Annotated in this window: 417 protein-coding genes, 6 tRNA genes, 1 other RNA gene, 9 pseudogenes and 2 riboswitches (1 of these 435 cut by a window edge); of the genes and pseudogenes, 236 read left to right on the plus strand and 197 right to left on the minus strand. The window is 60.3% G+C overall.

From position 1 onward, the window contains the following. The 5 genes from miaA to ACSBPU_RS05465 form a co-directional block, all read right to left on the minus strand. On the minus strand, window positions 1-763 hold the 5' portion of the coding sequence (miaA, locus tag ACSBPU_RS05445; protein WP_442596259.1) for a tRNA (adenosine(37)-N6)-dimethylallyltransferase MiaA. Its footprint begins 188 nt before the window's first position; only the first 763 of its 951 coding nucleotides appear in the window; it begins with the start codon at window positions 761-763; the stop codon falls past the left edge of the window. After that, complete coding sequence (gene mutL, locus ACSBPU_RS05450; RefSeq protein WP_442596261.1) at window positions 760-2604, minus strand: DNA mismatch repair endonuclease MutL; 1845 nt, start codon at window positions 2602-2604, stop codon at window positions 760-762. The genes miaA and mutL overlap by 4 nt, the downstream gene beginning before the upstream one ends. 105 nt (window positions 2605-2709) lie before the next feature. Next, window positions 2710-4074, minus strand: a complete 1365-nt coding sequence (locus ACSBPU_RS05455) for an N-acetylmuramoyl-L-alanine amidase (RefSeq protein ID WP_442598248.1) — start codon at window positions 4072-4074, stop codon at window positions 2710-2712. Further along, window positions 4005-4550, minus strand: coding sequence for a tRNA (adenosine(37)-N6)-threonylcarbamoyltransferase complex ATPase subunit type 1 TsaE (gene tsaE, locus ACSBPU_RS05460; protein ID WP_442596263.1), 546 nt, complete (start codon window positions 4548-4550; stop codon window positions 4005-4007). Before tsaE ends, ACSBPU_RS05455 begins: the two co-directional genes overlap by 70 nt. 9 nt (window positions 4551-4559) lie before the next feature. After that, window positions 4560-5459 (minus strand): AEC family transporter, encoded by a 900-nt coding sequence (locus ACSBPU_RS05465; RefSeq protein WP_442596265.1) that lies wholly within the window; start codon window positions 5457-5459, stop codon window positions 4560-4562. A gap of 191 nt (window positions 5460-5650) precedes the next feature. Here ACSBPU_RS05465 and ACSBPU_RS05470 point away from each other — a divergent pair, with 191 nt between their 5' ends. Next, a complete protein-coding gene (locus ACSBPU_RS05470; RefSeq protein ID WP_180067658.1) occupies window positions 5651-6640 on the plus strand; it encodes a tripartite tricarboxylate transporter substrate-binding protein in 990 nt (329 codons plus the stop codon). Window positions 6641-6681: 41 nt separating this feature from the next. Here the strand turns inward: ACSBPU_RS05470 and nhaA are convergent, their stop codons facing one another. Further along, window positions 6682-8052, minus strand: coding sequence for a Na+/H+ antiporter NhaA (nhaA, locus tag ACSBPU_RS05475; protein ID WP_442596267.1), 1371 nt, complete (start codon window positions 8050-8052; stop codon window positions 6682-6684). 474 nt (window positions 8053-8526) lie between these two features. On the opposite strand from nhaA, the gene ACSBPU_RS05480 reads away from it, so the two are divergent. The 5 genes from ACSBPU_RS05480 (at window position 8527) to ACSBPU_RS05500 (ending at window position 11882) form a co-directional block, all read left to right on the plus strand. Then, entirely contained in the window at window positions 8527-8787 is a 261-nt protein-coding gene (locus tag ACSBPU_RS05480; RefSeq protein ID WP_442596269.1) for a hypothetical protein, read from the plus strand. Window positions 8788-9104: 317 nt separating this feature from the next. Then, a complete protein-coding gene (locus ACSBPU_RS05485; protein ID WP_442596271.1) occupies window positions 9105-9491 on the plus strand; it encodes an XRE family transcriptional regulator in 387 nt (128 codons plus the stop codon). After that, entirely contained in the window at window positions 9466-9942 is a 477-nt protein-coding gene (locus ACSBPU_RS05490) for an ImmA/IrrE family metallo-endopeptidase (protein ID WP_442596273.1), read from the plus strand. The genes ACSBPU_RS05485 and ACSBPU_RS05490 overlap by 26 nt, the downstream gene beginning before the upstream one ends. A 638-nt stretch (window positions 9943-10580) precedes the next feature. Then, complete coding sequence (locus ACSBPU_RS05495) at window positions 10581-11255, plus strand: DUF6988 family protein (protein WP_442596275.1); 675 nt, start codon at window positions 10581-10583, stop codon at window positions 11253-11255. A gap of 132 nt (window positions 11256-11387) precedes the next feature. Further along, complete coding sequence (locus ACSBPU_RS05500; protein WP_442596277.1) at window positions 11388-11882, plus strand: hypothetical protein; 495 nt, start codon at window positions 11388-11390, stop codon at window positions 11880-11882. 119 nt (window positions 11883-12001) lie between these two features. Here ACSBPU_RS05500 and ACSBPU_RS05505 read toward each other — a convergent pair whose 3' ends face one another. The 9 genes from ACSBPU_RS05505 to ACSBPU_RS05545 all read right to left on the minus strand — a co-directional run bounded on the left by ACSBPU_RS05505 (window position 12002) and on the right by ACSBPU_RS05545 (window position 22125). Further along, window positions 12002-12256: a hypothetical protein gene (locus tag ACSBPU_RS05505; protein WP_442596279.1), complete on the minus strand. Its 255-nt coding sequence runs from the start codon at window positions 12254-12256 to the stop codon at window positions 12002-12004. Next, window positions 12249-12833 (minus strand): glycoside hydrolase family 108 protein, encoded by a 585-nt coding sequence (locus ACSBPU_RS05510; protein ID WP_442596281.1) that lies wholly within the window; start codon window positions 12831-12833, stop codon window positions 12249-12251. Before ACSBPU_RS05510 ends, ACSBPU_RS05505 begins: the two co-directional genes overlap by 8 nt. Next, a complete protein-coding gene (locus tag ACSBPU_RS05515) occupies window positions 12830-13105 on the minus strand; it encodes a hypothetical protein (RefSeq protein ID WP_442596283.1) in 276 nt (91 codons plus the stop codon). Before ACSBPU_RS05515 ends, ACSBPU_RS05510 begins: the two co-directional genes overlap by 4 nt. Before the next feature lies 1 nt (window position 13106). Next, complete coding sequence (locus ACSBPU_RS05520; RefSeq protein WP_442592457.1) at window positions 13107-13418, minus strand: hypothetical protein; 312 nt, start codon at window positions 13416-13418, stop codon at window positions 13107-13109. Between the two features lie 81 nt (window positions 13419-13499). Continuing rightward, window positions 13500-13937: a hypothetical protein gene (locus ACSBPU_RS05525; protein WP_442592458.1), complete on the minus strand. Its 438-nt coding sequence runs from the start codon at window positions 13935-13937 to the stop codon at window positions 13500-13502. Further along, a complete protein-coding gene (locus ACSBPU_RS05530) occupies window positions 13938-15449 on the minus strand; it encodes a glycine-rich domain-containing protein (protein WP_442596284.1) in 1512 nt (503 codons plus the stop codon). Further along, window positions 15446-16396: a hypothetical protein gene (locus tag ACSBPU_RS05535; RefSeq protein ID WP_442596286.1), complete on the minus strand. Its 951-nt coding sequence runs from the start codon at window positions 16394-16396 to the stop codon at window positions 15446-15448. Before ACSBPU_RS05535 ends, ACSBPU_RS05530 begins: the two co-directional genes overlap by 4 nt. Then, entirely contained in the window at window positions 16393-21648 is a 5256-nt protein-coding gene (locus ACSBPU_RS05540; RefSeq protein ID WP_442596288.1) for a tape measure protein, read from the minus strand. Before ACSBPU_RS05540 ends, ACSBPU_RS05535 begins: the two co-directional genes overlap by 4 nt. Before the next feature lie 72 nt (window positions 21649-21720). Continuing rightward, window positions 21721-22125 (minus strand): hypothetical protein, encoded by a 405-nt coding sequence (locus tag ACSBPU_RS05545; protein WP_442596290.1) that lies wholly within the window; start codon window positions 22123-22125, stop codon window positions 21721-21723. 128 nt (window positions 22126-22253) lie between these two features. Between ACSBPU_RS05545 and ACSBPU_RS05550 the strand changes: the two genes are divergently transcribed. Together ACSBPU_RS05550 and ACSBPU_RS05555 are read left to right on the plus strand one after the other, a co-directional pair. Continuing rightward, entirely contained in the window at window positions 22254-22508 is a 255-nt protein-coding gene (locus ACSBPU_RS05550; protein ID WP_442596292.1) for a type II toxin-antitoxin system RelE family toxin, read from the plus strand. 13 nt (window positions 22509-22521) lie between these two features. Beyond that, window positions 22522-22869, plus strand: a complete 348-nt coding sequence (locus ACSBPU_RS05555) for a helix-turn-helix domain-containing protein (RefSeq protein WP_442596294.1) — start codon at window positions 22522-22524, stop codon at window positions 22867-22869. A 7-nt stretch (window positions 22870-22876) separates the two neighbouring features. Here the strand turns inward: ACSBPU_RS05555 and ACSBPU_RS05560 are convergent, their stop codons facing one another. The 22 genes from ACSBPU_RS05560 to ACSBPU_RS05665 form a co-directional block, all read right to left on the minus strand. Then, window positions 22877-23128 (minus strand): hypothetical protein, encoded by a 252-nt coding sequence (locus tag ACSBPU_RS05560; RefSeq protein WP_442596295.1) that lies wholly within the window; start codon window positions 23126-23128, stop codon window positions 22877-22879. Between the two features lie 95 nt (window positions 23129-23223). Further along, window positions 23224-23658 (minus strand): hypothetical protein, encoded by a 435-nt coding sequence (locus ACSBPU_RS05565; protein ID WP_442596297.1) that lies wholly within the window; start codon window positions 23656-23658, stop codon window positions 23224-23226. Window positions 23659-23743: 85 nt separating this feature from the next. Then, on the minus strand, window positions 23744-24457 hold the full coding sequence (locus tag ACSBPU_RS05570) for a hypothetical protein (RefSeq protein ID WP_442596299.1): 714 nt from the start codon (window positions 24455-24457) through the stop codon (window positions 23744-23746). Window positions 24458-24499: 42 nt separating this feature from the next. Then, entirely contained in the window at window positions 24500-24697 is a 198-nt protein-coding gene (locus ACSBPU_RS05575; protein ID WP_442596301.1) for a hypothetical protein, read from the minus strand. 11 nt (window positions 24698-24708) lie between these two features. Then, window positions 24709-25134 (minus strand): DUF4128 domain-containing protein, encoded by a 426-nt coding sequence (locus tag ACSBPU_RS05580; protein ID WP_442596303.1) that lies wholly within the window; start codon window positions 25132-25134, stop codon window positions 24709-24711. Continuing rightward, a complete protein-coding gene (locus tag ACSBPU_RS05585; RefSeq protein WP_442596305.1) occupies window positions 25131-25577 on the minus strand; it encodes a hypothetical protein in 447 nt (148 codons plus the stop codon). Before ACSBPU_RS05585 ends, ACSBPU_RS05580 begins: the two co-directional genes overlap by 4 nt. Further along, the gene (locus ACSBPU_RS05590; RefSeq protein WP_442596307.1) at window positions 25574-26554 is read right to left on the minus strand and encodes a hypothetical protein; all 981 of its coding nucleotides are present in this window, start codon (window positions 26552-26554) and stop codon (window positions 25574-25576) included. The genes ACSBPU_RS05585 and ACSBPU_RS05590 overlap by 4 nt, the downstream gene beginning before the upstream one ends. 88 nt (window positions 26555-26642) lie before the next feature. Further along, complete coding sequence (locus tag ACSBPU_RS05595; protein ID WP_442596309.1) at window positions 26643-27035, minus strand: hypothetical protein; 393 nt, start codon at window positions 27033-27035, stop codon at window positions 26643-26645. Then, complete coding sequence (locus tag ACSBPU_RS05600; RefSeq protein ID WP_442596311.1) at window positions 27035-27538, minus strand: DnaT-like ssDNA-binding protein; 504 nt, start codon at window positions 27536-27538, stop codon at window positions 27035-27037. The genes ACSBPU_RS05595 and ACSBPU_RS05600 overlap by 1 nt, the downstream gene beginning before the upstream one ends. Window position 27539: 1 nt before the next feature. Then, window positions 27540-27770 carry a hypothetical protein gene (locus tag ACSBPU_RS05605; RefSeq protein WP_442596313.1) on the minus strand — a complete coding sequence of 77 codons (231 nt, stop codon included), beginning with the start codon at window positions 27768-27770 and terminating at the stop codon, window positions 27540-27542. 49 nt (window positions 27771-27819) lie between these two features. Beyond that, on the minus strand, window positions 27820-28824 hold the full coding sequence (locus ACSBPU_RS05610; protein WP_442596315.1) for a major capsid family protein: 1005 nt from the start codon (window positions 28822-28824) through the stop codon (window positions 27820-27822). A 13-nt stretch (window positions 28825-28837) separates the two neighbouring features. Next, the gene (locus tag ACSBPU_RS05615; RefSeq protein ID WP_442596317.1) at window positions 28838-29335 is read right to left on the minus strand and encodes a structural cement protein Gp24; all 498 of its coding nucleotides are present in this window, start codon (window positions 29333-29335) and stop codon (window positions 28838-28840) included. A 3-nt stretch (window positions 29336-29338) separates the two neighbouring features. Next, a complete protein-coding gene (locus ACSBPU_RS05620) occupies window positions 29339-30469 on the minus strand; it encodes a DUF2213 domain-containing protein (RefSeq protein WP_442596319.1) in 1131 nt (376 codons plus the stop codon). Beyond that, window positions 30466-32322 carry an anti-CBASS protein Acb1 family protein gene (locus tag ACSBPU_RS05625; protein WP_442596321.1) on the minus strand — a complete coding sequence of 619 codons (1857 nt, stop codon included), beginning with the start codon at window positions 32320-32322 and terminating at the stop codon, window positions 30466-30468. Before ACSBPU_RS05625 ends, ACSBPU_RS05620 begins: the two co-directional genes overlap by 4 nt. Beyond that, window positions 32323-33777, minus strand: a complete 1455-nt coding sequence (locus ACSBPU_RS05630) for a phage terminase large subunit family protein (protein ID WP_442596323.1) — start codon at window positions 33775-33777, stop codon at window positions 32323-32325. Beyond that, window positions 33764-34330 (minus strand): terminase small subunit, encoded by a 567-nt coding sequence (locus tag ACSBPU_RS05635; protein WP_442596325.1) that lies wholly within the window; start codon window positions 34328-34330, stop codon window positions 33764-33766. Before ACSBPU_RS05635 ends, ACSBPU_RS05630 begins: the two co-directional genes overlap by 14 nt. A gap of 39 nt (window positions 34331-34369) precedes the next feature. Next, window positions 34370-34675 (minus strand): hypothetical protein, encoded by a 306-nt coding sequence (locus ACSBPU_RS05640; RefSeq protein WP_442596327.1) that lies wholly within the window; start codon window positions 34673-34675, stop codon window positions 34370-34372. A 9-nt stretch (window positions 34676-34684) separates the two neighbouring features. Next, the gene (locus ACSBPU_RS05645) at window positions 34685-35101 is read right to left on the minus strand and encodes a hypothetical protein (RefSeq protein WP_442596329.1); all 417 of its coding nucleotides are present in this window, start codon (window positions 35099-35101) and stop codon (window positions 34685-34687) included. A 200-nt stretch (window positions 35102-35301) separates the two neighbouring features. Further along, window positions 35302-35907: a hypothetical protein gene (locus ACSBPU_RS05650; RefSeq protein ID WP_442596331.1), complete on the minus strand. Its 606-nt coding sequence runs from the start codon at window positions 35905-35907 to the stop codon at window positions 35302-35304. After that, complete coding sequence (locus ACSBPU_RS05655; RefSeq protein WP_442596333.1) at window positions 35904-36227, minus strand: hypothetical protein; 324 nt, start codon at window positions 36225-36227, stop codon at window positions 35904-35906. The genes ACSBPU_RS05650 and ACSBPU_RS05655 overlap by 4 nt, the downstream gene beginning before the upstream one ends. 310 nt (window positions 36228-36537) lie before the next feature. Beyond that, window positions 36538-38598, minus strand: coding sequence for an AAA family ATPase (locus ACSBPU_RS05660; protein ID WP_442596335.1), 2061 nt, complete (start codon window positions 38596-38598; stop codon window positions 36538-36540). A 17-nt stretch (window positions 38599-38615) separates the two neighbouring features. Then, window positions 38616-39131, minus strand: coding sequence for a phage regulatory CII family protein (locus ACSBPU_RS05665; protein ID WP_442596337.1), 516 nt, complete (start codon window positions 39129-39131; stop codon window positions 38616-38618). Window positions 39132-39302: 171 nt separating this feature from the next. On the opposite strand from ACSBPU_RS05665, the gene ACSBPU_RS05670 reads away from it, so the two are divergent. Beyond that, window positions 39303-39467, plus strand: a complete 165-nt coding sequence (locus tag ACSBPU_RS05670) for a hypothetical protein (protein WP_442596339.1) — start codon at window positions 39303-39305, stop codon at window positions 39465-39467. Window positions 39468-39476: 9 nt separating this feature from the next. Here the strand turns inward: ACSBPU_RS05670 and ACSBPU_RS05675 are convergent, their stop codons facing one another. Continuing rightward, window positions 39477-39779, minus strand: a complete 303-nt coding sequence (locus ACSBPU_RS05675) for a transcriptional regulator (protein ID WP_442596341.1) — start codon at window positions 39777-39779, stop codon at window positions 39477-39479. A gap of 48 nt (window positions 39780-39827) precedes the next feature. On the opposite strand from ACSBPU_RS05675, the gene ACSBPU_RS05680 reads away from it, so the two are divergent. Both ACSBPU_RS05680 and ACSBPU_RS05685 read left to right on the plus strand, forming a co-directional pair. Further along, on the plus strand, window positions 39828-40748 hold the full coding sequence (locus ACSBPU_RS05680; protein ID WP_442596343.1) for a S24 family peptidase: 921 nt from the start codon (window positions 39828-39830) through the stop codon (window positions 40746-40748). Window positions 40749-40801: 53 nt separating this feature from the next. Beyond that, window positions 40802-41716, plus strand: coding sequence for a hypothetical protein (locus ACSBPU_RS05685; RefSeq protein WP_442596345.1), 915 nt, complete (start codon window positions 40802-40804; stop codon window positions 41714-41716). A gap of 5 nt (window positions 41717-41721) precedes the next feature. Here ACSBPU_RS05685 and ACSBPU_RS05690 read toward each other — a convergent pair whose 3' ends face one another. Then, window positions 41722-41967: a phage capsid protein gene (locus tag ACSBPU_RS05690; protein WP_442596347.1), complete on the minus strand. Its 246-nt coding sequence runs from the start codon at window positions 41965-41967 to the stop codon at window positions 41722-41724. A gap of 179 nt (window positions 41968-42146) precedes the next feature. Here ACSBPU_RS05690 and ACSBPU_RS05695 point away from each other — a divergent pair, with 179 nt between their 5' ends. From ACSBPU_RS05695 to ACSBPU_RS05760, 14 genes are all read left to right on the plus strand, one after another. Further along, window positions 42147-42572 carry a hypothetical protein gene (locus ACSBPU_RS05695; protein WP_442596349.1) on the plus strand — a complete coding sequence of 142 codons (426 nt, stop codon included), beginning with the start codon at window positions 42147-42149 and terminating at the stop codon, window positions 42570-42572. Between the two features lies 1 nt (window position 42573). Next, the gene (locus tag ACSBPU_RS05700) at window positions 42574-43566 is read left to right on the plus strand and encodes a hypothetical protein (RefSeq protein WP_442596351.1); all 993 of its coding nucleotides are present in this window, start codon (window positions 42574-42576) and stop codon (window positions 43564-43566) included. 1 nt (window position 43567) lies between these two features. Then, window positions 43568-44857, plus strand: coding sequence for a DUF2800 domain-containing protein (locus ACSBPU_RS05705; RefSeq protein WP_442596353.1), 1290 nt, complete (start codon window positions 43568-43570; stop codon window positions 44855-44857). 10 nt (window positions 44858-44867) lie between these two features. After that, window positions 44868-45428: a DUF2815 family protein gene (locus ACSBPU_RS05710; RefSeq protein WP_442596355.1), complete on the plus strand. Its 561-nt coding sequence runs from the start codon at window positions 44868-44870 to the stop codon at window positions 45426-45428. A 191-nt stretch (window positions 45429-45619) separates the two neighbouring features. Continuing rightward, window positions 45620-45760, plus strand: a complete 141-nt coding sequence (locus ACSBPU_RS05715) for a hypothetical protein (RefSeq protein ID WP_442596357.1) — start codon at window positions 45620-45622, stop codon at window positions 45758-45760. Further along, window positions 45760-46122 carry a YlbF family regulator gene (locus ACSBPU_RS05720; RefSeq protein WP_442596359.1) on the plus strand — a complete coding sequence of 121 codons (363 nt, stop codon included), beginning with the start codon at window positions 45760-45762 and terminating at the stop codon, window positions 46120-46122. The genes ACSBPU_RS05715 and ACSBPU_RS05720 overlap by 1 nt, the downstream gene beginning before the upstream one ends. A gap of 283 nt (window positions 46123-46405) precedes the next feature. Continuing rightward, on the plus strand, window positions 46406-47017 hold the full coding sequence (locus tag ACSBPU_RS05725) for a BRO-N domain-containing protein (protein ID WP_442596361.1): 612 nt from the start codon (window positions 46406-46408) through the stop codon (window positions 47015-47017). After that, window positions 47014-50040 (plus strand): hypothetical protein, encoded by a 3027-nt coding sequence (locus ACSBPU_RS05730; RefSeq protein ID WP_442596363.1) that lies wholly within the window; start codon window positions 47014-47016, stop codon window positions 50038-50040. The genes ACSBPU_RS05725 and ACSBPU_RS05730 overlap by 4 nt, the downstream gene beginning before the upstream one ends. 1 nt (window position 50041) lies before the next feature. Further along, window positions 50042-50725 (plus strand): hypothetical protein, encoded by a 684-nt coding sequence (locus tag ACSBPU_RS05735; RefSeq protein WP_442596365.1) that lies wholly within the window; start codon window positions 50042-50044, stop codon window positions 50723-50725. 96 nt (window positions 50726-50821) lie between these two features. Further along, window positions 50822-51109 (plus strand): VRR-NUC domain-containing protein, encoded by a 288-nt coding sequence (locus tag ACSBPU_RS05740; protein WP_442596367.1) that lies wholly within the window; start codon window positions 50822-50824, stop codon window positions 51107-51109. Window positions 51110-51207: 98 nt separating this feature from the next. Then, a complete protein-coding gene (locus ACSBPU_RS05745) occupies window positions 51208-52101 on the plus strand; it encodes a recombination-associated protein RdgC (RefSeq protein WP_442596369.1) in 894 nt (297 codons plus the stop codon). Further along, the gene (locus ACSBPU_RS05750; RefSeq protein ID WP_442596371.1) at window positions 52098-52442 is read left to right on the plus strand and encodes a hypothetical protein; all 345 of its coding nucleotides are present in this window, start codon (window positions 52098-52100) and stop codon (window positions 52440-52442) included. Before ACSBPU_RS05745 ends, ACSBPU_RS05750 begins: the two co-directional genes overlap by 4 nt. Further along, on the plus strand, window positions 52439-53884 hold the full coding sequence (locus ACSBPU_RS05755; protein ID WP_442596373.1) for an SNF2-related protein: 1446 nt from the start codon (window positions 52439-52441) through the stop codon (window positions 53882-53884). The genes ACSBPU_RS05750 and ACSBPU_RS05755 overlap by 4 nt, the downstream gene beginning before the upstream one ends. 1 nt (window position 53885) lies before the next feature. Further along, window positions 53886-54116 (plus strand): helix-turn-helix transcriptional regulator, encoded by a 231-nt coding sequence (locus tag ACSBPU_RS05760; protein ID WP_442596375.1) that lies wholly within the window; start codon window positions 53886-53888, stop codon window positions 54114-54116. Here the strand turns inward: ACSBPU_RS05760 and ACSBPU_RS05765 are convergent. Further along, window positions 54099-55127: a site-specific integrase gene (locus ACSBPU_RS05765; protein ID WP_442596377.1), complete on the minus strand. Its 1029-nt coding sequence runs from the start codon at window positions 55125-55127 to the stop codon at window positions 54099-54101. The genes ACSBPU_RS05760 and ACSBPU_RS05765 overlap by 18 nt on opposite strands. A 167-nt stretch (window positions 55128-55294) precedes the next feature. Between ACSBPU_RS05765 and ACSBPU_RS05770 the strand changes: the two genes are divergently transcribed. The 5 genes from ACSBPU_RS05770 to ACSBPU_RS05790 all read left to right on the plus strand — a co-directional run bounded on the left by ACSBPU_RS05770 (window position 55295) and on the right by ACSBPU_RS05790 (window position 60698). Continuing rightward, window positions 55295-55369: transfer RNA gene (locus tag ACSBPU_RS05770), tRNA-Arg, on the plus strand. A 122-nt stretch (window positions 55370-55491) separates the two neighbouring features. Next, window positions 55492-57687 (plus strand): sulfatase-like hydrolase/transferase, encoded by a 2196-nt coding sequence (locus tag ACSBPU_RS05775; RefSeq protein WP_442596379.1) that lies wholly within the window; start codon window positions 55492-55494, stop codon window positions 57685-57687. Window positions 57688-57816: 129 nt separating this feature from the next. Beyond that, complete coding sequence (locus ACSBPU_RS05780; protein ID WP_442596381.1) at window positions 57817-58374, plus strand: NADPH-dependent FMN reductase; 558 nt, start codon at window positions 57817-57819, stop codon at window positions 58372-58374. Beyond that, window positions 58371-59174 (plus strand): uracil-DNA glycosylase, encoded by an 804-nt coding sequence (locus tag ACSBPU_RS05785; RefSeq protein ID WP_442596383.1) that lies wholly within the window; start codon window positions 58371-58373, stop codon window positions 59172-59174. The genes ACSBPU_RS05780 and ACSBPU_RS05785 overlap by 4 nt, the downstream gene beginning before the upstream one ends. Before the next feature lie 57 nt (window positions 59175-59231). Next, window positions 59232-60698 carry an IS1182 family transposase gene (locus tag ACSBPU_RS05790; RefSeq protein ID WP_442592329.1) on the plus strand — a complete coding sequence of 489 codons (1467 nt, stop codon included), beginning with the start codon at window positions 59232-59234 and terminating at the stop codon, window positions 60696-60698. Window positions 60699-60892: 194 nt separating this feature from the next. Here the strand turns inward: ACSBPU_RS05790 and ACSBPU_RS05795 are convergent, their stop codons facing one another. The 3 genes from ACSBPU_RS05795 to xerD form a co-directional block, all read right to left on the minus strand. Further along, on the minus strand, window positions 60893-61528 hold the full coding sequence (locus tag ACSBPU_RS05795) for a flavin reductase family protein (RefSeq protein ID WP_442596385.1): 636 nt from the start codon (window positions 61526-61528) through the stop codon (window positions 60893-60895). 232 nt (window positions 61529-61760) lie between these two features. After that, a complete protein-coding gene (gene ybaK, locus ACSBPU_RS05800; RefSeq protein ID WP_442596387.1) occupies window positions 61761-62255 on the minus strand; it encodes a Cys-tRNA(Pro) deacylase in 495 nt (164 codons plus the stop codon). Window positions 62256-62279: 24 nt separating this feature from the next. Next, a complete protein-coding gene (gene xerD / locus ACSBPU_RS05805; protein WP_442596389.1) occupies window positions 62280-63179 on the minus strand; it encodes a site-specific tyrosine recombinase XerD in 900 nt (299 codons plus the stop codon). Window positions 63180-63354: 175 nt separating this feature from the next. Between xerD and modA the strand changes: the two genes are divergently transcribed. The 3 genes from modA to ACSBPU_RS05820 are packed head-to-tail and all read left to right on the plus strand — an operon-like array spanning window position 63355 to window position 65519. Continuing rightward, window positions 63355-64110, plus strand: a complete 756-nt coding sequence (gene modA, locus ACSBPU_RS05810) for a molybdate ABC transporter substrate-binding protein (RefSeq protein WP_442596391.1) — start codon at window positions 63355-63357, stop codon at window positions 64108-64110. A 12-nt stretch (window positions 64111-64122) separates the two neighbouring features. Further along, on the plus strand, window positions 64123-64812 hold the full coding sequence (gene modB / locus ACSBPU_RS05815; protein ID WP_442596393.1) for a molybdate ABC transporter permease subunit: 690 nt from the start codon (window positions 64123-64125) through the stop codon (window positions 64810-64812). After that, window positions 64809-65519, plus strand: a complete 711-nt coding sequence (locus ACSBPU_RS05820) for an ATP-binding cassette domain-containing protein (RefSeq protein WP_442596395.1) — start codon at window positions 64809-64811, stop codon at window positions 65517-65519. The genes modB and ACSBPU_RS05820 overlap by 4 nt, the downstream gene beginning before the upstream one ends. On the opposite strand, the gene ACSBPU_RS05825 is transcribed toward ACSBPU_RS05820, so the two are convergent. Continuing rightward, a complete protein-coding gene (locus tag ACSBPU_RS05825) occupies window positions 65497-66327 on the minus strand; it encodes a TOBE domain-containing protein (protein WP_442596397.1) in 831 nt (276 codons plus the stop codon). The two genes, ACSBPU_RS05820 and ACSBPU_RS05825, sit on opposite strands and share 23 nt — an antisense overlap. Before the next feature lie 92 nt (window positions 66328-66419). Between ACSBPU_RS05825 and ACSBPU_RS05830 the strand changes: the two genes are divergently transcribed. From ACSBPU_RS05830 to ACSBPU_RS05870, 9 genes are all read left to right on the plus strand, one after another. Further along, complete coding sequence (locus ACSBPU_RS05830) at window positions 66420-69077, plus strand: PD-(D/E)XK nuclease family protein (protein ID WP_442596399.1); 2658 nt, start codon at window positions 66420-66422, stop codon at window positions 69075-69077. Next, a complete protein-coding gene (locus ACSBPU_RS05835; protein WP_442596401.1) occupies window positions 69067-72408 on the plus strand; it encodes a UvrD-helicase domain-containing protein in 3342 nt (1113 codons plus the stop codon). Before ACSBPU_RS05830 ends, ACSBPU_RS05835 begins: the two co-directional genes overlap by 11 nt. Before the next feature lie 51 nt (window positions 72409-72459). Further along, window positions 72460-72557: signal recognition particle sRNA small type (ffs, locus tag ACSBPU_RS05840), an RNA gene on the plus strand. 81 nt (window positions 72558-72638) lie between these two features. After that, window positions 72639-74648, plus strand: coding sequence for a DNA polymerase III subunit gamma/tau (dnaX, locus tag ACSBPU_RS05845; protein ID WP_442596403.1), 2010 nt, complete (start codon window positions 72639-72641; stop codon window positions 74646-74648). Between the two features lie 34 nt (window positions 74649-74682). Continuing rightward, window positions 74683-75009 carry a YbaB/EbfC family nucleoid-associated protein gene (locus tag ACSBPU_RS05850; protein WP_442596405.1) on the plus strand — a complete coding sequence of 109 codons (327 nt, stop codon included), beginning with the start codon at window positions 74683-74685 and terminating at the stop codon, window positions 75007-75009. Between the two features lie 3 nt (window positions 75010-75012). Next, window positions 75013-75621 carry a recombination mediator RecR gene (recR, locus tag ACSBPU_RS05855; protein WP_180067673.1) on the plus strand — a complete coding sequence of 203 codons (609 nt, stop codon included), beginning with the start codon at window positions 75013-75015 and terminating at the stop codon, window positions 75619-75621. A gap of 224 nt (window positions 75622-75845) precedes the next feature. Continuing rightward, window positions 75846-76886 carry an ABC transporter substrate-binding protein gene (locus tag ACSBPU_RS05860; protein ID WP_442596408.1) on the plus strand — a complete coding sequence of 347 codons (1041 nt, stop codon included), beginning with the start codon at window positions 75846-75848 and terminating at the stop codon, window positions 76884-76886. Next, complete coding sequence (locus ACSBPU_RS05865) at window positions 76879-77688, plus strand: ABC transporter ATP-binding protein (RefSeq protein ID WP_442596410.1); 810 nt, start codon at window positions 76879-76881, stop codon at window positions 77686-77688. The genes ACSBPU_RS05860 and ACSBPU_RS05865 overlap by 8 nt, the downstream gene beginning before the upstream one ends. A gap of 1 nt (window position 77689) precedes the next feature. Further along, on the plus strand, window positions 77690-78484 hold the full coding sequence (locus ACSBPU_RS05870; protein WP_442596412.1) for an ABC transporter permease: 795 nt from the start codon (window positions 77690-77692) through the stop codon (window positions 78482-78484). A 168-nt stretch (window positions 78485-78652) separates the two neighbouring features. Here ACSBPU_RS05870 and tal read toward each other — a convergent pair whose 3' ends face one another. After that, window positions 78653-79612 carry a transaldolase gene (gene tal / locus ACSBPU_RS05875; protein WP_180067677.1) on the minus strand — a complete coding sequence of 320 codons (960 nt, stop codon included), beginning with the start codon at window positions 79610-79612 and terminating at the stop codon, window positions 78653-78655. Between the two features lie 168 nt (window positions 79613-79780). Here tal and carA point away from each other — a divergent pair, with 168 nt between their 5' ends. Genes carA through ACSBPU_RS05890 form a run of 3 tightly spaced genes read left to right on the plus strand, consistent with a single transcriptional unit; the run spans window position 79781 to window position 84961 of the window. Beyond that, window positions 79781-80935, plus strand: coding sequence for a glutamine-hydrolyzing carbamoyl-phosphate synthase small subunit (gene carA, locus ACSBPU_RS05880; protein WP_442596414.1), 1155 nt, complete (start codon window positions 79781-79783; stop codon window positions 80933-80935). Window positions 80936-80944: 9 nt separating this feature from the next. Further along, window positions 80945-84184, plus strand: a complete 3240-nt coding sequence (gene carB, locus ACSBPU_RS05885) for a carbamoyl-phosphate synthase large subunit (RefSeq protein ID WP_442596416.1) — start codon at window positions 80945-80947, stop codon at window positions 84182-84184. A gap of 18 nt (window positions 84185-84202) precedes the next feature. Continuing rightward, window positions 84203-84961, plus strand: coding sequence for an SDR family oxidoreductase (locus ACSBPU_RS05890; protein ID WP_442596418.1), 759 nt, complete (start codon window positions 84203-84205; stop codon window positions 84959-84961). Window positions 84962-85138: 177 nt separating this feature from the next. Here ACSBPU_RS05890 and ACSBPU_RS05895 read toward each other — a convergent pair whose 3' ends face one another. Both ACSBPU_RS05895 and ACSBPU_RS05900 read right to left on the minus strand, forming a co-directional pair. Further along, on the minus strand, window positions 85139-85558 hold the full coding sequence (locus ACSBPU_RS05895; RefSeq protein ID WP_442596420.1) for a YchJ family protein: 420 nt from the start codon (window positions 85556-85558) through the stop codon (window positions 85139-85141). A gap of 6 nt (window positions 85559-85564) precedes the next feature. Further along, window positions 85565-86212 carry a histidine phosphatase family protein gene (locus ACSBPU_RS05900; protein WP_442596422.1) on the minus strand — a complete coding sequence of 216 codons (648 nt, stop codon included), beginning with the start codon at window positions 86210-86212 and terminating at the stop codon, window positions 85565-85567. A 135-nt stretch (window positions 86213-86347) separates the two neighbouring features. Here ACSBPU_RS05900 and ACSBPU_RS05905 point away from each other — a divergent pair, with 135 nt between their 5' ends. Both ACSBPU_RS05905 and greA read left to right on the plus strand, forming a co-directional pair. Beyond that, window positions 86348-87670 carry a solute carrier family 23 protein gene (locus ACSBPU_RS05905; RefSeq protein WP_442596424.1) on the plus strand — a complete coding sequence of 441 codons (1323 nt, stop codon included), beginning with the start codon at window positions 86348-86350 and terminating at the stop codon, window positions 87668-87670. Between the two features lie 325 nt (window positions 87671-87995). Next, window positions 87996-88472 carry a transcription elongation factor GreA gene (gene greA / locus ACSBPU_RS05910; protein ID WP_180067683.1) on the plus strand — a complete coding sequence of 159 codons (477 nt, stop codon included), beginning with the start codon at window positions 87996-87998 and terminating at the stop codon, window positions 88470-88472. A gap of 111 nt (window positions 88473-88583) precedes the next feature. Here greA and ACSBPU_RS05915 read toward each other — a convergent pair whose 3' ends face one another. Further along, window positions 88584-89159, minus strand: coding sequence for a YhbY family RNA-binding protein (locus ACSBPU_RS05915; RefSeq protein WP_442596427.1), 576 nt, complete (start codon window positions 89157-89159; stop codon window positions 88584-88586). Window positions 89160-89176: 17 nt separating this feature from the next. Here ACSBPU_RS05915 and ACSBPU_RS05920 point away from each other — a divergent pair, with 17 nt between their 5' ends. The 5 genes from ACSBPU_RS05920 to ACSBPU_RS05940 all read left to right on the plus strand — a co-directional run bounded on the left by ACSBPU_RS05920 (window position 89177) and on the right by ACSBPU_RS05940 (window position 94874). Continuing rightward, the gene (locus ACSBPU_RS05920; protein WP_442596429.1) at window positions 89177-89821 is read left to right on the plus strand and encodes an RlmE family RNA methyltransferase; all 645 of its coding nucleotides are present in this window, start codon (window positions 89177-89179) and stop codon (window positions 89819-89821) included. Between the two features lie 103 nt (window positions 89822-89924). After that, window positions 89925-91823 carry an ATP-dependent zinc metalloprotease FtsH gene (gene ftsH, locus ACSBPU_RS05925; RefSeq protein WP_180067686.1) on the plus strand — a complete coding sequence of 633 codons (1899 nt, stop codon included), beginning with the start codon at window positions 89925-89927 and terminating at the stop codon, window positions 91821-91823. Between the two features lie 21 nt (window positions 91824-91844). Next, window positions 91845-92684, plus strand: coding sequence for a dihydropteroate synthase (gene folP, locus ACSBPU_RS05930; protein ID WP_442596431.1), 840 nt, complete (start codon window positions 91845-91847; stop codon window positions 92682-92684). Further along, the gene (glmM, locus tag ACSBPU_RS05935) at window positions 92681-94027 is read left to right on the plus strand and encodes a phosphoglucosamine mutase (RefSeq protein ID WP_442596433.1); all 1347 of its coding nucleotides are present in this window, start codon (window positions 92681-92683) and stop codon (window positions 94025-94027) included. The genes folP and glmM overlap by 4 nt, the downstream gene beginning before the upstream one ends. A 64-nt stretch (window positions 94028-94091) precedes the next feature. Beyond that, window positions 94092-94874, plus strand: coding sequence for a GNAT family N-acetyltransferase (locus ACSBPU_RS05940; protein WP_442596435.1), 783 nt, complete (start codon window positions 94092-94094; stop codon window positions 94872-94874). 130 nt (window positions 94875-95004) lie between these two features. On the opposite strand, the gene ppx is transcribed toward ACSBPU_RS05940, so the two are convergent. Next, window positions 95005-96498 carry an exopolyphosphatase gene (ppx, locus tag ACSBPU_RS05945; RefSeq protein WP_442596437.1) on the minus strand — a complete coding sequence of 498 codons (1494 nt, stop codon included), beginning with the start codon at window positions 96496-96498 and terminating at the stop codon, window positions 95005-95007. A gap of 337 nt (window positions 96499-96835) precedes the next feature. On the opposite strand from ppx, the gene ppk1 reads away from it, so the two are divergent. The 5 genes from ppk1 to pstB all read left to right on the plus strand — a co-directional run bounded on the left by ppk1 (window position 96836) and on the right by pstB (window position 102845). Beyond that, window positions 96836-98911, plus strand: coding sequence for a polyphosphate kinase 1 (ppk1, locus tag ACSBPU_RS05950; RefSeq protein ID WP_442596439.1), 2076 nt, complete (start codon window positions 96836-96838; stop codon window positions 98909-98911). Between the two features lie 103 nt (window positions 98912-99014). Then, complete coding sequence (pstS, locus tag ACSBPU_RS05955; RefSeq protein ID WP_442596441.1) at window positions 99015-100058, plus strand: phosphate ABC transporter substrate-binding protein PstS; 1044 nt, start codon at window positions 99015-99017, stop codon at window positions 100056-100058. A gap of 161 nt (window positions 100059-100219) precedes the next feature. Then, a complete protein-coding gene (gene pstC, locus ACSBPU_RS05960; protein WP_180067693.1) occupies window positions 100220-101158 on the plus strand; it encodes a phosphate ABC transporter permease subunit PstC in 939 nt (312 codons plus the stop codon). A 15-nt stretch (window positions 101159-101173) separates the two neighbouring features. Continuing rightward, on the plus strand, window positions 101174-102034 hold the full coding sequence (gene pstA / locus ACSBPU_RS05965) for a phosphate ABC transporter permease PstA (RefSeq protein WP_442596443.1): 861 nt from the start codon (window positions 101174-101176) through the stop codon (window positions 102032-102034). A 34-nt stretch (window positions 102035-102068) separates the two neighbouring features. Continuing rightward, a complete protein-coding gene (gene pstB, locus ACSBPU_RS05970) occupies window positions 102069-102845 on the plus strand; it encodes a phosphate ABC transporter ATP-binding protein PstB (RefSeq protein ID WP_442596445.1) in 777 nt (258 codons plus the stop codon). A 19-nt stretch (window positions 102846-102864) separates the two neighbouring features. Here the strand turns inward: pstB and ACSBPU_RS05975 are convergent, their stop codons facing one another. The 3 genes from ACSBPU_RS05975 to ACSBPU_RS05985 form a co-directional block, all read right to left on the minus strand. Then, the gene (locus ACSBPU_RS05975; protein ID WP_442596447.1) at window positions 102865-103779 is read right to left on the minus strand and encodes a patatin-like phospholipase family protein; all 915 of its coding nucleotides are present in this window, start codon (window positions 103777-103779) and stop codon (window positions 102865-102867) included. A gap of 18 nt (window positions 103780-103797) precedes the next feature. Next, window positions 103798-104205: a DoxX family protein gene (locus ACSBPU_RS05980; protein WP_442596449.1), complete on the minus strand. Its 408-nt coding sequence runs from the start codon at window positions 104203-104205 to the stop codon at window positions 103798-103800. Between the two features lie 68 nt (window positions 104206-104273). Continuing rightward, entirely contained in the window at window positions 104274-104741 is a 468-nt protein-coding gene (locus ACSBPU_RS05985; protein WP_442596451.1) for an AMP-binding protein, read from the minus strand. 292 nt (window positions 104742-105033) lie between these two features. On the opposite strand from ACSBPU_RS05985, the gene ACSBPU_RS05990 reads away from it, so the two are divergent. The 4 genes from ACSBPU_RS05990 (at window position 105034) to ACSBPU_RS06005 (ending at window position 109606) form a co-directional block, all read left to right on the plus strand. Next, window positions 105034-105795 carry a 5'-methylthioadenosine/adenosylhomocysteine nucleosidase gene (locus ACSBPU_RS05990; protein WP_442596453.1) on the plus strand — a complete coding sequence of 254 codons (762 nt, stop codon included), beginning with the start codon at window positions 105034-105036 and terminating at the stop codon, window positions 105793-105795. Window positions 105796-105973: 178 nt separating this feature from the next. Next, window positions 105974-107143 carry an acetyl-CoA acetyltransferase gene (locus ACSBPU_RS05995; protein ID WP_442596455.1) on the plus strand — a complete coding sequence of 390 codons (1170 nt, stop codon included), beginning with the start codon at window positions 105974-105976 and terminating at the stop codon, window positions 107141-107143. Next, window positions 107140-108759 (plus strand): acyl-CoA synthetase, encoded by a 1620-nt coding sequence (locus ACSBPU_RS06000; protein WP_442596457.1) that lies wholly within the window; start codon window positions 107140-107142, stop codon window positions 108757-108759. The genes ACSBPU_RS05995 and ACSBPU_RS06000 overlap by 4 nt, the downstream gene beginning before the upstream one ends. Continuing rightward, entirely contained in the window at window positions 108740-109606 is an 867-nt protein-coding gene (locus ACSBPU_RS06005; protein ID WP_442596459.1) for a PCC domain-containing protein, read from the plus strand. Before ACSBPU_RS06000 ends, ACSBPU_RS06005 begins: the two co-directional genes overlap by 20 nt. A 73-nt stretch (window positions 109607-109679) precedes the next feature. Here the strand turns inward: ACSBPU_RS06005 and ACSBPU_RS06010 are convergent, their stop codons facing one another. Next, complete coding sequence (locus tag ACSBPU_RS06010) at window positions 109680-110405, minus strand: spermidine synthase (protein ID WP_442596462.1); 726 nt, start codon at window positions 110403-110405, stop codon at window positions 109680-109682. A 44-nt stretch (window positions 110406-110449) separates the two neighbouring features. On the opposite strand from ACSBPU_RS06010, the gene ACSBPU_RS06015 reads away from it, so the two are divergent. After that, complete coding sequence (locus tag ACSBPU_RS06015; protein ID WP_442596464.1) at window positions 110450-110794, plus strand: zinc ribbon domain-containing protein YjdM; 345 nt, start codon at window positions 110450-110452, stop codon at window positions 110792-110794. Between the two features lie 93 nt (window positions 110795-110887). Here ACSBPU_RS06015 and ACSBPU_RS06020 read toward each other — a convergent pair. From ACSBPU_RS06020 to ACSBPU_RS06030, 3 genes are all read right to left on the minus strand, one after another. Continuing rightward, a tRNA-Pro gene (locus ACSBPU_RS06020) sits at window positions 110888-110964 on the minus strand. Between the two features lie 35 nt (window positions 110965-110999). Continuing rightward, window positions 111000-112580, minus strand: coding sequence for a TerC family protein (locus tag ACSBPU_RS06025; protein WP_442596466.1), 1581 nt, complete (start codon window positions 112578-112580; stop codon window positions 111000-111002). Between the two features lie 52 nt (window positions 112581-112632). After that, complete coding sequence (locus ACSBPU_RS06030; protein WP_442596468.1) at window positions 112633-114522, minus strand: LTA synthase family protein; 1890 nt, start codon at window positions 114520-114522, stop codon at window positions 112633-112635. Between the two features lie 122 nt (window positions 114523-114644). Between ACSBPU_RS06030 and ACSBPU_RS06035 the strand changes: the two genes are divergently transcribed. From ACSBPU_RS06035 to ACSBPU_RS06050, 4 genes are read left to right on the plus strand one after another with little or no spacing between them, the layout of a single operon-like run. After that, window positions 114645-115856 (plus strand): ABC transporter substrate-binding protein, encoded by a 1212-nt coding sequence (locus ACSBPU_RS06035; protein WP_442596470.1) that lies wholly within the window; start codon window positions 114645-114647, stop codon window positions 115854-115856. Window positions 115857-115859: 3 nt separating this feature from the next. After that, window positions 115860-117743, plus strand: coding sequence for an ABC transporter permease (locus ACSBPU_RS06040; RefSeq protein ID WP_442596472.1), 1884 nt, complete (start codon window positions 115860-115862; stop codon window positions 117741-117743). Further along, window positions 117740-118519, plus strand: coding sequence for an ABC transporter ATP-binding protein (locus ACSBPU_RS06045; protein WP_442596474.1), 780 nt, complete (start codon window positions 117740-117742; stop codon window positions 118517-118519). Before ACSBPU_RS06040 ends, ACSBPU_RS06045 begins: the two co-directional genes overlap by 4 nt. Further along, entirely contained in the window at window positions 118516-119253 is a 738-nt protein-coding gene (locus tag ACSBPU_RS06050; RefSeq protein WP_442596476.1) for an ABC transporter ATP-binding protein, read from the plus strand. The genes ACSBPU_RS06045 and ACSBPU_RS06050 overlap by 4 nt, the downstream gene beginning before the upstream one ends. Window positions 119254-119409: 156 nt before the next feature. On the opposite strand, the gene ACSBPU_RS06055 is transcribed toward ACSBPU_RS06050, so the two are convergent. Further along, on the minus strand, window positions 119410-120750 hold the full coding sequence (locus tag ACSBPU_RS06055) for a phospholipase A (RefSeq protein WP_442596478.1): 1341 nt from the start codon (window positions 120748-120750) through the stop codon (window positions 119410-119412). Between the two features lie 171 nt (window positions 120751-120921). Between ACSBPU_RS06055 and ACSBPU_RS06060 the strand changes: the two genes are divergently transcribed. From ACSBPU_RS06060 to ACSBPU_RS06085, 6 genes are all read left to right on the plus strand, one after another. Beyond that, window positions 120922-120995, plus strand: a tRNA-Arg gene (locus ACSBPU_RS06060). Between the two features lie 350 nt (window positions 120996-121345). Beyond that, window positions 121346-121843, plus strand: coding sequence for an RNA polymerase sigma factor (locus ACSBPU_RS06065; RefSeq protein WP_442596480.1), 498 nt, complete (start codon window positions 121346-121348; stop codon window positions 121841-121843). 80 nt (window positions 121844-121923) lie between these two features. Beyond that, complete coding sequence (locus tag ACSBPU_RS06070) at window positions 121924-123084, plus strand: FecR family protein (protein ID WP_442598250.1); 1161 nt, start codon at window positions 121924-121926, stop codon at window positions 123082-123084. Between the two features lie 192 nt (window positions 123085-123276). Continuing rightward, the gene (locus ACSBPU_RS06075; protein ID WP_442596482.1) at window positions 123277-125733 is read left to right on the plus strand and encodes a TonB-dependent siderophore receptor; all 2457 of its coding nucleotides are present in this window, start codon (window positions 123277-123279) and stop codon (window positions 125731-125733) included. A 161-nt stretch (window positions 125734-125894) separates the two neighbouring features. Then, complete coding sequence (locus ACSBPU_RS06080; RefSeq protein ID WP_442596484.1) at window positions 125895-126155, plus strand: hypothetical protein; 261 nt, start codon at window positions 125895-125897, stop codon at window positions 126153-126155. Between the two features lie 109 nt (window positions 126156-126264). Beyond that, window positions 126265-126480 (plus strand): hypothetical protein, encoded by a 216-nt coding sequence (locus ACSBPU_RS06085; RefSeq protein ID WP_442596486.1) that lies wholly within the window; start codon window positions 126265-126267, stop codon window positions 126478-126480. 153 nt (window positions 126481-126633) lie between these two features. On the opposite strand, the gene ACSBPU_RS06090 is transcribed toward ACSBPU_RS06085, so the two are convergent. After that, a complete protein-coding gene (locus tag ACSBPU_RS06090; RefSeq protein ID WP_442596488.1) occupies window positions 126634-127170 on the minus strand; it encodes a DinB family protein in 537 nt (178 codons plus the stop codon). A gap of 62 nt (window positions 127171-127232) precedes the next feature. Next, window positions 127233-128450 (minus strand): trans-sulfuration enzyme family protein, encoded by a 1218-nt coding sequence (locus ACSBPU_RS06095; RefSeq protein ID WP_442596490.1) that lies wholly within the window; start codon window positions 128448-128450, stop codon window positions 127233-127235. A 230-nt stretch (window positions 128451-128680) separates the two neighbouring features. Between ACSBPU_RS06095 and ACSBPU_RS06100 the strand changes: the two genes are divergently transcribed. From ACSBPU_RS06100 to ACSBPU_RS06120, 5 genes are all read left to right on the plus strand, one after another. Next, on the plus strand, window positions 128681-129400 hold the full coding sequence (locus ACSBPU_RS06100) for a GntR family transcriptional regulator (RefSeq protein WP_442596492.1): 720 nt from the start codon (window positions 128681-128683) through the stop codon (window positions 129398-129400). Beyond that, complete coding sequence (locus ACSBPU_RS06105; protein ID WP_442596494.1) at window positions 129397-130689, plus strand: malonyl-CoA decarboxylase domain-containing protein; 1293 nt, start codon at window positions 129397-129399, stop codon at window positions 130687-130689. Before ACSBPU_RS06100 ends, ACSBPU_RS06105 begins: the two co-directional genes overlap by 4 nt. Continuing rightward, window positions 130680-131486: an enoyl-CoA hydratase/isomerase family protein gene (locus ACSBPU_RS06110; protein WP_442596496.1), complete on the plus strand. Its 807-nt coding sequence runs from the start codon at window positions 130680-130682 to the stop codon at window positions 131484-131486. Before ACSBPU_RS06105 ends, ACSBPU_RS06110 begins: the two co-directional genes overlap by 10 nt. Window position 131487: 1 nt before the next feature. Next, window positions 131488-133014 carry a malonate--CoA ligase gene (locus tag ACSBPU_RS06115; protein ID WP_442596498.1) on the plus strand — a complete coding sequence of 509 codons (1527 nt, stop codon included), beginning with the start codon at window positions 131488-131490 and terminating at the stop codon, window positions 133012-133014. 169 nt (window positions 133015-133183) lie between these two features. Further along, a complete protein-coding gene (locus ACSBPU_RS06120; RefSeq protein WP_442598253.1) occupies window positions 133184-134110 on the plus strand; it encodes a Bug family tripartite tricarboxylate transporter substrate binding protein in 927 nt (308 codons plus the stop codon). 22 nt (window positions 134111-134132) lie between these two features. Here ACSBPU_RS06120 and ACSBPU_RS06125 read toward each other — a convergent pair whose 3' ends face one another. Continuing rightward, window positions 134133-135587: a phospholipase D-like domain-containing protein gene (locus ACSBPU_RS06125; RefSeq protein ID WP_442596500.1), complete on the minus strand. Its 1455-nt coding sequence runs from the start codon at window positions 135585-135587 to the stop codon at window positions 134133-134135. Between the two features lie 171 nt (window positions 135588-135758). Next, window positions 135759-136073, minus strand: a complete 315-nt coding sequence (locus ACSBPU_RS06130; protein WP_442596502.1) for a hypothetical protein — start codon at window positions 136071-136073, stop codon at window positions 135759-135761. Between the two features lie 277 nt (window positions 136074-136350). Between ACSBPU_RS06130 and ACSBPU_RS06135 the strand changes: the two genes are divergently transcribed. Next, window positions 136351-136824 (plus strand): hypothetical protein, encoded by a 474-nt coding sequence (locus tag ACSBPU_RS06135; RefSeq protein ID WP_442596504.1) that lies wholly within the window; start codon window positions 136351-136353, stop codon window positions 136822-136824. Between the two features lie 207 nt (window positions 136825-137031). Here ACSBPU_RS06135 and ACSBPU_RS06140 read toward each other — a convergent pair. Together ACSBPU_RS06140 and ypfJ are read right to left on the minus strand one after the other, a co-directional pair. Then, window positions 137032-137107 (minus strand) — tRNA-His (locus tag ACSBPU_RS06140). 239 nt (window positions 137108-137346) lie between these two features. Next, entirely contained in the window at window positions 137347-138204 is an 858-nt protein-coding gene (gene ypfJ / locus ACSBPU_RS06145; RefSeq protein WP_442596506.1) for a KPN_02809 family neutral zinc metallopeptidase, read from the minus strand. Between the two features lie 167 nt (window positions 138205-138371). On the opposite strand from ypfJ, the gene ACSBPU_RS06150 reads away from it, so the two are divergent. The 4 genes from ACSBPU_RS06150 (at window position 138372) to bamC (ending at window position 141800) form a co-directional block, all read left to right on the plus strand. Continuing rightward, entirely contained in the window at window positions 138372-138998 is a 627-nt protein-coding gene (locus ACSBPU_RS06150) for an L-threonylcarbamoyladenylate synthase (RefSeq protein WP_180067729.1), read from the plus strand. A gap of 23 nt (window positions 138999-139021) precedes the next feature. Continuing rightward, a complete protein-coding gene (locus ACSBPU_RS06155) occupies window positions 139022-139672 on the plus strand; it encodes a site-2 protease family protein (RefSeq protein ID WP_442596508.1) in 651 nt (216 codons plus the stop codon). Between the two features lie 88 nt (window positions 139673-139760). Continuing rightward, window positions 139761-140666, plus strand: coding sequence for a 4-hydroxy-tetrahydrodipicolinate synthase (dapA, locus tag ACSBPU_RS06160; RefSeq protein ID WP_442596510.1), 906 nt, complete (start codon window positions 139761-139763; stop codon window positions 140664-140666). A gap of 15 nt (window positions 140667-140681) precedes the next feature. Continuing rightward, the gene (gene bamC, locus ACSBPU_RS06165; RefSeq protein WP_180067732.1) at window positions 140682-141800 is read left to right on the plus strand and encodes an outer membrane protein assembly factor BamC; all 1119 of its coding nucleotides are present in this window, start codon (window positions 140682-140684) and stop codon (window positions 141798-141800) included. 14 nt (window positions 141801-141814) lie between these two features. On the opposite strand, the gene cysG is transcribed toward bamC, so the two are convergent. The 8 genes from cysG to ACSBPU_RS06205 all read right to left on the minus strand — a co-directional run bounded on the left by cysG (window position 141815) and on the right by ACSBPU_RS06205 (window position 152495). Beyond that, on the minus strand, window positions 141815-143227 hold the full coding sequence (cysG, locus tag ACSBPU_RS06170; RefSeq protein ID WP_442596513.1) for a siroheme synthase CysG: 1413 nt from the start codon (window positions 143225-143227) through the stop codon (window positions 141815-141817). 23 nt (window positions 143228-143250) lie between these two features. Further along, a complete protein-coding gene (gene cysI, locus ACSBPU_RS06175; RefSeq protein ID WP_442596514.1) occupies window positions 143251-144951 on the minus strand; it encodes an assimilatory sulfite reductase (NADPH) hemoprotein subunit in 1701 nt (566 codons plus the stop codon). Window positions 144952-144962: 11 nt separating this feature from the next. Next, window positions 144963-146756 carry an assimilatory sulfite reductase (NADPH) flavoprotein subunit gene (locus tag ACSBPU_RS06180; RefSeq protein WP_442596515.1) on the minus strand — a complete coding sequence of 598 codons (1794 nt, stop codon included), beginning with the start codon at window positions 146754-146756 and terminating at the stop codon, window positions 144963-144965. A 101-nt stretch (window positions 146757-146857) separates the two neighbouring features. Next, window positions 146858-148042, minus strand: coding sequence for a JmjC domain-containing protein (locus tag ACSBPU_RS06185; protein WP_442598255.1), 1185 nt, complete (start codon window positions 148040-148042; stop codon window positions 146858-146860). Then, a complete protein-coding gene (gene mutS, locus ACSBPU_RS06190; RefSeq protein WP_442596517.1) occupies window positions 148042-150675 on the minus strand; it encodes a DNA mismatch repair protein MutS in 2634 nt (877 codons plus the stop codon). Before mutS ends, ACSBPU_RS06185 begins: the two co-directional genes overlap by 1 nt. A 5-nt stretch (window positions 150676-150680) precedes the next feature. Beyond that, window positions 150681-151943, minus strand: coding sequence for a tyrosine-type recombinase/integrase (locus ACSBPU_RS06195; RefSeq protein WP_051316443.1), 1263 nt, complete (start codon window positions 151941-151943; stop codon window positions 150681-150683). Between the two features lie 10 nt (window positions 151944-151953). After that, window positions 151954-152178 (minus strand): helix-turn-helix domain-containing protein, encoded by a 225-nt coding sequence (locus tag ACSBPU_RS06200; protein WP_026485281.1) that lies wholly within the window; start codon window positions 152176-152178, stop codon window positions 151954-151956. Window positions 152179-152291: 113 nt separating this feature from the next. Next, window positions 152292-152495 (minus strand): hypothetical protein, encoded by a 204-nt coding sequence (locus ACSBPU_RS06205; RefSeq protein WP_026485282.1) that lies wholly within the window; start codon window positions 152493-152495, stop codon window positions 152292-152294. Between the two features lie 367 nt (window positions 152496-152862). Between ACSBPU_RS06205 and ACSBPU_RS06210 the strand changes: the two genes are divergently transcribed. Beyond that, window positions 152863-154161, plus strand: coding sequence for a DUF5623 domain-containing protein (locus tag ACSBPU_RS06210; protein WP_051316444.1), 1299 nt, complete (start codon window positions 152863-152865; stop codon window positions 154159-154161). A 94-nt stretch (window positions 154162-154255) separates the two neighbouring features. On the opposite strand, the gene ACSBPU_RS06215 is transcribed toward ACSBPU_RS06210, so the two are convergent. The 4 genes from ACSBPU_RS06215 to ACSBPU_RS06230 all read right to left on the minus strand — a co-directional run bounded on the left by ACSBPU_RS06215 (window position 154256) and on the right by ACSBPU_RS06230 (window position 158175). Next, window positions 154256-155668, minus strand: coding sequence for an AlbA family DNA-binding domain-containing protein (locus ACSBPU_RS06215; RefSeq protein ID WP_051316445.1), 1413 nt, complete (start codon window positions 155666-155668; stop codon window positions 154256-154258). A gap of 72 nt (window positions 155669-155740) precedes the next feature. Continuing rightward, window positions 155741-157057 (minus strand): Y-family DNA polymerase, encoded by a 1317-nt coding sequence (locus ACSBPU_RS06220; protein WP_051316446.1) that lies wholly within the window; start codon window positions 157055-157057, stop codon window positions 155741-155743. Further along, window positions 157015-157452 (minus strand): LexA family protein, encoded by a 438-nt coding sequence (locus ACSBPU_RS06225; protein WP_026485285.1) that lies wholly within the window; start codon window positions 157450-157452, stop codon window positions 157015-157017. The genes ACSBPU_RS06220 and ACSBPU_RS06225 overlap by 43 nt, the downstream gene beginning before the upstream one ends. Window positions 157453-157503: 51 nt before the next feature. Further along, a complete protein-coding gene (locus ACSBPU_RS06230; RefSeq protein WP_026485286.1) occupies window positions 157504-158175 on the minus strand; it encodes an SOS response-associated peptidase in 672 nt (223 codons plus the stop codon). A gap of 385 nt (window positions 158176-158560) precedes the next feature. On the opposite strand from ACSBPU_RS06230, the gene ACSBPU_RS06235 reads away from it, so the two are divergent. From ACSBPU_RS06235 to ACSBPU_RS06250, 4 genes and pseudogenes are all read left to right on the plus strand, one after another. Beyond that, window positions 158561-159082 carry a JAB domain-containing protein gene (locus ACSBPU_RS06235; protein WP_026485287.1) on the plus strand — a complete coding sequence of 174 codons (522 nt, stop codon included), beginning with the start codon at window positions 158561-158563 and terminating at the stop codon, window positions 159080-159082. 119 nt (window positions 159083-159201) lie between these two features. After that, on the plus strand, window positions 159202-159840 hold the full coding sequence (locus ACSBPU_RS06240) for a hypothetical protein (RefSeq protein ID WP_026485288.1): 639 nt from the start codon (window positions 159202-159204) through the stop codon (window positions 159838-159840). Between the two features lie 291 nt (window positions 159841-160131). Beyond that, a complete protein-coding gene (locus tag ACSBPU_RS06245; protein ID WP_080655610.1) occupies window positions 160132-160389 on the plus strand; it encodes a metal-sensing transcriptional repressor in 258 nt (85 codons plus the stop codon). Between the two features lie 9 nt (window positions 160390-160398). After that, window positions 160399-160563: pseudogene (locus tag ACSBPU_RS06250) on the plus strand (MFS transporter); the annotation flags it as partial. Here the strand turns inward: ACSBPU_RS06250 and ACSBPU_RS06255 are convergent. Beyond that, a complete protein-coding gene (locus ACSBPU_RS06255) occupies window positions 160537-163041 on the minus strand; it encodes a heavy metal translocating P-type ATPase (RefSeq protein WP_026485290.1) in 2505 nt (834 codons plus the stop codon). The pseudogene ACSBPU_RS06250 and the gene ACSBPU_RS06255 overlap by 27 nt on opposite strands. A gap of 271 nt (window positions 163042-163312) precedes the next feature. Between ACSBPU_RS06255 and ACSBPU_RS06260 the strand changes: the two genes are divergently transcribed. Beyond that, entirely contained in the window at window positions 163313-163591 is a 279-nt protein-coding gene (locus ACSBPU_RS06260; RefSeq protein WP_026485291.1) for a metal/formaldehyde-sensitive transcriptional repressor, read from the plus strand. A 44-nt stretch (window positions 163592-163635) separates the two neighbouring features. After that, window positions 163636-165621, plus strand: a complete 1986-nt coding sequence (locus tag ACSBPU_RS06265; RefSeq protein WP_442596524.1) for a heavy metal translocating P-type ATPase — start codon at window positions 163636-163638, stop codon at window positions 165619-165621. Between the two features lie 833 nt (window positions 165622-166454). Here ACSBPU_RS06265 and ACSBPU_RS06270 read toward each other — a convergent pair. Next, the gene (locus ACSBPU_RS06270; RefSeq protein WP_026485293.1) at window positions 166455-166643 is read right to left on the minus strand and encodes a hypothetical protein; all 189 of its coding nucleotides are present in this window, start codon (window positions 166641-166643) and stop codon (window positions 166455-166457) included. Between the two features lie 197 nt (window positions 166644-166840). Between ACSBPU_RS06270 and ACSBPU_RS06275 the strand changes: the two genes are divergently transcribed. From ACSBPU_RS06275 to ACSBPU_RS06325, 11 genes are all read left to right on the plus strand, one after another. Then, window positions 166841-167668: a DUF932 domain-containing protein gene (locus ACSBPU_RS06275; RefSeq protein ID WP_026485294.1), complete on the plus strand. Its 828-nt coding sequence runs from the start codon at window positions 166841-166843 to the stop codon at window positions 167666-167668. An 83-nt stretch (window positions 167669-167751) separates the two neighbouring features. Continuing rightward, on the plus strand, window positions 167752-169806 hold the full coding sequence (locus tag ACSBPU_RS06280) for a ParB/RepB/Spo0J family partition protein (RefSeq protein WP_026485295.1): 2055 nt from the start codon (window positions 167752-167754) through the stop codon (window positions 169804-169806). A gap of 68 nt (window positions 169807-169874) precedes the next feature. Further along, window positions 169875-170084: a hypothetical protein gene (locus ACSBPU_RS06285; RefSeq protein ID WP_442596526.1), complete on the plus strand. Its 210-nt coding sequence runs from the start codon at window positions 169875-169877 to the stop codon at window positions 170082-170084. 698 nt (window positions 170085-170782) lie between these two features. After that, window positions 170783-171088 carry a DUF736 domain-containing protein gene (locus ACSBPU_RS06290; RefSeq protein ID WP_026485296.1) on the plus strand — a complete coding sequence of 102 codons (306 nt, stop codon included), beginning with the start codon at window positions 170783-170785 and terminating at the stop codon, window positions 171086-171088. A gap of 170 nt (window positions 171089-171258) precedes the next feature. Next, window positions 171259-171609 carry a DUF2958 domain-containing protein gene (locus tag ACSBPU_RS06295; protein ID WP_026485297.1) on the plus strand — a complete coding sequence of 117 codons (351 nt, stop codon included), beginning with the start codon at window positions 171259-171261 and terminating at the stop codon, window positions 171607-171609. A gap of 134 nt (window positions 171610-171743) precedes the next feature. Further along, window positions 171744-172514, plus strand: coding sequence for a DUF2285 domain-containing protein (locus ACSBPU_RS06300; protein ID WP_035275556.1), 771 nt, complete (start codon window positions 171744-171746; stop codon window positions 172512-172514). A gap of 130 nt (window positions 172515-172644) precedes the next feature. Then, window positions 172645-172929 (plus strand): helix-turn-helix domain-containing protein, encoded by a 285-nt coding sequence (locus ACSBPU_RS06305; protein WP_035275558.1) that lies wholly within the window; start codon window positions 172645-172647, stop codon window positions 172927-172929. 17 nt (window positions 172930-172946) lie between these two features. Next, entirely contained in the window at window positions 172947-173777 is an 831-nt protein-coding gene (locus tag ACSBPU_RS06310; RefSeq protein WP_035275562.1) for a replication initiator protein A, read from the plus strand. Between the two features lie 423 nt (window positions 173778-174200). Then, a complete protein-coding gene (locus ACSBPU_RS06315; RefSeq protein WP_442596530.1) occupies window positions 174201-174887 on the plus strand; it encodes a DUF2840 domain-containing protein in 687 nt (228 codons plus the stop codon). Next, a complete protein-coding gene (locus ACSBPU_RS06320; protein ID WP_051316448.1) occupies window positions 174884-175432 on the plus strand; it encodes a S26 family signal peptidase in 549 nt (182 codons plus the stop codon). The genes ACSBPU_RS06315 and ACSBPU_RS06320 overlap by 4 nt, the downstream gene beginning before the upstream one ends. A 678-nt stretch (window positions 175433-176110) precedes the next feature. Next, entirely contained in the window at window positions 176111-177817 is a 1707-nt protein-coding gene (locus tag ACSBPU_RS06325; protein WP_442596532.1) for a DUF3363 domain-containing protein, read from the plus strand. Between the two features lie 19 nt (window positions 177818-177836). Here the strand turns inward: ACSBPU_RS06325 and ACSBPU_RS06330 are convergent, their stop codons facing one another. The 3 genes from ACSBPU_RS06330 to ACSBPU_RS06340 form a co-directional block, all read right to left on the minus strand. Then, entirely contained in the window at window positions 177837-178400 is a 564-nt protein-coding gene (locus ACSBPU_RS06330; RefSeq protein WP_051316457.1) for an AAA family ATPase, read from the minus strand. A gap of 273 nt (window positions 178401-178673) precedes the next feature. Beyond that, entirely contained in the window at window positions 178674-178916 is a 243-nt protein-coding gene (locus ACSBPU_RS06335; protein WP_026485303.1) for a CoA transferase, read from the minus strand. Between the two features lie 436 nt (window positions 178917-179352). Further along, a complete protein-coding gene (locus tag ACSBPU_RS06340; protein ID WP_026485304.1) occupies window positions 179353-179649 on the minus strand; it encodes a DUF4148 domain-containing protein in 297 nt (98 codons plus the stop codon). 507 nt (window positions 179650-180156) lie between these two features. Here ACSBPU_RS06340 and ACSBPU_RS06345 point away from each other — a divergent pair. Further along, window positions 180157-181314 (plus strand): porin, encoded by a 1158-nt coding sequence (locus ACSBPU_RS06345; protein ID WP_026485305.1) that lies wholly within the window; start codon window positions 180157-180159, stop codon window positions 181312-181314. A 731-nt stretch (window positions 181315-182045) separates the two neighbouring features. Here the strand turns inward: ACSBPU_RS06345 and ACSBPU_RS06350 are convergent. From ACSBPU_RS06350 to ACSBPU_RS06370, 5 genes are all read right to left on the minus strand, one after another. Then, window positions 182046-183163 (minus strand): IS3 family transposase gene (locus ACSBPU_RS06350; RefSeq protein WP_442596535.1). Its coding sequence is split into 2 segments (ribosomal slippage): window positions 182046-182914 and window positions 182914-183163, totalling 1119 coding nucleotides; the frame shifts between segments, so codons are not numbered across the junction. Between the two features lie 63 nt (window positions 183164-183226). Continuing rightward, window positions 183227-183934: a heavy metal response regulator transcription factor gene (locus ACSBPU_RS06355; protein WP_442596537.1), complete on the minus strand. Its 708-nt coding sequence runs from the start codon at window positions 183932-183934 to the stop codon at window positions 183227-183229. A gap of 1155 nt (window positions 183935-185089) precedes the next feature. Beyond that, window positions 185090-186598, minus strand: coding sequence for an IS5 family transposase (locus ACSBPU_RS06360; RefSeq protein WP_442593432.1), 1509 nt, complete (start codon window positions 186596-186598; stop codon window positions 185090-185092). Window positions 186599-186945: 347 nt separating this feature from the next. Next, on the minus strand, window positions 186946-188292 hold the full coding sequence (locus tag ACSBPU_RS06365; RefSeq protein WP_442596539.1) for a heavy metal sensor histidine kinase: 1347 nt from the start codon (window positions 188290-188292) through the stop codon (window positions 186946-186948). Further along, the gene (locus ACSBPU_RS06370) at window positions 188292-188981 is read right to left on the minus strand and encodes a heavy metal response regulator transcription factor (RefSeq protein ID WP_442596541.1); all 690 of its coding nucleotides are present in this window, start codon (window positions 188979-188981) and stop codon (window positions 188292-188294) included. Before ACSBPU_RS06370 ends, ACSBPU_RS06365 begins: the two co-directional genes overlap by 1 nt. A 1331-nt stretch (window positions 188982-190312) precedes the next feature. Between ACSBPU_RS06370 and ACSBPU_RS06375 the strand changes: the two genes are divergently transcribed. The 12 genes and pseudogenes from ACSBPU_RS06375 to traG all read left to right on the plus strand — a co-directional run. Continuing rightward, complete coding sequence (locus tag ACSBPU_RS06375; protein WP_026485309.1) at window positions 190313-191416, plus strand: porin; 1104 nt, start codon at window positions 190313-190315, stop codon at window positions 191414-191416. A gap of 268 nt (window positions 191417-191684) precedes the next feature. Next, window positions 191685-192421: pseudogene (locus tag ACSBPU_RS06380) on the plus strand (IS3 family transposase); the annotation flags it as partial. Between the two features lie 408 nt (window positions 192422-192829). Continuing rightward, complete coding sequence (locus ACSBPU_RS06385) at window positions 192830-193066, plus strand: GtrA family protein (RefSeq protein WP_366924982.1); 237 nt, start codon at window positions 192830-192832, stop codon at window positions 193064-193066. A gap of 408 nt (window positions 193067-193474) precedes the next feature. After that, window positions 193475-194728: a TolC family protein gene (locus ACSBPU_RS06390; RefSeq protein WP_442596543.1), complete on the plus strand. Its 1254-nt coding sequence runs from the start codon at window positions 193475-193477 to the stop codon at window positions 194726-194728. A gap of 2 nt (window positions 194729-194730) precedes the next feature. Then, complete coding sequence (locus ACSBPU_RS06395) at window positions 194731-196206, plus strand: efflux RND transporter periplasmic adaptor subunit (protein ID WP_442596545.1); 1476 nt, start codon at window positions 194731-194733, stop codon at window positions 196204-196206. A gap of 13 nt (window positions 196207-196219) precedes the next feature. Further along, window positions 196220-199378 (plus strand): CusA/CzcA family heavy metal efflux RND transporter, encoded by a 3159-nt coding sequence (locus tag ACSBPU_RS06400; RefSeq protein ID WP_026484205.1) that lies wholly within the window; start codon window positions 196220-196222, stop codon window positions 199376-199378. Between the two features lie 314 nt (window positions 199379-199692). Beyond that, on the plus strand, window positions 199693-201489 hold the full coding sequence (locus ACSBPU_RS06405) for an LTA synthase family protein (protein WP_266140721.1): 1797 nt from the start codon (window positions 199693-199695) through the stop codon (window positions 201487-201489). Between the two features lie 91 nt (window positions 201490-201580). After that, window positions 201581-201973 (plus strand): diacylglycerol kinase, encoded by a 393-nt coding sequence (locus ACSBPU_RS06410; protein ID WP_026484207.1) that lies wholly within the window; start codon window positions 201581-201583, stop codon window positions 201971-201973. A 162-nt stretch (window positions 201974-202135) separates the two neighbouring features. Beyond that, window positions 202136-203164, plus strand: a complete 1029-nt coding sequence (locus ACSBPU_RS06415) for a glycosyltransferase family 2 protein (protein WP_051316340.1) — start codon at window positions 202136-202138, stop codon at window positions 203162-203164. Then, window positions 203154-204611, plus strand: a complete 1458-nt coding sequence (locus ACSBPU_RS06420; protein ID WP_026484208.1) for an ArnT family glycosyltransferase — start codon at window positions 203154-203156, stop codon at window positions 204609-204611. Before ACSBPU_RS06415 ends, ACSBPU_RS06420 begins: the two co-directional genes overlap by 11 nt. A gap of 125 nt (window positions 204612-204736) precedes the next feature. Next, complete coding sequence (locus ACSBPU_RS06425) at window positions 204737-205639, plus strand: LysR family transcriptional regulator (RefSeq protein ID WP_026484209.1); 903 nt, start codon at window positions 204737-204739, stop codon at window positions 205637-205639. A 364-nt stretch (window positions 205640-206003) separates the two neighbouring features. After that, window positions 206004-207383, plus strand: a pseudogene (traG, locus tag ACSBPU_RS06430) (IncP-type conjugal transfer protein TraG); the annotation flags it as partial. A 16-nt stretch (window positions 207384-207399) separates the two neighbouring features. Here the strand turns inward: traG and ACSBPU_RS06435 are convergent. Further along, a protein-coding gene (locus tag ACSBPU_RS06435; protein ID WP_442596550.1) for an IS3 family transposase occupies window positions 207400-208514 on the minus strand; the annotation gives its coding sequence in 2 pieces (ribosomal slippage) (window positions 207400-208262 and window positions 208262-208514; 1116 coding nt in all). 65 nt (window positions 208515-208579) lie between these two features. Between ACSBPU_RS06435 and ACSBPU_RS06440 the strand changes: the two are divergent. The 18 genes and pseudogenes from ACSBPU_RS06440 to ACSBPU_RS06525 all read left to right on the plus strand — a co-directional run. Beyond that, window positions 208580-209206, plus strand: a pseudogene (locus ACSBPU_RS06440) (type IV secretory system conjugative DNA transfer family protein); the annotation flags it as partial. Further along, complete coding sequence (locus tag ACSBPU_RS06445; protein ID WP_026484211.1) at window positions 209203-209715, plus strand: hypothetical protein; 513 nt, start codon at window positions 209203-209205, stop codon at window positions 209713-209715. The pseudogene ACSBPU_RS06440 and the gene ACSBPU_RS06445, both read left to right, overlap by 4 nt. Next, window positions 209712-210698, plus strand: a complete 987-nt coding sequence (trbB, locus tag ACSBPU_RS06450) for a P-type conjugative transfer ATPase TrbB (protein WP_266140722.1) — start codon at window positions 209712-209714, stop codon at window positions 210696-210698. Before ACSBPU_RS06445 ends, trbB begins: the two co-directional genes overlap by 4 nt. Next, window positions 210695-211057 (plus strand): TrbC/VirB2 family protein, encoded by a 363-nt coding sequence (locus tag ACSBPU_RS06455; protein WP_035275077.1) that lies wholly within the window; start codon window positions 210695-210697, stop codon window positions 211055-211057. Before trbB ends, ACSBPU_RS06455 begins: the two co-directional genes overlap by 4 nt. Then, window positions 211054-211326 carry a VirB3 family type IV secretion system protein gene (locus ACSBPU_RS06460; protein WP_026484372.1) on the plus strand — a complete coding sequence of 91 codons (273 nt, stop codon included), beginning with the start codon at window positions 211054-211056 and terminating at the stop codon, window positions 211324-211326. Before ACSBPU_RS06455 ends, ACSBPU_RS06460 begins: the two co-directional genes overlap by 4 nt. Before the next feature lie 10 nt (window positions 211327-211336). Next, a complete protein-coding gene (trbE, locus tag ACSBPU_RS06465) occupies window positions 211337-213793 on the plus strand; it encodes a conjugal transfer protein TrbE (RefSeq protein WP_026484212.1) in 2457 nt (818 codons plus the stop codon). Beyond that, a complete protein-coding gene (gene trbJ, locus ACSBPU_RS06470; protein WP_026484213.1) occupies window positions 213790-214512 on the plus strand; it encodes a P-type conjugative transfer protein TrbJ in 723 nt (240 codons plus the stop codon). The genes trbE and trbJ overlap by 4 nt, the downstream gene beginning before the upstream one ends. 11 nt (window positions 214513-214523) lie before the next feature. Beyond that, window positions 214524-214742, plus strand: a complete 219-nt coding sequence (locus ACSBPU_RS06475) for a hypothetical protein (RefSeq protein ID WP_026484214.1) — start codon at window positions 214524-214526, stop codon at window positions 214740-214742. 2 nt (window positions 214743-214744) lie between these two features. Beyond that, a complete protein-coding gene (trbL, locus tag ACSBPU_RS06480; RefSeq protein ID WP_026484215.1) occupies window positions 214745-216031 on the plus strand; it encodes a P-type conjugative transfer protein TrbL in 1287 nt (428 codons plus the stop codon). Between the two features lie 12 nt (window positions 216032-216043). Beyond that, window positions 216044-216757 carry a conjugal transfer protein TrbF gene (gene trbF, locus ACSBPU_RS06485; protein WP_026484216.1) on the plus strand — a complete coding sequence of 238 codons (714 nt, stop codon included), beginning with the start codon at window positions 216044-216046 and terminating at the stop codon, window positions 216755-216757. Then, on the plus strand, window positions 216754-217728 hold the full coding sequence (gene trbG, locus ACSBPU_RS06490; RefSeq protein ID WP_026484217.1) for a P-type conjugative transfer protein TrbG: 975 nt from the start codon (window positions 216754-216756) through the stop codon (window positions 217726-217728). The genes trbF and trbG overlap by 4 nt, the downstream gene beginning before the upstream one ends. A gap of 11 nt (window positions 217729-217739) precedes the next feature. Further along, the gene (locus ACSBPU_RS06495; RefSeq protein WP_026484218.1) at window positions 217740-218978 is read left to right on the plus strand and encodes a TrbI/VirB10 family protein; all 1239 of its coding nucleotides are present in this window, start codon (window positions 217740-217742) and stop codon (window positions 218976-218978) included. Between the two features lie 4 nt (window positions 218979-218982). Further along, the gene (locus tag ACSBPU_RS06500) at window positions 218983-219198 is read left to right on the plus strand and encodes a DUF2274 domain-containing protein (protein WP_026484219.1); all 216 of its coding nucleotides are present in this window, start codon (window positions 218983-218985) and stop codon (window positions 219196-219198) included. Window positions 219199-219345: 147 nt separating this feature from the next. Next, the gene (locus ACSBPU_RS06505) at window positions 219346-220251 is read left to right on the plus strand and encodes an Abi family protein (RefSeq protein WP_026484220.1); all 906 of its coding nucleotides are present in this window, start codon (window positions 219346-219348) and stop codon (window positions 220249-220251) included. A 722-nt stretch (window positions 220252-220973) separates the two neighbouring features. Next, window positions 220974-221273 (plus strand): annotated as a pseudogene (locus tag ACSBPU_RS06510) (helix-turn-helix domain-containing protein); the annotation flags it as partial. 64 nt (window positions 221274-221337) lie between these two features. Further along, window positions 221338-222288 carry an arsenic resistance protein gene (locus ACSBPU_RS06515; protein WP_442596556.1) on the plus strand — a complete coding sequence of 317 codons (951 nt, stop codon included), beginning with the start codon at window positions 221338-221340 and terminating at the stop codon, window positions 222286-222288. Between the two features lie 18 nt (window positions 222289-222306). After that, window positions 222307-222453, plus strand: a complete 147-nt coding sequence (locus ACSBPU_RS06520; protein ID WP_442596558.1) for a hypothetical protein — start codon at window positions 222307-222309, stop codon at window positions 222451-222453. Window positions 222454-222484: 31 nt separating this feature from the next. Then, a complete protein-coding gene (locus tag ACSBPU_RS06525; RefSeq protein WP_442596560.1) occupies window positions 222485-222808 on the plus strand; it encodes a hypothetical protein in 324 nt (107 codons plus the stop codon). A gap of 22 nt (window positions 222809-222830) precedes the next feature. On the opposite strand, the gene ACSBPU_RS06530 is transcribed toward ACSBPU_RS06525, so the two are convergent. Together ACSBPU_RS06530 and ACSBPU_RS06535 are read right to left on the minus strand one after the other, a co-directional pair. Continuing rightward, window positions 222831-223457: an autotransporter outer membrane beta-barrel domain-containing protein gene (locus ACSBPU_RS06530; protein WP_442596562.1), complete on the minus strand. Its 627-nt coding sequence runs from the start codon at window positions 223455-223457 to the stop codon at window positions 222831-222833. A gap of 86 nt (window positions 223458-223543) precedes the next feature. After that, window positions 223544-223831 carry a putative signal transducing protein gene (locus ACSBPU_RS06535; protein WP_442596564.1) on the minus strand — a complete coding sequence of 96 codons (288 nt, stop codon included), beginning with the start codon at window positions 223829-223831 and terminating at the stop codon, window positions 223544-223546. A gap of 129 nt (window positions 223832-223960) precedes the next feature. Here ACSBPU_RS06535 and ACSBPU_RS06540 point away from each other — a divergent pair, with 129 nt between their 5' ends. After that, a complete protein-coding gene (locus ACSBPU_RS06540; RefSeq protein ID WP_442596566.1) occupies window positions 223961-226021 on the plus strand; it encodes a TonB-dependent receptor domain-containing protein in 2061 nt (686 codons plus the stop codon). A gap of 77 nt (window positions 226022-226098) precedes the next feature. Here the strand turns inward: ACSBPU_RS06540 and ACSBPU_RS06545 are convergent, their stop codons facing one another. Further along, window positions 226099-227316, minus strand: a complete 1218-nt coding sequence (locus ACSBPU_RS06545; RefSeq protein WP_442596568.1) for an MFS transporter — start codon at window positions 227314-227316, stop codon at window positions 226099-226101. 156 nt (window positions 227317-227472) lie between these two features. Between ACSBPU_RS06545 and ACSBPU_RS06550 the strand changes: the two genes are divergently transcribed. Next, window positions 227473-227901, plus strand: coding sequence for a DUF2231 domain-containing protein (locus tag ACSBPU_RS06550; protein ID WP_442596570.1), 429 nt, complete (start codon window positions 227473-227475; stop codon window positions 227899-227901). Further along, window positions 227898-229184, plus strand: coding sequence for a PQQ-dependent sugar dehydrogenase (locus ACSBPU_RS06555; RefSeq protein WP_442596572.1), 1287 nt, complete (start codon window positions 227898-227900; stop codon window positions 229182-229184). The genes ACSBPU_RS06550 and ACSBPU_RS06555 overlap by 4 nt, the downstream gene beginning before the upstream one ends. 142 nt (window positions 229185-229326) lie before the next feature. On the opposite strand, the gene ACSBPU_RS06560 is transcribed toward ACSBPU_RS06555, so the two are convergent. Then, window positions 229327-229752, minus strand: a complete 426-nt coding sequence (locus ACSBPU_RS06560) for a PaaI family thioesterase (protein WP_442596574.1) — start codon at window positions 229750-229752, stop codon at window positions 229327-229329. Between the two features lie 11 nt (window positions 229753-229763). Then, a complete protein-coding gene (locus ACSBPU_RS06565) occupies window positions 229764-229910 on the minus strand; it encodes a hypothetical protein (RefSeq protein WP_180067813.1) in 147 nt (48 codons plus the stop codon). Between ACSBPU_RS06565 and ACSBPU_RS06570 the strand changes: the two genes are divergently transcribed. The 3 genes from ACSBPU_RS06570 (at window position 229909) to ACSBPU_RS06580 (ending at window position 233108) form a co-directional block, all read left to right on the plus strand. Then, window positions 229909-231042, plus strand: coding sequence for a DSD1 family PLP-dependent enzyme (locus ACSBPU_RS06570; RefSeq protein ID WP_442596576.1), 1134 nt, complete (start codon window positions 229909-229911; stop codon window positions 231040-231042). The genes ACSBPU_RS06565 and ACSBPU_RS06570 overlap by 2 nt on opposite strands. Window positions 231043-231060: 18 nt before the next feature. Next, a complete protein-coding gene (locus tag ACSBPU_RS06575; protein ID WP_442596578.1) occupies window positions 231061-232383 on the plus strand; it encodes an NTP/NDP exchange transporter in 1323 nt (440 codons plus the stop codon). Window positions 232384-232544: 161 nt separating this feature from the next. Then, window positions 232545-233108 (plus strand): DUF924 family protein, encoded by a 564-nt coding sequence (locus tag ACSBPU_RS06580; RefSeq protein WP_442596580.1) that lies wholly within the window; start codon window positions 232545-232547, stop codon window positions 233106-233108. Window positions 233109-233218: 110 nt separating this feature from the next. Here the strand turns inward: ACSBPU_RS06580 and ACSBPU_RS06585 are convergent, their stop codons facing one another. From ACSBPU_RS06585 to ACSBPU_RS06610, 6 genes are all read right to left on the minus strand, one after another. Then, the gene (locus ACSBPU_RS06585) at window positions 233219-233983 is read right to left on the minus strand and encodes a YggS family pyridoxal phosphate-dependent enzyme (RefSeq protein WP_442596582.1); all 765 of its coding nucleotides are present in this window, start codon (window positions 233981-233983) and stop codon (window positions 233219-233221) included. A 5-nt stretch (window positions 233984-233988) separates the two neighbouring features. Then, on the minus strand, window positions 233989-234975 hold the full coding sequence (locus tag ACSBPU_RS06590) for an MsnO8 family LLM class oxidoreductase (protein WP_180067818.1): 987 nt from the start codon (window positions 234973-234975) through the stop codon (window positions 233989-233991). A gap of 41 nt (window positions 234976-235016) precedes the next feature. Next, a complete protein-coding gene (locus tag ACSBPU_RS06595) occupies window positions 235017-235775 on the minus strand; it encodes an alpha/beta fold hydrolase (RefSeq protein WP_180067819.1) in 759 nt (252 codons plus the stop codon). Next, window positions 235765-236889, minus strand: a complete 1125-nt coding sequence (locus tag ACSBPU_RS06600) for a DUF3182 family protein (RefSeq protein ID WP_442596585.1) — start codon at window positions 236887-236889, stop codon at window positions 235765-235767. Before ACSBPU_RS06600 ends, ACSBPU_RS06595 begins: the two co-directional genes overlap by 11 nt. After that, entirely contained in the window at window positions 236890-237201 is a 312-nt protein-coding gene (locus ACSBPU_RS06605; RefSeq protein ID WP_442596587.1) for a hypothetical protein, read from the minus strand. Window positions 237202-237307: 106 nt separating this feature from the next. Continuing rightward, complete coding sequence (locus ACSBPU_RS06610) at window positions 237308-237799, minus strand: PRC-barrel domain-containing protein (protein ID WP_442596589.1); 492 nt, start codon at window positions 237797-237799, stop codon at window positions 237308-237310. Window positions 237800-237973: 174 nt separating this feature from the next. Between ACSBPU_RS06610 and ACSBPU_RS06615 the strand changes: the two genes are divergently transcribed. The 3 genes from ACSBPU_RS06615 (at window position 237974) to ACSBPU_RS06625 (ending at window position 239350) form a co-directional block, all read left to right on the plus strand. Further along, a complete protein-coding gene (locus ACSBPU_RS06615; protein ID WP_180067822.1) occupies window positions 237974-238189 on the plus strand; it encodes a glycine zipper 2TM domain-containing protein in 216 nt (71 codons plus the stop codon). Window positions 238190-238226: 37 nt separating this feature from the next. Continuing rightward, window positions 238227-238373 (plus strand): lmo0937 family membrane protein, encoded by a 147-nt coding sequence (locus tag ACSBPU_RS06620; protein ID WP_180067823.1) that lies wholly within the window; start codon window positions 238227-238229, stop codon window positions 238371-238373. Between the two features lie 167 nt (window positions 238374-238540). After that, on the plus strand, window positions 238541-239350 hold the full coding sequence (locus tag ACSBPU_RS06625; RefSeq protein WP_442596592.1) for a mechanosensitive ion channel family protein: 810 nt from the start codon (window positions 238541-238543) through the stop codon (window positions 239348-239350). 137 nt (window positions 239351-239487) lie between these two features. On the opposite strand, the gene ACSBPU_RS06630 is transcribed toward ACSBPU_RS06625, so the two are convergent. After that, window positions 239488-240312 (minus strand): IclR family transcriptional regulator, encoded by an 825-nt coding sequence (locus ACSBPU_RS06630; protein ID WP_442596594.1) that lies wholly within the window; start codon window positions 240310-240312, stop codon window positions 239488-239490. 41 nt (window positions 240313-240353) lie between these two features. On the opposite strand from ACSBPU_RS06630, the gene ACSBPU_RS06635 reads away from it, so the two are divergent. The 3 genes from ACSBPU_RS06635 (at window position 240354) to ACSBPU_RS06645 (ending at window position 242745) form a co-directional block, all read left to right on the plus strand. After that, on the plus strand, window positions 240354-241346 hold the full coding sequence (locus ACSBPU_RS06635) for a tripartite tricarboxylate transporter substrate binding protein (RefSeq protein WP_442596596.1): 993 nt from the start codon (window positions 240354-240356) through the stop codon (window positions 241344-241346). Window positions 241347-241435: 89 nt separating this feature from the next. After that, on the plus strand, window positions 241436-242107 hold the full coding sequence (locus tag ACSBPU_RS06640; RefSeq protein ID WP_442596598.1) for a 3-oxoacid CoA-transferase subunit A: 672 nt from the start codon (window positions 241436-241438) through the stop codon (window positions 242105-242107). Further along, a complete protein-coding gene (locus ACSBPU_RS06645; protein ID WP_442596600.1) occupies window positions 242104-242745 on the plus strand; it encodes a 3-oxoacid CoA-transferase subunit B in 642 nt (213 codons plus the stop codon). The genes ACSBPU_RS06640 and ACSBPU_RS06645 overlap by 4 nt, the downstream gene beginning before the upstream one ends. 164 nt (window positions 242746-242909) lie before the next feature. Here ACSBPU_RS06645 and ACSBPU_RS06650 read toward each other — a convergent pair whose 3' ends face one another. Beyond that, on the minus strand, window positions 242910-243671 hold the full coding sequence (locus tag ACSBPU_RS06650; protein ID WP_442596602.1) for an RNA methyltransferase: 762 nt from the start codon (window positions 243669-243671) through the stop codon (window positions 242910-242912). 154 nt (window positions 243672-243825) lie between these two features. Here ACSBPU_RS06650 and ACSBPU_RS06655 point away from each other — a divergent pair, with 154 nt between their 5' ends. The 4 genes from ACSBPU_RS06655 to ACSBPU_RS06670 are packed head-to-tail and all read left to right on the plus strand — an operon-like array spanning window position 243826 to window position 248896. After that, window positions 243826-244617 carry an inositol monophosphatase family protein gene (locus ACSBPU_RS06655; protein ID WP_442596604.1) on the plus strand — a complete coding sequence of 264 codons (792 nt, stop codon included), beginning with the start codon at window positions 243826-243828 and terminating at the stop codon, window positions 244615-244617. Between the two features lie 33 nt (window positions 244618-244650). Continuing rightward, complete coding sequence (locus ACSBPU_RS06660) at window positions 244651-246237, plus strand: TerC family protein (protein ID WP_442596606.1); 1587 nt, start codon at window positions 244651-244653, stop codon at window positions 246235-246237. 40 nt (window positions 246238-246277) lie between these two features. Further along, entirely contained in the window at window positions 246278-247165 is an 888-nt protein-coding gene (locus ACSBPU_RS06665; RefSeq protein ID WP_442596608.1) for an undecaprenyl-diphosphate phosphatase, read from the plus strand. A 9-nt stretch (window positions 247166-247174) separates the two neighbouring features. Continuing rightward, window positions 247175-248896, plus strand: coding sequence for a uracil-xanthine permease family protein (locus tag ACSBPU_RS06670; RefSeq protein ID WP_442596610.1), 1722 nt, complete (start codon window positions 247175-247177; stop codon window positions 248894-248896). On the opposite strand, the gene ACSBPU_RS06675 is transcribed toward ACSBPU_RS06670, so the two are convergent. The 3 genes from ACSBPU_RS06675 to ACSBPU_RS06685 form a co-directional block, all read right to left on the minus strand. Next, complete coding sequence (locus ACSBPU_RS06675) at window positions 248881-249648, minus strand: UDP-2,3-diacylglucosamine diphosphatase (protein WP_442596612.1); 768 nt, start codon at window positions 249646-249648, stop codon at window positions 248881-248883. The two genes, ACSBPU_RS06670 and ACSBPU_RS06675, sit on opposite strands and share 16 nt — an antisense overlap. Beyond that, window positions 249641-250150 (minus strand): peptidylprolyl isomerase, encoded by a 510-nt coding sequence (locus tag ACSBPU_RS06680; RefSeq protein WP_442598257.1) that lies wholly within the window; start codon window positions 250148-250150, stop codon window positions 249641-249643. The genes ACSBPU_RS06675 and ACSBPU_RS06680 overlap by 8 nt, the downstream gene beginning before the upstream one ends. 169 nt (window positions 250151-250319) lie before the next feature. Then, window positions 250320-251027, minus strand: a complete 708-nt coding sequence (locus ACSBPU_RS06685) for a tetratricopeptide repeat protein (RefSeq protein ID WP_442596614.1) — start codon at window positions 251025-251027, stop codon at window positions 250320-250322. A gap of 275 nt (window positions 251028-251302) precedes the next feature. On the opposite strand from ACSBPU_RS06685, the gene cysS reads away from it, so the two are divergent. The 7 genes from cysS to ACSBPU_RS06720 all read left to right on the plus strand — a co-directional run bounded on the left by cysS (window position 251303) and on the right by ACSBPU_RS06720 (window position 258953). Then, window positions 251303-252751, plus strand: coding sequence for a cysteine--tRNA ligase (gene cysS, locus ACSBPU_RS06690; RefSeq protein WP_442596616.1), 1449 nt, complete (start codon window positions 251303-251305; stop codon window positions 252749-252751). 9 nt (window positions 252752-252760) lie between these two features. Next, on the plus strand, window positions 252761-253408 hold the full coding sequence (locus tag ACSBPU_RS06695) for a DNA-3-methyladenine glycosylase family protein (protein WP_442596618.1): 648 nt from the start codon (window positions 252761-252763) through the stop codon (window positions 253406-253408). 35 nt (window positions 253409-253443) lie between these two features. Beyond that, a complete protein-coding gene (locus ACSBPU_RS06700; protein WP_442596620.1) occupies window positions 253444-254406 on the plus strand; it encodes an acetyl-CoA carboxylase carboxyltransferase subunit alpha in 963 nt (320 codons plus the stop codon). 9 nt (window positions 254407-254415) lie between these two features. Continuing rightward, window positions 254416-255474: a tRNA lysidine(34) synthetase TilS gene (tilS, locus tag ACSBPU_RS06705; RefSeq protein WP_442596622.1), complete on the plus strand. Its 1059-nt coding sequence runs from the start codon at window positions 254416-254418 to the stop codon at window positions 255472-255474. Window positions 255475-255625: 151 nt separating this feature from the next. After that, window positions 255626-256891 carry an aspartate kinase gene (locus tag ACSBPU_RS06710; RefSeq protein ID WP_180067837.1) on the plus strand — a complete coding sequence of 422 codons (1266 nt, stop codon included), beginning with the start codon at window positions 255626-255628 and terminating at the stop codon, window positions 256889-256891. A gap of 108 nt (window positions 256892-256999) precedes the next feature. After that, window positions 257000-257092, plus strand: a tRNA-Ser gene (locus tag ACSBPU_RS06715). 106 nt (window positions 257093-257198) lie between these two features. Then, window positions 257199-258953: a DUF6538 domain-containing protein gene (locus ACSBPU_RS06720; RefSeq protein ID WP_442596624.1), complete on the plus strand. Its 1755-nt coding sequence runs from the start codon at window positions 257199-257201 to the stop codon at window positions 258951-258953. A 99-nt stretch (window positions 258954-259052) separates the two neighbouring features. Here ACSBPU_RS06720 and ACSBPU_RS06725 read toward each other — a convergent pair whose 3' ends face one another. Beyond that, window positions 259053-259565, minus strand: a complete 513-nt coding sequence (locus ACSBPU_RS06725; RefSeq protein WP_442596626.1) for a hypothetical protein — start codon at window positions 259563-259565, stop codon at window positions 259053-259055. Between ACSBPU_RS06725 and ACSBPU_RS06730 the strand changes: the two genes are divergently transcribed. Further along, window positions 259546-261054 carry an IS5 family transposase gene (locus ACSBPU_RS06730; RefSeq protein WP_442593432.1) on the plus strand — a complete coding sequence of 503 codons (1509 nt, stop codon included), beginning with the start codon at window positions 259546-259548 and terminating at the stop codon, window positions 261052-261054. The two genes, ACSBPU_RS06725 and ACSBPU_RS06730, sit on opposite strands and share 20 nt — an antisense overlap. Window positions 261055-261577: 523 nt before the next feature. Here ACSBPU_RS06730 and ACSBPU_RS06735 read toward each other — a convergent pair. Continuing rightward, window positions 261578-262692 (minus strand): IS3 family transposase gene (locus ACSBPU_RS06735; RefSeq protein WP_442596550.1). Its coding sequence is split into 2 segments (ribosomal slippage): window positions 261578-262440 and window positions 262440-262692, totalling 1116 coding nucleotides; the frame shifts between segments, so codons are not numbered across the junction. Between the two features lie 414 nt (window positions 262693-263106). On the opposite strand from ACSBPU_RS06735, the gene ACSBPU_RS06740 reads away from it, so the two are divergent. The 5 genes from ACSBPU_RS06740 (at window position 263107) to ACSBPU_RS06760 (ending at window position 269194) form a co-directional block, all read left to right on the plus strand. Continuing rightward, on the plus strand, window positions 263107-263277 hold the full coding sequence (locus ACSBPU_RS06740) for an ATP-binding protein (RefSeq protein WP_442598259.1): 171 nt from the start codon (window positions 263107-263109) through the stop codon (window positions 263275-263277). Window positions 263278-263482: 205 nt separating this feature from the next. Beyond that, complete coding sequence (locus ACSBPU_RS06745; protein WP_442596628.1) at window positions 263483-265108, plus strand: S1 RNA-binding domain-containing protein; 1626 nt, start codon at window positions 263483-263485, stop codon at window positions 265106-265108. Then, a complete protein-coding gene (locus ACSBPU_RS06750) occupies window positions 265109-265612 on the plus strand; it encodes a hypothetical protein (protein ID WP_442596630.1) in 504 nt (167 codons plus the stop codon). Window positions 265613-265617: 5 nt separating this feature from the next. After that, on the plus strand, window positions 265618-266091 hold the full coding sequence (locus ACSBPU_RS06755; protein WP_442596632.1) for a hypothetical protein: 474 nt from the start codon (window positions 265618-265620) through the stop codon (window positions 266089-266091). A 7-nt stretch (window positions 266092-266098) separates the two neighbouring features. Next, window positions 266099-269194 (plus strand): DEAD/DEAH box helicase, encoded by a 3096-nt coding sequence (locus ACSBPU_RS06760; protein WP_442596634.1) that lies wholly within the window; start codon window positions 266099-266101, stop codon window positions 269192-269194. Between the two features lie 4 nt (window positions 269195-269198). On the opposite strand, the gene brxL is transcribed toward ACSBPU_RS06760, so the two are convergent. The 11 genes from brxL to ACSBPU_RS06815 form a co-directional block, all read right to left on the minus strand. After that, window positions 269199-271295 carry a BREX system Lon protease-like protein BrxL gene (gene brxL / locus ACSBPU_RS06765; RefSeq protein WP_442596636.1) on the minus strand — a complete coding sequence of 699 codons (2097 nt, stop codon included), beginning with the start codon at window positions 271293-271295 and terminating at the stop codon, window positions 269199-269201. A gap of 14 nt (window positions 271296-271309) precedes the next feature. Then, a complete protein-coding gene (pglZ, locus tag ACSBPU_RS06770; protein ID WP_442596638.1) occupies window positions 271310-273817 on the minus strand; it encodes a BREX-1 system phosphatase PglZ type A in 2508 nt (835 codons plus the stop codon). A 153-nt stretch (window positions 273818-273970) separates the two neighbouring features. Beyond that, window positions 273971-275740 carry a BREX-1 system adenine-specific DNA-methyltransferase PglX gene (gene pglX / locus ACSBPU_RS06775; RefSeq protein WP_442596640.1) on the minus strand — a complete coding sequence of 590 codons (1770 nt, stop codon included), beginning with the start codon at window positions 275738-275740 and terminating at the stop codon, window positions 273971-273973. Further along, window positions 275737-275961 carry a hypothetical protein gene (locus tag ACSBPU_RS06780; protein ID WP_442596642.1) on the minus strand — a complete coding sequence of 75 codons (225 nt, stop codon included), beginning with the start codon at window positions 275959-275961 and terminating at the stop codon, window positions 275737-275739. The genes pglX (ACSBPU_RS06775) and ACSBPU_RS06780 overlap by 4 nt, the downstream gene beginning before the upstream one ends. Then, window positions 275958-276509, minus strand: a complete 552-nt coding sequence (locus tag ACSBPU_RS06785) for a hypothetical protein (protein WP_442596644.1) — start codon at window positions 276507-276509, stop codon at window positions 275958-275960. Before ACSBPU_RS06785 ends, ACSBPU_RS06780 begins: the two co-directional genes overlap by 4 nt. Continuing rightward, on the minus strand, window positions 276506-277651 hold the full coding sequence (locus ACSBPU_RS06790; RefSeq protein ID WP_442596646.1) for an AAA family ATPase: 1146 nt from the start codon (window positions 277649-277651) through the stop codon (window positions 276506-276508). Before ACSBPU_RS06790 ends, ACSBPU_RS06785 begins: the two co-directional genes overlap by 4 nt. Window positions 277652-277760: 109 nt before the next feature. Then, window positions 277761-279581, minus strand: coding sequence for a BREX-1 system adenine-specific DNA-methyltransferase PglX (gene pglX / locus ACSBPU_RS06795; protein WP_442596648.1), 1821 nt, complete (start codon window positions 279579-279581; stop codon window positions 277761-277763). A 12-nt stretch (window positions 279582-279593) separates the two neighbouring features. Further along, a complete protein-coding gene (gene brxC / locus ACSBPU_RS06800) occupies window positions 279594-283151 on the minus strand; it encodes a BREX system P-loop protein BrxC (protein WP_442596650.1) in 3558 nt (1185 codons plus the stop codon). A gap of 14 nt (window positions 283152-283165) precedes the next feature. After that, window positions 283166-283777: a DUF1788 domain-containing protein gene (locus ACSBPU_RS06805; protein WP_442596652.1), complete on the minus strand. Its 612-nt coding sequence runs from the start codon at window positions 283775-283777 to the stop codon at window positions 283166-283168. 2 nt (window positions 283778-283779) lie between these two features. After that, the gene (locus ACSBPU_RS06810) at window positions 283780-284400 is read right to left on the minus strand and encodes a DUF1819 family protein (protein WP_442596654.1); all 621 of its coding nucleotides are present in this window, start codon (window positions 284398-284400) and stop codon (window positions 283780-283782) included. Then, the gene (locus ACSBPU_RS06815; protein WP_442596656.1) at window positions 284397-284591 is read right to left on the minus strand and encodes a helix-turn-helix domain-containing protein; all 195 of its coding nucleotides are present in this window, start codon (window positions 284589-284591) and stop codon (window positions 284397-284399) included. Before ACSBPU_RS06815 ends, ACSBPU_RS06810 begins: the two co-directional genes overlap by 4 nt. Before the next feature lie 296 nt (window positions 284592-284887). Between ACSBPU_RS06815 and ACSBPU_RS06820 the strand changes: the two genes are divergently transcribed. After that, window positions 284888-285508, plus strand: coding sequence for a hypothetical protein (locus ACSBPU_RS06820; RefSeq protein ID WP_442596658.1), 621 nt, complete (start codon window positions 284888-284890; stop codon window positions 285506-285508). Beyond that, the gene (locus ACSBPU_RS06825) at window positions 285489-286403 is read left to right on the plus strand and encodes a hypothetical protein (RefSeq protein WP_442596659.1); all 915 of its coding nucleotides are present in this window, start codon (window positions 285489-285491) and stop codon (window positions 286401-286403) included. Before ACSBPU_RS06820 ends, ACSBPU_RS06825 begins: the two co-directional genes overlap by 20 nt. A 581-nt stretch (window positions 286404-286984) precedes the next feature. On the opposite strand, the gene ACSBPU_RS06830 is transcribed toward ACSBPU_RS06825, so the two are convergent. Together ACSBPU_RS06830 and ACSBPU_RS06835 are read right to left on the minus strand one after the other, a co-directional pair. Next, a complete protein-coding gene (locus ACSBPU_RS06830; protein ID WP_442596661.1) occupies window positions 286985-287683 on the minus strand; it encodes a hypothetical protein in 699 nt (232 codons plus the stop codon). A gap of 145 nt (window positions 287684-287828) precedes the next feature. Further along, a pseudogene (locus ACSBPU_RS06835) lies at window positions 287829-288679 on the minus strand (DNA adenine methylase). A 216-nt stretch (window positions 288680-288895) separates the two neighbouring features. Between ACSBPU_RS06835 and ACSBPU_RS06840 the strand changes: the two are divergent. After that, window positions 288896-289573 carry a hypothetical protein gene (locus ACSBPU_RS06840; RefSeq protein ID WP_442596663.1) on the plus strand — a complete coding sequence of 226 codons (678 nt, stop codon included), beginning with the start codon at window positions 288896-288898 and terminating at the stop codon, window positions 289571-289573. A 336-nt stretch (window positions 289574-289909) separates the two neighbouring features. After that, a complete protein-coding gene (locus ACSBPU_RS06845; RefSeq protein WP_442593333.1) occupies window positions 289910-291160 on the plus strand; it encodes an IS256 family transposase in 1251 nt (416 codons plus the stop codon). Here ACSBPU_RS06845 and ACSBPU_RS06850 read toward each other — a convergent pair. Further along, window positions 291127-291702 carry a hypothetical protein gene (locus tag ACSBPU_RS06850; protein WP_442596665.1) on the minus strand — a complete coding sequence of 192 codons (576 nt, stop codon included), beginning with the start codon at window positions 291700-291702 and terminating at the stop codon, window positions 291127-291129. The genes ACSBPU_RS06845 and ACSBPU_RS06850 overlap by 34 nt on opposite strands. A 199-nt stretch (window positions 291703-291901) precedes the next feature. On the opposite strand from ACSBPU_RS06850, the gene ACSBPU_RS06855 reads away from it, so the two are divergent. The 3 genes from ACSBPU_RS06855 (at window position 291902) to ACSBPU_RS06865 (ending at window position 294037) form a co-directional block, all read left to right on the plus strand. Continuing rightward, window positions 291902-292396, plus strand: a complete 495-nt coding sequence (locus tag ACSBPU_RS06855) for an AAA family ATPase (RefSeq protein WP_442596667.1) — start codon at window positions 291902-291904, stop codon at window positions 292394-292396. A 181-nt stretch (window positions 292397-292577) separates the two neighbouring features. Then, window positions 292578-292775: a hypothetical protein gene (locus ACSBPU_RS06860; protein ID WP_442596669.1), complete on the plus strand. Its 198-nt coding sequence runs from the start codon at window positions 292578-292580 to the stop codon at window positions 292773-292775. Further along, window positions 292775-294037, plus strand: coding sequence for a DNA primase family protein (locus ACSBPU_RS06865; RefSeq protein ID WP_442596671.1), 1263 nt, complete (start codon window positions 292775-292777; stop codon window positions 294035-294037). The genes ACSBPU_RS06860 and ACSBPU_RS06865 overlap by 1 nt, the downstream gene beginning before the upstream one ends. Window positions 294038-294420: 383 nt before the next feature. On the opposite strand, the gene ACSBPU_RS06870 is transcribed toward ACSBPU_RS06865, so the two are convergent. Next, window positions 294421-295119: a hypothetical protein gene (locus ACSBPU_RS06870; protein ID WP_442596672.1), complete on the minus strand. Its 699-nt coding sequence runs from the start codon at window positions 295117-295119 to the stop codon at window positions 294421-294423. Window positions 295120-295281: 162 nt separating this feature from the next. On the opposite strand from ACSBPU_RS06870, the gene ACSBPU_RS06875 reads away from it, so the two are divergent. Continuing rightward, window positions 295282-295854 carry a hypothetical protein gene (locus ACSBPU_RS06875; RefSeq protein WP_442596674.1) on the plus strand — a complete coding sequence of 191 codons (573 nt, stop codon included), beginning with the start codon at window positions 295282-295284 and terminating at the stop codon, window positions 295852-295854. A gap of 603 nt (window positions 295855-296457) precedes the next feature. On the opposite strand, the gene prpR is transcribed toward ACSBPU_RS06875, so the two are convergent. Next, complete coding sequence (gene prpR / locus ACSBPU_RS06880; protein ID WP_442596676.1) at window positions 296458-298152, minus strand: propionate catabolism operon regulatory protein PrpR; 1695 nt, start codon at window positions 298150-298152, stop codon at window positions 296458-296460. A gap of 18 nt (window positions 298153-298170) precedes the next feature. On the opposite strand from prpR, the gene ACSBPU_RS06885 reads away from it, so the two are divergent. The 8 genes and pseudogenes from ACSBPU_RS06885 (at window position 298171) to ACSBPU_RS06920 (ending at window position 305472) form a co-directional block, all read left to right on the plus strand. Continuing rightward, window positions 298171-298761, plus strand: coding sequence for a hypothetical protein (locus ACSBPU_RS06885; protein ID WP_442596678.1), 591 nt, complete (start codon window positions 298171-298173; stop codon window positions 298759-298761). Window positions 298762-298876: 115 nt separating this feature from the next. Continuing rightward, a pseudogene (locus ACSBPU_RS06890) lies at window positions 298877-299161 on the plus strand (Bug family tripartite tricarboxylate transporter substrate binding protein); the annotation flags it as partial. 451 nt (window positions 299162-299612) lie between these two features. Next, window positions 299613-299831 (plus strand): annotated as a pseudogene (locus ACSBPU_RS06895) (response regulator); the annotation flags it as partial. Between the two features lie 50 nt (window positions 299832-299881). Beyond that, entirely contained in the window at window positions 299882-300352 is a 471-nt protein-coding gene (locus ACSBPU_RS06900) for a winged helix-turn-helix domain-containing protein (protein ID WP_442596680.1), read from the plus strand. Beyond that, a complete protein-coding gene (locus ACSBPU_RS06905; RefSeq protein WP_442596682.1) occupies window positions 300349-301722 on the plus strand; it encodes an ATP-binding protein in 1374 nt (457 codons plus the stop codon). The genes ACSBPU_RS06900 and ACSBPU_RS06905 overlap by 4 nt, the downstream gene beginning before the upstream one ends. A gap of 240 nt (window positions 301723-301962) precedes the next feature. Beyond that, window positions 301963-304208: pseudogene (locus tag ACSBPU_RS06910) on the plus strand (TonB-dependent receptor). An 86-nt stretch (window positions 304209-304294) separates the two neighbouring features. Continuing rightward, entirely contained in the window at window positions 304295-305017 is a 723-nt protein-coding gene (locus tag ACSBPU_RS06915; protein ID WP_442596684.1) for a tetratricopeptide repeat protein, read from the plus strand. Continuing rightward, entirely contained in the window at window positions 305008-305472 is a 465-nt protein-coding gene (locus ACSBPU_RS06920) for a Fur family transcriptional regulator (protein WP_442596686.1), read from the plus strand. The genes ACSBPU_RS06915 and ACSBPU_RS06920 overlap by 10 nt, the downstream gene beginning before the upstream one ends. Window positions 305473-305567: 95 nt before the next feature. Here ACSBPU_RS06920 and ACSBPU_RS06925 read toward each other — a convergent pair whose 3' ends face one another. Beyond that, window positions 305568-306320, minus strand: coding sequence for an IclR family transcriptional regulator (locus ACSBPU_RS06925; protein ID WP_442596688.1), 753 nt, complete (start codon window positions 306318-306320; stop codon window positions 305568-305570). An 87-nt stretch (window positions 306321-306407) separates the two neighbouring features. Between ACSBPU_RS06925 and prpB (ACSBPU_RS06930) the strand changes: the two genes are divergently transcribed. From prpB (ACSBPU_RS06930) to ACSBPU_RS06995, 14 genes are all read left to right on the plus strand, one after another. Beyond that, on the plus strand, window positions 306408-307337 hold the full coding sequence (gene prpB / locus ACSBPU_RS06930) for a methylisocitrate lyase (RefSeq protein WP_442598261.1): 930 nt from the start codon (window positions 306408-306410) through the stop codon (window positions 307335-307337). Window positions 307338-307362: 25 nt separating this feature from the next. Beyond that, window positions 307363-308337, plus strand: a complete 975-nt coding sequence (locus ACSBPU_RS06935; RefSeq protein WP_442596690.1) for a Bug family tripartite tricarboxylate transporter substrate binding protein — start codon at window positions 307363-307365, stop codon at window positions 308335-308337. Further along, window positions 308324-309202 carry an amidohydrolase family protein gene (locus ACSBPU_RS06940; protein ID WP_442596692.1) on the plus strand — a complete coding sequence of 293 codons (879 nt, stop codon included), beginning with the start codon at window positions 308324-308326 and terminating at the stop codon, window positions 309200-309202. Before ACSBPU_RS06935 ends, ACSBPU_RS06940 begins: the two co-directional genes overlap by 14 nt. A gap of 8 nt (window positions 309203-309210) precedes the next feature. After that, entirely contained in the window at window positions 309211-310218 is a 1008-nt protein-coding gene (locus ACSBPU_RS06945) for an Ldh family oxidoreductase (RefSeq protein ID WP_442596694.1), read from the plus strand. 33 nt (window positions 310219-310251) lie between these two features. After that, a complete protein-coding gene (locus ACSBPU_RS06950; protein WP_442596696.1) occupies window positions 310252-311241 on the plus strand; it encodes a Bug family tripartite tricarboxylate transporter substrate binding protein in 990 nt (329 codons plus the stop codon). After that, on the plus strand, window positions 311238-311945 hold the full coding sequence (locus ACSBPU_RS06955; RefSeq protein WP_442596698.1) for a hypothetical protein: 708 nt from the start codon (window positions 311238-311240) through the stop codon (window positions 311943-311945). Before ACSBPU_RS06950 ends, ACSBPU_RS06955 begins: the two co-directional genes overlap by 4 nt. Before the next feature lie 115 nt (window positions 311946-312060). Beyond that, the gene (locus tag ACSBPU_RS06960) at window positions 312061-312684 is read left to right on the plus strand and encodes a LysE family translocator (RefSeq protein WP_442596701.1); all 624 of its coding nucleotides are present in this window, start codon (window positions 312061-312063) and stop codon (window positions 312682-312684) included. A gap of 96 nt (window positions 312685-312780) precedes the next feature. Continuing rightward, complete coding sequence (locus ACSBPU_RS06965) at window positions 312781-313074, plus strand: alpha/beta fold hydrolase (protein ID WP_442596703.1); 294 nt, start codon at window positions 312781-312783, stop codon at window positions 313072-313074. 109 nt (window positions 313075-313183) lie between these two features. Then, the gene (locus ACSBPU_RS06970; protein WP_442596706.1) at window positions 313184-313918 is read left to right on the plus strand and encodes an SDR family oxidoreductase; all 735 of its coding nucleotides are present in this window, start codon (window positions 313184-313186) and stop codon (window positions 313916-313918) included. Beyond that, window positions 313909-314496, plus strand: coding sequence for a D-glycero-alpha-D-manno-heptose-1,7-bisphosphate 7-phosphatase (locus tag ACSBPU_RS06975; protein ID WP_442596708.1), 588 nt, complete (start codon window positions 313909-313911; stop codon window positions 314494-314496). Before ACSBPU_RS06970 ends, ACSBPU_RS06975 begins: the two co-directional genes overlap by 10 nt. Continuing rightward, the gene (locus ACSBPU_RS06980) at window positions 314493-315620 is read left to right on the plus strand and encodes a glycosyltransferase family 9 protein (protein WP_442596710.1); all 1128 of its coding nucleotides are present in this window, start codon (window positions 314493-314495) and stop codon (window positions 315618-315620) included. Before ACSBPU_RS06975 ends, ACSBPU_RS06980 begins: the two co-directional genes overlap by 4 nt. Further along, the gene (locus ACSBPU_RS06985) at window positions 315614-317344 is read left to right on the plus strand and encodes a carbamoyltransferase family protein (protein WP_442596712.1); all 1731 of its coding nucleotides are present in this window, start codon (window positions 315614-315616) and stop codon (window positions 317342-317344) included. The genes ACSBPU_RS06980 and ACSBPU_RS06985 overlap by 7 nt, the downstream gene beginning before the upstream one ends. Continuing rightward, window positions 317341-318423 (plus strand): glycosyltransferase family 9 protein, encoded by a 1083-nt coding sequence (locus tag ACSBPU_RS06990; RefSeq protein ID WP_442596714.1) that lies wholly within the window; start codon window positions 317341-317343, stop codon window positions 318421-318423. The genes ACSBPU_RS06985 and ACSBPU_RS06990 overlap by 4 nt, the downstream gene beginning before the upstream one ends. Continuing rightward, the gene (locus tag ACSBPU_RS06995) at window positions 318420-319376 is read left to right on the plus strand and encodes a glycosyltransferase (protein WP_442596716.1); all 957 of its coding nucleotides are present in this window, start codon (window positions 318420-318422) and stop codon (window positions 319374-319376) included. Before ACSBPU_RS06990 ends, ACSBPU_RS06995 begins: the two co-directional genes overlap by 4 nt. Window positions 319377-319387: 11 nt before the next feature. Here the strand turns inward: ACSBPU_RS06995 and ACSBPU_RS07000 are convergent, their stop codons facing one another. The 8 genes from ACSBPU_RS07000 to ACSBPU_RS07035 all read right to left on the minus strand — a co-directional run bounded on the left by ACSBPU_RS07000 (window position 319388) and on the right by ACSBPU_RS07035 (window position 327372). Continuing rightward, the gene (locus tag ACSBPU_RS07000; protein ID WP_442596718.1) at window positions 319388-320785 is read right to left on the minus strand and encodes a UDP-glucose dehydrogenase family protein; all 1398 of its coding nucleotides are present in this window, start codon (window positions 320783-320785) and stop codon (window positions 319388-319390) included. 98 nt (window positions 320786-320883) lie between these two features. Next, window positions 320884-321780 carry a glycosyltransferase family 2 protein gene (locus ACSBPU_RS07005; protein ID WP_442596720.1) on the minus strand — a complete coding sequence of 299 codons (897 nt, stop codon included), beginning with the start codon at window positions 321778-321780 and terminating at the stop codon, window positions 320884-320886. Continuing rightward, window positions 321777-322520, minus strand: a complete 744-nt coding sequence (locus tag ACSBPU_RS07010; protein ID WP_442596722.1) for a PIG-L deacetylase family protein — start codon at window positions 322518-322520, stop codon at window positions 321777-321779. Before ACSBPU_RS07010 ends, ACSBPU_RS07005 begins: the two co-directional genes overlap by 4 nt. 2 nt (window positions 322521-322522) lie before the next feature. Continuing rightward, on the minus strand, window positions 322523-323086 hold the full coding sequence (locus ACSBPU_RS07015; RefSeq protein WP_442596724.1) for a hypothetical protein: 564 nt from the start codon (window positions 323084-323086) through the stop codon (window positions 322523-322525). Between the two features lie 54 nt (window positions 323087-323140). Continuing rightward, window positions 323141-325876: an ATP-binding cassette domain-containing protein gene (locus ACSBPU_RS07020; protein ID WP_442596726.1), complete on the minus strand. Its 2736-nt coding sequence runs from the start codon at window positions 325874-325876 to the stop codon at window positions 323141-323143. A gap of 12 nt (window positions 325877-325888) precedes the next feature. Continuing rightward, entirely contained in the window at window positions 325889-326428 is a 540-nt protein-coding gene (locus tag ACSBPU_RS07025) for a hypothetical protein (RefSeq protein WP_442596728.1), read from the minus strand. An 84-nt stretch (window positions 326429-326512) separates the two neighbouring features. Then, complete coding sequence (locus ACSBPU_RS07030; RefSeq protein ID WP_442596730.1) at window positions 326513-326992, minus strand: DUF6644 family protein; 480 nt, start codon at window positions 326990-326992, stop codon at window positions 326513-326515. A gap of 29 nt (window positions 326993-327021) precedes the next feature. Next, window positions 327022-327372 carry a DUF6152 family protein gene (locus ACSBPU_RS07035; RefSeq protein WP_442596732.1) on the minus strand — a complete coding sequence of 117 codons (351 nt, stop codon included), beginning with the start codon at window positions 327370-327372 and terminating at the stop codon, window positions 327022-327024. 95 nt (window positions 327373-327467) lie between these two features. Here ACSBPU_RS07035 and ACSBPU_RS07040 point away from each other — a divergent pair, with 95 nt between their 5' ends. Further along, a complete protein-coding gene (locus ACSBPU_RS07040; protein ID WP_442596734.1) occupies window positions 327468-328472 on the plus strand; it encodes an MBL fold metallo-hydrolase in 1005 nt (334 codons plus the stop codon). A 36-nt stretch (window positions 328473-328508) separates the two neighbouring features. After that, window positions 328509-329099, plus strand: a complete 591-nt coding sequence (locus ACSBPU_RS07045; protein WP_442596736.1) for a phenylacetic acid degradation protein PaaY — start codon at window positions 328509-328511, stop codon at window positions 329097-329099. 12 nt (window positions 329100-329111) lie between these two features. Here the strand turns inward: ACSBPU_RS07045 and ACSBPU_RS07050 are convergent, their stop codons facing one another. Further along, window positions 329112-330272 carry an alpha-hydroxy acid oxidase gene (locus ACSBPU_RS07050; protein WP_442596738.1) on the minus strand — a complete coding sequence of 387 codons (1161 nt, stop codon included), beginning with the start codon at window positions 330270-330272 and terminating at the stop codon, window positions 329112-329114. A gap of 77 nt (window positions 330273-330349) precedes the next feature. Next, window positions 330350-331279 carry a phosphoribosyltransferase family protein gene (locus ACSBPU_RS07055; RefSeq protein ID WP_442596740.1) on the minus strand — a complete coding sequence of 310 codons (930 nt, stop codon included), beginning with the start codon at window positions 331277-331279 and terminating at the stop codon, window positions 330350-330352. A gap of 101 nt (window positions 331280-331380) precedes the next feature. On the opposite strand from ACSBPU_RS07055, the gene ACSBPU_RS07060 reads away from it, so the two are divergent. The 3 genes from ACSBPU_RS07060 to ACSBPU_RS07070 are packed head-to-tail and all read left to right on the plus strand — an operon-like array spanning window position 331381 to window position 334534. Beyond that, window positions 331381-332583 (plus strand): efflux RND transporter periplasmic adaptor subunit, encoded by a 1203-nt coding sequence (locus tag ACSBPU_RS07060; protein WP_442596742.1) that lies wholly within the window; start codon window positions 331381-331383, stop codon window positions 332581-332583. A 15-nt stretch (window positions 332584-332598) separates the two neighbouring features. Then, on the plus strand, window positions 332599-333801 hold the full coding sequence (locus ACSBPU_RS07065; RefSeq protein WP_442596744.1) for an ABC transporter permease: 1203 nt from the start codon (window positions 332599-332601) through the stop codon (window positions 333799-333801). Next, a complete protein-coding gene (locus tag ACSBPU_RS07070) occupies window positions 333794-334534 on the plus strand; it encodes an ABC transporter ATP-binding protein (protein WP_442596746.1) in 741 nt (246 codons plus the stop codon). The genes ACSBPU_RS07065 and ACSBPU_RS07070 overlap by 8 nt, the downstream gene beginning before the upstream one ends. Before the next feature lie 142 nt (window positions 334535-334676). Here ACSBPU_RS07070 and ACSBPU_RS07075 read toward each other — a convergent pair whose 3' ends face one another. The 5 genes from ACSBPU_RS07075 to ACSBPU_RS07095 all read right to left on the minus strand — a co-directional run bounded on the left by ACSBPU_RS07075 (window position 334677) and on the right by ACSBPU_RS07095 (window position 340800). After that, window positions 334677-337058 (minus strand): EAL domain-containing protein, encoded by a 2382-nt coding sequence (locus ACSBPU_RS07075; protein ID WP_442596748.1) that lies wholly within the window; start codon window positions 337056-337058, stop codon window positions 334677-334679. Next, complete coding sequence (locus ACSBPU_RS07080; RefSeq protein WP_442596750.1) at window positions 337055-338395, minus strand: HD domain-containing phosphohydrolase; 1341 nt, start codon at window positions 338393-338395, stop codon at window positions 337055-337057. Before ACSBPU_RS07080 ends, ACSBPU_RS07075 begins: the two co-directional genes overlap by 4 nt. Beyond that, window positions 338385-339656 carry an ATP-binding protein gene (locus ACSBPU_RS07085; RefSeq protein WP_442596752.1) on the minus strand — a complete coding sequence of 424 codons (1272 nt, stop codon included), beginning with the start codon at window positions 339654-339656 and terminating at the stop codon, window positions 338385-338387. Before ACSBPU_RS07085 ends, ACSBPU_RS07080 begins: the two co-directional genes overlap by 11 nt. Window positions 339657-339991: 335 nt before the next feature. Continuing rightward, window positions 339992-340068: transfer RNA gene (locus ACSBPU_RS07090), tRNA-Arg, on the minus strand. Between the two features lie 168 nt (window positions 340069-340236). Further along, window positions 340237-340800: a DNA-3-methyladenine glycosylase gene (locus ACSBPU_RS07095; RefSeq protein WP_442598263.1), complete on the minus strand. Its 564-nt coding sequence runs from the start codon at window positions 340798-340800 to the stop codon at window positions 340237-340239. A 225-nt stretch (window positions 340801-341025) separates the two neighbouring features. On the opposite strand from ACSBPU_RS07095, the gene ACSBPU_RS07100 reads away from it, so the two are divergent. Next, window positions 341026-341235 carry a cold shock domain-containing protein gene (locus ACSBPU_RS07100; RefSeq protein WP_180067861.1) on the plus strand — a complete coding sequence of 70 codons (210 nt, stop codon included), beginning with the start codon at window positions 341026-341028 and terminating at the stop codon, window positions 341233-341235. A gap of 55 nt (window positions 341236-341290) precedes the next feature. Here the strand turns inward: ACSBPU_RS07100 and ACSBPU_RS07105 are convergent, their stop codons facing one another. The 5 genes from ACSBPU_RS07105 to zwf form a co-directional block, all read right to left on the minus strand. Next, complete coding sequence (locus ACSBPU_RS07105; protein ID WP_442596754.1) at window positions 341291-342322, minus strand: adenosine deaminase; 1032 nt, start codon at window positions 342320-342322, stop codon at window positions 341291-341293. Window positions 342323-342476: 154 nt separating this feature from the next. Further along, window positions 342477-343379 carry an SIS domain-containing protein gene (locus tag ACSBPU_RS07110; RefSeq protein ID WP_442596756.1) on the minus strand — a complete coding sequence of 301 codons (903 nt, stop codon included), beginning with the start codon at window positions 343377-343379 and terminating at the stop codon, window positions 342477-342479. After that, window positions 343282-344352, minus strand: a complete 1071-nt coding sequence (locus ACSBPU_RS07115) for a glucokinase (RefSeq protein ID WP_442596758.1) — start codon at window positions 344350-344352, stop codon at window positions 343282-343284. Before ACSBPU_RS07115 ends, ACSBPU_RS07110 begins: the two co-directional genes overlap by 98 nt. Further along, window positions 344333-345007, minus strand: coding sequence for a 6-phosphogluconolactonase (pgl, locus tag ACSBPU_RS07120; RefSeq protein ID WP_442596760.1), 675 nt, complete (start codon window positions 345005-345007; stop codon window positions 344333-344335). Before pgl ends, ACSBPU_RS07115 begins: the two co-directional genes overlap by 20 nt. A 1-nt stretch (window position 345008) precedes the next feature. Beyond that, on the minus strand, window positions 345009-346469 hold the full coding sequence (zwf, locus tag ACSBPU_RS07125; RefSeq protein WP_442596762.1) for a glucose-6-phosphate dehydrogenase: 1461 nt from the start codon (window positions 346467-346469) through the stop codon (window positions 345009-345011). Window positions 346470-346624: 155 nt separating this feature from the next. Between zwf and ACSBPU_RS07130 the strand changes: the two genes are divergently transcribed. The 8 genes from ACSBPU_RS07130 (at window position 346625) to ACSBPU_RS07165 (ending at window position 353642) form a co-directional block, all read left to right on the plus strand. Further along, window positions 346625-347671 carry a LacI family DNA-binding transcriptional regulator gene (locus ACSBPU_RS07130; protein WP_442596764.1) on the plus strand — a complete coding sequence of 349 codons (1047 nt, stop codon included), beginning with the start codon at window positions 346625-346627 and terminating at the stop codon, window positions 347669-347671. A gap of 252 nt (window positions 347672-347923) precedes the next feature. After that, entirely contained in the window at window positions 347924-348595 is a 672-nt protein-coding gene (locus ACSBPU_RS07135; protein WP_442596766.1) for an amino acid ABC transporter permease, read from the plus strand. Further along, complete coding sequence (locus ACSBPU_RS07140) at window positions 348595-349248, plus strand: ABC transporter permease subunit (RefSeq protein WP_180067570.1); 654 nt, start codon at window positions 348595-348597, stop codon at window positions 349246-349248. Before ACSBPU_RS07135 ends, ACSBPU_RS07140 begins: the two co-directional genes overlap by 1 nt. Before the next feature lie 70 nt (window positions 349249-349318). Further along, window positions 349319-350125 carry a transporter substrate-binding domain-containing protein gene (locus ACSBPU_RS07145; protein WP_442596768.1) on the plus strand — a complete coding sequence of 269 codons (807 nt, stop codon included), beginning with the start codon at window positions 349319-349321 and terminating at the stop codon, window positions 350123-350125. 18 nt (window positions 350126-350143) lie between these two features. Next, window positions 350144-350938, plus strand: coding sequence for an amino acid ABC transporter ATP-binding protein (locus ACSBPU_RS07150; RefSeq protein WP_442596770.1), 795 nt, complete (start codon window positions 350144-350146; stop codon window positions 350936-350938). A gap of 18 nt (window positions 350939-350956) precedes the next feature. After that, window positions 350957-351727, plus strand: a complete 771-nt coding sequence (locus ACSBPU_RS07155; RefSeq protein WP_442596772.1) for a sugar phosphate isomerase/epimerase family protein — start codon at window positions 350957-350959, stop codon at window positions 351725-351727. After that, complete coding sequence (locus tag ACSBPU_RS07160; RefSeq protein WP_442596774.1) at window positions 351724-352662, plus strand: sugar kinase; 939 nt, start codon at window positions 351724-351726, stop codon at window positions 352660-352662. Before ACSBPU_RS07155 ends, ACSBPU_RS07160 begins: the two co-directional genes overlap by 4 nt. Further along, window positions 352662-353642, plus strand: coding sequence for a 2-hydroxyacid dehydrogenase (locus ACSBPU_RS07165; protein WP_442596776.1), 981 nt, complete (start codon window positions 352662-352664; stop codon window positions 353640-353642). Before ACSBPU_RS07160 ends, ACSBPU_RS07165 begins: the two co-directional genes overlap by 1 nt. 22 nt (window positions 353643-353664) lie before the next feature. On the opposite strand, the gene eda is transcribed toward ACSBPU_RS07165, so the two are convergent. The 3 genes from eda to ACSBPU_RS07180 all read right to left on the minus strand — a co-directional run bounded on the left by eda (window position 353665) and on the right by ACSBPU_RS07180 (window position 356652). Continuing rightward, window positions 353665-354282: a bifunctional 4-hydroxy-2-oxoglutarate aldolase/2-dehydro-3-deoxy-phosphogluconate aldolase gene (gene eda / locus ACSBPU_RS07170; protein ID WP_442596778.1), complete on the minus strand. Its 618-nt coding sequence runs from the start codon at window positions 354280-354282 to the stop codon at window positions 353665-353667. 37 nt (window positions 354283-354319) lie between these two features. Continuing rightward, complete coding sequence (gene edd, locus ACSBPU_RS07175; RefSeq protein WP_442596780.1) at window positions 354320-356161, minus strand: phosphogluconate dehydratase; 1842 nt, start codon at window positions 356159-356161, stop codon at window positions 354320-354322. A 113-nt stretch (window positions 356162-356274) separates the two neighbouring features. Further along, window positions 356275-356652, minus strand: coding sequence for a DUF423 domain-containing protein (locus tag ACSBPU_RS07180; protein ID WP_442596782.1), 378 nt, complete (start codon window positions 356650-356652; stop codon window positions 356275-356277). Between the two features lie 316 nt (window positions 356653-356968). Here ACSBPU_RS07180 and ACSBPU_RS07185 point away from each other — a divergent pair, with 316 nt between their 5' ends. The 7 genes from ACSBPU_RS07185 to ACSBPU_RS07215 all read left to right on the plus strand — a co-directional run bounded on the left by ACSBPU_RS07185 (window position 356969) and on the right by ACSBPU_RS07215 (window position 366555). Continuing rightward, a complete protein-coding gene (locus tag ACSBPU_RS07185; protein WP_442596784.1) occupies window positions 356969-358603 on the plus strand; it encodes an isovaleryl-CoA dehydrogenase in 1635 nt (544 codons plus the stop codon). A gap of 126 nt (window positions 358604-358729) precedes the next feature. Continuing rightward, complete coding sequence (locus tag ACSBPU_RS07190) at window positions 358730-359347, plus strand: thermonuclease family protein (RefSeq protein WP_442596786.1); 618 nt, start codon at window positions 358730-358732, stop codon at window positions 359345-359347. After that, on the plus strand, window positions 359323-361572 hold the full coding sequence (locus ACSBPU_RS07195) for an ABC transporter substrate-binding protein (RefSeq protein WP_442596788.1): 2250 nt from the start codon (window positions 359323-359325) through the stop codon (window positions 361570-361572). The genes ACSBPU_RS07190 and ACSBPU_RS07195 overlap by 25 nt, the downstream gene beginning before the upstream one ends. Then, on the plus strand, window positions 361569-362546 hold the full coding sequence (locus ACSBPU_RS07200) for an ABC transporter permease (protein ID WP_442596790.1): 978 nt from the start codon (window positions 361569-361571) through the stop codon (window positions 362544-362546). Before ACSBPU_RS07195 ends, ACSBPU_RS07200 begins: the two co-directional genes overlap by 4 nt. Before the next feature lie 154 nt (window positions 362547-362700). Next, window positions 362701-364188, plus strand: a complete 1488-nt coding sequence (locus ACSBPU_RS07205; RefSeq protein ID WP_442596792.1) for an ABC transporter permease — start codon at window positions 362701-362703, stop codon at window positions 364186-364188. Further along, a complete protein-coding gene (locus tag ACSBPU_RS07210) occupies window positions 364188-365879 on the plus strand; it encodes an ABC transporter ATP-binding protein (protein ID WP_442598265.1) in 1692 nt (563 codons plus the stop codon). Before ACSBPU_RS07205 ends, ACSBPU_RS07210 begins: the two co-directional genes overlap by 1 nt. 193 nt (window positions 365880-366072) lie before the next feature. Continuing rightward, the gene (locus ACSBPU_RS07215) at window positions 366073-366555 is read left to right on the plus strand and encodes a DUF1178 family protein (RefSeq protein ID WP_442596794.1); all 483 of its coding nucleotides are present in this window, start codon (window positions 366073-366075) and stop codon (window positions 366553-366555) included. Window positions 366556-366641: 86 nt separating this feature from the next. On the opposite strand, the gene efp is transcribed toward ACSBPU_RS07215, so the two are convergent. From efp to ACSBPU_RS07275, 12 genes are all read right to left on the minus strand, one after another. Then, window positions 366642-367199, minus strand: a complete 558-nt coding sequence (efp, locus tag ACSBPU_RS07220) for an elongation factor P (protein WP_180067557.1) — start codon at window positions 367197-367199, stop codon at window positions 366642-366644. A gap of 140 nt (window positions 367200-367339) precedes the next feature. After that, window positions 367340-368449, minus strand: coding sequence for an elongation factor P maturation arginine rhamnosyltransferase EarP (gene earP, locus ACSBPU_RS07225; RefSeq protein WP_442596797.1), 1110 nt, complete (start codon window positions 368447-368449; stop codon window positions 367340-367342). Continuing rightward, a complete protein-coding gene (locus tag ACSBPU_RS07230; RefSeq protein WP_442596799.1) occupies window positions 368449-369651 on the minus strand; it encodes a DUF2863 family protein in 1203 nt (400 codons plus the stop codon). The genes earP and ACSBPU_RS07230 overlap by 1 nt, the downstream gene beginning before the upstream one ends. 101 nt (window positions 369652-369752) lie before the next feature. Beyond that, complete coding sequence (acnA, locus tag ACSBPU_RS07235; protein ID WP_442596801.1) at window positions 369753-372455, minus strand: aconitate hydratase AcnA; 2703 nt, start codon at window positions 372453-372455, stop codon at window positions 369753-369755. A 363-nt stretch (window positions 372456-372818) separates the two neighbouring features. Next, on the minus strand, window positions 372819-375404 hold the full coding sequence (gene acnB, locus ACSBPU_RS07240; protein ID WP_442596803.1) for a bifunctional aconitate hydratase 2/2-methylisocitrate dehydratase: 2586 nt from the start codon (window positions 375402-375404) through the stop codon (window positions 372819-372821). Between the two features lie 105 nt (window positions 375405-375509). Next, complete coding sequence (locus ACSBPU_RS07245; RefSeq protein ID WP_442596806.1) at window positions 375510-375785, minus strand: GNAT family N-acetyltransferase; 276 nt, start codon at window positions 375783-375785, stop codon at window positions 375510-375512. A gap of 7 nt (window positions 375786-375792) precedes the next feature. After that, window positions 375793-376188, minus strand: coding sequence for a hypothetical protein (locus ACSBPU_RS07250; RefSeq protein ID WP_442596808.1), 396 nt, complete (start codon window positions 376186-376188; stop codon window positions 375793-375795). After that, window positions 376181-377368 carry a 2-methylaconitate cis-trans isomerase PrpF gene (prpF, locus tag ACSBPU_RS07255; protein WP_442596810.1) on the minus strand — a complete coding sequence of 396 codons (1188 nt, stop codon included), beginning with the start codon at window positions 377366-377368 and terminating at the stop codon, window positions 376181-376183. Before prpF ends, ACSBPU_RS07250 begins: the two co-directional genes overlap by 8 nt. Window positions 377369-377383: 15 nt before the next feature. Further along, window positions 377384-379978 carry a Fe/S-dependent 2-methylisocitrate dehydratase AcnD gene (gene acnD, locus ACSBPU_RS07260; protein ID WP_442596812.1) on the minus strand — a complete coding sequence of 865 codons (2595 nt, stop codon included), beginning with the start codon at window positions 379976-379978 and terminating at the stop codon, window positions 377384-377386. Between the two features lie 83 nt (window positions 379979-380061). Further along, window positions 380062-381234 carry a bifunctional 2-methylcitrate synthase/citrate synthase gene (gene prpC, locus ACSBPU_RS07265; protein WP_442596814.1) on the minus strand — a complete coding sequence of 391 codons (1173 nt, stop codon included), beginning with the start codon at window positions 381232-381234 and terminating at the stop codon, window positions 380062-380064. 23 nt (window positions 381235-381257) lie between these two features. Beyond that, on the minus strand, window positions 381258-382151 hold the full coding sequence (prpB, locus tag ACSBPU_RS07270) for a methylisocitrate lyase (protein WP_180067547.1): 894 nt from the start codon (window positions 382149-382151) through the stop codon (window positions 381258-381260). 75 nt (window positions 382152-382226) lie between these two features. After that, complete coding sequence (locus ACSBPU_RS07275; RefSeq protein WP_180067546.1) at window positions 382227-383216, minus strand: malate dehydrogenase; 990 nt, start codon at window positions 383214-383216, stop codon at window positions 382227-382229. A 339-nt stretch (window positions 383217-383555) separates the two neighbouring features. Between ACSBPU_RS07275 and ACSBPU_RS07280 the strand changes: the two genes are divergently transcribed. The 11 genes from ACSBPU_RS07280 to ftsB all read left to right on the plus strand — a co-directional run bounded on the left by ACSBPU_RS07280 (window position 383556) and on the right by ftsB (window position 393392). Then, window positions 383556-384326, plus strand: coding sequence for a UTRA domain-containing protein (locus tag ACSBPU_RS07280; RefSeq protein ID WP_180067545.1), 771 nt, complete (start codon window positions 383556-383558; stop codon window positions 384324-384326). Between the two features lie 95 nt (window positions 384327-384421). Further along, window positions 384422-384835, plus strand: coding sequence for a succinate dehydrogenase, cytochrome b556 subunit (gene sdhC / locus ACSBPU_RS07285; RefSeq protein WP_442596816.1), 414 nt, complete (start codon window positions 384422-384424; stop codon window positions 384833-384835). Then, the gene (sdhD, locus tag ACSBPU_RS07290) at window positions 384835-385218 is read left to right on the plus strand and encodes a succinate dehydrogenase, hydrophobic membrane anchor protein (RefSeq protein WP_180067543.1); all 384 of its coding nucleotides are present in this window, start codon (window positions 384835-384837) and stop codon (window positions 385216-385218) included. The genes sdhC and sdhD overlap by 1 nt, the downstream gene beginning before the upstream one ends. Window positions 385219-385221: 3 nt before the next feature. After that, window positions 385222-386997 (plus strand): succinate dehydrogenase flavoprotein subunit, encoded by a 1776-nt coding sequence (sdhA, locus tag ACSBPU_RS07295; RefSeq protein ID WP_442596819.1) that lies wholly within the window; start codon window positions 385222-385224, stop codon window positions 386995-386997. Between the two features lie 13 nt (window positions 386998-387010). Then, a complete protein-coding gene (locus tag ACSBPU_RS07300; protein ID WP_180067541.1) occupies window positions 387011-387727 on the plus strand; it encodes a succinate dehydrogenase iron-sulfur subunit in 717 nt (238 codons plus the stop codon). 10 nt (window positions 387728-387737) lie between these two features. Then, entirely contained in the window at window positions 387738-387998 is a 261-nt protein-coding gene (locus tag ACSBPU_RS07305) for a succinate dehydrogenase assembly factor 2 (protein WP_180067540.1), read from the plus strand. An 18-nt stretch (window positions 387999-388016) separates the two neighbouring features. Beyond that, window positions 388017-389324, plus strand: coding sequence for a citrate synthase (gene gltA, locus ACSBPU_RS07310; protein ID WP_180067539.1), 1308 nt, complete (start codon window positions 388017-388019; stop codon window positions 389322-389324). A 280-nt stretch (window positions 389325-389604) separates the two neighbouring features. After that, the gene (locus ACSBPU_RS07315) at window positions 389605-391218 is read left to right on the plus strand and encodes an MFS transporter (protein ID WP_442596822.1); all 1614 of its coding nucleotides are present in this window, start codon (window positions 389605-389607) and stop codon (window positions 391216-391218) included. After that, window positions 391215-391637 carry a MarR family winged helix-turn-helix transcriptional regulator gene (locus ACSBPU_RS07320; protein WP_442596824.1) on the plus strand — a complete coding sequence of 141 codons (423 nt, stop codon included), beginning with the start codon at window positions 391215-391217 and terminating at the stop codon, window positions 391635-391637. Before ACSBPU_RS07315 ends, ACSBPU_RS07320 begins: the two co-directional genes overlap by 4 nt. Before the next feature lie 58 nt (window positions 391638-391695). Beyond that, window positions 391696-392982 carry a phosphopyruvate hydratase gene (eno, locus tag ACSBPU_RS07325; protein WP_180067537.1) on the plus strand — a complete coding sequence of 429 codons (1287 nt, stop codon included), beginning with the start codon at window positions 391696-391698 and terminating at the stop codon, window positions 392980-392982. Between the two features lie 47 nt (window positions 392983-393029). Beyond that, entirely contained in the window at window positions 393030-393392 is a 363-nt protein-coding gene (gene ftsB, locus ACSBPU_RS07330; RefSeq protein WP_442596826.1) for a cell division protein FtsB, read from the plus strand. A 65-nt stretch (window positions 393393-393457) separates the two neighbouring features. Here ftsB and ACSBPU_RS07335 read toward each other — a convergent pair whose 3' ends face one another. The 19 genes from ACSBPU_RS07335 to ACSBPU_RS07425 form a co-directional block, all read right to left on the minus strand. After that, a complete protein-coding gene (locus tag ACSBPU_RS07335; protein ID WP_442596828.1) occupies window positions 393458-394504 on the minus strand; it encodes a TadE/TadG family type IV pilus assembly protein in 1047 nt (348 codons plus the stop codon). 174 nt (window positions 394505-394678) lie between these two features. Beyond that, the gene (hslO, locus tag ACSBPU_RS07340; RefSeq protein WP_442596830.1) at window positions 394679-395602 is read right to left on the minus strand and encodes an Hsp33 family molecular chaperone HslO; all 924 of its coding nucleotides are present in this window, start codon (window positions 395600-395602) and stop codon (window positions 394679-394681) included. A gap of 103 nt (window positions 395603-395705) precedes the next feature. Next, window positions 395706-397019 carry an AMP-binding protein gene (locus tag ACSBPU_RS07345; RefSeq protein WP_442596832.1) on the minus strand — a complete coding sequence of 438 codons (1314 nt, stop codon included), beginning with the start codon at window positions 397017-397019 and terminating at the stop codon, window positions 395706-395708. A 128-nt stretch (window positions 397020-397147) separates the two neighbouring features. Further along, complete coding sequence (locus tag ACSBPU_RS07350; RefSeq protein ID WP_442596834.1) at window positions 397148-397657, minus strand: RDD family protein; 510 nt, start codon at window positions 397655-397657, stop codon at window positions 397148-397150. A 148-nt stretch (window positions 397658-397805) separates the two neighbouring features. Beyond that, window positions 397806-397991, minus strand: coding sequence for a hypothetical protein (locus ACSBPU_RS07355; protein ID WP_442596836.1), 186 nt, complete (start codon window positions 397989-397991; stop codon window positions 397806-397808). Window positions 397992-398111: 120 nt separating this feature from the next. Next, window positions 398112-399539, minus strand: a complete 1428-nt coding sequence (locus ACSBPU_RS07360) for a THUMP domain-containing class I SAM-dependent RNA methyltransferase (protein ID WP_442596838.1) — start codon at window positions 399537-399539, stop codon at window positions 398112-398114. Between the two features lie 12 nt (window positions 399540-399551). Further along, the gene (locus ACSBPU_RS07365) at window positions 399552-399968 is read right to left on the minus strand and encodes a CopD family protein (RefSeq protein ID WP_442596839.1); all 417 of its coding nucleotides are present in this window, start codon (window positions 399966-399968) and stop codon (window positions 399552-399554) included. Between the two features lie 12 nt (window positions 399969-399980). Next, complete coding sequence (locus ACSBPU_RS07370) at window positions 399981-401267, minus strand: glutamate-5-semialdehyde dehydrogenase (protein ID WP_442596841.1); 1287 nt, start codon at window positions 401265-401267, stop codon at window positions 399981-399983. Window positions 401268-401325: 58 nt separating this feature from the next. Beyond that, the gene (holA, locus tag ACSBPU_RS07375) at window positions 401326-402402 is read right to left on the minus strand and encodes a DNA polymerase III subunit delta (RefSeq protein WP_442596843.1); all 1077 of its coding nucleotides are present in this window, start codon (window positions 402400-402402) and stop codon (window positions 401326-401328) included. A 4-nt stretch (window positions 402403-402406) separates the two neighbouring features. Further along, window positions 402407-403075, minus strand: coding sequence for an LPS-assembly lipoprotein LptE (locus ACSBPU_RS07380; protein WP_442596845.1), 669 nt, complete (start codon window positions 403073-403075; stop codon window positions 402407-402409). A 7-nt stretch (window positions 403076-403082) separates the two neighbouring features. Then, the gene (gene leuS / locus ACSBPU_RS07385; protein WP_442596847.1) at window positions 403083-405740 is read right to left on the minus strand and encodes a leucine--tRNA ligase; all 2658 of its coding nucleotides are present in this window, start codon (window positions 405738-405740) and stop codon (window positions 403083-403085) included. 200 nt (window positions 405741-405940) lie between these two features. Next, complete coding sequence (gene rpmG, locus ACSBPU_RS07390) at window positions 405941-406108, minus strand: 50S ribosomal protein L33 (protein WP_003810296.1); 168 nt, start codon at window positions 406106-406108, stop codon at window positions 405941-405943. A gap of 31 nt (window positions 406109-406139) precedes the next feature. After that, entirely contained in the window at window positions 406140-406376 is a 237-nt protein-coding gene (rpmB, locus tag ACSBPU_RS07395; protein ID WP_180067524.1) for a 50S ribosomal protein L28, read from the minus strand. A gap of 253 nt (window positions 406377-406629) precedes the next feature. After that, the gene (locus tag ACSBPU_RS07400; RefSeq protein WP_442596849.1) at window positions 406630-408216 is read right to left on the minus strand and encodes a DHA2 family efflux MFS transporter permease subunit; all 1587 of its coding nucleotides are present in this window, start codon (window positions 408214-408216) and stop codon (window positions 406630-406632) included. A 2-nt stretch (window positions 408217-408218) separates the two neighbouring features. Further along, window positions 408219-409415, minus strand: coding sequence for an efflux RND transporter periplasmic adaptor subunit (locus ACSBPU_RS07405; protein ID WP_442596851.1), 1197 nt, complete (start codon window positions 409413-409415; stop codon window positions 408219-408221). Between the two features lie 10 nt (window positions 409416-409425). Continuing rightward, a complete protein-coding gene (locus tag ACSBPU_RS07410; RefSeq protein WP_442596853.1) occupies window positions 409426-410823 on the minus strand; it encodes an efflux transporter outer membrane subunit in 1398 nt (465 codons plus the stop codon). Window positions 410824-410979: 156 nt separating this feature from the next. Further along, a complete protein-coding gene (locus ACSBPU_RS07415) occupies window positions 410980-411516 on the minus strand; it encodes a MarR family winged helix-turn-helix transcriptional regulator (protein WP_442596855.1) in 537 nt (178 codons plus the stop codon). Between the two features lie 166 nt (window positions 411517-411682). Continuing rightward, window positions 411683-413713: a ligand-gated channel protein gene (locus ACSBPU_RS07420; protein WP_442596857.1), complete on the minus strand. Its 2031-nt coding sequence runs from the start codon at window positions 413711-413713 to the stop codon at window positions 411683-411685. A gap of 106 nt (window positions 413714-413819) precedes the next feature. Continuing rightward, a complete protein-coding gene (locus ACSBPU_RS07425; RefSeq protein ID WP_442596859.1) occupies window positions 413820-415022 on the minus strand; it encodes a multidrug effflux MFS transporter in 1203 nt (400 codons plus the stop codon). Between the two features lie 129 nt (window positions 415023-415151). Between ACSBPU_RS07425 and ACSBPU_RS07430 the strand changes: the two genes are divergently transcribed. The 4 genes from ACSBPU_RS07430 to ACSBPU_RS07445 all read left to right on the plus strand — a co-directional run bounded on the left by ACSBPU_RS07430 (window position 415152) and on the right by ACSBPU_RS07445 (window position 420022). Further along, the gene (locus ACSBPU_RS07430; protein ID WP_442596861.1) at window positions 415152-416405 is read left to right on the plus strand and encodes a class I SAM-dependent methyltransferase; all 1254 of its coding nucleotides are present in this window, start codon (window positions 415152-415154) and stop codon (window positions 416403-416405) included. A 420-nt stretch (window positions 416406-416825) separates the two neighbouring features. Beyond that, window positions 416826-417818 (plus strand): ABC transporter substrate-binding protein, encoded by a 993-nt coding sequence (locus ACSBPU_RS07435; RefSeq protein WP_442598267.1) that lies wholly within the window; start codon window positions 416826-416828, stop codon window positions 417816-417818. A 114-nt stretch (window positions 417819-417932) separates the two neighbouring features. Beyond that, window positions 417933-418790 (plus strand): ABC transporter permease, encoded by an 858-nt coding sequence (locus tag ACSBPU_RS07440; protein ID WP_442596863.1) that lies wholly within the window; start codon window positions 417933-417935, stop codon window positions 418788-418790. Further along, a complete protein-coding gene (locus ACSBPU_RS07445) occupies window positions 418787-420022 on the plus strand; it encodes a quaternary amine ABC transporter ATP-binding protein (protein WP_442596865.1) in 1236 nt (411 codons plus the stop codon). Before ACSBPU_RS07440 ends, ACSBPU_RS07445 begins: the two co-directional genes overlap by 4 nt. A 58-nt stretch (window positions 420023-420080) precedes the next feature. Here ACSBPU_RS07445 and ACSBPU_RS07450 read toward each other — a convergent pair whose 3' ends face one another. The 5 genes from ACSBPU_RS07450 to kynB form a co-directional block, all read right to left on the minus strand. Further along, a complete protein-coding gene (locus ACSBPU_RS07450; protein WP_442596867.1) occupies window positions 420081-421526 on the minus strand; it encodes an MATE family efflux transporter in 1446 nt (481 codons plus the stop codon). Further along, window positions 421523-423238: an ArnT family glycosyltransferase gene (locus ACSBPU_RS07455; RefSeq protein ID WP_442596869.1), complete on the minus strand. Its 1716-nt coding sequence runs from the start codon at window positions 423236-423238 to the stop codon at window positions 421523-421525. The genes ACSBPU_RS07450 and ACSBPU_RS07455 overlap by 4 nt, the downstream gene beginning before the upstream one ends. A gap of 132 nt (window positions 423239-423370) precedes the next feature. Further along, window positions 423371-423637 (minus strand): type B 50S ribosomal protein L31, encoded by a 267-nt coding sequence (locus ACSBPU_RS07460; RefSeq protein ID WP_180067512.1) that lies wholly within the window; start codon window positions 423635-423637, stop codon window positions 423371-423373. Window positions 423638-423764: 127 nt separating this feature from the next. Next, the gene (kynA, locus tag ACSBPU_RS07465; RefSeq protein WP_442596871.1) at window positions 423765-424625 is read right to left on the minus strand and encodes a tryptophan 2,3-dioxygenase; all 861 of its coding nucleotides are present in this window, start codon (window positions 424623-424625) and stop codon (window positions 423765-423767) included. Between the two features lie 13 nt (window positions 424626-424638). Further along, window positions 424639-425289: an arylformamidase gene (kynB, locus tag ACSBPU_RS07470; protein ID WP_442596873.1), complete on the minus strand. Its 651-nt coding sequence runs from the start codon at window positions 425287-425289 to the stop codon at window positions 424639-424641. 388 nt (window positions 425290-425677) lie between these two features. Here kynB and ACSBPU_RS07475 point away from each other — a divergent pair, with 388 nt between their 5' ends. Next, window positions 425678-426895, plus strand: a complete 1218-nt coding sequence (locus tag ACSBPU_RS07475; protein ID WP_442596875.1) for an aminotransferase class V-fold PLP-dependent enzyme — start codon at window positions 425678-425680, stop codon at window positions 426893-426895. Window positions 426896-426902: 7 nt separating this feature from the next. Here ACSBPU_RS07475 and ACSBPU_RS07480 read toward each other — a convergent pair whose 3' ends face one another. Continuing rightward, window positions 426903-427856 (minus strand): LysR substrate-binding domain-containing protein, encoded by a 954-nt coding sequence (locus tag ACSBPU_RS07480; protein WP_442596877.1) that lies wholly within the window; start codon window positions 427854-427856, stop codon window positions 426903-426905. A 98-nt stretch (window positions 427857-427954) separates the two neighbouring features. On the opposite strand from ACSBPU_RS07480, the gene ACSBPU_RS07485 reads away from it, so the two are divergent. Continuing rightward, the gene (locus tag ACSBPU_RS07485) at window positions 427955-428932 is read left to right on the plus strand and encodes a Bug family tripartite tricarboxylate transporter substrate binding protein (RefSeq protein ID WP_442596879.1); all 978 of its coding nucleotides are present in this window, start codon (window positions 427955-427957) and stop codon (window positions 428930-428932) included. 136 nt (window positions 428933-429068) lie between these two features. On the opposite strand, the gene radC is transcribed toward ACSBPU_RS07485, so the two are convergent. After that, the gene (radC, locus tag ACSBPU_RS07490; RefSeq protein WP_442596881.1) at window positions 429069-429746 is read right to left on the minus strand and encodes a RadC family protein; all 678 of its coding nucleotides are present in this window, start codon (window positions 429744-429746) and stop codon (window positions 429069-429071) included. Window positions 429747-429873: 127 nt separating this feature from the next. Further along, entirely contained in the window at window positions 429874-431340 is a 1467-nt protein-coding gene (locus ACSBPU_RS07495) for an IS1182 family transposase (protein ID WP_442592329.1), read from the minus strand. A 222-nt stretch (window positions 431341-431562) separates the two neighbouring features. Here ACSBPU_RS07495 and ACSBPU_RS07500 point away from each other — a divergent pair, with 222 nt between their 5' ends. The 3 genes from ACSBPU_RS07500 to maiA are packed head-to-tail and all read left to right on the plus strand — an operon-like array spanning window position 431563 to window position 433633. Then, entirely contained in the window at window positions 431563-432018 is a 456-nt protein-coding gene (locus ACSBPU_RS07500) for an FKBP-type peptidyl-prolyl cis-trans isomerase (RefSeq protein WP_442596883.1), read from the plus strand. After that, on the plus strand, window positions 432018-432989 hold the full coding sequence (ispH, locus tag ACSBPU_RS07505; protein ID WP_442596885.1) for a 4-hydroxy-3-methylbut-2-enyl diphosphate reductase: 972 nt from the start codon (window positions 432018-432020) through the stop codon (window positions 432987-432989). The genes ACSBPU_RS07500 and ispH overlap by 1 nt, the downstream gene beginning before the upstream one ends. Then, window positions 432986-433633 carry a maleylacetoacetate isomerase gene (maiA, locus tag ACSBPU_RS07510; RefSeq protein ID WP_442596887.1) on the plus strand — a complete coding sequence of 216 codons (648 nt, stop codon included), beginning with the start codon at window positions 432986-432988 and terminating at the stop codon, window positions 433631-433633. The genes ispH and maiA overlap by 4 nt, the downstream gene beginning before the upstream one ends. 20 nt (window positions 433634-433653) lie before the next feature. Here maiA and ACSBPU_RS07515 read toward each other — a convergent pair whose 3' ends face one another. Next, window positions 433654-434283 carry a 2-hydroxychromene-2-carboxylate isomerase gene (locus ACSBPU_RS07515; protein WP_442596889.1) on the minus strand — a complete coding sequence of 210 codons (630 nt, stop codon included), beginning with the start codon at window positions 434281-434283 and terminating at the stop codon, window positions 433654-433656. Window positions 434284-434416: 133 nt separating this feature from the next. On the opposite strand from ACSBPU_RS07515, the gene ACSBPU_RS07520 reads away from it, so the two are divergent. Then, window positions 434417-435847 carry a YdgA family protein gene (locus tag ACSBPU_RS07520; RefSeq protein WP_442596891.1) on the plus strand — a complete coding sequence of 477 codons (1431 nt, stop codon included), beginning with the start codon at window positions 434417-434419 and terminating at the stop codon, window positions 435845-435847. Window positions 435848-436054: 207 nt separating this feature from the next. After that, window positions 436055-438160, plus strand: coding sequence for a methyl-accepting chemotaxis protein (locus ACSBPU_RS07525; protein WP_442596893.1), 2106 nt, complete (start codon window positions 436055-436057; stop codon window positions 438158-438160). A 15-nt stretch (window positions 438161-438175) separates the two neighbouring features. Here the strand turns inward: ACSBPU_RS07525 and ACSBPU_RS07530 are convergent, their stop codons facing one another. The 7 genes from ACSBPU_RS07530 to ACSBPU_RS07560 all read right to left on the minus strand — a co-directional run bounded on the left by ACSBPU_RS07530 (window position 438176) and on the right by ACSBPU_RS07560 (window position 445634). Beyond that, on the minus strand, window positions 438176-438568 hold the full coding sequence (locus ACSBPU_RS07530) for a DUF4168 domain-containing protein (protein ID WP_442596895.1): 393 nt from the start codon (window positions 438566-438568) through the stop codon (window positions 438176-438178). A 253-nt stretch (window positions 438569-438821) separates the two neighbouring features. Continuing rightward, the gene (locus ACSBPU_RS07535; protein ID WP_442596897.1) at window positions 438822-440207 is read right to left on the minus strand and encodes a M20 family metallopeptidase; all 1386 of its coding nucleotides are present in this window, start codon (window positions 440205-440207) and stop codon (window positions 438822-438824) included. Then, on the minus strand, window positions 440204-441181 hold the full coding sequence (locus tag ACSBPU_RS07540; protein ID WP_442596899.1) for an ABC transporter ATP-binding protein: 978 nt from the start codon (window positions 441179-441181) through the stop codon (window positions 440204-440206). Before ACSBPU_RS07540 ends, ACSBPU_RS07535 begins: the two co-directional genes overlap by 4 nt. Beyond that, window positions 441178-442167, minus strand: a complete 990-nt coding sequence (locus tag ACSBPU_RS07545; protein ID WP_442596901.1) for an ABC transporter ATP-binding protein — start codon at window positions 442165-442167, stop codon at window positions 441178-441180. The genes ACSBPU_RS07540 and ACSBPU_RS07545 overlap by 4 nt, the downstream gene beginning before the upstream one ends. Window positions 442168-442169: 2 nt before the next feature. Further along, window positions 442170-443066, minus strand: a complete 897-nt coding sequence (locus ACSBPU_RS07550; RefSeq protein ID WP_442596903.1) for an ABC transporter permease — start codon at window positions 443064-443066, stop codon at window positions 442170-442172. 3 nt (window positions 443067-443069) lie between these two features. Beyond that, the gene (locus ACSBPU_RS07555; RefSeq protein ID WP_442596905.1) at window positions 443070-443987 is read right to left on the minus strand and encodes an ABC transporter permease; all 918 of its coding nucleotides are present in this window, start codon (window positions 443985-443987) and stop codon (window positions 443070-443072) included. Window positions 443988-444071: 84 nt separating this feature from the next. Further along, complete coding sequence (locus ACSBPU_RS07560; RefSeq protein ID WP_442596907.1) at window positions 444072-445634, minus strand: ABC transporter substrate-binding protein; 1563 nt, start codon at window positions 445632-445634, stop codon at window positions 444072-444074. A 185-nt stretch (window positions 445635-445819) separates the two neighbouring features. Here ACSBPU_RS07560 and ACSBPU_RS07565 point away from each other — a divergent pair, with 185 nt between their 5' ends. Then, entirely contained in the window at window positions 445820-446878 is a 1059-nt protein-coding gene (locus tag ACSBPU_RS07565) for a serine hydrolase domain-containing protein (RefSeq protein ID WP_442596910.1), read from the plus strand. A gap of 106 nt (window positions 446879-446984) precedes the next feature. Here ACSBPU_RS07565 and ACSBPU_RS07570 read toward each other — a convergent pair whose 3' ends face one another. From ACSBPU_RS07570 to ACSBPU_RS07585, 4 genes are all read right to left on the minus strand, one after another. After that, entirely contained in the window at window positions 446985-447590 is a 606-nt protein-coding gene (locus tag ACSBPU_RS07570) for a hypothetical protein (RefSeq protein ID WP_442596912.1), read from the minus strand. Window positions 447591-447748: 158 nt separating this feature from the next. Beyond that, entirely contained in the window at window positions 447749-448753 is a 1005-nt protein-coding gene (locus ACSBPU_RS07575) for an extracellular solute-binding protein (RefSeq protein WP_442596914.1), read from the minus strand. 23 nt (window positions 448754-448776) lie between these two features. Next, window positions 448777-450441 carry an ABC transporter permease gene (locus tag ACSBPU_RS07580; RefSeq protein ID WP_442596916.1) on the minus strand — a complete coding sequence of 555 codons (1665 nt, stop codon included), beginning with the start codon at window positions 450439-450441 and terminating at the stop codon, window positions 448777-448779. A gap of 15 nt (window positions 450442-450456) precedes the next feature. Then, window positions 450457-451506, minus strand: coding sequence for an ABC transporter ATP-binding protein (locus ACSBPU_RS07585; RefSeq protein ID WP_442596918.1), 1050 nt, complete (start codon window positions 451504-451506; stop codon window positions 450457-450459). Window positions 451507-451727: 221 nt separating this feature from the next. Between ACSBPU_RS07585 and ACSBPU_RS07590 the strand changes: the two genes are divergently transcribed. Continuing rightward, window positions 451728-452606, plus strand: a complete 879-nt coding sequence (locus ACSBPU_RS07590; RefSeq protein WP_442596920.1) for a pirin family protein — start codon at window positions 451728-451730, stop codon at window positions 452604-452606. A 219-nt stretch (window positions 452607-452825) separates the two neighbouring features. Continuing rightward, window positions 452826-453701, plus strand: a complete 876-nt coding sequence (locus tag ACSBPU_RS07595) for a phosphorylase (protein ID WP_442596922.1) — start codon at window positions 452826-452828, stop codon at window positions 453699-453701. Between the two features lie 201 nt (window positions 453702-453902). On the opposite strand, the gene ACSBPU_RS07600 is transcribed toward ACSBPU_RS07595, so the two are convergent. Together ACSBPU_RS07600 and ACSBPU_RS07605 are read right to left on the minus strand one after the other, a co-directional pair. After that, a complete protein-coding gene (locus tag ACSBPU_RS07600) occupies window positions 453903-454394 on the minus strand; it encodes a YkgJ family cysteine cluster protein (protein ID WP_442596924.1) in 492 nt (163 codons plus the stop codon). A gap of 75 nt (window positions 454395-454469) precedes the next feature. Then, entirely contained in the window at window positions 454470-455711 is a 1242-nt protein-coding gene (locus tag ACSBPU_RS07605; protein WP_442596925.1) for a D-amino acid dehydrogenase, read from the minus strand. A 39-nt stretch (window positions 455712-455750) separates the two neighbouring features. Further along, a riboswitch (glycine riboswitch) is annotated at window positions 455751-455838 on the minus strand. Further along, window positions 455839-455929, minus strand: a riboswitch (glycine riboswitch). Window positions 455930-455995: the final 66 nt, after the last annotated feature.

Raw genomic sequence — 455995 nt, forward strand, 5'->3', positions numbered from 1 at the left:
CTTCCAGGTGGTCCCACAGTTGCCGGTATCCCACACAGCGAATGGAAGGCAGGCCCACATGCAGATCGCCTCTGTCATGCAGTGCCCTGACTTCGTCAAGCAAGCCATCTTCGATCATGCGGCGATAGCGCAATGCAATGCGCGCATGCAGCGCGAGGCGATCGGAAGGCTCCAGGCTGACGGTCACGAACGACAAGGTGTCATCCCGGCGCGCCGGCGCATCTTGCAGCCAGGAGGACATGCTGCGCCCACTGCTGCGGTAGATCTCGATGGCGCGCTGAAGCCGCTGGCTGTCATTGGGAGCCAGCCGCCGAGCGGTTTCGGGGTCGTAGCCGGCCAGTTGGCGATGCAGTCCGGGCCAACCGATCTGTGCGGCTTCCTGATCGATCTGCATGCGTATTGCCGGATCAGCGGGCGGAAGGGCATTCAGGCCTTCGCGCAGCGCCTTGTAGTACAGCATGGTGCCGCCCGACAGCAGCGGCAGCTTGCCCCGGGAGCGGATGTCTTGAATCAGACGGGTGGCGTCCACATGGAAATCGGCCGCCGAGTAGCTCTCTGCAGGGTCCCGGATATCCAGAAGATGATGGGGAACCAGTGCCCGTTCTTCGGACGACGGCTTGGCGGTGCCGATGTCCATGCCGCGATAGATGGTGGCGGAGTCCATCGCAATGATCTCAATCGGCCAGCGTTGCGCGATGGCAAGCGTCGTGGCGCTTTTCCCCGCAGCGGTGGGGCCGGCCAGGCAGATGACGGGAGCGCTCATTGGCCACGCATGAAGAGTTTGTCCAGATCTCTTAATGGCCACTGCACCCAGGTCGGACGGCCATGATTGCATTGGTCCGCCCGCTCCGTCTGCTCCATCCGGCGCAGCAGTGCATTCATTTCGTCCAGGCTCAGGCGGCGATTGGCGCGCACGGAACCGTGGCAGGCCATGGTGGAAAGCAACTCATTGCGCTGCTCGGTCAGGCGCGGCGATACGCCGACACTGCCCAGGTCGCGCAGGACGCCGCGCGCGAGCGATTCGATATCGCCGTTGGCCAGCAGGGCGGGAACCGCGCGCACGGCCAGCGAGGCCGGTCCGGCGGGACGCAGGTCCAGGCCCAGTTCATTCAAGGTGCCGGCGTGCTCCTCGACCAAGGCCAGGTCTTTTTCGCCGACATTGAACACGACGGGAACCAGGAGCTCTTGTCTGGGAAGGTTCTGAGCGTCCATGGCGATCTTGAGCTGTTCGTACACGACGCGCTCATGCGCTGCGTGCATGTCGACCAGGACCATGCCAGACCGGTTCTGTGCCAGGATGTAGATGCCGTGCAGCTGGCCCAGGGCCATGCCCAAGGGGAATTCGTCGTCGGGAAGGGCGGTGCGCGCGGGCGCCGTGTCTGGCGGCGCATCGAGCGGCCGGTAGAAAGATTGCCAGTTCATGGCGCCCGGCGAGCTTTGTTCGTTCAAGCGAAAGGACTGCTGCGAGGAAAACCCGCTCGGATAGCTGGAAGGCTGCCGTCCGGGCAGCGGGCCGGATACCGTTGCTGTCTCGCCATCTTGCCAGGGCGCTTGATACGCGGACGGGTGCATGCCGGGCTCCGTGAGGGATTCGGACGGGGCGGCGGCGGCATGTCCGCCTGCGGTGGCCAGAGCGTTGCCCAGCGTCTGGCTCACGAAACGGTGTATGGCACCGCTATCGCGGAATCGGACCTCGTGCTTGGCGGGATGCACATTGACGTCGACGCCGGCGGGATCGACCTCCAGGAACAGCACGAACGCGGGTTGCCGGTCGCCATGCAGGACGTCCGCGTAGGCCTGGCGGATGGCATGCGACACGCTGCGGTCCCTGACATAGCGCCCATTCACGTACAGGAACTGGCGGTCTGCCCGGCTGCGGGCGAAAGTGGGTCGGGTGGCAATGCCTTTGAGCGAGATCAGGCCTTGCTCCTGCCAGATCTCCAGCCCTTGCTCGATGAACTCGGCGCCCAGAATGTCGCGCACGCGCTGCAGGGCGTCTGTCGATCGCCAGTTGCGTTGCGCCTTGTCGTTGTGGAACAGGCGGAAAGCCACTTGAGGATGGGCCAGCGCAATGCGTTCCAGCGCATCCACGCAGTGGCCGTATTCCGTGGCTTCGGCCTTCAGGAACTTGCGGCGGGCCGGAATATCGTCGAACAGCTGCCGCACGTCTATGGTCGTCCCTTGTCCGCCCGCCGCGGCTTGCGGGGTTTCATGATGATTGGAGATCTGCCAGGCATGCGGACTGTCCGTGGTGCGCGATGTCAGGGTAACGCGGGCGACCGACGCGATCGAGGCCAGGGCTTCGCCCCGGAATCCCATGGAGCCGACTGACTCCAGTTCGTTCAGCGTGGATATCTTGCTGGTGGCATGACGCATGAGCGCCAGGCGAAGCTCATTTTGAGGGATGCCGCAGCCATCGTCGATCACCGCGATACGCCTGATGCCGCCGCCGTCCAGGCGGACTTCGATGGCGCGCGCGCCCGCATCCAGCGAATTCTCGAGGAGTTCTTTCAGGACGGAGGCGGGCCGTTCGATCACCTCGCCGGCGGCGATCTGGCTGATGAGCAGGTCCGGAAGAGGGGCGATGGAACGGCGTTCCGGCATTACGGCAGTCATTTCCTTGGGACAAAGTGGTAACGTCGACCATGCCGATTTTAGCGTCAACAGGCCTGGGGCCTGTTGACGCTAAAAAAGTAGGCGGCGCTGACCCTAGGCGCGGCGGGCCATCGCCGGGCGTGCCGCGAAGTAGTCGCTGACGCCGGCCAGCATGGCTTTGGCGATCTTGTCCTGGTGTGAAGGACTGCGCAGCAGGCGCTCTTCTTCCGGGTTGCTGATGAAGGCGGTTTCCACCAGGATGGAAGGGATGTCCGGCGCTTTCAATACGGCGAAGCCCGCGCGCTCCACGGTTTTCTTGTGCAGACGATTGATTTTGCCGATTTCCCCCAGCACGTTTCCGCCAACGCGTACCGAGTCGTTGATTTGAGCCGCGGTGGACAGGTCGAGCAGGACCTGGGCGACCTGTTTGTTGTGGGAGCCCAGGTTCACGCCGCCGATCAGGTCGGCATCGTTCTCGCGCTGGGCCATCCAGCGGGCGGCCGCGCTCGTCGCGCCGTTCTGCGACAGCGCGAACACCGAAGATCCTCGCGCCGAAGGCTTGATCCACGCATCGGCGTGGATGGAAATGAACAGATCCGCCTTGACCCGGCGGGCTTTCTGAACACGCACGTGTAGCGGCACGAAGTAATCGTTGTCGCGTGTCAGATAGGCGCGCATGCCGGGCTGTGCATCGATCAGCTTCTTCAGGCGCTTCGCAATGCTCAGCACGATATCTTTCTCCCGCGTGCCGTTTCGGCCGATTGCGCCCGGATCCTCACCGCCGTGGCCAGGGTCCAGTGCGATCAATATCGACTGGCGCCTTGGCGGCGGCTCGGCGGGTTTCGGAGCCGGCGCAGGCGGCTTGGGCTTGCGCGCAACCGGCGGCAGCGTCTGGCCCGGTACCGAAGGCACGGGCGCATCCGGCAGGGGATCATTGCGCGCGAGGTCTTCGAGGACCTCGGCCAGAGGGTCGGTGTCGGCGCTGTCCATGATGGCCATCAGCGGGTCCTGCGCGATCTTGGGATACAAATCCAGCACCAGGCGATATTTGTATTCGCCTATCGGCTTGAGCGTGAAGACTTGCGGCGCAATGGGCTGCTTGAGGTCCATGACCAGGCGGACGACGTCGGGCCGGTTCTGCGCCACGCGCACCGAGTCGATGTAGGGATCGTTCGGCCGGACCTTGGAAATGATGTCGCGTATGGTGGTGTTGATCGTCAGGCCTTCGATGTCGACGACCAGGCGGTCCGGGTTCTCGAGCGTGAAGTGTTCGGCTTTCAGCTCGCTGTCCATTTCCAGGGTGACGCGCGTGTATTCGTCGGCCGGCCATGTGCGCACCGCCACGATGGTGGCGGCTCGGGCGGCCGTGGGAATGACGGGAAGAACGAACAAGGTGCCGGCTGTCGCAATCAGTCGACGTCGTGAGGCTCCTGTGGGCGAGATGCCTGGGGAGGAAGTACGAGTGTCGTCAGCCATAATAATCCTTTGTTGCTATGGGCCGTCAGGCTGGCCTGCCGACCGGCGTCGGCATATTCGAGGTGAATGTCGAGATCGGGAGGAGGAAGCATGTTGCCCGCTTGTTCCGGCCATTCGATCAAAACGATCGCATTTTCCTGCAGAATATCTCGAAATCCGGCATCCACCCATTCATTCGAATTGCTAAATCTATAAAAATCAAGGTGATAGAAGTATAAGTTAGAAAGATTATAGCTTTCAAGCAAAGTATAGCTAGGACTTTTTATGCGACCACCAATGCCGGCGGCTCGTAAAAAGGCCCGAGTGAAGCTGGTCTTGCCGGCTCCGAGGTCGCCGCGCAAATGGATGCGGCCGCCCGGCGGCGCGGCCGGGCGTTCGCCGCAGAGCATGGGGGCAAGCTGTGCGGCAAGTGCGCTGGTGGCATCTTCGTCCGGCAAATACACTCTAATTGTCTTCAAAATTTGCTTATCATCATTCATGGGCATGGGTCATGGAGTGGGGCCCAGCGTCAGCCACAGAGGTATGGTGACTGCGGAAATCAGTGTGCCGATCGACATCGTTCCCGCGACCAGCCGCCCATCGCCGCCCATTCGAGCGGCCAGAACGTAGGCCGAGGAAGCGGTCGGCAGTGCGCTGAATAACAACAGCATCTGCCGTTCGACCAGGCTCAAATCCATTGCCCAGCCGATGAACAGTGCGGCAAGGGGGCTGAGCAGCAGGCGTACTGCCAGCATCCAGCTGATGAGCCTGCCGCTGTTGCGGCCCGCCTGAAGCGACAGGGTGGCGCCGACGCAAAGAAGGCCGATGGCAATGGCGCACGCACCCAGCCGCTTGAAGGTGATGTCCACGGGCTGGGGAATGGGAATCTGAAGAAAGTTGAATGCCAGCGCGGTCAGGGTGGCGATGATGAAGGGATTGCGCAGGATCTCACCGAATACGCGGCCGCCGTTCTGCCGCGCGAGCCCGTGAACCGCCGCGATATTGACGATGGGGACGGCAAACCCCACCAGTATGGCCATGACGGTTTGGCCCGCCGCGCCCGCCAGCGGGCCGGCGAGGGACAGGCCGATATAAGTATTGAAGCGATAAGCGCACTGCGCGATCGATGCATGGGCCACCGGGTCGGGCCGCAGCACCGGGACCGCAAGCCATGCCAGCGCCACGCCAAAGGCCGTCAGCGCCACCACCGCCTGCAAAAGCGTGTACGCGCCCGAAATGCTGATGGGTGTCTGGGTGATGGACTGGAACAGAAGGGGCGGAAACAGAACGAAGTAAACGAGCTTTTCGGCGCCTTGGAAGAAATCGCGCGAGAACTGAAGCTTATGAAAAAGCACCCACCCCAGCGTGATGAGGAGAAAGTCGGGCAGTACGAGCTGGATGACGGCCATAAAGCATGGGGGCTGGGAAGCCCACCGGAAAAACGGGCGGGTTTACTAGGGAAAAGGAGTATATCGGTAATAGGCGCGTAACGAGACAGCGGTAGCTCATTGCTGTTATCCTCCACGCTAATAAGGGAGCTTAGCGTAAATTCGCTCGCTTGTTTTCCGATTCATATGATTTCTTACGGAGAGACTCATACATGGCAACACTCACCAAGAAGTTCGCCGCTTTGACCCTGGCCGCCGGCGTGGCCGCTGCCTTTGGATCCGGCGCAGCGCTTGCCGCCGACTATCCTTCGCAGCCCATCCGGGTCATCGTACCTTTTGCCCCGGGCGGCTCAACCGATATCGTCGCCCGCATCGTCACCCAGCGCATGGGGCAGGAACTCGGCCAGACGATGGTCGTCGAGAACAAGGGCGGCGCCGGCGGCGCCATCGGTGCTGCGGAAGCGGCTCGCGCCAAGCCTGATGGCTATACGCTTTCGATCGCCACGGTATCCACGATGGCCGTCAATTCGGCTTGCCGTCCCAATGATCTCCCATACGATCCCCTGAAGGACTTCGTTCCCGTCACCAATTTCGCGAACGTTCCCAACGTGATCGAGGTCAATCCCAAGTTCCCGGCGAAGAACTTCAAGGAATTCGTCAAGGCCTTGAAAGACAATCCCGGCAAGTACACCCACGGCAGCTCGGGCACATGCTCGGTGCTCCACCTGTTCGGCGAAGCCTTCAAGCAAGCCACGGGCACTGATGCCATCCACGTTCCCTACAAGGGTTCGGGTCCCGCCGTCACCGATGCCGTCGGTGGCCAGATCGACAGCATGTTCGACAACCTGCCATCGTCCATGGGCCAGATCCAGGCCGGCAACCTGCGTGCGCTGGCCATCGCCTGGCCCGAGCGCCTGAAGAGCCTGCCCGATGTCCCGACGCTGGCCGAAGAAGGCTATCCGCAGCTGAACCAGCCCGCCTGGTATGGCCTGCTGGCGCCCGCCGGCACTCCTCCTGAAGTCATCAAGAAGCTGCGCGACGCGGCCGTGGTGGCCCTGAAGGATCCTCAAGTCATCGATACCCTTGAAAAGCAGGGCGCTGCGCCCTCGGGCAACACCTCCGAAGAGTTCGCCAAGGAAATCAAGCAGCAATACGACTGGGCCAAGGAAGTCGTGGCCAAGGGCAACATCAAGCTCGAGTAGTTTCTTTCATGGCCGCGCCCCGCTTGGCGCGGCCGCCTGGATCAAAGAGCCGAGGAGATCCCTCGGCTTTTTTGACGCCTGGCATAGGCTACGCCCCAGGCCATGCCCAGTATCGCCGCGATGAGCGACCCCATCAGCACCCCCAGTTTGGCCGCATCCAGCAGGGAATCGTCGGTGAAGGCCAGCATGGCGATGAAGATCGACATGGTAAAGCCGATGCCCGCCAGCAGGCCGATGAGCCAGATACCGCCCCAGGTCACGCCGGGTGGCAGGCGACACCAGCCTATTCGTACCATCAGCCAGCTCACCGTGACCACCCCGAGCGGCTTGCCGACCACAAGGGCCAGCATGATGCCTGCCACAACCCACTGCGCCCCGCCGGCCGCCATGTCCATGCCGCCCAGGCTGACGCCGGCATTCGCCAACGCGAACAGGGGCATCACGCCGTACGCCACCCATGGATGCAGCGCGGATTGCACGCGGACCACCGGCGGCAGCAGTTCTCGCTGGGCGAGGCGAAGCTGCCGTATGGGCTGCGCCAGATGCTGCGGGTCTGTCTTGTCATCGGCATCGCGCCCAGTCAGCTCCGCGGCGATGCGAGCAAGCGCATCTTGGGGCCGCTCGCGCATGCGTACCGGCACCACGGGCGTCAGCAAGCCCAGCACCACGCCGGCCAGAGTGGGGTGAGCGCCGGTCATCAGCAGGCCGGCCCAGACGATCGCGCCCGGCACCACGTAGGCGTAGGCCGAACCGATGCCCATCCGCTGCAGTCCGAGCACCAGCGCGAGGCCGGCGCCGGCCACCGCGAATCCTGTGTAGTCGAGTCCTGCCGAGTAGAACAGCGCGATGATGAGCACGGCGACGACGTCGTCGATGATTGCCAGAGCGAGCAGGAAAATACGCAGGTTGCCGGGAATCGAGCGCCCCAGCAGCGCCAGCACGCCCACTGCGAAGGCGATATCCGTAGCTGTCGGCACGGCCCAGCCGTGCTGGCGTATGGCGTCGTCGTTCAGCGCCAGATAGATCAGGGCCGGCGCCACGACGCCGCCGAGAGCCGCTGCGATCGGCAGGCTGGCCTGGCGAAAATTGCTCAGCGCTCCCTGGTGCATCTCGCGCCGGATCTCCATGCCTACGACCAGGAAAAACACGGTCATCAATGCGTCGTTGATCCAGAAATGCAGCGATTGGGAAAATACGAACCCGCCCAGCCCGAAGGAAAGGGGCGTGTGCCAGAGGTGGTGATAGCTATCGGCGAGCGGGGAGTTGGCCCAGATCAGTGCCGCCGCCGCTGCAGTCAACAGTACGATGCCGCTGACGGCTTCGATGTGGAGAAAGCGTTCGAGCGCGGCGAAGGCGTGTTCGGTCAAGCGTTGGGCGCGGGGCAAGTCTTGCCCTGATAGGTGTCGATTCATGGTCGTGGCAGCTCCGCGCGGCGGCCCGACCTGCGCATGAGCCTGTCTCGCTGCGACGGCGGCGGACACCCAGCCGTTATTCTACACTGCGCAGGGTTTTTGCAAAGTGCCTTATAATCACAGCCCGCAATGCAGTCCCTGTAGTTAAGAGGGAGCTCTACAGACAAAAAGTGATAATAATCAAGTCGGTAGGTGAGTGCTGTAGCGATTTTGTAGCAGTTTTCGGCGCATTGGGGCGAATTTGCAGGGAGATCACGCCAGGGGCGGGGGCTGATTTTATCTGTGGTAGAACTCGCATCTTGCGGTGCTGTGACGGTTGGGGCATCTTCATACGCATGCCAATCGAGATCGTTCCTTACACCTTTATTTGCGCCGGCGCCGCGGCGTTTTTTGTGTTGTATCTGCTAGGGAAGGGCGACTGAGCGGGTTTCCGTGCTAAAAATACTGTGTTTTTGACCAGCATTTTGAGCCGCCATGGACAGCCCCTTTCCCCTCACCCGCCAGCAGTTGATCGAGATCCGGGACCGCCACAAGGGCGACCCCGATGTACGCGCCCTACTCTTGGAGATCAAGCGGCAGCACAAGGTAATCTTGCTGGCCGAGCAGTATCGGCGCTCAATCGATCGGGCATGGAAGGAAGAAACGGAAAGCCAGCTGGTGGCGCTGCACCAGTTCCGGCTGTTGCTGCAGGATGAATTGGGCAGGTTCGCGGACGATCCGCCGATGCCGTATTGAGGTGGGTGGCCGATGCAGGCTCACCTGCGCCGAGCCAAAGCGAAGAATTTCAGCTGGAAAACCCGGATAGCGAAGAATGGCGATTCGGTTGACAAAACCTGCCCATTTTCAGGATCGGTTGTCATGGCATGGTGACAACCAATGGTGAAATAAGGGATCGTCCCGCTACGCTGATAGCTACATGTATAAGTAACGCGCGAATGCTGCAGAATTTCAACCGTATCGGTTGAAATTTCCACCCGGTTGTGGTCAAATTAATAAAAATACATACCGCGACCTATTTCGGGCGCGAGACGCAGTACAAAAGGACGACTGAAATGGCACTCACTGAATTTGGTAAAGCTGTGCGGAAAGCACGCATAGACACCGGGCAAACGCTCCTTGGCATGGCGGCCGTGTTGGAGACAACCGCCTCGTTTTTGAGTGCAATGGAGACCGGTCGCAAAAAAGTTGGTGCCGGGTGGGTTGAAAAAATCGACCGATTCTTTAGGGAGCGCGGCGTTGCCGTTCCCCGGTTGAAGGAGTTGGCAGCTGTGGCAAATGAGTCCGTATCGTTGGAAGGTTTGCCGCTTCAGCAACAGATGTTAGTAGCCGGGTTTGCTCGGTCTAGGTTTACGGCCGAGGAACTCAAGCAGATCGCTGAGCTACTCGGGAAGATCAACAACAAGAAAAGTGATAATGACCAGGATGCAGGAAAATTATGAACTGAAGGGGAACCGGGTAGCGCGTCTCAACTTGGAAGACATACGGTTCCGTGCTAAGCGATTTGGGGAAATTTTGCGAATCGATCGTCACACGCCAGCGAAGATTGAGCAGTTTGTGGAGAACCTTTCGCAGGAAAACATTTGCATCGATCCGGTGGACGATGCGGAATGGTGCTTCGTCACGGACGCAATATGCATTCCTGAAGATTTCACCATCAGAATGCCGCACAGCACATTTGTAAAGCTGTGCCGAGGCGATCGGAACGCAATTGGGCTCTTATTTCACGAGCTGGGACACCTCATGCTGGGCCACAAGGCAGTGTTGCACAGTGAGCGGTCCTCTCCACCAACCCCCGAGGAAGATTCGGAACTCCAAGCCGACATGTTCGCTACCTTTGTCATGGCGCGCATGAAGTTGGGAGAGGTGGGACAACTATGCTTTGCTTTCTGATGACGGCCGTGGCTACGGTCAGAAAAAGAAAGGAGCCGAGGATGTAATCCATGGCTCCATTCCAACCCGGAGAGCCGCGACAGGCGACGCGACTCAACGGCAAGTGCATCTTGTGAAACTACGTTTGGCGACGAGAAGTTTAACACGGTGTCACGCCACTGGGCAATCCTTCGCCTGAAAGGAGGTGACTATGTGTGTCGAAACAACTGAGCTTTGATTTCCCCATTCCACCAGGAATGAAACTAATCTTTCGTCCCTACATAACGCTGAAAAATGGTCAGCGCCTGTGGGCCAAGCAGTGCGGCAAGAGAGCATTTCCGCTCCTAGTCCCGGCTTAACCCAACCAGCGACCGTTCTAGCCAAACGGTCGCTGTCCTGCGCCGGCCGCCCTCCAGCGGCATTTGAATTCGGCCAGGAGCCCGTGCATGCACATCATAGCTGCGCTATTTTAACCCGATCACCGCTCCCACATACCCCTGCAGCCCGTTCACTTCGCCGGTCGACGCGCCGCGTCATAAGCCTCTCCAACGTAGCTGCGTGGCCACCCTAGCAACTGTTGGCGGGCAGGAGAAACCCGAGGAGACGTAGGTTGGGTTTGGGGATAGGATGGCGCGGTGCTCATAACATAGGACGACAAAATGGTGACCTTTGCGACACACCGCTCGTTGGCCGAAGAGCTTGAGCGTGCTTTTTCCCTACAAAGCCTCGTTGACAAATCTCTCAAGAAGGCCGGCCCAACACCCAGCCAGAAGACTATTCTAAGCGGCGCGCTCTATCATTTATCGTGCGAACACGCCTCGTCGATGTTGCTGCTTATCGAAGCGAAGAAAGTAGGAAGTGCGTTAGCGCTCGCACGTCCCGCGTACGACGCCTTGCTGCGTGGAGCGTGGGTGTCCTACTGCGCCTCGGCTGATCAAATTGAACAAATAAGCGATAAGAAGGCTGATTTCCCGGGAAATAAGGATATCAGCGCTGGCGTTGAGAAAGCCGCTCCAGCCGAATTGCGGTCGACTTTGAGCGTAATGCACCGAGCAGTGCCTGTTGCGATCCGCCACGGGTTAACCCACGGCGGTGTCGAGCAATTAATGCACCGATTTGATGGGACAACAATCAGAGCAAATTTTTCGTCAGATACCGTAATTGGCTTTGTAAGATTAGCGACGTTAGTTATGCTTGGCAGTGCCATCGGCATTGCGCGGCAGCCTGGTGGCGACCTGGACCCCATCGACGTCCTTCACTTATTCTTATCGAGCTTTACTCAGGATGACACCGAGGCACGCGCGATGATCGACAGACTTGCTGATGAGTGCTGAACTTATCGCCCCGCCCCTCGCGTGCGTCTAGGCCTCGATTCGCATTTGGAGTAGCGGTCGCGCCGGAATCGATCTCGGTCCCTGCTGCATAATTTGTACGTGTATGCCGAGGCAAGCCTCAAGGGAGCGCCCATGGTCAGCCGAATTGAAATCGTGAAAGCCGAGAACGAAAGAAATGTCTTCCGAATTTTCTTGGAGAGCCGCGGGCTGACCGCAGAGAACTTCTATAGCAGAATCCCGCCCGAACCCGATATTCTGTATCACCCTCCAGACGGGGCTGCTGTCGCCTTCGAGCTAGCCGAAGCTGCAGACGAAGACCTGAGCCGGCTCACTTCCAGAATAAAGCAGCTAGGACAGCCTGCTGTTGACGAAGTCGAAGCCTCCGGGTTCGCGAGTTACGGTGATCCCATACCCGATCTCATTAAGAAGAAGTTCGGAAAGCGGTATCAGACTGATTGGCCTATACACCTGCTGGTTTACACTGACGGCAGATGTATCACGCCCGATAGCGTAGCCATCCCCACGGCCCAAATGTGGATAGACGCGATGAATGATCCGATTCCGTTTGACGCAGTTTGGTTTATGGGGGACAGTGCCCCGCAACTGATCTGGGAAAAGCAAGGATGACTGCTTATGGACACCGCTGCGCCCTCAGCCGATTATGAACCAGCAGATCGTCGGCGAGTTCGTCGGTCAAGATGTCCGCCTGGCTCACCCTGAAGGGCTTGGTCCAATAGCAACTGGTGTCAATCACGCGACCAGTTGCGCCGCAGCTCGCTAAGAGAGGCCCCAGGAGGCATGCTGCGCACAGCATCTTCCACCGCGCCGCGATCTGTCGCAGCCTTGAGCGCCTCGGCTGTTTGCCTTGTCCTTTCATCGCTTATCCCTTGATCGTATTTGTGTGAGCCGTACAGCAGCACGGCGCCGATGATGGCCAGCATGGCCAGAGCGCCGGCGAGCGGCTTCCAGTAGCGGCGAATGAACAGCCAGACACTAAGCATCGTCGGCTCCATAGTTGAGATTGCCGGCCACACGCCGCGCCCAGCCCTTACCGAAGCTTGGCCAAGTCGAGAGCTTGGTATAAAACTCCAGCCGCGCCGCGTTGAACCTGGCCAGCACGTCGGTGACGGTCATACGTTGGGCGGCAGCCATGGTGACTGGTCCGATTGCGCCATCGTCCGCCACGCCCGCGGCGCGCTGCAGGAAGCGGATGCTGTTGCCGATGCCGTGGTTGACCGCCGCGTCGAATACCTGAAAGGCAATGGCGCCGTCGAACTCATCGCACCTGGCGCGCTGCCAGTACGCGACGCGGTAGATCTCCCGGGCCTGCTCACGGGTCAGGTCGCGCATGCTGCCGGTGTAGCCAGCTTCGCGCGCTGTGCGCAGAGTGATGCCCCAGTTGGTTTCGCCGCCCCGGTCGTCCGGGTGATTGACGTAGCCGCCCTCATGGCCGATCAGGCGCTCAAACGCGATGTCGAACGTAACAATGCTACCCGGCAGAGGCGGCGCGGCAGGCGAGGTGATGGGCGGTACCGAGGTCTTGGGTTTGGCACCAAAAAGATTCGATAGCCAGCTCATTGGACGCTCCTTACGTGCTTGTAGGCCACAGCGATAACGTAGCCAGCCATAGCTAGAGCCAGCGCCGCGGATCCGTCGCTTGTCCAGCCATCGGCAACAATTCGGAACGCGGCGCCCGTAGCGGCAAGCGACACTGCGGACAGCCCAAGCCGCTCCATGGTGGTGTCGTGGATCGACTTGGCAACCACCGCCAAGCCAGCGCCACCGGCGACAATCAGCCAGCACACCGCCGATACTGCAGCCTGGACGGTCATGTATATGGTTTGGTCCATGTCATACCCCTCGTCCGCGTATGCGATCGATGACGGCCTGCCAGATCGCGTTGATCGGAAAGGCCTGCACTGCTTCCCATGCCCGGGAAGCGACGGCCATACCAAAGAATCCGACCAGGAAGCCGGTCAGACCCTCGGGTATGCCGAGCCTCATGGAAATGTGTGGGGCGAGGTAGTAGCTGAGCAGTGCGCCGCTGGTCGCCATGCTCAGACGCTCAAGCAAGGTGCCCTGCAGGAATCGCATGGACACCACGGCCCCAGCCACACCCGCCAGCTTGACGGCTATCGCCTCGAAATTTTGCATATCAGCCATCGGCCTCTCTCGGTGGGTAGAAAAGAAAAAGCCCCACCGAAACGGCAGGGCCAGAAATGAAAAGACCGGCTCGGGGCCGGTCTATGCTTGGATGCTTGCGCCTAGGCGGAACATGTCGTCGATGCGTTCCCCAGAGAGCGGGACCAGCGGGGCCAGTGCGGCGAGCATCGCGCTGTCATGGCGCACCTTTCCACGAGCCAGCACCGTCTGCGCGGTGATCTTGTCCAGGCCGTCGGGCATCGCTGCGATGATGTCCTGCACGCGGTCCCAGACGTTCTGGCTTTCGGGGTCCTCGGGGTCGACGGGCGTAGCGCGCATCGCCACCTCGGCTTGCCAGCCTTCGATTTCTTGGGGAACAGGGATAGGTTCCGGCTCGGGCGGCACAAATTCACCGTCCTCATACGTCCACCCAGGCGCGGCCGTTTCTGTAGGCACCAACAAAAAGCCCGGAAGCGTGAATTCCGGGCCGGCTTCGATTACGTTGACGACTTGAGTGCCGTCGATGACTGCTGTTCTCATTTAGATGATCCCCCATATGCGAAGCTCACCACGAGCTCCTGCTCCTGATCGTGGCCCGGTCAGGGTTCCTCCACCTCCGCCGCCCGGGGCTTCGCCGTCCATCCCGCTTGTGGTCTCCCCTGCCGCGCCACCGTCCCCGCCGAAAACCGACACGCCAGGAGTCCTGAGAATTGCGGCAAAGCCTCCGCCGCCAGCGCCGCCGTATACGGAGTTTGCCCCGTGCCTATTGTCGGTTCTTGCGCCAAGAGACCCGGCGAAGATGGCGTCAATGTTCCCATTATCAGACCCCTTGACTGACATCTGCCCTGAATACGGGTCCGCTCCCCGAGTGGTGTCGTCAATCGACACTCGGGTATTTCGCAGGGCTGATCCGGCCGTTAACGCCCCAGACACATTCTTACCGCCATACGCCTGGATGCCCAGAAATGACGAATCTCCCCCGGAGATGCCATTGGTGCTATTTGCAGTGACCGCTGCGCCGCCGCTGCCTATAACCACTGCGCTTACCCCAGGCGGAACAGCGTCAGAGCTAATATTAAATGGAGCGCAGCCTCCGCCGGGGCCGCCGTCGACACTGCCGTTACTCTTACTGCCGCTCGCTCCGCCGCCCCATAGATGGCCGGCAAATGCTGCGTAGCCTGGCGGCTTAACAAATGAGCCGCTTGCAATGTATGTCTTCTTAAAGCCGTTCAACACTATTGATCGCAGTGCCGCGCCGTCGCACTGTATCAGCCTGACTTCGCCCGGATACATGATATAGCTGACCATGCCATCTATGGTTTCAGCTTCATTGGGATCGAGCGTGATGTCCCCTGTGCCGGAGTTTTTCAGATAACAATACCAGCCATCGTCAAGCGCTGCCGCTGCCGCGAAGGTTTGGGTGAAAGTGCCGCTTGTAATGTCAATCAGCCTGCCATTATCGGCGCTCTGTAATTGCGTGTTGCTGGTGCGTGCTACCCGCACCACTGATTGCTTGACATCCAAATCACCCGCGCCCAACAGACTTTGCCCGCCAAGCGTCTTGAGCACCAGAGCGCCAATCTGCCCATTCAGGCTCGAAACTCCTGCAACGGCGCTTACCCCTTGCACCCAGGCGCTGCCGTTATACGCTCGCAGATATCCGGTCACGGAATTGACGTAGGCATTGCCGGCCACCAATGGCGCACCACCTTTTCCCGTTGCGGGGTCGCTCGTGGCGGCCCCTAGCCAGAGCGCGTCAAGATCTGCAAGATTCTGGGCGGATTCGGCGGCCTCTTGTGCTTTGTTTGTGGCGGTCTGGGCGCTGTTCGATGCCTCGTTTGCCTTAGTTACGGCAATGCCGGCTTGCTCCGTCGCCGTGGTCGCATTGTTATGTCCGACAAGGGCGATTTCGCGATTGCGAACGGACATGGCGTTTTCCGAGTCCGCCCAGTCTTTGGCCTTTTGGTTGTAGGTTCCCGCAGGGCGATCTGCCAGCGTCGGGAACGGGGATGCCAGGACGACGTCCGGCACCGGCTGTATGGGTGTGCTCATTGCTTAGCTCCTTGTACTGCGCCTTCAATTCTCAGGGTGATCGCGGCGTGGTTCGGGCCCGCCGCCCTTACGGTTCCCGATACATCTCCAAATCCATTCAGATACTCGTACCTCGGTAGCCCCGACGCGATGAAGGCGACCGGTCGGCCCTGCACCAGGTGCAGGAGCTCGGCGGCGCGATTGCCTTCGTCTGCCGGAACCACGACGGTGCAATTGACGTTATTCGCACTGCCGCGGCGCTTGCGCGTCACGGTGCCGTCCTCTTCTCGCTTGAGGTAGCTGTAGCCCTTTATCTCGGCCTCTGCGTCGTACTCCGTGCCGCCCCAGGTCCCGGCGCCAACGAGCGTGTCCCAGTGACCGATGGAGATCAGCGCCACCTCACACATGGCCCCGCCGGCGGCCGTGATGCTGATATGGACCTCGGCTGCCGGGTAAAGCGGCAGGTTCTGCATGTAATGCTGCGTGCGGCGCTTGAGCGGCATGAAAAGCAGCTCGTATAGGCCCGCAGCCTGCTCCCAGAGATCGGCGTCGTACTCTTCGACCACGTTGCCGCCCGGCTCGTCGTAGATTTTGATGTTCAGGTGTTCGCCCGACATGCCCCACAAGCCGATGCCGGTGAAGAAATCCGGGCGCACGACATACTTGATCTCTCCTGCCCTTCGCGTCACGGTATTGAGTTCGCTGTCGAATGCCGCCATGCGGTTTGACGGCCCCGCGCGGAACCATTTCTTGGCGTCGGTTCCGGGCTCCACCCCTGTGTTGTCGGCAATTGCGTCCCAGAGCGAATCAGCATGATTGACTTGATCGTCAACCACATAGGCCGTTGAATTGCTCCAGGCGACCTCCCCGACGCTGGAATCAACAACGGGCACCGTAGTGCCCGCCGCAATCATCGCCGCCGTGATCTCCAAGGGAATCAGTAGGACGGCATTTACATCAGTGCTCATAGTGTCGCTGCATCCTCTGTAAGCATGGCGTTGCCGCCAGCGGTGACGTTGTCGAACTGGCTGGCGAACTGGCCAGTAGACCTTTCGATGGAGGCAAGACGGCGCTCGAGGCGGGCGTTCTGCTCGCGCAGGGCCCGCAATTCGGTGATGACCCCGGCGTTACCCGAGCCGTTGCCGGCGCCAAGGCTTCGCAGGATGTCGTCGGTTTGTCCTGCCGTGTAGACACGACCGGGTTGGCTGAAGTTGACGAGCTCCGGTCCTTCCTCTCCGACCATCGCCCAGCCGGGCAAGGCAAAACCACCAGCGGCGAACTTACGTCCCTCGTATTGACCATAGGTATTCCAGTGGTACTGGGCCCAGGCTTCGGGCGACATGCCATGCGCGACGTCATAGCCTTGCAGCACATCCGGATTCGCCCGGAAGTAATCCGTGGTCCAGCTCGACGATCCGATGCCGGCGCCGGGAACCGGCGTGTAGCCACCCGCACTTCCTCCGCCACCGCTCACCGGCGCCGCAGCCTTGTTCGCCGCGGCAACGGCTGCCGCCAAGGTCTGAGCAAACGATGCCAACGCTTCGGGAAACGTCAGCACCCCGTCCCGGATCTCCAAGAGGACGTTGTATTGCTCCTTGGCCCAGTTGATCTGCTCTTCAATGGCCGAGATCTGCCGGCGTGCTGCTTCTTCGGTCGAGATCGCCGTACGCAGTTGCTGCTCGAGCGCCGTCAGCGAGTCCTCGCCCACCAGGCCCATGCCGCGCAGAAGTCGGTATTGATTCTCCAGCTGGGTGAGTGTCGCCCGCGCCGTATCCAGCTCGGGCTGGGCGATCCCCTGCAGGGCCTCCATCTCGTTGGCCAGAATGAGATACGCTTTTTGTTGCTCGAAGAGCGACCCGTACACTTGGCCGGTGACGCCCTGCTGGGCGATGCGCAGCGTTTCCGTAAGATCGGCTGTCTGCGGCAGCTGGCGCGTGATGAGTGCGGTCGAGATCACCGCACGCGCCTGGTCGTACTGCATCCTGGCGGCTTCGGTGACTTGGCTGCGCAGATCCGCAACGCCCCGGCCGATGGTTGCGATCAGGCTGCCGAATTCGGATTCGAGCCTCTGGACGGCGGACCTATAAGCCGACATGGCCGTGTCGGTGGCGCCGAACGACTCCTTCAGTCTGGCGATTTCGCGCTCGCCAGCCGCCACCACATCGTTGTAGGCCGTCGAAAGGTCCTGGAAAGCCCAGATCTGCTGTTGCAGCGCCCGGTTGCTCGCGTCCAGGGTCTCGAGCTCACGCCGGCGCAATGCGTTCGTGTTGCCAAGCAGGCCCAGCAGCTGAGATTCAAGGCCGGCACGTTCGCGCTCGATGTCGGCGAGCGAGCGGGCGGGCACGGCGACCTCTTCGACCGCTTGGGCGACCTGCCCCGCATACTGCGCAACCTCGGCAAATGCTCCAGACGCCTGCATCAGCACCACATACGCCTGGCGGCCCGCCTCGGTATTGAGGTCCTGCGCCTCGACGATAGTGCGGTAGGACGCCAGCATCTGCTCGGTCGAGCCCGTGAGTTCGGGGATCACGACGCCGGCGGCGGCCAGAGCCGAGGTCAGGTTGTTGACCGCAATGCCGTGGCGCTCGGCTTCCGAGTAATAGGCCTGGAAGTAGGTCTGCTGGGCGCCAAGGAGGTTTTCCACGCCGCCGGCCAGTTGCACCAGACCCGCCGCCGCATCAAACGACAGCCCGCGCAGCTGCTCGAATGGCAAGGCCTCGATCGCCGTCAGAAACTGTGTTGCCCCATCGGCGACCGCAGCAAACCGCGTAGCCAGATCCTGCGCCGTCGCCGCGTCGATGTTGCGCATGTCGACGCCTTCGAGCATGCCGGACAAGACGGACGGCAGTTGGCTTCCGAGCGCCTGGAACGCCTCGAGGATCGACAGCTGGATGTCCGTCTGCAGCCTGGGCAGCATCTCGGCTGAGCTCCACCCACCAAAGCCGCCGAACGTCATGTCGCTGGCCTGCGCTACACCGATCTGGCGCAGCTGGTCGCCGATACGCAAGGATCCGCCCGAGGCTACGCCGTTGCGATCGCCCAGGACGCTACTCTCCATGATCGCGTAAAACGACTCGATGCCGGCGTTAACGCCCACCTTGGCAAACAAATCGTTTGCCGCGGCGACCGCGCTTTGAGCTGCGGCAAGCGCTGCCTGCTCGGATCCAGCCGCCTGGCGATCATCGAGCGCGGAGACGCCAAATGCGCCGCCGGTGTAGTCGATGGTGGTGCGCTGGCCGTGGCGGGTTTTGGGTGGGCCGGAGTCGAAGAGACCGAAGGCGGAGGCGGCGGCTAGGCCGATGCCGATGTAGGGCGCCGCTGCACTGAGGCCAGTCATCAATCCCCCGGCACCAGCGGCAGCACCTCCAGCAGCTCCCGCCGCGCCACCGGCGAGCGATGCGCTGAACGACGTCGTCGCCATACCCGATGCCAGCGCGCCCGCCGCGCCACTTCCGAGCGAGGCCATTACCGACGGCGCAACAGCGGTAATACCGCTCGCGAAGGCCGTTCCAGCAGCCGAACTCAGCCCGGACAGCGCACCTTCCCATCCGCCGTTTGCTGAGATCAGCGCCCCGATGGAATCACCACCCATGGCGCCAACGAGGTTCGCGTAGCCAAGGGATGCGGTGGACGCCCCAGCGCTGGCGCCGGTGAGTGCCTGGTAGCCGGCGCCGAAGATGGAGTTCAGATTATTCGCGCCCCGCGCCGCTCCCCACACATCGCCGATTCCGCCAGGCGTGCGCGTGCCCATCACGGCATTGCCCACCGAAATCATGATCGGGCGCGTGATCGCCGCGTGAGCCATTTCGGCCAGCATCTGCTTGAAGCCGGATTTCATCGCGTCGAACGCGCTGCGCGACCCATCCATCCAATCCCGCCACATATTGGCGAAGGACTCGTCGATGCGGTTGATGGCATCTTCAGTGAACGTGAACCAGACGCTGTTTTCACGATTCAGATCACCAATAGCCAGCTCAAGCGCCCGGACCTGCTCTTCGGTCTGAGCGTAGGGGCGCAGGGCCAGCAGCTTTTCGAGTTCGTGGTTATAGGCCTCCTGCTTCGTGCGGGTGCCTTCCACGAGGCGGTTCAGTTCCTCCATGCCCGCCGTCTGCCGGGCAAGGCCATTGCTCTCATCCCACAGGCGGCTGAAGTGCTCGGTCAGGTCGCGCACTTCGTCAGCCGTCTTGCCCACCAGGAGCTCGGTCAATGCTTGCTGCTTGTTGTAGGCCGTGAGTGCCGTGGCACCTTCCTTGTACCCTTTTGATTGGGCGGTCAGCACCTTCAGATAGGCGCTCGCCTGCGTGTTCTGCTCGCGCAGGCCGTCGATCTGCTTGGCGATGTCCAGGCGGTCCAGGGCGATAGCCTGAGCGGTGATGGCATCTGTAACGGCGTTCCGGGTCTTTGCCCCATGCTCCAGCACCTTGGACTCGATTTCCACCTGCCGGGTGAGCTGCGATATAGCGTCTCCACCGGTGAGGTAGGCTTCCGTCATGGTGCGGGCGCTGGCGGTAGCGATGCGCATGTCATCAAGCCATTTCTTGAGTTCTTTGGAAACTCCGCCGCCTCCACCGCCGCCCCCTCCGCCAGCCGCATCAACAAAATCTTCTATGGGCTTTGGGTCAAATGCTTCGGCAATTTTGTCGCGCAACCAATCCAGCGCGCCGTCCACATAGTCTGTTTTGATAGAGGAAACGAAGCCCTCTTGCCACTGCTTTCCCGCCTCGGCGAGTCGTCCAGCAAACGGATTCTCCATCTCATTGATCTTGAGCACATCGCCCAACGACGAGATTTTCTCAATACCGGGGATTTTGTTGACAAGCGTTATGAGCCCATCGATACTGCCCGTTGCGGCAGAGGTAATTTTGTTAAGCGCTCGAATGGCTACGTTGGCTGCGCCAACCATCGCCGCGCCAACGATATCCCCAAGGTTATTCCAAATGAACTTGACATTCTCGAAGGAGTACGCGAACGCCCCGATGACGAAATTAGCGACGCCCTTAACTGCGCCAACAACATCAACCCCCAGCGACCGCTGTATGTCATCACGGAATTTATATGCCGCATACCCTGCGGCAGTCAGGGCAGCTACCATCAGCCCAATCGGGTTGGCCATCATCGCCGCAGTTACAGCCCTAATTGCACCAACAAGCCCAACGGCAAGTGATTTCGTCAGCAACGCTATCCCGCCAAGCATGGCGGGAGCATAAAACCCGGCCAGCGCCACTACGGCGATGTCGGCTTGACTTGCAACGGCAGACACGGCAGACCCAACAGCATCGAACACGGGCGCAGCATATTGCCCGAACGCGATCAGGCGGTCGCCGGTCTTGCGTATGCCGTCGGCAAGGCCAATGATTTTTTCAGCAATCGCGCTAGATGCGCCCGCCGCCTGGTCCAGTCTGCCGACCAATTCCGAAAGGTTGTTCTGGGCTCGCCCAAAAGCATCACCCATCGTGGCGGGCATTTTTTCGGCCTCTGTGCGAACTTCTATCAGGGAGCCAATCAGCGTCCCAGCAATCACCTGCGAGGTGATTTTCCCCTGGGACGCCATGTCGCGCAGGCCATTGACGTTCGTGCCAAGGGCCTTAGCCAAAGCCTCCGCTACGCGCCCACCATTGGCCAGCACGGTTTCCAGGCCATCAGCCTGCAGCTTGCCAACCGCCATCGCCTTGGACAGCGCCTGCTGCACTGATTCAGCCTGCTGTCCTTTAGTGGCCGTGATGACCAACATGTGATTCAGGGATTCCGTGAAATCCGCCGCTTCGGCTGACGATTTCCCCAACTCACGCAACACCGCCACATTTCGCGTGTAGATATCGACGGTCTGCTGCAAGGGTGAATATGAGGCGTTCGCTATATCCACGATGCGACGCATCAGGGCCGGGGCAGCCTGCATGTTTTTGACGGCGGCCCCCACCTTGCTTTGCATGTCAGACCAGCTATCCGCATACGTCTGCAGCGCGCGTACGCTAAGGGCAGTCCCTAGAAGAACGCCGGCGCGCGCCGCAACCTGGGCGAGATTCGCCATGGACGCGCTACTGCGCCGCGCCGCGTTATCCATTCCGCGCATCGCGCGCGCGGCCGCATCACTTCCTTTGCCGACGCCCGCAGCAGATCGCTCAGCATCCTCGCTAGCTTTGGTGAATCGACCGAGCGCATCTCTAGCCCTGTCAACTCCCTCTACGCCATCTATTTTCAGGCCGAGTGCTGCCACTTCCATTAGGGTCACCCACAAAAAAGGCCCCAGCAAATGCTGAGGCCAGAAAAAGAAACCGCCCGAAGGCGGTCAAAATCACATTTTTAGGTTTGAACCGTGCCAAGCATTGCTGTCTGGCAGATACTCCATATCTATCGTGTACCGAGTGCGAAGCATTGCGCCAAAGCTGTTTTGAGCATCCACGTAGGCAGATACCCTAAATTTGCACCTGCCCGTTTGTGAGGCGCTCACACCATCATCGGTGAAGCTGGGAAAATCAACCGTGCTTGGCGCGGCGAGCGCCTTCTTGACAAAATTGCGGCTCATGGTGAAGGCCATCACTTTGTCTGTGCAATTGCGCTCAATCTTTTCTGCAGCGTCTTTTTGTTGCTCTCGGGCCTGGTGGTCGTCACCAAACGCCACAACCAAACCGACGATAAAAACAGCACAGATAGCGACCACCCCAAGCGCCACTTTCTGCAAGCTTGTGTATTTCTGCATCCCCATCACCCCGTAACATAAAGATACGGCAGACTATACCAGCGCAGCCAGCCGCCGCGAAGGCCGACTTTCCCTTGCTATAAATAATAGCTTAACCTATAATTAAGCTATACCAACAAGGGGAACCCATGTACTCGGTCAACTGGTCAAACAAGGCGAAAAAGCAACTGCGCAAGATCGACCGGAAGGAACAGGGCACGATCATCGACGCCGTGGACGAGTTGGAAAGTTTCCCGAACGCCAAGAACGTCATCGCGTTGACCAAGCACGAATGCGGATACCGCATGCGCGTCGGCAACTATCGAGTCCTGTTCGACGCTGACACTGAAGTCAGGATCATCGAGATCCAGCAGGTCAAAAAGCGCGACGAGCAAACTTACTGAGCAGGAACCAGCCATGGACACCAACCACACCATACTCGAAGCCAACGGCAAGCCAGCCTTCGTTGTGCTGCCCTACGATGAGTATCTGAAACTCACCGGCGGGGAAGCGCCTTCCGGCCGCATCCCCGCCGATGGCACCACCCCTCACGAGGTCATGCGCCTGTGCGTCAAGAACGACTGGAGCATGATCCGAGCCTGGCGCGAGCACCTGGGCCTGACGCAAGCAGAGATGGCGCGGCGCCTGGAGATTCGCCAGCCCAGCTATGCCGCGATGGAAGCGCCTGATGCCAAACCCAAGAAGGCAACACGGGAGCGTATTGCGGCGGCGATGGGGCTTTCGTTGGAGCAATTGGACTTTTAACGCCCCATCACTTCCCCGAAAACGCCCCCCGGAAACCCTCCCGTGTGAACGTCTTCGGCTCTCCGCCGCTGTTGGCATGTTCCAGGTACACATCATCCATCGCCCGGATCACCCGCCAGAAGCTGTGGAACTCATCCTCTGGCCAGCCATGGCAATGGATCCGCGCCGACATGTAGCTGATTCGTCCCGCCTGCATGCCGGCCGGCCGGTCCGTGTGAAGATCCCAGAACGCTGCGTACCATGATTGGGCGCCGTCCATGAACTCGGGCGGCCAGAGGCTGGCGGGAATCTCCTGGCCGAACCGCTCGAAATCCTCGCGCTCCTTCTCGGCGTTCGGATTCGAGAGGCGCCAGCTCAGGACGGCGACGAGTTTTTTTCCAGTTCCTCAGTGGTTTCGTTCTGCAGATCGTCGACCTGCAAGGCTGCGTCCGTCACGAAGCCGACCAGGCGGTCGCCGTTGCGTGAGGTCAGCCACTTTCGGGCGAGGTCTTTGCTGTAAGGCACGGGCTTGCCGTTTTCCTTGATGCCATCCCAGTCCAGCAGAACGACTTCGACCAGCGTGTCGCGGGTGATCTGCGACAGCACTTCGGCCTTGATGTTGCCCTGGGCGTCGCGATCCTTGCGGGCCACACGGCGGAACTTGTTGTCGCGGTAGTTCTGCACCTTGCGGGACGATAGGCCGCGCACCTTCAGCTTCAGGGTGGGCGCGCCGATAATGTCGTCGATCCAGTGGCCGTCCTCGACAGATTCGATTGCCTGTTCGGGGATGAGGATTTCATTGATGTCCATGCTATTTTCCTAAGGTTCACGGTTCCAAGTCGGGGCCGGACGGCGGAACCAAGTCCGTCCGACCCCTGGCCGCAGAGCGGTTTCTTTACACTTCGACGATGTTGCTGTCCACGGCGATGGACCAGTTGCGCAGATGCGCGGACGTGGCGCCCCCGCCCTGGCGCGCGCCAGGCAAGGCCAAGCCGTAGAACATGTCGGTCATGCCTGCGGGCGGTGCGGATGCCGTATGCGTGCCGCTGCCGGCCGCCGTCGTTGCGATACCTGCGCCTCCGGGTGTGGCGGCCACCGAGAACGCATCGGAAGTAAGGCCGGCGGCGATGACGTAATAGACCGTTCCGGCGGTCAGGCCGGTAGGCAGCGTGCCTGTGCTGGCAAACACCACGGGCTGACCGGCGACGAGGCCGTGTCCTTGCCATGTCACGACACCGGGTTCGGCAACGCTGATCGTCACCGGGCCTTCAGGCATGCAATCAGCCCCCCATTCGATCTTGAATTGGTAAGGGTTGCAGTCTGCGATTGCTTCTTTGAACTTGATCTGGCCCGGGTCAAGCGCCATAGGCACGAACTGATTGTCCATCGTGCCGCCATTGACCGTCGTCTTGAACTTGCGCGTGCGCCGTTCGTTAATCAGGTCCTGCTCGCCAACGTTTTGGGTATCGCCCACAGCGCCGGCGTTCGCCCAGCCCCCCACTTCCATCCATGTTGCACCGGCGAAATCAGCCGCCGTCACAGTTCCTTTCGCGGTAACGCGACCGCCGATATAAAGCTTCGATCCAGAGATCGGATAAAGTCCGCTCATAATGTTTGCTCCTGCGCAAAAAAAATGCCCCGTGAGGGGCAGTTAACCGGCAGCGCCGGAATCTTTGGTTTCGGCTCGTTTGGGCCGAGGTTTTTCCCGGGCCTCCACGACGCCTGTCTTTTTCTTCAGGCCAACAGCCTCCGCCGTGCCTTTCGCGACATGGCCGACAGCCTCTTTGATCTTCGCGTTCAGAAACGCGTCGCGCGCAAGCCGGCGCCGGGCTTCACAATCAGGACACATAGGTCTCTCCTTTAAGCAAAACACTGCCAGGGCACGCGCACCGGAACCGTCCAGTACCCGTTGTCCTCGTAGCCTTCCTGGACGTGCGGGTACGACGTCACCGCCACGCACACGCCCGCGTACCGCATCTCCGTGCCGTCCTTGAAGTGCTCGGCAATGCTCGCCGCAATCTGGTCGTAGACGGACACGTCCTGGCCCAGCGGGTGCACCAGCGTGATCATGAGTGACCCAGTGCGTTCGTGCGGCTTGCCGTCTGCAATGAGGTGGCGGACAGGGGCCACGGTGACGCGCCCGATGCGCAGGTAGGGCTGCGGCAGGCCGCCGGCACCGGCGACCTCGAACACTTGCCCCGGCCAGGCTTTCGCATACGCCAGCGGCAGCGTGTCGATACGGGACTTCAGCGCCAGCCAGATCGACGTTTCAACTTTCGCGCTCATCTGCTCTCCACTGATGCCTGTATCTCGGCTGCGGCCCTGGCAACAATCTGCTGCCAGTTCGCGATAGCCCCTTCTACAAAGTAGTCGCCGGGCTCATTAAAAACGCGGCCCAATACGTCAGCGCCGACAAAGCCATAGTTCCTGCGCCTGGCGTAGATGGCCTGGTAGCCCAGCCATACGGATTGGTTGAGCTCAAGCGTCGCTGTGATAGCGCCAACGTTGCTGCCAGCCGTAGGCGTCTCACTGGCCTTGGGCATGCCTTCGGTCGACGCCAGCAACGAGCGAGCCAGATTTCCAGTCAGAAACGGCAGGCGTCCGCCGTTGGGCTTGGTGTCAACCATTTCTTCAGCCAAGAGCTCTACAGACCGGCGATGCACGGCCTGAATGCGGTCTTTGGACTCCGCAGCCCATGCGCCGATCGCTGCGCTGAACGAATTCGTCATTTCAGCCCCGCTCCGTGATCAATCCGAAACTCAGTGTCGCAGCCGCATCTGATGACATGCTTGGCGCCGCCGGCGGGGTCATGCGCATGTTGCATAGCCACGCCATCCGGGAATTCGAACGGCGTATCAAGGCCGCGCACCTGATGGCCACTCATAGCCCGATGGTCAGGGCGGTGGAACTTGTCGGCTCCGCGGCGGTGACGCCATGTTTTGATGACGTTCGCCGGTGAAATTCCCTGCGTTTCGACCAACTGCCGCCATTCTTCCATCCTGGCCGACATGACCGCGTTTCCGGTTTCGGTTTCTGCGATCGTATTTGCCCGATCTTTGAGCAGCGCATTCTTGTACTGACGCTCGCTGATGAGGCGATCAGCCTCCGGTACATGCGTGTCAGCTTTGTAAGCCCGGATGATGCGCTGCGCCGTGGCTTTGTTGACCCGATAGCGCAACGACAAATTGCCGTCTGCATGCTCAATAACGAGGCTGCGCACGCCGTCCGCCGTTCGCATCCCCTCGACGACCGCCTGCAGCCGTGCGGCGCGCGGTCCGTCAAGACCCAAAATGCCGCCCGCGCGCAGGCCACCGGGACCCAAGGCACGGCCGGCCAAGTCCAGAGCGATGCCGTGAGGGTGCGCGCCACGAGCGTAGCCCGCTTCGATCAGCGCGCGGGCCACCTGAATCTGTTCGCTGGAAAATCCCACCACCTTATTGGCTACGTTCTGCGCGATCCATTCCTGGGCGCGCGGATTTGTCATCCGGAACCGGATACCGATTTCGGCAATACCAGCCTGCCGGATCTGCGCTGCGGTCGAAGCGCCCGCCTTGGCGTAGACCTCCGTCATGGTCGACGAATATTCGGACCACGCTGCCGGATCGATGTTCAGGGCCGCCACGGCGCGATCAATGTCTCGCTGCTCCAGTGCGTCCAGCAGGGCGCGCCAATCCACGTTGCTTTGCAGATCGGTGACGCTAGCCATAAACGCCCTATGGACCTCGGGAGTTAACTCAGCTATGAGTTCGGCAAACTGGCGCGCTTGCGAGAGGGTGGGGCGACTGGCAGCCATATTACCCTCGGATGAAGAACTTGACGGCGGACGGAGTGCCTGCGGCCGGTATTTTCTCGACCGCCAGCACGATCACCGGCCTTTCATCCACGGCCAGCGTGTCGCCAGCGGTGTACTCAATGGCCGGCACCTCGCAGATGGCCACGCGGTCGGTCGCCAGCAGCACGGCGCTGCCCATCTCTGTACCTACCAGCCGCGCATCCACGCCGCGCACGGCGCAGCGAAGGGTTTCGGTTTGCTTGGTGGGCTCGACCGGCTCCCAGGGCTTGGTGGGGTCGGACACGCCTGGCGTGGTATGCGTCAGAGTGATGGCGCCTTGACCAAGGCCGCCCTGGCCCGTGGGGGCCAGCAGGTCGCGGGCCATCTTGGCCATGTCTGCGTAAAAATCGGCCATCAGATCACCCTGAACAACCTGGCCGCGCTGCGTACGTTCGAGCAGAACCACGGCGTCAGCATGCCATTGATGATGGAGTCCGATGGCATCCCAGGGGCCACTGAAGACCCGGCGGCGTCGGATGCGGCGAAGAACTCGCGCTCAATAGAGTCCACCTTTTCTCGCCGTGTTTGCCGGGTAGAGTCGACGCCCACCGTCGCCCATCCACCCTCAGTTGTCGCCTGCAGGTAGGCGGCCCGGTAGCTGGCGCTGACCCAGGCGGGTGGAACCAGATCGTTCGGTACCGGCTGGCCGTTAACCCGATGCCCGACGCGCGGCCAGGCACGCTCCTGCTCGAAACCGCCGGCGCGCTGGCTGCATTGCAGCGCGTGCTCATATGCCGCATCGACATAATCAGAGCCGATCTGGCGCAGCACCGCGAGCGTAGGTGCGCCAACGGGCAGTGCTAGACCCTGGCCGGAGAGCCACGTCTGGAAGCCGTCGTCGTTGCCGTAACCCGCCATGTCAATCTTTCTCCGCCACGCCGGTAGGCGCCGCAGGTTGAGTCGCTGTCTTACGCGCCGCAGGTTTCGCGGGGGCATCGTCCTCAATACGGAAATAGCCCACCGCTCGATAGTGGCTCACGTGCTGTGGATGTGGATCAATGCTGACGGAGCCGCGCGCCGCAAGCCGAACGGTCTTGCCCTTGGCGTCCAGCAGGTCGTAAGGGCTGTTCGTCAGGTTGGTAATTCGCATTGCGATGTCCTTTTCAACGGGGCCCAGCGCATCGCCAGGCCCCTATCCATCAACCCGCCGGTGCGGGCGACACGCCGTCCAGGAAGCGCAGCGCGCCGTCACGGATCAGCGTGAGCTGACCCACCCGGCCTATGCCCGGGATCTGCCACTGAAGTGGACCGTGCTGGTGGATATCCAGAAAACGGTACGGCATGGGCATCGGGAACTCGATGGCGTCCTGAGAGTTTCGGTACCCCACCGCACGGCCCTGGCCAGCCAGGTTCGGGCTGGAGAGTGTTGCGGCAACCGCCAGCGCCGGCAGTTCGCGAATGGTGATAGGGCGCCCCGTGCGCTGCGTGTACACATTGTTGGCGACGAAATACTGGTAGATCGTCATGTTGGGCGCCGTGACGCCGTAGGGCGTGTTGGTGATGTGCTGCAGCGCGAGCGGCGGCAGCAGGATCGTGTCGCCGATGAGTGAGGCCAGGATGCCGGTGGCGCTGGGCGGGCCTTGCAGCAGCTGGTTCATCTCGGTCACGATCTGATCGGGCGTTTTGAGCCCCACGCCGTTCGCATCAACCCAGTTGCGTGCCGAGCCGGTGCCGTTGTTGGGCGATGCGGCGGGCGTGACCCCCGCCTTGTTTATCAGGCCAGTCCACCCCGTATGGCCGCCGCCGTACAGCGCGGTTTCGGCGCAGAAGATATCCGCAGCCTGGCGCGCCGCAATCGCCTTGCGAGCCGTCAGCGGGAAGCCAGCGTGCATGGCCTTGCCGAGTTCTTCTACGTTGTAGCCGTAGCCTACGGCGTACATGGCGAAATCCACGCCGACCGAGATCAGGCTGACGTCGGCCTTGGGCACGTCTTCGGCCCAGCCGGACTGCCATTTGGCAGCGCCAGCCATGTCGCCGATCTGAAAGTCAACGCCAGACGCCCACTCGGGGTAGTCGGTGTTGACGGGGACCAGGGCCGCATAATCGACCAGGTCGTATTCGACGTTGAAGGCGCGAGCAGACTGTACGTGTGTCTGCTGGCGCAGGAAGTTGAGCGCTTGCGCGTCGGTGATGGTTTGAGGCATGTCTTGCGCTCCTTTAGGTTGCGGCAGTCACGTTGGCGGCGCCGGGCAGTACGCGGATGCGCAATGCGACGGGCTCGCCTTCGGCGGCGGATTCGTCGAATTCGCAGGTAGGCAGCGGCAGGCGACCTGCAGCGGTCGCGCCGTGATACTTGCGGGTGGCGGGGTCGTAGAATGGCGTGGCGCCGGCCGTAACGCTCGCTCCGGCCAGCACGAAAACCGTGCCCATGTCGGCAACGCCCAGGGTGTCGCCCACGCGGAACGTAGCCGCGCCGTCAGAGGTGGGGGTGCCCAACATATCGACAGTGCCCAGGGCGATGCCGATAAAACGGTTGGCGGTCGTCAGCGGAACGACGTCCATGTCGCCAGTGCCCTTCATCAGCGGCACAGCAGCGGCGAAGGACGAGCCAGCAAAGCCAGTGCGGGCGTTGTCCTCTTCCATGTTTGCCCAGGTGCCGATGATGCCACGGGCGGGCTTGAATCGGTTTGCGGCGTTGGGGATTAAAGCGGCCATGATTTAGCCCTCCTTCTTGGACTGACGGTTCAGGCGAGCGACGTAGCCGGCCTGTGCGTCGTTGACGACGTTGGTGTCGGTGGACTGGATGCCGCGCGAGATGGCATCCGCCACCGGGTTCGCGGGCTTGGCGTCCTTGGCGATGGCCTTGAACATGCCGGTGATTTCCGCCTCGCTGGCATCCTTGACCATTTCATCGCCAAGCTTGGCCGAGACGGCGGCCTTGCGCAGATCGGCATCGGATTTGCCGGCTACATCGATCTTGGCATCAATCGCCTTGACGGCCTCGACCAGTGCAGCACGATCAGCGACGAGCTTGTCAACGTCGATCTTGGCGGCGTCCTGGGCGGTTTGCAGATCAGCCTTCAGTTTGCCGATTTGCTCGTCTTTTGCGGCGATGGCGGCGGCATGCGCGGTGTTGGCGTCGGCAAGCGCCTTGGCGGCATCCGTTTTGAACTGCTCGATAGCAGCCACGTCGGTAACGGCAACCTGGACGGCCTTGTCGCCCAGGACCACCGTCTTGAGTTGGTCAGTCATATGACCTCCTTCTGCGGGTTTGGGCGCGGGGCCCGGTTGAAAATCTTGAACAGGGGCAGCGCCCCACGAATCGCCGATGCGGGCCTGATGGCCGGCACGACCGCGTGCGACGATGGCGATATGGTTGGCGACGATGTTGCGCTGCACGGCCTGGTACGGCGTGCCGTCGGTGGCGACGCCGTCCTGCCAGACGATCTCGGCGGCGTAGCCCACGGACAGCTCGCGCTTGCCATCGCGCACGGCCTGCACGGCGTCGGCGTCGGTGATCTTCAGACCGATCTTCAGGTATTCGCCGTCGCGCAGCACCTCGTCGCCGGTCGTGCCCACCGCCAGGTCGCGCCAGTTGCTGGCGTTGACCTCTGTGGCGGGGTGATCGTTGGTGATAGGCAGCTTCGAGAACGTGTCCAGCGAGCGCTTGGCGAACACCTCGGCCTCGTCGCGATAGACGTTCACGACGCCCAGATCGGGCCGGCCCAGCTCGGCACCCAGGTATTGCTGAACCCCAGTGCGCGCCGTGCGCGCCGCAGCTTCCAGATAGCCAGCGTCGGTGATGGTCGAGTCGCCCAGGGCGACCGAATCGGTGATCTTGATGGTCATTCGCTCACCTTGGATTTCCAGTCTTCATTGATTTCCTCGAAGATTTCCGGCCCGAGCCTGATTTCTCCACGCCAGGGCTCGACGGCGGAAATGTCGCCGGTGAAGGCGTACGAGATTGAGATATGCGGCTGGTATTCAGGCCAGTCCCAGGACGCGCCATTGCGCACCATGTCTTCATGCCGCCAGGACAGATTGCTGGACACGAACGCCAGAACGGCGGTATCACGGTTGGGGCCGAACACCTCCATGAGCCGGGCGCCGCCGGCGCTGATGGTCAGCGAGCCGTCACCGTCTGCCGCCCATGCCTCGCCCATCTTCATCCAGTCCACCGGCTGTCGGCTGTAGGTGATCGTGACGTGCATGTCGTTCGTATCAACCAGGCCATCGATGCCCTGGGCCTTGTAATGGGCCTGAATTGCCGCGGCGTTCAGCACCTTGCGACTCACGTAGAGCGTGCGCGGGGCGGCGTCCGATATGCTGGACGGCGTGCCGGCGTCCTCTGGCCCGACAAACCCATCTTCATCCTCCAGCGTGCCGTGTTTTTTCACCGCCTGGTCGAGGCCCGGCAATACGCCCTGTTCAGTCAGTTCGTTGACCAGCGCATCGGACAGGGCATAGACGGACATCAAGGGGCCTGCATTCGGGCCGGCCAGCGCTCGCGCGGCGTTTGAGGTCTTCACAAAGATTTCCGCGCGCTCGGCCTCTGTGAGCTGCCTCAGCGGCGCCCATTCGTAATAGATTTCCTCGGGCCGCCCTTGCAGCGCCTGATGGATGATGCAGTCGTCCAGCAGCGCCATGGCCGGACCAACTTCGGTGGCCTGAATATGGCCGATGCGGTCGAAATACACGCGCTCGTCGCCATCGCCGGACCCGGACAGGCCCACGGCGGCGCGGCCATAAAGCCGCGTCACGGGGATGCGGGACGCGCCGGACACTGCATCCATGAACTTGCTGACGACGTCGGGCAGGCCCGTAAAGGTTGCGGACTTCTGCTGGTAGTCGTCCTTCATGTCGATGACTACCGCTCCATTTATGCCCTTCATGGCGGCTTGCGTCTGCAGGCGGCGGGTCAGCAGGGCGTCGTTGCTATTGTCCTCCAGGAGCTGCGCGAAGCTGTCGAACTTGAAAACGTCCACCTTCGCCTCGAACACCAGACTGGCGATGTTGGCCATGGTGGAATCCACCTGCTGGATGGCGTCAAGCGTGGCTTGCAGGACGCTGTCCCCCCAGCCGCTGTTCGTCGCGCCGGCAAGGCTCGGATCGTTCGGTACGCTCGCCCCACGAAGTACCACCAGCCGGCTCGCGTGAACTCGCACCCGCGCATCCCGGCGTGCTCCGTTGGGCAGAAGAACCAACGACGGCGCCACCTCAGAGGCGGTCAGCGTGTAGTGCTCAGGCCAGCCGTAGTACTCGCTGTCGATGTCGCGCACCAGGGGGTCAGGCTGCAGGCTGTTGGGCGTGAGCACCACCAGCGAACGGATTTCCTTTCCCGGGCGCAGCGGTTGATCTTGCTGATCGTCAGCAGTGTTGATGTAGATCGCCGCGCCACCGTAGAGCCGCGCCGCCACCATTGCATCCTGCACGAGCCGCTGTAGGCCCAACGCCTTTTCCAGCCTCTCAATCTTCGTTATCTGGTCGGCCTTTGCCCGCCATGTGCGCCATTTGCGCGTAGCATCCTCGGCCGGATAGTCCACGATGGCGCGCGCCAGCCACGCATTGCGGTAGGCGTCCAGCAGTTGCTGGGGCGTCAGCAGCGCGTGAACGTACTGGCTGTGCGCGGCCTTATCCCGGGGTGTGCCCAGGTTGGCGACGACGTTCACCAGTCCGTCCGCGAATTGTTGACTGACACCCATTCAGAATCCCTTCCATGAATACCCAACACCAAGCTCTGTGATGGCGTACACCATTGCGTCGAGCCGATCGGGCGATTTTTTTGCAGTTGCGGGCACGTACTCCATCAACTGGTTTTCCAGCACATAGAGGTTGCCGTTATGGGCCACGCGGCCCTGTTCGTAGAGCGCCGAAACGGGCTCCGCCCGGGCGAACTTGCCACGGCTGGCGTGCACCTTCACAATGCGCCCCCGGTAGCCCGCGTTTCGCAGCGTGGCTTCTGCCATGTCGCCGCCCTGGTTCGTCTCAATGACGATGGCGTCGGCCTCGTGGGTCTGCACTGCCTTCATGGCTTGCTGCGCCCAACCGGCTGGGCTGTAGCGGCCACTGTAGTCGCCCTCCACCCGGTACTGCCTCGAATCACCGCCGCCGTAGCTGCTTGCTGCCACGATGCCGGTTTCGTCGCTCTCATCGCTGCTGGTGGTGGCCGGGTCGACCGCCACCACCGTGCGTGTCTTGCTCTGCGTGATCTGCAGCGCTCTGGCCGCTGCGATCATCGCTTCTGTCCACAGGGCACCCTCGGCATTGAACCGGCGTGGCCGCTGCATGTACTGCGCTTCAGCCGTCCTGCGGTGCGAGAACAGTGCTGTGCGGTGTGATTCGTTGTGCTTGTACGGCCACAGCCAACCATCGGGCAGGCCGTGTGGCACGACGATGCCGTGCGTGTTCTCGGCCGGGTACGCCTGGGCGTTGTCGATCAGCACCGGCAAACACAGGTGATGCCACTGCTCACCCGACCCGCCCCGCAACAGGTAGCCCGAGAGGTCGTGATGGTGGATGCGTTGCATGATCACCACCATGGGCGTGGTTTCCAGCGCCAACCGCGAGCGGATCGTCTCATTGAACCGGCTGTTCACCCCGTCACGCACCGTTTCGCTGTAGGCGTCGTCGGGCTTGACCGGATCATCAATGAGCAGCGCACCCTGCCAGCCCGGCTCCATGTGCCCGGCCCGAAAACCCGTCACCTGGCCAGCGGCCGACGAGGCGTACACGCCGCCGCCGCGCTCCGTCCACCACATGGCCTTGCTGTCGGCGTCATCGCGCAACTGCATGGACCACATGGCCTGATATGCCGCCGACTTCACAATGCCCCGCGCCGTGCTGGAATTCAGCAGCGCCAGGTTGTGCGAGTACGAAAGGTGCAGGAACCGGGCGCGATTGTTCAGCGCGAGGCCCCGCCCGATCATGTTGATCGTGGCGAGCTCAGTTTTCGTGTAGCCGGGCGGCACGTTGATGATGAGCCGGCTGATCTCGCCATCGACTACCCGTTGCAGCGTGCGCTGGATAACCTGGTGGTGGGGCGCCACGATCATCTTGGCGCCCATGCGCTGCTTGAAGAAGTATCGGGCGAAGTACAGCCCGTCTTCCTCGCACTCGATCCGCCTGGCCAGTGCGCGGCGCTGCTCAGCAGTCGTCATCGGCCAGCATTTCCTGGCGGGCGTGCTTGTATTCCTCGCGGGTGAGTGCAGCCACCTCAATGGGGCCGCCGTTCGGGCCGCTGTGCCCCACCTGCTCGCGGAACGCCTGCACGTCGACGTGCTTACCCAGCAGCTCCAGGTTCTTCACCTTGTCGGGCCACTTGATCTTCTTCAAGATGCCGACCATCTCTCGATCTTCGCCGCGGCCTTCAAACATTTCGGCCAGGTCAAAGCCAGACAAGTACTGGCGCCAGACCTTCGGCCATTCGCTCACGGGCCTCAGGCTCATGTCCTCGGTCATTATGTCCAGCACGTCCATCTGATCGATCTCGAACAGGCGTCGAAGCACGTAATCAGCATCGATCTGGACGCGCTCGTTGCGTCTCTGCTGCAACTCACCGATCAAGGCGGCCACGTCAACATCTGTCAACAGGCGCTGGCCTTGAGATTTCGCTGTTCTTTCGCTGTAGCCGGCCCGTATCGCAGCCTGCGTAGCGTTCAAATCCTTGATGTACTCGGCTGCGAAACAGCGCTTTTTTGGTGTTAGCGCCATTTCTGTTTCCTCAAATGAAAGTTGTTGCGTCTTCGCCCATCACGCACCCGCCGCCTTGAGCCCACCCGGCGAAGCGACGCGCCTGCGAATCCATTCCGACATGTTGGTCGACAGCTGCGTCATCTGCAGGACGAACTCATTCCACCCACGCTCGAGCACGATGGTCTTCTCCATCGAGTTGAGCATCGTGGCCTCGTCGTCGATGAAGCGGGCAGCGTGGTCGATTTTCGCGTTCAGGTCTTGGATGACGGCGCGCATTGAGTTCGCGTCGGCGGTGGGCATGCCCAGCATCTCGGCGTGATAGACCTTGCGTAGAGCCAGGTCGGTTAGCTGTTGCTGTTTCATAGTCCGCCCTTATCGTTCAGGTGTGGCGATACACACAGGCAGCGCCGTCTGTCTGCCGAGGAAATCTTTGCGCTCGACTGCCTGCACCAACTGCTTGAGCAACGATACGATCTCGTCCAGGCGCGGATCTGGGTCGATGGACAACTGCTCGCTCTGTGCGCCAGCTCCATAGCGCTTGAGGATGTCGGAGTCAGATTTGCCGAGGGGGATCAGCTCCGGCCCTTGCTCGCCGCCGGGGTCGCCGGCGCACTGCGCAATTCCCGCCAAGTCATCGGTCGACAGCATGATCGTGAAGTTGATGCTGGCCACCTCATCCATGCCAGTCTTGATCCGAAGCTCCCGATCCACTTGGCGGGGATCCAGGCCGAAGTGCTTGCATATCGCTTGGCCAAGATCGCGGCCGGTCATGAGTTTGGTGTTGGTCATGAGGGTTCCGGAAAAAGCAACGCCCGCCGATCTTGCGAAGGGCGGGCATTGGAAAGTGCAGCGGTGGCTGCAGGAGGAGACATCAGGTTTCATAGGCCAGAAAAGACAAAGCCCCACCGTGCGGCAGGGCTTGCGTTTCGTCTAGGCGTAGTTGTAGGACTACTGAATTAATGCCATTTTGACGTGCATTTTATTCACGGTCAAGTCGCCCCCTCCAAAACGTCGTCCGGTTGCCCCAACATCCCAGCCTCCAGCAGCACGCGCTCGGCCATACCGAAGGCCTGCGCCTCCGCACCAATCACGCGCTCGGCAGCCTTGCTCTTAGGCCCGCGCAGCCAAACGGACAGTTCGCGGTTCGCGCGTGACGCCGTGGGTTGACTCACGCCGTGGCGGCTGCCGATGTCCTCCAGCGGCGCCTTCTCGCCGCCGAAGTAACGCACCACCAGTGCCAGAATCAGCGCTTCGTTGACGCTGGGCATAGCCGTGAAGCGCTCACGGGCATGGGCGGCGATCACGCGCGTGGCGCTGACCCACTCGTGATGCGGGGTGGCCTGACCGCAACAGAGGCAGTCGCGCGAGCGCGGGCCGTACCGCGCTCGCAGCAGGGCGCGGTGCAGCACCTGCAGGTGCGACAGTCGGCTCAGGATCATACCTGCCTGGCCTGCGCCGTCTTCACCTGGTAGGCCCATGCCCGCTGCATTCTCGCCAGCGCCGATGCGGTCTACCAGTGGGCGGGCCGCGGAGCGCGAACTGCGGTTGAAGGCGAACACCAGCGCCTGGTGCGCGTTCTCGAAAAGCATCGTCATCCCCGAGCCTCCAGCAGCCAGACCGTCGTACCGTCGGTGAACACCTTGCCGTGCATGCACAGCAGGCCGAGGGTTTCTCTGACGACCGTGCTCGCCTGACGCGGTTCAGCGAGCCTTGCCAAGAGCTTCAGGGCTTCAAGAGCCTCGGAAAGCAGCAACCGGTCGCCGCCGGCGTATGACTCGAACGTCAAGGTTTTCACCGCTGCCGTTCGCCACATCGCGTGCATCGCCGCCGTGTGCAGTTCCGTCAGCGGGCGAAGGTCGCCGGAGTCGTCCGTGAATTTCCGGGTTGGGTCGAGAGAAATTTGCAGGATCAGCATTTCCCAGCCTCCTTTGAAAATTTTCGCAAGTTTGCCGAGGAGGCCATGCCGATGGGTTTGCCTGGGAAGGGCGTAACGTGTCCCATCCCTCCCCACATCGTCGTGTCACACGGAACCCCGTAATACCCCCTTAGGGGGGGTATTACGGGAGGTTCCCCGTGTGACACCTCGCCGACGTTTTGTCGCTGCCGTATTACGTCATGTGACGCCCCGTGTGACACGTGTGACACCCGATGTAACGCCGTAACGTTACGCCCGGTGTGACGCGTGACATTCTGCGAATTCATGCAAGTTGAGATTTTCAACATGTTCAAAGCCCCGCATCGAAGGAGACGCAATCGCCCACGAGAGTGAAATAATCGTTCTCCGCGAGCCACCCGATGGCACGCTTGTAGTTGTATTTCCGTTGCCGTTCTTCGATGGTGTCCTCGCCGTGGCGCCGCAAACACTCGGCGACGATGGCTTCCACCTCGATGCCGGACAGTTGGTCCTGGGCGAACTCCTGGGCCACCACCAGGGCAGCCTTGCGCCAGCGCGTCGTGGGCTCTTTCTTCGTCGCCGCAAACGCCTCCTGCGGCACTTCGTAGTTCACGACGCAACTGGTGATGAGGTCGTCGTCCTCGTCCATGCCCAGCGTCACGGTGTCCAGCACGAAGTTCCAGTGCACGCCGTCCTCGCCATCCTTCTGCTTGGTGACCTTGGCCGTGCGCAGCGACTCGTTGCGCGTGATTTCGATCTCGACGTCGGCCGCCGCTCGCAGGCCCGACCAGCCGCGCGCGCCCTTGGACGTGTCCTTGCCCGAGTGGTGCACGAGCAGCACCAGGGCGCCCGTGACGCGGTGGATCTCGCGGCAGTGGGCCAGTACCTGCCCCATGTCCTCGCCGCTGTTCTCGTTCGCCCCCGGTGTCGTCTGCGCCAGCGTATCCACGACGATGACGTCCGCGCCGCCGGAGGCGAGTACTGATTTGGCCAACGCCACGGCATCCTTGCGTTCGATGAGGTTGGGCGCGCCGGCGATGATGCCTAACGGCACGTCAGCCAGCGCGACGCCGTGCTGCGTGGCATAGGCCTGCACCCGATTCCGAAAGCCCCCCGCACCCTCGGCCACCACGTAGACGACGCGGCCCTTGCGCGTTTTGCGCTCGCGCCAGGCCTGCCCGCGGGCGATGGACGCCACGACGTCCAGGCAGAAGAAGCTCTTGCCGCTGCCGGACTCGCCGTAAACGACAGCCAGGCCCGCCTGGGGCAGTACGCCTTTGATGATCCAGGGCTGCGGCGGGTGGCTGGCGAACTGCTCGAGCGTTTCGACCGGGAAGCGCAGCTTTTCTTCAGGCTGCGCAGGAGGTGTCGAGTCTGTGTCGACACCTTCGGAGATGTCTTCGAAGTCGTTGGCGTCGCTCGCTGGTGCGGCTTCCTCGATCAGCGCATCGAAGTCCTCGAGCTCAGGCATATACCCGATGGCGCGTTGAAAGTCGGCGTCAGTGCGGTGCTCGCAATGCGCATGCAAACAGTGGAAATGGCCGTTGACGTATCCGCCCGTGTGGGCGGGCCAGTAGGCGGTCGCCGTGTCGCGCTCGTCGCTGACCGTCGAATGCTCATTCTCGAACGGGCACTGGATAAAGAGCCGACCGTCGGCGTGTGTGCTGCGCACCCGGCCCAGCTCGAACAGAAGCTTTGCGACCGCATCAATTTGATGCGCATGTGCGATCTTTTCGTGCCGCACCGTTGCGCGGGCTGCGCTCGGGTCCTGAATGGCGAAGGTCAGCGCCAGCGTTTGCCAGAGGCCTTCATACTGCTCATGCGTGAGGGTAGGGAAGTCCTCGGGTAGGCCGCCGTCCCACTCATAGCGCACGCCGCTCGGGTGTGTGCCAACGGCAATGAACTGCTGGCCGTTGTTCAGGTTCTCGACCATACCGCCGTCAACGCGAATCGTGCGTTTGACATACTCGCCCGGGACGCGGACGGCGATCAGGCATTTACCGCTGGCGCCGCGGCGCCTGATAGGGGGCGCAAAGCCCAGCGTATCGGTGATGGCCGCCACAATCGCCGCGGATCGCTGCGGGTCGGCCACGTCGATGTCCAGCGCGCGCACTTCGCGCGTCTGGACGCAAATACCGTAATCGGGTTGACGCGACCAACGATCGAGTTCTGGCTGCTCGGTCAACCGCTCGGTCCACTTCGCGAAACCGACGACGCGCCCCCCGCTGTTGTACCGGGTGGGGACCTTGCCAAGCGCCACGACCTTGGAGTCGGGGTCAATCGTTGCGTTCGGATTGCTGACCACCGGCAAAAGATCGGTGGTCAGCCCAAGCATGACACCGAAATGCGCCCAGTCTTCTGGGGTGGCTCCGTAATGAGGTCTGGGCGGCATGGGGATCACGACGGCGCTCATGGTTTGCCGGCCGCCTGACGGGCCGCCCGGATGATTTCTTCAGTCTTACGCTGGTTCTGACGGCCCAGAGCTTCAATGGCGTCTGCTTCGCGCCCAGAAATTCGGCCATCGGCGACCGCTTGGGCGATTTCAGCGGCCAGGCTGCCGTGCTCTATCGTTTTGCCGATGAGGGCGGTCTGGATGGCTTGGAGCAAGCACGCATCGGTCCCTGATGCAGCCTGGTGTTGAGCGGCGGTGAGCCCAAAGCGTCCATTGAGCGCGTGCAGCCAGTCATGCGCACGTGCTCGCCCGTCAGACTTGGTTTCCATCCACTCAGTAAGCATCTCGGCCATTTCGATCGAGATGGCCTGGCCGTCTTTGTGCTTGAGACGCGTGCGCAGCACCTCGGGATGGATGCTGCGCCCCCGGCGCACCGTCAAAAAGCGGGCAGCATCCACAACGCCACCATCGGTATTGCATACAGAGGTGTAGAGCACGTCACGCCAATCGGCGTCGGAGTAGTAGCACGTCATAGCAGACCTTGAACGGAAAGAGGTTTCAGCATTTCGCCGCCGGGTGCGACTGCGTACGATGCAGGGCATGGGCGAGGTGCCAAACATTGGAAGGGGAAGAGGGTGGAAAGGAATCTGGAAGACAAAGCGTTCGTAGCGTGGCTGCAGCTGGCTCGTGAAGCGGGGGCTGACATGCCTGACGTCACTGCCGTGGAGCGCGCGCACTGGCGGCTACGCGCCGCGCACCAGGTGTGCGAGGCGATCTTCGGCACAGCCAGCGAGACGAGCGTCATGACGACGTTCGAAGCCATCAACGCCGAATCGTTGCGCATAGGCACCATGCTGGACGCGCTGTAAGGCATGGCCCTACACCGCCTCGAGCTCGGGCCAGTAGCGCTGCCAATCAAGCGGTCGAAGCTCTTTGCGCGTGACCTGGCCGCCGGTAGCCTGCTCGATAGCGACGCAGTGAGCGGCATCAAGGCTTTTGTCGCGGGTGAGCCAATAGTGCACTTGCATGGGGCTTGCACCGACCGCATTCGATAGGGCCGTCTGCGATCCAAGCAGCTGGCACGCGCGCCGCAGGGGGGCGCGATGAGCAATTTCTGATGTTTGCATCTTTCGTCCATGGTTTAAATATTGCTTGATTAAACCACAGACGAAAAGCGTCATCAACCGTCGGAGATGTATCTTTTAATCCATTGTTTATAGAATGAGCGCATGGCACTGGGACACAACATACAAATGCTACGGACCGCTGCGGGGTGGACACTTGCCGCCCTGGGCCAACGGGTGGGCACTAGCCCGCAAACTATCTATAAACTTGAGAAGACGGACGCCCGTCGTTCGGAGTACGCCGGTGCCATTGCGAAGGTCTTTGGCTTGCCAGGTCCAGAATGGCTCACGCTGACGGATATTAAAAGCGAGCATCAGGCCGGCGATTTGTTGAAGCTAGTGAAGAAACCACTCTCGCTGCAGGATATGGGAACGGCCGGCACGGCCACACGGCAATTGCTCGAGCTCGGTCTCGGGATGTTACCAGGGCCTGAGCAGTGGGACTCAGAGGCGGAACGCCACTACCAAGAGGCAGACCAGCGAGAGGAGTTTATCCAGATGCTGGCGAATCACCTTTCCGAGCCGCTTAGTTTTGATACGTTTTTCTCGGAAGGGCGCCGTGAGCGGAATATAGCGAAGGCGCCGCCTGACGTGCGCCGCGTGCCCGTACTGAGCTATGTCCAAGCCGGCGCCATGACCGAAGCTGGGTGTGTGGACCTGTCGCAGGCGTACGACGACTACATTACGACCGACCTGGATTTGTCGGAGCAGTCGTTCGCGCTGGAGATCAAGGGCGATTCGATGGTGGCGCCCCCGGGCAGCGCCGAGGATTCATTTCACGAGGGCGACCGCATCATCGTCGATTGTTCGGTCACACCGTTACCTGGTGATTTCGTTGTTGCCAAGAACGGTGAGCACGAGGCCACCTTTAAAAAATACCGGCCCCGCGGCGTGGACGAGCAGGGCAGGGACGTGTTCGAGCTCGTGCCTTTGAATGAAGATTACCCGGCCATGCGCAGCGATCGCCAGCACCTGGAGATCATTGGCGTGATGGTGGAGCACAGGCGGTATAGGAAGAGAAGGTAGCCTGGGTGGAAAGATCGCACCGGACTGAGTCATATTCGAGGGGGTGTAACGAGATGATGCTTGATATACAGGATGATTCTGAGTCGACCGATAGCATTACGTGCTCGAAGCAGATATTCAACCGACCGCGGTATGCCGGGCCGCTGCGTTTAGAGTCAGCCGAAAAAGTCCAAGTGGTAGCGCCCTATGACTTACCTCGCGGTGACTGGGTGCGCTGCGGGCTTAACGGCTGCACCACCGAGCATGGCAAAGGCTATGTGATCCGAGCAGAAGATGGCCGCGAGACCAATTGCGGGCACATGTGTGGCAGCCGGGAATTTGGTGCAGTCTTTGAAGAATTTGTTGCAGACTTTCAAAGAAGGAAGGTGGATCAAGCGCGGCGCGCAGTGCTGACGGCGGCGCAAACCGAGGCGGCCCCTATGCTCTCCACCGTTGAAGCGTTGGTTCCTCAACTCGAAGAAAATACAGATCGTGTGTGGGAAATCATGGATGTGATTACGAGGGATCCAGACGTCTCTCGCAAGTTCCACGAGATTCTCAGACTCGGCGGGCGAGTAAGTGTTGAAGAGCGAATAAGCGAGGATATACGCAAGGCAACCGGGTCGGCCGCTCGCTTCACGACCAGAACTATTGCGACGATTGAAGGGGGGCGGTCGGCCCTTGATGGCGGTCGGCCCCTCCAAACCATTAAACAGAATGTCCTTCCCGGTCTGCGTCGACTTCTGAGCCTGAACTTGCAAGAAGTGTCCCCCGACGACGGTGACAAGCTCTCTTTGGAAATCGCTGAAATCCGGCGGCAAATACAACGCGCGCAACAGTATATTGAAGACGCCCACCGGTTCACTTCTCTGAGTAACCTCCGAGCCGTTGCTCTGCTTGGCGAAGTGATGGCGAACCGGTCAACCCGGGCGAGCCGAGCATTGCGAGCTTTGGATCGACTCATTGAAGAAATCGGGGCGAGGCAGTAGCGCACTCAACCCACGCAAGAAACTACATCAGACGGGCATACTTTTGCCACGCGAATTTGAGCATCCAAAAGATCGCGGGCCCAAGCCATCGCGCGGATATGCGCAAGCCTGCATGTTGGTGGGTCGCTGAACTCGAAGTCATAAACAACGATAGCCAACATACCCTTGTGGTCGATCTCGATTTCAACACGCCCTATCTTGGTCATGCTGGAATAATCAGGCTCATCTGCCGGCACGGGTACTGGATGCATACACACCTCCACTGATGGTTCAGCGCGATTATCGCGCATAAGCCCTAACCCGCCCACCCCACGAGGTGGGCTTTTTTGCGCCCAACAATTAAACCGAAGACGATTTCGTTTGACTTTATTTTAATCCGTGGTTTATCATGGCCTCCATATCAACCGAGGTTTAAAAGGAGCCAACGCCAATGTCACTCGAACGAGCCATCACCGAAAACACCGCCGCCTTGCAGGAGCTGATAGCCATCCTGCGATCCAATGATTCGACCGCGACAGCGACCGTTAAAGTCACGACCAAGGAGCAGCCCGCCACAAAAAAGGACGAAAAGGTCCAATCATCGGCGCCGACCCAAACTGCGTCCGACAGCTCGGCCAGTTCCTCGACCGAATCGCCCAAAGCCGACGCGCCCGTGGGTGTTGAGTACGTGCAGATTCAAAAGCTCGTGCCGCAGATTGCCAAGACGCCTGAAGGCACCGAGAAGGTTGTTGCACTGTTTGGTCGATATGGCGTCAAGCGTGGTCCGGAACTCAAGCCCGAGCAGTACGACGCGTTCTACGCCGACCTGGTGAAGGTCGATGCCGGCGAGCTCGACCCACGCACGGCGGAGGTCTGACATGCAGATCACTACCGACCTTTTACGTAAATGGTCCGCCTGCCGCGACGGCTATGGCTGGTTTGTTGCCAAGTTTCCGCAGGGCGGCACCTATAGCGAAGTGCAGAGAGCACTGCGTGCCGACAAACGCTACGACGATTCCAACTGGTTGACTGAGCGTGTGTTTTCAAGCCTGTTGGAAAACCCCGAGCAGATCGCACCCTTGGTGAAGGTAGAAGTGGCCGAAGCCCTTGAGGAAACGAAGGATTCTCCGAATTCCTCCAGCGGCAACTACAGCACGGCGGCCTCCAGCGGCAACTACAGCACGGCGGCCTCCAGCGGCTACGCCAGCACGGCGGCCTCCAGCGGCTACGCCAGCACGGCGGCCTCCAGCGGCAACTACAGCAAGGCGGCCTCCAGCGGCGACTCCAGCAAGGCGGCCTCCAGCGGCAACTACAGCACGGCGGCCTCCAGCGGCAACTACAGCAAGGCGGCCTCCAGCGGCAACTACAGCACGGCGGCCTCCAGCGGCTACGCCAGCACGGCGGCCTCCAGCGGCAACTACAGCACGGCGGCCTCCAGCGGCTACGCCAGCACGGCGGCCTCCAGCGGCTACGCCAGCACGGCGGCCTCCAGCGGCAACTACAGCAAGGCGGCCTCCAGCGGCGACTCCAGCAAGGCGGCCTCCAGCGGCAACTACAGCACGGCGGCCTCCAGCGGCAACTACAGCAAGGCGGCCTCCAGCGGCAACTACAGCACGGCGGCCTCCAGCGGCAACTACAGCACGGCGGCCTCCAGCGGCGACTCCAGCAAGGCGGAAGCTAAAGGCGAAAAGACGATCGCCATGGTGGCCGGACTGAAAGGTCGCGCACGGGCCGGTGAGAAAGGAGCGTTTGCGTTGCCGTGGCTCGATGGTGAACAGGTCCGCATTGCGGTGGGGATCGTCGGCGAGAACAGCATTCTGGCCGACACCTGGTACCGCGTCGGTGAGACCGGTCAGTTAGAGGAGGCCTGACATGGCCGACCACGCAATTCTTTCCCCGTCCGCTGCGTCACGCTGGACGCGCTGCCCCGGCTCGGTGCACCTCGCCAAATTCGAGCCGGACACGTCAAGCGCCTACGCCGATGAAGGCACCGTCGCGCACATGATCGCGGAACTTTGCCTACGAGGGGGTCGCGATGCCAAATACTACGCGGGGGATTATGTCCGCGTCCTCGATGGACAGGTCCAGCTCTGTCCCGAAGAAGGCAATGACACCAACTACGGCAAAGGCACGGTGCTCATGGTCAACGACGAGATGGCAGAGGAAGTACAGAAGTATCTGGACTATGTGCGCCAGGCTAGCGCGGGCGCCGAACTTTTTACCGAAGAGCGCTACGACATCAGCCACATCGTGCCGGAATGCTTCGGCACGAGCGACACCACCATCTTGCACCCGGACGGCGAGCTGCACGTCGTTGACCTGAAATTCGGTCGGGGGGTGGAAGTGTCCGCCGTCGAGAACGAGCAGATGATGCTTTACGCGCTGGGTGCTGTCGAGCGCTTTTCGCTGACGCACGAAATTACCAGTGTGCGCATGACGGTGCACCAACCGCGGCTGAACAACGTCAGCGAGTGGATGATAACGATTGACGAGCTCATGCAGCGCGCCGAGCGATTTCGCGCCGCAGGCGAGCGCGCTATCCAGTTCCACTACGACGCGGTGCCGACGCCCGAGGACTTCACGCCCGACGCCAAGGCCTGCCGCTTCTGCCCGGGCAAGGGCAACTGCGAAGCGCTCACCCGATTCGCGCTCACGACCATGGCTGACGACTTCGTCGATCTGGAAGCCGCCGGCGACACGCTACCCGGCCTGGTCGACGCCGCGACCGAACGCGTTGGCGCGATCGACAACGACCTGCTGGGCAAGCTGCTGCAGCACATGGACCTCGTCGAAGGCTGGGCGAAGGCGGTGCGCGCCAGGGCGGAAGCCGAGCTGTTGGCCGGTCGGGACGTCTACGGCCACAAGCTCGTGGAAGGTCGCAAGGGCCGACGCGAGTGGGTGGACGAAGCGGACGCCGAAGCCACGCTGAAGGCCATGCGCCTGAAGAAGGACGAAATGTACGACTTCAAGGTCATTTCGCCGACCACCGCTGAAAAGCTGTTCAAGGAGTCGCCGCGCCGGTGGGATCGCGTGCGCGATCTCATCCGCCAATCCCAAGGAAAACCCTCTGTCGCTCCTGCCGACGATCCCCGCCCCGCGCTGGTTGTTGCGCCAGAGAATGATTTCGACGATCTCACCCAACCCGCCACCGATCTTGTTTAAGGAAATAACCATGAAAGTAAAACTCGCCAACGTCCGCCTCTCGTTCCCCGACCTCTTCGAAGCCAAGCAGTTCGAAGGGCAGGGACCTTTCAACTACCGCGCGTCCTTCCTGTTCCCGCCCGACAGCCAGGCGAAGAAGGACATCGACGCGGCCATCCAGGCCGTGGCTGCCGAAAAGTGGGGCAAGAAGGCTGACGCCATCCTTGCCGGGATCCTGCCGAACAGCCAAAAGTGCTGCCTGATCGACGGCAACACCAAAGAGTACGACGGCTACGAAGACATGTTCGCGCTGTCGGCCACGCGCAACCAGGAGAAGGGGCGCCCCCTGATTATCGACCGCGACAAGACGCCGTTGGGCCAGGCCGATGGGAAACCCTACGCCGGGTGCTACGTGAATGCCACCGTCGAAATCTGGGCGCAGGACAACAACTACGGTAAGGGCATACGCGCCAACCTGCTGGCCGTGCAGTTCTCCCGCGATGGCGACGCCTTCGCCGGGGGCAGCGTCGGCAGCGAAGAAGACTTCGACGATTTGAGCGCTGATGCCGACTCCGCCGACAGCCTTGTATAGAACCTGAGCGGGAACCTCCCACCTCCTTGAGAACGACCGGGGAACGGGCCACCCGGTACACAGGCTCTTATCACCAACTGACGTCGCCCCTCGTCCTATACGACGTCAGTCCGGTGCAAAAGCGGCGGGGGTTCGCAAGTGGCAAGCCGCAAATTCGAGCAACGGCCCAATTCCTTCCCGAGGTGATCGATATGAAAGACGTTACATGGAACGATTTTTACCAGTGGGCCCGTGCTGCTGGCTTTTCGCCGCGTCTGCTGTCGCGCTGGGACGCTGACTGTCTGGCGCTGCAAGATCTTTTCCTGCAGCGCCTGCCGCAAGGAGTGCACTGATGAACTACCAAAGCACCCCCGATGATGTCCTCGAGCGCCACCTGGTTGCCGAGCCCAACAACATTGTTCTGATCATGGAAGCTGCTCGTCGGTTCCCCCGTGCTATTGACGAGGCTGTCGCGTTGGCAGCGAACGATGAAGCGTTGTCGGATGCCAACAACGAGATCGATGAGCTGAAAGCAGAAATCCAGACTTTGAAGGACGAACTGAAGCAGGCCGAAACGCGGGCTGACGAGCTTCAGAAGGAGCTGGATGAATCGCCCACCCAGTCGCAGTTGATGGAAGCCCAGGCGCAGATCACGGCGCTGCAGGCCGAAGTCAGCCGCCTGAACACCGTGTTGGAGTTGGTCAGCGATGTTTGACATGTTGACCCCTCCGCACTCCGGGCGTATCATGACCCCGTCGCTGGTAAACAACCAGCGCACGGGTTTGGAAGCCCGGAATAAGAAGGCGCGCAGCCGCCTGGAAACCGTTCACGCGGCTATTTCTTCGTCTGCGCGCAAGCATGGCACTCCTATGGGCGGGCCGTGCGGGAGGGCTTCGGCCCTGCCGGTTCCTTCTTTCCGGTCTTCCAACCCGCACGTGTCCGCCCACCCCGTTTGGAAGCGGGGCGGCGGTTCATCACCGCAAAGAAGGAGTCCTGCCATGACTGGTACGTCTATGGGCGCGCTCGCGCCCACAACCGTGGATTTCCACGGGCACCCCCTCACCATCATTAACCGAGACGGTCAGCAATGGCTATCGGCAGCGGATATTGCCCGCGCGCTGGGATACGCCGCCAGCGATGCCGTCAGCCGCATTTACCGCCGCAACGTCGACGAGTTCACGCCTGGAATGTCATTGACGGTCAATTTGACCGTCAATGGAATCAACGGCAGCCAGCGCGAGAAAGAAGCCCGCATCTTCACCCTGCGCGGCGCCCACCTCATCGCCATGTTTGCCAGCACCAAAGTGGCCAAGGAATTCCGCCGCTGGGTACTGGACATCCTGGATAAGGAAGCCGCGCCGCCAGTTGCGCCCGCCCCGACCTTTGATCCCACCCAGGCCCTGGAACGCTTCCTGTCGGATGGCCGCTACTTCGTCACATTCAAGAACAAAACACTGTCCCTGCGCCAAATCGATGACGACGCCTTCGTCATCCCGGCCAGCCGCTTTGCTGCCGCCATCGCGCAACCGGGGTCTGGGTTCACGACACCCCAGCTGATTGAGATCGTCCACGCGGCCGCCAGTAAGCTCAAGGCGAGGGGGCGGGTATGACGCGCAAACTCTTCTATGACCTCGAAACCTATAGCCCGGTCCCGATCAAGCATGGGACACACAAATATGCTGAGCAGGCCGAGGTGCTGCTGTTCGCCTATGCGTTCGACGACGGCCCTGTGAAGGTATGGAGCCCGATCGAAGAGCCCGGCCTGTTGGCGCCGAAAGAGCTGCGCCAGGCCGCTGAAGATCCGGACGTGCAGTGGTGGGGCCACAACTCAAACCAGTTCGACTGGACCATCATCAAGCACGCCATGCCCGCGCTCGCCGAGCTTGTCAGCCCGGCCCGTCGTTTTGACACCATGGTGCAGGCCTACGCCCACGGTCTCCCCGGCGGGCTGGATCTGCTGTGCGACATCTTCGACCTGGACCAGGACCAACGCAAGTTGAAGACCGGCAAGGCGTTGATGCGGCTTTTCTGCATTCCGCCGGCCAAGAACCTTGTGCGCGGCCGTGCCACGCATGAGACACACCCGTTGGAATGGAAGCAATTTCGCGAGTACGCCACCAACGACATTGTGTCGATGCGTATCGTGCACGACCGCATGCCACAGTGGAACTACCCGCGCAACGCCGACGAGATGGGGCTGAACCAGCTCGATCAACGGATCAATGATCGCGGCGTGCAGGTCGACGTGGAGCTGGCCAGTGCGGCTATTGAGGCGATTACCGCTGCCCAGGCGCAGCTATCCAAGCGCACGCAGGAATTGACCGCCGGCGACGTCGCGAACGCCACGCAGCGCGACAAGATGTTGGCGCACTTGGTCGAAGCCTTTGGTGTGGAACTGCCCGACCTGCGCAAGTCCACACTCGAGCGCCGTGTCGCCGACCCCGAGCTTCCGGCTGGCCTACGCGAACTGCTCGCCGTGCGCTTGCAGGCCAGCACCACCAGCACGGCCAAGTACCAGACGCTGCTGCGCGGCGTGAGCGTCGACGGGCGCCTGCGCGGCATCCTGCAGTTCTGCGGCGCCGCGCGCACCGGGCGCTGGGCTGGGCGGCTATTTCAACCTCAAAACCTCCCTAGGGCCTCCCACGAGCAGGACGAGATAGACGCCGGCATCGAGGCCATCAAGACGGGAACCGTCGATCTCCTGTTCGACAACGTGATGGCGATCACGTCCAGCACGATCCGCGGCGCCATCGTCGCGCCCGAAGGCAAGAAATTGGTCATCGCGGATTTGAGCAATATCGAAGGGCGCGTGCTGGCCTGGCTGGCCGGCGAGTCCTGGAAGCTGAAGGCTTTTCGCGACTTTGACACGATCATCGGCTACGACGAACGCGGCAAGGAAATCCGCGCTGGCCACGACCTTTACAAGCTGGCCTACTCCAAGTCTTTCGGAGTGGCCCCTGACCAAGTCGACAAAGATCAGCGCCAAGTCGGAAAGGTACAGGAACTGGCCCTGGGCTACGAGGGCGGGGTAGGGGCGTTTCTCACGTTCGCCGCAGCCTACGGCATTGACCTGGAAGCGATGGGCGAACAGGCATACGACAGCCTGCCCGCTGATCTACGGGAAGAGTCCGCCGGCTTCTTCGCCTGGTGCGTAAAACAGAAGCGCAACACCTTCGGTCTGACCGAACAGGCGTTCGTCGTGTGCGACACCTTCAAACGCTCATGGCGCCGTGCCCATCCCATGGTGGCCAGCCTGTGGCGCGAGCTCGGCGACGCGGTCGTGACCGCAGTATTCCAGCCGGGCGTGACGTTCACCGTGCGCAAGTTGAAGGTGCGCCGCGACGGAAATTGGCTGCGCATCGGCCTGCCCTCGGGCCGGAACCTCTGCTACCCATCGCCGCGTGTGGACGACGGCAAGTTCAGCTACATGGGCATGGACCAGTACACGAAGAAGTGGCAGCGGATCCATTCCTACGGCGGGAAGTTGTGTATTGCCGAAGGCACCCTGGTGCTGACACGTACAGGCTGGGTACCGATCGAGGCCGTCCCCTCCGGTGCGCAAGTCTGGGACGGCATCGAATGGGTGCATACCGATGGGGCCGTCTGTAACGGGCGCAAGGACGTTATTGACGCATACGGCGCCTGGATGACCGCAGATCACGAAGTATTGACTGTTGAGGGGTGGAAGCATGCATCACAGGGCCATCGATATGACCGGCTTCCGTGTCGGTTACCTGACGGCGTTGCGGTACCACGGCAGCGACGGGAAGAAGTCACTGTGGCTGGTGGCATGCCAGTGCGGCGAGCGAATCACGATAGCCGCCTCCGAACTGAAGAAGTTGGCTCAACGCGGGGTGATTGCGTCATGTGGCTGCAAGCGCAGGGAGACTATCGCCCGGCGTCTGACACAGCACGGCATGAGCAAACACCCGGCGTTCGCGGTATGGCGCAGCATGCTCGACCGATGCCGTCTCCCATCGCATCAGGCCTGGCACAACTATGGGGGGCGGGGCATCGCTGTGTGCAAGCGGTGGCAAGCATCCTTCGAGAACTTCTGGGCGGATATGGGTCCCTCGTATCAACCGGGGCTGACGTTGGACCGCGAGGACAACGACGGGAACTACGAGCCGGGCAACTGTCGGTGGGTAACCCCGATCGTCCAAGCGAACAACACGCGGAAAAACCGACACGTCGGCGGTATGACGGCGGCGCAGTTCGCCGACAAACACCAGCTGGGCCGATCGACGGTCTATTACCGGCTGGCGCGCGGGGTGTCCGTGGAACAGATGGCCGAACGACCAGATACCGGGCGCCAGTTTACGACTTGCTCAACTGCGGGCCCCGAAGCCGTTTCGTAATCGCAGCTGCCGGCCAGCCGCTGATTGTTCACAACTGCGAAAACGTGACCCAGGCCGTCGCGCGCGACGTCCTCGCCAGCTCCATGCCGGCCGCCGAGCAGGACGGCTACGCCATCGTGCTGACCGTGCACGACGAGCTGATCACCGAAGCCCCCGACACTCCCGAATACACCCATATGCGGTTGGCCGAGCTCATGACGACGCAACCGACGTGGGCAGCCGACCTTCCGCTGGCCGCCGCCGGCTTTGAAACGATCAGATATAGGAAAGACTGATATGCGCATTCAAGTAAACCCGAAAGCCCTTCGCGCCGTGGCGCATTTCCGAGCCGCGAAGGATATCCGCCCCTATTTACGCGGAGTGCACGTCGAAGCCAGTCACGAACATACGGTACTGGTCGCCACGAATGGCCAGGCCTTAGCCGCCCACCACAGCGACGTCGCGAACGACGTGCCCGTACCGGTTCGATTCCAGATACCGGCGGACACTGTTGCGCTGCTGGTGAAGGGAAGAAGCAGCGCCAGCACCTTGGTGCTTGAAAAGGACGACCTGGCCGCTGGCACCTGGCGCGTGGCCACACAACACGGCTGGCTTGAATTTGCACCCGATCACGACCGCTATCCAGACTGGCGCCGCGTGTTTCCCGAAGTGACCACCGGCGAACCTTGCATCATGAACCCAGAAGTAACCATGGCGATATGGAAGGCTGCTGCCGAGTTCGGCATCAGGGGGTTAGGGCAGAAAGGCAAGCTGGCGGTGCGCATCGGTCTGAACGGTTTGGCCGGAGCGTCAATCGCGCAGTTCGACGTTATCCCCGGCCTGATTATGGGCTTCATGGGCATGTCCGACGCGAACGACACCCCGTATGTAATGCGCCGCCCTTCGTGGGTGGTCGGCACCTTCGCACCTTCCATGGCGTCTGTTGCTGTGAAAGATGTACCGGCGGAGTCACTGGTATGAGCCGCCTTCGCGCCTTCCGGAAAATGTATCGCGTCTACCGAGGACTGCGATTTTCCCGCTACGAGTCCATGCGCCGCGCGTGGGGGATGGCCAAGTATGCGTGAGAGCCAAATCGAGGCCCGCCTGGTGCGCCGTATCCGCGAGCTGGGCGGGATTGCCTACAAGTTCACCAGCCCCGCGCGACGTAGTGTCCCCGACCGGCTTTGCATCATGCCCGGTGGCTTGGCCTTCTTCGTCGAATGTAAACGCCCCGGGGAAAGACCGACTGAAGCGCAGCACCGCGAGCATGACCGTTTGCGCGCATTGGGGCAAACGGTGCTTGTTGTGGATAGTTACGAGTCGGTAGACCGGACGGTCGATTTGTATGCGAGGTCGCCGCTATGACTCGGCACGAATTGGCCGCCGTCGCGCTTACCAGCTTCGGCTTCGCGCTAGGCGTCGTTGCCCTGCGCCTGTGGTTTCAATACTGAGGAGACACCAACATGTGGTTCAAGAATCTTCGCATTTATCGTCTGGCGCCCAACTGGACATACAGCAGCCTGGGACTGCAATCATCGCTCGGGCGCATGCAGTTCACTCCGGCAGGGGCCACCGACATGACCGCTCTCGGATGGGTGCCGCCGCGCCCGGACTCCGGCCTGGTGTACGCCCAGGACGAGCAGATGCTTATCGCCCTGCGCATTGATAAGAAGCTGTTGCCGGCGAGTGTCGTGAACGCGACCACCCGCGAGCGCTGCATGCAGGTGGAAGGGCAGCAAGGCTACCGGCCGGGCAGCAAGCAGACAAAGGAGATCAAGGAGCAAGTCACCGACGAGCTGCTGCCCAAAGCCTTCAGCGTGGCCCGTGACACCCGCGTCTGGATCGACACCCGCAACCGCTGGCTGGTGATCGACACGGCATCCGGCGCAGTCGCCGACACGGTGCTGGGCGCGCTGGCTAAGGTGCTCGACCCGTTCCCCGTTGTGCCGCTGTACACGGAAACATCACCGGCGGTCGCAATGACAAACTGGCTAGTGCTCGATGAACCGCCCACCGGCTTCAGCATCGACCAGGACACCGAGCTGCAGTCGAACCGCGAAAGTGCCGCCAAGGTGCGCTACCAGCGGCTGAGCGTAGACCTTGACGACGTGCGCAAACACGTGCAAGCAGGGCGCACGTGCACGCGGCTCGCGCTTACCTGGGCTGACCGCGTCTCATTCGTGCTGACCGATGGGCTGGAGCTTCGCCGTGTGGCACCTCTGGACGTCCTGCAGCACGGTCGTGAAATGGCCGAGGACGAAGCCGAGCAGTTCGATTCTGACTTCGTGCTGATGACCGGTGAGCTGTCGCGCCTGCTGGGCGGCCTGGTCGAAGCGTTGGGAGGGGAACGAGCATGAAGACGGTGACAGTCCCCGCCGATGCGCTGCACCAGGTGTTGGTGGCTTTAACTGGGCCGCCTCATCTGATTCACGAGCTGCAGGCGACAAGGCCACTGCACGAACTGACAGGCGATAACCCTATTGAAATTCTGCTCGAGCAGTTCAACAAGGCAGCTCAGTCGCACACGCTAGATACCAATGCGATCGATGCGGAACGGTATCGATGGTTGCGCGATCGATGCGGCACCGTCGAATACAAGCGGGCGTTCGGTAGTATCGGCGCCGGGATGCTGCCGAGCGGGCAGGATCTCGATGTCGCCATCGACACCCACCGCCAGCAGGGAGAGACGGCAAAGTGACAGACCGCCGCCCGTTCACGCCGCGCCCTTATCAGCAACTGATAATCGACGCGATTATCGACAACACACGCTTTGCCGTATGGGCCGGCATGGGTACCGGCAAGACCGTGAGCACGCTCACGGCCATTGCCGCCATCCAGCTCGCGGAGGAGGGCGCCGCGCTCGTGTGTGCCCCGCTGCGGGTCGCGCAGTCCACCTGGCCGGACGAGGCCCTGAAGTGGGAACACCTGGCCGGCATCACGGTCACGCCTATCGTGGGCGGCCAAACCGAGCGACGTAACGCATTGCTTGACGCATACCGCACTCGCGCCGGCGTGTACACGATCAATTACGAGAACATCCCGTGGTTGATCGAAGAAGCGAAGCTCATGGGCAAGGCATTGCCGTTCACCATGATCGTGGCCGACGAGTCCACCAAACTGAAAGGTTTTCGCGGAGTCGAGCAGATCAGCAGCACCGGCAAGGAGTTTGTGCGCAAGGGCGGTTCGGAGCGGGCCAGCGCCCTGGCCAAGCTGACTTTCAAAAGCGGCGTGCGCTTCGTGGAGCTGACGGGCACGCCCAGCCCCAACGGCCTGCAAGACCTGTGGGGGCAAATGTGGTTCATCGACAAGGGCAAGCGCCTGGGCCGATCGTTCAAGGCATTCACCCATCGCTGGTTTCGCACGGGATTCAGTGGTTATGGCGTCGAGCCATTGTCCACTGCGCAGAACGAGATCCAGGCCGCTGTGCGCGATGTCTGCCTGACCATCGATGCAAAGGACTGGTTCGACCTGCGCGACCCCATCGTAAATTCCATTTTTGTGGACCTCCCGCCAGCGGCGCGCAAGTTGTACGACGCCATGGAAGCCGAGATGTTTATGGAGATAGCGGCCGACCCGGTAGAAGCGGCCAATGCGGCCGACCGCACCATGAAATGTCTGCAGCTGGCCAACGGCGCGGTGTATGTCGGCGAAGATGAAGACCGGCGGTGGGAGCCGGTGCACGACGTCAAGATCCAGGCGCTGCAGGAAGTCGTCGAGGAAGCCGCTGGCATGCCGGTGCTGGTGGCCTACCACTTCAAAAGCGATCTTGCGCGGCTACTGAAAGCCTTCGGCAGGACCGGGCGTCACCTCGACCAGGATCCGCAGACGATACGCGACTGGAACGCCGGCAAGATCCCGGTGCTCTTCGCCCACCCGGCCAGCGCGGGCCACGGCCTGAGCCTGCAGGACGGCGGCAACATCCTGGTGTTCTTCGGCCACAACTGGAACCTTGAAGAGTTCCTACAGATGATCGAGCGTATCGGGCCGACCCGCCAGCTCCAGGCCGGCCACGACCGGCCGGTCTTTCTGCACCATATCGTCGCGCGCGACACGGTCGACGAGGTCGTTATGGCGCGCCGGGACTCCAAGCGGGCCGTCCAAGACCTGCTGCTGGATTACATGAAAACGAAGGGGGCGTGACATGGCCAACGCAGCGACCATGCTCTACATGAAATACGACCGGGTCCGCCTGACGGTGGACGAGGTGGCGCACGAGCTGGGCATCAAGGCGGGCACCGTGCGCAACCAGATCAGCGAAGGGTCCTTCCCGGTACCGTCCTATGTCGAGGGGCGTAACCGCTATATCGACGTACGTGCCCTTGGCCAGTACCTGGATGAGCGCCACGCCGAAGCGCTAGCCAGCCTTGCGTAGCGGCACGACCTTGCCGTGCAAGCTGGCCGGCTCGATTTGGGTGTACCGTTTCAGCTGCCGCCAGTCCTTGTGGCCTGAAACAGCGGCCACCTCGGGGATCTGCCACCCGGCCTCAAAGAGCGCGCTCACGGCCTCGTGCCGCATGTCGTGCAGGCGCAGATCCTCGATCCCCAAATCCTTGCATAGATCCGTGAACCGGTTGCTCACCGTCACCGGACTGTAAGGAAAAATCCGGCCGTTCCCCTCCTTCCTGGGCTGCGCCTGAATGATGCCCCAGGCCGCCCCAATTAGGGGAATTTCCTGGTCATTACCCTGTTTCTGAGTCGGATGCTTGCGGTCCCGGATGACGACCGTCTTGCGGGTATCGTCCAGGTCCAACCAGCGGATGCGGCATATCTCGCCTCGGCGCATGCCTGTAATGAGAGCGATAGTCAGAATGTCGCGCAAATGCGCGAGGCGTGGGCGATCTTCCAGCGCCTTATATATAGAGGACAGTTCAGCCGCGGTTGGACGGCGCGTGCGGGCGGTGCCCGTGCCGATGAGCCCATAATGGCGTAGAGTGGGGCGCGCATCGCCCACCACATCACCGAGCCGCAGGTTCAGCAGGCTCTTCGTATGACGCAGCACCGTGCCCAGTTGCGTGATCTCCATGTTGGCCGTGCCGGCCGCAACCGTGCGCAGCCGCGCCTGACAGTACTTCACCAGGTGGTCTGTTTGTAACGCTTCCACGCGCACCGGTCCAAGTCCGAACTCATCGCTGGCGAGGTTCTTCAGCATGTAGTGGGTGTTGGAGGTTTTGCCTATCGGCCTGCCGGCAGCTGCCTTCTGCTCGCGGTACTCCTTGATCAGATCCGCGACGGTAAGCTTTGTAGCAACCGTACTGCTATTTTCGATTTCAGCAGCCCAACGCATCGCTTCCGCTTTCGTTCCGAACGTCTTGCTGGTAGACTTTCGCCCTGCTTTGCGGATTTGGGCACGCCAGCGCGTCCCTATCTTCGTGAATGTGGCCATGGCTCCGAATGCTATAGCAGTTTTGTAGCAGTTGGAAGTGAGAACCGACTATAAACGGTGATATGAAATGATATCGCCGCGTATCTCGGGATAGCCCATTAGGCCAGTGTTTATACGGCAAAGCAAGCATTCATGCGGGTTGCGCTATACTCCATGAATTCCCTCTTGTCCCTGTAGTTAAATGGATATAACTTTCCCCTCCTAAGGGAAGATTGCAGGTTCGATTCCTGCCGGGGACGCCAATGTCTTCACTCCAGTCGCGTAAATTAACCTCTTCATCCTGAAGAAAATCTGTTACGATTTTTAGCGATTAGAACGGCGACGCATCAAATGTGTCATGTTGCGCCATCTACTGGAGACAATTTTGAAGAAGACAGTTCCAGCCTTATGCGCGGCAGGCGTTGCCGCACTCATTCTTGCCGGATGCGATAGCGGCGGAGGGGGAAGCACTCCCGACGACACCGCCCAAGGTCCCAATATCCTGTTCGTCATCATGGACGACGTCGGCATCGACCAGATGAAGGTCTTCGGGTACGGTGGCCAAATGGCGCCCATACTGCCCAACATCAACGCCGTGGCCCATGCCGGCGTGCGCTTTCGCAATACCTGGTCCATGCCGGAATGCTCGCCGGGGCGCGCAGCCATGTTTGTGGGCCGTTATCCGTTCCGTACCGGCATCAACCAAGCCATTGGTCCCCAAGACCTTGCCACGTCTCATCTATCACCCTACGACATCACTGCGCCCAAGCTTCTCAAGCGGGCAGGATACGAAAGCGGGATGTTCGGCAAATTCCATCTGGGCGGGCCGGAAAACAACCAGGCGGAAAATTCCCTGCCCAGCGTGCTCGGTTGGGACTACTTCTACGGATGGGTGGGCGGGCTGCCGGGCTCGAACGACAGGACGGTGGGCGGGTACGATACCGCGGGCACGCATATGTGCGGATTCATTCCGGGCGAACAATCGGGCGGCGCAAAAAGCGGCGCCTGCTATCAGGCCGACGGCAGCTGCACGGTCATGAGCCGCAATTCGCTTGCCGAGGACGCGGCGGGCCTGCAATGCGTGGCGGCCGGCGGCCTGCTGGTTCCAAACGAAACCTGCGGCAAACCGCCTTCGTATCTCAATTTCAATATCGAGAATGCCTATTACGTCTCGCCGCTGGTCATCATCGAAAACGGCAAGACCGAGGAAGTGCAGCTGTCGGATCCCCGCGCTCGAGGCTATCGCACCACGATCGAAACCGATGCCGCCATCGAATGGATCAAATCGCGCCCCGCCGGCAAGGCATGGATGGCCACGGTCAGCTACAGCGCCGCGCATACCCCTTGGCAGCAGCCTCCCAAACGGCTGGTGCCGCTGGCTCCGGGCGATATCAGCCCGCTGGACGCCCTGAGCTGCACGGCCGATGGTCCCCGCGGCGCGCTGGACCAGCGCATCATCCAGGATCGCATGACGGAAGCCGTGGACACGGAGTTCGGCCGCTTGCTGGTCGAGACCGGCATGGCCAAATATAACGAAGACGGTACCCTGAACTACGACCCGAAGGCGACGAACACCGTCATTGTCATCGTCGGCGACAACGGCTCTTTGGCCGCCGCCGTCAAGCTGCCTTTCGATCCCACGCGAGCCAAGGGCACTGCCTACCAGACCGGGGTATGGGACCCGCTGATCATTTCGGGGCCGCAGGTCGTTCAACCCAACCGCGAAGTCGATCACATGGTCAACATGGTGGATCTGTTCCAGTTCTTCGGCGAACTGGCCGGCCTTGATGCGCACAAGGAAGTGCCGCATACCATCGATTCGGTCGGCATACTGCCTTACCTGACTGATCCTGAACAGGGCAGTCTGCGCACGATCAACTTCACCATGGGCGGTCTGAACGAGCAGGCCAATGGCGGCCGCAACGGTCCTTGCGTGATGAGTACGGCCTGCACCGTCATTCCGACATCCAAAAGCGTGTGCGAAGACAATATGGGCGTGTATTGGGGGGCCGGCTATACCAGCGACCTGGTCATCCCCACCAATCCTCCTGGCGCAGGCTACGCAACGTGCGCGGACGTGAACGAAGCACGCTACAACAAAGGCCAGACCATGCTCGCGCTGGTGCCCGAGTCCACCGTCGCGATCCGCAACGAGCGCTACAAGCTGGTGGTCAATACCAGCGTGGACTACGATCCGGTCTCCAATGGCCACAGGGAAGTCTCCAGCGAAGAACTTTACGAGATCAACCAAGCTGCGCCGATGCCGCTGCTCGATACCGAAGACCGTAATCTGCTGCCTGCCACCGATCCTCAACTGGAGGCCATCCGCAGTGATTTGCGCAACAAGCTCGACGCCATGCTGGCTTCGAACCCCGCTTGCCCGGGCGACGGCAACATCGACGGCATCGTCAATGCGGAAGACCTGGAAAACTGGAGAAAAATCGCACATGACTGGGGTCTTTCCAGCGTCTACGATTTCTTGACTCCACAATATCGCGACGGTAAAACCGACAACAAGGACGAAGCGATCATCCAGGCCAACCTGGGCAAGACCTGCCCGCGCACCTACAGTCTTTATTGATTTCAAGCTCCGATCGTCCGCAGTTACTCCGCGGGCGATTGGAGCCGGTGTGCGTGCCAGGACGCGCGGCGCCGGCATGTTGTATTCTGGCAGGGTGGTCAACTTACGCAGTAAGGAGTCGAGAAAGCCGTGGACCAAACCAGAGACATTGCCGTCATTGTCGGCAGCTTGCGCAAGGCATCCCTCAATCGAAAAGTCGCAGAGGCGCTGCAAGCGCTGGCACCCGCCAGCCTTGCCCTGGAGATCGTCGAAATCGGGCAGTTGCCGCTGTACAACCAGGACTATGACGAGGATTCCCCCGAATCCTACGTAGAATTCCGGCGCCGGATCACCACTGCGGACGCGGTGTTGTTCGTGACGCCAGAGCATAACCGCTCCATGCCGGCCGCCATGAAGAATGCGGTCGATATCGGCTCCAGGCCTTATTCCAAAAGCGTCTGGAACGGCAAGCCCGCGGGCGTCATCAGCGCTTCCCCTTCCATGCAGGGCGGCTATGGCGCCAACCACCATCTGCGCCAGTCTCTGGTCGGGCTCAATCTTTACTGCATGCCGCATCCTGAAACCTATCTCGGCCAAGCCGAAAGGCTGTTCGACCCGGCAGGCGAACCGACCGAAACCGCGCTGGCGCTGCTTCGGAATTTCATCGATGCCTATGCCCAGTGGGTGGCACGTTTTCCAGCATCATGATGCGGGACGATTCCTCTACCTCGGCGGTGCCGGGCGACCAGATACAGAACGCGTTTCAAGGCGATCTGTACGCGCACGTCCATGCCTTGTCGTCGGCCTGGCAGGACGCTTTCCTGGACACGCGCTCGCAGCAGACGCTTCATGACCTGGACGCCTTTCTGGACGAGCGCCTCGAGGCGGGTGCAACCATCTTCCCCTTGCGGCCCTTTCGGGCTCTGTTGGAAATCCAGCCGCAGGACGTGCAGGTGGTCCTACTCGGCCAGGATCCTTACCACGGGCCGAACCAGGCGCAAGGCCTGGCTTTTTCGGTGCCCGACAATTGCCGGATTCCGCCCAGCCTGCGCAACATGTTCGCCGAGCTTGCCCAGGAATATCCCGACTCCTTCACCGCGCAGCGCCACAGCCTGCTGCGGTGGGCGCGACGCGGCGTCCTGCTGCTCAATACTTCCTTGACCGTGGAAGCGCATCAGCCTGCTTCGCATGCCAAGAAAGGCTGGGAAGTCATCACGGACAACATCATCGAGCGCGTGCTGCGCGAGCCTCGGCCCAAGGTGTTCCTGCTATGGGGTTCGCATGCGCAATCCAAGCAGGCATTGTTGCAGGTGCAACCGCCGGCCGGGCCTACGCTGGTGTTGAAGGCCAACCATCCTTCGCCGCTGTCCGCCACGCGCCCGCCCAGGCCCTTTATCGGCTGCGGCCATTTCCGGAAGGCGAACGACTGGTTGCGCGAGCAGGGCGAAAGCGGCGTGGACTGGCTGGACAATCATCATGCTGGGGGGTCAGACCCCGCAGGGGTCTGACCCTCAGAATGCTGACAAACCCTCGCGCAACGCGTCGAGCTTGTTCATAATGTGGGGATGCTAAGAGATCCCCCCGCTTATCAGCACGAACTTGAGATGGTGACGCTGGAATCTTTGGTTCCCGCCGATCACTTGGTGCGCAAGATCGACGCTGCCATAGATCTGAGCTTTATTCGCGCCAAGGTGGCGCACCTCTATTGCGCCGACAACGGCCGCCCGGCCATTGATCCGGTGCTGCTGTTCAAGTTGCTATTACTGGGCTACTTGTTTGGCATTCGAAGCGAGCGCCAGTTGGTCCGTGACGTTCAAGTCAATGTGGCTTACCGCTGGTTCCTCGGGCTGCGCTTGACCGATAAGGTGCCCGACGCCTCCACGATCAGCCAGAACCGGCGCCGCCGTTTTGCAGACAGCCAGATTTACCAAGAGATTTTTGATGAGATAGTGCTGCAGGCGATCAGGCGCGGCATGGTCCAGGGCAAGGTACTGTATACGGACAGCACGCATTTGAAGGCCAGTGCCAACAAGAACAAGGCCGAGCAGGGCCAGGTGGCTGTGCCCGCGCAGGCCTACCTGCAGGAGCTGGATGCGGCCGTAGATGCCGACCGCCTAGCGCACGGCAAGCCGGCCTTAAAGCGCACGGACAAGGACGATGAGCCCCCGCCCACGCGCCCGGCCAAGGTCAGCCGCACCGACCCGGACAGCGGCTACATGGCGCGCGAGGGTAAGCCCAAAGGGTTCTTTTATCTGGATCACCGCACGGTCGATGCCAAGCATGCCATCATCACCGACACACACGTCACGCCGGGCAACGTCAATGACAGCGTGCCGTACCTGGCGCGGCTGGATCGTCAGCGCGAGCGCTTTAATTTGAACCCTTATGCGGTCGGCCTGGATGCGGGCTACTTCACCGCCGCGGTGTGCAAGGGCCTTGAGGATCGCCTGATTGCCGGCGTCATGGGGTACCGTCGTTCCGCCCAGAGAGCGGGTTATTTTAAGAAACACGAATATCAATACGATGCGCAAACGGACACTTATGTCTGCCCGAACAATCAAACACTGACCTATAGCACGACTAACCGAGAGGGTTACCGCGAATACCGCTCCGATCGCACCCAGTGCGCCAGTTGCCCGGTTCGAGCCCGATGCACACAAAGCGCGACGGGGGTCAAAGTGGTGATGCGCCACCTCTGGGAGGAGGCCAAAGAGCGGGTCAAGGCCCGGCGGCTGACGCCAGCTGGTAAGCGCATCTATGCCAGGCGCCAGGAGACGGTCGAGCGCAGCTTTGCCGATGCCAAGCAACTGCATGGCCATCGCTACGCGCGCCTGCGTGGTCTACAGAAAGTGATGGAGCAGTGTCTGTTGGCCGCTGCGGCCCAGAATATGAAGAAGATCGCGCTGCTGCTGGCGCGGCTTTTAGCGCCTCTTGAGGCCTTGATAGGGCCAAGTCTGGCCTTGCTCGCGGCTCAAGCCGTCGTTATGTACGTGTGGCCCGCAAACTCTTCAAATCGGCTGAGATTGGCCTGAACCACGAGCCGATAAACCCCTTAACTAAAAAACAGGGGGTTTATCAGCGCTCTGGGGGTCAGACCCCGCAGGGGTCTGACCCTTTGATTGCTTAGGCTTGGGGTCAGACCCCATACAGGGTCTGACCCCGAACCTTTTTCGTCGTGGGGTCAGACCCTGTTGGGGTCCGACCCCGGAGCTTTTTCGTTGTGGGGTCAGACCCCGTCTGGGGTCTGACCCCCTGCCTCGGGAACCTTCATCATGAAGCGATCACGAGTGCGCACGTACCAGCCGGGGCTTTCCATGCGGCCCACGAGCTCCAGCTTGGCGGTATCTATCCAATAGCGTTCGGGATTCTTGATGGCATGGTCGGCTACGTGCATGCCCAGGATGCTGGCGATGACCAGGTGGTTTTTTTCGCTCAGGTCCACGACTTCGACCGCCTTGCATTCCAGCGAAACCGGACTCGAGGCGATGCGGGGCGGTTTGATGCGGCTGGCCGGAGCGGTGGAAACGCCGGCTTCGAGCAATTCATTGGTGCCCGGCGCGAAGGCGGCGGCCGTGATGTTCATGGCTTCCGCGTCGGCCTCCGAAACCAGGTTGACCACGAATTCGCCGTTCGCCCGGATGTTCGTCAGCGTATCCTTTTCGCGGCCGTCCGCATGGCTGCCTATTCCCAGGCATATGGTCGCCGGGTCGGCGCAGACCACATTGAAGAAAGAAAAAGGGGCGGCATTGGGTGCGCCTTCGTCATTCAGGGAAACGATCCAGGCTATGGGCCTGGGCGTGATCGTTGCGGTAAGCAATTTGTACCGATTCCGTGCTTGCAGCGCTTCAAAATCGAAAAACACATTATTCCTTTGTTCAAGCGATGGTTGATGGGGTCAGACCCCATGCGGGGTCCGACCCCGCTCAAGAAGGAGCCGACCAGGATGGGGTCAGACCCTCAAGGGTCAGACCCCGCCCAAGAAGGAGCTGACCAGGATGGGGTCAGACCCTTGAGGGTCTGACCCCCGCCCGGAAGGACTTGATCGTGATGGGGTCAGACCCCGTACGGGGTCTGACCCCTCAGCCCCGGGGTGGTCAGTCTTTCGCCAGGCCTACCTTCACCGGCTTGGCGGCCAGCACCTTGGCCAGCGTATCGGGCGCGATGCCGATGAGATAGCCGCGCCGTCCTCCGTTCAGGTAGATCACATCATAATCGAGCAGCGAAGCCTCGAACCACACGGGCATCTTCTTGCGTGTGGCGAACGGCGATGTACCGCCCACCATGTAGCCCGAATTGCGCTGGGCGGTTCCCGGCGAGCAGGGGCCGACTTTCTTGGCGCCGATTTGTCTGGCCAGATTCTTGGTCGACACCTCCATGTCCCCATGCATGACCACCACCAGCGGACGGGCGTTCTCGTCCTCCATGATGAGGGTTTTGGCAACCTGGTGCGGATCCACGCCCAATTGCCTGGCGGATTCGCGCGCCCCGCCATGGTCCACGTATTCGTAGGGGTGTTCGGAGTAGGGTATCCGGTGCTGCTTGAGCAATTGGGTGGCCGGCGTTTCCGAAACGTGCTTTTCTTTTGCCATGTGCTGAAACGATGAAGGGATGGGTCAGGCGCGCGGATGATGCTGGGCATGAAGGGATTTCAGCCGTTCGCGCGCAACGTGAGTATAGATCTGCGTGGTCGAGATATCCGCATGGCCCAGGAGCATCTGAACGACGCGCAGATCCGCGCCGTGATTCAGCAGATGCGTTGCAAAGGCATGGCGCAGGACGTGCGGAGAAAGAGGGGCGTGGATATCCGCCTGCAGCGCATATTTCTTCACGATCAGCCAGAACGCCTGGCGGGTCATGGCGGCCGCTCTGGCGGTGATGAACAGGGCGTCGCAGCGTCGCGGCCCCAGCAGTGCCGGCCTGGATTCCTTCAGGTATCGATCCAGCCAATGCAGCGCCTCCTGGCCCAGCGGCACCAGGCGGTCCTTGCCGCCTTTTCCCATGCTCACGCGCACCACGCCTTCCTGCAGGCTCAGTTCCTGCATGCCCAGGCTGACCAGCTCCGTGACACGCAGGCCTGTTGCGTACAGCGTTTCAAGCATGGCGCGATCCCGCAAGCCCAGTTCGGTGGCGTCGTCGGGAGCCTGCAGCAAGGCATCGACCTGGGCTTCGGAGACGGTCTTGGGAAAGCGGGCCGTCCGTTTGGCTGCGCGCAAGGTGAGGCATGGGTCTTTGCCGACCCGCCCTAGCCTGAGCGCCCAAAGGTAGTAGCGTTTGAGCGCGGCCAGCCGCCGGTTTGCGGTGGCGGCTTTGCTGGTCGCGTGGCGTGCCGCAAACCATTCCTGGATATCGGCGGTGCCCGCGGTGTCCAGGCTCTTCCCTTGTTTTGCCTGCAGCCATTGCGCGAATGCCGTCAGGTCGCGGCGATAGGCGTCCAGCGTATTCTTGGCCAGGCCGTCCTCCAGCCAGATGGCGTCGAGAAAGGCGTCGATGGATTCGGGCGGGACGAAACTCAAGGTCTTGCGTGGAAAGAGTAGTCGGCGATGCCTTATCTTATCAAAGCGGAAACGGAATCGCGCATTGACCATCCGTTATATAGTTGAGTATATTGCGATCCGGTAGGACCCAGCGTAGCCGCTACGATCCGGGATGGCGAAGAAGGCTTTTCGGGCCTTGAAAAGGAGAATGGGAATGAACATGAAACGAATCCTGGCCGCGCTTGGCCTGGTATGCGCGGGCCTGCATGCGCAGGCAAGCGCCAATGAAATCCTGATTGGCGCCGCCGCCAGCCTGACGAACGCTTTCAAGGAGATCGGGGTGCAATTCCAGCAGGAACACCCCGGCAACAAGGTATTGACGAGCTTTGCCGGGTCCGATGCGATCGCCCATCAGGTGATCCAGGGGGCGCCCATGGACATCTTCGCATCCGCCGACCAGAAGGCAATGGACAAGGCGGTTGCCGCCGGCGTGATCGATGAGTCTTCCCGCCGGGACTTCGTGCGCAACGAGGTCGTGCTGATCGTGCCTGTGAAGGGCGGCGCGCCGATCAATTCACTGGCGGACCTCAAAGCGGCCGCCGTCAAGCGCGTGGCGCTTGGCAATCCGGCGACCGTGCCTGTTGGGCGCTATACCAAGGCCAGCTTGGAAAGCACGGGCGATTGGGACACGGTCAAGGAGCGAGAGATCCTGGGGCAGAACGTCCGCCAGGTCCTCGACTACGTGGCGCGGGGCGAGGTCGATGCGGGATTCGTGTTCGCCACCGATGCGGCCATCATGCCGGATCAAGTCAAGGTAGTGGCGAAGCTGCCGTCGCCGGAGCCGGTGCTGTATCCGATTGCTCTCGTGAAACGCGACGGCCGCAATCCCCAGGCCAAGGTGCTGCTGGACTATATCTTGTCCGACAAGGGGCAGGCGGTGCTCGACAAATACGGCTTTTCCAAACCTTGACGAGCAGCGTCCGTGCCTGAACTCGCCGTTCCGCTGTTCCTGTCTCTCAAAGTAGCGGGATGGGCGACCTTCTTCGCCAGCGTGCTGGGAGTGGCCAGCGCATTTGCTCTTTCGCGCTGGCGCTCCCGCTGGAGCGATCTGGTGGATTCCGTGCTGACCTTGCCCATGGTGCTGCCGCCCACGGTGATCGGCTATTACCTGCTGGTCTTGCTCGGGCGGAACGGCTGGCTGGGCCGGTATCTGTCCGAATTGGGCATAGAGCTTGTGTTCACCTGGCAAGGCGCCGTGGCGGCGGCGACCGTCGTGGCGTACCCGTTGGTGCTCAAGGGCGCGCGGGCGGCGTTCGAAAGCGTGGACGGCAGCCTGGAGGATGCCGCACGCGTGCTCGGCATCAGCGAGCCTGCCGTTTTCTTTCGTGTCAGCCTGCCTCTGGCCTTGCGCGGCATACTGGCGGGGGTCTTGCTGGCGTTCGCACGGGCTCTGGGGGAGTTCGGCGCCACCTTGATGATCGCCGGTAGCATCGAGGGGCGGACCCAGACGCTGTCCATTGCCATCTACGAAGCGGTCCAGGCGGGGAACGACAGTCTGGCCAATGTCCTGGTGGTGACCACGTCGCTGACCTGCGTGCTGGTGCTCTGGATGGCGGGCTGGCTGTCGCCGGATCGCCTGCGCGCAGCCGGCACCCGAGGTGGCGCGCGATGATAGAAATTGCGATCTCGCGGCGGCTGCGCAACGGTGCCCAGGCGTTCTCCCTGGATGTCGAACTGGCTTCCGATGCCCGGCGCATTGTGCTGTTCGGGCCGTCGGGCTCGGGCAAGACTCAAACGCTGCAGGCCATTGCGGGCCTCGCGCGGCCCGACGCCGGGCGTATCGTGGTCGACGGCTTGACGCTCTTCGACTCGGAGCGGGACATATGCCTTCGGGCGCAGGAGCGTGGTGTTGCTTATCTTCAGCAGGACTACGGCCTGTTCCCCCATCTGACTGTCGCGCAGAACATCGAATTCGGCTTGCACAGGGGCTGGCTGAATCCTCGCCGCAGCATCTTGTCCGATGAGGCCAGATACTGGGTGCGGGCCTTTGAATTGGACGCCTTGCTGGGCAGCTATCCCCAGGAAATTTCAGGCGGGCAGAAGCAGCGGGTCGCCCTGGCGCGCGCACTGGCGCTGAAGCCGCGCCTGCTTTTGCTGGACGAGCCGCTGTCCGCGCTGGACGCTGCATTGCGCGTGAAGATGAGACAGGAGATTGCGGCCCTGCAATCGCGACTGGATATCCCGATCATTCTGATCACGCATGATCCGGAAGATGCGATATGCCTGGCGGACCAGGTCTTCTGCATACAGGACGGCCGCATCGTGAAAGCATGCCATCCGCGGGAATTGACAGGCCCTAGTCCAGCACTCCCAGCATGACGCTGGATGCCTTGAAGATCGCATAGACCGGCAGGCCTTCGCGCAACTGGAGGGAAATCGCGCTGTCGCGGCTCAGCATGGCGGCCAGGACCTGCCCTCCATGCAGCTCTATGCTGACTTCCGTGTTGACCGCGCCTTCCACGATGCGGACCAACCGCCCGGGCAATTGATTGCGCGCGGACAAGCGCGTGTCACCGCCGGGCAGCCCGACGATCACCGACGAGGCCTTGATGAAGGCCAGGGCGCGTTTGCCGACGCACAGGCCCAGGTCTACCGTGCTCTCGCTGCTGATCGATGCCACGATGGCCGTGTCGTCGCTCAGCTTCAAGGTGATTTCGTCGTTCACGGCTCCCGTCTTTATGTGCTGGATGGTGCCGGCCAGCTTGTTGCGGGCCGATGTTTGAATCATCATGTGCTGAATGAGTTCGAGATTATCGGGCGACTGCCTGCTGGCCGACGCGAGCCGCGCCATGAACCGTTCATGTTCGGCGTTCAGGAGGCGGAAGGTCGTCAATAGCGCTTTGGCGCGCGGCGTGAGCGTCGCGCCGCCGCCGCGCTGGCCGCCGGTGCTTCTGAGCACCAGCGGTTCGCCGGCGAGGTTGTTCATCGTATCCACCGCGTCCCAGGCGCCTTTGTAGCTCAAGCCGATCTTTTTCGCGGCAGCGGTGATCGAGCCTTCTTGGTCGATGGCTTCGAGCAGCGCCATTCTTTTCTGGCTGCCCCAGTCCTGATCGCCCGAGCGGAACCAGATGGAGCCGCTCAGTTCCAAGGGGGGGCGACCGGAGGCATGGACTGATTTCTTAGGCATGGCGGGATTGTAATGGCGCGGGGCGGTTTGTCGCCAGCCGCCACAGGACCTAGAATGCTCTCACTTTCCTTCCCGCCGTCCCAACCTTTGAAATGCTAGATTCCCTGCCTGCGATCAGTCTAGACGAACTATCCGGTTTCGATGCGCAAGACACTCTGGTGCTCACCGTGAACAACCGGCATGCGCGGCGTGTGCTGGCCGAGCTCTCGGCAAGCCTCGGGGGAGACCGCCGTGTCATCGCCGTCCCGGACATCGTGCCTTTGTCCGCGTGGCTGCGGCAGTTGTCCGATCAGCTTTCTTTTCTGCCGGATTCCGGCATGGCCAGCCACCCGATAGACGCCTTCGGCGCCCGGCTGCTTTGGCAGCGCGTCATCGAACGCGCGGAGTCGGACAGGGTGCTGCTCGATGTCGCCCAAGCCGCGACGCTGGCCATGGAGGCTGATCGCCTGATGGACGACTGGCGCATCGAGGTCGGTTCCGGACAGGAAACCGGCGATTACCTGCGCTTCCGGGAGTGGCGCGCCGGATATCGGCAGGCGCTGGCGGAGCTGGATCTCGAAGACGCCAACCAGGCCTACGAAACCGTGCATGCCGCCATGCGAGATGGCCGTCTGCGCAGCAGCGCGCGCCAGGTGGTCCTGGGCGGATTCACAGAGCTCTCTCCCAGGCTGGCGACCATGCTCGCGGCGCTGCAGCAGCAGGGCTGCACGCTTTGGGTGTTGCGTCCGTCTTCCGCGGCGCTGCATGCGACCCATCGTGTCGTGGCGCAGGATCCGGATACGGAATGGCGCCTGGCCGCCCATTGGGCGGCCGAGCAATTGCGGAACAACCCATCGGGGCGTTATGCCATCATCGCGAGCCGCCTGGAGGCCGAAGCACCGCTCGCGCACCGATGCTTGCGTGCCGCTCTCGGGACCGATGCGCAGGGCAGGCATGTTCCTTATAACGTAGCGGTCGCCCGGCCGCTGTCCGGCTGGCCGCTGATACGCGCAGCCCTGGCCTGGCTGCGCGTACTGGCCCTCATCAATCGCGGCCGGCCTTGTCCCCCCGAGGATCTCGGCCGGGCATTGTTGGCGGGCGGCTGCGCCGGGCATACCGAGGAGGCGGCAGGCCGTGCAGTGATCGACGCATACTGGCGCGAGCAAACGGTGCTGGCCGTGCCGACGGCGGATTTCGCCGCCTTGCTCGAACGGCATGCACCCCGGCTGTTCCAGGCATGGCAGGCGTGCATCGCCGGGCTTGACGGCGATACCGCGCCGGCCGGCCTCGATATCTGGTCGCAGCGGTTTCGCCGATATCTGCAGTGCCTGGGCTTCCCGGGAAGAGGCATGCTGGACAGCCACGCGTTCCAGGTTCTCGAAGCGTTGGATGCAGTGCTGGACAGAATGTCCGCGCAATCCGTCGTGGCCGGCAAGCTCGGTTTTGGCGCCGCCGTGGGCCTGCTGGGCAGGCTGATCGACGAAACGCCATTCCAGCCGCAGCGCGATCCTTCGGCACGGATCGACGTGCTGGGCTTTCTCGAGTCCGAGGGCGGCCGATGGGACGCGGTCTGGATACTGGGGCTGACCGACGAAGTCCTGCCGGCGGTACCTCGGCCCAATCCCTTCTTGCCTTTGCCGGCGCTGCGCCAGGCCAATGCGCCCAGGGCCACGCCCGAACGCGAACTGCAATGGGCCAGGGGCATGTTCCGCGCCCTGCAGGAATGCGCGCCGCAAGTATGGGTAAGCCATGCCGGCCAGGAGGGCGAGCGCGAGCTTCGGCCCAGCCCCTTCATCGCCAGGCTCGACGTCCAGCCGTTTTCCGTGCCCGATGCCGGCGCGGGCGCCTGCGTGCTGGAGTCGCTGCGCGATGATCAGGGCCCCGCTTTACAGCCGGGCCAGCCGACGCGCGGAGGAATTGCCGTCATCGACACGCAGGCCCGCAATCCCTTGTGGGCCTTCGCCCGGTATCGCCTGGGCGCCCGGCGGCTTTCCGCCTATGCCGACGTCACCGATCAGAACGCAAGGGGGATTTTTCTGCATCGAGCGATGGAACTGGTCTGGCGGGTGCTGCCCGACCAGGCGGCGCTGCTGAGGCTGAAGGACGAAAGCGACGTCGATGGTTTTCTTCAGGACATACTCGAACAGGCCGCCGCAGACTGCCTCTCGGACTACGGGCCGGCGCTGAGAAGGTTGGAGTCCGCCCGGGCCCTGTCGGTGCTGGCGTCGTGGCTCGATATCGAACGCGCACGCGTGCCTTTCACCGTGCGCGACGTCGAACAGGACTATCCCTGGAGCCATGGCCCGCTGTCGCTGAATCTGCGGCTCGATCGCATCGACGAGCTCGATGGCGGCAAGTTGGCCGTGATCGATTACAAGACCGGGGGCGGCAGTGTGGATCCCCGTTCCGATTGGATGCGCGATCGGCCTATCGGCTTGCAGCTTCCTTTCTATGCATCGGTGCTGGCACAGGAAGGCGCCGGCGTCGCCGCCCTGGTGCTTGCCCGCCTCCACGCCAAAGGGCCCGAAGTCAAAGGCCTGGCCGACATCGACTGCGGGCTGAACGGCCTGGTTTCCCAGCGCGACTGGCCGGCTTTTGCCGAACTGGAGTGGGGCGGCCTCATGGCGAGATGGCGGCAGACCATTCATCAGTTGGCCCAGGAATATATTTCGGGACATGCCGCGAACCAGAGCCTGAGGGCGGACGACATCGACTATTGCGACATCCTGCCTTTCTTGCGCTTGAACGAGGATTACCGGCGTGTTCAGTAAGCAACCCAGCGACAGCGCGGTTCGCGCGGCGGCGGTCGACCCGGCGCGATCGTTCATCATCCAGGCCCCGGCGGGCTCGGGCAAGACCGAGTTGCTCACCGATCGTATTCTGGCCTTGCTGGCAACGGTGAACCGTCCCGAGGAAATCGTCGCCATCACCTTTACCCGCAAGGCCGCGTCCGAAATGCATGCGCGTGTCATCGGCAAGCTGGAAGCCGGTCTCGGGCCGGAGCCCGCCGAGCCGTACAAGCTGCGCAGTTGGCGGCTGGCGCAGCGGGCCATGCAGCGCAACGATGAACTGGGCTGGAACCTGCTGGAGCATCCGGCGCGACTCAGCATCCGGACCATCGACTCTTTCTGTACCTATCTGGTGCGCGCCATGCCCTGGCTCAGTTCCCTGGGCGGCGTACCGTCCATCGCCGACAACGCGCGCGAGCACTATGAAGCCGCCGCGTGGGCCACGCTTGCCATGGCTGACGAGCACGAAGCGGTCGCCGCGCTCATCGAGCACATGGACGTGGACCTGGGCGCCGCCCAGGCGCTGCTTGCCGACATGCTCGCAAGCCGGGATCAATGGCTGCCCTTGCTTGCGGAAGGCGGCGACATCGACCTGCTCACGGACAATCTGAACCGGGCCATCGAGCTGGATCTGCGGCGGCTGAAGGACGCCATGCCGCCGGGCTGGGCGCAAGCCTTGGCGGAGCCCGTCCGGGAAGCCGCCCGCTGTCTGGCCGAGTCGGAGGAACAGGGTCTCGATCTGCGCGAGCTGCTGCACTGGGATGGCATGCCGTTCAGTACGGATCCGCAGGACATAGGCCGTTGGCAGGCGCTGGCCGATGTCCTGCTGACCGGCAAGGGCACGCCGCGCCGGACGGTGACCATCAAGCAGGGCTTCAAGGCGAAGTCCGGCTACAAGGAAACATTCCTCGGCTGGATCAAGGCCGTTCCCGACAATGAGCCCTGGGTGGCCGAACTTGCGGATATTCGTTGTGCTCCCGCACGCGGATATGCGCCCCGGCAAAAAGAGATACTGGCCATATTGATCCAAGTCCTGTGGATAGCGGCGGCACAGCTCAAGCTGCGCTTCACCGAAGCCGGAGAGGTCGATTTCTCCGAAATATCGCAGCGCGCCCTCCAGGCGCTGGGCGAAGTCGATGACCCGAGCGACCTGTTGCTGGCGCTGGACGCCTCCATCCGCCACCTGCTGGTGGACGAGTTCCAGGACACCAGCCAGTCCCAGATTGCGCTGCTCGAGCGATTGACCGCCGGCTGGTCCGCTGACGACGGCCGCACACTGTTCCTGGTCGGCGACCCCATGCAGTCGATCTACCGGTTCCGCAAGGCCGACGTGGGCGGATTCCTGCGGGTCAAGGAAAACGGCCTGGGCGAAGTCAGGCTCGATGCCTTGGAGCTGACCGACAATTTCCGCTCGCAATCCAACCTGGTCGAATGGGTCAATACGACCTGCGGCCCGATTTTCCCGCCGCAGAATCATCCCGGGCTGGGGGCGATCACCTATACGCCTTCGATTGCCTTCAATGAAGGCCTGGACGGCCTGGGCACCGAATTCCACCCGGTCTGGCTGCCGCCGCAGGCTGATGCGCAGGCGGCTGAAGATATTTCGGCCGAGGCGGAGGCGCTGGTCGTCTATCTTGCCCGGGAAGCGCTGGAACGCAACGCCGGCAGCGAGCATCCGGTGGCCATACTGGTGCGGGCGCGCACGCACCTGGGTAGCATCGTTCACCGGCTTGCGGAGCAGGGCGTGCCTTGCCGTGCCGTGGAGCTCGTCACCTTGCGGTCGCGTCAGCCCGTGATCGATCTGGCGCAGCTTGCGCGGGCCCTGTCCCATCCGGCAGACCGCCTGGCTTGGTTGTCGGTGCTGCGTTCGCCCTTGTGCGGCCTCACCCTTAACAGCCTCCATGCTTTGTGCGGGCATGACCATCGTGCAGCCATGCCCACGCTCATCGAAGATTTCCTCAGGCGCGTGGCGTCCGGACAGGAAAGCCTGCCCGCAGGGGAAATGAAGCGTCTGCGGCATGCCGCGGAAGTCATGCTGGATTCCGGCAACGCGGCCGGAACCGTCCCTTTCGCGGCATGGCTCGAAGAATGCTGGTCGCGGCTCGGCGGTCCCGCCGTCTATCCGGAGGCGAGCGACCGAGCCGACGTAGAGCGGCTCTTCAGGCTGGTCGAAAACCTGGCTCCGTACGGCAATCTCGATCCCGTCGAACTCGAGAGCCGGCTGGACGAGCTCTATGCCGCGCCCAGCGGCGGCGGGCCCGCGGTAGAGGTCATGACCATCCATAAATCCAAAGGCCTGGAGTTTGAAACCGTGATCATTGCGGGCTTGCACAAGTTGCCCCGCAGCGACCGGGCGCCGCTGATGCGCTTCGAGCAGAGCGGGGAAGACCTGTTGCTGGGACCCATCAAGCCCAGGGCGCTGGATGAGCATGATCCGGTTTCGCTCTACCTGGCTGCCCGTGAAAAGAAGCGCGCCGCCTACGAAGCCGACCGTTTGCTGTACGTTGCGCTGACCAGGGCGCGCAAGCAGTTGCATCTGATCGGCGAACTTCGGCTGGACGACGGCATGGACATCAAGCCGCCGGCGGGAAGCTCGATGCTGGGCCGGCTATGGAGCCAGATGCGCCCGCCCGAAGTACCCGAGATCTCCGACCTCCAGGAAGTTGGCTTTGCACCGAAAGACAGGGTGGGAGACCGATACCTGCTGCGCAGGGCGGAAGCATCCATTCCGGAAAGCCGCGACAGCGGTCCGATCGCCGCAGGGCGTCCGGCTCCTTGGGATTGGCGTGCTTCCCGGACGGACGAAAGCGTCATCGGAAGCGTGGCGCATGCCTGGCTGGAGCGTATGGGGCGCGATGGCGCGGATTCCTGGGATGCGGACATGCTGAGCGCCGGCCTGCCGGTGTTCCGCAAGCAGCTTAGCCGCGCGGGCATGCGCGAGTCGATGCTGGACGCCGCCGCCGGCATCCTCCGGGACACCTTGCTGGCCACGCTTGCCAGCGAGCGTGGCCGCTGGCTGCTGCATGTCGCCAAGGCGCATCGGGAATGGTCGCTGCTGGATGTCAGCGGCCGGGTCTCGGTCATTGACCTGGCCATTTCCCAGGAGCGGGATTGGCTGGTGGTCGACTACAAGACCGGCGTGCCGCACGACGGTGAAAGCGCGGAGGAGTTTTCAGCGCGCATGCGGGAAGCCTACCGGGAACAGATAGAGCGCTACTGCGCCCATGTCCACGCCCTGGACGGACGCCCGGCGCGCGGCGCGCTGTACTTTCCGCGCGCCGACATCTGGGTCGATTACGGGCTCGTCGCCTGAGCGCCCTCCGCTTGCCGGCGCGCAGTCGCAAGACCTGTTAAACTTCCGAATGGCGGGCCCCTTCGCATGGTTCGGCGGTGAACCTGGTCAGGTCGGGAACGAAGCAGCCACAGTCGCTTAGGATCAGTGCCGAAGTCAGGCTCGCCCCCTCACCAAATACCACTAGCCTTCCTGAATCCGGTACACTTTTCGTTTACCCATCACGAAGCTCCCGGTTTCAGGCTCCTTGCATGACTTATCTGGTATTGGCGCGTAAATGGCGGCCCCGTTCGTTTGACACCCTCATCGGCCAGGACCACGTGGTTCGCGCTCTGACACATGCGCTGTCCACCCAGCGCCTGCATCACGCCTGGCTGTTCACGGGCACACGCGGCGTCGGCAAGACGACCCTGTCGCGCATACTGGCCAAGTCCCTGAATTGCGAAACGGGCATTACCGCCCAGGCCTGCGGCGTCTGTCGCGCCTGCACCGAAATCGACGCGGGGCGCTTCGTCGACTATGTAGAGCTCGATGCCGCATCCAACCGGGGCGTCGAGGAAATGACGCAGTTGCTCGAACAGGCGGTCTATGCGCCCAGCAGCGGTCGCTTCAAGGTCTACATGATCGACGAAGTGCACATGCTCACCGGCCATGCGTTCAACGCCATGCTCAAGACGCTGGAAGAGCCGCCGCCCCATGTCAAGTTCATCCTCGCAACGACCGATCCCCAGAAAATTCCGGTCACCGTGCTGTCGCGCTGCCTGCAGTTCAATCTGAAGCAAATGACGGGCGACGCCATCGTCGGACATTTGCAGGAAATTCTTGCGCAGGAAGCCATCCAGTTCGAAACGCCCGCGCTGCGCCTGCTGGCTCAAGCGGCATCGGGATCGATGCGCGATGCGCTGTCGCTGACCGACCAGGCCATTGCTTATAGCGCGGGAAATCTCAGCGCCGAAGCCATCCAGGGCATGCTGGGCACCATCGACCAGCGCCATCTGGCCGCCTTGCTTCGTGCGCTGGCCGCAAGCGACGCCACACAGGTCCTGAAGGTTGCCGACGAACTCGCAAACCGTGGCCTGTCCTATTCCGGTGCTTTGGCCGATCTTGCAGTGCTGCTGTCCCGCGTGGCCATGCAGCAGCGTGTGCCGGGGCTGACGCCCGCGGACGACCCCTTGGCGGACGACATCGCTGCGCTTGCCGGCCTGCTGCATGCGGATCACGTACAACTGTTCTATTCCATTGCGGTGCATAGCCGGCAGGAACTCGCCCTGGCACCGGACGAATACGCGGGCTTCGTCATGGCTTGCCTGCGCATGCTGTCGCTGGTTCCCGCAGGGGCCGTGGTGCCGCCCGCGCCCGCGCCCGCCGGCTCCGATGCGCCCGCGCAGCCCGACACCTCTGCGGAACCTGTCGCGGATGATGCTGGTCCCGCTCCAGCCGCCGGCGCAGCAGCGGCTTCCCCCGCGCCCGTGCCGGCATCCCTGGGCCAGTCAGCTCCGTCCAGCGTGGCTCCCGTGCTTGCATCCGCCGTGGCCACCGCCGCGCACGCGGCAACGGAGCCCTCCGCCGATAACGATATTCCCGCCTGGGAGCCGCTTCCCGAGCCTCAAGGCGCTGAAAGCGGCGGCTCCGCCCCGCCGCCTGGGGACTCGTCTTACGACGCCACGCCTGACGCCACGCCTGACGCCGGCGCGGCCGCCGACGAAATCTACGACGATGGCCGATTCGAGCCGGCGTACATGGACGAGGATGCCGGCTACGTGCCGATGGACGAATTCGAAACCCTGGCCGACTACGAACCCGAATCCGTGCCCATGGTTTTCGCCGACAAGCCTAAGAAGGCGCGTTCGCCTCGCTTGCGCGACATGTCCGCCGGAGGCTGGCCGGCACTCGCCGCAACGCTGCCGGTCACCGGATTGGCCGCCGAGCTCGCGCGGCAAAGCGAATGGCTCGGCGCCCAGGGCGACACGGTGCGCTTGCGCGTTGCGGTGCGCACCCTGGCCGAAAGTCCCGGCAAGGCACGCCTGCGCACGGTGCTGTCCGAACATTTCGGCACTGTCGTTCAGCTCGATGTCGAGTATGGCGCAACCGGTGATGACACCGCGCATGCTGTCGAGCAGGCACGCAGGGCGCAGCGGCAAAAAGATGCCGAGCATGCGGTGGAGCAGGACGCTTTCGTAAGAACTTTGATTTCCGAGTTCGGTGCCATGGTGGTGCCGGGCTCCATCAGCGCCGCGCCCGAGCACCGGGCATCGCAATAACGCTGGCTCATTTTTACTTCAGGAAAACTCAATCATGATGAAAGGACAGATCGCGGGTCTGATGCGTCAGGCTCAGCAAATGCAGGAAAACATGAAGAAGGCCCAGGAGGCCCTGGCCGAGATCGTCGTCGAAGGCGCATCGGGCGGCGGGCTGGTCAAGGTGTCCATGTCCTGCCGGCACGATGTCAAGCGTGTGACGATCGATCCCAGCCTGTTCGCCGACGATAAGGACATGCTCGAAGACCTGGTGGCCGCCGCCTTCAACGACGCGCTGCGCAAAGCCGAAACCACATCCCAGGAAAAAATGGCTTCCGTTACGGCAGGCATGCCTTTGCCCCCCGGGATGAAACTGCCTTTCTGATCGATGGAAGCGCCTCTGCCAGAGCCTGAACCTCTCAAGGCTCTCATCGAATCCCTGCGCCGCTTGCCCGGCGTGGGGGTCAGGTCGGCCCGCCGCATGGCCTACCATCTGCTCCAGCACGACCAGCCCGGCGCCGACCAGCTCAGCCGGGCGCTGTCTTCGGCCTTGCGGGATCTGCGTCATTGTTCCCGGTGCAACGGCTTTACCGAAGAGGAAATCTGCGCCACCTGCAGCAATCCCAAGCGCGACCCTTCCATCCTTTGCATCGTCGAGACCCCGGCCGACCAGAATACGATCGAATCCAGCCATGGGTACCGCGGGCTGTACTACGTGCTCATGGGGCGGCTCGCCCCCCTCGAGGGCATCGGTCCCGACGAGCTCCGGTTCGACAGGCTGCTGAAAAGAGTGGGCGACGGGCAGGTGAAGGAAGTCATACTGGCCACGAATTTCACGGCCGAGGGCGAAACCACCGCGCATTACCTCTCCGAACTCCTCCAGGCGCGCGGCATTGCCGTGAGCCGTCTCGCCAGAGGCGTTCCCGCGGGAAGCGAACTCGAATACGTCGATGCGGGCACCATAGCCTGGGCATTGATGGAACGACGCAGTACCTGATTGAGGGGTAATTGAGGGGTCAGACCCCGTACGGGGTCTGACCCCCAAGTCAGCGCGGGGTCTGACCCCCATATCAGCTGGAACTCGGGGTCAGACCCCGCATGGGGTCTGACCCCAGGGATATCCATGAGACCGGCTGTCCAGGCCGCTTGCCGGGGTCAATCTCATGTAATATGACGAAAAAAATCAGGCCCCGTGCCTATAATTCGTCAGGAGATCCCCTCATGTCCTTATCTCGTCGCGATATGCTCAAGTTGGCGGGCGTGGCCGGTGCCGCGGCCGTCGCTCCCCGTTTAGCCGGTGCCCAGGCACTGGAAAAGAAAGACGTGGTGATTGCCGTGGGCGGTCAGGCGCTCATCTATTATCTGCCCCTGTCCATCGCCCATGTGAACGGCTATTTCAAGGACGAGGGGCTGGATGCGAAAATCGTCGACTTCGCCGGCGGGTCCAAGGCGCTTCAGGCGGTCGTGGGCGGCAGCGCCGACGTGGTTTCCGGCGCGTTCGAACACACGATCAACCTGCAGTCCAAGGGGCAGGCCTATCGCGCGTTCGCACAGCAGGGCCATGCGCCCATGATCGTATTGGCGGTCTCCAAGAAGACCATGGCCGGCTACAAAAGCCCGGCCGACCTGAAAGGCAAGAAGGTCGGCGTCACGGCGCCCGGTTCTTCCACGAACATGATGGTCAGCTTCTATCTGGCCCAGCATGGCCTCAAGCCCACCGATGTCTCCATCGTCGGCGTGGGCGCCGGGGCGGGCGCCATCACCGCCATGCGCACCGGGCAGATCGACGCCATCGCCAACCTCGATCCGGTCATCAGCACGCTCGTCAAGGAAGACGCCGTGCAGATCGTTGCCGATACGCGCACCATCAAGGACACCATCCAGATTTTCGGCGGCAATATGCCCTCGGGCTGCCTGTACACCTCGCAGGAATTCATCGACAAGAATCCCAACACGGTGCAGGCCCTGGCCAATGCCATCGTCCGCGCCGACAAATGGATACAGGCGTCCACACCCGACCAGATCGCCAAGGTCGTGCCCGAAGGCTACCTGCTGGGCGACGTGGAACTCTACAAGCTCGCGCTGCAAGGCAACAAAGAGGCGCTCTCGCCCGATGGCCGCGTGCCCGCAGACGGCCCGCAGACGGCCTTGAACGCTTTGGCCGCCTTCGTGCCGAATTTCCCCAAAGACAAGATCGACGTGACCAAGATCTGGACCAACGACTTCGTCAATAAGGCCAATCAGAAGTATCCGAATGCCTGACGCCGCCTTATCGCTTGAAAGCATTACCTGCACCTTTGCATCCAACGAAAGCGCGGGTAAAAGCTATACCGCCGTCAAGGACACCTCGCTGTCGATCGCGCCCGGCGAATTCGTCTCCGTCGTCGGGCCCACCGGCTGCGGCAAGTCCACATTGCTCAACGTGGGGGCGGGGCTGCTGGCCCCATCGGCCGGCCTGGTCAAGGTGTTCGGCCAAGTGCTCCAGGGGGTGAACCAGCGCGCAGGCTATATGTTCCAGGGCGAAGCGCTGATGCCTTGGCGCAGCGCGCTCAGCAACGTGACGGCGGGGCTCGAGTTCGCCGGTGTCCCGGCCGCCGAAGCGCAGTCGCGCGGCCGCGACTGGCTGAAGCGGGTAGGGCTTGGCGGCTTCGAAAACCGCTATCCGCATCAAATGTCGGGCGGAATGCGCAAACGGACCATGCTGGCCCAGACCCTCATCCGCGATCCCGACATCATCCTCATGGACGAGCCCTTTTCGGCGCTCGACGTCCAGACTCGCCAACTGATGGAGAACGAGGTCCTGGAGATCTGGATGTCCAAGCGTAAGGCCGTGCTGTTCATCACCCACGATCTGGACGAGGCCATCGCCATGAGCGATCGCGTGGTGGTGTTGTCGGCCGGGCCCGCGACGCACCCCATCGGCGAGTTCGCCATCGATATTCCGCGTCCGCGCGATGTGGCCGAAGTGCGCATGAATCCGCGCTTTGTCGAATTGCACAAGGCTATCTGGGATGTCTTGCGCGAGGAAGTCCTCAAGGGCTATGCCCAACAGAAGCGGGCTTGAAATGCCGAAGTCGAAAAAAAACCAATCTCTTTCCCTGCGTTTCTGGCAGGTATCGCTGCTGGTCATCGTCCTGCTGGCATGGCACTTCGCGTCCCGGGACAGGAACTTCGCCTTTTTCTTCGGGCAGCCCATAGAGGTCGCAAAAGTCATTTGGGCGTGGTTTGTGACAAATGCCGATATCTACAGGCATCTGGGCGTCACGCTTACTGAAACCATGCTGGCATTCGTGATCGGAACGATCGCGGGCCTGGGTTTCGGGCTGTGGCTGGGGCTTTCACGCGGGGCCAGCGCGCTTCTGGATCCTTACATCACGGCGCTGAACTCCATGCCGCGCGTCATTCTGGCGCCGATCTTCGGCATGTGGTTCGGCCTGGGCATTTGGTCCAAGGTTGCGCTGGCCGTCACCCTGGTGTTCTTCATCGTGTTCTTCAACGTGTACCAGGGTGTGCGGGAAGTCAGCACGACATTGCTCGACAACGCGCGCATGCTTGGCGCCAACCGCAAGCAGCTACTGCGCCACGTGTATATTCCCTCGGCCACCAGCTGGGTGTTTTCCAGCCTGCATACGTCGGTCGGCCTGGCTTTCGTGGGCGCGGTGGTGGGCGAATACCTGGGTTCCGCCAGCGGCGTCGGCTACCTGATCCTGCAGGCCGAAGGCACGCTGGACGTGAACACGGTGTTTGCCGGCATCGTGGTGCTGACCGTCTTTGCGCTGCTGCTGGACGGTGCCGTCACCCTGGTCGAAGAACGCCTGCTGTCCTGGAAGCCCAAAGCCGGCGAAACTGAAAAGCTGTGATGCGGGGACAGACCCCGAATGGGGTCTGTCCCCCGGTCCCGGCGCTGGCGCTGGGGTCAGACCCCATTCGGGGTCTGACCCCTTTGTCCTGAAGCTTGGGTCAGACCCCATTCGGGGTCTGACCCCTTCCAAGATCGGGGTCAGCCCCATCGGGTCTGACCCCAGGTCTCATTTCTGGCGAGCCTCGGCGATCACTGCATCCAGCTTCTGGGCGTCGGCAACGAAGACGCGGATGCCTTCCGCCAGTTTTTCGGTCGCCATGGCGTCCTGGTTCAGTTCGGTACGGAACGCCACTTCATTGCTCGCCATCCAGACCGGCGCGTTCTTTTTCGCTTCGTCGGGATTGAGCTTGCGGACCAGCGGTTCGGTGCTCGAGGAAAGCTCGTTGAGAAGATCGGGACTGATGGTCAGGAGATCGCAGCCGGCCAGCGCTTGGATTTGCCCGATATTGCGGAAGCTGGCCCCCATGATCTCCGTCGCGATATCGTAAGCTTTGTAATAATCGTAAATTCTTTTTACTGACTGCACGCCAGGGTCGGCCGCGCCGGCGTTTGCCGATTCGTCCCATTGCGCTGCGGCCGCTTTCTTGTGCCAGTCATAGATTCGCCCGACAAAAGGCGAAATCAGCTGGACCTTCGCCTGCGCGCAGGCGAGCGCTTGCGGCAGCGAAAACAGCAGGGTCATGTTGCAGCGTATGCCTTCGGCCTGCAGCACCTTGGCCGCCTGTATGCCTTCCCAGGTGGAGGCCAGCTTGATCAGCACCCGTTCACGTTCGATGCCGGCGCGCTGGTACAGGGCGATGATCTGGCGGGCGCGCTCGATGCTGGCCTGGGCATCGAAGGACAAGCGCGCGTCGACTTCTGTTGAGACGCGGCCGGGTATGATGTCGAGGATTTCGCGGCCGAATGCGACGAGCAATTGGTCGGCCAGTTCGCTGCCGGGACTGTTCCGATTGTCGGCAACCACTTTCTCCAGCAGGGGGCGATTGTCGGGCTGCTGCACTGCCTTCAGGATCAGCGTAGGGTTGGTGGTGGCGTCGGTCGGACGATATTTGCGCATTGTCTCGAAATCGCCGGTGTCGGCGACCACGGTTGTAAACTGACGCAACGAATCAAGTTGATTGGACATATTTTTTACACCGGTTTAAAACAATACAAAGCCGTAGCCGGTTACTGTAGTCGATTTTCCTCCGGCAGGCAGCGGCAGGCTTGATTGTTACATGGGTTTGCCGGACCCGCAGCGACTCAAGGTATAATCAGAAGGTTTAATTACTGACTTTATAAACCGGGGTTTACAGTGCTACCGTCACTCTTTTCCGAGGGCGCCCAAGAGGCTCCCACAGCAATTCTTGCCCTGGCGGACGGTACCATCTTCAAGGGTGTCTCTATCGGCGCCGATGGTTATTGCGTCGCCGAAGTCGTCTTCAATACCGCCATGACGGGTTATCAGGAAATCCTGACCGACCCCAGCTACAGCGGTCAAATCGTAACCTTGACTTATCCGCACATCGGCAACACGGGTGTCAACGACGAAGACGTCGAATCCACGCAGGTGCATGCCGCAGGCCTGGTCGTGCGCGACTGTTCTTTGCGCGTGTCGAACTATCGCGCAACCCGGTCCCTGCCCGAATATCTCAAGGCAGAGGGCGTCGTTGCCATCGCCGGAGTCGATACACGCAAGCTGACGCGCATCCTGCGCGATGGCGGCGCCCAAGGCGCTTGTATATTGGTGGGCGACGACACCGAACGCGCGCTGGAGCTCGCACGCCAGTTCCCCGGCATGTCCGGCCAGGACCTGGCCAGCACGGTCTCCACCAAGCAGTCCAACGACTGGCGCGGGGGTACCTGGCAAATCGGCAAGGGCTTTGCCGATCCCAGCGAAAACACCTACCACGTCGTTGCCTATGACTACGGCATCAAGACCAACATCCTGCGCCTGCTTGCCGACCGCGGCTGCCGGATCACCCTGGTGCCCGCGCAGACGCCGGTCGAAGAAGTCCTGGCCTTGAAGCCCGACGGCATATTCCTTTCCAACGGCCCTGGCGATCCCGAACCCTGCAAATACGCCATCGACACCTGCAAGGCCGCGCTCGAGCGCAAGATTCCGCTGTTCGGCATTTGCCTGGGCCAGCAGATTCTTGGCCTCGGCCTGGGCGCCAAGACGGTGAAGATGAAAACCGGCCACCACGGGGCCAACCATCCGGTGCAGGATCTCGATACGGGCAAGGTGTTCATCACCAGCCAGAACCACGGCTTCAATGTCGACGTCGATTCGCTGCCGCCCAACGCGCGCATCACCCACGTGTCCTTGTTCGACGGCACGCTTCAGGGGTTCGAGCTCACCGACAGCCCCGCCTTCTGCTTCCAGGGCCATCCTGAAGCCAGCCCCGGCCCACACGACATCGTGGTGCTCTTCGACAAATTCATCAGCCTCATGGCCGGAAAAAAATAATCCAGCATCATGCCAAAGCGTACAGACATAAAAAGCATACTCATCATCGGGGCCGGTCCGATCATCATCGGTCAGGCCTGCGAATTCGACTATTCCGGCGCGCAGGCGTGCAAGGCGCTCAAAGCCGATGGCTATCGCACCATCCTGGTCAACAGCAACCCCGCCACCATCATGACGGATCCGGAAACGGCAGACGTCACCTACATCGAGCCCATCACTTGGCAGGCCGTTGAAAAAATCATCGAGCGCGAGAAACCCGACGCGCTGTTGCCGACCATGGGCGGCCAGACGGCGTTGAATTGCGCGCTCGACCTGGTCCGCCAGGGTGTGCTGGCCAAGCATGGCGTCGAACTCATCGGCGCAAACGAGCATGCCATCGAGAAGGCGGAAGACCGCCAGAAATTCAAGCTTGCGATGGACGCCATCGGCCTTGAATCGGCCAAGTCCGGCGTTGCGCACACCATGGACGAAGCCTGGGAAGTCCAGCGCCGCATCGGCGACGAAGCCGGCAACTCGGGGTTCCCGGTGGTCATTCGCCCCAGCTTCACCATGGGTGGAACCGGCGGCGGCATCGCCTACAACAGCGAAGAATTCGAAAGCATCTGCCGGCGGGGGCTCGAAGCCTCTCCGACCAGCGAGCTCCTGATCGAAGAGTCCCTGCTCGGCTGGAAGGAATTCGAAATGGAGGTCGTGCGCGACAAGGCCGACAACTGCATCATCGTCTGCTCCATCGAGAACCTGGATCCCATGGGCGTGCACACCGGCGACTCCATCACCGTGGCGCCGGCCCAGACGCTGACCGACAAGGAATACCAGGTCATGCGCAATGCATCCATTGCCGTCCTGCGTGAAATCGGCGTAGATACAGGCGGGTCCAACGTGCAGTTCGCGGTCAATCCGGCTAACGGCCGCCTGATCGTCATCGAAATGAATCCGCGCGTGTCCCGTTCCTCGGCGCTTGCCTCCAAGGCCACGGGCTTCCCCATTGCCAAGGTCGCCGCGCGGCTGGCCGTGGGCTACACGCTCGACGAACTCAAGAACGAGATCACCGGAGGGGCCACGCCGGCTTCCTTCGAGCCGGCCATCGACTACGTCGTGACCAAGGTGCCTCGCTTCGCCTTCGAGAAGTTCCCGCAGGCCGACTCGCGCCTGACCACCCAGATGAAATCCGTGGGCGAGGTCATGGCCATCGGCCGTACCTTCCAGGAATCCTTCCAGAAGGCCCTGCGCGGGCTCGAAGTCGGTGTTGACGGCCTGAACCAGAAGACCACCGATCGCGAGAAGCTGCAAATCGAGCTGGGCGAGCCCGGCCCCGAGCGCATCTGGTATGTTGGCGACGCCTTTGCGCAGGGCTTCACGCTCGAAGAGGTCCATGGCCTGACCAGCATCGATCCCTGGTTCCTGGCGCAGATCAAGGAAATCGTCGACATCGAGCTCGCGCTCGAGCAAAGAACACTGGCCGACCTCGATCGCGAAACGGTCTGGCAGCTCAAGCGCCGCGGTTTTTCCGATCGCCGGCTGGCCTTCCTGCTGGATACCTCCGAATCCGAAGTCCGCAAGCTGCGCCATCAACTGGGCGTGCGCCCAGTCTACAAGCGGGTCGATACCTGCGCGGCCGAATTTCCCACGCGCACCGCTTACATGTATTCCACGTACGAAGACGAATGCGAGGCCGCTCCCACGGACCGCAAGAAGATCATCGTGCTGGGCGGTGGCCCCAACCGCATCGGCCAGGGCATCGAATTCGACTACTGCTGCGTGCATGCCGCTTTGGCCCTGCGTGACGATGGCTACGAAACCATCATGGTCAATTGCAACCCTGAAACGGTTTCGACCGACTACGATACCTCCGATCGCCTCTATTTCGAGCCCTTGACGCTCGAAGACGTGCTCGAGATCGTCCACAAGGAAAATCCCGTCGGCATGATCGTGCAGTACGGCGGCCAGACGCCTTTGAAGCTGGCTCGCGCGCTCGAAGCCAACGGCGTGCCCATCATCGGCACCAGCCCCGAGTCCATCGACGTTGCCGAAGACCGCGAACGCTTCCAGAAACTGCTGACCAAGCTTGGCCTGCGCCAGCCGCCCAACCGCACCGCCCGCACCGAAGGCGAGGCCCTGTCGCTCGCCGCCGAGATCGGCTATCCCCTGGTGGTGCGCCCCAGCTACGTGCTGGGCGGCCGCGCCATGGAAATCGTTCACGAGCAGCAGGATCTCGAACGCTACATGCGTGAGGCCGTGAAGGTCAGCAATGACTCGCCGGTGCTGCTGGATCATTTCCTGAACAACGCGACGGAAGTCGATGTGGACTGCCTCGCCGACGGCGAAACCGTCTTCATCGGCGGCGTCATGGAGCACATCGAGCAGGCCGGCGTCCATTCCGGCGATTCCGCATGCAGTCTGCCTCCGTACTCGCTGTCCAGCGCGACCATCGCCGAGATCAAGCGCCAGACCTCTCTCATGGCCCGCGCGCTGAACGTGAAGGGCCTGATGAACGTACAGTTCGCCATCCAGGACGGCGACGTCTACGTGCTCGAGGTCAACCCCCGCGCGTCGCGCACCGTGCCTTATGTTTCCAAGGCAACCGGCCTGCAGCTGGCCAAGATCGCGGCGCGCGCCATGGCCGGCAAGACGCTCGCCGAACAGGGCGTCACCCGTGAAGTCGTGCCGCCCTATTACTCGGTCAAGGAAGCGGTCTTCCCCTTCGTCAAGTTCCCGGGCGTGGACACCATCCTCGGGCCGGAAATGAAATCGACCGGCGAGGTCATGGGCGTGGGTGAAAGCTTTGGCGAAGCCTTCGTCAAGTCGCAGCTGGCCGCAGGCGTGCTGCTGCCCGAAAAGGGCACGGCCTTCATCAGCGTACGGGCGCAAGACAAGCCCCGCGCCGTCGAAGTGGCCAGGGGCCTGGTCGAACTCGGCTTCAAGATCGTGGCAACGCGGGGAACCGCCGCCGCCATCGAGGAAGCCGGGCTGCCCGTGCAAGTTGTCAACAAGGTCACGGAAGGCCGTCCGCACATCGTCGACATGATCAAGAACGGCGAGATCGCTCTGGTCATCAACACGGTCGAGGAACGCCGCAACGCCATTGCCGATTCGCGCACCATACGCACGAATTCGCTGGCGGCCCGCGTCACCTTCTTCACGACCATCGCCGGCGCTCGCGCCGCGGTCGAGGGCCTGCAGTATCTGCGCAAGGGCGATGGCCTCAAGGTCTATTCCCTGCAGGACCTGCACGCGTCCATCGCGGCCTAGCAGATGGCCTTTGCCTAGGTGAAGCGCGTCTTCATCACCGGGGCGAGCAGCGGCATCGGTGCCGGGCTCGCCCGTTTTTATGCGTCCGAAGGCGCGCAGCTGGCGCTGCTGGGGCGGCGCGAGGCCGCGCTGGCCGAGCTGCAGGCATCCCTGCCGGGCCAGCATTCCGTCTACGTCGTCGATGCAAGGAGCCGGCAGGCCCTGCACGCGGCAGCGCACGATTTTTTGGCAGGCGGCCCGGTGGACGTGGTGATCGCCAGCGCCGGCATCAGTGCCGGGACCCTGACGGAAGAGCTGGCGGACTATGAAGTCTTCGAGTCCATCGTCAAGACCAACTTGCTGGCCACGGTGGCGACCTTCGAGCCTTTCATTGCCTCCATGAGGCAGCGAAAAGAGGGCAGGCTGGTCGGCATCGGCAGCGTCGCGGGTGTGCGAGGCCTTCCCGGTGCAGGGGCGTACAGCGCATCGAAGGCGGCCGTCCGGGCATATTGCGAAAGCCTGCGCGTGGAACTGAGATCCAGTGGCGTCAAGGTGGTGACCATCGCGCCGGGGTTCATCCAGACGCCGATGACGGCCCGCAATCCCTACCGGATGCCCTTCCTGATGCCGGTGGAACGTTTCGTTCCCAGGGCGGTGCGAGCCATCGAGCGGGGCGGTTCATACCAGGTCATTCCCTGGCAGATGGGTGTGGTTGCAGGCTTGCTTGGGCTGGTGCCCAATGCCGTGTACGACTATTTCGCGGCAGGCCGCAAACGCAAGCCTCGTATTGGCGAGTGAGCCGATGCGCCGCCGGGGTCAGACCCCGTACGGGGTTTGACCCCTCAATTCCCCTTCATTCCTGCCAGGTTTTCGCCATCGGGGGTCAGACCCCGTATGGGGTCTGACCCCTCAACTCCTCTCATCCCCGTCAGGTTTTCGCCGTCGGGGGTCAGACCCCGTATGGGGTCTGACCCCTCAATCCCTTTCGTCGACGTCGCCATCCACATACAGCCACCGCCCGTCCTCACGCAGGAAGCGGCTTAGCTCGGTGAGCCGGAATGCCTTGCCCGCCTGGCGGTATCTGGCTGTGAACTTCACTTCCGCATGGTCGGCATCCAGCTCCCGGTGTCCATGGATGCGCAGTCCCAGCCAACGCACGCCGTGAGGCGTATCGGGCGGGTCGACTTCCAGATCGATCGGGCGCGTGCCGGGATGCCAGGTCGCCTGAAGATAGCGGGCGAGCCCGAGCGTATAAGCGGTATAGCGGGAACGCATCAAGCGTTCCGCCGTGGCCGGGACCTGGTCGCCCTCGATAAACAGCCCGCAGCAGCGCTGGTACGGCGTGCCGGCCGGCACGCCGCCACAGGGGCAGGGCGGATTCGAGGCGGTTTTCATGAGACGCTACAGGACGTCGTCCAGCGCTTCGGCTTCCAAGTGGCCGGTGTAGCCCCAGTCCTGGATGAACCAGTCGCCCGGGCCGCGGATGCCGCAGCGGTTGACGCTGACGTTCAGTATGGGGAAGGGCCGCTGTGTTTCCAGCGTGGCGCCGGTGCTGCACCGCCACGCGATATCGATGACTCCCCCGTGAGTGAAGACCAGCACATTCTGGCCGGGGTGCTGGTGCGCGATGCCTTCGAAAGCCCGGCTGACGCGTTGCGAGAACGCAAGATAGGATTCTCCGCCCTCGATGGGCTGGTCCGGCTTGCGAAAGTCGATCAGCGCTTTGCCGTCCGAAGCCTTGCTGAGGCTGGACCAGTCCTCGCCCTGGTAGATGCCATAGCTGCGCTCGCGCAGTCCTGGATCCGTGATGATCGTCTGACCCAGAGACCGGGTGGCGATCTGCGCGGTTTCATGGGCACGGCTCAGGTCGCTGCTGTATATGGCGTGTATGTCGGTCGCGAAGGCGGCGGACGCGAGGAATCGGGCCAGTTGCTCGGCCTGCTTCTTCCCTTTTTCATTGAGGGGAATGTCAAGCCAGCCCTGCAGCCGACGCTCCGCGTTCCAGAGGGTTTCCCCGTGCCGTACCAACCAGAAGTGTGTTGTGTTCATGTCTTAAGCGTCGCAAGGCGGATTTCGCCACAATAAATCAGTGAGGATCACGGAAGTTGTTGCAGTGGAACAGGCCGCGCACGTACACTCTCGCCTGCAACAAAACAGCTATTTTAATAAAAAGGGCGGATTCCCATGTCGAACTCCTATTTTCCGCGCTGGCGCAAGGTTGAAGGCGGCGCATCCGGCGTCGTGGTGCAGCCCGACGAGCGCATGTCCTGGCCGCAGAACGTCGCGATGGGCGCGCAGCACGTCGTGGCCATGTTCGGTTCCACCATCCTGGCACCCCTGCTCATGGGTTTCGACGCCAACGTCGCCATATTGATGTCCGGCATCGGCACACTGATTTTCTTCCTGTTCGTCGGTGGGCGCGTCCCCAGCTATCTGGGGTCCAGTTTCGCCTTCATCGGCGGCGTCATCGCGGTGACGGGTTATGCGGGCAGCGGCGCCAACGCGAATATCGGCGTTGCGTTGGGCGCCATCATCGCCTGCGGTCTCGTCTATACCCTCATAGGATTGCTGGTGTGGTGGATCAACGCCCGCTCCGGCGGGGCGGCGCAATGGATCAACGCCTGGATGCCGCCGGTGGTGACGGGCGCCATTGTAGCCGTCATCGGGCTGAATCTGGCGCCCATCGCCGCCAAAGGGGCCATGGGCGGATCCACTTTCGAGGCCGTGATGTCCCTGGTTACTGTTCTGTGCGTGGGCGGCATTGCCGTCTATACGCGGGGCACGGTGCAAAGGCTGCTCATCCTGGTCGGCCTGCTGCTGGCTTGCGTCATCTATGCCGTCCTGACCAATGGCCTGGGCTTGGGGAAACCGATCGATTTCAGCGGCGTCCAGGCAGCGTCCTGGCTCGGCCTGCCCCGGTTTGCGGCGCCGGTCTTCGAGTTTCATGCCATGAGCGTCATCGTCCCAGTGGCCATCATCCTGGTTGCCGAGAACCTCGGGCATATCAAGGCCGTCAGCGCCATGACCGGGCAGAACCTGGACGTCTACCTGGGCCGCGCATTCGTGGGCGACGGCGTCGCCACCATGGTGTCCGGGGCGGTTGGCGGGACGGGCGTCACGACTTATGCGGAAAACATCGGCGTCATGACCGTGACCCGCATCTATTCGACCCTTGTGTTCGTGGTGGCTGCGCTGATTGCGATCCTTCTGGGCTTTTCACCCAAGTTCGGGGCTTTGATACAGACCATACCGGGGCCGGTCCTGGGCGGCATGTCGGTCGTGGTTTTCGGTTTGATCGCGGTGGCGGGCGCCCGGATCTGGGTAGTGAACCAAGTCGACTTCAGCGACAACCGCAACCTCATCGTGGCGGCGGTGACGCTCGTCCTGGGCGCCGGTAATTTTTCCTTGCAATTGGGCGCATTTCGCCTTGACGGCATCGGCACGGCCACTTTTGGCGCCATAATCCTGTATGCGCTGCTGCGGCGCAGTTCGCCCGGCCCGGTATAGCCGAACAGGGGTCAGACCCCGTACAGGGTCCGGCGCAGTTCGCCCGGCCCGGTATAGCCGAACAGGGGTCAGACCCCGTACGGGGTCTGACCCCAAACCTGCGCCGGGGCTTGCAATTTCCCTCAAGTTTGCCGACAATACGTACGTGCCCCCGGTTGTTCGTCATGCCGGGGGTTTATTTTGAACTAGGCCAAATTGTTGTTCACAGCTATAACAAACCAACGATCCCTTTAGTTCCACGCACGGGCGGCATGCACCCGCCCAAATAATTATCGATAGGCGCTCCATGTGGGGAGCGTCTTTTTACTTTTGAGTCAGGAATATTATGTCTGCGATCCCGTTGACAGTTCGCGGCGCTGAGCGCTTGCAAGTAGAACTCCATCGTTTGAAGACCGTTGAGCGGCCGGAAGTCATCAATGCCATCGCCGAGGCGCGTGCGCAAGGCGACTTGTCGGAAAACGCCGAATACGATGCCGCGCGCGAGCGTCAGGCGTTCGTGGAAGGCCGCATCCAGGAACTGGAAAGCACACTCTCGAACGCCCAGATCATCGACCCCGCTGCACTGGACGTCGACGGCAAGGCTGTATTCGGCGCCACCGTCGAAATCGAGGACCTCGAATCCGGCGAGCGCGTCAAGTACCAGATCGTGGGCGATGTAGAGGCCGATATCCGCGCCAACATGATTTCGGTATCCAGCCCGGTGGCCCGCGCCTTGATCGGCAAGACGGAAGGCGACGTAGTGGAAGTCAAGGCGCCTGCCGGCATACGCGAGTACGAAGTACTGAACGTCAGCTATATTTGAACGCCCGGCGTTAAAGTTGTGCCCAGTGCTGTGCCTTGGGCGTACCGACCCACGCCGAGGCCGGCGAAAAAAAAGCCCAGCGCGGTTGGCGTTGGGCTTTATAATGATAGCTTAACGTTTCCCTGAACGAAGCCCGCGCCTTGCGCCGGCGCGCAGCGAAAGCGCGCTGCCGCTGCGACGCGGTATGCCGTGGGCGGGGCGTGCCGGGGCATTGGATGCCGCCAGGGCGCGTCGAGCCCGCGGCGCCGCGGTTTCGGGTGCTTCGGATTTCTGCGCAGCGCGCTTGGTTTTTTCGTCACGCCGGGTTCGGGTCACGCCTTCGGCCGCCAGTTTCTTCGGCGTATGCGGTTCGGACGGCTTGCGTACCGCGCGCGTCGCGTATTCGGCTTCTGCCTTGGCTTTCTGGGCTTTGGGATCCGGCCGATAAATGATCAGCGTCTTGCCCAGGTGATGCACGAGCGCGCAGGACAGGCTGTCGCATATGGTTTCCAGCATGGTGTTGCGGGCTTCGCGCTCTTCGCCGGCGACCCTGACCTTGATCAATTGATGCGCAGTCAGGTTGTTATCGATTTCTTTCAGTACGGAATCAGTCAAGCCCCGGTCTCCGATCAGGACGACTGGGCGCAAAGGATGGGCGGCAGCGCGAAGGGCGCTGCGCTCTTGAGATGTGATGTCTAGTTTTGCCATAATGAGATTGTACGGGAATGGCCAAAAAAAAATTCTCCAAAGAGTGGATTCAGCAGCATATTAATGATCCCTACGTCAAAATGGCGCAACAGAAGGGGTATCGTGCCCGTGCGGCGTTCAAGCTGACCGAGATCCTCGACAGCGAGAAGCTGTTGCGTCCCGGCGATGTCGTGGTCGACCTGGGTTCCGCACCGGGAAGCTGGTCGCAGATTGCGCGCGAACGGCTGGCCGGTCCCGGCGGCGTACTCAACGGACGCATCATCGCGCTCGACATGCTTCCCATGGAACCCATCGCGGGGGTGGAGTTCATACAAGGAGATTTCCGCGAGGACACCGTGCTCGACCAGCTCGCCGAACGCTTGGGCGGCGCACGCGTGGATCTTGTAATTTCCGATATGGCCCCCAACTTGTCAGGGGTGGGATCGGCGGATTCAGCTAGAATTCAGCATGTGTGTGATTTGGCACTTGAATTCGCCTCCCAGCATCTCAAGCCGGACGGGGCGCTGATCGTCAAGGCGTTTCATGGCAGTGGATTCTCCCAGATCGTCGAATCGTTCAAACGCAGCTTTCAGCGGGTGGTCGAGCGCAAGCCCAAGGCGTCGCGCGACAAGTCCTCTGAAACCTTCCTGGTCGCACGGCGTCTGAAGCATCAGGTTTCTTAAAACACGATTCCTTCTATCGGGTAGAATGAATCATTGACATACTTGTTCTGCTGCCGTGTTTGCGGGGGTGTGGCAAGCCGAGGTTACAAGTAGGAGGTTGGCTTTGAACAACTCGTTTTCTAAGGTCGCGATCTGGATGGTGATCGCGCTTGTCCTGTTCACTGTGTTCAAGCAGTTCGACGGGCGCGCACCCACGGCCGAGACCGTGACCTATACCCAATTCATGAATGACGCCCAGGCAGGGCGCATCACGAAGGTCGACATCCAGGGCGACACCTTGTATGTCACCCCCGACGCCGGCCGGCCGTACAGCCTGACATCCCCGGGCGACCTGTGGATGGTGCCCGAGCTCGTCAAGTCCGGGGTGCAAGTCTCGGGCAAGGCCCGCGAAGAGCCTTCGTTCCTGACCAGCCTGTTCATTTCGTGGTTCCCCATGCTGCTGCTGATCGGCGTATGGATCTTCTTCATGCGCCAGATGCAGGGCGGCGGCAAAGGGGGGGCGTTCAGCTTCGGCAAGTCGCGCGCCCGCATGCTCGATGAAAACACCAACCACATCACCTTTGCCGACGTCGCCGGTTGCGACGAAGCCAAGGAAGATGTCCAGGAGCTGGTCGACTTCCTGCGCGATCCAACCAAGTTCCAGCGCCTTGGAGGCCGTATTCCGCGCGGCGTCCTGATGGTCGGTTCGCCAGGTACGGGCAAGACCTTGCTGGCCAAGGCCATTGCAGGCGAGGCCAAAGTGCCGTTCTTCAGCATTTCCGGCTCCGACTTCGTCGAAATGTTCGTCGGCGTGGGCGCAGCCCGTGTGCGCGACATGTTCGAGAACGCCAAGAAGCAGGCTCCATGCATCATTTTCATCGACGAAATCGATGCGGTCGGCCGCCAGCGCGGCGCCGGACTGGGTGGCGGCAACGACGAACGCGAACAAACCCTCAACCAGCTTCTGGTCGAGATGGACGGCTTTGAAACGGGGCAGGGCGTGCTGGTCATCGCCGCCACGAACCGCCCCGACGTCCTCGATCCGGCGCTGCTGCGCCCGGGCCGCTTCGACCGCCAGGTTGTGGTGTCGCTGCCCGATATCCGCGGGCGCGAGCAGATCCTGAAAGTCCATATGCGCAAGGTGCCGCTGGCGACCAACGTCGACGCCATGGTGCTGGCGCGCGGCACGCCGGGCTTTTCGGGCGCCGACCTTGCCAACCTAGTGAACGAGGCCGCGCTGTTTGCCGCCCGCCGCAACGGGCGCACCGTCGACATGGCCGACTTCGAAAAGGCCAAGGACAAGATCATCATGGGCGCCGAACGCCGGTCGCTCATCATGCCCGAAGAGGAACGCCGCAATACGGCTTACCACGAGTCCGGCCACGCATTGGTCGCGCGGCTGCTGCCCAAGACCGATCCGGTGCACAAGGTCACGATCATTCCGCGCGGCCGCGCGCTGGGCGTCACCATGCAATTGCCTGAAGGCGATCGCTACAGCATGGACAAAGAGCGCCTCTTGAATACGATCGCGGTGTTGTTCGGCGGCCGCATCGCCGAAGAGGTCTTCATGAATCAAATGACGACCGGTGCATCCAACGACTTCGAGCGCGCCACGGCCATCGCCCGCGATATCGTCACCCGCTACGGCATGACCGACTCGCTCGGCCCCGTGGTGTATGCCGAGAACGAAGGCGAAGTCTTCCTGGGGCGCAGCGTGACCAAGACGACGCATATGTCCGAGGCCACCATGCAGAAGGTCGACCACGAGATCCGCGAGATCATCGATCAGCAGTACGCGATTGCCCGCAAGCTCATCGAAGACAACCGCGACAAGATGGAAGCCATGACGGCCGCGCTGCTCGAGTGGGAAACCATCGACGCAGAGCAAATCGACGACATCATGCAGGGCCGTCCTCCGCGTCCGCCTCAGGCTCTGTCCGGCGGTCCCGCACCGTCCGACACGCCTCCGCCGGCGGCCGGCGTGTCCTCCGCCGGCGGCGATGCCGCGGCGACCCCCGTCTAAAACTGGTCTCTATCGTATTCAATGAGTTCCAGCTTGCTTTGTGGGCGCTTCGAGCTTGATCTCGGGCGCCCATTGATAATGGGGATCGTCAACGTCACCCCCGACTCTTTTTCCGATGGCGCTGAACACTTCGAGGCCGACGCCGCGATCGCGCATGGGCGCCTGCTGGCAGAGCAGGGCGCCGACATGCTGGATATTGGCGGGGAATCGACGCGGCCGGGAGCGGAGCCTTTATCCGCCGAAGAAGAGCTGCAACGGGTGCTACCCGTCATCGAAGGCTTGCGCAGTCTCGGCGTTCCCTTGTCCATCGACACCTTCAAGCCGCAGGTGATGCGCGCCGTGCTCGATGCCGGCGCCGACATGATCAACGATATATGCGGCTTCACACGTCCCGGCGCCATCGAAGCTGTTGCCGATTCTGATTGCGGCCTGTGCATCATGCACATGCAAGGCGAGCCCAAGACCATGCAGGCCGATCCTCAATACGACGACCTGCTGCTGGAGGTCCAGCAGTTCCTGCACGGGCAGGCGCGCGCCCTGCGCGTCGCGGGGGTGTCGGAACGCCGTATCGTGCTGGACCCGGGCTTTGGGTTTGGCAAAACCCAACCGCAGAACTACCTGCTGCTGCGCAAGCTGGCTGACCTCGACAACCAGGGATATCCCTGGCTGATTGGCGTATCGCGAAAATCCATGATTGGGTACATCATAGGCCGCGCACCCGCTGAAAGGGTATACGGCAGCGTGGCGGCCGCATTGGCGGCGATTGCGCGCGGCGCCCGCATCATCAGGGTGCACGACGTAGCGGCGACTTCAGACGCCCTCAAAGTCTGGAGCGCAGTGGAAACCGGAGCTTATCTATGACTGAACGCAAGTATTTTGGAACCGACGGTGTTCGTGGTGAAGTCGGCGGTCCCACCATCAATGCGGAATTCGCGCTCCGGCTCGGCTATGCCGCCGGGCGCGTGCTGGCCCGCAAGCATCCCGGCAGGGGCCGGCCCGCGGTCGTCATAGGCAAGGACACGCGAATTTCGGGCTACATGCTCGAATCCGCGCTTGAGGCTGGGCTGTCGGCGGCGGGCATCGATGTGCTGCTGGCTGGCCCGGTTCCCACGCCGGCCGTCGCTTATCTGACCCGTGCCCTTCGCCTGGTCGCCGGCATTGTCATCAGCGCTTCCCATAATCCTTACCAGGACAACGGCATCAAGTTCTTTTCCGCGCAGGGCATGAAGCTTCCGGACGAGATCGAGGCCGAGATCGAGGCGGCGATCGATGAACCGCTGGGCTGCGTCGGGTCCGAAGCGCTGGGCCGTGCGCGCCGCATCGACGACGCGGCGGGGCGCTACATAGAGTTTTGCAAAAGCACTTTCCCCAACGAGCTGGATCTTTCGGGCTTGTCCATCGTGGTGGATGCCGCGCATGGCGCGGCCTACCATATTGCGCCGCACGTATTCCGCGAGCTCGGCGCCGAGGTCTTTTCCATAGGGTGCCAGCCCGACGGCTTCAATATCAACGAAGGCGTGGGCGCCATGCATCCCGAAACCCTGGTGGCGGAAGTCCAAGCCCGGGGCGCGGACATCGGCATCGCGCTCGATGGCGATGCGGACCGCCTGCAAATGGTCGACGGTAGCGGTCGCCTGTACAACGGCGACGAACTCCTTTATGCCATTGTGCGCGACCGCATGACGCAGCAGAAAGTCGACGGGGTGGTGGGCACGCTCATGACGAACTTCGGTTTTGAAAAGCGGATGCACGCCATGGGCGTGGCTTTTGAACGCGCCAAGGTCGGCGACCGCTATGTGCTGGAGGCCATGCAGGCCCGGGGCTGGCTGTACGGTGGAGAAAGTTCCGGCCATCTGCTGTGTCTCGATTGCCACACCACGGGCGATGGAATCATCGCGGCGCTGCAAGTCCTTCGGGCAATGAGCCGCAGCGGCAATTCGCTGGCCGAGCTGGTGTCCGACCTGAAGATGTATCCTCAGAAGATGGTCAACGTGCCGTTGGCTCAGGGCGTGCAGTGGCAGACTCACGCGGGCCTGGCCGCAGCGCGCGAGAAGGTCGAGCGGAAACTGAACGGGCGCGGGCGTGTTCTGATACGCGCCTCCGGCACGGAGCCCAAGTTGCGGCTCATGGTAGAGGCCGAAGAGGCGGCGCTCGCCGAAGAAGGCGTTCGCGAATTGGTTGCGGTGAACCTTACAAACGAGTAACGTAAGCATCAAATACCTGAAACATTCATCGCAGATAATCACCGAATGTTTAGGAGTTACTTGAATGCTAGAGTCTGCACGCATAGAAACCGGCATCGCCATAGACAGGAACTGGACGCGGCCCGTGGCCGGGGACCTGATAATGGGGCTGGCTGGTAGCACCGAAGAGCTGGAAGCGATACAGCGCTTGCGCTACCAGGTATTCACGGAAGAAATGAACGCGGTGTTTCCAGACTCCGCGAACGGCCTGGATGCCGACCGCTTCGACCTCTGGTGCGAGCATTTCATGGTCAAAGAGGCGCACACCGGCCGCGTAGTGGGCACCTACCGGCTCCTGACGCCGGCAAACGCCCGCAAGGCCGGCGGCTATTACTCCGAATCGGAATTCGACCTCGGCGGCCTCAGCCACATCTACGATCAGATCGTCGAAGTGGGGCGGTCATGCACGCATGCCGACTACCGGAATGGCTCGGTCATCATGCTGCTATGGTCGGGCATCGCCAGCCTGATGCTGGAATCCGGCTTCCGGTATCTGCTCGGTTGCGCCAGCGTCAGCCTGCGCGACGACGGCGTTACCGCGGCCGAGGTCTGGCGCATAGCGAGAAAAACCCTGGAAGGCTCGCCGGATGTCCCGCGCGTGTCGCCACGCCATCGTTATCCCGTCGAGTGCCTGGACAGCGCACTGCCGGCACGTATTCCGCCGCTCATCAAAGGCTATCTCAAGCTGGGTGCCACGATTTGCGGCGAGCCCGCCTGGGATCCCGACTTCAATACCGCCGATTTCCCCGTCCTGCTCGACATAAGAAAGATGGATGAGCGCTATCGCCGCCATTTCGGCCTGGTTTAGGGGTCAGACCCCGAATGGGGTCTGACCCCGCGCCCAACCCGAAGGGTCAGACCCTATTCGGGGTCTGACCCTGGCTCAATCCGAAGGGTCAGACCCCATACGGGGTCTGACCCTGGCCCTAATCTAGGCCCTAAGTCTCGACGAGATTGAACTCGAATCCGGCCTTGGCCCATTCCACGGTTTCCGCCTGAAGCGAGAACTCCGAGAGCGGATGGGCATCCAGCCAGGACTTCGCCGCCTTCAGCGTGATTTGCTGGCCCTGGGCCTGGAGGGTGATGGGAAGCCCGGTTTTATGGTCTTCGCGCCGGCGGCACAGCAGCACCGCCAGCCGCAGGCAAAGCAGCGTCAGCCATTTTTCCCTGGTGGGTTCGAGCAGGGAAAGCTTGTTGAACTTGCCATGATGCCCCAGCACGAAAAGCGCAAGCATGGATTGATCGTCGTTCGAAAAGCCCGGCATGTCGGCATGCTGGAGAATATAAGCGCCATGCTTGTGGTATTCAGCATGGGCGATGCTGATGCCCACTTCGTGAAGGTCGGACGCCCAGCCCAAGGTGCGCTGGAGCTCTTCTTTCTCGACGTTGCCCGGCAGATCGAGTTGCGAGAAAAACTGCAGTGCGATGCGCTTGACCCGTTCCGACTGCCGGGTGTCGATGTGATAGCGCTTGATGAACTGGCGTGCGGTTTCGTCGCGCTTGTCATGAGCGGAGTCACGGCCCAGGATGTCGTACAGCACCCCCACGCGCAACGCGCCTTCTCCGGGCGCCATGGCTTTGATCTTGAGTTCCTGAAATGCCGCCAGCATGATGGCCAGGCCGCCGGCCAGCACCAGGGAACGATCGTGCTTCAGGCCGGGCAGCTCTTTCATGATGACTTTGCCGTCGCGTATCAGCTTGGCCTTGAGCAATTCCAGGCCTTCGAGGGTGATGCCCTTCTTGGACATGCCGCCTTCCTGCAGCACGGCGATCAGCCCTTTTGCCGTGCCGGACGAGCCGTAGGCCTCTTGCCAGCCGGTTTTCCGGTACTGCTTGGATATGCCTTCAAGTTCCCGGCGTGCCGCCAGCTGGGCGCGCTCCATGCGGGCCGCGGTGATGTTGCCATCGGGAAAGAACTGTCGCGTAAAGCTGACGCAGCCCATGTACAGCGAGCTCATGTGCATGGGCTGGAATCCCTTTCCAATGATGACCTCGGTCGATCCGCCGCCGATGTCTATCATCAGGCGGCGGTTGGGCGAGGGGGGGAGCTCGTTGGTGATGCCTGAAAAAATCAGTCGCGCTTCTTCCTGTCCCGCGATGACTTCGATGGGAAATCCGAGAGCCGCTTCCGCGCGCGGCAGTATGTCGGCGACATTGCGCGCAATGCGAAATGTATTGGTGGCCACCGCCCTGACGCGATTGGGATGGAAGCCGGACAGCCGTTCGCCGAAGCGCTTCAGGACGGTGATGGCGCGCTCGATGGCTTCTTCGGAAATGACTTTGTCTTCGTTCAGGCCGGCCGCCAGCCTGACGGACTCTTTTAGACGGTCGACGGAGTAGATTTGCGCTTTGCCGTCCAGTTGTACGACGCGTCCGATGGATAGCCGAAAGCTGTTGGAGCCCAAGTCGACCGCGGCAAGTAGATAGTCCATTATGAGAGATTGCTGGTGGATACCTACGAATTATAAAGACTGCGCGCGCGTGCGTCTTTATGCCGCCTCCTGGCTTGCATCTGGGGTCGGACCCCATGCGGGGTCCGACCCCTCGCGCACGGACTTTTGGGGTCAGACCCCGACGGGGTCTGACCCCTCGTGAACGACTGCTGGAAGAAATCGAGTGCGCCTATGCCGATGAATGGCCGAGCAATCGCCGGTGCTTACTATCTAAGGGCGTTTTGATAGTATAGAAACGTGCACGTCTTCCGGCTTGTCACATAACAGTAATGAAAATGACGTAAAACCTCGTGTGCTTCTTTTTCTGGACTGATCCATGCTCCCTTCGTCGTCGAATCCTACTCTCTTGAACCGCGAGCTTTCCTTGCTCAAGTTCAATGAGCGTGTGCTGGCCATGGCCGAGAACCGCAACACGCCGCTGCTCGAGCGCCTGCGGTATCTTTGCATCGTCAGTTCCAACCTCGACGAGTTCTTCGAGATCCGGATTTCCAGCCTGAAAGAACAGCAAAGGCAGACGCCGACGCTGGTCGGCGTAGACGGCTACACACCGGGCGAGGCTTTCGAGCGGGTGCAGATCGCGGCCCATGAACTGGTCGACAGGCAAAACAACCTGTTGATGAACCAGGTGCTGCCCAAGCTCAAGGCAGAGGGCATCGCCCTGCTCGAGCCCGCGCGCTGGGACGAAGGCATGCGCGAATGGGCGCATGACTCTTTCGAGCGCGATGTCATGCCCATGCTCACTCCCATCGGCCTGGATCCCGCTCATCCCTTTCCACGCGTCTACAACAAGAGCCTGAATTTCATCGTTGCGCTGTCCGGACAGGACGCATTCGGGCGCAGCGCCTCCATCGCCATCGTGCAGGCGCCCCGCGCGCTGCCGCGGGTAATGCACATGCCATCCGAAATATCCGGTATTCCCAATGGCTACATATTGCTGTCGGCCTTGATCAGCGTCTTCGTGGGCGAACTGTTCCCGGGGCTGGACGTCAAGGGGGTGTATCAATGGCGCGTCACGCGCAACAGCGATCTATTCGTCGACGAAGAGGAAATCACCAACTTGCGGCAGGCGCTTCAGGGCGAACTGTCGCAGCGCAATTTCGGGGCGGCGGTCCGGCTCGAGATCGACCAGAGCATGCCACCGGACCTGGAAGCCTTCCTGCAGCAGGAATTTCTGCTTCAGCCGCAGGACACCTATCGGGTAAGCGGGCCGGTGAACCTGTCGCGGCTGATGCAGTTGTGCAATGCCATCGACCGGCCCGATCTCCTGTTTCCGGACTATCGCCCCAAGCTGCCCGCGCCTTTCGATCACTTGCCCGACGACGATCCTTCAGCCTTGTTCAGCGCCATCGCCGAGCGCGATTGCCTGCTGCATCACCCCTACCAGTCTTTTCAGCCGGTGCTTACTTTCCTGACCGCGGCGGCCATGGATCCGTCGGTGGTCGCCATCAAGCAGACCATCTACCGCACAGGAGAAGACTCCGAACTCATGCGCCTGCTGCTGGCCGCGGCTCGGGCAGGCAAGGAAGTCACGGTGATCGTCGAGCTCATGGCGCGCTTCGACGAACAGACCAATATCAACTGGGCGGCAAGGCTGGAAGAAGTAGGTGCTCATGTCAGCTATGGGGTCGTCGGGCACAAGACGCATGCCAAGATGGCCTTGATCCTGCGGCGCGAAAACGGCCGGATCCGCCGTTACGGGCACTTGGGCACGGGCAATTATCACCCGCGCACCGCCAAGCTTTATACGGATTTCGGTTTGATCACCGCCGACCAGAAAGTGTGCGAAGACATGGATAAGGTATTTTCGCTCTTGACGGGCCTGGGCGCGCGCCGGCCGCTCAAGTGCCTGCTGCAATCGCCGTTCACGCTGCACGAAACCATGCTGGCGCTGATACGCAACGAGGCATCCATTGCCAAGAGCGGCAAGAAGGCGCGGATCATGGCCAAGATGAATTCCCTGCTGGAGCCCATTGTCATCGACGCCTTGTACAAGGCCAGCCAGGCCGGCGTCAAGGTGGACCTGGTGATCAGAGGCGCCTGCGCCCTGAGGGCGGGGGTGCCGGGCCTGTCGGAGAACATCCGTGTCCGCTCCATCGTGGGGCGCTTCCTCGAGCATTCCCGGGTCTTTTACTTCTACAACGAAGGCGCCGAAAACGTTTACTTGTCATCGGCCGACTGGATGGACCGGAATTTTTTCCGCCGGGTCGAGCTGGGCTTCCCGGTGTTCGACAAGGCGCTGAAGAAGCGAGTCATCAACGAAGCGTTCACCTATGCGCTGCGCGACAACCAGCTGGCCTGGAGGGCGCTGCCCAATGGCACCTACGTCAAGATCAAGCCCAGCGGAAAGCCCTTCAACCTTCATCAGCACCTGATGCAGCAACTGGGATCGTAACTTTTTGTGGCGCTGTCACGAACATGTCATATTCGATCTTTACTATGACGAGCAATGCAGGCCTGCCTGCTTTTACCAGTCTCAGTTCAAGAGGGTTCCTCACATGTTTAAACGCGTATTTTTGAAGGTTTCCGTCGGTTTCGCCCTGGGCACGGTCGCCATTGCGGCCCATGCCGCCGACATCACCGGCGCTGGCGCATCCTTCCCGTATCCGATCTATGCCAAATGGGCTGCCCAATACCAGAAGGACACTGGCAATCGCGTGAACTACCAGTCGATCGGCTCGGGTGGCGGCCAGCAGCAGATCATCGCCAAGACGGTCGATTTCGGCGCGTCGGATGATCCCATGAAGGCGGATGCGCTTGAGCAGAACAACCTGCTGCAATTCCCCGCCATCATCGGCGGCACGGTGCCTGTCGTCAATATCGACGGCATCAAGCCCGGCGAGTTGAAGCTGTCGGGTGAAATCATTGCCGATATCTTCCTTGCCAAGATCAAGAAGTGGGACGATGCCGCCATCAAGGCGATGAATCCCGATCTGAAGCTGCCTTCCACTTCCATCATCGTCGTACACCGCTCCGACGGCTCGGGCACCACGTTCGGCTGGACCAACTATCTGTCCAAAGTGTCCTCCGCCTGGAAGGAACAGGTTGGCGAAGGCAAGGCCGTCAAGTGGCCCACCGGCCAGGGCGGCAAGGGCAACGAAGGGGTGGCCGCCTATGTTCGCCAGTTGAAGAACTCCATCGGCTACGTCGAATACGCCTATGCGAAGCAAAACAACCTGGCGTGGACCCAGCTCAAGAACAAGGACGGCAAGTTCGTGCAGCCTACGCAGGCCGCCTTTGCCGCCGCCGCGGCGAACGCCGACTGGAAGAGCGCGCCCGGAATGGGCGTGGTGCTGACCGACGAGCCGGGCGCCGACTCGTGGCCCGTTACGGCGGCCAGCTTCATCCTGGTCCACAAGAAGCAGGACAAGCCTGAAGCCGGCAAGGAAGTCCTGGCATTCTTCGATTGGGCTTTCAAGAATGGCGGTAAAATGGCGGAAGAGCTCGACTACGTCCCGATGCCCGACGCAGTCGTGAAGCAGGTCGCCGATGCCTGGAAGACCGAAATCAAAGCTGCCGACGGCAGCGCCATCTGGAAGTAACCGGTAGAAAAAGGGGTATTCCTTTTTTCGCCAGACAAAGACGGTGTCGTTTTACATGACACCGTCTTTGTTATGTAAAAATTGCGGTTTATCGGCCCGATTTTTCAGTCCCCTTCAAAACCGGCCTTGACGGCCAGGCTGCGACATGCAACAAGACCAACATGAAAAATAACCAGAACGCACTACTTGACGCTTTGTTCAAGAACCTGACGCGTACCTTTGCGTTCTTTGTGTTCATTTTGCTCGGCGCCATCATGGTGTCCCTGATCTACGGCAGTCGGGAATCCATCGCAGAACATGGCTTGGCGTTCCTGTGGACCAACAACTGGGATCCCGTCCAAAACGTCTATGGCGCCCTGGTGCCGATCATGGGCACCCTGCTTACCTCGGCGATCGCGCTTGTGATCGCGGTGCCTGTTTCGTTCGGCATCGCCATGTTCCTGACCGAACTGTCCCCCGTCTGGCTTCGCCGGCCGCTGGGCACGGCCATCGAAATGCTGGCCGCCATTCCCTCCATCATCTACGGCATGTGGGGGCTGTTCGTATTCGTGCCGGTTTTCCAGCAGTACATCCAACCCCACATCATCGATGCATTCGAGGGCATTCCCGTGCTGGGTTCCATCTTTGGTGGGCCTCCCTTCGGGATCGGCGTGTTCACGGCAGGCCTGATACTGTCCATCATGGTGATTCCCTTCATCACGGCGGTCATGCGCGATGTATTCGAACTGGTGCCTCCGTTGTTGAAGGAGTCGGCTTACGGTCTGGGGAGCACCACCTGGGAAGTCGTCTGGAAGGTGGTCCTGCCCTACACCAAGAGCGGCGTAATCGGGGGCATCATGCTGGGGCTGGGCCGTGCGCTGGGGGAAACCATGGCGGTCACCTTCGTGATCGGCAACGCCTTCAACTTGCCTTCGTCGATTTTCTCGCCTTCGAACTCCATCGCTTCGGCCCTGGCCAACGAGTTCAACGAGGCGGGCGGAATGCAGAAATCGGCCTTGCTCGAACTGGGGCTCATCCTGTTCCTGATCACGACAGTCGTGCTGGCTTTGTCGAAACTCCTGCTTCTTCGCCTGGCCAAGGGCGAGGGAACGTCGCACTAAGAACGGACACCCAACATGTTCAATTCCGATTCCGTCGTCAACCTTTCCAATCCGGTATACCGGAAACGCCAGCGTTTCAATCGTGTGTTGCTGGCTTTGTCCGGTGCAACCGTCGTCTTCGGCCTGTTTTGGCTGACCTGGATCATCTTGACCTTGTTTCTCAAGGGCGGCGCTGCGCTATCCCTTACTCTGCTCACCGAAAGCACGCCTCCACCGGGGGCGGACGGCGGTTTGCTGAACGCCATCCTGGGCAGCGTCATGATGGCCGCCGTGGCGACCATCATTGGAACACCCATCGGCGTGCTGGCCGGCACCTACCTGGCGGAATATGGCCAGCGAGGCTGGCTGGCGCCCGCAACGCGCTTCCTGAACGACGTGCTGCTGTCAGCGCCTTCCATCATCATCGGCCTGTTCATCTACGCAATATACGTCGCGCAAGTGGAACACTACTCGGGCTGGGCTGGCGCCTTCGCGCTTGCCATCCTGGTCATACCGGTGGTGGTGCGCTCAACCGACAACATGCTCATGCTGGTGCCGAACAGCCTGCGCGAAGCCGCGGCTGCCCTGGGATGCCCGCAATGGCGGGTGGTCATGTTCATTTGCTATCGCGCGGCCCGTTCCGGGATCATCACCGGTGTCCTGCTGGCGATTGCACGCATATCGGGCGAAACCGCGCCTTTGCTGTTCACAGCGCTGAACAATCAGTTCATGTCCATGAACATGAATGCGCCCATCGCCAACCTTCCCGTGGTCATCTTCCAGTACGCCGCCAGCCCTTACGAGGACTGGAACCGCCTCGCGTGGGCGGGCGCCGTCATGATCACTCTGCTCGTGCTTGGCATCAATATTGCCGCACGCGCTTTATTCCGCAAATAACATAGCGCGGGGCCCGCCTCGCGAGGAACGGATTATGCAATCTACTACGACAGCCGAACGTACGAAACTGGAAGTCAAGAATCTCAATTTCTACTACGGCAAGTTCCACGCCATCAAGGACGTGAACCTTTCCATCAAAGAGAACAAGGTCACCGCCTTCATCGGCCCATCGGGCTGTGGAAAATCCACCTTGCTGCGCACGTTCAACCGCATGTACGAGCTCTACCCCGGCCAGCGCGCCGAGGGCGAGATCAACCTGGACGGCAACAACCTGCTGACGTCCAAGATGGACATATCGCTCATACGCGCCAAGGTCGGCATGGTGTTCCAGAAGCCTACGCCGTTTCCCATGAGCATCTACGACAACATCGCCTTCGGCGTGCGTCTGTTCGAGCGCCTGAGCAAAGGCGAAATGGATGAGCGCGTGGAATGGGCACTGACCAAGGCGGCGCTGTGGAACGAAGTCAAGGACAAGCTCAACCAAAGCGGCTATGGCCTTTCCGGCGGACAGCAGCAGCGATTGTGCATCGCGCGCGGCGTGGCGATCAAGCCCGAGGTTCTGTTGCTGGATGAGCCTTGCTCGGCGCTGGACCCGATTTCCACGGCCAAGATCGAAGAATTGATCGCCGAATTGAAGTCCGAATACACGGTGGTGATCGTGACGCACAACATGCAGCAGGCGGCTCGCTGTTCGGACTACACCGCCTACATGTACTTGGGCGAGCTCATGGAATTCGGCGAGACCGACCAGATCTTCGTGAAGCCCGCACGTAAAGAGACCGAAGACTACATCACGGGCCGCTTCGGTTAAAGCCCGCCCGGGCCTAGCGCTAGCTTCGCGCCAAGCCCAGTTCCATCAGGGCGGGGATCGCGGATTTCGCGGCCCTCGCGCCTTCTTCTATTGCGACCTTGCCCCGATGGAAATCCAACAGGCCCAATTGCGCCAGCCGGGGAGTGATCACCACGTCGGGCGGCTCTCCGACCATGCGGCTGCGCGTTATCCTGACCTGCATGATATTGATGCTCGATGCCATGACGTCCAGCATGGACGGCAAGCGGCGCGTGTCCTCTTCCGGTTCCGGCAGCCACGCGCTGAGGTTGCGCTGCAGCTTTTGCATCCATTCATGGCCCACCAGCGTTTGGGGCTGGGCAGGCGCCGGCTTGTTGAAATGACGGCCGAAAAGATCCGCGTTCAGGTCGACGGCAATCAGGATCTCGGCGCCCATGGCCCGGGCCAGTGAAACCGGAACCGGGTTCACCAATCCACCATCTGCAAGCAGGTGATCCTCATGCCAGACCGGCGAGAAGAGACCGGGCAAGGCGATGGAAGCGCGCACGGCATCCACGGTGGAGCCCGTGCGCAGCCAGATCTCCGCACCGGTGTGCAGCGAAGTAGCGACGGCGCCGAAGGGCAGCTTGAGCTCTTCGATCGGCCGGTCCAGAAATGTGCGCTTGAAAAAATCCATCAGGCGTTCGCCCTTCAGCATGCCGCCGTCCAGGCGCAAGTCCATGAAGGACACCACATCCTTGATGCGCAGTTCGCGCACCCAGCCCTCGAATTCGTCGAGCACGCCCAGGCCGTAGGTGGCAGCCACCAACGCGCCGATGGATGTGCCGCAGATGATGTCCGGGACAATGCCGTGCTCTTCCAGCGCCCTGATGACGCCGATATGCGCCCAGCCGCGCGCGGATCCGCTGCCTAGAACCAGACCGATACGGGGCTTGCGCGAAGTAGGGTGGTGCATGGGCTTGCCCGCCAAAGGTTAATTCCAGCGGCCGCCCCTGCCACCCAGGCTGAAGCGGCCGGCGCCGAACAGCGCGACGGCGAGAGCCGCGCTCAGGTACATGCCCTGCAGTTCAAGCCGCCAGCCGCCGTTGGCCATCTGGAGCAACTGGCCTGAATGCACCAGCACGATGGCAACCACCATGTTGACGGCGATCAGCATCCCGCCGAGACGGGCATACAAGCCCAGGATCACGAGGGCCGGCGCCAGGACTTCCCCCAGGTAGACGGCCCAGGCCAGGAACGCCGGCAGGCCCCGGGCGGCCATCATGCTTTCGATGGGGCCAACGCCGTGCTGGAGCTTGGCAATGCCGTGGAGAAGAATCAATACACCGAGCGTGACGCGCAGGATCAGTTTGCCGAGATCATCCAGGGTAGAGGGGGACATGGTTCCGTTTTCTGTGTTCGATGGCGCTTGCCGGCCGGCCGTTGCGGCTTGGCCGGTGCTGCTGCATTTTAACCGGCGGCTTGTTCCGCCTGGATGACAGGGGCGGGATAGCTGCCATTGGAATCCGGCGTGTGGTCGCGATAAGTATGCACGAGCCCCGCGAACTGCGAGACATGGATCTTGAGGTCGTCGTCGCACTGGATGAGCGCCGTGCCTTCGTCGTCGACGATGAGGGCGGTGGGCAGCGCTTCGTTCAGCAAGGCGTGCAGCGCCTCGGTATCGCCGTGGCGGTTCAAGGGCAGCAGCAATTTGCCGGCGGCCTGTATGGCCAGCACGCTGACGAGATACTCCAGCGAGTTGGCCGCGCACAGCGCGACCCGGGAACCCGCGGCGGGGTCCTTCATTTGCAACGCGACGGCCAAGGCATTGACGGCGGTGGCAAGCTCGGCATAGCTCACTTGCACCTCGTCATCTTCTAAGGCGATTTCGTTTCCGTGCCTTTCGGCCAGGTCCTTCAGAAAATCTAGAGTCAGCATGCTAAAGACTGCCTTGAAATGAGATGGGGATGGGCCGAGTATAGAGACCTTGCGCGGATTTTTTTGAAGAAAATTCTAAGGGTTTGCCCGGAAAGAGGAGGGGTCAGACCCCGTACCCCTCATCGGAGCGGGGTCAGACCCCGTACGGGGTCTGACCCCAAGCCATTCACCGGAGCCGGGGTCCGACCCCATGTCATTCATCGAAGCGGGGGTCGGACCCCGCATGGGGTCTGACCCCATGTCGGGATATGGTTAAATCGGCCATCTCGCCGTAATACAACAGGAGGACGGAATGGGCCGCATCGGCATAATGGCTGCCTTGCATGATGAGATCTCCAGCCTGCTGGAGGCGATGGGGCCGGATGCGTCGCGCACGCGCATCGGCCGGCGCGACTACTACACCGGTGCGATACACGGTCGGGAGGTGGTGGTGGTACTGGCCCGGGTCGGTAAGGTTGCTGCAGCGGCCACGGCCGTGACGCTGATCCGCGAATTCGATGCACGCACTGTGGTGTTCGCCGGCCTGGCCGGAGCGGTGTCGGATCAGGTCGCGGTGGGCGATGTGGTGGTTGCGACATCCTTGCTGCAGCACGATCTGGATGCCAGCCCGCTATTTCCCTGCTACGAGGTTCCGCTGTTGGATCGCAGCCGGTTCGATACCGACCCGTCGACTTCCGAGGCCTTGAGCCGCTGCGCGCAGGAATACCTGACCGGCATACTGCCGCGTCATGTGCCGGCCGGAACGCTGGCCGCTTTTGGCGTGGCCCTTCCGCGCGTACATCGAGGCGTCATCATCAGCGGAGACCGCTTCGTCGGCTGCGGATTGGCGGTGCGCAAGCTGCGGGACGAGTTGCCGGACGCATTGTGCGTCGAGATGGAAGGCGCGGCCGTCGCGCAGGTTTGCTACGAATATGACGTCCCGTGCGCGGTATTCCGCACCATATCCGACCGCGCCGACGATGGTGCGAGCGTCAGCTTCAGCGACTTCCTTTCGCGCGTCGCCCGATACTACTCCGCGGGGATTCTGGAACGTTTCCTGACCGCGCAAGCATAGAATCATCGCAAACAGAGGATCGTCGCCTAATTCCGGATTTCTGGCGATAATGGCTGTGAGGGGTCAGACCCCATTACGGCTATGAGGGGTCAGACCCCATTCGGGGTCTGACCCCAGGTAGAAAAGAAAGAGTCGGACCCCGCATGGGGTCCGACCCCATAATCCAGAAGGAGCAAATATGTCGAAGCGCGCCGTAATCGTTGGCTGGGCGCATACCCGGTTCGGAAAGCTGGATGACCCCGATGTCGAGACGCTGATCGCGCAAGTCTCGCGCAGCGCGCTCGACCATGCGCAGGTGGATCCGGCGGATGTCGACGCCATCACGGTCGGGGTATACAACAATGGTTTGACGCCGCAGGGCTTTGAAGGCGCTTTGGTCTCGCTGGGCGAACCCGCGCTGCGATTCACCCCCGCCGTGCATGTCGAAAACGCCTGCGCCACGGGCACGGCCGCCTTGTATCGCGCCATGGACTTCATCGAGTGCGGTCGCGGGCGCATCGCGCTGGCCATCGGCGCTGAAAAGATGACGGCCGTGCCGCCGCGCGAGGTCGCCGATGCGCTGCTAAGCGGCTGCTACCGCAAGGAAGAGGAAAACCCTTCCGGCTTCGCGGGCATTTTCGGCAATATTGCGCAAGCGTATTTCGATCGCTACGGCGACAAGCGTGAAGAGCTCGCCATGATCGCGTCCAAGAATCACGGCAATGGCGTTCACAATCCGTATGCCCATGTGCAAAAAGCCTTCGACGTCGCGTTCTGCAATACCGAGTCGGACAAGAACCCGCTCGTGGCGGGACCCTTGCGGCGCACCGATTGCTCGATGGTGTCGGATGGCGCCGCCGCGCTGGTGGTTGCCGACGAGGAAACGGCACGCGGCCTGGCGCGAGCCATACGCTTTCGCGCACGCGCGCACGTCAATGATTTCCTGCCGCTGTCCCGCAGGGATCCCATTGCCTTCGAAGGGCCGCGGCGGGCATGGGCCCGGGCGCTGGACGACGCCGGCATTGCGCTTGACGACCTCAGCCTGGTGGAAACGCACGACTGCTTCACGATTGCGGAAATGCTCGAATACGAGGCCATGGGGCTGGCCAGGCCCGGTGAAGGCTGGAAGGTGATCCGGGACGGCATCACCCGCAAGGACGGCCGCCTGCCGGTCAACGTTTCGGGCGGCTTGAAGGCGAAAGGCCATCCGCTGGGCGCTACGGGCATTTCCATGCACGTGATGGCGGCCATGCAGCTGATGGGCGACGCGGGAGCCATGCAGGTGCCGGATGCCTCGCTGGCTGGTGTTTTCAACATGGGCGGCGCCGCCGTGGCCAACTATGTCTCGATCCTGGAGCGTGCAAAATGAACGTCATTCACCAGGCGCCGGTATCTCGCAGGGTGATGAATCTGGCCTACTGGGCCACCCAGAACGCGCGCCGCCTGCCGCAGCGCCCGGCGCTGGCATGGCGCGACCAGACCTGGACCTGGAGGCAGCTCAATGAGCGGGTCTCGGCATTCGCCGCCGCATTGGCCAAGCGCGTGAGTCCGGGCACTGCCGTGCTGGTCCACAGCAAGAACAGCAACGAAATGCTGGAATCCATGCTGGCCACTTTTCGCCTGGGCGCGGTCTGGGTGCCGACCAATTTCCGCATGATGCCGGACGAATTGGTATACATGGCCGATGTGGCGCGGCCACGCGTGTTTTTGTGCCAGACGGATTTTCCCGAACACGCGCAGGCGGTGCGCGCCGCGTACCCGGACATCGAAGTCATCTGGCTCACAGGCGATGCGCCCGGTGTCCGCGACGGCACACACGCGGCAACTCTCATCGCAGAGCATCAGGGCCAGCATTTTCCGGATGCCGACGTCGAGGATGACACCGCTTGCTGGCTGTTCTTCACGTCGGGTACCACGGGCCGTCCCAAGGCGGCCGTCCTGACCCATGGGCAGATGGCATTCGTGATCAACAATCATCTTTGCGACCTCATGCCCGGCGCCACCGAGCACGACGGCTCGCTGGTGGTGGCGCCGCTGTCCCACGGCGCCGGCGTGCACCAGCTGAACATGATTGCGCGCGGCGGCCAGACTGTATTGCTGCCCAATGACAAGTTCGACATCGACCTGGCATTCTCCTTGATCCAGAAGCACCGGCTCACCAACCTCTTCACGGTTCCGACCATACTCAAGCTCATGGTCGAACATCCCGCGGCCGATCTTTACGATCACTCCAGCCTGCGGCATGTGATCTACGCCGGCGCACCCATGTATGCCGAAGACCAGAAACGTGCGTTGGCTAAGCTGGGCAAGGTACTGGTGCAGTACTACGGCCTGGGCGAGGTCACCGGCAACATCACCGTGCTGCCTCCGTCCTGGCATGGCGACGATACGCGTGCAGGTACCTGCGGCTACGAACGTACGGGAATGCAGGTGTCGGTGCAGGACGATCAAGGCAAGGAAGTGCCGGACGGCCAGACCGGCGAGATCTGTGTCATCGGGCCTGCCGTGTTCGCGGGCTACTACAACAATCCGGAGGCCAACGCCAAGGCGTTTCGCAATGGATGGTTCCGGACGGGCGATCTGGGGTGCCGCGATGCGCAGGGCTTCCTGTATATCACCGGCCGCGCCTCCGACATGTATATCTCCGGTGGTTCCAATATCTATCCCAGGGAGATCGAAGAGAAGATCCTGACGCACGGCGCAATCACGGAAGTGGCGGTGGTCGGGGTGCCCGACCCCAAATGGGGCGAGGTGGGCATCGCGGTTTGCGTCTCCTACGACGGCGCCGACATTGGCGAAGCCGAGCTGTTGGCCTGGATGAGCGAGCGGATTGCGCGCTACAAGCTGCCCAAGCGAGTTTTTTTCTGGGATGCCCTGCCGAAGTCCGCCTACGGCAAGGTTCCGAAGATGCTGGTCAGGAAAGAACTGGAGCGTCGTGGCCTGCTGGAAGGAATGGAGCAAAAAAATGAATCTGCGCTTCGTTGAACACCCAGGCGCCGTGCCGGAAGCGCGCGCCACGCGCGCCGATGGCTGGCTGGAGACGGCGCGGCTCGAACTGGAGCCTGGGCTAACCCTGCTCGATGCGCTTGTCCTGGGTCTGGAAAAGCATAACGCCCGCAGCGCTACCTTATCCTTGCAGGGTGGCGCGTTCGGCAAGCTCGCCTATGTCATGCCTGCAACTTCGTCCTCGCCCGATCATGCGGTGTATTTCAGTGGTCGCTACGACCCGCCGGGCGCCGTAAGGCTGCACGAGGGCTGTGTCACCTATGGAATCCGCGACGATGGGCCATGGCTGCACTGCCACGCCAGCTGGACGACGGCCGACGGCAAACCGGGCTGCGGCCATATTCTGCCCAACGAGAGCCTGATTGCGGAAGCCATCCAGGCGGACGCCTGGCTGATGCGTGGCGTGGAATTCAAGGTGACGCCAGACCCCGAGACCAACTTCTCCCTGTTCCAGCCGTTTTCCCGCCCTGTCGTCCGTCCGCCCGATGCCAGGCCGGCCTTTGCGCTGCGGCTGGCGCCAAACCAGGATCTCTGCGCGGCGCTAGAAGCCGAATGCGAATCGCGAGGCATACGCGAGGCTGTGCTGTGCGCCGGCGTCGGCAGCCTGGTGGGTGCGGTGTTCGATGACGGCCGGGTGGTCGAACCGCACATCACGGAAGTCTATATCCGGCATGGCCGGATTGCAGAAGATGAAAACGGGCGGTTGAAGGCGGAAATCGATATCCGCATGGTTGATCATACGGGCCAGATATCCGAAGGACGGCTGCGCCGCGGCAGCAACGCCGTGCTGGTGACCTTTGAGCTGTTGATCGAACCCGTTGCGTAGGGTCAGACCCCATGCGGGGTCTGACCCTATCCCTCTTATGCTCGAAGGGTCAGACCCCGCATGGGGTCTGACCCTAATCTCCTTGCATCCAGCTTTGCAGCCCCGATACCCAGCTTGCGGCGGGTAGCCCCAGCGTCTGGCCGATGCTGTGCGCGCGCAGGAAAAGCTCGCTGAAATCTACCGAAGGCGCGCGCTTGAAAGCGATTGCCACGACATTGCCGTCATGAACTTCCGGCAGCCATGCAACGGCTTCGAAGGCTTCTTCCATGGCTTGCAGATTCTTTAAGCGATCAGGAAGCGCGCAATACAGGTTGACCGTCATGATTCCGTTCGAGTCCAGGCTGTTGGCGCACGATCTGTAGAAGGCTGCCGAATCCAGGACCGGGCCCCGCGCCTGTGCATCGTATAAGTCCACCTGCAGAATGTCGGCGGAGCGCCGATTGCAAAGGGCCGTGACGTAGTCCATCGCGTCCATCTCGAGGACGTCCAGCCGGTCATCGTTCGGAGGCAGCGCAAAATGCTCACGGCATGCCTGGATGACCGCTGAGGAAAGCTCGACAGCCGTGATGCAGCTGGACGGAAACCGCCGGTAGCAGAACTTGGTCAAGGCGCCGGCCCCCAGTCCAAGTTGCACAATATGCGCCGGCGCGTCGCGAAAGAGCGTCCACATCATCATTTGTTGAACGTATTCCAATTCGATGGCGTCGGGTTCGGCCACGCGCATCGAGCCTTGTATCCAAGGAGTGCCGAAATGGAGGTCGCGCACGCCGTCCTGTTCAGAAATGGTAATGATGGTCATGTTACGATCTGTCGTGATTCAACTGATATTTTCGCTCAAAATTTATGCAAAATCCTTCTTCCTGTCCGAAGTGCTCCATGGAGAACACCTATCCCGATGGCGAGCATTATATTTGTCCGGACTGTGCACACGAGTGGCCAATCGTGGCGACCGATAACGGCGAAGCCGAAGACGAAGCCGCCGTGGTTCGAGACAGCAATAACAATCCATTGGGGGATGGCGATGCCGTTGTTCTTATCAAGGATCTCAAGGTGAAGGGTTCGTCGATCACGCTCAAGAAAGGCACCAAGGTGAAGAGCATACGGCTGATGTCCGGAGATCACGAAGTCGACTGCAAAATCGACGGCGCAAGCTATATGCTGAAAGCGCAGTTTCTGAAGAAAGCCTAGGGCCGAATAAAACGCTGTTTCAAAAACGCTGTTTCAAAAACTAAGGGCTTGCGCAACCTGTGCGTAAGCCCTTGTCTTTTACCTTGTTGTTTGTGGTCGGGGCGAAAGGATTCGAACCTTCGACCCTCTGGTCCCAAACCAGATGCGCTACCAGGCTGCGCTACGCCCCGAACGAACAACAGCCAGGCAGTATAGCATGAAAATACTAGGCCGCATCGGCGGGCATGGCGTCTCCGGCCTCATCGCCATGCCGTTCGACCAGTACCTTGGCAATGCGGCGTCCCTCCAGCTGCAAGACCTCGAAGCGGAAATGGCCGTGCGTCTGCTGAAAGCTCAGGTGGTCTCCCACGTCGGGCAACCGCCCGAATTGCCTGAGCAGATATCCGGCAACGGTGCTGTAGTCATCCGATTCGTCCATGAGGCCTTCGATTTCGAGGGATTGCTCGAAGTGGTGCAGGTCCGTGGCGCCGTCGACGATCCAGCGGTTTTCGCCGCTATGGATGATGTCGGGCGTCTCGTCCTCATCGGGAAAGTCTCCCGCGATGGCTTCGAAGACATCGATGGGCGTGACCAGGCCCTCGACGGCACCGAACTCATTGATCACCATGACCAGTTGCCCTCGAGCGGATTTGAGCGTGTCGATGAGGTCGAGAATCCGGACGGTTTCGTGAACAATGATGGGAGGGCGCAGCGCCCGCTGGTTCAGCGTCTTGCTTTGAAGGAGATCGGCAATGATGTCTTTGGCGCGGCCTATGCCGACGATGTCGTCCAGAGATCCCCGGCAGACGGGAAAGAATCCATGCGGAGTGCGCGTGACTTCTTCGCGTATGGTTTCCGGATCGTCCTCGATATTGATCCACGTGATGTCGGTGCGCGGCGTCATGATCGAATGCACCGTGCGGTCGGCCAGGCGCAGTACGCCGCTTACCATGTTGCGCTCTTCGACGCCGAAGGGCAGTTCGTCGGGAGGCTGCTCGGCTCCTTCGGCCGGAGCGTGTTCCGATAACGGCCGCTTGCCCAGCATGCGCAATATGCCCTCGGCGGTGCGCTCGCGCATGGGGCGATGGTCGTCGGCACTGAGCAGGTTGCGGCGGGCAACCTGGTTGAGCGCTTCGATGACGACGGAGAATCCGATCGCCGCGTACAGATACCCTTTGGGGACCTTGAAGCCGAAGCCTTCCGCCACGAGCGCGAAGCCGATCATCAGCAGGAATCCCAGGCACAGGATCACAACGGTCGGGTGGGCATTCACGAATCGGGTCAGGGGCTTGGAGGCGACCAGCATGATGCCGATGGCAATGATGACGGCGGCCATCATGACTTCCAGGTCATCCACCATGCCCACGGCCGTGATCACGGCGTCCAGGGAGAAGACCGCGTCGAGCACGACGATCTGGGTGACGATGACCCAGAAGCCGGCGTACATTCTCGATCCCGAAACGGCGTGGCTCTTGCCTTCCACGCGCTCGTGCATTTCCATGGTCGCCTTGAACACCAGGAAGAAGCCGCCCATGATGAGGATGAGGTCGCGGCCCGAGAAGGTGAGCGGGCCCAGGGAAAACAGCGGAGCCGTGAGCTTGAAGAGCCATGAGATGACCGACAGCAGGGCCAGGCGCATGATGAGCGCCAGGGACAACCCGATGACGCGGGCGCGGTCGCGCTGTTGGGGCGGCAGCTTGTCCGCCAGGATGGCGATGAAGATCAGATTGTCGATGCCCAGAACGATTTCCAGGACCACCAACGTTAATAAGCCGACCCATACGGACGGGTCAAGCAGCAACTCCATCAGAGTTTCCTTTTCAGTTAGATGTCAGCATTGTATCGTGTTTGTATCCGGTTCAAGATCGGGCCTGCAGCTGCGGCAAGGTGTAGGCCCGCTTCTGATAGACCTGGCTGGGCCACAGCACGTGGGCCAATGCCTCTTGGGCGAGCGCTTCGTCAAGCGAAACCGGAGTGTAGCGTTCCGGGGCCTCGTAGCGGTATTGGGTGGGTGGCCTATGGGGCTCGAGCACCACCAGCATATCGTCTTTCAGGTAGCCGTAATTTTCTCCGTACTGCATCATGGCGCGGCCCGGCGACGCCTGTGTCAGGTCGCGGCCTATCATGGGATGCTGCGTCGAAAGGCCGATCAGCGACAGCAAGGTGGTGGGCAGGTCTATCTGGCTGATCAGGCGGTCATCCTGCCTGGCCGGCACGTCGGCGCCCAGTATCAGCGCTGGAATGTGGAAATGCCTGAGAGGCACCAGGTTAGCGCCAAAGACCCGGGAATCGTGATCGGCCACGATCAGGAATACCGTATTGTCCCAATATGCGGACTGGCGTGCGCGGTCGAAGAACTGGCCGATGGACCAGTCGGCGTAGCGCACGGTATTTTCGACTGTGGCGGGATTGCCGTCGGTCGCGATGCGTCCGGCGGGGTATTCCCAGGGAGAATGGTTGCTGACCGAAAAAGCCAAGGCGAAAGTGGGTTCGTCGCCTTCGGTTTCAAGCAGGCGGTGCAGGCAGTTGAACATGTCTTCGTCGCTTGCGCCCCAGGTGCCCACGAAGGCGGGGTCCTTGAATGTGGGCAGGTCGTGCAACTCGTCGAAGCCATTGCCCAGGAAGAAGCTCTTCATGTTGTCGAAGTGCGCTTCTCCTCCGTAGATGAAATGCGAACGGTATCCGTGCTGGCGCAGCGCTTGCGCCATGGTGAAGAAATTGCTCTGCGCGCCCGAAAGCCGCAGCGCGGCATCGGAGATGGTCGGGGGAAACCCCGCCACCACCGCCTCCAGCCCGCGGACTGAACGGGTGCCCGTCGCATAGGCGCGGGTGAAGTTCCAGGCGGACTTGGCCAATTCGTCCAGGCAGGGCGTGAGCCCGGCACCGCCCAGGTTGCCGACGTATTGCGCTCCCAGGCTTTCCTCCACGATCATGACGAGGTTGAGTGGCCGTTCGCGCGGTGTGCGAGGCTGATGGCTGTGCAGCGTAGGTATGCCGGGAGGGCCTTCGGGCAGGCCGGCGCAGCGGCGCACGATCTCGTGGATCTCCGGCTCGGGCAAGCCGCCATACACGTCAGAGGCCGAACGCTCGTTCTTCATGCTGTAGATGGCATAGGCCACGCTGTACAGCGAATTGAGCGGAAGGGTGTTGAGCATGCTGTCGCCGCAATAGGCAACGGTCGAGGGGTTGATGGGGCGATGCCCCAATGTGCCGCGTATGGCCAGGAAGACGACCGCGGCCACGCCGAGCGAGAACAGTGGGCGCTGCCACCAGACCATGACCGGATCGGGCCCGCCCTCTAAGAAAAGCGCGTGACCCATCCAGGCAAAAAGGCCCAAGGCCACGACCGCGCCTAATATGACGCCCTTGTAGCCTTTCCAGAGCATGCCGAACACTTCCTGCGGATGCTTCAGGTATTCCACATAAAGCCGATTGGGGCGGGTGTCGTACTCGTATATGAACTGAGGCGTCGATACTTCCAGCAGCACCAGCAGCATCCAGGCAAACAGGAACCAGTAGCCGCACAGCTGGACCGCCAGAGGGTGATGACCCAGCCATGGCGCGAGCAATAACGGAATGCCGCTGATCACGGCGATCTGATTGGCATCGATGCGCAAGCCGCCTTTCAGTATGGGAAGCAGTCCGCCGGCTTGCCGGACTCGCTTCCATTGCCACACGGCCAGCAGTACGCGGCTTATGGTCAGCAAGCATAGGCTCGCCACAATGAAGTTCAGGGAAAGGGCGCGCATTCCGGGTGATTTTGTCGTATGAAAGGGATGTAGTGTAATGGCATATGGCTTTCGCCTGCCCGGTTATTGCGTACAATTTGTTCCCTTACATCCGCTCATTTCGCCTTGCACAGGAAACGCCCATGTTCTCGGTCCGGCTTTACACAGGTTTGTTCGCCACTTTCGCTTTCAGCGCCGCGAGCGCACCGGTGCATGCCGCCGACGTCATCAAGATCGGCGAACTCAATAGCTATAAATCGCAGCCCGCTTTCCTTGGTCCCTACAAAATGGGCATGGAACTCGCGGTCGAGCAAATCAACGCGGCAGGCGGCGTCAACGGCAAGAAACTCGAGCTGATCGTGCGCGACGACAATTCCAATCCCGGCGATGCGGTACGCACGGCTGAAGAACTGCTCTCCCGCGACAAGGTCGATGTGCTGACCGGTACCTTCTTGTCGCATATCGGGCTGGCGGTGACCGACTACGCCAAGCACAAGAAGCGCTTCTTCCTGGCAAGTGAACCCTTGACCGACAAGATCGTCTGGGCGGATGGCAACGACTATACCTACCGCCTGCGCAACTCCACCTACATGCAGGTGGCGATGCTGATCCCGGCCGCCGTCAAGATGAACAAGAAGCGCTGGGCCATTGTCTATCCCAATTACGAATACGGCCAGTCGGCGACGGCCACGTTCAAGACGCTGCTCAAGCAGGCCCAGCCCGATGTGGAGTTCGTGGCCGAACAGGCCGCGCCGCTGGGCAAGATCGATGCCGGAAACGTGGTGCAAGCGCTTGCCGATGCCAAGCCCGAGGCCATGTTCAATGTGCTGTTCGCGACCGACCTGGCGAAGTTCGTGCGCGCCGGTTCGCAGCGCAATTTCTTCAAGGGCCTGCCTGTGGTCAGCATGCTGACGGGCGAACCGGAATATCTGGATCCGCTTGGCCGCGAGACGCCGGAAGGCTGGGTGGTGACCGGCTATCCCTGGTATGCCATCGACACGCCCGAGCATGATCGTTTTCTGAAGGCCTACCAGGAACGCTATAACGACTATCCGCGCCTGGGCACTGTCGTGGGCTACAACACGATTCTTTCCCTGGCGGCAGGAATCTCGAAAGCCGGGTCGACAGATACCGATGCGCTGATCAAGGCATTCAAGGAGCTGGAAGTCGACACGCCTTTCGGCCGCATCAAGTATCGCGGGCTGGACCACCAGTCCACCATGGGAGCCTATGTGGGCAAGCTGGCGATCAAGGATGGCAAGGGCGTGATGGTCGACTTCGAGTATGTCGACGGCGCCTCGGTCCAGCCGTCCGACGAGCTCGTCCGCAAGTGGCGGCCCGGCGCGGGCGGTTGATGCATGCAACTGACAGGGTTCGTTGTCCAGTTCTTGAATGGACTGGCTGAAGCCTCTTCCCTGTTCCTGGTTGCGGCGGGGCTGTCGCTGATTTTCGGCGTCAGCCGCATCGTGAATTTTGCCCACGGCTCCCTGTACATGCTGGGCATCTATGTCGCCTATACGCTCGTCCAGGCGTGGGGCCATGGGCCGGCGGGATATTGGCTGGCCATTCTATGCGCCGCGCTGGCGATCGGCTTGCTCGGCGCTCTCACCGAGCTGCTTTTGCTCAGGCGCATCTACAGGGCGCCGGAGATGTTCCAGCTTCTGGCCACCTTCGCCCTGGTCCTGGTCTTCAACGACATGGCCTTGTGGATCTGGGGGCCGGACGATTTGCTGGGGCCCTTGGCGCCGGGGCTGGAAGGTTCCGTCCAGATTTTCGATCGCTATCTTCCGGTCTACGATCTGGCCATGATCGTTGCGGGCCCGCTGGTCCTGCTGCTGGTGTGGCTGCTGTTGACGCGCACCCGCTGGGGCACACTGATACGTGCGGCCACGCAGGACAGGGAAATACTCGGCGCGCTGGGTGTCAACCAGGCCTGGCTGTTCACAGGGGTGTTCGCCCTGGGGGCGTTCCTGGCCGGCCTGGGCGGCGCGCTGCAGATCCCTCGGCAGCCCGCCAGCCTGACCCTGGACCTGGGCATCATCGGCGACGTCTTCGTGGTGGTCGTAGTGGGCGGCATGGGCTCGCTTCCGGGCGCCTACCTGGCGGCGTTGATCATCGCACAGCTGAAGGCGCTTTGCATCGCGCTCGGCGTGGTGGAGCTGTTCGGCGTCAGTATCGCCTTTCCGAAGCTCACTCTCGTCGTCGAGTTCATCTTCATGGCGTTCGTCCTGGTCTTCAAGCCCTGGGGCCTCATGGGCAAGCCGCTGTCCATCATGCGGCATGCGGCCTCGGTCGAGCCGCCGCTCAGGTCCGGCGGCACGGCATTCCGGCTGGGCGCAATGGCGCTCCTTGCCGTCGCCGCCGCGCTGCCGCTGTTTTCGGCCGGGTTGCCTTACGCGACGGTCATTGCGCAAGACATGCTCGTCGCCGTTCTGTTCGCCGTCAGCCTGCATTTCATGATGGGACTGGGCGGCATGCCGACTTTCGGACATGCCGCCTATTTCGGCATAGGCGCCTACAGCACTGCGCTGCTTTTCAAGGCGGCCGGGCTCGGCATGCTGGCGTCCATCGTTGCGGCGCCCATGGTGGCCGCGCTGGCAGCGGTGGTGTTCGGATGGTTCTGCATACGCCTGACCGGCGTCTATCTTGCAATGCTGACGCTTGCCTTTGCACAAATCATCTGGTCCATTGTCTATCAGTGGGACGACGTAACAGGAGGCTCCAACGGCATCGTCGGCATCTGGCCGGACGAGATCCTTGCCGGTGATGGTTATTACTATTTCAGCCTGGCCGTGGTTGCAATCCTGGTCCTTCTGGTAAGGCGCATGGCGTTTTCGCCATTCGGACAATCCCTGCGGGCTGCCAGGGATTCATCATTGCGCGCCGATGCGCTGGGCATGGACGTCAAACGCATCCAGTGGACCGCGTTTGCGATCGCGGGCCTGTTCGCCGGCGTCGCGGGCGCTCTGTACGTATTTTCGAAAGGGGGAACCTCGCCAGAGGTGATCACCGTCGGCAAGTCGGTGGACGGCCTCGTCATGGTACTGCTCGGCGGCATCCAGAGCCTGTCCGGGCCTATCGTCGGAGCTGCCGGCTTTACCTTGCTTCAGGACTATTTCGTCGGCATCACCGAATACTGGCGCGCGCTCTTCGGCGCGGTGATCCTGCTCATCGTATTGGTCTTTCCGCAAGGCATCGCTGGCGCGTTCGAAGGTCGGCGCGCATGGAGGGCGGACACATGAGCCTGCTTTCCGTCAGAGGGCTGACCAAGGACTTCGGCGGCAACCGGGCGGTCGATGGGGTGAGCTTCGATCTCGAACCAGGCGAATTGCTCGCGCTGATCGGTCCCAATGGCGCCGGCAAGTCGACCACCTTCAATATGGTGGGCGGGCAGTTGCCCGCGTCGGCCGGCTCAGTGAAGCTGAACGGCATCGAGTTGCTGGGCCAGCCATCGCGCCGGATCGCGCAATTGGGTGTTGGACGCACATTTCAGATTGCCGCGACCTTCTCTTCGTTGACCGTCCGCGAGAATGTGCAGACGGCGCTTCTGGCCCACCACCGCAAGGTCTTCTCTTTCTGGCGAGGGGCGGCCCGGCAATATGCGGCGGAGGCCGACGCTCTGCTCGAACAGGTGGGCATGCAGGAGCAGGCGGCCCGCCCTTGCAGCGAACTGGCCTACGGCGACGTCAAGCGGGTGGAGCTGGCCATGAGCCTGGCCGCATCGCCCACCCTTTTGCTGATGGACGAGCCGACGGCCGGCATGGCGCCCGCCGAGCGCAACGCCCTGGTCGGTCTGGTGAAGCGCCTGGTTACGCAGCGCCAGCTTGCCGTACTGTTTACGGAGCATAGTATGGACGTGGTGTTTGCCTATGCGGACCGGGTCATCGTGCTGGCGCGCGGCAGCCTGATCGCGCAGGGAAGCGTGGACCATGTGCGGCGCGACGCAAGAGTCCAGGAGGTGTATTTCGGTACGGGCAGGACCTTCGATTCGCATCCACAAGAGGTGGATCGGGCATGACGGAAACCAGGGACCCTTTGCTGTCGGTATCGGGACTGAACGCCTGGTATGGCGCGGCCCATATCCTGCACGACATTGCCCTGACCGTGGAAAGAGGCGAGGTCGTGGCCTTGATGGGCCGCAACGGCGCGGGCAAGTCCACCACGCTCAAGGCCATCATGGGCCTGATGGCCCGGACTCGTGGCGACCTGCGGTTCATGAATCGATCTTTGCATGGCCTGCAGCCGTACCAGATCGCGAGATTGGGGCTGGGCTATGTGCCCGAAGACCGTCGGGTGTTCACAGACCTGACCGTATCGGAAAACCTGGCTACTGGCCGGCAGGCCGCCAGAAGCTGGCCCGACGGTTCGCCCGGCCTGAACTGGAGCCTTGACGACGTACTGGCCTTGTTCCCCGCCCTTGGAGGCATGCTGGACCGGCCCGCCGGCGCGATGAGCGGCGGCGAGCAGCAGATGCTGACCGTCGCCAGGACATTGATGGGCAATCCTTTCCTGCTTCTGCTCGATGAACCCTCCGAGGGAGTCGCCCCGCTCATCGTCGAACAAATGGCGGACATGATCCTGGCGCTCAAGGCCCGCGGGGCCAGCATCCTGCTGTCCGAACAGAACATACACTTCGGGCGCCTGGTCTCAGATCGCGCCTATGTCCTGGAGAAAGGGGAAATCCGGTACAGCGGAAGCATGTCCGACCTGGTCGACGATGAGCATGTACGCCGCAGCTACCTGGCCGTGTAGCCTGGGGGTCAGACCCCTACGGGGTCTGACCCCGAAAAGCCCCCATCACGCACCGGAAGATGGGGTCAGACCCCGTACGGGGTCTGACCCCAAAAAAGCGCCATCACGCACGGGAAGAGGGGGTCAGATCCATGGGGGTCTGACCCCGCCCCGCTGTCACGGAACGAGAGCGATGCCGATACGCACTTGCGAGTCGCTTCGGCGGTCGTAGCCCAGCAGCGTTTCTCCATACCCCTTGAAGTACTGCACATGGAGATAGCCGTTCATGTTCAGGAAGGTGCGCCGCAACGGCCAGGCCGCTTCGATTTGCGTGGTGTTGTGATTGTTGTGGCCATGGCGGTACAGGCCCGTGAGCACCAGGCCGTTGTCCTGCGCCCAACGCAATTTCCAGTCGACATGGCCGGCGTAGTCGGCATAGTCGGGATTGTTGCGTGTGGCGAAGTAGCCTTTCAGCCTGGGGGCGAATGTCAGTGTGCTGCCGCCGCTGAAGCGGTAGTTGAACTCGGGCTGTATGTAGGCGAAGTTGAGCGAACGGGAATCGTCGCCGCTCTTGCCGTTCGATTCATGTTCTATGCCGCTTGCCAGGCCGACGAACCAATCGTTCTGGCGTGACTGCCAGATCGCGTCCTTGCGCCAGAACAGGCTGGGCTTGAATGACGTATCCACGAAAGGATGGGAGTCGGAGTGCAGGTCCCACAGCGCGGTTTGCGTATAGCCCAGGTAAAGATGGTCGATGAACTGCGGATTATTGGGATCGTTAGGCGTGAAAATGCGGTATTTGAAGCTCACCTGGTAGCGTGCATTGCGGCCGCCTTCGTTGCCCACATCGAAATAAATAGGCTCGTAGGCGGACAGCGAGCTTCTGAATACGTCGAAGCCGGTCGCCTGGGCCGCGGTGGCCGTGCTGCCGCCCACGGGCGGGCCCTGTGTTGCCGAAGCGCCCACCGCCGAAACGACTTTCGCAGGCAGGGGAGGGTCCTGGTCGTGCAGCGCGCCTGCGCCGGCGTCGACAACGGGCACGTCGGCCGTCGTGCCGGCGATCAGGCTTTGGTCGAGCGGGGTGGCGTCCAGCGCCAGCAGTGTGGATTCCCCTTCCACATTCACCGCCTGCAGCCCCTTGACGCCGCTGGGCACGATGGCGCGCCACGAAAGCTTCACGAAGTTGTTCACTGGTATATTCACCGGATCGCCATCGCCTTCAATATAAGCCAGGCTGCGCACGGTATGTCCGTTCTGATCGCGCCATTGCAGCACCAGGTTCTTTGGCGTCCGCCACGTCATGGCGCTATCGGTGTCGTTGAACAGCACAGCCCTGACCGTAACGGCGTCGCCCGCGACCGCATGGGTCTGATCAAGATGATAAGTGATGCCGGCCGACGCCGTGGCGGCTGCGCACAGCATGGCAAATGCGGCAATGGCGTGAAATGCGTGATTTTTTTGTTTTGGCTGTGGGCTCATGAGCGTGATGGTGTGATCGGACGGGGGAAACTGTAGCATTCATCGCTGAACCGGGCGCTACGTATTGTAAGCGCCGAAGAAGCCGGGCCGATAGGGTAAAATGCGCGCATTCCTGGATATGGCAGGGGCTTCTATGCCTGGGGCCGGGGATTCTTATTTGAGTTAGGCCCCCGGAGCTGCATATTACAATCTGCCTGTTTCGGTGTCAGGGCGACGTTAGCTCAGTTGGATAGAGCACAGGCCTTCTAAGCCTGGGGTCAGAGGTTCGAACCCTCTACGTCGCGCATTTCCCCCTATGGAGGTCAACTCCCGGGTGTTGTTGAGGCGGGATGGTCGCATATCGCTTGACGGCCCGTTGCGCCGTCTCACGACGCCGAAATGGCTACACCACATTTTCAATGGCTGCCTTCAGGATTTCCGTCTTCAGTCGTGCACGATACCGTGGGCCCGGTTTCTTATACAAGACTGCATGTCATACATGAGAATTATTCTCATTCAATGGGGTACAATCGGCATTCGCCTTCTACCTATCGCGCAAGAGATTCATCTGCAATACATCGTTGCACGCGCTAGGGCCTTTTAGCGTTAACAGGCCCTGGACGAGTACTGTCGTTTGTATGACTTTGATCGAACCATGTTAGCCCGCTATTACCGAGACCTGTTGAACTTCTGCATGCGCAAAGTGCGAGATCGTGATGTTGCGGCCGACTTGGCGCAGGAAAGCTACGCGCGTGTGCTTTCGATGCAACAAGCAGGACAGGTCATTCGGGAGCCGGCGGCCTTGCTCAGACAGGTCGCTCTTCGTGCAAAGATCGACATGGACCGCCGCGCCAGCATTCGTCAGCACGAAGATGTTCACGCTTTGGACGAAGCTGACCAGCCCGCCGGCCCCAGGCACCTTCAGCCTGAAGAGGCGTATGCCTCGTCTCGAGCCCTGCACGCTTGCCTTGACGCCATTGAGGCTTTGCCCCCGCGTTGTCGCGAGGCGTTTTGCATGTATCTTTTCGATGAGCTGCCCAATAAGGAAATTGCTGCTCGCATGGGAGTGTCGCCGAGCATGGTGGACAAGTACATTAAGCGTGGAAAACTCGCGTGTATGAGCTGCAGGGAGACGCTTGATGATGAACATTGAAAAACAAGCCGTACGAACAACACTTTGTTACCTTTCGCTTAGCTGCAGTTTTCTCCCTCTTGTGCGTCTATACCAATAAGATGAGTCGTTTTTCTCTATCCGCTCGCTCTTCCCCAGCCCCCTTCGACGAGGCTGCGGAGGCGCGCGAGCTTGAAGAGTTCTTCCGCCAGCAAGACCCTGTGGATGTAGCCGCCGCTGACTGGCACACTCGTTGGGAACAGGGCTTGACCTCTGCTGAGCAGGTGCAACTGCAGCAGTGGCTGGCGGCTAGTCCCGCCCACGCTGCTGCGTTCGAATGCCAGGGCCAGATCATGGCGGCACTGCGGTCCATTCCGGCAGACGATGTTGCACGCGTTCGTGCGGCTCATTCGTCAGTTTCCAGCCATGCGTCTTCACAGCCGGGTCAGTCGCTTCAAACAGGTCCTGGGAAAAAGATAGCGGATAGGCGGATTAATAGCCGACCCTCACCAGTTGCGCGGCAGCCAAGGCGAACCTGGATGGCCTTCTGTTGCATGGCCATTCTCGCGGTGGGTGTCGGCTGGTATCAATGGGATCAGCCGCACACTTTCTCCAGCAGCTACGTCGTCGGGCGCGGTCAGGATCAGGTTGTCACCCTGCCTGACGGAAGCGAACTGGCATTGGACGCTGAAACACAGGTGCAAGTTACTTTGTATCGTGACCGCAGGGAAGTGCGCATCACCGAGGGTCAAATCATGTTCGCCGTCGCTCCCGATAGCGAGAAGCCTTTCCAGATACTGGCCGGTCCGGCTCGTGTCACCGTTGTAGGTACGCGTTTCTCCGTGCGGTATCGCCATGATGGGATGGATGCCGGCACCGCCAAGGTCGCGGTGGAAGAAGGCCATGTCCGGGTAGACGATGCTCGCAGTCCGCTGGCGAATAACGAAGGCGCCGCTGTCGATCTCAAGGCGGGTCAGAGTCTTACGGTGTCGGCGGATGGCGGTGTCGGGCAGGTCGTTGCCGTTGCGCCAAGCAGCGTCGCACTGTGGCGCAAGGGCTTGGTGCGTTTCGATAACGCGTCGCTGGGCGAAGCCTTGTTGGAACTGGAGCGTTACGGGCCTAGCGGGCTGGTGATTCGTGACCCAGCTGTTGCAGCAATGCCGATCGGCGGTAGTTTCCAGATCGGCCGTCCAGATGAATTTGCCCAGATGGTGATGCGGATTATGCCGGTCAAACTGGTGAAGGATGCTGCTGGGAGAACCGAAATCATCATGGCGCCGTAAGGACGGCGAAGTTCACGAAGAGGCAATTTGTAAAAAGTTTGAGCGGAGAGGTGTAGTTCCGGCGAGCTGATGCGTCTTTAAGGGTAGTGAGTCTCATTTTTATTCATTGCTCGATTCGTAAAGGACGTTTCCATGCAGTTGGTTTATCTACGTTTTCACCCTGCACCCCTTGCCTTGGCCATAGCATTAGCCTTGATTGCTCCAGCCAGTGTCCAGGCCCAAACCTCCGCAGACGGCGGCAAAGCCGTCACGCTCTCTATTGCTGCTCAGCCGCTCGAGTCTGCACTGAACGAGCTGTCCGCAGCGACCGGCACCCCTATTGGCTTCTCTCCTGCGCTTGTGGCTGGAAAAACCGCCCCAGCGGTTTCCGGTGCGTTGACGCCACATCAGGCCCTGGAGCTCTTGCTTGCCGGAAGCGGCCTGGAAGCACAAGCGCACGGTGCAGCCATTACGATTCGGAAGACTGAGCACGGAGACGTTCAGACCTTGCGTGCTGTGCGGGTGGAAGCGCGGCGCCTGGGCGAAACCGAAGGAACTGGCTCGTACACGAGCGATGCCATTACCATCGGCAAGACGGCACAGGGCATGCGCGAGATGCCGCAGTCTGTCTCGGTGCTCACCAAGCAGCGATTGGAAGACCAGAATATTACCGATCTCGGCAAGGCCGCCGAGCAAATCAGTGGCCTGACGGTGCAGGATTCCGGCCATCGGTTGACCGATATTTATTCGCGTGGTTTCTCCATTGACAGCATCCAGCTCGATGGCGGTGCGCCGATGTCCACATCGAGCGGAAACTATACGTTCATCTCCTATGACATGGCCGAGTTCGACCGTGTGGAGGTGTTGCGCGGCGCGGCGGGCTTGCTCAACGGCACGGGCAACCCGGGCGGCGCCGTGAACTTGGTGCGCAAGATGCCGACGGCCACGCCGCAGTTCACCTTCACGGCCAGTGCCGGCCGTTGGGACAACTACCGCACGGAAGTCGACGCCTCGGGTCCGCTGGCCTTCGATGGAAAACTTCGTGGCCGGGCGGTGGTTGCGTACGAGGACCGCAAATACTTCACCGACAGACGGGCGACCGAAAAGCCTACTTTTTATGGCGTGTTGGAGGCTGACATCGGCCCGGATGCCATATTGGCTGTGGGCGGACGGTATCAGCAAGTCAAGGAGAAAGGCACACCGCAAGGCTTTCCTCGATACAGCAACGGCGCAGATATCGGCTTGCCGCGCAATACGGCCTTGACCTCGGATTGGGCTTATGAAGACACTACCTCAAGCGAACTGTTTGCCAAGCTAAGCTGGCGCCTGGCTCCGCGCTGGACCTTGCGCGCCAATGCCACCCTAACCGAGGAGGACCGGAACGTGAATGGCGGTTATGTGTCCGGTGCGGTAAATCCGATCACGCGGACGGGATCGCGCTGGGTCGGGTCGGACCAATACAGCTGGAACAGGCAACATATGCTGGACATCAACCTCAGCGGCGCCTTCGACCTGTTCGGCCGCACGCATGAAGTGCTGGTCGGCGCCGACATGCAGGACATAAAGAGCAAATGGCAAAGCTTCGTTGTAGAACGAGCCACAGGCCAGGTGGCCGACCTGTTCGATATAGGCTCCACGCCTTATGCCTCCGGCGACCTGACTCGTGGCCAGTTATTCCGCAGTTACGAACCAAACGACACCAGGCAGTATGGCGTTTATGGAACCTTGAGGCTGGAAGTGACGGACAAAACCAAAGTGGTCGTGGGCGCACGTGCCAACAAGTACAAGTTCAATCAGGTTTACAGCACGTACCTGAACGACAGCTGGCAGATGACCGACACCTGGCGGATCGCCAGCGCCACGCAGTACAGCGAACCCACTCAAGTCGTGCCTTTCGGTGGAATTCTTCATGACCTGACGCCAGAATGGACGGCGTACGCCAGCTATGCGGAAATCTTCAATCCGCAAGCCTACTACAAGTCCGGGCCCGCGCCGGGAGCCGGTCTGAATCCCATGCACGGCAGCAACACCGAGTTGGGCTTGAAAGGCGAACTGCTGGACGGCAAGCTGAACACCTCGATCGCGCTATACCGTGTCGTGCAGAAAGACAGGGCGGTGCTCGACACCCGCTATCCCACGAGTGAAACGCTGTTCGCCGGCGCTTGCTGCTACATCAATGCCGGCAAGGTGGTCAGCCAAGGCGTGGACCTGGAAGTCAGCGGCGAAATCGCCAGGGGCGTCAATATTTATGCCGGTTATACCTACAATCACAATCGGGATGAAACCGAAGAGGCCGTCTTCAGCACCATTACCCCCAAGCACTCATTCAAGCTCTTCGGCACCTGGCAATTGCCAGGTCGCGCCTCAGCGTGGAAGGTCGGCGGCGGCGTCACGGTCAACAGCAAGCAATATGTGTCCGGCTCCGCTGCGAGCTGGAACGAATCTGCGCAGAACTGGACGGGCGGCACGGTACCCTTCAACTACACCCAGGGCGGTTATGCCGTATGGAATCTGATGACGGAGTATCGCTTCAATCCTAACTGGACGCTGACGCTGAACGTTGATAATGTCTTCGACAAGTGGTACTACCGCACGGTGGGCAGGTCGACGCTGGGCAATTACTACGGCGAGCCGCGTAATGCGAGGCTGACGTTGCGCGGGAGGTTCTAAGTGACGTAATGTGTAGTAGGCGCGGCCCTCCTGCCGCGCCAATGCTTCATGTGCCGTAACGCCCGTGAAACAATCGACCCATTCCATTTCAGCCGGTTTCGATCCTGTTTTATGGGCACGGGAATCGCTGTATCTTTCAAAAAATTCTTGAGAGAACAGTCATGAGTTACGGAATGTTCATAGACGACATCGCCCACAGGCTGAAAGAGCAGGTGTTGGCTTACGACAGCCTGCCCGATTGCCAGGGGTTCATCTTGTACCTTAGAGGCCGTTTGAAGCAGGTGGAAATCGAGGCGGCCGCGATCTACGAACACAAAGAGCGCTTGGTGTCGGTCTTGCGCGACTTGATCCTGGAGCACACATCGGGTTCGGCTCGCGCGCGCATCTTTTTGCGCGATGGGCGGCTGACCGTCGAACGCTGACGCTCGGCCAAGAAGCGGGTCGCCGGAAAGTCCGGAGATACTGTGTTACTGTTTGAAATCCATCGGTTTGGTAAGGTGAAAGTCCGTACCGAGCTGAGGAGACACTCCGATGGATACCGAAAAGCTTGCAGTTACGTTGAATCGGCGTTTGGATGGCCAGATCCTGGCAATAGACGAAGGGCGCGATGCTTGCGTGTTCTATTTGCGAAACCGGCGCCGAGTCTCCATCAACCTGAAAGATCTCGCCCATAGTCCCGAGTCGGCGATCGATGAAATCAGGCGCATTATGTCGATGAAGCGGGCGATTTCGCTGGCCGCCTCATAAATACCATGTTGGAAATGATAGCTATTCTCAATAAAAGCGGCTATACTGTCTTTGCGATTTAGTAGATTTGAGCTAATGCTTTGCCCCACGGAGACCCCCTTCGTGGGGCTTTTTTCTTTGGGAAGGGGTCAGACCCCGTACGGGGTCTGACCCCTAAGCCTGCAAATCCGGAATGCGCAACAGCAGGTCGGTCGGGCCGATATCGACGCCGGCCTGGCTGAGTAGCGTAGTGGCCTGGCCGCGATGGTGTGTCTGATGATTGAAAAAGTGCAGTACCAGGCTGCCGAAATTACGCCGCGCCGCGATGCCGCGCGAATTGGTGTAGGGCAAGGAAAAAGCCAGATCCGGCTCGGTGATCTGGGCCGTCCAAAGCATGATCGCCTGGTCGAGTTCCTTGCGCAATGCGGCAAGGCTCGCCAAGTCGGGGAACAGCGGATGGTTCAGCGCGGGCGGTGTCGGCAGCATTCGAACTGGGTCGAGAGCCGGGTAGCCAGCGGGATGGGCCGCAAAACGCTTGAGCCAGATGATATCGCCGACGGCGATATGATTGAGCGTACCCAACAGAGATCCGAAGAATGCGCCGCGCGGCGCATCGGCATCGGCTGAGGGCAGGTTTGCTGCCTCGTACAGGCGCTGGTTCATCCAGGCGTTGTAATCGGCGAGCAATTGGAGATCGGCGACGGTGGGCATGGGATTGGCGGTTAAAGGATCATGGTTAAGGGGTCAGACCCCGTACGGGGTCTGACCCCAGCTCAGGCCGCGGGGTCGGACTCCAGGGCTTGAGCCAGGTCGGCCTTCAGGTCGTCGATATGTTCCACGCCCACCGACATGCGGATGAAATTCGGCTCTATGCCGGCGGAAATCATTTGCGCCTCGGTCATGGTGCCTGCCCACATGGCGGCGGTATGGACTGCCAGCGTTTCCACCCCGCCCAGGCTGACGGCGTGGGTGGCCAGTTGCAGAGCGGAGACGAAGCGGCTGCCGGCCTGGAAGCCGCCTTTCAAGCTGAAGGCGATGACCGCGCCGAAGCCGGTCATCTGGCGTCGGGCGAGTTCATGCTGTGGATGGCTGGCGAGGCCCGGGTAATAGACCCGTTCCACGAGTGGATGCGTTTCCAGCCATTGGGCGAGCGCGAGCGCATTGGCATTGATGCGCTCCATGCGCAGGGACAGGGTGCGCAGCCCGCGCAGCAGCAACCAGGCGTCCATCGGGGAAAGCACTGAGCCCAGCGTGACGTGCATGCTCCAAATTCTTTCTGCCAGTGCTTCGCTGCAGCAGACGGCGCCCGCGGTGATGTCATGGTGGCCTCCGAAATACTTGGTCGCGCTATGCACGACGATGTCTATGCCGAGGTCGTGCGGTTTCTGGTTCAGTGGAGAGGCGAAGGTATTGTCCGCGATGGTCAGGATGTCGCGGGCCCGCGCCAGCGTGGCGACGGCTTCGAGATCGGTCAGCGTCAGCGTGGGATTGACGGGGGTTTCCACCATGATCAGCCGGGTCTCGGGCCGGATGGCTGTCGAGAGTGCGTCCAGATCCGTCTGGTCGACGAAGGTCGACGTGACGCCAAAGCGCGGGAGCACTTCTTCGAACAATTTCGATGTGCTCATGTAGTGCCGCCGTTGCGCGATGACGTGATCTCCCTGCTTGACCAGTCCCAGCACCGTAGTGCTGATGGCGCCCATGCCCGAGGCCATGAGCAGGGCGGTTTCCGTCCCTTCCAGTGCCGCGATCACGGCTTCGACCCGCTTATGGACCGGATTGCCGTAGCGGCTGTAGAAACCCGGGTGCCGGGGAGTATTCGCCATTTCAGCGAATCCTTCGGGCGTATCGGCCCGGAAAGTCGCACTGTAGTGAATGGGCGCGACGACGGATGAGTCGGTCGCCAAGTGGGCATCCTGGTGCAGGACGACGGTTTCCTGATGCAGTTGCTTGCCGGGATCTATGCCTGATTGGACGTTCTTGCGGCTCATTGCCGGTTGCTCCGTGGAGTGGTTGATGACGGGTCGAGGTATGGATCCATGATACGCCTGCTTTTGGGGTCAGACCCCATACGGGGTCTGACCCTCCGACCTTCGCCAGAATGATTCCCGGGGTCAGACCCCGTACGGGGTCTGACCCCTCGACCCCGCCAAAAAGAGGCTTGTGTTCAAAGTAAAAACTGCCATAATTATGAATTATGAGTGTCTCTTACGGAGCAGACATGGCGACTCGCATCGTCCAGCAGGTGCTGTACCAGGAAGTGGCCGACCGTCTCCGGGCCATGATCCAAACGCATGAGCTCGAATCCGGTGAATGGATAGACGAGGTCCGCCTTACGCGCGAACTCGGCATTTCACGCACGCCGCTGCGCGAGGCGCTCAAGGTGCTGGTGGCAGAAGGCTTGCTGCGCCTCGAACCCCGGCGCGGATGCTTCGTCAATGAGTTGTCGGCCCGCGACATGGACGACATCTTCCCCTTGATGGCCATGCTGGAAGGGCGCTGCGCCTACGAGGCGGCCCGAAAAGCCACCGATGCCGACCTGCTGCGCCTCGAGCCGCAGCATGCCATGCTGCAGGAACACGCGGCCGCGGGCGACATCGACGCCTACTACGCCTGCAACGCTATCATTCACGAAGAGATCCAGGCGCTGGCAGACAATCGCTGGCTGTCGGACCTCGTGGATCACTTGCGCAAGGTGCTCAGCCTGTCTCGCCACAAAAGCCTGGCATTGCCGGGGCGGATCAAGGAATCCTGCGCCGAGCACATGGCGATATTCGCCGCCCTGAAGGCTCGCGATCCCGACGGTGCGGAAGCGCTGACGCGCAAGCACCTGATGCGGCAGCTGGATGCCCTACACATCCTGGACGAGCGCGCGGCATCGTCCAGGCAGGAACATGTCGCGCAACTATTGCCGCGCGAACCAGGAGTCAAGACATCATGACGGTTACCGACGTGAAAAAGCTACCCGCCCCAAAGCCCGAAACCGAGATCGAAAAAGCCTCTGAAAAGGAAACCCAAGGCCTTATCGCCCGCCTGGGGCGCTGGCTAGAGCGCGATCATCTGCCTTTGCAAACAGACGTCCTTGCGCTGTTCACGGCGCGCATGACCGACGTCGCCGCCAACCGTAAGGCCAAGCAATGGAGTCAACGCTATCTTGCCGCCGATGCCAATGAAAGGCGCGCCTTGCTGGCGGGGCTGGTGCAGGCCAGTGCCGGTCTGGAGCCCCGGGACGACAAGGGCTTGCGTCTGTTCCGCCGCTTGTATGCGCAGGCCGACAGCTTGCATTTGCTGGTAGAGCTTCGCGCCGACATGCTGCGCTGGCGCAATCAGGTGGCGGGGCTGACCGTGCTCGAACGCGAACTGGAAGGCCTGCTGTCCAGCTGGTTCGATGTTGGCATGCTGGAACTGCGGCCGATCACATGGGACTCGCCTGCGTCCCTGCTCGAGAAGCTCATCCAGTACGAGGCCGTCCACGAGATCCGTTCCTGGGACGAGCTCAAGCACCGCGTCGCCAGCCAGCGCCGCTGCTACGCTTTTTTCCATCCGCGCATGAGCGACGTGCCGCTGATTTTCGTCGAGATCGCGTTCGCGCCCGAGATGGCGGGCGACGTCCAGATGCTGCTGGATCCCGCAGTTCCGGCGGGCGATCCTTCCAAGGCGCGCTGGGCCATCTTCTATTCGATTTCCAATACTCAGCCGGGCCTGCGCGGCATCAGCTTCGGCAATTTCCTGCTCAAGCGAGTGATCGACCAGTTGCTCATCGAACTGCCGAAGCTCAAGTCGTTCGCGACGCTGTCGCCCATTCCGGGGTTTGCCGATTGGCTGGGCAAGCAGGACGGCAAAGCCATACATGAACTGCTGCACGACAAGGCCGATCGGCAAAAAGCGCTGGACGACGCCACGGCCGGGCAAACATGGGTCGAGCGCTTGCGGGCGGCTACGGCTGGAACCGCCAGCGATGCCGTCCGGCGATCCGGCCTCCGGCTGGTGTCGCATTACCTCAAGTCCATGAAGAACGGGCAGCCCCTGGACGCGGTGGCCCGCTTCCATCTGGGCAACGGCGCGCGTATCGAGCGCATCAACTGGGCGGCCGACACGTCGCCCAAAGGCATCGCGCAGTCCTGCGGCATCATGGTCAACTATCTGTACGAGCTCGACCAGCTCGACGACAATCTTGCGCTGCTGGCTGCAGGCAAGCCCAAGACCGGAATGAACCTGAGATGGCTATGAGTCAGCAAGGCCGGGAGGGCGGTCGCATCCTGACGGAGCGGCGGGGGCGGGCCGCCTACGTCACGCTCAGTCATCCGGGGCGGCTCAATGCCTTGTCCATCTCCATGTGGCAGCAGCTTGAACGCATTTTCGGCGAATTGTCTTCCGATACCGAGCTGCGCTGCGTCGTCTTGTCCGGCGAAGGCGGGAATTTTGCGGCGGGCGCCGACATCGGCGAATTTCCCCAGGCGCGTGCCGATATAGACGGCGTCATGCACTACCATCTTCAGGTGATCGCCCCGGCGCTCAAAGCGATCGCCGCGTGCCAGCATCCCGTCGTGGCCCGGATCGAAGGGGTGTGCGTCGGCGGCGGGCTCGAGATCGCCAGCCAGTGCGACCTGCGCATCGCTGCCAGATCCTCGCGTTTCGGCGTGCCGATCAACAAGCTTGGTTTTCCCATGGCGCCCGATGAAATGCAGGGCCTATTGGCGCTGGCCGGGCGGGCGGCGACACTCGAGATCCTTCTGGAAGGCAGGGTGTTTGGCGCCGACGAAGCCATGTCCAAGGGTTTGCTGACCCGTGTGGTGCCCGATGCCGATCTGGGCGCAGACATGGATCGGCTGGTCGGCCGGCTCGAAAAAGGGGCTGCCATGGCGGCTCGCTTGAACAAGCAAATGGTGGCTCGTCTCAGTTCCAGCCCCGAACCCCTGTCCGAGGCGGAGCTTCGGTCTTTTTTCAGTTATGCCCCCAGCCGTGATCATCGCGAGGGCGTCGACGCATTTTTGGCTGGCCGTGAGCCAGTGTTTTCAGGAGATTGAATTGGAAGGCAATGCAAATTTGTACGCTTTGCTGGCATCGGGGTTTCCGGCCGACCGTTCCGCGGTCGCCATCGAGACACCGGACCGCAACTACAGCTGGAACGACATCGATGAAATGAGCGCGCGGTTCGCCTCCTTGCTGCAGGCGCTTGGCCTGCCCGCGGGCGCGCGCGTTGCGGTCCAGGTCGAAAAATCGCCTGAAGCGCTGATGCTGTACCTGGCGACGCTGCGTGCCGGCTTGGTGTATTTGCCTTTGAACACTGCTTACCGCTCTGCGGAAATCGAGTATTTCCTGACCGATGCAGAGCCTTCCGTCGTAGTGTGCGACAGCAAGAACCATGAATGGATTTCGGTGCTGGCTGAAAAGGCGGGCACCCAGTACGTATATACGCTCGACGAAGACGGCACGGGCAGCTTGCCGCTGGCCGCCGCCAGCCAGCCGGACAGCTTCGAAACGGTCGGCAGCGCGCCGGAGGACCTGGCCGCCATTCTGTATACCTCGGGCACCACCGGGCGCAGCAAGGGTGCCATGCTTACGCACCGCAATCTATCGTCCAACGCACAGGTGCTGAAGGAATACTGGGGCTGGCGTTCCGACGACGTTCTGCTTCACATGCTGCCCATCTTCCACGTGCACGGCCTGTTCGTCGCTTCGCATGGCGCCTTGCTCGCGGGCGCGCGCATGATCTGGCTGCCCAAGCTCAATATAGACCAGGCTCTGCATTATCTGCCGCGCAGCACGGTCATGATGGGCGTACCCACTTATTACGTCCGCTTGCTGGCGGATCCCCGCTTCACGCGCGATGCCTGCGCCAACATGCGCCTGTTCATTTCCGGTTCCGCGCCGTTGCTCATGGAAACCTTCACCGAGTTCCAGGAACGCACCGGCATGACCATACTGGAGCGCTACGGCATGAGCGAAACCGTCATGCTGACGTCCAATCCCTATGATGAGGCTCGCGGCAAGCGGCTGGGCGGCACGGTCGGAGAGCCTCTGCCCGGCGTGTCCGTGCGCGTTGTCGACGACCAGGGCAAAGAACTGCCACCGGGTGAAATCGGCAACGTGCAGGTCAAGGGGCCCAATGTGTTTTCCGGTTACTGGCGCATGCCCGAGAAAACCCGCGAGGAGTTCACCAGCGACGGCTGGTTCCGCACCGGCGACGTGGGGCAATGGGGCGGCAATGACGTTCCGGATCGATACCTCACCATCGTGGGCCGCAGCAAGGACCTGATCATTTCCGGCGGATTCAACGTCTATCCCAAGGAAATCGAACTCTTCATCGACACCATGCCCGGCGTGGACGAGTCCGCCGTCATCGGCGTGCCGCACCCCGACTTCGGCGAGGCGGTGGTGGCGGTGGTGGTTCCCAAGAAGGGTCAGAGCCTGGATGCGGCAGGCATGCTTGCCCAGCTCAAGGCGGGACTTGCGAACTTCAAAGTGCCCAAGCAATTGCACGTGGTCGCGGAGCTTCCCAGGAACACCATGGGTAAAGTACAAAAGAATGTGCTGCGAGAGCAGTTCAAGTAGGTGTAGGGTTCCGGCTCTGCATCGTTGTTTGCAGTTGTTGTAAACCAGCCCTGTACGGTTCGCGCAGGGTTCCAGAGCGCGGATTCCCGCGCTCGATCAAATAGAAAAATGTTGGAGGAGATCCATGAAAGTACGTCTTGCATATGCGGCAGCGCTCGCTCTGTCCGCCATGGCCGTATCCGGTAGCGCATACGCGGCCTGGCCCGAGCGTCCCATCACCATCGTCGTACCGTTTCCCGCAGGGGGCGGCACCGATACCTTTGCACGGCCGCTGGCCCATCAACTGGGCGAGCAGCTCGGCAAGAGCGTCGTTGTCGACAACAAGGGCGGGGCAGGCGGCACGCTGGGCGCTGGGATTGCCGCGCGCGCAACGCCCGACGGCTACACTTTCTTCATGGGAGGAGCACACCACGTCGTGGCGCCTTCCACCTACAAGAAACTGAACTACGATATCCAGAAGGACTTCGTTCCAGTGGCGCTGCTGGCGCAACCGCCACAAGTCATCGTGGTCAATCCCAGCAAGCTGCCAGTCACGAGCGTCAAGGAATTGATCGAGAAGGCAAAGGCCAGTCCCGGCCAGATCAACTTCGGATCCGCCGGCGTGGGCAGCACCCACCACCTGGCGGGCGAACTCTTCAAGATCAAGAATGATGCCGACCTGACGCACGTGCCTTATCAGGGCGCCGGTCCTATGCTCACCGGCCTCATCACTGGCCAGGTCGATATGGCGTTCGACGGCCTGGGCTCCTCGGCTTCGCACATCCGGGCTGGAACGATCCGTCCATTGGCGGTTGCGTCCGCACAGCGTTCCCCGACTTTCCCCGATGTGCCGACAGCGGCGGAAGCGGGGGTGCCTGAATACGAGGTCTCGACCTGGTATGCCATGTGGGCGCCTGCTGGAACGCCGCCCGATATCGTCAAGAAGATGTCCGAGGAAATCACCAAGGCGCTGAACAGTCCCAAGATCAAGGAACTTTGGGCCAGCAATGGCACAGCCGTTCCCAACATGACAGGGGAAGACTTCGGCAAATTCGTCGACAGCGAGATCAAGCGCTGGGGCGGAGTGGTCAAGCAGGCCGGCGTCGAACCCCAGTAAGCGCCGCCAGTCAGGGCTATGACTATAAGTAAGGGCTGGCCAGCCATATAACCCGGTTCCGCAATCGTTTGCGGAAAGGAATGGCGGCCAGTCCTTCCAGTGTCACGGCATCGGCGTCCTGGATTTCGGCGTCGATCAGGCTCTCGATTTCAGCCGCGGTGTCGCGGCTGTATATTTCCATGTCCAGCTCGAAGTTCAGCCGCAGACTGCGTGGATCCAGGTTCGACGATCCCACGTACGACCAGGCGCCGTCGATGGTAATGAGCTTGGCATGGTTGAAGTTTCCTCGCGCCCGCCATACCCGGCAGCCGCTGCGTATGACCTGGTCCAATTGTGCCGTCATGGCGTAGTTGACGAGGCGCAGGTTGTTCTGGCCCGGAATGACGATGTCCACCGTGATGCCACGCCTTGCGGCGGTATTGATGGCGCCCATTAGCACCTGGTCCGGCAGGAAATACGGTGACTGTATGCGGATGTGCTTTTGCGCAATGGCGAACGCGCCGAGCAGCATGTTGTGCGTGCCGACCATATTGCGGTCGGGCCCCGAACGTATGCAGCGCGCGGGGGCCAGCGGCTGAGGCGGATCCCAGTGATCGCTGCACCACGCCTTGAATGTAAGGTTCTCTTTGGTGGTGAATTCCCAATCATGTGCGAACACGGACATGAGCTGCAGCACGACCGGACCCTCGACCAGAAAATGGGTATCCATCGTGGTCTTGTCACCCCCGATCTCCTTGGTGAAACCGGCCCGGATGTTCATGCCGCCGGTGAAGGCAATGCTGCCGTCCACCACGAGTATCTTGCGGTGGCTGCGCAGGTTGGCGTAGGGCATGCGCAGCCCCAGCGGATTGGTCATGAAAAGCGCGGACGGCACGCCTTTCTTCCGCAATAGGCGGATGATGGGAGGGCGCGAGTATTTCGAGCCCACGGCGTCGATCAGCACGCGCACATTGACGCCGCGCTGGTGCGCGCGCGCCAGCGCATCGGCGATCTTCCTGCCCACGCTGTCGTTGTCGAAGATATACGTCTGCAGGGCAATGGACCGCTGCGCGCCATCGATTGCCTCGATCATGGCGGGATAGGTTTCATCGCCGCCGCGCAGTATCCGTATGTGGTTGCCATCGCGCAAGGGAAAGCGGCTGATCCTGTCGCCCAGCACGCGCAGCGAGTCGAGCTGCGGCGCGCCCATCATGGCGATGTCGACGCACGGGGGCGGCGGGTTGGGCGAGGATTCCTTCAGGCTCTTGTTGCGCTGTTCCGAAATATGGTCGTGACGTATGCGATTGATGCCCGCGATCAGGTAGACGAAGGGACCGAGCAGCGGCGACATGACGATGATGCCTACCCACCCTATGGCGGCCCGGACGTCGTTCTTGGTCATGGCGGCATGCACGGCCGCCGTGCCGCCAACGGCAATGCTCAAAAGGAAAGCAAGATGCGGCCAATATTCGGAAAACAAAGACTGCAACGAAGCCATGTCGGAGACGCCATCAGTGATGTCCCTGCGTGCGCAACGCGGTAGAAGGGGCCTTGCATGGCCGGATGCGGGTATCGGGACAGCGCCAAGTATATCGGTTAATGTGGCTGGTGTTACAGAGTCGCGACACTGCTACGCGAGGCCGGGCGCCATCTCATCGGCCCTGCTTCGTCATAACCTTGGCTTGGTCGTATCCATTTCGGGCGGGATCGGCTGACCCTGGCCGGGGTCGTCCGGATCGATGGGCGTGGTGCCGGGCAGGTCCGGGTTTTCGGGATTCGGCAGCGGCTGCCCCGGCTTGGGTGGCACGTCGATGGGTGGCTCTCGCTGCGGATCGGGCCTGTGGGCGCTTGGCTTGCGCATATAGTCCTGATCGGGCTTGCCCGCGGGCGTGCCGCCCTCGCCGATGTCGCTGCCGGGTAGCTTACTGGTTGCTCCGGGCGGTTCGCGCTTCAGCGGGTCGGTATCTGGCATTGGCTTGCTCATGATCATCTCCTTGGGTTTGGCCTCAAGGAGTTGCAACAAGCGTGCCTGGGCTTTAACGCTAAGCCTCGGACACTTTTTCAGCCTCGCCGAGTTTGATTGGGTGCTTGATACCGCTTGCTGATGTGGCCAGGTGCTTAAGATCTCGTCGCGCTACCGCGAAATTCAGGGCTCTGGTTCATAAGAGTCTCTGCAAACCATCACTGAAACGTACTGAGCCACCGGCATCAGCAGCGCCTCGGGTAAACTCCCTGGAATATAGAAGAAGTGGAGTAAAGTAATGCAGAGATCCTGGTTTGGCCTCAATATAGCCCCATGCTACGACGGGTTTTACGACGTCAAGTTTGCAGATGGTACAGAGCGGCGCATTGAGTTCAGAGATGGCGTATGGATTCAACTGGGTTTCACGCACTGGAGCGGTCAAATGGTGCTGCTCCCAAAGGGTGAGTTCGACGGACTGCGAAAGCTACTTAGCAGCGCCTCGATAGCCGCGCGCCACAAGGAAGTCCGGGAGGCAGCGCTTCGGCTTGCTAGACACTATGTCGTGAAGAATCGAACTATACCGGCAGTGACGTGCTATCAAATCGCTTTTGCTCTTGGCGGTGAACTGGAGCCAGTGGACTTTGACCAACTGGCAAACAGATTCGCCAAACTTTCAGAGAAAGGGCGATCAAGAGTCGAAGAGCACTTGTCTAATCTCGCGATAGAAGGAATTGAGAGTTCTCGCAAGTGGTATCTTGGTATCGATTCCTGAATGCTTTTTTTGCTGGCCAAGGGCTTGAGATTAAAAGAACCGAGGCGATACGGTAGTCGTCCTTGTTAAATAAAATCTGGTTATAAGCACAGTATTTTTAGCGCAAAAAAGCCCGCTTGAAAGCGGGCTAGTATGGCGCATGTCACCAAGTTCGGTTTATGCCACCATTTCGTGATTTTGCGAAATCATCAAAATCTGCATAATTCTTGGGGTGACCGATGGGGCTCGAACCCACGACAACCGGAATCACAATCCGGGACTCTACCAACTGAGCTACGGTCACCACTGTTTCGAAACAGCGCAAAACATCAACTGAAAATTATAGCAGCTTTCGAAGGCTGATTGATGGCGCTGATCCAAGAAACGGAATTCTACCATGGAACTGATGGGATGGGGTCAGACCCGTAAGGGGTCTGACCCCAAGAATCACAGAGAGAGGTAAGACCCTTTTCGGGTCTGACCCCAAGAATCACACAGAGGGGTCAGACCCTCTTTGGGTCTGACCCCCCCCCCGGGCGGCAATCATAACGTCGCGATATTGAAGGTATCGCATTGCGCCGGGTCGCCTTCCTGGAAGCCGCGCTTGAACCACCGCACCCGCTGTGCGGAGCTGCCGTGGGTGAACGAGTCGGGCACGATGTAGCCCTGGGATTGCTGCTGCAGCTTGTCGTCGCCGATGGCGCTGGCGGCATTCAGGGCTTCTTCGATATCTCCGGCTTCGAGCGTATTGCGCTGGGCATCGGAGTGATGGGCCCAGACGCCCGCCAGGCAGTCCGCCTGAAGCTCGACGCGGACCGAGATCTGGTTCGACGCTGCGGCGTCGCCGCGTCGGCGCAGTTGCTCCGCCTGGTCGGTGATGCCGCGCAGATGCTGGACGTGATGGGCTACTTCGTGGGCGATCACGTAAGCCTGCGCGAAGTCTCCGGGGGAGTTCAGCTGTTGCGCCATTTGCCTGAAAAAGCTTAAATCCAGGTATACCTTGCTGTCGCCGGGGCAGTAGAAGGGACCCATGGCGGATTGCCCGGTTCCGCAGGCGGTGGGCGTCGCGCCGGAAAACAGCACGAGCTTGGGCTGCTGGTAGCTTCCCCAGCCCTTTTGGGAAAAGATCGCGGTCCAGGCGTCTTCGGTGTCGGCCAGCACTTTGGATACGAAGCGTGTCTCGGGCGTCGCTTCAGGCGTGGCGCCCGTTCCGTAGCTGCTTTCCTGGCCGGGCGGCTCCAGGGCGTTTTGCAGGACGATGCTCGGATCCACGCCGAAATAGATCGCGACCAGCGCCAGCACGATGGTTCCCAAACCGATCTTGCCCCGTCCGCCTATCGGCAGCCGTGCGCCTCGGCGGTCTTCAATGTTTTTGCTTTCGCGCGAGTTGTCGAGGCGCATTGGGTGGTTCCTTTTTTGCTGTGACGGCATGGCCTATCTAAACCAGGGGTCAGACCCCGTGCGGGGCCTGACCCCACCTCCGGCGTTTGCAGGCGCTGCAGCAATTTTATTGCCTGCGCGGGCGTTGGAACTTAAACTCACCCATCAAGAATGTTAGGATACGTTAAATGGCTCAATTCTTCGTCGTTCACCCCGAGAATCCCCAGCCCCGGCTCATGAAGCAGGCGGGGCAGTTGCTCGCCGATGGCGGGCTGGTCGCGGTCCCCACCGACTCCAGCTATGCGGTGGTGGCGCGCCTGGATGACAAGCCCGCCGCCGATGCCCTGCGCAGGCTGCGCGGACTGGACGAACGCCATCACCTTACGCTGCTATGCCGCGATCTGGGGGAAATCGGTCATTTCGCCAAGGTCGACAACCGGCAGTATCGTTTTCTGAAATTGGCGACGCCAGGCCCCTGGACCTTCATCCTCGAAGCCACGCGCGAAGTCCCGCGCCGGGTCTCGCATCCGTCGCGCAAGACCATAGGCATACGCGTGCCGGACCATCCCGTCACCAGGGCGCTCATCGAGTCCGCCGGGTCCCCGCTCATGTCCACGACGCTCATACCCGAGGGGGAGGAATATCCCCTGAACGAGGCGCAGGACATTTTCGACAGGTACGCCAACCAGCTCGCAGCCGTGATAGACGGCGGGGCATGCCCTCTCGAGCCCACCACGGTCATCGACCTCACCGGTTCGACCCCCGAGGTGATTCGCCGTGGCCAGGGCAATCTGGCCGCGCTGGGCCTGGACTGATACCGGCGCCACTGCGGAATTTCATGGAATCATTGATACAAACGATAACGGTTTATGCGCTGCCGGTGCTGTTCGGCATTACCTTGCATGAAGCCGCGCACGGCTATGTCGCGCGCATGTTCGGCGATCCCACCGCCTGGCAGGCTGGGCGCGTCAGCCTCAACCCCATACGCCATATCGATCCGATCGGCACCATCGTCGTTCCGCTGGTGCTGTTGTTCAGCACCAAGCTGTTGGGCGGCGGCGGTTTGCTGTTCGGCTGGGCCAAGCCTGTTCCAGTCGATTGGGGCAAGCTGCGCAAGCCCAAGCGCGACATGCTCTGGGTGGCGCTGGCCGGGCCGGCGTCCAACCTGGTCATGGGCATCATCTGGGCGGTGGCCTTGCGCCTGCTGGCTGAAACAGGGGCCGGCCATGGCGACTTCTGGGTGCAGATGGCCATTGCAGGCATACAGGTCAACCTGATCCTGATGGCGTTGAACCTGGTGCCCCTGCCGCCACTGGACGGGGGGCGGATCGTGTTCAGCCTGCTGCCCAGCAAGCTGGCCTGGCAGTATTCCCGAATCGAGCCCTACGGCTTGCTGATCGTGATCGTCCTGATGCTGACGGGGATCCTGTGGATACTGCTGGAACCCATGTTGGCTTTCGGCCAATTGATTATCGGCTGGTTCTTATGAGTTTGGACGCGAATCCGTTAAACTTCTGAGTTGGTTCCAGTTAAGGCAAGTTATTTGTTACGGCGCGTTCGAGGAGATCATTCCTATTATGGCAACAAACACGGATTCTGACATTCCTGTTTTTCAGGGAAGCATGGTGGCGCTGATCACGCCGATGCATCCTGACGGCAGTCTGGATTATGACTCCTATCGAAAACTGATTGACTGGCATGTCAGCGAAGGCACCGACGGGCTGGTGGTCGTGGGCACGTCGGGCGAGTCGCCCACTGTAGATGTGGACGAGCACGCCGAACTCATCAAGGTGGCCGTCGAGCATGCGGCCGGTCGTATTCCCGTCATCGCAGGGGTCGGCGGCAACTCCACCAACGAGGCCATCGATCTTTCGCGCCACGCGAAGGCGGTCGGCGCGCAAGCGGGCCTGTCGGTGGTTCCCTATTACAATAAACCCACGCAAGAAGGGCTTTACCAGCATTTCCGCACGATCGCCGAGGCGGTCGACCTGCCTTCCATTCTGTATAACGTTCCCGGCCGCACCGTGGCGGACATGTCCAACGAAACCGTGTTGCGCCTTGCGCAGGTGCCGGGCGTCATCGGCATCAAGGACGCCACGGGCGATATCGCGCGCGGCGCCTTGCTGGTGCGCGACGCGCCCACCGGTTTCCAGATATTCAGCGGCGACGATCCAACAGCGGCTGCACTCATGCTGCTGGGGGGCCGGGGCAATATCTCGGTCACGGCCAATGTGGCGCCAAAACTCATGCACGAGCTTTGCATGGCCGCCCTTGAAGGCAATGCACAAGCCACGCGCCAGCTCAATGCGCGCCTGGCAACGCTGAACAAGGTGCTGTTCGTGGAAGCCAACCCGATTCCCGTCAAGTGGGCCGCCGCAGAAATGGGCCTGACCGAACTGGGTTATCGCCTACCCTTAACGCCTTTGCACGAGCAGTATCATGCATTGGTACGTAATTCGTTGAAAGACGCAGGCTTGATCTAAATGATGACTACGCGTATGAACAAACGCTGTGCCGGCCTTACGGTTGGTCTCAGCATGCTTTTGCTATCCGGGTGTTCCGCCCTGAACCAGGCGCTTGGCACCGAAGAAGCGGTCAACTACAAGAGCACGGTGGCCGGCGATCCGCTCAGCATACCGCCCGATCTTACACAGGCCAACCGCGATGCGCGCTTCCGCGCACCGGAAGGCACCGCGACCTACAGCCAGTATGCGCAAAGCCAGCAGGCGCAACTGAATGCGGCCGATCGCAGCAGCGTGCTTCCGCAAACCCAGGGCATCTCGGTCATGCGCGACGGCGATATCCGCTGGCTGGTCGTTGACAAGCCGGCCGAAGAAGTCTATCCGCGCATCGTCGACTTCTGGAACGAGCAGGGCTTTACCCTCAAGTCGCAGGATCCCCGCGCCGGACTCATGGAAACCGATTGGGCGGAGAACCGCTCCAAGATCCCGGAAGGCTGGATACGCAGCGCTCTGGGCGCCATCCTGGACACGGTGTTCGACAGCGGCGAGCGCGAACGCTTCCGCACGCGTATCGAGCGCGTGAACGGCAAGACCGAGGTCTATGTGAGCCACCAGCAAATGGTGGAAACGGCCACGGAAGACGGCGCCAATTTAAAATGGGTGTACGGCAAGGAAGATCCGGGCCTGAATGCCGCCATGCTCGCGCGCATGGTCGTGTTCCTGGGAACCGATGTCCAGCGCGCCCAGGAAATGGTCGCGCAGGCCGAGCGTTCGGCCGATCAGGTGCAGGTCTCGCAGGCCGACGACGGCCAGGCGGCGATCACCCTGAACGAATCCTTTGACCGGGCATGGCGCCGCGTCGGGGTGGCGATCGATTCCGCCGGCTTTGCGGTCGAAGATCGCGACCGCTCTTCGGGCGACTACTTCATCCGTTATCTGGACAGCGACAGCGGCGAAAAAATCGAGCAGCCGAATTTCCTCAGCAGGATGTTCGGCGGCAAGAACACGGCGGCTGCGGCGCCACTGCGCATCCACGTCGCCCAGCAGGGTTCATCGTCGGTGGTCACCGTGCTCGACGAGAACGGCCAGGTGCAGAACACCGGCACCGCAAAACGCATCATCACGGTACTGCTGACTCATATGTCGGGCAGCTAAGGCCGCCGCCAGGGTCATGCGGCCCTGGCATCCCCGGCCGTGACGCTGGCGCCGAACCATTCCAGTTCCGGCGCCAGCGCACATACCTCTCCAATAAGCAACATGGACGGCGACTTGATGGCATGCCGGCGCGCGGCGTCGGCCAGCTCGTCCAGCTTGCCGTGAAGCACGCGCTGGTTCGCCCGGCTCCCGTTTTCCACGATGGCGAACGGCGTGTCCTTTGAGCGGCCATGCGCGATCAACTGTGAGCTCAGCGTTTCAAGCTGGCCGACGCCCATATAGAACGCCAGCGTCTGCTTTTCACGGGCGAGTGCGGGCCAATCGTCCACCATGGCGTCTTCCCGGCAGTGTGCGGTAATCAGACGTACTGACTGAGCATGTTCCCGATGCGTCAGCGGTATCCCGGCATACGCGGCACAGGCCAGCGCAGCGGTGATGCCGGGCACGACCTCGTAAGGTATGCCTTGCTTCTTCAGGAACTCCAGTTCTTCTCCCCCACGGCCGAAAACGAACGCATCTCCCCCCTTCAACCGGACCACGCGCCGGCCCGCATTGGCATGGTGCCGCATGAGCTCATGAATGCGGTTCTGCGTGGCGTCGTGGTTTTCGCCGGGAAGCTTTCCAACTGGAATCCGCTCTGCGTCGCGGCGCGCGAGTTCCAGCACTTCCGCGCTGACGAGCCTGTCGTGCAGGATGATGTCGGCTTCGTTCAGCGCCCGCAAGGCATTCAGCGTCAGGAGCCCGGGATCTCCCGGCCCGGCACCGACCAGCACGACACTACCCTGTGCTGGCGTTTGGGGTGTCTGTAGCGCGCTTTCCAGCAGGGCGCGCGCGGTCTCGGGCTGGCGGGCGCGCAACGCGGCAGCGACCGGGCCGTCGAGCAACCAGTCATAGAATTCACGCCGGCGGCGCAAATCGGGCCGGGCCTGGCGTATTGCGGGCCGATAGCGCGCGGCCAAATCCGCCAGTGTTCCGAGCGTATGGTCGAACAGGCTTTCGATTCTCTCGCGCAACCGCCGCGCCAGGACAGGCGCGCTGCCCGCGGACGATATCGCGATGGTCAGCGGCGACCGGTCGACGATGGACGGCACCTGGAAGGTAGAAAGCTCGGGGTCATCGACGACATTGATCAGCAGCTTGCGCTCGTTGGCGTGGCCGGCGACAAGCCTGTTCAGGTCCCGGTCGTCGGTCGCGGCAACGACGAGCCAAGCTCCTTCCAGCCAGCCGGGTTCGAAGGGCTCCAGGCGCAGCGTTATCCCGCCCTCCCGGCTCAGCTGAAGCAGGCCCGGAGTCGCCTCGGGGGCACCCGCCACGACCTGGGCGCCGGCGGACAACAGGCTGAGTATCTTGCGTTCCGCGACGGCGCCGGCGCCGACCACCACGACGCGCCGGCCTTGCAGGTCGGCGAAGATGGGAAATAGTTTCATGGATGACGTAGCGTTGACAGGCCCTAGACCACAGGATCCAGGACGATGGGAATCAGCTTTTGCGTGGGGGCGGGAATCGCCCCGGTGCGCACGAGGAAATCGCCGAACTTCTCGTCGCCATCGTGCCCCTTCGCATAGGCGGCGAAGAGCTCGTCCAGAGCGCTGAGTATCTCGGGCTCGGGGATGTTCTCGCGATAGAGGGTATTCAGGCGCTCGCCGGTGAAGTTCGCGCCCAGCCGCAGATCATAGCGGCCCAGCGCGCGGCCCACCAACGCGATCTCGCCCAGATAGGGCCGCGAACAGCCGTTGGGGCATCCGGAGAGCCTGAGCAGAATGGGCGCATCCAGCAGGCCGTGCTTGTCGAGCAGGGCTTCGAGCTTGGGCAGGAGCACCGGCGCATAGCGCTCGCTTTCGGCCATGGCCAGCCCGCATGTGGGCAGGGCGACGCAGGCGATGCTGTAGCGTCGGATACCGCTATGCCGCTTGTAGCCGTCCAGTCCGTACTGCGCCACGAGCGCATCGATGCGCGCGCGGTCCTTCTGCTTCACATTGGAGATGACCAGGTTCTGATTGCAGGTCATGCGGAACTCGCCCGTGAGGATCTTCGCGATCTCGCGCACGCCGGTCTGCAGCTGCCCGTCGTCCGTGTCCCATAGGCGGCCCGAATCGATATACAAGCCCAGGTGCCAGAGGCCATCTTCGCCTTTGCTCCAGCCATAGCGATCGCCGTTCTGATCGAAGCGGTAGGGGCGCGCTGCCTGGAGCGTAATGCCGGTCCTGGCTTCCAGCTGCTGCTTGAACCATTCCAGGCCGTTGTGATCGATGGTGTACTTGAGGCGGGCATGCTTGCGCTCGCTACGGTTGCCGTGATCCCGCTGCAGCGTCACGACGCCTTCCGCAACGGCGATCAATTGCTCGGGCGGTACGAACCCGATGACGCTGCCCAGCCGTGGATAGGTGCTGTCGTCGCCATGCGAGGCGCCCATGCCGCCGCCTATGGCCACGTTGAAGCCCTGCAGCGCACCGTCTTCGATGATGGCGATGAGGCCCAGGTCCTGCGCAAAGACGTCGCTGTCGTTCCACGGCGGGATCGCGATGCCCATCTTGAACTTGCGCGGCAGATAGGTATCGCCGTAGATCGGCTCTTCTTCAGGCTCGTCGGTAAGGCGTTCGCCGTCCAGCCAGATCTCGTGATAGGCGCGGGTGCGTGGGATGAAATGGTCGGACAGCTTGTTGGCCCACTCCTGGACCAGGCGGTGCTGGCTGGACAAATGAGGATTGACCGAGCTGACGACTTGCCGGTTGACGTCTCCACAGGCCGCAATGGTGGTGGCCATTGCGTGGTGGATCGCCTGCATGGTGGGCTTGAGGTCGCGCTTGACGACGCCATGCCATTGGAAGGTCTGGCGCGTGGTGATGCGCAAGCCGCGGGTCGAGTATTTTCGGGCGATGTCGTCGAAGGCAAGCCATTGCGCCGGCGTGACCACGCCTCCCGGCAACCGGGCGCGGATCATGAAAGAAAAGGCCGGTTCCAGCTTCTGCCGCCGGCGCTCATCGCGAATGTCGCGGTCGTCCTGCTGGTAGCTGCCGTGGAACTTCAACAGCTTGTTGTCATCGTCGCTGATCGCGCCGGTGACCGGGTCGGCCAGCCCATCGAGTATGGTGCCGCGCAGATGCCGGCTGTTTGCCTTGATGGTTTCGAGTTCGGAAGGTTGCGTGCTCATGGAGATCCTGTTCAATATACGTCTCGGGCGTAGCGCCCTTGGGCGGCCAGCGCGTCGAGCCATGCCTTTGCCTGTGACGGATCCATGCCGCCTTCCTGCTGGGCGATGTCAAGCAGCGCCTGGTGGACGTCTCGCGCCATGCGGTTCGCGTCGCCGCATACATAAACGTGGGCGCCACCTTGTATCCAGGCGAAGAGTTCAACCGCACGCGCTTTCAATTTGTCCTGCACGTAGACTTTTTCCGCCTGGTCGCGCGAGAAAGCGAGATCCAGCCGATGCAGTTCGCCGTTCTTCAAGGCTTGCTGCCATTCGGTCTGGTACAGAAAGTCCGAAGCGAAATGCGGATTGCCGAAGAAGAGCCAGTTGCGTCCCGTGGCATTCGAGGTGCTGCGTTCCTGGACGAAGGCGCGGAAGGGCGCGATGCCGGTGCCCGGACCGATCATGATGATGTCGCGCCCATCGTCCGACGGCAGGCGGAAACGCGTGTTTTCCTCGACGAAGATATCGACCCGCTCGCCTTCCTTCAGGTTGCTCAGGAAGTTCGACGCGGCGCCCCAGCGCGCCCCGCTTTCCGTGTCGTACGCGACGTTGGCGAGTGTCAGGTGCACCTCTTCGTCGACGACGGCCTGGCTGGAGGCGATCGAATACATGCGCGGGCTGAGCGGGCGCAGCGCGCCCACCAGCTCGCTTGCGGTCCATGGCGCGGGGTGGGCTTCGAGGATATCGATCAACTGCTGGGTCTCGAGCAGTCGCTTGAGGGACTCGTGGGCGTCGGGCTGTAGCAGCGCTTGCAGTTCGCCATTGCCTGTACGCTCTGCGAGTGCGCTCAGGAAAGGCCGTGTCAGGACGGTGAGTTCCCGGTGACGCGACAGCCATTCGCGCAGCGGACGGCTCACTTGCTTGATCTCGACGGCTTCATCCGCATCCAGTCCCAGCAAGGACACGACGCGATCGACCAGGTCCGGCGCCTGCACCGGCCACACGCCCAGCGCGTCTCCGGGTTTGTAGCGCAAATGGCTGCCTTCCAGCGAAAGCTCCAGGTGGCGTACATCCTTGCCGCTGTCTCTACCCGTAATCGGCTGGTTCAGGATGAGCTCGGCCGAAAACGGATGCTCGCGCGTCACCTTGCCTGCCTTCGGATGCAGAGGCGTTATGCTGGCGCCGGCGGCGGCCGGCTTTTTCAATGCGTCCCTGGCCTGCTGGACTGCTTGTTCCTGCCACGGGACGGCAACGGTTTCGATGTCGAGATCGGCGGTGCCCGTATCCTGTAGCCGGCGGGCGCCCAGTTCCGCCAACCGGGCGTCGATACTTTGCGCTATGCCGCAGAACAAGGGGTAGCTCGAGTCGCCCAGGCCCAGCACGGCGTACTGGAGATGCGGCAGTTTCGGCGCCCTGCGGCTGTTCAGGAACTCGACGAAGGACAGGGAGTCGTCGGGCGCCTCGCCTTCGCCCTGGGTGCTGATCACGATGTAGAGCAGTTGTTCGTCTTTGAGCTCGCGGGTGGTGTAGCTGTCGGCGCGGACGATGCGGTAATCGAGCCCTGATGCCGCAACTTGCTCGGCGAGGGATTCGGCGACGCGTTTTGCGTTGCCGGTCTGGCTGCCGTAAAGAATGGTCAGGCGCTTTGCCGTTCCAGCTTCCACCGCGGCGGGCACGGCGGCAGGAACGGCTCGCGGCAATTGCCTGCCCTGCGCGATGCCGGCAAAGTAGCCGGAAAGCCAGGTCAGGGCGGTGGGCTCCAGGCTGTCCGCCAGCTCGGTGATGAGATTATGCTTGGATTCGGGTAGGTAAGTGGGGGCCAGCATAGCGCGCTCACAGAATGAAATCAGCTTTTCATTCTATGGACGCCGCCGGCCTACGTGAACGATTACCTGCTTATGACTATATAGCTTATTAGCTTATTCAATCACGGCACGTAATGCAGCCATCCGTCCTCCAGGCCTTCGGTCAGCAAGGCGAGTGCTCCCGCTTCGAGCTCTTCGCCAATGGCGGGGGAGCAATCCAGCCGCCGCTGGTCCGCAAGCCGGCAAAGAAGCGGGCCGGCCTTCACCGGCGCTACTTCCCCGTTGACGAACAAGTTCCCGCCCCAATACATCATTCTTGTGCAGCGATCCAGCACCAACTGTCCTGTTTGCGGGATTTCCAGCGTTAGGTCGATCTCGTCGCTGGTGGGATCAAAATAAGCGTTCTCGGGCAGATCGGTCAGCCATTGGCCCAGGAAGCGCGCGGCGAGCGCTTCGTCGAATTGCAGCTTGCGGACCGCATCGAGGGCCGCATCGATAAGGCCGTTGGGAAGGGCGGCCGGCGTTTCGGTGGCGGACGCGCCCGGGTCCTTGTAAGTGTCGGACAGCACCGGACCGGGCAGGACCGGTGTTGCGTAGAAACCGCCGATATCGCCTAAGTTGGCCATGATCTGATCGTTGGCGGCTTCCAGCATGCCGCAGGCGAGGGTGGCTTGCGTCGGCGCGCGAAAGCCGATGGAAATCGTCATGCAATCGCCCTCGGCGACGCCGTCATGGGCGGCATGGGGAGGCAGATAGAGCATGTCGCCCGGCTCCAGGACGTATTCCTCTTCGGGCTGAAAGTTCTGGAGAATCTTGAGCGGCAGCCCGGGAATCAAGGAAAGGTCCTTTTGCTGGCTGATGCGCCAGCGCCGTTTTCCGTACGCCTGCAGCAGGAAGACGTCGTAGCTGTCGAAGTGAGGGCCGACACCGCCGCCGTCGCTTGCGATGCTGATCATGGCGTCATCCAGACGCGCGTCCGATATGAAGCGGAACTGCCGCAAGAGTTCGGCCGTGGCATCATCGTGCAAATCGACGCTCTGGGCCAGCGCCGTCCAATTGGCCTGTTTTTGAGGCGGAAGCTTCGAAAGAGGCCCCGTCTTCATGTTCCAGCCCTTTGCATCGCGCCAGATCAGGCGCGATTCGACTTCCTCGCGCTTGACGAGCTGCCGTATGTCCGTAATGGACAGGGACGGCTTGAACCCTGGTATGGCCTGGCGTATCAACAGGGGCTTGCGCTGCCAATGCTGGCGCATGAATTCCCTGGGACTCAAACCACCCAGCAGGGGCAGGGCTTGATCGATGTTCATCATAGATATTCGTTTCGTAAGCGGTAAAGAGTGTCCAGTGCCTCACGCGGAGTGAGCTGATCGGGATCTATGGATTCCAGCACTTCCAGAACCGCGGAGGAGACGGACGGATTGGAAGCGGCGGGCAGCAGCGCATCGTCTGCGCCTTCGTCCGGGTCGGCGTTGGAAAAGAGATCGAGTTGCGGCGTGGGCGCGCCCTGGGCTTCAAGCCGGGCGAGTTCCCGGCTGGCATGGCGGATGACGGCCGCGGGAACGCCCGCCCGCTGTGCCACCTGGATGCCGTAGCTGCGGCTGGCCGGGCCCGGCTGCACTTGATGAAGGAAGACGATGCCGGAAGAGGATTCGGCGGCGGCCAGATGCACGTTGGCAGCGGTGGGCGCCTCTGTTGGCAGCCGCGTGATCTCGAAGTAGTGGGTGGCGAACAGCGTAAGCGCCTGATTGTGCGTAAGCAGCCGATGCGCGATCGCCCACGCCAGCGCAAGTCCGTCGTACGTAGAGGTGCCGCGTCCTATTTCGTCCATGAGCACCAGGCTTTGCGGCGTGGCGGCCGCCAGGATGGCCGAGGCCTCGGTCATCTCCATCATGAAGGTGGAGCGCCCGCCCGCCAGATCGTCAGCCGCGCCGATACGCGTGAAGATGCGATCGATCTGGCCGATGCGCGCCGACCGGGCGGGAACGAAGCTGCCGATTCGGGCGAGCAGCGCAATCAGCGCCACCTGACGCATGTAGGTGGACTTGCCGCCCATGTTCGGACCGGTGATGAGCAGCATCCGCCGCTGCGGGCTGAGTTCGCAGTCGTTCGGCGTGAACTGCTCGATGCTGCGCTCGACCACGGGATGCCGGCCTGCTTCGATGAACAGTTCGCTGCCTTTGACAAGCGCGGGCGCATTCCAGTCATTGTTCCGCGCGTGATCGGCAAGCGCGGCCAATACGTCGATTTCGGCCAATGCCCCTGCGCAGCGCGACAAGGCTTGCGCATGCGCCGACATCTCTTCCAGCAGCGCATCGAACAGCCATTTCTCGCGGCTCAGGCTGCGGTCCTTGGCCGACAGCACTTTGTCTTCCCAGGCCTTCAGCTCGGGCGTGATGTAGCGTTCCGCATTCTTCAGGGTCTGGCGGCGGCGATAGTCCGCAGGCACCTTGTCCGCCTGGCCGCGGGTGACCTCGATGAAGAAACCGTGCACGCGATTGAACTCGACGCGCAGGTTCGGAATTCCGGTGCGTTCCCGTTCGCGCGCCTCGAGCTGGATCAGGAACTCGCCGCTGTCGCTGGCCAGTCGCCGGAGTTCGTCGAGCTCTTCGTCGTAGCCGGCGGCGATCACGCCGCCTTCGCGGACGAGTTGCGCGGGTTCGGGGTCGATGGCGCGGTGAAGCAGGGCAGCGATGTCCTGATCGATGCGGATGTCCTGTGCGAAAACGGCGAGCCGGGCTTGAGGCGCGAACGACTGCTCGATATGCCGCGCAATGTCTGGCAGCAACGCCAGCGCTTCGCGCAGGCTGGCCAGTTCCCGGGGGCGGACCGAACGCAGCGAAATGCGGGTCGCGATGCGCTCAAGGTCGGGATAGCGTTCGAGCAGCTTGCGCAACTCGTCGAGCGGGTCGCGGGCGCTCAGGCCATGCTCGTTCGGCGGGGCCGAGAGCAGGGCGGCGATGACTTGCTGCCGCGAAAGCGCCGGCGCATCGTCGCGTAGCGGATGATGCAGCCAGCGACGCAAAAGCCGGCTGCCCATGGGGGTGGCGCAGTGGTCCAGGATGGAGAACAGCGTGGGACTGTCCTCGCCGCTGATGGTTTCCGTAAGCTCGAGGTTCTTGCGGGTAACCGGGTCCAGCACCAAATACTCGCCGGATTGATCGACTTGTATGGTCTGGATGTGGGAAAGCGATTGCGTCTGCGTCCGGCTGACATAGCGCAATAGCGCCCCCGCCGCGCATACCGCGGCCGGCAGGCCGTCCATGCCGAAGCTGGCCAGCGAATCCACCGCGAAATGCCGATGCAGGACATCGCGCGCGCCGTCGATTTCGAAATGCCAGTCGGGCAGGGCGCTGATCGCGATGCCGGGCAAGGCGTCGAGCCGAACGCTTTCAGCGCAGAGCAGTTCGGCCGGATTGATACGGTGCAATTCCGTGTGCAGCATGCCGGGTGCGCACTCGCAAACCCTGAAGTCGCCGTTGGCCAGGTTCATCCAGGCGATGGCGCTGCGCTCGCTACGCTGTATGCGCTGCGACCAGACCGCGGCAATCATGCGGTCGGCCTTGGCGGGCAGCAAGGCTTCGTCGGTAAGGGTACCCGGGGTGACGATGCGGACGATCTTGCGCTCCACCGGCCCCTTGCTCGCGGCCGGATCCCCTACTTGCTCGCAAATGGCCACTGATTCGCCCAAGGCCACCAAGCGTGCAAGATAACCTTCCATGGCATGAAAAGGTACGCCCGCCATGGGAATCGGCGCACCGTTCGAGGCCCCGCGTTTGGTCAAGGTGAGATTCAGCAGACGGGCTCCACGCTCCGCGTCTTCATAGAACATTTCATAGAAGTCGCCCATGCGGTAGAACAGCAGATGCGATCCGGCCTCCGCCTTCAGGCGAAGATATTGCTGCATCATGGGGGTATGCGATGTTAAGTCTAATTTATCCATTAAAATCAATTACTTATAAAATTTTCACACGCATCTTGGTGTAATTTTGGTGTAATTCTAGACATGTTCTTCATGCCCTCCCAGATGCGCTCCAGCTCCCTGGACGACTCCGTATCTATCCATCGACCATACACCGTGACAAGCATGGAGTAGTCTTTGTGGCCCATCTGGTTAGCGATGAACGCCAGATTTCCGCGGGCCGTAAGGTTCCAGCACGCAAAGGTATGTCGAGTCTGATAGGGTGGGCGCGCACGGATGCCTGCGCGGCGGATTAGGTTTGACCATTTCGTGTTCCAAGCGCTAGGAACGAAGTAGTCATTAACGACCGATCGGCGGGCCTGCGTCTTTGGGGTCAGCAGTACCCGGATGAGATCGGTTCGGAACTCATGGCGATTGAGTGCAACAGTCACTTCGGCGGCAGGACGAACTTCGGCGTCCGCCACTAATACCTTCAGCGCGTCTCTGGCAGGCGGTTGCAACAGAACGGTTCTTTCTTTCCTCGTTTTGGGAACCTTGAAGGTGACAGATGCCGTGATCGAACGTCTCACCTTGATATGGCTGTAGTCTTCGGCCACGTCCTCAACAGCAAGCGCGAGTAGTTCGCCTGGTCGCAATCCTGTGTACACAGCAAGCGTGACGGCAGCTTTATCGATAGGATGAAGGCAACCTTTTTCGGTTATCGCGAGGAATTCATCATAGGTCAGCGGGTCAGGTTCTTTTATGCTCTTCGTGAAGCGGACGCAGTGTTTTCCCAGCTCTCCGCAATACCCGTTGTTCTCACACCAATAGAGAAATCCGGAAAAAGTGGCGAGATAGTGGTTGACTGTTGATACCGCACGGGTGGAAATCAGATCCACCCGAAGTTTCTGAATGTCCTCAGGCAAAAGCGCACTCGCCATTCGATTCCGACCCACCGTGTCTACACAAACGTCGAGCGCTGTTTCATAGCGCGACTGCGTTTCGGGGGTGATGTCTACTGCCTTCAAGGGTTTGTAACGTTCACACAGGTCACCCAGACGATTGCTTGTGCTGATCCCCGTCGCGGAACGCGAATGGGGGAAGAATTCCGACTCATTGTAGGTGCCGTTACGCAAAGCGAACAATGCGGCGCTTCTGAGCTGAACTGCGTGTTTGACGTTGCTGCGTGTCGGTTCGAGACGCAAAGTATGTGTATGCCGCGTGCGTTTGTACATGAAGAAGACGCGGATTGAGTTTCCGCGCTTCTCTACACCAGGAAAGCCAGTATTGGTCGTGGCTGCTCGCGTCATTGCCTAGTCCTCACGTTGTGTCATTTGTTCGGGTGTCGAGCGGCCATTGGTTCGTTTTGAGCATGAAAAGCTCAAACAGACCAGGAGGCATGCTGCGATCACCCGCTTCCCATTGCTGCCACGCACGCAAAGAGGCTCGCACAAGCTGTGCCGCTTCTGTCTGCGTGAGTCCGGCTGCGATACGAGCGTTGCGTATGGCGTCGGGCTTTGGGGTGTGAGGTTTCGGGTCGTTCATGGCGCCGTTAGCAATGCTCTTGCAATGAGCATTGGATGAATTACAAATGCAATTATACGCTCATTGAGCGTATTGCGTGTAAGCCTTTGTGCCAGGTGATCATGGGCGATTAGTCAGTAGCCTTGAGATAAGGCTTGGCTTTCCACCCATCGCTCGAATTCATCTACGTTCACGAAAACACGCCCATCGGGAGCCTTTTTCCAGATGCGTCCTTCTACCCATACACCGCCCTTAATCTTGTGCCTGACTGCGTTCTCGCTGTAGCCGGTCATCTCTGCAAATTTCTTTATTAAGACCCATCGGTTCACGTAAGTCATGGCAGCTCCCTTCAAGGCCTTGTTCTTCAGTCGGCAATCGGACAATAAAAATTGTCCCGAACCCAGGGTGAATGAGAAACCTTGAGGGGCGAATGAGAGCGTACATGGGCGTGAAATGGCTGGGCATAAATGCCGACCAACCTAGCGTGGCGGTGTCACATCGAACTGTTTACTGGCTTTCTGTACGCTTGCTACGGCCAGTAGTACTGGGTAAAATCCTGACCTAAGGCTTCGGGCAGGAGCCTGCCACCCGTCATAGCAAAGCTGTTGACAGCACTGTCGAGTTATCTTTCTTCCTGCGCATGCTATGTTCAGGTTCAAGAAGCGGCTGACGGGTGACGTTTCGTCATGAGCCGGGAGAACTATCATGTCGAAGGAACTCATCTGCCCGACTACTTTGGCGGGTATCAAACGTCTCGCAAAATCACTGAAAGTCGAGCGCGGAATTCCGCATACAAAGGCTCTCGATGCTGCCGCTCAGGCAGCTCACTTTCAGAACTTCCAACACGCTCGAAACGTACTCCAGCACCCAACCGAAGCGCGACGACCCCAGCATCGTCTGTATCTCACTTCGTATTGGAAGGATCGTGCGTCCGGTGCGTCCGGCCGAGAAACACTGACCCTCGATTTGTCAGACCCATGGGGGGATCTGATAGCTCCTCTTCAGTTGCTCAATCATCGGGCAACAGATGAGTTTCGGTCGGCCGGTCCAGATCACTTGCAATCCACGTATCGCCATGACACCCAGTCTAAAGCAAGGCATGCCGTCTGCGCCGCAGCACGAGCATTCCAGTTCATGGATGCTACGAAGTTGCGGCCATCCAAAGGTTATAGTCGCGCTTTGCCAAATGGTGATTCCAGCAAGGCTATCCCGGGACGCGATCATTACAGCGTCTGGTTTGATCCGCTGACGAAACGCTATTTGTTCGTAGATGAGCCATATGGTCCTGCAGTAAAAAATAGGCAGGATGAACGGCAGGCTTGGGCAACGAAATATGGCTACGGAATTGCCATGCCTGAATGGGCGGGGATGCATGCTCCGGATGTGGGGTCACGTCTTTTCCTGATATCCGAGATATCTAAGGGTGTTCCTCTTGAGCCACTCGTTTCTGCACTCAATCGCCTGCCCGAGCCAGTCGTTGAAAGCCCATGGACAGGGCAGTCCGCGCCCAGCACTCCCATTTTTGTGAGCCCAGGATCTCTTGCTGCGGGTGAAAATAAGCACAAACTGGCCAGACAGAAAAGCAAGCCGGACAATTCTGTTCCATACTCATTTTTTCTTTCTCGGGGTAGGCGACCAAAGGTCCGTATGCCAATCACCGGCCATGCTGAAGTCGGTGGTCTTCTCAAGTCTGTCTTGATTGCCACCTACCATCGTAAAGGCGTATACAACCGCGTCAACTCCATCCGCTCGAAACTTGACGATTGGGCGCAGTGTGAATACACATCAGAAGAGTTGCCTGGCGAACAGTTTTTCGATCTTTATTATCATGAGTCTGGTGCGACTTTTTCAAAATCGATATCTGACGCAGAGCGTAGGCAGCACATCAATAGCCTGGAAGTGGTCAAGACTCTGTTAACCGAACACTACCCAGATTCTGTGCCGCTGCGCGAATTGCTGAAGAAAACTGATATGGCCATCTCGTCGCTAGAGACTTGGCGATAAAAACCAACACTGGCTTAGCGCTCTGGGCTAAGCCAGTGTATTTTGCGCCCCTCCTTGGGCTGAATTTGGTTTTTAACCGATTGCGACTGGATGCTTATCGAAGATTTCTTTCGACGAGCCTTCGTGTCATGTCATCGACGGCTTCCACTCCCAAGCTGAATCCGTCAAATATGGCATATAAAGGATTCACAGCCTGACGTACGTAGTCTCCAAGTGCTGATGCGGGTGCGTTCAAGGGGACGACCACATGCGATGTATGTTGGTCTTGATAGGCTTGTCTGGTAGGTGAAATGTATCTATCTGGTTGGGCCCACGACTGCAGCTCTCGGCCTTGTAATTTGCTCCATCGGAAAGCAAATGACACCGAAGTGGTTTCAGGGTCGCATCCCATTGCTTTTGCAAATTCTAGTGCTACCGCTATAGCCTCAGCGCACCGTACGATCGGCAGGCCAAAGTCCAGCGCACTTTTAGCAGGAGGTCTATTTGGACTCGTTGATATATCGTCTTCCAGAGCGCGAAATAGATAAAACTTACCCTTGGGGTCATACAAATAGAAGTCGTAATACGGTCTGAATCCTATCGATGGCTCAATGATGAGAGATTCCCACATGCCGTTAAAGACATGAGGTCTCATGTCTTCATTGAAGCCTCTGCTATCGAGCCACGTAGGCCATCCTGTATAACGAGGATTGCTTGAGCTCAGTAGATTAAAAAAAGCAGTATTTGGGTCGTGATGAGGGACATTGCCGATCACTACGGCTGAGGCTTCCCAAGTACCAAAATCGGGTAGCTCAATCGATTTTTCTTGAATTATTGTTTTAAATCTTGCGTGACCAGAATCAAGGAGCTCGATAGCAACGTCTCGGTCTGAGGGGGTTGGAGTTGTCGATTCCATAAGCCGGCTCGCGATTGTGTTTACAAAGTCTGGGCTAATCCCTCCAAGATGCCTTCTGAGGAAGCGACCAATATCAGCCTCTCTGTTCTCAAAACAGTAGTCCATGATGGCTGACCAATCTTTCCAGTTTGCTTTGGCTGAGCTTGGGGTGTTGTTTGAATTCAGTGTTCTCACATAGACATCGTTGGTGGATATCAGTTTTGTCTGTCCTAACGTAAGATCGGACTTGGCTGCGACAGGCGTTTTTATTCCGGAGGGTATCTTAATAACAGGATACTTCTGGCCGTCTTTCTCTGGGAAACCAATTTCCACTTCGAATGCCTCAGAGGAGAAACGCGTTATCAATCCCTGTATTTTGTCAACGTGAAACAGCGCTTCGACATCATCAGGCGCGTTTTCAAGGTCAGGCTCACTTGTTCCGTCAACGAACCCGATAATTAGATAGCCGCCATTTCTATTTCTCATTGCCAATGCGGCCTTGGCGATCTTGGCTATGCCATTCTCATCATCGGGTGAGATCCATCGCTTCAGTTCTACAGATAGCGACTCACTTGGAGAATTAATAAGATTTTGTAGTTCTTCAGCATCCATGGCGATAACGCTACCTGTCATTTATTCTCTGGACTCACTCCCCAGAGAGCATCTTTGAATCGATAGACTGGCTCTTGAAGTGAATAGTAACAGTTAGCGCCACACTTCCACCAGATCCTCCCATCGCGTCGTGTAGCTCGGAGACATCCGTTCTTGGCGCATCTGCCACGCAGCTTTCGCTTGATGAACGCTGCTGGCCAACTTCACGGTCTCGCGGCCATAGCGTGTGTTGAGGCTATCCAGGGCAAGCATGGCGCGGCTGCCTCGCGGCTCGCCTGAGGTCGGTTCCTCGCCGAGTAGGTCAATCTGCAGCTGTGCCTGGGCCTGCTGCTTCGCCTGCACGTCGAGCAGGCACACGCCGGCTTTGGCGTAGTCGTAGCCATCCCGGTACAGCTTTTGCAGACCGCGCCGGGCCGCAGCGATCAGTGCCCGAGTGTCATCCGCAGGGAATCCAAGCGGAACGACCGCACTGCCGCTGTACTGCGCCGTCTGGCGAAATGGGCTGGTGCGGGCAAATACGTGAATGGCTGTTGTCATCGAGCCCTGCGCCCGCAGCTTCTCGGCGGCGCGGCTCGTAAACAGGCTCAGCGCCTGGGTCAGCCCTTCAAAGTCCCTGACAGGCTGACCAAAGCTTCTTGAGCACATGATCTGCTGTTTGGGAGGTGGCGTATCCTCCCAGTCGATGCAAGACTCTCCGGCAAGTTCTCGCGCTGTTTTCGCAACGACAATCGAAAACTTGTCGCGCAGGACTTTGTAGTCCGCACGCGCCAGATCAGCGGCAGTCTGAATGCCCAAGGCTTGCAGCCTGGGCGCCAGCTTGCGACCTACGCCCCAGACTTCCGATACGGGCACGTGTCGGATGGCGCGCATCAGGGCGTCATGATGCAGGCCCGACAGGTCGCAGACGCCCTGCAGCTTTGGTAGCGATTTGGCCAAATGATTGGCGAGTTTGGCCAGGGTTTTGCTGGCTCCGATGCCCACACAGGTGGGGATGCCCACCCACTGGGCGACACGCTGGCGGATGGCCGTGCCGATGTCACGGCCCGAGCCTGGTATACCGGTCAGATCAAGAAAGCTCTCGTCTATCGAGTAGATCTCCTGGCGCGGTGAAAACTGCCCGATGACACGCATCATGCGGTCGCTCAGGTCACCATATAGCGCGAAGTTGGCGGACAGGGCCACCAGTCCATCAGCTTCCAGGTGTTTGATCTGGAACCAGGGCGCGCCCATCTTGATGCCCATCGCCTTGGCCTCGGCCGTACGGGCGATCGCGCAGCCGTCGTTGTTGGACAGCACGATGACGGGCCTGCCCATGAGCGCTGGGCGCATCACGCGCTCACACGATGCGTAGAACGAGTTGCCGTCGATCAGCGCGATGCGCTGCGCCGGCTGGCCTGTTTGATGACCCATGTCACCACTCCCCAGACATGAAGCTCCTGGCCTTCTCGGATGACGATGTCGGGAAAAGTCGGGTTCGCCGGTTTGAGCACGACCTTGCCGTTGCGTTTGAACAAGGTTTTGACGGCGAACTCGCCGTCCACCACGGCAAGAACGATGTCGCCATGCCGCGCTTCCAGCGAACGGTCGATGACCACGCAGTCGCCGTCGTCGATGCCGACGTCGCGCATGCTCGCACCCCGCACGCGCATGTAGAAAGTCGCATCGGGCTGGCGGATGAGGATGTCGTTAAGGTCTATCCTGCGTTGAGTGTGATCGTCGGCCGGGGATGGAAAACCGCACTGGGCCACTGCTTCGACGTGCCAACACTCCAACGGCAGTGATGCCAGAGGGAGAGGAGCATTCATAGAAATAACTGTATAAAAATACAGTATATTCAAAAATGCCAGTTCTAGTTGTTACGGCTGGATCGGGGTGGTCGCGTCCGGTCTTTGGTAGCGGGCATTGCCAATGCGCCGCGTCACTGGGTGCCACTGGAAGGCGCTCTCGCCTCGGGCGGTGCTTAGCAGTTCCAGCGCGATCTCGACCTCCAGGCCTGGATCCAGCCATTCTCGGGCGTCATCGGGCTTCAAGGCGACTGGCCGCCGGTCGTGGATGTCCACCATGCCTCCCGCCGAATCATCCGTGACAATGGCAAAGCCGCTTTCGGGGCCAGGCTCTGCATCGACTTTGCCGGCACTGACGCCGGCCAGGAAAATGGTCTGACCGTCACGGGCGTGGATGAACCACGGTTGCTTGTCGCCTTTTTCCCCTGTCCATTCGAACCATCCCGCAACGGGGACGATGACCCTGTGCTTGAGCGTCGCGCGCCAGAAGGGAGATTTCTTGAGGATGGTGTCAAGGCGTGCGTTGATCACTGGAGCCTTGTCGAACCAGTGCGGGCGATAGCCCCAGAATAGCCGGGTCGCGGCAGGCTCGCCTGTGAGCTGATGCAGGGTGATGGGTTCGGTGCCAGGCGGTACGTTGTGGCGCGGACCCGCGCCAAGCTGCCGGAACAACTCCGGATGCTCGGGATAAAGCTGCTTGCCGTACTCGATGGCTGAGTCAGGCTGATTGATACGTCCACACATATCACACCCTCCCGCAAGCAAGAAAGCCTTTGAACAGTATAAGAAATTCCTCAACAAACGGCCTTTTGATGGGTTGTGCGTCACCCGCCGAGGGCGGGTCGGGCGGCTCCAGGTTCGCCGGGGCTCATACCTGGCGGGACTGGCGAAGCCAGCCTTGCGACCCCCTGACGCCTGCCGCGTGCCTGTCGGCACTTGCCTCAAACCCAGTGAGAGAGAGTGGCGGCCTTGTTTCCTCCCAGTGTGCCATGCCGTTCTCGGGCTCAAGGGCGGCGCGCACATGTGCGCTGGCGGCCGATGGCCGTCTGACGACCCTGTGACCCTATGCGCTGCGGCATGACCCCTTCGGTTCCAGGCAATTCCGCCTGATTCCGAACCGGAGGCTGACATGCAGCAATACGATCTTTCCCTCGAACCCCTGAACGCTGAAGCACTGCTGGTGCGTGAAGCAGACGGCGCCATGCGCCCAGCCAGCCGCAAGGAGATCCTGGCGGTGGCACGCGAACTGGTCAATGCCGACGATCTGCGCGGGCACGACTTGTCCAGTCCCGCGCTGGTCAAAGAGTTCCTGCGGTTGCGTCTGAATGTGGCGTTAGAGTACGAAGTCTTCGGGCTGATTCTGCTCGATGGCCAGAACCGGTTGGTTGAGTACCTGGAGCCGTTTCGCGGCACCGTCAATCAGTCGGCGGTCTATCCACGGGAGGTGGTGAAGCTCGCGTTGGCCAAGAATGCCCAGTCAGTCATGCTGGTGCATAACCATCCGTCCGGCGCGCGTGAGGCTAGCCGTGCAGACATCGCGTTGACCAAGCATCTGAAGGATGCGCTGGCGCTGGTCGACGTGCGGGTGCTGGATCACTTCATCGTGGCTGGTGCGACGGTCGTATCGATGGCGGAGGCCGGACTGCTCTGAACCATCAAGGGGAAGCCTGACGGCTTCCCCAATGCGAGAGCATTCTCGATAATAGGCTTGCAGTGCGTGGGCGTTGGACAGGGGGTACGTAGAACGACCATTATTTTGGAGCAGTAGACATGGACCTTTTGCATCAGTTGATCTACTTGCAGGAGATACAGGCGCAATGCCGTATGGCGCTGCAGGCCGGCAATGCTCTGAATCAGACGCTCGCGCTAACCGAACCTATGCAATCCATCGAAGATGGTGCCATGAAGACGGCAGAGGTCTTCCGCAACGTGCATAGCATGCTGACGCACGTTGCGAATATTTCAAAGTTGCTCTGGCCAGGGGATAGCGTCAAAAGTAAACGTCGAAATGAGCGCGCGCAAGAGTTGCGTTCCCTGCTTGAACTCCCTGATTGCGGGCATCCTCTGGGAGAAAGAAGCATACGCAATGATCTGGATCACTTCGATGAGCGTTTGGATTGCTGGGCTGATCAAGCAGATGGAACACCCAGAGACATTTGGCAGGACTGCATCGGTTCGTGGGATGTTCCAATCAAACAGTTCAATGCGAAACGCAAGAGTGTGATGCGGCATTTTGAACCGGAGTTGCAGACGTTTCGCTTTCAGGGCAAGCACTGGTGCGTTCCTGAGATGATCGAAAAAGTGAAGGCCTTGAAGCAGAAGATAGATCCAGTCGAGCTACAGATAAGAAATACGTTTAATCCCACACCTCGGCCCGTCCTGTCGGATAGGGTGCGGGTTCTTGATTGAGATGTTTACAAATGCGTTGTTGGCCTGTTGATGTTGCTTGATGTCTTAAAGCGTTCTCTCGTGAGGGTTGTTGTCCTGCTCGTAGCCAGCCTGCCGGCAGGCTGGGCGCGGTGTGGTATGTGGCATCGAGCCTCGCTGGGCAAATCTCGCCGCTGGCAGGCTTCCATCGTTCCCTAGCTGAGCTCACTTAACCTACGATCCGGCTTTCTGCACCGAGCAAGTGCGTGGCGCCCTCTGTGACGGCGCAGAGTTTTGCTAGGTATAACCCCCCAGGGGGGATATAATTTTCTCATGACAGAATCACACAAACACACCAGCCATCCCGACGTGGTGAAGCGGCTCAAGCGCGCCGAAGGCCACCTTCGGCACGTCATCGGCATGATCGAGGCGGAGAAACCTTGCCTTGATATTGCCCGCCAGCTCTCGGCGGTAGAAAGCGCGGTGACGGCAGCAAAGCGTGCGCTGATCCACGATCACATCGACCATTGCCTTGACCATGATGCAGCTTCCGTCCTGACTGAAATGAAGGCACTGGCAAAACTCCTTTGAGGTCGTCTGATGCTTGCTGTCCTTAAGAATCGCACCTATCGCCACCTGTTCGCCGCGCAGGTGATCGCGCTCGTTGGTACCGGCCTGATGACTGTAGCACTTGGCCTGCTCGCTTATGACTTGGCGGGCGCGGACGCCGGAGCCGTGCTAGGTATGGCGCTGGCTATCAGTCTCGGCAGGATTGCGATAGGCGAGCAGTCGCAGCGCATTGAAGACCACCAGCAGGGTGGACCCTTCGTGCACCGCCACGGCCGGGCCGATGCCCAGCCCCAAAATCGTCGCCGGCACCAGCAGCGCCACGATGCCCAGGCTGACGAACACGTTCTGGCGGATCACCGAACGCGTGTGCCGGCTCAGACCCACCGCAAACGGCAGGTGCTTGAGATCGTCCGCCATCAGCGCCACATCGGCGGTTTCCAGCGCGACATCCGAACCGGCGGCGCCCATTGCGACACCCACCGTGGCATTGGCCATCGCGGGCGCATCATTGACCCCGTCGCCGACCATCGCCACCTTGGTCGTCTGCCGCAGCTTGCGGATCGCCTCGACCTTGTCCTCGGGCATCAGATCGCCCCAAGCCTCGTCCAGGCCGACCTCGCCAGCGATGGCCTCGGCGACTTTCGTGTGGTCGCCGGAGATCATGATCATGCGGCGGATGCCCAGGTCGCGCAGTTGCTGCAGGGCTTGCTTCGCGCCAGCGCGCGGCGTGTCCAGCAGCCCGATGGCGCCCAGGTCGCGGTCACCGCGCCGCACCACCATGGTCGTGCGGCCGCTTTCGCGCAGACGCTCGATCGCCGCCTGGGCGGCGGCCCCCAGCGCTGGCACGCCCTCTGTGCCGAACATCTCCACCTTGCCAATCCACACCGTCTCGCCCTGCAGCTTGGCGGTGACACCACGGCCGATCAGGTTCTGCAGGCCATCGGCATCCGGTGGCTGCGTTGCACCCAGGCGCTCGCGCCCATCCCGAGCAATGGCGGCGGCCAAGGGGTGGTCGCTGAGCGACTCCACCGCCACCGCCACGGACAGCAACTCTTCCTCGCTCGTGCCATCGACCGTCACCACATCCGTGATGCGCGGCTTGCCCTCGGTCAGCGTGCCGGTTTTGTCGAAGGCCATCGCATCGAGGGAGCCCAACTCCTCCAGTGGCGCGCCGCCCTTGATGAGAACGCCGCCGCGCGCGGCCCGGGCGATACCTGAAAGCACTGCGCTGGGTGTGGCAATCGCCAGCGCACAGGGGCTGGCCGCCACCAGCACAGCCATGGCGCGGTAGAAGCTGTCGCGGAACGGCTCATCGACCACAACCCAGGCGAACAGCAGCAGGAAGGCCAGCCCCAGCACAGCGGGCACGAAGATACGCTCGAACTTGTCGGTGAAACGCTGTGTGGGTGACTTGCGTGTTTCCGCCTCGCTGACCATCTTCACGACTCGCGCCAGGGCGGATTCGCTGGAGCGGCGCGTCACTTCTACCTCGATGCCCCCTGCGCCATTGATGGTGCCGGCGAAGACGCGCGACGCCGCATCCACGCTGTCGGGACGGGCGCGCGCCTTGGCTGCATCCTCGACCGGGCGCTTGTCCACCGGCATGCTCTCTCCGGTGACCGGAGCCTGATTGATGGCCGAGGTGCCCTGCACGATGAAGCCATCGGCCGACAGGCGCTGGTTGGGCCGCACCAAGACGATGTCGCCGACAACCAGTTCCTCGACGGGGATCTCCTTCGTCTGACCGTCACGACGTACCGTCGCGGTATCCGGCGCCAGCTCGGCCAGCGCCTCGATGGCGCGCTTGGCCCTGCCCATCGCATAGTGCTCCAGTGCATGACCCAGGCTGAAGAGGAAGAGCAGCAGCGCGCCTTCGGCCCAGGAGCCCAGCGCCGCGGCGCCAGCGGCGGCCACCAGCATCAGCGTGTCGATCTCGAAGCGCCTGAGCTTGAGGTTGTCGATCGCCTCGCGCAGCGTGTAGAAGCCGCCGAAGAAATAAGCCAGAACGAAGCAGGCCAATGGCAGCCAGCCGGGCGTGCCCGTCAACAGTTTGTCGATCGCCACGCCAATGCCCAGCAGCGCTCCGCAGGCCAACGCGAAAATCATTTCGGTATTGGCGCCGAACAGGCCTCCCTGTCCGTGCGCATGCCCATGTTCGCCTTTCTCGCCCGGTTCGTGACGATGCCCCGGCTCGCCGTGCGCCGCGGACGCCGGGATCGTCGAGCTTTCAAGCTGCTTTACCCCGGCATCGGCCAGCGACTTGAGGATGGCCTGCTCCGTGACTGCCTGCCGGTCGAAGTCCACATGAACCAACCCGGTCGCGCTGACCTGGGCATCCAGCACGCCCGGCAGCCCGCGCAGCAGCTCGGACACCGTCCTGGCGCGCCGCGCATGGCCGATGCCCTCGGTCTGCCATAGCACGTGCGCGAAGCGGTCCGTGATCTGCGCACCTGCTGCCCGCACGATCTCGCGGATGCGGGCCAGCGGCAGCAACTCGGGATCATGGTGGATGCACAACTGCGCCGGGCCATCGCCCTGCGCCGTTCGGACATGCACCTTGTCAATGCCTTCACGGCCTTGCAGGTCGTCGATCAGGCGTCGAACGATGGCATCTTCTGCATCCGCAATCTGCGGCAGTACGAGGGGAATGTCGAGGCGAAGTTTATTGTTCATATTCACGATCAGATGGCTTGAGAAAGTCTGCGAAGCCTAAGCGCTCGCAACCTCGGCGTGGTGCGCCTCAGCGTCCACCACGAACTCGGGCGCGTCCTTACCAACGTCGCGGACTGGCTGCATGCGGCATAACGATCACCGCAGTGTCGATAGTCTGTCAGGCAACAACGAGGTTGTTTCGACTCTACGGAGGCTTGACACCGTCCTTGTTTGTACCAAAGTTCCAGTCTAATATACCATACCCCCCTATGTCACAATAGCAACAGAAACTATGAGCCACACCGTCAAGGAAAAACCCAAACTTCTCGCCCGTGCACGTCGCATCAAGGGGCAACTTGAGGGGATCGAGCGCGCACTGGAAGCAGAAAAGGGATGCGCCGACGTTCTCCACCAGATCGTTGCGGCCCGAGGCGCGTTGACCGGCTTGATGCGCGAAGTGATCGAGGGGCACATCCACTCGCACATCGCCAACCCGCAAGACCCCGGCGACGGCATCCGCGAGCAAGGCGCAGCCGAGCTGATCGCAATTCTTCGCGCCTATATGAAGTGAATCCAGTCGCGCCTGTCGCGCGCAAACCCTCCCGGACATCCAAGATGTCTACATCACACAACGAGCCGCACGACCACCATGGGCTCACTCAGCAGAGCCACGAAGATCACGACCACGACCATGATGATGCCCACGATCACGAGCATCCCTTCGACTGGAAAGAGGCGCTGCGCATCTGCCTAGTCGCAGTCGCTGCCGCTGCGGTCTGGTTCAAGTGGTGGGAGCCGTATCCAGCGTTCAGCATGATCGGCGTTATCGGCCTGGTGATCGGCGGCTGGCCGATCCTCAAGGAAGCGCTGGAAAACGCGCTGGCCCGGCGCATGACGATGGAGCTTTCGATGACCATCGCCATCGTCGCCGCGGCCGCGATCGGCGAGTTCTTCACTGCGCTGGTGATCACGCTGTTCGTGCTGATCGCGGAGGTATTGGAAGGCTTGACGGTCGGCCGCGGGCGCAAGGCGATCCGGGACCTGCTGGAGCTCCTGCCACGCGAGGTGTCGGTGCGCAGGACGGACGCCATCAAGACCGTCGCGGCGGAGGAACTGTCGGTGAGCGACGTGATCCTGGTTTCCCCCGGCGGGCGCCTTCCGGTCGATGGCGTCGTCGTCTCCGGCCACTCGTTCACCGACGAATCGCGCATCACCGGTGAGTCGATGCCGGTCGAGAAGACCGAAGGCGCGCGCGTCTATGCCGGCGCGATCAACCAGTCGGGCGCGCTGGAGATTCGCGCCGAGCGCATCGGCCGCGATACGAGCTATGGCCGCATCATCGAGGCGGTGGAGCGCGCCGAGCGCTCGCGGGCGCCTGTGCAGCGGATGGCGGACCGGCTCGCCGGCTATCTGGTGTACTTCGCGCTGGGCGCCGCCGTGCTGACCTGGCTCATCACGCGAGACATGCGCGCGACCATCTCGGTGATCATCGTCGCCGGCGCATGCGGTATCGCCGCTGGAACACCGCTGGCGATCCTGGGCGGCATCGGCCGCTCAGCCCGGCTGGGGGCCATCATCAAGGGCGGCGTCCATCTCGAAACACTGGGCAAGGTCGATACCGTCGTGCTCGACAAGACCGGCACGCTGACCTACGGCCGTCCTGAGATCCAGTCCGTCACGCCCGTGGCGGGCGTCCCGGCTGCGGCGCTACTCGATGCTGCGGCTACCGCCGAGATCCGCTCGGAGCATCCGCTTGGCAAGGCCATCCTGAGCCGCGTGAAAGCCGAAGGACGCGAAGTACGGGAACCGGAGCACTTCGGCTATACGCCAGGCCGGGGTATCTCGGCGCGACTGGCCGGTGCCACGATCTTCGTCGGCAACCGCGCCTGGATGGCCGACAACGGTATCGACATGCCGCCGCCCCGTGATCTCGGAGCCTGCACCGAGGTGGTGGTTGCCAAAGACGGACGTCTGCTGGGCACCATCGACATCGCCGACACGATCAGGCCCGAAGCGAAGCGGGCCATCGCCGCGCTGGATGCCATGGGCGTGCGAACGGTGCTGCTGACAGGCGACAACCATCGGGTCGCAACCGCCGTCGCCGCCGAACTCGGCTTGAAGAACGTCGAAGCCGAATTGCTGCCCGAAGACAAGCTGGCCCGGCTGGCCGAGATGGTGAAACAGGGGCGGATGGTGGCGATGGTCGGCGACGGCGTGAACGATGCCCCGGCTTTGGCAGAAGCAAGCGTTAGCGTTGCAATGGGGTCCGGTACCGACGTGGCGCAGGAAAGTTCCGATATCGTGCTCCTGGGCAACGACCTAGCCTGCTTTGTCGACACGATGAAAGTGGCGCGGCGTACGCGCGCCATCATCTGGCAGAACTTCGTGGGCACGATCGGCATCGATCTGTTGGGCATTGCGCTGGCCGCGTTCGGATTGTTAGGTCCTCTGCTTGCCGCCTTCATTCACGTGGCTTCGGAGCTGACGTTCATCCTTAACTCAGCACGTCTATTGCCGGAGGCGCGTCGCAATTCGCTCGCTTCGGTGGGCGATGCGCCGGCGGCCAACCCCGCCGACGTTGCTGCTCCGAGCCGCCACTGAGAGTGGTAAGACGAACGCGATTGGCTCGTCATCATCATCTGGTTTTTCATCAGAGTAGCCTTGGGATGGGGTAAAGTCTACTTCGCACCGAGTTGATGTTATCGCGTCGTCTTCTGCAGGTAGAAATACGAGGGCTCGCTGCCCAATCGACACCGTCCTTGCCGCCGAGCAGTGTCCTCTGGCGCCTCAAGGTTACATCATAACGCTCTGTATTAACCGATCGCCTGGTCGCACGCAGTCAGTCCGCTTCTATTTGGTTCAGCTAAGGCCTTCAGCATCTGCGTTGCCTCGTGGGAACCCTCGATTCCTCGTGATGAACGTATTTAGCACAGGTGGGATCAATTTCTCTGAAACAACCACCTCTCATTCAGACTGCGCGTGCAGCACCGCTTAGCGGTCTAGCTTGAACTTCAAGGAGGCCGAACAAGCAAAGCTCAGTTTTAAGAAAAAAATTGATGCACCTCCTTGAAACAGAGGCAGGGAGGATTCGATTTCTGGACGAAGGTGTGAAATCTGCCTAACGTGATCAAACACGTTAAAGACTTGCGATAGAAAGACAATCCTGAAGAAGCCCTGATAAGAAATACGCTCGATTCGGCTCCAGAGCCTGTAGAAAAGTACTAGTGACGGTTCGAGGATTGAGATAGGTACGGGTAAGTCGTTGGATCGCTGTCGCTTGATGTCTTGATATGTTCTTCTGCGACGATTCCCGTTTAGCACGTCCCCGGCCTGTCGGCAGGCCGGTCGCGCTGTCGTGCGCGGCATCGAGTCTCGCCATGCGAGTCTCGCCCCTGACGGGCTTCCATCGTTCCCTCGCTGCGCTCGGCTGACGCCTACGGCCCGGCTTCCCAGCTTCGGGCCTGCGCGCTTTGCTTGCGGGCGGTCTGCACCGCAATCAGGCCGTTGCCGGCTTCACCCGTTTCCCTTCCCTCATCGCCAATCTCCGCGACGGTAGCCCGTGGCCGCGTGCCGTCAAGGCGCGCCAGGCCGTGTCCTCGGCGTATGCCTGCGGGCCGCACCAACCCTGACGCTTGTTTCCTTGACGCCCCTTCGTCCGTGGGCTCCTGACGCCGCGGGCGATGAACTCAGGAAAACGGTGGCAAACCAGGCCAACCGGGGTCTTCGTGCCGACCGCACAACAGCTGAAAAGCTTTGGGCTCCGAATCTAGGAACCCGGTGTGCGGTGAACAGCACACCAACTTTTGTCAGGAGAAATACCATGCGCCTTGCTTCCCGCTTCGCTTCTCACGCACCCTTGCTGCGCAGCGACGTTCCTTTGACCGATGACCAGATTCATCGAGTCGCACCGTCCATCTTTGCGGATGCCCCACATGACAGCCGCTCGGAACGCTATGCCTACATTCCCACGGTACAGGTGCTGACGCAGTTGCGCCGTGAAGGGTTTCAACCGTTCATGGTGTGTCAGACGCGCGTGCGCGATGACAGCCGCCGCGAACACACCAAACACATGCTGCGCCTGCGCCATGCCAGCCAGATCAACGACACCGAAGCCAGCGAAATCATCTTGTTGAACTCGCATGATGGCAGCAGCAGCTATCAGATGCTGGCGGGCATGTTCCGCTTTGTCTGCCATAACGGGCTGGTGTGCGGCGACACCGTGGCCGACGTGCGCGTACCCCACAAAGGCGATGTGGCCGATCAGGTGGTGGAAGGCGCGTATGCCGTGCTGCAAGGCTTCGAGCAGGCCCGCCAATCCCGCGAAACCATGCGCGACATCACGCTGGACGATGGCGAAGCCCGCGTACTGGCCCGCGCCGCGCTGGCGCTCAAGTACGACGACCCTGATAAACCCGCACCCGTCACTGAAGATCAGGTGCTGATGCCGCGCCGGTACGACGATAACCGGCGTGATTTGTGGATGACCTTCAACCGTCTGCAAGAAAACCTCATCAAGGGCGGTCTGTCCGGTCGCAGCGCCAATGGCCGCAGCCAGCGCACCCGCCCGGTGCAGGGCATCGACACCAACCTGAAACTGAATCGTGCCCTGTGGCTGCTGGCCGAAGGCATGCGGCAGTTGAAAGCCTGATTTCCCCTCACGCGGCAGGGGCAGGCAGCAACCCTTGCCGCGTCATTTGCTGCTGCATTCCTATCACTCAAGGAGATTTCATCATGAACGCCATCAATCACACTGAAACCCAAGCCGTCGCCAGCATGGCTGGAAACGCCGCTGTTATTGGCATGACCGATGCCATGCCTGTCGTGCCGGAAAACGTCCAAGCCCCCAACCGCGTGCTGGTGCCGCTGTCGCGCCTGCGGGCATCGCGGCGCAACGTGCGTAAAACGCCCGGTCAGTCCATCGAAGCACTGGCCGCCAGCATTGCACGTGTCGGCCTGCTGCAAAACCTAACCGTGACTGCCGCCGCCAACGGCGAGCATTACGATGTCGTGGCCGGTGGCCGACGCCTTGCTGCCTTGAAACTGCTGGTCAAGGCCAAGCGCCTGGACGCCGATTGGCCGGTGCCTTGCCTGCGGGTGGAAGCATCGGACGCCCGCACGGCCAGCCTGACCGAGAATGTACAGCGCGAAGCCATGCACCCGGCCGATCAGTTCGAAGCCTTTGGCGCGCTGGTCAAGGAAGGCCGACCCATCGAGGATATTGCCGCAGATTTTGGGGTGACGCCGCTGGTGGTGCAGCGCCGCCTGAAGCTGGCCAACGTCTCGCCGCGCCTGATGGCCGACTACCGCGCCGATCAGGTCAGCCTGGAACAACTCATGGCCTTGTCCATCACCGACGATCATGCCGCGCAAGAAGCCGCGTTTTATGATGCGCCCGACTGGCAGCGTGGCCCGACTGCCTTGCGTGAGCGCCTGACCGAACGGGAAGTGGATGCTAACCATCCATTAGTACGCTTTGTGGGGCTGGACGCCTACGAAGCTGCGGGCGGAAAAACGCGCCGCGATCTCTTTGCCGAGGATGATAGCGGCATCTATCTGGATGACTTCGCCTTGCTGGAACGACTGGTGCGAGAAAAGCTGGACGCGCTCACCGAGCCGGTGCGTGCCGAAGGTTGGGCATGGGTCGAAGCATTGCCGCAGTTCAGTTATGCCGATCGGCAGGCGTTTCATGTTGCGCCGCAGATGCAGCGCGAACCCACCGCCCGCGAAGCCCGCCGCATCGCTGTGCTGCAAGGCCGTATCGAGCGTACCGATGCGGAACTGGACGATGCCTATGAAGCCGAAGATGAAGACAAGGTACACGCCCTGGAAAAGCGCCGGGATGCCCTGATGGCGCAACTGTCCGGCATCGACGCCAGCCTGAATACATACGCGCCTGACGTGCTGAGCGTGGCCGGTGCGGTGGTCAGTATTGATAGGGAAGGGCAGGCGGTCATCCATCGTGGTCTGCTGCGTGAAGCTGAAGCCAAGGCGCTGCATACACTGGAACGCTTGCGTCAGGGCTTTATGCAGGATGGCAGCGCAACCCAAGAGGCGGATGACGATACCGACTCCACGCCCGCAAAGCCCGCTGTTTCTGATCGGCTGGCGCAACGCCTGAGCGCGCACCGCACCGCCGCCATGCAAGTGGAACTATCGCGCAAACCGCAGGTGGCGCTGGCCGCGCTGGCGCACAATCTGGTGCAGTCCACCATCCAGGAGAGCGGGTACTGGTCGTCATCCGTGCTGGAATTGAAGGCAAGCCGGAAGGATGATTTTGAGCAGGCAGCCCCGGATTGGCCGGATTCGCCTGCTGCTGTGGCTTTACGGGAACAGGTGCAGGCATGGCGTGAACGCTTGCCCGAAGACCCGGAAGCCTTGATGCCAGTCTTGCTGGATATGCCGCAGGATGATCTGCTGGCCTTGTTGGCGCTTTGCACGGCCATGACCGTCAACTTGACGGTGACCCGGGCCAACACGCCGCAGCCCGGACAGGTGCTTGCTCAGGCTGTCGGGCTGGACATGGCGGCATGGTGGCAACCAACCACTGAAAGCTATTTCCAGCATCTGCCCAAGGCAGCGATTTTGCAAGCCGTGAGCGAATATGCCCCCGGCGAGGTCAGCCGTCTGTCTAAACTCAAGAAGGCCGCGCTGGTCAGTGAGGCAGAACGGCTGGTGGCGGGAACCGGCTGGATGCCTAACTACTGGCAGACTGGACAGGGTATGGCGTCGCCGGACGCGGAAGTGCAGCAAGCCGATTGCGATCACGCTGATGCCCTTGCTGCTTAAGCATGAGGCATCCCGGCCCCTACGAGCGGGGCCGGGATGCAAGCCCAATGGCTCAATGCAGTTCTACCATGACGGGCGGCAATCTGCGCGCAGCGCCGCAAGCAAGCGCCAACGGCACCAGCGATGTTTGGGCACATCGCTGGTTTGGCGTGTATGACGTCATCCTCTACCGTCCGCCGACTGGCTGGACGGTAGAGGATGAGTGGGCAGACCTTCATCCGCACACCGGAAAACGTCTGCGGAAAAGTCAGTGGTGGCTTTTGGCCACCAGGTCGTGAGGCACCAGCCCCGTCCGCTGGCGCCATGCCGGGTCTGGTCAATTCATGAACACATCAGCCGTAAGCAAGTCCTGTCAATGGCTGCAACAAATCCTTCATCAGTTATTCACAGACTTGCCCACCAGAACCGTGGATAACTCCGACGAATCGGGTTTCGGGCTGGGGGACTGCGCTCGGATGCGACCGGGCAGGTTGCGTCTTTTGGGCGCGCAGGCGAGTCTGTGGCCGGAAAGGTGAAGCCAATTTGTCTGGGCAGGCCGTTCGGTGCGACCTCTTGAAGCCGCCACATCCGCAGGGGGGGTTATCACACGGACGCCTTGTCGGGAATCAGGCTTTGCGGGCACGATGGCGACGGCCATCGGCAGCAGTCGGCACGGTTTGCTATCTGCGAAAGCAGTGTCCGCTATCTGGCCCGTGGCTCCTTGCGCGGCGTCCTGACCCATCGGCGGCCTTGTTTGTCGTGAATCCTGTCTGTGGCACGCCAGTCGATGACTGGCTCGGGCCTATGCGGCGCAACCGTCCGGCACAACGATTTTCCCCTGCGCTGGCGCGCATTCCTCGCGCACCCAAAATCGCCGTGCCTTGCCGGTCGTCCACTGCGTTTCCGTCCCTGCGGGATGCACCGCGCCCGACCTTCGACGAACGGATCACAACAAGGACGCGATGGGCGCGGACTTGCAACCTCAAGGAGAACTCTCATGTCCCAGATCGGAATCTTCACTGCCAACGACGACGGCTACACCGGCACGCTGCGCACCCTGACGATGAACGCGAAGGTCAGCTTCGTGCCCGTGGAAAGCGACAACGACAAGGCGCCGGACTATCGTGTGATGGCCGGCACCCTGGAACTGGGCGCGGCGTGGAAGAAGGTCTCGAACAACGACCGGCCCTACCTGTCGGTGACGATCGACGACCCATGCTTTCCGGCCACCATCTACGCTCGCCTGATCGAGGGCGACGACGGCAAGCACTACCTGCACTGGACGCGACCCAAGGCGTCCTAAGCCGCCAGCCCGAAGCCCGGTTCGCCGGGCTTCGGGCTATGTGCTTTCTGGACACCGTTATCAATCCGTGCCGCCGCTGTTATTAGACGGGCGGCAGATCGTCCCATACCATGGCGCACAGGTGTGCCTGCCGCCAAGGGTAGCGCGGCCCATCTCGCAGGATACAAGCGTTGAAGACTTTGCTGACCGACGACCAGTTGGCCCGATTGCGGGCCAATGGCCTGCGCCGCGCGCGGGAGCCCGATTTCGACCCCGTGCCCGTAGCCAAGGCCTACACGCCCGATGGCCGCGTCGTGTGGTTGCTGGCTTTCGTCCATGCGGACGACCCTCAGCGGGTGCATACGCTGTGCGATGCCGGTACGGGCTTTCCGGCGTTGATCGATATCCGGCTGGATGAACTGGCCGCCATTCGCGGCCCGCGTGGCTTGCGCGTGGCAATTGACCCGTCATTTGCACCATCACGCACACTGTCGGCCTACACCGCCATGGCGATAGCCGCCGGCGGCTACGACGAGGATTGAACGCGGTGGTACGACCGCCTGCCGTTCCCGACCTGGATTCTGCGCTGCGCCTGGACGACCCCATGGCGCGGCTTCTGGCCCGATGTGCCGACTGTCGTCGGGCTGGGTGACTGTGACGGTCGCAAGGAGCCGGGATGGTGCGTACCCACGCGGCCTGCACCTGGCGGCACACCGCCGGGTATCTGTATCTGCTGCATCTGGACGGGCCTGCGCTTGCCTGGGAGTACTTGCGCCGCAATCCCGAGTATCAGGAGGCCTACCGCCTACGCAGGCAACGATGGCGGCGAGAGCTGGCTGGGCCTGAGCGCTGGGGGCTGATGGAGTGGGAAGATCCCGGACGCAATGCGCGCGAGGCATTCCCGCTTTGGAAACCGGAGCTTTTACCGGTGCTGCATATCAGCCCCGCGTCCGATACTGGGGGCAGGCCGTGTCCAGACATTGACCTGTGGAGCATACCTGGGCGCAAGCAACTGCGCTTACTCGATATGGCGGACGGCTATCTGGCGCTGATGGTGCAGAGCGGGTCTCGTTGGCTACGGGCTCGCATCGAGCCGATGGCGCTGGCAGCCCCATCGTGCATCTTTTGGCTTCCCGTGCCTGCGTCCGCCAGGCCGGCACTGCTGCAAGCGCAGCTTCTGCCGTCCTTGCCTGGCATTCTCCCCGACAACCGTCGGCGGCCGCGCGCTTACCGGAATGAAACCCTGCATCTGCGTGCCTTGCAGGCGCTCGATGGCGTCGCCGCAGGCGCAACGCAACGGGAGATTGCGCAGGTGATCTTTGGGCAAGAGCACGTTCAGGATGGCTGGCATGCCGATTCCAGCCTGCGCCGGCAGATTCGCCACTATCTGTCCCGAGGAAATTTTTTCATGCGCGAGGGCTATCTGGACTTGCTCACGCTACGCTGACTTGCGCTCACGCCCACGGACATGAAATGCCCGTCATTTCGTGTCCCTTACGCAAGCATTGCGCTTTGCCGAGACTGTCTCCAGGCCGCTGCATTCCGGCGGCTGATGATCAACGAATCAGGAGACCGTCATGCAAAGCCCATCCAACATTCGACCGACCAGCCGCACGTTGAACCGCGCAGCGGCTGCCACGCCGGTGCTGACCGCCGCTGCCGCACGCTACCTCACGAACGACGAAGCAGCAGACTACCTGCGTCTGTCGCCGCGCACGCTGGAAAAAATGCGCGTCATCGGCGGCGGCCCGCGCTTCCGGAAATTCGGCAGGCGGGTGATGTACGCCATCACGGACCTGGACGAATGGGCCGACCGGCGGGCCTATGACATGACTTCCGACCCTGAGTATCAGCGTCGCTGACGCCCGAGGGAAGCGTCATGAGAATTACCAGACACATGCTGCCCGTTCAAGGCCCCGTGCAGTTACGGCTATTTCATGCACTGCCGGGAGGAACCGGCATACGCGATCAGCAAGACCTGATGTCGTACCCGTTCTTCTCGCTGGCCAAAGGCGCACGCGCAAAGCCCATTGAGTACGAGCAAGGCCAGGTCAGCATCCTCGTGGAGGGTGTCGTGGAAATCGGCATCGCCACTATTTGGGATGCCGATGTGCTGATTTGGGCTGCAAGCCAGATTGCCGCTGCTCATAATCTGGGCATGCCCACGTCCAGGTACATGGCCAGCTCGATGCATGACATCCTGCGCTTCATCGGCCGTGGCGTGTCGCTGCGCGACTATCAGCGCCTGCGCGCCGCGTTGGATCGCTTGCAATCGACGACCGTGATAACAACCCTGCGCGCAGGCAATCTGCGCAAGCAGCATCGGTTTTCCTGGATCAACGAGTGGCGTGAACTAGCGCACACCAGCGGCCGATCCGCCGGCTTGGAAGTCATCCTGCCTGACTGGTTCTACGCCGGCGTGAAGGACGAGTCCATGCTGCTATCCCTGCATCCCGGCTACTTCCAACTGACGGGTGGGCTTGCACGTTGGCTGTACCGACTCGCGCGCAAACATGGCGGCCGCCAGCGCGGTGGATGGCGCTTTCCGCTGCGTCATTTGCACACACGTTCGGGCAGCGTGTTGCGCTACAGCGACTTTTCGTTGGAGATCCGAAAACTCGCCGCGCGTGCGTTGTTGGACTATCACCTGTGGATCGAGAAAGACGCCACCGAGGAGTTCCTGTGCTTTCGCAGCACGTCCAGGAGGTGAGTGATGAATCTGATGTGGATAAGTCTGTGTATAAGCTGTGATTATCCTGTGGATAGTATCGTGCCATCATCCGCAAGATCTTCGTGCTATCACCGGTATCGAACTCGTGCCATCATCCGCACAGAATCGCTTGAAACCCTTGCGGTACAAGCGTTTTCGAGCCCCTTAACTTATTTAACTAAAAGAATAACTAAGAAGATAGGGCGGTCGGTTCCTGGACAAAGATCGACCAGCGGCATGCGTGGGGCCGTCAAAACCGGTCAGCCAGCAGGACGGCTGCCTGCCCGGGTCGATGCTGAAAGCACCGTGAGTGGACTTCCGAAATCCTGGGTGCTAAATCAGATCGTCTCAGCCAGTATCGGCGCATGCGCGAGAAGATTGAGCGGGCAAGTGGGCGGACAACAATATGCCCTAGAAACGCCAGTGAGACCCTGCAGCGCTGCCGAAGTGCTGTTGTTTATGCCCTCGGTCATACGGCACGACAAAACGTCGCTACGGGCCGGAATTCGGGTTCGCGGCCCGGTCATCCGCCCGACAGATAGGCTCGGGCCCCGGTTGCAGGAAGCGAGCACCTGCTCAACGGCGGTTCTCGATGCTCCTTTCAATGAACCGGCCATTGATGCTTCGCTGGCCAGGCTCGACATGCGCGTATTGCTGTGGCGCTTCGCAGGCCGTTCGCACACCTGGCTGCGCTTCGGTCAGCCCTTTGCCATGCATCGCTTAGACAAGCAACGGCGCATCGCGATGTTCGCGCCGGGTGCGATCTGCTGCCGCGTACAGTGGGTTGCCAATGCCTACGGTCCGATCTTCTGGCAACTGATGATTCTGCAGGCCGGAGACGTCGCCGAAGCGGTGCAGCGGGTGCGCGGCGTGGCGCCTGGAGCGCATATCCTGCTGCACGCGCAGGGTGAGCGGCGTGTCAAAGACATGCTGGGATGGCTCGACGACATGGCCGCCGCTGGCGTCGATTTGGCTCGGGTATCGCCTGCATATTGGCGCACGGTACACAACCGCCTGGCGGCGCGCATGGCGCTGCCGCCGTACACAGCAGAACGACAAGGTGCGTACAGTTCGCGACGCCGACTGCTGACTGACGGAGATCCGTCATGACGACGCGCGGGCAAGCCTTTGCGGTGCGCGGCGTCTGGCCGCAACGAATCCTCGTCATGACGCTCATGGGTGTCGGTTTGGTGGCCCTGTTTACGCCTGCTTCACCTGCTTCTGTCCGTCTGATCTACAACGTCAGCGACAGTGCGCCGCGCGGCTTCTATGCAATCCGGCATGACGTGATTCGGCACGGCGACTGGCTACTGACGCGCCTGCCTGCGGATGCGGCACGGCTTGCCGCCGAGCGCCGCTATCTACCGTCCAATGTGCCGCTGCTCAAGCGCGTGGCGGCAATGGCCGGCGATCATATCTGCGTCCGTGTGGGGCGCGTATTTGTCAATAGCACGGTCGTTGCCCGTGTGCTGAGTCACGACCGGCAGGGACGTCCGCTGGCTCCCTGGACGGGTTGCCGGACGCTCGTCGATGGCGAGGTGTTTGTTCTTAGCACGTACCATGCAGCGTCCTTTGACAGCCGCTATTTTGGTCCCATTTCGCACACGGCGACTGTCGGTCTGGCCGTACCGATTTGGACCTGGAGTGCGCGATGAATGGCAGGTGTTTTGTCCATTGCTTTGCACGTCGGCTGCACCGCGCTTTGCGGTACGAGCACATGCTTCTTTGCTTCGCTGACGCCACCGGTATTGTTCGCAGCGCGGCCCCGCTCCTGCGCTCACTCGTGCAGACTGCTTGCTCTCGTCCCGGCTCGCCAGTCACACCTGGTTGGCCCGGCCTTCGGCCATGGCCTGCGCTCGGTGCGCCCGGCATCGGCCGGTCCGCTAGATGGTCCCCTTTGTCCAGACAGCGGGGATGGGCAGAGGGTAAGGGCGAGAGCAAGATAAAAGGGTCGGCACGCGACCGCCTGCAAGTCCTTGTCTGCACATGGGGGAGGACGGCACGCGGGCGGTGCCCTTTGGTGCCGTCTGTGCGCGCAAATGCGCGAAATGTTTGGGAATTATGCGTGCCATTTACGATGCCGTACGCCCCAGCCTGTTGGAGTGAGGGCAATGACCACGCATGATGATGACCGCTTCCGCCCGCGTCCCGCACCGCCCAAGAACCGAGGTCGGGGCCAGGGAGAACGATTTGTCACGGCGGTCAAACGTCAGATGTCGCGGACAGGTCACGCGGTTGGTGCGCACGGTCAGGGCCGAGGTGCGGGCCAATTTGGTCGAGGCCAGGTGGCGGCTCGTTTTGCTTCGAAGCGCCCGCCGCTTAGCACCCGGAGAGTGGTCATCAAGTCCCGTTTCGTGCGCCTGCAATCTGGCGGCGCAGCGGTAGCTTCGCACCTGCGTTACATCGAACGCGATGGCGTCACACCGGATGGCCAGCCGGGACACGCCTACGGTCCTGAATCTGACCATGTGGATACTCGGGATTTCATTGCCCGTAGCGAGGACGACAGGCATCAGTTCCGCTTTATCGTCTCAGCGGAAGACGCCAGGGAACTGGGCGACCTCAAGGATTTCACCCGGGTTTTCATGGCGCGGATGTCGGTAGACCTTCAGACACGGCTGGACTGGGTGGCGGTCGATCACTGGGATACCGACAATCCGCATACCCACATCGTGCTGAGGGGGCGCGCCGACAATGGCCAGGATCTGGTGATTGCGCCTGACTACATGGGCCATGGCATGCGCACACGCGCCAGCGAGATCGTCACCGAATGGCTGGGGCCGCGCACCGAGATGGAGATCGCCCAAAGCTTGCGCCAGGAGGTGACGCAGCAGCGTTTCACGACCCTGGATCGGGCCTTGTTGCGGCAAGCCGAGCTTGATCACGTCGATGTGCTCAGCCTCAAAGGGGATGTGCATTACCAAGCCAGCCAGCGGGCCCGTTTGCAGCATCTGTCTGGGCTGGGGCTGGCAACACAGGAAGACGCGCGACACTGGCGTTTGAGTCCACGCCTGGAGTCCACATTGCGAGAGCTGGGCGAGCGCGGCGACATCATCCGCACCATGCATCGGGCCATGCGTGGCGAAGTCCGGGAGATGAACGTGCTGGGCGTCTCCGCTCAACCTGTCGTCGGGCGCATCGCTGCCAAGGGGCTGGCCGATGAGTTGCGCGATGTTGGCTATCTTGTGGTGGATGGGACGGATGGGCGTGCGCACTATGTACGGTTGCCCGGGCAATCCGAACTTGCCGACTGGTCAGTAGGCGGCATCGTGTCTGTCAAGCCTCAAGTCGATAGCGCCGCTGACCGCAACATCCTGGCCCATACGCGAGACGGCCTCTATCGCGCTGCCGAACACCTCAAATCCCTTGGCGAGACAGAGCGTTCACAGGACATGGTGCAAGGCCACACCCGCCGTTTGGAGGCGTTGCGGCGCGCTGGAATCGTCGAGCGGCTGACCGATGGTGTTTGGAAGATCCCCGGGGATCTGATCGAGCGAGGCAGGCGCTTCGATAAAAGCCGATCGGGAGGCGTGTCGGTGACGTTGCGCAGCCACCTGCCGATTGCGGACCAGACGCACGCGGCGGGCGCTACATGGCTGGACGAACAACTCATTGCCGGAGGCAAAGACTTGTCCCCAACTGGCTTCGGTGCAAAGGCCAGGGCGGCGATAGAAAAGCGGCTCGGCCACCTGGAGGAACAAGGCTTGGCGCAGCGCCGGGGGCAGCGGGTTGTGTTGGCCAGGAATCTCCTGCGAACGCTTCGCGCACGGGAGCTGGCCGTTGTCGGCCAGCGGTTGCAGGCCGAGACGGGACTGGCGTATCAGCCGGTCGGAGACGACGGCAGGGTAAGTGGCATCTATCGTCGCTCTGTGATGCTAGCCAGTGGTCGTTACGCCATGCTGGAGAATGGCCATCACTTCACGTTGGTACCGTGGCGACCGGTGATCGAGCCAAAGCTGGGACAGCGTCTTGGCATTAGAATGAACCAAGGCATTATTTCTTGGGATATCTCCAATCTACGTACGCCTTCAATTGGGTGAGTTGGAGCTGTGCTAATGATCAGCTTTCTTTCCTACATGCGGACCGTTCAACTGCGTTGTTAAGCACGTCTATAACGAAGTCGGCTCGGTCGGCCACACTTGATTTTGGGAGTAATCTAACCTCGTAGCCAAGTGCCCGGTAGGTCGTATCCAGATGGTGGTACTCGGCCACTGCCTCAAAAAAACCGTGCCGTCGATCCTCATCTGCACAGTAAATTTCTGGCCAGGGAGGCGCTAGAAATTCCTGCCGTCCATAGGGAAGTGATTCGCCAAGGCTTTGCGTCAGCGGCACACCGAAAAGACGCTGAAGCGCGGCGGCGGCGTCAATCAACCCTCGGTCGAAAAAGATTGGCCCAGCGTTCCATGCGATGGTTTTGAGATCCATTTCGGCGACATGCAGCGCCTCACGCAAGAAGGCAGCCATGTCAGACCACGGCAAGGCATTCCCACCCCGTCGGGTCTGTTCGGCGATGATTCTCCGGCCGGGTTCGATGACGGTGACATAGCTGCGCCGCTGCAACTCCCCTAGCAAAGAGGATTTGCCGCCGCCGGAGCATCCGGAAATGACCACTTGAGTTTGCATAGGCATCACCACTTCGCTCTATCTGTACCAGGCGGCACCGACGGTCGCGCGCTGGGTCGCATGGTGCGCAATGTACCAAATTCAGAGATTTCGTTGATAAGCCAAGCTATGAGTTCCGCCATGTCAGCTCGAAGTTCATCCTCGAAGCGTCCAAGCTTGGGGTTCCAAATGTCCTGTCTGCGTCAGCGAAACATGTACGTGCAAGCATCCGCCTTCGCGTTCCTGGTGCCAGAGGGCTGCGGCGGCTCCGAAGGCCACTAGGAAGCCGCTGGCTTAGTCTTGGATCTGCATAGGATGCGTGCGCGGCGTGTCATCGCCCGCCGCCTTGCCTTCGGCGTGGCTGAATCCCATCGCAGTCTGCAGCAGCGAGTCGAAGCCGCGTAGATCGGTCCAGGGCCTCAGATTGCTATAGGCGGTCAGTGATATGACGACAATACCGGGCCTGCGTGCGGCCAGAGTTTCGCGTGAAAAGCTACGGGAGGCTCGGTCGCCTGGCCAGTAGCCCTGCAAGAACACATCGGCTTAATCGACTAGCCGCAACAGCGCCTCGCGTCCAATATCTGTCAGCAGGTCGATATGCGTCGAACTCTTGCCTCGGCTGGTTTTAGCTATCACGGCAATATTAGGTAGATTGGGCGAATAAACCCCCTTGTGGTTTGGCTTTCCATTTTAGCGAATCTGCGCATCGCTGTGGCAACCAGTGAGCACTCAATGACATCCCGCGCGAAGTCCAGCACCTCTCAGTTCATCATGGCCTGTTCTGCATCCTGCATCCGCGCGTGTGGCGGTCGCTGAATTGGAACATCAGAAATTAATAATAAGAAAGCTAATATAAAAAGTTGGCTCAACAGAATGTTGAGCCAACCTTCAGCCAAATAAAATTTGTTGAATCTAGACATAATCCATTAACAATGGACAATGGTTGATTTTTGTCTAGTTGATTGAATTTGGCCTAATTCTGACGTTTCTTCAACTCTTCCTGATGTTCAGGCCCATTGCGCATACGAATGTATTCAGCATATGCGGCCTTGTATTCAGCGCTAAAAGTGTCGGGTGTGAGTTCACCGCGGTGGAGCTCTCCTAATCCGGCTCGATTCCAAATGGCCAAATCGGCTTGAACTTCTGCGCGTGTCAATGCGCGATCACTATTCATATTAGTGTTTGGGGATGCATTGCTTGCATAAGCAGTGGAGAGAGAGGCGCTAGAAATCGCCAGTGCAGTAAGCAAGATTTTGGGAGACAGTTTCATTGCCATTCCTTTAAGAAGAGCTGGCAATACGCATCAGTGCCAGCAGAGTAAAGAATAGATTTGTGCGTACTGAAATTCTATCTATGTGTCTCTGCCGAAAGCCTGATCATTAAATTACATTTATGTAAGCCAAATGAAATGTTTTATGATGATGTGCCAGGATTCATGGTGGGCTGATATTGTGTCGCTCAAATGCGACAGTTGAATGAGCTTAGTATTGCGATTCCATGACAAGAGGACTTATTAAAAGAAAAATATGATTTCATGAAATTTTATATTTAAAACAATGACTTAGGTGTATTTAACAATTATGAGTTAATCAATAATTACTAATAAATATCTTTTTTGTAATTCTGTGGTTCGCTACTTGTTCGTGCCCCGATTCCAAACTTGCTACAGCACAGTTGGTGGGAGAATGCGCTGACGCAAATATGCCATTGCGATCATTGCTCAATTTGAATACCGCCAGCGCGTTGCTCAACAATCTTTGCGCATAAGGAGCACATTGTGAAAAAGAAACTATTGCTGGCTGCGATCACAACCGCATTGTCAGGTACCGTGTATGCCGAAACGTCAGTAACCTTGTATGGAATCATCGATACTGGTATCAATTATTCCCGAATCACAGGCTCCTATACGGATCCGGCGACCGGCGCCCAAAATGATTACAAGGCAACTCGCACGGGAATGCGGTCGGATAACTCTCAGGGGTCTCGCTGGGGGCTTCGTGGTAAAGAGGATCTTGGCGGGGGAAACTATGCTTTCTTCAAGCTAGAGTCGGGCATTGATCCAACATCAGGCAACTCAGGACAAAACAATCGCTTGTTTGGGCGTGAGTCGGTATTGGGTATTGGTGGCGACTCCTGGGGTGAGCTCAGTATGGGGCGTCATTACAATGTGGCAAGCCGCATGATGATTTCGATGTTCGGTCCGAAGTTCGGTGGTGGATTCTTCCAGCTGAGCACGGGTGCTGGCTTGGGCTTCAGTGCTGCAAATTTCCAACGATATGACAATCTCGCTCTGTACCAAAGTCCATCTATTAGTGGATTCAGATTCTCTGCGGGCTATTCGTCAAACGTCGATAGCAAAAAGGCTTCTGAAACCGGATTTGCCACAGCAGATAATACGCGTGCAATTACCGCTGGTTTGAGCTATCAAAATGGGCCTTTGATGGCATATTTTGCGTACGATCAACTGAAGGCTTCTGATAAGTTGTCATCTGCTGAGCGAGATGCTACGCCGCGTGCCTATTCTGTTGGTGGTTCTTATGATTTCGAGGTGCTGAAGCTGGCACTTGCTTATGAAAGGACTACCGATGGCTGGTTTGCAGGTAAGAGCTTCGATTCTAATGCCTCGATTGGGCCTGTTCGCGGCACTCCCACGAATGCATTTGTTAAGGGTTTTAGAGCCAATTCGTACCTGGTAGCTGTGTCTGTTCCGTTAAACGAATCGAGTAGCATGTTTGGTTCGTGGCAACGGGTGGATCCTAATAATAATTCACTGACAAGGGGTGATTCCAACACCAATACCTTTGCATTGGGATACACCTATGCACTTTCGAAACGTACCAATGTGTACGCCGTGGGTTCATACACCAAAAACTATGCGTTCCTTAGCGATGCGAAGCTGACGACCGCTTCGATCGGTCTTCGCCACGCGTTCTAACTAGCTCGATTCGGATCAAAAGCCCCTTTGATCTGGATAAGTGGCCACGCGCTATGTGGCCGCTTTTTTTTTGCCCAGCATGGACGTTCACCTGCGGGTGGATGTCCCCCAATGAGTTGATCACAGCGAATGAAGCGAAGTGCAACTGTACAAGGGTGACTGATTGTGGGAAGGAAGCTTAGCGGCTAAACCGTGAACCTATGAGCATTAACCGCGTAAAAGGCGCAGCAAAGCATGGCTAAAAATCCACCAAGCTCTTGTGATCAAGGCGTGAAGGCATAGATGCAGCGGTTTGTGCGATGAAGGAGTGCGGTCGTGCCTGGGTAGGTCTAGCCTGGTGCCTGCAAGGGCACCTGCGCAAACGGGAGTGCTTAGTACGCAAAGGCCACAGTCATCACGAGCAGGGCCAGTGAGGTCAAAACTTGTGATGAAGGACTGTAGGAGCAGGGGGCAAGCCCTCTGGCTATTTAAACCGGAACGTCTCTGATGTTCTCGATACCGAAGCTCGCCATCGTGCTGGCAAAAGTGATGCTCGACAGGGCCAGGCAGCAAGCAATCGGTTATGTCAAATAAGGTACCGACGAATCAGGCGTTGGAATCTGGGTAACAGCAGCTCCTACGGCCATAACCATTTACTGTCCGCTACGGATCTGCTTTCCTGTCGTATTAAGGCAGCAAAATTGGAGAAATTATGTGTTAAGAAGAAAGTGCTGGCTCCGTAAGCTCCCCCGTCAAGTAGACAGTGGCTGATAGAGATTCGGAGCGAAGGTTGCCCGGGACATAAATTGCACCGGAGGGAGGCCGCCCAACGCTTCATGCGGGCGGTATTCGTTATAGTCAATCAGCCATTGTTGTGTGATCGCCTGGACCTGTTCGATGTTGGCGAATAGGTGAGCGTCAAGGACTTCGGTTCGGTAGGTGCGGTTGAATCGCTCAATAAATGCGTTCTGATTCGGTTTGCCAGGCTGGATATAACGGATGGCGATCCCTTTGCTTGCCGCCCATTCCGTAAAAGCGCCAGAAACCATCTCTGGCCCATTATCTAGCCTTATGGCATCTGGAGGGCCATAGTAGTCGACGAGGCGATTCAGGACGCGGATTAAACGGGCCGATGGGATGGACGTGCCTACCTCAATAGCCAGGCATTCCCGATTGGCTTCGTCAATCACGTTCAACGTCCGAAACCGTCGACCGCAGTACAAGGCATCGTGCATGAAATCCAATGCCCAGCAGCGATTGGGTTCGCTTGAGAGATCCAGCGGCTGTCGTGGTCGATCCGGCAGCCGTTTCTTGGTGCGTCTAGGCAGGTTCAATCCCATATCGCAATACACTCGATGAACGCGTTTTTTGTTCCAGCAATGGCCGTCAAGCCGAAGCCGACGGAAGCACTTCCAGAATCCCCAACGCCCGTGCTTGGCAACGATGGCATTGAGTCCCTCAATCACTTCGGCATCCCGTTCAGATGCCGGCATTGGCCTCTTGTAGTACGCCGCCCGCGATAGGCCTGCGATCTGACAGGCACGTGTGATCGATAACTTGGCTTGCACCAATTGCTCAACCACTTCGCGCCTGGCTGACGGCGTCAGGATTTTCGATTCAGAACATCCTTGATAGCGGCGTTTTCCAGTGCCAGGTCCGCATACATTCGCTTCAATCTGGCATTCTCTGCTTCCAGCTCCCGCAAGCGCTGTAGCTCTGAGACTTCAACACCGGAATACTTGCTCTTCCAGTTGTAATACGTGGCTGAACTGATGCCATGCTTGCGACACAGCTCTGCCACCGGCAGACCTGCCTCGCCCTCTTTCAGTACTGCCACGATCTGGCTTTCGGTAAACCTGCTTTTCTTCAAGGGAGTCTCCATATCAGGGAGGCTCCGAAATTCTACCGACTAACGTCTACTCACAGGGGGAGCTTACGGCTCATTGCGCTTTATTTTGGAGTCACGATGTTCAATGGTGTAACCCATCCCACGTACCGTATGAAGTAGCTTTACTGGAAATGGATCATCAATTTTTGCACGAAGCCTCCTAATAGCCACTTCAACAACATTGGTGTTACTGTTGAAGTTCATGTCCCAGACCTGTTCAGCAAGAACCAACCTCGATACTATCTCACCATGTCTGCGTAACAAAAAAGTGAGTAGATTAAATTCTTTTGCTGTAAGTTCGATTCTTCTGCCTGATCTTGAAACTCTACGACGGAGAGCATCTAGCTCCAAGTCATGGACGCGTAATACATTTTGGCCCATGCTAAGCTCGTCGCTAGTAGTCCTTCTACTCAATGCCTGCACTCTGGCCTGAAACTCAGAAAGGGCAAATGGTTTGAGTAGATAATCATCAGCACCCTGTTGTAAGCCGCGAACACGGTCTTCTACGCTAGTTCTCGCTGAGAGAATCATTACTGGCACTCTGTCTTGTTGGCGAATGCGGCGTAACACCTCAAAACCATCCATATCAGGCAGACCAATATCCAAGACAATAAGGTCATATTGTGTCTCTGAAGATAGTTGTAAGCCGCTGACGCCATCCATGGCAATATCAGTGATATAACCATTCTCAGTGAGACTCATGCGTAAAGTTTCAACAAGCTTTTTCTCGTCTTCAATAAGAAGAATTTTCATTGGCAATATTCCGAACTATGCTGTTTTGGAAAATGAGCATAAAAAAGAGAGCTCATTACCAAGTCGGTTTTGGTGGCAATGAAAAATGCACATCCTCTGTAGAAGATATGTTGCATAGGTCATCGTAAGTGATGACTATAGGCTTGCAGTATCGTCAGAAAGCAAACCTCTTCATTACTAATTTGCAAAGCAAATGAATGACTGATGTCATTTAAATGAAAGATTTGATATGAGGCTGTGGTGCGGTATTAAGTAGCGGATTTGTTTTGTGCTGGATACAGCCAAACCGTGCCCCGGTTTTTTATATGTTTGTCAGGCTTAAAACTAGCTCAGGTGTTACTCTGTGAGGAGAATACCGTGAGTACGTTGGTGGGAAAGGTAATCAAGCGCTGGACCCAGAAATGCAAGATCGCAATCGTGTAGCAGATCATCCTCGGAAAGATCAGTGTGTCGGAGGTCAGCAAGGTTTATGACCTAACAGCCTTTGAGATTGGGTGCTGGATAGAAGGCGGCTACTCGGGTATGAAGAACGCCCTTAAGGTCACCCTCAGCAGGTGCACGAGCATCATGAGCATGAGTCAGAGGACTGCATGAAGCTTACGGCGAGGAGACGCTGAAAATACACGCCCGGAAAACGCAGTACCTGCCGGATGAGGACGAGAAGTGAGTGAAAAGATCCGACAGAGGCTGTAGGCTAGGAACTTTCCAATCTCGATCAGCAGGTTTGCAGTGTCAAGGCGGCAGCTTTTACTACCAGTGAAAGCTTAACCGACGTTACATCAACGCCTCGTTGCACCGATCAGGGCAATGATCGAGGGGAAGCTGTCGTTCGGCTAGCGCACGGTGTAAGGTCTGTTGAGATTCAACAAGAACACGGAGCAGCACACAGTACATTTTCCAGCTCAAGATCTGGGGATCGAGGCGGGAGTCTGGTTGGTTCGAGGCCACGGATTCAGGTTCTGCTCTAGGTGATAAGGGTGCTCAACGAGCACGATCCACCGACATGTGCTGGATATGGTTGGGTGGTCGCTATGTCTGGATTACGTTGGCGCTGCTGATCGGCAGTCTCAGTCGGGAATCGTTGCAGCATACCAATCGCTTATTTGGCGACTTAGTCGGTCCTGAAATATTCATTTCAACGGTCATTCGGGCGTTTCATGCCGCCAAGAGCCACAGCTTCCGAACGCCGAGACTGTCATTCAAGCGGTCACCAGGCCGGCTCGCAGCCAAGGCCAGCCAGAACCAGCGTGGCATCGTGCCTTTCACGAGGCGCAAAAAAAGCGCCCTCAGGAAGGGCACGCCCTTCTTGGCGATCATGCGCAGCAGCCACTTGATGTTGTAGCCCGCCGCGCACAGCACCGCGTGCAGCCGGTCGCCGTATTCGCCCTTCAAGTGACAGCGGTCCATCCGGTGATCCGCTTTCAGGTGTCCGATGATCGGCTCGATGGCCTGGCGTCGCTTGAGCTGCCGTCTTTCCTGTGCCGTCAAGCGCTTGGGCTTGCCCCGGTGCACCACGCGTACGCCGGGATTCTCGGCATCGACGCCCCGGTAGCCCAGATCAACAAAGACCGTTTCAGGCGCGGCGGCACAGTCCTGCATGAGAATGGTGGCCTGCTCCAGTTGGGAACTCAGCGTGTGGCCATCATACGGATTACGATGAAACGCCCGAGCCCCCACAATCAGGTTGCCTTTGAAGGTGCTGGCAATGCCCACCTTCACGCCAAACTCGTAAGGCCGGCGCGCCTTGCCCTTGCTGATACAGCTGACCTCCGGGGCGTGCCAGGCGTACAGCTTGGGCTGGCCGTCGACAGTCGTGCGCTGGGCACTCTGAGCCCCAATACGCTGGGCCTTGCCCAACACCTCGTCCAGTGCTTCGCGCACGGCCTGCCCCATCGCACTGGCTTTGCGGTCGATCTCGCGGGCCAGCCGCCCGACGATGGTTCGCTGACGTTTGATCGCCCGGCGCATCCGCTTGAACTGGCGTGCATGAGCGAAGCGCCCGGCCTGGCGGCTCAGTTGCTCGCCTTCCTTGGCAAAGGTCTGCTTGAGCGCAATGCCGGCATCCTTGGCTGCTCCCACCAGCTTGATCCGTGCGATCTCCAGCAGCCGGCTGTCCGTCGGGTGGGCGATGGCCTTCTCCTGCACCGTGCTGTCCACGATGACTCGACTGAGCTCCTGCGGCTTGATGAGCTTGAGCTCGACGGCCACATTGATGGTCTGGGCCAGCAACTCTTCTACACCGTCCTCGCCCAGCAGTTTGCGAAACTTCACCAGCGTGGTGGCGTCACAGGGCGGGCGATCCTCGTAGTAGCTCTGCCCCGAAAAGAACTGCCAGCGCGGCGTATCGGCCCAACGGGCCACCACGCCTTCGTCTGATTCGTTGAAGGCATGCTTCAGATACAGCAGCGAAATCATGATCCGCAGAGGCACGCGTGGGCGCCCGGCATGGCTGCGCGACACCTGGCGCTGCACCTTCTCGCCAAACAAATCCAGGTCCGGCATGGCCACGCCGTCGTGCGCCTTGCGCAAGAACCGGTGCGCCACCGCCGCCTCAATCTCCTGCCACGGCATGCGCGAGGCCAGCACTGCCAGCGGATGGCGCAGGTCGATCATTTGGTCGATACGGGCACGGAAAAAGTCATCGGTGGCAGGGCAGGCAAACATCGCAATCAAACTCCCAGAAAACAACCTCTATTGGACAACAAGCCGGGAGTTCCGGGTATCGGAAATTGCCCCAATCATCAGTGTTTATGCGGGTTGCGGGGATTATTCAAGGCCGACGACTTAATCCACTTCTAATCAATTGCGCTTTTATGCGGCGCTGGGCGTGAAAAAACTCGTTGATTCATTTGGGTTTATGGTCTTATCTGAGCGGCCTCGGCTGGGACAATACAGGTACTCAGAACTCCAGCTGGATTCGAATCTTTTGCTTTTTAGTAAACACTATCAATTCCTGCGGCTACGTGCTGGTGAGCTGGGTAATCGCTTGGGAAAAAAATTGCTGAACCAAATCATGATGTATGTTTGCTGATAGTAAATCCAATCAAGGTTTTTCCGTGAAGTGACTCAACAAATGGTTGGCCTCCATGCATTCTTGCAATAGCTGAAACTATTGCCAAGCCCAGCCCGTGATGATTAGCATTGTCTGTTCTAGATGAATCAGAACGATAAAATCTATCAAATAATCGTGTCAGATCATTCTCATCTATAGCTATGCCTTGGTTGCGCACTGATATTTTTATAAATGAATCTTTTTCGGACGATATTTCTATAAGAACTTCGGAGTTCTTGTCGCTGTATCTCACAGCATTTGAAATTAAATTTGAAACGGCACGTTGAATAAGTGAACGATCAACTTTGGCTATAGCGTGACCTGTGATTTTGAATGTTATGCTAGCGTCAAGTGCTTCCGCTTCATGATAATCACTAACTTCTGAAACTAACTCATGTAAGTCTGACATGTGAACATAGCGTGCCTTTGCTCCACGATCTGCATTAGATAATAGAAGCATATCATTAATAATTGCAGTCATTCTTTGTAGTTCTTCCAGGTTGGATCCTAGAATGTCGTAAATCTCATCTGTTGACCTTTTTGCAGTGAGTGCGAACTCAGTTTCTCCAACAAGGTTGGCTAGAGGTGTTCTTAATTCATGAGCCACATCAGCATTAAAACCTTCCATTTGTATATAAGCACGCTCAAGGCGACCCAATAAGGCATTGAATTGAACAACTAAGGGTCTTATCTCTTCAGGAAGATTGTCTTCATCTAGTCTTTGATTGATGTTGTCGGGTGAGATTTGGGCTGCTTGATTTCTCAGTAACTTAAGTGAATTAAGTGATTTTTTCACAATAAAGTCACCTAGCAACGAAACCACTAGCGCGCCTAGGAGCGCACAGGAAAATAAAGTCCAAGCAAGGACGGCTCTCAACTTTACGTCGGATGTGGTGTCAAGAAAAAGCTCCGCGATCATCTGTTCGCTAGGATTAACAGGTGAGGGAATTGAAAAGTTTAGACGCTTCAAGTTGCTGTTTTTTGAGTCTTCGTGTTGTTCACCATAAGTGTATAAAGGACCATCAGTTCCTTCAACAAAAAGCCGTAAGAAGAATTCAGAACGGCCATAAAAAAAGTCAGTGAGCTTATGATCTAATGAATTAAAATCTTTTTTTGCGGTGAATTCAGTCACCAGATGCTCGATGACTTCTCTTTTTTGTTCCAAAAGGGCTTCTTGGCGATATTGCAGGCTGAGATTTGTTGAGATATAGACCACGGTGCATACTATACCTAGAGCGATAAAGGTAAGTAATGCAAGCCTGCGGGATAGCCATTTGCGTAAAGAGATAGGTGATTTTTTTTTCATTATTCATCTCTTAACTCTAATACGTACCCCATACCTCGAACTGTGTGCAGCAGCTTAACTTGGAAAGGATCGTCCACTTTTCCACGCAGTCTTCGTACTGCTACCTCCACGACGTTTGTATTGCTATTGAAGTTAATGTCCCATACCTGTTCTGCTAAATCAAGTCTTGAAAGAATCTCTCCTTTTTTTCGCATCATTAGCGCAAGCATCGTAAATTCTTTGGCTGTTAGATCTAACCGTATTCCATTTCTAGTGGCTCTTCTGCGTAATAAATCTAGCTCTAGATCTCCTACTTGAAGAATGTTTTGTTTTGGAGATTCCGTTATGTTGCTTGCACGTCGACGTCCAAGGGCAAGAACACGGGCTAATAGTTCTGAAAGGGCAAAAGGTTTTACAAGATAATCATCCGCTCCGTCCTGTAAGCCTCTGACTTTATCTTCTACCTTATCTCTAGCTGTGAGCATAAGAACTGGAACTCTATCTCTTTTTCGCAGCTCTGTAAGAACCGTAAAGCCATCTTTTTCAGGCAGCATGACATCAAGAAGAATTAAATCATATTGAATCTCTTGGGCGAGATGCAGTCCGCTGACCCCATCATACGAGACATCAACTACGTGATTGTGCTCAGATAGTGCTCGCTTGAGATACTCTGCCAACTTGCGTTCATCTTCGATAACAAGAATTTTCATAATTATTGCCCTAAGTTTTATTTCGTCAATCCGTTAAATATGGAAATTCTTTCAGATGGTTACTTATTTATGAAGAATCAGGTAACCCTATCATCGTTCTGCATACTTGTGGGCATGCTTACAATAGTCATTGTTTGATCTAAAAGCGAAAGATCGCAACATTCTAAGGTGCAAGAACCATCATAAAACAGTCGCGAAGATTACGTATTTGTAATGTTTTGGCGGTGCGAACCAGATCCCATCTACCTATCTAGCCGGTAATTGAGAATTATTTTGTCCGGATTTCGGGGCATTGGTATATCTATGATGGAATATTAGTCAGACAAAATTTCACTTCTGGAGGTTACTGCCTTAAGAACAAACGTCTACGCAGGTCAGTAAGTAATCAGCCATCTTTATCGCTTGACAGAAGTATTGATGCTACGTGGTCATGGCCTCCGCTCTTGTAGAGTGTACCTGTCCTGCCCTGTTTTGACGTTCGTGCTTATCGGTTTGCATCAATTGCGCGGTGTCACACTGCACGTGATCCAGATCGTCCCGATGTGAACTTAGCTATACCTTGGAATGATCCTCTCGAACCGCACATCTAAGACGTTCTACTGCAGGCAGCTCTGCTTGATGTGCTCAAACCTAATAAACCATGTTCTTTCCAAACGGACGATAGCCTCAATCAGGTATTCTGGGTCATTGTCCCTACCGATGGGTGACAACCTTCCACTCAAACCGATTATCGACTTGATCGTATAGATCATGCGCTTAGGTGGCAGCCAAAAGTTGAGACTGATGTACGGCACCTCCTGGTTGAAATTGCCGACTACATTCAGCACATGGATGCTGCAACAGTAGGAAGCTGATCGAGCATACAGTCTATCGGATCACACCTGATTCACATACTTATGGATGCAGCCAACCGATCTGGTGGCTCTCCAACCGGCCCTTTGCATGATTTGATCAGCAGGTCCAGTTCTAGTGCGAGTTATATTCCGGTTCGCATGCTTTAGGGGGGTAATTCTGTGGATATTGCGCATATATGGAAAGTGCGGGGCATTACCTTGTTACGATAATCGTCGGTTTGGCTGATTAGACGATTTCCGATCTGTTCACGGTACCCGTCTTGGCAACATGCAGATAGTAGGAGTGGATGCCATTAGATCGAGAGCTACGCATTAAAAATTACAAATATCAAACATAAAAATTACATTTATGACTGTATTCCAGTTATTAATATTTATTACACAAACGGTGGGTTGAATAGGGGACTCCTCAGATTGCGTATCGAGGTTGTTTAATTCAACTCCCATTTAGTTGATAAATTAATATTAGGAATTCACATGCGTAAATCAACTCTTGCATTTTTGTTGGCAGGTTTTGCTGCTTCATCGGTTCAGGCAAACGAATCGCTTAATCTGTACGGTTTGGTAGATGGAGGGTTTGGATATACTCGGTTTGAGAGTAAAAATGGCAAGGCTTCAAAAAGTGGCATGTGGGATGGGGGGCAATCAAGTAATCGCTGGGGGATTAGAGGTGCTGAAGATCTCGGGGATGGACTTAAGGCAGTTTTTACCCTCGAAGGCGGGTTTGGTCTAGCAGACGGTAAGCAAAGTCAAAGCGGTAGGCTTTTTGGGAGGCAAGCTACACTTGCGTTGAAATCTGATGCGATGGGGGAGCTAGCTTTTGGTCGCCAAGGAAATATTGGCTACCATTGGCTAACTAGTGTGGCAACGCCATTTGGAAATAATTTTAACCAGGCTCGATCTGCCGGGACATTTGGCGTGGCTGAGGTGCGTTACGACAATCAAATACAGTATCAGTCGCCGAAATTATCAGGCTTTCAATTTGGGTTGGGATATTCTTTCAACACTGATGGAGAACAGCGATACTCTGTAGATGGACAGCCAAACCAAAATGTTCGGGCTATTACTACAGGTATACGATACGCATCGGGCCCCCTTGCTGCTGTTGTCACATATGATCAATTAAAAGATGCAAGTAAGAATTCCGGCATTACTGCTAAATCATGGAATCTGGCATCTAGTTATGACTTTGAGGTGTTGAAAATTCATATCGGCTTTGGTGTTACTGATGATGGATGGTTTGGTACTCCTTCTCAGATTAGGAACTCAGATCTGTCAATTGGAAGTATTGAGACTTTTAATGATGGGTTCCGAGCATATTCATATGGCGTAGGAGTAAGTGTACCGACGGGAGCAGGAGGTAAAATCCTGGCAGGATGGGGGGGGGTGTCCCCGCGTAAGAATGGTGTTGCTTATCTTGGTAAAGATTTGGCAACACAGCAGATCATGAGCCTGGCATATACTCATAAGCTTTCTTCTAGGACATCGGCTTATGTCTTAGGAACCTATGGTAAGAATATTGCTTTAGTTGCTGGGAATAAAACACAATCGATCGGTATCGGCCTTCGTCATAGCTTTTAGTAAGAAGGTTCTTCTCGTGACGGTTGTGGCACATTTGTCGTGATTTTTTATGGTGCGTGCATGCTCTTTACTGAGGAGTAGATGCACGCGCCATGCAGTTGTATGGGATGTCTATCTTGTTGGCAAGTCTGAAGGCCAAGGTTTATGATCGGTTGCTTCCTTGGAGAGCTGTCTCGCTGAGTCGATGAGCACGCTTAAATAGCGCCATAATCCTACGTTGCTGGCTTTCAGCTGCTGGGCCAGCAAGAAGAGTACTGTCACACTTTATCTTAAGCCGCATATCCATCCGGTCTGGCAAGTGAATCATCGCGTCTACTGCACCGACAAGGTCTGGCGACAACTGAACCACAAAGGCGTGGTAGCGGATCGTTGTACGGTCGAACCTTGATGCGTGCCCAGGACTTGTAAGGAGTGCGGCGTATCAAGCGGCTGCGTAACACCGTCTCCGACGATGCTGCAGATCGGCAACTGGATCGCGTAAATCGGCAGTTCCGGTCGGGTCGACCGAACCTGCTCTGGGTCCCGGACTTCACCTATGTCTCGACTTGACAGGGCTGGCCGTACGTGGGCTTTGTCATCGATGTCTACGCGCGGCGCATCGTTGGCTGGCGCGTGAGCCAGTCCATGACGAAAGACTTCATGCTCGATGCGCTGGAGCAGGCTTCGTACGCCCGGCAGCCTGGCGGCAGTGACGGTTCTTTGACTCATCACTCTGCTAGGGGATCGCAATACGTGAGCATCCGCTATAGCGAACGGCTGCCCTAGGTCGGTATCGAGTGTTCGGTAGGTAGCCGTGGCGACGGCTACGACAACGCGCTGGCAGAGAGAATTAACGGTTTTTACAAGGTCGAGTTGATCCATCGCTGAGCACCCTGGAGGACCCAGGAACTCGTCGAACTGGCCACTCCAGAATGGGTATCCTGGTTCACTATAAACACCTGCCTCAGCCTGGGCGATCTTCCGCCAGCCGAGGCTGGGGCAAACTACTACACCCCACTCGGCACCCCTTGCCGACGAGGAAGTTTTATTATAACCAAACAGCCTCAGCGATACCCGAGGCGGTTCACTGTTAATCTTGGGCTACATCCTAAATATCTATTAGCCCTAATATAGAAATACAAAAAAAACCGGGCACAGCAATTTCTTGCTGTGCCCGGCGATGATCACCATTCCCATCGCGGAGTTTGGCTCTCATCTACGGAAACTATTCTTCTGTAGTGCAGGAATCACGATAAATTTACTGACGTCTTCCTTGTAGTGATTAGCTCATGTTTTGAATTTTAGTTGATCAAGAGCTACAGATTGCGGACATCTAAATTACTTTTTTGTTATGAAAATATCATATTAAAAGGCTGGCGGCTTCATTGGCGCAAGGGCAAAATTAGGTCAATTATAATTTTTGAATATTTGCTAATGATAACCTTAAGAGTCACAGGAAAATATGATAGATGTATCATTTTTCAGTTGTTTCGTTTTTGTTTGGTCGGTGGGGTTGCAACGATAATTCATTGGTGTTCTTCATCTTTTTTATATAAATACTCGGGTCTGAGTTTAAGCTTGTCAATTTTTGTTGGCTGGTTATTTGCTGCTTTCTTTTCATTTTTCGGCCATTATTATTTAACTTTTGTAAATTCATCCAAAGGGGGGTGATGGTTTTCTGGCGTTTTTTAATGATGTCAGTCTTAGGGGTTTTGGTAGGGCAGTTCATAGCAAGTGTTGGGAGTAAATGGCCTGATTATTATCAATACTCTATTGCCATTGCAGCAATATTTCCGGCGTTTGTGTCTTTTTTTCTGGGGAAGCTCTGGATCTTCAAGTGACATCAGATAGCCAAGAGCTACATTTCAACAGGGGAATGATAAAAGTGAGTGTGGGACGCAAGTCTTAGGTCGGTTTCACGAGGATTGCTGAATTGTCATTTTGAGGTCGCGATTGTGACCTGATGTGTTGAGTAAAGTTATGGTGGTCCGCCCATAGGTGTGATGCTCCATTAAGTTTCTGCTTTACGAGCAATCCGCAACTCTGTGGTTTTTGAATCTTTCTCGCTTGAACTTCCCCATGCGCTCAAATGCATTAGCAATATTTCTGCTTGCTGCAAATTTTCTGTTGTTACCCAAACTTGGCGCACAGCCGATCAACGAAAAAAATGCAGACAACCTCGTTGTCTCCCAGAAGATCCTAAGTTTGAACGATGCAGTAGGCGTGGCTCTTGAGAGTAATCCACAGATATCTGCTGCGCGTTATGGATTTGAGGCCAGCCGGGGACTGGTTGATCAAGCAAGTCTTCTACCCAATCCCAGCCTTGAGGTCAGTATGGAGGATCAACAACGATCCACGAGAACGACTACTACCGCATTGAGCATGCCGATTGAGTTAGGTGGCAAACGTAGCGCAAGAAAATCTGCGGCACGACTTAACAGCGCAGTGGCTGGGCATAATTATGAGATTGTGAAAGCTGATGTCCGTAGCGCAGTTAGCGCCCGCTTTTTTGATGTTGCTGTCGCACAGGAACTGGTACGCGTTAGCTTAGAAATGCAAGAGATTGCGCAGAATGCGCTGCGCATTGCAACCAAGCGTGTCGAGTCGGGCAAGGTGGCCCCGTTAATACGTGACCGTGCTGAGGTCGAATTGACCAACGCGCGTATGGAGCTTCGAAAGGCAGAGAGTGATCTTATCGTCGCCAAGCAAGAGCTGGCTTTGCTAATGGGGGAATCGAGTGTCACTTTTGATTCGGTTCAGGCCAGTATTAAAGATCTGCCACCTCGACCCACCTTGGATGAATTGAAAGCAAGCTTACAGACATCAACTCGCTTTGTTGCAGGAAAGCTGGAGGTTGAGGCCAGCGCAGCTGAGTTAGAAGTTGAGAAAAGCAAACGATATCCCGACATCACATTAACTGGTGGTGTAGCTAGAGATAACGAGGTAGGTAGAAACAAGGTACTTATCGGCGTCTCTATTCCGTTGCCTTTGTTCGATAGAAATCAAGGTAATGTCTATGCAGCAAAAATGCAGTCGTACCAAGCCCAGGACAACTACAGAGAAATGCAGACGCGCTTAACGGCTGACCTGTTGCGTGCCGTGTCACGCTACGACGTAGCGGAATCGGCTGCGAGAGACTATGTCGATTCGGTTCTTCCTACTTCTAGAAAAGCATACGAAGCCGCTCGCAAAGGGCTTGAGGCTGGGAAATTTGGATATCTAGAGGTTCTGGACGCGCAGCGTGCGCTGTCCGCCAGTAGCACTGCCTATCTGATGACACTCTCGCAGGCGTTTCAAGCCCGTGTAGACATTGATCGAATAATTAGCCGATGAGTATGAAAATGAACTTTAGTCTTCTCCGTAAACATAACACTCTACTCGTCGGGCTCGCGCTGGCATCAATATTGTTTCTACCCATACCCGCCATGTCGTCGTCAGCCCAAGAAGAGCACGGGCATGAATCCAGCACTACGGGCCCCCACGGTGGGCAATTGACACAAGATGATGGTGATGCCCTGGAGGTCAACTTGGTGGAGCAGGGGGAGGAAGCATATCTCGTGATCTGGGTGTCATCAGGTGGAAAACCTGTTCGTGTTAATACCGTTTCAGCAAAAGCTGTAGTGACACGACCTGATGGCCAAGCCCAGACAATGACGATGCGTGCTGCTGGGGAAAACTTAAAAAGTACGGAATCAATTTCAGAACCACACTTCTTTGAAGTAGATGTCGAAGCTGTATGGGAAGGACGTAAAAAGCCTCTCAAAGTAAGGATGCACAAAGATGAAGGTTTAATTCCCTTGAGCCAAGATCAAATCGTTGCGGCCGGGTTAGAGCTTGGTGAAGTGGGGTCCGCTAATTTGGAAAACCGTGTGCGCTTTCCGGGTGAAATAAAATTTAATGCTGACTGGACAGCTCGAGTTGTGCCACGAGTGTCCGGCGTTGTGCAGGAAGTATCGGCCGATCTAGGCCAAGCAGTCAAAAAAGGAGATGTTCTTGCCACCCTGTCGAGTTCGATGGTTGCAGACTTACGTAGTGAGTGGTTGGCTGCGAGCAGACGTCGAGAGCTGGCAGCAGCTGCGTACCGTCGTGAGCAGCAATTATGGAAGGAGCAGGTTTCCGCTAAACAGGACTATCAGCAAGCTAGAACTGCTTTGCAGGAGGCTGATATCGCAGTTCAGAATGCCGCACAGAAACTTTTGACTATTGGTGCACAGCCTTCGTCTAAAGACCTCAGTGTCATCGAGATTCGTGCTCCTTTCAATGGAGTGATTGTTGAGAAGAATATCGCGCTGGGTGAGGCATTGGCGGAATCGGAGAGTATTTTTACATTATCCGATTTGAGCTCAGTATGGGCAGAATTTGTCATAGCACCGAAAGATATTCAGTTAGTGAAGGTAGGTGAAAGTGCACGGGTTAGTTCCACCTCATTCGCTGGAGAAGCCGCCGGCCAAGTTTCATACATCGGTTCCCTGGTCGGGCAGCAAACCCGGACGGCTACGGCGCGTGTCGTACTCCAAAACCCTGACATGGCCTGGCGTCCTGGCTTGTTTGTGACGGTCGAAGTAGTGGTTGACCGAAGTGATGTCGCTTTGGCGGTCGGCAATGAAGCTATCCAGAACATTGATGGGGAGTCAGTCGTATTTGTTGAGGTGCCAGGCGGCTTCCTTGCTCAGCCGGTAAAGCTCGGTAAGGAATCGTCTGATAGCACTGAGGTTCTGGCTGGTCTGAAGCCAGGCATGCGCTATGTGAAAGCTAATGCCTTCGTGCTGAAGTCCGAGTTGGGTAAGGCTTCGGCCGATCACGCTCATTGACGGGGGGCGTGACATGTTTGACCGACTTATTCAGTTTGTAGTTGAGCAGCGTTGGCTGGTTCTTCTCGCCACGCTTGGAGTGGCCGCCCTCGGGGTTTTCAATTATTCCCGTCTTGCTATTGATGCTGTTCCGGACATAACTAATGTGCAGGTTCAGATAAACGCTAGTGCGCCAGGTTATTCACCACTTGAAACCGAACAGCGCATTACTTACCCAATCGAGACGGTGATGGCAGGCCTGCCTGGGCTGCAACAAACCCGTTCACTCTCGCGGTACGGGCTTTCCCAAACGACGGTTGTCTTTGAGGATGGCACCGATATCTACTTTGCTCGTCAATTGGTAAACCAGCGGCTGCAAGAAGCTAAAGAGAGTCTGCCAGAGGGTATTACGCCTGTCATGGGGCCGATTTCAACAGGTCTAGGAGAAATCTTCCTTTGGACAGTGGAAGCTGAGCCAGATGCAAAGAAACCCGACGGCGGGCCATATACATTAACTGATTTGCGCGAACTACAAGACTGGGTCATCAAGCCTCAGTTGCGCAATGTACGAGGTGTCACGGAAGTTAATACGATTGGCGGCTACGCTAAAGAGTATCTCGTGGCACCAGATACTGAACGACTATCGTCATATGGCTTGTCTTTGGCGGATATGCTAACCGCAATCGACCGAAATAATAGCAATGTTGGCGCTGGCTACATCGAGCGTAAAGGTGAGCAATATCTCATACGTGCTCCGGGTCAGGTTCAAACAGTATCTGATATTGAAGATACTGTACTAAAGACTGTTGATGGACAGGCGATCCGTGTGCGGGATGTGGCAGAGGTATCAATAGGTCGAGAGTTGCGTACGGGTGCAGCTACCGATAACGGTAGAGAGGTTGTGCTCGGTACCGCCTTCATGTTAATTGGGGAAAATAGCCGGACCGTTTCGCAAGCGGTCGCGCGAAGGCTGGCGGAAATCAACAAAACACTCCCGGAAGGGGTTTCTGCCATTACTGTCTATGACCGTACCAATCTTGTGGACAAGGCAATTGCGACGGTCAAGAAGAACTTGCTGGAAGGCGCAGCTCTGGTTATCGTGATCCTGTTCATTTTCCTCGGGAATCTACGTGCGGCGATTATCACAGCGATGGTCATACCGCTGTCCATGTTATTCACATTTACTGGAATGGTGAGCTACAAAGTCAGTGCAAATTTGATGAGTCTTGGGGCATTAGACTTTGGCATCATCGTGGATGGAGCCGTTGTTATCGTCGAGAACTGCGTGAGGCGTCTGAGTCATGCTCAAGAGCAGCACAGTCGTCCCTTGACGAGAAGCGAACGCTTTCAGGAAGTATTCACGGCAGCGCGTGAGGCGCGCAGACCTTTGTTGTATGGTCAGCTCATCATTATGGTCGTTTACCTTCCAATCTTCGCGCTCAGCGGTGTGGAAGGCCGGATGTTCCACCCCATGGCCTTGACCGTGGTCATGGCATTGCTCGGCGCAATGATTCTTTCTGTCACCTTTGTGCCAGCGGCTGTTGCAATGTTCATGGGAAAGAAGATTTCGGAGAAAGAAATACGGATCATGACGTGGGCGCGTCGCCGCTATGAGCCTCTTCTTAATTTTGCGCTGCAACGTACGCCTATTTTGTTGGGCGGGGCGATAGCTTTTGTCTTGATCTGTGGATTCATTGCATCAAGATTGGGGAGTGAGTTTATTCCCAATTTAAACGAAGGTGACATGGCAATCCAAGCTTTGCGGATTCCCGGAACTAGTCTTACCCAGTCCGTTACTATGCAAAAGCAAATCGAGACGAGGCTGAAGGAAAAATTTCCAGAAATCGAACGTGTTTTTGCGCGCACTGGCACAGCGGAAATTGCGTCTGATCCCATGCCGCCTAACATTTCTGACGGCTATATCATGCTCAAGCCCAAGGATGAGTGGCCAACTCCGCGTAAAAGCCACTCTCAGTTGCTTGAGTTGATCCGTGAAGAAGTATTGAAGATTCCAGGTAACAATTACGAGTTCTCTCAGCCGATTCAGTTGAGATTCAATGAGCTGATTTCTGGGGTGCGCAGTGATGTTGCTGTCAAAATTTTTGGAGACGATAACGAGGTACTGGACAAGACCGCAAGCGAAGTGGCTGAAGCCCTCCAGATGATTGCTGGGGCGTCTGAAGTGAAGGTCGAGCAAACTACAGGCCTTCCCGTTCTAACAGTGTCTATCGATAGGGTGAAAGTGGCGCGTTATGGCTTAAGCGTAGCTGATGTGCAGGATACGCTAGCTACTGCTGCAGGGGGCCGTCAGGCAGGTACTTTTTTTCAGGGTGATCGTCGCTTCGATATAGTGGTGCGGCTACCCGAGAAAGTTAGAGAGAACATTGAGGCGCTCAAAAATATTCCAGTTGCATTGCCACAAGCAGAGGGTCAGTTGCAAAGTGCATATATTCCTCTGTCTGAGCTTGCAACGTTCGATCTTTCGCCTGGACCTAACCAAGTGTCCCGTGAGGATGGAAAACGTCGAATCGTAGTTAGCGCCAACGTGCGTGGTCGTGATCTTGGCTCTTTCGTGAACGAAGCCGAAGCGGCCATTGCGGATAAAGTGCAGATACCTGCAGGCTATTGGACTGCATGGGGCGGTACTTTCGAGCAGCTTGAGTCCGCAGCCAAGCGCCTTCAAATCGTTGTGCCGGCTGCATTGTTGCTTGTTTTCGTACTGCTCTTCGCAGTGTTCGGCAACATTAAGGACGGTTTACTTGTGTTCACTGGAATTCCATTTGCTTTGACAGGGGGCATCCTTTCACTATGGTTGAGAGGAATTCCCTTGTCCATTACAGCTGCGGTCGGGTTCATCGCTCTGTGTGGTGTGGCAGTTCTGAATGGTCTAGTGTTGCTGTCTTTTATCCGCTCTTTACGGGATGAAGGAAGGTCCTTAGATGATGCGGTGAAGGAGGGGGCCCTGACCCGACTGCGTCCAGTTCTCATGACTGCTTTGGTGGCTTCCCTAGGATTTGTGCCTATGGCAATTGCTACAGGTACGGGAGCAGAGGTGCAACGACCACTGGCTACAGTGGTAATTGGCGGCATTATCTCGTCTACTATCCTGACTCTATTGGTTCTCCCCGCGTTGTACCGTCTTGCTCATCGCAAGGATGAAAAAGTGCGTGAACTCGTTGAAACATCGGCATAACGACCAAAGGTTTAGGAAGGTTTCACCTTCCTAAACTTACATAAATGTAATCCCAAAGTCCGGCCGCTGTCGTGGTCAGGAAAATAAAGTACGGCCCTTATTTTGTGTAATCAGGGCTCCATATTCTGCGTTTTCTATTGTCGAATCCGCAACGACGATAATAGTTTCGTCTCAAGAGTATGTAGTTCACGCTCTTGGATGTGGATGTGTATTCGCAAATTCTGGTATTTATTCTCGCGTCTTTTACTCTCTTGTCCGCATGCCGTGTCGGGCTGATTATTTGGCAATGGAGGCGGGTTCGCGAGTCAAGGGGCATGTGGCCCATATTGCGAGGTGGCCTAAGAATAGACGCGCATCTGATTGCCTTATGTGTCGCGCCAGCATTGATCACGGCTCCCTGGTTTTCTGGTTCGAGTGTCGCTGCTGCAATTAACGGTGTTTGGCTTCGGGTGGCGTGGATTCTCATCTGTTTGCTAGAGCTATCTACACCTTTATTTATCGTCGAATACGATACGCGGCCGAATCGACTGTATGTTGATTATTTGAAACATCCGCGGGAAGTTTTTGGGATGATCTGGAAAGGCTATAAGTCAGCTACAGTAATCATCGTTGCGGGACTTATTGGTTTATCTATTGTGGGTCAGCTCATGTTTACTGCTTGGGCTCCAGGCTTTTTGCCAACAGGGCTTATTTTGCAGTGCGGCTTATTTTTTGCTAGCTGTCTGCTGGCCTTCCTGGCGATTCGAGGTACCCTGCGTCATAGGCCCATCAATCCTTCTACTGTGGCCTTTTGTAGCGATCCTATGATCAATACTCTAGCCCTTAATTCTTTATACAGCGTGATGTATGCAGTCTACAGTATGAAGAATGAGAGGTCACCTGCAGATGCTTATGGAAAACTTCCTGAGCAAGAAATCATTGCTTTGATACGGAAGAAAGCCCGCATGTCCCCGATAATCACCTCGGTGCAGATTCCCACCTTGCATAATCATGCACCAGTGACGGTAAGTTGCGATGTTACTCCTAGACATGTCGTGCTGATCGTCGAGGAAAGTTTAGGTGCTAAGTACACCGGCCACTTAGGTGGAATGCAGCTGACTCCAAACCTAGATGCGCTGAGCGCTGAAGCCTGGACTTTTACACGTGCCTACGCTACAGGTACTCGTTCGGTGCGAGGCCTTGAAGCGCTAGTGTCAGGATTTCCCCCCTCGCTATCGGACGCGGTACTGAGGTTGCCAGGTGCACAGTCGCGATTTTTTACGTTGGCTCATTTGCTGAAAACGCAAGGATACCGCTCGCGGTTTATTTATGGTGGTGAAGCGCATTTTGACAACATGAAGGGTTTTTTCCTCAGCAACGGATTCGATGATTTGCATGATCTCAGGACGTTTCGCCATCCTAAGTTCGTAGGAACTTGGGGGGTGAGTGATGAAGATATGTTTGATCGTCTTCACACATTGCTCTCCGAGCGACCCATTCATCCGACGTTGACTCTGGCATTCTCGGTTTCAAACCACTCCCCCTGGGAATACCCTTCAGGACGTATTGAGCCACAAGGTGAGCCAGCAACAGTGGAAAATACGGTTCGCTATGCTGATTGGGCGCTTGGCCGTTTCTTTGAAGAGGCTCGCCGCAGCCCATATTGGGACGACACCCTGTTTCTCATCGTCGCAGATCATGAGGCAAGGGTTGGCGGTCAGCAGTTGGTCCCGATCAAGTATTTCCATATTCCCGCAATGATTCTGGGGGGCGGTGTGAAACCGCGGATAGACACGCGAATCGTGAGTCAAATTGATCTGCCAGTAACTCTTTTGTCCATGTTGGGCATAGAGACAGAACACCCGATGATCGGTCATGATCTGACAGATCCTCACGCAGGCGGGCGCGCACTGATGCAGTATGGGGAAAATTTTGGGTATCTAAAAGGTGACCAGATGGTCGTTCTCGAACCGCACCGCCTAGCGACTCAATGGCGCTACACGATGCCCGATGAGCTGACTGCAGTTACTTTGGATGAACAGTTACGGCGTGAAGCACTGGCACATGCCTTATGGCCAGACCTAGCTTACCGGACAGCAAGCTATACGCTTCCTTGTTTAAAGAGCCTTTAGCAACTGAGCGCAGCGATTTTATAGTTATTCTTCGTCCTGTGAGTCGCCTGCCGAATACGATGAACCTTGAAGAGTGTTAGAAAGGTAAAAAATGAGGACTCCTAATAGAAATAGTCCCTTCAAGAGTAATGGAGGTGTTGCACGTATAGGCAATGCGCTTTCCTACTCAATGTCTGGCCTCAAAGCGGCATTTTTGAATGAGGCTGCATTTCGTCAAGAGCTTTTGCTATTCGCCATTCTATTGCCTCTATCCTTTGTCGTGGGACAAACCTTCTATCAGCGGCTGTTGCTAATTCTTGTCATGTGTTTGGTGTTGGTCGTCGAACTCATCAACAGTGCGATCGAGGCTGTTGCTGACTCTATCTCGCTAGAATGGAATGCCGGTTTAGGTCTGGCGAAAGACTTGGGCAGCGCGGCGGTCATGCTATCCATTCTTTGTGCTGCTGGCGTATGGTTGGCGCTTATATACGAGAGGATTCTTTGACACCTAGCGAGCTGAAGATAGATCAGTCTGGCGATTGGTGTCGACTCTAATGGGAGGGGCGGAAATCTGTTCTCTTTAGGCATTACGTACATGTAATTTTGAAGTCTGATTTCTGTCGTGCTCACGTCGATAAAGTATCGGTTTTAATTGCCTCAAACTTCTATGAGCACGATCCACTCATGTAATAATGCAAAGCTGCCCGATGCTGGCCTAGTGATGCTGTCCATCATAATTCCGTTCCTGAACGAACAAGAGGTTTTGCCTCACTGTCATGCAAGGCTAAGCTCCATATTGAATGAGATGGGTGGATCCTATGAAATATTGTATGTTGATGATGGTAGCTCCGACGACAGCGTGGCCATGCTTGTCAACATTACGCGAGACAGCACTCAAACAAAAATTATTCGCTTGAGTAGAAATTTTGGGAAGGAAGCCGCCATGAGTGCAGGGCTTGCCCATGCCTCAGGCGCTGCTGTCATTGTGCTGGATGCAGATCTGCAGGATCCCCCAGAACTAATTCCGGAGATGGTGGCAGCGTGGAAGGCCGGAGCAGATGTAGTTGCCATGCGTCGTCGATTTCGGGACGGTGAAGGATGGTTCAAGCGTCTGTCAGCATATGCGTTCTATCGAATTTTGAATCGACTGAGTCGACCACCTGTTCCTGCCGATACTGGCGACTTCCGTTTGATGAGCCGGCGAGTTGTTGATATCTTGCTGCAGTTGCCGGAGCGATGCAGGTACATGAAGGGGCTGTATTCCTGGATTGGATTTCCGACCACCTTCATTGAATATGATCGGGAACGGCGAGCAGCAGGGAAGACAAAATGGAACTACCTTTCTTTGCTCGGGCTTGCCTTTGAGGGGATCACTTCGTTTTCGACGAAGCCTCTACGATGCGCCACAATCATTGGAGCATTCGCGGCATTGCTTGGTGGCTCCTTCGGATTGTGGATCATTTTCAAGACAATATTTTTTGGTGAGAATGTTCCCGGGTATCCATCCATGATATCTGCGATTACTCTCTTAAGCGGCATCCAGTTGCTCACCATAGGTTTGCTTGGGGAGTATGTAGGAAAGTCATATACGGAAGTAAAACAGCGGCCGATTTTTATCGTGCGCGATGTGATTGATCCTTCTGCAAAGAATGTAGTCGATTTTAGGGCTGGACGTGGGGACGGCATTGTTAATTAGTGACCGTCGTTTTATATTGGTTCTTGTGGCTATCGCCTTAGCACGCTTGTTTGGCATGAGCGTAATGCCGCTCATGGACACTTCAGAGCCGCGTTATGCTGAAGTGGCCCGGATTATGGCCGTTACGGGAGATTGGATCACCCCGTGGTTTGAGCCAGGCGTACCTTTTTGGGGCAAGCCTCCACTCTCTTTCTGGGTTCAGGCCCTTAGCATAAAGGCCCTTGGAGTATCGGAGTTTTCTGTTCGGCTTCCATCGTTCATCGCCATTGCAATGTTGCTGACTCTTGTCTATAGAGTTGCTGTTATTTGTTATGGGAGAAGAACAGCACAGTTGGCGACTCTCATTCTGTCAACGATGGTTTTACCGCTTGTGAGCGCGGGTGCAGTTCTGACAGACCCCTTCTTGGCGCTGGGTATTACGCTTTCGATGCTCGCTTTTTACGTTGCTCCGTTGCGACCCACTCTGTTTTGGCGTTATGGTTTTTTCATAGGCATTTCTATAGGCTTATTATCAAAAGGACCATTAGCGCCCGTCTTGATAGGCATAGCGGTTTTGCCATGGCTGGTGTTTCAACATGATTGGCGCAGTCGGCTAAGCGTCTTTCCTTGGTTATCAGGTTTGATGCTTATGTTGGCTTTAAGCCTTCCCTGGTACATTGCCGCTGAAGTTAAGACACCAGGGTTCCTGCACTACTTCATTGTTGGGGAGCATTTTCTAAGATTTGTAGATAGCGGTTGGAACGGTGACCTGTATGGAACCGCACATGAAAGGCCCCTGGGAAGTATATGGATAGATTTTCTCGTGGCCTCCATGCCTTGGGGGCTGGCTGGCCTCATCTTGTCACTATATTATCTGATATCACAACGTAGGGAAAAGCTGAGCTTTTTCTTTAGGCAGTCGGGCATGACTTATTTAGTCGCCTGGGCAGTGGCAGCGCCTGTTTTCTTTACACTTTCTGGAAATATTCTTTGGACTTATGTATTGCCCAGCTTGCCTGCAGTGTCATTGCTATTCGCTAGGGCAGCAGAGCCCCTGCTCAATATGTCACTCTCGAGATACAGCAAGTTTGCCGTAGTGCTCTGCCTGGGCTTGGTGCCTGCGGCATCGATAGCCTTGGGTGTAGTTTCTTTGGCAGAGCCTAATAGACTTAAGACAGAGAAGGCTTTGGTGGCAGCGGCTGCCGAAAAGATGAAAACGGGCAGTAATCTATATTTCGTTGAAAGCCGTCCATTTTCTGCGAGGTTTTATTCTCGCGGCAAAGCTGAGCTTGTTCCGAGAGATCAACTAGAGTCCATTGTTCAAACGGAGCGGTCGGGTTTAGTCGCTGTTTCTAACAAGAATGACTTGGATTTCTTACGTAAATTATCAGTAAAACTTAACCCTTTGTTCAGCAGTCGACGCTACAACTTGTACGAATTTCAATGGAATGGGGAAGGTAATTTTTAGAGCAACAAATGAGACAGTATCGCTAGTGTCTAGGTTTATGAATCCACAATGGCTTGAGCTGCTGGTAGTCTGAATCTCCTGTTCTGGCAAGGCGATGTTGGATGAGCCATAGGAGAACCTTATCTATGAGAATCAAATATCTGCAGTGTTTTCTTGTCCTGGCGCAGGAGCAGCATTTTCGTCGTGCTGCCGAGCGACTGAACATCCAGCAGCCGCTGATGTCGCTGGCGATCAAACGCTTAGAGAACGATTGGGGTGTGCAGCTTTTCAAACGTACTCAGCGTAGTACCCAGATTACCGAGGTCGCCAAGCGACTTATTCCCGATGTGCAGCGAGTGCTCAACACCTATGCTGAGGTACAGCGCAATGCTTCTCAGGCGACCCAGGCCATACAGCAACGGATACGACTAGGTCTGTCAGGCATGACGGTGGGGCTGGCGCATCCTATGCTGGACGCGTTGCTAAAGCATGTGCGCGAGGAATTGTCAGACATCGACCTCTATGTCGCCGAGTACGAGCACGGCACGCTCATCCGAAGCCTGCGAGACGGTACGCTCGATGTCGGCATAGCGGTAGGTCACTTACGTCATGAGGATCTGGTCATCCAGAAGCTCTGGTATGACCCGATGTGGGCGGTGGTACCCGTCGCACATCCGCTCGCAGGGTCCAGTACTATCAGCCAGGACGACTTGAAGCAGTGCAGCCTCATTGTTTGTCATCCTGATAATGATGATGGCGGTAGTGAACAACTGCGTGTCGCCATTGCGGAGAAGATCATTGAACCCACCATTGCTCAGTACGCCTCCAGCGTGCAGGGCATGCTGGCGTTGGTGGCAGCAGGCTTTGGCATCAGCTTTATCGCTGAATCCCAAATCGCCCGCAACCCACGAGATGGCGTGCGGTTTCTGCCAATCGCAGAGTGCCAATCATCGTTCCAGGTGTCGGCAATCTACCGCTCTGGTGGTTTGCGTCCAGAAGACCGTCAGTTCTTTGAGGCAGTGCGGCAGTTCCTAGAATTGCAGGCCTGACATAATAACAATCCTCTGTCACTCAAGCCGTTATCAATCAATCGTTCCCTCATTATTTGACCCGTCTTTGAACGGTCATCATGATGGGTGCAACCTGCGCATGACTCTGCCCAACGCATCCTGACCAGGCTGTCCTGCGCCTGACCGGATTGACGGTCCCATCCCACCAATACTTCGCTCTGTGCGCCTTGGCTCGCGCACGGGCCGCGTCTTGCCGACGCCTGCCGAGACATTTGTCATTAGCTGCGCTGGACTACGCCCGAGCGGGTTTTGGATCCAGCGCCTCTGAACGAGACTGAGCACGTGTGAATGCGGCACGCCTGTGCGTGCCGTTGCATCACGCGCAACTCGGTGAGGAGACGGCATGGCGGACAAGGCGTCGGCACAAACGGGAGTGCTGTTCGGGCAGATCGTAGCGGTCTGCGCCGTGGCCTTTGCCTGCCTGTGGGCGGCGACCCAGTACATCGCCGCCGCGCTTGGCTACTCGTCGCGGCTGGGCGATCCGATAGGACATATCGCCGACGTCCCGGTTTACTACCCCTGGCAACTTTTCCCATGGTGGTTCGCCTACGAGGCGTATGCGCCCGATGTGTTCGTGCGGGGCGGCGCCATTGCCTCAATGGGCGGCGTCCTGTCCGCCGGCGTGGCCGTTGGCATGTCCGTACATCGCGCGAGGCTCGCCAAGCGGGTGTCCACCTATGGCTCCGCGCGCTGGTCAAGTTTCGAAGAGGTGCGCACGAGCGGCATGCTGCGCCAGGAAGGCGTGTTCCTGGGGCGCATCAAAGACAAACGTCACTATCACTACCTACGTCATGAAGGCCCCGAGCACGTCATGGCGTTTGCGCCCACGCGTTCCGGCAAGGGTGTGGGTCTGGTCGTGCCGACCATGTTGTCCTGGCTGGGCTCGTGCGTTGCTCACGACATCAAGGGCGAGATCTGGAAACTGACTGCTGGCTGGCGTTCGCGCTTCTCGCACTGCTTGCTGTTTGACCCGACCAATCCGCTGTCCGCGCACTACAACCCGCTGATGGAAGTGCGTCTAGGCACGCACGAGGTGCGCGACGTTCAGAACATTGCTGACATCCTCGTCGACCCAGAAGGGGCGCTTGAGCGGCGCAACCATTGGGAGAAGACCTCACACGCCTTGCTGGTCGGCGCCATCCTGCACGTGCTCTACGCGGGTGAGGACAAGACCCTGCGAGGCGTGGCCAACTTCCTGTCCGACCCGGCATGTCCGTTTGAGCAGACGCTGTACCGGATGATGCAGACCAAGCACTTGGGTGACGGCCCGCATCCGGTCGTGGCATCCGCTGCACGGGAGGTCTTGAACAAGTCCGAGAACGAACGTTCCGGTGTGCTTTCGACGGCCATGTCCTTCCTGGGTCTGTGCCGCGATCCGACTGTGGCCGAAGTCACCTCGCGCTGCGACTGGCGCATTGCCGATCTCATCGCTGCCGATTACCCCGTGTCGCTGTACCTGGTCGTGCCGCCCTCGGATATCAGCCGCACCAAGCCGCTGATCCGCCTCATCCTCAACCAGATCGGGCGACGCCTGACGGAGTCCATGGACGGCTCTGACGGCATCGAGCGCAAGCACAAGCTGCTGCTGATGCTCGACGAGTTCCCGGCCCTGGGGCGGTTGGATTTCTTCGAGTCCGCGCTGGCCTTCATGGCGGGCTATGACCTGCGCGCTTTCCTGATTGCGCAGTCGCTGAACCAGGTGGACAAGGCCTATGGGCCGAACGGTAATCCCCCCATATTTAGCAGTAAGCGGCAGTAGAATCGGTTAAATATTTACTGGCTAGTTTTTGTTTGGGGGTGATGCCGCCCAGTGCCATGTTGGGCCTCTCATTGTTGTAGGTCCAGAGCCAGGCGGTGGCGCCAAGCTGAACTTCGTCCAGACTGCTAAACAGGTTTTGGGCGAGCCAATCATAACGCACGGTTCGGTTGTAGCGTTCGACATAGGCGTTTTGCTGTGGGTTTCCGGGTTGCGTGTGGATCAGCGTAATGCGTCGCCTGGCGGCCCATTCGAGCATCGTTTTACCGATGTATTCCGGGCCATTGTCGCATCGTAAACAAGCCGGCTTGCCGCGCCATTCGATGATCTGATCCAAGGCGCGCGTCACGCGCTCTGCCGGCAGTGAAAAGTCCACCTCAATGCCTAAACCCTCACGGTTAAAGTCATCGACAACGTTAAGCAACCGGATACCGCGACCATCGGTCAGTTGATCATGCATAAAATCCATTGACCAGACCTGGTTGATATCGGTGGCGGTGCCCAGCGGATCGGGTCGCTCGCGCACGAGGCGTTTCTTGGGTTTAATGCGCAGGTTCAGCTCCAGTTCGCGATAGATGCGGTACACCCTTTTGTGGTTCCACGTAAAGCCCTTGATGTTGCGCAAGTACAGGAAACATAAGCCAAATCCCCAGTTCCGTTGGGCTGTCGTTAATCGAATCAACCAGTCGGCGATGACCTCGTTTTCATCGGCGTGTTTGGCCTGATAATGGTAGGCGCTTTCGCTGATGCCAAACGCCTGGCAGGCCAGGCGGATGCTGGATTTAAAGCGATCAATCGCACGCCGCGCCATCTCTTTGCGTCGAGATGGCGCTACCACTTTTTTCGTAGCGCTTCCTGCACCATTTCAGCCTTCAGGCGCTCTTCGGCGTACATCTTCTTAAGCTGCCTGTTTTCAGTCTCAAGTTCCTTCAGGCGTGCCATCATCGAGGTGTCCAGGCCGCCATACTTGGCGCGCCACTTGTAAAAGGAGGCGCTGCTCATGCCGTGTTCACGGCACAGTTGCGGCACCGGTGTGCCGGCTTCGGCTTGTTTGAGGATCGCCATGATCTGGCTGTCGGTGAATCGGGCTTGCTTCATTGCTTGAATTTCCTTGTTGTGGAAATTCTACTTCAGCTCACTGCGGTTTTACGGGGGGATTACCGAACAACTCCATTCTGGACAACTGCCATGTGCGCGTGACCTTTGCGACGAACGACGAGCGCACAGCCAAGCGTATTTCGGACTCCTTGGGCACTGCGACAGAGCTGCGCGCCCAGCGCAACTACGCCGGGCACCGGCTGGCGCCATGGCTGGGACATTTGATGGTGTCGCGGCAAGAAACGGCGCGGCCGCTGCGCACCCCTGGCGAAATCATGCAGCTTCCCCCTGACGAACAGATCGTGATGGTCTCTGGCCAGCCTCCGATCCGAGCCAGCAAGCTGCGCTACTACGAAGACGCCAACTTCACGGTGCGCGTGCTGCCACCGCCAGTGCTGGGAGAAGGTGCGTACCGGGACAGGCCTGCGCCGCGTCCAGACGACTGGTCGGGCCTGGCAGTGCCGCCGGTTGAAGCACATGAGGGTGGCGGTGCGGGCATGTCGCTCGATGACGGCGGCCTGCAGATCAGGCCGGAAATTGATCTGTTAGCACCGATGCCAATGCCCCCGGAGTCCGATGAACTGCCTCTGCTGGATGACGACGATATGCCGTTGCCGTTTGCACCGGACGACGTGTTGCACCGATCTGCGCGGCTAGCCGCGCTCGACCCTGATGACGGGATACCGCTATGAGCCTGGGACGCAAGTACCGCCTGAATCTTTTTGTTCAGCCCGATCACGCACGGCGACTGGAAGACCTGTCCGCGCATCGCGGCGTGTCCAAGTCCTCCATTGTGGCGGCAGCCTTGGCGTCGTTTCTGTCGCCCGATGCCGCGGACCAGCGGGAAGCCGCGATTACCCGCCGTCTGGACCGGTTGACCCGCCAGTTCGACAAGTTGGAGCGCGACCAGAACATCCTGATCGAGACCCTGGCGCTGTTCGTGCGCTACACGCTCACCGTGTCCCCATCGGTGCCGGCTGAGCATCAGGAGGCTGTCCGCGCCCAGGGCAAGCAGCGTTACGCCCAGTTCATCGATCAGTTGGCGCGTCACCTGCAGCGGGGCCGCAGCCTGGTGCGCGAAGTCCACGAAGAAATTTATCCCGAGCAGTCGGGGCTGTTTGCTGGCGAGCAGGCAAGCGCCGATGCGGTGGAGTCAGGGGAGCAGGTTTTGACAGGAAGTCCAGAAGGAGAAGAGGCATGAGCAGGCAGGCAAGACAAGAAACCGTGGACGAGTCCACGCAGCGCAGCTTACGGATGCTGCATACGGCGCTGGGGCCGGTGATTACCGACGCGCTGGCTGACCCCGAGGTGGTGGAAATCATGCTCAACCCGGATGGCCGTTTGTGGCTGGACCGGCTGGGCGCGGGGCGGGAATGCACCGATGTGAAGCTATCCAGCCAGGATGCCGAACGCATCATCCGGTTGGTCGCCGCCAGTGTGCGCCAGGAAGCTCACCATGGTCTGCCCATCCTGTCGGCAGAGCTGCCCGGCAGCGGCGAGCGTTTCGAAGGTGTGCTGCCGCCCATCGTGTACGCGCCCACGTTTTGCATCCGCAAGCATGCCGCTGGCGTGTTGACGCTGGAGGATTATGTGCGAGACGGCATCCTGAACATTGAACAGGCCGCGTTCTTGCAGCAGGCAGTGATCGAGCGCCAGAACATCCTGGTGGCGGGTGGCACGAGCTCCGGTAAGACGACGCTGACCAATGCCTTGCTGGCCGAGATTGGCCGCAGCGGCGACCGGGTGCTGATTCTGGAGGACACGGTGGAGCTGCAATGCGTCAACGACGACCACGTGCAGTTGCGCACCAAGCCCGGTACCGCCTCAATGGCCGACCTGGTGCGCTCCACGCTGCGCCAGCGGCCAGACCGCATCATCGTGGGCGAAGTGCGCGGCGCAGAAGCCCTGGATTTGTTGAAAGCCTGGGGCACCGGCCATCCGGGCGGTATTGCCACGCTGCACGCCAATTCCGCCTATGGGGCACTGATGCGTCTGGAGCAACTGACGCTCGAAGTGTCGGCCGTGCCGCCCCGGGCGCTGATTGCAGAGACTGTCAACGTCATCGTCTTCCTCGCTGGACGTGGCAACGCGCGCCGCGTGCGCGAGATCGTGCGCGTCACCGGCCTGCAGGCCGACCAGTACGTGCTGGAACCCGTCCCCGTCGCCATTGGAGCGCTCTCATGAAAAACCAGACTGTTCCGTCCATCTCCTTAACTCACCACGGCGAGCGCTGTCAGGCTGTCCGCTTCTTGCGTCGTTTCGGATTCCTGCTCTTGCTGCTGACGGCCGGTGTGTTGCAGGCGGCCGGCTCCAGCATGCCGTGGGAGGCGCCGCTGCAATCCATCCTCGAATCCGTCCAAGGGCCGGTTGCACGCATCGTGGCGGTCATCATCATTATCGTCACGGGCCTGACGCTGGCCTTTGGCGATACGAGCGGCGGCTTTCGGCGGCTGATTCAGATCGTCTTTGGGCTGTCCATTGCCTTTGCCGCCTCCAGCTTCTTTCTGTCCTTCTTCAGCTTCTCGGGCGGGGCGCTGGTATGACGGCCGCCCGTCAACTGCCCGAGGGGTTTGAGGCGCCGCTGCATCGGGCCCTGACCGACCCCATCCTGCTGGGCGGCGCGCCGCGCACGGTGGCAATCGCCAACGGCACGCTGGCCGCCGCCATTGGCCTGGGCCTGCAACTGTGGCTGGCAGGCGTGGCTTGCTGGTTCGTCGGCCACATGCTGGCGGTATGGGGCGCGCGCCTGGACGTGCAGTTCATGCAGGTGTTCTCACGCCACGTGAAGCATCCGGCGCTGTTGGACGTGTGAGGGGCCGGCCATGATGAACCTGACCGAGTATCGCAAGCGTCCCGCACTATTGGCTGATTGGCTGCCCTGGGCGGGGCTGGTGGCCGATGGCGTGGTGCTGAACAAGGACGGTTCTTTTGCGCGCACAGCGAGATTTCGTGGGCCGGACCTGGACAGCGCCACCGACTCGGAACTGGTGTCCGTCACCGCCCGGCTGAACAACGCCTTAAAGCGATTGGGCGCAGGCTGGGCGCTGTTCGTGGAAGCCGAGCGCAGTCCTGCGCGTGCCTATCCCGAGTCAGCCTTTCCCGAAGGGCTGTCCTGGCTGGTGGATGAGGAGCGTCGTGCGGCGTTTGACGATGCGGGCTCGCACTTCGAGAGCGCCTACTACCTCACCGTGGTGTGGTTGAGTCCTGAGGAGTCCCGCGCCCGTGCGGCCAAGCTGCTCTACGAGAATCAGCCGCAGCAGGGTGTGGACTGGCGTGAACGCCTGGAGGGTTTTATCTCCGAGACCCAGCGTTTCTATGGGCTGCTGCAAGGCGTGATGCCGGAATTGTCGTGGCTCGATAGCGCCGATCTGCTGACCTATCTGCACAGCACGATATCGACGCGACGCCATCGGGTAGCGGTGCCGGAGGTGCCGTTCTATTTGGACAGCCTGCTGCCGGACTGCCCGTTGGTGGGCGGCTTGGCCCCCATGCTGGGGGGCCAGCACCTGCGGGTGGTGTCGGTGCGGGGCTTTCCGGCCTCGACCTGGCCCGGCATTCTCGATGATCTGAACCGGCTGGGCTTTGCGTATCGCTGGATGACGCGCTTCCTGTGTCTGGACAAGGCGCAAGCCCAGTCGGAACTGACGCGGCTGCGGCGTCAGTGGTTTGCCAAGCGTAAGAGCGTGGTGGCGTTGCTGCGCGAGACCTTGTCCCAGCAGGAAAGCCCGCTTGTCGATACCGATGCCGACAACAAGGCGTTGGATGCGGATGCTGCCTTGCAGGAGCTGGGTTCAGACGATGTGGCCTACGGTTATGTCACCACGACCGTCGTGGTGATGGATGCGGACCCTGCGCTTGCTGATGAAAAGCGCCGGCTGGTCGAGCGCGCAATCCAAGGTCGCGGCTTTGTGACCATGCCCGAGTCGCTGAACGCGGTGGATGCCTGGCTGTCGTCCTTGCCGGGCCATTGCTATGCCAACGTGCGCCAGTACCTGGTGTCCACGCTGAACCTGGCCCACCTGATGCCGGTGTCCGCCGTCTGGGCGGGGCAGGAGAGAAACGAACATCTGGATGGTCCGCCGCTCATGGTGACCCGCACCGATGGCGCCACGCCGTTTCGGCTTGTCACGCACATTGGCGACGTAGGCCACACCCTGGTAGTCGGCCCGACCGGCGCGGGCAAGTCCGTGCTGCTGGCGACCCTGGCGCTGCAGTTTCGGCGCTATACCGGCTCGCGCTTGTATGTGTTCGAGATGGGCCGCTCGATGCGGGCCACCTTGCTAGGGCTGCAAGGCGAGTATTACTGCCTCAGCCATGACGGCGAGATGGCGTTTCAGCCGCTCGCCCGTATCGATGAGCCGGGCTATCGCAGTTGGGCTGCCGAATGGGTGGAGGGCCGGTTGTTGGCCGAGGGCGTGAGCATCGGCCCCGAGGAGAAGGCGGCCGTGTGGTCGGCTTTGGGGAGTCTCGCTAGCGCCCCGGTCGAGCAACGCACAATGACGGGGTTGTCCGCCTTGCTGCAATCCAACCGGCTGCGCCAAGCGCTGGCCCCCTATGTGCTGGGAGGTGCGCACGGCAGTCTGTTGGACGCCGACCGGGACCGGCTGGGTATCGAGGATATCCAGGGTTTCGAGATGGAAGAGCTAATGCCCAGCAAGTCGGCGGCGATGGCGGTACTGCGCTATCTGTTTGCCCGCCTGGAGGAACGCTTCGATGGCGCGCCGACCTTGCTGATACTGGATGAGGCCTGGCTCTTTCTGGACGATCCTGCCTTTGCCGCCCGGATACGAGAATGGCTCAAAACCTTGAGGAAAAAGCAGGTTTCTGTCCTCTTTGCGACGACCTCCCTGGCTGATATCCGCGACTCGACCATTGCTGCAGCGATCATCGAAAGCTGCGCGAGCCGCATTTTTTTGCCGAACCCGCAGGCGGCGGAGCCGCAGATCAGCCAGATCTATCAGGGCTTCGGACTGAACACACGCCAGATCCAGTTGATCGCGCACGCCCAACCCAAGCGTGACTACTACTACCAGTCGCGGCTGGGCAACCGGGTTTTCGACCTGGGCCTGGGGCCGGTGACGCTGGCTTTTGCCGGGGCGTCCACACCGCAAGACCAACGGGACATGGATGTCGTGCTCGCCACGCATGGCCGGGAAGGCTTCGCGCCGGCTTGGCTGCGTCACAAAGGGCTGGACTGGGCGGCGCAGATATTGAGCGAGTACGCCGGTGCTCCCATCTCCCATCTCGCTGAAAACCTACCCACGGAGGATGTCTCATGAAAAAGTCCTTGATCAGCCTCTTGATTGCCGCCTGCTGGCAGGCAACGCCGGCGCACGCCATCACGGTGTTTGATCCCAGCAACTACACCCAGAACGTGCTGACGGCGGCGCGCACGCTGGAGCAGATCAACAACCAGATCCAGCAATTGCAAAACGAAGCGCAGATGCTCATCAACCAGGCCAAGAACCTGGCAAGGCTGGATTTTGATGCGGTGAACCGTCTGCGCTCGACCATCGCTACGACGACGCGCCTGATCGATGAGGCGCGCGGCCTAGCCTACGACGTGTCGCGCCTGGACGTGGACTTTGCGCGCCTGTACCCGGATGAGATGGGCGCCGGGCTGTCGGTCGATCAGATGGTGGCGGATGCACAAGAACGCTGGAGCCAGTCGCTCGAATCGCTCAAGACCACTGTGCGCCTGCAGGCGCAATCGGTACAGAACCTGCGCGATGACGAAGGCGTGCTCGCCGACATCGTGGCGCAGAGCCAGTCGGCGGCCGGTTCCCTGCAGGCCATGCAGGCGACCAACCAGTTGCTGGCCCTGCAGGCCAAGCAGGCCATTCAGCAGCAGCAATTGCAGATCGCCCAGGACCGCGCCATTGCGATCGACAAGGCGCGGGCCGTGGCCGATGAAGCCCAGGCCCGCGAAGTGCGCCGCCGATTCTCGGGCGATGCCAAGGGAAAGTACACGCCTGCGCCTGTCAGGTTCTACGACTGAAGGGGGCTGTCATGCACTACCGGGTTTTGCTTTCGATCATATGTCTGTCCGTGCTGGCCGCTTGCAGCGATCAGCGGCCAGAGGCGGACGCCCGTGAATCGTCGGGCGAAGCGTTCCCGGTGTCGCCTACGGAGAAAGCCGAGGCGCTACGCGACGCCAAGGCCGCACGTGAGCGTTTTATTGGTGATGGCAAAGCGCAGTACACCCCGCAGCCGGTGGAGGGGTTCTGACCATGAACGATCTGGCCATCATCGACAAGTTCACGCAGGTCTTCTCGCGCTATATCGACAGCGGCTTTGGGCTGCTGGGCGGGGAGGTCGCCTTTTTGACGGCCACGCTGGTCGTTATCGACATGACGCTGGCCGGCCTGTGGTGGGCGATGGGCGGCCAAGATGACGTGATGGCCAAGCTCATCAAGAAGGTGCTGTATGTGGGAGCCTTCGCTTTCATCATCGGCAACTTCAATGCGCTCTCGGCCATCCTTTTCAAATCCTTTGCCGGACTGGGCCTGACGGCCTCCGGCTCGTCTTTGTCGATCACGGAGTTTCTGCAGCCTGGGCGGCTGGCTCAGGTGGGAGTGGATGCCGGGGCGCCGTTGTTGAAGCGCATTGGCGAGTTGTCCGGCATCACCAAGGTGTTCGCCAACCTGGACACCATCGTGATCTTGTTTCTCGCGTGGATAGTGGTGGTGCTGGGCTTTCTAGTGCTGGCCATTCAGCTCTTTATCACGCTGATCGAGTTCAAGCTAACGACGCTGGCCGGGTTTGTGCTGGTGCCGTTTGCGCTCTGGAACAAGACGTCGTTCCTTGCGGAAAAGGTCTTGGGGAACGTTGTGTCCGCCGGCATCAAGGTGTTGGTGCTGGCGGTCATCATGGGCATCAGCACGCACGTCTTCAATGATTTTCGTACAGGCCTCGGCCCCGAGCCGACCATGAATCAGGCTGTAGCCCTGATGCTAGCCTCACTTGCCATGCTGGGCCTGGGCATCTTCGGGCCGGGGATTGCGACCGGATTGGTGTCAGGTGCGCCGCAACTTGGCGCTGGCGCTGCTGCCGGCACGGCTCTGGGCGTGGCAGGCGTGGCTGCAGCCGGTGTCGCTGGCGCAGGCCTGGCGGCGCGAACAGGCCTAGCCGCTGGACGCGCTGGCGTGGGAGGCGTGCGGGCGGGTGCGTCCGTGGCAAAGAGCGCACGCAATGCCTATGTCGAAGGGGCGAGTTTCTCGGGCCAGACCGGAGGCAAGGCGGTGGCCGCTGGCTTGCAGCAGGTGGCCCGAACCGGCGCAGCGTCGGTCGGCAAGCGGCTGAAGGCGGGGTTGAAGGGAGCCGGAGCAGGCGCTGGAGGAGCGTCTTCTTCCGTTGCGTCGCCCGCGCCCAATCAACCTCCAGCCTGGGCCAAGCGGGCGCAGGCCCGCCAAGGTGTGGCCCACGGTGCGACGGTGGCCGCCCACGCCGTGCGCTCTGGTGACGGCGGTGGTGGCGGCAGCTCCAGCCCCAGCCTGCGCGATGACTCGAATTCGTAAAGGAGACAAGAGATGCTTTTTAGACGACCTAGCGTGAAGTATGGCCAGACCCCTGAGCCGGTCACGCCGTATCAGAAGGCGGGCCAGGTCTGGGATGGGCGCCTGGGCAGTTCCCTCGCGCAAGCTCGCAACTGGCGGCTGATGGCCTTTGCATGCGTTGCTTGGGCGGTGGTGATGTCGGGGGCCTACGTCTGGCGCTCCTCGCAATCGTTAGTCACGCCCTTTGTGGTTGAAGTGGACACGCTCGGACAGGTGCGTGCTGTGGGCCCAGCTGAAGCGCCTTACCAGCCAACGGACGCCCAGATTGCCCACCACCTGGCGGGCTTCATGCAGCGTGTGCGGGCCATTTCCCTGGATCCGGTAGTGGTGCGCGACAACTGGCTGGCGGCCTACCACTACACCACAGATCGCGGCGCAGCCTTCCTGAACGAACACGCCCGAGCCAATGATCCATTTGCCAAGGTTGGCAAGGAGAGCGTGACGGTCGAGATCGAAAGCATCGTACGCGCCAGTGATCGGTCCTTCCAGGTGCAGTGGGCCGAGCGTCGATACGTAAACGGCTCGCTGGCCGGCACTGAGCGTTGGACCGGGATTCTCACGGTCGTGCTGCAAGCGCCAAACACCGAGGCCAAGCTTCGCGCCAATCCCTTGGGCATCTACGTGGATGGCATCAGTTGGAGTCGCCAACTGTCGTCCGGACAAACTTCAGGAGGAATCGCCCCATGAAATCGCTAAGCCTGGTTGTGATCGTTTGCGGCGTGCTGGCCGGATGCGCGTCACGTGGTACACCACCGCCGGAAATCTCGTTGGATGAGGTGAGGGTAGCGGAAGCCTTCGCGCTGGACGAGCCGGCCACGCCTATTGAGGTCGTCGCGATGCCGGAGCCTCTGCCGCTGCCGGGGCAGTTGAAAGAGATCGACGCGAAACCCGCCAAGCCCGAACCTGCCAATCCCGCCACGCGGGTGGCGCAGGCCAACAAGGAAGCCAGGATGGCTCCGACGCGGGATGGCTTCATCAACGCCATCCAAGTCTGGCCCTACACCGAAGGGGCGCTGTACCAGGTCTATGCCAGCCCCGGACGCGTGACGCTCATACAGTTGCAGCTAGGAGAACGGCTGATCGACGTATCTGCCGGCGACACCGTGCGTTGGATTGTCGGGGACTCGACAAGCGGCAGCGGTACGACACAGCGCCCGAACTTGCAGGTCAAACCTGTGCGGGCCGGCCTGAAAACGAACTTGGTCGTGACGACCGACCGGCGCATCTACCTGCTGGAGCTGACTTCGACCGAATCCGCCTGGATGGCATCCGTTTCTTGGGACTACCCCCAAGACCGGCTCGATGCCCTGAACGCCCAGGCGCAGGCGGCGCGCCAAGTCACGCCGCTGGCTGCGGGCCTGTCCATTGATCAACTGCGTTTCCGCTACGACATCACCGGCGACAAGCCGGCCTGGCGTCCGCTGCGCGCCTTCGATGACGGGCAGAAGGTCTATATCCAGTTCCCTGCGGGCATCGCGCAGGGCGAGCTGCCGCCTTTGTTCCTGGTGGGACCAGATGGCGAGCCGCAACTGGTCAACCACCGTTACCAGCCGCCTTACTATGTCGTGGACAGGTTGTTTGGCGCGGTGGAACTGAGGCTGGGCGGAGAGCGCCAGCAGGTCGTGCGCATCAGCCGCAATGACGTGAACTCTCGCTGACGGTGGCTGCCATGACGGATGAAAAAACTGCTGGCACGAAGGTCTCGCCCGAGTCGGTCAGCCTTCGCGCCGCGCCCCAGCGCGTGACGCGCCTGAACCGGCGCACTCTGGCCGTGCTGGCCGGTGGCGGGCTGCTGTTGGTGATGGGCGCGCTGATGTGGTCCTTGCAGCCGGTACGTCGCGACCAAGGAGCCACTGAAGAACTGTACAACGTGGATCGCATCTCCCGCGCTGAAGGTCTGGAGAGCCTGCCGCGTGACTACAGCCAGGTGAGATTGCCACCGCCACCCGAACCTATTCCCGAACTAGGTGAGCCCTTGCCAGGCGATCTGGGGCGTCCCATCCTGCGGGCTGAACGGGAAGCGGAAGTTCGCTTGTCTGGTGGGCCGGATGCTGCTGAAGCTGAGCGACTGGCGCGCCTGAAGGAAGCCGAAGAAGCAGCACGTGCACCGCTGTTCTACAAGACGGCAGGTCGAGGCAATGCTTCGCCCCAGCCATCGGGCGGTGCTGCAGTGCCAGCCGTGCCTGATCTGGCGCTTGTCGAAGGTGCAGCCAGCGTCACCGATGCCGTGCCCGCCCAGAACCTGCAGGGCAACAAAGAAGCATTTGCCCGTTCCGGGGCGCAAGGTGCGGGGAGTTCTCAGGCACTGACGGCCCCGCGTGCGCCGTACTCCTTGATGGCAGGCACCGTGATCTCTGCAGCCCTGGTGACGGGCATCAAGTCTGATCTGCCGGGCGACATCATCGCCACCGTCACCGAGCCGGTCTATGACAGCGCGACCGGTCAGCACGTGCTTATCCCGCAAGGCTCTCGCCTGATCGGCCGCTACAACAGCCAGGTGGCGTACGGCCAGAGTCGAGTTCAAGCCGTTTGGGACCGCATCATCCTGCCGGATACCTCGTCAGTGGCGCTCGACAGCCTGGCCGCTGCGGACACGGCGGGCTTTGCGGGCCTGGAAGATGAAGTGGACTGGCACTGGGACCGGATACTGGCCGGCGCAGCCCTGACGACACTGCTGGGTGTGGCTGCCGAGCTGGCCGCGCCTGACACCTCCAGCAAGGACGGCCGCATCGTCATCGCCACCCGCGACAGCGTGCATGAAACCGTAAATCAGGTCGGCCAGGAAATGACCCGGCGCAACATGAACATCCAGCCGACGCTGACCATCCGCCAGGGCATGCTGGTGCGGGTGGTAGTAAGCCGTGATCTGACCCTGCGGCCATACCGACCGCTGTTTATCAATAGGTGACTCGATGGTGACGAAATTGAAATTGGGCCCGCTGCCGCGCCAGGATAGCGCCAAGCTGACTCTCAACCTGCCGGCAGCGCTGAAGGAGGATCTAGAGAGATATGCCGTTGCACACAGTGAACTCTATGGTGAGCAGGTTGATGCTGCGGCCTTGATCCCCCACATGCTGGCCCACTTTCTTACGAATGACCGTGGTTTTAAACGTCGGCGGCAGGGGTGAGCGGGAGTCGCGAGGAGGTCTGTTGCCTTGGTCTACTGACTGAGTTAAAATCAACAGCAACACACCCGCCACACGTCCTACTTTCGAGTAGGGTTCTGCCTTAGGCAGACGTGCAAAAGGCGGGTTTTTTGCGTCTATTACCTGCCAATGGATCCTACTCGCGTCCCCTTCGACAAGCCAGCAACATCGCCCGAGCAGCTCCTTGTGAAATTGGAGCGGCAAGGCTTGCTCGTCGAGGGGAAACAAAGAGACATGGCGCTGAACTATATGCGCTTCGTTGGCGGCTATCGACTCAAAGGGTACTGGCATCACCTTGTTGATTCCGATACCAAGGCATTCCCACAAGGCTACACCTTCCTGCATCTTGTCGAGCGGTGCGAATTCGATCATGAATTGCGCACACTCACTATGGCAGCCATCGCCCGGCTTGAAGTCGCAGTGCGATCAGTTATGGTGAACTACCTCAGTCAGAAGCATTCACCGCATTGGTTTTTGGATGAGGGGCTATTCGATCCCGGCAAGCGTCAGGCGGTAGCAGACCTTAAAAAGAAAATCGAAGACGAAGTGCATCGGGCTCGCGACAAAACTTTCGTCAAGCACTATTTTTCGACCTACAGCGAACCGCCGCTACCTCCGAGCTGGTCGGTTTGCGAGTGCGTTACCTTCGGATTGTGGTCCAGGATATTCAAGCACCTGAAAGATCCGGTGGACCGAAAAGCGATAAGTCAACGCTTCAAGGTTTCCGTACCCGAAGTCTTCGAGTCATGGATTCACGCCTTGACTGTGCTACGTAACTTGGTTGCCCACAACGGTCAGTTGCTGCGCGTGACCCTTGGTGTGGGTCCGAGGAGCTATCGCCAGGCAAGTATTCGGTTTGTGGATTCCAAGTCTTTCTATGCCGTAGCGACGGTCATCAATTATCTGCTCACTCAAACAGGCCTGCCACAAGATTGGTCTGGCCAGCTCGCCGCACTGTTTGAAAAATACCCACGGATTTCCAGAGCAGACATAGGCTTTCCAGCAGACTGGAACGAACGATCGGGCTGGCGTTAGCTTGGTCCCTTCGCCGGAGTGAAGCCGGTACAAAGCTCCGTACCAACAGTTGAAAGTGGTGGCTCAGCATACCCAGGAGCACATAAGCAAAGTATGCCTGCATACGCTCGGGTGTGCTCCAAGTTACCCCACTTTTTGATGGTGTAATTTTGGTGTAAACCCAGCGCCAAACCATGCCAAAACACGCCAAAATCGTAGTGGGTACAATTATGGCGCACATGCTATATCTAATTGAAAAATAAGAGAAAATTATCATTTCTCTACGCTAAAATTTACCCCTTCCAGCACCATGGGAGTATGCGAGGATAGGTCTATTTTATCCATTAAACTCAATAGATTATGAACTACGCTATGGCTTCTTGGTGTAGTTCCGATGTAATTTTAGCCGTGCAATACAAAAAGCAGGTGTTGGCCCACCGCGTCGGGACTTGGGTTGCGCGGCTTGGCGTAGATCATGGCTCTGTGGTTATCGCTCATGCGCGTAGTTCATGGCACTGTTCAGCACATGCAATACCGTGACTGGTTCGGCGTCAACGCGATAAAGGATCAGATAGTTGTCGTGTATGCGTCTGCGCACACCCTATTTTTCGTAGCGAGGAACAGGTCGGCTATGGTCTGTGTCCGGGCGCGGGAGTCAAGCACGCAGCATAGCTTTTTTGATAACAGTTATCAAACAGCGATCACCAACCGCAGCGCTCGCACATCGCCCTGAGGATCGACTTCGGCCCAATTTATCGGAGAACCTTTCCGTCGATACGCTGGCCGAAGTCGCTCACATGAGCCGCCGGACCTTTACACGTCGCTTTCGGGAAGCCACGGGCACCACCGTTACCAAATGGCTGAACGCTGAACGGGTGGCTCAAGCCCAGCGACTGCTCGAGACCACTGAGCGTTCTGTGGAGTGTATTGCTTCGGAGGTTGGCTTCGGCACAACCTTGTCCCTGCGACAGCAGTTCGCGAGTCAGTTGGGCACTTCGCCCTCAAATTACCGGCGCACTTTCTTCAACAGCCTGCAAGCCTGATAATGAGCGCGGATCGCGCTATGGATATGTGAAACGGCCCGGAACAATTTGAACTGAAGATGGTATGGAAAAATTAAGAAGCGCACTCGACGCCCGCCAAGTCACAATTTACTTTCTGGCGATTATTGGAGGCGCTGCGTTTGGGCTGACCACGCCTGCCGCCAGTTCTTTTGAGCGCGTCATCAATCCAGCTCTGGCGTTAATGCTTTTTGCGACCTTCTTTCAGGTGCCTCTGGCGGAAATCGCTGCGGCATTTCGCAATGTCCGCTTTATAGCTGCGCTTGTTGCGGCGAACTTCGTGGCGATGCCTGCTATTTCCGCAGGGCTGATTCAGCTTCTGCCTGAGGACCCCATGCTGCGGTTGGGTGTACTGTTTGTCTTGCTCACGCCCTGCATCGACTACGTCATTACCTTCACCCATCTGGGCAGAGGAAATGCGCGCGCATTGCTTGCGATGACGCCCATGCTGCTGGTCTTGCAGATGCTGCTTCTGCCGGCCTACCTGAACTTCATGCTGGGAAGCGAGGTTTCGAATATCGTGGCGGCAGGTCCGTTTCTTCATGCCTTCATCTGGCTGATCGCTGTGCCACTTGTCTTGGCAGCGGTGGTGCAGGCCCTGATGCGTCGTAATGAAAAACTGGCCAAAGCAGGCCGTGTGCTTGATTTGCTTCCCGTTCCGGCTACCGCGTTCGTGTTGTTCGTTGTGTTGGCGTCGGTCATGCCGCAAATCGGCCTGGCACAGAGAGCGGCATTGCATGCGGCGCCGATCTATATCGTTTTCGCGCTTATTGCGCCGCTGATCGGCAAGCTCGCTGCAGGCCTCATGCGTCTGGATGCCATATCGGCCAGAGCCGTCTCGTTCTCGGCGTCCTACCGCAATTCGCTGGTCATTCTGCCACTCGCCTTCGCCGTGCCGGGGGGCGTTCCTTTGCTTCCGGCTGTCATCCTGACGCAAACCATCGTCGAACTGTGTTTCTTGCCTGTGTATGTGCGTTTGATCCCTCGGTTGTCCTGAGAGCTGGCCACCCGCAGCGTGTCAAAGCAGAGCGTGATCCACGGCCGTGCCCATCCACAAAATCAGACGGTGAATGAGCTGCTGGCAATGTCGTACTACCATCCGTCCATCGAAGAGTTGCTGCAAAGCGCGCTGAAATCCGCTGCCAGCCGGCTTCGGTTCTGAACCCTCCCTTTATTGGTTTGCTCATTTGATTATGACCCAAGATCCCCAGCATCAAGTTCTGAAAGTGCTGCAGCATGCGCCTACGTCCGCGGCCCTTCAGCGGGCGCGCAACAACGCGATGAACCTCAGGCGGGATGCGCCTGAGGTAGATATACACATCGTCGTCAATGCCGAGGCCGTCGCCGCTGCCTTGGATCAGGCGCACGCGGAGGCCGACGCGTTCACCTGGGCGTGCCCGAATACCTTGGCGCGACTCAATAAGGAAAGCCGGGCGCCCCTTCGCGTGCTGGACCGAGCCGCCATCCTCGAACTTGTCCGCCTGCAGCAGGACGGGTGGATATACATTCGATCATAGTCGTGCTTATGTCGGACCCGCGTCAGAAGGGAATGGCCACCCGCAGGCTAAGTTCCTGATTGCGGAAGCCCGTCGCCATCTGGGCCTTGTACTCCGCGCGCAGTTCGTACTTGTCTTCCGCAAAGAGCTGAACGCCTGCACCCACGTTGAACATCCGTGTGGGCATTGCAGTCGTCGAGTTGAAGGTGACTCCGGGCCTGCCGTTGTCGGAGAAGGACACCGTGCTGTTCAGTCCTTTGTTGTTGATGAACGTTGCGCCGAGCGACACATAGGGGCGCAGCCATCCGTATCCGCCCAGGTCGACGCGCGTACCGGCTTCTATCGTCGGCTCGAATGCAACGCTCCATTCTTTCATGGAGCTGGCCTGCAGTGTTGCGCCGTCTCCGGACAGCGTATAGCCGGGCATGTAAGTATGAAGTACGTCGAGTTCGGCATAGGGGCGGATGTACCAGTCGCCGAATGTATGCTCGTACGCGGCTCGCAGCCTCACGCCGGCGGTCCAGACTTCATTCGTATTGGCTGCGCTCCATAGGTCGTCGCCAATCGTGAAGAGCGAGCTGGAGTCATAGCTTCCATATCCGGCATGTACGGCGCCCGCCAACAACCATGGGCCGGCCTGGTCAATTTGCCCGGCATAAGGTCGCTTCACGATAAATCAGTCTCAGGCTGCAGTTACATTTAGTTAAGAGGCGTAAGTATATCGTGACCGCAGTCGGATCATGTGGTTTTTTCACTTCATTCGCCGCCCGATTCGTACTCTTTGATTACAGCGATCGCCGCGTCGAAATCGTCGTCGGGAACGGAAACGTGAGCCAAGCCGAAAGGCGGCAGATCACCGACGGCGCCCTGAAGATAGTGGCCGGCGACGTAGGCGTCTATACCGCTGGCGGTCAGCATGCCCGACACGATGTGCGCTTCGAGGATATCAGCGGCTCTATAGACGATCTTCATGGCGGTCTCCGGTGTGCTGCGGGCCGCGCCTTCCAGACGCCGGCTTCCTCCGGCTATCTTAAGTTCCGCCATGGCATGCCGCAATGGAGGAATGCGTCAACAAAGCTTCCGCTCTTAATTTGTTATGTTATAACATTGCATTTTCTCGCGATGCTTAAGCCAGCCGCGCTTCTTTGTTTTTCCATTTCAGCAGGAGTATTCATGCGACCGACACCCCGCCCCTTGACGCTCGCCCTGGTCATGGCGTTTGCTTCATCCGCCCATGCGCAGACAACCGCCGCTACGACCACCCGGGTCGAAAGCCTGCAGCCCATCATCGTGACGGCCAATCCGTTAAGCCTGGATAGCGACAGCTTGACGACGCCGGCCAGTGTGCTGCAAGGCGAACGCCTGACGATGGGCCGGCGTGGGACGCTCGGGGAACTGCTTGAAAGCGAACCGGGCGTGCGCGCCGATACTTTCGGCGGCGGCGCGAGCCGGCCCGTCATCCGCGGGCAGACGGCGCCGCGCGTCAAGGTCCTGAGCGATGGATCGGAAGTGGCAGACGCATCGGCCGTGTCGCCCGATCACGTCGTTACCGTCGACACACTGCTGGCCCGCCGTGTGGAAATCCTGCGCGGACCTTCGGCGCTGCTGTATGGCGGAGGCGCGATCGGCGGCGTGGTCAATGTGCTGGACGACAAGATCCCCACCGAAGTGCCGGAAAACGGCTTTAGCGGATCGGTCGAGGTGCTTGGCTCCAGCGCAGCGAAGGAGCGTGCGGGTGCGGTGAGCCTGACGGCGGGAGAAGGCAATATCGCCGTCCATGTTGAAGGGGCCAGGCGCCGTGCCGATGATTATCGCGTGGCGGACTGGACCGACAGCAGAGTTCCCAACTCCAATGCCGACAGCACGACAGGCAGCGTCGGGCTGTCGTTCATAGGAAGCCGTGGCTACCTCGGCGCCGCCTACTCGTATCGCGAGGACGACTATGGTTTGCCCGGCCATAGTCATGAGTACGAGGACTGCCATCCTCATGGCTCGACGCTGCATTGCGGCGGCCATGGCCATGATCACGACCATGATCACGGCCACGATCACGATCATGATCATGGCGAGCATGCCGCGACGGCGCACTTGCGCAGCAAGCGGCTGGATATCCGAGGCGAGCTACGCGATCCGTTCGCAGGCTTCTCGGATCTGCGATTCCGTGGCGGGTACACAGACTACCGGCACGACGAGCGCGACGACGGTGAGTTGGGGACGACTTTCACCAATCGGGGTTACGACGGACGATTGGAGTTGCGCCACAAACCGCTGGGCGGGTGGGACGGCGTAATCGGCATGCAGGCATCCCGTTACGATTTTGCGTCCTTTGGGGGCGCGGAGAACTTCATTCCCAAGACGCGCACGCAGTCGACCGGCGTGTTCATGCTGGAGAACTATCAATGGAACGACTGGCGCTTCGAACTGGGCGCGCGCCACGAGTGGCAATCGGTCAGTCCGGAAAGCGGTACCCAGCCCGACTACGATGACAGGGCCACGTCGCTGTCAGCGGGAGCGAGCTGGAACTTCGTGCCGGGATACGCCGCCTCTTTATCGGTATCGCGGTCGCAGCGCATGCCGAACGCGCAGGAACTCTACGCCCGGGGCGTACACTTTGCCACGCTGACTTATGAGAAGGGCAACGCCAATCTGGACAAGGAGACCGCGCGCACGGTCGACCTGGGTCTGCGCAAGACCGACGGAGACCTGCGCTTTGCAGTCAATTTCTTTCTTAGCCGCATCAATGGCTACATCTATGGCAATACGCTGGATCGCCACGAGGACTTCCGCCTGATCGAGTACACGCAAGGCGATGCGTCTTTCGCGGGCGTAGAGGCCGAAGCCTCGTACCGGGTATCGCCCAACTTGTCGGTGGCCGTTTTTGGCGACTACGTGCGTGGCAAGCTGCGCGACGGAGCCGGCAATCTGCCCCGCATACCCGCTGCCCGTGTGGGCGCGCGCACCGACTTGGCGTGGGACCGTTGGGGCGGCTTCCTGGAATACACGCAGGTTTTGCGCCAGAGCCGCATTGCAAGCTATGAAGAGTCCACGTCGGGTTATGGGCTGTTGGGCGCAGGCGTCTCGTACAAGGGCAAGATGGCCGGCACCGATTACCTGCTTTACCTGCGGGGCAGCAATCTGCTGAACAAGCTTGCCTACAACCACGCCTCGTTCATCTCCCGTGCGGCGCCCATCCAGGGCCGCAGCATCATGGCCGGGATAAGGGTGGAGTTCTGAGCATGAGGACAGATCCTATGGGGACCGCCCCCGTGGGTCTGTCCCCTCATGTATGGGATCCGCCCCCCACAAGACTGCTATGGCGCGGCCTGCTTGTCCCGGGGCAGGAAATACAAGACCAGCAGCGTGCATGCGCCGGCCGCGGCGAAGGCATAGTCATAGTGCCCGGTGACCGCGACGAAGGCCGCGAAGGCGGTGGGGGCCAGCATGTTGACCAGATTGACCAATATGCTCGATCCGGCCGCCGTTTCCGAAATCAGGTCGGGCGGCGAGCGTCGGGCCACTTCGGCGATCTGCACCCCGTTCCAGCTTGCTGCCGAGCATCCCGCAACGAAGGCCAACAGGACGATGGTCCATAGAGGCCATTGGGCATTGCTTGCGCCAAGCAGTGCCGTCGTCGCCGCCGAGACCAGGGCCGCCAGGGACAGCGAGGCGGTGGCCGAGCGTAAATGGTCGGAGAGCCAGCCCAATCCGATGCGGCCGATGACGCCCCCCGTCTGCATCACGGCAAACACGGCGCCCGCCTCTCCAAGCGAGTACCCCAGTCGGTCTATCAGGTAGATCACGGTGAACGTGAACCAGCAGCTTTGCGAAACGGCGAAGAGGCTTCCGACCACGGAGATCTTCAGCAGGCCGCGATTGCGCATCAGGGATCGCAGAGGCGCATTGAGTGCCTGCAGCGAATGCCGGCCTGGCTTGGTCAGCCACCGTCGGCCCGTGGCGGGAGGGCCGTCGATCCTGGCGCTCACCCGCCAGGTCAGCATGGTCGGCAGGACGACCAGCGCCGCGCAGACGAAGAGAGCGGTTCGCCACCCCGCGCAGGCCACCATCACGGGAATCAGCAGACCGGCGATGACGCCGCCGAGCGGGACCCCGGCCTGTTTGATGGAGAAGACGAGATTGCGCTTGCCGGGAGGAGAAAACCGTTGCAGGACTTCGCTTCCGGCGGGATTCGCGGCGCCATTGCTCAGGCCCATCACGAAGCACGCCGCCAAGGCGATGCCGACACTCGGATGCAGAAACAAGGCCATGCTGGCGGCCCCGGCGAACAGCGTGAGCTGCAGCGTCCGCATTCCTCCTATCAGCTTGAACAAGGCCGAGCCCGCGACCAGGACGGCCAGGCCTCCCATTGAGTTGCTGGCGGTGAGATAGCCGATGGAGCTGCCGCTCCATCCGAACTCTTCGGAGACAGCCGGAGCGATGATGGGTATGAACCTCGACAGGAATGCGGCGATGGTCTGCAGGATGAATATTGCCGCTATAGGTACAAGCCAGGTAGGCGCCGCCCGTGTCATGGATATCTCTTGGAGTTCTTTTGCCGAAGTGTCGTAGTTTGATCCAAGAACGGAACCACGGCAAACGGGGGCGGACATGGCACGCCGCTTGCTGCCTGCAGCCTGCGCCGTGAGCGCACCGCTCCCACTCCCCACTCGCTCGAGGAGGACGTATTGATGACCATTATCATTGAACGCAGGTATTCCGAAGCCATCCATCCCATCCATGCGTTGTTATTGGCCGGCACCATTCCCTTGTTTCTCGGCGCCGCCTTGAGCGATTTCGCCTACGCGTCGACTTATGAAATCCAGTGGTCGAATTTCGCGTCCTGGCTCATCGTCGGAGGGCTGATCTTTACCGGCGTCGCGCTGGTCTTTGCGATTGTGGACCTGTGCCGCGCCCATCGCCGTGCGCGCGGCATCGGCCTGTACGTCGTCCTCTTGCTGGTCACGCTGGTGCTCGGCTTCTTCAATGCCTTGACGCATGCACGGGATGCATGGGCAGTCATGCCCACCGGGCTCGCTCTATCGGTGATCGTGACCGTGCTTGCCTGCGTGGCGACATGGTTCGGCTTCGGCACCCCGCGTATTGGAGGTGCGAAATGAGATATCCGAGCCTGTTTACGATCGTCGCGCTCTCGGCGCTGCTGGCGGCCTGCGGAAAGGAAACGGAACCGTTGCAAGTGGGCCCCAATCCCGAGCTGCCGGCGCCCGAGCGCGGCTTTTTGCCCGATATGGTCATCGCCGAGCCGGCGGAATGGGGTGACCGGCTGCCTACTGTGCCGGAAGGCTACACAATCACCGCCATCGCCAAAGATCTGAAGATTCCGCGCCAGACGCTGGTGCTGCCCAATGGAGACATTCTGGTTGCCGAAGGCCGGGGCGGCAGCGCGCCCGCGCTCAAGCCCAAGGACGTCATTGCCGGCTACATCAAGGCGCAAGGCACCAGTCCGGTGAAGGGCGGCAACCGATTGACCTTGCTGCGCGATGCGGACGGCGACGGCACTTATGAATTGAAGACGGTGTTCGCGGACAACCTCAACGCGCCATACGGACTTGCGCTGATCGAAGGTGATCTGTACGTGGCCAACCAGGATGCCTTGGTCCGGTTCGCCTACCAGGAAGGACAGACCGAAGCCGGCGGGGCGCCGGAGAAGGTGACGGATCTTCCCTCGGCGATCAATCATCATTGGACCAAGGCCCTGGCGGCCAGCGCCGATGGCCGCTTCCTGTATGTGGGCATCGGTTCGAACAGCAACATCACCGAGCGTGGCATGACCGCCGAGGTCGACCGCGCCATGGTCTGGCAGGTGGATGCCGACACCGGAGCGCACAAACCCTATGCGACGGGCCTGCGCAATCCCACCGCGCTCACCGTCCAGCCCGGAACGGGACAACTATGGGCCGTGGTCAACGAGCGGGACGAGATCGGTCCCAATCTGGTTCCGGACTATCTCACCGCCGTAAAGGAGGGCGGTTTCTACGGCTGGCCCTACAGCTATTGGGGAAAGAACGTGGATGAACGGGTTCGCCCGCAAAATCCGGACAAGGTCGCTTCGGCGATCACGCCCGACTATAGCCTCGGGTCCCACGTGGCGGCGCTGGGACTGTCATTCTCCAATTCCGCAATGGGCCAGCAGTTCGGGGAAGGCGCTTTCGTGGGCGAGCATGGCAGCTGGAACCGCCCGGATCCGGTCGGCTACAAAGTCGTTTTCGTGCCATTCCGCGATGGCCGTCCATCCGGCCCGCCGGTGGATTTTGTCAGTGGATTCCGCGACAGTGACGGCACGACCCGCGGGCGTCCCGTTGGCGTGACGGTGGATCCGCGCGGCGCCCTCATCGTCGCCGACGATCTATCGAACAAGGTCTGGCGCATAACGCCGAACTGATCGTGGGTCAGACTGATCGTGGGGTCAGACCCCGAACGGGGTCTGACCCCTGGTCCGAGAAAACCTTGGCGTCAGACCCCGAATGGGGTCTGACCTCTTGTCCGAGCATTCTTGGGGTCAGACCCCATGCGGGGTCTGACCCCTAACCGGCGGGCTGCCCCACAGAGACGATCGTGGCCTGCATGAGCGCAATGACTTTGCCGGATCCGCCCATGAAGGCCTGCACTTCGCCGGAGCAGATGGTCAGCAGCCTTCCCGCATTCTGCACTTTTCCGATGGCCAGGAAGCGCTCGCCGACGGCGGGACGCAGGAAATTGATCTTGAACTCAGCGGTGACGACCTCGGACCCCGCGGGCGCCTTCGTCAGGGCCGCATAGCCGCATGCGCTGTCGACGATGCTTGTGATGGCGCCGGCGTGGACATAGCCGTGCTGCTGGGAAAGCGCTGTCGAGAACGGCAGGGCGATATGCACTTCGCCGTCCGACACTTGGGTCAAGTGCGCGCCCAGAGTGGCCATCAGGCCTTGCTTGCTGAAGCTTTCGGAGACGAGCTTGTCGAGATCGATCATGGTGAATCTTTTTACCACAAGGCGATCTTGGCGTAGTTGCGGGCAGCGAAATTGTCGTGCTTTTGATACACACGCGCACGTTGCCATGGAGTATGGTTGAGCCTGCGAAGCGCGCCTTGTGTCGGGCGCTGGACACTTACCCCAGAAGGCTTGCCCATGACCCGCATCCGTGAACTGAGCACTCCCGCCGCCGTCATTGACACCGAGCGCATGCAGCGCAACATCGATCGCATGCAGGGCCGTATGAGCAACTTGGGCGTGAGCTTCCGTCCTCACGTCAAAACCAGCAAGTGCCTTCCTGTCGTCAAGGCGCAGATTGCCGCCGGGGCGCGCGGCATCACGGTTTCCACACTGAAAGAGGCAGAGCAGTTTTTCGAGGCGGGTATCGCCGATATCCTTTATGCCGTCGGTATGACGCCCGACAAACTCCCCAGGGCGCTCGCGCTTTGCCGGCGCGGCTGCAACCTCAAGCTCATCACCGACAATGTCGCGGCGGCGCGGGAAATCGAAACTTTCGGCAAACAGCACGGAACGGCATTCGAGGTCTGGATCGAAATCGACACCGACGACCACCGATCGGGCATCAGGCCCGACGATGCCTTGCTGCTGGAAGTCGCGGACGCACTGCAGGGCACGGGGGCGCGGCTGGGCGGTGTGATGACGCATGCCGGCTCCAGCTACGACTGCGACAGCCGCGAGGCCTTGCTTGCCATTTCCGAACAAGAACGGGCCGGCGCAGTCCTGGCCGCCCAGCGCATACGGGACCATGGCGCGGCTTGTGCAGGTGTCAGCGTCGGTTCTACTCCCACGGCCTTGTCGGCGGCGCAGCTCGAAGGCGTAACAGAAGTGCGCGCCGGGGTCTACGTGTTCTTCGATCTGGTGATGCGCAATGTCGGGGTGTGCGCCATGGACGACATCGCACTGAGCGTCCTGACCACCGTCATTGGGCACCAGAAGGAGAAAGGCTGGGCCATCGTCGATGCCGGCTGGATGGCAATGAGCCGGGATCACGGCACGCAAAGGCAAAAGCGGGATTTCGGCTATGGCCAGGTATGCGCGGAAGACGGCGCCGTACTGGAAGACTACATCATGAGCGGCGCCAATCAGGAACATGGCATTCTTTCCCGTTCCGGCGAGCCGGACGACCGCATTGCCGAGCGCTTCCCCATCGGTACCCGTCTGCGCATCATGCCCAATCACGCCTGCGCCACCGCCGCGCAGTATCCGGAATATCAAGTCCTGCGGCCCGACGGCGGCACCGAGGCCTGGCCGCGTTTCTATGGCTGGTGACGGGGCAAGGGTGGCCATATGCCGACGGACTTGCCACAACGCTTTTTGCGCCGCATAGCCAGGCTGTTCAATGTGGAGCCTCACGAGGCGCCCGCAGTGGTCGCCGGACTGGCCATGTTTTTCCTGTTGTTCACTTCCTATTTCATGCTGCGCCCGGTACGTGAGACCATGGGCATAGCGGGCGGCGTAAAGAATCTCCAATGGCTGTTCACCGGTACTTTCGTCGCCACGCTGATCGTTTTGCCGGTCTTCGGATGGCTTGCGTCAAAGCTGCCCCGGCGGACATTGCTGCCTTGGCTGTATGCGGGCTGCGCGGTGCTGCTGGCCGGCTTCGCCGTCAGCTTCCGGCTGGATCCCGACAACCTCTGGGTGGCGCGCGGCTTCTATATCTGGCTGTCCGTATTCAATCTGGTGGCGATATCGCTGGCATGGAGCGTCCTGGCCGACGTCCTGCGTGCGCCCCAGGCCAAGCGCACGTTTGCCTTGATCGCAAGCGGCGCGAGCATAGGTGGTTTGACGGGGCCGGTAGCCGGCGCAGTGCTGGTAGGGCCCTTGGGCCATGCGGGGCTGCTGATGATCTCGGCGATGCTGCTGTTGGCGAGCGCGGCGGCGGCTGCCGCTCTGCACCGCTGGCGAGACGCCCATCCCATCCAGGACGGCGACGGCGATACCTCGCGCAGCGAACCCCTGGGCGGCAACCCCTTCGAAGGCGCGACCGAGACCTTGCGGTCTCCCTATCTTGTCGGCATTACGATCTTCGTCTTGCTGCTGGCCAGCATCAACACCTTTCTTTACTTCGAACAAGCGCGCCTGGTCGCGGAATATTTCCCGGACCGTGCCGCCCAGACGCGGGTGTTTGGCATGATCGACGCGGTGGTGCAGGCGCTGTCGCTGATCATCCAGGCCTTCTTCACGGGCCAGGTAGCCAAGCGACTGGGCGTCGGCGTGTTGCTCGTATCGGTGCCTGCGGCAATGGTCCTGGGTTTTCTGGCTCTGGCGATGGCGCCGGTATTCGCCGTGTTTGTCGTGGTCATGGTCATGCGCCGGGTAGGGGAGTACGCGCTGGTGAGGCCGGGACGCGAAATGCTTTACACGGTGGTGCCTCCGGCGCAGAAGTACAAGGCAAAGAACTTCATCGATACCGTCGTGTATCGGGGCGGGGACGCGGTCAGCGGCTGGGTGAAGCGGGGCATAGATGTGGTCAGCGAAAACCCGGCGGTCGCAATGATATTCGCGGCGGTGCTGGCGGCGTGCTGGGGCGTTTGCGGCTACTTTTTAGGACGCCGGGAACAGGCCCTGGAAGGCAGTTCCGTAGGGGGTCAGACCCCAAATGGGGTCTGACCCCGGAGGGCCCGCTCGGTATCGCAAGGGGTCAGACCCCGTACGGGGTCTGACCCCCTTTCCCTCGCTTGTACGGGGTCTGACCTCTTTGGGCCTCGCTTGTAGCCATGCTGCCAACTGCGGTAACGTAGCGGGATCACGTTTTCATTGAGGCGGAATCCATGCAACAGCAAGTTGGCGGCGCGGCGGCGCCTGAAGCGCTTTCGATCCTGGCATTCTGGCGTGAAGCCGGGCCGGAAAAATGGTTCATGAAGTCCGATGCCTTCGACCTGATGTTTCGCGACCGTTTTCTGGACCTGCACATGGCGGCTGCCCGCCGGCAACTGGACGACTGGGCACATTGCGCCGAAGGCGCGCTGGCTTTGCTGATCTTGCTGGACCAATTGCCTCGCAATGCGTTCCGCGGCACCGCGCATATGTACGCCACGGACGAGCTGGCCCTGCATTTTGCGCAACGCATGGTGGAGAAGGAGCTCGATCAGCAGATCCCGGCTGACCTGCGCGTGTTTTGCTATCTGCCCTTCATGCATTCCGAACGTCTTGATCTTCAGGAAAAGTCGGTAGCGCTCTACCGGATTCTGGGAGGATCGTCGCTGCCCTTCGCCGAAGAACATCTGGACATCATCCGTCAATTCGGGCGCTTTCCTCATCGCAATCCCATGCTGGGGCGCGAAACCACACCGGCCGAGCAGGCATTCATCGACGCGGGTGGCTTCGCAGGATAGGGTCAGACCCGGCAGGGTCTGACCCTGGTCCACGTTGGGGTCAGACCCCGTCCGGAGTCTGACCCCTCATCTGGTCTTCGGAAAGGGCCTGACCCTGGTCCATGCCGGGGTCAGACCCCATTCGGGGTCTGACCCCTCACCTGATCTTCGGGCCAATAGTAGGCGTCGCCATAGATGCGGCCGCCGAAAATCGCAGTGCCTATGCGCACTTCGGTGGACCCCTCTTCAATGGCGATTTCGAAGTCGCCGCTCATGCCCATCGACAGGCGTTCCAGTTCGATGTTGTCGATGCCTTCCTGCCGCACGCGGTCGCGTAGTTCGCGCAGTGTCCGGAAGCAGGCGCGCACGGCATCGCGGTCGGGGGCGTTGATCGCAAGAGTCATGAGTCCGCGTATGCGCAATGAGGGCGTTTCCCTTGCCACTCGACGCAGAAAGCCGGGCAACTCTTCCGGCGGCAGGCCGTATTTGCTGGGCTCGATAGAGGTCTTGACCTGCACCAAGGCGTCCATGCCGCGTCCTTCCTGCTGAAGGCGGCGGTCCAGTGCGATGGCCAGGTCCATGCGGTCAAGGGACTGGATCTCCGACGCCATGCGGGCAATGTCCTTGGCCTTGTTGGTTTGGAGATGGCCGATCATGACCCAATCGATGCCGCAGTCGCTCAAGGGTTCGTACTTGCTGCGTATCTCTTGCGCCTTGTTCTCGCCGAGCCGCCGCACGCCCGCGGCGACCGCTTCCCGGATGGCGGCTTCGCCGAAAGTCTTGCTGACTGGCAGGAGCTGAATGGCGGCGGGATCACGGCCCGCGCTCAGTGCGACGTCGCGGATCCGTTCGCGCATGAGCGCGAGACGGGAAGATATGGTGCTTGCTTCTGTCATGGCATTCAAAGCGCGTCGCGCACTTGGGCGGTGATTTCGTAGGAACGGAGCCGGGCGGCGTGATCGAACATATTGGACGTGATCATGAGCTCGTCGGCGCCGGTTGCCGACAGGAACGCCTTGAGCTGCGTCGCAACCGTGTCCGCCGAGCCGATCGCGGAGCACGAAAGCACATGATTGAGCAGCTCCTGCGCCTGAGGGCCCAACTGCTCCAGATAGCCCTGCACCGGCGGTGGCAGGCGGCTGGGGCGCCCGCTGCGCAGGTTGACGAAGGATTGCTGCCACGATGTCGCCAGGAATTGCGCTTCGTCGTCCGTATCGGCGGCAAAGACGTTGAACCCGAGCATGACATAAGGGCGGTCCAGGCTGGCCGAGGGCTTGAAGTTCGCGCGGTAGAGCTGGATGGCGTGCATCATTTGCTGGGGCGCAAAATGAGAGGCGAAGGCATAGGGCAGTCCAAGGGCGGCCGCCAATTGCGCGCCGAACAGGCTGGACCCGAGTATCCAGACCGGAACGTTCAGGCCCTTGCCGGGAACCGCCATGACGGTCTGGCGAGGCTCGTCGGACATGAAGTCCATGAGTTCGACGACGTCCCGGGGGAACTCGTCGGCATCCGACGCGAGGTTGCGCCGCAGGGCGCGCGCCGTCGCCTGGTCCGAGCCGGGTGCGCGGCCAAGGCCCAGATCGATACGACCGGGATACAAGGATTCCAGCGTACCGAACTGTTCGGCGATCACCAGCGGAGAATGATTGGGCAGCATGATGCCGCCGGCGCCGACACGGATGGTCGAGGTGCCGGCCGCGACATGCGAAATCAGGATGGAGGTGGCCGCGCTGGCAATGCCCGGCATGCCATGATGCTCGGCCATCCAGATGCGCCGATAGCCCCAGCGCTCACCATGCCGGGCAAGATCGAGCGTATTCTGGAACGAGCGGGCGGCAGTGCTGCCTTCGGCGATGGGGGAGAGATCGAGTATGGAAAATGGTGTCATGTCGCCTGAGTTGAGCGCGAGTCGGGAAAAGCAATAGGTTACTACGAGATCCCGGGTCTGCTGCCCACTCGCGCGCCCACCACCATTTCAGTGATCCATCCCACGAGTATGGATGTATACGCCTGCTGGCAGATCTTGGAGCTCAAGGCATGATCGGCGCCGTCGACCACGCGATGCGTGAGGGAATGGGAATTCCGGAAGGCGGCGCGATAGCTCATGATCGTTGCATGGGGCACCAGGTGGTCGTGCTCGGACTCGACCAGCAGGACGTCGCCCCGAAACGCCGTGCATGCGGCCAGCGCGCGATTTTCTTCCGGGCTTACCGGCGCTTTGCGATAGACGGCCAGGTCCTGGCGGTTCAGCTGTCTTTTTGGCGTATCCCAATCCGTGTCCCGATAAAGCGACGGGACTCTCAGCGACAGCCACTTGACCGGCCGAAGCGTGGTCAGGACAGCGGACAGATACGCGCCGTAGCTCGTTCCCACCACGGCGATGGAGCGTGGATCGATAGAAGGATGCTGGGCAAGCAGGTCATAGGCCGAGATGATGTCCCGCAGATTCTCTTCGCGCGTCACGGTCTGTTGACGGGCGGAGCCTTTTTCGTGACCGCGCAGATCGAAGGTCAGGCACACGCAGCCCAGCCCCGCAATGCCGCGCGCACGGTCCAGGTCGCGTTCCTGGCTGCCGCCCCATCCGTGGACGAACAGAATGCCGGGTACCTTGGTTTCCGGTGCGAGAAAAGTGCCTGCAAGGCGTTCTTCTTCCACCAGGATCTCAATGCTCGTGCTGCTAGTTCCCATAAGCTTCTACCTGTACATACTTGCTGATGAGACCGATGTCCGGGTCGACGCCTTGAAACAGCCTCTCGGCGCCTTCGGGCGCCTCGTGCGTGCCGAAAATCTCGATGGTCCGGGCGCGCAGCGCCTTGCAACCGCTGTCCGCGGCGAACTTTTGCAGCGCGGCGACTTCCGCGGCGCTTGCGCCGCCAATGCGCCATGATTGCTCAAGGACTCCGCAGCGAATTTCGCCGCGCGGCGTCGTGCCGCTTGCAATATCATAGTTTCGTCGCGAGGCCGTCAATCCTGGAAAACATCGCCCAGCCGCTTCATCGTAGCGCCGGGCCTGCGCGATGGCACGGCGTTCTTCATCGCCGAGCGCCAGTGCAAGCAGCGCATCGAATTCGCCGCGTACCAGGGTAAGGTTCGATCCCCCGTACACCAGCTCGCCCTGATTGTCGCGCGTCAGGCTCTGCGTGCCGACATAGCTCGTCACCAAGCCGCCTATCGCGACCCGGCCCACGCTGAAAGTCTTGACGTCCTCCAGATGTTCTTCCAGCACCAGTCCGTGGGATTCCAGATCGTCGTCCCGCTGGTGGTCCAGCGCGGCCAGAAGCTCCCGGCGCGATTCAATTCGTATTTGGCCGCGGCCGGCAGTGGCCAGTACGGGCTTGATGCGCACAGGTCCGGATGACAGCAGCGTCTCGCCCGCCTGCATGGCGTCGTCGAGAGTGAACGCGGAGTATCCCGCCAGAACGCTGTCGCGCACATCAGTGCCGAATTGGCAGGACCAGCCTGCGGGCGCCTTGCCGTCCGAACGCAGTATGGAATGGGTAATGGCCTTCGTCGCAACGAAGGGGTGCGGAACGATACCGCCGAACAGGTCTGCTTCCGAGGCGAGCCTCAGTTGCCGCGCTCGTTCCAGGCCGATTATGGTGTCGCTGGGCACGAGATAAGCCGGTTCGGTCGGCGTGCGTGCGGCATCGAAGCGGCCACCGTATCGGACTCCGAGGAGTCCCGCGATACGGCGCGCAAGTTCCTCATGGACTGCCTGTTCATGCTCTGGCTCGCGCGCACGCGCGGATAGAACGTACACCTCGCCGCGATGTGCGTTCTTGCTGGATTCGTAAGGAGCCATTCAGGATTGCGTATCGTCCGCTTTTTTGGTGGTCACCGACACAGGGTCGCTGGCGGGGAAGCTTTCTTCAATGGCCTCATCCAAAGTCTTTTCTTCAGGAACGGCCTCATTTTCTTTTTTGGACGGTTTGGCGGTTTCGTTGGCCGCGTGATCATTGCGGGTTTCGGGTTTTGATGTGGATACGGACACCGGATCGCTCGCCGGAAAGGTTGCTTCGAGCGCGGAGTCCAGCGTTTCGTCCCGGCCGGGATTGTCTTTCGATGTTGGAAAAGGAGTGGTGTTCTTTTCTTTGTCGGTATCGGGCTGTTTCATGGTGGGCTCCTGAGGGGCCAGAGTCCGTCAATGCTGAAGGCAGGCGGCACTGGCCCTAGATATCGACGGAGCCTCCGGGGAGGCTACCGTCAGGACGTAGTGCGTCTTATCCAGCCACTTCTACTTTGGGCAGCGCTTTCAGCTGGTCTTTGGTATAGCCGGAAAGCACGAGCTTGTCGCCGGTCTGGTTGATTTCATTGAACGGAATCGCTACGTCGCGCTCGCCCATTCCCAGAAAGCCCCCCGCGCCGATGATGAAGTAGATCGCCTTGCCATCCGAGGCCAGGACGACATCATTGATTTCCCCTATCTTTTCATCATTCTCATTGACCACGGTCTTACCCATGATCTTCTGCTTGACGCTTACACCGGTGATGGACTCCTTGGGCTCCGGGGCGGGAGCTGCGGCACCAGGCATGGTGGGTGCGGCGCCAGGCGCTGCGGGGGCGGGCGTTCCGGGAGCCGCCGGGCTTCCGGGAGTCCCGGGGCTGCCGGGCGCCGTGGGGTTGGTGGGTGCCGGCGCGGTGCTTTGCGCGAAAGCGACGGGAACGATGGCCGTGGAGAGCGAACATAAGGTTGCGGCAAGAAGCTTTTTCATAGGTTATCTCCTGAGTTGGCCAGACGAACCATCTGGCCTTCGTCGATGAGGCAGCAAGCAGCGTGCCAGCGCGGGGCAAAACCGTATCTGGTTATTGCTGGCACGCTGCTTGCTGTATGGCAGACAAGCACATGCACACCGTGATGTGCGTCCAAATTTAGATAGGGGTTTGATATGAAAACGACAAAACGAATTGCTGCAGGCACAGTATTGTTGGCCGTTTCTTTAAGTCTGGCCGCATGTGGCGGAATGTCACGTCAGGGTAAGAACACGGCCATAGGCGCCGGCGTCGGCGCAGTGGGTGGAGCCGTGCTCACCGGTGGCAGCACTCTGGGAACGCTGGGCGGCGCAGCAGTGGGCGGTGTCGTGGGCCACGAAGCCAGTAAATAATACAAGACCAAGTTTTTTTACACGAAAGGGAGCCGATATGCTTTATACACTGGCCGTTGTCCTGATTGTCTTGTGGCTGTTGGGCCTGGTTACCTCTTATACATTGGGCGGCTTCATCCACGTGCTGATCGTCGTCGCGATCATCATGGTGCTGGTGCGCCTGATCACCGGCCGTTCGCTTTGATGTTGGGGTCAGACCCCATACGGGGTCTGACCCCGCCCGTTCGCTTTGGTAATGGGGTCAGACCCTATAGGGTCTGACCCCGCGGCCTTCGGGCCTGATCCCGTCACCCGTCGCGCAAGAGGATTTATCATTCGGGTTTTCCACTCCTCTTGTGCGACGGGTAAGCCATGCTTGAAAGACTCCGTGACCTGCCGGCATTGATGCCGCATATTGAATTCCTGGCTTTCAATCTCGTAGTGACCATCGCCATCCTTATTGTCGGATGGTCTTTATCTTCATTTGCCGGACGCAGCCTGCGCAGGCTGGCCGCCAATTCCCCACGCATCGATCCCACCATCGTCCCCATGGTGTATACGGCGACTGTCTGGGCGATTCGCATCTTCGTGGTCATTGCGGTATTGGCCCGCTTCGGCATTCAAACGGCAAGCATCATCACTGTGCTGGGTGCGGCGGGACTCGCGATTGGCCTGGCGTTGCAGGGCACTTTGCAGAACATTGCGGCGGGCATCATGTTGCTGGTGCTTCGACCGCTGCGCACGGGAGAGTACGTATCCGTCGTCGGCAAGGGAGACGGCACGGTCGCGGAAGTAGGCCTCTTCCTTACGCGGCTGGTCCAGGCAGACGGCATACATCTCACTTTGCCCAATGGGCTGGTGTGGGGAAGCACCATCATCAATTACAGCCGGAACGAAACGCGGCGCCTGGATATCGAGGTGTCGATCCCTTATAGCGACGACCTGGAACTGGCGATACGGGAGCTTACCGACCTGGTGCGGAGCCATGAATACGCGTTGCCCGATCCCGCTCCACAAGTCCTGGTGACGGATTATCGCGAAAACACCACCATACTGACGATTCGGGTCTGGGCTCCCGCGAAAAAGCACTGGAACTTGCGCTGCGACCTGTACCGCGACGCGCTGCAACGGCTCGGACGCGCCGGGTCGGGGGCGGACCCCATGCGGGGTCCGACCCCATAGCGCGGCGGCAGGAGACCGGAGTCAGACCCCGCATGGCAGGATCGGGGTCAGATCCCCATGGGGTCTGACCCCCCAGGGAAGGCGGGGCCACAGGTCGGTTGGGGTCAGACCCCGTACGGGGTCTGACCCCACGCCCCTCAAAGCTTGTCGGCGATGCTGCGCAGGCCGTCCTGGATCAGCCCGGCGATCTCGCGCTGCCGGCTTGCCGGCATGCGCTCGGTGATGGCGGTCACGCTGATGGCAAGCGTAGGATGCCCCTTGCTGTCGCACAGGGCGCAGCCGACTCCCAGGGCACCCCGCACCGCATAGTTTCCCACCACCGAATACCCGCGCGTGCGGGTGTTTTGTACCAACTGACGCATTTCCCGCGGCGACATGCCGCTGTATTGTTCGAGCTCTTTGCTGTTCAGCGCGATGATGTCCTCGACGGATTCGTCATCGAGCCGTGCAAGCAGCGCAAGCCCGCCCGACCCTACGCCCAGGGGCTGGCGCTTGCCCGCGAATGTGGCCAGGATCTGCACCGGATAAGGACCGATCTCACGCCAGAGGCTGAGGGACTCGTGCTTGTCCTGGACCACCAGGAAAACGGCGTCACCGGTAAGCGCGGCCAGTTTCTGCATGGCCGGAAGAGCAAGTTCGATGCGCGGATCGCGCTGCGGCACCGTCAATGCCATGGCGCTGGTGGCCATGAACCGCTTGGTGCCTGGAACGCTTTTGGCAAACCCGTCTTCGACCAGCGCGCTGAGCAGACGATAGATGGTCGGGCGCTGCAGCCCGGTCAGCCTTGCCAACTGGGTGACGCTCAGTCCCGCTTGCGTATTCTCCTGCAAACAGCGTAAAACTTGTAGGCCGCGCCGCAGTGTGCGAGGACCCGAACTGGCGTTTTCTTCGGAAAAAGTGTCCACTGCGTGTACTTCTTGGTTTGATTTCAAGTCGATATCGATCAGAATAGAGCGGTTCATTATAAATCGTCCAACGGACGGACAATACAAGGAGAACTCATATGTCATTCGTATTCAAGGCGGGATCGAAAATCAAGGCGCTGGCCGGCGCATGCCTGCTGGTCGCCACGGCGGGTGTTTCCGCGACCGCGGCGGCCGCCTACCCGGACCATGCCATCCGTCTGGTGGTGGGCTTTTCCGCGGGCGGCACGACCGACGTCGTCGCGCGGATACTGGGCAAGGAAATCGGCGATGCCCTGGGGCAGCCGGTGGTGGTCGAAAACCGCCCGGGCGCCGGAAGCAATATTGCAACAGAAATGGTGGCCCGCGCCGACCCGGACGGCTATACCCTTTACATGGTCGCCGTAACCAGCGCCATCAACCAGACCTTGTACAAGAACTTGCGATTCGACCTGGTCGACGATTTCGCCCCTGTGGCCCTGGCGGTGCGCGTGCCGAACGTGCTGGTCGTCAATCCCAAGGTGCCCGCAAAAAGCGTGAAGGAACTTGTCGACTACGCCAAGGCCAATCCCGGCAAGCTCAATTTCGCGTCGTCCGGCAGCGGTACGTCCATCCATATGGCGGGCGAACTCTTCAAGCAGCTGGCCGAAGTCGACGTGACGCACATTCCTTATAAAGGCAGTTCTCCCGCCATGACCGACCTCATTGGCGGCCAGGTGGATTACATGTTCGACAACATGCCGTCGGCCTGGCCGCATGTCGAAGCGGGCAAACTACGGGCATTGGCCGTCACCACGGCAGACCGCTCGAAAACGGCACCGGATCTCCCGACCATGAAGGAGTCCGGCTTCCCCACTTTCGACGTGTCATCGTGGTTTGGCGTGATCGCGCCCAAGGGTACGCCGGACGATGTCGTGAAGAAGCTCAATGCGGTGATCCTCGATGCATTGGCCAAGCCTGACGTCCAGAAACGTCTTGCAGAGCTGGGCGCCGTGCCGGCCAAGACATCGCCCGCCGAGTTCGGCGACTTCATCAAGTCCGAAGTCGACAACTGGTCCAAGGTGGTCAAAGCATCCGGGGCGACGGTCGACTGATCCTTCCCCGTGGTGATATCCCGTCGGCGCGCCGCAAGCGACGCGCCGACATTTTTTGAAAGGCAGTTTGCGGTAAGAGCAGGTATGAAATGATCTCCAAGATTTTTGACAATGTGCGTGAAGCACTGGCTGATGTGCCCGACGGCGCAACCGTCATGATTGGCGGGTTCGGCATGGCCGGTCAGCCGACGGCGCTGATCGATGCTTTGCTGGACCAGGGCGCCAAGGACCTGGTGGTGGTGAACAATAACGCGGGCAACGGCGATACGGGCCTGGCGGCGCTGCTGGCTGCCGGGCGGGTGCGCAAGATCATCTGCTCCTTTCCGCGCCAGACCGACTCCCATGTGTTCGATGGGCTGTACCGGGCAGGCAAGATCGAGCTCGAACTCGTTCCACAAGGCAATCTTGCCGAGCGCATCCGTGCGGCGGGCGCCGGCATCGGGGCCTTCTATACGCCCACGGGCGCCGGAACGCCGCTGGCCGAAGGCAAGGAGGCCCGCCATATCAATGGCCGCGACTACATCCTCGAATATCCTCTGCATGCGGACTATGCCCTGATCAAGGCGCTCAAGGCCGACCGCTGGGGAAACCTGGTCTATCGCAAGACCGCGCGCAATTTCGGTCCCATCATGGCAACGGCCTCGAAAGTGGCGGTTGCAGAGGTCGACAGCATCGTGGAACTGGGACAACTGGATCCCGAAGCGATCGTCACGCCTAGCCTGTTCGTGCAGCGCGTGGTAGCACTGGGAGCTGAAAAATGAATCGATTGACACGTGAACAAATGGCCGCGCGCGTCGCCCAGGACATCCCGGAGGGCAGCGTGGTGAACCTGGGCATCGGCCTTCCCACCAAGGTAGCCAACTACCTCCCCGAGGGCCGCGAGATCCTTCTGCACAGCGAGAACGGGGTCATCGGCATGGGTCCCGCGCCGGAGCCCGGCGCCGAAGACCCCGACCTCATCAATGCGGGCAAGCAGCCCGTGACACTGCTCGACGGCGGCGCCTATTTTCATCATGCCGATTCCTTCGGCATGATGCGCGGCGGCCACCTCGACATCTGCGTGCTGGGCGCATTCCAGGTGTCGCGTACCGGCGACCTGGCCAACTGGCATACCGGGGCGCCCGACGCCATACCGGCGGTCGGCGGCGCGATGGACCTGGCCATTGGCGCCAAGTCCGTCTACGTACTCATGGATCTGCTCACGCGAGAGGGCGAAAGCAAGCTCGTGGAACGCTGCACCTATCCGCTTACCGGCATCGCCTGCGTGACGCGCGTCTATACCGACCTGGCCGTCTTCGAACTGAAGGAAGGCCGTGTCGTCCTGCTGGACGACGTATCTGGTTCCGGCATCCAGGAACTGTCGCGCCTGACCGGCCTGGAGCTCGTCGAGGCGGCATAGGACGCTGAGCGATCTTTGCCTGGGGTCAGACCCCGCTCGGGGTCTGACCCCACATCTCCAAGCATCGGGGGTCAGACCTTGTACAGGGTCTGACCCTCTCCTCGTCAGCCGGGGTCGGATCCCGTATGGGGTCCGACCCCAACATCCCCAAACGCCGGCCGGGGTCAGACCCCATTCGGGGTCTGACCCCCCGCATTACGCGCCGCCTTGATCATGGCGGTACACAGGCCGCGCATCATGTCGACCTCATCGTTGCTCATGGCGTTGCGACTGAACATGTGGCGCATGCGTGGAACCAGTTTTTTGGGGTGGGCGGGGTCCAGGAAACGGACCTCCGTGATCGCTTGTTCCCAGTGGGCCAGGAAGGCCTGAACCTTTTCGTTGCTGGCCGGCTCGTTGCCCTCGACGAACCGGCCGTCCGTCGTGGGCAGCAGCGGCATCGACGCAGCCTGCGCCAGGGCGTAGCGCAATTCCCACGCGGCCAGCTGCAGCGCCTGCGCGACGTTCAGCGAACTATATTCGGGATTGGCCGGAATATGGCATATGCGCTGGCAGAGCGCGATGTCCTCATTCGTCAGCCCGGATCTTTCGGTGCCCAGAACGACCGCAATGCGGGACCCGGGGCCCTGCAAGTGCTCGCGGCTGGCATCGGCCGCCTCGCGGATGTCGCAGGGAGGAGGTCCCAGCACGCGGGCGCGCGCGGTCAGGGCGAACGCCAGGGTCGTGGAAGCGAGCGCCTCTTCAAGCGTGGGAAAAATGCGGACCGCCGTCAGCACGTCGGTGGCTCCGCTGGCGAGCGACTGCGCCTCGGGCTGGGTAAGCACATCGGGAAAGCGCGGCGCCACAAGGCAGAGATCATGGAAGCCCATGGTCTTGATGGCGCGGGCGGCGGCGCCCACGTTGCCGGGGTGACTGGGCTGCACCATGATGAACCGTACGCGGGCAAAGGGGTCGGGGGTTTCTGAGGAAAACTTCTGAGTCATTTAAAATAGGTGGTTTATAGTGCTTGATGCAGGGCTTAGGCTCATGGGCGCGATGCCTCGCGCCGCATAGGCAGACTTTGACTACTTACGGAATCTTATGCACCCGATGCTAAATACCGCCATCAAGGCGGCACGCCGTGCTGGCACCATCATCAATCGCGCCAGCCTCGACCTCGAACGCCTGCAGGTCGGGCGCAAGGGGCCGAACGATTATGTCACGGAAGTGGATCAGGCAGCCGAAGAAGCCATTATCGATATCCTGCGCACGGCCTATCCGGACCATGGCTTCCTGTGCGAAGAATCCGGCATGCACCTGGCGGCAGGCCAGCAAGAAGGCGAGGTGCCGGAATTCCAATGGATCGTCGATCCCATCGATGGCACCACCAATTTCATCCATGGCTTGCCCATCTACGCGATTTCGATCGCGCTGGCGCAACGCGGCCAAGTGACCCAGGCGGTCATTTACGACCCCAACCGCAATGAACTGTTCACGGCCAGCCGCGGCGGCGGGGCCTTTCTGAATGACCGGCGCGTGCGCGTCTCTGGCATCCGGCGCTACCATGATGCCATTCTGGGCGCTCATATACCGGGGTCGGTGTCCGTTGCCACCGCCCAGGCCAAGTTTGCAGGCATGCTGTCCGAATGCTCGGCGGCGCGGCGCCTGGGCTCGACCGTCCTGGATCTCGCCTATGTTGCCAGCGGGCGCCTCGACGGCTTTTGCGGGGTCAATCTGAAACCCTGGGATCTGGCCGCGGGCGGTCTGCTCATCCTGGAAGCGGGCGGCCTCATCGCCGATTTCGACGGCGAACAGGGCTGGATGAAAAGCGGCAGCGTGCTGGCTGCAACACCCAAGATTTTTCCGCAGATGCTGGGCTATCTTCAGGGCTAGGGCCTGTTAACGCTTTTACGGAGCCATTGACCGATGGAGTGGATGCTGGACCCCTCCGCCTGGGTCGGATTGCTTACTCTGGTGATCCTCGAGATCGTCCTGGGCATAGACAACCTGATCTTCATCGCCATTCTGGTGGAGAAACTGCCGCCCGCGCAAAGAGACCGGGCGAGGGTCCTGGGCCTGTCCCTTGCGCTGCTGATGCGGCTGGGCCTGCTTTCCGTCATGTCATGGCTCATCAAGCTCACGGCGCCGCTGTTCTCCGTCGGTCCGCTGGATTTTTCAGGGCGCGACCTGATACTCATCCTCGGGGGCTTCTTCCTGCTCTTCAAGGGAACGCTGGAGCTCCACGAGCGGGTCGAAGGGCGTCAAGCCCATGCAAGCGGCGCGACCATGCACGCCAGCTTCTGGGTCATCGTGGTTCAGATCGTGATCCTGGACGCGGTGTTTTCGCTGGATGCCGTGATTACCGCGGTCGGCATGGTCGATCACCTCGAGATCATGATGCTGGCGGTCGCCATCGCAATCGGCCTCATGCTGGTGGCGTCCAAGCCGTTGACCCGCTTCGTGAATGCGCATCCTACGGTTGTGATCCTGTGCCTGGGCTTTCTTCTTACCATCGGATTCTCGCTGCTGGCGGAAGGCTTCGGCTTTGCGGTGCCCAAGGGCTATCTGTATGCTGCCATCACCTTCTCGGTCCTGATCGAAACCCTCAACCAGCTGGCGCGCCGGAACATGCGGCGCCTGGAAGCCAAGCGGCCGTTGCGGGAACGCACTGCCGAAGGGGTGTTGCGGATGCTGGGCATGCGTCCGCTGACCGGGCCGGAGCCCGCGCCCGCGGGGGAGGCGGAAGTGCCGGCCCAGGTGTTCGAAGATGAAGAACGATACATGGTCAGCGGGGTGCTGTCGCTCGCCGATCGGAGCATCCATTCCATCATGACGCCCCGCAACGATGTTTCATGGATCAATCTGGACGATGATGCGGCGACCCTGCGCGAGCAGATCACCAAGGCGCCCCACAGCTTCTTTCCAGTCTGCCGGGGATCGCTGGACGAAGTCATCGGAATAGGCCGCGCAAAGGAAATGATTGCCGATCTCATCGCGAACGGATCCATCCGCCTGTCGCGCCTGCGCGACCCCATCGTGGTGCATGATTCCATCGGCGTGCTCCGGCTCATGGACACGCTCAAGCGCTCGCGCGGCCAGCTCGTGCTGGTCACCGACGAATTCGGCACCATCGAAGGCGTGGTCACCCCCATCGACGTCTTCGAGGCGATCGCGGGCGAGTTCCCCGACGAAGACGAGACCCCCGACATCGTGGCGGAGGGCGAGAACAGCTGGCGCGCCGACGGCGCCGCCGACCTGCATCATCTCGAGCTCCTGCTCAATACGGACGGGCTGGTGGATGATGACGAAGGCTATTCGACGCTTGCCGGATATCTGCTGGAACGTTTCGGGCAACTGCCCGCCCCGGGCGATACTTGCGAACTTCGCCACGGACGCGCCGTTTTTCGATTCACGGTCCTGAGGCTGGACGGGCGGCGCATCGCCACGGTTCGCATAGAACGCAATCTCGAGCAGGCCGACCAAGCCGGGGGTCAGGCCCCGCATGGGGTCTGACCCCACCCCCGCCTACTTTCTAGCGTTAACAGGTCCTAGCATGACTGAAAGCAATTGGTTTTTATTGAAAGCCCTGTTTCTGGGGTTGATCGAAGGTCTTACAGAATTCATTCCCGTCTCGAGCACCGCGCATCTGCTGATCATCGGCGACTGGATCAATTTCTCGTCCAGCGACGACAAGGTGTTCGAAGTCGTCATCCAGTTCGGCTCGATTCTGGCCGTCATATGGATATTCCGCGCCCGGATCTGGCAATTGCTGTCCGGTACGCTGAAGGGCGAACGCAGCGAGGTGCTGTTCATGCGCAACCTGCTGATCGCCTTCCTGCCGGCGGCCGTCATCGGCGCCGTGATGATCAAATATATCAAGGCGCTGTTCCATAGCCCCGCCGTCTTCGTGTTCACCCTGGTGGCGGGGGGACTGATCATGCTTTGGGTGGAGCGCAAGCCCCAGTACGCCAAAGAGCTGCCTGGCGGGCAGGACGCCCATCGCCGGCCGGCGCCGCCGGACGATAGCGTAGCGTCGCAGAAGGCGACCGCCCGATCGCTGGAGGAAATCACCTGGAAACAAGCGCTCGTGGTGGGGTTTGCGCAATGCCTGGCCATGGTGCCCGGGACCTCGCGTTCCGGAGCGACCATCATCAGCGGCATGATCGCAGGCATACAGCGTAAAACGGCAACCGAGTTCTCTTTCTTCCTGGCCATGCCGACCATGCTCGCCGCCACGGTGTACGACCTGTACCGCAACAGCGCCGCATTGAACGATACGCAGCTGGCGGCCATCGGCGTCGGGTTCGCTGCGGCCTTCATCAGCGCGCTGCTGGTCGTCCGTGCCGTGCTGCGATTCGTATCCCGGCGGACCTACAGGCCTTTTGCATGGTACCGGATCGCCCTGGGCGCGGTCGTCTTTGTGTGGCTTGCCATGCGCTAAGGAAGCGGCATGCGCAAGCCGGACTCCATTGCCTATTGGGTGGCCGATCGCTTGCCGGTGCCCACGGCTTGCGGCCTTGCTTTACAGCAGCTGGCGTTTTTGGGGGCCTTGCTTGTCGTGCCCAATCTGTTTGTCCACGACAAGACGGCGTATCTGGGCTCCAGTACCTTTCTGGATATCGCCAGCGCCTCCCTCATCGGCTGCGCGCTGTCCATCCTTCTGCAGATCTGGAACCGGTTCGGCATCGGATCGGGCTACTACTATCCCGTGCAGGCGACCCCTACGGTCTTTGCCACCATGTTTCTGGCGGCAAGCGGGTCCGGCGGCATGCCGCTGGCGTATGGAATGGTGTTCGTCACAGGACTGACCCAGGTCATTCTCAGCGTATGCGTGGTGCGCCTGCGCAGCATCTTTACCGTCGAGATTGCGGGATTGGCCGTCATGCTCACCGGAATCAGCATCGGGCAGATCGGCATCATGCTGGTCTTCCAGCCCGATGCCGATCTGCCTGTCTCCGGCGCGGAGCTGCTGACCCTTGCATTTACGTTGTTCGTGATGGTGTTCTGCAGCATCTGGCTCAAGACGCGCCTGCGCCTTTTTTCGACGCTGATGGGCCTGATCCTGGGCAGCGCGCTGGCTTGGGGCCTCGGACTGGTGGAAGACGAGCGCGTCTCTTTCATTGCATCATCCCCGTGGTTTCGTGTTCCTAGCCTGCCTTCCTTCGGGTGGCAGCTCGACTGGTCCATGGTGATACCTTACATGGTGATTGCGCTTTCGTTCACCATGCAGTCCATAGGAACCCAGACGGTTGCGCAGCGCGCGGCCGATGCCGATTGGTCCAGGCCCGATCTGCGCGCGTATGGACGAGGGCTGCGGGCCGAAGGCATCGCCCATATGCTGGCATCATTCATCAACGCTCTGCCTCAGACGTCCAGCGGCGCCGCGGTCGGGCTGGCGGCGGCCTCGGGCAGCGCCAGCCGTTATCTGGGCTATTGGGTGGCGGGCTTCATGGTGCTCACCGCATTGTGTTCCAAGGTAATCGTGTTGTGGCTGGCGGTGCCCAGCGTGGTGATTGCGGCCTTGCTGATTTATCTGGCGGCTTTCCTCACCATGGGCGGCATCGGCCTGGTTGCATCGCGCATGCTGGATGAACGGCGTTCCATCGCGCTTGGCATCGGATTGATCGTAGGGGTATCGAACCAGTATATCGCCACGGGAATCGAAAATTCCAGCGTGGCCTATTTCGTCGATCTCGCCGGCGTCGCGAACGGGACGCTGGTGGGGTTGCTGCTTACCGTGCTGTTCCGCATTGGCGCCTCCCGGCGCAGCGGCCAGGTTTTCAGTCTCGGCCACACCGGTGTGCTCGATGTGAATCGCTACATGGAGGAGCAGGGCCGGCTCTGGGGCGCGCGCCGGCTTGCCGTGCAGATCGCGGAGCAGTCGGTCTGGCAGGCCGTCGACCTGCTCGCGCACAGTGACCAGGTCGATCCCGGCCAGCCGCAGATAGAGATCGCATCCCGCTTCGATGAGTATGCGCTTCGGTTGACCTTCACCTGGAAAGGCAAGCCCCTGCCGCCGCCAACCGACTCGGCGCCGTCCCCCGAGACGTTGCTGCACGATCCGGAAGGAACGGCTCATATGACTTCCTACTTGTTGAGCCGGATGGCCAAGCGCATGCAGGTGAGACGGCGAGGGCAGCAAGCCCAGCTGGTGCTTTATTTCGACGCCTGATGCAAGGCCGCGCCTTGTTCGTCGATCTGCAGCCATCCGCCACGAACCGGCCCATGATCGTAGTCCCAATCCGGCAGGACGATGCGCGTATGGGGCTTGCCGTCTATGTCCAGGCGATGGACGGCCGGCCGGTGCGTGTGTCCGTGCACCAGCAGCCTTACGTCAGCCTGCCGGAACGCGTCCCGGACGGCATCGGTGTCGACGTCCATGACCTTCGCGGGCTTGTGGCGATTGGCTTGCATGCTGCGCTGCCGTGCCCGATTGGCGATCGACCTGCGCAGGCCCAGACCGAGCTTGAGGAAGGCTGTTTGCACCAGAGGAGAGCGCACGATCCTGCGAAAGCGCTGATAGGCGCGATCGGCGGTGCAGTATTCGTCGCCATGGGCCAGCAGCAGCCGGCCGGCGTCCGTGCGCAGAATGACGGGTTCGGGCAGCACGTGAGCGCCGACGTGGTCGGCCAGCGCCTTGCCGATGAGAAAGTCGCGGTTGCCGCGGCCCAGCCACAAGGCCAGGGCGCCGGCCGTTTGCCGGAACTTGTCCAGCGACGCCGACAGCCAATCGGGCGGAGAATCCAGAGCGTAGTCGTCGCCCACCCAGACGTCGAAGATGTCGCCGCATAGAATCAAGGCATCCGCCTGTGCGCATGCCTGATCCAGAAACCGGTGAAAGGCCTGGGCCGTCGCCGGTGTGTCGGGGCCCAGATGGATATCCGAAGCGACCCAGACACGGCCTTTCAGGGGAATCTCAGTCAACAACCGTGGCTTTCTCGATGACGATGTCTTCGGTCGGGACATCTTGATGGAAGCCCTTGTTGCCTGTCTTTGTCGTCTTGATCTTGTCGACGATCTCGGTGCCTTCCACGACCTTGCCGAAGACGGCATAGCCCCAGCCGTTGGGCGTGGGCGAGGTGAAATTCAGGAAGTCGTTGTCGGCCACGTTGATGAAGAACTGCGCGGTGGCGGAGTGGGGATCGGCGGTGCGGGCCATGGCCAGCGTGTAGCGGTTGTTCTTCAGGCCGTTGTTGGCTTCGTTTTCGACGGGAGCATGGGTTTGCTTCTGCTTCATGCCCACTTCGAAACCGCCGCCCTGGATCATGAAATTATTGATGACCCGATGGAACACCGTGCCGTCGTAGAAGCCTTCCTTGACGTAGGTCAGGAAGTTCTCGACGGTTTTCGGCGCCTTTTCGGCGTCGAGCTCGATCAGGATAGCGCCTTGGTTGGTCTGGAGGTTGACGCGAGGAGTTGTGCTCATGGTTTTACCTTCGTTGGAAGTGGAGGTGGCCGCAAGCGCCGCATTTCCCATGAGCATGGCCAGGGAAGTCGCGCAAGCGAGGCTGAACGCACGCAATCCTGGACGGATGGTACGGCTTGAAAATGAAAGGGTACGCATAGGTCTCTTTTGCCTTGGAGAATATGGGGAATCATTGTGCCAGGATGGAGCCGGCCTTCCGGGCGCGCGCTTCGGCGCCGCGTGCGCCCATCTGCGCCGCTTCCTGGAAGGACTGGCGCGCCAGCATGAGCTGGACTTCGCCCAGGTTGGCCTGCGCCGTCGCGTATGCGGGATTGGCCGCCAGCGCCATGTCGAGTGCGTCGCGGGCCAGCTCGAGCCTGCCTTGCTTGACGTATTCCGCCGCAAGATTGTTCCAGGGTTCGGGCAGCTCGGGGTACAGCGTGGTCATGTCCTGGTAGATCGCGATGGCCTCTGCATGGCGGCCCAGCGCCGATAACGCCCGCCCGTGGAGAAACAGAAGCTGGACATCGTTGCCGAGCGTATTCTGGCCGGCCAACTGGGCGCTACGCTTTTCGATGACTTCGAGCGCTTCCTGGTTGCGGCCTTGATCCAGCATCTGGGAAATCCGGTCGGTGATCTGCGAGGAGGTCAGCGGAATGCTGGTGTCGATGGCGGGCGTAACGGCTTCCAGCAGCCGTGCCAGACCCTTCCAGCCGCCTTCGGGCGGGGCGTCGTCCTTGAAAAGGGCCTGGCCGTTGTCGGCGGGATCGAGTTTCGCGGTTTCGGTCGGAGTGAAGGCCGGGCCTGGACCGGTCTGGATCGAAGAGTTAAGATCGGCGTTGGGTACGAGGGCGGGCGTGCGCGTCTGCGCCAAGGCTGTGTTTGTCAGCCCGGTCATTGCAAGTGCGATCACCAATACGGGACAAGAAATTCGAAACACAGCGATGCGCCTATAGTATGTAAAGATAGTATTCCCGCCTGGGCGGGCGTCCTGAAAAGTTGGCCATGGCAAGGGCTTGCCTGCGTTCTGCCGGCCCGCTTGCTATACTTGTCGACCACCATTTTAGCCTTGCCTGCCGGGCCCGCGCCGAGTTTACCCCATGCGGACCGTACTGCTTCAGGCTGCCGTTTGATTCACAGACATAAATTTACCAACAAGAAGCCCACCCGCTCATGCTGCACATTTATAACACCCTTTCGCGCGCCAAAGAGCCATTGAAAACAGCGGAACCCGGCAAGGTCCGCATGTATGTATGCGGCATGACGGTTTACGACTTCTGCCATCTCGGGCATGCGCGGATGCTGGTCAGTTTCGATGTGGTCCAGCGGTGGCTGCGGGCAAGCGGCTACGAAGTCACCTATGTGCGCAACATCACCGACATCGACGACAAGATCATACGTCGCGCCGTCGAAACCGGGCGCCGCCTGGGCGAGGTCACTTCCTTCTACATCGATGCCATGCACGCCGACGAACGAGCGCTGGGCGTGGAATCGCCGGATTTCGAACCCAAGGCCACGGAACACGTGGGCGACATGCTGGGCATCATCCAGAAACTCGAGCAGAACGGCCTCGCGTATCGGTCCGACGACGGCGACGTGAACTACGCCGTGCGCGGTTTCGAGGGGTATGGCAAGCTGTCCGGCAAATCGCTCGACGACCTGCGTGCGGGCGAACGGGTGGCGGTGGCGGCTGGCAAGCGCGATCCGCTCGATTTCGTCCTTTGGAAAGCGGCCAAGGCCGATGAGCCGCCCGAGTCCAAGTGGGATTCGCCGTATGGCGTGGGTCGTCCCGGTTGGCATATCGAGTGTTCCGCCATGAGCCGGGCGCTGCTGGGGCTGCCGCTCGACATCCACGGGGGCGGACCCGACCTGAAGTTTCCGCACCACGAAAACGAAATCGCCCAGACCGAAGGTGCTTTCGGCGGAACGCTGGCATCGGTATGGATGCATTGCGGCCCGCTCATGGTCGATGCCGACAAGATGTCCAAGTCGTTGGGGAATTTTCGTACTATCCGCCAGACGATCGCGCAAGACGCGGGGCTTGCGGATGACCAGTCCCGCTATGTCGCCAATCCGCGCGAAGCCGAGATGCTGCGCTTTTTCATCGTGCGCAATCACTATCGCAGCATGCAGAACTACGCGCCCGAAAACCTCCTGGATGCCCAGAACTCGCTCGACCGGCTGTATCAGACCCTGGCCAACGTGCCGGCCGAGCCGGTCGATATCGATTGGAATCACCCCTCCGCCCAGGCCTTCCGCGATGCAATGAACGACGACTTCAACTCGTCGGGAGCAGTCGCCGCCCTGTTCGAGCTGGCATCGGAGGCCAACCGCAGCGGGTCCGGCAAAGCATCGGGGCTCATGCGGGCGCTGGGGGGATTGCTCGGCCTGCTGCAGGCCGACCCTGCCCAGTACCTGCAGTCGCCCAGCCGCTATCAGTCCGGCGGCAAGGCCGGCGCCAGCTTGTCGGCCGATGAGGTCGAAGCCCTGGTTTCGGCTCGCACCGAAGCCAAGAAAGCACGTAATTTCACCGAGGCGGACCGTCTCCGCGATGAGCTGCAGGCCGCGGGCATCGAACTCGAAGATAAGGCGGGCGGCGTGACGCAATGGCGCCGGGCCTGATCGGAGGGAATGACAGTGAGTGCAGCGACCGTTCAGGAAAAACCGGCATTCTGGGATGAGGCTTCGGCGCAGCTGATGGGGCGCGACCGCATTCTTCGCAAGGTGATTCCGCAGCATCAATCCGAATGGCTGGGCCCGTCCGCCACGCCTTTCATCACCTTGGCGCGCGCCTTGGTCGGCCATCAGATTTCGGTCAAGTCGGCCGAGGCCATGTGGCAGCGCTTCACAGAAGCCTGCGGTCGCAATCCCACGCCGCGCGCGGTGCTGGGCCTGGCGGAAACCGATGTCAAGCTCCTGGGGCTTTCCAAGCGCAAGGCCGATTACGTCATCGATCTGGCCACGCATTTTGCCGAAAAGAAAGTCCGTCCGTCGCAGTGGGTGGCCATGGACGACGAAGCCATCATCGCCGATCTTTGCGCCATCCGGGGCATAGGTCGCTGGACGGCGGAAATGTTCCTCATTTTCAACCTGCAGCGGCCCGACGTCCTGCCTCTCGACGACGCAAGCCTGCTCAAGGCAATTTCGCTACACTACTTCAGTGGCGAGCCTGTTTCGCGTTTCGAGGCCCGGGAAGTCGCCCAGGCCTGGGCGCCGTGGCGCACGGTTGCAACCTGGTATTTGTGGCGCAGCCTGGATCCGGCCGCTGTGCAGTACTGACAAAGCGAATGCTTTAATCTGGAAAACAAGCTCTTATGCGTAATACCTTCCTGGAATTCGAACAACCTCTGGCCGAACTCGAAAACAAAATCGAGGAACTGCGCTTCGTTCAAACCGATTCAGCGGTGGACATCTCGGAAGAGGTCGGGCGTTTGCAGCAAAAGAACCAGGCCTTGGCAAAAAGCATTTATGCCAAGCTGACGCCTTGGCAGACCGCCTTGGTGGCGCGCCATCCGCAGCGTCCCTACACCATGGACTATGTCCGCGAGATATTCACCGATTTCCACGAGCTGCATGGCGACCGCATGTATGCCGACGACCAGTCCATCGTCGGCGGCCTGGCGCGCTTCAATGGCACGCCCTGCATGGTCATCGGCCACCAGAAAGGGCGCGACACCAAAGAGCGCGCCATGCGGAACTTCGGCATGCCGCGCCCCGAGGGCTACCGCAAGGCGCTGCGCCTGATGCGCCTGGCCGAAAAATTCCAGCTGCCGGTGTTCACCTTCGTCGACACGCCGGGGGCGTATCCCGGCGTGGGCGCCGAAGAGCGCGGGCAGTCCGAAGCCATCGGCCACAACCTGTATGCCATGGCTGAACTGCGCGTGCCCATCATCGCGACCATCATCGGCGAGGGCGGTTCGGGCGGCGCCCTGGCCATCGCCGTCGGTGACGTCGTCATGATGCTGCAGTATTCCACCTATGCGGTGATCTCGCCCGAAGGCTGCGCCTCCATTCTATGGCGCAGCGTCGACAAGGCATCCACGGCCGCCGAGGCGCTGGGCATCACCGCGCCGCGGCTCAAGGAACTGGGCCTGATCGACCGCATCGTCAACGAGCCGGTGGGCGGCGCCCACCGGGATCCCGTCATGATGGCCCGGCAGCTCGAGCGCGCCCTGGCAGACTCCCTTCGGCAGGTTGCCGGCATGACACCCGACCAGCTCATCGAACAGCGGCTGCAGCGCCTGATGTCCTACGGCCGCTTCCAAGAAGCGCGCTGATTCCCCGGAATGCTGACCGAGGCATTCTGGAGGGACTTCGGATCACCCGGCCTGTTGCGGGCCATTGGGTCTTCCTTGACGGAATTGTCCGACTCCCCGCAGCGCATCGCGGTCGGTCTCAGCGGCGGCGCGGATTCCGCCATGCTCGCCGTCCACGCGGCGCTCCATGCCCGCCGTCATCGGCTGGAATTGCATTTTTTCCATGTGCATCATGGCCTGCAGGCGCCTGCGGACGCCTGGCAGGCGCACGTGCATGATCTGGCCCTCATGCTTCGGGTTCCATGCCACGCCTACCGGGCCCGGGTCATGCTGGGGCGGGGCGACGGCATGGAGTCCGCAGCCCGCGACGCGCGCTACCTTGCCTTCGTTGAACTGGCCCGGACGGCAAACCTCAAGCACATCTTGCTGGCGCACCATGGCGACGATCAGGCCGAAACAGTGTTGCTGCGGCTGCTGCGCGGGGCCGGACCGGCCGGCATGGCGGCGATGGCCCCCATGAGCGAGCGTGATGGCTTATGTTATTTGCGTCCCTGGCTGCAGCAGGACCGGGCCGCCATTCTGGAGCAGGCCGAATCGTTTGCCAGGCTCAGCGGCTGGGCGCCGGTCGTCGACCCGACCAACACCGACGATCAATACACGAGGGCCGCCGTTCGCGAACGCCTGGTGCCGGAGCTGAACGCGCGCTGGCCGGGCTGGAAGGGCAACTTGCTGCGGCATGCGCGCCAGAGTGCGGACGCCGGCATGGTCTTGTCCGAAGTCGCGGCCCAGGACTTCCTTGGCTTGGAGCCCTCGGCCGATCGACTCAGCTTCTCGCTGTCCGCCTGGCGCCGGCTGTCCGAGCCACGCCAGGCCCTGGTATTGAGGCATTGGCTGTCGCTGCTGGGCAAGCGCATGCCCACCGACGCGCGCTTGCAAGAGCTCATGCGTCAGTTGCGGGGTTTGCACGCAATGGGCAACGATCGGCAGATGCGGCTCAAGCATGGCGACGCCTGGATAAGCTGCGTACGGGGCAGGGTATGCATCGCGCCGGTGCAAGCCCCGCCGTCCGTCGGCACCGGCGCCCCTTAGCGCTCAAGCGTCGTTTGTGAAAAACGGTAAAATAGACCGCTTTGCCTTGGCAAAACCGGTTTTTGCCGCAGGGCGAATGCATTTGGTCCTGAAAGCGACATAATCCCGGTGCGCGGGAGCATCAGCGCGCCTTTTTAACACAGAGTAAACGATGTCCCTGATTGTTCACAAATACGGCGGTACGTCCATGGGCTCGGTAGAGCGCATCCAGAACGTGGCGCGACGCGTGGCCAAGTGGCACGCAGCCGGCCATCAGGTGGTTGTGGTTCCGTCGGCCATGTCGGGCGAGACCAACCGTCTGCTGGGGCTGGCTAAAGAAATTACGCCGCAGCCCGATACCCGCGAACTCGATATGCTTGCCGCGACAGGGGAGCAGGCCAGCAGCGCATTGCTGGCCATGGCCCTGATGTCGCAAGGCGTCGCCGCCCGCAGCTATGCCGGCTGGCAGGTGCCTGTGCGCACTGACTCCTCTTACACGAAAGCGCGCATCCGCTCCATAGACGAAACACGGGTTAAGGCGGATCTCGACGCCGGGCGCGTGGTCATCGTCACGGGTTTCCAGGGCATGGACGAAGACGGGAACATCACCACGCTGGGACGCGGAGGTTCCGATACGTCAGCCGTTGCCATGGCCGCGGCGCTGAAAGCGGACGAGTGCCTGATCTATACCGACGTCGATGGCGTGTATACCACCGATCCGCGTGTGGTCCCCGAGGCTCGGCGCATGACGGTCGTGTCGTTCGAGGAAATGCTCGAAATGGCGTCCCTGGGATCCAAGGTCCTGCAAATCCGCTCGGTCGAGTTCGCCGGAAAATACCACGTGCCCGTCCGCGTCCTGTCGTCGCTCACCGACCCCCTGATTCCGCTCGAAGAAGAAATGGTTTCGGGCACCCTTATTACTTTCGAGGAAGATCAAAAAATGGAATCCGCCGTTGTTTCGGGCATAGCCTTCAGCCGTGACGAGGCCAAGTTCACCCTGCTTTCCGTGCCCGACACCCCGGGTGTCGCCTATTCGATTCTCGGCCCCGTCGCCGCAGCCAACATCGACGTCGACATGATCCTGCAGAACCAGTCGGTCAAGGGCACGACGGACTTTTCCTTCACTGTGAACCGGAACGATTTCCTGCGCACCCAGGACCTGCTCAAGAACCAGATCGGCCCCGCCGTCGGCGCGTCCGAAGTGGTGTCCGACGACAAGGTATGCAAGGTGTCCATCGTGGGTATCGGCATGCGCAGCCACGTTGGCGTCGCCAGCCTGATGTTCCGTACCTTGTCGGAAGAAGGCATCAATATCCAGATGATCAGCACCAGCGAAATCAAGACGTCGGTCATCATCAACGACAAGTACATGGAACTGGCGGTGCGCGCCCTGCACAAGGCGTTCGAGCTGGACCAGGACAAGACTCAGCAGGCCTGAGGGCGCTGACCTGGGGGCGTCGGTCCTGATATGATCGACGCTTTCGCTCATTGCGGGCGCATCGCCAGCACAAGCAATATTATCGTGCTAGAATGGCGGCCTGCTTCAGGAGACGTGGCCGAGAGGTTGAAGGTACTCCCCTGCTAAGGGAGCATACGGCTTATACCCGTATCGAGGGTTCGAATCCCTCCGTCTCCGCCAGTTGTGTATAACCCATTGATCTTAAAGGAACATCTTTAAAATCAATGGGTTATTTTTTGATTTTCTATACAAAGGTGCTACACAAAGACGTTGGAGGATTGCTGCGGTGAGTAAAGGGGAATCTACTTTGCCAGCGCTACCCACCGGCTTAACCAGGCACAAAAACGGCACGTATTATTTGCGGCGCCGTATACCTGCAGATCTGCTTAGTTCCTATGACGGAAAGAAAGAGATCGGCGAGTCACTTAATACAAAAAACTATAAAGACGCGGTTGAACGCTTTTATGTGCGCGACGCACAAATACAAACTGATTGGCGGGAGAAGCGTCAGCGGTTTGTGGACATACAAGTTGCTCGTGAGCTGCGCGGGCTAGAGGTCCTGCGTGAGCTATCCGAAGACGACATAAAGCGCGTCACTGACCAATTTGAAGCTGAGTCGCTCGCCGGTGATGAACAGAGGCGAGAAAAAGGTCATTACCAGCTGGATGACATACACGAGTATCAGGGCGCCTATAGCGACGTGTTGCCATTGTTGAAAGCGGCTGTCGCAGTGGGTGATATTCGGATCGTTGCGCCGGCTTTATCGCAGTTTTTGTACTTGCATAACTACGACAATCAGCTTTCTGAGCATGATTTCCGGCGTTTAGCGTTGGCTTACGCCCGAGCATCGATTCGCGTGAACGAGCAACTGCTGCGGCGATATGACGGTGAGGACGTACCGACACCTTCCAGCGTGAAAATATCAGGGCTGAAGCTCTGTGAGCTTGCTACGGAATACGTCACTAAATACGAAGCCAGTAATAAACTGGCAATGACGAAGAAAGTTAAGCTGGTGATTCCGATGCTCGTTGAGTCGACCGGTAATAAGCCGATTTCGGCTATCAAGCAAAGCGATATCAACCGGTTTTTCGAGCTTGTGCACGACCTGCCGCCGCGCTGGAGCGATTTGAGTCGCAAGAAAAAACAAAATTGGGTGGAAATTGCTAAGCAAAAGCTCGGTGAAATCGCGCCTGGAACCTTCGAAGATACTTACAAGGCCGTTATCAGGCGCTTTCTAGACTGGGCGATTACCAACTATCAGGATCGAGGGTTTCCGACCACGCTGACCACGAAATTGATTGAGTACGATGGGTCTCGCAAGGGGGGCGAAAACCACCAGCGCGCCTTTTCAACGACGGAGTTGGCGCGTTTGTTGACTGGCCCGGAGATGCGCAAGATGGCCGAGAATCCGGAAGATCATCATAAATTTTGGCTACCGCATCTTGGGCTTTTTACCGGCGCGCGCGTCAACGAACTGTGCCAGCTGCACCCCGAGCACGATATCTTGCAAGACTCAGAATCGAAGGTTTGGTATCTGCGCATCACGACTGAAGGAGAAGCAGTTGAGGGTGTGCGTAAGTCAGTGAAAACACCGGGGTCGGTGCGCTTGGTCCCACTGCACAGTGAGCTGGTGCAGCTAGGTTTTCTCGATTTTGTGAGACGTCAGGTGAGATCAAAACAGAAACTATTGTTTAGCCCATTTCGCCCGTCACGCGACAAGGCGTCGGGGGAAGCCGAGAAGTGGTTCAGAGAGTTTTTGCGAGAAACTGGTGTGCGTGATGAAACCCCCGGCGCAAAAATTACAGGCATGCATGCCTTTCGCTCAACGATTATGAACAGAGCGATGAATCAGCGTGTACAGGGAGTTGAAGCCATAACTGGACATGCTCACAATAGCAAAGAGGCTGCACGTCAGGAGAAGGAGCAGCAGGTGAGTCCAGTCGTTAAGAAATATCAAGGCGAGATGGCGGTAACCTCCAAGAGCGTAATTCTTGAACAAATTGGGTGGCCAGATCTCAAGCTTATCAAGCCTTGCGGTTAAGTTACTGACGTGGTGCGCTGGAGCAGTTCATACATAAGAAATCCCCCAAGACCCATGGGCTCTGGGGGATTTCACGTAATCAGTGCTGAAATTATTACTCTACGGTGCTCTAAGCAGCTGCAACGTTATCATGCTTTCTGCCAGTTTTTGTGGCTCAACCCGTTCAGGCAATAGCCTTACAGCCAAAGCCGCTTCGTATAGCCTGACAATCAGGTACTGCGTGGCAGGTGAGCTTTCCGGGACAGATCCAGTGGTCAGATGGGCCCAGTCGGGATCCGTGCAGACATACTCGAACGCGCGGGGCAGGTGTGCGGTGATGGCGTCCTGAGCCTCATACATGTCTTCAGGGCTGACGATGTCAGCAAGTGCCAGCACGGTAAGCCTGGGTACACCCAGATACCTTGCGCAGGCTCGCGTGAAGTCGTCTGCGCCCCGGCTTAGGTTGCGCCGTCCTGAGCGTAATTGGCTGTAATAAGTCGGCCTTGAATAATCCCCGCAACCCGCATAAACACTGATGATTGGGGCAATTTCCGATACCCGGAACTCCCGGCTTGTTGTCCAATAGAGGTTGTTTTCTGGGAGTTTGATTGCGATGTTTGCCTGCCCTGCCACCGATGACTTTTTCCGTGCCCGTATCGACCAAATGATCGACCTGCGCCATCCGCTGGCAGTGCTGGCCTCGCGCATGCCGTGGCAGGAGATTGAGGCGGCGGTGGCGCACCGGTTCTTGCGCAAGGCGCACGACGGCGTGGCCATGCCGGACCTGGATTTGTTTGGCGAGAAGGTGCAGCGCCAGGTGTCGCGCAGCCATGCCGGGCGCCCACGCGTGCCTCTGCGGATCATGATTTCGCTGCTGTATCTGAAGCATGCCTTCAACGAATCAGACGAAGGCGTGGTGGCCCGTTGGGCCGATACGCCGCGCTGGCAGTTCTTTTCGGGGCAGAGCTACTACGAGGATCGCCCGCCCTGTGACGCCACCACGCTGGTGAAGTTTCGCAAACTGCTGGGCGAGGACGGTGTAGAAGAGTTGCTGGCCCAGACCATCAATGTGGCCGTCGAGCTCAAGCTCATCAAGCCGCAGGAGCTCAGTCGAGTCATCGTGGACAGCACGGTGCAGGAGAAGGCCATCGCCCACCCGACGGACAGCCGGCTGCTGGAGATCGCACGGATCAAGCTGGTGGGAGCAGCCAAGGATGCCGGCATTGCGCTCAAGCAGACCTTTGCCAAGGAAGGCGAGCAACTGAGCCGCCAGGCCGGGCGCTTCGCTCATGCACGCCAGTTCAAGCGGATGCGCCGGGCGATCAAACGTCAGCGAACCATCGTCGGGCGGCTGGCCCGCGAGATCGACCGCAAAGCCAGTGCGATGGGGCAGGCCGTGCGCGAAGCACTGGACGAGGTGTTGGGCAAGGCCCAGCGTATTGGGGCTCAGAGTGCCCAGCGCACGACTGTCGACGGCCAGCCCAAGCTGTACGCCTGGCACGCCCCGGAGGTCAGCTGTATCAGCAAGGGCAAGGCGCGCCGGCCTTACGAGTTTGGCGTGAAGGTGGGCATTGCCAGCACCTTCAAAGGCAACCTGATTGTGGGGGCTCGGGCGTTTCATCGTAATCCGTATGATGGCCACACGCTGAGTTCCCAACTGGAGCAGGCCACCATTCTCATGCAGGACTGTGCCGCCGCGCCTGAAACGGTCTTTGTTGATCTGGGCTACCGGGGCGTCGATGCCGAGAATCCCGGCGTACGCGTGGTGCACCGGGGCAAGCCCAAGCGCTTGACGGCACAGGAAAGACGGCAGCTCAAGCGACGCCAGGCCATCGAGCCGATCATCGGACACCTGAAAGCGGATCACCGGATGGACCGCTGTCACTTGAAGGGCGAATACGGCGACCGGCTGCACGCGGTGCTGTGCGCGGCGGGCTACAACATCAAGTGGCTGCTGCGCATGATCGCCAAGAAGGGCGTGCCCTTCCTGAGGGCGCTTTTTTTGCGCCTCGTGAAAGGCACGATGCCACGCTGGTTCTGGCTGGCCTTGGCTGCGAGCCGGCCTGGTGACCGCTTGAATGACAGTCTCGGCGTTCGGAAGCTGTGGCTCTTGGCGGCATGAAACGCCCGAATGACCGTTGAAATGAATATTTCAGGACCGACTAATAAGGATAAGAAAAGTTCAAGTACCGGCACATTTCCTGGAGAGTGTGGCCGAGTTGGCGGGCGCGGTTTTGCAGCGCTGCAAACAAGGGCTCTCCTCTGACTTCATCCTTAAGGGTCTGAACATCCAGGTCGCCTGTCCATGCTGGCACATCGTCAGGCAGCGTGGGGTGTGTGCGTTGGTGTTTACTTTTCCTGGCCGCCCGTACGGCTGATAAGTCTGTCGTTTTCTCGTTCATATCCTTTGGTCTCGCTATTAGGTTCTTTGATGGGCGCACTGCGTCCGGATTCATGCCGCCAAGAGGCGGCCTGTTTTGTATAGCGACCAAGATTTGTTGAGTTTGTGGATGCAGTCAGTCGTGAGTGCGAAGCCGGGCATGGTCGTGGAGAGCGGGATTGCGGCTGTCAGCAACGGGGAGAGATGGGAAGAGAGGGCTGCGGTTTGAGGCTAGTGTGAAGGTGTTAGGGTAATCCCCCCATATTTAGCAGTAAGCGGCAGTAGAATCGGTTAAATATTTACTGGCTAGTTTTTGTTTGGGGGTGATGCCGCCCAGTGCCATGTTGGGCCTCTCATTGTTGTAGGTCCAGAGCCAGGCGGTGGCGCCAAGCTGAACTTCGTCCAGACTGCTAAACAGGTTTTGGGCGAGCCAATCATAACGCACGGTTCGGTTGTAGCGTTCGACATAGGCGTTTTGCTGTGGGTTTCCGGGTTGCGTGTGGATCAGCGTAATGCGTCGCCTGGCGGCCCATTCGAGCATCGTTTTACCGATGTATTCCGGGCCATTGTCGCATCGTAAACAAGCCGGCTTGCCGCGCCATTCGATGATCTGATCCAAGGCGCGCGTCACGCGCTCTGCCGGCAGTGAAAAGTCCACCTCAATGCCTAAACCCTCACGGTTAAAGTCATCGACAACGTTAAGCAACCGGATACCGCGACCATCGGTCAGTTGATCATGCATAAAATCCATTGACCAGACCTGGTTGATATCGGTGGCGGTGCCCAGCGGATCGGGTCGCTCGCGCACGAGGCGTTTCTTGGGTTTAATGCGCAGGTTCAGCTCCAGTTCGCGATAGATGCGGTACACCCTTTTGTGGTTCCACGTAAAGCCCTTGATGTTGCGCAAGTACAGGAAACATAAGCCAAATCCCCAGTTCCGTTGGGCTGTCGTTAATCGAATCAACCAGTCGGCGATGACCTCGTTTTCATCGGCGTGTTTGGCCTGATAATGGTAGGCGCTTTCGCTGATGCCAAACGCCTGGCAGGCCAGGCGGATGCTGGATTTAAAGCGATCAATCGCACGCCGCGCCATCTCTTTGCGTCGAGATGGCGCTACCACTTTTTTCGTAGCGCTTCCTGCACCATTTCAGCCTTCAGGCGCTCTTCGGCGTACATCTTCTTAAGCTGCCTGTTTTCAGTCTCAAGTTCCTTCAGGCGTGCCATCATCGAGGTGTCCAGGCCGCCATACTTGGCGCGCCACTTGTAAAAGGAGGCGCTGCTCATGCCGTGTTCACGGCACAGTTGCGGCACCGGTGTGCCGGCTTCGGCTTGTTTGAGGATCGCCATGATCTGGCTGTCGGTGAATCGGGCTTGCTTCATTGCTTGAATTTCCTTGTTGTGGAAATTCTACTTCAGCTCACTGCGGTTTTACGGGGGGATTACCCAAGCATGCCGGTGTGTATTGTCTGGGCTACCCCCTTCATGTCTACACTTATGACGTCGAGGGTATGTGCTATCAGGTCAAGGCCTGGCGTGACGATGACTTGTATCAAGTGTACGAAGTGTACAAGCCAGCCTATGGGCCAGGGTACGATGACACGTCTGTGTACTTCTTACGAACAGGGAGAGGCAGCATTAAAGTTTGGCGAGGCAATTTGCCCCTCTCCTCGGACGTCGACCAATGGTGGGGGACTGTCACAGCTTTGATGGACGGCTCTAACGAGTAGTAATCCCAGCCGCTGGCCGGATGCGATCCGTGCATGCGGCTAATCACAACCGAATACCCGCGCCACCCTGGTGACCAGTCTGTTGCTGATGGAGCACTGGCATGCTTGGATCGGTGCCCCGGCGATGATGGCCGACGCCATGCTCGACCGGATGCTGCAACAGGCTCACCGCCCCGTGCTAGAGGGAGAATCGCTGCGAACGTCCGAGCGGCCTAGCGGCGCCTTGCCGAGCCCTTGATCGGGCTCGTTATCTGCCCATTCCTCGACCCCGCTTCCGGGGACGAAAATCCCTTCAACATACAATAAAATCCGCGCTTGAGCCGGCCGACCACCACCAAGGTGGTTACGATCGACGGGAATGCCACGATAGGTATAATTCTGTATCTTTATGTATGGTCAATATAACCTAATCGGGCTTTCGTAGACTGAGGTGGAAAGATGCAATGAGTCTATGGATTAATGTCCTATCGAAAGTAGTCCTATCGACAGTAGCTAACCAAGTTGACAGACTAGTCTCCAAGAAGCTCAGTGATTTTGGTCACAGCGCTTCTTATAAAAGCCATGATGAGCCGATTGACTCGGATGGTTTCGTAGAACTTTACGGTCAGACGCTGGGGAATGAAAGTAGGGAGCCGGGTTCTATTCACTCCGGCCATGTTGTCTATGTGGGACCGAAATTCGTAAAGGTTGAAGCTCCAGGGTTGGCTGCTGTTGTGTTTCTTGGTGAGCTATCCGACGCATTTGTGGACTGCGCGGCTGATGTGGTGGGAGATGGCGACGAAGTACAGTTTGTTCTTGTAGAACCTAGTACAAAGAAAGAAGGTGAATGGATCGCCAGCATTTCAGCTGTTCCGGAAGCCCGGTTACGTCAATCTCTTTCTCAGTTGGCGGTTGGCGATGTGCTGGAGGGCTCCGTCGTTCGCATCGAAGATCGTTATGTGCAGATGGATTGCAATGGTATCAACGCCCGCGTTCCTAGGGAGGCCCTGTCATGGGGCAGGATACGGCATCCCATTGATGCGGTCAGTCTGCATCAGCGCTGCAAAGGTAAGGTTCATCACATCAATCTCCCAAAGAACTGGCTGCGCAGGAAAAGTGATAGAAATGCGCATGTGATTCTCAGTGTTCGGGATTGTGTACCTTTTCCAGCGTCTCCGTTTGTGGATATGTTCTTGAGCGCACAGCCGTTTCGGCTCTGGGCTGCTGTAAAAAAACCCGCAGATTGCGACGCCGTGGTGCTGTACGTTTTACAGGAAATCGATGCGGGTCGGTCTATATGCGAGATAAGCGAGATCACAGGGTTGCCAACGCTATCTCTGCAGGCGATTTTCCAACTTCTAGAAAGCAAAGGGCTGGTTCTCGGAGAGGAGGTAACTGCGCGAGGTAAGGCGATTTCCAGGGCTCTATGGCTTGTGGCGTCAGCCAATGCCGAGCCTGTTCTTGGTATGTTCGTAAGTGCCGCGCCGGTGCAGTTGCGTTTTTTACCTGCGAGTAACGAATATCTTGAATGTGACTACCCAAGAGCCTGGCCACCTCCACCCTATAACAAGAAGGAAGAAGCTTCGCTGTCTTCCCTCTCCGATGAATCTCTACCTTTGAGCATTTTCTTAGATTGGAGCTTAGACGGTCGTAGGGAAGAGTTGGCTGCCTTGTGGGCAGATAGTGCTGTAACGGTGTTTACCCGCCGCGAAGGGAATCGGCCATGGAGGGCTATCAGGCTGAAGGTGCCTGAGTACTGGATTCTGGCGGGTATGTGGGCTGCATTTGAGCCGGTCGGAAAGTTCCCTTTTTGTCCTGAGGGCATGCCTGACTACGCTCGTAATCTGTTGCTGGTGAAGTTAAACCTGGAGACGCAACCGGAGCAGGGCGGAGCTCATTACGTTATTTATTTCGAACCTTCAACAAATACTTGCTGGAAAATCATCAATTCTGGTGCCTTTTACGAGAGGCAGCATGCCAACAAATCTTTTCCTGAGTTACCACAAGTCACAGGCCTTGGTTTGAACCTTCCTAATGATGCAAGCGTCGAAATCACGCCTGTATGGGTCAGTATAGAGATCAAGGTCTGAATGCAAGCTCCAAAACATGCAATTCGCTTCGCCAGTCAGCTTGCTATTCAGATAGCTAAGCATGGAGTTAGGAAAGGAGCTGCAAACGCCGCCGCTAAAGCCAATCCAGTCCTTATGGTGTTAGAAGCTGCAGCCAGTGTTGCGGATGCAGTGGATTCATTTTTTCAGTACAAGGCGGCGGTCGTACACCGCGACAACCTCAAAAAACTGATTCCTTTAGAGACAGAACGCTTGAGAACAGAGCGTGAAACTTTGCGTCTTGAAATTCAGCGTGTGCGCGAAGAGTTACAGCAGCATCGGCAGACGCAAGTGCGCCTAAACAGGTTGGTGAGAGCCTGTGCATCGAACTTGCGGCTAGCATGGGATGAACTGGAAAACCTTCGACAAGCTGATTTGCCTGAACTGGATATTATTGATAAGCAAAGTGAGCAGCTTGAAGAGGCATGGCACTCTTTTCAGCGAGCCTTGGCATATTACAACGAATCAGCCAATTTAAATGGATAAAATTAATGTCAATTTCCAATATCAAGTTGCCTAAGCAAATGAGTGGGGCTGGGCTTTCCACCGAATATAAGTCGACTGAAGATCCAAGAGTAGAAGTCGAGAAAGTCAAGCGTGAGGCCGGCAGGGAGCAAGGTCAACTTGAAATTATTAAAGAAACTATCGGCTTGTTTGGTTCCTTTTTGGATGTGGTTAAATCGAATCAGAATCTTGAAAGTAAGCGTGTTGAATGGGAAAGCCGTGTTGCGGCTGCACAGTCTGAGGTAGAGAAAGCGCAGGTAGAGTTGCAGAAAGAAAGAGAGCTCACAACTCGCCATTCAGGGGACCTACAGACTGTTCGCGTAACGCAACAGAGTCTGATTGCTTTTTTTGATCAGCTCATGGAGGAAATGTCCGATCCCGCGGTGGATACAGAAACACGCAACGCATCCAGGAAATCCCTCCTCGCCCTGGCTGAGCAAATGGTAAAGCTGAAGGCGTGATCTGCTGATGTTGTTGCTGCTTCTATCTGCCGGTATCAGTCTGACTGCGACTGCTGTTTCATGGGTAAATGGGCATCGTACGGCCAAGGTCCAAAAACAAATTCAGTCACTTGAGGTCAAGCGACAGCAGTTGTACCAAGAGGATGCCTCTCAGCGAGTGCAGATGCTGATTCCGTATTTGGAGCAATTGGCAGAGATTGTGTCGGATGAACTGGCGGTGCGTTATGCGGTCGAGGCCGACCTATACGGATGTATGCAGAGGGCAACTGCTTTACGAAATAAACGCTTTGGTTCGCTTGAAAGCGACGCTGTACGGCGTCTAACGCTAGAGCTTGAATTGTGTTTGAGTCAAGTACAAGCCGAGCGTGTCTATCTTCAGACGCTGCAACAATCAATCCAATCTTTGGATCCTGCAAGTAGTGAGATACCTGCGCCAGTTGCGCTGGAGTTACCCGCAGATTTTCCGAGAGACGGGGCATACTTGCAGTTCGCCTCAGAGGTTCCTGATCGCCTTCACGGATACCGCCTGGACGTTGTCGATTCAACAGAGTCGAATAAGGCCGGTGGCCTGCTGTTTCAGGTTGATCATCAACGAAAAACAGCAAAATTTTCTTCCTCATTGTGCCTGTTGCATGAGGCCAATATATCAGGCGGGCGGATTCCGTTGCGGGCGAAAGTGGTGCGGCGTGACTCTGAAGGCGTGCATCTGGAAGCAAGTGGCATATCGCTTTTACTACCAGGAACTTCACGAAACGAGGAGTTTTTGCCGGAAAGCGAGGTGGAAATCTACGCCGCTAATTGGACGATGAGCGAATTAAGCAGAGCAAGTTTGCAGCGGCCTTTGCGGGTAAGAGCGTATCCACCTGCTGATGGAAGTGGTAACCGCTGGTCCTGTATTCCGGTTGCTATCAAAAACGAGCAGTTTGAATCACTGGCCCACGCCGTGAACGCCCTCGATCCTTTAGCGAAAGACGAACTACCCTGGCGGGTGTATATGCTCCCAGCGGGTGAGTTAGTGTTTTCTATGGGTACGGTGTCCATTATCACGGCGCCCTCGATCGCTTCGAAGTCATTTAAGCTATCGGAGGTGCGTATGCGAGCCGAGGTGCCCGCTGTCTCCGTGAGAGTGCATGCGGATTTATGGTTTTTTGTTCCAGGGTCTGAAGACGAGAATGAAGTAGAACGCGCGCAGTTCTTGCCTTTTCTCAATGCGGTCAACGACGAATTGCAGACTTCACATACCCGCCGGAACGAACAGCATACAGCTTTGCGCTTGCGCAAGATGTCGATGATTTATCAAGATCAGGAGAATTATTTCCGCGAGACCCGGTCCATCGGAGTCATGACGTTTGCACACGATAAAGCCGGTCGCTCTGTATCAGTTGTAGTGCTTGAATCGCACCTACCTGAATGGCTGATTGCGGCCGTGCAGGCTCCTGCGGTACATCGGTTGCGAGCTTGTGGGCCGCACACCGTTTGGAACATCAAATCTGCGGAGTGGGCGAACGAGCGGCTGAGCTTGCTTCGCTTGGAAATTTCGGTGTCCAACACAACCTTGACGCGAGACGCTGATCTTCAAGGGATTCATCGACTGGAGCTGGCTTATGAGGGCATGCAGCAGCAAACCCTGTCTCAGGCGCTGGAGCGAACTATTACGGGTCGTTTTGTTTCTGCGGGAGTGCATGCGACGCTCCTCGGTTTGTCCGGTAATGCAGTCCCTAACAAGCATTATGGTAGCGACGCAGTTGATCGTTCGTTGCGTAGAGATACGGATGTGCTTGCCATCTGGGGACCACCTGGAACAGGAAAAACCACGACCTTGATTAAATGGTTGTCGTGGCTTTTCCATCCGGAAAAAAGGGATTCATGGCCTACCATTTTGCTGACGGCTCCTACGCATGTTGCTGTGAATAAGCTGTTAACCGACTTGTTGGAGAAGGCCCCTTGGCTGGCTGATGAGAGTGTTCGTTATTGCAGCCCTGATCGTATAGCCGATACCGGTTTAGAGACGGTGTGGCATCAGGAATTGATGTCAACACTTGATCCGGAGCGGCGGGTCGTGGGTAGAGATATGCAGACTGACCGCTGGGAGAACTTGCTTAAAACTAGAGAAGGTAGAGAGGCGGCGGCGCGTTGGCTATTGGGTGCGAGGCATATCCATGCTGTCACCTGTACAGGGATGGCGCGGCGGGATTATGGCCTTTTGGGGCGCAACTTCGATATTGCTATTATTGATGAAGCTGGCAAGGCTTTTGGAGCAGAACTGATGATCCCATGCTCCGCAGCGCAACGAGTCTTACTCGTGGGTGATCACAATCAATTACCTCCGACGGTCACGAGTGATTCGCTCGATCCAAAAATCGGCTATCGCTTGCCATTGGAAGAAGTAAAGGAACTTCTGGAGCGTAATACATTTCAGGACACGTTCGAACAATTGCCCGCAGAAAAAAAAGCAATGCTGACCAAGCAATATCGTATGCATGTGCATATTGGGTCAGTAGTCAGCCAACTTTTCTATGACGGCAAGTTGGAATCGCACCGTACAGGCGGGGAGTGGTCGTTAACCCAAAAGCGCCTGACGTTTTTGGATTTCTCCAAGGTTTGGACCTATCGGCACAAGAGGGCGAAGTTTTCTGACTCACAAGAAAATCCTACGGAACGTGCCGTTTTGCGCGCTTTGCTTCAGGAGTTGAGCCAGAACAACCCGGGAACGATTCAGACGCTTCTTATTGTTTGTCCTTACAAGGCTCAAAGACTGGCCGTACAGCAGGAAATGCGTAAAGAGCGCTATAGTTTTCAGGTTGAAGCGGCCACTGTTGATGCTGTCCAAGGTGGTCAAGCAGATATGGTCATTCTTCTCATGACGCGTAGCTCTGGTTCTGTACAATTTTTATTAGATAGGCATCGCCTTAATGTTGCTTTGTCTCGTGCCCGAGAAGCCGTCATTATCTTGGGGCACGGGAGATGCCTGACCCGTACGCAGGGTGGGCCATTTGAGCGGCTGTTGGAGATAGGATCTCGCGAGAAAACGCTGCAACACATTTTTGTAGCACCTGAGGAAGAAAACTGGGGAGTTCTGGCTCAGAAGGTATCGCTTAGGTAGCGAATCACAGCCGAATATACGTCACCTCGAACGCCTTGCATGCCCGGTGTTGCTGCAAGCGGTTCGCAAAAGAGAAGGCGTCGTTCATTTCGTAGTGCTGGAAGATGTCCAGGCCACGGTCGAGCGATATTTTCCAGCCGTGGTCAGTGACGATGTGCCGGGCGTGCAGTGTCCCGGAGGTGTCGAAGGTCCAGGTGAAGTCGATTCCTGCGGCAGCGGCACCGGCTTGGATCTTCTCGAAGTTTTCTTTCTGCTGCTCGCCCTTGAACTCGTCTTCGACGGTCACTAGATGCACCGATACCTCTTCGTCGGGGGCTTTGAATTTGACCACGGTTTCCAGCAGTTCCATCAAATTGCGGATCTGGAAGAACAAACGGATGTAGGGGTCGGTGATCGTCAGGGTGGTGGCGCCTTTGATGTAGGGGCCGATCAGCTTGTCGTAGGAAATGCCTTTCTGGTTTTCCTCAAAGCTTAGATGCTGCTCTTTGAGTTCCGGCACCGTTGCGGCGATATTCTGTGCCGCCCCTACATGAGCGCCACCGTCAGAGGGGGCGGCGGGTGTGGCTTCACTTGCTGATGCATCAACAACTGCAACAATGTCACTTGTTTCCGCATCCTCAGCGCCATCATCATCCTTGCGATAAAGCGATGGATACTCCCGTTCTTCCAGAGTCGTGACAGCATGCTCTTTGCCCGCTGGATCGGTGTACATGAAGCGTACTGGCGGGTAGGTGGGGTCGATCCGCATGGTGTGGTCTTTGACCCGTTTGCGGCCTTCGATGGCCAGGCGCAGAATCTCTTCTATTTCTGCTGGGGTGGCTTCTCCGTGCGGGTAAAGAATCTTCATCAGTCCAGAGAAGGTCTTATGGATGCCGTCGCGGTCGCGGGTGGAGATGTCCGACGATAAGGTGAAGTGCTCCTGGTACCGGTGCGATTCGTCCTTGTTGCGCTGGTCGCGCAGGATCTCTGCCAGGTAGTCCACCACAAAGCCGTAGCCGCTGGAGAACATTTCGCTGCGGATGACATCCACCTCCCAGCCGGGGATGTAGAAGTGGATGCGATCCAGAAACGCTGAATCGCAGAATTTCTCTGGGAGATCACAGAACAGGTGTGCGTGGCGCAGCATCCAGGGCACGGTGTGCTGAGTGTTGCCGACGAAGGCCATGGACGCTTCTGCGCCTAGGGTTTCAACCCCGCGCGAGAACGACTTATTGGCCATGTAGTTCTTCATGATGTCGACCAGGGCCTTGTCCACACGCTTTTGCTTACCGGCGAATTCGTCGAAGGCGACGCAATCCCAATAACCCACCAGGCCCAGCTTGCCTGTGGAGTTGTTGACAAACAGCTTGGGCACGGTGACTTCACCACCCGAAATCAGCATGCCGTGTGGCGAGAATTCCGAGTAGATATGCGATTTACCAGTGCCCTTGGGGCCGAGTTCCATCACGTTGTAGTTACGTTCGCAGAATGGAATCAAGCGCACGAGCTGGGTCAGTTTGCTGCGGCGGCTGAAAAGTTCGGGGTTGAAGCCAATGCTTTGTATCAACAGGTCTATCCATTCATCTGTGCTGAACTGTCGCCGGGCCTGCGTATAGCCCTCAAAATCAAAGTGCGAAAGCTGAATAGGCTTTAATGAAGAAAGCAGCCAGGGGCTAGTGTTCTTGTCTTCTGTAGCCAGGTATTCAAGGTCGGCTATGCACCAGACGCCGCCCACCAACAGCTTGGGGTGGGTTTTGATGGTGCCGGGGTTGACCAGTACTTTTTTGATGCCCAGATTGGAGAACTCGGCTTCGTAGACGTCATCTTTATCATTCAGCGAGACACCGATCTTATCGATGACCTTGTGCCGGCCTTTTTCGCGGACGTTCGAGCGCACCAGCCCGGCTTCGTTGCGATGCACGTAATGCTGGGCAAGAATCTGCTTGACGGTTTCGATGCCGGTCTGGATGCTGGCTTCGTCGCTGGTGGCGCAGTATTGCCCTAGCAGGTATTCAAGGACATACGACGGCACGATAGCATTGCCCTTGACCGCCTTCACAAGATCCTTGCGCACGACCAGGCCAGGGAAGTGTTCGTTGATTTTCGTATCCAGTGCGTTCATCGTATGCCTTTACTTCAAAAATCGAAATCGCTGGTGAATGCGCGTCGAATCGTATAACGCAGCGATTTGTATATCGTGGTGTGCGTGGTGCCAGCGTATTGCTCGTTCAGTCGCAAGTTCACTTCCTGGCCGTTGGCCTGGTCTGCCTGACGGGTCAGCACAAAGCGTACGGGGACCTCTCGTTCGCGGGGGTTGTCGGATTCCAGATCAAAGCGTAGTTCGTGGCTATCGGAAATCAGCTCACCTTCATCGGTATAGATGCCCGCTTGCAGGACACGCGGTTGTGTTTTGTCGGTAACCGGTGTGGACTGGAAGAACGTGACAGCCAGTTGCCCGGAGGTAATAACAGAACTCGCGCCGCGCAAGATATCGACTTCCACCAAGGCGGTGTCGCTTTGGCGCTTCTTGTTTATCTTGAGTACCGGAATCACGACTTCCTGCAGTGTTGCGCCGCCGTGGACAAAACGGCTGCCCGAGCCCTGCAAGCGCAGCCGATTGATCGACTTGGGAATTTGTACTGTGATTTCGCCCTGCAGGCCAAGCTGTGATGGGACAAATGTGTGCACGCTAGGGTGGGGCTCCAACCCCTTGCCGAGCAAGAAGCGCCGGTTGCGGAACAGCACTTTGTCCCTGGATACGTTGGCGGCGAGAAAGTCGCTCTCGGCCAGTTCCCGGTTTTGATAGATGAAACCGTGGTCAGCAGTCACCAGGATGTTGCTGGCGTTCGCTGCGGTCAGCTTCTTTACCAACTGAATGATGTCACTCAAGGTGTCTTCGGCGGCATCAAACGCCAGGCCTTCCGACTGCAGCTTGTCGCCGGTGTGGTCAATACGGTTGTGATACAGGTACAGCACGCGATTAGCTTTCAGCACTTCGCGGCTTTCATCACGGTTCAGCGCCATGAAATCTTCCGCCTTCATGGCTTGCCCCAGGCCGCCTAGCGCCTGTTCCAGAATCTTGTTACGGTTAGCCGTGCCTTGTGTGCTGACGCCATCGACCAGCACCCCGGCCTGATCGTTATCAACGATTTCCAGGGTTTTGTGCGGCAGCAGGGCGGCCATGCCTAGCTGTGTGTAGCTGGGCAGCATGGCCAGGGCGGGTTGTAGCTCTGCGCCGTAGCGGTCTTCACGCCGGATCACGCTTAACAGTTCCTCGCCGATTTCATAACGCATCGCGTCGGACACAATCACGCACACGCGCGTGTCCTTATCCAGGAAGGGCTGCACCCAGTGCTTGAAGAAGTCGTCCTGGCGGCGGACCGGCAGGGCTTCCCAGTGCTTGGCGCCATCCACACAGGCTTGAAAGCGGTCGCCCAGCGTCAGCAGAAAATTATTGGTGTAGAGGTTCTCGATACGTTCGGCCAACGGCCCCATCAGCGATGTCTGGCCTGATTTACGTACGTTATAGATAAATTTGCGGTACTGGCGATCCAATACGTACCAGGTGCGGCTGTAACGCTGTACGCCATCGGCGATGCTGGACATTTCCAGCCGTGCATCGGCCAATGTCTGGGTGAATTGCGCCGCAATATCCAGAGCTTCATACAGGTGCTGGAACTCCCCGTACCAATGGCTTTGGCGACGTTGGCGCACCCATTGTGAAACGTCACCCGCCGCAACGGTCTGCCCAGCCACTTCGCGGACCAGGTCACTGAGGATTTTCAGGTCAATCAAGCGGAAGTAGTCCAGCTCCATCAATGTGCGGTAGTCGCGTGCGTCTAGATCCTGCTCGATGTCCAGTACCTGAGCACATTCTTGAGAAAGTGTTTCAAAGGCCTGGCCAAAGGGGCGGCTGTTCTTCCAGCGTTTCAGAAACACCAAGGCGTCGCCATTCAGCTTGATGGTGCCGTCTGTACCCATGGCGTAGCAGGATTTGAACAGCTCAATGGAAAAATCGCGCAGGCTTGGGTTTGCGGAGTGGTAGGCGAAGTGGCGGCTTGTCTGCTCCCACAGAAATGCATCGAGCTTGCAACGCGTAATCAGCCTTAACTTGTCGTCGTTGCCATCGGCTAGTTCCTGCAACAGCTGTTCCAGTACCGCATCAAGGCGCGCGTCACTGTCGGCGCAGACAGCCAGCATCTTGCTGCGGATCTGATTGGCTGTATCTTGTTTGTGCAGGATTTTTTTAAGCTCTTCCCGACGCTTGACTGCTTGAAAGAACTCGTTGTGTTCCTGTACCAGGGCCATGAATTCCGGGTCTGGGCTGAGCTCCATCTCAGACAGCCAGATGGCGTTCTGGTCGGTACGGAATTCCGCGTGGGCCAGCATGACGTCCAACAGCCAGTTATCCAGCTCGGCAGGAGCTGGGCCGTCGTGAAAGAGCAGAAACTTTTCTTCGGGGGCAGTGCGCAGAATCCGGTGCTTTACGCCAAATTCGTTATTGGCAAGCTCAATCGGCGTGACATCGGGCAGCGGCAGCGATTCAAAGTCGGCTCGGAAGTCTCCGTTGGCGTCATACCAGAACACAATCCGGTGCTTGGCGAACAGATTGCTCAGCGCTTGGGTGATTCTTGGATTGCTCACTTCGGTGTCTCTTTCAATTCAGCGATGATGGCGCGACCTTGCGCGGTCAGTTGCAGAGCGACTCTAGCCTCAGGTGCGGACTCTAGCCTCGACTCTAGCCCCGTTGCTGCTGACTCTAGCTTTCTTCCTACTTCGGGCATCAGTAAAGGCATATCAATCGTCCTTGGCTTCTAGGCCGGGGATTTTCTTCAGTGCTGTGCCAAATTTGGGGTAGTTGGCTTTAACGCCATCGTCCAGGTCAATCTCTATCTGCCGGGTGGCCAGAGGATAGAGCGTGTCGCGCTCGTAGGCATCCACTTCGGCAATCATCTTGCTGATTTTTTCAATCTCCTTGAGGGCCTTGGTTTTGTCGCTCTGGCTGGTGGAGGCGCTGATGCCCAGGGCTTCAAGGTGGTTCTTGCGCGCCAGCAATTTGGCACGGAACTCGCGCAAGTAGTCGTTCAGCACCACGCTGACGGTATCCGGGCGGTAGCGGTGCATGTAGATCAGCGCATTAAAGCTGCCCTTGGGGCTGGAGAACAGCCAGTAGATAGGCCGTTTCTTATAGCGCTTCAGGTGGTCGGTATAGAACTCGCTCAGGAGGTAATCGCGCAGGCTGTAATTGCGTTTGCCCTTGATGTTCAACGCTTCTTCAATAAAGCGCAGATTTTCTTCGTAGTGCTTCTCGCCAAAAGCCACGCGCAGGAAACGACGGAAACGCTCGGCGATGTCGTCAGCAAACCAGTCGCCATCCAGCATGGGGATGACATTATCCTTGTTCGGGGTGAAGGTCGGCTCGGGTACTTGTGCCAGGTAGTCAGCCAGCGTTTCGCCTTGGTTGGCCAGGATCAGGCCGGGCTTGTCCAGACTGTAGCGGCCAAACATGCAGCCCACCGCGTAAGAAATAAATTCCCGCATAGTATCGGCCAGCAGCAGGGCTTCCAACTCTTCATCTGTTTTATCGCCACCGTAGCGATAGTGGGGATTGCAGGTGAGGGTGATTTCCTTTAGCGGAACCTCGGGCGTGAGTTCGTCAGAAAGGCCGTAGGCGTCGATGAAGATGCTGTTGTTTTCTTCTTCGAGGTGCTGTGTTTTCAACACCATCCCGTGCCAGTGAGTACGGAGGTTCTGGTAGGAAGCCTTCAGGGTTGGCTGGTGGTAGTCGGGATTCAGCAAAGGCAGGCCTACGAAGGCCCAGGAGGTTTCATAGGAATCCCAATCTCCTTTTGCTAACTCAATCAATAATTCGGTCGAATATGTGACGGTTGGAATATTGACGGGAATTGCGTTGAGCCCGATTGAGCTGTAGTCAAGTGTCGGACAAAGTATATTTAAAAATTTCTGTGCTGCGTTACTGTTCAGCAAAGACAAGAGACCGTCCTTATTGACGGAAGTTGGAAATATGCAAGATCCCTTGGTATCAAAAAGAAACCCTGGAGAATTATATCTAGCCGAAAAAAGGCCGGAACTTAAAGATGAGTAGGTTATGTTTTCAAGAAAATAATACTCTTGATTCTTTAATCGCCCTCCTGGGCGAAGCTTACTGATCTCTTCTACAAATTCTTTAAGCTCCTTCCCATTATTTCTCCAGTTGACCACGTACTCATTATTTCCGAACCATCGGCGGAACTCACCGCCTTTATTATATGGATACCATTTCTCTTGCCTAGACTCAGATTCAATGGAATTCGTGCAGTCAAAGTACAGTTGAACTAAAGAAACTTCATGCCAGTAGCGCAAAAATCTACCATTATCAGAGGTTGCCATACCTTGCTTGGCGTCAGCGACATCTCGAAGTTTTTTCATTTCAAAATTTGAGAAAAGTGCATCACTAGCCCAATATGCGATTGGGCTCATCGGGATCTTTTCGAAGTCCGTCGCCGAAGCACGAAAAAAATACTTTTCCATACCCTCATCACGGCTGCTATGTTGGTTCTCACTCATTCTTTCTCTCTCGCCGGCGATACTTTGCGGCTGTAATCAATTTCAAATCCATCAGACACCGTTGTGAACAGTTTGGCTGGTGAGCGGTGACTGCTCTGGAACTTGCGCAGCGCTTGCACATCGATCTCGCCAACCACGCCATAGTCGGTCACGCCGCCTTTGATCCGCAATACATCACGCGCCAAACGGTCTTTGGTTGTGGCTTGAATGGGGCGAGTCATGTGATGCCCTCGAGTGGATTAGCGGCAACGGGATCCAGTCGACGTGCTGGCCATTTCGGGAAAACCTCATTCCATTTATCTAGAGTGACAACTTGACAGCTTTTCGCGAGAGCTTTTTTCCAGCGCTCAGGCTTTTGACCGATAGGCAACTCTCGCTTTAGCTCGTTGAGCATCCTGCTATTTAGTGCATTATCGAATGTCAGGACACAAATGTAGTGAACAGGCTTATCGACTTTACCCTCGGCATAACGATAAAGATGAGAGTCTCTGAATTTGTATTTCAGGTATCCTTTGAGCCACTTAAAACTATCTAGGCGATCCTTGCGTTCATCGTCATTCAAGGCCCTCGCCACGTCATACGCAGACGGATCGTCATAGTCTTTTATTTCGACGTAAATATACGCATCATCAAATTCGGCGACGATATCGACGCCCTTCATCGGTGCGCCGTGAAAGGTGGGCTTGTTTCTATCTTTTTCGTCAAACACATAGGCATCTATCGCATCAGAGAAGCGAAACTCAAAGCCATCGGCAGCAACGATTTTCATTTTCCCAGTTCTCCCATGTCATTCTCTATTTCCTGATTGATGAGATAGCCAAAGGCGTCATCAATGGGGTTTGGGGTAATGAGCAAATAATCATTGGTTTTTGATGCCGTGACATTTCTTGTGGATGTGTCGCGATAAAAGCTGAAGAACCGTACCTGGTCGCCCTTGCCCTTGTTCATCAGCAAGTCAAACCACTTGAGTAGCACATAGTCATGGGTGGCGAGGATGACTTGCTGGCCGTTGCGTGCCAGTTCTAACAGCACCAACACCAAATCCTTCATCAGCTTGGGGTTGAGGTTGGATTCGGGTTCATCCCACAGTAGTGGTCCGGTGGTGCCAGGGTTGAGGCTGCCATTGCTGAGCAGGCGCTGTAGCACGCCAATCTTGCGGAACCCTTCGGCTGTCATGCCGCTGGAAAGGTGCGGTTTGCTGACAGGCACGAATTTCCATTCGGTACTGTCCTGGTACATTTGCGCATGCTGGGCTTTGCTGTGCATGGCGGAATTCTTTTCAACGTAGCGGCCAGCCTCGAAGACGAAGCGACCATTTTCCAGCAGATATTGGCCGTCAATTAGGTTGGTCAGGCGAGGCACGATACTGGCAAAGCGCGGATCGTGCTGGACCTTAGCGTTCAGATCACTGGCACCTTCTTTTGCCAACTGGTTTGCTAGATCCAGATAGCCATCGTCGAAGATGCGCTCAATGGTAGGTAGGTCGCGTTGTTCAGCCGTGAGGCCTCGCACCAGAGACAACACCTCTTTGGTCGGAATGAAGATGGCGGGAGAAGCCTTACCTTGCGTGCTTGCGTTGACCTTGACCTCCGTGGCACTTCCGCTGAACTGGACGGTGATTTCATAGCCGGATGCAAAGGTGGCACTCAGCATGGCGTCACCGCGTTCACCAGCACGGCGTAGCTCGCCGACTTGCTCGCCCAACGGGTGATAAAGCCGACACAACTTGCGGGCGAGTTGTGCATCCGCATGTTCCTTACGGGCTTCCGACCCACTCAATGCCAGAATAGCTTTGAGTAATTGAGTTTTTCCTGTGCCGTTCTCGCCGATGAAAATGGTGATGCCTGGCGAAAAATCAATGCTCAGGTCGGTGAAGGCGATGAAGTTCTTTAGGTGTAGGCTAGTAATCATATCGCCCTCCTTGAGCGATGACGTTGGTCATCATCTTCTGCTCTTCGGCTTCCGAATTTCCATCCGCTAGGAGCGGCGTAAACACTTCGCAACCGGACGTGTCTCAAATTCATGCCGTCCCTCGCTGCTTAATGGCTTTTAGATTGCGTTCATTTCGAGGAGGAAACTCAACCGGCATATTGTTCTCGCCGATGTCTTCGTATTTAACGTAGCAGTAAGCACCCCGGCTTTCTGGGCTACCCCCTTTTTTCAACACGGTAGCCGCTGTTCCAAATGCGATGCCCATGACCATATTGGCCATGTGTGCCATACATTCAATGGAGGTTTCGCTGAGAATGCGTTCACGCAGTGATTCATAGGATGACAAGAACATCCAGCTCTGCATGGTCACCATTGCGCTGTAACCATACTTTGGGGTGAGATCGAAGCCGCGCTCAATAAACATCGCAAACAGATCAGACTTGCTGTTTGGGTAGTTTTGCTTTGCCCAGGCGCTCAAGCGTGGATTCATACCCTTGCCACCCATATAAGGCGGGTTAGCTACCACAACAGCGTAGCGTGGGCTGAGGTAATCGGCCATGCGTAGTACAGTCAGTACCCGTTGGTGACTTTCTGCCAGGAACAGTTTGCCACCCATGTCCTTGGCTTCCAGGGTGGTGATGGTGTCGGCGACGTTGGTGGCCTTGGGTGTGATGAGGGAGCCGAAGTTATCGGCTTCATCAAATTGTTTCAGGGTTTCGCGCAGTTCGGGGGTGAACAAGTCTTTGCCGACTGTGGTCATGTATTCGGTCAGTACCTCATCGTCGAACTCGACCTTTTCCAGTACGCAGATGTTGGGGCGTATGCCTTTGTTGAAGAAGCGGCGCTGGCGTTCGCGGGCTTTCATGGTCAGGGCAAAGGCGGCGAGTTCGCCGGCGCGTTCGTCCAGTTCAATGCCGTACAGGTTGTGGGCCAGGATCTTTTCAGGAATTTCTGACGGGTCGTGGCCTTCTTCTTCGTAGATGTCATAAAGCAGGTCAAAGGCATAGGTGAGCATGTGGCCGGAGCCGCAGGCCGGGTCGCAGACTTTGATGTCTTCCGGGCTGTTAATTTTCAGGAAATCAGTGTCGGGCTGTTCGGGTGGAATGTAGTATTCCATCTGCTCGGCCAGGCGCGATTGGGGCCGGTTTAGCAGCCACAATCGCCCCAAGGAGTTTTGCACCAGGTAGCGCACGATCCAGTTGGGGGTAAAGAGCTGGGTGGCGGCGGCGATATTGTTCGGTGTGATCTTCTCGCTCTTTTTCAGACCTTCGAAGATCTGGTCTTTCTTTTCTGAGATGTAGAACTGGTACAGCCAACCGATCACTTCCACGCTTTCGCAAGCGTCAGGTGTCATGGCCTCACGGGTGTAGGCTAGAATCGAATTCCCTGAAAGCAGGTCGTCGGGCAGCAGCAGTTCGGTGTAATCGTCGATAGGCTGGAACAAGAAGGGCATGTTTTTGTGCCAGTCGCGGCAGGCAGCGACGACCAGCAGCCGGTAGGCTTCGCCTTGTGGGTTGCGGCTAGGGGAACGGCCCGACAACAAGGCCTGGATTTCCTGCCGCACACTGGCAGGCACCATGTCTTCGTCGATATGGCCCATTTTGGCTTCGGCCAGAATTTCCGGCTGAAACTGGCCTTCGGTGGGCGACACAATGCCTACACGTGTGTAGCGGTTCAGGTCCATGAAGCGCAGGGCGCAGAAGCGGTTGAACCAGATGTAGGCCACTCGTTCTATGACGTGTTCGCGGCTGATGGCGGCGATGGCCTTTGCCAGCGCCTTGACGGCTTCTGCTCTTTCACGACGGGCCAGGCTGTCTGCGGCCAATACGGTGTCCAGCTTCAGCCCGACCTGTTCCATTAAGCTCGTGCGTGCGAACTGTGCAAATTTCTTGAGTTTTGAGGTGTCCATCCCGCTGCGCCTTTAGATCTGTACTTTGTGGCCCTGTTGAACCTCTGCGAGCAGGGTTTTGCGCAAGGCGTCCAGGTAGTTGTCGATATCGTTTTCACTGGCCAGCCAGGCCTTGGGGTAGTCAGGCTTCAGGCTGCGGGCCGGAACGATTTTTGGGGCAGGTGCCGGTGGCTGAGGGTCGCCGGGTGTCGCGTCGTTGCCATTATTGGTATGGCCAGCGGGCACCGGTTCGGGTTCCCGGGCCTGCAGCGCCAGGGCTGCGGTTCTTGTCAGCAGCGTGGCGTAACCCTGCTCCTCGAAAGTGTGCAGGCGGTCGTTGAGGGCTGCGATCAGGGATTCCTGACTGACGTACTGATGCAATTCCTGGAAGGGTTGATCAAGCTCGGCTTGTCGCTGAGTGGGTAGTGCCTGGTATTCGTCCATACCCTGCAGGCGGGTTTGCAGGCCGTTCAGCTTGGCCAGCGCCTGTTGGGTGGCGTGCTGTACGGCCGCGGTGACTTCAGCCCGTAGGGCATCCACCAGTGCCTTGAGTTGCTGCATGCGGTTGCTGCGGTAGCACTTTGGGTCGTCCAAAATGGCCTGGATCTGTATTTGCGTATCGCTTTGCAGGTAGTGGAAGTTGCTTTCCTGGGTTTTCAGCAGCGTGCTGGCTTCCAGGTAGATGTCTTTCTGCGAACCCCTCATAAAGGTGAGTATGGGGTCGAGGACGTCTTCCTTCTGATTCAGCAGTTTGTCTTCTTCCTTGCGCAGCTCTGTCAGCCACCAGGTGTAAGGTTTGGCGGCCAACTCCAACAAGGTCTGATGCACAGGCTGCAGATTTTCCAGGAAAGGGAAGCGGTCTACTTGGCTGAACAAGGGTTTGATTTCACCCGCCAGCCGCTGGGCGTTGGCCGATGTTTCCCGACCCAGCGCTTTGGCTTCGCTGCTGCTGGGTGGACCGAAGAACTCTTCATGGAATTCTTTCAGGGCCCGGACCTGCGATGCGCTGAATTCAATTTGCGGCTCCAGCACCAGTTGCCCATGGATGCTGGTGTTGCGCAGGGCCTGTTCCAGTGCATCGATTTCCAGCAGGTTGCTGTCGTTGCGGGCTTCCAGTTTGCCGCGAGCCCAAAGGTTGGCTGTCAGGCACAGAATGGCGGCGTAATACCAGCCGTAGGGCTTGCGCTCGAACCGTTCCAGCACGCTTTTGAGCGTGGTACGAACGCCTTCACGCTGATTGCCGTGAATAAAGGCCAGAATTTCTTGCTCGGATTCAGGCAAGGTGGCGGCGTCATTACCCACTATGCCGTCAGTGGTCAGGTCCAGGCAGCGGCGGATATCGTTCTCGGTGTAATTGACCCCGCGCAGCATCGACAGATTGGGGTAGACCCGTGTCACCAGCTCATGGAAGCCACGGGTCATGCGGGTAACGGGCTCATCGGAAGTGACTTCTACGTCGGCACCTGCAATCATCAGCCTGGCAGAGCCGATCAGCTCATGGATCAGCAGGCGGATGCGATCTTCACGTTGCTGGTTCTGGTGGCCCTTGTCGTACAGAATGCGCTTGGTGGTTTCATTTTGGGTGATGGAAATGTTCTGGCGGATGTAGCGTTCCGTCTTCTTGTACATCAGCAGTTCGCGCATCAACTGCTCGTCGGGTTGCATGATGACAAACAGCGCTTCCATCTGGTAGGCCGAGGCAGTGCGCAGCATTTGCTCGCTTTCTACATGCTCATGGAATGGGCTGATGATATGGATGCTCAGTTCGTGGTCGCGGCCATGCAAGCGGTCATCCAGGCGTCGGGCAAAGGAATAGTCTTGTCCCTGGTTCGCAGAGGTGCCGAGGTTCACGCGGATCTTGCGCTGCCCCAGCACCTGGTCAAATACAACCTTCTGGAGCTCTTCAGCAACGTCGGTGGTATCGACATCGGTATTCTTGATTTCCTGCTCGATGTCTTTTTCTTCATCGCTCAGGAATTCGTACAGCTCGCCGTTACGCTGGATGTAGGTCTGGCTTTCCAGCAGGTTCAGGGCTTCTTCCACGCGGCGGCGCAAGGCGGGCAAGTCTTGCTCAAAGCCTTCCAGCATCAGTACGCACAGGTTGCGCAGCGAAGGCTTGAACTCCTTCACATATTTCACCAGGAACAGGGCCTTCAGCAGCCGAACTGCGAACTCATCGCCAAGGTGTTGTTCGGCTTGCAGGATGGCACGCTGGATATTGGACTTGAGCGCAGTGCGAATGCCTTCAAACATTCGATCGAATGTCGCTAACTGGCCAACATCATGCTCACGGATCTGTATGACCACTTGCTGGAAGACGCCCAGCATGGAGCGTTCACCCACGGAGCTGTGCTTGCCCTCGAAGGCGTTTTGCTTTGAGAGGTTCTGGATGGATGCCTGGAACAGCGCGAACTGGTAGGGGATGAAGGGGTAGCTGTTGACGAAGTGCTCTTGGTCGCGGAAGTTCTGATAGTGCTGGCTGCCATCTACGAAATCGAACAGAGTTTTGAAGTTGTTCGACTGTGCAAGGTAAATCTGCGCCAATTGGGTGGTGCCGGCTTCCGTTTTGGCCAGCAGGCGCTTCTGGATGACTTCGGCAACGTCCTGGGATGTCAACTTCATGCGATTGGCAAAGCGTGCCTGAATCTTGGTGAAGTCGTTTTCCTGCCGCTTGCTCATCTCGCCCAGCACCGTGCTCATGTCTTCTTGCGCGGTAACGATGATCCAAGCACGGCCCCGGCATTTCGTTGCCAGGCTTTCTGCAATAGTTTGCAGATTGGTCATCAGCTTGGTGTTCTCGGCGATGTACTGGCCGACCTCGTCCACAAAGAAGTTCAGGCGGAAATTCGGCCCTTGCTTGTCAACCCAGTGGCGTACTTGTTCGGCGAAGTCTTCGATGGACACCCGATATTGAGCGCGGTATTTGTCCAGAATGCCCAGGGCTTGGTCGGCTTCGCTGTGTGTGGCCTGAGCGTAGGCCTGGGCAATGTTGCGGCTTTCGAGCAGGGCCTGTTCGCGTCCCTTCTGCCAGGGCTTACCCGCTACCGTTTCATAGGCCTGCCTGAAGGCATCGTATTGGCCACGACTATCCAGATCGCGTTCGAATTGGGCGATATGGCCTTGATTGCCGTAATAGCCGCACATTTCATCAAAGACTTTCACGAACACCGACAGCAGGGCGTCAATTTCAGTTTTGCTGATGATGGCGGCTTTCTGGTCGATGTTGAACAGTATGCTTTTCGATGGAACGGCGACAGCCTTCTTCAGGTCTGCGCGTAGCATTTCGTTGTTGCCACACTTGGGCAAGAACAAGTCCAAGGTGTTGGCGCCATCAATGGAGCGGTTCTCCAACAGCAGGGCCAGCAATTTCAGCAGGTGCGACTTACCTGAGCCGAAGAAGCCCGATATCCACACGCCATTGGCATGGGTGTAATTGTTGTAGGCGGCCAGGAGCTCATCCAGGCGTTTTTCGATCTCATTGGTGAGGACGTATTCCTCGATTTCGAGGCGAAGGCTGGCTTCATCGTCGGCCTTGATGACTCCTTCGATGGGGCGGTCGACCGGTTTGCTGAAAATAGACTTCAAGTGCATGCCGCTTTCCTCGTTCATGCTTCGCAGTGATAGATATTGAAGGCCCGGTAATACTTGTCGTCATGCAGGCGCCCGAACAGATCCAGCGAGGCGCCGGAGAGCTGCGACTGGGTATACAACCCCGGGAAAAACATGACAGTGGGCTTCTCTTTGGCTGTACTTTGCAGATTGTTCAGCACGTTGTGTGAACGGATATAGGGGAAGACTTCGCCTACCCCGGATATAAACAGGACGTCGAATGTGTGCGTGGACAGCCGCTCGGCAATGGCAGGCACCAGATGGCTTTCCGGGTCCAGCACGCCTTGGAGTAATTCCTTGAGCTCATCCCTGCTGACCGTAGGTTCAATGGCGAGCACCTGCTCCCAGATGCCACGCGCCTGTAAAAGCTCAATGGCCAGGTCGTAGAGATTGATCTCCAGCACCTGCACGCCTTTCTGTTCCAGATGCTGGATCAGCTGCCGACGCAGGCGATCCATTGCAACGGCTTCCTCTGGTTGGTAAGGGCAGATGAAGAAGGGAACCTCATTGCCCAGGCCCTGTTTCTGGAGAAAACGCTGCCCCGACATGACCGCACAGAGATGGTCAAAGCGTTCTTTGATAGGGCGGCGAGAAAGATCATGGGGCATGGTCAGGTCTTGGTCAGGGTGGCGAGAGTAGGGAAGTACAGAGCCTCTTCGGGTTGGCCCTGTTGAAGCAATTGCGCAAACTGGGGGCTGAATTGAACGGCCTGAATGGTGTGTTGGGCCGACAGCAGTCCAGCTTCACGCATCAAGCGGAACAACACTTGGCCCAGCTTGTAGTGGGAGTAGGCGCTGACACTATCGAGTTCCGGATGCCATTGGGCTTTGCGATTGAAGAATGCGTCGTACTCTTCAACGGGCAGCTCGACTTTCAACGATAAATATCGCTCACGCAGCACTTCCGTGGCGAACTCGGCAATAAACGGGTAGCCGCGACAGAGCGCCAACCAAAGGATCAGGGCCTGATCTGGCTGCGGGGCTTGTGTCAGAAACTCAAGTTCTGCCTGATTAAGCTGACTTAGCCGGAAGATCAGTTCTCGCAACCGACGCTGCGCCGTACTTTGGGTTCTGGTTTGAAGCAAGTTCTGCGAGATGGCGTCGGCGCGCACTTGGTCCCAATCGCGCAGCGCTAAATAGCGCTGCGCCAGCAGCGTCGAGTCATAAATACATAGCCCTACCGTTCTGAATGATGTGCGGTAAGCAACGGGCGGGGTGTTGGCTTGGCTCATTCGCGATGCTCGGCAGCGCCGCCCGCCTTGACCCAGGCGTCGACCTCATCACGCCGGAACTTCCAGAGCCGCCCCATGCGATGAGCGGGCATGGAGTGCTTATCGATCCACTTGTACACGGTGTCATTGCTGACTCCGAGATATTTGCAAATGTCGCGGATAGACAGCCAGCGGTCTTCGAGTTCGGTCATGGGGGTTGTGTGGATTAGCAGGGTCAACGCAAGAGCAGGACGGAATTGTCCATGCGGGCTTGTAACAATATCTTAACGACGGAAGGATGTCAAACGATCTTTGCCGATTTAAGCCGAAGATTATGGGTGTTTTGACTGAATCTCAGTTCGTATCTCAACTCGTTGGATTTATATTTCGCGCGCTTTCTGGGAAAACGCCTATCTTTGACTTTTTCATGCAAAAACATCTACAGGGTCTGCGGTTGTACACACATATCTATACGACATGTGAATAACTTTTTAGAAGCAAATTTCGCATGTCAATTATCCTCCGTAGAAACAAACACACCGCCCGCATCATGCGCCAGCAATATGTCCGCAAAGGCGCGCAGGGCAACCAGCACGGATACGTCAGGACCATTCCCTTGGCGACAATCTCGTTGTCTGCAGTAGAGGTTCCTGGCGAAATCGCAGAACTTTTGTCGACAAAAGAGCTTGCCCATCTCGAAAAATCCATTATTTTCCCGGCGCGAAACGAAGCTGAGCGTAAGAAGAAGGAGCAGGAAGCGCGCGAATGCGATCCCAACTGGCGGGTGACAGAAGCTATTAATTTCTTACAGGAGGCGGGCCGACGGGCTCAACTGGTTGCCGTCGACCCGCGACTGCTCGAAGGGCTGCATGAAACTGTCGCCGCGCTCGGACCTGCGGTTATTGAGAACCTCGACCCTCTGGATGCGGTCAGTGCTTCGGTGCGGGCGGCAATATCAGCAGTTGAACAAGGCAGGTATGGGCGAAATCAGGGGCCTGTGCGTAAAGATGCGATAGCAGCGAAAAAATGGGCGGAACTACGAGCTCTTGTGCTTGAGCGCCCCGACAGCTTGGTCGCCGCGTTGCAAGATGCGGGCTGGGTCGCCACGCGTGACCGCAGGAGTCGTTAAATTTAAAGTGATCCTGACTTTAGATTTAACGCGCAGTTGCTTTATTGAGTACGAGCCCGCGCTTTTGCGGGTTTCGTCTCAACTAAAAAGGAACAGAATGATGTTTGACTGCACCACAAATCCACAAAAACATGATGACCATGAATGTGACTTCTCCGATGATGAAATTGAGCTGTTTCAGTACCATTTTCCGCTTGTGCATCGGATACTTTCAATCGAACAGGCCGTGGGCGAAAATCCGAACTATTCAGGGCTCATTAACCTACTTGAAAGCCACTGCGCCGCATCTGAAATCACCGGCTTGGCGCTTACTTGGAGTACTGAGCAATTGGGTGAGTCGTACTTGTGCGATATCGGCCGTACCGCCTTGGTTTTGCGACTGCCTGTAGAACTGGAGCCTCATCTTTCGGTATTCATGAATGTTATACCGAGTGACATCAATATTTTCAGTCTTGACCTTCTGCGCTCCGTTTCAGTCTGGTCTTGGTGGGTACCGGGTGGCGCTCAGGTGTGTGTTCGAGCTGATACAGTGCAAGATGCTCTGAAGGACTTCCCGCTCAGACGTGAAGTGCTTGAGACCGAGATTGCTGTGCGGCGTTATCCAGGGCCGCTTATTCGCCCGTTTCTGCCTTTGCTGGTGGTCGCGGGCAACTCATTGGCACTCGGCGGGATGGCAGTATCGAAACACTGGAACGAGCGTTTTCGCCTTAGACAAAGCTTAAGTGGTTGCAATTGGAATCCGTATCGAACGTTTGACGATGAGAAACTGAACGAGGCAGAGAAATTTGCTCAGGAACACGGCACGATGCCTTTTTACGGTAAGCTCTGGAGCGATTCTGAAGATATGTCTCCGAGGATTTTGCTGCCGTATTTAGTTCCAGGGAACGACGACTGACGAATAAGGAAAACCCCTTCATGATCTTCATGAAGGGCTTGTTTGATCTCTGACCTAGAAATTACGCGTCCGCGCACTACGGCTGAAATCAAGCAGGCCTACAAGGAAGGGCGCTTTGATGAAATGACCGCGAAGCAATCCGGCATGTAGTGCCCCACCTTTTCAGAAAAAGAAAATGGCATGTTAGATCATTGAGGCTGCTAACAAACCCTCGCGTAAGTCGAGGGTTTGTTCATGTGGGTGGCTGGCTAAGAACTGACCGCCTATAGTCCAGGAGGGCGTCTGACGGTGAGCAGCCATGGCTTCTGGTGCCACACATCCGTTCTCTGTAATGAGGATGCCATACGATAATGCCGCCGCATTGCAATCTCAGTCGGCGACACGTCCCTTTCGTTAAGTATGGGGATGGCAAGGGTGACACCTTGAGTGGACAGAGACCGCGACTAGTGTGGTTTCGTACGGCATTGAAAGAAGGAAAAACGGCTGCGGATCTTTTGGCTTGAACTCGGAAGGCCGATATCGTGCAGGTGGTGACCCCGTTGCGATCTGGCAACGAGGTGCTGGCAGCTTCAGCTCAGCTTTTATGACCCGAGGTAAACCGGGATATGAATTGCCGGTATTGTGGCCTCACTTACGCTCCAAAGTCGACCCGACCAAGGGCGCGGACCTTCCCGTTGTGCCAGGTCTATAGACTCTTGCCTAGTTTCTTCGTCCAGAAAATGCTCAGGTTGATATTGATACTTCGTATATCTCTCTAGACGCAAGGCTTCTTGCTTCCAGTCTCGCGCAGTGACTATCCCGCCCAGGCCGATGGAGTTGCCTGCCAACATGACAATCGGCACCGGAACGCGGATGCGAGTGTCCGTTTCCCAATACTGGGGGCTGCACCATCCTATAACTGAGTTTACGGCGACTAGGTCTACCAAAACTTTCACTGTGCCTTCTGGATACCAACGCAACACAGGGATGGCTTGTTTTAGGTCCAGTGTGGGCTCGTAGAACATCGTCGGCTGTACATTCAGCAGCTTTGGCAACAGTGGTTCAAGCGCGTCGGGCAAAGCAAGCACCAGTGCGCAGCGACCCATGGTGTCCACCTTCAGGCCTTTGAGATATTCGGTGTTGATGAGCAGGCCTGCGCCTGTAGAGGCGGAGGAACCATGTTCGCTTAATAGTTCCAACACCTCGTCCAACGTGGGGCATTTACGGCAGGCGTCGTCGATGGAGGAAAAACAATTGGCAAGAATGAGGTTGTGTTCTTCGGGAATGGATGTATTAGTCATGATTATTTCTCAGTTGTAGAGCGAGCGAAGTGCGGCTCTTACATAGTGAAGACATCGTGGCTTAGATCTAAAGTGATGTGAGACTTTAGATTTAAGCAAGCTCGGCATTGATCAGTGGTCGAGCTCATGCGGCAACGTGCGCCACTCAATGTCCGTCAAAAACCGCCACCAACTCGTTCGCCTGACCGCGTGTCGTGGAATCTCGCGATATTGAGCGGTAGGCGGCTAGGCTGTGCAGTTGCGCGCTTGAGTACAATGCGCGGGTCGCGGGTGTGTCGTGATTCGAGACCACGACCGTTACGCCTCTAGCCGCTAAAAGGCGAGCCATATCAGCAAGGCGGCGCTGATCAGCCCAGTTGAAACCTTGGGCCCCATAGCCGGTAAAACTGGCTGCTCGTTCAATGGGGCGTAAGGTGGGTCGCAATACACTAGGTCGCCAAGTTGCGTCCGCTGCATGACCGCTTCGAAATCGCCGCACTGCAGGTCCACACCGGCCAAGCGCTGGGCGACGGCACGCATAGCGTGTTCGGGCAGGATAGGGAGGGATTTCGGATGCCCGTATGGCGTATTGCAGTGGCCCTTCTGATTCTCCCGATATAAGCCGTTATAGCCAAACTTGTTGATATACAAGAACAATGCGGTTCGTTCTTCAACCTGCGTTTCCGGAGCGTTGTAGCGCGCTCGCAGCGTGGCATACGCATCGGCATTATGGTGCCGCGGGCTAAACAGGGCCGCGCAGCGTTCGATGAACGCGTCGGTGTCATCCCTTAGCGCCTGAAAGCATGCAATGAGCACCGGGTTCGAGTCTGCCAGCAGATATTCTGGATAATCCGTTGCCAAGAAAACGTTGCCGGCGCCGACAAAGGGCTCGATCAGGCGTTGCGCTGGCGGCAACAGCGGCAACAGTTGCCGCAAAAGGCGGCGTTTGCTTCCAGCCCATTTCAAGAATGAGGCTTGGGCGGAGGTGTTCGTCTGGGGTCGGGATGTCTGTTTCATCCCTCGTGTAGCGAAGCAGCCGACGATGCCACTTTTCCCACGACTTTAGGCTTAACGCCGGACCAGGACTTTAAGCTTTAAATAGTCGCTGCACCCACGAGTCGTGTGACGATAGCTCTTGTTTTCGAGGGGCAAGCGCCGCTTTCTTTTTTGTCCATTGAACCTTTCCATCCGCTTCTGCCACGCTGCGGTTATTTGTGTGGAAAGGGGGGTACGATGGAAAACGCAAGAACGACGATATTGATGAAGCCGCCGAATTTTCGGCTTACCGACTGGCGCGTGATGGAGGTGCCAACTGGCGATGGGAACCCAACCCGGCACGTGATCGGATGGACTCATAGCAATGTGCGCGTGAGTTCTCCGATTTTTCAGGTCGATGGCGTGATGCGCGCATGCTTGACCGGCAGCGGCAATCTTTACCTGTTGACGGGCGATCCCGCTCAGCAATTCGATGAAGGCATGGCGAAGCTTTGGCTGCAGTGCGCCACAGCAAACAGAATCAGTGCAGACAGAGACGTCACTGACGAATTCGTGGTGACGTTTCAGCAGATTGATGCTGAGCTGAACTTAGTCGAAGATGTGCCGCCGGATTTTCCACACGATTATTTTTTGGGCGCCGTGCCCGGGTCGCAGCTGAAATTCCTTGCTCGTGAAATCGAGAGCCGCTACATCATTGGGCCGGCAGCAGGGGAACTCAAAGAACGCTACAGTCTGTGCGTGCGCTTGAGAGAGCAATTCCGTCGACTTAATCTGCATCGTGAACCAGCTACATCCCCAGATGACGCTACGGCTCCGAGCCTAGCTGAAATCTTTGCGTATGTAGCGCTGGAGGGCTGGGATTTGTCGGCGCAAGAGCGCGCTTGGATGGTCAACACCATCGAATCAAGAACGTAATGACGGACAGACCCCGGTTTTCCATTGCTTAGCCGGCGGTTTGGCGTTGCCGGGCGTCCGCCTCAAGGATTGCTCGACGTACAAAACTATCATCGACTATCGCGAGTAAGCTCAGGGCACTGACCGCCTTGGGGTTGCCTTTGTCGCCGAAGTGCGTGCGAATGAAGCTGTCCGTTCCGGGGATACAGTTGCCTGCGTTCAAGCTGTCGCCACGCGTTACCATGATCTGGTGCAAGGGGAAATGGGTGAAGTCCAACTTCCTGAGCGCTGCGCGATTGTTAAAGGGCCTGTCAGTAATTTCGTGTTTGAGGCATAACATGACGCCAAGGAGTGTCTATGCCACGCAAACCAAGAACCCAAGCGACCACGCTGCCGACCATTGCCCCAGAACTGCTGGAGTCGTTCGGTAACGGCCCGATGACGGCCGAAGCCATCAATGCTGCATCGCTGGCCTTCAAGAAGGCGCTGATCGAGCGCGCCCTGGCCGGTGAGATGAACCATCACCTGGGCTACCCGGCCGGAGCCGCCAAGCCAGCGGCGGTCACCAACCAGCGCAATGGCAAGGGTGCCAAGACGGTCCTGACCGAGGACGGCCCGATCCGCATCGAGGTGCCTCGCGACCGCGACGGCAGCTTCGAGCCGCTGCTGATCCCCAAACACGAACGCCGTTTCACCGGCTTTGACGACAAGATCGTCGCCATGTATGCAAGGGGCATGACGGTGCGCGAGATCCAGGGCTTTCTGCTGGAGCAGTACGCCACTGAGGTCTCGCCGGAGTTCATCAGTTCCGTTACCGACGAAGTCATGGCCGAGGTCGCCGCCTGGCAGGCTAGGCCGCTGGAGCCGGTGTATCCGGTGGTCTTTTTCGATGCCCTGCGGGTCAAGATCCGCGAGGATGCCGTCGTACGCAACAAGGCCGTCTACCTGGCCCTGGCGGTGCTGCCCGACGGCACCCGTGACATCCTGGGGCTGTGGATCGAGGGCACCGAAGGAGCCAAATTCTGGATGAAGGTGTTTAACGACCTGAAGACCCGGGGCGTAGAGGACATCCTGATCGCCGTCACCGATGGCCTCAAAGGCATGCCCGAGGCGCTGGCCGCCGTCTTCCCGGCCACCACGCTTCAAACCTGCATCGTTCACCTGATCCGCAACAGCCTGGATTATGCGAGCTGGAAAGACCGTAAAGCCCTGGCGGCTGCCATCCGGCCGATCTATACCGCCATCAGTGCCGAGGCCGCACAGGCCGAATTGGAGGCTTTTGCCAACGGCCCTTGGGGACAGAAATTCCCAACCGTCAGCGCGGCATGGCGCAATGCCTGGGATCGGGTGATTCCGTTCTTCGCCTTCCCGCCGGCCGTGCGCCGCGTGATCTACACCACCAACGCCATCGAGAACATCAACTCGCAACTGCGCAAAATCATCAAGACCCGAGGGCATTTCCCCAACGATGAGGCTGCCGCTAAACTGCTCTGGCTGGCGCTGCGTAATATCACGGCAAAATGGAGCCGTTCCGCTCACGACTGGAAGCAAGCCATGAACCAATTCGCCATTCTCTACGAGGATCGATTCATCCGCCGTTCCATGTAATGCTCAACCCGCCTCGAACACGGAATTTCTGACACCCCCTTGTTAAATATCGCCAGCACCTGACTTGCCCGCGCCTTGGCAACCTGTTTTTTTGCCTTTTCCAGTGTTTTCGCAGTGCAATGGTGGCCCTTTATGATCCACCCTTGCACGATTTTCAGACTGACCCCCCGGCTCTGCTCAAGCCATGTTGCGCGATACGTCCGGGGGGCGATGACCTCGGCATCAAGTGTGATTAACCCGCCGATAAGCAGGTTTTCACCCAGGGCGTCAATACATCGCTGTGTGATGCGTAAGTCAGCGAAACTACTCGTGCCGCTCCATTTGCCGTTTTTTGACCATGCGCGCTTGCTATAGCATTCGCCACAGGGTTCCTCGGAAAGTCGAACGTAGACGTTATGATCGCCCCCAGCCCAGGACGAGGTTGAACGGCGATAGGGCCAGTTTTCTTCCAATAAAACTCTGATCCGGCGGAGGATGTCCTCAGCCCCTGTAGTCGTTGCGCGAGTGGCGTTCCTTGTACTTGTGATAGAAGTTTGAGTCATTTTACGAAGTTCCTACGAGTGGACTGCACTGGGCAGCGTGATTTGGAACCTCGTATATGCAATGGCCGAATCGTCCGGGTTTAGCTTGCTGTTTAGATTTAAATCGCGGACTTTAGATTTAAAGTCAATGACGGCTTTAGGCTGAACCCAGATTCCTACATGGAGAAATCCCTTCTTCTTTTTTCTTCTTAGGAATCGTATGAAACACGCCAACACCCGCCGCCAGAACGCTCGCAGCCAGTCTCATCAAGCCCCCCATCGCCCTGGGTACCAAAGCCGCGCACCAAGGCGTCTTCCGGCTACCGCGGAACTGGTCATCATCCGTGGCCTGCCCGGCAGTGGTAAATCAACGCTGGCGGACAGGATGGTAGAGCAGGGCTATCAGCATTTCGAAGCTGACATGTACTTTATGCAAGACGGGGTATATCGCTACGATGCGAGCCGAGTTCGAGATGCACACAACTGGTGTAAGACGATGACGCGATCCGCACTTGCCCGGGGCGAACGCGTCGTGGTGGCGAACACTTTTACGCGCTTATCAGAAATGCAGCCCTATTTTGATATGTGCGGGAACGTCCGCGTCATTGAGGCGACTGGCCGCTGGCCCAATGCCCACGGAGTGTCACCCGAGCGGATACTGCAGATGGCCGAGCGTTGGGAGCCTTTGGCATGTGCTGAACGTCTAAGCGCGTAGGGCCCCCCCAGAACTGGCAGCGATCTGGTTGAGCATTGGTGGTGGGGAGTGAAAATGCAATGAAGCGGCAAAAAATATAAACGATGTGCATAGACATGTCGCCACGGAGATGTGCGTGCTTCGTGGCGGCATGACGGGAAGCCAGGCGGCTTTCGGTGCCTGTAGCGCTCTGGAGCACATAATGAAACCGCTTCTTGATTTGAACGACCTGGCCGCTTTGTTGCGGCGCAGTCCCCACACCATTAAACGCAATTTGCGCACCAATCCCGATGCTGTCCCGCCACGGTTGCAACTGCCGGGCACCAAACTGCTGCGCTGGCGACAGGAGGATGTCCAGGCGTGGCTAGCCGCGAATGTACAGTCTGGAGGGCGACGCTAATGGCAAAAGCGCAACGAAGATTCCAACCTCACGATTACGCCGATGTCCTCAGAGGCACAGGCTTATGGGGGCAAGAAGGTGGTGTCTTGCACCATTGGACAGGTAGCTTCTGGCGAGCGTTGCCGGAAGAGGAAGCGGAGAAAGCCGCTTATGACTGGATTGTCAGTAACGACCGCGTGAACGCCTCCGCTGAAAACGCACGTAAAGCGCATAGGGCGGCGCTGCTGTGGTGTGAAGCGGTTCCGGCAGTAACAACGGACGTCGTCATCGCCTGCGAGAACGGATACCTGCATGTACGGGACGACGTCTTGAGACTTGAGCCGCCCAACCCATTGTTGGGACTGCGCCATGAATTGGCATGTGAGTTTGACCCGCGTGCGCCCGAACCGCCCCAGTTCATGGCCTTTTTAGATACAGTGCTGCCGGATAGTGAGGTGAGGGCCCGGGTCCAGGAGTATTTTGGCTACACCCTGACGAGCGATGCACGCTATCAGATCGCTCAATTTTGGCTGGGCAGCGGGGCAAACGGCAAGGGTGTGTTGGCCCGAATCCTGCTCGCGCTGCATCGTCGACCTGAGTCCGTGCAGCTGGATGCACTGGACGGATTCAAGTTGTCGTCGCTCATTGATGCAAGCCTCATTTATTGCGATGAAGCACCTCGGGGACGGATTAATGAGCAGAGCATCAAGTCGCTCATCGCAGGCGAACGCGTGCAAATCGACAGAAGATATCGTGACCCGGTTAGCGTGAATATTCTTGCAAAATGGCTGGTTTTGGGAAACCATCTTCCGTCCATAACGGACCACTCCAACGGCTTCTGGCGGCGTTGGGATATCGTGCCTTTCGATACCGTCATTGCTGAGAGCGAGCGTAACCCGCTGTTGGCCGACATCATCATAAAGGCGGAGCTGGCCGGGGTGTTGAACTGGGCGTTGGAGGGGCTGCTACGCCTTCAACGCCGCGGACGGTTTGGTGCTGTTTTGCCGGCGCCCATGGCCAAGGTGTTGCAAGAAATTAAGGGTCAGACGGATTCAGTTCGAGGATGGCTTGAGGCTTGTGATATTGGGCTGGGCACTGAACTTGATACGACGAAAGACGAGGCCTACGCGCATTACAAAGATTGGTGCAGTCGGAATGGCTTAGCTGCCGTCGCTTCCCCCCGCTTTTGGCCACGCGTTCGGGATGTCCTTCCGTACGAGGAGCGTCGTTCACGGCGAGAACAGACTCAGAAGCGCGTTTGCAATTTGGCGCTTCCGTTCTGACCGTTTAGCAGTCGGTGCGTCACTTGTGCCAAGCAAATGCCCGATGATGCACCACAGACCTTCCCATTTTGGAAGAAAAAAACTGATGTAAAACAGATTCTTACAGGGGCGTGCCGGGTGAGCCCGGATGATTCGGAAAACTCTTTTTGCCTTTAAGGCTAATTCAGGTGCGAAGTTTAAAATAGTACTTGACTCACTTGGCTCACCACTTGAAAGCCCTGGGCCAGCGTGGCGTAGACTGTGCCAGGTGCCGATCCGCACCCAGCACTGTATTGACTCACCGACCTGGAGTGGTGATTTTCTTCCAGACTAGGACGAGGTGGCGTCCCGATGACTGAGCGGCCTGACCGAGGGCTGCAGGAGGATGTGGCGGGATACCGCGTTTAATCCAGCACGATTTCCCGCGCTTGGACGGCAACCCAGCGTCGTTCTTGGATAGACAGTTTCCAATCCTGGAGCGCTTCTTGCACGAGCGTGTCGAAATAAAAGGGCCTAAGGTTCGTCTCGTTACCCAGCTCATGCCGATAGAGACGAGCGCACTGCAAAGCAAGCCGCAGGCACAGCTCGTGACGCTCATCTAGCAGGAAGGTATCAGGCGTGACGCGGTCAGTCTGCGTGTATTCTTTGATCGGGATGCCGATGAACCAGTCCATCGGGAAATCATAGGGCCGCTGCTGTTGATAAGCGTAAAGCTGCTGTTCTAGACGAATGAAGGCGTCCGTGATGACGTTCGTCACGTTGGTATCGGATTGGACTCGAAGGCTCTCCTTCCACGTGCTCCACTCAATGATTTCTTCTCCAGGATGAAAGCTGCATTCGTCCTTAAGGTGGTAGACGTCGCCGCCACGCGTCGCGCACGTTCGCAAGACATTGTCGACGGCGATGATCGGTGAGCTGACGCGCGGGTGGGATGCATGTCCATCCACCTCCAGCCCGACTAGATGCCATGTGGGGGCCCCATCGAAGGAGTGCAGAACGACTTCAAAGACCGTCCACTCCGTCAGGGCGACGGTGGGCGGGCGTAGAAGCAGCGTGATCGGTGGAGGATGCATCGAGTGGCCGTGGTTCCAGAAAATCTGCACTTTGACAGAAAGTCCTAGCGAGGCTCAATAGACAAAAAAGAAAGCCATCCTTGCTGGCCGAGTACGGCAGATGTACGGCCGGTCGCTATACCTAACGCTACAACGAACCATAGGTGGTGGCGGTGGCGCATATGGACATTAGCGATTTAGGAATTAAAATTGATGAAGAATAGTAAGGAAAATGACAACGACGCATCCTCGAGTGTGCGCGAACCGTCAAGTACGGCGGCTAAGCAGCACAGGACGCCGCAGTTACTCGCGGCGCTTATCGTGAAGGCGCAGCGTGAAGGGCATACGATGCAGCATCTTGCCCGTGTGCTGGGTGTCTCTTATGCACGGCTAAATCAGTGGCGTCGAGGCGAGAGTCATATAGGTAACGCCCAGCGCTGGGTTCACGAGCATGCTGCCGGGTACCTGGGTATTCCCGTGATTCTTGTGCGGGTACTGGCTCAAAATATCACCCTGTCGGATCTGCTTTGGCCCGACCAGGGAGACTTGGCGCTGCAGGTTGAGTCGGGTATCCATCAGCTTTACGACGACAGTTACATCGGCGGCTTTGTTCCACCTGCGCTTTTGAGCGCGTCTACTTCGGTCAAGCTGTTCGTGTTGTTTCTGTATCGCGAACTGAACGCACCGGCAAGTGCTGCGATGGGGAGGAGTTCGGCATCCTGGCTTTCGACACTGCGAGAGGCCATGTCGGCTGAAGGCGGCGTGAGAGCGACTGGAAAGCTATGAGAGTAGGGAGATGTTTTGGCGATAGATACTGACTCATGATTAAGCAGCGCCCCACCAATTTTTTCCTGGTGAGGCGCTTTTTTCTGCGTTCGCGCTTCTCACTAAGGCAGGGGAGGTATTTCCGGGGTGTTTTTCGTAGTGCATCCAGCATGAACGCCAAGGGGGTACTGGTCGTTTCGTCAATTGATCAAAATGACAGAAGTGAAATGCAATTGCGTAAAGGTGAGCGGAATTCATTGCTCAATGGGAATCCCTGTTCTTCCTTCACACTGTCCAACTACGCGTCCCGATGGCGCTTTTTTGTCGCCGGCGGTTAGGAAATATCTGGACTAGCCAGAAGTGTTCGGCTACTCTTTAGCAGAGCGGTTTTTTTCTACACAAAGCGTATACACAGAGTTCGTGTTTTAAAAAGCTAAGCTATTGATTTTAAAGATAAATTTAATTTCGCCGAGGAATCCCTCCGTCTCCGCCAAGAATTTGGCACTAAGGCCCTGTTTCTACAGGGCCTTTTCTTTTGGTGCGCCCGGCCGGGCGCGGCTTAAGCAGGGGCGTCCATTCCATGGTTAATGATGAAGAGCCGCCGGTGTTTGTCGCAGTAGGCTGTTACTCTGTTTCCTGAAGGTTGGCCCAACGCCAGAGGGTTGAACGGCTGATGCCGAGTCGACGGGCCGCCTCCTGGCGGTTGCCATGGCTGGCGCATAAGGCCGCCAGCGCGCGCTGGCGGGGTGTGGAGTCAAGGTCTGGCTCCGGATAGGCAGCGCCGTTGAACAGCTCGGGGCAGTCGTGACGCAGAGCGTAGAGGTCGACATCTTCCGGTCGAGCGTACTGCAACAGAAAGACGGCGATGCGCTCACTGATGTTCTCAAGCTCGCGCACGTTTCCGGGCCAAGGGTAAGACTGCAGTCGCGGCATCCACGCTGTGAGAAGTTCAGTCGCGTCCATCGTCGAACCTAGTTGCGCCATGGCGCGCCCCACCCGTATTCTCAGCAGGGCAGGAATATCTTCCGGTCGTTCTCGCAATGCCGGAATCTGTAGTTGTAAAGTATTGACGCGGTAATAGAGATCTTGACGGAAGCGGCGTTGCGCCACCATGTCTTTCAGGGGCTGGTGGGTGGCTGCGATGATGCGCACATCCACAGGTATGGCGGCTGTAGCGCCAAGCCGTGTCACTTCGCGTTCCTGAAGCACACGCAGCAGATGACTTTGCAATGCCAGGGGCATATCGCCGATTTCATCCAGAAATAACGTACCTGTATGAGCGGCCTCAAATAGCCCGCGTTTACCCCCGCGGCGGGAGCCGGTGAAAGCCCCTTCTTCGTAACCGAACAGTTCGCTTTCCAGCAATGTTTCAGGAAACGAGGCGCAGTTCACAGCGACAAAAGGCCGTTCGCAGCGGCTGCTTTCATTGTGTATGGCTTGTGCGAACAGTTCTTTGCCGACACCGCTTTCTCCTGATAGCAGCACAGTCATATCAGTCTGCGCATAGCGGCGCGCTGTTTGCATCGCGCTGACGAAGCGCGGGCTCTGGCCGATGAGTTCGTTGAACCGGTGCTTGGCTGTGTTCTGCCGACGCCGTTGCTGAACCCGTAGGCTGGTGTCGGCCTCTTGAATGCGACCGGCTACGTATAAAGTGAGGGCGGCGCCGACAATGACGCCTCTCTCGTGAATGGCGGTCCGGTTGGCCAACCAGTCGTGCCCGCCAAGGCGTAGAAGGCCAGTCCCTTCGGATTGACCCGTTTCCAGAGTGGCGCGTAGCGCCAATTCGTCGGGCAGGTCGTCCAATGACTGGCCGATGAGCGCACTCGCTTCCCGTCCCAGCACTTTCTGCATGGTTGGGTTGACCGCAATGATACGGTGCTTGTGATCGACTGCCAGAACAGCGTCTTGCAGGCTATGTAGGACACCGTTCAGCTGTTCGTAGCGGCCGGCTTCCAGCCGCGCTACACGGGCGAGTTCGAGGGCGTCCTCGAACCCTTTGCGCACGCTGGTCAGTGAATAGGCCAGTAGTCCTTGCAGGCCGGCTTGCTCGGCAAGCTCTACCACCAGACTGGACCCGAGAATGACCTTAAAGCCGTTATTGCGCAATTGCTCGAAGCGTTGCTGGGCATCGTCGGGGGTTTGATAGGCATGCTGTTCGATTTCAATGCTCAGTAAGGCCTTGACTGCGTCGAGTTCGGGAATGGTTTGACCGTACATCACTATACCGACACGGTCGGTGATCTTTCGTGCCCGAATCAGGCCTTGCAGGATATCAAAGCCGGTTAGCTGGATGCTGGCGACAGGGGCTTGTTGACCCATGATCAGAAAAATATCAACATGGACCTCGCCCGCGCCACGGCAGCCTGCGAAGAGACGCTGCAATCCGCACGAGATTTAAGCCTGCGTACGCGCGCTTATGTGGCGGTGGCATTCGATTGTCCGTTCGAAGGGCCTACGCCTTTGGACGCCGTTGTTTCTTTGGCTGTTCGTATGGAGCGGGCTGGTGCCGACGAAATCGTGATTGCAGACACCATAGGTTCCGCTGCGCCGGGCGCGGTCAAGAAACGATTCGATGTACTGGCGGGCGAACTGCCTCTCAACAAGCTGGCGGCCCATTTTCACGATACCCGAGGGATGGCTGTCGCTAATGTCTGGGCCGCCATAGAGGCGGGAGTCCGCCGGTTCGATGCCAGTGTAGGCGGCATAGGCGGTTGCCCCTTCGCTCCTGGAGCCGCGGGGAATGCCGCTACCGAAGATATTGTGCTGATGGCTGAGGGTAGCGGCCTCTCCACCGGCATATCTCTATCCGGTCTGATGGAGGCCATCGCGTATGCGCAGGCCCGGCTAGGCCGAGAGCTGGGTGGGCGCAGCATGGCATGGCTGCGACGCCGTTATCCCGACCACCACAAGGTGGAGACATTGTCCTGAGCGGCGGCAATTGCCGCATGTCAGATTCAATACAACAACATTAAGGAGACTTTTCATGGCTAACCGTATTCGATGTTCAATGATGATGCGCGCAGCGCTAGCCCCTCTGTGCGTGATGCTTGGGCTGGCTGGGCCGGCTGTCAATGCTCAAGAGACTGCGCAGGATTATCCGACCCGCCCGATTCGTCTGATCGTGCCGTTTGCGCCAGGCGGCGTGACGGATACCGGGGCGCGTCTGGTAGCAGATCGACTGGGGAAAAACCTGGGCAAGCAGGTGAGCGTGGACAATAAACCAGGGGCTTCAGGCAATATCGGCACGCATTTGGCCGCGCAGGCTGAGTCGGACGGCTATACCTTGGTGGTGGGGTTCGATGGCACATTAGTCATCAATCCTCATGTGTCGCAGCCAGATCGAGAACGACCTGGCTACATACGCTGATATTGTGAAATCAGCCAATATTCAAGCTCAGTGATGAGGACTAGACATTAGCGGTTCTATTGAAACGCGGATAAGGGATGGCGGAGTATCGAGCTGATGCTCCGCCGTTTTTTCTCTAATATCGGTATGCTTTCGGGCGCCGCTTTTCAAACGTGTCAGACAATTTGTTTCCCACCGCTGGCAAGCAGGAGTAGTTACAGCCAGTGCAGTAGGCGGTTTTTTCTACACAAAGCTTATACACAAAGCTGGAGGGCGCAAGTCCTCCCATAAGCTGGATCACAGCGAATGAAGCGAAGCGTTGCTGCGCAAGGGCGACCGGGTGTGAGAAGGGGGCATCTGATCCAGAAGGGCCGCAAGTTGCTGGTAGAATTCTGATAATGCTTCTTGTTTGCAACATTGAATGATTTCATCAATGAATTCGCGTCCCTGCATCCTGATTGTTGACGATCATGAGAACATCCGTAATCCGTTGACTACCTACCTGTCCCGGTTTGATTTCGATGTTGAAGCGGTCGAAGATGGCGTAGCCATGAGGCGTCGCTTGGATGAACGCTCCTTCAGCCTGATCGTCCTGGATGTCATGTTGCCCGGAGAGAACGGGCTTTCGCTGTGCCGGTACGTATCGCAGCGTTTCGGAATTCCTATCATCCTGCTGACCGCGGTGGCCGAGCAGCCGATCGCGTGGCGGGCCTGGAGATCGGCGCCGATGATTACGTCATCAAGCCGTTTGATCCCCGAGAGCTGGTCGCCCGCATTCGCAGCGTGCTGCGCAGAAGCCATCACGAAGAGCCGGAACCCGGCAGCCGCAATGACGGAGCCGGAAAGAATTGTACGTTTACCTTCAGCGGCTGGTCTTTCAACGTCGACAAGCGGGAACTGCGCGACCCCGGTAGCCAGGATATCGACATCAGCACGGCGGAATTCCATTTATTGCGAGCGCTGGTCGAGAACGCGAATCGGGTGCTCTCGCGTGATCAACTCCTCGACCTGACGCGCAAGCATGATGCCATTGCATATGACCGCAGCATCGATAGCCAGATCAGCCGCCTTCGAAAGAAGCTCGAAAAGGATCCGCGGCGGCCCAAGCTCGTGAAAACGATACGCGGCGATGGTTACATGCTTGCGGCCAATGTCATGCGGAAAGAAGAATGAGGTTGATTCCTCGCAGCATTTCCGCGCAACTACTGGTGGTCTGGATCCTGGCGATACTGGTTGCCCATGGCGTCGCTGTTTTTTTATTATCGTGGTGGCGGGCAGACAATTCAGCCATTCATCCCATATCGGCGCGCATGATAGAAACGCGCATCGTTGCCGCATACCGCCTGGCGTCCTCCGCGCATGACGGAGTGTCCGTGCTTGAAAGCGTCAGCTTGCCCGACTCGACTTTCCGGATCACATCGAACCGGGTCGCCGGGCAAGCCATGAGCCGCCAGGAGCAAGCGATAACCCGGGCGCTACGAGAGATGATCGATCTGCCGCCTGGTACGCCTGTGCGCGTCAAGCTTGAACGGATGAAGGCGGATCCGAACGCCAAAGATGCGCGAAATTGGCTGGAGAGGGTATTGGGCCGGCGCCAGCCTCTCGCGTGGGAGGTGCATGTCGACGTGGGCTTGCCGGATGGGCGCACGCTGTCAAGCGACCACTGGCCGATCCTAATCCCCGCGCATTGGAGCCGGGTCCTGAGCTTATCGCTGCTGGTTGGCATGATTCCGACGGCGCTGATTGCCGTATTTTTTGGCAGACGCATTATGCGGCCGCTCAAAAATCTGAGTGCGGCAGCCAATAAGGTCAGCCGGGGGGAACACGTGATGCTGCCGCTTGCCGGTGGGCCGGACGAAGTACGGGAAATTACGCAGGCGTTCAACGAGATGCAAGAGAATCTGGTTCGCTTCGTGCAGGCGCGCACAATGATGGTCGCGGCCATCGGGCACGACCTGCGTACTCCCATGACCTCCTTGAGAATCCGGGCGGAGCTGGTCGACGAGGCAGAGCTTCGCCAGGCAATGATCCATACACTGGACGAAATGCGGGTGATGGTTGAAGAGATCCTCAGGTTCGCCAAGGACGACGCTTTGCAGGAGCCTACGCTGGAGGTCGCCGTGAACGGCTTTGTGCAAGAGGTCGTCGATGAGCAATGCATGAGCGGCAGGAAGGTCGTATTCCAGCCGCATATGTCTGATTCATTTTCTTACCGGTGCCGGCCAATCCATCTAAAGCGTGCACTGAACAATCTGATTGATAATGCCGCTCGTTATGGGCCGGTTACCGTGGTCACCAGACAAGATGGCGAGCGGCTGCTGGCCATCGAGGTGCTGGACATCGGCCCCGGCATCGCAGCTGACCAGCTGGCGCATGTCTTCGAGCCTTTCGTGCGATTGGACGCTTCGCGGTCCCATTCAAACGGCGGTTCCGGCCTGGGCTTGACGATTGCCCAGTCTTGTGTACGTGCCCATGGTGGGTCGATAAAGCTTGAAAGCCGCGCAACGGGCGGCTTGTGCGCGATCATCGAACTGCCGATTTGATCCTGATGGTGCTTGATCCCTGCCGACAAGCATTGCCGATGCTGATTGTGGCGAATCTTGGCATGAACGCAACATGCCGCCACATTCTGGCAAACCATCGCAACACCAAATAGTAACAATTCTCATTTCTGAGTGTTGCCGGCTCCTGGCGTGCTGTATTCGACATGCGGCGTAAAAAAGGAGCTGTCCGCCCACTTTCAACCCAAAAGAGAGAGTATTACTGTGTCCGATCAAATTCCGCTGGAACTCCGGGGCAATGGCCTGCGCACGGGCGGCAGCCTTGTCATGGCTTTGGCGACCCCTACTTTGCTGATAGGCGCCTCTGCAATGGCGCAGACAGCAACAACGGATCAGGCGAGTCAGTTGGCGCCCATTCAAATCCAAGGGCAATCAAGCAACCCATACGACGTAAGGCAGTCCGCGTCGTAGAAGTTCACCGCTCCCCTCGTCGATACGCCGAAATCGGTACAGATAATTCCTCAGGAGGTGATTCAGGACCAGGCGGCTTCGTCGCTGACGGACGTGCTTCGCAACACGCCGGGAATTACGTTCGGCGCGGGCGAGGGAGGCAACCCGCTTGGCGATCGGCCATTCATACGCGGCTATGATGCTCAAGCCAGCACCTTCGTAGATGGCATGCGGGATATCGGCGCGGCTTCCCGCGAAGTGTTTAACCTTGAGCAGGTAGAAGTCATCAAGGGGTCGGACGGCGCATACGGCGGCCGGGGAGGCGCGGGCGGCAGTATCAATCTGATCAGCAAGACGGCCAAGCGGGACAACTTCGCCAATGCCAGCCTGGGCGTCGGCACGGATAATTACTACCGCGGCACAATAGACGGAAACTGGCTGTTGTCCGACACCACGGCTTTCCGCCTGAACGGCATGTACCATAAGGCGGACGTCGCGGGGCGAGACCTCGTGGACAACGAGCGATGGGGTGTTGCACCGACCATAAGCTTCGGCCTGGGCACGCCGACGCGCGTCACAATGAGCTATTACCACTTGTCGACTGACGACCTGCCCGATAGCGGTATACCGTACGAATATCCGCGCCGTGCGCTAAGCGGCCCCGCCAACGTCGATCGCAACAATTTCTATGGCCTGAGCAGCGACTTCCGCAAAACCACCAGCGACATGGCCACGCTCGGCATCGAGCACGACTTCACCGAGAGGCTGACACTACGCAACACGACGCGCTATACGCATTCGGATCAGAAGTATGTCTGGACGCACCCAGACGACTCGAAGGGCAATGTGGCCAATGGATTGGTGTGGCGCCGCGCCAACTCACGCGACAGCGCTGTCAGGACGATCGCCAATCTGACCGAACTCGTCGGTAAGGCGGAAACAGGATCGCTCAAGCATAGTTTCAATGTGGGCGTCGAGCTATCGCAGGAGAAAGGCCATAAAGATAGCTTGGACATCAATCGCGGCTCGGGTAGCGGAGCAACCAACGCTTGCCGGTTTGGCGTGGGCCCGGCGTCGGGCTACAACTGCACCAGCCTGTATAGCCCCAATCCGCATGATCCATGGGTCAATACCGGCACCGGCGGCTTGGCGGGAAGCAGGACGGAGTCCGAGACTACGACCAAATCCATCTATGCCTTCGACACCATAGAGTTTTCCGAACAATGGCAGGCTGGGCTGGGATTGCGGCTGGATGATTACTCCACGAAGTTCATCAATACTCCGGCAAGCGGCTCTGAAACCATTCGTCGACATGATACGCTGTTCAACTATCAGCTTGGTCTCGTTTACAAGCCTGTGGACAACGGCAGCATCTACATCTCTTACGCCACCTCATCCACGCCGGCCAATGCGACGCTGGGCGAAGGCAATGAAGGCCAATCGCTTACACCCGGCCGGGGCGGCGTAGGACCCAACGCCGCGGACATGGCTCCGGAGAAGAACAAAACCTACGAAATCGGTACGAAGTGGGACATGTTCGACAAGACGATGAGCTTCACGGCTGCCATTTTCCGTACGGAAACGACGAATGCCCGCATAACGCTGGCTAACGGCGACTACGCCATGGCGGGCAAGAACCAGGTGGATGGACTTGAGCTGGGCCTATGGGGGCCATTACGCCCAAATGGCATGTTTTCGGGGGCTATACATATTTGCGCAGCAACCTGAAGAGCAATGGTGATGGCGCTGCGTCGGCAAACGATGGCAACAATTTTCCCAATACGCCCAAGCACAGTTTCAGCCTCTGGTCGACATACAAGGCGACTACGCAGCTCACCGTCGGTGCCGGTGCGTATTTTGTCGACAGCCAGTTCGGAGACGCGGCAAACGTGTTGGAAATTCCGTCTTACTGGCGCTTTGATGCCATGGCGGCTTACAGGTTCAACAAGCATTTGAGCGCGCAGTTGAACATACTTAATCTTGCCGACAAAAAGTACTACGACAAGGCATATCCGGCCCATTACGCCAACATTGCCCCGGGGCGCAGCGCCATCTTGAATCTGAACCTGTCTTACTAGATATCGGACCCTCAGCGGCTTCAGATGATGGGTGCCGGCCTTGGCAGGGCTGCAGGCCGGCACCTAATTAAATCGGCTTTGGAAACATGAAGGAAATATCCCCGCACCGGTTCAATGCCACTACGCCCGATAAGTTTCGGGCGTTATTGGATGGGCCCGCCGATATAGCCGCCCGATGGCTGTATACCGCGGCCGAACACGGAATTGCAGAGGCTCAGTTGCATTATGCCCAACGGCTGCTGGATGGAAACGGCATGGCGCAGAACCCGCAGGAGGCTTTCCAGTGGTTCAAGCTGGCGGCTGCGCAAAAGCACCCCATGGCCATGAACATGCTTGGACGCTGCTACGAGAATGGCTGGGGCATCCAGGTCGACCCGCTGTTGGCTACTTACTGGTTCAGGCTTGCCGCGCACGCGAATCTCGACTGGGGAATGTACAACTATGCTACTTCGCTGGCCCTTGGGCGCGGTGTGGCCGTGGATCGTGGCGAAGCATTCCAATGGTTGCGCAAGGCCGTCGCAATGGGCCATATGAAGTCATGGAACTTGCTGGGCGGCTTCTATGAAGATGGCTGGGAAGTGGAGGCCGACCTGGACGCCGCCGAGGAATGCTATCGAGCGGCGGCGGAAGGGGGGGATTTCCGTGGACAATTCAACTATGGCCGGCTGTTGGCGCGGCAAGGCCGGATGCGGGACGCGACGGCCTGGTTCCGCATGGCAGCCAGCAATCCGGCAATCACCAAGCCGTTTCGAGAAAAGATGTGTTTGTTTCTAAGCCAGACATTCGCGCTTGATAAGCCATGTTCCTGAGCACCCCGTATTTGCCAAGGGCTTACATCGATAAAATGCGAGCTGCAAACTTGCAGGTCACTATGCCGCGGGCGGCGGTCCTCCGTGCACTGATCCGTGCCGACGTTTCGCTGTCCCAGACGGAAATCTACCGTGAAGTGGTGCAGGAAAACATATCGTTTACCTTGTCGTCCGTCTATAACGCAATTTCGAAAATGGTTCACGCCGGGATATTGCAGGAACGCCTCTTCGAGAGCGGACGGGTCTATACGGTGGTTGAGACGGATCGCCCGATACGGGTGACGTGTGTCAGTTGCGGCCGTTCACTCTTTCTCAATGACTCCGCGATAACGGCTTTTCATCGCGAGGCTATGGCGCGCTTGGGTTTTGAGCTTAAAGATTACACGCTATCGATACGAGCCAAATGCAGGCCTGATTGCCCGGGGCCTGTTAACGCTGAAAGCCGGGCTGCATGAACATGAATGCCGTCGGTCGACAAGGCGCGGAGCAGGCGTAGCGTGTCTCCGGCCCGCATTCGCAACGCAGGAGGGCGCCGTTCACTCGTTGCCGTCTATTGCGCCCTCATTGCCCGGTTGGCGGACAAGGCACGCCCCAGTTCCGCGCCGGCCTCGATCAGGGGCTTCAGGTGCTGATTCAGTACGTCGAAGGTCAAGCGTTCAGCCTGGCCCGAAATGCACAAGGCGCCGAAGAGTTCACGGCTCGCCCGAAATACGGGGATGGCGATGCTGGCCATGGTGGGGTCGCGTTCTCCCATGGATAGATAGAAACCTTTGCGGCGAATCTGCTCGTAAGGTGCGCCCTGTTGTCCCGAAAAGGCCAGCAAGACTCGGCCCGAGGCGCCTTTGTCCAGTGGAAGCTTCTCGCCGACGCGCACGTGCACCCGTGCCATGCTGAGCCGGTCCACCCGTGCGACGCAGCTTCGCCAGTTGCCTTCGCGTACGAAGAATGCCGCAGTTTCTCCGGTCACGCCATGAAGATGCCTCAATAGGGCGTCGATGACGTTGTTGACATCAAAAGATGTTTGATACCGCACGCCCAGCCAGCCGGCTGCCGGGCCGAGGCGCCAGCGGCCGTCTTCGGTCTGAGCCAGGTAGCCGGCGCCCGCCAGAGTGCGGGCGGTACGCAATACGGTGCTCTTTCCCATGCCCAGGCGGCGACTGAGCTCGGACAGCGAAACGGTTTGTTCGTCCACATGAAACGCATCGAGCACAGCCAGGGCACGCATGACGGCGTGGACCGTGTCGCGCGATGGGTAAGGGGATTCCGGGCTGTCTGTTTTCGAGGGTTTCAAAGAAAGGCTCATAGTCGTGTTCCGCTGTGCACAACTCGATTGTATGCAGGCGGCCGGCTCGACACAATGCCGTCATTGTTCCCTTTATCCGAGATTGCAATGCTGACTAATCCACACAGTAAGACATCCGCCACGCTTACCCCTGGAGCGCGCCTGCGCAAGGCCCTCGACGACAATCCAATCCTGCCGATTGTCGGAACCATCAATGCCTATAGCGCGATCCTGGCTCAGCGCGCCGGGCATCAGGCCATTTATATCGCGGGCGGCGGCTTGGCCACCCACTCCTATGGTTTGCCGGATCTCGCGCTGACGACGATGACCGAAGTCCTGGTGGACGTGCGGCGTATTACCGATGCTTGCGACCTACCTTTGATGGTGGATGTCGATACAGGCTTTGGCGCCATGTTCAACATTGCTCGATTGGTGAAGGGGCTGATCAAGGATGGCGCGGCCGCCTTGCATATCGAAGACCAGGTTACGATGAAGCGCTGCGGCCATCGCCCGAACAAGGGCCTGGTGAGCACCCAGGAGATGCTCGACCGCATCAAGTCATGCGTTGATGCACGTAACGATCCAAGCTTCTTTATCGTGGCGCGCACCGATGCCCTGGCGACGGAGGGATTGCAAGCCAGTATCGACCGGGCGTGCGCCTATGCCGAGGCAGGCGCCGACATGATTTTTGCAGAGGCTTGTACCGAATTGGCTCAATACCAAGCGTTCGCGAAGGCCTTGAATCGACCGCACTCTTTGCTCGCGAACGTGACCGAATTTTCGCTTACCCCCAGTTTTTCTCAAGATGAACTGGTGCAGGCCGGCGTGTCGGCTGCGCTGTATCCGCTTTCGGCCGCCCGGGCAATGGCGCATGCCGCCACGAGCGTTTACGAGGCCATTTTGCGCGACAAGAGTCAAAAGAACGTACTGGACATCATGCAGACCCGAGTCGAATTGTATGAGGCGCTGAACTATGACGCGTATGAGGCCAGGTACGACAAACTGTTCGCCGGCCAATCGGCCGCCGGGCAGCAATGATCAAGGTTTCCATAAGGAGAGCATCATGAAACTCAGTGTATCTTGTGTTCCCGTCAAAAGAGTCCTGATGGGGCTGGTGGTGTCGCTGTATGCGTGCGGCCTGCCGGCGCACGCCGAATCCCAGCCGGTCCGCATGGTCGTTCCTTTCTCGGCGGGCAGCTATACCGACACCGTGGCGCGCTTGATAGCGCCCGCCATGAGCGAACGGCTGGGGACCGGCATAATCGTCGAGAACCGTCCCGGCGCCAATGGGCTGGTCGGCGCGGATCATGTGGCCAAGGCAGCGCCCAACGGCATGACGATACTCGTTGGCGGCGCAAGCGTTAATTCCATCAATCCCGGTTTGTACCGAACGCTGCCGTATGACCCGGTGAAAGACCTGCTGCCGGTCGCGCGCATCGGGATACTGCCGTTCTTGCTGGTCGTTCACCCTGGGGTGCCGGCCAAAACGCTCGCGGAATTCATCGCCTACGCCAGAAGCAACCCGGGCAAGCTGGCATATGCCACTCCCAATGCCGCCACCTTGGTCGGAATGGAGACTTTCAAGCGCAGCGCAGGGCTGGATATTCTGAGCGTTCCATACAAATCCAGCCCGCAGGCGATGGTCGATCTTGCCGGAAACCATGTGCAAGTGCTCATCGCTGACATTGCGACGGCAAAACCCCAAGTCGACGCGGGCAAGGCCCGGCTGCTCGCGGTCACCATGGACCGGCGCTCACCCTTGTTGCCGGATGTCCCGGCGATGAGCGAATCGGTCAAGGGTTTCAATTTGTCGGCCTGGACGGGATTGCTGGCGCCCGCGGGAACTCCTCCAGACGCGATTCAGCGTATTTCCGATGCGCTCATGGCGGCGCTGGAAACTCCGGATCTGCGTCAGCGCCTGAGCGAGATCGGCTTCGATATTCAACCCTTGGGGCCGGCGGAGTTCGGACCCTACTTAAGGGCCGAGATCGCCGATTACAAACAACTGATCAAGGATGCGGGAATTGAACTTCAATAATCAGATGCGAAGCGATCCGGCCGTGCCGGACGCGGGACGCTACGCGGTCGACAGCCATGTGCATGTCCTGGACGTCGAGCGCTTCCCACTGTCGAATCCGGAAGGCTATGCACCCCAGGCCAATGAATGCGGGACGGCTTACGAGCTTCGTACCACCCTGGACGCCCACGGATTCACGCATGCGCTGCTGGTGAATCCGTTCGCAGGCTATGCGACAGACAACCGGTGCATGCTGGATGCCATCGAGGGTTCCGCTGGGCGCTACAAGGGCGTGGCCCTGGTCGGGCATGATACGGACGACGCCGCCTTTCAGCGGCTCACCGACGGCGGTGTCATCGGCGCCCGTTTCAATACCCTTTTCGCGGGGTCGACTTCGCTGCACGGAGCCGCCGGCGAGCGCTTGCTGCAGCGGATCAAGGCTCACGGCTGGTTCGCCCAGATCTACTACCATGATGACGGACTGGTCCGATTGCTCCCGATCCTGCACAAGGCGGGGGTGAGGATCGTGGTCGACCACTGCGGTTGTCCCGACCCATCGCTGGGCGTGGCCCAGCCGGGGTTCCAGGCGTTGCTCGAGCTCGGGCGCGGCGGCACGGCGCTGATAAAGCTGTCGGGCGCTTTCCGCTATTCGCGGCAATCATGGCCGTATCGCGACACGGAACCCTATATCGAGGCTCTCATCGACGCCTTCACGCTCGAATGCTGTGTATGGGGATCCGACTGGCCTTTCGTGCGCGTGCCGAAGCGCATGGATTATGGTCCCGGAGCCAAGCTGCTGGAGCGCTGGCTGCCGGAGCATGCTGACCGGCATAAGGTACTGTGGGAGACCCCCAGTCGCTGGTTCGGCTTCTCCGTTGACCAATGAGGGCCGACATGGATAACAATTCATCGAGCCGGGTCCGGCTGACGCCCGGCGAGGCTTGCGAGCTTTCGCGAAGCGCATTGCTGGGCCTGGGCTACACGGCCAGCGAAGCGCAAGTACTGGCGGACCATATGGTCGATGCGGCGCTATGCGGATACGAATACTCGGGCCTGCCCAAGATACTTAATCTTGCGGAGCAATTGCGCGGGCGTCCGGGCGCGTGCCCCATGCGTGTGCTGCACGAAACACCGGTGTCCACTCGTTTGCATGGCGGAGGGCATAACGGCATGCTCGTCCTGCATCACGCTACCCAGATCGCCATCGAGAAAGCGAGCGCTCATGGGTTTGCCATCGTGGGCGCCAGCCATACCTGGATGAGTGGCCGGGGAAGCTACTATGTCGAGATGCTCGCCAACGCGGGTCTCATCGGCATTCATACGGTCAGTTCCCGGCCTCAAGTGGCTCCTCCCGGCGCCACGCGCGCGGCGATCGGCACGAATCCCATTTCGTTCGGCTTTCCGACCGAGAACGCGCCTTTTGTGATCGATCTCGGCACTTCGGCGCTCATGTTCACCGACCTGGCGTTGCGCGCACGGCGCGGCGAGATGCTTCCCGAAGGCGTGGCGATCGATGCGGAGGGTGCGCCTACGCGGGATCCGATCCTGGCGAGCCTGGGAGCCGTGCTGCCATTCGGCGGCCATAAAGGCTTTGCCCTCGGCCTGGCGATGCAGGCCTTGGGTGTGCTTGCCGGGTCGGGCGATGACCATGAAGAGCATGCGGGATATCTGCTCATGGCCATCAAGCCCGACCTCTTGTTGCCGCTCGAAGAATATCGCCGTTCGCTGAGCGATTCATTGGCTCGGATCAAAGCCGTTCCCATGCAGCCAGGCGTCCACGAAATACGCCTGCCTTCAGAGCGCTCCCGGCAAGAGCGCGAAAGGAATACCGAGGCGGGCATCGTCATCGACGAGGCCGTGATGATCGCCTTGCGGAATTTGGCCCAAGGTTCAGGTGGTTAGGTACAGCGGGAAAGATCAAGATGGAGACAACTCATGTTTTACACGATAAATAATCGAGCGCTTGGCACCGCGCTTTTGTTCGGCGCGTTGGTATTCTCCGATGTCGGAAAGCACGCGCACGCTGCAGGGGGATTCCCCTCGCAGCCAGTGCGCATCGTTTCATGTTGCGCCGGCACGGTTGACGGACTCGCGCGCGTGCTGGGCGAGCATATGGCCGCGGCGACGGGGCAGCCGTTCATCGTTGAAACCAGGCCCGGGGCTGCCGGGATGATCGCCGCGGCGCATGTCATGAAGGAGAAGCCCGATGGCTACACCCTGCTGTTTGGCACCGGGCAGCAAGGCGCGAACGAGTTTCTGTACAAAGAGGTGCCGTACAACTACCGGACGGACTTCACACCGCTCACCGGAATCGTCAAGAATCCGACAGGCGTGTTTGTCAATGTTTCCTCGCCCTACAAGTCGCTTGCCGATCTTATCGCGGATGCCAAGGCGAATCCCGGCAAGCTGACGTCCGGATGGGGCAGCACCACCTCGCGCATCGGTTCGGAACTGTTCAAGCAGTTGGCCGAGGTCGACATCTTGACGGTGGGGTACAAGTCGAATCCGCAAGCCACCATGGATCTGATCGGCGGCCGTATCACCATGACCATCGGAGACGTGCCCACCAACCTGCCGCATGTCGCCGCGGGCAAACTGCGCGCCCTGGCCGTCACCTCCACGGAGCGCCTGGAGCAAGCGCCGGGGCTTCCCACTTTGGAGGAGTCCGGCTTGAACGGCTATGACAATTTCGGCTCCTGGATTGCGGCTTGGGCGCCGGCAAACACTCCGCGGTCCGTCGTTGACAAGCTCAATGGCTTGTTGCGGGACGCATTGGGATCGGACAAAGCCAGGGAATACTTCAAAAGCACCGGCATGATCGCGTTTCCGACGTCGCCGGAAGAGCTGGATGCATTTCAGGTATCGGAACACGACCGCTGGGGCGAAATCATCGCGGCGGCGGGCATGGGCAAGGACACGCAATGACAATGGAAACTAAAGGCCTGTTGACCTTATGGCTGCATTTGGAACCCGCCTACGAAGAGGCCATGGATGCTTGGTACAACTATGAGCATACCGACGTGGTGCTGGGCGTGCCGGGCGTTCTGGGGTCCCGCCGCTTCAAATCCACGGAGCCATACACGCCCAACCAGTTGCGTTATCTCGTGTTCTACGAAATGGCCGACGAGCGCGTCCAGGAGAGTGCGCCCTTCCAGGCGATCGTCGATGCGCCCACGCCATGGTCGCGATACTTGAGAACGCTGTATCAGATGCGGCGCAGAACGAACTACAAGCTGCTATGGAGCCGCGAAACGCTGCCCGTCGAGCGTGAGGCCGCCTTGCTGCTGGTGCGATCGAGTTGCGACGATTCCGCGCCGGAGCACGACGCCGGTCTCGCAGCGTTGCTGGTTGATTTTCTAGAGCAGCCGTATGCTCGCGCGGGGCAGCTTTATCAAGCGGTGCCCAATCGCTTTGGTATCGCCGACGGCGCTCATGCGGAGCCGCGGCGCGAGTCCCTGGAGCTCTATAGCTTTGATCGATACGATCCCGATATCGTGAATCACTGGATAGACCAGAGGCGACGCAGGATTGCGAAGATGCCGGCGATGTTGAATGAGCTGTCCGCCGATACGTTTGTCCCGACGATCGTGCCGCGCCGAAAGGCATCCTCACCCGAGCAAGCGGCCTGATTGGCGTATAAAATCGGGGCTTTGGCGCGGTGTCCCTTTTGGGGTCAGACCCCATACGGGGTCTGACCCCCTACGATGAGAAAGCACGAGCAACACTCCAAACACCACGAACCATATGGAATATCTATCGCAACTACTGGCCCTTGCCGGCATCATCCTGTTTGCCTGCGCAAGTCCAGGTCCGGACTTCGTGGCGGTCACATCGGTTGCCTTGAACGACCGGCGATCCGGCGTTTTAGTAGGGCTGGGCATTACCAGTGCCGTAATCATATGGGCCACCCTGGCCATCCTGGGCGTCGGACTGCTTATCAAGGAATTGTTCTGGCTGTACGAGCTTATCAGCATGGCGGGTGCGGCATACCTGGCCTATCTGGGGTTGCGGATGCTGATTGGGGCGTTCAAAAGTGGAAAAGGGCAGCCACATATCACTCAAGCATCTGGAATGGGCACTGGACAGGCGTGGCGGCGGGGATTTCTAGTTGGCATCACGAACCCCAAGACAGCGACTTTCTTCGCCACGCTTTTCGTTTCCTTGCTGCCGGTTGGAGCCCCATCCTGGGTATATGTCGCCGTTGTTGCTTTGGTGGGCGGCATTACGGGTATCTGGCTATGTCTGCTTGCGTCGTTCTTTTCCGTCGCCCGTGTGCGGTCGGTTTATGCCCGTGTTCGCCGTCCCATCGATGCGCTGATGGGGGCGGCACTGGTTGCGCTCGGCCTACGGATTGCCGGCAGCCGGTAGGTGCCGTCATGGGGCGTCCCTTTTGGGGTCAGACCCCGTACGGGGTCTGACCCCGGGCTCTGCCGTAAGGATAAAGCGCACCGCAGGCCAACGGGCTTGCCTGACGCCGATGCGCTGCATGACAAAGTAGTCGAGGTCCTGAAGGCGGCGCGCAGTTTTCACTTGCCTTATCGGGCTGCGCTCGGCCACGATAAACGCGCCAGATTGCCTTTGGTGTCGGTACCGACCTTGCTGACGTGCGCTGCCGACGACATGCTTTACCAGTATCTGGATGCGGTCCATGCATTGATGCCGGATGCCCGTTGCGCCACACACCATGGCACCGGCACACCGGAAGCCCTTGCCAGGACTGTCGCGCTATTCGAACAGCATTTCACTGCATCGGCCTAGGCTTCGGTTGGCTCAGCAGGCATGCAACTTGCATGCCGTCCCTCCATGATGGCGACGGCCCCGGTCTTCCGGGTTGCCGTCTTTTGTCTCTCGACCCTCTGGAGTGATAATGGACGCTTACGATTACGAAAGCCTTGCTGGACGCGTGGTGCTGGTGACGGGAGGAGGCAGCGGGCTGGGCGCCGCCGTCTGCAGCACGCTGGCGCATGACGGAGCCCACGTGGCGGTGGTCGATATCAACGAAGTCTCCGCACATGCGGTGGCCGATGAAATCAGCCAGGCCGGAGGCACGGCACAAGCGTTCACGATGGATGTCGGCGACGAGCAAGCCATCATCGACAGCCTGGAGAATGTCGTCGAGCGGTTCGGCCGTCTCGATGCCATCATCAACAATGCGGGCGTCGATGTCACGATAGGCATACGCGAAATGAAGTCGGAGGACTGGCACCGCGTCATGGCGACCAATCTTACCGGACCATTCTTATTGACCAAGCACGGCCTCTCCCACTTGGCGCCGGGCGGACATGTCGTCAACATCGCTTCCACGGCGGCGCGTCGCGCCTGGCCGAATGCAAGCGCCTATCATGCGAGCAAATGGGGTTTGATGGGGCTCACGCATGCCCTGCATGCCGAATTGCGTGGCGTCGGCATCAAGGTGTCGGCCGTCATCGCGGGGGGAATGCGCACGCCTTTTCTGCTTGACCGGTTTCCCGATATCGACGTGGAGTTGCTGCAGGACCCGCATAATGTCGCCAGGGCGGTGAAGTTCGTGTTGACGCAACCTCCACAAACGGTCATACCGGAGGTCATGGTGCTGCCCATGAAGGAAACATCATGGCCTTGACACCGGCCGTGTTCCTGGACAAAGACGGGACCGTGCTGCAGGATGTTCCTTATAACGTGGATCCGGCGCGCATGGCGTTTGCGCCGGGTGCGCGCCAAGGAGTGGCTCGCCTGGCCACGCTGGGGCTGCCGCTGATCATCATTACGAACCAACCCGGCATTGCGCGGGGCATGTTCGGTCTGGAAGCGCTGCAGGCAGTGCGGCAACGGCTTGCCTCTATGTTCGAGGAAGAGGGAGCAGCGCTTGCCGGCTTTTATTATTGCCCTCATCTTCCACAGGCTTTCTTGCCCGCCCATGCCGTTCCGTGCGTCTGCCGCAAACCTGCGCCAGGCCTGCTGTTGGCCGCAGCCAAGGAGCACGGCATCGATCTGGGCCGCTCGTGGTTCGTGGGCGATATCCTGGACGATATCGAAGCCGGGCGCCGTGCCGGATGCCGTACCGTGCTGATCGACAACGGCAATGAAACGGAGTGGAAGGCGGGCGAGTGGCGGGTTCCGCATCACAGGGTGCCGGACTTGGCGGCGGCAAGCCGCATTGTGGCGGACTCGTTTGAGTGTGCCGAGGGAGCCCACGCATGAATTCCGCATCGAACTGGCAGCAGGTGCGCAAGATTCTATGCATCCGGCTGGACAACGTGGGTGATGTCCTTATGACGACCCCGGCCATACATGCCTTGAAGCAGGCCGGCCCCGGACGGCATATCAGCCTGCTGGCTTCGCCCGCAGGGGCGGCGCTGGCCGCTTATCTTCCCGACGTGGACGAAGTCATTGCCTACGACGCGCCCTGGGTAAAGAATGATAGCGATGATCCTGAAGCGGAGGCGCGTGTATTGCGCACATTGCGCGAGGCGAAGTTCGATGCGGCGGTCATCTTTACCGTCTACAGCCAAAGTCCTTTACCCGCTGCGCTGATGTGCCGGCTGGCCGGCATCCCGAGGGTGCTGGCGCACTGCCGGGAGAATCCCTATCGTCTGCTGTCGGACTGGCAGCCTGAAACGGAGCCTCATCAGCGAACGCGACATGAAACACGTCGGCAACTCGATCTGGTCGAAGTGGCGGGAGCCGTCAGCGACGAACAGAAGCTGGTCTTTGCAACGCGAGACAGCGACCGACAAAGCCTGCGGGAGAAGCTGGATGCGCGCGGACTGGGTCCCACGGACGCATGGATCGTCTCGCATTGCGGCGCGACGGCGGCGTCCCGGCGCTATCCGCCCGGCCACTTTGCCCAGGTGTTGCGCATGTTGGGCGGGCGCGCCGGCACGGTGGTGCTGACCGGAAGTGCGTCGGAGAAGGCGCTGACAGCCGAGATAAGCACGATGTGCAAAGACAGCGCACCGATCGTCGACCTTGCGGGAACCCTGAGCCTGGGAGAGCTCGCATGCCTGATCGAAGATGCAGCGTTGTTGTTGTCCAATAATTCAGGGCCGGTGCACCTGGCGGCCGCCCTGGGTACGCCCGTGGTCGACCTTTATGCCTTGACCAACCCGCAGCATACGCCATGGATGGTGCGCCATCGGGTTCTTTACCACGATGTGCCGTGCAAGTATTGCTACCGCAGCGTATGCCCCGAGGGGCATAACGACTGCTTGCGAAAGGTTGCGCCCGCAACGGTGTGCGAGGCGGTACTGGAGCTGCTGGCGGAAAGCACCCCGAACACCACCGAGCCGCCGGGGCGGTCTGAATTGGAGAAAACCGCATGCTGACTCTGGGCATCAACGCAACGTTTCATGACTGTTCCGCCGCCATTGTGCGTGATGGCGAAGTGTTGGCGGCAGTGGAGGAGGAGCGCTTCACTCGCGTCAAGCACGGCAAGCGCCCCGTGCCGTTCTCCACGTGGCAACTGCCTTATTACTCCATCGACTATTGTCTGGCCCAGGCGGGCTGCGAACTGGCGGACGTCGACCACATCGCCTACGCCTTCGATCCGGCGCTGCTCAAGGACGATATCGCGCCTGGCGGCCGGATCGAGCTGCCGCTGGAGCCGTCGGCCGAATGGAGGGGGCCCGGATCCCCCTGGGACGGACTGTTTCTTTCTTATATCGTGAATGCGCCGCGTCAATTGGTCAGCGGGGTACCCCTGCATCTTCAGGATCGGTTCCGTTCGGCCACCCTGCAGCATGTGCTCGCGCGCTGGCGCTTTCTTGAGCATCATCTTTGCCATGAGGCCAGCGCGTTCATGGCGGCGCCGTACGAAGAGTCGGCGGTCCTTACCATGGACGGCCGGGGCGAGCGGACCACCACCAGCTATGGCCATTTCAATGATGGACGCTATGAGCGTATCAAGCAGGTGTTCCTGCCGCATTCCTTGGGGCTGTTGTATGAAGACGTAACGCGATATCTGGGTTTTCTCCATTCCTCCGATGAATATAAAGTCATGGCATTGGCTTCGTATGGGCAAGCAGCCTATATCGACGAATTCCGCCGCATCTTGCAATACGATGGCGAAGGCGGCTACACGCTGCATCCCTGCAAGTGGGAAGAAGTCTTCGGGCCGGCCCGTTTGCGCGGAACGGATTTTCTGCCCCGGCACATGGACATCGCGCATTCATTGCAAAAGGTGCTCGAGGAAACCGTCATGGAGATGGCCGGCTGGCTACATGGCCAGACGCGTTCGCGACAGCTTTGCATGGCTGGCGGCGTGGCGCTGAACTGCGTCTTGAATGCGCGCCTTGCCGACGAAGGACCGTTCGACAGCGTATGGGTGCAGCCGGCCGCGGGCGATGCGGGCACTGCCTTGGGAGCCGCGTTATGGACAGACCAGCACGAGCGCGGAGCCGATCGGCCGGAATGGGTCATGGACCACGCCTATCTCGGTCCTTCTTACGATGACGAGGAAATCGGCAGGTTCCTGACGCGTTCCGGTGTCAAACACCAGAAGCTTTCCAACGTTGCGGAAACCGCGGCCGAGATGCTCGCAGACGAGAAAGTCATTGGCTGGTTCCAGGGGCGGATGGAGTTCGGCCCCAGGGCGCTGGGCGCGCGTTCGATTCTCGCCTCGCCCCGCAACAGCGCCATGCAGTCACGCCTGAATGAGCTCAAGGACAGAGAGGACTTCAGGCCGGTCGCGCCCGTCGTGCTCGAAGAGCGAGCGCATCTATGGTTCGACAGCCATGGAAAAGAACGGATCCAGGCGCCTTTCATGCTGTTCGTATTCGATGTGCTGCCGGACAAGGCGGACCGGATACCGGCGGTGCGCCATACCGATGGGACGGCCCGGGTCCAGACCGTGAATGCGCAGCAGCATCCTCTGCTGCATCAGTTGCTGACGACGTTCGAGGCGCGGACGGGCGTGCCCGTGCTGGTGAACACATCGTTCAACACGCGGGGAGAACCGGTCGTATGCAGCCCGCGCGATGCCCTGGAGTCGTTCTGGACGTCGCCCCTGGATGCCTTGTTCATAGGAAGCTATCTCGTAGAGAAGACATGATGAAGGACGCACGCGCCGCCGTCCCCATAGACTGGGAAGGCAGGCTAAGCAAGGTAGCGGTGTTCCGCGCATTGAATCTGGGTGACATGCTGTGCGCGATTCCGGCGCTGCGCGCTTTGCGCCGCAAGCTGCCGGATGCCCGCATCACCCTGGTGGGTCTGGAAAGCGCGACACCGGTGTTGCGGCATTTTCCGGCGTATCTGGACGAACTGGTGATCTTTCCCGGCGATCCTGCGTTTCCGGAACAGCCGGTACACGGAGACGCCTTGCCTGGCTTCTATCGCGATATGCGGGAACGGACGTTTGACTTGGTGTTGCAACTGCACGGCAGCGGTCAGCAATCCAATGACATCGTGCGGGCGATGGAGCCCGCGCAGTGGGCGGGCTTCGTTCCCGCAACCGAACAAGCGGTTCCAGGCCGCTTCCTGCCCTGGCCGGATCATCTGCATGAGATCCACCGGTATCTGGCTTTGCTCGCGCACATCGGCGTGGACGCCGAGGACGACGATCTGGAATTGCCGATCAGCGCATCGGACCATGCGGAAGGGGATGCGCTGGCGTCCCGGTTGGGGTTGGATCTCGACCGAACCGTATTCATACATCCGGGCGCGAGGCTGGCGTCGCGCCGCTGGCCGCTCGAGCGCTATGCCGAGGTTGCGGGGGCGCTTGCCGATGCGGGGTGGCAAATTGCCATCACGGGCAGCAAGGGCGAAGCTCCGTTGGCGCAGCGCTTGAAAGCTGCCATGGATCGGCCCTGTGTCGATTTGTGCGGAGAAACGTCGCTCGGCGGCCTGGCCAGCCTGCTGCAGCGCGGGCGCTTGCTGGTATGCAACGACACGGGAATCTCGCACGTGGCGGCCAGCGTGCATTTGCCCAGTGTCGTCATCGCCTCGGGCAGCGATGTGGCCAGATGGGCGCCCCTGGACACGCAGCGGCACACTGTTCTTCATACCCCCATGGCATGCCGGCCCTGTGCTTATGACGAATGTCCTGTCGGGCACCCTTGCGCACTGGGCGTCGAGGTCGACCATGTGATGGCTGAAGCGGTCAGGCGCCTGAACTCCGGAGATCGTCCATGACTGATACCTTGCGCATACTGACTTGGCACGTGCATGGAAACTACCTGTATTCCCTGACGCAGTTGCCGCTGCAGTTCATCGTGCCGGTCATGCCCGACAATCGGCCCGGCTATGCGTCGCTTGGGACCAAGATACCCTGGGGAAGCAACGTGCGCATGGTACCTGCGGATCAACTGCGCGAGCAGCAGTTCGATTGCATCATCTATCAGTCGCGTCCCGTCTTCGAACACGACAGTCTCCAGTTGCTGTCCCCCGAGCAGCGCAATCTCCCCAGCGTCTATATCGAACACAATCCGCCCGAGCCGCATCCCACCAATACGCGCCATGTTTTCCGGCATGACCGGGGCGTGCTCGTGCACGTGACGCATTACAACGCCTTGATGTGGGACGCGGGCGACATGCCCATTGCCGTTATCGAGCACGGGGTGCCAGAGTCGCCGGGCGTTCACTACATCGGCGAACTGGAACGCGGCATCGTGGTGATCAATAATCTCGGTTCCCGCGGACGGCGTGTCGGTGCCGACATCTATGAATGGGCGCATGCGCACATGCCGCTGGACTTGATCGGCATGGGTTCCGAAACCATGAGGGGCGGCAAGGGCGAAGTCGCCAACATGGAGGTGCCGGCGTTCATGGCTCGGTACCGGTTCTTCTTTACGCCGATCCGATACGCCAGCCTTGGGCTGTCGCTGGTGGAAGCGATGATGGCCGGGATGCCGGTGCTGGGTATTGCCGCCACCGAGCTTCCCCATGTCATCGAGAATGGCGTCAACGGCTACGTGGACAATCGCCCCTCGGCGCTGCTCGATGTATCGCGCCAGTTGCTCGCCGATCCCGGCCTGGCCCGGAAGTGGGGCGCCGCCGCTCAGCGGACGGCGCGCGAACGTTTCGGCATGGCGCGTTTCGTGGCGGACTGGGAACGCCTGCTTGCAGACCTCACCGGCAGACGCTGACGCGAGCCGTGCTACCCAAGGGGTCGCGGCTCGGCATGCGTTGCCGCGGTTTGCCGAAGCCGGATGGGTTCGCACGCCGGCGGGCCTTCCGTCCTTTCTCCCAGGCGATGGCATCGCAACCCGTGCCGTTGCAGCGCGGAGGCGTGATAGATGCCCCGGGCATCGAAGATCATGCGGCCTCGAAGACGGGCCGCCACGGCGCCGAAGTCGGGCGTCTTGAATTCTTCCCATTCCGTCATCAGCACCAGCGCATCGGCATTTTCGCAAACGCTGAGGGCCGAGTCGCCGAACACCGCGGGCGTATCGCCCAGCGCTTGGCGCGCGGCATTCATGGCGACCGGATCATACGCGGATACCATGGCGCCTTCTTCGAGCAGCCCGCGCGCGAGAGCAAGGCTGGGGGCCGAACGCACATCGTCCGTGCCCGGCTTGAAGGAAAGCCCCCATATCGCGATGCGCCTGTGGCGCAGCTTGCCGCCGAAATGGTCCTGAATGGCGGCAAGCAACCGCTGTCCTTGCTGCAGGTTGACCCGCTGGATGCTGCGCAGCATGTATGCCGGTTCGCCTGCTTCCCGAGCGGTATTGATCAATGCGCGCAAGTCCTTGGGCAGGCAAGAGCCGCCATAGCCTGCCCCGGGGTGCAGATAGCCCGCCCCGATGCGGGTATCGCTTTTCAGCACGCTGCAAATGGACTCTATGTCGGCGCCCAGGCTGCCGGCCAGCCCGGCCAGTTCATTGATCATCGATATTCGCGCGGCCAGCATTGCGTTGCAGGCATATTTGGCGAACTCCGCGCTGCGCCGATCCATGAGCATCAGGCGATCACCTTGCCCGCTGAATGGCGCGTAGAGTTCAGCCAGTACGTCGGCCGAGCGCGCGTCATTGGCGCCGATCACGATACGGCTGGGATGCCGGAAGTCCTGGATGGCCCGTCCTTCCGCGAGGAATTCCGGATTCGATGCGACACGCACCCAGGGCTGGCCGGCGGATGCGCCATGCTTTGCATTCAGCAGTTTTTCGATACGGTCGCCCGTGCCGATCGGCACGGTCGACTTCACAACGATGGTGCAGTCCTCGAACGCCGTATCCGCCAGTTCGTGGACGCAGTTGAGCAGGTTCTCCAGATTGGCGCTGCCGTTCGATTGAGAGGGCGTGCCGACCGCCAGGAAGGCGACGGCGGCGTGTCGCATGGCACGCGCAATACTGGTTTCGAAACTCAGCCTGCCCGTCTTCAGCTGTGCGCCAAGGAGTTCGTCCAGTCCGGGTTCATGAAACGGCAGCCGTCCCGCGCGAAGCGTAGCGACCTTGCCGGCATCGTGATCGATGCATACGACCTGATTTCCCGCTTCCGCGAGACAGCAACCCGTGACCAAGCCAACGTAACCCGATCCAATGACGACGACCTTCATGCGGAATCCTTTGAGTAAAAATTACGCGGTGGCGAGGAAGAGGCGCCCACGGGCGCTACGTCCGATGCGTGAACGAAGCAAGCGTTATGCCCGCAGCATCATCCGGCCTGCGCGGTTTCGTGCCGCCATACGCGCTTCAGCAATGCGCGTGTGGACGGCTTGAGAATGCGCCGGCGTTCGCGCACGCTGTTCCAGCCCTTCAGTGCGTCGAGCAGGACGGAGACGCGCATGCCCGCATGGGAGGCATCGCGCAAGGAAATAGTGGTTCGCCGCAGCGCCATGGGCCAGGGGAGCCTCAGCCACGCCGTCCATATCGCATTGCGTGCGATCAGTTTCCGGCGCAGCCCGCTGTCCCTCGCAAGGGAGGGCCAGTGATGGACTTGAAGCTCGGGCGCATAGACGATGCGGCCGCCCGCGTCCAGAACGTCCATGGCGAGCAAAGCCTCTTCTCCGCCGATGAAGAAAGGTGGCCAGTACCCGCCCGCTTCCCGGTATGCGCGCGTACGCATTACGTTTGCGCCCGCCATGAAGCCGGTCAACAGGGGGCCGATGCCGGGCATGTGCTCCAAGGGGCTGTCCCCCATGGCGGCGCAAGCCGGATCGAGCCGCGCCTCGGGACCGACGACGATGCGCGCGTTCAGAATGTCGATCTCGGGCCAGGCATCCAGCAAGTCCGCCGCTTTGCGCAGCGAGCCCGCCGCCCACCAGGTGTCATCGTCGCAGAAGGCCACGTATGGCGTTCGTACGCGCTCTACGCCCAGATTGCGCCCCGCTGCCCCAAGGTTGCGCTCTGATCTGACAATAGTAATGCCCGGGTAGAGGGCGGCGAGCCGTTCGGCGGTATGGTCCGTGCTCGCATTGTCGACCACGATGAGGGGCACGCGTTCCGGCAGTGCCTGAAGCCGGTCGAGCGTCCGGCATAGTTCATCGCAGCGGTTATGCGTCAATACGACCACACTCACGCGCAGTTCGTCCTCCGACGCATCGTGCGTCATAGAAACTCCATATTGCACTGCAGCCGCCAATATTGCTCATGCTGATGCAGCACCGGCTGGCCGTCGTCGTAGCCCAAGCCACGGAACTGACTGCGATACGCCTCTACCGCGCGAGCCTTGCCTTCCTTCAGGCCGCCAACATGCGATGGCGTGGCCACGATGCCGCGGTCCAGAAGCTCCGCAATCCGTGATCCGACGCGTTCGGGACGTTTGCTATACGGAATGTCTTCGTAGGCGAACCATTGTACGGATGGGATCCGGTGGCAGATCAGCATCAAGACATTCGACACGCGTACATGGTCCTCATGAAAGAGTCCAAGGGGGAAGAACACGGCAGAGGGCTGTGCCTGCGCGATCATGGCCGCCAGCGTGTCGGCCAGAAAATCCGACCCATGATCGGGCCGCTGCACATATTGGCTGTCCAGGAAGTCCAGATCGACGCCGACGGCCCGCAGCGCATCCAGGGCCTCGCGGTTTTCCGACGCCCGCACCCGCATGGCCTCGCCAGCGCTGGAGAATCCGCAACGGCGATCCCAGTCGGTGAGTATGCGCGCGTCCCGGGGGCGGCCGGTAAAGACCGTCATGACAGTGCTTTGTGGGATGGCCGACAGCAGATTCCCGCAACTGAACACGGCATCATCATAGTGCGGCGACACTACGATGAGCGGACTGAGGGCTGTCGCGAAGTCCGCCACGGGATCCGGAGCCACCGCGCAGGCAAGCGATGAGGACTCAGGCATGGTCAACCGCCGCGCTTGCCTTCATCGACCGCCTGTTGCAGCGCCTCGTCCGTGAGGACGCGGCTATCGGGGTCCGCCGTGCCGCCCTTGGGAGGCGTGAAATGCAGCTTTTCCATGTAGGGCGTGGGCTTCTTGCGGCGGTAGTCGAGAAACTCCTTGGCATAGTAATCACGCGCCTGCTGCATGGTCTTGGCTCCGGTCGCGACGTCGTGCATGAGGTTCAGCGCAAGAAAGTTCGCCTGCTCGTCATGGCAGCGTGCGGACACCTCGCCTTTGCTGCGATTGATGACGACGCTCCCGTCGAACAGGTATACCTCTCTCGCCTTTTCGTCCGGAAACCGATAGTCGATCACCGATTCGACCGAATCCAGATGGGGCGCCGGAAAATTATGGTTATGCACTTCCCTGGAAGCGATGATGCGTTTCCAGGGGCCCGGCTCATGCCAGACGACCCAGCTCTCGGTCACTTCGTCGGGCTCGCCATACTGGTCGACGACAAGCTGCGCCGCTTCCTTCGCATCTTCGGGCCATTCGGCAATCGAGAGTGAAATTGCCTTGCTGCTCATAGACACCTCCATATGTCAATGTCGTGCCTGTCTCCATAACTTGCGAGGCGGGCATCAAGGGCGTACCGTGCCCCTGGTCAAAGCGAGAACCGTGGCAATCAGTTCGCGCGGGTCCACCGGCTTGGTCATGTAGACCTGGAAGCCGGCAAGCAATGCATAAAGACGATCTTCATTGGCGGAATGCCCGGAAAGCGCGATGGCGGGAAGGCGGCGCGCGAGCGGGACATTGCGTTGCTCCTCCATCTGTCGGATCCGGCCCATCACCTGGTATCCATCGATTTCGCCCAAGGAAATATCGCAAACCAGCACGTCCGGCCATCGATCCTGTGGAAGTTCGTTGAGCGCATTGACCGCTGTTTCTCCGGATGCGAATCGAATCGTCCGAGCGCCATGATCTTCCAGCGATTCCCCCAGCAGCATGCGCGCCTCCTGCAGGTCATCCACGATATAGATGCTCAGGCTTTTGAGGGGTTCTGGAATTGCGGGTTGAGGCAGCGGCCGGGGTGCACGGTCGACGACGGCGCGCAAAGGCATGCTCAGAACGAATGCCAGGCCGGAACCGTCCGCGGCCGGCCGTGTCTCGAACCGCCCACCCATTTGCTCCATCAGTGCACTTGCACGGAGTGGATCAAGCAGCTCCACCTCGGCTTCGGTCACTGCGGGCAACGACGCTTCATCGCTTCCGGACGCCACGGCCGGTTCGTCGTTGCGATGCGTCAGTCGTCCGTCCGTGATGATCACCGCAACGTCGCCTCCCTGGCGTTCAAGACTTATCGCTATGCGTCCGTCGGACGGCGTGAAGGCGACGGCATTCTCCAGCATCCCTGCAAGCAACCGCTGCAAGGCGGCCGGATCGCCTGTGACGCGGGCCGCATCGGCGCGGATCGAAGTGTAGAGGGCGGTGCCGCGCGCATCGATGGCGGCCCGCAGCGAATCGATGACTCCCGCCACCAGGGCCACCAGATTGATCGGCTGAGGACTGAGCCGGGTCCCGGTCTCGTCCAGAGCCTCCTGCTGCAGCTGCAACTGCCACATCTGGGCATATTGGCCTTGCATGCGCAGCAGCGCTTGATGCGTACCGCGCTCTACGATGCGGCCGTGGTCCATGACCAGGATCAGGTCGGCATCGACGATGGTGGACAGACGGTGCGCGATGATGAGCGTGGAACGTCCGCGCGACAGATGCTTGAGCTCCTGCTGGATGGCTCGCTCGGTGCGTGTGTCGAGGGCGGAGGTGGCTTCATCCAGCACGAGTATGGGCGGGTTCTTCAGAAAGGCCCGCGCGATGGCAATGCGCTGACGCTCGCCGCCCGAAAGCTTGACGCCCCGTTCGCCGACGGGCGTATCGTACTGAGAGGGCAGGCTTTCTATCAGATCATGGATGCGGGCGGCTTTGGCGGCGTCTATCACCTGGGCGGCGGTCGCTCCCGGCTTTCCATAGGCGATGTTGTAGAAGATGGTGTTGTTGAAGAGCAGGGATTCTTGCGGCACGACGCCGATGCTGGCGCGCAAGCTGGCCTGGGTGACGCTTCGCACGTCCTGGCCGTCTATGGAGATGCTGCCGTGATCGGTGTCGTAGAGGCGAAGGAGCAGGCGCGCCAGCGTCGATTTCCCGGAACCGCTGCCACCTACCACCGCGACCTGCTGGGCCGGCTCTATGCGAAAGCTCACCTCATGCAGAATCTGCCGGGCGGGTTCATAGGCGAAATCGACTTTGTCGAAGCTGACGGCGCCGCCAGCGACCTGCAGCGCGGGCAGCTCATCGCCGGCCTCCGTCTCCGTCGGCAGGCGCAGCAGGTTGGACATGCGTTCGGCATTGATCAACGCCTCGCGCGTCTGGCGAAAGACCAGGCCGAGCGTATTGAGCGGCAGGCATACTTGTATGACATAGGCATTGATCAGCACCAGATCGCCCACCGTGAGCGTGCCGTCGACGACATCCTGGCCGGCCATCAGCATGACCGTCGCCACGCCGGCGGCGATGATGGCGCTTTGCCCGACATGAAGAATGGACAGCGCTTTCTGATTTTCCAGGCCGACACCGATCCAGCGATTCATGATGCCGCCCAAGCGCTGCGATTCCGCCTGTTCGCTGGTGTACAGCTTGACGGTCTCATAGTTCGTCAGGCTGTCCACCAGATGCCCGCTGGCCGCTGAATCCAGCTCGTTCAGGGCGCGCTGGTGGCGAATCCGTCGTTCCGTGAATACGATGGTATGAATGGTGTAGGCGATGAAGGTCAGCGCCAGCACGGCGGCGAACCCCATGGCATAGGCCGAGAGCAGGATGATGACGATGGATACGATCTCGATGACCGTCGGCAGTACCGTGAACAGGGCTGTGCCCAGCAGGAAGCCTATGCCCGCCGTCCCCCTGGAAACATCCCGCGCAAACGCTCCTGTCTGCTGGCCGCCATGAAAGCGAGCGCCCAACTGGTGAAGGTGGTCGAAGACCCGGACGGTGAAGTCCGCGACGGCGGTAGCGGCAACCTTGGCGAAGGCCATGTCGCGCAGTTCGGTAAAAACTCCTGATAGAAATCGCAACAAGGCATAGGCCAGGAGCAGGAAGACAGGCAGCGACAGGGAAGAGGTTTCGCCTTCCAGGCTGTCTATGATGTTCTTCAGTGCAACCGGAACCAGCAGGGCGAATATCTTGGCCGCGACCAGCAGGGCAAGCGCGGCGGCCGTGCGCCGGCGAAATCGCCAGACGACTTCCCATATGGTGGCGGCGATTTCGCGTTGACCCGACGAACCAAGTTTCGGGGGACGAATGGCCTTGACGTATTTTTTCAAGAGGACCATCGTTCAGATCAAGGGGAGCGGGCGCGGCCTGGCCGCATCATGCTCGCCGAGTTCCAGGCGTTCAGGGATCTGCAAGGCTTTCTTTTTCGCGATCGCGCGCAACAGGCTGGCGATGCTGGTGCCGACCGCCTCGTCGAACCAGGGATCGGCTCCGCTGACGCCCACTGCGATGCCTTCGTGCCATATGCCGCCCCAGACGCCGGTATCGGTCGCGCGCAGCAAGTGCGGTGCCATATAGCGGAGCTCATGGCCACTGCGTCGGGCGCGCCAGCATACTCTTGCCTTCTCCCGCGCGTATTGCGCATAGTCCGCGTCCCAGGCGTCGCGGTCGCCCACGGAGTATTCATAGAGAATGGCTTGCTCGAAGCCGCAGTCGGCGGGGCCCAGGGCGGGGTCCATGATGACGATGTACAGGAAGCCGCTTTCACCGAGCCGCCGTGAAGCGATGCCTTTTTCGATCATGGGCAGGGCAAGGTCCACGGCTTCCTTTGCGGCGGCTCTGCCGGCCAGGGCGCTGCCGGGGGGCGTGTGCGCTACGCTCATTTCCAGTCCTCGCAGTATGGTTGACTGGTGCTCGGCCAGCAAATCGTATGCCGAGAGCGTGCTGAATCGACGAGGCAGGCGCCGCTAGAAGTAAGCCAGCAGGCGGCCGAGGGTGCCTGCCGTTATCCATAGCGCGAGCGATGCGGCCGCCTGGACGCGGCCCAGCGCGGGGGCGGCCACGTCCCATGCTTCAAGGCGGCCGGACCAGAGCTTCCTGAACAGCCAGGCGTTGGCGATCCCCAAAACGATGCAGGCCAGCTTGATGAAAAAAAGAGGATTATTCAGCAATGGTCCGGCATCCGCGGCGAACAGCAGGGTGCCGCTGGCAAGCAGCAGGACGAGTCCGCCGGCGGCCAGCGGGGTCAGCAGCGCCGAGACATCGGGCAGCGGAAATTTTCGGGCAAGGCCCAGAAGACGGAGGTCCAGCAACAGCATCGCGCCCAGCAGCAGGACGAGGCCCGCGAGGTGAATGATATTGACGATGGGATAGGCGCTGCCCGAAGTGCGCATCCATTCTCCGAGCGGCGAGTGCTCCAGCCACGCCGCCCACTGAGCGATGATCATGGTCGTCTATTTTCCGGCTTCGACGGGCGTCAACGCAGCTCGATGGTCTTGCCATCGACGGTGATGCGCTCGGCACGAATTTCCGGTGTGCCGTCGCGGCGTGGATAGCCTTCTATTTTTACCGATTTGCCCTTGGTCAAGGCCTCTTTGGGCAGGCCGCGCGATTCCATGCGGCGGGTGGGGGCAAGGATGACGTCCCATTCGCGACCCTGATGTTCTATCTTCACCTGGGCATGCGGGTTTCTGTACTGCACGTCGGTCAGCGTGGTTTCCAGCTTCATGACCTTGTCGGCATCGTAGGCGCTCCAGCCATGATGCGCCCAGGCGGCGCTTCCGAGCAGGCTCAGCGTGAGCGCGCCAAGCAATGATTTGAGCGGCATGTCGGTCTCCGTATGAAAGTGGGCGACGAGCCGATTATAGTCACGATAGAATCGAGTGCATTCTTTTCATTGGAGGCCATTGCATGCGTTCCGCTATGAAAACACCCTTCTTCGCGCTGCGCCGCAAAGGACGCCTTGCCGCGACGATTCTCGCCGCCGCGCTCGGCGCCGTGTCGGGATGTCCCGCCGCGTTTGCGCAGGTACCCGCCATGCAGGCATCACAGGCGCCCGGCTACTATCGCATGATGCTCGGCGGCTTTGAAATCACCGCGCTGTACGACGGCAGCATTCCATTGGGCGTCGATCTCCTGAAAGGCGCCGGCAGCGAAGAGCTTGCGCGCTTGATCGAGCACGGTTTCGTACCGGTTTCGCCGAATGGGGTGCAGACGGCGGTGAACGCCTATCTGGTCCATACCGGCAAGAACCTGATACTGGTCGATGCCGGCGCCGCGACCTGTTTAGGCCCCACGCTCGGAGCCGTCTCCCGCAATATCGAGGCATCGGGATACAGCGTCGCGCAGGTGGATGCGGTTCTCCTCACCCACCTTCATGGCGACCATGCTTGCGGCATCGTCGGCCCCGACGGCGCACCCGCGTTCCCCAATGCGACGCTGCACGTGGCCGAGGATGAAGCCGCCTTCTGGCTCAATACCGAGATTGCGGCGCAGGCCCCCCAGGACGCCCAACCCTTTTTCAAGATGGCGCAAGCCGCCGTCGCTCCCTATCGCGCGGCCGGCAAGCTCAAGCGCTTCAAGACGGGCGAACGCCTGATGCCCGGCGTGGAAGCCGTGCCCCTGCACGGGCATACGCCGGGGCATGGGGGCTATATGTTCGCTTCCGATGGCCAGGCAATGCTGATATGGGGCGACGTCATACACAGCCACGCCGTGCAATTCGTCCGGCCTGAGGTATCGATCGAATTCGATACCGATCCGCAGCAGGCCATTGCGAGCCGGCGCCAGGTATTGGCCGATGCGGTCAAGCAAAAATACTGGATTGCCGGTGCGCATCTGCCTTTCCCGGGCATCGGCCATGTTCGCCATGCGGGCGAACGCTACGAATGGATTCCCGCCGAGTACGCGCCGTTGCCGGCCAACTGATACCGGGCCGCGCTTTCAAAAGTTCATGGAGACGAAATGTTGAAGGTTTATGCAATCAATGGAATTACACCAGTCGTTGACCCGGAGGCCTATGTGCATCCGACGGCGGTGCTGATCGGCGACGTAATCGTCGGGCCTGGCGTTTATGTGGGGCCGCTTGCCAGCCTGCGCGGCGATTTCGGCCGCATCGAGCTGCGCCGCGGTTCGAACGTACAGGACACCTGCGTGATACACGGCGTAGCCGAGAACGACACCATTGTCGACGTTGACGGTCATGTCGGGCATGGCGCCGTCCTGCATGGCTGTACCATAGGCCGCAACGCCCTGATCGGCATGAACGCGGTCGTGATGGACCAGGCCGTCGTCGGCGAATGCAGCATCGTGGCGGCGATGGCCTTTGTGAAGGTCGGCATGACGATTCCTCCGCGCAGCCTGGTGGTGGGCGCGCCTGCGCGCGTGCTGCGCGAACTGACAGACGCGGACATCGATCATAAGTCGTACGGCACGCGGCAATATCAATTGCTGACGACCCGATGCCTGCAAACCATGCGGGCGGTGGATCCTCTGGACCGGGTCGAGGAAAACCGCGCTCGCCTGCCGCTGGACGTCATTAATCCGTCAAGGTAGCGGCAGGCCGATTCAGTCGAAGATTTCGGGATTCAGCAAAACGGAGCGATCGACGTTGCGGATGTCGTTGCGCCCGCAGAAGCCCATGGTGATGTCCATTTCATTGGCGATCATCTGCAGGCAGCGGGTGACGCCGGCTTCGCCCATGGCGCCGAGCGCATACAAGAACGACCTTCCTATCATCGTCCCGCTTGCACCCAGCGCGATGGCCTTCAGGACGTCCTGCCCAGAGCGGATGCCGCCGTCCATCCAGACTTCGATTTCCTTGCCTACGGCATGCGCGATGGCGGGCAGTGCGGAAATCGATGAAGGCGCGCCGTCGAGCTGACGGCCCCCATGGTTGGAGACGACCAGCGCGTCCGCTCCCGATTCCACGGCCAGGCGCGCGTCTTCGGGATCCATGATGCCTTTCACGATGATCTTTCCGCCCCAGCGATGCTTGATCCACTCCATGTCTTTCCAGCTCAGGCTGGGGTCGAACTGCTCGGCGGTCCAGGAAGACAGCGATGACAGGTCGCCGACGCCCTTGGCGTGGCCGACGATGTTGCCGAAGCTGCGTCGCTTGGTGCCCAGCATGTTCAGGCACCAGCGCGGCTTGGTGGCCAGGTTGATCATGTTGGCCAGGGTGGGCTTGGGCGGAGTGGAGAGCCCGTTCTTGATGTCCTTGTGGCGCTGGCCCAGCACCTGCAGGTCGAGCGTAAGGACGAGGGCGGAGCAGTTCGCCGCCTTCGCGCGGTCGATCAGCCGTTCGATGAAGTCGCGGTCCCGCATGACGTACAGCTGGAACCAGAAAGGCTTGTGCGTATGCGCCGCGATGTCTTCGATGGAGCAGATGCTCATGGTGGACAAGGTGAAGGGTATGCCGAACTTCTCGGCCGCCTTGGCACCCAGGATTTCGCCGTCGGCGTGCTGCATGCCCGTCAGGCCGGTGGGCGCAATGGCGACCGGCATTGCCACGTCCTGCCCGATCATCGTGCTGCGCAGGCTGCGTTTGTCGATATCTACCGCCACCCGCTGCCGCAGCTTCAGTTTATGGAAGTCGGTTTCGTTGGCGCGGTATGTGCCCTCGGTCCAGGACCCGGAGTCGGCATAATCGTAGAACATCCTGGGCACGCGCCGGCGGGCAAGCAGGCGGAAGTCCTCGACGCAGGTGATTTTGGACGGTGTGGACAATTTGGAGGCTCCTGATGTTATCGGACAGAACAGCGCAAAAAGTAACGCATTGTTCGCGGAAAATCCACCATGGCGATTCAGAGGAACTTCAGTGTGTCGACGGAATGCGCGTAGACCATGACGGCATCGCCTCCGTTCCACCAGATGACGCGCGCCAGCTTGGCGCGGCGGGCGATGTCGAGCGCCTGGACGGGATCGCTTTCGATGAAGTGAGTATGCCGGCGCTCCAGGATGGCGGCGGCTTTGTGCCGGGACGTGTCGGCGGCACCGTGCCGGGATTCATCGCGCATGATCAGCGGCCCCATGAAGCCGTGGCGGTCCAGCCAGGCTCTCGTTCGCGGGCGGTCCTGCTCGGGACGCCCCGTGATGATGGTGCTTCGGGCGAGGTCGAGGGCGGGCAGGGTCTCGTTAAGGGGCAGGAGGTCGCGTTCCGCCAGCGTGTCGTGCAGCGCCATGGCGTAGCGCTCTTGGGGCAGATCCATCAGCAACACGCCATCCAGGTCTATCGCCCACGAGGCATACTCATGCTGCGGCCGGCGAGGCCGATTGAACGTGGCATCGAAAGCGTCGGTGATCGAGTGGCGCTCCCAAGGGAACCAGGCGCGGCATCCATCTGGAACGGCCGGGCCGAAGTCTGGCCGGATCCGCGACTCGGTGTCGTGCGCAAGGGCGAAGATCCGCAGCTCGTAGCCCCTACGGCGCAGGAAGTCGGCACTGTCCGACAGGGTAGTGCCTCGGCCGGCGATGTCCTCGACCAGCAGTATGCGGCAGCGCGCCGGTGGCCGGTCGACGGTATACCAGGAGACGCGGCGCTGGCTGCGCGCATACGCCACTGCGTGCAAGGGCAGGGACAGTTCGGTGGCGATCATGGTGGCAGGCACGATCCCGCCGCGGGCGATGGCCACCACGGCATCGAAGCGTTCTGCGCGCCATTGCGGCAGATACTCCGATATCACGCTTTCGATGAGCGCATAGTCGTAGGGAAACGCATTGCAGTGCTGGGGCATGGGTTCGATGGAGCGAGGGAATGCTTACCGAGTGTAACCAGGAAACCCCTTATACTGGCCAATTGACCCTGTCGACATGACATGAATGCCTGATGGCCCGGATGAAGCGAACAACTCGGTTATTGATATTGGTCGGAATGCTCGGCATCCTGGCCGTTCTTGGCTACCGGCAATGGCAAGGACCCATGATCGGCGCCTATCGTCTTTCAGCCATGACGCTGGTGCAGAACGTGGTCGCGACCGGGCGGGTCGTTTCCTCTTCCCGGGCTCAGGTCGGATCGGAGATCACAGGCGTGGTGATGGAGCGGCGGGTCGAAGAGGGGCAGCGCGTCGCGGCCGGCGACGTATTGCTGACGCTGCGCGCCGACGAGTTCGAGGCGCGCCGCCGTGAGGCGCAATCCGAACTGGACCAGTTGCGGCGCGCCAGATGGCCGCAAGCGCAGGCGCGGCTGCGGCAGGCTCAGGCCCAGCTCGTGCAGGCACGCCGTGAAGCCGACCGGCGCAAGGTGCTGCTGGCGTCGCGGGCCATCCCGCGCGAGGTCAAGGAACAGGCCGACAACGCCTTGGCCACCGCCTTGGCCGATGAGGAGCAGGCGCAGCTGGAGGCGGCCCGGCTGTCGCCGGACGGCACCGAGGAAGCGTTGCTGCGCGAACGTCTGGCGGCTGCCGAGGCGGCGTTGTCCAAGACAGTCCTGCGGGCGGGCTTCACGGGCACGGTCCTGGTCAAGGCGGTAGAGGCCGGCGACCTTGTGCAGCCCGGCCAGGTCCTGTTCGAGATCGCACGCGACAGCGGCGTCGAGGTCCTGGTGCCGCTGGACGAGCGGAATCTGGGTGTACTGGCGCTGGGCCAGCGCGCTGTCTGCATCGCCGATGCCTATCCCGCGGAAAGCTTCCATGCGAAGGTCAAGCGTATCGCGCCGAGCATCGATCCCATGCGCGGCACGGTGGATGTCCGCCTGGTCATCGACTCGCCGCCGCCTTATTTGCGCGACGACCTGACTGTAACGGCGAATATATCGACGGGCCGGCGCGAGAACGCGATCGCGGTTCCCAACGACGGACTGTTCGAACAGCGGAACAATGCGGCGGTGGTGTTCGCCGTGCGGAATGGCGTCGTGGAGCGCGTGCCCGTCGAGCTCGGCCTGAAAGGCCTTGTCATGACGGAGGTGACGAGCGGCTTGCGTGACGGAGACCGGGTGCTCAATCGCAACGACGTCAAAGCCGGCACGCGCGTGCGCCTGACGGAGCTGGCGCTTCCTTTGGCGCGTCCGGAAATTGCGGGTGCGCCCGTAACTTTCCGGTGATGGCGGAACAGGCATATGTGGCTCGAAGCACTCGTTGCATTGAGGTTCCTGCGTCAGGGCTGGTCCCAGACGCTCATGATCCTCGTGGGCGTAACGGTAGGCGTGGCGGTTATCGTATTCGTCACGACCCTGATCAATGGCCTGCAAGCGAACATCATCGAGCGTACGCTGGGCACTCAGTCCCATATCAGGGTGGAGCCCGAAAAAGAGGTCAACCGGCTCGCATCCCTGCCGGAGGGCCAGCAGGGACTGCTGCTGGAGGACAAGCGCGCGCAGCGGCTGCGCTCGATCAATAACTGGATACAGTTCCGGGACACGTTGGACACGCTCCCGGAAGTGCGGGCCGTTTCTCCCGTCGTGTCAGGGCCGGCTTATGTCCGCCGCGGCGACGTTCGCAAGGCCGTTTCGCTGATGGGCGTCGATCCGCCACGCTATGAACGCATCATCCGTATCCACGACCATATGGTCCTAGGCGGCTTCAGCCTTTCAGCGGGCGATGCGATCGTCGGGCGCCTGCTTGCGGACGAACTCGGCGCGACCATCGGCAGCCGGCTGCGGCTGGATACGGGTGAAGGGTCAACGGCGGTGGTGACGGTAAAGGGCATTTTTCAGCTTGGAGTGCGCGAACTGGATCTCCGCTATGTCTATGTCGACATGAAGCAGGCGCAAGCGCTGCTGGGCATTCCCGGAGGCATCACGCTGATCGACCTGACCGTATCCGATCTGTTTTCGGCCAATGATGTCGCGCGACGGATAGAACGGCTGACGGGGTTGAAAGCGGAAAGCTGGATCGAGACCAATTCCCAGTTGATGAACGCCTTGACGTCACAACGCATCGCGACCAACATGGTCAGCTTCTTCGTGGCGGTGTCGGTGGCCTTCGGCATAGCGAGCGTACTGGCAGTGAGCGTCACGCAGCGCACGCGCGAGATCGGGATACTCAGGGCGATGGGAGCGCGCCGCGGCCAGGTGCTCAGGGTCTTCTTGTTGCAGGGAGGCCTGCTGGGCCTGGCCGGATCCATCGGCGGCGTCATGGTGGGCATCGGCCTTGTGTGGGGATTCAACACCTTTGGTCCGAAACTGTTCTACATACCTTTGTCGGTCGCGCTGATTCCCCTGACCATGCTCGCAGCGACCGCGACTGGGGTGCTGGCGGCCGCGGCGCCCGCCGCCCGGGCTTCGCGGCTGCATCCGGTGGAGGCCATACGCTATGTCTGACGCAGCCATGCATGAAGCAGCGCCGGTACTGAGGCTGGAAGGGCTGCGCAAGTCCTACAACGTGGGCAAGCCGAACGAGACCGAGGTCTTGCATGGGCTGGACCTGGAGATCGGACGCCACGATTTCGCAGCCTTGGTCGGGCCATCCGGTTCGGGCAAGAGCACCTTGTTGAACATGATCGGGCTGCTCGACCAGCCGACTGCGGGAGAACTGTATTTGCTGGGCCAGCCCACAAGGGGCATGGACGATGCGGCCCGGACGGCTTTGCGGGGCGTCAGCATCGGCTTCGTTTTCCAGTTCCATCACCTCATACAGGCATTCGACGCGCTCGAGAACGTTCTGATGCCCATCATGGTGGCCAAAGGGAAGCCCAGCACCGAAGAGCGCGATCGCGCCCGCGCCTTGCTGGCGGAGGTCGGCCTCGAAGCATACGTGCACAAGAAGCCGGACGAGCTCTCCGGCGGCCAGCAGCAGCGCGTGGCGATCGCCCGCGCACTGATCACGCGCCCCGCGCTGTTGCTGGCCGATGAGCCGACGGGAAATCTGGACACCCGGACAGCCTCCTCGGTCTTCGAGCTGTTTCGCAAGTTCAATCGCGAGTACGGCTGTGCCGTGCTGCTCGTCACCCACGACCCTCGCCTGTCGGCCATCTGCGATCGCAAGATCACCTTGGTGGATGGCGGGATCGAATCGGACCAGGGGTCAAACCCCGCATGGGGTCTGACCTTTTGATCTGGGGTCGGACCCCATGCGGGGTCTGACCCCTTTTTTCCCCGGCCTTTGGGGTCAGACCACATGTGGGGTCTGACCCCTGTTCGCGGCTTTTGGAGTCGGACCCCATACGGGGTCCGACCCCTTTTCCCGGTTTTTGGGGTCAGACCCCGTATGGGGTCTGACCCCTCAGGTCAGCGCCGGGCTTCCGGTCCTTGAACGCCTGTTGGACGTCGCTGCGCAGTTCTTCGTCGTCCCAGGGCTTGGTCAGATACTTGTAAATGGCGCCGCGGTTGATCGCGTCGGTGACGGATTTGAGCTCGGTGTAGCCCGAAAGAATCATGCGCACCGTATTGGGATAGAGATCCTTGACCTTGCTGAAGAATTCGGTGCCGTTCATTTCGGGCATGCGTTGATCGCACACCACGACCTGTACGTCATGTGTCGCCAGGATATTGAAGGCCTCTCCGGGGTTGGTTGCGGTGAGTATCTGGTAGCCGTCGCGGCGCAGCAGGCGAACCAGCGCATTCAATACGTTTTTTTCGTCGTCGATGAGCAGCAGCACGCGGTCGGACGTCGGCACGTCGGGCGTGTCCGGCAGGGCGATCCGGCAGTTGCCGGCGCTGAGATTCGAAATCAGTGCGTCCATGGGGACCGGGCGTGCCAGCAGATAGCCCTGGAATTCGTCGCAGTAGTTCCGCTTCAGGAAGGCGAGCTGCGCTTCGGTTTCTATTCCCTCGGCGACCACCCTCAATCCCAGGTGGTGCGCCATCGAGATGATGCCTTGGGAAATCGCGGCGTCGGCGGTATCCGTCACGATGTCCGTCACGAAGCTGCGGTCTATCTTGATCTTGTCGACGGGCAGGTTCTTGAGGTAATTGAGGCTCGAATAGCCCGTGCCGAAGTCATCGATGGATGTAAACAGGCCGATGCCGCGCAATTCCGCCAGCTTGGTGACGGCCTCTTCCTTGTTGGCCAACAGCAGGCTTTCGGTGATTTCGATTTCCAGCGCCGTGCCGGGCAGGCCTGCGTTGTGCAGCGCGCGGCGTATGCTCTGGACGAAGTCGGCCCGCTGGAAATACAGGGGCGAGATATTGACGACGACACGCACATCCAGCAGGCCGTGCTTGCGCAATGTATGGCAGGCCTGGCAGGCGGTTTCCAGCGCCCATTCGGTCAGGCGTATGATCTGGCCGGTTTCCTCGGCCAGGGGAATGAACTGCGAAGGTTGTATGAGCCCGCGTTCGGGATGGCGCCAGCGCAGCAGGCTCTCGACGCTGACGACGCGGCCCGTCAGGCCGTCGACGATAGGCTGGTAATGCAATTCCAGCGCATCGGTGTCCATGGCTTGCTGGAGGTCGTTCCGCAGCGCCAGGCGCTTTGCAATTGCGGCGCTCATGTCATGGGTATACATATGCCAGGTATTTCTGCCTTCCTGCTTGGCCCGGAGCATGGCCAGGTCGGCCTCCCGTATGAGCTCCAGCGGATCTTCCACGTTGCCGCTCGAAACCCGTATGCCGGCGCTCGCGCTTGCGCGCAGCCCGCCGTGCTCGACGAAATATGGTTGTGCCAGCGCCTGTATCAGTTCACGAGTGTATTGTTCGACTTCGGGCTGCTGCAGGCCAGTGAACAGCACGACGAATTCGTCGCTGGTCAGGTGCGCCACCATGCCTTTGCCGCCCACGAGCTCCTGCATGCGCTGAGAGGCCCGGACAAGGAGCTTGTCGCCGATGGCGTGGCCCAGCGAGTTATTGATGAACTCGATCCCGTCCAGGTCGAGAAAGACAACGGCCACATCGGTTTTTTCTTTGCGAGCCTGCTCGCAGGCGGCACGGAGGCGTTTTTCCAGCACGCGGCGATTGGGAAGGCCGGTGAGTGGATCGCGCAGGGCGTAGTCGCGCAGGCGCAGGGACTGGGCCTGCGCGACGCGCGTCAGGTGCAGGCTTACCATGAACAGGAAAGTGATGATCAGGCCCGTCAGGAAAAAAAGCTCTGGCAGGAGACTGAATGTGTCATCCTGGGGGGCTGCACGCGTGGCGTCGGCCAGGAAGCACGAGGCCAGGACTGTTGCCGCTGCGCCCAGGACGATGACGACGAGGCTGGATCGCATCGAGGCGGTCGGCTGCGTTTCGATGGTTGCCGGCATCCAGATGGCCAGCATGGAGCCCGCCACGACGAGCAGGCTGCCCAGATTGGCGGCCGGCGGTCGGCCCAGAGGCCAAAAGGCGGCCCATTCGGGTGCGCCCCGGAATATCAGTATGAGCGCCAGCGAGGCAACGCCAAGGGCGGTGGAGAGCCTGGGTTTGCTCCAGGCCAGGCAAAGCAGGCTGCCGCAAGCGAAGAGGCTTCCGGCGAAGGCGGTAGAGATCAGCACGCTCCCCGACGCTGCCCCCGTTTGCGCATAGATCCAATGCATCGCCCAGGCGCCCAGCGCCATGGCGACCACGGCGATTGAAAGCACTTGCAGCAGCAAGTGTTGCACGCCGGGAAGGCGTAAGGAGTAAGCGTCCCCGTTGCGCTGACCAGGGAGGGGAAATATATTCACTGGATTGGATCCTGCTCCGGCTGCACTACGTGAAAGATGTAATGGACACCGGCATTGTTCTCGAAGTTACGCAGTTTTTCAATCAGCCGTTCGCTGATCAGCTTGCCCTTGCTGAGCAGCAGGGTCCCTTCGGCCGAGTACAGGTTCTTGGCAATGACCATGCCCGGTATCAGGCTGATGGATGCCAGTTCCAGGATGTTGGAATCGGCGGGTTCCTCGTCCTTTTTTTCTTCGGTCGTGAATGCAAGGAATTGGTCGAAAAGCAAGGGATCGTACACGCTGCCGCGATTCAGCCCCATGATCTCCAGGGTTTCTTCTGGCGTAAGCGGTTTCGGCGCGATCATGCCCATCTGCATTTCGATGTAGTCGACGGCCAGTTTGAGCAAACGGGATCCCCACGGAATGGCGTCGCCGGACAGCCGGTCCGGAAATCCCGCGCCGTCCCAGCGCTCCAGATGGTGATAGATGATTTGCGCGGCGCGTGCAGCGGGCTCGAGCGCCGTCAACAGGTTCTCGCCGATACGAGGATACTGGCGATACAGCGCGGTTTGCGCGCTTTCCAGCTTCTCCAGGGGCAAAGCGATCATTTCATCCCGCCATGTCAGCTTGCCGACGTTATACAGGGCGGCGGCCATTTCGAGATCTTGCCGTTCTTTGGAGTCCATGTCGCGCAGATCGCAGAAGCGTCGGACGAGCTCGATGACCTTCCGGTTGGTCTGCCGGCTTCTGGGCAGGCGCTGGTTGATGAGTGATGAAAAAACCTCGGTCGCGGTGACGAAGCTGTGCTGCAGGTCGGAATAGGCCTTGTCCAGCAGCGCCGTCGCTTGCGAAAGCTCGGCGGTACGTTCCTGCACCCGGGCTTCCAGTGTTTCGTTAAGGCGCTGCAGTTCTTCGTTCTGTTCGTGGGCCAGCTTCTGCAGGCGCTCTCGCTCTTTTTCAGCGTTTCGATGAGCCAGGCTCTGCTCGATGATCCAGATGAGCTCGCCGTCGTCCCATGGCTTGGTGATGTATCGATAGATATGGCCGTCGTTGATGGCCTGGATGGTTGCGGAAATGTCGACATGGCCGGTAAGCAGCATGCGTATGCAGTCGGGCCAGCGGCGCCGGATCTCTCCGAGCAGGGTCGCGCCGTCCATGGCGGGCATGCGGACATCGGAGATCACCAGGTCCACGACATAGGTTTCCATCAGCGACACAGCCGCTGCGCCGTTGTCCGCCGCCAGTATGCGATAAGGCTTCCGGTACAGCGCCCGTTTGATGCTGTTCGTGATGTATGGGTCGTCATCGACTAAGAGCAGGGTTGCGCTGTACTGCTCGCCGGACTGTTCAGACTGCATTGGATGGCTCCTTGGCCGCCGCCTGCTTGATGGGTAGCCAGACTCGAAAGCGTGTGCCTTTGCCGAGCTCGCTGAATACTTCTATGCGTCCCTGGTGTTTCTGAATGATGCTGTTCGACAGCGCAAGCCCTAGGCCGGTGCCCTGGCCCAAAGGCTTGGTGGTGAAAAAGGGCTCGAAAATGCGTTGCGAACTTGCCTGGTCGATGCCTTTGCCGGTGTCTTCGACTTCCAGCCAGGCTTCGGTGTCTTTTGTTCCTGTTCGGATGGTGATCGTGCCCGTGGTCGCGATGGCCTGCGCCGCATTGACGACCAGGTTCAGCACGACTTGCTTGATCTGGGAGATATCGCATTCCACCGGCGGCAATTTCCCGTATTCCTTGACGATGACCGCTTTCTGGCGGATCTCGTTGCCGGCGATGCCGAGCGTGGATTCGATGCCCTGGTGCAGATCGACCGCGCAGAATCCGTTGGTTCCGATGTGGGAAAAATCCTGTAGCGACGAAATGATGCGCTTGATGCGGCCAATGCCCTCTTCGGATTCCTGAATCAGCGCTTCGACGTCGCTGCGTATGTATTGATAGTCCAGATTCTGCTTGAGCCGGCGTATTTCGTCGAGGCTATCCAGGTCTTCAACGGTATCGACTATTTTGATCAGGTCGCGGACGTAGCTGGCCAGGGTCTTGAGATTCGAGAAGACATAGCCGACCGGATTATTGATTTCATGGGCGACACCCGCCGCAAGCTGCCCGATGCTGGCCAGCTTGTCGGAGCGCAGCAACTGATCGTTGGCACGTTCGAGTTCGCCAAGCAAGCGCTGCTGGTCTATGCGGGTCTGGCGTATTTCTTGCAGTGCGCGGCTGAAGCTCTTGTGGAACGGGCTGGCGTTGCGAGGGTGGAATTCGCAGAAGAACAGGGCGTAGTACGGGCAGCCATCGGAATCGATGAAGGAAAAATACAGCAGGCCGTGCAGCACGCGAGGCGTTTCACCCGCCATCGGGACGTGGATTTCCAATTGGGTATGGTCATCGTCGGCGATGACCGCCTTGCCGGCGTAGTCGTTGCAAAGCCGCAGCACCGCGGCTAGGGCGGTGGCATCGATGCCCTGATAGACGGAAGCCGGCTCCCGGCCGGCGGCGTCGTTGCCGATGCCGGTTTGCGTGACCATGTAGCTGTTTGCGAAATACAGCATATGATTTTTGTCGAGCACGATGAAGCCCAACGGCGCTACGTTCTGAAGGTCACGGAATAGTTCTTGCATCATTTTAATATAGGATTTTTCCTGCTTCGCAGAGGGGATCCGCCAAAACCAGGTATGCAATGCAACTGAGTAGAATAGTCCGGCAACCGTTGTAACGATATACCGAGAAGGGTGATTTTACATGAAGATACATTTTTGTCGCCCGTCGGGATTGAAGTTCCGCCTTTGATTTCGGCGGGGCGCCTTTTCCTTTTTGAATTCGGGTCAGCTTCAAGGCCGTCGGCATGAAGTTCCGCCGCTATAAAAGCAAATAGCGCAAAGTAAACGGGCAAAGAAAAAACCGCCTAGAGAGTTGGAGCTCTAGGCGGTTTTCAACCAGTTCATGAACTGGGTAATTCTGGCGCGGCTGGCAGGATTCGAACCCACGACCCCTTGGTTCGTAGCCAAGTACTCTATCCAACTGAGCTACAGCCGCTGTGAAAGAGGCGTAACTATAACACGGTTTTTTTTTCTTGTCACGGCGGGGGTTGGGGGTCAGACCCCATGCGGGGTCTGACCCCGGGTCCGCACGTTGACGCTGGGGTCAGACCCTGCATGGAGTCTGACACCTAACGTACGAACCCCGGGGTCTGGCCCCTCATGATCATTTCTTCGATACATGCGGATTGCCCTCTATATAGAAGCGCAGTGGGCGGGCAGCCCAGTCGCCGGCATAGTCCACGCCTATGCGTGGTCGGGTGACGATGGAAAAGGGCGGCGCCTGTCCGGCTTCTGCAATATAGAGGTCATCGCTGCATAGATCGTGGCCATAGTGGGACTTGTCTATGCCCATGGCCTTGCACAGGCGGCCCGGGCCGTTTGCCGGAGCAGCGAGATTGGCCACGGGCTCCAGCGCGCGCAGCAGCACCGCGGTGCCGGTGCCCGGGGCGTCGGTCACGACATTCATGCAGTGGTGCATGCCATAGATGAGATAGACATAGACATGGCCCGGCGGGCCGAACATGGCGCGAGTGCGGGGAGTAAGGCCCTTGGAGGAATGAGCCGCCAAATCTTGCGGCCCGAGATAGGCTTCGACCTCGACGATACGCCCGATCCGGGCGGTTTCACCGCTGCGGTGCACAAGAAGTTTGCCCAACAGGTCTTGGGCCACGAGTACGGTGTCCCGGTCGTAAAAAGACCGGGGCAGCATGGGCGGCAGGCTGTGCATAGGGGAAAGTGTCACGTCGCGATACAAAAAAAGGCGTAATTTGTTGAATATACTCGAGGATACAGTTGACGCGCGTTTCCCTTATCTATAGCATGGCAGACTAGATTTTCAAGTTCGTTGAAGTTAGTACAAATTCAGTACCTCAGTACTTTTTTGCTCAAATCTCTACACCTTGACAGTCTTCCTTAAAGGGCATGTCGCTCAATTTTTATAGGGATTGCAAAAATGCAAACTGAAATCGGTATTGTTAAATGGTTCAACAACGAAAAAGGCTATGGTTTCATCAAGCCTGAATCGGGTGGCAAGGACCTCTTCGCTCACCACACCGACATCCTCGGTACAGGCTTCAAGTCGCTCGAAGAGAACCAGCGCGTTTCCTTCGTAGCATCGGAAGGCCAAAAAGGCCCCCAAGCCAAGTCCATCCAGGTCCTGTAATACAGTCCTGATGCAAAAAAAGCCCACCGCAAGGTGGGTTTTTTTATTGTGCCGGCTACATTGGCAGGCGCGCCAGCCAATGCGCCTTTTGGTCGGGCGGCAGGAACGACGCACGGATGCTGTTGCCGGCCAGCGTGATCAGGTCTGCCGTGCTCAGGCCCAGGGCCGAGGCACAGGCCAGGTAATTGTCGGCGACGTAGCCGCCGAAATAAGCAGGGTCATCGGAATTGATGGTGACCAGCAAGCCCTGGCGCAGCAGCCGGACCAGGTTGTGCGCCTGCATCGTGGGAAAGACGCAGAGCTTCAGGTTGGACAAAGGACATACCGTGAGCGGTATCTGGTCCGTTGCCAGTCGCCGCATCAGCTCGGGATCCTCTTCGCTTCTGACCCCATGGTCTATGCGCTCCACTTGCAGAAGGTCGAGCGCATCCCGCACATAGGCTGCGGGGCCCTCTTCGCCGGCATGTGCGACCAGGCGGAATCCTAGCCCTCGGCAGTGGGCGAAAACGCGCGTGAATTTTTCCGGTGGATTGCCTTTTTCGGAGGAGTCCAGCCCTATGCCTATCCAGAGGTCGGCATACTGTTCGCGCAGCGGCAGCGCTTGTTCCAGGGTGGAAAAGGCATCGGCCTCGGAAAGGTGCCGCAGGAAGCTCAACAGCAAATAGCCGCTGATTCCCAGTTCGGCGCGGGCTTCCCGCAGGGCGCGCGCGATGCCGGCGAAGACGGTTTCCATGGAAACGCCGCGCGCGGTATGTGTTTGCGGATCGAACATGATTTCTGCATGCACGACTCCGTCGTGCCGTGCCCGGCGCAGATACGCCATGGTCATGTCGTAGAAATCCGACTCCTGGATCAGCACGCCGGCACCTGCATAATACAGGTCCAGGAAGGATTGGAGACTGTCGAATTGATAAGCCGCGCGCAGCGCGTCCACCGAAGGATACGGCAGTTCAATGCCGTTGCGTCGAGCCAGTTCGAAGATCAATTCCGGTTCCAGCGTGCCTTCGATATGCAGGTGCAGTTCTGCCTTCGGAAGCGAGCGGACGAACACCGCGAGTGCGGGATCGGGATGTGGGAGGATAGTCATGGCCTGGCCTTTGGCATCGTCGGATCCAGGCCATTCTACAGGCGATCGTTTGAGGTCGATCTTTTGGGGTCAGACCCCGTACGGGGTCTGACCCCGCTCATCGGCGATCATCGACGACCGTCCAGGGTCAGACCCCATGCGGGTCTGACCCTGTTCATCGGCGATCGTCTGGGGTCAGACCCCGTATGGGGTCTGACCCCGAGGGCAACCCCGAGGACAGGCGTTTTTCCGTGAGGCTCTTTTTCGTCTTTTCCAGGCTGCGGCTGGCCTCGTTGCCGCGCTTCAGGGCCACGCCCAGGGCAATTACGTCGATGAGTGCCAGATGCACCAGGCGCGAGATCATGGGGCTGTAGAGCTCCGTGTCTTCCTGGGTGTTTGCCCGAAGCAAGACGTCGGCCTGCTCGGCGAGGGGCGTGCCGCTTGCCGTAATGGCTACGACGGGGCAACGATTCTTGCGCACCAATTTGACGGCATCCAGGATCTCGCGGGAGCGGCCGGAATGCGAGATGGCCACCAGCACATCGGAAGGCCCAAGCAAGGAGGCTGCCATCAGTTGCACATGGCTGTCCGAATAGGCGGCCGTGGCCAGGTCGAACCGGAAGAACTTGTGCTGAGCGTCTTGTGCCACGATGCCGGAGTTCCCCACGCCATAGAATTCCACGCGCCGCGCCTGGTCGATCAGATCGATGGCGGCGCTTATCTGGCTTGCCTGGACGTCATTGCGCGCCCGAAGCAGGGCGGACACCGCGTTGTCCAGGACCTTGGCGGCGAGCATCCCCGCGCCGTCATCGGCGTTCAGCGTGGAATGCACATACGGCACGCCGGTCATGAGGCTGGCGGCGAATTTGATCTTGAAGTCAGGCCAGCCCTTGTAGCCCATGGAGCGGCAGAAGCGGATGACGGTCGGCTCGCTGACGCCGGCCAGGCGGGCGACGTCGCCCAGAGCCGCATGGGCGACATCATGCGTCCGATCGAGCAGCAGTTGGCCGACCTTGCGCTCCGCCGCGCTGAGCGTTGGCAGGTCTTGCGCTATCCGTGTCGGCAGGGATGGGGTCATGGTCGAGTTGTTCTAGATAGGCGGCGGCGCCGATGAGCCCCGGGTAGGCCGCGTCGATGATGAAAACGGGAATGGCGCAAAGATAATCCGAAAACCGGCCTTTGTCATTGAAGCGGGCACGGAACGGGGAGGTAAGGAAGTATTCCCCGAGCTTGGGAATGATGCCGCCGCCCAGGTAGATGCCGCCGCGCGCGCCCAGGGTCACCGCCAGGTCGCTTGCCGCCGTGCCGAGTATGGCGCAGAAGACATCCAGGGCCTCGCGACAGATGGGATCCTTGTCGGAAATGGCCAACAGGCTGATGTCGGCGGGGCCGAGCGCTTCGGCCTGCCGGCCTTGCTCGCGGCTCAGGCACTGGTAGATGAACTGCAGACCGGAACCCGAGAGCATCCGCTCCATGGAGACATGACCGAATTCCGCCCGCGCATGTTCCCAGAGCCGCTGTTCGAGCGTGTTGCACGCTGCGAAGCTGACATGGCCTCCTTCCGCCGCCAAGGGGAGCCACGGACCCTGGGGCGTGGGAATGAGGGCGGATACGCCCAGCCCTGTGCCGGGGCCGATGACGCCCAGGGGAGTCTGGGCCACGCTCTTGCCGCCGCCCACTTGCCGCAGGTCCTGTTCGGTCAGGTGGGGCAGCGCCAGCGCCAGGGCCGTGAAGTCATTGATGACATGCAGGGCATCGAGCCCTAGCTTCCTGCGCAAATCCTGGATCGAGAAGCACCAGCTGAAATTCGTCATTTGTATATGGTCGCCCAGCACCGGGTTGGCAATGCCAATGACCGCTCCGGCGATCTCGGGCTCGCCGCATTCTCCCAGGTAGTGCTCGATGGCTTCGTGCAGCGAAGGGAAGTGGTTGACCGGCCAGGCGGCGATGCACTCCAGGGAGGTCGGACCCGAGCACAGCGCGAAGCGCGCATTCGTGCCCCCGATGTCGGCAACGAGATGGTGCGGGCGGTCATGGGTGCCAGTAAACATCAAAGGGTACCTCCTTTTGGGCGATCAGGTAGCTGATGGGCAGGGCGGACGTGACCTTCCTAGCGGCCGTTTCGTATACCGAGCGTTTCGCCTGTCCGCTGATATACAGGACCAGCCCGCCAGTGTGCATGAGGGCGTTCAGGCTCAAGCTGATCCGCTCGTAGGGCGCCTTGGCCGGCGACACATGCACATAGCGGTCGTCACGCGCAGTATCCAGTGCCCGTGCCAGCTGCGGCGCGCCCGGAAAAAGCGAGGCCGTATGGCCATCTTCGCCCATTCCCAGCACGGCCAGTGTAATGTGATGTTTCTGCCGGTTCGCCCGCAGCAGATTGGCCTGCATGCCCTCCGGCGGGTATGCCAGGCTCAGGAAGCCCGCCGCCGCCGCGCGGTTCTGCAATAGATGCTTGCGCACCAGGCGTTCGTTGCTGTCGGCATGCGTGGACGGCAGGTAGCGTTCGTCGACCAAGGTAATGGTGACGAGCTCCCAGTCGAGTTGTATCTGGCTTAAGGCGTCGAACAAGGCGATGGGCGAACGGCCCCCGGAAACCGCTAGCCCGGCCTGCTGGCTGTCGGCAATATCACGCCGGAGCACCGCGGCGATATGGGCGGCAAGGTCGACTATGCACGACGCTGCGTCTGGGTACTCGTGCCACATGTCAGTTTTCCTCATGCCAGACCACACCCGCCCTGGACAGCAAGCCGCTGGAGGCGGCCGGGCCCCAGCTGCCTGAAATATACGGCTTCGGCGCGATGCCATGCTGTTGCCAGCAGGCCAGTATCGGTTCCACCCAGACCCAGGCTTGCGCCTGTTCGTCGCGCCGCATGAACAGGGCCAGCCGTCCGTGTATGACGTCGAGCAACAGTCGTTCATAGGCATCCGCGTGCCGCGCTTTGAACAAGGTATGGAAATCGAGATTCAGATAGGCCGATTGTAGATTCATCGCGTCGCCCGGTGCTTTCGCAAGAAAGTACAGGCGGATGCTTTCGGAGGGTTGCAGGCGGATGACGAGCTTGTTTGCCGGCTGCAGGTTGAAAGGGGTGTGAAAAAGGGCGTGCGGGACCGGGCGGAAATGAATGACGATTTCGGCCACCCGTTCCTGCATGCGTTTGCCCGTGCGAAGGAAGAACGGGACGCCCGCCCAGCGCCAATTCATGACTTCCGCCTGCAGCGCCACGAAGGTCTCGGTAATGCTGTCGGGAGCGACATGCGGTTCTTCGCGATACCCGGGCACCGGCGCGCCCCGTATGGCGCCGCTGCGATACTGCCCTCGCACGGTCTTGCCCAGGACATCCTCCACGCTGAACGGCTTGAGCGATTTCAGAACCTTTAGCTTTTCGTTGCGCACGGCTTCCTCAGCCAGGCTGGAGGGAGGCTCCATGGCGACCATGCAAAGCAATTGGAGGAGATGGCTTTGCAGCATGTCGCGCAAGGCGCCGGTGTGGTCATAGAAGTCGCCCCTTTCTTCGACCCCGAGTTCTTCGGCGATGGTGATCTGTATGTGGTCTATCCATTCCCTGCGCCAGAGCGGCTCGAACAGCGTATTGCCGAAGCGGATGGCCAGCAGGTTCTGAACGGACTCCTTGCCCAGGTAATGATCGATCCGGTAGATCTGGTTTTCGTCGAAGCATTCGCCCACGGCGGCATTGATGGCATTGGAGGATTGAAGGTCATGTCCCAGCGGCTTTTCGAGCACGAGCCGGATGTTGGGGTGATTCATCCCGATGCGGGCGAGGTTTTCACAAATGGTGATGAACAGCTGCGGAGCGGTGGCCAGATAGCAGACGGTGATGCGTTGTGCATCCAGGCCCAGGGATTCGACCAGCTTGGCGTAGTCCGCTTGCCGATTGGCGTCCAGCTGCAGGAAATCGATACGGTCACGGAAGTCGGCCCACGTGGTGGACTCGAAATCAGCGCCCAGCCTGGGCTTGACGCGAGTCTCCAGGGTGCGCAGGTAGTCTTCCCGGCCTTGCGCCCCGCGGCCTAGTGCGAAGATGCGCCCGTCGGCATGCAGCAACCCGGCACGGTGGGCCTGGTACAAGGCCGGGATCAGCTTGCGTAATGCAAGATCGCCGGTGCCGCCGAAAAAGACGATGTCGAAGGGAGGGGTACACGCCATGAGAAGTTCCTGGGACCTTGCAGCGTTGGCGGACTACGTGCCCGTTTCTGTAATTAGGCTACTTGTCGGCCGTCTTGTAAAGCCGGCTGCCCGAGGGGCGATAGCTGGCTACAATCCAATTGTGCTTTTCAATTTGGCCTGCGCCAACAAATTTCATGCCCAAGACCTCCCAACGCAGCACCATCGCCGACGTGGCCCGGCATGCGGGCGTTTCCAAGGCGACGGTCTCGCGCTTCCTGAATCATCGCGACACCATGCTGACGCCTGCCATCGCCAAGCGGGTAGAGGCTTCGGTCATGGAGCTGGGATACAAGCCCAGCCCCATGGCCCAGGCATTGAAGAGGGGCCGGTCGCGGCTGATCGGCCTGGTCGTGGCCGACATTACCAACCCATACTCGGTCGCCGTATTGAGCGGTGCGGAGCTGGCCTGCCGAGAGGCCGGCTATCTGGTCATGCTTTTCAACCTCGGCAATGAAAGCCAGCGGGAAAGCGCGGGCATACAGGCATTGTCTTCCTATAAGGTCGAGGGCTTCATACTCAACACCATGGGGCATGATGCCGGCGCCGTGCTTGAAAACGCGGGGCAGGGCCGCCCCGTCGTGCTGGTGGATCGCATGCATCAAGGGCTGGATGTGGATTTCGTGTCGCTCGACAATCCGCATGCCATCGGGCTTTGCATGGATCATTTGCTGTCCGAGGGCTATCGGGACTTCCTGCTGGTGTCCGAACCGCTTGGGCAGGTCAGCTCACGCATCCAGCGGGCCAAGGCTTATACGGCTTTCGTCCAGGCGCACGGCGAGGTGCTGCGAGGCGACAGCTTCGAATGCCACGCGGCGGGGGACGCCGCGCTCATGCATCGCTTGAAAGCGCTGCGCGACAATGCACGCGGCACGCCCGCGCTGATTTCCAACAATGCCGTCGTTACCTTGCGGCTGATTGCCGCCATTGCGGCGCTGGGCTGGCGCTTGGGCGAGGACGTCGGCTTGATCGGCATCGACGACGCGCCATGGGCGCCTTTCGTGGGACCGGGGGTCAGCGCGGTATCGCAACCCACAGAGCAGATCGGCCGCCTGGCCGCTCGTTGCCTGCTGCAGCGGCTGGACGGCCTTGCGGTGCCGGCGCGCACGATTCTGCTGCCCGGCACGCTGGCCGCGCGTGGTTCCACGCGCACTCGCGCCTCCCGCGTGGTCGCGCCGGCCTGACGCCCGTCGCATTTGGGGCCTTCCCGGCAAATCCGCCGAAAACGATGACGTGAAAAACTGCTGATATAATCCCCACAACTTTAGCCACAGTCTGAAACCGGTTTCACAAGATTCCGTAGCAGTACGTTCCTGCTGTGGGTGCTCCAGTATCGTGAATCGGACCTCCCGTTGGCGGGGCCGATTCAGATATAGGTATTTTTCCGGCCGCGCGGTATGCTTTTACCGTCGGCGACACCGTGGGTTCAAAATAAAGTGAATTATTCCTTTCAATTTGGTCCGGTTTTCGAGGCTTGGCCTTTGCTGTTGCACGGCACCTGGATGACCATCCAGCTGTCCTTCACGGCGATGATACTTGGCTTGCTGGTCGCCATCCTGTGTGCCTGGGGCAAGACAGCCGGCCCCGCCGCGCTGCGCTGGCTCATCAATGTCTACATCGAGGTCATCCGCAACACGCCGTTTCTGGTCCAGCTTTTCTTCTTTTTCTTCGCGCTGCCGGCCGTCGGCGTCAGGTGGTCCCCCTACATGGCGGCCCTGATCGCCATGGTATTCAACCTGGGCGCCTACGCCACGGAAATCGTCCGGGCCGGCATAGAGTCCATTCCCAAGGGCCAGATAGAAGCCGGCCATGCCTTGAACCTGTCGCGGGTCGAAGTGTTCCGCTTCATTGTGCTCAAGCCGGCATTGCGGGCCATTTATCCCGCGCTTACCAGCCAGTTCATCCTGCTGATGCTCGCATCGAGCGTGGTTTCGGTCATTTCTGCCGACGACCTTACCTCGGTCGCCGCCAACCTGCAGTCGGAAACCTTCCGCAGCTTTGAAATCTATATCGTCATCACGGGCATATACCTGGCGCTGACGCTGGCATTCTCTTATGTGTTCCGGCTGGTGTACCAGTGGGGCCTCAACTATCCGGACCGTCGATAATGCGTACATTTGGCTATTCCGATTTTTGGTTCATCCTTGAAGCGGCGCAGTGGACCATCGTCCTGTCCATCATGGCGTTCATCGGCGGCGGCATCGTCGGGTTGATCGTCGCGCTGGCCCGCACCGCCGACAGCCCGATCGCCCGTCGCCTTTCCATCGGTTTCATTCAGCTGTTCCGCGGCACGCCTCTGCTGCTGCAGCTTTTCCTCGTCTTTTTCGGTGCGCCGGTCATCGGCCTGGACATCAACCCCTGGCTGGCGGCCGCGGTTGCGCTGACGCTGAACAGCGGAGCCTTCCTTGCCGAAATCTGGCGCGGCTGCATCGAGGCCATTCCCAGGGGGCAATGGGAAGCGGCGGAGGCGCTGGGGCTGTCCTACCGTGACAAAATGCGCGACATCGTGCTGCCTCAAGCGATGAAGATCGCCGTTCCGCCGACGGTCGGCTATCTGGTCCAGATCGTCAAGGGCACGTCTCTTGCCGCCATCATCGGTTTCACCGAGCTCACTCGCGCCGGCCAGATCATCAATAACGCGACCTTCCAGCCCATGCTGGTGTTCTCGGTGGTCGCCATCATCTATTTCCTGTTGTGCTGGCCTTTGTCCTTGTTGGCGGCGCGCCTCGAACGGAAGCTGGCCTTATCGCTGGCGCGATGACGGATTCGGGCGCGGACGCAGCCCGGTTTCTTGTAGTTTGATCCACTCTATTCCTATTTGGAGACGTGAAATGTTTGTATTCAAGAATATGAAGAAAATCGCGGGAGCGGCTTTGCTGGCCGGTACCGCGGCATTGGCGCTCGGCACGACGCCGTTGGCGGCCGAAACCATCGACGACGTCAAGCAGAAGGGCGAGCTGACGGTAGGCATGCTGGTCGACTTCCCGCCCTACGGTATTTTGAATACCGAGAACAAGCCCGATGGCTACGATGCCGACGTGGCGAAGCAGTTGGCGAAGGACCTGGGTGTCAAGGTCAACATCGTGCCCGTCACCGGCCCGAACCGCATCCCCTTCCTGCTGACCAACAAGGTCGACATGCTTGTGGCGTCGCTGGCCATCACGCCGGAACGCGCCAAGCAGGTCCAGTTCTCCGACCCATATTCGGCCGCGCAGATCGTGGTGTTTGGCGGCAAGGATGCCAAGATCGAAAAAGCCGAGGATCTGTCCGGATTGCGCATCGGCGTGGCTCGCGCCAGCACCCAGGACATCGCGGTGACCAAGGTCGCCCCGAAGGACGCCAACATCCGCCGTTTCGATGACGACGCATCCGCCATGCAGGCCTTGCTCTCCGGCCAGGTCGACGCCATTGGCTGCTCCACCACGGTCGCCGGCCAGATTGCGCAGCGCGCGCCCAACCGCTTCGAAAACAAATTCGTGCTGTTGCAGCAGGAAATGGCCGTTGCCATGCGTCCCGGCGAGCCCAATACCCTGAAGGCGGTGAACGAGGCAGTCAGCAAGAACATCCAGAACGGCGAATTCAGCAAGCTGTTCGAAAAATGGCTGGGTACGCCGCTGCCCGAACTGAAGAAATCCTGATTCCTATAGCGATCGAACATGACAGACAGACAAAATCCGGCTGTTGTCGATCAAGGTCATCGTTCCGCCCAGAAGGGTGGAACGATCATCGAGATCCAAGGGCTGAACAAGTGGTATGACAAGTTCCACGTGCTGACGGACATCGACCTGACGGTTTCCTCGGGCGAACGTATCGTCATCTGCGGCCCTTCCGGCTCGGGCAAGTCGACGCTGATCCGGTGCATCAACGCACTCGAAAAGGTGCAGCAGGGGCGCATCGTGGTCAATGACATAGACCTTACCGCCGGCGCAAGCAATGTCGACGCGGTGCGTCAGGAAGTCGGCATGGTCTTCCAGCAGTTCAACCTGTTTCCGCACATGACCGTCCTGCAGAATTGCATGCTGGCGCCCATGCGCTCGCGCAAGGCCAGCAAGGCCGATGCGGAAGCGCTAGCCATGAAGTTTCTGACACGGGTGCGTATCGCCGATCAGGCGCACAAGTACCCCAGTCAATTATCGGGCGGGCAGCAGCAGCGCGTCGCCATCGCGCGCGCCTTGTGCATGACCCCCAAGATCATGCTGTTCGACGAGCCCACGTCGGCGCTCGATCCCGAAATGGTGAAGGAAGTGCTCGATACCATGATCGGGCTCGCGGAAGACGGCATGACCATGCTTTGCGTGACCCACGAAATGGGCTTTGCGCGCAGCGTGGCCGACCGGGTGATTTTCATGGCCGACGGCAAGATCGTCGAGCAGGCTCCACCCGACGAGTTCTTCAGCAATCCCAAGCAGGAAAAGACACGTAATTTCCTGGGCCAGATCCTCAATCACTAGGGCCCGCCGACGCCATACATGAACACCCGATCGATTTTTATTTCCCTGTCCTCGTTTGGCGCGCATGAAGTCAAGCGGCATGGGCAGCCGTGGTACGCGCGTCTTTGCCATCAGGCGCAGGCAGATGGTGTCGAAATAAGGGCCGAATTGCTGCAGGGCGAGGCCTCCGAATGCGCCGAGCTGGCCGCCATCGTGCGCGATACGGGGCTGCGATGCGTCTATTCCTGTCCCGACATGCTGTGGCGTGCGGACGGCGGTCTGGACCTTGAGGCCCTGAACCGGGCGTTGGCTTATGCCGAAGCGCTGGGCGCGCCGGTGCTGAAGATGTCCATCGGCGCGTTTTCCACTGGATCCGTGGCCAGCCTTGCGGCGCTGGCGCACAGGCTGAAGGCGTCGGGCGTGACGCTGTTGATCGAAAACGACCAGACGGTGGCTGCCGGAACGCTGCACGCCCTCAGCCGGTTCTACGAGGCGGCCGATGCGGCCGGACTCGACCTCGGCATGACGTTCGACGTCGGGAACTGGCACTGGGTGGGCGAATGTCCATTGCAGGCGGCCGGCGAGTTTTCCCATCGTGTTCGCTATGTGCACTGCAAAGGCGTGCTGCGGCAGCCTGGCCGATGGGTCGCCGTGCCTTTGCAGGATTCGATCGCGCCCTGGCGCGCGATCATGCGTGCCATGCCGCGTGCCCTGCCTGCCGCCATCGAGTATCCGCTGGTCGGCGAAGACCTGCTCGGGGTAACCCGCGATGCCGTGCGCAGTCTGCGCGAACTGGAGAATCAACTGTGAGCGATGCCCTGGACGTCATAACCTTTGGCGAAGCGATGATGATGCTGGTCGCGGACCAGCCCGGTCCGTTGGAGCACGCCACGCTTTTCCACAAGAGGACCGCGGGGGCGGAAACGAATGTCGCCATCGGCCTGGCCAGGCTGGGCCTGAAGGTCGGCTGGGTCAGCCGGCTCGGGTCCGACTCCATGGGGCGCTATCTGCTGGATGCCATGCAACAAGAGGGCATAGACTGCTCGCACGTCGTGTGCGATGCGTCCCAGCGCACGGGCATGCAGTTCAAGGGGCGTGTGACCGACGGCAGCGACCCGCCCGTGGAATACCATCGCAAGGGGTCGGCGGCAAGCCGGATGCGTGTGGAAGACATCGACGAAACCTGGCTGCGCGGTGCACGGCATTTGCACAGTACCGGCGTGTTCCCGGCGATTTCCGGAAATTGCTACCAGGTCGCGCAAAAGGCCATGGAAATCATGAAAGAGGCCGGCGCGACGGTTTCATTCGACCCCAACCTGCGACCCACTCTCTGGGCGTCGACCGAGGCCATGCGCGAGGGCATCAACGCCCTGGCATTCCTTGCAGACTGGGTATTCCCCGGCCTGGAAGAGGGAAGGTTGCTGACGGGGCTCGAGTCGCCCCAGGATATCGCGCGCTTCTATCGGAACCGCGGCGCCAAGGTCGTCGTGATCAAGCTTGGCGCGGCGGGCGCATATTTTGATGCGGTCGGCCAGACGGGTTACGTTGCCGGATTTCCCGTCGAGAAAGTCATCGATACCGTGGGCGCCGGCGACGGCTTTGCCGCGGGCGTGATCAGCGCCTTGCTCGAAGGGAAGGATATCCGTGCCGCGGTCGAGCGCGGCGCCTGGATAGGCGCGCGCGCGGTTCAGGTGCTGGGCGACACCGAAGGCCTGCCGACGAGGCAGGAGCTGGGAGACCGTTGATGAGCCGCAAGCGCGTCCTGGTGTACAGGCAATTGCCGCCCGAGCAGCTGGCGCGGATACGTTGCGAATACGACGTGATCGAGGCGAACCCGCGTATTCCGGATCAACAGCAGGCCTTTCTTGATGCGCTTCCCGAAGTGCATGGCATGATCGGGTCCAGCTATCTGATCGACGACGCCATCCTCGCCCAGGCAGATCGGCTCGAGGTGATCTCCAGCATCTCCGTGGGGGTCGACAAGTTCGAACTCGATGCCCTGGCGCGGCGGGGCATCACCCTGTGCCATACCCCGGGCGTATTGACCGAAACCGTGGCGGACCTCTTGTTCGCGCTGATTCTGGGGGCCAGCCGGCGTTTGGTCGAACTGGCACGCTATGTGCAGGACGGTTGCTGGAACAAGAGCATAGGCGACGAACTCTTTGGCTGGGACGTCCATGGCAAGACGCTGGGCATCGTGGGATACGGACGCATCGGCCAGGCGCTGGCCCGGCGGGCTGCGCTGGGCTTCGGGATGCCGGTGCTCTATCACGCCCGCAATCCGGTCGATAGCGGTCTGCCCGAGGGAAAAGCCCACGCCGTGCCGCTGGACGACTTGCTGGCCCGATCGGATTTCGTGACGCTGGTGCTGCCCTTGACGCCGCAGACCCAAGGCATGATGGGGCCTCGGGAATTCGCCCTGATGAAGCCGGGCGCCATTTTGGTCAACGGCGCGCGAGGCCCCATCGTGCAGGAAGATGCCCTGGTCCGGGCTTTGGACAGCGGGCACTTGCGCGCGGCGGGCCTGGACGTATTCGATGTCGAGCCCTTGCCGCTGGATTCGCCTTTGCGCACGCACCCCAAAGTGCTGCCCTTGCCGCATGTGGGATCGGCGACGCATGAAACGCGCATCGCCATGTCGGTGCTGGCGGTCGACAACCTGCTGGCCGCGCTTGGTGGCGGCCGGCCGCCCGCGGTCTACCGTTTGCCGCCGGTGGCGGGCTGAATCCGGCCCGCCCGGGCGCTGACTATAGCGCGCAGGCCTGGCGCGCCAGTTCGGTGATGAGGTGCCACTGGCGCCCCGCGACGGCGGCCTCGGGAGTGAGCCAGGAGCCGCCGACGCACTTCACATTGGGCAGGTCCAGATAGCTGCGGGCATTGGCGGCGTTGATGCCGCCGGTGGGGCAGAAGACGATATCGGGCAGCGGGCCATGCAGTGCCTTGAGCAGCGCCGTGCCGCCCACCGCCTGGGCGGGAAACAGCTTCTGCGCCATGAAGCCTTCATCGGCGGCTTGCATGGCTTCCGACGCGGTCGCCACGCCAGGCAGGAAGGGAACGCCGGTCTGCCGGGCGGCACGCGCAATGTCGGGCGTCAGGCCCGGGCTGACGCCGAAGCGCGCGCCGGCGTTGATGGCTGTTTCCAATTGGCGCGCACTGCGCACGGTGCCCACGCCGACGAGCGCTTCGGGCACCGCCTGGCTGATGAGCGTGATCGCTTCGAGTGCGGCCTCGGACCGCAAGGTGATTTCCAGGCTGCGCACGCCGCCATCCACCAGCGCGCGGGCCAGATCGATGGCCGTGTCGATGTCCTGGATGACGATCACCGGCATCACGGGGCTTTGTTCCAGCAGTTCTTGTGCATTCATGCGTATCTCGCTAAGAAGTGATTAAAACCGGGGCCGGTCAGCGCTGAAAAAAGGGGTCATGATCGGCATGGCCGAAAAACGTCGCGCCCGATTCCGCGCCGGTGGCGTGTCGCCGGGCGGAGGCGAACAGTTCGCGGCCAAAGCCGGCCTGAGCCGATTCGAGCTTCGCGTTGGAGGGCGTCCTTTCGCGCCAACTCTCGGGCATGAGCACGTCCATTCTTCCTTCGACGGCGTCGATCCGTATCATGTCCCCGTCCTGCAAATAGGCCAGGGGGCCGTCCGCCAAGGCTTCGGGACTGGCGTGGATGGCGGCGGGCACTTTGCCCGATGCGCCCGACATGCGTCCGTCGGTCAGCAGCGCGACCTTCAGTCCCTGGTCCTGAAGCAGGGACAGTACCGGCGTCAGTTTGTGCAGTTCCGGCATCCCGTTGGCCTGGGGGCCCTGATACCGAATCACGGCAACGAAGTCCGAGGCTAGACTGCCTTCATTGTATGCCTGCAGAAGCGCGTCCTGGCTGTCGAAGACACGCGCCGGGGCCTGGACCACACGGTGCTCCGGATGCACTGCGGAGACCTTGATCACGGCCCGGCCCAGATTGCCCTGCAGGCGCTTCAAGCCGCCTTCGGGACTGAAAGGCCGGGCAGCCGGGCGAATGATGTTTGGGTCCAGCGAGTCTGCCGGCCCCTCTTGCCAGGACAGGGTGCCGTGATCCAGGAAGGGTACGCGGGTATAGCGCTCCAGGCCGGGGCCTGCGATGGTGCGCACGTCGTCGTGCAGCAGGCCGGCGCCGAGCAGTTCGGCGATCACGACGGACATGCCTCCGGCCGCCTGGAAATGATTGATGTCCGCGACGCCGTTGGGATAGACCCGCGCCAGCAGCGGGACCGCCGTGGACAAGTCGGAAAAATCGTCCCAGTCGATGACGATGCCGGCCGCTCGCGCGATGGCGACCAGATGCAGAGTGTGATTGGTGGATCCGCCGGTCGCCAGCAAGCCGACGATGCCATTGATGACGGCTTTTTCATCAATGACTTCCGCTATGGGCGTGAATTCGTCGCCCTGGGCAGTGATCTGGACAGCGCGCCGCGCGGCGGCGCGGGTCAGCGCTTCACGCAGGGCCGTGCTGGGAGGCACGAAGGCGCTGCCCGGCAGATGCAGTCCCATGATCTCCATCAGCATCTGGTTGGAATTGGCCGTGCCGTAGAACGTGCAGGTGCCCGGCCCATGATAGGAGCGGGTTTCCGATTCGAGCAATTCCTCGTGCCCGGCCTTGCCCTGCGCGTGCCGTTGCCGCACCATGGCCTTTTCGGTATTGGATATGCCTGTGCCCATGGGGCCTGCGGGAACGAAAACGGCCGGCAGGTGGCCGAAACTCAGCGCCCCGATGAGCAGCCCCGGAACGATCTTGTCGCAGACGCCCAGGAAGACACCGGCGTCGAACATTTGGTGGCTCAGGGCGATCGCCGTCGACATGGCGATGACATCACGGGAAAAAAGACTGAGTTCCATGCCGGCCTGGCCTTGCGTGATGCCGTCGCACATGGCCGGCACTCCGCCCGCGAATTGCGCGGTGGCTCCGGCGGCGAACGCGGCTTGCTTGATCCACGCGGGATAGCCGCCCAGCGGCTGGTGCGCGGACAGCATGTCGTTGTAGGACGACACGATGGCAAGGTTGGGCCGCGACGCTTGCTTGAGCCTGGCCTTTTCCTCGTCGCCCATCGCCGCGATGGCATGCGCGAAGTTGGTGCAGGCCAGGTGGCTGCGTTCGACTTTGCTGCCGTAGGCGGCACGGCTGCGTTCAAGATAGCGGCCGCGCATGTCGGCGCTGCGATCGATGACGCGGTCGGTGACGGACTGGACGATGGGATGGATGGCCATGGAAAGACTCCTGCTTGCCTGACTGTAGTTTTATATTGTAGTTTAACTACATTGTGCTCGCAAGCATGGATCGGTTAGGGGTCAGACCCCGCACGGGGTCTGACCCCGCGCAGCTATTTTGCCTGGCGATAGGCGGCCAGCGCCGTCATGCCCCACGCGACCAGGAAAGCCAGGCCGCCTATCGGCGTGATGGCGCCCAGCCATTTCTGGTTGCTCAGCACCAGCACGTAGAGGCTGCCGCTGAATATCACGGTGCCCGCCAGCATCACGACCCCAGCTGAACGCAGCAGCGCGCCGCCATAGCGCTCGTACAGCATGGCGAGGCCCAGCAAGCCCAGGCCATGCACCAGCTGATACAGCACCGCGGTCTGCCAGGTTGCCAGCATGTCGGGTCCGACATGCTGCCTGAGACCATGAGCGCCGAAGGCCCCGGTGCCGACGCCGATGAACAGGATCAATGAAGCGAGTATGACTTGCAGGCGGGGAGACATGTTTTCCTCGATGGTGATTCAGGGAATCATACACGGAAGGGGTCGGACCCCATGCGGGGTCCGACCCCGGGAGCTTTAGCAGGGTCAGACCCCGCATGGGGACCGACCCTTGCAGCCTGGCTTTGGGGTCAGACCCCGCATGGGGTCCGACCCTTGCAGCCTGGTTTTGGGGTCAGACCCCGTACGGGGTCTGACCCCGTGACCCCGTGAGGCTGCTCCCTGCTATCATGAATGCATCGAAAGTCGTGGACGCCAGGATACCCAAGCCCACACGAGCCTTGCGGCCCTGGCGCCGCCGGCCGTCGCGAGGTGCTGTATGGCATGGACTACACATGAAGTCGTCAACCAGACTCCCGAGTTGAGCGACTACAACCTGTATTCGACGGACGCGGCCGTGCAAGAGGGGGTGGCCAGATTGGCCGGGCAGCACGAAACGGGGCTGCGCCATTATGGGGAACGATTGGGAATGCGGGCCAGCTTCTCTTTGGCCGGCGATGCCGATCGCTGCCCGCCGCGGCTCGAAACCCACGATCCTCAAGGCAATCGTGTGGATCGCGTCCACTTCCATCCGGCTTGGCACCGTTTCATGCGCATGGCTTTCCTGCAAGGCATGCATTCGGGCCCATGGGCGACACCCGGAAATGGCGCGCATGTGGCCAGGGCCGCTGCTTATCTGATGCATGGGCAGGTCGAGGCTGGATCGCTTTGCCCCACCACCATGACGTTTGCCGCCATTCCCGTCCTGGCTCGCCAGCCATGGTTCGATTCGATTGCCCCCTTGCTGTACTCGACGCAGTACGATGAGCGCGATCTGCCGCTGGCTGAAAAAACCAGCATGATGGTCGGCATGGGTTTGACCGAGAAGCAGGGCGGTTCGGATCTGCGTGGCAACCTGACCCTGGCCGAACCTGTGGCGGCGCATGACGGAGTCTATCGGCTCAGAGGGCATAAATGGTTTTTTTCGTCTCCGTCGTCGGATGCGCATCTGGTCCTGGCGCGCAGTGCTGCGGGCTTGTCCTGTTTTTACGTGCCGCGCTGGCTGGAGGACGGCGTTCAGAACGCCATCGTCGTCATGCGCCTGAAAGACAAGCTCGGCAATCGTTCGAACGCAAGCGCCGAGGTGGAGTTCCAGGACGCCTCCGGCCTGTTGGTGGGCGAGGAAGGGCGCGGGTTGCCCATACTGCTGGAAGTGGCATCCTGCACGCGCCTGGATTGTGTTCTGGGCAGCGCCGCCCTGTTGCGGCAGGCGCTGGTGCGCGCCATGCACCATGCGCGCCACCGCATCGCTTTCGGCCAGACGCTCATACGCCAACCGCTGATGCAGAGCGTGCTCATGGATCTTTGCCTGGAGAGCGAAGCCGCAACGCAACTCGCGCTGCGGCTGGCGCAAGCGTGCGACGGCGCGGACGATGCGACGGAGCAGGCCTTCAGACGGATCCTGACGCCGGCGGCGAAATTCTGGGTCTGCAAACGCTGCGTGGAAGCGATTGCCGAGTGCATGGAGATCCTGGGTGGAAACGGATACATAGAGGAAGGACCTTTGGCGCGGCTCTATCGCGAGGCGCCGGTCAATTCCATCTGGGAAGGCTCCGGCAACGTCATGTGCCTGGATGTCTTGCGCGCCATACGGCGCGAACCGGAATCCGCAGCCCTGCTTTTCGACAAGCTGGAGGCCGACTGCGCGCAAGACGGCGTGCTGCAGCCGCGATTGCAGGCATTGCGGGTCCTGCTGGGCGGAACCAGCGTCGACCTGGAAGCCGCCGCCCGGCATGTCGCACAAGAAATCGTCCTGCTCGTCCAGGCCGTGTTGATGCGGCGGCACGCGCCCGCAACGCTCGCCGACGCCTTCGTGCAAAGCCGGTTCAACGGCGGTGGACGCGTGTATGGGCTGGTCGCGACGCCCAATGCGCTGGACAGCATGTTTGAAAGGGCCTGGCCGGAAGAGGGATGAGGGGTCAGACCCCATGCGGGGTCTGACCCCATGGTCCAGGTTTCGCCGAAATTTTCGGGGTCGGACCCCGCATGGGGTCTGACCCCCCTATAATCAAGCGCCTGAGTTCGTTTTATTGGGGGGGATGTGGGCAAAGCCTTGAATGTCATGTCGCGTCGCCTGGCCGCGGCACTCATGTCGCATCACCGGGGTCGCTGGCTGTTGACGGCCATTGCGCTGGCCATGGCAGGCCTCGGATCCTTGGGCGCCCTGAACCCCGGGCCGGCCGTCGCGGACGAAGTGCGCTACACACTGGCCGGACGTGTCGTCCAGGTGGCCGACGGCGATACCTTCACTATCCTGGCCGAGGGCAAGCAAAGGCGGATCCGCATGGCCAGCATCGATGCTCCCGAAGTCAAGAAAGACCAGCAACGGCCCGGGCAGCCTTTCGCGCAGGCTTCCAAGGACGCGCTGGCCAAGCTCATCGCCGGCAAAACGCTGACGCTGCATTGCTTTGAAAAGGATCGCTACGAGCGCTATGTGTGCGACGTACCCCTTGACGACGGCATAACGGCGAATCAGAAGCAGGTGGCCGATGGAATGGCATGGGCCAATATGGAAGGCCGAGGAAAATTCATGCGCGATCCCGAATTGCCGGGGCTCGAAGATCAGGCCAGGCGCAGCCGCATCGGGTTATGGAAGGATGCGGATCCCGTCCGTCCTTGGGCATGGCGTTACCAATGCTGGCAGAAGCAACAGTGCTGACGACCCGTGTCCTATGCCGTATGGCGGTCGCCTCGCTGCTGGCGCTTGCCACGCTCGCCGGCTGCTCGCGCGACCCGGTGAACAGCCCCTATGCGCAAGGGGGCGAGACCGAAAACGTGCTGTATACGGCCTTCACGCAGCGGTCCCCGAAGTACCTCGATCCCGCCAGTTCATATTCCGGCGATGAAACGCCGTTTACATATTCCATCTACGAGCCTCTTTACGGCTACCATTACCTGGCTCGCCCGTACCGCCTCATTCCGCGCGCCGCGGCCAGCCTGGACCCGCCCCTTTATTTCGACTCGAATGGCCGCCAGCTGCCCGATGACGTAGCGGGCGAACAGGTGGCCTATAGCGTGTACGACATCCGCATCCGGCCCGGCATAAAGTTCCAGCCTCATCCGGCATTCGCGCTGGACGGCGAAGGAAAGCATGCCTACTGGCCCATGAGCCCCGAGCAGTTGAAGGGCAAGTTCGATGTCACCCACTTCGAGCACACCGGCACCCGCGAGCTGCAGGCCGGCGACTATGTCTATGCCTTCAAGCGACTCGCCAGCCCGCGCGTGGTATCGCCCATCTACGGCATCATGGCCGAGCATGTGGTGGGCATGAAAGAATTCGGCGACCGCCTGAAGGCGGCTGACAAGACGGAAGATGACGCGTCGTCGGATGGGTTCCGGCCGTGGCTGGACCTGCGCCAGCATGAGCTCGAAGGCGTGCAGGCGCTGGATCCCCACACCCTGCGCATCAAGGTCGTCGGGAAGTACCCGCAGTTCAAGTACTGGCTGGCCATGACGTTCACCGCGCCGGTTCCCTGGGAGGCCGATCGCTTCTACCACCAACCCGGCATGGCCGAGCACGATCTTTCCCTGAACACCTGGCCGGTGGGTACCGGGCCATACATGCTGGTGGAATCCATCAAGAATCGCAGGCATGTCCTGCAGCGCAATCCTCACTTCCGCGGCGAACCCTATCCTTGCGAGGGGGGCCCGCAAGATCGCGAGATGGGTTTTCTCGACGACTGCGGAAAGCCCACGCCCTTCATCGACCGCATAGAATTCACGCTGGAAAAAGAGAGCGTGCCCCTGATGGGCAAGTTCCTGCAGGGCTATTACGATATTCCGCAAGTGGATCGGGGCGATTACGGCGTCGCCATGCGGGTGGCGGCCGGCGATTCGGCCGAAAAGGCGGCGCTCTATCAGGATCACGGTTTGCAGATACGCAGCGCCACCGAGGCGCAGATGTTCTATCTGGGCTTCAACTGGCTGGATCCGGTGGTGGGAAAGGGCGATACACCGGAGCAGCAGGAAAAGAACCGCAAGCTCAGGCTGGCGCTGAGCATCGCCTTCAACTGGGAACAGTTCGTATCCATATTCCAGAACGATGAGGCGCAAGTGGCCTACGGGCCCGTGCCGCCGGGCGTGCTGGGCTACCAGGATCCTCCCGCGGGCTACAACCCCCAGGTCTATTCCATCGAAGAAGGCCGCGTCGCGCGCAAACCCCTCGATCATGCGCGCCAGCTGCTGCGCGAAGCCGGCTATCCGGACGGCCGGGATGCGCGCACGGGCAACCCGCTGATTCTGTATTTCGATTCGGCGGGAGGCATGGGATCCAGCGCCATGCTGGACTGGATGCGGCGCCAGCTGGCTGCAATCGACGTGCAGCTCGAGGTGCGCGCCACCGACTACAACCGGTTCCAGGACAAGATGCGCAATGGCAGCGCCCAGATGTACATGTGGGGCTGGATCGCCGACTATCCCGATGCGGAGAATTTCCTGTTCCTGCTTTACGGCCCGAACGCCAAGGCCGTGAACGGAGGGGAGAACGCGTCCAACTATGAAAATCCCGAGTTCGATCGCCTGTTCGAGAAGATGCGCTATCTTGACGACGGGCCGGAAAAAGAAGCCCTCATCCACGAAATGGTTGCCATCGTCCAGGCGGATGCCCCATGGATGTTCGGTTATTTTCCGAAGTCGGGAGGCGCCTACCAGGCCTGGGTCGGCAATGCCAAGCCTACGCAGATGGTTCGCAATACATTGCAGTTCTACCGTATCGACCCAGCCTTGAGGGCTCGCAAGATACAGGAGTGGAACGCGCCCGGCTGGTGGCCGCTATGGCTGGCGGGCATCGCGATCGTGGCTGGCGGGCTGGCGGCATGGCGCGCCGCTCGCCGGCGCGATCACGCCACCGCGCTGGCGAGGGCCGGGGAAGGGGAAAGGGCATGACGCGCTACATCATCCGCCGCCTGCTGTATGGCATTTTGATACTGATCGGGGTGAATCTCCTGACTTTCGTCCTCTTCTTCGCCGTGAACACGCCCGACGACATGGCCAGGCTGTCGATAGGCGGACAACGGGTCAGCGAATCGGCCATCGAACGCTGGAAAGCCGAGCGCGGCTACGACAGGCCGCTGTTCGTCAATACGGCGGCGGAGGGTTCACGGGTCTGGACCGATACGATCTTCTATGCCAGGTCGGTTCCGCTATTGCGATTCGATTTCGGATTTTCCGATGAAGGCCGTGATATCGGACACGAGATCGCCTCGCGCATGGGTCCCAGCCTGGCCCTGGCATTGCCGACCTTCATCCTGGGCTTGACGATAAGCATCGCGTTTTCATTGCTGCTGGTGTTCTTCAAAGGGACGCGCCTGGATTTTGCGGGCGTGGTGCTGTGCGTGGTGTTGTTGTCGATCTCAGGCTTGTTCTACATCATCGCGGGCCAGTGGCTGTTCGCCAAGATCCTGCGCTGGGTGCCATATTCGGGCTATATCGAAGGCTGGAGCAGCATGCGGTTCCTGGTGCTGCCCGTGGCGGTAGGCATCATTTCGGGGCTGGGGGCGCAGGCGCGCTTCTATCGAACGCTCTTTCTGGAGGAGGCTGGAAAAGACTATGTCCGGACCGCCAGGGCCAAAGGCCTCGCCGAGCGCGTCGTGCTGTTCCGCCATGTGTTGCGCAACGCCATGCTGCCCATCCTCACCGGCACGGTCTCCGCCATTCCGCTGCTTTTCATGGGCAGTCTCATTTCGGAGTCCTTCTTCGGCATCCCGGGCCTGGGCAGCTACACCATAGACGCGATCAATGCGCAGGACTTCTCCATCGTGCGAGCCATGGTGTTCCTGGGATCGGCGTTGTATATCGTCGGGCTGATACTGGCCGATATCTCCTACACGCTGGCGGACCCCCGGGTCCGGTTTGACTAGGGCCTGTTAACGCTAAATAGGTAGGCGTCATGAACACGAAAACCGTTGAACAACAAGGCGCGAAGCGCAGTCGTGGCAGGTCCCCGAGCCGGGGGTCAGAACCCGTACGGGGTCTGACCCCGCTCGGGCGTTAACAGGCCCTAGGGAAGCCACCATGCCTGAATTCGTCTTTCTCTGGACTGATCTGTTCCTTTTCGGTTTGCTGGCGGCCGTGCTGGTGTATGTCTGGCGGGTACGCCGCTCGCCTTCTTTGCGCCAGACCTGGAAGAGCGTGGCCAGGACGCCGTCGGCCATGTGCGCGGCGGTTCTGCTGTGCTTTTTCGTGCTCGTCGCCTTGCTGGATTCGGTGCACTATCGCCCTTTGCTGCCGCCCCTGCCGGCGGGCGCCGTCGCGACGGCGCAAGGGCCGGTTTATTCTCCCGTCCTGCGCTCCGCGCTGGACGACCTGCTGGCGATGACGCAGTTCTCGAAGCGCGAGAACACTTATTCCGCACCGCTTGCGCTGAGGCAGTTCTCCAAGGAAACGATGCTGGTCGATGGCCGGCCCGTGCGCGATTTTCCGCGTCTTAAGCATGCGGGCCAGGCGCTGGACGACGAAGCCGACCGGCCGGCCGACATCCTTGCGCGGCTGTTGAAGGGTCTTGCGGCCGGCGTGGCGCTTTCGCTGGCGGCGGCCATGCTGTTGACGGCTTGCCAGCGCCCGGGCCGGGCAGGATGGGGCGACGCCTTGCACGCATGGTGGAAAGCGCGCACCGAAATGCCGTGGAGGCCCATGTGGCTAACGTTCAGCCTGCTCGTCGTGCTGGCCTGCGCGGCCCTGTCGGTGGGCGGCGACTATCACGTCCTTGGTACCGACCGCACGGGCAACGATGTTCTTCGCCAGTGCCTCAAGAGCATACGGACCGCCATGGTGATCGGTTCGCTGACGACGGTCGCCATGCTGCCGCCGGCCTTGATATTCGGTATTGCGGCCGGCTATTTCAAGGGCTGGGTCGATGATGCCATACAGTATGTCTATACGACCTTGACATCGATACCCGGCGTGCTGCTCATCGCGGCCTGCGTGCTGATGATGCAGGTGTTCATCGACAACAATCCCGATATGTTCTCGATCGTCGCGGCGCGCGCCGACCTCCGGCTGTTCATGCTTTGCCTGATACTGGGCCTGACCGGCTGGGCCGGGCTGTGCCGCCTGCTGCGCGCCGAAACCCTGAAGCTGCGCGAGCTCGAGTACGTGCAGGCGGCGCAGGCATTCGGCGTTGGCCACTGGCGGATCATGAGCCGCCACCTCCTGCCCAATGTCATGCATATCGTCCTCATCACGCTGGTGCTGGAATTTTCGGGCCTGGTGCTGTACGAGGCCGTGCTGTCCTATCTGGGCATAGGCGTTGATCCCAGCACTCCGTCCTTTGGGACGATGATAGACGCGGCTCGGCTCGAAATGTCCCGCGATCCCATGATCTGGTGGAATTTGCTCGGCGCCTTCGTCTTCCTGCTGGCGCTGGTGTTGTCCGCCAATATTTTCGCGGACGCCGTGCAGAACGCCTTCGATCCCCGCAGCCGTCGTTTTCGGCCGGCCAGTTTCATGCGGCCGGCTCCCCTGGCTCAGGCCGGCGGATCGGGCAAGGAGGCGCGCTCATGATGGAATACATCGACGCCGGCCACGACGGCACCGTGCTCCGCATCGAAGATCTGTCGGTAAGGATCGCCAGCGAGGCGGGCGTGAGCCTGGCGGTCAAGTCGCTGGCGCTGGCCATAGAACGCGGCCAGACCTTCGCACTGGTCGGCGAGTCGGGCTGCGGCAAAAGCATGACCGCGCTGGCGTTGCTGCGCCTGCTTCCCGATGCGGGCAGCATCGCATCCGGGCGCGTGTTCCTGGGCGGGACCGAACTGAACGGCCTGACCGAACAGGGCATGCGCAGCGTGCGGGGCGGCCAGATCGGCATCATTTTCCAGGAACCGTCCACGAGCTTGAATCCGGTGATGACGATCGGCCAGCAACTGGCTGAAGTGATCCGGACGCATACCGAAGCGCGTGGCAGGCAGGTGGATGAAAAAGCGGCCTGGTGGCTGCGGCGAGTGGGAATCGCCGATCCGGAAAAGCGGCTGGGCGACTACCCGTTCCAGTTCTCCGGTGGGCAGAAGCAGCGGATCATGATCGCCATCGCCCTGGCGGCCGGGCCACGGCTGCTGATTGCGGACGAACCCACCACGGCGCTGGACGTGACGGTGCAGGCGCAGATTCTAGCGCTGCTCGCGGACATCCAGAAAGAAATGGGCCTGGCCATCATGCTGATCACCCATGATCTGGCGGTGGTGAAGAATGTGGCCGACTACGTGGCCTTGATGCGGGCGGGTGAAATCGTCGAAACCATGGACGCGGCGAGCTTTTTTTCCGCGCCCCGGCACCCTTATGCGCGCGAGTTGCTGGCCGCGATACCGACGTTCGAGAAGCGGGGTCGGCCGCTGGCCGGCGCGCGCATGCCCGCAGGCGTTGGGGCGCCGTTGGAGCGCGCAGGGCATGCCGGTCAGGGCAACATACTGTTGTCGGTGCAAGGGCTGTCGGTCGCCTATTCGCGCAGCAAGGGCCTGCTGCAGCGGCGGGCCGAGCCGGTCACCGTCGTCCGGGATGTGTCCTTCGACTTGCGCGCGGGCGAAACCCTGGCCCTTCTGGGCGAATCCGGCTGCGGCAAGACGACCACGGCCAAGGCCTTGATCAGGCTGTTGGACAAGCAAGCCATCGTGCGCGGCCGGGCGACGCTGCAAGGCGAGGACCTGCTGTCCGCGCGGGGCGCTCATCTGCGCCGTATCCGCCGTTCGATCCAGATCGTTTTCCAGGATCCGTATGCGTCGCTCGACCCGCGCATGATGGTGGGCGACATCCTGGAAGAAGGGATATCCGCCTTGAGGCCCGATCGCTCGCGTACGCAGCGGGCGAACCTGATCCGGTCCCTGATCGACCGCGTCGGCCTGCCGGCAAACACGGTCGAGCGTTATCCGCATGAGTTTTCCGGCGGCCAGCGCCAGCGCGTGGCAATCGCCCGGGCGCTGGCCGTGGAGCCGTCGGTGCTCATCTGCGACGAGCCGACATCGGCGCTGGACGTATCGGTGCAGGCGCAGATTCTGGACTTATTGCAGGATCTTCAGCGGGAGCTGAATATCGCCTATCTTTTCATCACGCATAATTTCGGCGTAGTCGAGTATCTGGCCGACCGCATCGCCATCATGCATGGAGGCGCGATCATAGAGGAGGGCACCGCCGAGGCGGTGCTGAAGTCTCCCCGCCGGCCCGAAACCCGCCGGCTGCTCGACGCCGTTCCCCGCCTGAGTTGATGGGATGGGAGGGGTCAGACCCCGTACGGGGTCTGACCCCAAAAGCCCGCCAAAGAAGAGATTGGGGTCAGACCCCCTACGGGGTCTGACCCCAAAAACCGCCAAAAATAGCCCGGGGTCAGACCCCGAATGGGGTCTGACCCCCCACCCGTCTGCCATTGAATTTTCCGGCCCTTGCCCCCATAGTGTAGTCATGTCACTCAAAGTCTTCGATCTTCAATGCGAGCACGACCACGTCTTCGAAGGCTGGTTCAGCTCCGCCGACAGCTACGATTCCCAGCAGGCCAGGGGCTTGCTGAGCTGTCCTGTCTGCAATAGCACCGCCATCAGCAAGAAGCTGTCTGCGCCCAGGCTCAATGTGAGCCATATCCGTGCCGCGGACGCGGCGCCGGCCCAGGCGCCCGCCAAAGCGGGGCGCGCGCCCGTGGCGGCGCCGGCTCAGGCCCAGATGGCCAAGCTGCAGGCCGAAGTCTTGCGTCAAATGCGGGAAATGGTGCGCAACACCGAGAACGTAGGTGCGCGCTTCGCGGAAGAGGCCCGGCGCATCCACGAAGGCGAAACCGAAGAACGCGCCATTCGTGGCACGGCCACGCCCGACGAACGCGAGGCGCTTGCCAGCGAAGGCATAGCCGTCATGCCCATACCGGACTTCCTGGACGACGACAGGCTGCAGTAGCACAGCCAGGGGACAGCCTGGCGGTAAAAAAAAACTGCTTGCGCCGTGTGCAATACGGCGCAAGCAGTTTTTTTACATGCGGGTTCTTACATTACCCGGCTACGGTATTCGCCCGTGCGGGTGTCGATTTCGATCTTGTCGCCGATGTTGCAGAACAAAGGAACAGCGACTTCCGTGCCGGTGTTGATCTTGGCGGGCTTCAGTACTTTGCCCGAGGTATCGCCCTTGACGGCCGGTTCGGTATAGGTGATTTCGCGCACGACGATGGTGGGCAGCGCAACCGAGATGGCGCGACCTTCGTAGAACACGACTTCGACCGCCATGCCTTCTTCCAGGTAGTTCAAGGCGTCGCCCATGCTTTCGGCTTCGACTTCGTACTGGTTGTATTCTTCGTCCATGAAAACGTACATGGGATCGGCGAAATAGGAGTAGGTGCACTCCTTGTTGTCGAGCATGACGACTTCGAACTTTTCGTCGGCCTTGTAGACGGCCTCGCTGCCGGAGGCGGTAAGCAGGTTCTTGAACTTCAGCTTGACGACGGCGGCGTTGCGGCCCGATTTGTTGTATTCAGCCTTCTGGACGACCAGGGGATCGCTGCCAACCATGATAACGTTGCCGACACGCAGTTCTTGTGCGGTTTTCATAAATAAAAAACTCCGGGGGTTCTAGGTGCTCCGCCAGATGCACTGCCGGGCCGGAGCATGATTTAGCAAACCAACTATTTTAACCTTTTCGGAAATCCCGCGCTTGGTCATGCTTCGGAAACGGGTGCCGCGCGCTGCGGTCAGCGTCCGGCGTGCTTGCAGAATTCGACCAGCGAGCTGGCGAGATCGGGCAGGCCGGCCAGCGATGAACACCATTGTGCGCTGGCGCGGGTCCATTCAGAAAAGCGTTCCGCTTGCAGGGCGGCTGCCAACGCGTCGGACGCAAGCGTGGCGTCCGGCTGGTTCCAGGCCTCGTGAGACCGCTTGACCATGGCCGGATAGGGCGACCGTTCCAGGAATGCATGGAGCTTTGCCAGGTGGGCATGATCTTCCTGCGGATAGATATGCCAGAGCAGCGGTTTGCCGGCCCATAGCGCGCGTACCAGGGAATCTTCGCCTCGCACGCAATTCAGGTCGCTGCTCCAGAGCAATCGATCGAATCCCGCCTGATCCAGGAAGGGAAACTCGTGAACCAGGACGCTGCCATGCCTGCCCCGGCGCAAGCCGGGACAGACGCCGGCGGGGACCAGAACGAGCGAGGACGCTTCCAGCGTATCCAGAGCCTGGATCAGGGCTGGCGCGGGTGCGTCGGGATAAGCGAAGAGCAGCACTTGCTTCGAGCCTTCCGTCATGCGGGCCAGGAAGTCGCCCGGAACTCCCACGGCACGCAGCAACTCATGGCGCTGCGCCGGCCGGGCCAGCCAGTCGTCCCGTGCCTGGATCAGTCCATCCTCTCGTAGCAATCCGCCCGTTGCCGGAGTGAAGCCCGGAAAGAAGAACGCCTTGCGCAGACCATTGGGCTGGGGCGAGGGGAGGGCATGGCAGGACTCGACCCAGTCTTCAGCGCTCAGGTATTCCAGATTGATCCACATACTGTTGGACGCCGCCATGCGTTCCAGGAATGCCTTGGGCGGATGACAGGCGAATGCCTCGATGACGACATCGTGCGGAGCGAGCGCCGGAGGCGCGGCGGTCCAGTGAACGATATCCACCGCGCAGAGCTCCTGCCGAAGCGCATGGGGGTTCACGTCTGGCTGGATGCGGGCAAAGCTGTCCAGGTCGTCCACCCACAGGCGGACGCGGTGCCGTGCCGGCATGTGGGCCAGCCGACGGGCGAGTCGCCAGCACACCCCGATGTCCCCGAAGTTGTCGACGACGCGGCAGAAGATGTCGAAGGACGGAGCCTGCATCAATGAAAATGCTGCGGGCTCAGGTCGGTTTCCTCGGGTAGCTCAGGATGCATCATGTCGCCCAGCGCGTTGGGGAAATAGGGCGCGCCGCAGTCGTCGCAGAAGTCGATGGGATACACGCCGGCGAGCCGCCGGATGTCGGTGATGCCCAGTTCCTTGAGCAAGTCCACGATTTCGCCGGGTATGTCGACTTGATCGATTTCCGGGGTCTCGATGGCCGCCTCTTCTTTGCTCAGCACGGGCCAGATGCACCCATAGATGACTTCATCATCGCGCTTGGAGCTGAATCCGATGCGGTATTCCTCGATGGCGCGTTCGCCGCAACCCACGATGACCGCCCGGAGGTCTTGCGGAGGGAAGTGCGCAGCCGTGTGCAGCCAGGTTACCGCCGCCTTGAGCGCGTAGGGCCTGATGCGTTTGTCGGCTTCGCGGCAATTGATGTAGAACGCATCGGGAAGCAGGTATTCGGCTTGGCAGCCTGTGAACATGTCGACAAGGACTTCCGAACTGCCCGCCAGCCAGTCGCGGTGGCAATCTTCGCGACTGATGAACGCGCCGTCCGGCCGCGTTGTCTGCCACCGGAAAAGCGCGGCCCCTTTGGGAGCGACGAGCGCCCCGGTCAGGAAGCGGACATCGGCCAGGATGTTTTCCGCATCGGCCGACTTGCGTATGACGAGCGTATCGGACGCCAGGCCGAGCGCCTGCTTGGCCAGTTGCTGCGTCCATTGGCGGGTTTCCTGGAAGGACTGCGGCAATTGTTCGAAGCTGGCAAGCGCAGGCGCCAGGGCCACGCGCACGTCAGGCGCGGCGATATGCTGCTGGATCTGTTCCGTCAGCGCGCGCCGCTGCTTGAGCGTCAGCTTGCCGCTGGGCAACTGGTAGCGTGTCCAGGCCACAATAGGAGCGGTGAACAGCAATACATCGTATTCGACTCCGCCGACTTCGATTTCCAGGGACTCGGAATGGGTTTCGGCATGTTCGACCAGTGTTTCGTAGACATTGATGTCGCCATCGAGCAGGGTGTCGAGGGCGGTTTCGATGGATTGGCTCTTTTTCCCCAGCAGGATTTTCTTAAGCTGGGACCCAAGGAGGTTTTGCCAGTAGCTGTCCTCCATCTGGCTGCCGGAACGGGCGAGCCCTTCGGCAAGAACCAAGAGGCGTTGAGTGTCGCGTGGCAGGCGTGCAGGCGTTGAAGCGGACATATCAATAATACGAAAGTGTAACGGTCAAGAATCGACCAGGGCCTGGAGACGTTGAAGCGTCCCCAGGCCCTAGTGTACCGCCCTCGCGGCTTTATGGCTTTCTATGCGGCAAGCAGTTCGCGCAGTACGTAAGGCAGAATGCCGCCGTGGCGGTAATAGTCGACTTCGGTTGCGGTGTCGATGCGCAGCAGCATCGTAACCTGCTGCGAGCTGCCGTCCTTGCGGTGTATGGTCAGGGTGATGTCCTGCTGAGGACGGATACTGTTCTCGATGCCGGATATATCGTAGGTTTCCTCGCCGGTGATGCTCAGGCTTTCGATGCTGTCGGTGCCCTTGAATTGCAGGGGCAGCACGCCCATGCCCACCAGGTTGCTGCGGTGGATGCGCTCGAAGCTGCGCGCGACCACGGCCTTGACGCCCAGCAGCTGGGTTCCCTTGGCCGCCCAGTCGCGGGATGAGCCGGTGCCGTATTCTTCGCCCGCAAAGACGATGGTCGGGACGCCCTGTGCAACGTAGCGCATGGCTGCATCGTAGATGGAAAGCCGTTCGCCGGAGGGCTGGAGCAGGGTCTCGCCGCCTTCGTAGCGGCTGCCGTCGGGCAGCGGCGGAATCATGAGGTTCTTGATGCGTACGTTGGCAAAGGTGCCGCGCATCATGATTTCGTGGTTGCCGCGGCGCGAGCCATAGCTGTTGAAGTCCTGCTTCATGACGCCGTGCGCCTTGAGCCATTCACCGGCGGGCGAGCTTTCCTTTATGGACCCCGCAGGTGAAATGTGGTCGGTGGTGACGGAGTCCCCGAAGATGGCCAGCGCGCGTGCGCGCTGCACCACCGGCATGGGCGCCGGATGCATGTCGAAGCCTTCGAAGAAAGGAGGCTCGGCAATATAGGTGGAGGAGGGCCAGGTGTAGACGTCGCCCTGCACGCCGGAGATATTGTTCCAGAGCTCGCCGGGATTCGTCTTGATCTCGGCGTAGTTGCTGCGGAAGGCCTCGGGGTCCATGGCTTCGTGCATGAGTGCTTGTATTTCGGCGTTGGTGGGCCAGATGTCGCCCAGCCATACGTCGCCGTCCTTGCCGCGGCCCACGGGCTCGGTCATGAGGTCGCGCAGCACGGTGCCCGCCAGGGCGTAGGCCAGCACCAGGGGCGGCGAGGCCAGGAAGTTGGCCTTGATATTGGGATGGATGCGCGCCTCGAAGTTGCGGTTGCCGGACAGCACGGCCGAGCACACCAGCCCGTTCTGGATGATGGCTTCATTCAGGTCGGGCGTGAGGTCGCCGGCGTTGCCGATGCAGGTTGTACAGCCATAGGCGGCCACATTGAATCCCAGCTGTTCCAGATAAGGCAGCAGTCCCGTCTTCGTGAGATAGTTGGTGACGACGCGCGAGCCGGGGGCCAGCGAGGTCTTGATGTGCTTGGGCACGGTCAGCCCGGCCTGTACCGCTTTCTTGGCCATCAGGCCGGCCGCCAGGAGGACGCTGGGGTTGGAGGTGTTGGTGCAGGAGGTGATGGCCGCGATGAGGATGTCGCCATTGCGCAGGGGCGTGCCCGCGCTGGTCATGAAGGTTTGCTGGAGCTTCTCGGGCGGCAGGTTGAAGCCGGACGTGGACTGTTCCGAGAACAGTCGGGTGAAGGTCGCCTTGACGTCGCCCAGCTCGATCCGGTCCTGCGGACGCTTGGGACCGGCCAGGGAGGGCGTCACGGAGGAAAGGTCCAGGGTCAGCAACTGGGTATAGTTGACGTCTTCGGCGTTGGGAACGCCGTACATGCCTTGCGCCTTGAAATAGGATTTCAGCGCGGTGATTTCAGCTTCCGAGCGTCCCGTGCCCTGGAAGTATTCGATGGTGCGGTCATCGACCGGGAAGAAGCCCATGGTGGCGCCGTATTCCGGCGCCATGTTGCCGATGGTGGCGCGGTCGGTGACGGACAGGCTCGATGTGCCCGGTCCGCAGAATTCGACGAACTTTCCCACGACCTTGTTCTTGCGCAGCAGTTCGGTCAGGGTCAGAACCAGGTCGGTGGCCGTGACCCCGCCTCGGAGTTCGCCCTTGAGTTCGACGCCGACGACGTCCGGCGTCAGGATGTAGACAGGTTGGCCCAGCATGCCGGCTTCCGCTTCGATGCCGCCGACGCCCCAGCCGACGACGCCGATGCCGTTGATCATGGTGGTGTGGCTGTCGGTGCCGACGAGGGTGTCGGGATAGTACAGGTTATTGGCCGCGTCGTAGTGGACGCCGCGCGCGAGGTGTTCCAGGTTGACTTGGTGGACGATGCCGAAGCCCGGCGGAACCACGCCGAAGGTGTCGAAGGCCTGCATGCCCCATTTCATGAACTGATAGCGTTCCTGATTGCGCTGGAACTCCAGCTTCATGTTCAGGTTCAGTGCGTTATTGCTGCCGAAGTAGTCGATCATGATGGAGTGATCGACCACCAGGTCGACCGGGACCAGGGGTTCGATGCGTTTGGGATCCTTGCCCATCTTGCCGGCCACGGATCGCATGGCGGCGATGTCCGCCAATAGCGGGACACCCGTGAAATCCTGCAGCACGACGCGCGCGACCACGAAGGGGATTTCACTGTTGCGCTTGGCGCGAGGCTTCCAGCCGGCAAGCTGCTTGATGTGCTTTTCGGTGATCTTCTTGCCATCGTAGTTGCGCAACACGGATTCGAGCACGATGCGGATCGAAATCGGCAGCCGTTGTACATCGACGCCCAAGGACGCCCCCAACGCCGGCAGGGAATAGAACTGGGCTGTTTTACGCCCGACCTTGAACTGTTGCAGGGTGTTGAACGTGTTGTGCGACATATGAGCTCCAGAAAATGGTTGCGCGGGCAACGGCGGCTGGGCGCCGCAGCGTGTCTCCAGCCTATTTTAGGACTGTTTCCATACTATGGGGGAAATGTAGACCCCCCATGTCTGGGGTCAGACCCCGTACGGGGTCTGACCCCTCGAGGTCGCCTTGGGGCGGCCCGGCGGCGAAATGCAGGCCCCCCGCTGCGCCTTCGGCTTGCCGTGTGCAGCAAAAAAAGATCCCGGCGCGCGGCCGGGATCTTTCTGGCATGTCCGGGGTCAGACCCCATACGGGGTCTGACCCCTTGATACGGCGGGTTGCACAGAACTGGGGTCAGACCCCATGCGGGGTCTGACCCCTTCCGACTCTGCGCGGGATCAGATACCGACCGAGTCTGCGATTTCCTTGTATTCCTCGATCTGGTCGAAGTTCAGGTACTGATAGATCTCATCGCCGCTCTGGTTGATCACGCCCATGTCCGCCATGTATTCCTCGCGGGTGGGAATGCGGCCCAGGCGCGAGCAGATGGCGGCCAGTTCGGCGGATCCCAGGTACACGTTGGTGTTCTTGCCAAGGCGGTTGGGGAAGTTCCGGGTGCTGGTCGACATGACCGTCGCGCCTTCGCGCACTTGCGCCTGGTTGCCCATGCACAGCGAGCAGCCCGGCATTTCGGTGCGCGCGCCGGCGGTGCCGAACACGCCGTAGTGGCCTTCCTCGGTCAGCTGCTGGGCGTCCATCTTGGTGGGAGGCGCAACCCAGAGCTTGGCGGGGATGTCGCGCTTGCCTTCGAGCAGCTTGGAGGCGGCGCGGAAGTGGCCGATGTTGGTCATGCAACTGCCGATGAAGACTTCGTCGATCTTGGCGCCGGCCACGTCGGACAGCGTCTTGACGTCGTCCGGATCGTTGGGGCAGGCCACGATGGGCTCATGGATGTCGGCCAGGTCGATTTCGATGACGGCGGCGTATTCGGCGTCGGCGTCCGGTTCGAGCAGCTTGGGATCGGCGATCCAGGCTTCCATGGCCTTGATGCGGCGGGTCAGCGAGCGTTCGTCTTCGTAGCCGTTGGCGATCATCCACTTGAGCATCACGATGTTGCTGGTGATGTACTCGATGATGGGTTCTTTGTTCAGCCGCACCGTGCAGCCGGCCGCGGAGCGCTCGGCGGAAGCGTCGGAGAGTTCGAACGCCTGTTCGACCTTGAGCTCAGGCAGGCCTTCGATTTCGAGGATGCGGCCCGAGAAGATGTTCTTCTTGCCTTTCTTTTCGACCGTGAGCATGCCTTGCTTGATGGCGTACAGCGGGATGGCGTTGACCAGGTCGCGCAGGGTGACGCCGGGTTGCAGCGAGCCCTTGAAGCGGACGAGCACGGACTCGGGCATGTCGAGCGGCATGACGCCGGTTGCGGCGGCGAACGCCACCAGGCCCGAACCGGCCGGGAAGCTGATGCCGATGGGGAAGCGCGTATGGGAGTCGCCGCCGGTGCCGACCGTGTCGGGCAGCAGCATGCGGTTGAGCCAGCTGTGGATCACGCCGTCGCCGGGACGCAGCGAGATGCCGCCCCGCGTGCTGATGAATTCGGGCAGCGTGTGGTGGGTCTTGACGTCGACGGGCTTGGGATAGGCGGCCGTATGGCAGAACGATTGCATGACCAGGTCGGCCGAGAAGCCCAGGCAGGCCAGGTCTTTGAGCTCGTCGCGCGTCATGGGGCCGGTGGTGTCCTGGCTGCCCACGGAGGTCATGCGGGGTTCGCAGTAGGTGCCGGGGCGCACGCCCTTGCCTTCGGGCAGGCCGCAGGCGCGGCCGACCATCTTCTGGGCCAGGGTGTAGCCCTTGCCCGAATCGGCGGGATTCTGCGGCAGGCGGAATTGCGTGGAAGGCGGCAGGCCCAGCGCTTCGCGCGCCTTGGCCGTGAGGCCGCGGCCGATGATCAGCGGAATCCGGCCGCCGGCGCGTGCTTCGTCGAACAGCACGTCGGACTTGACCTGGAATTCGGCGATGACCTGGCCGTTCTTCAAGGCCTTGCCTTCATAGGGACGCAGTTCGATGACGTCGCCCATATTCATTTGCGAGACGTCGAGTTCGATGGGCAGGGCGCCGGCGTCTTCCATGGTGTTGTAGAAGATGGGGGCGATCTTGCCGCCCAGGCAGACGCCGCCGAAACGCTTGTTGGGAACGAAGGGGATGTCTTCGCCGGTGTGCCAGAGCACCGAGTTGGTGGCGGACTTGCGCGAGGAGCCGGTGCCGACCACGTCGCCGACGTAGGCCACCAGATGGCCTTTTTCCTTCAGGCTTTCGATGAACTTGATGGGGCCGATCTTGCCGGACTCGTCGGGCTCGATGCCTTCGCGCGGGTTCTTGAGCATGGCCAGCGCGTGCAGCGGGATGTCGGGGCGGCTCCAGGCGTCGGGGGCGGGCGACAAGTCGTCGGTGTTGGTTTCGCCGGTGACCTTGAAGACGGTCAGCGTCATGCTGGAGGGGACTTCGGGGCGGCTGGTGAACCATTCGGCGTCGGCCCAGCTTTGGAGGATGGCCCGGGCGTTGGCATTGCCCTTGTCGGCCTTTTCCTTGATGTCGTGGAAGGCGTCGAAGACGAGCAGAGTGCTCTTGAGCGCGTCGGCGGCGACGGGACCCAGTTCGGCATCGTCCAGAAGTTCGATCAGCGGTCCGATGTTGTAGCCGCCCAGCATGGTGCCGAGCAGTTCGGTGGCGCGCTTGCGGTCGATGAGCGCACAGGCTTCCTTGCCGTGTGCGACGGCGGCCAGATACGAAGCCTTGACCTTGGCGGCGTCATCGACGCCTGCGGGAACTCGATGGGTAAGCAGTTCGAGCAGAAAGGCTGCTTCACCCGCGGGCGGCGCCTTGATCAGTTCGATGAGGTCTGCGGTTTGCTGCGCGGACAGCGGAAGAGGGGGTATGCCTGACGCAGCGCGCTCGGCAACGTGTTGGCGGTAGGTTTCCAGCATTTTTGCTTACCCTTGGGTCGAGTTTGGGAAGAGGGGTGTATAGCCTCCATTGTAGTCGGGAGCGCTCTTGGAGGCAAATGTCTTATATCTTATATAAGACTTAAGTCAGGCCAACAGATCCTGGTAGTTTTCATGCCGCCGGATGTAGCTTGCAACGTAGGAGCAGACCGGTCGCACCGACCATCCGTTCGCGCGGGCCGTGTCCAGCGCCGCTCTGGCCAGATCGGCCGCGATGCCGCGCCCGCCCACCGATTCCGGGACGCCGGTGTGGGTGATGGCCATCACGCCGTTCTGCAGTTCGTAGTCCAGCACGCTGAGGGCGCCGTCCTCCAGCCATTCGAATCGCTGCTGGGCGGTATTGTGTTGTATGGCACGGCTCATGACGGGTTTACTCCATGGTGATCAGGACGATGATCCAGAGAAATATCATGGCGAACAGTCCGACGAAGCAACCCGCCCACAGGCCGATGAGCGGCCATTTGACGCGGGTGGGCACATCGGCCGGACGCACATGGCGCAGCAGGTGGTTGGCCTGGCCGGCGATCCAGAAGCTGCTGTTCGGAAATGCCAGGCGGAGAAAGTAATCCAGCAAGATGGCAGCCTTGATGGAAAGCGGGTAGCGCACCCAGGGCCGCTGGTCCAGATAAGGATGACGAAGCGTCTGGTTGGTTTCCCGCAACCGGAAAAGCATCAGCACGGCCAGGGAGACGATGGAGGCCAGTGCGCATGCCACCAGCAGCGTAAAGGACAGAGGCAGGGCGTACAGCAGAAAAGTATTAAACATGAGCAGGAACCCGCACCCAGCCTTCCATCAGGACACGGGCGCTGCGGCTCATGACCGCCTTGGTGACCGCCCATTCCCCGTTCTCGAGCCGGGCTTCGGCGCCGACCCGCAAGGTGCCCGAGGGATGGCCGAAGCGCACCGCCTCCCGTTCGCCGCCGCCCGCCGCCTGGTTGACCAGGGTGCCCGGAATGGCGGCGGCCGTGCCGATGGCCACCGCGGCGGTGCCCATCATGGCGTGGTGCAGCTTGCCCATCGACAGGGCGCGCACCAGCAGATCGACGTCGTCCTGGGCGATTTGCTTTCCGCTCGATGACACATAGCCGGCCGGTCGGGCCACGAACGCCACCTTCGGCGTGTGCTGGCGCTGGGCGGCTTCATCGATGTGCTGGATGAGTCCCATGCGCAGGGCTCCGTGCGCGCGGATGGTCTCGAACATGGCAAGCGCTTTGGCATCGCCATTGATGGCGTCCTGAAGTTCCGTGCCGGTGTAGCCGATGGCGCCGGCATCGACGAAGATCGTCGGGATGCCCGCGTTGATCAGCGTGGCCTTCAAGGGGCCGATGCCCGGGATGTCCAGTTCGTCGACCAGGTTGCCGGTGGGGAACATGGATCCGCCGCCGCCTTCTTCATCGGCGGCCGGGTCCATGAACTCGATCTGGATTTCGGCGGCCGGAAAAGTCACGCCGTCGAGCTCGAAATCGCCCGTTTCCTGCACGGCGCCCTGGGTGATGGGAACATGCGCGACGATGGTCTTGCCGATATTGGCCTGCCAGATCCGGATGGTGGCGATGCCGTTTTCCGGTATGCGTTCCGCATCGATCAAGCCGTTGCTGATCGCGAAGGGGCCGACGGCCGCCGTCAGGTTGCCGCAATTGCCGCTCCAGTCGACGAAAGGCCTGTCGATGGAAACCTGGCCGAAAAGATAATCGACGTCGTGGTCCGGACGCGTGCTTTTTGAAATGATCACCGCCTTGCTCGTGCTGGACGTGGCGCCGCCCATGCCGTCGGTGTGCTTGCCGTATGGGTCGGGACTGCCGATGACCCGAAGCAGCAGGGCGTCGCGGGCCGGCCCCGGCACACGCGCCTCGGCCGGGAGGTCTTCCAGGTGGAAGAACACGCCTTTGCTCGTGCCGCCACGCATATAGGTGGCGGGGATTTTGATCTGCGGTAGGTGAGCCATGAATTCTCCTGTGCTTCAGATGGCGTTCGCCGATTCGAGAAAGTCCTGGGCGAAGCGTTGCAGCACGCCGCCCGCGTCATAGATCGAGACCTCTTCGGCGGTGTCCAGGCGACAGGTCACGGGCACTTCGATGCGCTCTGCGTTCCTGCGGTTGATGACCAGCGTGAGGGTGGCGCGCGGCGTGGGTGTGCCGATGACGTCGTAGGTTTCGGTTCCGTCCAGGCCGAGCGTCTTGCGATTGACGCCGGGCTGGAACTCCAGGGGAAGGACCCCCATGCCGACCAGATTGGTTCGGTGGATGCGTTCGAAACCTTCGGCCACGATGGCTTCCACGCCCGCCAGGCGCACGCCCTTGGCCGCCCAGTCGCGCGAGGAGCCTTGGCCATAGTCGGCGCCCGCCACGATGATCAGCGGCTGCTTGCGCTCCATGTAGGTTTCGATGGCCTCCCACATGCGCGTCACCTTGCCTTCCGGCTCGATGCGTGCCAGCGAACCCTGCTTGACCTGCCCGTTCTCCTGAACCATTTCGTTCAGCAGCTTGGGGTTGGCGAAGGTGGCGCGCTGGGCCGTCAGGTGGTCGCCGCGATGGGTGGCGTACGAATTGAAGTCTTCTTCGGGCAGGCCCATCTTGGCCAGGTATTCGCCCGCCGCGCTGTTGGCCAGGATGGCGTTGGAGGGCGAGAGGTGGTCGGTGGTGATGTTGTCGCCCAGCACGGCCAGGGGGCGCATGCCCTGCAGCGAGCGTTCGCCTGCCAGCGCGCCTTCCCAGTAGGGCGGGCGGCGGATGTAGGTGCTCATGGGCCGCCAGTCGTACAGCGGGCTGATCTGGACGCCGCCGCCGGCAGACGGGGCGAACATGGGTTCGTAGACGACGCGGAACTGTTCGGGTTTGACGCTGGCGGCAACGATAGCGTCGATTTCCTCGTCGGTGGGCCAGATGTCTTTCAGCGTGACGGGCTTGCCGTCCTTGTCTGTGCCCAGGACGTCCTTCTCGATGTCAAAGCGTATGGTGCCGGCGATGGCGTAGGCGACCACCAGGGGCGGCGACGCCAGGAACGCCTGTTTGGCGTAGGGGTGGATGCGGCCGTCGAAATTGCGGTTGCCGGACAGCACCGCCGTCGCGTAGAGATCGCGATCGATGATTTCCTTCTGGATGACGGGATCGAGCGCGCCGCTCATCCCGTTGCAGGTCGTGCAGGCGAAGCCGACGATGCCGAAGCCCAGGGATTCGAGCTCAGGCAGCAGTTTTGATTCTTCAAGATAGAGCTGCACGGCCTTGGAGCCGGGCGCCAGCGAGGTCTTGACCCAGGGTTTGCGGGTCAGGCCGCGGGCATTCGCGTTGCGCGCCAGCAGTCCGGCGGCGATGACGTTGCGCGGATTGCTGGTGTTGGTACAGCTGGTGATGGCCGCGATGATGACCGCGCCGTCGGGCATGAGGCCCGGTTCGCTCTCGACCACGCCGGAAATGCCGCGCGCGGCGAGCTCGCTGGTTGGCACCCGCCGGTGCGGATTCGACGGGCCGGCGATGTTGCGCACCACGGTCGAAAGGTCGAACTTGAGGACGCGTTCGTATTCGGCGGTTTCAAGGCTGTCGGCCCACAGGCCGGCTTCTTTGGCGTAGATTTCCACCAGCTTGACCTGTTCGTCGTCCCGGCCCGTGAGCTTCAGGTACTCGATGGTTTGCTGGTCGATGTAGAACATCGCCGCCGTCGCGCCGTATTCGGGCGTCATGTTGGAGATCGTCGCGCGGTCGCCCAGAGTAAGACGGGATGCGCCCTCGCCGAAGAACTCGAGATAGGATGAAACGACTTTCTCGTTGCGCAGGAACTCGGTGAGCGCCAGCACGAGGTCGGTGGCGGTGCTGCCCGGGCGCAGCTTGCCGGTGAGCTCCACGCCGATGATGTCGGGCAGCCGCATCCAGGATGCGCGCCCCAGCATGACGCTTTCGGCTTCCAGCCCCCCCACGCCGATGGCGATGACGCCCAGCGCGTCGACATGCGGCGTGTGGCTGTCCGTGCCCACGAGCGTATCGGGAAAGGCCACGCCGTCGATGGCGTGGATCACGGGCGACATGCGCTCCAGGTTGATCTGGTGCATGATGCCGTTTCCGGGCGGAATGACGTCGACGTTCTGGAAGGCCTTCTTGGTCCAGTTGATGAAATGGAAGCGGTCATCGTTGCGGCGGTCTTCGACGGCCCGGTTCTTGGCGAAGGCGTCCTTGTCGTAGCCGCCGTACTCCACGGCGAGGGAGTGGTCGACGATGAGCTGTGTGGGCACCACCGGATTGACCTTCGCGGGGTCGCCGCCCTTGGCGGCGATGGCGTCGCGCAAGCCCGCCAGGTCGACCAGCGCGGTCTGGCCCAGGATGTCGTGGCACACCACCCGCGCCGGGTACCAGGGAAAGTCCAGTTCGCGCTTGCGCTCAATCAGTTGCCGCAGCGAATCGGCGAGCAGGGCCGGGTCGCAGCGGCGCACCAGGTTCTCGGCCAGGACCCGCGATGTATAGGGCAGCTTGGCGTAGGCGCCCGGCTGGATGGCGTCGACCGCCGCGCGGGCGTCGAAATACTCCAGCCTGGTGCCGGGCAGGGGTTTGCGATGTGCAGTGTTCATGGCATCCGGGAAAGGAAAGGGAGTCGGAAAGCGGATGTATACGGATACAGGGCGGGGCGGCGCGAAGCCGCCCCGCCCGTGCGTCAGCGCTTGGCCAGCGGGACGAACTTCTGGTCTTCCGGACCGACGTAGTTGGCCGTCGGGCGAATGATCTTGTTGTCGATGCGCTGCTCGATGATGTGCGCGGACCAGCCCGCCGTGCGCGCGATCACGAACAAAGGCGTGAACATGGCGGTCGGGACGCCCATCATGTGATAGGACACGGCCGAGAACCAGTCCAGGTTGGGGAACATTTTCTTGACGTCCCACATGACGGTTTCCAGGCGTTCGGCGATGTCGAACATCTTCATGCTGCCCTGTTTCTTGGACAGCTTGCGGGCGACTTCCTTGATGACCTTGTTGCGCGGATCGGAGACCGTGTAGACCGGGTGTCCGAAGCCGATGACGACTTCCTTGTTCTCGACGCGGCGACGGATGTCCGCCTCGGCCTCGTCGGGCGATTCATAGCGCTTCTGTATTTCGAATGCCACTTCATTGGCGCCGCCGTGCTTGGGTCCGCGCAGGGCGCCGATGCCGCCGGCGATGGCCGAGTACATGTCCGACCCCGTCCCGGCAATCACCCGGCTGGTGAAGGTCGAGGCATTGAACTCGTGCTCGGCGTACAGGATGAGCGAGGTGTGCATGGCGCGCACCCATTCATCGCTGGGCTTCTGGCCGTGCAGCAGGTGCAGGAAGTGGCCGCCGATGCTGTCGTCGTCGGTCTGGACGTCGATGTAGTGCCCGTTGTGGCTGTAGTGGTACCAGTACAGCAGCGCCGAGCCCAGGTTGGCCATCAGGCGGTCCGCGATGTCGCGGGCGTCGGGAATGTTGTGATCGTCTTTTTCAGGCAGGACGCAGCCCAGCACGGAAACCGCGGTGCGCATGACGTCCATGGGGTGGCTGGCGGCGGGAAGCGCCTCGAGCGCGGCCTGCAAGTGCGCGGGCAGCCCGCGCAGGCGCCGCAGTTTTTCCTTGTAGGCGGCAAGTTCGACCTTGTTCGGCAGCTTGCCATGGACGAGAAGGTGCGCGACTTCCTCGAATTCGCAGGTGTCGGCGATGTCGAGGATGTCGTAGCCGCGATAGTGCAGGTCGTTGCCGCTGCGGCCGACCGTGCACAAGGCGGTGTTGCCCGCCACCACGCCCGACAGGGCGACGGACTTCTTGGGCTTGGGGGCGGCGGTTGCGGTCTTGGTTTCTTTTGCCGTGCTTGTGGCCATGTCTCTACTCCTGAAAAAGTGGTTTACTTGCCCTTGCCTTGCTGAAACAGGGCGTCCAGCCGGGATTCGAATTCATGGTAGCCGATCCGATCGTACAGCTCATCGCGGGTTTGCATCAGATCGACCACGTTCTTCTGATGGCCGTCGCGGCGTATGGCCTGGTACACGGTTTCAGCGGCTTTGTTCATGGCCCGGAAGGCGGAAAGCGGGTACAGCACCATGCCGACGCCCGCGCCGCCCAGTTCCTCGACCGAGAACAGCGGTGTCTTGCCGAATTCGGTGATGTTGGCAAGAACGGGCACGTTCAAGGCCTTGGTGAAGCGCTCGTAGGTGGCGAGATCGTAAGAGGCCTCGGGGAAGATGGCATCGGCACCCGCTTCCACGCAGGCAATGGCCCGTTCCAGTGCGGCGTCCACGCCTTCCACGGCAATTGCGTCCGTGCGGGCGATGATGAAGAAGTCACTGTCGGTGCGCGCGTCTGCGGCGGCCTTGACGCGGTCGGCCATCTCGCCGGCCGAGACGATTTCCTTGCCCGGGCGGTGACCGCAGCGCTTGGCGCCGACCTGGTCCTCGATATGGCAGGCGGCGGCGCCGAACTTGATCAGACTCTTGACCGTGCGGCCGATGTTGAAGGCGGAGGGGCCCAGGCCGGTGTCGATGTCCACCACCAGCGGCACGTCGCAGACGTCAGTGATGCGGCGGATGTCCGTCAGGACGTCGTCGAGCGTGTTGATGCCCAGGTCCGGAAGCCCGAGCGAGCCCGCGGCCACGCCGCCGCCCGACAGATAGATGGCACGGTATCCGGCGCGCTTGGCGAGCAGGGCATGGTTGGCATTGATGGTGCCAATGATTTGCAAAGGCTGTTCTTCTTTCAGTGCTTGGCGAAACAGGGCGCCGGGCGATGCGGGGCGGGTCATGGATAGGGTCTCCTGCTGGGTACGTATCAAAAGCAAGGCCCTCTCGAGGGCCTTGCTTTCATGTGGGCTGCTTGCTTACTTCAAAAGGTCTTTCACGCCGTCGCGCTCTTCCAGGAGCTCGTTCAGGGTGAAGTCCATGCGCTCGCGCGAGAAGGCGTCGATCTCCAGGCCTTCGACGCGCTTGTACTCGCCGTTTTCCGTGGTGACGGGCACGCCGTAGAGAATGCCTTCGGGGATGCCGTAGGAGCCATCGGAGGGCACGCCCATGGTGACCCACTTGCCGTTCGAACCGAGCACCCAGTCGCGGATGTGGTCGATGGCCGCATTGGCGGCGGATGCGGCGGAGGACAGGCCGCGCGCTTCGATGATGGCGGCGCCGCGCTTGCCGACGGTCGGGATGAAGGTGTCGCGATTCCAGGCGTCGTCGTTGATCAGGCCTGCCAGGCTTTCCCCGCCCACTGTCGCGAAACGGATATCGGGGTACATGGTGGGAGAATGGTTGCCCCAGACGATGAGCTTCTCGATCTGAGATACCGGCTTGCCGGATTTGGCGGCCAGTTGGGACAGCGCGCGGTTATGGTCCAGGCGCAGCATGGCGGTGAAATTCTTGGCGGGGAGGTCCGGCGCGGATTTCATGGCGATGTAGGCGTTGGTGTTGGCCGGATTGCCGACCACCAGCACCTTGACGTTGCGGCTGGCGACGTCGTTGAGCGCCTTGCCTTGCGCCGTGAAGATCTGGGCGTTGACGTGCAGGAGATCCTTGCGCTCCATGCCCGGGCCGCGCGGACGGGCGCCGACGAGCAGGGCGATGTCCGCATCCTTGAAGGCTTCACGCGGGTCGCTGTGCGCCGTCATGCCGGCCAGCAGTGGGAAGGCGCAGTCATCGAGCTCCATCATGACGCCCTTGAGCGCCTTCTGCGCCTTTTCGTCGGGGATTTCAAGCAGCTGAAGGATGACGGGCTGATCTTTGCCGAGCATTTCGCCGGAAGCGATGCGGAACAGCAGGGCATAACCAATTTGGCCGGCTGCGCCAGTGACAGCGACACGCATGGCGGGTTTGGACATGAACAATCTCCAGGGTGTTGGTAAACGGATGGATACCGGGTCGATATCGTGTGAATTGCTACAGCAAATAGTGTAATTCTCTTTTGGCGGCCTTGCGTCATGACGGCTTTGCGCCCATGTGCGCGCCGCATTGACGCGGCGCCGGCTGCTGGGGACCGCCCTGGGTTTGGCGCAGCCAAATGCCATGCGGACATCGCCCGCTAGAGTAGCGAAAATTCCATGCCGAGTCAAATGTCTTATATCTTATATAAGACAGAAGAGTGTTAGACAGAAGCGCTTAAGCATGCGAAAATGACGGGCTACCGAGATTACACCAGCCTGGCTGTACCATTTACCGATATGTCTGATTCCCCTTCAACTGATCGTGGCGCCGTGCCTGATCGTTCTGCCAGCAGCGCGGCGTTCAGCCCGTTGTACCAGCAGATAAAGGGGTTGCTACTCCAGAGCCTGGACCGCGGCGAATGGAAACCGGGCGAGGCCATTCCCAGCGAACTCGAATTGGCCGCGCGGTTTCAGGTCAGCCAGGGCACGGTGCGCAAGGCCATCGACGAACTCGCCGCCGAGAACCTGTTGATCCGCCGTCAGGGCAAGGGCACGTTCGTGGCCACCCACCACGAGGCCAAGGTCCGCTTCCGCTTCCTGCGCCTGACGCCCGACGACGGCAAGCAGCTGGCATCGGGCAGCCGCATCCTGGAGTGCCGCCGCGTCAAGGCGCCGGCCGACATTTCCGCCTTGCTTGAACTGCGCAACGCCGAAACGGTCGTGAACCTGCGCAGGGTGCTGTCCTTCGACCAGACCGCGACGATTCTGGACGATATCTGGCTGCCAGGCGCGGTTTTCAAAGGGCTCACGGCCGAGTCCCTGGCGCGCTATCGCGGGCCTCTCTACGCCTTGTTCGAAACCGAGTTCGGCGTGAGCATGGTGCGGGCCGATGAAAAAATCAAGGCGGTGCAGGCGTCGCCGGAGCAGGCGGAATTGCTGCAGGTGCAAGCCGGCAGCGCTCTGTTGCAGGTCGAGCGCGTATCGTTCACCTACGGCGACCGGCCCATGGAAGTGCGCAGGGGTGTTTACGTAACTGAACGCTTCCATTATCGAAACAGTTTGAATTAGCTCGGCTTTTTGCCGATTTGATACATGCGCACCAAATCGGCGAAAATGCGCGTAGCGCTTTGCAATAAATTATTTTGTTTTAACTCGAGGCCATCATGTCCGATTCAGCTTCAAAGCCGCGTCCGCAGTTTCGCAATATCAGCGTACCGCAGATCCTGAGCTACCGCCTGCCGCTTGCCGGTAAAACCTCAATTCTGCATCGCATCAGCGGCGCATTGTTGTTCCTCTGTCTTCCGCTGGTCATCGTGCCGTTGTTCGCGCTCAGCGTGACCTCGCCCGACACCTACGCCAGCATACAGGCATGGGTATCGAATCCCCTGTGCAAGCTGGTCCTGCTGGCGCTCATCTGGGGCTACCTGCACCACTTCTGTGCCGGCATCCGCTATCTCGTTCTTGACCTGCACATCGGCATGGACAAGCACTCCGCCCAGAAGTCGGCCGGCATCGTGCTGGGGGTCAGCCTCGCTCTGACCGTGGTTTTTGGTCTTAAACTGTTTGGGGTGTGGTAATGTCGACTCAAGAGCGTATTGGTACCAAGCGTCTGGTTGTGGGCGCGCACTACGGCACGATCGATTTCATCGTGCAGCGCGTCACCGCCATCATCATGGCCGTGTACACCATCGTGTTGCTGGTCGGCTTCCTGTTCACGTCCGAAATCAACTTCGACAGCTGGCGCCACCTGTTCACCTTCACCTGTTTTGGTTTCCCCCTCGGGCAGACGCTGGCCACGCTGGCTTTCTTCTCCGTCGTGTGGCATGCCTGGATCGGCGTTCGCGACATCTGGATGGATTATGTCCGTAGTGTCGGACTGCGCCTGTGCCTTCAGGTCCTGACCATTCTGTGGCTGGTGGGCACCGTCGTTTACTTTGCAAAAATTCTCTGGAGCTTATAAGCCGTGGCTGCTGTCAAAAATTCCTTACCGCGCCGCCAGTTCGATGTGGTGGTCGTAGGCGCCGGCGGAGCCGGCATGCGTTGCTCACTGCAACTCGCCCAGGCCGGCCTGTCGGTCGCCGTGCTGTCCAAAGTCTTCCCCACCCGCTCGCACACCGTCGCCGCCCAAGGCGGCGTCAGCGCATCGCTGGGCAACATGAGCGAAGACAGCTGGTACTGGCACATGTACGACACCGTCAAGGGTTCAGACTGGCTGGGCGACCAGGACGCCATCGAGTTCATGTGCCGCGAAGCGCCCAATGCCGTATACGAGCTCGAGCACTTCGGCATGCCCTTCGACCGCAATCCCGACGGTACCATCTATCAGCGCCCCTTCGGCGGCCACACCGCCAATTTCGGCGAAAAGCCCGTGCAGCGTGCCTGTGCCGCGGCCGACCGCACCGGCCACGCCATGCTGCATACGCTCTATCAGCGCAACGTTGCCGCCCGCACGCAGTTCTTCGTCGAATGGATGGCGCTCGACCTGCTGCGCAACGAAGCCGGCGACGTCCTGGGCGTGACCGCCCTGGAAATGGAAACCGGTGAAATCTACGTTCTCGAAGCCAAGCAGACCGTGCTGGCCACCGGCGGGGCGGGGCGCATCTGGGCCGCCTCCACCAACGCCTTCATCAACACCGGCGACGGCCTGGGCATGGCCGCCCGTGCGGGCATTCCGCTGCAAGACATGGAGTTCTGGCAATTCCACCCCACCGGCGTGGCCGGCGCAGGCGTGCTCATCACCGAGGGTGTGCGCGGCGAGGGCGGCATCCTGCTGAACAAGGACGGCGAGCGCTTCATGGAGCGCTATGCGCCCACACTGAAGGACTTGGCGCCGCGCGACTTCGTCTCGCGCTCCATGGACCAGGAAATCAAGGAAGGCCGCGGTTGCGGCGACGGCAGCTACGTGGTGCTCAAGCTCGATCACCTGGGCGCCGAGACCATCCAGAAGCGTCTGCCTTCCATCCGCGAAATCGCCATCAAGTTCGGCAACGTCGATCCCATCAAGGATCCGATTCCGGTCGTTCCCACCATCCACTACCAGATGGGCGGCATACCCACCAACGTGTACGGCCAAGTCGTCAACACCGTCGGCGGCGAAAACAAGATCATCAACGGTCTCTTCGCCATCGGCGAATGCGCGGCAACATCGGTGCACGGCGCCAATCGCCTGGGCACGAATTCCCTGCTCGACCTCATCGTGTTCGGCCGTTCGGCGGGCAACTTCATCGTCGCTTCCCATCCCGAGCGTCAGCACGCGCATCAGCCCATACCCGAATCGGCAATCGATTATTCCCTCGATCGCGTCAACCGGCTCGAATCCCGCACTTCCGGCGAGAAAGCACAGGACGTCGGCAATGCCATCCGTGTGGCCATGCAGCATCACTGCGGCGTGTTCCGCACCCTGGACCTCCTCAACAAGGGGGTGGATGCCATCGAAAGCATCGCGCCGCAAGTCGACCACATCTATTTCAAGGACAAGTCGAAGGTATTCAATACGGCCCGCATCGAGGCGCTGGAAATCGCCAACATGATCGAAGTCGCCCGCGCGACCACCAAGTCGGCCGCCAACCGCACCGAAAGCCGCGGTGCGCATGCGCTCAGCGATCACCCCGAGCGCGACGACGAAAACTGGCTGCGCCATACATTGTGGTATTCGGAAGGCAGCCGCCTCGAGTACAAGCCCGTGACCATGAAGCCTTTGACCGTAGAAAGTTTCCCTCCCAAAGCGCGGACTTTCTAAGCAGGATATCGAAATGACTCAAAAACGTATCGTCAAGTTTGAAATCTATCGCTACGATCCCGACAAGGACGAGCGTCCTTACATGCAGAAGCTCGAAGTCGAGCTCCAGCCGACCGACAAGATGCTGCTGGACGCCATCCTGCGCATCAAGAACGACGTGGACGACAGCCTGGCGATCCGCCGCTCCTGCCGCGAAGGCGTGTGCGGCTCGGACGCCATGAACATCAACGGCAAGAACGGCCTGGCATGCACGACCAACATGCTCGACCTGAAAGAGCCCATCGTCCTCAAGCCCTTGCCCGGCCTGCCCGTCGTGCGCGACCTCATCGTCGACATGACGCACTTCTTCAACCAGTATCATTCGGTCAAGCCTTACCTGATCAATGACCAGCCGCCGCCCGAGAAAGAGCGCCTGCAGACACCCGAAGCCCGCGAAGAACTGGATGGCCTGTACGAGTGCATCCTGTGCGCATGCTGCTCGACGTCCTGCCCGTCCTTCTGGTGGAATCCCGACAAGTTCGTGGGTCCGGCCGGCCTGCTGCAAGCCTACCGCTTCATCGCCGATTCCCGCGACGAAGCCACCGGCGAGCGCCTGGACAACCTCGAAGACCCGTATCGCCTGTTCCGTTGCCACACCATCATGAACTGTACGGATGTCTGTCCCAAGGGGCTGAATCCGTCGCTCGCGATCGGCAAGATCAAGGAACTGCTGGTGCGGCGCACCGTATAGGATTTCGCGGATGAGAAAGCTGTCAGAACTGGAGCGTGCCCGCTTACGTTGGCGTGCGCGGCGTGGGCTGCTGGAAAATGACCTGATCATCACTCGATTTCTGGATCAGTACGAAGCCGAATTAACCGACGTGGATGTTTCCGCCTTGTCACTGCTGTTTGAAATGGGCGATAACGATTTGCTTGATGTTTTGCTGGCACGAAGCGAGCCGTCGGGCGTGTACGACACGCCCGATATTCGCAGGCTGGTCTCGCAAATGCAAAAGCTGTAACTTTTAAGGAAAATAGTGATGCAACTGTCAGATAAAAAAGCAACGCTATCGTTTTCGGACGGTAGCCCTTCGATTGAGTTCCCGGTATACCAGGGAACCGTCGGTCCTGATGTCATCGATATCCGCAAGCTCTACGGCCAGAGCGGCATGTTCACCTACGATCCGGGTTTCATGTCCACGGCTTCCTGCGAATCCGGCATTACTTACATCGACGGCGACAAGGGCGAATTGCTGTATCGCGGCTACCCCATCGACCAACTGGCGCAAAAGTGCGATTTCCTGGATATCTGCTATCTGATCCTGAACGGCGAGTTGCCCAACGAGACACAGAAGGCCGAGTTCGATTCCAACGTCACCCATCACACAATGGTGAACGAGCAACTGCATTTCTTCCTGCGCGGTTTCCGTCGCGATGCGCATCCCATGGCTGTCCTGACCGGCCTGGTGGGTGCGCTGTCGGCGTTCTATCACGACTCCACCGACATCACCAATCCGCATCATCGCCACGTGTCGGCCATCCGCCTGATCGCCAAGATGCCGACCCTGGTCGCAATGGCGTACAAGTATTCCCAAGGCCAGCCCTTCATCTACCCGCAGAACGACCTGTCCTACACGGGCAATTTCCTGCGCATGATGTTCGCCACGCCTTGCGAAGAGTACAAGGTCAATGAAGTCGTCGAGCGTGCGCTCGACCGCATCTTCATCCTGCACGCCGACCACGAGCAGAATGCATCCACCTCCACCGTCCGCCTTTGCGGATCGTCGGGCACCAATCCCTTCGCCGCCATCGCGGCGGGCGTCGGCTGCCTGTGGGGCCCGGCTCACGGCGGTGCGAACGAAGCCTGCCTGCAGATGCTCGAAGAACTGCAAGCCAATGGCGGCGTCGCCAAGGTCGGCGAGTTCATGGAAAAGGTCAAGGACAAGAATTCCGGCGTTCGCCTGATGGGCTTCGGTCATCGTGTCTACAAGAACTACGATCCGCGCGCCAAGCTCATGCAGGAAACCTGCAAGGAAGTGCTCTCCGCGCTGGGACTGGAAAACGATCCGCTGTTCAAGCTCGCCATGGAACTCGAACGCATCGCGCTCGAAGACCAGTACTTCGTCGATCGCAAGCTGTATCCGAACGTCGACTTCTACTCCGGCATCGTGCAACGCGCCATCGGCATCCCCACATCGCTGTTCACCGCCATCTTCGCGCTGGCGCGCACAGTGGGCTGGATCGCCCAATGGAGCGAGATGCTCTCCGACCCGGACTACAAGATCGGCCGCCCGCGTCAGCTGTATACCGGCGCCCAAACCCGCGACGTCCCCAGCAACCGCGGTTGATTTGGCGGTGGGGGGTCAGACCCACGGGTCTGACCCCTGGTCTCGATTTCGCCGGGGTCAGACCCACTGGGTCTGACCCCTTCGGTCGACCGACCTCCGCCCCGCGGTTCGAGCACTCTTCGGAGTGCTTTTTTGTTGAGGGGTCGGACCCCGGATGGGGTCCGACCCCTTCCTGCCTGTGAGGTCAGACCCCATACGGGGTCTGACCCCCGCTTGATGGCCGGCCACAATTGGAATAAAATGATTGACCTATCAATCATTGATAGATCCAAGGAATATCATGGCGGCGGCAAAGCAGGATCCGGTAAATCGGGCAGGGCGTGTTCTTACCGTCAGGCAGTCCCTGCTCGCCATGCTCGGGATCTGTTTCGTGGTCATGATGGTGGCCATCGATCAAACCGTGGTCGGCACGGCGCTTCCGACGATCGCAGCGGAACTCAACGGTTTCGAATTCTACGCATGGGTGGCCACCGCCTACCTGCTCATGTCGGTCATCACCATCCCCATTTTCGGAAGACTGGGCGACTACTACGGCAGAAAGCCCTTCGTCATCGCATCGATCATCATCTTCACGTCGGCGTCCGCGCTTTGCGGCACGGCGGACAGCATGGAGCAGGTGGTGCTGGCGCGCGCCTTGCAGGGCATCGGCGGCGGCATGCTCATCGGTACCGCCTTTGCCTCCGTACCGGACCTGTTTCCCGATACGCATGCCCGCTTCCGCTGGCAGATTTTGCTCAGCTCGGCCTTCGGAGTCGCCAACGCCTTCGGTCCCACGCTGGGGGGTTTCATGACTCAGTACTTGGGCTGGAGAGCCGTCTTCTTCATCAATGTGCCGCTGGGACTGATGAGCCTGTATTGCGTATGGCGTTTTCTGCCGCGCATAAGGCAGATGCAGGGCCAACCGATACGATTGGACTGGGTGGGAGCCCTGTTGCTCGTTTGCGTGCTGACCGCCATGCAGCTGGCGGTGCAACTGGCGCCGATCCGTGGCGCGGGCCTTGCGGCAATCTTGATGGCGATGGGCGTGCTGCTGCTTCTGCCGGCGCTGGTCTACTGGGAGCGGCGCAGCGGGCAGCCCCTGCTGCCGCCGGACATGTTCCGCAACAAGGCGCTGACCGCCATGTTCGTCCTGGCGCTCTGTCTGGGCTTTGTCATGTTCGGTCTGTTGTTCTACATTCCCTTGTTGCTTCAAGGCGGCTTCGGCCTGGATCCCCGGTCGGTCGGATTGCTGATCACACCCATGGTGGTGTGCATCACGCTGGGAAGCATCATCAACGGGCGTGTCGTCGTCCGCCTGTCTCGTCCCAACCATATGCTTTATGTCGGTTTCGTACTGCTGGTGGTTGCTTGCCTGGGTTTCGTCCTGATGGACCGCGACACCTCGCGATGGCTGATGCTGCTGTGGATGGTGCTGGCGGGTTCGGGCATGGGCTGCCTGATGCCCAACCTGACAGTGTTCGCCCAGGAAACCGCCGGGCGCACCTTGCTGGGAATTTCGACGGCGCTCATGCACTCGGTGCGCATGATAGGCGGGATGCTGGGAACCGCCATCATCGGCATGTTGGTCAGCCATCATTATGTCTCTTCCGTGCGGGCGCGATTTGCGCAAGACGCAGGGACCGCGTGGCTTGCCAACCTTGAAGACCCGCAGACATTGATGAACAGCGCCACGCAGGCCGAATTTTCACTGCAGGTGCAGAAACTGGGCTTGACCTCTGGCGGCCTGATCGAGCAAGCCAGGGAGTCTTTGGTGTCGGCCGTGCATCTGGGCCTGGCGTCCGCCCTGGTGGTGGCCTGTCTTGGCATGGTGCTGGTGTACCGGGTTCCCGCCATACGACTATCGCGCCGCCAGTCCACCGAGCCCGGCGCACCGACAAGCGAGCGCAAGGCATGAACGAGATTCCGCAGCTGCGCGCCATACAGCAATTGGGGCGCACTTACCGGGCGCTGATGGGCGCCTTCGAGGCGAAGATAGGGCTATCCATGCCGCGCTGGCGTATATTGCTGGCATTGCATCAGGCGGGGGAGCGCTCGCAGAAGGCACTGGCGCGCGATCTGCGGATGGATCCGGCCGCGCTCACGCGCCAGGTCAAGGCCATCGAGCAAGAGGGCTGGGTCGAGCGCCATTCCGATGCCGTCGACAATCGGCTGACCAATGTGGCGCTTACCGACGCGGGCCGCGCGCTGGTCGCGCGCACCCTTCCCAGGCGCACCGCCTTCATCGAGACGGCATTCGGCGATATGTCGATCGAGGAAATGAACGAGCTGAGCGCCTTGCTGCATACGCTGGAAGAGCGTTTGCGTCAGGAATAAGCAGGTACAATCAAGCGTTTGCAAACTTATATACAACGTTCAAGCAGGACAATCAACCATGAGTGCAATTGTAGATATCATCGGACGCGAAATTCTGGATTCGCGTGGCAACCCCACTGTTGAGTGTGATGTATTGCTTGAATCCGGGGCAATGGGCCGTGCTGCGGTGCCTTCTGGTGCGTCCACCGGCTCGCGCGAAGCCATCGAGCTTCGCGACGGCGATTCATCCCGTTATCTGGGCAAAGGCGTGCTGCGCGCCGTCGAGAACCTCAACACCGAGATCTCCGAAGCGCTGATGGGACTGGATGCCCAGGAACAGACCTTCGTCGACCGCACCCTGATCGACCTCGACGGCACGGAATCCAAGAGCCGGCTGGGCGCCAACGCCATGCTGGCAGCCAGCATGGCGGTCGCACGCGCCGCGGCCGATGACTCCGGCTTGTCGCTGTACCGCTATTTCGGCGGCAGCGGCCCCATGCAGATGCCCGTGCCCATGATGAACGTCATCAACGGCGGCGCTCACGCGAACAACACGCTGGATATGCAGGAATTCATGATCCTGCCCATCGGCGCCACCAGTTTCCGCGAATCGCTGCGCATGGGCGCCGAAGTCTTCCACGCGCTCAAGAAGCTCATCAACAAGCAGGGCATGTCCACGGCGGTGGGCGACGAGGGCGGCTTCGCGCCCAACGTGGCCAACCACGAGGCCGCCATCCAGCTCATCCTTCAGGCCATATCCGAAGCCGGCTACGAAGCCGGTTCGCAGATAGCGCTGGGTCTAGATTGCGCCAGTTCCGAATTCTACCGGGATGGCAAATACCACCTGGCGGGCGAAGGCGGCGTCGCCCTCACGTCCCAGGACTTCACCAATCTGCTGGCCACCTGGTGCGACAAGTACCCCATCATTTCCATCGAGGACGGCATGGCCGAGAACGATTGGGAAGGCTGGAAGCTTTTGTCCGATCAACTCGGCAAGAAGGTTCAACTGGTTGGCGACGATCTTTTCGTGACCAACACCAAGATCCTGAAGCAAGGCATCGAGCAGGGCATTGCCAATTCCATTCTCATCAAGATCAACCAGATCGGCACCTTGACCGAAACGTTCGCCGCCATCGAAATGGCGAAGCGCGCCGGCTACACCGCCGTGATTTCACACCGTTCGGGCGAAACCGAAGACTCGACGATCGCCGATATCGCCGTCGCCACCAACGCCATGCAGATTAAGACCGGCTCGCTCTCGCGTTCCGATCGCATGGCGAAGTACAACCAGTTGCTGCGTATCGAAGAAGAGCTCGCCGACGTGGCTTCCTACCCTGGTCGCGACGCCTTCTATAATTTGCGCTAGTTACTGCAACAACCCCGGCCTCGGCCGGGTTTGCTTTCTAGAGAAGCATGCGACTGCTCCTGATCATCCTGGTATTGCTTACGGCCGTTACCCAATATGCCCTGTGGTTGGGCAAGGGCGGATGGCTGCGTGTGCACGAGCTTCAAAAAAAGGTCGCTACCCAGCAGGAAACCAACGATGCGCTGGTGGCACGCAACAACGCCCTCCAGGCCGAGGTCCAGGACTTGAAGTCGGGAACGGACGCCATCGAGGAACGCGCGCGCAGCGAGCTGGGCATGATCAAGGATGACGAGGTTTATGTCCAGATCCTGGCCCCCAACGAAAAAGAGCCCGAGATCAAGCCCCCGCCCAAACGCGCGTCGGGGACCAGGACCGGGGTCAGACCCCGTGCGGGATCTGACCCCAGGTAGCCCACCGTCGATGAAGGGGTCAGACCCCGTACGGGGTCTGACCCCTGCGATTCAAGGCCAAAGGGTCAAGGGGTCAGACCCCATGCGGGGTCTGACCCCAGGCAGTCGTCGAGTGCGGGCAGAGGCGCCGGTTCGGGCGGTAGTGTGCCCGGCTGTTGGGGCGGCGGCCCGGATATGCTTGGCAAGCCGGGTCCGGATGGCCACGGAGGCGGGCCGGCCGGCGGCGTTTCGGCCATGGCAATCGGTTCCGGCCCTTGCGGCAGGCACCACATTCCCACACAATGCGCAGCCGCCGAGGGCGGGTTGGATGCCGGGCGTTCCGGCCCCACGATCTTGCCGTTTTCGGGCATAGTCCAGCTGACCGGATGGCTTTGCATGATAAACGTCATTTCGCGCACCATGGGCAGATAACCCGCCGCCATGGCGCGTTGCCGGTAGGTGCCCTGGTTGTTCCCGAGCATGGAAAGCAGTGACTTCATTCCGGGGACGGCGGGCTCATGCAGGTAGCTCAGCCTGAGCACAAGTGTATTGGCCTGGAATATGTCGACGCCCGATGCGGGACCGCGTCCTTCGGACCAGCCCGTGGCGCGATGCCGCAGGTTCTGTTCATGCAGATAGTTGTTGTTGATGGCGGCACGGCCGCTCTGGCGGGAGATGAGCAAGGCCGGATCCGCGAAGTCGCGGTATGCCGCTTCAGCGGGGGACAGGATCTCGATGCGCCAGGGGGCGGAGCCGAGCCGCTGCCGGCGTTGTGCCAAGGCGGACTCCAGCCTGTTTCGAGCCAAAGAACGGGATGCCGAGGCATGCAGCGGCAACAGGGCGTGCTCGAAGGCGTCGACCATGGCTTCCGGCCTGGCATGCTGGGTTATGCCGGCACGCCCGGCTTCGAGCAGGGCTAGGCTGACGGCTTGTCGCGTGAACAGCCATTGCGCAGACTCGATGGCGCCCAGGCCGAGCAACAGCACCGGTACCGCTACGATGGCGAATTCCACGATGCCGGCGCCCGATTGCGGAGCGGACGGATCGGAATTCTTGCGCTGGATGAATACCGGCGGCAAAGTGGAAAAAGCGCCTGGCTGGCCGGCGCGTCGCAATGGTGGTGTAGCGGACATGGAGCCAGTGTGGCTCCTCAAGCTTCTTGCGTCGACTGTGGGAAATGCGCAAGGGCGTCGGCATCATAGAGGATTGGGCTGGGGTCAGACCCCGTACGGGGTCTGACCCCTTTTCATCCGCGCGGAGGTCGTTGCTAATGGGGTCAGACCCCGTATGGGGTCTGACCCCTTGGCTTAATGAATCGACGGTTTGCCTTCGGACGGTGATCCGGTGCCGTCCGCGAACAGGCCGGCGCAGTCGACGGCGTCGAAATGATAGGGTTTGCCGCAAAAATTGCACAGCACTTCGATCGATTCGCGCTCGCTGAGCAAGTCTTTGATCTCCTCGCGTCCCAGCGTGCGCAGCATATTGCCGACGCGCTCGCGGTTGCATGGGCAGTGCCAGCGGACTTCTTGCGGTTCGTACGCGACCAGGTCTTCCTGCCAGAACAACCTGTGCACGAGCTCATCGGCGTCCAGTGTCAGGAGTTCGTCGTACTTGATGGTGGATGCCAGATGCGACACGCGCGCCCAGGTTTCGTCGGCCGAGGCGTCATCGACGTGTGCCGAGCCGCCGTGCCTGGGCAATCGCTGCAGCAGCAGGCCCGAGGAGTATTCCGGGTTGGACGCAAGCCAAAGACGCGTATCGAGCTGCTCGGACCCGCGCATATAGCTTTCCAGGACACCGGCGACGGTATTTCCCTCGAGCGGCACGACACCCTGATAGGGCTGCATATTCGTTTTCTCGCGGTCGGGATCCAGGACCACGATGAATCTGCCGTTCCCATTGGGATTGAGCAGGGACTGCAGCGTACCGTCTTCAGGGATTTCCTGGCCTTCGCGCAGGCTGACCGTCGCGCGTATGGACAGATCGGTCGTGCATTCGACGACGATCAGGGCCACTGGACCGTCTCCCTGCAGCTGAAGGACCAAGGCACCATCGAACTTGATGTTCGAAGCCAGCAGAACAGCGGCGGAAACCAGTTCGCCCAGGAGCTTTTCGACACTTTCCGGATAGCTTTGGTGAGCCATGCCGGTTCGCCAGGCATGGCCCAGCTTCACCACCTGCACGCGCGTGCTGTGGTCGGCCAACAGGTATTTTTTGAATAAATCGGTCATGGGTAAATTTTAGCCCATATCTACCGGGGTCAGACCCCGAATGGGGTCTGACCCCATGCTGTTCGTTATGCGGGGGTCGGACCCCGTACGGGGTCCGACCCCATCAGGATTCCGCCGGCCAGTAGTATCCGTTGTCGTCGATCCAGGCGCGCACGCCGGTCAGGAACCAGTCGCCGCGGAACCGAGCTTGGCCGGCCGCGTCGTTTCCCCAGTAGCCCAGGAAGAGAGAGGGATCGGGATGGCCGTATTGATCGTAGCGATGGAGCGCGATTTCACCCCGCTTTCCAGTGGCACAGGGCCGGCCCAGGCTGTCCAGTACAGCGATGCGGTGGCCGGGATAAGGCTTGCCGATGCTGCCCGCCATGGGCGGCCATTTGCGGTAGCTGTCGCCCAGGAGGTAGCTTGCTTCATTGCGGCTCAGCGTCTGATTGACGGGACAGCCCAGCGCATTCGCGCACCAGTCCCTGGCAGGCTGATCCAGCTGTCCATCATGGGACGCGACGGCACGCAGCGCCAACTGGTGTTGCTGCCGTGGCGATGGGGTGTGGCCCATGATGTCGGCCAGCAGGGCGGCCGGGAAGTGGACATTGGTGACCTGGTAGCGCTCCAGCAGCTCCAGCGCGCGTTGTGCCGAGACATAGCCGGCGACGCTAAGAACGGGCAAGCCGAAGTACAGCGCCGGCAGGATTCCCAGCGCCAGGCCCGCATGGGTGCTCCATGCACTGGGTGTCCAGAAAATGTCGCCTTTTTGCGGAAGCCAGTTCTGCGATGCCACGAAACCCGGCAAGCTGCCGATGAGGGCGCCGTGCGGCAGCAGCGTGCCCAGTGCCTGGGTGTCAGGCTGGCCATAAAACAGGAGCGCCGGCGTGGCAGGCCGGGTGGAAACGAGTTTCAGATCGGGCATCTGCCTGGCCAGCAGCGTGCGCCAGGGGATGACCGCTTCGTGATCCAGGTCCAGCCCTACGATCTGCGTCAGGGCCGGCCGCCGGGCTTGCGCGCCGAGTAGGCCCGGCGCCGAATCGGCGTCGGTGATGGCCACGCGTATATCGGCATCATTCAGGCAGGCGGTCAGGTGGTCGTAGGGATAGCCCGACAGCGGCGTCGTGATGGCCCCTATGCTGAGGATGGCCATATGAGCGGCGGCGAGCTCCGGCCGTTGCTCCATGGTGACCGCCACGCGGTCGCCGGGCTGGACACCCATTTTCAAAAGGCCATTGGCCAGTTTTCCGCAGGTTTCGGCCAGCCGGGAGTATGTCCACACTTCGCGCTGCCCCAGTTCGTTCTCGTGGTAGATCGCGATTCTGCGCCCTTCGAACGGATTTTCTGCCCAACGATGGACGCACGCTTGCGCGATATTGAACTGCGAGGGGACTAGCCACTGGTAAGACGAGTACAGCTCCGAGTATTGGTCGTTCATTATCGTTAGGCTTCAACTGGGCAAGTAAACGCGCGGGTTTATTCCATCCCGAAGCATGAACGACAAGGCGCGTATGCGCAACCCTAAGATTCAGAAAGCCAACGACACTAGGGTTTCCCCGAGTTTCCTCAGGCGAGGGCCACGTTGACCAGCCGCGTGCCCGCCAGCCTGTCGTGCAGAAACTGGCGGTCGGGATCGAACCAGGTCCAGATGAACAGCGTGAACGGTGTGAAGACGATGAACAGGTCGGTGGAGCTGTAGCCGGTGATCCGGGATCCGGCCAGCACCAGCAGGGCACCAAGCAGCGGCAGCGGCCAGATCAGCAGGTAGCGCAGCAGCAGCCGGGCAGTGGTGGGTGGTTCGCCATCGCGGCCCACCAGGCGGATGTTCCACGTCTTCATGGGCAGGGTCTGTCCTTTCTTGCTCCAGGAGGCCAGAAAGTACACGCCGATGGCGATGAACAGAATAGCTTGCCTGCCATGCCGGAACATCAGCGCATTGCGGCTTTGCGTCAATGTGTCGAACAGATAGCCGGCCAGGAACACGACCCCGAACAGCAAGACCCCTTCATACATCATGCATGTGAACCGGCGCCAGCGGCTGGGCGTGGAAAATGAAACAGAGGATGCGGCTTGCATTGCGGAAGGAGGCTAAGTGGAAAGACAGCTATTATCCCGCAAATCCGGAGCAATAAAAAAGCCGCCATACTGCTTGGCGGCTAAAACACGCGGGAGGGGCCGCGCGGGTTGCAGAACTACGCAACCAGGGAGGAGACAACCTTTACATTCAGCTAGCGGACTCGACGGTGCCTTGCACCGGAGTCTTGCTGCCGGCCTGGCCGGCAAACAGCCTTGCGGCCAGCTTCTTTAACGACACCAGAGGCTTGAAGCGGAATTGATCTTCGATGGCCTGCATCATCAGTTGACGTTCGAGTTCGTCTGTTAACCGGGTTTCTTTGCCAACGTTGATCATAGCGTAGCCTCTGTGCATGAAGATAATGAACGTTTCGTTCAGGGTTAACCCTATTATAGGGGTAAACCCTAGATCATTGCAAGCTTTACCTTGCATTGCACAAAGGATGTCGTTCCGGCGCTACGGTTTGGGTTTCCGGTAGCTGGCTGCCACCATTTCAAAATTGAAGAGCCGGCATTCTAGCCCGCCGTTATACAGGGGATACCGCCGTTTGGGCTTAAGCCGCAAATGTTTGGGCAGGTCGAGGTCGCTTGAGATGATGTTGACCTGCCAGTCGCTGTAGTTCTGCTTGAGATTGCGCGCCCATTCTTCCCAGAGCTGGGTGTCATCGCCGGGCAGCCGCTCGCCATAGGGCGGATTGGTGATCAGCCAGCCTCGCTCGGCAGGTGGAGGGAAGCGGCGCGCGTCGGCGACTTCGAAACGTATCGAATCCGGAGTCAGCCAGGCGCGTTCGGTATTGGCCCGGGCGGCTTCGATCGCGCGGTCATCCAGGTCGCAACCGACGATGGGGCTTTCCAGCTGGCTGGCAATGTGCGAGCGCGCTTCGTCCTTGATGTCGCGCCAATGGCGCGCATCGTGGCCCCGCAAACGCTCGAAGCCGAAGGGGCGCCATATGCCTGCGGGAACGCCGAGGGCGATCCAGGCGGCCTCGATCAAGATGGTGCCGCTGCCGCAGAAAGGGTCGAGCAACGGCTGAGAGGGGTCCCACCCCGAAAGCGCCAGTATTCCGGCGGCCAGGTTCTCGCGCAGCGGCGCTTCGCCTTTTTCCAGGCGCCATCCCCGCTTGAAAAGGGATTCTCCGGAGGTGTCCAGGTAAAGGGTGCCGCTGTCTTCGTTCAGGAACAGATGCACGCGTGCGTCGGGGCGTACCGTATCGATGTCCGGCCGGTCGCCTTCGCGGTCGCGCAGGCGGTCGCAAATACCGTCCTTGGCCCGCAGATTGCAGTATTGCAGGCTTTGCATAGGGCTGCGGATGGCGGATGTGTCGACCCGAAGGGTATGCTCGGGACCGAACCAGCGTTCCCATGCCGTTTGCTGTGCGAGGTCGAGAATATCGTCTTCGTGGTGCACGGGGCCGTGCGCAACCTGGACCAGCACGCGTGTCGCCAGGCGCGAATACAGGTTCGCCCGCAGGATTCCCGTCCAGTCGGCGGTGAAGCCGCAGCCGGCGCGGGCGGGCTCTGCGTCAGGAAAACCCAGCGCCTGCAGTTCCGCGGCAAGGGCTTCCTCCAGGCCTTGGGGGCAGGGCGCGAAGACCCGGAAGATTTCACTTTTCGAGGGCCGCGGCCGGCGCTCGGCACGGGGGCGTTCCGTAACGTCGGACGCGCTGCGCCGCGGAGCGGCGGGCGTCGGCGCAGCTTCGTTTTTCCGGCGCGGAGAGGGCGTTGCGGTGCTGGCGGCCTGGCGTTGTTTCTCGCGTTCGCGCTCGATCTGCGCCACTTGCTTGGCCCGGGCGCCGGAACGCTTGCGGCGGTCGTCATCCGCGCCTGCCGTGGGCTCGGCGCTTTTCTTCAGTGTCAGCGTTTTTCGGGGAGGTGAGTCGGTCATGATAGGTGAAGCTCAAAAGGGACGTACGACGACCAGCGCAATGACGAGCAGCAGCAGAAGGACAGGGATTTCATTGAACCAGCGGTAAAACTTGTGGCTGCGCTGGTTGGCGTTGCGTTCAAAGGTCTTGAGCATGCGGCCGCAGGCCAGATGGTAGATGACCAGGAGCACGACCGTCGCGAGTTTCGCATGCATCCATCCTTGCCCTCTGCCCAGGCCATATCCCAGAAACAGCCACAGGCCGAAGACCAGCGCCAGCACGCCTATGGGCGTCATGAAGCGGTACAGCCTGCGCGCCATGCCGAGCAGATGGCCGGTCACGGCGGGATCCTGAGATTGCGCAAGATTGACGTAGATGCGCGGCAGGTAGAACAGCCCGGCGAACCACGAGGTCACGAACAGGATATGGAAGGTCTTGATCCATAGCATGGCTGGAGCCGCCTATCCGCGCAACTGGCCGTTGCCCATCAGTACCCATTTATACGTGGTGAGGCCTTCGAGGCCCACCGGACCACGAGCATGCAGCCGGTTCGTCGAAATGCCGATCTCGGCCCCCAGCCCGTATTCATAGCCGTCGGCGAAACAGGTGGGCAGATTCACATAGACGGAGCTGGAGTCGACTTCGCGCTGGAAGCGTTCGGCCGCCTGCAGGTTTTCGGTGACGATGGATTCGGTATGCTCGGAGCTGTAGCGGGCGATGTGATCCAGCGCGGCGTCAATGTCCTCGACGATGCGGATGGCCAGGATGGGCTCCAGGTACTCGGTGCGCCAGTCGTCCTCGGTGGCGGGGAGGGCTTGCGGCAGGATCGCCCGCGTGGCGTCGCAGCCGCGCAGTTCGACGCCCATGCCGGTCAGGGTATTGCCCAGCCGCGGAAGAATGCGGGCCGCGATATCGGCATGTACCAGCAGGGTTTCCATGGCGCCGCAGATGCCGTAGCGATAGGTCTTTGCGTTGACGGCGATGTCGTGGGCCTTGTCGAGATCGGCGTAGGCATCCAGATAGACGTGGCAATTGCCGTCCAGGTGCTTGATGAGCGGCACTTTCGCTTCGGCGGACAGGCGCGAGATCAGGCCCTTGCCGCCGCGCGGAACGATGACATCGATATAGTCGGTCATGGTGACCAGTTGGCCTACCGCGGCGCGGTCGGTGGTGCCCACGACCTGAACCGCGTGCGAAGGCAGGCCCGCGTCGGCCAGGCCCTGCCCAATGATGGCTCCCAGCGCCTGGTTCGAATGGAAGGCCTCGCTGCCGCCGCGCAGGATGGTGGCGTTGCCGGACTTGAGGCACAGCGCCGCCGCGTCGATGGTCACATTCGGGCGGGATTCGTAAATGATGCCGATGACTCCCAGCGGAACGCGCATCTGCGCGACACGCATGCCGTTGGGGCGGGTGGCGCTGGCGGACAGGCTGCCGACCGGATCGGGCATGTCGGCGATCTGGCGCAGGCCGTCGGCCATGTTGGCGACCGCCTTGTCGGAAAGCTGAAGGCGATCCAGCATGGCGCCGCTGATGCGATTGTTGCGCGCGGCTTCCAGGTCCTTGGCGTTTTCGGATTGCAGGGCTGCCTTCTGGTTCAGCAGACGGTCGGCCATGGCGCGCAAGGCGACGGCTTTGGCGTGGCCGCTGGCATTGCGCATGGCGCGCGCCGCCTGCCGGGCCTGGCGGCCCAACTGGAGCATGTCCGTGGCGATATCGGTATGTGAGGTCGAGTAAGTCTGTTCTGTCATGATGGCCCAGGATTCTTTCGTGCTTGGAAGAATTATCCCAGTTATTCGCAGATCGCGTTCAGGCCGCCATGCCGCGAGGCCGCCGGGGTCGGGAGATGGCGATGCGCAGGGCGAGCCTGCCGAGCTCTTCCCAGGGATCATCCAGCCTGCCGGGCACTTTCAGTCCCTTGATCAGTCGGTCGATGTCGTGCGCATGCTGGACCGCAGCGGGCCAGCTGCCGGGGGAAACGCGGTTCAGCGCCTGCCGCAGCAGCTGTTCGCGCTGCCCGAACACCCGCAGGCGCCGCAATTCGGCTTGCATGTCGTTGCCCGCGGCCTGTGCGGCCGCAAGGCGCGCCAGCACGCGTACTTCCTCGCCTACCGCCCATAAGACCAGGGGCAGTGCTTCGCCTTCGGCGCGCAGTCCCGCGAGTATCGATAGCGCGCGCGCGGGATTGCCGCCCAGCATGGCGTCACGCAGACCGAACACGTCGTAGCGGGCGACGTTCAGCACTGCCTGCTCGACATCCTGAGCGCTGAGCTTGCCTTCGGGGTAGAGCAAACCCAGCTTCTGGATTTCCTGAAAGGCGGCCAGCAGGTTGCCTTCGACCTTGTCGGCCATCCATTCCAGTGTTTCACGGTCGAGCTGCTGGTTCTGCCGCGCCAGGCGCTGGGCGATCCAGTGCGGCAGCGCGGGCCGTTCGACCGTCGAGACTTCCACCGAGGTGGCGACGCCGAAGAGGCCCGCCGCCCACTTGGTATTGCGCGTGGCCTTGTCGAGCCGGGGCAGGCTGATCAGAAGCATGGTGTCCGCGAGGACGCCTCCGCCGGCCATGTCGGCCAGCTTGAGCAGGGTGTCGGCGCCGGTCTTGCCGGGTTTGCCGGAAGGGATGGCCACGTCGACGAGCCGGCGATCGCCGAACAGGGAGACGTTCTGCGTCGCGCCGATCACGGCGGACCAGTCGGACCGGGCATCCAGCGTCATGCTGATGCGTTCGCTGAACCCCGCGCGGTTCGCCGCGGCCCGAAGGGCGTCGCAGGCCTCGATGGCGAGCAGGGGCTCGTCGCCCGAGACGATGTAGAGGCTGTCGAGCGAAGGAGGCGAAGACCGGTTCAGTTGGCCGATGAGGCTGTCGGCATCGAGTTGGCGTCCCATGGGTTCAGTATAGGCCCGGCCCGACCCTGGGCGAACCCCAAGGCGTCGGCGGCTGCGGAATGGCGGCGGGCGGCGTTGTGGCCGGCGTATCCGTTGCGTCGATCGGGGGCAGGTTCTGGGCCTGCACGAATGCCTCGCGGACATCGGGCGAGGCCAGGTGACGCACGATCCGGTCTATCAGCAACTGCTGCATGCGTTTGAAGACCGTATTGATTTCGCCCTGCTTGGCCTGCACCACGGAGTCGTCGTACGGCAGCTCGCGAGTTGAGCGCAGTGTGGTGGGCGGCAGGATGACGTGCCCTTGGGCGTCCGTGATCTGGAATACGAATTCCAGGTTCAATTCGTATTCCTCGACGCGGCCTTGCGCATCCAGCGAGAGTTCGCGCAGGGTCTCGATATTGGACAGCTGCGTCAGCCTGACTTGCGCCTGCGCAACGTCTTCGACGAAACGCGTGCCCGGTGAGCTGGCGACGATCGCCCGGCGAAGATTCGAACCGAACTCGGAGTTCTCGCTGATGTTGGTGTAGACGGTGGTGAATGGCAGTTGGGCCGCACCCTTCAGGTGAAAGCCGCACGCTGCCAGCAGCATGCAAAGCGCCAGGCTCGCAAGCCCCCGCAGGCGGCGTCGCGCGGACAGGACGGAGTGGGGGGACATGAGCAAAGTGCTGTGCATGCGGGCGTCATCCAACAATGTTGACCAGTTTTCCGGGAACGACGATGACGCGCTTGGGCGTACGGCCCTCCAGGAACCGTATCGTGGCTTCGTGCGTCACGGCCGTGGCTTCGATCTGTTCCTTGCCGGCGTCGTTGGCCACCTTGATCGAGCCGCGCAGCTTGCCGTTGACTTGCAGCATGAGCTCGATTTCGTCCGCGATGGTGGCGGCTTCGTCGACGATGGGCCAGGGGGCGTCGAGCAGGTCGCCATGCACCTGGTCGTAGCCCAGGTCTTGCCAGAGCTTCCAGGTGATGTGCGGTACGACCGGATACAGCACGCGCAGGAGGATGGACGTGGTTTCGGCCAATGCCCAGTTTGCCGCGGGCGTGTCCGGCAGACTGGCGTCTTCCAGCGCATTGAGCATCTTCATGCAGGTGGACACCACCGTGTTGTACTGGATGCGCTGATAGTCGTAGTCGGCTTGCTTGAGCAGCGTGTGGACTTCCAGGCGCAGGCCCTTGGCGGCGGCATCGGCTTCGCCCATGCCGGGATTGGCGCCGTGGCCTTTCTGGATGGCAGCGCGATGGCCGTGGCAGAATGCCCAGAGGCGCCGCAGGTAGCGGTTGGCGCCTTCCACTCCGGAGTCAGACCATTCGAGCGTCTGCTCCGGCGGGCTGGCGAACATGACGAAGAGGCGGGCCGTGTCCGCGCCCATGGAGTCGATGAGCGACTGCGGATCGACGCCGTTGTTCTTGGACTTGGACATGGTTCCGATGCCGCCATACTGCACCGGGCTGCCGTCTGAAATGCGCTTGGCACCGATGATGGCGCCCTTGGCGTCATAGATGTTCTCGACCTCTTCGGGCCAGAAATACTCGATGCCGCCGTTCTCGTTCTTGCGCGAGTAGATGTGGTTGAGCACCATGCCCTGGCAGAGCAGGCGGGTGAACGGCTCGCTGAACTTGACCAGGCCCAGGTCGCGCATGACGCGCGTCCAGAACCGCGCATACAGCAAGTGCAGGACGGCGTGCTCGATGCCGCCGATGTACTGGTCCATGGGCATCCAGTAATCGTTGCGCTCGTCGACCATGGCCTGGTCGTTGCCGGGCGAGGTATAGCGCATGAAATACCAGGACGAATCCACGAAGGTGTCCATGGTGTCGGTTTCGCGGCGCGCCGCGGCGCCGCACTTGGGGCAGGCGCAGGACAGGAACGCTTCATGCTTGGTCAGCGGGTTGCCGCTGCCGTCCGGGATGAGCTCTTCGGGCAGGACGACCGGCAGGTCTTTTTCCGGCACGGGCACGGGACCGCAATCGGGACAGTGAATGATGGGAATGGGCGTGCCCCAGTAGCGCTGGCGCGAGATGCCCCAGTCGCGCAGGCGCCAGGTGGTCTGTTTTTCGCCCAGGCCTTTTTCGTTCAGGTCGGCAGCGATGGCGTCGACGGCCTGCGCGTGCGTAAGCCCGTCGTACTTGCCGGAGTTCACGGTGCGGCCCTGTTGCTTGTCGCCGTACCAGTCCTGCCACGCTTCCGCGGAATAAGTCCTGCCCTCGACGGCGATCACGTCGCGTATCGGCAGGCCGTATTTCCTGGCGAAGGCGAAGTCGCGCTCGTCGTGCGCGGGAACGCCCATGACGGCGCCGTCGCCATAGCTCATGAGCACGTAGTTGCCAACCCAGACTTCGACCTGGCTTCCGGTGAGCGGGTGCGTGACGTGCAGGCCGGTGCGCATGCCTTCCTTTTCACGCGTCGCCATTTCGGCTTCGGTCGTGCCGCCCTGCTTGCAGGCTTCGATGAAGGCCGCGAGTTCGGGGTTGGATCTGGCCGCATGCGTTGCCAATGGGTGCTCAGGTGCGACCGCGCAGAAGGTGACGCCCATGATGGTGTCGGCGCGCGTCGTGAACACATGCATGCGGCCGTCCTGGATGAGCGAGCCGGAATCGTCTTGTATGGTGTGCGGGAAGGCGAAGCGCACGCCCTCGCTTTTGCCTATCCAGTTTTCCTGCATCAGGCGCACGCGCTCGGGCCAGCCGGGCAAGCCGTTCTTTACTTGCTCCAGCAGTTCTTCGGCATAGTCGGTGATGCGCAGGTAGTAGCCGGGGATCTCGCGCTTCTCGACCAGCGCGCCCGAGCGCCAGCCGCGCCCGTCTATGACCTGTTCGTTCGCAAGAACGGTCTGATCGACCGGATCCCAGTTGACGACTTGCGTCTTGCGGTAGGCAATGCCTTTTTCCAGCATCTTCAGGAACAGCCACTGGTTCCATTTGTAGTACTTGGGATCGCAGGCGCACATTTCGCGCGACCAGTCTATGGCCAGCCCCATCGCCTGCATCTGCTTCTTCATGTAGGCGATGTTGTCGTAGGTCCATTTGGCGGGCGGCACCTTGGACTTGATGGCCGCGTTCTCGGCCGGCATGCCGAATGCGTCCCAGCCCATGGGCATGAGGACGTTGTAGCCGCGCATGCGCAGCTGCCGCGTCATCATGTCGTTGATCGTATAGTTGCGGACATGGCCCATGTGCAGCTTGCCGCTGGGGTAGGGCAGCATGGAACACGCATAGAACTTGGGCTTCAGCGAGCCGTCGGCCGCTTTGGCGTCTTCGGTGACGCGGTAGGCATCGCGTGCCTGCCAGTTCTGATGAGAGACTTTTTCGACGTCGTTGGGGCTGTAGCGTTCCTGCATGGGATCCGGAGAATTCGTAAATGGTTGTGCAAACCTAGGATTATAGGATGCTTCGCAGTGCTTCCAGGCTCGCGGACGCGAAAAACGAAAGACCCCGCCGAGGCAGGGTCTTTCAGGAGACTGGGAAAGGAAGCCAGGACGGGAATCCGGCCGGGGTTGAGGACCGGATCGGGTTCGGGATACCAGGCCCAGGCAAGCCCTTATTTGAGCTTGGTTTCCTTGTAGTCGACGTGCTTGCGCGCAACGGGATCAAATTTCTTGATCAGCATTTTTTCGGGCATGTTGCGCTTGTTCTTGGTGGTCGTGTAGAAGTGACCGGTGCCGGCGGTGGACTCGAGCTTGATTTTCTCGCGGATACCTTTTGCCATGATGAGCTCCTTGGATTAGTTCGCGAACGGCTTAGGCCAGCTCGCCACGGGCGCGCAGGTCGGCCAGGACGGCATCGATGCCGACTTTGTCGATCGTGCGCAGGGCGCTGGTGGAAACGCGCAGGCGCACCCAGCGGTTTTCGCTTTCAACCCAGAAGCGGCGCGATTGCAAGTTAGGAAGGAAGCGACGCTTGGTTTTGTTGTTTGCGTGCGAAACATTGTTGCCCACCATCGGGCCTTTGCCGGTAACTTGGCATACGCGTGCCATGGTCATACCCCTTAAAAATATACTTTGAATGCTGTTTGAATGCCGGTTCCACCCTAAGTGCAAGGGGCCCAAAAGCATCCGTAAAGCCTGGTATTCTACTGTGAAACACCACTTTGGGTCAAGCAGGCCGGGCGGGCCGGGCGCATGAGAACCTGGCGAGAGGTTGAGGGGTCAGACCCTGTACAGGGTCTGGCCCCACCTCCGCCTTCCCGGGGTCAGACCCCGTACGGGGTCTGACCCCTCGCCCATGTAGTTAATGCGCTCCTGTCGCGCCGGCGCCGCCGCGCCGGCCGGTGGAAGGCCTGGTCACCCAGATCAGCGCGATCATCGCCAGGAACAATATGCCCGAGGCATAGAAGATGTCCAGTGCCGAAAGGGTGAAAGCCTGCTGGTTGATCAGGCGGTCGATCAACAGGGCTCCTTGCCCGGCATCCAGGCCTTTTTGCTGCAAGCCCGAGACCAGCGCATCGAAGGCCGGTTCGCCCGGCCGAGCGGCTTCGGCCAGATGCGCGTGATGCAGGCTCGCGCGGCTTTCCCACAACGTGGTGGTGATGGAGGTGCCGAAGGCGCCGAACACCAGGCGCACGAAGTTGGATAGGCCCGCCGCGGCGGGAATGCGCTGCGGATCCAGTCCGGACAAAGTGACCGTGGTGAGCGGGATGAAGAAGGTCGCCATGGCCGCTCCCTGGATGAAAGTCGGCAACATGATGGTGCCGATGTCGACGTCCGTGCTGAAATCGGCCCGCATGAAACTGATGAGGGAGAAGACCAGGAAGGCGAAAGTGGCGATGATGCGCGGATCATGCCGGGCCAGGAGCTTGCCGACGATGGGTGAAATGATGATGGCCAGGATGCCGACAGGCGCCGAGGCGATGCCTGCGTCGGTCGCGGTATAGCCCATGGTGTTCTGCATCCACAACGGAAGCAGCACGACGGTGCCGAAGAACACGCCGTATCCCACCGATATCGTGATCACGCCCGCGGTGAAGTTGCGGTACTTGAACAAGGCAAGATCGACCACCGGATGCTCGGCGGTCAGCTCCCAGATGATGAAGAACACGCAGGCGACGACGGCGACGACGGCCAGCAGAATGATCTCGCCGCTGGCGAACCAGTCGAGCTCTTTCCCCTTGTCGAGCATGAGCTGCAGTGCGCCCACCCACACCACCAGCAGCGCCAGGCCCATCTTGTCTATGGGCAGGCGGGACTTCACCGAGTCGCGTTCCTTGTAGATTTGCCAGGCGGCCCAGCCCGCCAGCAGGCCGACGGGCACGTTGATGTAGAAGATCCACGGCCAGGAATAGTTGTCCGATATCCAGCCGCCGAGCAAGGGTCCCGCCACCGGTCCGACGAGTATCGTCATGGACCACAGCGCCAGCGCCATGCCCGCCTTGTCCCTGGGGTAGGAGCCCAGCATCAGCGATTGCGATAGCGGAATCATCGGGCCGGCAACCGCGCCTTGCAGTATGCGCGAGGCCACCAGGGATTCCAGCGACCAGGAAAAACCGCAAAGCCAGGAGGTAAGGACGAAAAGCAGGACGGACGCCACGAACAGCCGGACCTGCCCGAAGCGCTGCGTCAGCCAGCCGGTAAGCGGCACCGTGATGGCGTTGGCCACCGCAAATGAGGTGATGACCCAGGTGCCTTGCGTAGCGCTCACGCCCAGGTCGCCCGCGATCGTCGGAATGGAGACGTTGGCAATGGATGAATCCAGCACATTCATGAACACCGCGGCAGACAGCGCGATCGTACCCATGGTGCGCGCCCTGCCTTGCAGGGGCGGGTGGGCGGCTGCCGCCGGGGGCGCGGGTTTCGCGGCGCTCTTTTCCTCGGCGGCCATGATCAGGACCCTGCGTTTTCTTTGGTGATCTTGGCGATCAGCGCCTCGGCCCGGCCGTCAACGGAGTCGTAAACGGCGGTGCTCAAGCCGCGAGGGCCGGCGATCCGCCGGGCGGCTTCCACGTCTTCCTTGGTCGGGTCGCGCAAGTCGACCTCCACTTGCATGGACAGGCCCACCCGCAAGGGATGCCGTGCCACTTCCTCGGGATCGAGCACGATGCGCACGGGCAGGCGCTGCACCACCTTGATCCAGTTGCCGCTGGCGTTCTGCGCCGGCAGCAGCGAGAAAACGGAGCCCGTGCCGGCGGCCAGGCCCTGCACGTAGCCGTGATAGCTCAGGTCGCCGCCATAGATGTCGGCCGTCAGCGTGGCTTTCTGGCCCGGCTTCATGCGCTGCAGCTGGCTTTCCTTGAAATTGGCTTCCACCCACAGCTGGTCGAGCGGCACGATGGTCATCAAGGGAGTGCCGGGGGCGACATGCTGGCCTACCTGCGCCGACCGCTGCGCAATCATGCCGCTCACCGGTGCGGGAATATGCGTGCGCGAACTGGCGAGCAGCGCTTCGCGGAGCTTGTCCGCGGCAAGCTGGACATCCGGATGCTCTTCGACCGGCATGTCCGCGGTGAGCGCGAGGTTGGTGTCCAGCCTGGCCTTGGCAACAGCCAACGCGGCCTGTGCCTGGGCCAGTCCGGATTCGGCCGCCTCGACGGCCGTCCGCGCGTGCAGGATTTCCTCTCCGCTCACGCCTCCCGATCGAGACAGGGCCTCGCGGCGCTTCAGGTCGCTGCGCGCCTTGGAGAGATCGGCCTGGGCTCGTTCGATGTCCGCCTTGCGTACGTCTATTTCGGCCTTCAGCGCATCGTTCTGCACGAAGATGGCGCGAGTCTGTCGCAGCGTCTGGGCGAATCCCGCCTGAGCCTTGCGCAACGCGAGGTCGGTGTCGCTGGCGTCCAGCCTGATCAGGGCTTCTCCGCGCTCCACCCGATCGGTGTCGTCGGCCGCGATGGCCACCACGGTGCCGGGTATTTGCGAGACGACCTGCACCAGATTGCCTTTCACATAGGCATTGTCTGTGCCTTCGAAGTGCGAGGCATAGATCGTCCACCAGACGGCATAGGCGATGCCGATGGCCCCAAAAGCCAGGGCGGCGATGAGCAACAGCGTCTTGCGTCGGTATGCCGGTTTCTTTTCAGTACTCATGGAGACTTCTTCAGTTGTTCGTGGAATTCAGGTAGCCGCCGCCCAGCGCAGTGGCCAATTGGGCATCGAGCGCGTAGGCGCGCGCACGCAGGTCGGCGTCGAGTATGGCCTGCTTCTGGACCTCGTTCTGGGCCAGCAGCACCTGTATGAAATTGCCCAGGCCGGACTTGTATCGATCGACGGCGATCTGGTAGGCCGAAGCGATGGCATCCAGGCTCTCTGCCTGGTCTGCCGCTTGCTGCTCCAGTGCATGGATGGATGCCACCGAGTCGGCCACTTCCCGGACGGCGGTCAGCAGCGTCTGGTTGTAATCGGCAACGGCCAGGTCGCGCTCGGCGCGGCGCGCGTCCAGTTGGGCATTCAGGGCCCCGCCATGAAAAACGGGAAGCGAGATCGCGGGGCCTGCGCCATAGGTCTTGCTGGAGCCTTCCAGCAGGTTGCCCAGTCCCAAGGACATGAGGCCCACGAAGGCGGTGAGATTCACATTCGGAAAGAACTCGGCTTTGGCCGCCGATACCTGGCCCGCGGCGGCTTGCGCGCGTTCGCGGGCTGCGATGATGTCGGGCCTGCGCGCGAGCAGGTCGAGAGGCAGCGTTGCCGGCACGTCGGGCGGCATGCCCTCCAGCTTCACATGGCCGATCTGCGCGCCGCGTCCTGGGCCTTCGCCCGCCAAAGCGGAAAGCTGGTTGCGCAGCAGCTTGGCATTGACAGCCGCCTGGCTCAGTTGCACGCGCGCCGACGATACCGACGAGTCGGCCTGCTTGGCCTCGATCTGCGTATCCAGGCCGGCGCGCACGCGTTCGCGGGTAATGTCCAGGACGTTCTGCTGCTGCCGTACCATGTCTTCGAGTACGGTCTGTTGCGCGAGCGCGCCCTGCAGCTTGTAGTAGCTTTGCACCACCGCGCCGACCAATGCGTTGCGGGCCATGTGCAGATCCGCTCGCGCGGCTTCGCGTTCCGACAGCGCTGCCGCGAAACGGGCCCGGTTGCGTCCCCAAAGATCCAGGTCCAGGCCGATGTTCAGGCGCAAGTCCGCCTCGGTGAGCATGGAGCCGCCATAAGGAGCAGGGTAGATGTAGTTTGCGGAAAAGCGTTCGCGCGTGATGTTGGAGGATGCGTCTGCGCGAGGCAACTGCACGGCGCGTGCGCCGCTTACGGCCGCATCGGCCCTGTCCAACCTGGCTCGCGCGGCGTCCATGGACGGGTTGCCGGCCAGCGCTTGGTCGATCAGGGCATTCAGTTGGCTGTCGCCGTACCGGGTCCACCACTGGCTGGAGGGCCAGGCAATGGCACTGTCCTGCAAGCCCAGCCGGGCCGCGTCGAACCGAGCCACAGAGGGGGGGCCGGGGTCCATGGCTGCGCAACCCGCCAGTGCGGCGGTAAACAATAAGGGAATCGCTGCTTTCATGCTTTTTACGAGAATGGAGAGGCTGTTCGCTTGCTGACAGAAAGCTGAATATATCTGCCTAGTACGTAATTGCCTAGGCAATTATTATAGAGAAATAAGCATCATGCGAGCAAGCGCGGCGTAGTGTTCGTGTGTCAGTGGCGATGACGCGGCGCTTTATTCCACCGGCTCTTCGCCATTGGCCAGCATGCGGTCGATCATGCTGATGAAAAGCTCGACTTCGTCTTTGCTGAAACCGCGCAAATGCGTATTGAGCGTGGCCGCCACGGCGGGAAGTATCTGCTCGGCCACTTCATTGCCGGCCTTCGTCAGTTCGACACGCACGCTGCGGCGGTCGTCGGAGCAGCGCTGCCGTGAAATGAACTGCTTGGCTTCGAGCCGGTCGAGCGCGCGCGTCATGGCGCCCGTGTCGATATTGCTGTGTCGCGACAACTCGGCCGGGGTGTTCACATTGCGGTAGCGGATGAGGACCAGCGGCCGCCATTGCATGGCGGTCAGTCCCAAGGGTGCCATGTGCAGTTCCATCATGCGATTGAAGGAGGACTGCAGTTGCTTGACGAGATAGCCTATGTTGACGTCCGGCCCCAGCGATTCCGCCGTGTCGCGGTAGTAGCCGGCGGATTGCCTGCCGGGCACGGACTTGCGGCGCGTAGCGCCACGCTGGACGGAGGAGGGAGGATCGGATTTGCTCATGGGGCAATTCTAGCGCCCAGGTAGCTGCTTAGGCAATTACTGCAGGGGCAAGGGGGTCAGACCCCGTACGGGGTCTGACCCCAAACACACAGGAACAGAGGGGTCAGACCCTACGGCATCGAGCATGGGGTCAGACCCTACGGGTCTGACCCCTCAGGGTTCCCGCCTAGAAACCCACCGTCAGATGCGCCCAATAGCGACGCCCGTCGTACACGGCCTCGAAGGCTTCGTCGGTGACGCGCTTGTTGAAGACGTTGTACACGCCGACGCCGAAGTTGACGTTCTTGTTGAGCTTGTAGTTCACGCCCATGTCGACGAAGGTGAAGGACGGCGTGCCGGTGGCCATCGAGGTGCGGCTCAGGTAGTCCGACGTCTTTCCACGGAAGTTGACGCGCGACCACAGGCCGAGCTTCTCGTTGGCATCCCAGTCGAAGGTGGCATTGAACATGTGCTTGGGCATCTTGTTCAAGGGGCGGCCTTCGAATTCGCCGCTCTTCTGCTTGGAGTGCGTGTAAGTGTAGTTGGCCGACAAGCGCATGTCGTCGCGTATGGACCAGGTGGTGGTCGCCTCGATGCCGCGGATGTTCGCACGGTCGACGTTCACTCGGTCACTGATGAACTTGTAGCCCTGGTCGCCCGGAAACACATGGCAGGTGGGCAGGCCGTCGGGATCAGTGCACCGGCGCGTCTCGGAAATCTTGTCCTTGAAGTCGGTATTGAAGAAGGTCAGGCTGCTGGTCCATCCCTGGCGGTCGTCCCATACGATGCCGAATTCCTGGCTGATGCTTTTTTCCGGCTTGAGATTGGGATTGCCCACGATGATCGCCGGCACGCCGCCGCCACCGCCCGTGATCTGGCCCCAGTCGGCAACGGCCTGGCGCAGCGAAGGCGCCCTGAAGCCGGTGGATATGCCGCCCTTGAAGCTGAGGTTTTCGGTGGTGTGCCAGACACCGTACAGGCGGGGTGTCCAATGCGTGCCGTAGTTTTCGTCGCGCGTCATGCGTACGCCGGTCGTGAGAGCGAAATCTTCGGTGATGGCCCATTCGTCTTCGGCGAACAGGGCCCACTGGTAGCGGTCCAGTTGGCTGACGGTGGGATCGTACTGGTTGCCCTGGTCGTTCAGGCTTTCCTTCTGGTAATGGAAGCCTCCGCTGACCATGTGATTGCCCAGCGGCAGGTTCCACTGCGTATTGAACTCCGTGTTCTTCAAGTTCATCAGGCGCGAGGGATTGTCGGTTTCTTCGCGCTGCACATAGGTATTGGAAGTGGCTTTGCCCCAGCGTCCGATATGGGTCAGCGAATAGACGTTCTTGTCGTACTTGGTGCTGGACGGGCTATTGGGCCTGCCCCGCGCGTCGAGCGCGGCCATCGATTTTCCGGGCGTCGAGACTCTTTCCTGCAGTGTGCGGGAGAATTCGGCGATCAGGTCGTGATCCTTGTTGGGCGTGAAGGAAAGCTTCACCGTTCCCGAGGTCGCGTCCTGTTTGTTGAAGCCGTTCAGGATTTCGTCTTCCCGGCGTTGCGCTTTCTGCCCGTAGACCTGCAAGCCCAGCTTGTCGTCGACCAAGGGGCCCGCCAGGTAGAAGTTGCTTTGATAGATGTTCCCCGAATCGGAGTCCTGTTGAAATGTCGCTTCGTTGCGCAGGCTGCCCGTCCAGGCGTGCGGCACCTTGCGCGTGATGATGTTCACCACGCCGCCCATTGCGTCCGAGCCGTACAGCGACGACATCGGGCCGCGAATGACTTCGATGCGCTCGATGGCCTGCATCGGCGGCAGCCAGCCTTGCTCGATGCCCGGGCCGTCGCTGTTGGGGCGGGTTTCGCGCGAATTCTGGCGCCGGCCGTCGATCAGGATCATCGTGTAAGAGGGGGCCATGCCGCGTACGCTGATGTCACTCGAGCTGCCTCCGCCGGTAATGACCACGCCAGGCACGTCCTTCAAGGCGTCGGTCACGTCCTTGAAGGCCTTTTTTTCGAGTTCGGCGCGCGGGATCACGGTGATCGAGGCGGGTGCGTCTTCGACCATCTGCTCGAAGCCGGTGGCCGTCACCACCACGTTGTCCAGCCGCGAGACCGGTGCGCCGGCGTCCTGGCCCATGGCCGTGGAAGAAAACGAAAGCAGGGAAATGGAACAAAGAGTTTGAACAGCGGCGGCCAAGGGTTTGGGCCGGAAAGCAACAGCAACAGCGGACAACATGCAACCCCTCTCTTTTACTGGGTATTATTGAAAGTAAGAATTATTCTTATTGTCGGACGCAGTTGTCAACGCACGTGTTGTATATGAGCCTCACATTTGCTTTATTTCAAACTTGGGGGGCCTTGAGCGCGGCGCGTCCGAACAGCCAGGACAGGAAGGCGCAAAAGGTCAGGATGCCGGTCAGGGGCAGCGCGGTGTCCGACTGCCAGGCGCTGACCCCGAGTCCAGCGGCCGCGCCGCAGAGCATCTGCAGTGTGCCCATCATGGCCGAGGCCACGCCCAGGCGGTGCCCTTGTTCGCGCAGCGCCAGGGCCGCGGCATTGGGATTGACGAATCCCTGACCCGCCATGAAGCACAACAAAGCGGCCATCAGCCAGGGCGAAGTAAGAATCCCGGCCAGCGTCATGACGAAACCCGCCAGGGAGACAGCCAGCAGGCCGGCTTGCGCAAACTTGAGCAGGGTCTCCGGTACATGGCGGTTAAGCAGCCGGGCACTGATCTGCGACGTGGCGATCAGGGCGGCGGCGTTGACGCCGAACAACAAGCCGAAGTACTGCGGATGTACATCGAAGACATTGATGAAGACGCGTGGCGAACCCGAGATGTAGGCGAACATGCCGGCCGAGCCGAAGCCGCCGGCAAGCGTATAGCACATGAAGCGTTTATGCGCGAGCAAACCGCGATAGTTGCGTCCGATATTGGCGAAGCTCAGTGGTATGGCTTTTTCGGCCGGAAGCGTTTCGCGCATGCCGATGATGACGCTGATGAACAGCAGTGTGCTGCACAGTGCCATGATGGCGAAGATATGCCGCCAACTGCCAAAGGCAAGGACTTGCGCGCCCAGAATGGGTGCCAGAATGGGCGTCACGCCCATTACCAGCATCAGGACCGAAAGCGCCTTGGACGCGTCGCGCGTGTCGAAGTTGTCCCGAATCACCGCGCGCGGTATGACCATGCTGGCCGCTCCGCCGAACGCTTGCGCCACGCGCCACATATTCAGCTGTTCGATGTTGTCGGTCAGACTGCATCCGATCGAAGCGACGGTGAATACGACAAGGCCGAGCAGCAGCGGTTTTTTCCTGCCGTAGCGGTCGGCGAACGGGCCATAGAAAACCTGGGCGGCGGCCAGGCCCAGCAGGTAGCTGGGCAGGGTGCGCTCCACCATGCCCTGGCTGGCGCCCAGGCTTAGAACCATGTCCGGGAACGCGGGCAGGTACATGTCGATGGCCAGGGGGCCGAGTGCGGTCAGCAGCCCCATCAGGATGAGCCAGGATGGAATGGTGGTGAGATGACTAGGTGGAGGATGCATGCAGCGGGGAGCGGGGCCGGCGGCGCGCCATGGCTTGCCGAATTGATGTTTATGCGGTATTTGTGATGATCTTAGCACGCTCGAATACGGTATCTTTATTGTTCTTCATTTCAATATAGGGAGTCGGCATTGAGTTCTGTCTTATCCGTTGTTGAAACCAAGTTGGCGTCTTTGCCTTTGCCTGTGCAGTTGGTCATGCCCGATGGGCAGACCGTAGGCGAGCCGGACGCCGCCGTCCGGCTGGTGATCAAGGATCGCTCCACATTGGCCCATCTGGCGGCCGGACACGTGGGCGGGCTGGGCGAAGACTATGTCGAAGGCAAGTTCGATGTGGAAGGCTCCATGCGTGACCTGATGCGCCTGGCCGCGGCGATCCTGCCCGGTTCCCCGATCGATGCCGCTCGGATCGGGCGGCTGACCGAACTGATACGCCGGCTGGTATCCGTATGGCGGCACTCCATCGAGCGGGACGCGCGCCAGATTCAGTTCCACTACGATCTGTCCGACGATTTCTACGCCTTGTGGCTGGACCCTCGCCGCGTTTATTCCTGCGCTTATTTCCGCCGCCCCGACATGACGGTCGCCGAAGCACAGGAAGCCAAGCTGGATCACATCTGCCGCAAGCTGGACCTCAAGGCGGGCGAACGCTTCCTGGATGTGGGCGCCGGCTGGGGCGGCCTGCTGTTGTGGGCGGCCGAGAACTACGGCGTCGATGCAACCGGCATCACGCTGTCGCGCAACCAGCATGCTCACGTCAACCGGCTCATCCAAGAGAAAGGGCTTCAGAATCGCGTGCGCATGGAACTCCTGGACTATCGCAAGCTCGATGAAACCGCTCCGTACGACAAGATCGCTTCAGTGGGCATGTTCGAGCATGTCGGCAGAGCCCAGCTCGAGGCCTATTTTTCGAAATTGCGCCGCTTGCTGCGTCCGGGCGGGCTCATCCTGAACCACGGAATCACGGCGGGTGGTGTCGACAACGCGGAACTGGGCGCGGGAATGGGCGAATTCATCGAGAAATACATCTTCCCCGGCGGTGAACTCACGCATATCAGCCACGTGCTCGAACACATGGCGGAAGGCGGCCTCGAAGACCTCGACATCGAGAACTTGCGCCCTCACTATGCCCGCACCCTATGGGCATGGAGCGACGCCCTGGAAGCCCGGCTGCCCGAAGCGCGCCAGACATTGCAGGGCGAACAGGGCGAACGCTCGCTGCGCGCCTACCGTATGTACCTGGCCGGCTGCGCCATGGGTTTCGAGCATGGCTGGATCGCCCTGCACCAAGTGCTGGCGCAGCCTAGGCCCGGCGGTAGAAGCGACGAACTCGATTTTCCGGAAAGGCAGGCCTACCCCTGGCGCCGCGACTATATTTATAAGTAGGGGTCAGACCCCATTCGGGCAGGGGGTCAGACCCTATTCGGGGTCTGACCCCTTGTTTATGCCGCCGGGGTCAGACCCCGCATGGGGTCTGACCCCTGAGACCCCAGGGTTTACATTTTCTCGTATCTGCACGTAAAATGCCGCAAACTTTACGTTTTGGCCGTTTCGGCATTTTTATTCAATCTGGCGTATGGCGGGTCTTTTTCAAGGCTCCATAAGCTGTCAACGAGTACCCCGTACTCATCACGCTAGTGTCGGTATGTATCGGCGGTAAACCGTCTTCCGCACACCCCCTTAGCCATGGCGTATCACGCGGTTTTCGATGCGTCCACGTAACTTAAGGAGGCAATCTTGTCTTTAACCACAACCCCTTCACTTCGCGCGTCCGTATTCGGCGCTGCGTCCTTCAAGCGGCTCGCCCTGGCCTTGGCCGCGGCGGCGGCCTTCACCGGCCTGCCCGGTATCGCTTCCACGGCGCAGGCCGCCTCGAATCTGCAATGTGAAATCGACCGTCCGGTCCGGTTTGGCGGCATGAACTGGGAATCCAATCTCGTGCTGGTCGAAGTCGAACGCTTCATCGCCGAAAAGGGCTACGGCTGCAAGTCGGAGGTGCTGCCGGTCGAAACCCTGCCCGCCCTTGCGGCGCTCGAACGCGGCGATCTCGACGTCAACACTGAAATCTGGCTCAACAGCGTCGCCGAGCCCTGGGCCAAGGCCGAGGCGACAGGCAAGGTGAAGCGCATCGGCGACATCTATATGGGGGGCGAGGCCTGGTTCATCCCGCGCTATACCGCTGAGCGCCTGCCCGAACTCAAGAGCGCCGCCGATCTTCCCAAGTTCAAGGACGCGTTCAAGGATCCGGAAGAGCCTTCGAAAGGCCGCTTTTATGGCTGCCCGGCGGGCTGGGGCTGCGAGGTGGTCAGCGGCAATCTTTTCAACGCCCTGGGGCTGGACGACACGTTCACGTTGTTTTCACCCGGAACCGGCGCCACCCAGAAAGCCGCGTTGACCGCCGCCTACCAGCGCAAGGAAAACGTGGTGTTCTATTACTGGTTCCCCACGCCCCTGGTCGGTTCGATGGACTTGGTCAAGCTGGACTTGCCCGCCTATGACCAGAAGAAGCACGCTTGCCTGACCGATCCCAATTGCTCGAATCCCGAGCCCAGCGCCTATCCAGAAAATCCCGTGTTTACCGCAGTCAGCACGCAATTCACCCAGGATGCGCCCAAGCTCACCGGCTTCCTGGCGAAGGTGGCCGTGCCATTGCCCGTCATGGACCAGGCCATGGCCTACATGGAAGAGAACGAGGCCGAGCCGGCCGACGTGGCCCAATGGTTCTTGAAGAATCAGGCCGAGACCTGGACGTCCTGGCTGCCGGCGGACGTCGCCGAGCGCGTAAAGGCTGCTCTTTAGCATTCGTGGAAAGTTTCTTCCATTGTGGAAGACGGCCTCTGCACGAGGCCGCCGCTTTCCCTGGATGGCGGACGATCGGTCCGCCATTGCAACGAGTTCTACGGAGTATTCTTTATGTTTCCAGAGTTCATAGCGCCACGAGCGCTGCGCGCGCCCATCGATGAGTTTGTCGGGGGTATTGTCGCCGACTATTCGGATCTTCTGCGCGCCCTGACTCAGCCTCTGCTGGATGTTCTGGTCTGGATGGACCAGTTGCTCAGGCAGTCCCCTTGGTGGCTTGTCGTGTCCGCAGTGGTTCTGCTGGCCTGGCTTGCCAGCCGCCGCATCGGCTTTTCAGCCCTCATCGGCGTTTTGCTGTGCTCCATCGGCTTCATCGGCTTATGGGACGCCGCCATGCAGACTTTGTCCCTCATGATCGTGGCGGTGGCCATTTCCGTCGCGATAGGCATACCGATGGGAATCTTGATGGCCAGCTTCAAATGGCTGCGCTCCATCATGCTGCCCGTGCTCGACGTCATGCAGACGATGCCCAGCTTCGTCTACTTGATCCCCGTGGTCATGCTGTTCAATCTGGGCAAGGTGGCCGCCATCATCGCCACCATCATTTATGCGGTACCGCCGGTCATACGCCTGACGGACCTGGGCATAAGGCTGGTCGACAGCGAAGTGCTGGAGGCCTCGCGCGCCTTTGGCGCCAACCGCGTCAAGCAATTGTTCGGCGTGCAACTGCCGCTGGCCATGCCGAACATCATGGCCGGTATCAACCAGACCACCATGATGGCGCTGGCCATGGTGGTCATCGCATCCATGATAGGGGTCAGGGGCCTGGGCTACGAGGTCCTGCAGGGCATCAACCGGCTGCAGGTGGGCCGCGGCGTGCTGGCCGGACTGGGCATCGTCATCATTGCCATCATTTTCGACCGGATCACCCAGGAGTTCGGCCGTCGCCAACAAACGAGGAGCGCGGGATGAGCAAAATAGAAGTCAAGAACGTCTACAAGATATTCGGTTCGCGGCCGGACCGCTGGCTGGAGGCGGCGCGGCAAGGCATGGGCAAGGACGAACTGCTTGCGGCGAGCGGCCACGTCCTGGGCCTTAGCGACATCAGCCTGAGCATCGAAGAAGGCAGCATATACGTGATCATGGGGCTGTCGGGTTCGGGCAAGTCGACGCTCATTCGCCATTTCAATCGCTTGATCGAACCCAGCGCGGGAAGCATTCTGGTCGACGGCGTGGATGTCATGAGCTTTGGCAGGTCCGAGCTCGAGCAGTTCCGGCAAAAGAAGATGAGCATGGTTTTCCAGCGCTTTGGCCTCTTTCCGCATCGAACGGTGATCGAGAACGCGGCCTATGGCCTGAGGGTGCAGGGACTGGGCCGTCACGAGCGCCGTCAGCGCGCCCAGCACTGGCTCGAGCAGGTAGGCCTGTCGGGCTTCGAGGACCGATACCCCCATGAGCTGTCCGGCGGCATGCAGCAGCGCGTCGGCCTTGCCCGAGCCCTGGCCACCGATGCCGAAATCCTGCTCATGGATGAAGCTTTCTCGGCGCTGGATCCCCTGATACGCCGCGAGATGCAGGACCAGCTGCTGACGCTGCAGGCGAAGCTGAACAAGACCATTGTCTTCATCACGCACGATCTGGACGAGGCCCTGCGCCTGGGCAACAGGATCGCCATCTTGAAGGACGGCCTGCTGGTTCAGGAAGGAACGCCGGAAGACATCCTGCTGGCTCCGGCCAATGACTACGTGCAGTCCTTCCTGCAGGATGTGAACCGCAGCAAGGTCCTGAATGCGACCCACGCCTGCAATACGCCGTCCCTGACACTGACGATGCGCAGCCGCCCGGCCCACGCGGTCGAACGCATGGCGGGGATGGCGTACGACTACACGCCGGTTCTGGACGGCAAGCGCCTCGCGGGCATACTCACCCGCAAAGCGGCCGAGCAGGCCTTGCGCGACGGCGCCCGGGACATCGCCATCTATGCCGAAGGCGTAGCCTCCGTGCCGGCCGACGCCGGGCTGGACGAAGTCCTGGGCCGGATGTTGCGAAGCACGGAGCCTCTTGCCGTGACGGGCGAGGACAACGAGTTCCTTGGCATGCTGTCGCGCCGCAAGGTGGTGGAGCTCGTCACCCCCGCGATCGAAGGCCGCGAAGAGGGGGCCGGCGCCGAGGAAAGCGAGTCCGCGAGCCTGGATGCCGCCTAGGAGGGGTCAGACCCCGTACGGGTGGGGGTCAGACCCCATTCGGGGTCTGACCCCTTGTTTATGCCGCCGGGGTCTGACCCCTGGAGTTGGCACGCCGCCGCCCGGCGCCTATCTTCGTCCGCACCACGTGGCCATACCATCCGAAGAGCAGGATGGAAGACAGGCTCAGGCCCAGCGTGGCCATCAGCCACATCGTCCCGGCGCCGATCGGGGCGCCTGGCGCCATGGCATGGACCACGGGCGCGAGCGTGCCGGCGGCGGGGCCGAATCCCAGCCACCAGCCGCCCACCAGTCCCAGTCCCGTGAGGGCCACGACTTGCAGGATCAGCGGCACGACGGCCACCTTGTACGCCCGCAGCAGATACGAGCTGATGCACTGCATGGCGTCGCCCAGGTGGAACCAGGGCAGCAGCTGCATGAGGGCGGCCGCAACCAGGCTGACCTGAAGGTCATCGGTATAGAAAGCCAGGATGGGCTGGCGCGCGATGATCAATATGCTTGCGGTGACCAGCGCGCCGGCTGCGACGATGGCGATCCCCGCGCGCCCCATATTGCGTGCCCGGCGCATGTCGCCGGCGCCGATGGCCTGCGCCGTCAGCGAGGCGGATGCAATGCCCACCGCCATCGGCACCATGTAGCTCAGGGCCGCAAGGCTGGCCATGATCTGGTGGCCGCCATTGACGTACATGCCTTCCCGGGCCACCAGCAGCGCCATGAAGGTAAAGGCGCAGACCTCGATGAGGTAGGAGCCTCCCATCGGTATCCCCAACAGGAGCAGCTCTTTCTGCCGTATCCATTGCAGGCGGCCCAGGCGCGGCCTGAAACGCTGGTAATAGGAATCGTGGGAAATCGCCCACAGGCCGGCGGCCAGGCTGAGCCAGCCGACGATGGCGGTCGACAGGCCCGCTCCGGCGGCTCCCAGGGCCGGCATGCCGAACTTGCCGAAGATGAAAATCCAGTTGAAGACAATCTTGAAGGCGACGCTGGCCAGGTTGATGGCCATGACCGTCTTGGGCCGTGATACCGCCGTGCCCATCGCATAGATGCAGCGAAAAGCGAGTGTCGCGGGCAACGCCAGGATGAGGGCGCGCAAGTACCAGGTGACCCCCGAGCGCACCTCCGGCGCCACATCGCCGGAGAACTGCAGCCAGATGTCGGGGAACAGCATCGCGGCGGCGCCCACCAGGGACAGCCCCATCGAAAGCCATACGCCCTGGCCCCAGGCTTCGCCCACTTCGGCATGGCGCCCGGCCCCGAAGTGTTGCGCAATGATGGGAATGAGCGCATGCACGACGCCCATCAGGCCCACGAAGACGGTGATGTAGATGGAAGCGCCCAATGCCATGGCCTGCAGGTCGGCCGCGCTGGCGTGGCCGGCCATCGCCGTGTCGATCACGCCGAAGATCACGCTTGCCCACGAGCTGACCAGCACCGGCCAGGCTTGGGCGAGGATGTCTTTGATATAGCGTCCGGGCGTTGGTCTTGCGCTGCGGGATGCTGTCATGGATTCCCGATGCGAAGCAGGCGGAAGACTTCATGCCGGTCTGCGCCGCGCCTGCCTTCCCAGAGGACGGTTGCGGAGTCCGAATAGGCTGCCGCCCCGATGGCGATGTGATGCGCGGTGGTTTGCTGCACGACCAGCGTGCAGTGGGACTCGTAGCTGAAGTCGATGTCGTTGAAAACCAGGAAGGAAGCGCGTTGTCCCGTGCCGACGGCGAGCGCGCGCACGCATTCGCCCGGTTTCCTGTATGTTTCGAGCGCCGCGGCAAGCTGGGCCGAAACGCCGCGGTAGCTGCGCACATAGTCGAGCGCCGGCATCCATAGTGTGACGAGCAGCAGCCAGGTGACGATCAGGCCGCCGGCGGAGAGCACCGTGCCGCGCCACAGGCCCGCCGGCTTGGAGTGCAGGCGCCAGCGCACCAGCGCGATCCAGGCCAGCGTGCCCAGTGCCGCGATGAAGGTGGCCGGCCATGATATGAATACGTCATAACCGCGGGTCTGGCGCGCGATGTTGTGCGAGATCTGTTCCGGCCAGCCCGTCTGCAAGGCGATCCAGCCCAGCCACACCGTTGCCGTCGTAAGCGAAAAACACATGACGGCGAACCAGTCCAGCGAATTCACCACGCCGCGGCGCAAGGTGGGCAGCGAGAATGCGGCCAGCACGGCGGCGGGTACGGCCATCAGGCTGTATTCGGGCTCGAAGGCATCGGCCAGGAACAGCATGGTGATCAGCGGCCATGCCGTGAGCATCAAGGGTATCCAGATATGGGGCGCCGTGAGCCAGGCGCGCCAGCGCCATACGGCCAGCAGGGCAAGCGGCCATGTCGGCCACAGGAACCAGGGCAGGTCGCGCAGCGTGCTGAGCACTTCCCGATACTGCGGCCAGACGAAAGAAGAGGTATTCCAGACCACCCAGCTTTGTATCCAGTACCCGTTCGCGAGTTTGGCGGGTATCCACCAGGCCAGGATCAGCGCAATGCAGATTCCCGCGCTAAGAAGCAGCCAGTGCTTTTGGCGCCACAGGCAATTGCGCGGCAGGAAGATGCAGGGGACGGCCAGCATGATGGGCAGGGCGCCGATCCAGCCCCGGGTCAGGAATGCCGCGCCCAGCGCGAACCCCAGCGTGATCGAGCCCGACGCGGGGTGGTCCAGCATGCGCGCCACCGAATAGAAGGCCAGGGCCTGGAAGGCGATGAGGGCCGGGACCTCGGATGTTTCATGCATGCGCCAGACGATTCCGACGGTTGCGACGATGAGCATCAAGGCTGCGTCGGCGATCATGCGGCCGTAATCGCGCACGGTGGGCTCGCCGCCGAAGGGCAGGGCCAGCGGCTGGGGTTCCGGGCGCCGTCCCAGCAGGTAAGTCCCGTACCAGATCGATGCCGTCAGTATCCCGAACCACAGGAAATTGGGCAGGCGGGAGGCGATGATGGCCGCGTCGGGGCGGTTGGTGAACAGTTCGATGAAAGGTGCGAACGCCCAGATGAAGAAGGCGCCGACCCAGGTGGTCAGCGGGCCGTCCTGGGCATGGGCCAGTACGCCGATCTGGGGCAGGAGCATGGCGTCGCCGCCGTCGCGCAAGGCGGTGAGCATGGTGGCCAGGCCGACCACGTCATCGGTTTTCCAGGGATCTCGAAAGAAAAGGCCGGCCAGTATGTAGACCAGTCCGACTGAAACCAGTAGGAGCCGTGGCAGCTTCACAGTGGCTGTGGCCATCAGGCGGGCTGGCGTGGATAAGGAGTCGCTGGAAGACACGGAATGCGCTATTGGAATGAAGACAGGGGCTATCTTAAATTAAAAAGGCAGCCAAAAGGCTGCCTTTCGTGACCGCTGAGGTAAGCGCGAAGCTTACGACGCCTTGCGCGTGGTGCCGGCGGTGCGTGCGAAGCGGGCGCGGAACTTCTCGACGCGGCCGGTCTCGACGATGCGGGTTTGCGCGCCGGTATAGAAGGGGTGCGATTCCGAGGTCACGTCGCACTTGAACAAGGGATAAGTCTTGCCGTCAAGCTCGATGGTTTCGCGGCTGTGCAGCGTGGAACGCGAAATGAACTTCGTGCCGGTTTGCTGATCCAGGAATACCACTTCGCGGTATTCGGGGTGGATGCCTTCTTTCATGATTAAGTCCTATGTTTGAAAAGTCGGGTCGCCAGCAATTGTGCACTAATAGGTGTTCTCCTTAATTGCGCTTGCGCGCCCAAAGGAAAATTGCCACGTATCCTGGGTAGCCGATGATTTTAGCGCGCTAAAGGTCTGTGCGCAAGCGCCACAGCTCCGGGAAAAGCACGATATCCAGCATCTTGCGCAGGTAGGACACCCCGGATGTTCCACCCGTGCCGCGCTTGAATCCGATGATGCGCTCGACGGTGGTGACGTGGCGGAACCGCCACAGACGGAAGGCGTCTTCGAGGTCGGTCAGTTTTTCTCCTAGTTGATACAGGTCCCAGTAACGTTCCGGATTGCGATAGACCTCGAGCCAGGCCTCTTCCACCTGGGCGCTTGCGGCATACGGTTGCGTCCAGTCGCGTTGCAGGTACTCGGCGGGAATGGCCAGCCCCTGCCGATGCAGCGCGCGCAGGGACTCATCGTAAAGCGATGGAGATTCATAGGCCTGCCGGACCTGCGCCAGCCGCGCGGCGTTATGGGCATGCGGCTTGAGCATGGCCGCGTTCTTGTTGCCGAGCGAGAATTCTATCTGGCGGTACTGGAAGCTTTGAAAGCCGCTGGATTGCGCCAGATAGGGCCGCAGCGCAGAATATTCGGGAGGTGTCATGGTGGCCAGGACGTCCCAGGCGTGGACCAACTGCTCCATGATCTTGCTGACGCGCGCCAGCATCTTGAAACAGGGCTGAAGACGATCCGCGGCTAGATTGCCCATGGCGGCACGCAGCTCGTGCAGCATCAGTTTCATCCAGAGTTCGCTGGTCTGATGCTGGATGATGAACAGCATTTCGTTGTGTTCGGGCGAGAGCGGCCGTTGCGCATCCAGAACCTGATCCAGATGCAGATAGTCGCCGTAGCTCATGTCGCGCGAAAAATCGAGCTGCGCTTTTTCGTCGTGGACGATGGATTCGCCTTGCGGGGCGTCGGTCGGTTGGGGGTTCATCGTGTCGTGCTCTTCATGGTTTTGATCGGAAGTAGGGTGGCAGGCTGCGCAGCACTGCGCGCACGGGACTGGCATCGGCGTCCACCAGCGCAAGCGGCAGCGCAATCAGCTCGTAATCGCCGGCGTCGACGGCATCCAGCACCAGGTTCTCGAGAACCCGCATATCATGCTTCAAGATGGTGTGATGGCTGGGAAGGACCTTGCTGTCGGCAGGGTCTATGCTGGGCGTGTCGAGCCCGATCAGCATGACGCCTCGTTGCGCTAGGTATTCGACGGTTTCAGGCGCGTAGGCGGCGAACCGGTCATCCCAGCGCTCGGTCTGCGCTCGTTGAGCGGTGCGTACCAGTATGCGGGGTGGTGCGCCGTCCATAAAGGGATCGAGATCCTGTATGCGTATCAGCGGCCCGCCGTGCATGGCGTGTATGACGCGGCACGGCCCCAGAAAGGGCGCGAGCCCCATGCGGCCGGCGCTCGTCCCTTCGGTGCTGTAGTGCAGCGGCGCGTCGGCATGCGCACCGACGTGGGGCGACAAGGTGATGGCACTGACATTGACAGGGCATTGCGGGCCGATTTCAGCGCTCCAGGACTGGCGATAGGGCGTGTCCCCCGGAAACACCGGCGAGGCGGCCGACACCGGGGGCGATATATCCCATAGCTGTTGCATGACGGTACTCCATTTTGCTTGAAGCTTATACTATCTAGATGAAAAATGTCAGCGGTTTTTGAGGGGACCCCAGGCCGGCTTGAAGGGGGTCAGACCCCGCATGGGGTCTGACCCCGGTCCGATTGAAGGACGGGCCGACCATGCACGGGGTCAGACCCCGTACGGGGTCTGACCCCACGATCAGTCCGACCCCACGATCAGCTCGACCCCGTCCCGCACAGGTATGCGTTTCGCTCATAGCCAGTGGATGCCTTCTCAATTGCCTGCCGCCGGACTCCCTCCTATCATCTTTCAGAACATGCGCTGGCCCACAGACGAACCTTTCAGGCGGTGCCGGGAGGTCGGCGCAGTGTCGTCCCGGCACCGACAACCCTCTTGATTCTCTCCCATGAAAACTTTGACACAGGCCGAAAGCGCTGTCATTCGGCAAAAATTTCCCGTCATGAAGGCATGCACATACCTCGATCTTGGAGGTCGGGCTCCGCTTTCCGCCGACGTCCAGGCGGCGGTGACGCGCTATCTCGACGATTGCGTATACGGGCGAGTCGACAAGGACGCCTTGTTCCGGCAGACCGAGGCCGTCCGAAACCGTTTTTCCGAGTTGATCAATGCCCATCCGGACGAGGTAACCTTTACCAAGAACACTTCCGAAGGACTGAACATCATCTGTGCCGGCATCGATTGGAGAAGCGGCGATAACGTGGTGCTGTGTCCCGAGCTCGAGCATCCGAACAATATCTACCTGTGGCTGAACCTGCGGCGCCGGGGCGTCGAGGTACGCTTGGTCAAGCCCCGGAACGGCGCGATGCCCATAGACGAGCTGATCGCCGCGATGGACGAGCGCACGCGTGTGCTCACGGTGTCGAGCGTGTCCTTCATTCCTGGTTTTCGCACCGATGTCGAGCGCCTGGGCCGCGCATGCCGGGAACGCGGCGTCCTGTTCCTGGTTGACGGAGCGCAATCGGTGGGCGTATTGCATACCGACGTGGAGGCAATGTGCATCGACGCATTGGCGGTGTCCACCCAGAAAGGCCTTCTGGCTTTGTATGGCATGGGTTTCCTGTATGTCCGCCGCGCGATCGCGGAGCGTATGGATCCCGCCTATATTGCACGCTTCGGTATTGACGTTTTCAATGCAAACGCCCACGAGTCCGACTTCGGCGGCACGGAATTCTCGCTGCTGCCGGGCGCGCGTCGATTCGATCTGGGAAACTACAATTTTGCAGGCGTCTGCGCGGCCGAAGAGTCGCTCGCCCTGATCGCGTCGATCGGCACGAAAAGAATAGAGGAGCACGTGACGGCGCTGGCTCATGCCCTGGGCAATGGGTTGATCGAGCTGGGTCTGCCTGTTTGCGGCGGCGCGCCGGGTCCGCACATCGTCCAGACCATTTCCGTAGGGCATTACGAGGCAAGCCCGGCTTTCGTCGACAGCATCGAAAGCCTGCGCCGTCTTTACCGATACTTGCTCGAGCGCGACGTAAAGCTTTCCGTGCGCAGGGATATGCTCAGATTCTCCATGCATCTATACAACAGCATGGAGGACATAGAGCGTGTTCTGGCGCTGACCAGGGATTTCCTGCGGGAAGAGAAAAAACAGGCGGCATGAGAAAGCGTCAATGCGGGCTGCGAGGCGCTGTCTTGCGAACCGTGGCCGCCGAAAAGCTCGATTCGAACTTGGCTTCGAGCCACTGCATGAAAAGGCTTACAACGGCGTTTCGTCTTGAGCGTCGGGAGCTGACCGCATAGTAGTCCAGTCCGTCCTTGATCTCTCCCTCGAACGGACGGACCAGCGAACCGGACTCCAGGGCATCGGACACGAGCGAGGAGCGGCTGACGGCGATGCCGACCCCGCTTTCGAGCGCGGAGATCAGTGTGGCCGAATCGTTGAAGCTCAAGGACATGCGGCCTTCGGTGGGAATGCGCCGTACGCGGGGGTGAAGCATCCACGTATCCAGATACTCGCGCTCGCGATTGCGAAGCACGATGATGTCGTCGGGTATGTCTTCACGCCCCTTGATCCGTTCGGCGATGGGCGGCGCGCAGACGGGAACGAGCGCATCGTCCGTGATTTTGACGGAGTGGTAATCGTCCCAGTCGCCGACGCCGAGCCGGATGGAGATGTCCGCGCCGGACGATTCCAGGTCGGCGTAGTACCGGTGGATGTCTATGTGTAGATCGATCTGCGGATGGGCGGATACGAATTCCCCTAGCCGGGGCGCGAGCACCCGCTGGGCAAAGCCGCGCGCAACCGAGACCACCAGGGTGTGGCGCTCTGTCGTGATTCCCAGCCGGTTGATGCCTTCGCCCATCAAAGCGAATGCGCGAGAGGTGAAGTCGTAGAGGAGTTCGCCTTCTTGGGTGAAGCGCAGCCCGCGTGGACCGCGCTCGAACAATTGCACGCCCAGATGCTCTTCCAGGCTTTTCAGCTGCCTGCTCAGCGCGCTCTGGGTAAGGCAGAGCTCTTCGGCGGCCCTGACCTGGTTCAGATGCCGTGCCGCAGCATTGAAAACCAGAAGCGAACGCAGGGACGGGATCCTGGAAAGAATGTTGGTATTCGATGCAGTCATAGCTGTGTGCTGAATTAGTCGATGGTCGTCGTCGTGGGCCGCCTATATCCTGACAAAGCTATAGGAATCTTCAACTTTGACAATGAAAGGATACAAGAATGTTCAAGCGAAAAGGTCGATGGATGAGGGGACTGGCCGGCGCGGCGCTGTTTTTTGCGGCGATCGCGCCAGGACACGGTCAGACGTTCCCCTCGCAGCCGATCAATATGGTCGTGCCCTACGCCGCGGGCGGCTCCTCTGATTTCGTCGCGCGCCTGCTGGCGCAGAAGCTTGGCGAGAAATTCGGCCAGCCCGTGGTCGTGGAGAACCGGGCGGGAGCGGGCGCCACGATCGGCACGGGCCTCGCCGCCAGGAAGGGGCAAAACGGATATGTGGCGCTCCTGGCCGACAATGCGCAAACCACGGCGCCCGCCCTGTACAAGAATCTTCCTTACGATTCAGTGGACGATTTCTCCGTCGTGGGGTTCGTGGGCAAGGCTTCGGTCATGCTGTTCGCCAATAGCAATGCGGGCATCAAGAACGTCCAGGACCTGATCGATCGGGCCAGGAAGCAGCCGGGAACGATAACGATCGGCACAGGGCATGGTTCGCCCAGCCATCTCATAACGGAATACTTTCAGCTGAAATCGGACATCAAACTGTCGGTGGTCCCCTACAAAGGGGCGGCTCTGGCGCTGAATGACCTGCTGGCGGGACACATCGACCTCGTGTTCACGAACCCGGCGTCGGCAGCGCCCCATCTGAAGGGCGGCCGCATCGTCCCCTTGGCCCAGACGGGCGACAAGCGCGATGAGCGCTTTCCCGATCTTCCGACCTTTCGCGAGAGCGGTGTGCAGGGCTTCGACGTGAGCTACTGGTTCGCGCTCCTGATTCCTGCCGACACGCCGGCGGACGCGAAGGAAAAGTGGCGGCAAGCCTTGAGCGCAGTGCTTGCGGACCCTGAAGTCAAAGAGAAATTCACCGCGGCGGGGCTGAGCCCCTATGAGCTTGATTCAGAGCAGGCCCGCCAGACCATGCGGGAAGAGGTCCGCCGGTGGGAGGAAGTCGTGAAGGTGGCGAAGCTGCAGACGAATTGATCGCGGGGACAGACCCGCATGGGGTCTGTCCGCAGGTCCGCTTGAAGGGGTCAGACCCCATGCGGGGTCTGACCCCTTGGATCCTTCAGGGCGGCGCAGGGGTCAGACCCCGTACGGGGTCTGACCCCTTGGGCCCTCACAGTTGCCCCCGCTCCGCCAGCGACACAGCGCTGGCGCCCGCCACGATCAGGTGATCCAGCAGCCGGACGTCGACCAGGGACAGCGCGTTTTTCAGGTGGCGCGTCAGGGCAAGGTCCGACTGGCTGGGTTCGGCCACGCCGGATGGATGGTTGTGGGCAAGGATGACGGCGGCCGCGTGATGCTTGAGTGCCGCCTTGATGATTTCCCGCGGATAGACCGAAGCCTGGTTCAACGTGCCGCGCGAGACTTCTTCGCAGGTAATGAGCCGCAACTGATTGTCCAGATAGAGGGCCATGCAGTGCTCGACCGGCAGATGCCCCAGGGTTGCGGCGCAGTAGCGCTTGACTCGTTGGGGCTGGTCCAGCGCCATGCCGGCCTTCAGGTCTTCTTCCAGAGCGCGGCGGCTCAATTCGTTGATGGCAAGGATTTCGCATGCCTTGGCGGCGCCCAGGCCTTCCTGGGACATGAGGGTTAGGGCGTCGGCGGAAAGCAGCCCGCGCAAGCCATCGAACTGCTTGATGAGCCGGTGCCCCAGGCTCACGGCATCGCAGCCCTTTATGCCGGTACGCAGTATGATGGCCAGCAATTCGGCCGATGTCAGGACATGGGCGCCATGGGCAAGCAGTCGCTCCCGGGGACGTTCGGCTTTGGTGTGCGGAATTTGAGGTGTCATGTCTGGCTCTTGGGAAGGGATCGGACCCCTGGCTTTATCTGAGGGGTCAGACCCCGTACGGGGTCTGACCCCACAGAGCGCTGATAAACCCCCTGTTTTTTAGTTAAGGGGTTTATCGGCTCGTGGTTCAGGCCAATCTCAGCCGATTTGAAGAGTTTGCGGGCCACACGTACATAACGACGGCTTGAGCCGCGAGCAAGGCCAGACTTGGCCCTATCAAGGCCTCAAGAGGCGCTAAAAGCCGCGCCAGCAGCAGCGCGATCTTCTTCATATTCTGGGCCGCAGCGGCCAACAGACACTGCTCCATCACTTTCTGTAGACCACGCAGGCGCGCGTAGCGATGGCCATGCAGTTGCTTGGCATCGGCAAAGCTGCGCTCGACCGTCTCCTGGCGCCTGGCATAGATGCGCTTACCAGCTGGCGTCAGCCGCCGGGCCTTGACCCGCTCTTTGGCCTCCTCCCAGAGGTGGCGCATCACCACTTTGACCCCCGTCGCGCTTTGTGTGCATCGGGCTCGAACCGGGCAACTGGCGCACTGGGTGCGATCGGAGCGGTATTCGCGGTAACCCTCTCGGTTAGTCGTGCTATAGGTCAGTGTTTGATTGTTCGGGCAGACATAAGTGTCCGTTTGCGCATCGTATTGATATTCGTGTTTCTTAAAATAACCCGCTCTCTGGGCGGAACGACGGTACCCCATGACGCCGGCAATCAGGCGATCCTCAAGGCCCTTGCACACCGCGGCGGTGAAGTAGCCCGCATCCAGGCCGACCGCATAAGGGTTCAAATTAAAGCGCTCGCGCTGACGATCCAGCCGCGCCAGGTACGGCACGCTGTCATTGACGTTGCCCGGCGTGACGTGTGTGTCGGTGATGATGGCATGCTTGGCATCGACCGTGCGGTGATCCAGATAAAAGAACCCTTTGGGCTTACCCTCGCGCGCCATGTAGCCGCTGTCCGGGTCGGTGCGGCTGACCTTGGCCGGGCGCGTGGGCGGGGGCTCATCGTCCTTGTCCGTGCGCTTTAAGGCCGGCTTGCCGTGCGCTAGGCGGTCGGCATCTACGGCCGCATCCAGCTCCTGCAGGTAGGCCTGCGCGGGCACAGCCACCTGGCCCTGCTCGGCCTTGTTCTTGTTGGCACTGGCCTTCAAATGCGTGCTGTCCGTATACAGTACCTTGCCCTGGACCATGCCGCGCCTGATCGCCTGCAGCACTATCTCATCAAAAATCTCTTGGTAAATCTGGCTGTCTGCAAAACGGCGGCGCCGGTTCTGGCTGATCGTGGAGGCGTCGGGCACCTTATCGGTCAAGCGCAGCCCGAGGAACCAGCGGTAAGCCACATTGACTTGAACGTCACGGACCAACTGGCGCTCGCTTCGAATGCCAAACAAGTAGCCCAGTAATAGCAACTTGAACAGCAGCACCGGATCAATGGCCGGGCGGCCGTTGTCGGCGCAATAGAGGTGCGCCACCTTGGCGCGAATAAAGCTCAGATCTATGGCAGCGTCGATCTTGCGCACCAAGTGATCGGCGGGAACCAAAGATTCCAGCGTCACCATCTCAAGTTCGTGCTGATAAGCGGGGGGATCTCTTAGCATCCCCACATTATGAACAAGCTCGACGCGTTGCGCGAGGGTTTGTCAGCATTCTGAGGGGTCAGACCCCGTACGGGGTCTGACCCCATGACTTCGGGGGCCGGCCCCGTGGCTTGATCCGAGAGGTCGGACCCCATATGGGGTCTGACCCCATGATGTGCTCTAAAATAGGGGAACGCTAACGATCCTCTACGGTGACAGATTTTGACTTCTACCTCTGAACCAGTGAAAGCTTTTGTCCGCCCTGATTCCTACCTAACTTTGCATTACCGCATCGACCTGCTCACCGGGCCGGCGGCGGGGTCGACTTTCGCCAACACTTTCGACGGGAAGCCGGCCACTTTGCAGATGGGCGCGGGCCAATGGGCGCCGGGCATGGAAAACGCCTTGCTGGAACGTGAAGAAGGCTCGCGCTTTTCCTTCGAGCTTCCGGCGGCGCAGGCATATGGCGATCGCAATTCCGATCTCGTCCAATGGGTCAAGCGCTCTGTGCTCGAGGCCCATGCGGGGCCGGGCATGGAATTCGAGCCCGGCGACATGGTCGAGTTCCCGGCTCCCAATGGCAGCCGCTATTCCGGGGTGCTGAAGCAAATCGAAGGGGATGTGGCCCTGTTCGACTTCAACCATCCGCTGGCGGGCGCGGATCTGCGCATCGACGTTCATTTATTGGGAGTCTTGTAATGCCGGACATCAACGCGGCAGGGACGGAGCTGGAAGTCGTCCTCGCCCAGCCCCGGGGGTTTTGCGCGGGGGTGGACCGCGCCATCGATATCGTCGAGCGTGCCCTCGAACTGCATGGCGCGCCGATCTATGTGCGGCACGAGATCGTGCACAACCGCTATGTGGTTCAAGACCTGCGCAACAAGGGTGCCATTTTCATCGATGAACTGCACGAAGCGCCTGCCGGAGCCATCGTGGTGTTTTCCGCCCACGGTGTGTCCCGCAGCGTACGCGACGAGGCGGAGCGCATGGGCTTGAAGGTGTTCGACGCCACCTGTCCCCTTGTCACCAAAGTCCACATCGAAGTCGCCCGCATGCGGCAGGCGGGCCGCGAAATCATCATGATCGGCCACAAAGGGCATCCCGAGGTGGAAGGCACCCTGGGGCAGGCCGACGAAGGCATGTATCTGGTGGAGACACCGGAAGACGTGTCCGCCCTGCAGGTCAAGGATCCTGAAAACCTGGCGTTCGTCACGCAGACGACGCTGTCGGTCGACGATGCGGCCATCGTGGCGGCCGCCCTGCGCGCCCGCTTCCCGACCATCGTCGAGCCCAAGAAAAGCGATATCTGCTATGCCACCCAGAATCGCCAGGACGCCGTCAAGATCATGGCGCCCGCTTGCGACCTGGTGCTCGTGGTGGGCAGCCCCAATAGCTCGAATTCCAACCGCCTCAGGGAAGTTGCGGAACGCAAAGGCGCCGCCGCCTACCTCATTGACGACCCCGACATGATCGAACCGGCCTGGCTGGAGAGCACCAAGCGCGTCGGGGTGACCGCGGGGGCATCGGCGCCCGACGTGCTGGTTCAGCAGGTGGTGGCCCGCCTGAAGGAACTCGGCGCGGTGTCGGTGCGCACGCTGGACGGCGCGCCCGAAAACGTTTCGTTCCCCTTGCCCAAGGAACTGTCCCGGAAAATCAAGGAAGCCCCATGAAACTGTACGGTTATTTTCGCAGCTCCGCCGCGTACCGGGTGCGTATCGCATTGAATCTCAAGAACATCGCATACGAAAGTGTTTCGGTGCACCTTCTCAAGGACGGCGGGCAGCAGAACTCCGAGAGCTACAAGGCCTTGAATCCCACCGGGCTGGTGCCCACGCTGGTGGATGGCGACCTGGCGATCGGGCAGTCCATGGCCATCCTGGAATATCTTGAGGAAACCCGCCCCGAGCCCGCCTTGCTGCCGCCCGATGCACAGGGCAGGGCGCGCGTCCGCGCGATTGCCCAGACCATCGCCTGCGATATCCATCCTTTGAACAATCTGCGCGTCCTCAAATACCTGAAGCACACCTTGGGCGTCGACGAAGCGGCGAAAGACGCCTGGTATCGCCATTGGGTCGAGACGGGACTGGCGTCGGTGGAAGCCATGCTGTCGCGCAGCGACCGCACCGGGCGTTTCTGCCACGGCGACCAACCCGGACTTGCCGACCTGTGCCTGGTGCCGCAGCTCTTCAATGCGCGCCGCTTCAATTGCGATGAAAACGCATTCCCCACCATCGTCCGTATCGATGCCGCTTGCGCGGAGCTGGAAGCCTTCCAGAAGGCGGCGCCTGATCGCCAGCCGGACGCGGAAGCTTAGCACCCGCCGGGAAATTGGGGTCAGACCCCGTACGGGGTCTGACCCCGGGGATCGTCGCGCTCGGCCATCCATTTGCGTATGTGTTCGAAGCGGTCGAAGCCCCAGAACGGCTCGTCGTCCACGATAATGTAGGGCGAGCCGAATACGCCGCGAGCCATGGCGGCGGACACTTCTTCCTTCAATTGATTCTTGATCTCGTCCGTGGCAATGCCTTGGGGGAGGCGGTTTCCGTCCGCACCTGTCTGGTTCGCCAGAGAGGCCAGGACCTCCAGTTGGGTAATGTCCTGCCCTTCGGCGAAATACGCCCGGTATACGCGCTTGGCGAAATCGGCGGCCAGTAGAGGATCTTGCTTCTGCAGAAACAGCATGGCTCGGGAAGCAGCCACAGCGCCGATGGGAAACGCGGCGGGCTCTTGGTAGGGAATGCCGAACAGGCGGGCGCTGCGTTCGATGTCGTGCCGGGAATAGGCGCCCTTCAGGGGGATTTCGACAAGAGGGCCTGAACCCATGGCCTTGAACAGCGGGCCCAGCAGTATCGGTCGCCAACGTATTTCTCTATGAATATCGTTAGCGAGTCGCTCGATGGCGGTGCTGGCAAAATAGCCGTAGGGGGACGAGAAATCGAAATAAAAATCCAGAGTGGCGGTCATGTGGGTGTCTCGCGGGATGCAGTCGTTTTCAAAAGTTTTGCATACATGGTATGGCAGCACCGTTCCAGGACGCAATGGGGCCCGCATTCGTGGTTAAATGAGTCGATTTTCTTGATCGTGAGAAGAGGGATAAATGAATAAAGGGAAGTTGCTGGTTACGACGGTGATCGTGCTGGGAGCGGCTTATGTGGGCGCCACTTGGTACGTAGGGAAAGAGGTCCAGTCCACCGTCGAACGCCTGGTCGCGCAATCGAACGAGCGCATGGCCCAGCTGCTGGGGCCGAACATGGCGCGCGACAACCTCAATATCGAGATCAACAAGTACGAGCGCGGGATCTTTTCATCAGACGTCGTGTACACCTTCCGTCTCAAGGGCGCCGACGGCAAGCAGCATGACCTGATGTTGAAAGACCATCTATTGCATGGGCCTTTGCCCTGGGAGGCCATGCGAGAAGGCGAGTTCGCGCCGGTGCTGGCGCTGAGCCGCAGCGAGCTGCTTCCCACGCGAACCGTTCAGGCCTGGATGGACAGCCAACGGGGCGCATCGCCCGTGGTGATCGATACCCGCATCGACTTCGGCGGCAAGGGAAGCTCTGAATGGACATTCCTGCCCACCGAGCTCTCTGAAGGCGGAAGCAAGGTTTCCTTCAGCGGCGGCTCACTCTCCATGCGCTTCAGCAACGATTTCAAGGACGTTTCCGCGCGTGGCGGGTTCAAGGCCCTCAACCTCTTCGACAGCGGCGACGATGACAGTTTCGCGCTGCGCGACGTGCGCATCGAAACCGAGAACGTCACGCGAGCCGATGCATCGGCGCGCCAGCAGAGCAGCCTGACGGCCGAACAAGTCGTCCTCGACGAGCATACCGACGAGCCGCTCAAGCTGGGCAAGGTCGCGGTCTCGGTCGACGCCACGCAGGTCGGAACCATGATGGACGGCGCCATACGCTATGACTTCGGGCAGGTGGCGGCCGGCGACATCAAGCTGGGCAGCTTCGCGGCGGGGGGCAAGGTTCTTCGCCTCGACGCGGCGGCGTTCACCGCGCTGGCCGGCGAATACGATGCCATACAGGCAAAGTACGGCACGACGGAATTCAGCATGACGGACGAAGAACAGGAACGGCTGCGTGATCGGGCCATGGCGTTGCTGGCCTCCAGCCCGTCCATCGTCATCGATCCCTTGGTCTGGAAGAACGAAAAGGGCGAGAGCACACTGCGCTTTCAATTGGACCTGGCGGCACCCACCGATCCCAAGACACGGGATATCGAGGTACTGCTGTCCGAAATCATCCGGCTTGCCGGCCTGGACCTGAAGCTGTCCAAGGCGATGTTCGTCCAAGCCTTTGGCCAAACGGCGGAAGGCACCGACGACCGCCTGCAAATGGAAATGATGGGCAGCGAACTTTACGACCAATACGTCAATGAACTTCAGCAAGCCGGCTTGGTGAAGGTCGACGGCGATGTCGCGACCGGATCGGTGCTGTACCAGGACCGCAAGGTCACGCTCAATGGCGAGACGATGACCGTCGAAGAACTGGTGCAACGCATCATGCTGTTTGCGATGTAGAAGGTCACAAGGGTCAGACCCCATGCGGGGTCTGACCCTGCTCCGATGAAGAACGGGGTCTGACCCCAACCGACGGAAACCCGAGGCCAGGCCCCCGCATGGGGTCTGACCCCCCAGGAAATCCCCTAGCGGCAAAAACCTAAAGTGAATGCATCATAGCCGGTGAATATCTGGCAGAACGAAGCATTCTCTTACAAGGAAGCCGTGATGGAGACAACACATACGGGGCGCAAGAACCCCGCGCGGTCGGCGGGATGGATGGGCCGGCGCTCGTTGGCAATCAAGCTGTTCTGGGTTACGACGCTGGTGGCGGTGGCCGTCATGGCTACGATCAGTGTCTTGGGCACCCTGCAAAACAGGCAGACGGCGGTCGACGCCGTACAGCGGGAAATGGCCTCTTCGCTGCAGTCCGTCGAACAATCGCTTTCCATGCTGTTTTCCAATGCCAGCAGGCAGGGAACGGACACGCTTCCCATACTGAAACGCGAACTGGGAGGCAACCCGCAGCTGGATGGCACCCTGGTTGAAACCGACGACGGCACCCAGATTCCCCTGATGGTGGTCGGCGACCACATTCTCAACGGCGATGTCGAACTGCTGACCCGGGTCCATGAAAACACCGGTGCCGATCCCGCCATTATCGTGCGCAAGGACGGCCAATGGCTGCGCGCCGCGACCTTGCTGCAGGACGGCGAGGGAAAATTCCTTACGGGCAGCGTGGTCGACAAGCAGGACATCCTGGCTCGCAGCCTCGACAGCGGAAGCCCTTTCACAGGGGTCGTGCAGCGCAACGACCGCTGGTATGCCATGAGCGTCGAGCCACTTTATGACGATGCCGGCCAGGTCTTTGGCGGCCTTTCCGTGCGCGTTCCCATCGATGTCCAGGTTCAGCAGCTGTTGATGTGGGTGCGGTCCGTCAGCGTGGCCGAATTCGGACGGCTCGGCATCCTGCAGAAAACGGATGGGGGCGCGCTGGTGCCCTTGCCCGACATGCAGGCGGGCGATGTACCCGGCCAGGCCGTGGCAAAGCTTGAAGACCTTGCGTCCCAGCCGCGCGGGGTCGCCGAGGTGAGTCTGAGCAACGGCACCGAACCCGTCGATCAATTCATCGCGTGGGAATCCGTCGATGGCTGGAACTGGGTCGTCTACGGGGTGGGCGAGAAATCCGCCTTCCTGCAAGGCAGTGTGCAGCAGCTGATTCACCAAGGGATCATGATGCTGATCGGCACCTTGCTCATTTCGCTCTTGGTCGGTTGGCTGGCGGCGCGCACTTTGCGGCCGGTCCGGCAAGTGATGGACATCATGGACAAACTCGGACAGGGCGATCTGACCGCCCGCGTGCCCGACGTGCCGCCCAATAGCCGCAATGAGGTCCATGTGCTTTTGGGCAATGCCAAGCGCACGCAGCAAAACCTGGCGCGCACCATCGCCATGGTCCGCGCCAGCGTCGACGAAATCGGCACGGGGTCCAGCGAGATAGCGGCGGGCAACACGGACCTTTCCAGCCGTACCGAGCAGCAGGCGGCATCTTTGCAGGAAACGGCGGCCAGCATGGAACAACTCGCCGCGACGGTAAAGCAGAATTCCGATCACGCGAGGCAGGCCAACAGTCTGGCGGTCGACGCTTCCGACGTGGCGCAGCGCGGCGAGGAAGTCGTGTCCAAGGTCGTCGACACAATGCATCGCATTTCCGACAGCTCCGGCAAGATCGGAGAAATCGTCGGCGTGATCGACAGCATTGCCTTCCAGACCAACATTCTGGCGCTCAACGCAGCGGTCGAGGCGGCTCGAGCGGGCGAGCAGGGGCGCGGATTTGCCGTGGTGGCGTCCGAAGTCCGTTCGCTGGCTCAGCGCAGTGCCGAGGCCGCCAAGGAAATCAAGAACCTGATCGAAGCATCGATCACCGAAATCCACGCTGGGGCACAGCAGGTCGAAGGGGCGGGAACCACGATGCAGGAACTGCTCGCGTCCGTCAAGCGGGTCAGCGAAATCATCAAAGAAATCTCCTCCGCGTCCGACGAGCAGTCCAGCGGCATCGCACAGATCAACCTGGCGGTATCGCAAATGGATGAAGTCACCCAGCAGAATGCCGCCCTGGTCGAGCAAGCCGCTGTCGCGGCCGCTTCACTGCAGGATCAGGCCGGGAGGCTGACGGAGGCCGTTGCCGTATTCAAGCTGGCCTCCGGTTCGGGCATGGTGGTTGACATGCAGGAGGCTTCGGCGGACTACCTTCCGTCCGTCCCGGCCCGCAAGGCCCGCCAAGAAGACGACGAAGACGAGGAGCGCCTGTCCATCAACCTGCGTCTTGCCTAAGGGGCTCGGGGTCCGCTAGCCTGCAATACTTTGGATCCGGCGCGCCAGTTCTGGGTCGCGCTGGATCGCTTGGTTGATGCCGTTGAACTGATCCACCGTCATGCCTTCGTCATGGACGGCCTTGACCATTTTTCCGTCGGCTTCTTCAAAGACCTTTTTGCGGGTGGCTTCGTCTTTGGTGGTTTCCAGCTTGGGCGTGTATTCCTGGGAAATCATCGCCACTTTTTGCGATGCGCTCACGAACCGTGTCAGTTGCGCATCGGAGTAATCGGGGGTGGGAACGTTCATTCCGGCGGCGGGAGGAGCGGCGGGCGCAGCGCCTGCGGCCGGCTGTTGTGCAAAGGCGGCGCCGCTGATGCCGAATGCAAGGGCAGCGCCGGTGAGGACTGTGGTAATGCGTTTATGCATGCAATCTCCTGTCTGTTGCCATGGGTGAATTCCCATGATGACAACATCCAGCGAGACTACAAGCCGATTCTGTGGGAAGTATTGTCCGCAGGAAACGGCAGGTAACCCGAAGGCCCGCTCCCGCCGGGAGGGCCTTCGAAATTCGGCAGGTTTATTACGTTTCAGCAACATCCTGCCTGGCGGAGCGCATTGGGGTCAGACCCATACGGCAAGATTCAGGGGTCAGACCCCGTACGGGGTCTGACCCCGCCGATCAAGAAGGCGTGTTCCCTTCGCCAAGATCCCAGTACAAGCCTGCCATCAAGCCCAGGCCTTCGCGCAGGATGGCCGGCGGCAAGTGTTCATTGGGCGCATGCTGCGAGCAGCCGGGGTACGAGTGGGGCACCCAGATCGTACGCAGTCCGAGCACGTCGGTGAAGATGTCGTTGGGCAAAGACCCGCCCAGGTTGGGCAGGACGGCCGGCTTTTTGCCGGTGCTGCGGGCAATGGAGGCCACTGCCCATTGCACCCAGGCGTCGTCCGGGTCGATGCGCGTCGCCTGGAACATGGTTTCCCGGGTGCTTTGGATTTCGACCATGGGGAAGCCCTGGCGGTCCAGGTGACGGCGCAGCGCGGGCAGGATTTGTTCGGGGTCGATGCCCACCACGAAGCGCAACTGGCAGCGGGCCCAGGCGCGCGGCGGGATGGCGTTCACGGGCGTTTCGGGATTGCCGGTCTTGTAGGCCAGGACCTCGAAGGAGCACCAGCCGAATACGCGTTCGGCCGGGGACAGGCCCGGTTCGCCCCACCAGGGTTCAACGGTTGGTCCGTCGGCGCCGCCGTCGACTTCGCAGTCGGCCAGTGCACGCCGCACCGAGTCCGGCAGCTGCTGGGGAACCCATTCATGGATGCGGATCTGGCCGGTGGCGGAAACAATGCTGGAAATGGCATGGGCGAGCTGTATGCCGGGATTGGAAATGAGGCCGCCCCAGTTCCCGGAGTGGTGGCCGCCATCGCGCGCCTGGATGACCAAGTCGAAATTGACGCTGCCGCGCGATCCCAGGAACACGGTAGGGCGCTCGGCGCGCAGCCGTGGGCCGTCCGAAGCGATGAGCAGATCGGCATTGAACAGGTCGCGGTGTTCTTCGCACAGTTCGCGCAAGCCGGCCGACCCGGTTTCCTCGCCCATTTCGACCAGATACTTCGCATTGAAGCCCAGGCGCCCGCGGGTCTCGAGCACTGCGCGCATGGCATCCATGTTGACGGAGTGCTGGCCTTTGTTGTCGGCGATTCCGCGCCCGTACCAGCAGCCATCGGAGTCGGCCAGCGACCAGGGGCCCACGCCGGGCTTCCATTCGCTTTCCAGTCCGCGGATCACGTCTCCATGGCCGTAGCCCAGTACGGTGGGCAGGGACGGGTCTTCTATTCTTTGGGCGAACAGGAAAGGCGCTTGTGCCTTGGGGTGAGTCAGGGTCTGGCATGTGAAACCCATGGCCTCGAAGGCGGGGCGGATCTCGTCATGCAGATAGTTTGCGAGCACGGGCGCGCGTTCCGGATTCTGGCTCTCCGTGGGAATGGCTATGCGTCGTGCAAGCGTTTGCTTGAACTGCCCCGAATCGAAGCACTCGTGTGCGTGGGCAATGGCTTGGTCGCGAGTCATGAAACAAGTCCTTCTTCTGCTTTGGATGAATATAGATGGCATGCCACTTTGCCTTGCCCGTGAGTGTCCAGCTCGGGACGCAGGCTGGAGCAGTGAGGCAGGCGCTGAGGGCAGCGCGGATGGAATGTGCACCCGGAAGGCGGGTTGATGGGATCGGGAAAGGACAGGCCCAGCCCGGTGTCCGGTATGCCCAGGCCGGTCTCGGGCGTCAGTACCGAGTCGAGCAGGGCGCGCGTGTACGGATGTTCGGGACGGCCGAAGAGATCGGCGGCCTCTTTGAATTCCACCACGCGGCCCAAATACATGACGGCGACGTGGCTGGCGATGTGGTCGACCACCGCCAGGTTATGGCTGATGAAGACATAGGTCAGGTTGAACTCTTGTCGCAGATCCATCAATAGATTCAGAATCTGTGCCTGCACGGAAACGTCGAGTGCCGATGTGGGTTCATCGCAGACGACGATCTCCGGCTGCATGACCAGGGCGCGTGCGATGGCCACCCGCTGCCGCTGACCGCCCGACAACTGGCCCGGCGTGTTGTCCGCATAGCGCAGCGGCAGGCCCACGCGTTCCAGCATTTCACAGGCTTTCCGGCGCCGTTCGGCCGGTGTGCCGATGTTGTGGACATCCAGGGGGAAGCTCACGATGGAAGCAATGCTGCGGCGCGGATTGAGCGAGGAATAGGGGTCCTGGAAGATAGGTTGCACGCGTCGTGCAAGGTCGAGCCGGCTGATGCTGGAGATGTCCTGGCCTTCTATGGCGATGCTGCCCGAGCTCGGCGGCGTCAGGCCAAGCAGCATGCGGGCCAGTGTGGATTTGCCGCAGCCCGATTCGCCCACGATGCCCAGGACGTCTCCGCGCTGGACTTGCAGGTCCACCCCGTTCACGGCATGCAGCGTTTGCTTGGCCTTGAACAGGCCGGCATTCACGGTGAAGGAGCGGTACAGCTGCCGCGCTTCGATCAGTGCGCTCATGCCGCCACCTCCATTTCGGTTCGGATGCACCGCCAGCTTTGCCCGTCGGCGTTACTGTGCACGGGCACTGTTTGCTCACAGGCCGCTTCGGCGTAAGGGCAGCGTTCGCGGAAAGGACAGCCCTGAAGTTCGCCGATGAGAGACGGGACGACGCCGGGAATGGTGCCCAGCTTGCCTCCGTGGGGCGTCTGGCCGGGTATGGGAATACAGCTGAGCAGCCCTTGCGTGTAGGGATGGCGCGGATGCGCGAAAATGGCTTCGGCCGGCCCTTCTTCCATGATTTCGCCGGCATACATGATGGCGACCCGGTCGGCGATGCGGGCGACCACACCGAGATCGTGCGTGATCAGCACCATTGCGATGCCCAGCTCCTGCTGCAGATCGGCAAGCAGCCGGAGGATCTGGGCCTGTATGGTGACGTCCAGCGCGGTGCTGGGTTCGTCGGCGATGAGGAGTTCGGGTCCGCACATCAGCGCCATGGCGATCATGACGCGCTGGCGCAGGCCGCCCGACAGTTGATGGGGGTACTGCCCGAGCCGCTGTCCGGCCGAGGCGATGCCGACTTTCTCGAGGAGCTCGATGGCGCGCGCGCGCGCCTGCGCCGCCGACGCCTTGCGATGGTGGATGTAGTGCTCGGTGAGCTGCTCGCCTATCGTGTAGGCGGGGTTGAGCGCGGTCATGGGCTCCTGGAAGATCATGGCCATTTTGTCGCCGCGCAGGGCATTGATGCGCCCCTTCCTGGCGCCGCTGAGGTCTTCGCCCATGAAGCTCAGCTTCGTGCTGCTGCGCTTGGCCTGGCGTGGCAGCAAGCCCATGAGCGAAAGCGAGGTCATGGACTTTCCGCAACCGGATTCGCCCACCAGGCACAGCGTTTCGCCACGCCGCACCTGGAACGACACATTGCGCACAGCGTGCAGCACGCCGCGCTGTGTGCCGATGTCCACGTTCAGTCCCTGCACGTCGAGGACGATGTCTTGTTGATTCATGATCATGCCCTCTCGTCCGGTGTCAGCAGTTGGTGCAGGCCGTCGCCCGCCAGATTGATGGCGAAGATCAGCAGCGCGAGCGCCGTGCCTGGAATCGCGATCAGCCAGAAGGAAAAGAACATGTACGCCTTGGCTTCGGAGATCATCAGGCCCCAGGAGGGCAGCGGCGGCTGCACGCCCAGCCCGAGGAAGGACAGCGCGGCCTCGAGCAGGATGGCGCTGGCCGCTTCGAGCGTGGCGATTACGATCAGGTGAGGCACGACGTTGGGCAGGACTTCGGTCAGTACGATGCGTGCGGTCGATGCCCCCGCCGACTGCGCGGCGGCGATGTATTCCAGGGATCGTACCTGTTGCGTCGCGCTGCGCATGACGACGGCGAAGCGGTCCCATTTCAGCAGGCCCAGCACCAGGATAACGACGGTCAGCGAGCCGCCCACGATGGCCACCGTGGCCAGCGCCACCAGTATGACGGGCATGGACAGGCGCGTGGTGACCAGGAAGGAAACGAACATGTCGGTCTTGCCGCCGAAGTAGCCGGCCAGCAGGCCCATGGTGGTGCCGATGAAGCCCGAAATGAGCGCCACGCTGAGACCGATCAGCAAAGAGATGCGCGCGCCGTAGAACAGGCGGGACAGGTAGTCGCGACCCAACTGGTCGGTGCCCAACGGATGCAGCCACGAGCCTTTTTCGTACCAGACGGGCGGCACCGTGCGGTTGGCCAGATTCTGCGTATAGGGATCATGGGGAGAAATCCAGGGCGCCAGCAGGGCGATCAGGACGATCAGCAGCAACAGGCCGCCGCCGAACGCCAGCGCCTTGTTCTGGCCCAGGCGCCGCCATGCGGAGCGCCGCCGGCCGGCGCCGGCGGCGGAGGAAGGAAGAGTGGTTGATATAGCCATAAATCAGGATACTCGTATGCGGGGGTCCAGCCAGGCGTTGGCGATATCGGAGGCCAGCGTCAACAGCACGTAGATGACGGAGAGCAGCAGCACGATGGTCTGCATGACGGGATAGTCTTTGAACGTGATGCTTTGATAGGCAAGATAGCCCAGGCCGTCCAGCGCGAAGATGGTTTCGATGACGACGGAGCCGCCCAGCAGATAGCCCAGCTGGACGGCGGCCAGCGCCACCACCGGAACAATGGCGTTGCGCAGCGCATGCTTGAACACCACGCTGCGCACCGGCAGGCCTTTGGCACGGGCGGTGCGTATGTAGTCGGCGCCGAGCACCTCGATCATGCCGGCGCGGATCAGGCGCATGAACGCCGGGGCGACGTAATAGCCCAGGGCGATGGAAGGCATGACGAAGTGCTGCCAGGTGCCGCTGCCCGATACGGGCAGGAGCCGCCATGAGATGGACAGCAGCATGATGAGCAGCAGGGCGAAGAAGAAGTTCGGGAGCGCCTGGCCCAGCACCGCGATCGCCAGGCAGAGGCGGTCGATCCAGCTGTTCTTGTAGATGGCCGCGAGCACCCCCAGCGGAATGGAGACGGCCAAGGCGACGCCCAGGGCACAGACACCCAGCATCAGCGTAGTGCCGAGCTTGTCGAGGATCAGTCCGCCGACATCGGTCTTGAAGTACACCGACGTGCCGAAATTCCCTTGCAGCAGATTCCAGAGCCAGTCGGCATACTGGACGGCGATGGGGCGGTCCAGGCCGTATGCCTGGCGTATCATTTCTATGTCTGCCTGGCGGGCGCCTTCGCCCGCCAGCGCAATAGCGGGGTCACCCGACAAGTGCAGCAATAAGTAAGCAATGATGGAGACGGTAAGCGCCACCAACAGAGCCAGACCAATGCGCTTCAGCATGTACATCAGCATTGAGCGTGCCTCTTTGGTTCACTGGTAAACAGAGCTACGGCGGCGCGCATCGCGGGGCGGACCGCCCGCGACGCGCGCGCTTTTTTACTTCCAGCTCATTTCCCAGAAGCGGACGAGTTCGTCGGGGTAAGGCTTGAACGAGACCTCTCCGCTTGCCACGTAATACACCGGCAGCGACCACAGCGGCACGGCGTAGGCGCGTTCCGCGATCAGGTTCAGCGCCTTCTTGTAGGCTTCCTTGCGTTGGGCCTCGTCGATGGTGCGGTCGCCCTTGTCGAGCAGGCCGCGAACTTCGGCGTCGCGGGTGATGTCGTCATTGCCGAAGCCGAAGTACACCGGCGTGGACGCCGAGACGTCGTTGACCAGGTTGGAACCCCAGGTCTGGTGGGTCAGGGCGGCCTTGTTGGCGCGGATCATGTCGCGCATGGCGGCATACTGCAGGAAGTTGAGCTTGGGCTTGATGCCGACCGCCTGCAGATAATTGATGATGGCTTCAGTCTGGTTGCGCTCGCGGTAAGCGACCAGGTCGACGTCGAAGCCGTTTGGATAGCCGGCCTCGGCAAGCAGCTTCTTGGCCTTGGCGGGGTCGTACTCGTAAACGGTTGCGCCCTCGTGCGTGCAGCCCACCTGCGAAGGCGTGCAGATGGTTTGCAGGATCTCTGCGCCGTCGCCCACGATGTTCTTGATGATGGACTCGCGGTCGATGGCGTGGTTGATGGCTTTGCGCACACGCTCATCCTTGAGCTGGGGCGCCGGGCTGCCGTCGAGGATGTTGATCTGCATGAACGCGATGCGCATCGTATTGCCGCTGACGACCTGCAGATTGGGCATGGACTTCAGTTGCTCGGCCTGATCCTTGGGCACGTGCATGATGAAATCCTGGCCGCCCGAGATCACCTCGGCCATCTGGGTCTGACGGTCGGGGATGAAGCGTATCTGGACCTTGCCGATGGTGGGCTGGCGTTTTGGCGAGTCCTTGAAGTAGTCGGCGTTGCGCTCCAGGGTGATCGATTTGCCGGGCACGTATTCCGAGACCTTGTAGGGTCCCGTGCCGACCGGCTTGGCGTTCATGCCTTGGGGACCGACTTCCTTGTAGTACTTGGCCGGATGGATGGCGACCGTGGTCGACAGGTATTCCTTCGCGCCGGGGAAGGGCTCTTTGCTGATGACGCGCACCTTGTACTTGTCGAGCTTTTCAACCTTGTCGATCCAGCGCACGTTCTGTTGCGTGGTCGCCTTGTTGGCCGGGTCGGCGACATAGGTCAATGTATAGACGACGGAGTCGGCGTCGAATTCTTCGCCATTGTGGAATTTCACGCCTTCGCGCAGTTCGAATTCCAGGGTGCGGTCGTCGATCTGCTTCCAGCTCTTTGCCAGCTGGCCGACGTACTCGTTGGTGAGCGGATCGCGGTACAGCAGGGTGTCCCATACGTTGGCCGCGATGATCACGCCGATGCGCACGTTGTTGAAATACGGATCCACGCTTTCGGGCGCCTGGTCGTATGCCATGCGCAGCGTGTCGGATTTTTTATCGGCGAGGGCGAGGCCGCTTGTGCCCAGCAGCCCGGCTGCCAGCAGGCAGGCTGCGATGCCCCGGCCGGCTTTCTTGAACGATGGCGCTGATCGCGACGATTTCTTGAACTCCATATGTCTTCTCCTTGATCGGGTGGTCTTGCCATGAGCATTGTGTGATCGATCTGTGTCTGCGGTCAAACCTTCAAAAGGCTTGCGCATGCTCTTCAGGCTGCTTATTATGGTTCGAAATTGGTATTTTGTATACAAATAGAATCCATTAATTTTTCATTTATGAAAATACTCGGGAGCAAGATCTGATGCAAAGCAATGCGGCATTCCAGGAGGCGGTGCAGTTCGCCATCGATCACGAAAGCACGTGGGACCGCGAGGTCAGCGGCGTGTGGGGCGTGCACTTGCAGGATCCGCCGCCCTGGAACCGCCTTTTCGGCCCGGTGCATGACCGCGGGCCAGTAAGCGGCACGGTGCTGGTCGACGGCAAGACGGTGGCTTCATGGGGGGAACCCAAGCGGTCCGATCTTACGTTCAGCGTGGCCAAGACTTACCTCGCTTTGCTGGCTGGGGTCGCGCACGACCGCGGCCTGCTGCCCGATGTGAACGAGCCGGTGGGCAAGCGGGTGCCCGGCATCGGTTTCGACAGCGGCAACAATGCGCTGGTCACGTGGGAGCATCTGCTGCAGCAGACCAGCGAATGGGAAGGCGAGCTGTTCGGCATTCCCGACCAGGCGGACCGCTATCGCGCGGTCACGTTCGGCAAGGCGCCGGACGGCCGCAAAGGCGATGCGCGACCGCTGCAGAAGCCGGGCACCTATTGGGAATACAACGACGTGCGCATCAACCAGTTGTCGCTGGCTCTCCTGCACCTGTTCCAGCGGCCTTTGCCTGAAGTCTTCGGCGAATCCATCATGGGGCCGGTCGGCGCCGGCAATCCCTGGCAATGGGTAGGCTATGACAACGCGTGGGTGGAGGTGGCGGGCCGCAGGGTGCAATCGGTGCCCGGCGGCACGCACTGGGGCGGCGGGCTGTCCATCAGCGCCGAAGACCAGGCCAAGGTAGGGCAGATGATGCTCAACGAAGGCCGGGTCGGAGATACGCAAGTGATTTCGCGGGAATGGATCCAGCGCATGCAGCAGCCTTGCGATCTGGCGCCCTATTACGGTTACCTGATCTGGCTGAATCACCAGCGCAAAGTATTTCCCAGCGTACCGGAGTCCAGTTACTTTGCGATCGGGGCAGGCAGCTCGTTCACCTGGATAGAACCCGAACGACGCATGGTCGCCATCGTCCGCTGGCTCAATTCCGAATACGCGGACGGCCTGTTCGGGCGGATCCTCAAGGCGGTCGATTCGCTGGATTAAGCGAAGGGCATGGGGTCATGGGGTCAGACCCCGTACGGGGTCTGACCCCTCGAAACGCGTGGCAAGGGGTCAGACCCTGTACGGGTCTGACCCCACCACCAACCCTTCAAAACTGGAAGTTTTCCTTGATGACCTGCTCGAAGGCGTCTTCCGCGGACACGCCTGCCCGCATCAGGGCGCTGATGTCTTGCGAATACTTTGTGATGCCGTCCGGGAAGGCATCGCGGTTGGCCTTGTAATAGGCGTATTTTTCACGCTCTATCGTGTCCACGTCGGCAACCGGGGGCGGGGCGACGCTGCGGCGCAGGCTGACGCCGGTCAGGCGTTCCAGGTCGGTGAGATCGGTATCGTCGGCATCGCCGGCGGCGCTGGCCACACGGCGGATGGTGCCGCTGCGGTTCGCACGGCTACTGCGGGCCGGCTTGCCGTTGTCGATCATGGCGGCCTTGATGGTGTCCAGCGAATAGATGGTGGTCAGCTGGTCGCTGACATCGCCGTTTTCATTCAGGCGCAGGATCAGGTGCCTGTCGTCGAATGCCATTTTCCGGTTCGTGGGATTGATGACCTGGTAATTGGGACGTGCGGCTTTGGTGGGGAGTTCGAACTGGACTCGGTCGCCATAGGACTGCATCTTTTCCAGGACTTCTTTCAGGAAGTCCGGAGAAAGGGAATCCAGGTCGCCATTCCAGCGTTTGCTTCGTTTCGTAGTCAAAATGCGTGTGTTCCGATGGTAGTGCTTGAATCCGGCGCCCTGCGGTGGCGGGCGCGCCGACAGGCAGAATTGTACGCGTGAAGATTCCTTAAAAAAAAGCCCGTTTTCAAAAAAACGGGCTGGAGTGTTGCAAGAATGTGATGCGCGGCGGAATGCGTTTACTTGCCTGCCGCCTCGGTCGCTTTCTTCCAGGCGCCGATGATGTTTTCGTATTCGGCCGCGGCCTTCAGCGGATCGGTCTTTTCGATCTTGATGTCGCCCAGGTTGGGCAGCTTTGTCAGCTTGGCGACGTCGATGTCCGAGCGCGTGGGGCGGCGGAAGTTATGAGTCAGCTCCGCTTCCTGCACTTCTTTGGAGAGCAGGATGTCGTACAGCTTGTGCGCGGCTTCGGTGCCGTTCTTGGGGTTCTTGATGATCGCGACGGCTTCGGGCGCAACGAACACGCCGTCCTCCGGATAAACGATGCGGATCTCCTTCTGGCCGCCCGCCACATAGGCGTACGCGGCATATTCCATGGTCACGCCGACCGCATATTCGCCGTTGGCGACGCTCTTGTAGATCTGTGCGGAGCTCTTGGAGATGTCCGCGTTGGCAACCAGCTTGTTGAATCCATCTTGTCCATAGAGCTGGTGGATGCCATACATCTGGTCATAGGTGCTGCCCGAGGTGGCGGGGTCGCCAACGATCAGCTTGCCTTTCCATTTGGGGTCGAACAGATCCTTCCAGGTCTTGGGCGCTTCCAGGCCCTTCAGTTGCTTGTCGTTGACCATGATGATCATGACATGGGCGTTGGTGCCGGCCCAGAGATTGTCGGGACCGATGAAGGCGGCGTCGATGCCTTTCGCCTCGGGCGATTCGTAGGGCTGGAAGTTCTGCTTGAAGGCCGCCATGGTGCCGAAACCCGCGCCCCATACGACGTCGCCCAGCGGATTGCCGGTTTCGGCCTCGATGCGTTTCATGAGCGCACCGGTTCCCGAGGTGACTTTCTGTATCGACAGGCTGGGTGCCGACTTCTTGGCGATGTCCACGGCGGTGTCTATTGTCTGGACGTTGTTGGATGTGTACACGACGGCTTCCGCGGCAATTGCCGCCTGGCCCATCAAAAGGGCGGCGCCGCCGATCGCGGCGGCGATGCAGTGCTGGGCAAAACGTTGGCTGAACATGGGGAAGTTCCTCGAAAGTAAGGTTAGCGGCTGGAAAAGAGATCCAGTTTCAAGAATCGGACGGCCAGGTAGATAGGCACGAGGATCACGAACATGAGGATGACGCCGTAGGCCGACGCGCGCGCCAGGTAGCCCGCGTCGATCTGGCGGAACATTTCGATCGGCATGGTTTCCATGCCGCCGTAGTAAAGAACGATGGTGGCCGAGATCTCGGCGAGCGAGGTCACCCACATCAGGATCGCCGCGCCCAGGATGGCCGGCTTCATCACCGGCAGGACCACCTTGAAAAAACTGGCGATGGGCGACACGCCCAGGTTGATCGAAGCTTCTTCGATGGAGTCGGGAATGCTGTACAGGGAAGCCGAGGCCGACCGGATGGAGAACGGCACTTTGCGCACGAAGTAGGCGGCCGCCATGATGACCCAGGTGCCGGTCAGGATGATCATTCCGCTGTTGTAGGTGTGTATCAGGGCGATGCCCAGCACCGTGCCCGAGATCGCCAGCGGCAGCATGACGACATAGTCCAGGGTGGACACCACCCACATGCGCTTCTTGACGATCAGATAGCTGGTGATGGTGGCAAAGCAGGTGCCGGCCACTGCCGCCACGCTGGCGAGCATGAGGGAATTCAGGATGGGCTCGGGCGCGTTGCGCAATGCGCGCTCCATGTTTTCGAGCGTGAACGTGCCGTACTGCATGACCGGCCCGCTTGCCTTGGTGAACGCGCCGACAATCACGGTAAGGGCCGGAATCATGGTGAAGGCCACGAACAGCACGGCCCACGCGGTGAGCGCGGCGGCGGCCAGGCCGCTGGTGCGCACCGCCAGCGGCGCGCGGCCCTGCTGCATCTGATAGGTCTTGCGCTCGACCACGCGCTTCTGGATGAACAGCACGAAACCCACCAGCACGACGGAAACGACGGCGAGCACGCTCTGCATGGTGGGATTGCCGCCCATTTCCGAAAGAAAGGTCGTGTAGGTAAGCGACGAAAGCACGTCGACCCGGCCGCCCAGGATCATGGGGATGGAGAAATTGTCGACCGCCAGCGTGAACACGATCATGGCGTTGACCAGCAGGGCGGGGGCGAGCACCGGCAAGGTCACGGTCAGTGCCCGGCGCAGGTTGCTGGCGCCCAGATTGACGGCGGCTTCCTCTATCGTGCCGTCGATGGCTTTCAGTGCGGCAAGCATCCCGATATAGACGTAGGTATAGTCGTTCAGGATCAGCGTATAGGTCATGCCGAACCAGCCGTAGAACGAGGGCAGGTCGATGCCTATGCTTTCAAGCGCATGGCGCGCGATGCCGTTGTTGCCGAGCAGCATCAGCCAGGCTTGCGATACCACGATGTCGGGCAGGATGATGGTGGCGAGCGGAAGCAGGGCGACGACGGTCTTGCCCGGAAATTCGTAGCGCGCCACGATGTAGGCCAGCGGTGCGCCCAGCAGCAGGCAGCCCAGGGTCGAGACGGCGCCCAGGATGACGGTATTGAAGAAGGCCCTTACGTAGCGCGGGCTGTCGAAGAAAGCCTGGAAGCCATGAAGGCTGAGTGCGCCGGTCTTCGGGTCCACCACGCTCTGATGGAACAGCGCCGCGAGCGGCCACAAGACCAGGGCGACCAAGACCAGCAGGCAGAGCAGCGCGGGCAGGAACCAGGGCGAGAAGCGTTGTTTGGAAGATTGGGTTGACATGATTTCGATCAGGACCTAGGCGCGCACCAGGCGGCAATCGGGACTGAAGCTCAGGAATACCGGGCTTCCCGGGCTATGGATCGGGTCGCCGGCAGCCGGCAGGTCGGCGTTGATGACCTTGCCGTCCGCGAGGCGCAGGGCATAGGTTGCCTTGAAGCCGAGATAGCGCCGGTGGATCACCTGCGCAGGAACGCGCGTGTCCGCGGCGTCGGTGTGGACGCCGATGTGCTCCGGCCGCGCCGCCAGCTGGCAGGCATCGCTGCACGATGCTCCGGGAACGGCGACTCGGCCGCCGGCGATGGAAACCAGGGTGTGTCCGTTTGTCTCTTGCTGGCCCTGCACGTCGATCAGGTTTGCTGCGCCGATGAAGTCGGCCGCATAGGCAGTGACCGGGGCCGCGTACAGGCCCTCGGGCGTATCCAGCTGGTCTATCCTGCCGCTGCGCAACAGCGCGATGCGGTCCGACATCGACAATGCCTCTTCCTGGTCGTGCGTCACGAAAATGGCCGTGATGTTCGACTCTTGCTGCAGCTGGCGGATGACGTCACGCATCTGGATGCGCAGTTTCGCATCCAGGTTGGACAAGGGTTCGTCCATGAGCAGGACGCGGGGTTCAATGACCAGCGCCCGAGCCAGCGCCACGCGCTGGCGTTGCCCGCCGGAAAGCTCGCCCGGATAACGCTTGGCCAGGTGCCCGAGCTCGACACGCGCCAGGATGTCGCCGACTTTCCCGGCGATCGCCTGGCTGGAAAGCTTCCGTACCCGCAAGCCATAGGCCACGTTGTCGTAGACGGTCTTGTCGGGGAACAAGGCATAGTCCTGGAAGACCATGCCGGTTTCGCGCTTGTGTGCGGGTAGCCGCGTAATGTCCTGCTTGTCAAGGAAAAGGCGGCCTTCGTCAGGGACGATGAAGCCGGCGATCATGCGCAGTAGAGTCGTCTTTCCGCAGCCGCTGGGGCCGAGCAGGGTGAAGAATTCTCCGTGCCTGACGTTGAGGTTGAGACGATCGATGATCGTGACGTCGCCGTAACGTTTGCTGACGCCGTCTATTGATATTTCTGCCATAAGATCTCTTGGAGCGCACTCCGCGGTCATGATGAATGCCGGATTGTGACAGAAAAAAGTCTATATATGACAAATCATAAAAAGATTGGTAACGGTTTTGGAACGATGACTTTCATATTTAACGGCTTATCGGCAATTTTGAAGCTACCTATAATGAATTCATCGTTCTCAAGGCCGTCTCCGATAGCGGCGGCCGCCCATTCCATTCGCTGGAGGACACCATGAATACCGTCGCTTCCATTCCAATCCTGCAAGAAACCGTGTCGCGCCCCCGTTTCGTCGAGCGTACGTTGCGCGGCCAGGCCACGTCAGACGGCGCCGGGGTCAAGCTGACCCGCGTCCTGACCCAGGATCTGCAAACGAGGTTGGACCCCTTCCTGATGCTCGATAATTTCGGCACCGACAATCCGGATGACTACATCGGGGGATTTCCCAACCATCCTCACCGGGGGTTTGAAACCATCACCTACATGATTGCGGGGCGTATGCGCCATCGCGACAGCGCGGGCAACGAAGGCTTGCTTCAGAACGGCGGCGTCCAATGGATGACCGCCGGCCGGGGCGTCGTTCATTCGGAGCTGCCCGAGCAGGAAGAGGGCAGCATGGAAGGGTTTCAGCTGTGGCTGAACTTGCCGTCCTACAACAAGATGGCCGAGCCCTGGTACAAGGACATCCAAAGCGAGACCATCCCGGAGGTCGCTCCTGCGCAGGGCGTGAAGGCGCGCATCATCGCGGGGGCCAGCCATGGCATACAGGGCGCCATGCAGCGCGAAGTAACGGAACCGCTATACCTGGACATCCATTTCGATGCTGCGGGCGAGTTCCGTCAGTCCATCGCGCCTGAGGCCAACGCTTTCATCTATGTCTACCGGGGCGCGGTCGAGGTGGCCGGCAAACCGGTAGCGCTGCATCAGATCGCCATACTCGCCAACGATGCGGCGGACGGCGCCATCATCAAGGCGCAAGGCCCCGCGCGCGTCCTGCTGATCGCCGGAAAGCCCTTGAACGAGCCCATCGCGCAGTACGGTCCGTTCGTGATGAACACCAAGCAAGAGCTGATGGACGCCTTTTCCGATTTCCAGGCCGGGAAATTCGTTTAGGGGTCAGACCCCGGCCGGCCACAGCAGAATCGGACCCTCGATCCATTGCGTTGGGGTCAGACCCCATACGGGGTCTGACCCATGCGGGGCACGGCTGGGTTGGACTCTTGAGCCATTGCGTTGGGGTCAGACCCCATACGGGGTCTGACCCCGGCGATGCGGGTGCAGGGGCTGACCCTTTACAATGCCCGGATGAGCATTGAGCAATAGGGGGAAAGCATGACGACTGCATTCATGAAGGCCGTTGATGAACGCGCGGCCGATGCGCTGGCATCGGGCGCCTTGCAGCCCATCCAGGCCGAACAAGTCGAGATCACCGACGGCGGCCTGCCTTTCATTGTCCGGTGGCTGTCTTCGCTGGCGGCGAAGAACGTGGCCAAGCCCGCGATGCCGGGCGGTCCGCGCGATCCGGATTTCAATCCCTTCCTGTCGCCCGAACCGGCATTGACGGTCGGGCCTTTCGGCGATCACCATGTCGCCATCCTGAATAAATTCCCGGTATGCGATCGCCATCTCGTCCTGGCGCGTCGGGAATTCGCGGAGCAGCGGCAGCCGCTCGCTTACGAGGACTTCTGGGTGCTGGCCAGCCTGCTGTCGGAATCGGGAGGGCTCGGCTTCTACAACGGCGGCGGGCCGGCGGGCGCCAGTCAGCGGCATAAGCATGTGCAATGGCTGCCGGCGGCGCCCGGCAATGCCAGCCTGGATCCCCTGATCGCCCATCTGTCGGCGGACGCGCCCGAGTTGGCGCTCGAAGAACATGCCGTCCTGCCGGTCAGGCACGTGTTCGCCCGTGTGCTGGCACAGCGGTCGGCGGACATCGATGCGTCTGCGGCCAGCATGTCCGGCGCCTACGGTCTTGCGTGCGCGAAGCTGGGCCTGGAGCCCGACGAAGAAGGGCTGATGCCGCCTTGCAACATGCTGGTTCAGAACGGCTGGATGCTCCTGGTGCCACGCAAGCAAGAGCATTCTCACAACGTGTCGGTCAACGCCCTGGCCTTCGCAGGCGCCTTGTATGTGAAACACCCCGAGCACGTCGCACCCATCCGGAAGGCCGGGCCGCTGGCCGTGCTGGCCGAGGCGTCCTGGGAGCGTTGAACTGGGGGGCAGACCCCGTACGGGGTCTGACCCCGGGCCGAAAATGGGGCCTGCCGCTTGTTCATTGATTTTGGGGTCAGACCCCATACGGGGTCTGACCCCAGGCCGAAATTGGGAGCTGCCGCTTGTTCGTTGATTTTGGGGTCAGGCCCCGCATGGGGTCTGACCCCAGGCCGAAAATGGGTCTGACCCCAAGGCAGATCAGGCAGCGACGTCGCCACGGCGGGGCGGCGTATTTCCCGGGTCGAGGTCGTCGTCTTTTGTGATGGCCGGCAGCGGCGGCAGGCCGATCTTCATGCGGACGCGCTGGCAGTCCGGGTTGGGAGAACCATCTTCTTGCCAAGCCGGAAATTCACGGCACGGCGAAGGGCGCTGCTCGTAGATGGCGCAATGGATTCCGTCCTGGCCGAGCTCTCCTCGCAGCGCGATGCAGCGCTTGCCGCCATATTCCGTGCCTTTCATGCAGGCGCGCAGGGGTCCCACTTGCGTGACCAGTTCGGGAGGGACCATGCCGCCGCGCTCATCGGCGATTTCCCCGCAATAGAAGGAAACCCTGAAGTGTGCGCAGCATGCTCCGCAGCTGAGGCAGGGATTGGTGTGAGTGTCGTCGTTGGCCGCCGATTTGCCTCGCGGCGATAGGCGCGAAAGCTGCGCAATGGAAAAGCGCTCATCGAGCATGATGGTGTTCGGCACGGAAAGTGGAGCGCAGAGTTTACTACGCCATTTTCCGTGCGCGGGACGACTTACAAAATAAAATATTCCATGGGTTCAGGCCGCCACGGCGACCTGGGTTCTGGCGCCGCTGCGGGCGATCTCGTCGACCAGCATCTGCGCCGTGATCGGCGACAGTGTCCAGCCCAGGTGCCCATGGCCCGTATTGTAGAAGACCCCGGGCCGTCTGCCCGCCTTCACCCGCGGCATCATGTCGGGCATCATGGGCCTCAGTCCCGTCCAAGGAATGACGCGTGAAGTGTCAACCTGCGGAAAATGGCGGTGGACCCAATTGGTCAGGGGCAGTATCCGGTCGGCGCGGATGTCCTTGTTGTAGCCGTTGAATTCCGCCGTGCCCGCTACCCGGAAGCGATTGCGCCCCAGGCGGCTGGTCACGATCTTGGCTTCTTCGTCCAGCAGGCTGACCCAGGGAGCCCCCGCGATGCTTTGCTCGTCTTCAAGGTTGACCGTGATGGAATACCCCTTTACCGGATAGATATTCACACGGTCGCCCAGCATCGAGGCGAATCGCCGGCTGGCCGTGCCGGCGCAGACGATGACGGCATCGGCGTCCAGGTGCTCGGTGGATGCCTGCCTGATGGTTAGTCGATGGCCTTGCTCCAGGGCGGAGATATCGGTGACTTCCGTGTCCATCAGGAAGCGCACGCCCTTGCGCTCGCACGCCTGCGCCAATCCGCGCGTGAACTTGTGTATGTCGCCCGTGGCGTCGGAGGGCGTGTAAAAGCCCCCATAGCATTCGGTGGTCAGCGTGGGTTCGATGTCGCGCGCCTCGGCGGGTGTGACTTCGTGGCGTTCGAGGCCGCCTTCGCGCAATAGCGCATTGACCCGCCGACCGGCTTCGAAGCTTTTCCGATCGTGGAACACATGCAGGATGCCGCGTGTTTCCAGGTCAAAGTCTATGCCTTCGTCTTCCGCCATCTTGTACAGATGCTGGCGTGCTTCGATGGCGAGTCGTGTCGTACGCAGCGTGTTCTCTCGGTAATTGCCGATATGGCGGACGAACTCCGCCATCCATGAGTACTTGTGCCAGCTTGGGGATGGGTTGACGAGCAGCGGGGCATCGCGGCGCAGCATCCAGCGCATTCCTTTCAGAACGGTCGAGGTGCTGTTCCAGACTTCTGCGTTGCAGGCCGATAGCTGGCCGCCATTGGCATACGACGTTTCCATGGCGCAATAGCGCAGGCGATCGATGACGGTAACCGCATGGCCTTGCTTGGCAAGGGCGTAGGCGGACGTGACGCCGCTGATGCCGGCGCCGATGATGGCGATATGGTGCATGAGAGCTCCAGATAGATGTGGTCGCCGCCGAATGACGGCGACGCCCCATCTGTCCGTTTACCTGAGAGTTTCACCCTTGCCGGGTTCCCCTTCGGTGGGCGCCCAACGCGCCGCTCTCCAGATTGTCCTGACCGTTGCAGTCCTGTGGCCTGAGAGTTTCCGGGGCGGTTGCTCCGTCGGCGCCGGCATGGATGGCCGGACTCTTCTGCATGATCTTTATATGGACGAGCAAGAGCGTAGCCGGATTCCGGAAAGAGCTCAATTGGGGATAAACCCGTGGTACG

It is taken from the genome of Parapusillimonas sp. JC17 (genome assembly GCF_052180245.1).
In the GTDB taxonomy this organism is placed as follows: domain Bacteria; phylum Pseudomonadota; class Gammaproteobacteria; order Burkholderiales; family Burkholderiaceae_B; genus Parapusillimonas.

Bases quoted from the DNA above. Each gene is read 5' to 3' on its own strand.
- ACSBPU_RS07585 (WP_442596918.1), bottom strand. From the start codon at position 451,506: ATGGCAGAAATATCAATAGACGGCGTCAGCAAACGTTACGGCGACGTC.
- ACSBPU_RS07595 (WP_442596922.1), top strand. From the start codon at position 452,826: ATGACGACTGCATTCATGAAGGCCGTTGATGAACGCGCGGCCGATGCG.
- brxC (WP_442596650.1), bottom strand. From the start codon at position 283,151: ATGCACTTGAAGTCTATTTTCAGCAAACCGGTCGACCGCCCCATCGAA.
- ACSBPU_RS06095 (WP_442596490.1), bottom strand. From the start codon at position 128,450: ATGAGCCGCAAGAACGTCCAATCAGGCATAGATCCCGGCAAGCAACTG.
- rpmB (WP_180067524.1), bottom strand. From the start codon at position 406,376: ATGGCACGCGTATGCCAAGTTACCGGCAAAGGCCCGATGGTGGGCAAC.
- ACSBPU_RS05555 (WP_442596294.1), top strand. From the start codon at position 22,522: ATGGACACCAACCACACCATACTCGAAGCCAACGGCAAGCCAGCCTTC.
- ACSBPU_RS05465 (WP_442596265.1), bottom strand. From the start codon at position 5,459: ATGGCCGTCATCCAGCTCGTACTGCCCGACTTTCTCCTCATCACGCTG.
- ACSBPU_RS06340 (WP_026485304.1), bottom strand. From the start codon at position 179,649: ATGAAACTGTCTCCCAAAATCTTGCTTACTGCACTGGCGATTTCTAGC.
- trbL (WP_026484215.1), top strand. From the start codon at position 214,745: ATGAACGATCTGGCCATCATCGACAAGTTCACGCAGGTCTTCTCGCGC.
- ACSBPU_RS05990 (WP_442596453.1), top strand. From the start codon at position 105,034: ATGGGCCGCATCGGCATAATGGCTGCCTTGCATGATGAGATCTCCAGC.
- carB (WP_442596416.1), top strand. From the start codon at position 80,945: ATGCCAAAGCGTACAGACATAAAAAGCATACTCATCATCGGGGCCGGT.
- ACSBPU_RS07355 (WP_442596836.1), bottom strand. From the start codon at position 397,991: ATGATCAACGTTGGCAAAGAAACCCGGTTAACAGACGAACTCGAACGT.
- ACSBPU_RS06320 (WP_051316448.1), top strand. From the start codon at position 174,884: ATGACGACGCGCGGGCAAGCCTTTGCGGTGCGCGGCGTCTGGCCGCAA.
- ACSBPU_RS07365 (WP_442596839.1), bottom strand. From the start codon at position 399,968: ATGCTATGGATCAAGACCTTCCATATCCTGTTCGTGACCTCGTGGTTC.
- ACSBPU_RS07300 (WP_180067541.1), top strand. From the start codon at position 387,011: ATGACTCAAAAACGTATCGTCAAGTTTGAAATCTATCGCTACGATCCC.
- ACSBPU_RS06365 (WP_442596539.1), bottom strand. From the start codon at position 188,292: ATGAAAAAAAAATCACCTATCTCTTTACGCAAATGGCTATCCCGCAGG.
- ACSBPU_RS05760 (WP_442596375.1), top strand. From the start codon at position 53,886: ATGGCCAACGCAGCGACCATGCTCTACATGAAATACGACCGGGTCCGC.
- ACSBPU_RS05865 (WP_442596410.1), top strand. From the start codon at position 76,879: ATGCCTGACGCCGCCTTATCGCTTGAAAGCATTACCTGCACCTTTGCA.
- ACSBPU_RS06455 (WP_035275077.1), top strand. From the start codon at position 210,695: ATGAAAAACCAGACTGTTCCGTCCATCTCCTTAACTCACCACGGCGAG.
- ACSBPU_RS06580 (WP_442596580.1), top strand. From the start codon at position 232,545: ATGCAACAGCAAGTTGGCGGCGCGGCGGCGCCTGAAGCGCTTTCGATC.
- ACSBPU_RS05980 (WP_442596449.1), bottom strand. From the start codon at position 104,205: ATGTCCCCCTCTACCCTGGATGATCTCGGCAAACTGATCCTGCGCGTC.
- ACSBPU_RS07450 (WP_442596867.1), bottom strand. From the start codon at position 421,526: ATGACAGCATCCCGCAGCGCAAGACCAACGCCCGGACGCTATATCAAA.
- ACSBPU_RS05620 (WP_442596319.1), bottom strand. From the start codon at position 30,469: ATGACCATCAAGATCACCGATTCGGTCGCCCTGGGCGACTCGACCATC.
- pglX (WP_442596640.1), bottom strand. From the start codon at position 275,740: ATGAGTGAGAACCAACATAGCAGCCGTGATGAGGGTATGGAAAAGTAT.
- ACSBPU_RS07210 (WP_442598265.1), top strand. From the start codon at position 364,188: ATGGAATACATCGACGCCGGCCACGACGGCACCGTGCTCCGCATCGAA.
- cysS (WP_442596616.1), top strand. From the start codon at position 251,303: ATGCTGCACATTTATAACACCCTTTCGCGCGCCAAAGAGCCATTGAAA.
- acnB (WP_442596803.1), bottom strand. From the start codon at position 375,404: ATGCTGGAAACCTACCGCCAACACGTTGCCGAGCGCGCTGCGTCAGGC.
- ACSBPU_RS07035 (WP_442596732.1), bottom strand. From the start codon at position 327,372: ATGCCGCTCAAATCATTGCTTGGCGCGCTCACGCTGAGCCTGCTCGGA.
- ACSBPU_RS06045 (WP_442596474.1), top strand. From the start codon at position 117,740: ATGAGCCTGCTTTCCGTCAGAGGGCTGACCAAGGACTTCGGCGGCAAC.
- ACSBPU_RS06850 (WP_442596665.1), bottom strand. From the start codon at position 291,702: ATGACTCAAACTTCTATCACAAGTACAAGGAACGCCACTCGCGCAACG.
- ACSBPU_RS06330 (WP_051316457.1), bottom strand. From the start codon at position 178,400: ATGCAAACTCAAGTGGTCATTTCCGGATGCTCCGGCGGCGGCAAATCC.
- ACSBPU_RS07360 (WP_442596838.1), bottom strand. From the start codon at position 399,539: ATGACCGACTCACCTCCCCGAAAAACGCTGACACTGAAGAAAAGCGCC.
- ACSBPU_RS06805 (WP_442596652.1), bottom strand. From the start codon at position 283,777: ATGCCCCATGATCTTTCTCGCCGCCCTATCAAAGAACGCTTTGACCAT.
- ACSBPU_RS07130 (WP_442596764.1), top strand. From the start codon at position 346,625: ATGCCCAAGACCTCCCAACGCAGCACCATCGCCGACGTGGCCCGGCAT.
- ACSBPU_RS06445 (WP_026484211.1), top strand. From the start codon at position 209,203: ATGAGCCTGGGACGCAAGTACCGCCTGAATCTTTTTGTTCAGCCCGAT.
- eno (WP_180067537.1), top strand. From the start codon at position 391,696: ATGAGTGCAATTGTAGATATCATCGGACGCGAAATTCTGGATTCGCGT.
- ACSBPU_RS05820 (WP_442596395.1), top strand. From the start codon at position 64,809: ATGATAGAAATTGCGATCTCGCGGCGGCTGCGCAACGGTGCCCAGGCG.
- ACSBPU_RS06640 (WP_442596598.1), top strand. From the start codon at position 241,436: ATGATCTCCAAGATTTTTGACAATGTGCGTGAAGCACTGGCTGATGTG.
- ACSBPU_RS07000 (WP_442596718.1), bottom strand. From the start codon at position 320,785: ATGAAGGTCGTCGTCATTGGATCGGGTTACGTTGGCTTGGTCACGGGT.
- ybaK (WP_442596387.1), bottom strand. From the start codon at position 62,255: ATGGCAAAAGAAAAGCACGTTTCGGAAACGCCGGCCACCCAATTGCTC.
- ACSBPU_RS06790 (WP_442596646.1), bottom strand. From the start codon at position 277,651: ATGATTACTAGCCTACACCTAAAGAACTTCATCGCCTTCACCGACCTG.
- ACSBPU_RS06395 (WP_442596545.1), top strand. From the start codon at position 194,731: ATGAAAATGAACTTTAGTCTTCTCCGTAAACATAACACTCTACTCGTC.
- ACSBPU_RS06090 (WP_442596488.1), bottom strand. From the start codon at position 127,170: ATGCCCACCGTCGCCGATCTCCAATTGCTCGCCGATTACAACGCCTGG.
- pstB (WP_442596445.1), top strand. From the start codon at position 102,069: ATGCAATCTACTACGACAGCCGAACGTACGAAACTGGAAGTCAAGAAT.
- trbG (WP_026484217.1), top strand. From the start codon at position 216,754: ATGAAATCGCTAAGCCTGGTTGTGATCGTTTGCGGCGTGCTGGCCGGA.
- ACSBPU_RS06130 (WP_442596502.1), bottom strand. From the start codon at position 136,073: ATGAGCAAGCCAATGCCAGATACCGACCCGCTGAAGCGCGAACCGCCC.
- ACSBPU_RS06035 (WP_442596470.1), top strand. From the start codon at position 114,645: ATGTTCTCGGTCCGGCTTTACACAGGTTTGTTCGCCACTTTCGCTTTC.
- holA (WP_442596843.1), bottom strand. From the start codon at position 402,402: ATGGGACGCCAACTCGATGCCGACAGCCTCATCGGCCAACTGAACCGG.
- tal (WP_180067677.1), bottom strand. From the start codon at position 79,612: ATGTCCAATCAACTTGATTCGTTGCGTCAGTTTACAACCGTGGTCGCC.
- ACSBPU_RS06425 (WP_026484209.1), top strand. From the start codon at position 204,737: ATGAGAATCAAATATCTGCAGTGTTTTCTTGTCCTGGCGCAGGAGCAG.
- ACSBPU_RS05975 (WP_442596447.1), bottom strand. From the start codon at position 103,779: ATGCACCACCCTACTTCGCGCAAGCCCCGTATCGGTCTGGTTCTAGGC.
- nhaA (WP_442596267.1), bottom strand. From the start codon at position 8,052: ATGAATCGACACCTATCAGGGCAAGACTTGCCCCGCGCCCAACGCTTG.
- ACSBPU_RS07105 (WP_442596754.1), bottom strand. From the start codon at position 342,322: ATGACTATCCTCCCACATCCCGATCCCGCACTCGCGGTGTTCGTCCGC.
- ACSBPU_RS05630 (WP_442596323.1), bottom strand. From the start codon at position 33,777: ATGACGACTGCTGAGCAGCGCCGCGCACTGGCCAGGCGGATCGAGTGC.
- ACSBPU_RS06730 (WP_442593432.1), top strand. From the start codon at position 259,546: ATGTTTGCCTGCCCTGCCACCGATGACTTTTTCCGTGCCCGTATCGAC.
- ACSBPU_RS05700 (WP_442596351.1), top strand. From the start codon at position 42,574: ATGCAGATCACTACCGACCTTTTACGTAAATGGTCCGCCTGCCGCGAC.
- ACSBPU_RS07275 (WP_180067546.1), bottom strand. From the start codon at position 383,216: ATGTCCAAACCCGCCATGCGTGTCGCTGTCACTGGCGCAGCCGGCCAA.
- ACSBPU_RS07115 (WP_442596758.1), bottom strand. From the start codon at position 344,352: ATGTTTACTGGCACCCATGACCGCCCGCACCATCTCGTTGCCGACATC.
- ACSBPU_RS06305 (WP_035275558.1), top strand. From the start codon at position 172,645: ATGCAAAGCCCATCCAACATTCGACCGACCAGCCGCACGTTGAACCGC.
- ACSBPU_RS06595 (WP_180067819.1), bottom strand. From the start codon at position 235,775: ATGGGAACTAGCAGCACGAGCATTGAGATCCTGGTGGAAGAAGAACGC.
- sdhD (WP_180067543.1), top strand. From the start codon at position 384,835: ATGTCGACTCAAGAGCGTATTGGTACCAAGCGTCTGGTTGTGGGCGCG.
- ACSBPU_RS05895 (WP_442596420.1), bottom strand. From the start codon at position 85,558: ATGAAAACCGCCTCGAATCCGCCCTGCCCCTGTGGCGGCGTGCCGGCC.
- ACSBPU_RS07110 (WP_442596756.1), bottom strand. From the start codon at position 343,379: ATGACCCCATCCCTGCCGACACGGATAGCGCAAGACCTGCCAACGCTC.
- rpmG (WP_003810296.1), bottom strand. From the start codon at position 406,108: ATGGCAAAAGGTATCCGCGAGAAAATCAAGCTCGAGTCCACCGCCGGC.
- ACSBPU_RS07565 (WP_442596910.1), top strand. From the start codon at position 445,820: ATGCAAAGCAATGCGGCATTCCAGGAGGCGGTGCAGTTCGCCATCGAT.
- ACSBPU_RS07215 (WP_442596794.1), top strand. From the start codon at position 366,073: ATGTCACTCAAAGTCTTCGATCTTCAATGCGAGCACGACCACGTCTTC.
- ACSBPU_RS06500 (WP_026484219.1), top strand. From the start codon at position 218,983: ATGGTGACGAAATTGAAATTGGGCCCGCTGCCGCGCCAGGATAGCGCC.
- pstC (WP_180067693.1), top strand. From the start codon at position 100,220: ATGAAAAATAACCAGAACGCACTACTTGACGCTTTGTTCAAGAACCTG.
- ACSBPU_RS05575 (WP_442596301.1), bottom strand. From the start codon at position 24,697: ATGTGTCCTGATTGTGAAGCCCGGCGCCGGCTTGCGCGCGACGCGTTT.
- ACSBPU_RS06995 (WP_442596716.1), top strand. From the start codon at position 318,420: ATGACTGATACCTTGCGCATACTGACTTGGCACGTGCATGGAAACTAC.
- ACSBPU_RS06255 (WP_026485290.1), bottom strand. From the start codon at position 163,041: ATGAACAATAAACTTCGCCTCGACATTCCCCTCGTACTGCCGCAGATT.
- ACSBPU_RS06905 (WP_442596682.1), top strand. From the start codon at position 300,349: ATGAGGTTGATTCCTCGCAGCATTTCCGCGCAACTACTGGTGGTCTGG.
- eda (WP_442596778.1), bottom strand. From the start codon at position 354,282: ATGAATGCACAAGAACTGCTGGAACAAAGCCCCGTGATGCCGGTGATC.
- ACSBPU_RS06355 (WP_442596537.1), bottom strand. From the start codon at position 183,934: ATGAAAATTCTTCTTATTGAAGACGAGAAAAAGCTTGTTGAAACTTTA.
- ACSBPU_RS06475 (WP_026484214.1), top strand. From the start codon at position 214,524: ATGCACTACCGGGTTTTGCTTTCGATCATATGTCTGTCCGTGCTGGCC.
- kynA (WP_442596871.1), bottom strand. From the start codon at position 424,625: ATGAACCCCCAACCGACCGACGCCCCGCAAGGCGAATCCATCGTCCAC.
- ACSBPU_RS07085 (WP_442596752.1), bottom strand. From the start codon at position 339,656: ATGATGCAAGAACTATTCCGTGACCTTCAGAACGTAGCGCCGTTGGGC.
- ACSBPU_RS06845 (WP_442593333.1), top strand. From the start codon at position 289,910: ATGCCACGCAAACCAAGAACCCAAGCGACCACGCTGCCGACCATTGCC.
- ACSBPU_RS06200 (WP_026485281.1), bottom strand. From the start codon at position 152,178: ATGAACGACCCGAAACCTCACACCCCAAAGCCCGACGCCATACGCAAC.
- ACSBPU_RS07420 (WP_442596857.1), bottom strand. From the start codon at position 413,713: ATGTTGTCCGCTGTTGCTGTTGCTTTCCGGCCCAAACCCTTGGCCGCC.
- ACSBPU_RS06070 (WP_442598250.1), top strand. From the start codon at position 121,924: ATGAGTCGTTTTTCTCTATCCGCTCGCTCTTCCCCAGCCCCCTTCGAC.
- ACSBPU_RS06265 (WP_442596524.1), top strand. From the start codon at position 163,636: ATGTCTACATCACACAACGAGCCGCACGACCACCATGGGCTCACTCAG.
- greA (WP_180067683.1), top strand. From the start codon at position 87,996: ATGTCTGCGATCCCGTTGACAGTTCGCGGCGCTGAGCGCTTGCAAGTA.
- tilS (WP_442596622.1), top strand. From the start codon at position 254,416: ATGCTGACCGAGGCATTCTGGAGGGACTTCGGATCACCCGGCCTGTTG.
- radC (WP_442596881.1), bottom strand. From the start codon at position 429,746: ATGACACCTCAAATTCCGCACACCAAAGCCGAACGTCCCCGGGAGCGA.
- ACSBPU_RS06935 (WP_442596690.1), top strand. From the start codon at position 307,363: ATGAAACTCAGTGTATCTTGTGTTCCCGTCAAAAGAGTCCTGATGGGG.
- ACSBPU_RS06700 (WP_442596620.1), top strand. From the start codon at position 253,444: ATGCGTAATACCTTCCTGGAATTCGAACAACCTCTGGCCGAACTCGAA.
- ACSBPU_RS05740 (WP_442596367.1), top strand. From the start codon at position 50,822: ATGCGTGAGAGCCAAATCGAGGCCCGCCTGGTGCGCCGTATCCGCGAG.
- ACSBPU_RS06625 (WP_442596592.1), top strand. From the start codon at position 238,541: ATGCTTGAAAGACTCCGTGACCTGCCGGCATTGATGCCGCATATTGAA.
- ACSBPU_RS07540 (WP_442596899.1), bottom strand. From the start codon at position 441,181: ATGAGCGCACTGATCGAAGCGCGGCAGCTGTACCGCTCCTTCACCGTG.
- ACSBPU_RS07060 (WP_442596742.1), top strand. From the start codon at position 331,381: ATGAAGCGAACAACTCGGTTATTGATATTGGTCGGAATGCTCGGCATC.
- ACSBPU_RS07185 (WP_442596784.1), top strand. From the start codon at position 356,969: ATGGCATGGACTACACATGAAGTCGTCAACCAGACTCCCGAGTTGAGC.
- trbE (WP_026484212.1), top strand. From the start codon at position 211,337: ATGATGAACCTGACCGAGTATCGCAAGCGTCCCGCACTATTGGCTGAT.
- ACSBPU_RS05725 (WP_442596361.1), top strand. From the start codon at position 46,406: ATGACTGGTACGTCTATGGGCGCGCTCGCGCCCACAACCGTGGATTTC.
- ACSBPU_RS06055 (WP_442596478.1), bottom strand. From the start codon at position 120,750: ATGCTACAGTTTCCCCCGTCCGATCACACCATCACGCTCATGAGCCCA.
- ACSBPU_RS07065 (WP_442596744.1), top strand. From the start codon at position 332,599: ATGTGGCTCGAAGCACTCGTTGCATTGAGGTTCCTGCGTCAGGGCTGG.
- ACSBPU_RS07575 (WP_442596914.1), bottom strand. From the start codon at position 448,753: ATGTTCAGCCAACGTTTTGCCCAGCACTGCATCGCCGCCGCGATCGGC.
- ACSBPU_RS06210 (WP_051316444.1), top strand. From the start codon at position 152,863: ATGTCGAAGGAACTCATCTGCCCGACTACTTTGGCGGGTATCAAACGT.
- ACSBPU_RS06655 (WP_442596604.1), top strand. From the start codon at position 243,826: ATGCACCCGATGCTAAATACCGCCATCAAGGCGGCACGCCGTGCTGGC.
- ACSBPU_RS07520 (WP_442596891.1), top strand. From the start codon at position 434,417: ATGAATAAAGGGAAGTTGCTGGTTACGACGGTGATCGTGCTGGGAGCG.
- prpF (WP_442596810.1), bottom strand. From the start codon at position 377,368: ATGGCTCACCTACCGCAGATCAAAATCCCCGCCACCTATATGCGTGGC.
- ACSBPU_RS05495 (WP_442596275.1), top strand. From the start codon at position 10,581: ATGGTGACCTTTGCGACACACCGCTCGTTGGCCGAAGAGCTTGAGCGT.
- ACSBPU_RS05510 (WP_442596281.1), bottom strand. From the start codon at position 12,833: ATGAGCTGGCTATCGAATCTTTTTGGTGCCAAACCCAAGACCTCGGTA.
- ACSBPU_RS06610 (WP_442596589.1), bottom strand. From the start codon at position 237,799: ATGAAAAAGCTTCTTGCCGCAACCTTATGTTCGCTCTCCACGGCCATC.
- ACSBPU_RS07425 (WP_442596859.1), bottom strand. From the start codon at position 415,022: ATGCATCCTCCACCTAGTCATCTCACCACCATTCCATCCTGGCTCATC.
- ACSBPU_RS06755 (WP_442596632.1), top strand. From the start codon at position 265,618: ATGTCAATTTCCAATATCAAGTTGCCTAAGCAAATGAGTGGGGCTGGG.
- ACSBPU_RS07495 (WP_442592329.1), bottom strand. From the start codon at position 431,340: ATGCTAAGAGATCCCCCCGCTTATCAGCACGAACTTGAGATGGTGACG.
- ACSBPU_RS05665 (WP_442596337.1), bottom strand. From the start codon at position 39,131: ATGACGTGCTACTACTCCGACGCCGATTGGCGTGACGTGCTCTACACC.
- ACSBPU_RS05825 (WP_442596397.1), bottom strand. From the start codon at position 66,327: ATGCCTAAGAAATCAGTCCATGCCTCCGGTCGCCCCCCCTTGGAACTG.
- ACSBPU_RS06760 (WP_442596634.1), top strand. From the start codon at position 266,099: ATGTTGTTGCTGCTTCTATCTGCCGGTATCAGTCTGACTGCGACTGCT.
- ACSBPU_RS06710 (WP_180067837.1), top strand. From the start codon at position 255,626: ATGTCCCTGATTGTTCACAAATACGGCGGTACGTCCATGGGCTCGGTA.
- ACSBPU_RS05715 (WP_442596357.1), top strand. From the start codon at position 45,620: ATGAAAGACGTTACATGGAACGATTTTTACCAGTGGGCCCGTGCTGCT.
- ACSBPU_RS06065 (WP_442596480.1), top strand. From the start codon at position 121,346: ATGTTAGCCCGCTATTACCGAGACCTGTTGAACTTCTGCATGCGCAAA.
- ACSBPU_RS07180 (WP_442596782.1), bottom strand. From the start codon at position 356,652: ATGTCTCCCCGCCTGCAAGTCATACTCGCTTCATTGATCCTGTTCATC.
- ACSBPU_RS05690 (WP_442596347.1), bottom strand. From the start codon at position 41,967: ATGCATCCAGTACCCGTGCCGGCAGATGAGCCTGATTATTCCAGCATG.
- ypfJ (WP_442596506.1), bottom strand. From the start codon at position 138,204: ATGCGCCTCGACAACTCGCGCGAAAGCAAAAACATTGAAGACCGCCGA.
- mutS (WP_442596517.1), bottom strand. From the start codon at position 150,675: ATGGATAAATTAGACTTAACATCGCATACCCCCATGATGCAGCAATAT.
- ACSBPU_RS07605 (WP_442596925.1), bottom strand. From the start codon at position 455,711: ATGCACCATATCGCCATCATCGGCGCCGGCATCAGCGGCGTCACGTCC.
- ispH (WP_442596885.1), top strand. From the start codon at position 432,018: ATGCCGGACATCAACGCGGCAGGGACGGAGCTGGAAGTCGTCCTCGCC.
- ACSBPU_RS06005 (WP_442596459.1), top strand. From the start codon at position 108,740: ATGAATCTGCGCTTCGTTGAACACCCAGGCGCCGTGCCGGAAGCGCGC.
- ACSBPU_RS06950 (WP_442596696.1), top strand. From the start codon at position 310,252: ATGTTTTACACGATAAATAATCGAGCGCTTGGCACCGCGCTTTTGTTC.
- tsaE (WP_442596263.1), bottom strand. From the start codon at position 4,550: ATGAATGATGATAAGCAAATTTTGAAGACAATTAGAGTGTATTTGCCG.
- ACSBPU_RS05830 (WP_442596399.1), top strand. From the start codon at position 66,420: ATGCTAGATTCCCTGCCTGCGATCAGTCTAGACGAACTATCCGGTTTC.
- ACSBPU_RS06635 (WP_442596596.1), top strand. From the start codon at position 240,354: ATGTCATTCGTATTCAAGGCGGGATCGAAAATCAAGGCGCTGGCCGGC.
- ACSBPU_RS05550 (WP_442596292.1), top strand. From the start codon at position 22,254: ATGTACTCGGTCAACTGGTCAAACAAGGCGAAAAAGCAACTGCGCAAG.
- ACSBPU_RS05535 (WP_442596286.1), bottom strand. From the start codon at position 16,396: ATGAGCACTGATGTAAATGCCGTCCTACTGATTCCCTTGGAGATCACG.
- ACSBPU_RS06240 (WP_026485288.1), top strand. From the start codon at position 159,202: ATGGACCTTTTGCATCAGTTGATCTACTTGCAGGAGATACAGGCGCAA.
- ACSBPU_RS05500 (WP_442596277.1), top strand. From the start codon at position 11,388: ATGGTCAGCCGAATTGAAATCGTGAAAGCCGAGAACGAAAGAAATGTC.
- ACSBPU_RS05745 (WP_442596369.1), top strand. From the start codon at position 51,208: ATGTGGTTCAAGAATCTTCGCATTTATCGTCTGGCGCCCAACTGGACA.
- ACSBPU_RS05605 (WP_442596313.1), bottom strand. From the start codon at position 27,770: ATGCGAATTACCAACCTGACGAACAGCCCTTACGACCTGCTGGACGCC.
- ACSBPU_RS07580 (WP_442596916.1), bottom strand. From the start codon at position 450,441: ATGTCAACCCAATCTTCCAAACAACGCTTCTCGCCCTGGTTCCTGCCC.
- ACSBPU_RS06860 (WP_442596669.1), top strand. From the start codon at position 292,578: ATGAAACCGCTTCTTGATTTGAACGACCTGGCCGCTTTGTTGCGGCGC.
- ACSBPU_RS05985 (WP_442596451.1), bottom strand. From the start codon at position 104,741: ATGCTGACTCTAGATTTTCTGAAGGACCTGGCCGAAAGGCACGGAAAC.
- pglX (WP_442596648.1), bottom strand. From the start codon at position 279,581: ATGGACACCTCAAAACTCAAGAAATTTGCACAGTTCGCACGCACGAGC.
- trbJ (WP_026484213.1), top strand. From the start codon at position 213,790: ATGAAAAAGTCCTTGATCAGCCTCTTGATTGCCGCCTGCTGGCAGGCA.
- ACSBPU_RS07100 (WP_180067861.1), top strand. From the start codon at position 341,026: ATGCAAACTGAAATCGGTATTGTTAAATGGTTCAACAACGAAAAAGGC.
- ACSBPU_RS05695 (WP_442596349.1), top strand. From the start codon at position 42,147: ATGTCACTCGAACGAGCCATCACCGAAAACACCGCCGCCTTGCAGGAG.
- ppx (WP_442596437.1), bottom strand. From the start codon at position 96,498: ATGGACTATCTACTTGCCGCGGTCGACTTGGGCTCCAACAGCTTTCGG.
- mutL (WP_442596261.1), bottom strand. From the start codon at position 2,604: ATGCCGGAACGCCGTTCCATCGCCCCTCTTCCGGACCTGCTCATCAGC.
- ACSBPU_RS06560 (WP_442596574.1), bottom strand. From the start codon at position 229,752: ATGATCGATCTCGACAAGCTCGTCTCCGAAAGCTTCAGCAAGCAAGGC.
- ACSBPU_RS06570 (WP_442596576.1), top strand. From the start codon at position 229,909: ATGACCCGCATCCGTGAACTGAGCACTCCCGCCGCCGTCATTGACACC.
- ACSBPU_RS06855 (WP_442596667.1), top strand. From the start codon at position 291,902: ATGAAACACGCCAACACCCGCCGCCAGAACGCTCGCAGCCAGTCTCAT.
- prpR (WP_442596676.1), bottom strand. From the start codon at position 298,152: ATGGGTCAACAAGCCCCTGTCGCCAGCATCCAGCTAACCGGCTTTGAT.
- ACSBPU_RS06460 (WP_026484372.1), top strand. From the start codon at position 211,054: ATGACGGCCGCCCGTCAACTGCCCGAGGGGTTTGAGGCGCCGCTGCAT.
- efp (WP_180067557.1), bottom strand. From the start codon at position 367,199: ATGAAAACCGCACAAGAACTGCGTGTCGGCAACGTTATCATGGTTGGC.
- ACSBPU_RS05560 (WP_442596295.1), bottom strand. From the start codon at position 23,128: ATGGACGGCGCCCAATCATGGTACGCAGCGTTCTGGGATCTTCACACG.
- prpB (WP_180067547.1), bottom strand. From the start codon at position 382,151: ATGACCCGCCCCGCATCGCCCGGCGCCCTGTTTCGCCAAGCACTGAAA.
- ACSBPU_RS05480 (WP_442596269.1), top strand. From the start codon at position 8,527: ATGGACAGCCCCTTTCCCCTCACCCGCCAGCAGTTGATCGAGATCCGG.
- ACSBPU_RS06290 (WP_026485296.1), top strand. From the start codon at position 170,783: ATGTCCCAGATCGGAATCTTCACTGCCAACGACGACGGCTACACCGGC.
- ACSBPU_RS06415 (WP_051316340.1), top strand. From the start codon at position 202,136: ATGAGCACGATCCACTCATGTAATAATGCAAAGCTGCCCGATGCTGGC.
- trbF (WP_026484216.1), top strand. From the start codon at position 216,044: ATGCTTTTTAGACGACCTAGCGTGAAGTATGGCCAGACCCCTGAGCCG.
- ACSBPU_RS06000 (WP_442596457.1), top strand. From the start codon at position 107,140: ATGAACGTCATTCACCAGGCGCCGGTATCTCGCAGGGTGATGAATCTG.
- ACSBPU_RS06685 (WP_442596614.1), bottom strand. From the start codon at position 251,027: ATGACCGGGCTGACAAACACAGCCTTGGCGCAGACGCGCACGCCCGCC.
- ACSBPU_RS05675 (WP_442596341.1), bottom strand. From the start codon at position 39,779: ATGACGCTTTTCGTCTGTGGTTTAATCAAGCAATATTTAAACCATGGA.
- ACSBPU_RS07410 (WP_442596853.1), bottom strand. From the start codon at position 410,823: ATGAAAGCAGCGATTCCCTTATTGTTTACCGCCGCACTGGCGGGTTGC.
- ACSBPU_RS06645 (WP_442596600.1), top strand. From the start codon at position 242,104: ATGAATCGATTGACACGTGAACAAATGGCCGCGCGCGTCGCCCAGGAC.
- ACSBPU_RS05900 (WP_442596422.1), bottom strand. From the start codon at position 86,212: ATGAACACAACACACTTCTGGTTGGTACGGCACGGGGAAACCCTCTGG.
- ACSBPU_RS06285 (WP_442596526.1), top strand. From the start codon at position 169,875: ATGACGGGCGGCAATCTGCGCGCAGCGCCGCAAGCAAGCGCCAACGGC.
- ACSBPU_RS07195 (WP_442596788.1), top strand. From the start codon at position 359,323: ATGCTGGCAGAAGCAACAGTGCTGACGACCCGTGTCCTATGCCGTATG.
- ACSBPU_RS05750 (WP_442596371.1), top strand. From the start codon at position 52,098: ATGAAGACGGTGACAGTCCCCGCCGATGCGCTGCACCAGGTGTTGGTG.
- modA (WP_442596391.1), top strand. From the start codon at position 63,355: ATGAACATGAAACGAATCCTGGCCGCGCTTGGCCTGGTATGCGCGGGC.
- ACSBPU_RS05635 (WP_442596325.1), bottom strand. From the start codon at position 34,330: ATGGCGCTAACACCAAAAAAGCGCTGTTTCGCAGCCGAGTACATCAAG.
- ACSBPU_RS06980 (WP_442596710.1), top strand. From the start codon at position 314,493: ATGAATTCCGCATCGAACTGGCAGCAGGTGCGCAAGATTCTATGCATC.
- ACSBPU_RS07045 (WP_442596736.1), top strand. From the start codon at position 328,509: ATGTTGAAGGTTTATGCAATCAATGGAATTACACCAGTCGTTGACCCG.
- ACSBPU_RS06540 (WP_442596566.1), top strand. From the start codon at position 223,961: ATGCGACCGACACCCCGCCCCTTGACGCTCGCCCTGGTCATGGCGTTT.
- ACSBPU_RS05850 (WP_442596405.1), top strand. From the start codon at position 74,683: ATGATGAAAGGACAGATCGCGGGTCTGATGCGTCAGGCTCAGCAAATG.
- ACSBPU_RS06245 (WP_080655610.1), top strand. From the start codon at position 160,132: ATGACAGAATCACACAAACACACCAGCCATCCCGACGTGGTGAAGCGG.
- ACSBPU_RS05590 (WP_442596307.1), bottom strand. From the start codon at position 26,554: ATGGCTAGCGTCACCGATCTGCAAAGCAACGTGGATTGGCGCGCCCTG.
- ACSBPU_RS05565 (WP_442596297.1), bottom strand. From the start codon at position 23,658: ATGGACATCAATGAAATCCTCATCCCCGAACAGGCAATCGAATCTGTC.
- ACSBPU_RS06970 (WP_442596706.1), top strand. From the start codon at position 313,184: ATGGACGCTTACGATTACGAAAGCCTTGCTGGACGCGTGGTGCTGGTG.
- ACSBPU_RS06650 (WP_442596602.1), bottom strand. From the start codon at position 243,671: ATGGTGCAGCCCAGTCACCCCGGCAACGTGGGCGCCGCCGCCCGCGCC.
- ACSBPU_RS07370 (WP_442596841.1), bottom strand. From the start codon at position 401,267: ATGACAGAACAGACTTACTCGACCTCACATACCGATATCGCCACGGAC.
- ACSBPU_RS06015 (WP_442596464.1), top strand. From the start codon at position 110,450: ATGCAAAATCCTTCTTCCTGTCCGAAGTGCTCCATGGAGAACACCTAT.
- ACSBPU_RS06010 (WP_442596462.1), bottom strand. From the start codon at position 110,405: ATGACCATCATTACCATTTCTGAACAGGACGGCGTGCGCGACCTCCAT.
- ACSBPU_RS05545 (WP_442596290.1), bottom strand. From the start codon at position 22,125: ATGCAGAAATACACAAGCTTGCAGAAAGTGGCGCTTGGGGTGGTCGCT.
- ACSBPU_RS05995 (WP_442596455.1), top strand. From the start codon at position 105,974: ATGTCGAAGCGCGCCGTAATCGTTGGCTGGGCGCATACCCGGTTCGGA.
- glmM (WP_442596433.1), top strand. From the start codon at position 92,681: ATGACTGAACGCAAGTATTTTGGAACCGACGGTGTTCGTGGTGAAGTC.
- ACSBPU_RS07080 (WP_442596750.1), bottom strand. From the start codon at position 338,395: ATGCAGTCTGAACAGTCCGGCGAGCAGTACAGCGCAACCCTGCTCTTA.
- ACSBPU_RS06815 (WP_442596656.1), bottom strand. From the start codon at position 284,591: ATGACCGAACTCGAAGACCGCTGGCTGTCTATCCGCGACATTTGCAAA.
- ACSBPU_RS06915 (WP_442596684.1), top strand. From the start codon at position 304,295: ATGAAGGAAATATCCCCGCACCGGTTCAATGCCACTACGCCCGATAAG.
- ACSBPU_RS06600 (WP_442596585.1), bottom strand. From the start codon at position 236,889: ATGGCTCCTTACGAATCCAGCAAGAACGCACATCGCGGCGAGGTGTAC.
- ACSBPU_RS05520 (WP_442592457.1), bottom strand. From the start codon at position 13,418: ATGGCTGATATGCAAAATTTCGAGGCGATAGCCGTCAAGCTGGCGGGT.
- ACSBPU_RS05525 (WP_442592458.1), bottom strand. From the start codon at position 13,937: ATGAGAACAGCAGTCATCGACGGCACTCAAGTCGTCAACGTAATCGAA.
- acnA (WP_442596801.1), bottom strand. From the start codon at position 372,455: ATGTCGCACAACACGTTCAACACCCTGCAACAGTTCAAGGTCGGGCGT.
- ACSBPU_RS06885 (WP_442596678.1), top strand. From the start codon at position 298,171: ATGGACCTCGCCCGCGCCACGGCAGCCTGCGAAGAGACGCTGCAATCC.
- ACSBPU_RS05585 (WP_442596305.1), bottom strand. From the start codon at position 25,577: ATGACGAATTCGTTCAGCGCAGCGATCGGCGCATGGGCTGCGGAGTCC.
- ACSBPU_RS07590 (WP_442596920.1), top strand. From the start codon at position 451,728: ATGAATACCGTCGCTTCCATTCCAATCCTGCAAGAAACCGTGTCGCGC.
- ACSBPU_RS06990 (WP_442596714.1), top strand. From the start codon at position 317,341: ATGATGAAGGACGCACGCGCCGCCGTCCCCATAGACTGGGAAGGCAGG.
- ACSBPU_RS06375 (WP_026485309.1), top strand. From the start codon at position 190,313: ATGCGTAAATCAACTCTTGCATTTTTGTTGGCAGGTTTTGCTGCTTCA.
- ACSBPU_RS07560 (WP_442596907.1), bottom strand. From the start codon at position 445,634: ATGGAGTTCAAGAAATCGTCGCGATCAGCGCCATCGTTCAAGAAAGCC.
- ACSBPU_RS06085 (WP_442596486.1), top strand. From the start codon at position 126,265: ATGGATACCGAAAAGCTTGCAGTTACGTTGAATCGGCGTTTGGATGGC.
- ACSBPU_RS06275 (WP_026485294.1), top strand. From the start codon at position 166,841: ATGCGCCTTGCTTCCCGCTTCGCTTCTCACGCACCCTTGCTGCGCAGC.
- ACSBPU_RS06185 (WP_442598255.1), bottom strand. From the start codon at position 148,042: ATGAACATCGATCAAGCCCTGCCCCTGCTGGGTGGTTTGAGTCCCAGG.
- dnaX (WP_442596403.1), top strand. From the start codon at position 72,639: ATGACTTATCTGGTATTGGCGCGTAAATGGCGGCCCCGTTCGTTTGAC.
- ACSBPU_RS05730 (WP_442596363.1), top strand. From the start codon at position 47,014: ATGACGCGCAAACTCTTCTATGACCTCGAAACCTATAGCCCGGTCCCG.
- ppk1 (WP_442596439.1), top strand. From the start codon at position 96,836: ATGCTCCCTTCGTCGTCGAATCCTACTCTCTTGAACCGCGAGCTTTCC.
- ACSBPU_RS07350 (WP_442596834.1), bottom strand. From the start codon at position 397,657: ATGCAAGCCGCATCCTCTGTTTCATTTTCCACGCCCAGCCGCTGGCGC.
- ACSBPU_RS06960 (WP_442596701.1), top strand. From the start codon at position 312,061: ATGGAATATCTATCGCAACTACTGGCCCTTGCCGGCATCATCCTGTTT.
- ACSBPU_RS06215 (WP_051316445.1), bottom strand. From the start codon at position 155,668: ATGACAGGTAGCGTTATCGCCATGGATGCTGAAGAACTACAAAATCTT.
- ACSBPU_RS06745 (WP_442596628.1), top strand. From the start codon at position 263,483: ATGAGTCTATGGATTAATGTCCTATCGAAAGTAGTCCTATCGACAGTA.
- ACSBPU_RS05515 (WP_442596283.1), bottom strand. From the start codon at position 13,105: ATGGACCAAACCATATACATGACCGTCCAGGCTGCAGTATCGGCGGTG.
- ACSBPU_RS06370 (WP_442596541.1), bottom strand. From the start codon at position 188,981: ATGAAAATTCTTGTTATCGAAGATGAACGCAAGTTGGCAGAGTATCTC.
- ACSBPU_RS07550 (WP_442596903.1), bottom strand. From the start codon at position 443,066: ATGGCTATATCAACCACTCTTCCTTCCTCCGCCGCCGGCGCCGGCCGG.
- ACSBPU_RS07005 (WP_442596720.1), bottom strand. From the start codon at position 321,780: ATGACGCACGATGCGTCGGAGGACGAACTGCGCGTGAGTGTGGTCGTA.
- ACSBPU_RS06030 (WP_442596468.1), bottom strand. From the start codon at position 114,522: ATGCGCGCCCTTTCCCTGAACTTCATTGTGGCGAGCCTATGCTTGCTG.
- ACSBPU_RS06620 (WP_180067823.1), top strand. From the start codon at position 238,227: ATGCTTTATACACTGGCCGTTGTCCTGATTGTCTTGTGGCTGTTGGGC.
- ACSBPU_RS06830 (WP_442596661.1), bottom strand. From the start codon at position 287,683: ATGACTAATACATCCATTCCCGAAGAACACAACCTCATTCTTGCCAAT.
- ACSBPU_RS07040 (WP_442596734.1), top strand. From the start codon at position 327,468: ATGAAAACACCCTTCTTCGCGCTGCGCCGCAAAGGACGCCTTGCCGCG.
- ACSBPU_RS07525 (WP_442596893.1), top strand. From the start codon at position 436,055: ATGGAGACAACACATACGGGGCGCAAGAACCCCGCGCGGTCGGCGGGA.
- ACSBPU_RS06780 (WP_442596642.1), bottom strand. From the start codon at position 275,961: ATGACTCGCCCCATTCAAGCCACAACCAAAGACCGTTTGGCGCGTGAT.
- ACSBPU_RS05670 (WP_442596339.1), top strand. From the start codon at position 39,303: ATGCCTGACGTCACTGCCGTGGAGCGCGCGCACTGGCGGCTACGCGCC.
- ACSBPU_RS07530 (WP_442596895.1), bottom strand. From the start codon at position 438,568: ATGCATAAACGCATTACCACAGTCCTCACCGGCGCTGCCCTTGCATTC.
- ACSBPU_RS06155 (WP_442596508.1), top strand. From the start codon at position 139,022: ATGGAATCATTGATACAAACGATAACGGTTTATGCGCTGCCGGTGCTG.
- ACSBPU_RS06390 (WP_442596543.1), top strand. From the start codon at position 193,475: ATGCGCTCAAATGCATTAGCAATATTTCTGCTTGCTGCAAATTTTCTG.
- ACSBPU_RS06135 (WP_442596504.1), top strand. From the start codon at position 136,351: ATGCAGAGATCCTGGTTTGGCCTCAATATAGCCCCATGCTACGACGGG.
- ACSBPU_RS05710 (WP_442596355.1), top strand. From the start codon at position 44,868: ATGAAAGTAAAACTCGCCAACGTCCGCCTCTCGTTCCCCGACCTCTTC.
- ACSBPU_RS06410 (WP_026484207.1), top strand. From the start codon at position 201,581: ATGAGGACTCCTAATAGAAATAGTCCCTTCAAGAGTAATGGAGGTGTT.
- ACSBPU_RS07440 (WP_442596863.1), top strand. From the start codon at position 417,933: ATGTTTCCAGAGTTCATAGCGCCACGAGCGCTGCGCGCGCCCATCGAT.
- ACSBPU_RS06605 (WP_442596587.1), bottom strand. From the start codon at position 237,201: ATGAAACAGCCCGATACCGACAAAGAAAAGAACACCACTCCTTTTCCA.
- cysI (WP_442596514.1), bottom strand. From the start codon at position 144,951: ATGAGCACGCAACCTTCCGAACTCGAAACCATCAAGGCAAACAGCCGG.
- ACSBPU_RS06680 (WP_442598257.1), bottom strand. From the start codon at position 250,150: ATGAGCACAACTCCTCGCGTCAACCTCCAGACCAACCAAGGCGCTATC.
- ACSBPU_RS06820 (WP_442596658.1), top strand. From the start codon at position 284,888: ATGTCAATTATCCTCCGTAGAAACAAACACACCGCCCGCATCATGCGC.
- ACSBPU_RS06360 (WP_442593432.1), bottom strand. From the start codon at position 186,598: ATGTTTGCCTGCCCTGCCACCGATGACTTTTTCCGTGCCCGTATCGAC.
- ACSBPU_RS07415 (WP_442596855.1), bottom strand. From the start codon at position 411,516: ATGAGCAAATCCGATCCTCCCTCCTCCGTCCAGCGTGGCGCTACGCGC.
- ACSBPU_RS06220 (WP_051316446.1), bottom strand. From the start codon at position 157,057: ATGGGTCATCAAACAGGCCAGCCGGCGCAGCGCATCGCGCTGATCGAC.
- ACSBPU_RS07245 (WP_442596806.1), bottom strand. From the start codon at position 375,785: ATGAGCCGTGCCATACAACACAATACCGCCCAGCAGCGATTCGAATGG.
- ACSBPU_RS07380 (WP_442596845.1), bottom strand. From the start codon at position 403,075: ATGCACAGCACTTTGCTCATGTCCCCCCACTCCGTCCTGTCCGCGCGA.
- ACSBPU_RS06110 (WP_442596496.1), top strand. From the start codon at position 130,680: ATGGCTATGAGTCAGCAAGGCCGGGAGGGCGGTCGCATCCTGACGGAG.
- recR (WP_180067673.1), top strand. From the start codon at position 75,013: ATGGAAGCGCCTCTGCCAGAGCCTGAACCTCTCAAGGCTCTCATCGAA.
- ACSBPU_RS07140 (WP_180067570.1), top strand. From the start codon at position 348,595: ATGCGTACATTTGGCTATTCCGATTTTTGGTTCATCCTTGAAGCGGCG.
- ACSBPU_RS05530 (WP_442596284.1), bottom strand. From the start codon at position 15,449: ATGAGCACACCCATACAGCCGGTGCCGGACGTCGTCCTGGCATCCCCG.
- ACSBPU_RS05580 (WP_442596303.1), bottom strand. From the start codon at position 25,134: ATGAGCGCGAAAGTTGAAACGTCGATCTGGCTGGCGCTGAAGTCCCGT.
- prpB (WP_442598261.1), top strand. From the start codon at position 306,408: ATGCTGACTAATCCACACAGTAAGACATCCGCCACGCTTACCCCTGGA.
- ACSBPU_RS05720 (WP_442596359.1), top strand. From the start codon at position 45,760: ATGAACTACCAAAGCACCCCCGATGATGTCCTCGAGCGCCACCTGGTT.
- ACSBPU_RS07150 (WP_442596770.1), top strand. From the start codon at position 350,144: ATGACAGACAGACAAAATCCGGCTGTTGTCGATCAAGGTCATCGTTCC.
- ACSBPU_RS06515 (WP_442596556.1), top strand. From the start codon at position 221,338: ATGGAAAAATTAAGAAGCGCACTCGACGCCCGCCAAGTCACAATTTAC.
- ACSBPU_RS07320 (WP_442596824.1), top strand. From the start codon at position 391,215: ATGAACGAGATTCCGCAGCTGCGCGCCATACAGCAATTGGGGCGCACT.
- ACSBPU_RS06125 (WP_442596500.1), bottom strand. From the start codon at position 135,587: ATGGCTTCGTTGCAGTCTTTGTTTTCCGAATATTGGCCGCATCTTGCT.
- sdhC (WP_442596816.1), top strand. From the start codon at position 384,422: ATGTCCGATTCAGCTTCAAAGCCGCGTCCGCAGTTTCGCAATATCAGC.
- ACSBPU_RS06785 (WP_442596644.1), bottom strand. From the start codon at position 276,509: ATGAAAATCGTTGCTGCCGATGGCTTTGAGTTTCGCTTCTCTGATGCG.
- ACSBPU_RS06235 (WP_026485287.1), top strand. From the start codon at position 158,561: ATGCAGCAATACGATCTTTCCCTCGAACCCCTGAACGCTGAAGCACTG.
- ACSBPU_RS07205 (WP_442596792.1), top strand. From the start codon at position 362,701: ATGCCTGAATTCGTCTTTCTCTGGACTGATCTGTTCCTTTTCGGTTTG.
- prpC (WP_442596814.1), bottom strand. From the start codon at position 381,234: ATGGCCACAAGCACGGCAAAAGAAACCAAGACCGCAACCGCCGCCCCC.
- ACSBPU_RS07145 (WP_442596768.1), top strand. From the start codon at position 349,319: ATGTTTGTATTCAAGAATATGAAGAAAATCGCGGGAGCGGCTTTGCTG.
- ACSBPU_RS06260 (WP_026485291.1), top strand. From the start codon at position 163,313: ATGAGCCACACCGTCAAGGAAAAACCCAAACTTCTCGCCCGTGCACGT.
- pgl (WP_442596760.1), bottom strand. From the start codon at position 345,007: ATGTGGCACGAGTACCCAGACGCAGCGTCGTGCATAGTCGACCTTGCC.
- ACSBPU_RS07515 (WP_442596889.1), bottom strand. From the start codon at position 434,283: ATGACCGCCACTCTGGATTTTTATTTCGATTTCTCGTCCCCCTACGGC.
- ACSBPU_RS06750 (WP_442596630.1), top strand. From the start codon at position 265,109: ATGCAAGCTCCAAAACATGCAATTCGCTTCGCCAGTCAGCTTGCTATT.
- ACSBPU_RS05905 (WP_442596424.1), top strand. From the start codon at position 86,348: ATGTCGAACTCCTATTTTCCGCGCTGGCGCAAGGTTGAAGGCGGCGCA.
- ACSBPU_RS06495 (WP_026484218.1), top strand. From the start codon at position 217,740: ATGACGGATGAAAAAACTGCTGGCACGAAGGTCTCGCCCGAGTCGGTC.
- ACSBPU_RS05655 (WP_442596333.1), bottom strand. From the start codon at position 36,227: ATGCTGATCCTGCAAATTTCTCTCGACCCAACCCGGAAATTCACGGAC.
- ACSBPU_RS06925 (WP_442596688.1), bottom strand. From the start codon at position 306,320: ATGAGCCTTTCTTTGAAACCCTCGAAAACAGACAGCCCGGAATCCCCT.
- ACSBPU_RS07010 (WP_442596722.1), bottom strand. From the start codon at position 322,520: ATGCCTGAGTCCTCATCGCTTGCCTGCGCGGTGGCTCCGGATCCCGTG.
- ACSBPU_RS05645 (WP_442596329.1), bottom strand. From the start codon at position 35,101: ATGACCAACACCAAACTCATGACCGGCCGCGATCTTGGCCAAGCGATA.
- ACSBPU_RS05610 (WP_442596315.1), bottom strand. From the start codon at position 28,824: ATGCCTCAAACCATCACCGACGCGCAAGCGCTCAACTTCCTGCGCCAG.
- ACSBPU_RS05570 (WP_442596299.1), bottom strand. From the start codon at position 24,457: ATGAGCGGACTTTATCCGATCTCTGGATCGAAGCTTTATATCGGCGGT.
- ACSBPU_RS06230 (WP_026485286.1), bottom strand. From the start codon at position 158,175: ATGTGTGGACGTATCAATCAGCCTGACTCAGCCATCGAGTACGGCAAG.
- ACSBPU_RS05680 (WP_442596343.1), top strand. From the start codon at position 39,828: ATGGCACTGGGACACAACATACAAATGCTACGGACCGCTGCGGGGTGG.
- ACSBPU_RS05540 (WP_442596288.1), bottom strand. From the start codon at position 21,648: ATGGAAGTGGCAGCACTCGGCCTGAAAATAGATGGCGTAGAGGGAGTT.
- ACSBPU_RS07070 (WP_442596746.1), top strand. From the start codon at position 333,794: ATGTCTGACGCAGCCATGCATGAAGCAGCGCCGGTACTGAGGCTGGAA.
- ACSBPU_RS06565 (WP_180067813.1), bottom strand. From the start codon at position 229,910: ATGGGCAAGCCTTCTGGGGTAAGTGTCCAGCGCCCGACACAAGGCGCG.
- ACSBPU_RS06310 (WP_035275562.1), top strand. From the start codon at position 172,947: ATGAGAATTACCAGACACATGCTGCCCGTTCAAGGCCCCGTGCAGTTA.
- ACSBPU_RS07455 (WP_442596869.1), bottom strand. From the start codon at position 423,238: ATGGCCACAGCCACTGTGAAGCTGCCACGGCTCCTACTGGTTTCAGTC.
- ACSBPU_RS06985 (WP_442596712.1), top strand. From the start codon at position 315,614: ATGCTGACTCTGGGCATCAACGCAACGTTTCATGACTGTTCCGCCGCC.
- ACSBPU_RS07555 (WP_442596905.1), bottom strand. From the start codon at position 443,987: ATGCTGATGTACATGCTGAAGCGCATTGGTCTGGCTCTGTTGGTGGCG.
- ACSBPU_RS05505 (WP_442596279.1), bottom strand. From the start codon at position 12,256: ATGCTTAGTGTCTGGCTGTTCATTCGCCGCTACTGGAAGCCGCTCGCC.
- ACSBPU_RS07165 (WP_442596776.1), top strand. From the start codon at position 352,662: ATGAGCCGCAAGCGCGTCCTGGTGTACAGGCAATTGCCGCCCGAGCAG.
- ACSBPU_RS05640 (WP_442596327.1), bottom strand. From the start codon at position 34,675: ATGAAACAGCAACAGCTAACCGACCTGGCTCTACGCAAGGTCTATCAC.
- ACSBPU_RS06385 (WP_366924982.1), top strand. From the start codon at position 192,830: ATGATAACCTTAAGAGTCACAGGAAAATATGATAGATGTATCATTTTT.
- ACSBPU_RS05765 (WP_442596377.1), bottom strand. From the start codon at position 55,127: ATGGCCACATTCACGAAGATAGGGACGCGCTGGCGTGCCCAAATCCGC.
- ACSBPU_RS06670 (WP_442596610.1), top strand. From the start codon at position 247,175: ATGCGCAAGCCGGACTCCATTGCCTATTGGGTGGCCGATCGCTTGCCG.
- ACSBPU_RS05625 (WP_442596321.1), bottom strand. From the start codon at position 32,322: ATGGGTGTCAGTCAACAATTCGCGGACGGACTGGTGAACGTCGTCGCC.
- ACSBPU_RS06660 (WP_442596606.1), top strand. From the start codon at position 244,651: ATGGAGTGGATGCTGGACCCCTCCGCCTGGGTCGGATTGCTTACTCTG.
- ACSBPU_RS05785 (WP_442596383.1), top strand. From the start codon at position 58,371: ATGATGCGGGACGATTCCTCTACCTCGGCGGTGCCGGGCGACCAGATA.
- ACSBPU_RS05860 (WP_442596408.1), top strand. From the start codon at position 75,846: ATGTCCTTATCTCGTCGCGATATGCTCAAGTTGGCGGGCGTGGCCGGT.
- ACSBPU_RS06955 (WP_442596698.1), top strand. From the start codon at position 311,238: ATGACAATGGAAACTAAAGGCCTGTTGACCTTATGGCTGCATTTGGAA.
- ACSBPU_RS05470 (WP_180067658.1), top strand. From the start codon at position 5,651: ATGGCAACACTCACCAAGAAGTTCGCCGCTTTGACCCTGGCCGCCGGC.
- ACSBPU_RS05790 (WP_442592329.1), top strand. From the start codon at position 59,232: ATGCTAAGAGATCCCCCCGCTTATCAGCACGAACTTGAGATGGTGACG.
- ACSBPU_RS07400 (WP_442596849.1), bottom strand. From the start codon at position 408,216: ATGGCCGCCGAGGAAAAGAGCGCCGCGAAACCCGCGCCCCCGGCGGCA.
- ACSBPU_RS06975 (WP_442596708.1), top strand. From the start codon at position 313,909: ATGGCCTTGACACCGGCCGTGTTCCTGGACAAAGACGGGACCGTGCTG.
- ACSBPU_RS06120 (WP_442598253.1), top strand. From the start codon at position 133,184: ATGGCCGTATCCGGTAGCGCATACGCGGCCTGGCCCGAGCGTCCCATC.
- ACSBPU_RS06040 (WP_442596472.1), top strand. From the start codon at position 115,860: ATGCAACTGACAGGGTTCGTTGTCCAGTTCTTGAATGGACTGGCTGAA.
- ACSBPU_RS06025 (WP_442596466.1), bottom strand. From the start codon at position 112,580: ATGGAGTTGCTGCTTGACCCGTCCGTATGGGTCGGCTTATTAACGTTG.
- ACSBPU_RS06695 (WP_442596618.1), top strand. From the start codon at position 252,761: ATGACAGTGAGTGCAGCGACCGTTCAGGAAAAACCGGCATTCTGGGAT.
- ACSBPU_RS06150 (WP_180067729.1), top strand. From the start codon at position 138,372: ATGGCTCAATTCTTCGTCGTTCACCCCGAGAATCCCCAGCCCCGGCTC.
- ACSBPU_RS07345 (WP_442596832.1), bottom strand. From the start codon at position 397,019: ATGAACGACCAATACTCGGAGCTGTACTCGTCTTACCAGTGGCTAGTC.
- ACSBPU_RS05660 (WP_442596335.1), bottom strand. From the start codon at position 38,598: ATGCCGCCCAGACCTCATTACGGAGCCACCCCAGAAGACTGGGCGCAT.
- ACSBPU_RS05920 (WP_442596429.1), top strand. From the start codon at position 89,177: ATGGCCAAAAAAAAATTCTCCAAAGAGTGGATTCAGCAGCATATTAAT.
- ACSBPU_RS05600 (WP_442596311.1), bottom strand. From the start codon at position 27,538: ATGGCGGGTTACGGCAACGACGACGGCTTCCAGACGTGGCTCTCCGGC.
- ACSBPU_RS07480 (WP_442596877.1), bottom strand. From the start codon at position 427,856: ATGACTGCATCGAATACCAACATTCTTTCCAGGATCCCGTCCCTGCGT.
- ACSBPU_RS07445 (WP_442596865.1), top strand. From the start codon at position 418,787: ATGAGCAAAATAGAAGTCAAGAACGTCTACAAGATATTCGGTTCGCGG.
- ACSBPU_RS07025 (WP_442596728.1), bottom strand. From the start codon at position 326,428: ATGAGCGTAGCGCACACGCCCCCCGGCAGCGCCCTGGCCGGCAGAGCC.
- ACSBPU_RS06080 (WP_442596484.1), top strand. From the start codon at position 125,895: ATGAGTTACGGAATGTTCATAGACGACATCGCCCACAGGCTGAAAGAG.
- ACSBPU_RS06585 (WP_442596582.1), bottom strand. From the start codon at position 233,983: ATGACAGAAGCAAGCACCATATCTTCCCGTCTCGCGCTCATGCGCGAA.
- trbB (WP_266140722.1), top strand. From the start codon at position 209,712: ATGAGCAGGCAGGCAAGACAAGAAACCGTGGACGAGTCCACGCAGCGC.
- ACSBPU_RS06300 (WP_035275556.1), top strand. From the start codon at position 171,744: ATGGTGCGTACCCACGCGGCCTGCACCTGGCGGCACACCGCCGGGTAT.
- ACSBPU_RS05735 (WP_442596365.1), top strand. From the start codon at position 50,042: ATGCGCATTCAAGTAAACCCGAAAGCCCTTCGCGCCGTGGCGCATTTC.
- ACSBPU_RS06100 (WP_442596492.1), top strand. From the start codon at position 128,681: ATGGCGACTCGCATCGTCCAGCAGGTGCTGTACCAGGAAGTGGCCGAC.
- gltA (WP_180067539.1), top strand. From the start codon at position 388,017: ATGCAACTGTCAGATAAAAAAGCAACGCTATCGTTTTCGGACGGTAGC.
- ACSBPU_RS07030 (WP_442596730.1), bottom strand. From the start codon at position 326,992: ATGATCATCGCTCAGTGGGCGGCGTGGCTGGAGCACTCGCCGCTCGGA.
- ACSBPU_RS07535 (WP_442596897.1), bottom strand. From the start codon at position 440,207: ATGACTCGCGACCAAGCCATTGCCCACGCACACGAGTGCTTCGATTCG.
- pstS (WP_442596441.1), top strand. From the start codon at position 99,015: ATGTTTAAACGCGTATTTTTGAAGGTTTCCGTCGGTTTCGCCCTGGGC.
- ACSBPU_RS07250 (WP_442596808.1), bottom strand. From the start codon at position 376,188: ATGTTTAATACTTTTCTGCTGTACGCCCTGCCTCTGTCCTTTACGCTG.
- ACSBPU_RS07315 (WP_442596822.1), top strand. From the start codon at position 389,605: ATGGCGGCGGCAAAGCAGGATCCGGTAAATCGGGCAGGGCGTGTTCTT.
- ACSBPU_RS06575 (WP_442596578.1), top strand. From the start codon at position 231,061: ATGCCGACGGACTTGCCACAACGCTTTTTGCGCCGCATAGCCAGGCTG.
- ACSBPU_RS06535 (WP_442596564.1), bottom strand. From the start codon at position 223,831: ATGGCGGAACTTAAGATAGCCGGAGGAAGCCGGCGTCTGGAAGGCGCG.
- ACSBPU_RS05615 (WP_442596317.1), bottom strand. From the start codon at position 29,335: ATGGCCGCTTTAATCCCCAACGCCGCAAACCGATTCAAGCCCGCCCGT.
- ACSBPU_RS07545 (WP_442596901.1), bottom strand. From the start codon at position 442,167: ATGAATCAACAAGACATCGTCCTCGACGTGCAGGGACTGAACGTGGAC.
- pstA (WP_442596443.1), top strand. From the start codon at position 101,174: ATGTTCAATTCCGATTCCGTCGTCAACCTTTCCAATCCGGTATACCGG.
- ACSBPU_RS06875 (WP_442596674.1), top strand. From the start codon at position 295,282: ATGAAGAATAGTAAGGAAAATGACAACGACGCATCCTCGAGTGTGCGC.
- ACSBPU_RS06630 (WP_442596594.1), bottom strand. From the start codon at position 240,312: ATGAACCGCTCTATTCTGATCGATATCGACTTGAAATCAAACCAAGAA.
- ACSBPU_RS06840 (WP_442596663.1), top strand. From the start codon at position 288,896: ATGGAAAACGCAAGAACGACGATATTGATGAAGCCGCCGAATTTTCGG.
- ACSBPU_RS06665 (WP_442596608.1), top strand. From the start codon at position 246,278: ATGACTGAAAGCAATTGGTTTTTATTGAAAGCCCTGTTTCTGGGGTTG.
- ACSBPU_RS07460 (WP_180067512.1), bottom strand. From the start codon at position 423,637: ATGAAAGAAGGCATCCACCCCGAATACCGCGAAGTGGTATTCCTGGAT.
- ACSBPU_RS07015 (WP_442596724.1), bottom strand. From the start codon at position 323,086: ATGAGCAGCAAGGCAATTTCACTCTCGATTGCCGAATGGCCCGAAGAT.
- leuS (WP_442596847.1), bottom strand. From the start codon at position 405,740: ATGCAGGAACGCTACAGCCCCAACGACGTCGAAAAAGTCTCTCATCAG.
- ACSBPU_RS06405 (WP_266140721.1), top strand. From the start codon at position 199,693: ATGTGGCCCATATTGCGAGGTGGCCTAAGAATAGACGCGCATCTGATT.
- edd (WP_442596780.1), bottom strand. From the start codon at position 356,161: ATGGCCATCCATCCCATCGTCCAGTCCGTCACCGACCGCGTCATCGAT.
- ftsB (WP_442596826.1), top strand. From the start codon at position 393,030: ATGCGACTGCTCCTGATCATCCTGGTATTGCTTACGGCCGTTACCCAA.
- ACSBPU_RS05915 (WP_442596427.1), bottom strand. From the start codon at position 89,159: ATGGCAAAACTAGACATCACATCTCAAGAGCGCAGCGCCCTTCGCGCT.
- ACSBPU_RS06865 (WP_442596671.1), top strand. From the start codon at position 292,775: ATGGCAAAAGCGCAACGAAGATTCCAACCTCACGATTACGCCGATGTC.
- ACSBPU_RS06195 (WP_051316443.1), bottom strand. From the start codon at position 151,943: ATGACGCGAGCAGCCACGACCAATACTGGCTTTCCTGGTGTAGAGAAG.
- ACSBPU_RS07055 (WP_442596740.1), bottom strand. From the start codon at position 331,279: ATGCCCCAGCACTGCAATGCGTTTCCCTACGACTATGCGCTCATCGAA.
- ACSBPU_RS06180 (WP_442596515.1), bottom strand. From the start codon at position 146,756: ATGCTGGCCCCCACTTACCTACCCGAATCCAAGCATAATCTCATCACC.
- ACSBPU_RS05685 (WP_442596345.1), top strand. From the start codon at position 40,802: ATGATGCTTGATATACAGGATGATTCTGAGTCGACCGATAGCATTACG.
- ACSBPU_RS06105 (WP_442596494.1), top strand. From the start codon at position 129,397: ATGACGGTTACCGACGTGAAAAAGCTACCCGCCCCAAAGCCCGAAACC.
- folP (WP_442596431.1), top strand. From the start codon at position 91,845: ATGAGTTCCAGCTTGCTTTGTGGGCGCTTCGAGCTTGATCTCGGGCGC.
- ACSBPU_RS06615 (WP_180067822.1), top strand. From the start codon at position 237,974: ATGAAAACGACAAAACGAATTGCTGCAGGCACAGTATTGTTGGCCGTT.
- earP (WP_442596797.1), bottom strand. From the start codon at position 368,449: ATGCAGGCTCCGTCCTTCGACATCTTCTGCCGCGTCGTCGACAACTTC.
- ACSBPU_RS07200 (WP_442596790.1), top strand. From the start codon at position 361,569: ATGACGCGCTACATCATCCGCCGCCTGCTGTATGGCATTTTGATACTG.
- ACSBPU_RS07335 (WP_442596828.1), bottom strand. From the start codon at position 394,504: ATGTCCGCTACACCACCATTGCGACGCGCCGGCCAGCCAGGCGCTTTT.
- ACSBPU_RS07095 (WP_442598263.1), bottom strand. From the start codon at position 340,800: ATGCACAGCCTGCCGCCCATGCTGCCCCGGTCTTTTTACGACCGGGAC.
- ACSBPU_RS07405 (WP_442596851.1), bottom strand. From the start codon at position 409,415: ATGAGTACTGAAAAGAAACCGGCATACCGACGCAAGACGCTGTTGCTC.
- ACSBPU_RS05870 (WP_442596412.1), top strand. From the start codon at position 77,690: ATGCCGAAGTCGAAAAAAAACCAATCTCTTTCCCTGCGTTTCTGGCAG.
- ACSBPU_RS05940 (WP_442596435.1), top strand. From the start codon at position 94,092: ATGCTAGAGTCTGCACGCATAGAAACCGGCATCGCCATAGACAGGAAC.
- ACSBPU_RS07305 (WP_180067540.1), top strand. From the start codon at position 387,738: ATGAGAAAGCTGTCAGAACTGGAGCGTGCCCGCTTACGTTGGCGTGCG.
- ACSBPU_RS06225 (WP_026485285.1), bottom strand. From the start codon at position 157,452: ATGAATGCTCCTCTCCCTCTGGCATCACTGCCGTTGGAGTGTTGGCAC.
- cysG (WP_442596513.1), bottom strand. From the start codon at position 143,227: ATGAAACTATTTCCCATCTTCGCCGACCTGCAAGGCCGGCGCGTCGTG.
- ACSBPU_RS06400 (WP_026484205.1), top strand. From the start codon at position 196,220: ATGTTTGACCGACTTATTCAGTTTGTAGTTGAGCAGCGTTGGCTGGTT.
- ACSBPU_RS06545 (WP_442596568.1), bottom strand. From the start codon at position 227,316: ATGACACGGGCGGCGCCTACCTGGCTTGTACCTATAGCGGCAATATTC.
- maiA (WP_442596887.1), top strand. From the start codon at position 432,986: ATGAAACTGTACGGTTATTTTCGCAGCTCCGCCGCGTACCGGGTGCGT.
- ACSBPU_RS06810 (WP_442596654.1), bottom strand. From the start codon at position 284,400: ATGAGCCAAGCCAACACCCCGCCCGTTGCTTACCGCACATCATTCAGA.
- zwf (WP_442596762.1), bottom strand. From the start codon at position 346,469: ATGGCGTGTACCCCTCCCTTCGACATCGTCTTTTTCGGCGGCACCGGC.
- brxL (WP_442596636.1), bottom strand. From the start codon at position 271,295: ATGAACGCACTGGATACGAAAATCAACGAACACTTCCCTGGCCTGGTC.
- ACSBPU_RS05595 (WP_442596309.1), bottom strand. From the start codon at position 27,035: ATGGCCGATTTTTACGCAGACATGGCCAAGATGGCCCGCGACCTGCTG.
- ACSBPU_RS06525 (WP_442596560.1), top strand. From the start codon at position 222,485: ATGACCCAAGATCCCCAGCATCAAGTTCTGAAAGTGCTGCAGCATGCG.
- bamC (WP_180067732.1), top strand. From the start codon at position 140,682: ATGAACAAACGCTGTGCCGGCCTTACGGTTGGTCTCAGCATGCTTTTG.
- ACSBPU_RS05650 (WP_442596331.1), bottom strand. From the start codon at position 35,907: ATGACGATGCTTTTCGAGAACGCGCACCAGGCGCTGGTGTTCGCCTTC.
- ACSBPU_RS06920 (WP_442596686.1), top strand. From the start codon at position 305,008: ATGTTCCTGAGCACCCCGTATTTGCCAAGGGCTTACATCGATAAAATG.
- ACSBPU_RS06505 (WP_026484220.1), top strand. From the start codon at position 219,346: ATGGATCCTACTCGCGTCCCCTTCGACAAGCCAGCAACATCGCCCGAG.
- dapA (WP_442596510.1), top strand. From the start codon at position 139,761: ATGGCAACAAACACGGATTCTGACATTCCTGTTTTTCAGGGAAGCATG.
- acnD (WP_442596812.1), bottom strand. From the start codon at position 379,978: ATGAACACTGCACATCGCAAACCCCTGCCCGGCACCAGGCTGGAGTAT.
- ACSBPU_RS07230 (WP_442596799.1), bottom strand. From the start codon at position 369,651: ATGTCCGCTTCAACGCCTGCACGCCTGCCACGCGACACTCAACGCCTC.
- ACSBPU_RS05490 (WP_442596273.1), top strand. From the start codon at position 9,466: ATGACCAGGATGCAGGAAAATTATGAACTGAAGGGGAACCGGGTAGCG.
- kynB (WP_442596873.1), bottom strand. From the start codon at position 425,289: ATGCAACAGCTATGGGATATATCGCCCCCGGTGTCGGCCGCCTCGCCG.
- ACSBPU_RS05485 (WP_442596271.1), top strand. From the start codon at position 9,105: ATGGCACTCACTGAATTTGGTAAAGCTGTGCGGAAAGCACGCATAGAC.
- ACSBPU_RS06050 (WP_442596476.1), top strand. From the start codon at position 118,516: ATGACGGAAACCAGGGACCCTTTGCTGTCGGTATCGGGACTGAACGCC.
- ACSBPU_RS06550 (WP_442596570.1), top strand. From the start codon at position 227,473: ATGACCATTATCATTGAACGCAGGTATTCCGAAGCCATCCATCCCATC.
- ACSBPU_RS06280 (WP_026485295.1), top strand. From the start codon at position 167,752: ATGAACGCCATCAATCACACTGAAACCCAAGCCGTCGCCAGCATGGCT.
- hslO (WP_442596830.1), bottom strand. From the start codon at position 395,602: ATGACCGATTTATTCAAAAAATACCTGTTGGCCGACCACAGCACGCGC.
- ACSBPU_RS05705 (WP_442596353.1), top strand. From the start codon at position 43,568: ATGGCCGACCACGCAATTCTTTCCCCGTCCGCTGCGTCACGCTGGACG.
- ACSBPU_RS07155 (WP_442596772.1), top strand. From the start codon at position 350,957: ATGAACACCCGATCGATTTTTATTTCCCTGTCCTCGTTTGGCGCGCAT.
- ACSBPU_RS07485 (WP_442596879.1), top strand. From the start codon at position 427,955: ATGTTCAAGCGAAAAGGTCGATGGATGAGGGGACTGGCCGGCGCGGCG.
- ACSBPU_RS06555 (WP_442596572.1), top strand. From the start codon at position 227,898: ATGAGATATCCGAGCCTGTTTACGATCGTCGCGCTCTCGGCGCTGCTG.
- ACSBPU_RS06590 (WP_180067818.1), bottom strand. From the start codon at position 234,975: ATGACACCATTTTCCATACTCGATCTCTCCCCCATCGCCGAAGGCAGC.
- ACSBPU_RS06945 (WP_442596694.1), top strand. From the start codon at position 309,211: ATGGATAACAATTCATCGAGCCGGGTCCGGCTGACGCCCGGCGAGGCT.
- ACSBPU_RS06205 (WP_026485282.1), bottom strand. From the start codon at position 152,495: ATGACTTACGTGAACCGATGGGTCTTAATAAAGAAATTTGCAGAGATG.
- ACSBPU_RS07280 (WP_180067545.1), top strand. From the start codon at position 383,556: ATGTCTGATTCCCCTTCAACTGATCGTGGCGCCGTGCCTGATCGTTCT.
- ACSBPU_RS07475 (WP_442596875.1), top strand. From the start codon at position 425,678: ATGAAAACTTTGACACAGGCCGAAAGCGCTGTCATTCGGCAAAAATTT.